This window comes from Amphritea sp. GJ51-11, from assembly GCF_055808735.1.
Map to the genome: position 1 here is coordinate 1,757,802 of NZ_CM147881.1, position 461,373 is coordinate 2,219,174.

The window sequence follows — 461,373 nt, forward strand, 5'->3', positions numbered from 1 at the left end:
CACTCGGCTACCTTGCTGGGTGATCTGCACCTGGCCATATTGTGTATGCTGATAGGCATTGCGAATCAGGTTACTAAGCACAATATGACAGGCGGTGACATCGACCTGTAGCGAATACTCAGCGCCTTGAATATCGACGGTGACGCTTTTATCGTTGAGCAGATAACGCAGCTCGTCACATAACAGGTTTATTTTTGCATACAGGTTGATGGGCGTTAGGGCGACGTCTTGATCGTCGTTACGACTCAGCCAGAGTAAGGTGTCGGTTAGATCGCTCATGGTCAGGCCAGCACGCTGAATACGTTCTAACGTCAGCTGCTGTTTATCACTCAGAGGGGATTTTTCACTCAGCCGTTGCAGCAGTTCCACATTGCTACGAATCACCGAAATCGGGGTGCGTAATTCATGACTGGCGTAACTTAAAAAGCGTTGTTCCCGTTCCAAGCCTTGATGTGCCGAGGTTAAGCTGCTCTGAATTAAAGCGGCCAAGACATTCAATTCGTTATAACTGAAATCCGGGGGGACTTTTTAATCTTCTCTTGGTTGAGTGATTTGGCCCAGTTTTTTAATGATTCGATCGGCTTAGCAATTTTTTGCATGATCATGACTAACGCAAAGGTAAACACAGCGATGGCGATCAGTGCGGTAAAAATAGCCCAATATAAGCGGTTTTTAGGGTCTTTAGCGCCGGGATGAGCCATTCGATTTTTTTCTAGCATGACTTTGGATACAAAGCGTTGCTCGCCTGTCGGCGTGTTAACTAACACGACAAAATAGATATTTTCAGGAATTGAAAAGATCGACGATTGTTCTTTAAGCTTCTGCAATTGATTGGCCTCTGTCGGTGGCGAAACAAACTGCTGCTGAATAATCTCCGGGGTGTCCTGCCAACGACTAGCGACATTAAAACCGATCACATCAACTGGCTGGCCCTCTTTAACATCAGTGGTTTTGGCGATATCGATCATCACTCCAATGATCCCTTTATCAAGACCATTGATAAAGTAATTCACACTTAACAGCGAAAAGCCGATCGCCATCACTGAGCCAAGCAGCACGACACTGATAAAGAAATACAGCCGTAGGCTTGGCCTAATTTTCACTCTACTGCTCCTTCATGCTGTTCTTTAATGGCAAAGCCGACACCGGCGATCGTCTCTAGCTTAATGTTGCTGGTCGTTGCTTCTAGTTGTTTGCGCAAGTGATAGATATGCACTTTTAGGCTATTACTATCAGGTTGTTCATCGCCCCATACCGCTTGCATAATTTGCTGTCGATCTACCGATTGAGGACTGGCGCGCACTAACACCTCTACTAATTTAAAGGCGAGGGGGGATAGCTTTAACGGTTGTTGTTGTAACAGGGCGGTACGCTGGGTTAAATCAAGGCTTAAATCACCGAGTACCAACCGTTTAACTTCACCGCTGCGGCGTTTGGCAAGCACCTGTACCCGCGCCACCAACTCTTTCATGGCAAAGGGTTTGACCAGATAGTCATCACTGCCGGCAGCAAAGCCTTGGAGTTTATTCTCTAGGCTGTCGCGGGCGGTTAGCATGAGGACTGGGATATCCATACCTTGCTCGCGCAAGGTATTGCATAGGGTTAAACCGTCCATTTTGGGCATATTTATATCCAGCATAATCATTTGATAATGATTATGCTGGATCAGGTTTAACCCCATGACGCCATTGCTGGCGTGATCACAGTTAATGGACTCAATATCGAGGTAATCGACGATGGTGGTTGCAAGATCAATATCATCTTCAACCAGTAGTACGTTGATCATTTAACAAAGACTCCTCATTCCTCTGGGCCTTTAATCCCAAACCCAGTGTACACTGCGGCCTTGCGGTTGTTTACATGTGACACTGTTGCGCCGAGTTTAGCCCTGCGTCGTATCACTTTCTGCTAACCCGCCACCCAATACTCGATACAGTGTAATACGATTATCCAGATCGGTCTGTCGAGTGCTGATTAACGCTTGCTGGGCACTATACAGGGTACGCTGAGCCTCAAGGGTATTTTGAAAGCTATCAACGCCATTTTCATAACGCGCTAAGGATAAGGTGTAATGACGGTTGGCGGATGCCACTAGGGCTTCCTGGGCATTGAGCTGTGCCTGTATGGTGGCTCGTCGAGCGAGTGCATCGGTCACCTCTTTGAATGCCGTTTGAATGGCATATTCATAGGCCGCCAGACTTTTACGCTGCTGGGCTTCACTATAGGCGAGACCTGCATCATTGGCACCTCCATCGAAAATAGGCAGGCTGAGGCTCGGTGCGATGGTCCAGATAGATGAAGCGCCACCGCTGAACAGATCACCCAATACTGTGCTGGCGATCCCGCCGGTTGTGGTTAATGACAGGGAAGGGAAGTACGCTGCCCGAGCGACGCCAATACTGGCATTAGCCGACTTTAAACTGTGTTCGGCGGCTAACACATCCGGTCGTTGCAACAACACCGCCGATGATAGCCCCGCAGGCACGTCCGTCACCAATGCATCACTGTCGGGTAAGGCGTGCGGCAATAAGCTGCTATCGACGTGCTCACCAACCAGCAAGCGCAATGCATTGCGATCCTGTGCAACTTGCGTGGTATACAGGGCGATATCGGCGCGGGCGCTGTGATAAACGGTCTCGGCACTGACCATATCGATCTGTGAATCGACCCCTAGGGTTAAGCGTTGCTGGGTAATGGCCAGCGCCTGTTTTGCATTACGCTGGGTTTCGTTGGCGAGTTGCAGAGCGCTTTGATCGGCAGCCAAGGTTAACCAAGCATTGGCGATCTCACTAATCAGGGTGATCTTGGCGGCTTTCGCCGTTGCTTCACTGGCTAAGTAAGCTTCCATTTGGGCATCGCTAAGGCTGCGATTCTTACCAAATAGGTCGATCTCATAGCCGCTTAAACCCACCTCAGCTTCATAGCTTGAGCTGATCGTGCCGGACGATTCACTGCGTGTGCCACTGAGACCCGCATTGAGTTGAGGCAACAGATCGGCCCGTTGAATTCGATAGCTGGCACGGGCGGCTTCAACATCGGCCAGGGTTTGGCGCAGGCTACGGTTGTTGCTCAGTGCTAACTCGATCACCTGAGTTAAACGCGCCTCTTTAATAAAGCTTTGCCAAGGCAACTGCATCGCTTGCTGATTCGATAAGCCTTGGCTATCGGCAACCGATTGGTTTTGCAGCTCATCGGTCAAGGGTAATGTTGGGCGGGCATAATCCGGCGCCAGAGAGCTACACCCGGCCAGCAGGATGGCACCTGCTAGCGGTAGTATACGTATGCTGCGAGGAACCATTAACTTAGTCATGGGTGTTGTCCTCATGATTGATCGCGTCGGCATACACCGGACGTCTTTTCGGGAAGAGGCTGCGGATCAAGACAAAGAACATCGGTACAAAGAATATCCCTAGTATGGTGGCGGTGAAAGTACCACCGACAATACCGGTACCAATCGAGATCCGGCTGTTAGCTCCTGCGCCGGAAGATAGTGCCAACGGCAAGGTACCAAAGATGAAGGCCAGCGAAGTCATAATGATCGGCCGTAGACGCAGTTTGGCTGCGTGCACGGCGGCGTCGACTAACGACATGCCCCGTTGATAGGATGCTTCAGCAAACTCGACTATCAAAATGGCATTCTTAGAGGCCAGTCCGATGGTCGTCAATAGCGCGACTTGAAAGTAAATGTCGTTATCCAGTCCACGCATACTGGTCGCTAATGCTGCACCCACTACACCGAGGGGGATGACCAGAATAACCGACAGCGGCACCGACCAGCTTTCATACAGGGCGGCTAGTGCGAGGAAAACCACTAAGATCGAGATCGCATAGAGCAGAGTCGATTGGCCGCTAGAGAGTTTCTCTTGATAGGATAAACCACTCCAAGCATAGGTTAATTTACCCTGGCCCACTTCTTGGGTTAGACGCTCCATTTCGTCCATCGCCTGACCGGAGCTAACGCCACTGGCCGGTGCGCCTTGTATCTCATAGGAGGCGATACCATTGAAGCGTGACAAGCTCTGTGGCGTGCTCGACCATGAAGAGCTACTAAAGGCCGAGAAGGGAGTCATGGTGGTTTCGCCATCGGCATTTTTACCACGCACATGCCACTGATTTAGGTCTTCAGGTTTCGCCCGAAAGGCTGCATCACTGGCGACATAAACCTTCTTCACGCGACCGTCATCGATAAAGTCATTGACGTAGGTGCCTGCCCAAGCCGAGGTGAGGGTGCTGGCGACATCGGATAATGATAAGCCGAGCGCGGTCGCCTTACCGTTATCGATATCAATTTTAAGTTGCGGTGTAACACTCAAGGCGCCCTCGCGGATAGAGGTGAGTAAACCACTCTGACGTGCCTGTGTGATGAGTTCATCTTTTAAGGCGGTTAACTCTTCACGGCTAGTCCCCGCAGTGGCTTGTAGCTCGAAGGTAAAGCCGTTGCTTTGACCTAAGCCGCGAATAACCGGTTGTGATAGGGCAAAAATATTCGCATCGCGGATGGAGGAGAGGTTCTTATTCATACGCTGAATCAACGCATCGGCGCTTTGATCCTCTTGGGTACGATCATCCCAAGGCGTTAAAGATACGAAACCTAAGCCTGCATTTTGCCCGCTACCGGAGAAGTTAAAGCCGGAAATAGAGAAGGCGCGCAGGACAATATCGGATTCATTTTCAGCCAGATATTGCTCGACCTGTTCAGCCACGGCACGGGTACGTTTGATCGATGCACCCGCCGGTAGGCTAATTTGGAACATGGTGCTGCCTTGGTCCTCTTGCGGTAAGAAACTGGTTGGCAAGCGCACGATCAGCAGACCGAGGATGACCACAATGACGCCGTACACTAGCACCCAGCGGACTTTGCGGCTGATAATGCCCTGTACATGGCCGGTATAAGAGGCGGTCAGGCGATCAAACATCCGGTTAAACGCGGCGAAAAAGCCTTTGCCGTCGCTGCTGTGTTCTGTTTTGGTGAGTAGGCTAGCGCATAGCGTTGGGCTGAGTGTCAGGGCAACAATGACCGACAGTGTCATGGAGGAGACAATGGCGATCGAGAACTGCTTATAGATCACACCGGTCGAGCCGCCAAAGAAGGCCATCGGCAAAAATACCGCTGAGAGTACCACGGCGATGCCGACCAAGGCACTGCTGATCTCTGACATCGACTCGATGGTGGCATCCCGTGGTGAGAGGTTTTTCTCGCGCATTAATCGCTCGACGTTCTCCACCACCACGATCGCGTCATCGACCAGCAAGCCAATGGACAACACAATACCAAACATCGTCAGGGTATTAATCGAGAAGCCAAACCCTGACAACACACCAAAGGTGCCTAATAACACGACTGGTACGGCAATCGCTGGGATCAGCGTTGCCCGCCAGTTTTGTAAGAACAGCCACATAACCAAGACGACCAATACGATCGCTTCCGCGAGGGTTTGTACCACCTCGCTAATGGATATTTTGATAAATTCAGTGCTGTCACGGGGGAAGGTGACGGCGTAACCATCGGGTAAATTCGCTTCTAGCTCGGCTACTTTATCTTTCACCCGGGTGGCGGTATCGAGTGCATTGGCGCCCGGTGATAACATCACGGCAATACCGGATGCCGGGTGGCCGTTTAAGCGGGGAATTGCACTATAGCTTTCACTGCCAATTTCAACTCGAGCCACATCGCTTAAACGTACATTCGCTCCAGAAGCGTCATATTTGATGATGATATTGCGAAACTGTTCCGGCGTTGACATCATCGACTGAGCGGTCACGGTGGCATTCAGTTCTTGGTTAGCCAGTGTTGGTATCGCACCGATCTTACCGGCGGGCACTTGCACGTTCTGTGCAGCCAGTGCGCTGGTGATATCGGAGGGCATCAACTCATAGGCGGCCAGTTTAGTCGGGTCTAACCAGATACGCATGGCATATTGTGAGCCGAACACGCGAACATCACCGACACCTTGGATACGGGCGATGGAGTCTTCCATGTTGGAAGCGATGTAATCCGAGATATCAAACGCGGATGCTTGGTCGGTGGTGTCATAGACCGCCGTAACCAGTAAGAAATCAGTGTTTGATTTGGTGACCGTAACACCTTGAGATTGCACCGATTCAGGGAAGCGAGAATTAACCTGCTGCACCTTGTTTTGCACCTGAACCTGCGCGAAGTCAGGGTCCGTACCCTGTTCAAAGGTGATATTGACCGAGGCTGAACCGTCCGAGGTGCTGGATGAGGAGAAGTACAGTAACCCATCAAGGCCGGTTAGCTGTTGTTCTAATATTTGTGTGACACTGTTTTCAACCGTGGCGGCATCTGCACCGGTATAGGTGGTTTTGACACTGATCACCGGTGGCGCAACACTGGGGTACTGCGCGACCGGTAGCGACATAATCGAGGCGATACCGGTCAGCATAATGACGATGGAGATAACCCAGGCGAACACGGGCCGGTCAATAAAGAAGCGAGCAAACATGGTTACGCTCCCCCTTGGATGGCGGCGGTGTCAGTGTTTGGTTTTACCACGGTGACCATCGAGCCATTGCTATTCATTTCGACTTGAATCGGTTTTACTTCGCTACCCGGACGGACTTTGCCTGAGCCTTCCACTAACAGTTTGTCATTTACCGCTAAACCACTGGCGATTAACCAGGTGTTATCGACCGCGTTAACGGTCTGTACGATACGTTTTTCGATGTGGTTGTCATCACTAATAACATAAGCATAAGCGGTGCCATCGGCGCTGTGATAGATCCCTTGCTGGGGCACTAGAATGGCGTTTTCATCTACCGCTTCATTGACTTGAGTACGGACAAACATTCCCGGCAACAATAAACCATCCGGGTTAGGGAACTCGGCTCGCAGGGTAACGGTTCCGGTGGAGGCGTCCACCGATACTTCCTGCATTTTGAGTTGGCCTTGATGATCATACTCACTGCCGTCTTCTAGCTTCAGGGTCACGGCGGTGGTGCCCTGGGTGACGTCTTTCTCACGAACCAGTTGGCGCAGTTTTAACAGTTCAGCGCTGCTCTTGGTCATATCGACATAGATTGGGTCCAAGGTGCGGATGGTCGCCAAAGCTGAGGCTTGTTGTGCGGTAACTAACGCCCCTTTGGTGACGCTAGAGATACCGATATGTCCTGAAATAGAGGCTTTGACCTTGGTGTGTTCAAGGTTGATCGCTGCAGTTTCCAGAGCCGCTTGATATTTCTCGATGTTAGCCTTGGCTTCTAAGTAGGCGGCGTGAGCATCATCGGCATCCTGTTGCGAAATACCCTGCAGTTTGATCAATTTGGCATAGCGCTGGTCTTTGAGTTTGGCCGTGTGCAGTGCCGCTTTAGCGCTATTTAAATTGGCTTTAGCTTCATTATAAGCCGATTGATAACTGGCCGGATCAATTTGATACAGCAGTTGCCCCTGTTCGACTAAGTTACCCTCTTCAAATTGACGTTGTTGAATAATGCCGCTCACCTGTGGGCGTACTTCAGCAACCTGTGATGCGACCACCCGTGCTTGCATCTGTGTGTCAATGTTGTGGCTACTGCTGGTCACCGTAATATAGGACACGGCGGGAACGGTTGGGCCTCTCATTGCCGGCGTCTCTTGCTGGCAACCACTGATTAAAGCGGTGATAAGTACTAGCCCCCCGATATAGCGCGAGTATTTCATGATGGAATGTTCCTTAAATAAGTCGATAAAAAGATGAGGCTTCAGACAGCAGAGTATTCACGCTATGCATAGGAGAATACGGGTATACGTCTATTAAGATGGCAAGCATAACAAGGTCAAGGTTAAAGCAGGGTTAATGATCTTAGGTTGTAATACCTATGATGTTAAAAAGTGTTGTTGGTTTTAATCTAGTCGGCGTGTTTGAGTATCGGCTATTCCTATATGTTGGATGAAAACGGACTTTAGCATCGTTATAATCCCGTTTTGGAGGCGCAGGATTAGCGCCTTATCGCTTATTTTGATGTGGGGACGACCTCACCGCTCTTGTCATATTTTGGGACGACCCCGTTGTCAGAGAGGTGTTTATGAATTGGCTTATTTTAGTGCTGGCTGGATTGCTGGAGATTGGTTGGGCTATCGGCCTGAAATATAGTGAAGGCTTTACCAAGTTTTGGCCGACCGTCGGCACTATTATGTCGCTGGTGGCGAGCTTCCTCTTATTGGGAGTGGCGATGCGAACTCTGCCGGTGGGTACTGCCTACGCGGTATGAGTGGGTATCGGTGCCGTCGGTACGGCGACATTGGGTATTATGTTGTTTGATGAATCAGCTGACATACTCAAAATTGTTAGTCTCGGCTTTATTTGCGCGGGGATTGTGGGGTTGAAACTGGCCCATAGTTAACGCAAGCAGGCTAACCCTTAGGCTAGAAGTGACGCCCAAAACGACAGCGATGTGGTTTTGGGCATTTTTATGGCTATTCATTAGATCGCTATGCGGCATCGGCTTGCTAGGGCGGGTCGCCTAGGCAGAACTTTCAGATTAAAATAGGTGGTCTACATAGCGACGCCGAGGCCCCGAATGAGTGAGATTAAATTTACCAAAGATGAGACCGACCGTATTGTCAGCAAGGTAAAGCGATACTTTGAAGATGAATTGGACCAAGAGATCGGCGGCTTTGAGGCTGAATTTTTACTCGAGTTCTTTGCTAAGGAAATAGGGCCTTATTTTTATAACCGTGGTTTGCTTGATGCTCAGGGGGTTTTTGCTGAGAAAGCAGTCGAGGCGGGTTATCTTGTCGATGAGCTGGAAAAGCAGCTGGGCTAAGGGTTTGCGCCTAAGCAGTCACTTTAGATCGAGCCAAAGAGGCCGATGAGCATAAATAAATAACACTTCTGTTTTATAAAACTCTTATAATGTGCGAAATCAGAAAGCCTGAACGATATAGGCCGGAATGTTCGTGCTATTCGAGCAAACGAATGACCGCCAATCGAGGCCTTTCTTAGGTGTTGAGGAGAGTATAGTGACCTACTGTGTGGGTATCAGAACAAGCGAAGCGACCATAATGATTTCCGATTCCCGCACCAGTGCCGGCGTCGATAACATTAGCAGCTATAGCAAAATGTGGCGTTACGGTGTGCCCGGTGAGCGGCAGTTTGTATTGTGCAGCGCGGGTAATTTGGCTACTACACAGGCGGTGATCGCTAATATCGAGCGGGATATCAATAACGGTGCTGAGCCAAGCTTGCTCACGGTCGTCGATATGCATCAAGCCGCTGAGTATATTGGCAGCATTAGCTTGGAAGTGCAGGAAAAAGCCGGTGGTGGTTCGGTGTTTGAATCGACCTTCCTTTTATCAGGTGAGATTCGTGGCACGCAAAGCGCCCTGTATTTGATCTATGCCCAAGGGAATTTTATCGTCAGCTCCTCACAGGTGCCTTTTTTACAGATCGGTGAGACTAAATACGGTAAGCCAATTTTAGATCGGGTCATTCAGGAAAGTACGTCGATTGATCGCGCTGTGGTCTGCGGACTTATCTCGATGGATGCAACCCTGAAGAGTAACCTCACCGTAGGGCCGCCGATTGAGCTCTATATTCTCCAACATGGCAGTTTGACCCTCGGGCGTTATCGTTCGTTTGGTGAAGATGATGACTATATGCGAGATCTGCGTAAGCAGTGGAATGTCGCTATGGAAAACGCAGTGGATGCGATGCCACGTTTACAGCTCGGTTGATATAACATCAATCGAGGGGCGCTTGAAGACAATATTTTAATAATAACTCAATAAAAACGACCACTTTTTGCCTAAAAACGCAAAAACTGCCCGAAGTCAGGGTTTTCAGTGGTCAGTTATGTAAACTGGCGCACATTGTTAATGCGCGTTAGTTACCAATTATCAGAAAAATTCAGTAAGTGGATTGAGGTATTCAGATGAAAATAGCAGTAGCCAGCCGAGATGGTGTTACGGTAGCCGAACATGTCGGTAAGTGTAAAAACTGGATTGTGTTTAAGGCTGATATGACGGGGGCCTCCCCGTTGGGAAAGCCACATCTGAAAATGTTGGAACTGATATCGCTACCGAAAGCGTTGGTGTTTCATCATTATAAAAATGATATGCCTCATCCATTAGCTGATTGTGCCGCTTTGATTGGCGCCAGCGCGGGTGAAGGCTTTATCGGTAAGACCGCCCTGATGGGTATTGAAGCGGTGATTACCGATGAAACCGACCCGGCACAAGCCGTTAAAGAGTATTTAAACCATCAAACAGTACCCCTTGAACCTCATCTCATCGATGGGCTAACTAGCAATGGCGGTGGTTTGTTTACCTCAGAGCATTAATCTTCGTTTGTTTCGGCAGTGCGAAACGCCGCGCTGCCCTCTATCTTTTCCCTCCCTGTTAGTCCCTTTATTTTTATTTCGTCTTAGTGACAGCTTTTTGTTGTTGGAGGCGCTGTCTTCTGAATGTCGAGTCGTCTCCGCTAGCAGTAGTTTCTTCCGGCTTATCGCCCCGAGACGGGCTCCTATAAGGGGATGGTTTGTTGTCTGTCGGTGGGAGCTGCCTGTGGCGGCGATGATTTTATCTGGGCTTATCGCCCTGAGACGGGGTGCCTACAGGGTGATGGTTTGCTCTCTGTCGGTGGGAGCTGCCTCTGGCGGCGATGATTTTATCTGGGCTTATCGCCCCGAGACGGGGTGCCTACAGGGTGATGGTTTGCTCTCTGTCGGTGGGAGCTGCCTCTGGCGGCGATGATTTTATCTGGGCTTATCGCCCCGAGACGGGGCTCCTACAGGGTGATGGTTTGTTCTCTGTCGGTGGGAGCTGCCTGTGGCGGCGATGATTTTATTGAGTGTTATCGTCCTGAGATAGGGCGCCTATAGGGTGATGGTTTGTTATCTGTCGGTGGGAGCTGCCTCTGGCGGCGATGATTTTATCTGGGTTTATCGCCCCGTGACGGGGCTCCTACAAGAGGGTGGTTTGTTATCTGTCAGTGGGAGCAGCCTCTGGCGGCGATGATTTTTGATGCGCTTTTTCACTCGCCAATAGGCTAGAATGATCATTCATTATCGGGTGAACGTAGCGATAGATTCTTGGGTTTTAAGGGGGTTGTGACATATGCGGGATAATCTTTGCGTGGGTATTATTGGTGGCTCCGGTCAGTTGGGGGGCGCTATCGCCCAAGGGTTATTACGCAGCGGTGTGGCACCCGAGCGTCTATGGTTGTCTAGTCGACGTCTTCCTACTGATCATGAAGCCGTTGACCCTAAGGTAAATCGTACCACCCGTAACCAAGACGTTATCGAGCAGTGCGATGTCGTTATCGTGGCGGTGCCGCCGCATCTGTCCGTTAATATAGACATTGATGCGACAAAGAGGGATTGTTTGATCATCTCGGTGATGGCTGGTGTCACGCTGGCACAACTGCAACAGCTATCTAGCAGTCGTCGGGTAATACGGGCGATGTCGAGTCCTGCCGCTGAAAAAGGCTTGGCATATTCACCTTGGTTTGCCAGCGAGGCGATAACCGATACAGACCGACTTGCAGTGAGCCATGTTTTTGAGGCGATTGGTCAGACCGATGAAGTGTTTGACGAGTCGCACATTGATCAGTTCACCGCTTTAATCGGCCCAGTGCCCGGATTTGTGGCTTACTATGCTGATTGTATGGTGAACTATGCGGTCGATCAGGGTATTAACGCCAAGGTTGCTGAACGAGCGATACGGCAGCTGTTTCATGCCAGTGGCGTGATGCTGGCAGATTCCGAGGCTTCTCCTCGAGCCCATGTGGATGCCATGATCGATTATGATGGCACTACGGCTGCGGGACTAAAATCTATGCAGGCTTCTACATTATCCGCGTCGATTGATGCAGGACTGGCCGCCGCCGTTGAAAAAGCGCGGCAGATTGGATAACCCTTGATGGGCTGAATAGCACAAGCAGATTAACCAGAGTGATATTAAACGGGAAGGTGGATCATGGCAGGTGGCTGGGCACGTGATGGTGCGGTACAGGATCAAATTGATGCAAGCGTTGACGACGCTGTGCAATTGGCCCGCAGTCGTTTAAATTCGGGGGAAAGTTTAGCCGAATGTGAAGAGTGCGATGCGGTCGTTCCCGAGAAACGTCGCTTAGCTATCCCCGGTATCCGTTTGTGTATTCAATGTCAGACTAAGCTGGAACAGCAAGAGGTCAGTGCGGGGGGATCAACCGCCGAGGCAGTAAAGACAGTCAGTTAAGATAGTTAAAAGAGTTAAAAAGGTTAATAAAGATAAGCGGTCAGGTTAATCCGGTTGGAATAACCTGACACGCGGGCCTGTGTTAGAGGTCTTTCACGAGTCGCAGCGCATCGTAAATGGCTGCGTGGGTGTTACGGGCCGAAATGGCATCGCCGATACGGAACAGTTGGAACTGCCCCTCACTGTTGTTGGTGAGTGTCTGCGGTTGGCCATTGATGAGGTCGTTATAGTTCACTTCCCCTTCGTTGGATGACAGGGCGCGCAAGTCCAAGTAGAGATCATCGAAGGGCAGAGTGCCGTGGTTGACGATCACCTGATCAACGCGACGGGTCTGGGTGAAGTCGCGGCTGCCATCATCGTAGTCACTACCGATAGTGGCAAGCAGTTGATCGCCATCGCGGCTCACGGATTTCAGACGGTAGGTAACGGTAAAGGTGACATCCTGTTGCTGCAGTGTGCGCATATAGGGTACTAGGTTCATCGCCATTACTTCCGGGGCGAAGCTACGGTCTGGGGTAATGATTTCGAGTTTAGCACCACTGTTAGCAACCACTTCTGCCGCTTGTAAGGCTGCGTGATCCCCCGCATCGTCAAACAGTAGAACATTGCTGCCGGGTTTAATGCTGCGGGAGAGTATATCCCAGCTAGAAACCACCCATTCGTTGCCGCTGTCGAGCACTTCAGTATCGGGTAAACCACCGGTTGCGATAATCACGACATCGGGATTTTCTGCCTGAATCTGCTCCACTTCAGCGTAGCTGTTGAAATGGAAGGTGACTCCTAGCTGTTCGCATTGACTCATACGCCAGTCGATAATACCCATCATCTCGTGACGACGGGGGCTTTGGGCGGTCAATCGGATCTGTCCACCGGCATCGTTTAGGGCTTCGTAAACCACCACTTCATGGCCGCGTTCTGCCGCCACCCGTGCCGCTTCTAATCCGCCTGGGCCAGCACCGACGATCACTATCTTCTTGCGTACCTCGGCTTTAGGTATATCGTGAGGCATGGTTAGTTCACGACCGGTGGCCGCGTTATGAATACAGAAGGCGGCACCGCCTTGGTAGATTCTATCGAGACAGTAATTCGCACCAACACAGGGGCGAATATTGTCTTCATCACCGGCAATAATTTTGCGGATGATATGGGGGTCGGTCATATGGGCGCGGGTCATGCCGACCATATCGACCTTGCCGCTGGCGATAGCATAACGGGCGGTGGCGACATCGGGGATTTTGGCGGCGTGGAAAGTCGGGAATTCAGTGGCCGCACGAATCTCACCGGCGAAATCTAGATGGGGAGAGTTACGCATTCCCTGAATCGGAATAAGATCTGTTAAGCCCGCATCGGTATCGATGTGACCACGGACGATATTCAGGAAGTCGACCATGCCGCTTTCTTTAAGGCGCTGGGAAATCGATAAACCATCATCAGGGGTTAGCCCGCCGGAGAGCATCTCATCACCGGTGTAACGTAAACCAACGATAAATTCATTGCCGACCCGCTGGCGAATCGATTTGAGTAGATCAAAGGTAAAGCGCAGACGGTTATCGAGATCGCCACCATAGGGGCCGTCAAGGGTGTTGGTCAATGGTGACCAGAACTGATCCATCAAGTGGCCATAGGCCTGTAGTTCGATACCGTCAAGTCCTGCTGCCACCATCCGTTCAGCCGCATCGGTATAGTCTTTGATGATCCGCTGGATATCCCAGTCTTCCATTTTCTTTGGGAATGCCCGGTGTGATGCTTCCCGTTTATGGGAGGGGGAAACGGCTGGTAGCCATTCGCCTTTATCCCAACGGGTGCGTCGCCCGAGGTGTGTTAATTGGATCATTACCGCGGCACCGTGTTCGTGACACTCGTCGGTAAGCTGTTTCATCCACGGCACAATTTCATCTTTATAGACCAGCAGGTTATCGAATACCGGCGGGCTGTCCAATGAAACGGCGGCGGAACCGGCGGTCATGGTTAAGGCGACCCCGGCTTTAGCACGTTCGACATGATAGGCACGATAGCGGTCGGTGGGCATACCGTTTTCGGAATAAGCAGGCTCATGAGCGGTGACCATAATGCGGTTGCGTAAGCGTAAATGTTTCAGTTGATAGGGTTGCAGCAATGGATCATTGGACATCTTGAGTCCTCCGTAGCGGTTATCAATATGATGATGGAATATTCAATTTAGACTAAAATGTACACTCTCGTCAATTTAATGTTCAATGGTGTTTGGGTTTTATTTCAACGATCCGCTCAAGGTATACTAGGATCAAATTGTTAAGTGGATTCTAGCGAGTCGGTTGTTACTAGCCTCATCTGAAGCAGACGTTGGCTAAGCCACGCTGCCGCTGTTATGAAAGCACTGGTAAAAATACTGATATAAAAAGCACTGAAAAAAAGCAGTGAGACAAATAGTCCCGAGGGGAACCAACTGAATAATATGAACAGTAAACGCAACTCCGACAGCGCAACAACTCCCGACAGCGGTTGGCGAGGATCAGCGGATGTCTGGTTGCAGGCCGCTTACGATACCTTGATAGAATCAGGCGTGGAGGCTGTGCGCATTCAATCACTGGCGCAAAAACTGAAACTCTCGCGTACTAGCTTCTACTGGTTTTTTAAGGACCGTAAACAACTGCTCGATGCGCTGATGAACCAATGGCGTAATAAGAATACCGGTAATCTAGTGGCGCAGACCGAGGTCTATTCAGAGAGTATTGCCGAGGCGATACTTAATCTGTTTGATTGCTGGTTAAAGCCGGAACTGTTTGATTCTCAATTTGAATTCGCGGTGCGCAGTTGGGCATTACAATCTCCGGCGGTGGCCGAGCAGATCAGTGAGGCGGATAACGCCCGGTTGTCTGCCTTGAGTCAGATGTTTATTCGCTTCGGCTATTCTGAGGATAAAGCGGATGTGCGCGCGCGGACCATCTATCTCACCCAGATTGGCTACATCTCGATGAAGGCGGATGAAGATCTTGAAATCCGCTTGCAGCGCATCCCCGGTTATGTAGAGATTTTTACCGGTCAGGCCCCAGAGCCGCGAGAGCTTAAACGTTTCTATGCTCGCTATGAGGCCGTCACGTAAAACTAAGCTCGGGATCGTCTATAGATCCGTTGGACTATCATGATAGACCGCGCTTTTCTCCACCAGATGACTACGCTTCCATAGTTGTTGCGCCAGCAGTGCGATGGTGATGATGAGACTTAGCACCAAGGCATAGAGCATGGCGCTACCAAGACAGTAGATAAACACCGCACAGACAATTAGCCCGGTTATAATAGCCGGCTTATGGCGATGGGATAGCAGTTTCCAGGCTGCCAACATGGCTGCGCTATAGATCAGGATGAATGAGCCATTGACCCAGTGGGCCATCACGGCGAAATCCATTTTTTCCAGATAGCTGATGATCAGTATCACCGCCGAGAGGGTGATAAAGGTGATCAGTGATGTCGCCGGTATTTGATGACGGTTTAGGGTCTGTAATGGCCGGGGTAAAATGCCCTCCCGACTGAAGCTCCAAGCTAAGCGGGACAGGCTGGCGAAATAGATATTGATCGTGGCAATGCCGCTAACAAAACCCAATACACCAATGACCCAGCGGCCACTATGACCAAAAAGCATCTCAAACACGGCGACCATTGCTAATGGATGTTCTGGCGCCATCATTGATAGCCAGGTACAACCGATAAAAATCAGTCCGACGAGGGTAATGCCAAATAGGGTGGCAGGAATAAAGTCCCGTTGTACATCTTTAAACTCATCCGCGAGGTGGGTGATCGCCTCGATACCGAGAAAGCTCCAAATTGCTAGGCTGATCGCCTGCATGATATGGCTATAATCATGAGGCGTGGCTGGACTGACGGCTGCGGTTGAGGTTAATACCGGAGGCTGGATAAAAACCGCGGCCATCATGGCTAACACCACCCCTAAGATCAGTAGGGTGAGCGCCATTTGTATCCGCCCCGATAACTGTAAGCCGCGCCGGTTAACAAAAAATATCAGCAGGAAAACAAGTAGTTCGGCGGTGAGGGTTTGGCTGTCGCTTAGGGTGACAATGGGTTGTAAAAACTTAAAGGTCATCATCAGTGCTGCCGCGATCCCGGGGGGGACGGTAAACACAAATAAGAGGCCGATAATACGACCCGGAAGTTGACCAAAAGCACGCTCAACAAAGTAAGCTGGCCCGGCAGAATGGGTAAAGCGGCGTCCGAGTTCGGCAAAAATATAGGCCAGCGGCAGAATGCCCAAGAGTAGAATAACCCAAGCCCAGATGGCTTTATCGCCAGCGGCAGCAATCGTAAGTTGCGGCAGAATAAACACGCCGGTGCCTAAAAGAGTTGTTGCAATGAGTCCCACCCCTTGCCAGCGGGTGATTGTTTGATTTAGCCTAGGCATCTTTTTTCCAGATCGATATATCTTGTCAGTAGAGTGTACGCTGAGTGCGGGAAATATTACGTCGTGGTTTACCGTCGATCTGCAGCATTTTTCAAATTGCTACTGACGATTTGAATAGCCGAGTTTACGCATGGATAGTTTTGATCAGAAAATAATCGCCGCGCTGCGGGATAATGCCCGTCAGAGTGTTTCGGCGATTGCCGCACAGGTGAACCTGTCGCGACCCGCTGTCTCTGAACGGATGAAGCGGATGGAGGAGCAAGGGGATATTCTCGGATATCGGGTGATCACTTCGACGAAGCTGGATCAACAAGGCCCGCTCAAGGCACATTTTGAGATTAAACATGGTGGTTTTAAGTGTCGTCCATTGGTGCAGTTTCTCTTGCAGTATCCCGAGGTGAAATATTGTCACGGGATTAGTGGCGAAGTGGATCTGCTGGTGTACTTAGAGTTTGCCTCGATGCAGCGTTTGCATGACATTCTTGAAGAGGTAGATGAAGAGCTGCCTAGTGGAGTGAAAATTGTCACCCATGTGGTGATGCAGGAGTGGGAGTGACTAAGTAGCGGCTTGTTCACCCGTGAAAGCCTAAAAAGCCAGACGTTACTGTCTGGCTTTTTATTGGTTGTTATAAAGGGTTAGCTCGCTTAAAAAGCGATCATCAACAGATAGAACGTGATGGCCGACATAAGTGCGGCGGCGGGAAGGGTGATCACCCAAGCCATGCCGATAGGCTTCATCAGTGACCAGTTAGCATTGCTGTTGACCATGCCGACACCAAGCACGGCGCCGATGAGGATATGGGTGCTCGAAACCGGCAAGCCCATGACCGAGGCGAGCATCACTACACCCGCTGCCGATAATTCGGCCGCAAAGCCGGATGCAGGATGCATCTTCGTGAGGTTGTGGCCGACGGTTTGAATCACCTCTTTACCAATAAACCAAAGCCCTACGATGAGGGCGATACCAAAGGTCAGCATAGCGACAGTTGGTACGGCTGCTTGGGAGCCCATTTCACCGGTACGTAGTACGTCCAGAATGGCAGCAAAGGGGCCGATCGCATTGGCGATATCGTTGGCGCCGTGGCTGAAGGCAAAACCGGAGGCGGTAAATACCTGCATCCAACTGAACATCAAAAAGGTCGATTTATCGAGGTCTTTGCCTTTCAGTGTTTTGGCAAATATCGCCATCACCAACCAGACCGCTGCACCAATCATGCCGATAATCAGGTAGTTATCTAGGCTACTTAAACCCAGTTGCATATGCTTTAACCCTTTGAACAGCAGCATGCCGGCAATCAGCATACTACCTAGGGCGGCAAAGATCGGCACATAGGTTTCTAAAGCATGGGTGGCGTTAAGCTCACTTTTCTTTTGTTCGATCTTATGCAGTTCTTTATAGTAATCTGACTCCAGCTCTTCGGGGTCAAAATCACCATCGCGCACGGTGTGCGCATCCCGCGCCATCGCCGAGGTGTAGGCGATTTTTTGCAGTTCAGCTAAATGCTCAAACGCTTTTTTGTGCTGCACCTTATGTTGTTTCTTTTCCTGCTTAATGGTCACCAACTCTTCAGCGGTGGCTTCGTTATAGCGCAGTACATATTTCTTAATTTGATAGAACAGGGTGTAAGACACCAGTCCACCGAGTACCGGTGAGAGTACCCATGAAACCGCAATGGTGCCGATTTTATCCCACTTAATCAGGGCGAGTGCGGTATCAGGGCCATCGACAAAAAAACCTAAGGCGATGGAGCTGCCAACAATGCCACCGATAATGGAGTGGGTGGTGGAAACCGGCCAGCCCCGTTTTGTGGCGATTAATAACCACAAGGCGGCCGCAAGTAAGGCCGCCATCATGATATAGACGAACTGCATGGGATCGACATTGATGGTGGATAGGTCAACGATCCCTTTACGAATCGTCTTCGTCACCTCGCCGCCGGCGATAACCGCACCGCTGACCTCAAAAATGGCAGCCACTAACAGTGCTTGTTTAATCGTCAGAGTGCCAGCGCCTACGCTGGTGCCGAAGGAGTTGGCGACATCATTGCCGCCGATATTGAAGGCCATGAAGACCCCGAAGGCGGTAGCCAGCATAAAGATCATGACATGGTTGTGTTGGGTGTAATCCAGCCCCCATGCTAAAAAGTAGCCAATCATGGCGATAAAACCGATGGCGAAAAATAGGCTTAACTTACTATCGCCTGACATGGGTGATCGAGCGGGATACGTCGTGGATGTTGCCATTTGAGTCTCCTGAAACGTCTTGCAGGCAAGATTAAGGTGGGTCAAGCGCTTAGGCTTGAACCATCCCGAGAGGTTGAAAGTGCTTCAGGAGGTATGCGAACGATCCCAAAGTGCTTATCAAAGAGCTCAATAAGTTAAGGCGAATGGGTTGCAGTTTAGTGACAGTATTTTGTTTTTTTCGTTGTGCATCAGCCCTGATGAGCGCTGGGCATAGCATGGGATGCTGTTAGTTTTCTTGTTTAAAACTCTTATAGGACCAAGCACCGACTTGTAGTTTTCGATATTGGGTTGGCGAGATGCCCATCACTTTCTTAAAGATACGGGAAAAATAGTAGGCATCTTCATAGCCCACCATAAAGGCCACTTCGGCAATGGTGCGGGTGCTGATATCCAGCAGGTGGCAAGCCCGTTGGGTTTTGAGCTGGATAAAGTGATTGATCGGTGTAGTGCCGGTGGCATCTTTATAGCGTTTGATAAAGTGAAATTTCGATAGATTGACGCTGTTCGCCAAAGTATCGATATCCAGTTGTTCATGGATATGCGCCTGCATCAGGCTGTGGATTTTTTCTAGGTCGAAGCTATCGGCGTCTTGGCTGCGCACCAGTGGTTGCAGTAGCGCGATATGGGTGAGAATCTGCCGCAATTGGTTGGCGGCATTAATAAAGGCATTTAGGTGATAGCTGCTATGGCGGGCTTCAAGTAGCGCCTCGAATTCACCCACTAGATTGCTGTGCAGCCCCAGATGAACCACCGGTTTGTGGCTGGGAATCTCTAGGTGAGCGATAAAATCATCGGCCAGCCCGCCTTCAAAATGGCACCAGTAGATCGTCCAAGGAAAGTTAGGGCTGGAGGCATATTGGTGTGCAGCGCCGCGTGGAAGAACCACTAAATCACCGCTATTTACCGCAATATTCTTCTGGTTTACACGGATTTTACCTTTACCTTCAAGGCAGTATATCAATAAGTGGTCATCATGTTTTAGGCGTTCCATGCGGTGCCCAACCGCGTGTTTATAGTAGCCGGCCCCTAACGGGTAAAGATCCCTGGAAAGCCTATTATCACTGAGTTTTTGGATAATTTTATGGGGCAAAACAAAGCGAATGCTCTGGGGGGGCAGGGGCCAGTTTGATGGGGTGCTCACAGTGGCTACTCGACTAAGGTATAAAGGGTTAATTAGGGTATTCATGTATTCAATAGCAATATAGTCCATTAATATAGCAACATTATCAATCATGTGCAGCCGCAAGCTATGCTTTAATGTGACCCCATACACACAGCGTGATCCGGTTTTTAACGGGGTCTGCCAACAACAATAATCAGAACGTTACAATAAATACGAAGGTGCAAAACATGACGCAACAAGTTCCTTTACTGATCAACGGTGAGCTGGTTCAGAGCCGCAGTGATAACTGGATTCCGGTGACTAACCCTGCCACTCAAGAAGTGATTGCACAGGTGCCTTGCGCAACCGCTGATGAAGTAGAGCTGGCCGTCGAGAGCGCGAAAGCCGCGTTTGAAACATGGAAAGAGATGCCGGTTGGCGAACGTGCTCGCTTGATGCTGCGTTATCAGGCATTGCTAAAAGAAAACCATGATGAGATTGCTGAGCTGCTATCTCAAGAAACCGGCAAAACCTTTGATGATGCTAAGGGCGATGTATGGCGCGGTATCGAAGTGGTTGAACATGCGGCCAATATCGCTTCCCTGAGCATGGGTGAAACGGTTGAAAACGTTGCCCGTAAAATCGATTGCTACAGCATTACTCAGCCTCTGGGTGTGTGTGTCGGTATTACCCCATTTAACTTCCCCGCGATGATTCCGCTGTGGATGTTCCCAATGGCGATCGCTTGCGGTAACACCTTTGTATTGAAACCTTCTGAGCAGGATCCACTGACGCCGATGCGTCTGGCGGCACTGTTTCAAGAAGCCGGCGCACCTGCAGGTTTGCTGCAAGTTGTGCATGGCGCGAAAGATGTCGTTGATCAGCTGTTAACGCATAAAGATACCCCAGCGATCTCCTTTGTGGGTTCGGTTGCGGTCGGTGAGCATATCTATCGTACCGGTACTGACCATATGAAACGGGTACAGGCGTTTGCCGGTGCTAAAAACCACATGGTCATTATGCCGGATGCGGCTAAGAATCAGGTTGTTAACAGTATTGCCGGTGCTTCTGTTGGTGCGGCAGGTCAGCGCTGTATGGCGATCTCGGTAGCCGTGTTTGTCGGTAAATCCCGTGAGTGGATTCCTGAAGTACGTGATGCACTGGCTAAAGTACGCCCAGGTGCATGGAACGATCCAGAAGCCGGTTATGGTCCGCAGATCAATCCGCAGGCTAAAGCGAAGGTACTTAACTTTATTCAAGAGGGTAAAGATGCCGGTGCTGATTGTATCCTTGATGGTTCTGAATGTGTGGTCGAAGGTTATCCTGATGGTAACTGGATTGGGCCAACCATGTTCCGCAACGTCACCCGCGATATGTCGATCTATCAAGAAGAGATCTTCGGACCGGTTCTGATTACCCTCGAAGTGGATACGATTGAAGAAGCGATTCAGCTGATCAATGAAAACCCATACGGTAACGGTACCTCTATCTTCACCTCTTCGGGTGCCGCGGCGCGTAAGTATCAGCATGAGATCAAGGTCGGTCAGGTCGGTATCAACGTGCCTGTACCCGTGCCTCTGCCAATGTTCTCTTTCACCGGTTGGAGAAAGTCGTTCTACGGCGATCAGCATGCTTATGGTAAGCAGGCGGTTAAGTTCTACACCGAAACTAAGACAGTGACTGCCCGCTGGTTTGAGGATGATATTGATAATGGTGTGAACACCACGATCACCCTTAAGTAACGCCAATCATTTAGCGTCTGATAATCAGGCGCTTACGATTGATTATGCCTGCTAAGTCGGACGCGAGTCTGCTTGGCGGGCTTCGTCAGTAGACGCACAATGAAAAAGATTCAGCTGTTATAAAAATAAGAATCTACCTGTTTGTTAAGTACGGAGTATCTATGGATTTTGAACTGAACGAAGAGCAGATAGCGTTTGCCGATATGGCCCGCGCGTTCGCTCAGAATGAGCTGGCCCCGAATGCCGGTGAATGGGATCTGCACCAAACGTTTCCTGTCGAGGTATTAAAAGCGGCAGGTGAGCTGGGATTCTGCGGTTTGTACTCCCATGAGGATGTCGGAGGCTTAGGGCTGAGCCGGTTAGACGCCAGTATTATCTTTGAACAGCTCGCAATGGGCTGCACTTCAACCACGGCTTTTATCACCATTCACAATATGGCTACCTGGATGATCTCTGAATTTGGCGCTGAGTCTGTGCGTCAGCAGTGGTGTCCTGAATTGACCGCCGGTGAGAAGTTAGCCTCTTACTGTTTGACCGAGCCGAATGCCGGTTCCGATGCGGGGGCGCTGAAAACCACCGCTCGTCGTGATGGCGATGACTACCTACTCAATGGTAGCAAAATCTTTATTTCAGGTGCCGGTGCGACTGACTGCTTGGTGGTGATGGCGCGTACCGGTCAAGATGGCCCGAAAGGTATCTCCGCTTTTGCCGTAGATGCGAAACTACCCGGCATTACCTATGGCCGTAAAGAGGAAAAAATGGGTTGGAACAGCCAGCCGACCCGCATGATTACCTTTGAAGATGTGCGGGTTCCTGCCTCGGCAATCCTAGGTCAGGAAGGGGATGGCTTTAAGATCGCCATGCGCGGTCTTGATGGTGGACGTATTAATATCGCCACCTGTTCGGTTGGCACCGCCCAGCAAGCATTAAATAATGCCACCGAGTATATGCACGAACGCAAACAGTTCGGCCAAAGTTTGGCTAACTTTCAAGCACTACAGTTTAAATTAGCCACCGCTGCCACCGAGTTAGTGGCTGCCCGTCAAATGGTGCGTATGGCGGCCTCCCGCTTAGACAATAATCATCCGGATAAAACCACTTACTGTGCCATGGCTAAACGCTTTGCCACCGATGTCGGTTTCAGCGTGGCCGATGAAGCGCTGCAAATTTTTGGCGGCAATGGTTATATCAAAGAGTATCCAATGGAGCGCTTCCTGAGAGATAACCGGGTACACCGGATTCTGGAAGGCACCAACGAAATTATGAATGTTATTATTGCCCGTCGACTGTTACTGGAAAATGCTGCTGAACTGCTATAACGGCGGCATGAACGGATAAGCATAAACCGCTTAGATAAATATAAAAGGTGTGACAAGCACCCGCTAAGACTGCAAAGGAAGATCAATATGACTGACAAGCTGATCGTTGAGAAACGGGGCAATATTGCCCTGCTGACCATGAACAACCCGCCAGCCAACACCTGGACTGAAGAGAGCCTAAAAGGGCTGAAGGCGTTAGTTGAAGAGCTGAATGCTGATCGTACAATCTATAGCCTGGTGATTACCGGCCAAGGCGAAAAGTTTTTCTCCGCCGGTGCTGACTTGAACCTATTTGCCGATGGTGATCGTAGCGTCGCCCGGGATATGGCGCGTTATTTTGGTGAAGCATTTGAGGCCTTGAGTCAGTTCCGCGGTGTCTCTATCGCGGCGATTAATGGTTTTGCCATGGGGGGCGGTTTGGAAGTGGCGTTGGCCTGCGATATTCGCATCGCGGAAGAACAGTCGCAGATGGCCTTGCCAGAAGCGAAGGTCGGCTTGTTGCCCTGCGCGGGTGGGACACAGAATTTGACCATGCTGGTGGGTGAAGGTTGGACGAAACGCATGATCCTCTGCGGTGAGCGTATCAAAGCCGCCAAAGCGCAGGAGATTGGTTTAGTGGAAGAGGTTGTTCCCCAGGGGCAAGCACTAGAGAAAGCGCTTGAACTCGCTGCCAATGTTGCACAGCAGAGTCCGACCTCGGTAGCTTCTTGTAAGCAGCTGATTCAGAATAATCGTACCCATCACTGGGATGCGGGTTATATTCTGGAACGTGAACTGTTTGTTGATCTGTTCTTTACCGAAGATCAAAAAGAGGGTGTAAACGCCTTTCTTGGTAAGCGTGCCCCCGAATGGAAAAACCGCTAAGCGGTATACAGGAGATAAAAATATGAGCTGTGTACTGTTTAATGAATATCCGACCCAAGATGGCAAAAAGATTGTTGAGATTCAGCTAAATGCTGAACGTACCCTCAATGCCCTAACACTCGAGATGATCGATCTGATTCAACCGAAGCTCGATAGCTGGAAAGACGATGATTCTGTTGTTGCCGTTCTATTCGATAGCGCAGGTGAGAAAGCCTTTTGCGCCGGCGGCGATGTGGTCAATCTATACAAATCGATGACCGGCGATGCCGATCCTGATTTCCCTACCGATTTCTTCACCCGAGAATATATCCTCGATTACAGCATCCATACCTACCCTAAGCCAATTATCTGTTGGGGCCACGGTATCGTCATGGGCGGCGGTATGGGCCTGATGAACGGTTGTAGCCATCGGGTTGTAACCGAGCGTACTCATATGGCGATGCCAGAGGTGACGATTGGGCTTTATCCGGACGTCGGTGGTAGCTGGTTTTTGAATCATATGCCGGGCCGTACGGGGCTGTTCTTGGGGCTGACCGGTAATCCGATGAATGCTGCTGATGCGCTGTTCTTAGGACTGGCGGATCGATTTATTGCCTCAGATCGCCGCGCTGATTTGGTTGAAAAGCTGCAATCTGAACAGTGGGACGGTTGCGCCTATAGTGCGACTAATCGGGTGTTACGGCAACTAGAAACCGAGTCTCAAGACGCCTTTAGTTCTGACTCGCCGGTACAGAATCATTACCGCTTTATTCAACAGGTCACCGATACCGATTCGTTATCCGACTTGGTCGAGGGACTGATGGCTGTTGAAAGCGACGATAAATGGATCTCACGGGCGAAAAAAGCGATCAGTCATGGTAGCCCATTGGCGGTTCACCTGATTAAGAAACAGCTTGAAGTGACTCAGCATATGTCTCTTAAAGAGGTGTTTGAGAGCGAACTGGTGCTGTCAGTACAGAGCTGTAAACACCGTGAGTTCCCGGAAGGTGTGCGGGCGTTGTTGGTTGATAAAGACGGCGCACCTCAATGGACCTACAAAACGGTACAAGAGGTTGATCCGGCGTTTGTCGATCAGTTCTTTGTCGCGCCTTGGGCGGTTAACCCTTTGGCGACGCTGTAAGCTTAAATCACAGCGTGCAGGTTCCGGTTTAAAACGATTTATAACAATTTTTTGCAATCCAAGGACATCGATAAGCCCGGCTGAAGTGCGCCACTGTTACGACAACCAACGAGCGTTGTCGAGCGGCGAGTTCAGTCAGCGCCGGTTGAGGTCCAGAATAAATATAAGAGGCAAAGTGATATGGCTACGATAGGATTTATCGGACTGGGCAACATGGGGGGCCCAATGGCAATTAACCTGCTGAAAGCAGGACATGACGTTAACGCGTTTGATCTATCACAGGCAGCGCTAGATACCGTTGCGGCCGAGGGCGGGCATGCCGTAGCATCGGCAGTTGAAGCGGCGACCGGCGCTGATTTTATTGTTTCTATGTTACCGGCCGGTGTACATGTTAAAGGGGTTTATCAAACCGGTGATGCACCGTTGTTTGATGTGATCTCCAAAGATGCGCTGATCATTGATTCTTCAACCATTGATGCAGCGACGGCTCAAAGTGTATCGGCCGCAGCCAATGAGCGTGGTTTGAGCTTTATCGATGCACCGGTATCCGGTGGCGTTGGTGGTGCCGTAGCGGGAACGCTGGCCTTTATGGTGGGTGCGACAGAGGCACAGTTTGCCAAGGCAAAACCTATCTTAGACTGCATGGGTAAAAACATCTTCCATGCGGGTCAAAGCGGTGCCGGTCAGATAGCCAAAGCCTGTAATAACATGATGTTGTCGATTCTGATGGCGGGCACCAGTGAAGCGCTGAATATGGGCATGAAAAATGGCCTAGACCCCGCTGTGTTATCTGAAATTATGAAGCAAAGCTCTGGTAATAACTGGGCGCTGCAAGTGTATAACCCAGTGCCGGGTGTGATGGCGGGTGTACCTTCCTCCAATGACTATAAAGGTGGTTTCCAAGTCGACCTGATGTTTAAAGATCTTGGTTTGGCAATGGAGCTGAGTCAGCAGAGTAATTCACCGGTGCCAATGGGTTCCGCCGCCCGTTCTTTGTTTAGCCTGCACAAATCAAAAGGCAATGGCGGTCTCGATTTCTCGAGCGTCATTAAGCTGTATCAAGACAGTTAATTAGCGCTGATCATCTAGCACCGCTGCCGGTTTCATCGCCGGCAGACTCCCCCTATAAAAACAATCCGGAGTCGGTAATGGGATATAACGAAGAATATCTGGCTGCGCAACAGAATCCAGAAGCCTACTGGGCTGAACAAGCAAAGCGTATTAAATGGTTTAAAGCGCCGGAAACGATTCTGAGCAAAACCGAAAATGGCACCTTTAGTTGGTATGCTGATGGCGAAATGAACAGCTGCTATCTCGCACTGGATCAACACCTCGAAACTCGAGGCGATCAGGTTGCCCTGTATTACGATTCACCCGCCACCAACAGCAAACAACAGATTACCTATAAACAGTTGCACACCAAAGTGGCTCGCTTCGCGGGCGGCTTAAAAAGGCTGGGCGTTGGCAAAGGGGATACGGTTGTTATCTATATGCCAATGATTCCCGAAGCCGCCGTAGCGATGTTGGCTTGTGCTCGCTTGGGCGCGATTCATTCGGTTGTTTTTGGTGGCTTCGCGGCTAATGAAATGGCTATTCGTATTGATGATGCCAAGCCGAAGGTCATCTTGACCGCTTCCTGCGGTATCGAATTTGATAAGACCATTGCTTATAAGCCGCTGGTCGATAAAGCGATTGAGCTGGCTACCCATAAGCCGGAACATACCATTGTTTGTCAGCGACCGATGATGATGGCTGAGATGGATGCCGAGCGGGATCTGGATTGGTATGACTGCCAGCATGGCGCAGAGCCTGCCGATTGTGTGTCCGTTAAAGGCAGTGATCCGCTGTACATTCTTTACACCTCTGGCACCACCGGCGCGCCCAAAGGGATTGTGCGAGATAACGGCGGCCATGCCGTTGCGTTGAACTACGCACTGCATAATGTCTATGGTATGAACCCCGGTGATGTGTGGTGGGGTGCATCCGATATTGGTTGGGTTGTGGGCCACTCCTTTATCGTCTATGGGCCGCTGATGGGGGGCTGCAGTGCGATCTTCTTCGAAGGTAAGCCGATTAGAACCCCTGATGCGGGCACCTTCTGGCGTGTGATTGATGAATATAAAGTCAATTCGATGTTCTGTGCGCCCACGGCGTTTAGAGCAATACGCAAAGAAGACCCTGAAGGGGGGCTGGCGAAGAAATATGATCTATCCAGCCTGAATTGGGTGTTCGTCGCCGGTGAAAAACTCGATTCGTCCACCTATCAATGGCTCGATACTTTGCTTCAAGTGCCGGTGATCGATCACTGGTGGCAAACGGAAACCGGTTGGCCAATGACCTCGCCGATGATGGGCTGGGATAATCCATCTGAAGCGCGCTTGGGTTCCACCAATAAAGCGATTCCGGGTTATGATATCCGCGTTGTCGATGGCGAAGGGCAGCCGGTTGAAGCGAATGAAACCGGTAATATTGTCGTTACTCTGCCGATGCCGCCGGGTGTCGCTTGGGATATCTGGAATCAACCTCAGCGGTTTACCGACTCCTACCTGACTGCTTTCCCCGGGTATTACCACACCGGAGATGGTGGCTTTATCGATGACGATGGCTATGTCTACATTACTGGCCGCACCGACGATGTGATCAATGTTTCCGGGCATCGTCTTTCAACCGGCGAGATGGAAGAGGTGGTTTCCTCCCATCCGGCGGTCGCTGAATGTGCAGTCATCGGTGCCAATGATGCTATGAAAGGGCAGGTGCCAGTGGGACTTATCGTGTTAAAAGCGGGCGAAGAGGTGGATGAAGCTCAGCTCGAAGCCGAGTTGGTGCAGATGGTGCGTGATCAAGTCGGAGCGCTGGCGTGCTTCCGTCGTGCCATTATCGTGCAGCGTTTACCGAAGACCCGTTCCGGTAAAATTTTGCGGGCGATTTTGCGTAAAATTGCTGCCAATGATGAATATAAAATGCCGTCGACTATCGATGACGAAAGTATTTTGGCGGAAATAACCGAACTCATGGATCGTGCAGGTATGCGCTGATAGCCGGCTGCGGTGATGGCTGAAGCTGCGAGTTGTTTGCCTGTCATTAATCTATATGGCATTGGTGACGGGCAGCCGCAGTTTAAGTGGGCGATCATCGAATAACCGACTAAAGTGGGTGTAGGCTTTAGCACGGTATCCTAAGAGTGCCTTGTCATTGCTGACTCCCCTGATCGGGTTGTTGCGTAATAGCCTTTGGGCTGTAGAATGGGCGAGAATCCAAGTGTATGTTTTCGTTGGATATAAGCATTAACACCGATCCACTTATTGATAATATAAAAGCAAAGGCGGTAGACAGATGAAAGTGCTGGTAACTGTCAAACGAGTTATCGACTACAACGTAAAAGTACGTGTTAAGTCTGATAGCAGTGACGTTGATCTGAATAATGTAAAAATGGCGATGAATCCGTTCTGTGAAATCGCCGTCGAAGAAGCTGTACGCCTGAAAGAGGCTGGGGTGGCATCTGAAGTCGTCGTCGTCTCGTTGGGGCCGCAGGCCGCTCAGGAACAAATTAGAACCGCGTTGGCACTGGGGGCTGACCGGGGCATACTGATTCAGTCCGATGAAAATTTGGAATCTTTAACCGTGGCTAAGTTACTCGCCAAAGTGGTTGAAGAAGAACAGCCAGGGCTGGTGATTATGGGTAAGCAGGCTATCGATACCGATAATAACCAGACCGGTCAGATGTTGGCTGCGTTGACCAATATGCCGCAGGGGACTTTCGCCTCTGAAGTTAAAGTGGCAGGAGATAAGGTCCAGGTTATCCGTGAGGTTGATGGTGGCCTGCAAACTGTTGAGCTGGCGATGCCGGCCATTGTGACCACCGATCTTCGCTTGAATGAACCGCGTTATGCGTCATTGCCGAATATCATGAAAGCGAAGCGCAAACCATTGGACGCTAAAACACCGGCCGATTTAGGTGTTGAGGTTAAAGCCCATACGCAACTGTTGAAAGTGGCCCCGCCAGCTGATCGTCAAGCCGGTATTAAGGTGACCTCGGTTGAGGAGTTGGTGGATAAACTGAAGAATGAAGCGAAGGTGATCTGATGGCTATTTTGATTATTGCAGAACACGATAACCAATCTCTTAAAGGCGCAACTTTAAACGCCGTTACCGCGGCCGCTGAAATTTCAACGGATATCCATGTGTTAGTCGCCGGTGGTGGCTGTCAGGCTGCGGCCAATGAAGCTGCCGCTGTTGCCGGTGTCGCCAAGGTGTTGTTGGCAGATAACGCAGCCTATGAACATCAACTAGCCGAAAACGTGAGTTTGTTGGTAGCCGAGTTGGGTGCGGGCTATAGCCATATTATCGCTCCATCTACGACGGGCGGTAAAAACCTGATGCCTCGGGTGGCCGCCTTGCTTGATGTCGTGCAGCTATCGGATGTTATTGCGATAGAGAGTGAAGATACCTTTGCCCGTCCTATCTATGCGGGCAACGCGATTGCGACGGTTAAATCTCTTGATGCAATCAAGGTCATTACCGTGCGTACTACTGGGTTTGATGCGGCAGCCGCTGAAGGCGGAAGTGCTCCGGTCGAGGCTGTTGCGGCGGTCCATGATGCCGGCATCTCAAGCTTTATCGGTGAAACGATGGCCAAGAGCGATCGCCCTGAGTTGACCGCTGCAAGTGTCATCGTCTCCGGTGGTCGAGGCATGGGCAATGGCGATAACTTTGCATTGCTTGAGTCAGTGGCTGATAAGCTCGGAGCCGCGGTTGGCGCATCTCGTGCAGCGGTGGATGCGGGTTTTGTACCTAACGATATGCAGGTTGGTCAGACCGGTAAAATTGTCGCCCCGGATCTCTATATTGCGGTGGGTATCTCCGGTGCGATTCAGCATTTGGCGGGTATGAAAGACTCTAAAGTGATTGTTGCGATCAATAAAGATGAAGAGGCTCCTATCTTCTCCGTGGCCGATTATGGCTTGGTCGCTGATCTGTTTGAAGCAGTGCCTGAGTTGGACGCTAAGCTATAGACATCGTCTTAGATGAGGGTGGAAAATGGCTCGTGGGATGATATATCCGCACTGATTACAGTTTAAAACCCGATAAAAGCTCGCTTTTTTCACTAAAAGTGGGCTTTTTTTATGTCCGTTTGTTCGGCTTTAACTGTATTAGAGGGCTAAAATCGGTTATCTTAACCGGCTGTTTCAGATGCCGATTTAAACAACGATTTCAAAACATCTCGTCCGGATGCGATGACTGCATCCACCAGAGAGAATGACAAGTAAAGTGGATCCATAATGATTATCAAACCGAAGATTCGTGGCTTTATCTGTACCACAACCCATCCAGTAGGGTGTGAACGTAATATTCAGGAGCAGATCGATTACACCAAGGCGCAGGGACCGATCGAAAATGGCCCTAAGCGTGTGTTGGTGATCGGTTCGTCTAGCGGTTACGGTATGTCGTCACGTATCTCCGCAGCATTTGGTTGTGGTGCCGCGACCATCGGTGTGTTTTTTGAAAAGCCAGCGACGGAAAGAAAGACGGGTACAGCCGGTTGGTACAATGCTGCCGCCTTTGATAAGAAAGCCCATGAAGCGGGTCTGTATGCGAAAAGCCTGAATGGCGATGCGTTCTCCAATGAAGCGAAACAAAAAACCATTGATCTGATTAAAGAAGATTTAGGTCAGATTGATCTGGTGGTTTACTCCCTCGCATCTCCGGTCCGTAAGATGCCGGATACCGGTGAAGTCATTCGTTCATGCTTAAAGCCTATCGGTGAAACGTATCGTTCAACGGCGATTGATACCAATAAAGATATTATTATCGAAGCGGAAGTTGAACCTGCAACCGAGCAGGAGATCGCCGATACAGTCACCGTGATGGGCGGTCAAGATTGGGAGTTGTGGGTCAATATGCTGGATGAGGCCGGTGTTCTGGCCGAAGGCTGTAAGTCGGTTGCTTATAGCTATATTGGTACTGATATCACTTGGCCGATTTACTGGGATGGTGCACTGGGTCAGGCGAAGAAAGATGTTGATCGTGCGGCGGGCGAGTTAAATACTAAGTTGGCTGCCAAAGGTGGTAGTGCGAATGTTGCAGTATTGAAATCAGTCGTTACTCAGGCCAGTTCAGCCATTCCGGTGATGCCGTTATATCTTTCGATGGTATTCAAGATCATGCGCGCCGAAGGTGTTCATGAGGGCTGTATGGAGCAGGTGTTCCGTTTATTCAGCACTGGTATTGCGGGCAATACTGGCAAGGTGGATGACGATAACCGACTGCGCATGGATGACTGGGAACTGCGCGACGATATTCAGCAAAAATGTAGCGAGTTATGGCCGCAAGTCACCAGCGAGAACCTCTTTGAATTGACTGATTATCAACTCTATAAAGATGAATTTTTGAAACTCTTTGGTTTCGGTCTTGATGATGTCGACTATGATGAAGATGTCAGCCCGCTGGTTGAGTTTGATGTGATTGATATTTAATCTCGCAGACAGTGCGAAAAAGCGGCGCAGGCCGCTTTTTTTGTACCCCCAATTTACCCACGTGCATTTTGAATGCACCCCTCGAAATGGGGACTTTTAGTTTGAAAAAAGAGTGGGTTGTGTATGTAATGAATAGTAACCAACCATAAGAGACTCAGCATAATGGCCCTATCCATCAGTAAGCGCCTCACCATCATGAGCGCTGCCCCGGTTATTTTGTTATCCATCACCCTATTTATGCTGACATTTTTTGAGAGTGAGCAACTACGTCAACATCAGCTAGAACTGACACAAGAAAAATTTCTTGAGACCAAGCGTGAGCAACTTAAATTTATGAATGAGATGGCCTACAGTGCTATTAGTCATATATATGAAGCGGGCGGATCGCTAGAAGAGGCGTTGCCAACCTTACGAAATTTAAAGTTTGGTGATAACGGTTACTTTTTTGGCTATACCAGTAACGGCGATCGGGTGTTTCTGGGTAGTGTCGATAAAGGTATCGGCAAAAACTTTTGGGATCTACAGGATGCGAATGGCGTCTACCTGATTCGCGAGCTGGTTAAGGCGGGCAAAAATGGTGGCGGTATTGTTAGTTATCATTTCCCTAAACCTAATCAGAAAATCGCCGAAGAGAAGCTTTCTTATGCTCTCTATCTAGAACGCTGGGATTTAATGATTGGTGCAGGCTTCTATCTGGATGATGTTCACGCTGTTATCAATGAGATGAAGCAGGGGTCCGCTGACAGTCAATCTATGCTGTTAATTTATTTCGGTATTATCAGTGCGGTGTTGTTGATCTTGGCGATTATCTTTAGTTCGCTGGTTAAGCGATCCGTGATGATGCCACTACAGCGTCTTTCTGGATCAATGAAAGAGTTGGTGTCCGGTGATGCTGACCTTAGTGCCCGGTTGCAGGTAGATGGTGACCACGAGCTTGGAGAGTTGGCGCAAAACTTCAATAGTTTCCTCGAAACGTTACAAAATATGATCAGTGATCTGGTGAAGTTGTCGGCCACTGTAACCCAACGAGCGGCCTCTATCAGTGATCGTATTCATGCCGTTGGTGAGCAGCAGGCTAAATTGCAGGTGCATATTGAGCATTCAGCATCGGCGATGTCTGAGATGTCTGCCACTGCGGCTGATATTGCGCACAATACGGCTGAGACAGCGACCTCAACCAATGAGTCACGGGATAATATTGGTCGGGCTGGGGCGAGTGTTACCGAGCTGACCTCAGCGGTGAAAGTATTGGCGGAAGATGTCTCCGGATCGAACAAAGCGATCTCAACACTGGAGAATAATGTTCAAGATATTATCTCGGTGGTCAGTGTGATTCAGGAAATTGCAGAGCAGACTAACCTGTTAGCCCTGAATGCCGCGATTGAAGCGGCCCGTGCCGGTGAGCAGGGGCGTGGTTTCGCGGTGGTTGCCGATGAAGTACGTACCCTGGCAACGCGGACTCAGACCAGCACACTGCAAGTACATGAGAGTATTGAACAGCTGAAAAAAGCGTCCGGGGAAGCCGTACGCAGTATGCAGCATAGTTTTCAGCAGACCGATTTGGCGGTTCATCAGTCCGAGAAGGGCATGTGTGAACTGAATAAGGTGGTCGAACATATGAATCAGATTCAGGATATGTCGGTCGTGATCGCCACGGCAGCAGAAGAGCAGAGCCAAGTGTGCGATAACCTCAATCAAACGGTCACCGAGATCGCTGGTTTTTCTGAGAACTCATCTATTATTGCTGGTGAAAATAAAGTGGAAGTTAAGAAGTTGGCCGACGATGCAGCTAAGCTGCAAAGCTTAGTGGGCAGGTTTAAGATTTCTTAACCCTCTGAGGGGTGAAAAAGGGCTGCGGCCCTTTTTTTGTGCCTACTGCTTCAGGGCTGTTTGGTCTGTCTGGTCTGTCTATCGAAGAAGAGGGCGTAGCGAGCTTTTTAATCATTGTTGGGGGAGGTGCTAGCATGGCTGATACGCTGATGATTGGGCTGTTAAGTGGATCAGTGGTCCTGTTTAGTGTTAGTTAGCTTTGCCCATAGGCGGCGATAAGCCCTTAGTTCAAAATTGAGTGTTTGGCAATTTCTCTTTGGTTAAAAAAAGAGGGAATAATTACTACTTTAGGATGACAATAAGCCTAAGGGATGATGACATTTTACCGCGTTGCACAAGATTTTTTCAGAGGAATGCGTATAATCAGCGGCACAGCATAAGCCTGAGGTATTATTGACTGCTTATTAGTACGAGTAAGTCGAGTATCGATCGGGCTGCCGGAGATTGTTTCAGTTATATCAAGCGGTTATATCATTATTTTTCTTGTTGGTATTCACTTGTTTAGCCAAAAGCTTTCTTTCTGAAAGGGTCTCTGCATCCATTATCTATAGTTAAGTGGCGAAGTTTGTATGACCTCAAAATCTGTTGATGTACTGCTGGTTGGTGCAGGTGCGATGAGCACCACATTGGGGGTTCTGCTTAAGCAGTTGGATCCCACCCTGACAATTGCAATGGTCGAACGCCTTGACCATGTCGCTGAAGAAAGTACCGATGCAATGAATAACGCTGGTACCGGACACGCGGCTTATTGCGAGCTCAATTATACCTCTCAGAATGAAGACGGCAGTATCAATACCGACAAGGCATTTGATATTAACGCCGCGTTTGAAAAAAGTTTGCAGTTTTGGTCCTATCTCGTCGAGCAAAAATATCTGCCTGAGCCGCATAACTTTATCAATAATGTGCCTCACCAGAGCTTTGTTATGGGCGAAGAGAATGTGGCCTTTCTGCGTGCCCGCTATGAAACACTGAGCGCAACACCGCAATTTGCTGAGATGGAGTACTCTGAAGATCCTGAGGTCTTACGGCAATGGATGCCGCTGATTATGCAAAACCGTGATACGTCCGAGCCGGTTGCTGCAACCCGGGTGCGTCATGGCTCGGATGTTAACTTTGGTGCGTTGGCGCGTAACATGGTTAACTATCTTGAACAGCAGGATGGCTTTGAATTGTTATTGAGCCATTCCGTTGAAGATATGTCGCAGTACAGTGATGGTGATTGGCGCGTTGAAGTTAAGAACGGCCATACCGGTGAAGCAGAACATATCCGCACTAAGTTTCTCTTTTTCGGGGCGGGTGGTGGCGCATTACCGCTGTTGCAGATGTCTGGTATTCCCGAAGGTGACGGTTATGGTGGTTTTCCTGTCAGTGGTCAATGGTTGGTGTGTAAGAAGCCTGAGATCGTTGAACAGCATATGTCGAAAGTTTACGGTCAAGCGCCTATTGGTGCGCCACCGATGTCGGTTCCCCATTTAGATAGCCGTATTATCGATGGCAAACGTGCTTTGCTGTTTGGTCCATTTGCGGGTTTCACCACCAAGTTCCTGAAAAAGGGCTCGGCGTTGGATATGCCGTTGAGTATGCGTCTGAATAACCTCAAGCCGATTATGCAGGTTGGGGTTAAAAATATGGACCTTACCCGCTACCTGATCAGCGAAGTGATGCAATCCCATGGTGATCGCGTTGATTCTCTGCGTCGCTTTTTCCCCGATGCGAAGGATGAAGACTGGGAACTGTCTTATGCGGGGCAGCGAGTACAGATCATCAAGAAGAACGAACAGGGCAAGGGTAAGCTTGAGTTTGGTACCGAGGTTATCTCCTCTGAAGACAAACGTCTGGCGGCGCTGCTAGGTGCATCACCGGGTGCATCGACTGCTACACCGACTATGATCAATGTGATCGAGCGTTGTTTTCCTGAGCGCATGGCCAGCCCCGAGTGGCAAGCGAAGATGAAGGAGATGGTGCCATCTTATGGTCAGTCTTTAATCGATAATGGCGAATTGCTGCGGAGTATCCGTCAGCGTACCTTATCGACGCTTGATCTTTCTCAGGATTACCAAGCGTAAGCGTATTTAGGCTACTTGTTTAGCTGGCTCGATACGATTTAAGACCACTCTTCGGAGTGGTTTTTTTATGCCCTAAATTTGGCTAAAGATAATTAAGACTTTTATTTATTAGAATATTCTAATATAGTGGTTTTCACCAATAGGATAGACCGGTGGAGACCGATTATGAGAAAAACTTTAATTGCCGCTAGCTTGTTAAGTTGCTTCATAGCGATGCCCTCATTCGCGGCCGATAAGCCTGAAAAAGCGTCTGCGCAAACCACCCTCGATCTTTATGCGACTGCCACTGAAGCTTGGGACATATTGCAGCAGGATAGCAGCGCCATTCTGATCGACGTACGTGATCCTATCGAAATTAAATTTACCGGATTTGCTTCGCCGACCCGCATTCATGTGCCTTGGATGATTGCCGATGCCCGTGTCTGGAATGATAAGCAGGGTTGGGGGATGGTAAAAAACCCTCAATTTGTTCAGCAGGTAACCGAGCAGCTTAAGCAGCTCGGTGCAACAGCAGAAACCCCCATTATTATGATGTGCCGCTCAGGTTCAACACGCAGTGCACCGGCAGTAAATGTCTTGGCCGAGCAGGGCTATAAAAACGTTTGGACGGTGGTCGATGGTTTTGAAGGCGGCAAGCTGAAAGAGGGCGACTCTAAAGGCGTGCGGGCCGCAAATGGTTGGCGTAATTCGGGTCTGCCTTGGAGTTACAAAGTTGATCCTGCGGTTGCATGGCATCCCGCTAAGTAACCTCTATTGATGTTTATGTGATCAAAGAGACGAACGAGTCTCTTTGTATTTTGGAGATACATGATGAAAAAAGTAATAACCTCTGCTGTGATGGCGGCTTCATTAATGACGCCGGTTGTCGCCACTGCCGATGACAGTGTTGATCAAGTGGTTATCACCCTCACCAGTGCGGAACAACAAACCCGTGGTATGGCAATGGTGCTAGGTAATGCGATGCAGGCGAAAGGCGCGCAAGTGAGCGTGCTGTTATGTGATAGTGCCGGAGATATGGCCTTGAAAGGGCATCAATCAGCACCTTTGAAGCCTAAGAATGTAACACCCGAGCAGCTGCTGCAAAAGTTGATGTCGGGTGGCGCTAAAGTGGATGTTTGCGCGCTGTACCTGCCGAACAAGGGGATGGGTATGGATGCGTTGCTAGAGGGTGTCGGTGCGGCTAAACCGGCGGCTATGGCTGACGCATTGATGAACGAAGAGGCGCGGGTGTTTAACTTTTAACACCTTATATCAAAGAAAAAACGCATTGTTGCTGTGATGGCCAATGCGTTTTTTTTGGCGCTAGGGCATTTGTCAGCCGTTATTCGGTTCGCTATCACCATTAAACCGTTACGCTCTATAATGAGCGAATGAAAAAATTACCCTTATTTCCTCTGCCTGTGGTGTTGTTTCCGGGCACAGTGTTACCGCTGCAGATTTTTGAGCTGCGCTATCGGCGTATGGTTAAAGAATGCTTGGCTGATAATAGCCCCTTTGTTGTACTTCAGACACGGGATGCGACGTCTCCCGACAGTGATTTTTATCCTCTAGGCACCCGTGCCATAATTAGTGATTGGCAGCCGTTAGCTAACCAGATGATCGGCATTCAGGTGCAAGGCCAGCAGCGGGTCAGAGTGACTGATATCGATCAGGCTACGGATGGCTTATTGCAAGGTTACATTGAGATCTTAGCGGATAATTCATCGATTAACCTCGAAGAACAATCTGCCAAGCTTGAGATGATTTGCGCGCATCTTCAGCAGCATTCTCTGTTATCATTCGACGCATCCCGGATTAATGTCGACACGGCTGAGCTATTTAGTTTTCAGTTAGCATCGCTATTACCCTTTTCTGGCGCTGATAAACAGCGCTTACTGGAGATTACTAGCCCCCTCGAACGGCTGGAATTGATGGCTACTCTGCTTAAGGAATTTTGATGTTTGATCTGATCCAAGTGGCGCTGACGAATCGCAGTGCGTTATTGGCAACGTTGCACGCTGAGAATAGCGACTGCTATCGCTTGTTTCATGGTGTCAATGAAGGCCGACCTGGTTTAACCGTCGATCGTTATGGCCCGCAGTTATTAATACAGACTTTCCATGAATCGATTAGTGAGGCTCAGGCTGCGGCTATTCATACGCAGGTGGAAGCCTTTTTAGGCTGCGCTTTAACCTGCGTGTATAACGACCGGAGTTCGGCTAATTCCCGCCGGAGTGATGATTTTCGCGTGGATAATTGGGAGGGCGAGGCCCATGAGTTGGGTGTGCGCTACCGGGTTAAAGGTAAGCATGAAGGGCAAGATCCTCTGCTGTTTTTAGATATGCGAGCAGGACGTCGCTGGATACAGCAACATGCGGCGGGTAAGTCGGTATTGAATCTTTTCTCCTATACCTGTGGTGTGGGTGTGGTGGCTGCGGTTGCGGGTGCCAGTCGCGTGTTGAATGTGGATTTCTCCACGCGATCGTTGGATATTGGCCGGCAGAATGCGGAACTTAACGATCTTAAAGCGTCACAGATCAGCTTTTTTCAGAGTGACTTTTTTACTGCCGCCAAACAGTTAGCAGGCATCCCGATTAAACAGCGAGTGGGCCGTGGTCGCAAACCCAAACCTTTTCCTAAAATTGGGGAGGAGCAGTTTGACCTAGTGTTTCTCGACCCTCCTCGGTGGGCGAAAAGTGCGTTTGGTACCGTGGATTTGATCCGCGATTATCCCAGCGTTTTGAAACCCGCTTTATTAGCGACGAAGCCAGGTGGGCAATTGGTCTGTGCCAACAATGTGGCCAGTGTTAGTTATGCTGAATGGCTGGATACCGTGCAACGCTGTGCCGAAAAGGCAGGCTGTCCAGTGAAAAGCATCACGCGGCTTGAACCCGAGACGGATTTCCCCTCGCCTGATGGCCAGTTCCCTCTTAAGTTAGTGGTGTTACAGCTTTGATGCAGTGCTGATAGCAGGGCTTAGACCGGCGCTTGTTAGATGCGATGTGCTTCCAGCGTGATGCCGGTTACCTGTGCGCCGAGTAGGGCGATACGGCCCTTTGCTCGATCATCCCCGGTGGCGGTGAAGTCAAATAGGTAGGAACGCCAAATTTTAATCTTGCCCTGGTCATTGCGTTTTAGCCAGATTCCACGCAGGTAGACGCTCTGATCCAATAACTGCAGATCAAGCTCTTCGCAATGCCGGCTAGCGGCTTTTAGTGCGACCTCTTTTATCTTGAGTGATTGCCACCAGTGCAGTAGCAATAACACAATCAGCGTTAACCAAAATAGATCAGACAGTGCTAGATACATCAATTTTTCTCCCGTCCCAGCCAAACTGAGCCTATACCGCCGCCGATTATCAGCATCGCCCCCATGACGGACATCATATCAGGAACTTGCTGCCAAAAAAGCCAGCCGAGTAAACTGGCAAACAACACGCCAAAATAACTGATCGGTGCAATCACCGTGGCCTTGGCATAACTATAGGCCTTAGTGTAGAGCCACATCACGACCCAGATCGATAAACTGATCGCCAGCATTAACGGTACGCTTACCCATGCAACGGGTTGCCAATCGGCTAACGCTAGCGGTAAAGAGAACAGTGCTGACAGTCCGAAATAGTAAAAAAGAATGCGGTTGGTCGGTTCGGTTAGCGTGAGTTCACGAGTGGTGACAATAGATACCGACAGCAAAATAGCAGAGGCAACCCCGACCAGGTGCCAAGGGTTAAATTCGTTACCTTCGGGTTTAAGTACCAATGCAATGCCGATAAAACCGATGATGACCGGTAGCCAGTTTATCAGCGGCATACGCTCTTTTAACCAGACCAGCACCAGTAAGGGCACCACTAAGGGAGCAGCGTTACGCAGTAAAGAGGCTTCACCGAGGGGGATCTCATTGAGGGCTAAATAGTAGCTGTAAAAACATAGCCAGCCTGATAATCCTCTAATGAGGTGTAGTCCCAGCTTATCAGTTTTAAGTGCTTTTACGCCGTGGCGGCCAAGCCAGGGCAGCATAATTAAGGTGCAAAGTAGGTACTGGACTAATACGATCTGCTCAATGGACACGAACGCGGCGGTATATTTTGTGGCAGCGGCGGCCAAACTCATCACCAAGGTGGTGGCGAGGGCAAAAGAGGCGCCTAAGAGAAGCTTAGAATATTGGCTGAGCAAGGTTGTCTATCCTGTTGTTTTATTTACAATGTCACTACGTTTTAATTTCCGGGAATACATATGGAACCGCTGCTAGGCTTTCTCTATTCGAACTGGCTTAACCTGCTGGCATTGGGCTGGTTTCTACTCTGTTTTAAAGGCTATAACACCTATTCCCGGCGCCGAGCCCGAGACAGTCACTGTCTGGCGAGCGTGATGCATAATTATCGTCTGGAATGGATGACCCGCATGTTGCATCGTGAGGTGCGTATTGCGGATACCGCCGCCGTGGCTAATTTGGAGCGTAGCGTATCATTTTTTGCATCCTCCACCATGCTTATTTTAGCGGGCTTGATGACGGTATTAGGTTCAACCGATAAGGCGATTGATGTTGTCGGTGATTTTCCGCTGGCCATGCATGCCACTAAAGCGGAGTGGGAACTTAAGCTGTTGGTCTTGATCGGTATGTTTGTCTATGCTTTTTTGAAGTTTACGTGGAGCCTGCGGCAGTATGGCTTTACCTCGGTGATGATCGGTGGTGCACCGCAGCCAAGTGACGCTGAAGAGCCCGAGATGATCGCCCATGCCACACGCTTAGCTATTATGAGTTCGATGGCGGCGAATAATTTTAATCTAGGATTACGCACCTATTATTTCAGTTTGTCGGTGTTGGCCTGGTTTATTAATCCCTGGCTGTTCATGCTGATGGCCAGCGGAGTGGTGGTTATCCTCTATCGTCGGGAATTTAATTCCAGCACCTTGCGTCAGTTGGTGATCAGTCGGACCGAATAATTTGTACCCCATTTCACTTTCGGCCCCTTGAAAAGAAAGGGGCCGGCCCCATCTTTAGGTTCAACGGTTTTCGTTTTAACAGTAAATCTTTGTAACAGTAAGATTGGGAATTGATAGATGAGCACAGAAACTCAGCAGGAAACACTAGGCTTTCAAACTGAAGTGAAGCAACTGCTTCACCTGATGATTCATTCTTTGTATTCAAACAAAGAGATCTTTCTTCGTGAGTTGATCTCGAATGCTTCGGATGCCGCAGATAAGCTGCGCTTTGAAGCGTTATCAAATAATGATTTGTACGAAGGCGATGGCGATCTGCGTATTCGTGTCGAATTCGATAAAGAAGCTAACACCGTTACTATCGATGATAACGGTTTGGGTATGAACCGCCAGGATGTCATCGAGCACCTGGGGACGATTGCTAAATCAGGTACGTCTCAGTTCTTGTCTGAATTGAGCGGCGACCAAAAGAAAGATTCTCAACTGATTGGTCAGTTTGGTGTGGGCTTCTACTCAGCGTTCATCGTTGCTAAAGAAGTCGAAGTGATTACCCGTAAAGCGGGTGAACCTGCAGGCAATGGTGTGCGTTGGGTTTCTCAAGGTGAAGGTGACTTTACCGTTGAAACCGTTGAAAAAGCACAGCGTGGTACCACCATTATTCTGCACCTGAAAAATGAAGAGTCAGAATTTGCGGATGGCTTCCGTCTGCGTACGTTAGTGCGTAAATATTCCGATCATATTTCACTGCCAGTGATTATGCAGAAAGAACCTGAACCGGTTGAAGAGGGTGAAGAGCCTAAGGCACCGGAAGATGAAACCGTTAACTCTGCTACTGCGCTTTGGACTCGTTCTAAAAGCGATATCAGCGATGACGAGTTTAAAGAGTTCTACAAACATATCTCCCATGACTTCCAAGACCCTATGAAGTGGAGCCATAACCGGGTTGAAGGTAAGTTGGATTACACCAGCTTGCTCTATGTCCCGGCTCATGCTCCTTATGACTTGTGGAATCGTGATACTCCGCGTGGCTTGAAACTCTACGTTCAGCGGGTCTTTATTATGGATCAGGCAGACCAGTTCCTGCCGATGTATCTGCGCTTTATTAAAGGTGTGGTTGATACGAGTGATCTGTCACTCAACGTATCCCGTGAAATCCTGCAGAAAGATCCGGTGGTTGATAAGCTGAAAACTCAGCTGACAAAACGTTCACTGGATATGCTGGGTAAACTGGCTAAAAACGACCCTGAGCAATACGCTAAGTTCTGGACCGAGTTCGGCGAAGTACTGAAAGAAGGTCCGGCTGAAGATCACGCTAACCGCGAAACCGTGTTGAAGCTGCTGCGGTTTGCATCGACCCATAACGATTCGTCTGAGCAGAGTGTTTCGCTGGAAGATTACGTTTCTCGGATGCAGGAAGGTCAGGACAAGATCTACTACGCCGTCGCTGAGAACTACAATACCGCTAAGCATAGCCCACACCTCGAAATCTTCCGTAAGAAAGGTATCGAAGTGTTGCTGATGTCTGATCGAGTTGATGAGTGGCTGATGAGCCAGTTGTTCGACTTCGACGGTAAGTCATTCCAGGATGTCAGCAAGGGCGAACTGGACCTAGGCGAAACCGAGAACGAGGAAGAGAAAAAAGCGCAGGAAGAGACTGCAAAAGAGATGGAAGGTCTGACCGAACGTCTTAAAAACAGTCTAGAACAGCAAGTCAGTGAAGTACGTGTAACTCACCGTCTGACTGACTCACCTGCCTGTGTTGTACTGGGGGCTTATGATATGGGTCTGCAGATGCGTAAGATCATGGAAGCGGCGGGTCAGGCTGTGCCTGAGAGCAAGCCCATCTTTGAAATTAACCCAGAGCATCCGCTGATCAGCAAGCTGGATAACGAAGCCGATGAAGATCGTTTTGCTGAGCTGGCACTGGTCGTGTTTGAACAAGCACAACTGGCCGCCGGTGGTCAGTTGGATGATCCTGCAGCCTATGTTAATCGTCTGAATAAGCTGTTGCTTAACCTGATTAACTAAGCGGTTATTCTCGCTATGACTAAAGGCGGCCTTCGGGTCGCCTTTTTTATGTCTGCAACACTGATATAATCACCGACTATGTGTGCATGATAAGATGTAAAACGATAATAAAATGAGTGGCTTATCTGCCTTGATCAGGAACCGACATGAGTGATGATATCGCTAACCTGCGTAAGTTTGTGGCACCTGAAATTGTCTTTGGCGCGGGTGCTCGCAAAACAGTCGCTAATTTTGCCCGTTCATTCGGCGCCCGTAAAATCTTATTAGTTTCCGACCCCGGGGTTGTCGCCGCGGGTTGGGTTGATGAGGTAGCCCAGGACCTGAGGCTGGCAGGCTTTGACTACGAGCTCTTTACCGCGGTGTCACCAAACCCACGCGCTGAAGAGGTGATGAAAGGCGCTGAGATCTACAGTCAACAAGGTTGTAATCTGATTGTTGCGGTGGGTGGTGGCAGCCCTATGGATTGCGCTAAAGGGATCGGTATCGTCGCCACTCATCATCGCCATATTCTCGAGTTTGAAGGGGTGGACACGATCGAGGTGGCTATTCCACCACTGATTTTTATTCCCACCACTGCCGGCACTTCCGCTGATGTCTCCCAGTTTGCCATCATCTCTGATCAACAAGAGAAGATGAAAATCTCTATTGTCAGTAAAGCGGTAGTCCCCGACGTCTCGTTGATCGACCCTGAAACCACCATTACGATGGATCCCTTTCTCACCGCCTGTACGGGGGTTGATGCGCTGGTGCATGCGATCGAAGCCTTTGTCTCGACCGGCTCAGGCCCACTCACCGATATGCATGCCTTGGATGCGATCAAACTGGTGAACGAAAACCTGGTGGCATTAGTGAAAGACCCCACCGATCTCAAATTACGCGAGCAGGTAATGCTCGGCAGTATGAAAGCGGGGTTGGCTTTTTCTAATGCGATTTTGGGTGCGGTTCATGCCATGTCCCATAGCTTAGGAGGCTTTCTCGATCTGCCCCATGGGATGTGTAACGCTATGCTGCTTGAACATGTTATCGGTTTTAATTTTCGGTCGGCGGAAGATAAGTTTCGCGTCGTCGCTGAAACCATGGGTATTGACACCCGAGGGATGAGCAATGCGATGGTGCATAAACGTCTGCAGGAAAAAGTGATTAAGCTGAAGCAGGATGTTGGGTTAGTCGAAGGGCTGGCGGCTCGGGGCGTTAATCTTAGTGATATTCCTATTTTGTCGGCTAAAGCGATTCAGGACCCCTGTATTTTGACCAATCCGCGTAAATCCAATAAGCGGGATGTCGAGGTGGTCTATGAAGAAGCGCTCTGAGGTGAGCTATTCGCCCAGTGACCGGCTCACGGTAGAACGCTTAATGGGGCTGGGTGGTCAGTCCGCGCGAAAGAGCCACTACCCTGAGTTGGTGGCCAAAATTGAAGAGTTGGAGGCCGAACGCAACCGCTATAAGTTGATCTTTGAGCATGCCCAACACGGAATATTTCAGGCACGTCTCAATGAAGGGCTGATTACCGCTAATCCTGCGCTAGCGCGAATCTGTGGCTATACCGACCCGGACCAATTGTGTAATCGGGTCGATTCGTTTGCGGGGGATCTCTTGTTTGATGCCGATGAGTATCCGTTGTTTCTCGGTAAATTGCAGCTGCACGGTAAGTTGTTTGGCTATGAAACTCAGCTAAAGCGGCAAGATGGTAGCGCGGTAGATGTTTCGTTAAACGTGTTGTTAAAACAAGATGACAGAGGGGATCTACTGGAAGCCTTTGTAGCGGACATCACTGAACGTAGGAAAGCGCAGAATAAACTCAAAAAGCTTAACGAAGAGTTGGAACAGCGCGTCGATGACCGTACCGAAGAGTTGGTTGCGGTGAACGATAAGTTGCTGAGTGAGATAAGCGAACGTAACGTGATCGAACAAGCGTTAAAGGTTGCGCGGGATGCTGCCGAACAGGCGAATAAGAGTAAAGACAAATACCTCGCAGCGGCCAGTCATGACCTATTACAGCCATTGAATGCGGCCCGCTTGCTGGTGTCTACTCTGCAAGAGCGGGAGCTCGCTCAGGATAATAATCATCTGGTTGAGCGGATTCATATCGCGCTGGAAGGGGCTGAAGAGCTACTCAGCGATCTATTGGATATCTCTCGGCTGGATCAAAATGCGGTGCAGCCGGATCTGATCAGTATTCCCGTCGATTATCTGTTTCGGATGTTGCAGGTGGAGTTTCAGCCGGTGGCCGAGCAGCGCGAAGTACAACTCAAGGTATGTGGTAACCGTCTGAATGTGCAGAGCGATACCCGTTTGTTGATGCGCGTATTGCGTAATTTTCTGAGTAATGCGTTTCGTTATACCCCCGAGGGCAAGGTGTTATTGGGGGCGCGCCGGCGTGCAGATCGGCTCGAAATTCAGGTCTGGGATACCGGTCCTGGTATTCCCGATGATCGTCTCGATGATATTTTTAGAGAGTTTCAGCAGATCGATCATCAATATCAAACCGGCCGTAAAGGGGTCGGGTTGGGATTGGCTATTGTTGAACGAATAGCGGGGATGTTGGATCACCCCATCGGAGTGCGTTCACAGTTGGGTCAAGGCACTATGTTCAGTGTATCTGTGCCAATTAGCGGTGAGGTGGTTGAACCGATTCTCCAGCCACAACAACTGCCGCAACACGACCTCAGCGGCCGCGCTATTTTAGTGATCGATAACGAAAACGATATTTTGGTCAGCATGAAGGCGCTGTTAGAGCAGTGGAACTGTCAGGTTTATGTGGCGATAGATGCCAACGAGGCGATTGATAGCTATCTTAGTGAAGGGTTAATGCCCGAACTGATTCTGGCCGACTTTCACCTTAATCATGATACGACCGGTGTTGCCGCCGTGGCTCAGGTGCGTGAGTTTGCGGGGGCGGCTATCCCGGCGGCCATGATTACCGCCGATCGCTCACCCGAGGGGCGTAAACTGTTTCGCGCCCACGGTTTGCCGGTGTTAAATAAACCAGTAAAAGCGGGTAAGTTACGGGCCTTGGTAAGCCATTTGTTGCAGCAAGGGGGAAATGTCGATGGATGATCAGCCGCAGGCACAATGCCAGGCCGCCTTGCAGGCACTGAAGGCTGAGCTCAACGAAGAGATTATCAACTTAGAACTCAGTGCTCAGCCGGTGATTTTAGATCAGCAGGCGGTTGGGCGGGTTTCCCGAGGGGTGCGCTGCAACAACAAAATATGGCGCTGGCAAATCTCGAACAGTGTCGCCGCCGGTTGCATGAAGTGCTGCATGCCGAATTGAAATTTAGCGAAGCTGAATACGGCTATTGTGAAGGGTGCGATAAGCTTATCAGCCTCGCACGGTTGCTAGCCCGCCCCGATAGTCGTTTCTGCCTTGATTGCCAGTCAGCGGCAGAGCAGACACACTGATGTGTGGCTTACTCCGTGGTGGGCTTTGCACTTGTGCTGTTGGCAGAGTAATCTGGATCGATCCGTTATTGAATTTAACCGCCGCCGATGACCGATAAAAAACCACAGGATAGTGTCGAGCAGGACCGTATCGAACAAGACAGTATCGATAAGAGTGAACTGGCTGATGAAGCGTGGGTCAGTGTTATCCAGAAAATGGATGAGACCTATGCTGACCTAGTGCATTATCAAGTTGAGATTGAGCAAAAGAATCTAGAGCTGGAACAAACTCAAGGCTTTCTCGACAGTGTGCAAAGCGCTATGAGTGATGTACTGATCGTCTGTGATAAACAGGGGGTGATTCAGCAGCTGAACAGTGCCTTTGAGCAACTGACCGGCGTGGCTGCCGATGAACTGATTGGTAAACACTTTATTGAGTTGGTGGCGCCGGCTTACCAAAATAAATTCACCGATATTGAAAATCAGCTGCGGGTGCAACCGGTACGAGATTGTGAAGTCGAGTTAGCTGGCCGCAAAGGCTGGGTACCGCTGGCAATGAACTGCAGTCCCCGCCGAGACCGGCGTGGTCGTATGGCTGGCATGGTGATGATCGGGCGTCCTCTAGGCGAGCTACAGAAAGCCTATAAAGAGCTGAATCATGCCCATGCTGAGCTTAAGCTGGCGCAGGAGCGGCTGGTGCAATCTGAAAAGATGGCGTCGCTCGGTCGGCTAGTGGCAGGTGTTGCCCATGAACTTAATAATCCGATCAGCTTCGTTTATGGCAATATGCATGCCCTGCGTCGTTACACCGACAAACTGGTGACCTATTTTAATGCGGTGAGTGAAAATCGCAGCCGCGCCGAACTGCGAGAATTACGCGAAACCTTGCGGTTGGATAAAGCGATTCGTGATCTTAATTCACTGGTCGAAGGGACGATGGAAGGGGCTGACCGGGTGCGGGATATCGTCCGCGATCTGCGTCAATTTTCTTCCTGTCAGGAAGCCGAGAAAACCCGGTTCGACTTTAGCCATGTGATTAAAACCGCTCTACATTGGATCATCAAAGAGAGTCATCGCCCTGTTGCAGTCGAGCTTAATCTACCCGATAAAATACAGGCATTGGGCCATGCCGGACAGATTCATCAGGTGATTGTTAACCTGATTCAAAACGCTGTAGACGCTATGAAACATCAGCCCGATGCCCGCTTAGAACTGCACGCTGGCGAGACCGATACACAGGTATGGTTTACCTTACGCGATAGTGGACCGGGTCTCGCTGAAGAGCATCTGTTGCGGGTGTTCGATCCTTTTTTTACCACTAAACCGGTTGGCGAAGGCACCGGCTTGGGCTTGTCTATTAGTTATGGTATCGTCTTAGAACATGGCGGTAAGTTGTTGATTAATAATCATCCTGAAGGTGGGGCTTTCGCAAGACTCGAACTGCCTAAACAAGTTTTTGCTGCTCGCATTGATGAAACGGGTGAGCATCCCGAGATGGGATCAGGAGCTACGTAATGGTTAATCTTCTCTGGTTACAGTCCGGTGGTTGTGGTGGTTGCAGTATGTCGATGTTGAATGCTGAAGCGCCAGACCTGTTTACCCGTTTTGAAGCTGCGGGCATTAATTTACTCTGGCATCCCTCGTTGAGTGAGCGAAGTGGTACCGAAGTGATTGAGCTACTGCAGCAGTTAGTCGATGGTCAGGTGCCATTAGATATTCTCTGTATCGAAGGATCGATGTTGATGGGGCCGATGGGCAGTGGTCGGTTTCATCTGATGGGCGGCACCGGCGTACCGATGATTGATTGGGTGCGACAGTTGGCGGGGCGGGCGAAACAGACGGTAGCGGTGGGTAGTTGTGCTGCTTATGGAGGCATCAGTGCCGCCGGAGACAATGTTACCGAGGCAACGGGGCTCCAATTTGATGGTGAATTAGCCGGCGGCTTACTGGGTGCTAATTATCGCTCTGGTAGTGGTCAGCCGGTGGTTAATATTGCCGGTTGCCCGACTCATCCAAACTGGATTACTGAAACACTATTGCAGATTGCGCTGGGTGAGTTTGGTGCTGATCAGGTCGATCATTTAGGCCGTCCACGTAGTTATGCCGATCATCTGGTGCATCATGGTTGTTCACGAAATGAATACTATGAATATAAAGCCAGTGCCGAACAGCCGGGTGATCAGGGTTGCATGATGGAGAATATGGGCTGTTTGGGGACGCAAGCCCATGCAGATTGTAATATCCGCCCGTGGAATGGTGAAGGTTCTTGCACCCGTGGCGGTTATGCCTGTATTAATTGCACCGCACCGGAGTTTGAAGAACCCACTTATGCCTTTACCAAAACGCGCAAAATTGCGGGCATCCCTGTAGGCCTGCCAACCGATATGCCCAAAGCTTGGTTTGTGGCATTGGCCTCTCTGTCAAAGGCGGCAACACCGGAGCGGCTCAAGCGAAATGCCACCTCTGAACGGATTATCTACCCGCCGAGCCGAGCGAAAATCGATAAATAACACCGGGCTGGCTAGCACCACTAAGTTGTCAGGATCAGACAGTAACAGACAATAAGAAGAGACTATGAGCCGAATGTTGGTAGGCCCGTTTAATCGGGTGGAAGGGGACCTTGAAATTGCATTGGAGATTGATGCCGGTCGGGTGACAAGTGCTAATGTCAACTCGACTATGTATCGCGGTTTTGAGCAGATTCTAAAGGGTAAGCAGCCGATGGATGCACTGGTATATACCCCGCGTATCTGTGGTATCTGTTCGGTGAGTCAATCGGTGGCCTCGGCCTATGCGCTGGCGGATGCCATGCAGTTAGGGATGACGCCCAATGGTGAGCGTTGTATTAATCTGATTCTGGCCAATGAAAATATGGCCGACCTGCTGACCCATTTCTATCTGTTTTTTATGCCGGATTTTGCGCGGCCCAGTTATGCGATGCAATCTTGGTATGAGCCGGTGCAAGCTCGTTTTCGGGCGGTCAGTGGCGAAGCTTATCGTGAAGTGTTGCCCGCCAGAGCGGAATTTCTTCATCTGATGGGGTTGCTCGCCGGTAAATGGCCGCACAGTTTAAGCATTCAGCCCGGCGGCACCGCCAAGGCGGTTGATGGGCACGACCGCTTACAGATGATGTCTATTTTGGCAGGCTTTCGGCGTTTTCTTGAACGTCGCCTGTTCGGTGATTCATTAGAGCTGATTGGTCAGTTAACCTCAGTGGCGGAATTACAGCAGTGGGCGATAGAGAAAGATTGGCACTCCTCTGACCTACGCACTTTTATACATCTTTCACAGCAGTTACAGCTCGACCAGCTAGGCCGGGCGACCGATCAGTTTATGAGTTATGGTAATTATTCTCTTGAAGGCGAGCGGCTGTTTCGCCCCGGCGTCATTGACGGGCAGGGGCAACGGCGCCCGCTGGATAGCCAGTTGATTACCGAAGATATCTCCCATGCTTGGTTAGCGGGTCAGACGACACCGCAGCACCCGGAGCAGGGGGTAACACAGCCGGCGCTGGATAATGTTCAAGGCTACAGCTGGTGCAAAGCCCCACGGCTTGATGGGCAGGTGATGGAGACTGGTGCACTGGCGCGACAGTTAACCAATGGGCACCCATTGATAACCGATCTGGTCGCCCGCAGTGGCGGCAATGTGCAAAACAGAATGCTGGCCCGGCTATTAGAGTTGGCGCTTGTTGTTCCGCAGATGGAGCGTTGGGCGCGGCAGATCCAGCCAACCGAGCAGTTCTGTCTGCATGGCTCGTTACCGGATTATGCTGAAGGGGTGGGCATGATTGAAGCGGCTCGTGGCAGTTTAGGTCATTGGCTTAGTATTCGAGAGGGCAAAATTGCTAATTATCAGATCATTGCGCCAACCACTTGGAATTTCTCTCCCCGAGATCAACATGGTATTCCCGGGGTGTTAGAACAAGCACTGCAGGGTGCGCCGGTGCTGGAAGGTGAGAAAGATCCGGTGGCTGTGCAGCATATCGTACGCTCGTTTGATCCGTGTATGGTATGTACCGTGCATTGATCTATAAGGTTGGTTACCCAACAGAAAACCTATGTTTTGTTAAGGCCCTAAGCCGTAGGGGCTTTAAGAAACTGAACAGCGAGACTGCGCTGTTCAGTGGTGAGATTAGTGAACCCCCATCGCTGCCATCAGATGAATGATGCCGCAGCCGGCGACCAGCATTATCAGGTTGTAGGGCAGTTGGTTGCGAATAATCTCTCCGTCGGTGGCATTAAAGCGGGATTTCATAATAAAGTTAAGACCACTAAAGGTGCTGCCGGACATCGCCAATGACGTACCGAGTACATAGGCAATCGCCATCAGATTTGGGGTCACAGTGATATCAGCCAGTAAACCGGCAAAAATCGCCACTAACGCCAATTGATGAATACCCAGGTAGGCTAAGCCGACAATCATCACCAGTACCAACGAGGCCACGCCCGCGTCGGTTTGGGTAAACGGTAGGCTAATCAGGCCGACACTAATACAGGCCTTCACCCCTGCAGCCAGCACACCGGCGCTCATAAAGAGGCTGATCTCTGCACGGCTTTCCGATAATTTTTCGCTCACATGCAGCGAAAGTTGACGACTGGCAGAGCGGATATTCGACAGTACAACCATCAGCGCAATCGGCACGACAATTGACAACAGTGATACCAGAAAGACCATTGGCAGTTGCGGCATCTGCCAACTGAGCAACAGGATCATGGCGATCAGTATCAAAGGCAGCGTCAGTGTTTCGGTTTTTAACGGATAGCCGGCATAGTTTTGCAGCGCGGCAGCGGCGCGAAAACGCGCTTCGAGAATACTTAAAAGCAATCCGATGGCTGCCAAAGCGATGGAGAAGGGGTATACCTGCGCTAACTCAACGCCGGGTACCTGTTCTAGCACTAGGGGTAAGAGACTTAGAAACGGTGACCAGAGCACCGCCATGCCGAAGCCCCGACTGAGAACCCATTGAGACAGCTGGTCGATGCCCTTATTCTGCTTAATCTGATCACCCACCACGATCACCGAAGAAAAGTTCGCCACGGAGGAGAAAAAATGCATTCCCAGCAGGGTAGTGATAAAACTATGAATCCCCGGCTTACTGGTATCGCAACCCACTCGGCCGGCCATGCCGATGAAGCTTATTGAGGTTAGCAGCATGGCCAGTTTTAGGTGTTCACCAAACAGTGCCTGCAGTGATAGGTCTGCACCTTGAGTCCACGCCAAGGCAGCGGCCGCGATGCCAATAGCAAACAGGGCCAGAATCTGTTTACGTTGTTTCGGCTTCAATCGGGGCATTTCGATGGCAATATACAGCCAGCACAGTAGGGTTGCTAAACCCGCTAATCCTAGCGGTAAGACAATATTTAGCAGTGTTAAGAGGCACATCGTCAGCACGAGAGGCCCGGCTATTCGGGCTCCCGGCCAGTTATTACGTATCGTTTGAGCGAGGTGATTAGCAGTCATGACGTACCTATGAAGAAAAAAACTGGAAATTACTTAATATATTAATTATATTATTGTGCATATGGTAATCGCTACCTTTAAATAGGTAAATGGGCAAGCTGGTATTTTGCTACGAAGATTGCAGAAGACAACGCTAAGATGGAAATTAGATATGCTGACAGAACAACAGATACAACTAGCGGCCGAGAAGCTTTATCAGGCAGAGAAAGACTGTACTCAGATCCCTGCGCTGACGCTTGAACACCCTGAGATGACGATGGACGATGCTTATGCCATTCAGAAAACCTGGGTCGATCAAAAGATCGCCAATGGTGCCAAGGTTAAAGGGTATAAGATCGGTCTGACATCACGTGCTATGCAGATGGCCGTGAATATCAATCAGCCGGATTACGGTGTGTTGCTGGATGATATGTTTTTTGCCGATGGTGCCGAGATTAAAGCATCTGATTTCCCAGATCCACGTATTGAAGTGGAACTGGCGTTCGTCTTGAAGGATCGTCTGGAAGGGGACGATATCACCATCTTTGATGTGTTGAATGCCACTGATTATGTTATTCCATCGCTGGAACTGATTGCCGCTCGTTGTCACCGTACCGATCCTGAGACCGGCTATACCCGCAAGGTGTACGATACTATTGCTGACAACGCGGCGAATGCTGGCATTGTCTTAGGTGGTCGGCCGATTAAACCGATGGATATCGATCTACGTTGGGCGGGTGCACTGCTATATCTTAATGGTCAGATTGAAGAAACCGGTATTGCGGCCGGTGTACTGGGTCATCCGGCTAATGGCATCTGCTGGGTCTGTAAACGTTTTGCCCCTCACGGTGTGGCGCTGGAACCGGGTCAGGTGATTTTGGCAGGCTCCTTTACTCGTCCGGTCTCAGTAAAAGCGGGTGACACTATTCATGCAGATTACGGCCCACTGGGCGGTATCTCTGTGAAATTCGTATAAATAAGAGGACGTTATGGAACTTCCTGTTAATAAATTCAAGCAGGGCCTAAAAGGCGACCAGCCTATGTGGGGTCTGTGGCTCGGACTACCCGATGCCAGCTGTGCTGAGCTTGTTGCCGGTGCGGGGTTTGACTGGCTGCTGATCGATAGCGAACATGCACCGTTTGAGCTGGACTCAACGATGCGTCATCTGCAGGCGATCGCGCCTTATGGAGTACCTGCGATTGTGCGTCCTGAAGAGGGCCGCACGGCGCTGCTAAAACGGATTCTCGATATTGGCGCACAAACCGTCTTGGTGCCGATGTGTGATACCGCTGAACAGGCCCGTGAGCTGGTTAAAGCGGTTAAATACCCACCTCAAGGCATCCGTGGCCTCGGTAGCTCATTAGCCCGTGCGGCTAACTGGAATCGTATTCCGGGCTACCTGCAGAAAGCCAACGATGAGATCTGCCTTGTGGTACAGGCCGAAACAGTCACCGCGATGGAAAACTTGGCAGAAATTGCCGCTGTCGAGGGTGTTGATGCGGTCTTTATCGGCCCCTCTGACCTGTCGGCTTCGATGGGCCATATTGGCAACCCGGATCATCCCGAGGTTGTGGCTGCTATTGAGAAAGGTTTTGAGATTATCAATGCGGCGGGTAAAGCGGCTGGGTTGCTCTGTATCAATCAGGCCAAAGCACATCACTATGTGGCCAAGGGCGCTAAGTTTGTCGGTGTCGGTGTCGATACCCTGCTGCTGAGTAATGCAGCCAAACAGTTAGCTGAAAGTTTTAAAGCCGGTGACTCAACGTCTCAAGGGCAGGCTGAGTCTTCTCAGTCCAGCGGATATTAATTTTAGGTAGAAAGTTATGAGTAATAATCCAATCGTTAAAGGTAAATTGGTATGTGTTGCGCTGAACGATTCTGAACAGTTCAATGCAATGCAGGCTGAGTTTGCTGAAGCACCCTACAAAGGCGCGCCAACACAGCCAGTCTTATATTTTAAACCGCACAACACGTGGAGCAACGATGGTGCCGTGGTTGAGTGGGCTGACGGTGCAGATAGCATGGTCGTTGGTGCATCACTGGCCGTTGTGTTTGGTAAAGAGTGCTGTCGTGTCAGTCAGGCCGAAGCACTGGACTATGTAGAAGGTTATACCCTAGTCCATGACTTCTCGCTGGTTGAACAAAACTATTACCGCCCTGATATCAAAGGTAAATGTCTAGACACTTCTGCGCCGATCGGTGCTGAGGTTGTTGCCGTTGCTGATCCTCAAGCTTTGACCGTGGTGACGTCGGTTAATGGCACGGTAGTTAATGAAACGCCGGTATCTCAGTTGGTACGTGGCGTGGCTGAACTGATCAGTACTATCTCTTATATCATGACGCTGCAACCTGGCGATGTGATCGCCGTTGGTTTTCCAGGGCAGCGTGCTCCGGTAGCGAAAGGTGACAACGTTAGTTCGGTCATTGCCGGTGTCACTGAACTGCACAATACACTTGGCGAATAAGGGGATCATTCGAAATGAAACACGCACGCGTACTTTTTAATGGCTCCGAGCTGGATGTAACGGTCGAAGATTCTTTTGCCGACACGGGCCTACTGAAATCAAAAGTTGATGGTCAGTTGATTAATGAAGCTGATGTGACTTGGTTGTCACCGATCAAAGAGCCAGGCACTATTTTTGCCTTAGGTCTTAACTATGCGGATCACGCCGCTGAGTTGGCCTTCGAGCCACCGAAAGAGCCATTGGTGTTCCTGAAAGGAGCCAATACGCTGACCGGTCACAAACAAAACGCTTACCGTCCCGACAATATCGAGTTCCAACACTATGAGTGTGAGCTGGTGGCGGTGATCGGTAAAGAGGGCAAGAATATCGCCCGTGAAGACGCCATGGATTACATTGCCGGTTATACCGTTTGTAATGACTTTGCCATCCGTGACTATCTGGAAAACTACTACCGTCCTAACCTGCGGGTTAAGAGTCGCGACTCACTGTGTCCCATCGGCCCTTGGTTGATCGACAAAGATGACGTGGGTGATATCAGTAACCTGAAACTGACCACCCATGTAAATGGTGAGCTAACACAGGAAGGCACCACCGCGGACATCATTTTCGATGTGCCTTTCTTGGTGGAATACCTGAGTAAGATCATGACCTTGAAGCCCGGCGATATGATTGCTACCGGCACCCCGAAAGGTCTGAAAGATATGCAGCCTGGTGACACGGTTGTCTGTGAAATTGAAAAAGTTGGCGCGCTGGTAACGAATATTGTTTCTGAGCAAGCGTTCTACGGCGACAAGTATTGAGGTATAGAGAGATGAGTGCACAACTACAAGAAAATATCGGCAAAGCTGAAGGCTATTTAGCGCGCTTTAAAGAGAACACGCTGGGTCATTTCATCAACGGTGAATGGACGCTGGGTAGCGGTGAAACCTTTGACAACACCACGCCATTTGACCAAAGCTATCTGGGTAAAGTGGCTGCGGCGTCGGTAGAAGATGTTAACGCGGCCTGTGAAGCAGCGGCAGCCGCTGCAGCAGGTTGGGCAGCAACACCGGGTGCCGAGCGTCGTAAGATTCTGCATCGTTTAGGCGATGAGCTAGAAAAGCGCGCTGAAGAGATCGCTATGGTTGAATCAATGGACTGTGGTCAGGCGCTACGCTTTATGCGTCAAGCAGCGGTTCGTGGTGCGGCTAACTTCCGTTTCTTTGCTGACCAAGCACCAGAAGCACGTAATGGTCTGTCGCTGCATCAAGCCGAACACACCAACTTCACCGTGCGTAGCCCGCTCGGTCCTGTTGCGGTGATCACACCGTGGAATACGCCGTTCATGCTGTCTACCTGGAAAATCGCGCCAGCACTGGCATCCGGTTGCACCGTGGTACACAAGCCTGCTGAACTGAGCCCACTGACCGCCTCCATTCTGGCAGAATGTGCCGATGCGGCTGGTTTGCCTAAAGGTGTTTGGAACATGGTTAACGGTTTTGGTGCCGTTGCCGGTAAAGCGCTGACAGAACACCCTGCGATTAAAGCAGTGGCGTTGGTCGGTGACTCTGCTACGGGTAAAATGATTCAGGCACAAACGGCACAAACACTGAAACGTTTACACCTTGAACTGGGTGGCAAAAACCCTGTTATCGTGTTTGATGATGCAGACTTCGAACGTGCCCTTGATGCCACTGTGTTCATGATCTACAGCCTCAATGGTCAGCGTTGCACTAGCTCTAGCCGTTTGTTGATTCAGAGCGGTATCAAAGACAAGTTCTTAGCAGCTCTGAAAGAGCGTGTTGCCAATATTAAAGTCGGCCACCCACTGGACCCTGAAACTGAAGTAGGCCCGCTGGTACATACCGGTCACTATGAAAAAGTGACTAGCTACTTTGAAATTGCTAAGCAGGATGGAGCCACTATTGCTGTCGGTGGTAAATCACTGCGCGATGAGATGGGCCCAGGTAACTTCGTGACACCAACCCTGTTTGTCGATGCGAAAAACACTATGCGTATCGCTCAAGAAGAGATCTTTGGCCCAGTGCTGACCGCTATCGAATTCGAAACCGAAGAAGAAGCAATTCAACTGGCTAACGAAACGGTTTACGGTCTGGCTGGTTATATCTGGACTAGCAACACCGGTCGTGCAATGCGCATGGCTCATGCGGTTGAAGCGGGTATGCTGTGGGTTAACTCTGAAAACAACCGTAACCTGCCATCCCCATTCGGTGGGGTGAAAATGTCCGGTATTGGGCGTGACGGTGGTGATTGGAGCTTTGATTTCTATATGGAAACCAAAAACGTCTGTATCGCCCATGACACCCATAAGGTGCCTGTACTCGGTCGCTAATTAAGCGGTGGGTTTACGCATCACATATCGACAGCTGGCATAGATCATCTCTTTGCCAGCTTTTTCCGTCTTTAGACAGCACGATGCTGGGTGATTTTGACCCTAGCGTGAAGCGACAGCGGATACATTAATCGGAGTTAGTTATGCCACATTTCATTATGGAATACTCAGCCAACCTAGACGATGATCTAGATATTCCAGCCTTGTTTGAAAAACTCAATGAAACTGCCATCGCCACTGGCGTTTTCCCTATTGGGGGGATTCGTACACGTGCCGTTCGCTGCGAACATTTTCGCGTAGGCGAGGGCGATCCCGACAATACCTTTGTACACCTAACCGCCAAAGTCGGTTCTGGCCGTACGCCAGAAGTGCTCAAAGCCGCCTCAGACACCATCTTTGAAACGTTCAGTGCTAGCCTAAAGCCGATCTTTGATCGTCGCTGGATGAGCGTTGGTTTTGAAATGATTGAATTGCATCCCGAGCGCAATTATCGAATGAACAACATCCACAAAAAACTCGCCGATAAAGCCTAATAAGCATTACCCTCGAGTTTCGCTGGCCTGTCACATAAGCAGATCTGCCGGACTTCGTGCCGGCGGTATGCTGACCTCTATCCTGCGTTTTAAGTGCTTTTACAAGCTTATAAAACTGAGTTTTACTCATCATTTAGCGTTAATTATAGGTTAACACCAGAACGTCGCTTGAGTGGTAATGTTGATGGTTTGATGACAGTAAGTACTGAAGAGGATAAATCTACCGAAGACCCGTGGGTGTAATCGGCTGAGTCAGTGCTAGGATTGCTTCTACCAATATAGATTGCTTTTTAACAAGGACAGGCACCGCTAAAAAATGATGATGCGGCGATCAAATCGGATTAGCGCTTTTTAATAAGGACAGGCACAGCTAAAAATTATGATGCAGAGATTAAGCCTGATTAGCATGGCGCGTAATTTTCACGAGTGATTTATTTTTTACTGAATATTTAGCTAGTAGCTCGTTAATGCTGATTTATAGATCAGTGAACGCCTCAGTTATTATTGATCATTAGCAGGCGGGAAGGTTGTTTCTTTTAAGCGACTCGTTCTGATCGTCGCTTAGGTCGTCTTTTGGCTGCAAATTTCTTCGGATAGCGCTGTTCAAACTCAGTGGCGTTTCTAAGCCAATTTTGTGCGTCTAGCCTCAGTCGTTCGAGGATAGGAGGGTGATGCAGTGGGATAGCACCTCGTTTGTTATTTCTAACCACACGGCCGGTGCTGTCGACCAGCTCGAGGTAGTCTTTTAAACAGCATGAAATGCCCATCTCTTCATCACTCTTGATGCACTCTTCAAATACTGCAAGGGGTTTAATTGGGCGGTTAAAATACTTTAGTGACTTCTGTTCTTGTTGCGATGCAATCGCGTTGTGTGGATCAAATGTTGATTTGATTCGTTCTTTAATACTGGTGTGTGCTGAATCTTCTGGCGTTTCTGCCATTCCAGATCTTATCGGATTCAGATCCACATAGGCCATGCAGGATAGCAGTGCTTCTTCACTTAATAAGGCCTGGGATTTGAAACGTGATTCCCAGAAATGGCCGGTGCACTGGTCTTCCTGATTGGCTTGCCGAGCAATGGGTTCATTTAAGCATTTCATAAACCAACTAAGGTTGCTCAACCGCTCACGATAAACCGAGATGATATGACTAACGGTTTCTGCTTCTGAAGCGGTTAAAGGCTCACCAGACATCCACTTACGTACCAGTAGTGGGCCTTTGAATACACTAGTTCAAAGGCTTGCAACATCAGTATCCGTCCATGACTCGGCTTGATCAGGGCATATTTTCACGACTAGGTGATGGTGGTTAGACATCACCGCATAAGCACAAACATCGATTGCAAAAAGCGAGGATAGAATCCGTATGCGATCTTCGATCCATTGACGCCGGTGTTGATAATCTTTACCGGAAATAGGATCAACACCGCATAGATATGAACGGCGCACGCAGCGGGAGACGACATGATAATAGGGTGTGTCTTGAAGAGATACGAGTTCCTGTCGAGGTCGAGTCATCGGTAAAGTCCTTTTAACGATGTGTGAATCAATGCTGATTTTGAGCTTAGAATTGGATGTCTGGGTTGTCAATTAAGGAGTGCCTGTCCTTTTGCTGTTTTGCTGGACCAAGGACAGGCACTCAATGTTATGAGAGGGTTGTAGGCTAGAGTAAGTGGTTTAAGTTGCTTTGGCTCGTTGAATTCGTTGGTTGAATTTATCATTCACAATTAGGGCGAGTAAGATAATCCCACCGCCGATTGCAAGACGGATAATATCTGCATCACGGTTCCAAAAGATCACGTTGACCAAGATGCCTGCTGGGATCAATAAGTTATTAGCGACCGCCAGTGTGCCGACGTTAACCTGTGTGGCGCCCTTATTCCAAGCAAAATATCCCAGCCCAGATGCAACGACACCAAGATATGTCAAAATAGACCATTGCAGTGTGGTCGTTGGCAGTTTCTCTGGATTACCGAGTAATAGGTAACAAGGGATAACCACGGCCAATGCTCCCATAAAGAACCAACCAAATACTGTGCGCTGTGGTAGGTCGGGACGCTCTTTGGCAATAATGCGTTTATAACCTACTTGGCCGGCGGCGAAACATAAATTTGCGCCTTGAACGATAAAGAGTCCCTTTAAAAAGCCTTCGTCGATACCTTGGTAGCGAATAGCAACTGCACCGATAACCGCGAGTAATGCACTGATGATAAAGCCAATATTGAGTCGGCGATCCAGTAGGTCATTTAGTAGGGTGATGTAGATGGGGGTCATGACGGTGAACAACAAAACTTCGGGTACGGAAAGGTACAGAAACGATTGGTAATAAAAACCGTACATGATGCCGAGCTGGAACGCGCCACAGACCATAAGTTGTAGAGCAACTTTTGGCTGGATTTGACGCAGTTTTAAAAAGGGCAAGAAAATGATGGTAGCGAGTGCGACGCGCATTAATACAGAAAACCACGCATCGACTTGCCCCGCTAGATACACCCCGATCAAGCTGAAGGAAAACGCCCACAAAAAGGTGACGGCAATAAGCATTGGCATGACAATCAGTTCCGCATAGATAAAGTGGCGCTCAGTTTAACGATTTCTCCCATTTTGGCAAATCTGTTTACTTAAATAATTTTCACAGATAACTATTGTGTATTTATCGATCTATTTTTTTGGATAGGAAGCTAATTCTGCGAATCTTCGGTATTAAGATGCCGTGCCTGTCCCTGTTTGTTCTGTTTGTTATGACTGTCCGTTCTCTTATTCGCGGCTTTGACAATATGCAGTAAAAACACGTATATTCGCTGCCGTCGAATTATTTCGATTTCGTTCTCGGGGCGGGGTGAAACTCCCCACCGGCGGTAAAGAATTATTTCTAAGCCCGCGAGCGCCTTTAAGATTGTTCTTTTAGGGTCAGCAGATCTGGTGTGACTCCAGAGCCGACGGTTATAGTCCGGATGATAGGGAACGTGTCAGATAAAATATCTAACTGAGCCGCTTATTATTAGTGGCTTAGTTGTCGTGCTATATGCCGTATTTTCCTGTCCGTTCGCCCTGATTCACCTTTTATTTATGGGTTTTTATAATGAATCAGAGCTCAACGAATTTCATTCCTGCAACACAACGAATTGCTTTTCTACATGCGACTTGGCATGAAGAGATCGTTCTTAATTGTTTGAATGGATTTAAACAAGAGTTAACCTCGCGCGGTTATGATACATCACTGATTGAGGTGATTGCGGTACCCGGTGCCTTTGAAATCCCACTACAAGCGAAACTGCTGGCAAAAAGTGGTCAGTATGCAGCGATTGCATGCAGTGGCTTGGTGGTCGATGGCGGTATTTATCGTCATGACTTTGTGGCGCAAGCTGTCTGTAGTGGCTTAATGCAAGTTCAATTAGAAACAGAGGTGCCGGTTTTAACGGCGGTGCTTACGCCTCATCACTTTCATGAACATGATGAACATAAAGACTATTTCTCGCGTCATTTTATAAAAAAGGGCATTGAGCTAGCACATGCGTGCGATCGGGCTATTCAGTTAACTGCAAAAGCGAAGAGAGCATTAGTCAGTTAAGCGACTATTAATAAGATGGCGTTGATACCGTCAGGGTGTCACGTCGTCGATCATGTTAATCGTAGACGGTTTGTTATAGAAAGCTCATTAATATTGCAGTGCCTGTCCCAGACAATATAGATAAGAAACGAGTCCGTCATGTTTAAACGATTTTACAACTGGTTGGAAAACCGGCGCGTTATAAAAATGGGCTTTACTGAGCAAGAGTGGGAATCGGCTATTGCGGATTGGCCTGTGATGGCGCGCTATCGAGGTGCAGAGCGAGAGGTCTTGCGAAAGATGAGCTTTCGTTTTCTGGTTCGAAAGCAGTTTGAATCAGGTGCAGAATTCCAATTTAACCGTGAGATGTGTTTAAAAATTGCTACGATGGCCTGCGTTCCGATTCTGCATTTAGGTTTGGATTGGTACGATCACTGGCATACCCTTATTTTATATGAGGGAGACTTTGTCCCCAATCGTCCTTATCGCACTGATGATGGGGTCGTGCATGCTCAAAGCCCTGGGTTGAGCGGCGAAGCATGGCTTAGAGGGCCCGTTATTTTATCTTGGCAATCAGTGTGTGAAAGCGGTGTGCATACTCGACAGAGTAAAGCGAGTAATGTCGTCATACATGAATTAGCTCACAAGCTAGACATGCTACGTGATGGTGCTAATGGCGCACCACCGATGCATCCTGATATGAGTGCAGGTGAGTGGCATGATATTTTTACCGCGGCTTGGGATCGTTTACAGCATGATTATAAAAAGCACCGTCCACTTCCCTTAGATGATTATGCTTTAACAAGCCCGGCTGAATTTTTTGCCGTCTGTAGCGAAACCTTTTTTGAAGACCCTCATAGTGTGAAGACACATATGCCTGAAGTGTACCGGCTGCTTAGCCGATTCTATCGGCAAGAGCCGTAGGGGGCGCTATACCGAGTTATAAGGATTTCACAGTCAATCCGATTAACGCCCAGCCAGAGCGTTCCTCTGATTGAAGAAAATCTTGCTTACATTTACCCAGTTGAGAACTGCCTGTCCAAGCTAATAGTTAGCGGGCGGAGTGGACTCTTTTGGACTACATTGTTGGATAGTGGATCAGCTTGTGAGCAAGAGTGAAGCGTTATTATTCAGACTTTGATCCCATACTCCAGTGTCGTGAGATAACAGACTATCCTGCCTGGACAATAGTGAGCATGCTGACACGATGATCAACATGTTGCGTTTCAATTTCATAAGTTAGGGAGAAACGAATGAATCAAACATATCGTGCAAGGGTCTACGCAATATTGTTACTGCTGATGTTATATGGCTGTACACCGCTTATTGGCCCTCATAGTCCTGCGGCCTATGAGAACGCCACTTCTCTGAAAGCTGAAGTTTTAACCGTTCTAAGTAAAGCGAATACACCCTATGTGGACAATGAAGCGGCGATCGATGCGATTAAGCTTAAAGCAGAAATGGCGTATGAATTTGTCAAAGGGGTGCCCGGTAGTCGGTTATCGGCTAGACAGTGGGAGATACTTAAAGACCCCGAAGGTGATCTTTTAGGTAAATTCTTTAAACGCTGGCAGGAGCGTGGAACCCTTTCTAACATTCTTATTCAAGAATATAAGGCGTTAGCGGCGGATGCATTTGACGAGATCATTTGCTTAGAAGCCAATAAGAATGAAGCGACAGACTGCAGCGTAAGAGGAGCACCTAATCATGGCTGATTTCGATGATTTTTTAGCGGCGTTAAAAGACAATGCCGCAGTATTAGCAAAAGAGACCTTTGATGGTTATGAAGCTCAAGCGAAACAGGATGCCGAGACATTTATTGATAAAGCAAAAGATGATCTGAAACGCTGGACGAAGTTACTTGCCGACGGTGATATCAACGAGGAGGACTTTAGTGATCTCGTCAATGCTAAAAAGGCGCTGGCCGAAATGTTTGCGCTTCGTCAAGCCGGTCTCTCGCTGATTAAATTAGAAAAATTCCGTAAAGGCTTTATCAATCTGGTGGTCGATACGGCCTTTGAGGTGTTTGTTTAAACTTGCAGCATCTCTTGTTACCCCGCCTTCATGTCAGTCGGTAGGCAGTATCGCTGTGGCCTATCGGCAATCTTCTCTTCTAACGACGATGATCCAATAGCATTTATATCGGCCAGTTTTGCAGAGAAATTTATACGTAGCAGGCCAACGATCATTATTTTCGGTTAGAATATCGGCCGGTCAATCGGCTGATGAACAGGCAGCGTTCACGCTTAATGCCTTCTTCGCCCGCGGCCTTCATTATTTATAGCGCATACAAAAGGACATCGTATGACAGAGCTAGGGTTTTATCTCGGCCTCCTTATAGCCATTATTGGGTCAATAGGCTTAATCATTGCGGCTTTCAGAACCAGCATTCTGTGGGGATTAGCTGTTTTGTTTCTTTGGCCCTTTTCCATCTTTTATTTGTTTTTTCATTGGCAAGAGGCGAAAGGCGCATTCAAATTACAGCTGTTTGGATTTCTCATCCTTATCGTCTGTGCTTTTATCAGTGAGTGCGATGCATCTTCATCGGTTAATGTCGTCCACTTAGGTGGGCATTCTGCCAAACCCACGCATGGCACTGCAGCGGCGTCTAATATCACGCATCGATTTAGATGTGATGGCCGGCAGTATTGCAGCCAAATGCACTCCAAAGCTGAGGCGGTATTCTTCATCAACAACTGTCCTAACACGAAGATGGATGGAGATCATGATGGCCGGCCTTGCGAAAATGATTCTAGATTTTAGGGTATTACTGCTCGCCGTGTTATTACGTTTGTTATAAGGAAAGCATTAATGAAGCGTTGTTTTAAGGTGGTTAGTGGGGGGGTTATTTCATGGCTAATGGTTGGCTGCACGAATACGCCCCTGTTGCCTAATTCACAGCATTTCCATGAAGTTTCATATCAATGTGAGCGAGGTAGCGCGATGGTTCATTTCTATCCGCAACAATCTCGGGCGGTACTTATTCGTGATAATCAGGCGATTGAGTTACGACAGGAGCCCACTGCGTCGGGCTTCCTCTATAGCAATGTTAAGGTGAGTATCAGAGGCAAGGGGGATCGTATGTCTCTGGAAATAGGACGGATGATGCCCATTGCTTGTCATGCTGAATAACGGCCGCATTATTGGGCTATGGCATTACCCGTTTAATGTCTTATCAGGCGGGTGAAGAGCTGGATAAAGGTACATTGAAAATGTGTGTTAACCCAGTATGAAGAGGAGCCTTTATCCGTAAACATCATTCATATGGAAGGTCGTCGGGTTAATGCGAAAACCCGCCGTTTTATCGATTTGGCCGTGCAGACCTTAAAGCAGAACCCTTTTATTATTGCATAACCTTGCTGCTCAATATCGGGATGAATATCTGCGTTTTTATCAAGCCGTTATTTCAGGGCCTGTTCCAAGTGTTTTAAATGCCAGTTAAGTGCCAGTCACCGACCACGTTGACTCTTGTTGTGCATCAATGCGGGCAGAGTGTTTTCTTCTTATAGTACTTAAGGTGTTATCCGCCTTAGCAAAACTTTACATAACCTTACATGAAAGGGCTTATTTGTGTCGTGATGGGCTGTGTAGAATAGGGTTCCGGATTTGAGCAGGTGACCACGTCTGGTGTCGGTCGCCTCTTTGTTTGCCGGGTATGTAACGGTGCCCTCGGTCCGGTGTTTTAAATGGAATTTACTGAAGACGATCGATCATGAAACAGATTAAAATTTTCTTTGTTGCGTTGTTGTTGATATTGACTGCGGTATGGCTGTTGGCTGATAGCTTGCTTCCAGAACCGTTCACCTATTTCAGTTTTCGTCATGTGTTTGTGCAATACAGTGGTGTTATCGCCATCGGTGTGATGAGCATTGCCATGATGTTAGCGCTGCGGCCGAAATGGCTTGAACCCCATCTGGATGGGTTAGATAAGATGTACCGCTTGCATAAGTGGCTCGGGATTACCGCGCTGGTGGTCTCAGTGGTTCACTGGTGGATGGCTCAGGGCACTAAGTGGATGGTTGGCTGGGGCTGGTTAGAAAAGCCGGAGAGAGGTCCGCGTGGTACTGAAACACTGGGCTTTATTGAAGACCTGTTTCGCAGTCAGCGAGGTTTTGCCGAGTCGGTCGGCGAGTGGGCGTTTTACGCAGCGGTAGCGTTGATCTTGTTGGCATTAATTAAACGCTTTCCTTATCATCTGTTTATTAAAACTCACCAACTGATCTCTATTGCTTATCTGGTGTTGGCTTACCATGCGTTAATCTTAATCGAATTTGATTATTGGTTGCAGCCTGTGGGCTGGGTGATGGCATTGTTGTTAGCTGGCGGCAGTATTGCGGCGGTGCTCGCATTGACAGGGCAGATAGGTAAGGGCCGCAAAGCGCAAGGGGCTATTGATGGTTTAACCTACTACGATGATCTGCGAGTGCTTGAGGTGAGTGTGTTGATGAAGCAGGGATGGGCGGGTCATCGCGCTGGTCAGTTTGCTTTTGTCACATCCAACCGCAAAGAGGGGGCTCACCCCTATACCATTGCTTCGGCTTGGGATCAGGATGATGGTCATATAGTGTTTATCACTAAAGCACTGGGCGATCATACTAGTCGTTTGCGGGAGACGCTAAAAACTGAGATGCCGGTGACCGTTGAAGGCCCCTATGGTTGTTTCGATTTTGGTGATCCTCAGCCACGGCAGATTTGGGTCGGTGCCGGTATCGGTATTACGCCATTTGTGGCGCGTCTTAAAGAGCTGGCTAAAACCCCCGGCGATAAGCCGATTGACCTGTTTCATTGCACCGCCGATTATGATCAGTCGGTGATCGAAAAACTGACCGCGGATGCAGAAGCGGCGGGCGTTAAACTGCATGTGCTGGTGAGCGGTAGAGATGGCCGTTTGGATTGTAATCGAATCTGTCAAACAGTGCCCGAGTGGTCGTCTGCCAGCGTGTGGTTTTGCGGCCCGTCTGGTTTTGGTTTCTCGCTGCGAAAAGATTTTTTGGCGCAAGGATTATCCGCCAAACACTATCATCAAGAACTGTTCCAGATGCGCTAAGTTAGCATTGATCGCGTGAATGATTAGAGTGTCAAACAGGCTAAAAATACTGCCGCTTGCTGGCCTATAAAAGGGCTGGCAAGTGGCGTTTTGGGTTGCCATAACAAGACGGAAGATTTTTTGCGTGTTACATGGTCCAGATCAACAAATAATGGGCAACCTTGGACTATAGTTAGTTTCTCGAAGTGGTTTTTATATTTTATTTTTCGATAAAGGGATTGTTTTAATATGGCTATTCATGAATTTTTTGTTCCCAATGTATCCCTAATGGGCGAAGGCTGTTTTAGTAAACTGCCTGAGCGGGTAAAAATGCTAGGCGGTAAAAAACCGCTGGTTGTGGCGGACAAAGGTATGACGTCGTTGGGCTATACGGCGCGCTTGACCGAGTTGTTACAGAGTGAAGATATTGCCAGTGTGGTTTATGATGACACCGTACCTAACCCAACGGACACTAACGTGGCTGATGGCGTGGCGATTTATCAAGAGAATGATTGTGACATGCTGATCTCTTTAGGGGGCGGTAGCGCACACGATTGTTGTAAAGGTATCGGGCTGGTGGCTTCTAGCGGCGGCACTATCCATGATTACGAAGGTTTAGATCAGGCGACAGCGCCATTACCACCTTACATCGCGGTCAATACCACTGCCGGTACTGCCAGTGAAATGACGCGCTTCACCATTATTACCAACACTTCTAATCATGTGAAAATGGCGATTGTTGATTGGCGAGTAACGCCCGATGTTGCCATTAATGATCCTGCTCTGATGGTCGATATGCCACCGGCACTGACCGCAGCAACAGGCATGGATGCGCTGACTCATGCGGTCGAAGCCTATGTTTCTACGGCGGCAACACCCATTACCGATGCTTGTGCGATGCAAGCGATCCGCTTGATTGGTAAGTATCTGCGCAACGCGGTTGCTCGTGGTGATGATATGGTGGCTCGAGATAAGATGGCTTACGCGGAATACCTCGCGGGGATGGCATTCAATAATGCGAGCCTAGGCTATGTGCACGCGATGGCCCACCAACTGGGTGGTATGTATAACCTGCCACATGGCGTGTGTAATGCTTTGCTGTTACCACATGTATGCCGAGTAAATATGATCGCCGCGACCGAACGCTTTGCGGATATTGCCGATGCTCTGGGTGAAGTGACCGATGGCCTGTCTGAACGGGATGCGGCGCTGCTAGCGATTGATGCAATTGAAACGCTAGGTGAAGATGTTGGTATCCCTCGTACCTTGGGCGAGCTGGGTGTGAAGAGCGAAGATATAGACACCATGGTGGTGAATGCTCAGAAAGATGTTTGCTGTCTGACCAACCCGCGCAAACTGAGCCATGCGGAAGTGGCAGCGATCTTCCAAGCTGCGCTTTAAGTTGAGTGATGTACAACACCAGTACCATTAATCCGGGTGCTGGTGTTTTTTATTGTCTGATCAATCGCCTCGCCGATTGACTCGTCTTGTTGTTCGCCCCATATATTTCCTTTCTTTTTACGCTTTAGCCTCACGTTTAAACGCATTAATCGATAAGATACAGCTGAATTTATATGCCTGTGTAGGGAGGCGTTAAGCTATATGGATAATATTGCAGTACATTTCTTTACCGTGTTTATGGCGTTTTTCGCGATCATGAATCCGATTGCCAATTCAACTCTGTTTATTGGTTTGACCGAAGATGTTGATCAGCGCATGCGGCGGATGATTGCGCTGCGCTCGGTGGTGGTCGCTTTTATTATTGTCTCGGTGTTTGCCATTGGCGGGCGTGAAATCTTTTTGATGTTTGGTATTACGCTGCCAGCCTTTCGGATTGCCGGCGGCATGATGATCGGGTTGATTGGCTATCATATGTTGCAAGGGGAGCGCTCGAGTATCCATACGCCGACCCATCGAGATAATGAAAAGAGTGTCGATTCGGTGGTCGATATTGCCATTACCCCTTTGGGTATTCCGGTACTAGCAGGGCCGGGGACTATCGCCACCGCGATGAATTTTGCTGCGCAATCCACCGTGCTCGAAATCTCGACGGTGCTGGCGGCGTTTGCAATGATGTGTGTGCTGACCTACAGCGCCGTTGTTGGGGGTGAATGGCTGGCGCGTTATCTAGGCCAGAATGCGATTAAAGTGGTGTCTCGCTTGATGGGGTTGATGTTAGCGGTGATCGGTGTACAGATGCTTATTGAGGGGGTGCGTGGTGCTATCGCCGGCTGATAGGCCGTTGTCAATGAAGACCTTGCTGTTCATGGTTATCGTGCGAGATCAATAAATTGTTATTTAGATAATAATTGTGGCTATTTAGCCGATTTTTTCCGCTGTTAGCGGTCTTATTGCTGACTTAATCTGTTGTATTATTACGCTAAGCTGGTGGATAGCTTTATTGCGGCCAAACGGCGTGTATAATCGCCGCCTTGGGTTATCCCTTGCACTTGAATGAACGCTTAGAATTTAGTTAAAACCGTTTGAAAATCAATACATTCAGAGAGAAGTACCGATGTCTAATAAAGAAAAGAACGTTCATGCCCATGACGGAGATTTTCTGGCCCCAGGGGATCGTCGTGATCCTGACTACAAAGACCAAGACGAGGTGTCGGTTCTACCGGTAACGGGGCTGCGGCTTTTCGGCTTGATCGGTGGTCCCTTGGTGGCGGCGATCATCCTGATGTGTTCCGCCCCAGAGGGTATGCCGATTGAGGCCTGGCATTTAGTGGCTATGGCATCATGGATGGTGATCTGGTGGTTAACGGAGGCGGTGCCTATTCCTGCGACCGCACTCTTACCGTTAGTGCTGATGCCCTTGTTTAGCATTGATAAAATTAAACCGGTGGCGGCTAATTATGGTCACCCGTTGATTTTTTTGTTTCTCGGTGGCTTTTTACTGGCGGCCGCGATGCAGCATGTAGGGCTACACCGCCGTATTGCGTTGAAAATTGTCAGCATGATCGGGACCTCGCCGTCACGTATTATTCTCGGGTTTATGTTGGCGACGGCGTTCCTCTCTATGTGGATCTCTAATACGGCGACCACCATTATGATGTTTGCGGTGGGCCTGTCGGTGATCGACTTTGTTGCACAGCAAACCGATGATAAAAAAGTAGTACGTAATTTCGGTGTGGCACTGATGCTCGCAATCGCCTATAGCGCCTCAATCGGTGGTGTGGGGACATTGATTGGTACACCGCCGAATGCGTTGTTGGCGAGCTTCCTACAAAATACTTATAACATCGAAATCAGCTTTTTTGATTGGATGTTGTTAGGTGTGCCGGTGGTCGTGATTATGCTGCCGATTGCCTGGTTGTTACTGACACGGGTGTTGTTCCCATCACATCAAATTGCGATTGACGATCCGAGTGCTGTGGTTCACCGTGAACTCTCTGCGCTGGGTATTATGTCCCGTGGTGAGAAGTTGGTGGCGGTGGTCTTTTTAGCGGCCGCGTTAGGTTGGATTTTCCGCAAGTTTATTGTTGAGCTGACTGGCTTACCACTGAATGACACGATTATTGCGTTGTTGGCTGCGCTGGTTTTATTTGCCGTGCCTATTTCTCGTAAGAGAGGCGAGTTCGCCTTGGATTGGGAAGCGGCGCGTCACGTACCTTGGGGGGTGCTACTGTTGTTCGGCGGCGGTTTGGCCTTGGCGAGTGGTTTTAAAGGCACTGGTCTAGCTGAGTGGATTGGTAATACGGTTGCCGGCATCGAAGTGAGCACTATGGTGCTGGTACTGCTAGTGACGGTGGCGATTGTTTACCTCACTGAAATTACCTCGAATACCGCCTCGACAGCGACCTTTTTGCCTATTCTTGCGGCGGTCGCTGTGGGCTTAGGTTTGGATCCACTGATACTCTGCGTACCGGTGGCGCTAGGCGCTTCAATGGCCTTTATGATGCCGGTAGCGACACCGCCGAATGCCATTGTATTCTCCTATGAGTTGATGGAGCTTCGCGATATGGTGCGGGCGGGCTTCTTACTCAACATTGTCGCGATCATTGTGGCCTTTGGGCTCTTCATGCTGCTGGCTGATTTTGTCTTTGGTGTCAGTCTTTAATCGTTAAATGCTGGGCCTGTGATATGACTATATGACAGGCTCAGTAACCTTCTTGAATGATATCTTTTATACCAATTCTCCATAACATTCTTCCACCAGCTCCGTTCAACAGATCCATTGATTAAGTTCGTTTATCAAGTCTCAGATCACTGTCTGGCTACGCTCTGTCTTTAAGGGTTCTCGCTAAGCGCTCTTATCTTCTTTTGTGTTTTTATACCTTCATCTTTAGTGCGTCACACCGGTGCTGATCTTCCAGTAAGATTGCTATTTGGCACTGTCTTTTATGGATTTAAGTTATTTTTTGAACAAATGTTTGAATTGCATCTAAACTCATAGGAACGAATAAAACATTGGTGCTGATTTAGGCTGACAAATTAGGCTGGTTTTTAGTCCTTAATGCTGTGTACACTGACGCCATACGTTCAATATGAATACCAAGGAGTTTCTTATGTTTAAGCGTTATGTCATTGCACTTACGGCTATTCTCTGGGGTTGCCCAGGTTTTGCAGCAGAGGGAATGGTTAACATTGCCAGCGAATACAGTGTAGAGGAAACCGCCGACCGGTTAGATTCTATTCTGGCTAAAAAAGGCATGACTGTCTTTAATCGGGTAAAACATTCTGATGCCGCAGCTCAGGTCAATATTGAGCTGCGGGATACTCAGGTGATTATTTTCGGTAATCCTAAGGTTGGCAGCCCTTTGATGGCGTGCCAGCAAACGGTTGCTATTGATCTGCCACAGAAGTATCTGGTGTGGCAGGATGTTAGCGATAAGGTTTGGATCTCTTATAACGATCCAGCCTATCTGGTGAAGCGGCATGAGATTGAGGGCTGTGATGAGGTGATCAATAAAGTCACCAATGCCTTATCTGGGATAGCTAGCGCTGCCGCTAAGTAGTTCTGTTTAACGCTGTAAACTCAGGACTGCGATGATTCTATCAATTGAAATACCGAGGTGTATTTACAATGAAAAGGTCAGAGATTGTTCGTCTACAGGAACGTGTTGGGACATTAGGTGATGGTTTTTGGGGGCCGATGAGTATTGCCGCTTGTCAGCAACACCTCAAAAACCTGATGCCATCTCCGCATCCATTTCCGGTTGAAGGATCCCCTGAGTTTATCGATTTTTTTGGTCCCCATGGCGATAAACACTACAGTCCGCCACGCAAGAAAATCATCCTGCCTTTTAGCATTTATTATGGTGATAAACCGGTTAAATCCCTCTGGGCACACGAAAAGTGCGCCGATAGTTTATTGCGTGTTTTTCAGCGTTTAGCCGAGATATACCCTGATGAAGAATCGCGTCAACAAGCAGGCATACTGGTTTATAACGGCTTATATAACCCTCGTTTAAAACGTAATAGTTGGAATTCATGGTCGATGCATGCATGGATGAATGCGATCGATATCAATGCCGGCAGAAATGGCAATAAAACCGCTTGGCCAGTGAATGCCTCAATGCCGATTGAAGTGATGGAGTGTTTTGCCCAAGAGGGCTGGTTATCTGCGGGCGCTTTCTGGGGCCGTGATGCGATGCATTTTCAAGCCACCGCGCCGCCGGCCTAATGAAGTGCTGGTCAGACAGCTAGGTGAGCTGCTGTGCAGAATAGGCTGATCAGTCCTTAGGTAAATCGTTTACTTAGAGAGGTGATGGGGGCCCGTAAACCTAGAAATTATTTTAGCGGAGCTGAACCGTGGCAATGATAAACTGTGAAGACTGTGATCAGCCAATCTCGAACAAAGCCGACAGCTGTCTCCACTGCGGCTGCCCTGTAGCGCTTAATCACAGCGCCACAAAACAGAAAATTAATAGTGCCTGGGGCGCAGTTAGTCGCTCTAAAACCCCCATCAATCTATTCGCGATTGCCATGATGTGCTGTTCTTCGGTGTTAGGCCTCAGTGCTACCCAGATTAACAGCCCGACGGCATTAATTGCGTTTACCTATACCTTGCATGTGTTTATGGCCGTTACGGGGATGTTTTTTGTCACTATCCTGTTTTGTCGTAAAGGCGTGTATCATCCCGATGATTTAGCAAAAGCGAAGCGGGATGGCATCACCAATGAACTAGGGGCTGATCGACCGCTTCTGGCTGCAGTCTTGATTGTTATGATGCTGATTGCGTATGCGGTCTATCAAGCAAGCGCCGCTGAGAGGCAACCGTTGCTGTCGACACAGTCCCAGTCGACCGTTACTGCTACAGATTAGTGTATCCTGTTGTTCTGACTATTTTGTTATCGAAGTCTCTGCCAAAATAGTCTGAGTGATAGTCGCGTGAGTGTCGTTGTTCCCAGTGTGTTGATTTGTTCAGATTAAGCTGCGCGCTGTGGCTAGCTGCTAGTCATGATTCCTACCGTTAGATGAGATTGATGAATCCCATGTTTGAGTTAAAAACCCTCGCGCTTTATATCATCACTGCGGTTGCTGAAATTGCCGGTTGTTATCTGCCATATCTCTGGTTGAAGCAGGATAAAACGATCTGGTTATTGCTGCCCGCGGCACTTAGCTTAATGCTGTTTGCTTGGTTGCTATCGTTGCATCCAACGGCGGCAGGTCGCGTCTATGCGGCTTATGGCGGTGTCTATATTGTTGTCGCTTTAGTATGGCTTTGGTTGGTCGACGGTATCAAGCCCACCGCTTGGGATATGGTTGGTGCGAGTGTGGCATTAGTCGGTATGGCGATTATTATGTTTGCCCCTAAATCGATCTGAACGGTGGTGGCGATGTCTTGATGGCTAGTCAACAGTGGTGGATTCACGTATTTTTACCTTCTACTTCTCTTTAAATGAGGGTTTCAGCGATGCTAGAGCTTCGTCCAAACTGTGAGTGTTGTGATAAAAATCTGCCGCCAGATTCAACTGAGGCCTATATTTGCAGCTATGAGTGCACCTTTTGCCGAGGTTGTGTGGAACAACAGCTAAGCAATGTTTGCCCTAACTGTGGTGGAGGTTTTAGCCCAAGACCGATTCGGCCGGTTAAAGAGTATCGCGAGGGGGTCGGCTTACAGCATCATCCGGCATCGTCTGTGCGGGTGCATACAGCCTATAGTGCCGCAGAGCTTCGCGAGTTTAGTGCATTGATCAAAGCAACCGACCCCAGTAAGCGATAATCCATTGTTGACGTCACATGGACGTTAAAACCGATAAAGGAGCCTCGTTGGTTATGGACATTAAAGCCCATTTTATCCGCATGGCGGATTACAATCAGCGGATGAATGGCCAGATCTATAAGGCTTGTGCCAAGCTTACGGCGGATCAACTAAGGCGTGATTGTGGGGCGTTTTTTAGATCTCCATTGGGGATACTGAACCATATTTTAGTCGGAGATCTGCTGTGGTTATCGCGCTTCTCGTTACATGCGCAAGGTTATACTTCGCTCATCGCCCTGAAGGCGCTGCCAAGCCCTGTCGCTCTAGATGAATTGCTCTACGAGGATTTTCCTGCCCTTATCGCTGCCCGTGAGCGCGTTGATACTGCCATTAAGCAGTGGTTGGTATCCGAGGTTGGCGATGATGATTTTAACCGCACGTTGCGTTATCGCAATTCGAGAGGGCAGGTGAGTGAACGTGAGTTTGCTGGATTAGTCAGCCATTTGTTTAATCATCAAACCCATCACCGTGGTCAGCTATCGACGGTGCTTTTTCAATATCATATCGATGTGGGCGTGACGGATTTATTGATTGATATTCCTGATCTACAAGAGGCTGCTCATCAACAGAACTCGCCAGATTAATCGCTGTTGAAATGCCGCCAAGCGCAGCGTAGCAGGGAAGGGCTCATTCGCCCTGACTACCCTTGATTGCAAACAGTGAGGCGAGTAGCGCCAAGGATACCAATACCAGTGGTAGCATATTGATGCTGAACTCCATCAGCAGCGGTGTGATTTGTGCGACTAACGAGCCAATGGTTAATTGGAAAAAGCCCAGCATTCCAGTGGCCGTTGCCACCGCGCCGGTGGTCGATGAGATAGCCGCCGCTTGTGCGCTTGGCTGACTTAAGCCACGACCATAGGTATACAAGGCCATCGGTATAAAGAGCGCCAAAAAACTGAAGGGAGTGAGTAAAAACAGCCCGAGCATGAACAGTGCACCGATGCCTGAGAGGCTATTGCCCGCCAACATCATTCGTCGAGTGCCAACTTTTGCGGATATCTTCCCGGCGGTCAGACTACCAAACCAAAAACCGCCAGCCACCAGTAGAAACCAATTGCCATAATCCGCTGAGTTACCCTGTAAAAACTCTGCGACTAAGAAGGGCGCACTGGTCATAAAAACAAAAAAGCCGGAGGCGATCATGGTGGCCGATAGTGCACAAAAAACATAATTTCGGGATGACAGCACAGTGCTGTAGCGGGTAAAACTTTGTAGCAGCGAGCCAGTGTTTGATTTTGGTGTTGACGTTTCCGGCAAGGTGAAGAGGGCGCCGAGCCAAACGATGGTGCCGAGTGCCATCGATACCCAAAAGACCGATTGCCAGCCCACCGCTAAGTTAAGATAGCCGCCCATGGTGGGCGCCAGTGCTTGAGCCGAAGCGATTCCCATGGTGATATAACCGAGCATTCCGGCGGCTTTATCTTTACCATGCTGGTCAAGAATAATACTACGGGCCAGCAACATCCCCGTACAGCCGCCGGCAGCCTGAAGGATACGCGCCAATAGTAGTTGCCATACCTCAAAGGCAAATGCACCGAGTAACGCACCCAAAATATGCAGCAAAAATCCCCAGAAAAACACCGGCCTACGGCCATAGCGATCGGCTAATGGGCCGCTAATCAGTTGACCAATGGCGAGCGTCAGTAGATAAAAGGTAAAACCTAACTGGATTGTAAATGGGCTGGTATCGAACTGCTCTGCCAACACGGGCATCACGGGAGCATAGAGGTTGAGCGCCACGGGACTGGCAATCGCCATTCCGGCTAACAATACAATGGGGGTTTTGACTTGCGCGGTGGAAGAGGTTGGCATAGTGGGGTTATCGTTCTGTCAGGCTTACTTGAAAATACTTAACAAGTTAACAGAATACACCCGTAGAACTGAGATCACCAGTAAAACTGGCAATCTCAGCGGTTGCTATCGATATGTTTAAACGCTTATCGATCGATCTCACTAAAGCCTTTTTGTAGGGCGTAAACGATCTTATCGACCTCTTCTGTGCCGATAGTTAACGGCGGCGAGAGGATGATTTTAGTGCCAACCGGGCGCACAATAACACCTTCACGCAGGGCTACAGCCGCGATCTGATTGGCAAAGCCAGACATCGGATCGATAGGCTCGCGGGTGGTCTTATCGGTAACGAGGTCGATCGCCAACATTAAGCCCATGCCGCGTAATTGACCGACGGATGGGAAGTCACTCAGGGCATTGGTCAACTTGGTTAACATGTCCTGTCCCTGAACGGCAGCATTGGCCGGAAGGTCTTCATCTTGGACAATCTTCAGGTTAGCAATTGCAGCGGCACAAGCGACTGGATGGCCAGAATAGGTGTAACCATGCATCAGAGCACCGGTGAAGCTTTGGCAGTTTTCGATCCCTTGTGCCACGCGTTCATTGACGACGGTTGCGCCTAATGGAATGTAACCGGAGTTGATGCCTTTCGCGAAGCACTGAATATCCGCAGCAACGCCCCAACCTCGGACACCAAACATGCTACCACTACGGCCAAATCCTGTGACGACTTCATCGGCGATCAGCAATACGCCGTATTTATCACAGACCGCACGAATCAGTGGCCAGTAGTTAGCCGGAGGAACGATAACGCCGCCAGCCCCTTGAATCGGTTCAGCAATGAACGCCGCTACGGTGTCAGGACCTTGGAAAAGAATTTCCGCTTCCAGTTGTTTCGCACAGAGATGACCCAGCTCTTCAGGGTTCTCGCAATTCCAAGGGTTGCGGTATAACCAAGGCGTATCGATATGCACGCAGCCTGGCAACATTGGTTCATAGTTAGTACGGAAGACGGTGTTACCGTTGACCGAAGCACCACCGAAATGAACGCCATGGTAGCCTTGCTTAAGGGAGATATATTTGTAGCGCTGAGATTGACCGATCGCTTTCCAGTATTGGCGAGCAACTTTCAGTGCGGTTTCAACGGCATCGGAGCCGCCTGAACTAAACATCACTTTGGCCATGCCTTCAGGCTTAGTCATCTCGATGATCATATCGGATAGCTCAAGCACCCGGGGATGGCTGATGCCATCAAAGATCTGGAAATACTCTAGTTCATCCAGCTGAGCCTTGATGGCATCTTTAATTTCGCTGCGGTTATGACCGGCGTTAACGTTCCATAAGCCACCGACACCGTCGACTAGCCAGTTACCTTCACGATTCTGAACATAGTTACCGTCACCCTTAACAATTTGAATATGGTTGCGGGCATTGGGATCACCAGGGTGAACCATTGGGTTCCACAGGGTTTGCTTGTTTTCACTCATTTGATAACTCCGGATGCTTCTTGTTGTCAGAGCCGCAGCCATACAGCGATATGCACATGTTGACGTATTAACACAGGCTACGGGGTTAGATTTATTATGAATTGATCAAGCGAGGAAGGTATCAACCAGAAGGTTGATATAGGAGGATCTCTGTTCACCTCATCCCTGAGGTCGGTGTCTATGGGGGCAGAAATTAATGAAGGTTATAGAGCAATGATGCTATTTCAGTCTTACTGTTTACGCCGGTTTTGGTGAAGATATGTTGTAGGTGAGTTTTAACGGTTGCAAGACTGCAATCAAGGCTTGAAGCGATGCTTTTATTCGACAATCCTTGACTGACCAGTTCGACCACCATGCGTTCTTTTGGCGTTAGCTGGTATTGATCGCAAAACACCTGAAACTGACTATGCTTTGGTGCGGCTAGGCTTTGCTCCAGTGAGAACTGCATAAACTGGTGTAGTTGGTTCGCTTTACGAATATCTTCTATACGCATTTCGGGTTGCTGCTTGGAGGTAAACAGAGCGAAGCCAGCGATCAGTTGATTATCCACGCGCAGAAACAGTTCGACAATATCTTGCACGCCCCAAGGCGAGACGAAATCGCGGTAATAGGGGTGGTCATAGCGTTCCTGAGTGTTGACCAAGTCATTCATTTTAACGACCGAGACATCGGCCTGTTCGACAAATTGAGTCGGGTGCAGCGGATCGAGCTTATAAAAGGTATCCATGTATTGTCGATGCATGGCGGGTTGAAGCTGCCATGTTTTATAACAGATAGGCTTACGTTGGCTGTCCACTAAATAGGTGGCAGCCTTGGAAACATTGAGCACACCGGTCAGAAGTTTCAGACATTCGTCTTGAAAATTGTATAGACCAGCGGGGTAAATATTATCGTTTTTTTGCATTACCAGCTCCTGATTCTCAACCAAGAGAAACAGAGTACGATAATTAACCAGTAAAAACAACTTAATATGTTAAGTTAAACAGGTGTTTGTTTGGGCATACAAAAACGCCTGATCCTTGTTGTTATCGAACAGCGATCAGGCGTCAGTGGGTTATCGCATAGGGGAGGTTATCCCGAGCGTTTGGCTTTATAGTTACTCCATAGATAGACCGTAATCGACAACACAATCAGAGACAGCAGTGTCAGACTGATCGGACGGCTAATAAAGATACTTAGATCGCCGTCCGCAACGCCCATCGCTTGGCGAAAACGGGTGAGAAAAACTGGCCCTAGTACCAGTCCGAGAATGATCGGAACCGCTGGGATATCATTTTTACGTAACACATATCCAAATATTGCAAAGCCTAAGGCGATCATAGCATCGGAGAACTGATAGTTTTGGCTGTAACTACCAACAAACCCCAGCACAAGTATAAAGGCGCCGATAAAGCGTCCCCGAATGCGGGTTAGGTTGACGATCCATTTGGTCGCAAAAGTGAGGTAGACAAACACGACGATGTTCATCAAAAACAGCGAGATATAAAGCCCAGAAATAAACTCGGGGCGTTCGGCAAAGAGAGTAGGGCCGGGCACATAGTTATGTACCATAAACACTGCCAATAACATCGCCATTAGCGCATCAGCGGGAATGCCGAATGCCAGTAAGGGGATCATCACCGAGGCGGTGACCGCATTATTGGAGGTTTCTGAGGCGATAATACCTTCGGGAGCGCCGTGGCCAAATTTTTCTGGTGTCTTGGAGAATTTTTGCGCCAGAGTATAGGAAAAGAACTGCGAACCAAATTCACCAACCCCCGGCAATAGCCCCATGACAACCCCTAAGGCCGCAGAGCGGATGACGGTGATCTTGTGCTTTAATAATACGCCAAAGCCGCCAAATAACCCTTCACCTTCGAGTTTGGTGACACTGGAATCATTTTCACGGACAGAGAGTAGTACAAAGGCTTGCGACATGGCAAATAGACCGATCACGGCTGGCACCAATGGGATGCCGTTGAGTAGCCATTCTTGATGAAAGGTATAAACCTGCGTACTGAATGACCGATCGAGACCGATGGTGCCAAGGAACATACCGAGCCCCAACATCATTGCCGCTTCGACAACATGTTTACGGTGGGCTAGCACAACAAAAATCATCCCCAGAGCCGCCAGCATTGCAAATTCAGCCGAGCCAAACAGCCGAGCAATTTGAGATAGCATCGGTGCCAGCAGTACGAGCGATAGCACGCTGATAATGCCGCCAACAAAGGATGAGGTGTAAGCAATAGAAAGGGCCTTTTTACCTTCACCACGCAGGGTCATCGGATAACCATCATAGGTGGTTAACACGGCGACCGGGGTGCCCGGGGTATTCATTAGAATGGCGGGTATCGCACCCCCATACCAGGCACCACCGTAGACGCCTAACAATAGGGATACACCGGCAAGAGGTTCCATTGAAAAACTCAGGGGTAAGAGAATGGCAATGACACCTGCCGGTTCAAGGCCTGGTATTGAGCCAATGGTAACGCCGATGAGTGCGCCGATAATAATCGCCAGTAACACATTGAGTGTACCGACTTCGTTTAAACCTAAGAGTAGGGTTTCCATATCAAAGTTACGTCTTATAGATATTGGTTAGCAATGTCAGACCAGCTATCCGGTAGCAGGCTGTACAGCCATACATCCGGCAACCACAGGCTGACACCGACACGGAAAATCAAGATCATCGCTGCGAGAGTTCCCAGCGTCGCCAGAAACCAAGTGCGATCCAGCAAGCGAGATAACCACAACAGGGTTGTGGTAAACAGCAGGGTTGAGAGGGTAAAACCCAATACCGACAGCGAATTGATATAGACAAAGAAAAGGACTGCCGAAATCAGTGCGGTACGGTAGCTACTGAGGGTTTCGAACAGTGATTCGATAACGTTCCAGCGCTTAAGAAAGCCATCTTTGATGGATTGAATAACCCGCACACTGGTAAAAATGACTAATAGCGATAACCCCACGGATGAGCCAAACATTGGCTGTAAAAACCAACCTCGCTGGGTGTGAATCAAGGGCGTTTGAAAGGGTAATAAACACAGTAATATCAGTGCCAGTGCGAGGATACACCAGTAGATGCCATAACGTTTTTCCTGAGGCAGCTCGTCGGTATCATTGTCGGTGTTATTTACCAGACTACTCATGAGTTAGACCCTTATTATTTTGAATTAGCAGGGAGAGACTGCAGCGCACCAGGATGGCGGCTGCAGTCATGGCTGGCATTACTCTTTCATGTACTCCAGTAACGCTTTAGAGGCTTCATAGTCATTGGCGACCACGTCTTCAGCGAATTTACCGCCGATCCAATAAATACCAGCACCGGTGGTGGCACTCAGCTCTTTAACCCGATCAGTAGATAGCGCTTTTTCAGCGATCTCAGCGATACGGTTTTTGATGTGCTCCGGTGTGCCTTTTTTAACAAACAGGCCGTTCCAAGTGGTTTGGCTGATACCGGTTTGTTCATTTAGTGTGGCAACATCAGGCGCAATACTGAGGCGGTCGCGGGTCAGTGATGCGAGCAGTTTAACATCACCGGATTTCAAGCAAGCAAGGATCTGCTGGGTGGTGGTGTTGATGACGTCAGCATCGCCGTTAGCTAACGTGGAGCAGTCGTTAGAATCGAATGCGGCATTGGATGAGAATTTAATTCCCTCTTGCTCGGCAACCGTAAAGGTGATCGCGGTTGGCAGTGCTTGATAACCAAAGTGACCGAGTGACACTTTATGTTGCTGCGAGTATTCGGCGAGTTCCTCTATATTGTTATAGGCGGAATCTGCTTTGGTGGCCAAGACAAAGGGGTAATCTAGAAAGATACCAACCGGCTCAAAGGTGTCTTGTTGGTAAGGCGCATTACCGGATAGCAGATGGGTGGTAAGAATATCGGCCACAAAAGAGCCGATGGTCAGACCATCAGGTCGAGCACGGGATACATCCGATGCACCCACAATACCTGCGCCGCCAGGTTTGTTGACAACGGTGGCGGGTTTACCGGTTTCTTTAGCCATCTCTTCCGCGATGATGCGGGTAAGAATGTCTTCTAGATCACCTGGAGGCCATGGCACAACGAATTTGACGGGGCGATTTGGGTAGTCGGCCGCGGCAGCGACCGAACTGACAAAGGGTGTGGCTGCAAGCGCGGCGAAAGCACAGGCTTTTATTATTGTCTTCATGGGCGTTCCTCTAAGTTTTCTTGGTTGTTATAAATTATTTTTTTAATGGCACAATCAGTACCGGGATCTCGCTATGGTGAATCACCTTTTGGGCCGTTGAGCCCAGAAAGACGCGAGACATGGACGAGGTTTCTCTATCTCCCATAATGATCATGCTTGCATTCAGCCGCTTAGCAGCTTTCAGGATAACCTGATCTGGCTTGCCAGGCGAAACTTGAATTGTTGGTTCATAAGGCAGTTCGAAATCATCATCGAGCTCACTGCTAAGAAATGCTTTTATGCGCTCGCCGATACGTTTCCTGAAACTGTCGATCAATTGCTGCTTATGTTTTTGCGATGCATTGACCGGCAAGAAATCGTCGATAAAATCATCCATCGGTTCGAGTGCGTGCAGGAATACGATACGTGCGTGGTTATTAATCGCCTGTTTGACGGCCATCCGAAACGCCGGTCGGCTGCCTTCAGTGATATCACTGGCGTACAGAATGGTGTCGATGTCAGGTAGCATATTAATAGTCCGTTTGAATTCTTCTTACATCTCATTACAGAGCAAAACGCCGCCACTGAATATCAACCATATGGTTGACCGGGCTTTTCTGCGATTTTTATCAGCAGCAGAACCGCCTCATCCATTTGTGCAATTTACCTCTGTGCAACGGTGAGCGGGTTCTGTTGCGACCCAATGACGTTGCTGTCTGTGATCTATTTAAGCGGATTTGTTGGGGGTGGCACTATCGACCAAAGGGTTGAGAGGGGTAAGTTAAGGACAAAAAAAGAGCTTACCGGTGTAAGCTCTGAAAAGCCTTCAACAGAAGACGTGCGAAGCGACGCACTCACTGGATGTTGCTGCAAGTCTATCCATGGTGTCAGTGGTACGCTGCCTGTCGAGCCAGAACAACAGACTATGCTATTAAGCCTGTTCGCTACGCTATTCGGTATCGACCAAAGGGTTGAGCCAAGATCGCTGTTACCACCGGGCGAACCATTAACCTTGGTTAAGGCAGGCGAGTGTGAACTGTTTCTTGCCTCGGCGTAGTAGCACAAAGCGTTGATGCAGTGCCACGGCTGGCGTAATCGCTTGATTGGCATCTGTGGCGGTGACGCCATTCAGTTGTACCGCGCCGGCAGCGATAAATTCTCGCGCCTGGCGGCGAGAGGAAGCCAGTTCTGAGCTGACCAGTAGATCCGTCAAGGTCATGGGCAGGTTCACCTCGCAGCAGGGCAAACCATCCTGTTCGAGTTGCTGAAACTCCGCCTGGCTTAGGTCCCCGACTTGACCACTAAACAGCGCGCTGGAGATTCGTTGAGCCTGTTCAAGGGCACAATCACCATGCACGAGGCGGGTCATCTGTTCGGCTAGAATACGTTGCGCTTCCGGTTTTTGTGCCCGCTGTTGATCATCTTGCTCTATTTGCTGAATCTCTTTTAGAGATAAAAAGGTGTAATAACGCAGAAAGCGGTACACATCGGCATCGGCGGTATTGAGCCAAAACTGGTAGAAACCATAGGGTGAGGTCTTGTGCGGATCGAGCCAGATAGCGCCGGATTCTGTTTTACCAAACTTGGTACCATCGGCTTTAGTGATCAGCGGTAAGGTTATGCCGAATACCGATTGTTGATTGAGGCGACGGGTTAGATCAATACCGGCGGTGATGTTACCCCATTGATCATTACCGCCAATCTGTAGCGTGCAGTCATAACGGCGATTCAGTTCGGTAAAGTCGTAGGACTGAAGCAAGCTATAGGAAAATTCAGTAAACGATATGCCTTGATCGGGGCGCTCGATACGTTGCCGTACGGACTCCTTATTAATCATCGCATTGACGGAGAAATGCTTACCGATATCACGCAAAAAAGACATGATATCCATGCCAGCCATCCAGTCGCCATTATTGGCAATGAGGGCGGCATTATTCGTCTTATCAGTATTGATAAAGTGGGATAGCTGATGGCTAATGCTTTGAATCCAACGATCGACGGTTTCGGCTGTGTTGAGGCTGCGCTCAGTCGCTTTAAAGCTTGGATCACCAATCATGCCGGTGGCACCACCAATCAGTGCGACGGGGCGATGGCCTGCCAGTTGAAACCGCTTTAACATCAATAATGGCACGAGGTGGCCAATATGGAGGCTATCTGCGGTAGGGTCAAAGCCACAATAGAGCGTGCGGGGCTGTTGTAGGTGTTCAGCCAGTATATCGATGTCGCCACTGTGTTGGGCGATCAGTCCTCGACCCTGAAGGTCATTAAGTAGGGTGTTATCGGTCATTTGGGTGTCATTATCGGTAATTTAACAGTAAGCGGGGCGTTTACCCCGCAACGGACAGCGATTATTTGTTGATATTGATAACCTGCAGACGGGTATATTCGAGCATCCCTTGTTCGCCAAACTCGACACCGAATCCAGACATTTTACAGCCACCAAAGGGCGCGTGCGGCAGTACTTCGGCATGGCCATTGATCCACGCGGTACCACATTCAAGGCGGTTGGCTAATTGTGTCGCGGTGTCAATATCCGCCGACCAAATAGAGCCGCCAAGGCCTACATCGGCTGCGTTGGCGCGGGCCAGCGCTTCTTCAACATCCTGATAACGGATAATTGGCAGTACTGGGCCAAACTGTTCTTCATCGACTAAGCGGGTACCGTCAGTGATATCGGCGACCAGGGTTGGTGGGAAGAAGTAGCCTGGGCCCGCTAGTCGTTCGCCGCCGCACAAAATTCGAGCGCCCTGTGCTTTAGCATCATCAACCAAGGTGGTGACGATTTTTAATTGATTCGCATTCTGTACAGGGCCAAAGGTCACCTCAGCGTCCATACCATTACCGACTACCTGCGCTTGGGCCAGTTCGACCAACTTATTACACAGCGCATCATAGATATCATCATGGACATAGAGGCGCTTAAGGGCTGCGCAGGTTTGTCCCATATTCAGGAAGGCGGTTTGAAAAATACCTTCGGCCACGGCATCAACATCGACATCAGGCAAAATAATTGCCGCATCATTACCGCCAAGTTCTAATGTCAGGCGTTTAAGGTTGGTGGCGGCGCTGCTCATAATCCGCTGACCGGTAGGTGTTGAACCGGTAAAGACTATTTTGCTGATACCGGGGTGGCTGCTGATCGCGCCGCCGATTTCCGCTTGACCGGTGACCACATTGAGCACCCCAGCAGGCAGGACTTGGTTGATCAACTCTACCAGTCTGAGGGTGTTCAGTGGGGTATATTCAGAGGGCTTGCAAACAACCGTATTGCCGGTGCGCAGGGCCGGCATGATATGCCAGATGGCGATCATTAAAGGCCAGTTCCAAGGGGTGATAGAAGCGACAACACCCAATGGCTTATGATGTGCTTCAATCCGCTTATGCTCGCTGTCTTCAATAATGTCGACGGGGATTGGAAGGTCGGCATTGTAACGGGTCCAAGCGACGGCACCGGTCACTTCTGCATGGGCAAGAAACATCGGTTTGCCCTGTTCCAAGACAATGATCTCAGCTAGTTCATTGGCATTGGCGGCGATAACATCCGCGATGCTGTGCAACAGCGCCTGACGTTCGGCATCAGGGGTGTGTTGCCAAGATGTAAACGCTTCGGCAGCGGCTTCTACCGCCTGATCGAGCTGATCAACAGAGGCCAGTGGGGCAGACGCAACCACCGTTTCAGTTGCAGGGTTGAGCACATCAAACTGACCGGCGTCGCCGGCCGTTTGTTGGCCATTAATAGTGAGTGAAAAATGAGTTTGCATCAGGGTCTCCTTAAAACAGATGAGCCCTGCATGCAGGGCTCTGTATCACTGGGTATTAGCCTCGGTGATTAGAACGGTACGATAGCGATGACCTGAGCATAAAGATTATCATCATCGCTATTTTGACTCTGATTGCCATTATCCGGTGAATAGATGCCGATCAGCGGGCTGATAATCAGGTGATCGTTGACCACCCATTCAGCATAAATATCCAGTTCTTGGCCTTCAGAATTGGCGCCGAAGGTGCTTGAATCACTGAAGTCAAAGAACAGTGCGCCTACTGATAGCATTTCCGTCGGTGAAGCTTTTAGGGCTAGGTGCTGAATGGTAGCGGAAGAGCCAAAAGGTCCAGCATAGTTCGCGGCGACTTCACCTTGGAACCATGTGCCGTAGCCACGGTTAAAACCGAAGAACAGCGAGTCGAAATTATCATCATAACGGGTATAACGATAACTCAGTTGCGGTGACCAGGTGGTCTTTGCAAAGGTCCAGCCGGCTTCGGCATACCAAGCATCGGCATCAACACCGGAGCCGCTTTCTTGATTGACAAATTCAGCTGATAAAAAGAGGTTCTCAACGCCAGCATTACCTTGGTAACGAATGCTGTTGGTGGTTTGGCCATCACGGTCAGAGGCAACTTGATCGGCATCTAAGCCTTTCAGGTGCATGACGCCGAAAGTACCTATGTCGTTGTTATACTCAACGTTGATACCGGCCATCTCGACATTATCTTGCATGGCATTGTCGGATTTAAACCAAAACATATCCGAGCGGAAACCCTGTTCGCCGCCAATTTTAAGCCAAAAGGTTTGGTCGAATGCTTTACGGGCTGCGAGCCAGTAAGCCCCACCTCGGTTATCAGCAAAAGGGGGCAGGGTTTCACCGCTACCAACGTTTAAGGCGTCGCCGTTGATGAGGAAACCATCACCGATGGTGATGTTCTGGCGGCCTAACGAAACATCAATAATGCCGCTGCGAATACCGATAAAAGCATCTTCGAGTGCCGTGCGCCGTTCACTGCCATCAGTATTGCCTGCGGCATCGCCATCACCCCAGGTACCGGATGAAACAACATTAAGGCCACCGTAAACGGTGCTGTCATCATTGAGTGCATGACTACCACTGAATCCGGCTTTTAAATAGCCCTCCTGCCAAGAAGAACCATTACCCGATTTACCGAAATAGTTTTCGTTACTACTGAAGGTGCCAATAACCGCTTCAATGTCTAGGTTAAGCTTCGAACCGTCAGCGTCATAAAGGTTGTAGGCAGAGGCGCTACCTGATGCGAGGGCAATGGCGGCACCCAAGGCAATGGTAGAGAGTTTGTGTGTAAAGTGTTGAGTCATCGATATGATCCTCCAGGGGATTCTTTGTTTTTGTATCACAGCACCACCGACTGAAGGGGGAAGGCCGGCAGATATGCTGTGACTGTATTCGACGCGTATTTAGTCGAGAAAGTAATCAACCGTATGGTTGATTTGGCCCGTTTTTTTGTTGCCTGTGAGTGTTGCTGCGGCATACTGACAAGCTTGCATCGCTAGCCCTGTGGATCAGATATATGACAGCACCTAAATTTCCCAATGAATTTCAGCGAAAAGCGTTAGCCCTGATTAATGATCTAATGCCGTTAAGCGAGTTGGTGTTTTTCTTAGTTGAGCCGGATATGCGCCATCGGGGTGCGGTGGTGTATAAAAGCGGTGCGGATATTGAGAAACAGTATGAAGCGGCCTATAGCCAAATGGACCCGTTAAATCCCGAACGCTTTACCGATCGGGATGATCGGGTGGTAACCTTGGATTCACAGATGTCACCCCACTTATTGAAGCAGACCATCTATTATCAAGAGTTTATGGTGCCCAATAATCATCGTTTTGTGGCGGATATGTTTTTCCGGCATGAGGGACGTATTATTGCGGTATTGACGATGTTGCGTGAAGCGGGGTTGGGCAACTACAGCACCCTTGAACTACGTCTGTTGCGCAGCCTACAGCCGTTCCTCGAATACAGTTTAAATGCGGTATATCTGCCGCATCGCAATAATGAACGACAGTCTATTACCGATCATTATGCACTAACCGAACGGGAACTCGATGTGCTTGAGTTATTGTTAAGTGGCTCGAGTAATAAAGAGATTGCCTTGGCGCTCGGCCTCGGGCTTGCCACAATTAAAACCCATCTACATAACATCTTTCAAAAAGTCTCGGTGCAATCTCGCAGCGAACTGATCGCCAAGGTTTTACCGTTGTTGCAGCTGTAACGCCGCCACAAATTAAGCTCTTCTTGCCAGTAATGTTTTCGCTTCCACCTTTTGATGGATGCCCGATTCAGCTTCTAAATTAGATACTCCTGTCAGCACTCATCAGGGCCAGTCCTGATGTCAGACAGGATAATAAAATGCTGAACACTGTAAATACCGAATTGTTACACCGTCGTTTTAAAGTGATGGGTAAAAGCTCGCCACTATTTTATGAACGTCCTCTGCAGTTGGTACGAGGGGAAGGGGTTTGGTTATTTGACCCTGAAGGCAACCGCTATCTGGATGTCTACAATAACGTCCCCCATGTTGGCCACTGTCACCCGAAGGTGGTGGCCGCACTGCATCAGCAGGCGAGCACGCTCAATATTCATACACGTTATCTGCATAACAATATCGTCGAGTATATGGAGCGGCTGACGGCCAGCTTTGGCGAAGACTTATCCATGGCAATGCTGACCTGTACGGGTAGCGAAGCGAATGAATTAGCACTGCGAATGGCCCGTTTTTGTACCGGTCATCAGGGCATTATCGTTACCGATTTTGCCTATCACGGAAATACCGAGGCGGTGGCCGAACTAGGTACCGGTTTTATGCCGGAAGCCAAACTGACAAAGCGGGTTAAATCCTTTGCTATACCGGATTCTTATCGTGGCGTGAGTGGGGTTGATGAAGCGGATTTAGCGGATCGCTATGTCGCTCAAGTACAGCAAGCAATTGATGAGTTTGAAGCCGAAGGGATTAAGGTGGCAGGGATGTTGGTGTGCCCTGATTTTGCTAATGAAGGCCTATTAACCGTACCCAAGGGATTCCTTGAGCGAGCCACAGCGTTGGTACGCAGAGCTGGTGGCGTGTTGATTGCCGATGAAGTACAAGCGGGTTTTGGTCGCAGTGGGAAACATATGTGGGCCCATCAATGGTATGACCTGACACCGGACATCGTCACCTTGGGTAAACCGATGGGCAATGGTCACCCTTTGGCTGGGGTAGTCGCCCGTGGGGATATGATTGAAGCCTTTAGTCAACAAGCGATGTATTTTAATACCTTTGGGGGAACACCCGTCTCCTGTGCTGTGGGTATGGCGGTGTTAGATGTGTTAGCAGAAGAGCGGTTAATGGAAAACGCCGTTTCTACCGGTGCCTATGTGAGCGCTGGGCTGCGTAAGTTACAGCAGACATATTCGCTCATCGGTGATGTCCGGGATCTCGGAATGTTCTTTGCCGTTGAGCTGGTGCAGGACTTAACCACTAAGCAGCCCGCCATTGCAGAAGCTCGCCGAATCATCAATTTGATGCGCGAACGGGGCGTGTTGATCAGCACTATTGGGGTTTACGATTCCATCTTGAAACTGCGCCCGCCGATGCCGTTTCAGCCTGAACATGCGGATATTCTTCTTTCGACCTTGGATGAAGTGCTGTACCTAGTCAGTCAGGAGGCCAACGGATGAGTTGTTTTTATAGCTTAAGCCCGGCTCAGCAGGTTGACCGGCTACAGTCGTTAGCGGTGCAGGCATTATCACACTGGCCTTTCGATGTGGCGCAGATCGAACCGATTAAATATCGGGAGAATGCTGTATTTGAGGTGCTCACCACCGAAGGGGGGCGCTATGCACTGCGTATCCACCGACCGGGTTATCATAATACTAGGGCGCTGCATTCAGAGTTGCAGTGGATGGCGGCACTGATTGATGCCGGGGTGCTGGTGCCTGAAGTGATACCTACGGCAAACGGGGAACTACTGGTCACTGAACAGGTTGGTGCTGTGCCGGAACCGCGTCAGATCGACCTATTTGCTTGGATCGAGGGCGCTCCGCTGGGGTGTGTTGAGCATGGTGTGAGTGATGATATCGAACAGCTGGCCCAGTTGTATGGAGCGATTGGTGAAACTGCGGCCCGGTTGCATAATCAGGCTTGTGATTGGTCGCTGCCCGATGGTTTTGAACGTCATGCGTGGGATTGTGACGGTTTGGTGGGTGAACAGCCTTTTTGGGGGCGTTTCTGGGAGCTGGAGTTACTGACCGCCGAACAGCAGGCGTTGATTATCGCGGCGCGAATGAAGGTACAGCAGCAGTTAGAGCCGTTACCCAAGAACGAGCAAAATTTCAGTATGATCCATGCGGATTTTGTACCGGAAAACTTGATCGCTGATGGTGTTGGGGTGCGCTTACTGGATTTTGATGATGCAGGTTTTGGCTGGCATATGTTCGAGCTGGCCACAGCGCTCTATTTTATTGTCGATGAAAAGGGCTATGAGACCGCGAAAGCGGCATTGGTTGATGGTTATCGACAGCAGCGCGCGCTGAGTGATAGCGACCTAGCCCAGTTAGAACTTTTTCTAACGGCCCGTGGTTTTACCTATCTTGGCTGGATACGCAGCCGTCAGGAGACCGAAACCGCGCAAGCTTTAGCACCAGAATTGATTCGCCGCGCTTGCCAACAGGCCGAGCGGTTTCTAGCGGCGTACTAAGGTTTTCAGTAAACAACTAGGCTGCAGGGGTAAACCAAGGCGTGGCCTTCGGGATCGTTGGAAAGCGCTAAATTACGATATCAACTTAACATGTTAACTAATATTGTGTATTATCGACCCATAGATCGATTCCAATGGGTCGGTGCCAACGGGACACGCTGCCCGATAACGTTAAACGAGATTGCTATGAAATTAGAATTGAATGACAGCTCTTTGCTAAAGACTAAAGCGTTTATTAATGGGCAGTGGGTTGATGGTGATACGGGCGAAAGCTTCTCTGTATTGAACCCTGCAACCGGTGCAGTGGTGGCTGAAGTCGCCAGTGTTGGCCAAGCGGAAACCGCTCGCGCGATTGCTGCGGCGGATGCCGCGATGCAGAGCTGGAAAGCACTGCCCGCCGGTCAACGTTCTGAGGTGTTGGAGCGCTGGCACGGGCTGATTATCGACAATATTGATGATCTAGCGGCGATTATGACGATTGAACAGGGTAAACCTGTATTTGAATCCAAAGGTGAGGTGCTTTATGGCGCTTCTTATCTGAAATGGTTTGCCGAAGAAGGCAAGCGCATCTATGGCGACATTCTGCCATCGGCAGGTGACCGTCGTAGTATTGTAATCAAGCAACCGGTGGGTGTGGTCGCGGCCATTACACCTTGGAACTTCCCTAATGCGATGATCACCCGTAAGGCGGCACCCGCTTTGGCTGCTGGCTGTGCTATCGTGTTGAAGCCTGCCGGAGAGACACCATTGTCGGCATTGGCATTGGCAGAGTTGGCTAATCGTGCAGGGTTGCCTGCCGGCCTGTTTAGCGTGCTGCCGAGCGCTCGTTCTTCTTCCGTGGGTGGCGAAATGACATCGAACCCAACGGTTAAAAAGCTGACCTTCACCGGCTCTACTCCCGTGGGTAAATTGCTGATGAAGCAGTGCGCCGATACGGTAAAGCGGACCTCTATGGAGTTAGGTGGTAACGCGCCAGTTATTATCTTTGATGATGCGGATCTCGATCTGGCGGTCAAAGGAGCGTTGATCTCTAAATACCGCAACTCAGGTCAGACCTGTATCTGTGCTAACCGGTTGTTGGTTCAGGAAGGTATCTATGATGCGTTCGTTGAGAAATTTGCGGAAGCGGTTAACGCGTTTCGCTTAGGCTTTGGCTTCGATGCCGATACCACTCATGGCCCAGTTGTCTCGCAAAAAGCGTTGGGTGATATTGATAACATTGTGCAGAATGCCGTTAAGCAGGGTGCTAATGTGGTGACCGGTGGTAAACCATCCGAGTTGGGTAACTGCTTCTATGAGCCGACTATACTGACCAATGTAAATGACAGCATGAATATCTTCTCTGAAGAGATCTTTGGCCCGGTTGCGCCGGTGTTTAAGTTCAGTACTGAAGAGCAAGCGATTTCGATGGCTAACGATACCGAGTTTGGTTTGGCGGCTTACGTGTTTACTGAAAATGTCGGTCGTATCTGGCGCGTATCTGAAGGGATCGAATATGGCATGGTGGGCGTCAATGAGACGGCGATCAGCTCTGAAGTGATCCCTTTTGGTGGGGTGAAAGAATCCGGTCAGGGTCGCGAAGGCTCTAAATATGGTTTGGATGACTATTTAGAAACTAAATATATCTGTATGGGTGGTTTGCAGCGTTAATTTACCGCTGCTGTTGACACTCAATTATTGCTAAAAAAAGCCGCCGATCAGAAGATCCGCGGCTTTTTTTGCGTCATGTGAACCGAGCTGTTTAATCCGCTGGCGGCATTCTTAAGCGCTAGGTCACTCGTATGAATGCTGTTGCTAAAGCGGTTAGACCTTCAGATCAGCCAGTTCTTTGAGTAATTTTGTCAGCTGTTCCATTTTTTCTTCACCATATAGCTCGGTAAAGGCTTGATACTGCGTTTCCACATCGGGGCTAAGTCGTTCAAATAGATCGAGGGCTTTATCGGTGAGACTCAGCAGAGTGCGGCGCTGATCTTCGTCCGATTTTTTACGTTTAATATAACCCTGTTGTTCCAGACGTTTGATAATGCCTGTCAGGCTAGGACTAAGAATACAGCAGTGCTCGGCCAGTTGTTTTGACTCTAGCTCTTGGAATGCCTTGAGCGCTCTGAGTACTCGCCATTGTTGTTCGGTTACATTATTTTCCTGCAGTAGCGGCCGAAATAGCGCCATGGCCGTTTCACGGGCTTTAAGCAGTTGCAGGGGTAAAGAGTCTTCAAATTTACGCATATATTTATTCTTAATATCTAAACTAATTACGCCATTCTTACTATTCGTCGCGGTCGATGCAAATGTTTTTTACACTGAGTGGTTAACGAGACTGGCGCCGCCACTGGATATAGCCGTGAATCAATAGGGTGACAATGACGAGAGTGCCACCTTGCAGGGCCGCACGACTGGGCTCTTCATTGAGGAAAAACCAGACTAGCAACGGCCCGCAGGCGGTTTCTAATAGCATTAGCATCCCGACTTCTGCAGCTGAAATACGGGTTGGCCCGATGGTGATGAGGACAAAGGCGATGGGAATAATAATCACGCAGAGTAAGAGCATCCACCCCCAATCCGTTCCGGAAAGGGCCAACGGGGATGCCCCGAACAGGCTAATAACACTGATGAGTAGACCTGAGGTAATCAGCGCGGGTGTCATATCCCGGTGTTTGACTGAACGGTCATTAACAAATTTGCCGGCGAGCATGATGCCACAGAGCAGCGCCATCAGATCGCCTTCCATATTTGGACTGGACCACGAGTCTTTCATCACCCAGCCAATCCCTAACATAGAGATGGCAATAGCGAGCCAGGTAATGGGAGCTGAGCGCTCACCAATAAATACCCGGGCGATAATCGCAGCAAACAATGGCTGAGCGCTGATAATAACCAATACGTTGGCCACAGAGGTGTTGTGGATTGCACTGACAAACAAAATGGAGCTAAGGGTAAATAACAGTGTCGAACGAATGCTGGCCGAGTCACGATAAAAAAGCGGTTTACCGGGATAACGGTATCGACACCAGAGCGCTACCATCAGGCTCATCATCAAACCGCGCCAAAATAGCAGGCTAAAGGACTCCACTTGAATCAGCCGAATCAGCAGTGCATCGAAGCTGAGTATCAGCACCCCGAGAGAGGTTAGGAGAAACCCTTTTAAGTAATCAGTATCCATTAAATCCCTTTATTGATTCATTATTGTTATGTGAATAGCTGTTGGCATTGTTTGCGGCATTGTATCCGTATTATTACCAAACTGCAGCGCTGGCATGCACTAAAACAGTACGTAAGTATCATAGAGGTCCTGTGTGAGGCTTCTACACTGGATGGATGCCATTGGAGGAGTCAGTGATGAGAAAGCGATTAGCCAGATTAATGCTGTCAGCCATACTGTTATGTCCGTTAACAGCGGCGTGGGGAGAAGGCTTAAGTGAAGGTGAGAAAGGCATCTATTTACAGCAGTTCGATGGTGCTGAGCAGCGTATCGGTACGATTGTTTTTACCGTAGCCGGGAAGGCCGCGTTTACTTATCGTATCCATCTGGACCTGCACCTATTTAAGGATTATTTCCTTTCAATGAAAGAGATGAAGTGTCTAGAAGGGCCTGAGCTGTGGTGCTTTATTCCTTATCCCTATCGTCAGCCTGCGAGGGTCAGTGCGGATGATCTGCGCTGGCTGGAACATGACCTGCTATTTATGTTTAAAAAACCGGCCGCTTTTGGGGCCAATTTTTGGAATGGTATCTATTACAAGATGGTGGTTACCGAGCCCGGTGTGCGCGGCGAAGCCCATGCCCTTGACCTCAATCTACTGGCATCACCGCCGAGCGACCTGAGCCAGCCGCCAATGGGTGAGTTCGATATTGAGACGGCGGATCTCGAAAAACGCTGGTTGCCCTATATTGAAATCCGATGATAGGCCTCTTTTGTCCTGAGTTAGGATACAATGCTTGGTTTTCAATGCAGCAGGGTTATTTTAGATTATGGCTAAACAACAAGCGCGTCGCGGGCAGAACGTTAAGCGGCTACATCCCCGTAACCCTCATCAGGGCCGGTATGACTTCGATAAGCTTTGCCAGCTCTGTGCCGATCTAAAACCCTGCCTTATCGTTAACCGTGCCGGTGATCCGAGTATCGATTTTCATGATCCGGTGGCGGTTAAAGCACTTAATAAAGCGCTGTTGATGCAACGCTATGGGGTTCAGTTTTGGGATATTCCAGCCGGTTATCTTTGCCCGCCGATTCCAGGGCGAGCCGATTACATCCACTATTTAGCCGATGAACTCGCAGCAGATAATGGCGGTGTCGTACCTGAAGGCCGGATGGTGCAAGGTTTGGACATCGGTGTTGGGGCCAACTGTATCTATCCTGTGATTGGCAACCGCAGCTATGGTTGGCAGTTTGTTGGCACCGATATTGATCCCGTATCGGTGAACACGGCTAATCTCATCGCCGAGGCGAACCCTTCCCTGAAAGGTCAGATAGAGTGTCGTTTGCAGAGCGAAGCCAAACGTATTTTCAAAGGAGTGGTCAAACTTTCAGATCGGTTTGATTTTACCCTGTGTAACCCGCCTTTTCATGGTTCTGCACAGGAATGTGAGGCGGCTAATCGTCGTAAACAGCGCAACCTAGGCCAAGCGGCCGACAAAGCGCACCTGAATTTTGGTGGGCAGAGTAATGAGTTATGGTGTTCTGGCGGTGAGCTAGCTTTTATTAATCGAATGATTATTGAAAGCCGCAGCGTGGCTGAGCAGTGTTATATGTTTAGTTGTCTGGTTTCTAAGCAGGACAATATTCCTCAGCTTAAAGCGGCGCTACAAAAAGCCGGTGCCAGACGAATTAAAGAGGTGGCGATGTCGCAGGGGCAAAAGCAGAGCCGCCTATTATTGTGGACCTTCCAATCGCAACAAGCGCAAGCGCAGTGGCGTGAGGATTACTGGGGCGACAAATAATCTATCGCCTCAGTCCATTGTTGTTAATGGGGTGTTTGATGAAGGCGGGGCAGCGATGTTAGTGCAAACGGCGGTCTCGCTAGTGCCGTTGTTGCAGTAATTTAGCTGTGTTTTCGAGTTCTTCCATATAATTGAGTAGGTCTTCGCTCATGATGTCTGGGTGAGCGTTAAGCAGTTTCTTGAGTGTTTCTAAGGGTGCTGGTGACCCTTGATGTATGTTACTGGTTATTGCTAGTAATAGAGAGGTGAGTACCTCGAGACTTTTTACGCGTGACTCCAGGTTATATCCATCCACATTCAATCCCCCTTGGATTGTCATAATACACACGACAGTCCGTTTCCCAACGGACTGGCTCCTGACATATAAATGAGTGTAGTCAAAAAATGCTGATTGTGGGGGAAATATCATGAGATGTTTTCACGTGCATTTTCGGCCAAAGTGTCTTAACACGGGTGGTTCAGCGAAGCGGGTTCTGGCAGCAAAGCTTGGGATTGAATCTCTTTACAGAGTCGTCCAAGGGTCTTAATGGCTTTTTCCATCGACGGGTGGGCACTGTTTACCACACTGATGCGCATATAGTTTTTGTATTTGCCGGAGGCCGAAAATAGCGTACCCGGTGCAATACTGATGCCCTCTAAACGTGCCTGACGATTAAGTTCATTGGCATCGACCTGCTCGGGCAACTCTACCCAGAGTAGATAACCTCCTTGGGGGTAACTGATGCGGGTGCCCTCGGGCATATCGCGTTTTAGCCAACCGATTGTGGCATCACGATCCCGAAGATAGTTGATGCGCGTTTTACGCAGGTGTTTTTCGTAATAGCCCTGGGCGATAAACTCAGCAACGGCCATCTGTGTCAGCTTCGGCGTAGACAGGCTTGAGAGGTATTTCACCATCATAATATGATCGCGGTAACGCCCCGGAGCTATCCAGCCGACCCGAATGCCGGGGGCGATCGATTTAGAAAAAGAGGAGCAAAGAATAACCCGGCCTTGGGTGTCGAATGATTTGACCGTGCGCGGCCGGGGCAGGGTATAGCTTAGGTCACCGTACACATCATCCTCAATCAGTGGAATATCATAGCGATTTAGCAGCTCCAACAGCCGTAGTTTATGGCTGTCTGGCATCGAATACCCCAGCGGGTTATTGTTGGTCGGTGTTAGCAGGCACGCTTTAATCGGCCACTGTTCGAAGGCCATTTCGAGGGCTTCAAGGGAGATGCCGGTTTCCGGATTGGTGGGAATCTCTAATGCCTTCACACCGTTAATCTTGATCGCTTGCACCGAGCCAAAAAAGCTGGGCGAATCAACCACCACAATATCACCGGGTTCGGTGACTGCTCGCAGGCTACAGGAGAGAGCTTCTTGGCAACCGGAGGTGATAATAATCTCGTCGGGATGAACTCGACAACCTGAATCCACCATTACCCTGGCAATCTGATGACGCAGTGGGTCTGAGCCTGCGGCGAGTTCATAATCAAGAATGTTGCAGTTGGCATTTCGGCTCAGTTCGGACATTAAGCGGGTTAAGGGTTTTAGTGTCGGCGCTTGGGTATCCGGTAGTGCTAGGCTTAACTTAGTGGCGGTGTGGTTGCCATACTCGTTAATCATATCCTTTAGCTTTTGCCAGTGAGCAACAACCAGTGGCTGAGGTGCGGGATTGCTGGTGGCGGGGAGTTCCGGGGGCGTCTGTTGTAATAGTACGTAGTATCCAGACTTAGGGCGAGACTCAATAATTCCAGCATCGATCAGTAGGCCATAGGCTTCCTGTACGGTCGAAATACTGACGCCGTGCTCCTGACTCAGGCCGCGCACAGAGGGAAGTTTATCGCCTTCGTGATAGTAACCCAGATCGATCCGGTCTTTTACCGTGGATGCTACCTGCTCATACAGTTTCATTGAATATGCTCCGATACAGCGTTAAAAACAGTACAGTTCTAAGTCAGTATGTCCATACAGATCGATGAGTTAGAAATCTGTGTTGCTCTTATAAAAAGTATTTTGAATCTGTCATGGTATCAGATTAGTCCTTAAACTGAAGCTCTATTATCAGGAGGGACTCACCATGTCTAAGTTAGTTACCCAGTTGCAACACTATCGGCAGGCTTACGCGAGCCGGCGTTTACTCATTGGCCTAGATGACCATTTGCTGAAAGATATCGGCCTAACCCGAGCAGAGGCGTTACATGAAGCTCGGCGACCTTTCTGGGATCTAAAACAAGCGACGCGTGAGGTTGTTCACCCTCAGGGGCTGATGGTTTATAGCGTTGCATCCTGTGTGTTAGTTGCAGGATTAGGATTAACCATTGGTCTGACTTTTTAAGCTTAAGTGATTAATAACTGGCGATTTAGTCGATATCAGCACTATGCTGTAGGGGCATTATAAAAATAATATTAGGAGGTGCCTGTGTCTCAGGAATTCTACCCATTACGTTTACAGGATAATTGCGATGTTGAACATCTGCTGGCACCGGAGCAGAATCAGCAACCTTTCAGTGTGCGTAACCCTGCAATTGAAGTGATGACCGATTTCAGCGTCGTAACACCGGTAACGGTAACCGAAGGGGTGTCGATTGATGATGCCTTGGAAAGAATGAAAAGCCAGCATGTGCGTTTACTGTTTGTGATCACCCTAGCGGGTAAGTTTGTCGGTGTGATCAGTTCCCATGATATTGCCGATAACAAGGCGATTGTGCATATGCAGAATCATGGGGTGACTCGGGATGAGGTGTCCGTCGGGCATATTATGTTGCATAAAGAACATCTACAGTCCCTGACCTTCGACCAAGTGACCCATTCACGTATTGGCGACATTATGCTGACGCTTAAGAGTTCGGGGGGCAGCATTTGTTGGTTGTCGATGAATCCGAACTGGGTATTAAACGTATTCGCGGGATTATCTCCGCTAGTGATGTATCCCGTAAACTGCGGGTGGGATTCGATATTATGTATGAGGCTAAATCCTTTGCTGAGATCGAAAAAATTATAACTCAGGGTAGTGATTCGGTTATTTGATTATAAGCACGAAAAAAATACCGTTTCCGTCTAAAATTATCTTTACAGAGGGTGCGTTTTAACTATACTCCGCGTTTTCTCATGGAGTTGAAACGCTCCACTTTTCCGCCGGATAAACCGGCAGGAGTACAGGTAAACATAGTGATTAAATTGCCGGATCATATCTCTGCTGAAAAATGGGCTCGCTTGAAAGAGGCTGCCGATCAGCATCAGACACCCTTTCAGTTAATTGATTTGCAGACCATTGCAGAAAAGTATCAAGAGCTGAAAAATGGATTTGATTTTGCGTCTATCTACTATGCGGTGAAAGCTAACCCTCATCCGCAAATTGTGGAGCTGCTGGCCGGCTTAGGGTCTAGCTTTGATATCGCATCGATCTATGAACTGGATCAAGTATTGTCCCATAACGTCAGCCCTGACCGGGTTAGCTATGGCAATACGATTAAGAAGCGTGAAGATATCCGTTATTTTTACGAAAAAGGTGTACGGTTGTTTGCCACCGATTCTGAAGAAGATCTGAAAAATATCGCCGAATATGCACCAGGCTCTCGGGTGTATATCCGCATTCAAACCGAAGGTGCTGAAGGCGCAGATTGGCCGTTGTCCCGTAAGTTTGGCTGCAATCCCGATATGGCGATCGACTTGGCGGTCTTGGCGAAGAAGTTAAAACTTGAACCGTATGGTATCTCTTTCCATGTAGGCTCTCAGCAGCGCCTGATTGATGTATGGGATGCGGCGATTGCTAAGGTTAAGGTGATTTTTGAGCGGTTGCGCAGTGAATATGCAATTCAGCTGCGTTTAATCAATATGGGCGGTGGTTTCCCGGCCCAATACCTAACCAAAGCGAACGATTTTTCCGTTTACTGTGAAGAGATTACCCGTTATCTGACCGAAGATTTTGGTGATAATCCACCGCAAATCATCCTCGAGCCGGGACGTTCGTTGGTCGGTGATAGCGGTTTGTTAGTGAGTGAAGTAGTACTGATTTCACGTAAATCCCATACTGCGTTGAATCGTTGGGTGTATACCGATGTGGGTCTGTTTAATGGACTGATCGAAACACTTGGTGAAGCGATTAAGTTTCCCTTGGAAACCGAGCGGGATGGCGAAACGGAAGCTGTGGTATTGGCCGGGCCTACCTGTGATAGCATGGATATCATGTACGAAAACTTTAAGTATGAGTTGCCGCTGTCGTTGGAAATCGGTGATCGGATTTATTGGTTCTCGACCGGGGCTTATACCACCAGTTACAGTTCGATTGAGTTTAATGGCTTCCCGCCGCTGAAATGTTTCTGCATCTGATTTAGTCACACGGCTTTCAGGAAAACCCGCTTCGGCGGGTTTTTTGTTATTTAATATTGATTTATATGCCCATTATCAGCACTCGCCCTTCAGGTCGATTGGTTGGCTATGCTATAAGTTAACTATCACACGTGTTGCCAGTGGAGTTACCATGAACAAAAATCAAATTCTTCAAACCCGCATTGATGCACTACTCAATGTGCTGTCTGAAGATGTGCTGATTTTAAGCCAGCAAGGCACCATTATTTTTTCATCTCATGCCGAATCGGCGTTACCCTGGGGCGCGAGCGAAGCACTCATCGGTAAGAACCTAACCGATATCTTTCCCGAATCACTCGCAGCGTTGTTTCAAGGAATGGTCGATCAGTCGCTTAGCTTGAATCAGCTGCGGGTGAAAGAGATGTTGTTTGATCCTAAAGAGATCAGCTATCTGCAGCAACAGGGCATGGAGCATAGCTGCTGGGTTGAAGTGCGTATGGCCCCTTCAGCTGGGGATGAGCCGAGCGTTGTTTGTCGAATCGAAGACATTAGTCGGCGTAAAGAGGCGCAGCGGGAGGTGCCGCCGGTGCAACGGGACTTGCTGACCGGTATGTACAATCGTCGCGCGTTGATGCCAGTGTTGGCGCAATCGATCGCGCAGGCGGTACGCTATGACTGGACCTGTAGCTTGATGTTGGTGAATGTTGATCAGTTACAACAGATAAATAATGAACAGGGTTGGGATGTCGGCGATCAGCTGCTTAAACGCTTGGCTGAATCATTGAATAGTCTGAAACGAACCGCCGATTTTCTCGCCCGGGTGGGGGAAGATTGCTTTGCTATCCTGTTGCCTGAAACCAACGCGGAACAGGGCATACTCACCGCTGAGCGGGTGCGTAACCGGGTTGCGGATCTATCGGCGCAACATCTGGGCACGGATGTTAGCTTTACTGTCAGTATCGGTGTTTCCACCTTAGTCGGCGAAGAAGACAGTGCTGAGGAGATGTTTAATCGGGCTGAGGATTGCTTGCAACTGGCGAAACAAAAGGGTGGCAATAAAATTAGTGGTAGTGAGTGAGCGCCACTGTAAGGCGATCTGGCGAGGAGCGTCGCTAGAGCTCGGCATTAAACAGTAAAGCAGCCTAAGGGCTGCTTTACTGCGTTATGGACCTAGGTACTAGAACTAGATACTAGAGGCTAGGGTGTTGCTTTAGTGTTTCAATCAGACTGTGCATCTCAGCTTGGGTGCCGATGGTAATACGCAGATAGTTCTCGATACCCGGTTTACTAAAGTGTCGCACCAGTAGGTTGTTGCTACGCAAATACTGCATCAGCTCTTCGCCACTGAGTGAGTTGTGACGAGCAAACACAAAGTTAGTTTTTGATGGGATGACGGTAAAACCCAGTTGTTCTAAGGCGTTGTGAGTCCATTCACGGCAGGCAATAATCTTCTGCGTGGTTTCTTCGAAGTAGGCAACATCTTCCAGTGCTGCAACAGCACCGACAATCGCAATGCTATCCAATGGGTAAGAGTTGAATGAATTTTTTACCCGTTCGAGGCCAGCAATAAGATCTTTATGCCCCAGTGCAAAGCCAATTCTCAAACCCGCTAAACTGCGTGATTTAGAAAAGGTCTGAATGATCAACACATTATCATAGCGGCGGCTCAGTTCAACGGCTGATTCACCGCCGAAGTCGATATAGGCTTCATCGACGATTACCAGTGACTCGGTGTTTTTTTGCAGCAATGCTTCGATGGTGTCCAGCGAGGTGAGTCGACCGGTTGGGGCGTTGGGGTTGGCAAAGATGATCCCGCCGTTAGGTTGATCATAGGCGGCGAAATCGATCTCAAACTGATCGGTTAGTGGGATTTGACGGTAATCAATATCATATAGGTTGCAATAGACATCGTAGAAGCTGTAGGTCGTTTCCGGCAGTAGCAGTGGCTTGTCTTGACGGAAAAACGCCATAAAGGCTAATGCTAGTACTTCATCCGAGCCGTTGCCAACAAAGATATTATCGTAGGCTAGCTGGAAATGATCCGCTAGTGATTGCTTCAGCGCGGTGGCATCGGGGTCGCAATAGAGGCGTAGACGATCTTTAGGGTAGTTATTGATTGCCTCAGTGACCTTCGGTGAAGGCGGATAAGGATTTTCGTTGGTATTCAGTTTGATTAGATTATCAACTTTTGGCTGCTCACCCGGAACGTAAGGGGTCAGTTGGCTGATAGCCGGGCTCCAGTATTTACTCATGATGAAGGCTGTGTCGCTCTATAGGATGTTTGCGTGAAGTGAGCGGCTGATGTTATGCCGCGCTGTTGGCCCTAGCATATCAAATAGAGGATCAATCTCGCTATACCGTTTCGTTTTCCCTGAGGATTTCATTACTGAAAACTAACAGACATAAAAAAACTGCCCGGTGGGAAGGGGGCCGCCGGGCAGTTCAGATGTAGCATATAACGTTGATGTATATATATAGAGGGGCTTATTCAGATAAAGTTCAGCGCCAATCGCATTTTTATTAAATTAATTTTGTGGTCTGTATTTTTCACTGGACATAAAAAAACTGCCCGGTGGGAAGGGGTTCCGCCGGGCAGTTCAGATGTTGCGTAGTACGTTGATGTATTAATTTAGAGACGCATGTACGGGTAAAGTTCACAAAAAAGATAAAATATTTAAAAATAATTTTATCTCATTGATTTTTATGGTTTTAATTTGGTTTCTAAGCCCTGCGTCGCGCTTAAGTTAACAATAAGCCCTGATCGATGATATCTATCTGCGTTATAAAACGCCTAAAAATTAACCGAACAGAGAGTGATAAGCAATAGTCGTCTCTATTGTGCGACGCGGTTATGCGGCAGAGCAATCATGTCGGTTAACAAACATCGCGGTAACACTGTCCATCGTTGAAATATGTTGTATCAGCCATTGGCACAGGGTGTCATTAAGATAGGCGGCCAGTAGTGTCAGGTCGGCGTGATCTTGCCACTGGACTAACAATTGGCGAAACTCTTCAAGCACGCGCTCATGTTCGCCTTTATGGCATTCATACGCGGGAAAGCCGACCCGGACCATCTGTGCTTCTTCACGGGCAAAGTGGCTTTGATTATGGGCGTAGATCTCGGTTAACAGTGGCTCGATGGCTGACAACGCGGTGTTATCTCCCTCGTTAGCTTGGCTAATCAAGTAGTCGAGTTGATTGATCTGTTGGGCTGCTTCGGCGTGGTCATGATTCATAAACTCAAGGCCGACGGTTGGGATCTGTGCAGTGGTTAGCGGTGTCATATCTCTATCCTTCAAAAAATAACGGAGAGAATTTTACGCTCATAGTGTCATCGCGCCTTGCTTAATATCAAGAATGCGCACAGCACAGGGATATTTGATAGGTTGCGGCTGAGATTGAGGGGTACTGGCGTTATCGTTAAGGGGTCTTACGTAGGTAAATGTATTGCGTGAGGAACATGCTTTAATTTAAATTAAAACGTTAAGTTATGACTTTAATTCATTGTTTTAAAATAATTAAAGAGCGTTTTTTTGTGAGGAGGGGACGGGGTTGAGTGGTAGGGCAGACATAAGACCGGCGCTGGGCGTCGGTCTTATCGGGCAGCGGATCAATTGATCAGTGTGAGGAACTCGCTGCGGGTTGGTTGGCTCTTGCGGAACGAGCCGAGCATCATGGAGGTTTTCATGCTGCTGTTCTGTTTTTCAACACCGCGCATCATCATGCACATGTGACGTGCTTCGATAACCACGCCAACGCCATCGGCACCAGTCGCTTCCATAATGGCATCTGCAATCTGCTTGGTCATATTTTCCTGAATTTGCAGGCGGCGTGCGAACATGTCGACGATGCGGGCAATTTTAGACAAACCGATCACCTGTCCTTTAGGCACATAGCCAACATGACATTTGCCAATGAATGGCAGCATATGGTGCTCACACATAGAATACAGCTCGATATCTTTGACGATAACCATTTCGCTGTTTTCAGTGGGAAAGAGTGCGCCATTGATGACCTCATCAAGGTTTTGTTCATAGCCTCGAGTGAGAAACTTCATCGCTTTAGCGGCGCGTTTAGGGGTATCGATCAAACCTTCCCGGGTGATATCTTCACCCAGCTGCTCGATGATGCTGGCAAATTCTTTTTCCATTACAGTGTGTAATCCTGTTTTGGTCTGTCTGATCTCTGCCAAACACCTATTAACACCATCTCTGGAAAGGTCATTATGACAGGGCCGTTAAAAAGTGTGCTAACTTACGTGATTAGCACCCGGAGGTAAAGACTCTCGGCAACTATTTACGTCTGTTCGGGCGCTTTATTTAGCGCGCTTGAGCAGCACATAGAGCGCGCCGGTGCCGCCATCTTTTGGCTGTGCCGATGAAAAGGCAATCACCTGATTCATCTGTCTTAGCCAGTCATTAACATAGGACTTCATCAGCGCATGTTGACCCTCTACGCTGTTAGATTTACCGTGGATCACTTTGACACAGCGTAGTTGTTGTAGGCTGCATTCGCGAATAAAACTGCCGAGTTCGGTGCGGGCATCATCCAAGGTGAAGCCGTGTAGGTCTAGTCCAGCATCCCAAGGGACATGGCCCTGTTTGAGGCGCTTCATGAGCTTTAATTGTACCCCCGGGGCGGCAAAAATAAGCTCATCCTCGGTTTCTACTAAGTTGATGACTTCTGAATTAAGGCCATCAACAATCAGCTCTTCATCCTGCACCGCCATCTGGCGCTTATAGCGAGTGGTTTCATCATCTGCGAGCTTGAGCTTTTTGGGCGTACCGCGCAGGTCAGCTCGGTCCGTAGTGATTCGGGCAACCCCTTGCATGACCGATGCAAAATCAATCTCGCTGTCGTCCGTATCGGTATTTTCCCCTTGAGCCGAAGAATTGGCAGGGAGGCGCATTTTGTGGCGCTTGTTGTGAGGCAGATTGTTTTCAGACATAGCGTTCGCAAACATTATTCATTAACATACACGGCCTGTAATAAAGCAGGCCTCAATCCGACGAATTATCCATCCAGATATGACCATCAATCAAGCACAGACCCTGAAAGAACTGCATACAATACGTGATTTTGTCCGTTTTAGCATGAGTCGTTTCTATGAATATGACCTCTATTATGGACATGGCACCGATAATCCTTGGGATGAGGCGGTGCAATTGGTGTTGGGCGCACTGCATCTGCCGTGGAACAGTAACCCACAGCTATTAGATGCTCGTCTGATCGACGACGAGAAACGGCGTGTACTCGATTTTCTCGATCAGCGGGTGATTCAGCGGCGGCCTTTGCCTTATATTATTGGTGAAGCTTGGTATGCCGGTATGCCTTTTTATGTCGATGAGCGGGTGTTGATTCCACGCTCACCGATTCAAGAGTTGATTGAACAGCAGTTTAGCCCTTGGCTTCGGGAAGGTCCGGTAGAGCGGATTTTGGATCTCTGCACCGGCAGCGGCTGCATCGGTATTGTTTGCGCTTATGCCTTTGAAGAGGCGGAGGTGGATCTAGCGGATATCTCCGCAGATGCGCTGGAGGTTGCGCGACGTAATATTCAGCGCCATGAATTGGATGAGCGGGTCACGGCGATCGAAAGTGATCTATTCAGCGCTTTGACCGGCCGCACTTACGATCTGATTGTCAGTAATCCACCGTATGTAGATCGAGATGATCTGGCGGGGATGCCACAAGAATATCAGCATGAGCCAGACTTAGCGTTGGGCTCCGGCCCGGATGGCTTAGATATTACCAAGCAGATCTTGCGTCAGGCGGCGCAGTTTTTAACTGAAGATGGTCTGCTCGTGATTGAAGTGGGTAACAGCGAAGTACATCTGCAGCAGCAATACCCCGAGATCCCCTTTACCTGGTTGGAGCTTGAACAGGGGGGCAATGGGGTATTCCTGTTGACGGCGGCAGAGGTTCGACAGTATTGCAGCGCAGTCTGAATGACTAGGGTATAATCGGCTAAATTTTTTGCTTTAAAATCGGGAACAGACGATGTCAGGAAACACCTACGGTAAGCTATTTACCGTCACTACTTTCGGCGAAAGCCATGGCCCAGCACTGGGCTGTATCATTGACGGTTGTCCTCCGGGAATCGAACTGACCGAAGCGGATCTGCAGCGGGATCTTGATCGTCGTAAACCGGGTACCTCACGACACACTACTCAGCGTCGTGAAGCGGACGAAGTGAAAATTCTCTCCGGCGTCTTCGAGGGCAAAACCACCGGCACACCGATCGGACTGATGATTGAGAATACCGATCAGCGTTCGAAAGATTATTCCAATATTGAAGAAACCTTTCGTCCGGCCCATGCGGATTATGTGTATACCCATAAATATGGTTTTCGTGATTACCGTGGTGGTGGCCGTTCTTCGGCCCGTGAAACCGCGATGCGCGTCGCAGCCGGGGCCGTGGCGAAGAAGTTTTTAGCGCAAAAAGGCGTGACGGTAAGAGGTTATCTGTCTCAACTTGGACCGATTAAGATCGCTGGTTTCGATTGGGATCAAGTGGAGCAGAATCCGTTTTTCTGTCCCGATGTCGATAAAGTCGCTGAGATGGAAGCGTATATGGATGCCCTGCGTAAAGAGGGCAACTCTGTTGGGGCGAAAATCTCTGTATCCGCGAGTGGGGTGCCGGTCGGGTTGGGTGAACCTATCTTTGATCGCCTCGATGCTGAGTTGGCCCATGCGCTGATGAGCATTAATGCAGTGAAAGGGGTCGAGATCGGCGATGGTTTTGCCTGTATCGAGCAGAAGGGCACCGAGCACCGGGATGAGATGACCCCACAAGGTTTCCTCTCTAACCATGCCGGTGGCATTCTCGGTGGTATTTCTACCGGTCAGGAAATTACCGCGCATATCGCTCTAAAACCGACCTCCAGTCTGCGTCTACCCGGCCAGAGCATTAATAGCCGAGGCGAGTCGATCGAGGTGGTCACTAAGGGGCGTCATGATCCCTGTGTCGGCATTCGTGCCACGCCGATTGCTGAGGCGATGATGGCGATTGTACTGATGGATCACCTGCTACGTCACCGGGCACAAAATGCCGATGTGGTCTGTGATACGCCGGTATTAAACGGTTAATATACCGTTTTATAATGTATAACTCCTTGTTGCTGGCAACGGTCGACGGCAAGGTTTATCTGTTCAGTTACTGACTATTTATTTAACGATGGCGAAACGTTCGTCTTTAGTGGTGGATTCACGATGACAGTCTACAAAGAGACTCTTTACGATGGTTACGGTCAAGCATTTGATGTGCAAGAGGTGCTGTTTGAACAACAGACAGATTCTTGGCATCTGATTATTTTCCGCAATCCTCAATTTGGTACTGTGATGGCGCTCGACGGCATTATTCAGACCACTGAGAAAGATGAGTTTATCTACCACGAGATGCTTACCCATGTACCGCTGATGGCCCATGGCAACGCTAAAAAAGTGCTGATCATCGGTGGTGGTGATGGCGGTATGCTGCGTGAAGTATTGAAGCACCAATCGGTTGACAGCGTCACTCAGGTTGAGATCGATCAAGCGGTTATCGATATGTGTGTTGAATATCTGCCAAACCATTCTCAGGGCGCTTACGATAATCCACGGGCTAACGTTGTGATCGGTGATGGTATCGATTATGTCTGCCAGACTGATGAAAAGTACGACGTAATTATCTCTGATTGCACCGACCCTGTCGGTCCCGGTGAAGTGCTGTTTAGCAGCCGCTTCTATGAAGGCTGTAAGCGTTGTTTGAATGACGGCGGTATCTTTGTCGCCCAGAACGGTGTGGTCTATATGCAGCCAGAAGAGGTTGTGACGACCCGTCAGCGTCTGAGCCCTTACTTTAAAGATCAGACCTTCTATACCGCCGCGGTACCAACTTATATCGGTGGTGCTATGACCTTTGCGTGGGGCTGTGATGATGCCGCAACTCGATTACAAAGTGTCGAGCAGATCGCTGAGCGCTTTAAGGCGAGTGGTATTAAGACCCGTTACTACAACCCGCAAATCCATACTGGTAGCTTCGCCTTACCGCAGTATATCCTCGAGAAACTGGGCGACGCCTAATTCCACTCGGGTATGGACCTGAGCGCAGCGACGGTTGGCTGCTGCGTTTTTGATAATCCATCGGTTGCATAAACCGGTGGATTTTTGTTTCTGCTATGCTCAATGCTCGTTGCGTCTATCGTGGGTCGATATTGTCAGACAGGAGGCGTATTGAAACAGCCATGAAGCTAACTACCTATAGCCGTTTATCGGGATTCTATTTTTTCTATTTCTCGTTGCTCGGTGCGCTGGTTCCTTACTGGAGCCTCTATCTACAATCGTTTGAATTCGATGCGCAAACCATCGGCGGCTTGATGGCAATTCTGATGGCCTCGCGCATAGTAGCGCCCAATATCTGGGGGTGGCTGGCGGATCATACCGGTCAGCGGCTGCGAATTGTTCGCTACGGAGCCTTCTTCACCTGTTTGGTGTTTGTTCTTATTTTCTGGCAAGACAGCGTGCTAGGGATCGCCTTAGTGATGGCGGGCTTTAGTTTTTTCTGGAATGCCGTGCTGCCGCAATTTGAAGTGTTAACCCTGACGCATTTAAAGGGCCGGGAAGCTTTGTATAGTCGTATCCGGCTATGGGGTTCGGTGGGCTTTATTGTGGCGGTGATGGGGATCGGTTGGGTATTGGATCTAGTGAGTATTCGCTGGTTGCCCTGGATGATGCTGGGCTTGATGGTGTTGATCTGGCTAGCGTCCCTCTGTGTGGCCGGTGAAGCTCAGCCGCGTAATAGCGATGAGAGTGGTTTTTTGCAGCAGTTGCTGCGGCCTCAGGTGCTGGTGTTTTTCTTGATCTGCATGCTGATTCAGTTTAGTCACGGGCCTTACTATACGTTTTATTCGGTGTTGATGGACGGGCTAGGTTATAGCCGCACCGAGATTGGCATGCTTTGGTCGGTGGGCGTTGTTGCTGAAGTGATTATCTTTATTCTGATGCCCAAGCTTATTGGTGGTTTAGGGTTGCGGGCATTGATGATGATCAGTCTGCTGCTGAGTGTGCTGCGCTGGTTGCTGATCGGCTTGATGCCCGACAACCTAATGCTCATGCTGTTTGCCCAAACGCTGCATGCGGTGAGTTTCGGTGTTTTACACGCGGTGGGTATCGCTTTGGTGCACCACTATTTTTCACCGTCAAATCACGGTCAGGGGCAGGCGATGTTCAGTAGTCTAGGCTTTGGTGTGGGTGGTGCGCTGGGGGCATTGTGCAGTGGTTTAATGTGGGAGTCATTGGGTGCAGCTGCAACATTTAGTGTGGCGGCACTGGCGGTGCTGATCGCCTTTTTGTGCGCAACTCTATGGATAAAACCGGAAAATTGTGCAGTTACGAATCGGTAAATTTGTTTTGCACTGCAGTTGGTATAGTATTAGATTAATACTAGTTAAGTAATTGAATCACCGTTGTTCCGTTTTACGCAGGTGTAATTCTGACTGACGCTGATTATCCGGAAGGATAAGCTGATCCGGATGAGGATAGGTTTCTGATGAATTTTAAAGTAGATGTGGAAATGACACCGGAAGAGCTGCGTAAGGTCTTGGGCTTGCCGGATGTAGAATCATTTCAAAAAGAGATGATGAGTAAGATTCAGGAACGTATGGATGCAGGGGTCGATGGTTATGATCCATTGACGTTGTTTCAGCCCTATATGGCAAGCGGGCTTGGTTCAATGGATGCCATACAGAAGATGCTGATGAATATGATGACCTCCTATACCGGCAGTCATAAAAGTTCAGATAAAAAATAGATAGCTTGTCTGCCGTCACTGGCAACGGGCGATATTTAACCAAGTAACGGAACAGGTAGAGAGACACTATTTTGAGAATTCTCAGAAAATACACCAACCGCCGTCTGTACGACACCTCTCGCAGCTGCTACATCACGCTGGAAGATGTTAAGCAGTTGGTGCTGAGCCAAGAGAGCTTTCAGGTTCAAGATTCTAAAACCGGCGCAGACCTTACCCGCAATATTCTGTTGCAGATTATCAGTGAGCAGGAAGCGCTTGGTCATGGCACGCTGCTGACTAACCAAGTGCTGCAGCAATTGATCCGTTTTTACGGCGATAGTATGCAGGGCATGATGAGTCAGTATCTCGAGCAGAGCATCGCCACCTTTATCGATCAGCAGGAACGCATCCGTGAACAGATGCAAAATATGATCGGCGCGGCTAACCCACTAAATATGATGAATAAAATTGCCGATCAGAATATGGCGATGTGGAATATCTTCACCCCTCCCGGTGGCGAAGAGCATACTGACAAGCAGGCCAGCAATGATGCTGAGAATGCTAAAGAAGATAAATAAGGCGTTTTAACACGCTAGCATTACCCTAGGTTTCCAACAAAAACCCGCTTTAGATTCCCGAAAATCTTAGCGGGTTTTTTCTTTTAAGCGGCGGGTGTTAAGTGAGTGGCTGAGTTTGTTGAGTGCTCGTGATGAGCAGGCTGTACTTGCAATGAGTAAGGCTTGGCTGGATATTGGTATTGGATGGTGCCTGTCCCAGTTAAACGCGGCAGAGTGCTAATATTGAATAGTGTCTGTCCCTGTTGAGCTGCCCCAGTTGAACTCTGTTGAGCGCGCTTCAATGTCGCTTCTGAATTTCACCACATAAAATCGCATCAGCATCCAAGCTGCTGATTGCAATCTCTGTGTTGGTCGGGATATCGCCGGCTAATTGTAGCGCGAGGTAACGCATACAGCAGACCCGTAAAAACGATGTGAAGTTGCCGAGATCGTGTCCAGCATCAATCGATTCGTGATAGAGGCGGGTTAGCATCTGCGGGATATTCAGTTGATCACGCTGTGCGATAGTTTCGAGGGTGCTCCAAAAATAGTTTTCTAGGCGCACGCTGGTCACCATGCCATCGATCCGCAGTGAACGGGTGCTGCTTTTCCATAGGTCGGAATCGGCATTGATAAACAGTTTGCACATAGCGGCTTCCTCTTTCGGTTTGACGCGACTAAGACTCTGTTGCTAATACGATATTGGTCGTTGAGTAATCAGTATGCCGTAAAACGGCGGCCTTTGCAGGTCGCCGTTTTACGATCGGACTGGGACGGGGCTATTTTAGTAGGGCCATAAACTGAGCCAACCAAGCCGGGTGAGCTGGCCAAGCAGGAGCGGTGACTAGGTTGCCGTCGGTGATCGCGGCATCAATAGCGATCTCGGCGAAGAAACCACCCGACTGATTGATTTCAGGCATGCAGGCAGGGTAGGCGGAACATTTACGATCCTGCAAGACACCCGCGGCGGCGAGCAGTTGTGCTCCGTGACAGACGGCCGCAACCGGTTTGTTGGTGGTGAAAAAGTGACGCACCATCTCTAATACATCGGTGTTCAGGCGTAGATATTCCGGTGCGCGACCACCGGGAATGACCAGGGCATCGTAATCGGCAGGGTTGATATCCGCAAAGGTCGCATTGAGGGCGAAGTTATGGCCGCGCTTCTCGGTATAGGTCTGATCGCCTTCAAAATCGTGTATGGCAGTGGCAACGGTGTCGCCGGCAACCTTATCGGGGCAAACCGCATCGACGCTGTGACCGACGGCTAAGAGCGTCTGGAAAGGCACCATGGTTTCATAATCTTCTGTGAAATCACCGGTAATCATCAGTATTTTTTTGTTGCTCATAACAAACTCCTTGGTCGTGCTAATTGTTTTTGTTTGTCAACAAGGTAGCAGCTTAGAAGTGAGTGCGGGTATTAGCTGAATACTACAGCCACGTTGATGAGCTATTTAATCCTATGTGATAAGTAGGGAGCTTATATGGAATTAGATTGAATGAATGTTGCGGTTGATGATTTTACTTTTAGATAGTTTGTTCGATAGTTGATAGGGATATCTTTTAATGATTTAGGTTGCATGAATCGCCCCCTGTGGTCGTGCGATATTAGGGGGCTTTTTCGAGCGACGATCTTCTAACTCACTTACCTTTCATGTCCGGCATGTTGCGGCCATAAAAGATCTCTGACATCTCTTTGTAGAGGCGTTCGGTGATATCTTCAATCTCTTGTTCGTTAAGGTCGGCGGTGGTGGTGCCGAACAGGTAGGTGTTGAGGTCGACATCGTTAAGCATCATCTTGGTGTGGAAGATGTTCTCTTGATAGACGTTCACATCGACCATCTGATACTGCTCTCGAATATCGGGGGTGATAAAGTTTTGAATCGAGTTGATATCGTGATCGATGTAATATTTAACACCATTCACATCACGGGTGAAGCCGCGCACGCGATAGTCGATGGTGACGATATCGGAATCCAACTTATGGATCAGATAGTTCAGCGCTTTGAGTGGTGAGATAATACCGCAGGTCGATACTTCAATATCGGCGCGGAAGGTGCAGATGCCATCGTCCGGATGCGCTTCAGGATAGGTGTGTACGCAGATGTGGCTTTTATCTAAGTGGGCAACCACTGAGTCGGGTAATGGGCCCGGTTTCTCGGTGGTGTCGACGTTGTCAGAATCTTTAATCGGCTCTTCAGCAACCAGAATCGTAACACTGGCACCCTGTGGCTCATAATCTTGACGAGCAACGTTGAGTACGGTTGCACCAATAATATCGCAGGCCTCGGTCAGGATCTCTGTCAGGCGGTCTGCGTTGTACTGCTCATCGATGTACTCGATGTATTCAGCCTTCTGTTTCGGTGTCTGTGCATAGCAGACATCGTAGATACAGAAACCTAGGCTTTTGGTGAGGTTGTTAAACCCCTGCAGTTTGATTTTCCCATTAGATGGCAACTTCGTAAACTCCGGCTAAAAAACCTAACGGTTTTTTGTTAACGACAAAAAGAAAGGCCGAATTTTAGATGAGAAACCCAGCGGAAAAAAGATAATTTTTAATTATCGGCGCTTTATTCTGTGGTTATTCGTGCTGTTTTAACCAGTCGGCAATGGCGGGGGCGACCTCGGTTTGTGACTTTCCTGAGACGAATACACCAATATGGCCGGAGGCAACTTCGTATTCACTATAGTCCTTGCTGTCCGTGAGGCCTTTAAGGGCGCGGGATGCAGAGGGAGGAACGAGATGGTCGGCACTGCCGAAGACATTCAATATGGGCTGATGGATCTGCTGCAGATCGACCGGCGTGTCGGCTACCGTAGCACTGTGATTGATAAAGCCATTGTGCTTAAAAAAGGTGGTGAGAAACTGGCGGAACATCTCGCCAGCTTGATCTGGGCTGTCATAGATCCATTTTTCCATGCGCAAAAAGTTCAACGCGGAGGTTGGGGTCTTTAGTTGGCGGGGAATATTGAGGTTCTTTTGTAGCCCTAAGCGCATCGGCATGAGCGCATTATAGGCATCGTTGAGCATCGCGCCGGGGATATTGCCGTAGGTTTCGACCGCCAGATCGATATCAATCTGCTGGGCGAGATGGCTAAGCATATTGTCCGGGGTTTTGAAGTCCACGGGGGTCACCATGGTAATCAGATTTTTAACCTTAGTGGGGTGCAGAGCGGTATAGCATAAACTGAGAGTGCCGCCTTGGCAGATGCCCAACAGGTTAAGTTGCGCTTGGCCAGAATCTTTTAGCACCTGATCGACACAGTTGGCGATATAACCGTTGATATAATCATCCATATCGAGATAACGATCGGCGGCATCGGGATAACCCCAGTCGATTAGATAGATATCTAGCCCTAGCTCTAGTAACCGTTTGACAAAAGAGCGTTGCTGATCGAGATCGACCATATAGGGACGGTTAACCAGTGCATAGCAGATGAGCAGGGGTGTTTTGCAACGTTTTCGCCCTGGGGTTTTATCACTTTGATAGCGCAGTAGCTGCAGCTTGTCTTCGCGATAAATCACCTCTTTAGGGGTTTGGCCAACGCATATTTCATCCAGTTGTTGCAGGGTCGTAAAGCTCTGTAGCAGCTGTTGGCTAAACTGGTTGAGTTCGGCGGCGACTTTTTCCGGGTTGAATTTAAAGCCGCTCATCAGGCTTTGCCTCGCTGCCGGGATTGAGTTGCTTGTGGCGCTAGGCTGTTTATCAGCGCCCGTAGCTCGTCAATCTCTTGCTGCTGACGGCGCACCTGTTTACGCAGCTGATGTTGTTGGTGAATGGCGCTGTCGAGTTCGGCGCGGGTCACAAGGCCAAGCTCTTTAAATTTGTTATCCCGGCTGTCGAACGCTAGTTTACGTACACGATTGAGACTGTTGCTGATACGGCCGTGGGCGGCTTGGTATTGTTCGGTGAAGACGGTATCGCGATAGGCTTTTTCGTAACACTCGATCCAGAGGTTTTGCAGTGCATTGAGACTATCGATATCGCTGGTTGATTGATCCAACAGCTGTTTCAGGTCTTCACCGGTTTGTTCAAAGATATGTTCGTATTGCTGCAGATACTCTTGCAGTGAATCTTGATAATCGAGCATCGCCTGAGCCAAGGATCTTAGTTGTGCGGGGCTATAGGGACCGTTGCCAATCTCCGGCGCTTTAGCGAGTTGTTCTAATAGCTCACGCAGGGGGCTTGGGATAGGGACTCACTGTTAAGCGCGGCATCTTTCATCAGGGCAGTAAAAGGCTCTGGGATATGCCACTGCCGGCTGAGCAGATCATTACACTGGTGCTGCATATAGGTTTGCAATTGATCGACGAGTTGTGCATGGCTGATATCATCGCTGGCTTTTTGTAGCAGCGACTCAGCAAAGTGGTTGAACTGTTCCGACTGATGCTTAACCAGATTCAGGAGGTTGGCCTGCTGATCTCGAAAGTCGGTGCTGGGGCCTGCCTGAAGGCTATCGAGGAACGTCTGCCACTGCTCCGATTTGAGTGGTAGCTGTTGCGCTATCTCTTGCCAGCGTTGCAGTTGTTCCTGTAACCAGCTATCACTGCCTGAGCTTTCGGTCATTATCGGTTCCTAAACAATGTCGGTATGAACATATTAATGAAGCGGGTGCGGATTATGAACCCTTTTCTGCTGCTTGTTCTAAAAGCTGAATAAAGTGACAGGCAGCATTACTCAAGGTGCGCTCTTTATGAGTGATGTATCCCAACTCGCGGGTGACCGCTGGTGCATCTACTTTTAGCACGGTTAAACTGTTTTCGGTCATGGTTTCAGGCAGTAGAGACCAGCCCAGTCCTATTTCGACCATCATGCGTATGGTGTCGAGATAGTTGGTGGACATGGCAATGTCTGGCTGCAGTGCCAGCTGTGAAAACTGCTGTTCCGCCAGTTGCCGGGTAAAGGTGGCGTGGCCAGATAGAATAGCAGGGTAGCGGCAAAGTTGTTCTAGCGTGACCTGCTCTAATGAGGCTAATGGATGATCAGGGGCAACAACATAGTTCAGCTTGTCGCGCCAGATTGTCTGGCAATGAATGTTTGGATCGGGACTCGGGGCGAGGGTGATTAGGGCGATCTCCAAATTACCCTTAACCACATTGTCGTAGGCGATCTCCGATTCATCGAAGCGCAGATCGAGCTTTACCTCAGGAAACTCAGAACTGTATTGGCGTAATACAGGAGGCAGGCGGTGCAAGCTAATATGGTGGCTGGCGGCGACGGATAGTGTGCCACTAACATCACCGCTGAGGTTGCTCAGCGAGCGGCGGGCATCTTCTAATTCGAGTAATATTCGACGGGCTCTGGGTAGCAGTTCGCGGCCTGCTTCGGTCAGACTAACCGTGCGGCCAATGCGATCAAATAAGCGATTGTTGAGCTGCTGTTCGAGTATTAGAATGCGTTTACTCATCGCCGATTGGGTCAGAAAAAGCTGTTCCGCCGCTCGGGAAAAAGAGCCGCTTTCAGCAACGGCGACAAAGGCTTGTAATGAGTTGGTATCCATATACACCTGCCTTGAATGATTGCTATCAGTCTATTCATTCCTCTTTGGAATGCAAACTATAAAAATAATGAATTTGTTTTCTGACAAATGGTGGATTAGGATGGCAGCCTATAAAAAGCCGGTAACGAACAAGCCGGTTAACAAGACGCAGTGAGGTGACCTTCAATGGCTGGAAAAACGTTATACGACAAATTGTTTGATTCGCATTTAGTGCGAACCAATGAAGATGGCAGTTCTCTGATCTATATCGATCGCCAGGTCCTGCATGAAGTGACTTCACCTCAGGCGTTTGAAGGATTGCGCTTGGCGGGTCGAAAGCCATGGCGAGTGGATGCCAACATCGCAACACCGGATCATAACGTGCCAACCACTGAGCGTTCTGGCGGCGTTGATCTGATTGTTGATCCGGTATCAAAAATTCAGGTTAAAACCCTCGATGCCAACTGTGATGAGTTCGGCATCCTTGAATTCAAGATGAATGATCATCGCCAAGGTATCGTCCACGTGATGGCGCCGGAGCAAGGGGCTATCCTGCCGGGCAGCACCGCCGTGTGTGGTGATTCTCATACCGCTACACTGGGGGCCTTGGGTGCTTTGGCGCACGGTATCGGTACCTCTGAAGTTGAGCACGTGCTGGCTACGCAGTGCCTGATCACCAAGAAAATGCAGAATATGCTGATTCGTGTTGATGGCGAATTGGGCCTCGGCGTGACCGCTAAAGATGTAGTACTGCATGTGATCGGTGTGATCGGTACTGCAGGTGGTACGGGTTATGCGATTGAGTTTGGTGGCGATGTATTCCGCGCGATGTCGATGGAAGGGCGTATGACCGTCTGTAACATGGCAATTGAAGCGGGTGCACGAGTGGGTTTGGTTGCGGTGGATCAGATCACTATCGATTATTTTGAGGGTCGTCCATTTGCGCCTAAAGGCGAGCAGTGGGATGCGGCCGTTGCCGAGTGGCGTGGTCTGGTGTCTGATTCCGATGCCGAGTTTGATGCGGTGGTTGAGATCAATGCCGCCGATATCGAGCCGCAGGTAACCTGGGGAACCTCACCGGAAATGGTGGTGGGTATCTCCGGTCAGGTGCCAAATCCTGATGCTGAAAAAGATGCCGTTAAAGTCGATGGCATCAATCGTGCGCTGAAATATATGGGGCTCAAGGCTGATCAGAAGATCACTGATATTCAGCTCGATCGCGTGTTTATCGGTTCCTGCACCAATTCCCGCATTGAAGATCTACGGGATGCCGCAAAAGTGGTTAAAGGCCGCAAAGTGGCGGCTAACATTATTCAGGCGCTGGTGGTGCCGGGTTCTGGTTTGGTGAAAACGCAGGCAGAGCAAGAAGGGCTGGATAAAATCTTTATCGAAGCGGGACTTGAATGGCGCGAGCCTGGCTGTTCTATGTGTCTGGCGATGAACCCGGATAAATTAGGTAATGGTGAGCATTGTGCATCCACGTCTAACCGTAACTTTGAAGGGCGTCAGGGGTTCGGTGGACGGACTCATTTGGTCAGCCCTGCCATGGCGGCTGCTGCAGCAGTAACCGGACACTTCATTGATGTCCGTGAGTTGATTTAATAAGGTATCGGGAGAGCGAGATGAATAAGTTTACATTGCACACAGGTATCGCTGCACCGCTGGATCGGGCCAATGTCGATACCGATATGATTATTCCTAAACAGTTTTTGAAATCGATCAAGCGTTCCGGTTTCGGTAAAAACCTGTTTGATGAGCTGCGTTATCTGGATGAAGGTCAGCCGGATCAGTCCTGTGAAGGGCGTCCGCTGAACACCGAGTTTGTCTTGAATCAACCCCGTTATCAGGGGGCTAGTGTTCTATTAGCACGGGAAAACTTCGGTTGCGGTTCGAGTCGTGAGCACGCCCCTTGGGCGCTGGATGATTACGGTTTTCGCTGTGTGATCGCCCCAAGCTTTGCTGAGATTTTCTACAATAACTGCTTTAAAAACGGTTTATTGCCGATTGTATTGCGGGATGAACAACTCGATCAGCTGTTCAAAGAAACGGCTGAAACCGAAGGCTATCAGCTCAGTATCGATCTGGAACGCCAATTGGTGATTACACCCTCCGGTGAAGAGATGACCTTTAGTATCGATGGCTTCCGTAAGCACTGCTTGCTGAATGGCTTGGATGATATTGGTATCACCTTGCAGAATGAAGCGGATATTCGAGCCTATGAAGCGCGCCGTCGTGAACAGGCGCCTTGGCTGTTTGATGCCATCAAGTAAGCGTATTTAACATATTGACGATCTGGCTGCTGCTGATTGGCAGCCTGGATGAAAGGAAAGTAGATAATGTCTAGAAATGTACTGATTTTGCCGGGTGACGGTATTGGCCCTGAGATTGTCGGTCAGGCGCGCCGTGTTTTGGCGTTGGTTAATGAACAAGATAATCTGGATCTGGAGCTGACCGAAGCACTGGTTGGCGGTTCCGCGATTGATGCCGACGGTGTGCCTCTGCCAGAAGCAACCTTAGAAGCGGCTCGTGCGGCCGATGCGATTCTGCTGGGTGCCGTCGGTGGTCCTAAGTGGGACACGAATCCTGATTTTCAGATTCGCCCGGAGAAGGGCTTGCTGGGTATACGTTCAAACTTAGGTTTGTTCGGTAACTTGCGCCCCGCGATTCTCTATCCACAATTGGCACATGCGTCCACGCTGAAGCCTGAAGTGGTCTCTGGCTTGGATATTCTGATTGTGCGTGAACTCACAGGCGGTATCTACTTCGGTCAGCCTCGCGGCGTGCGTGTCAAAGAAGATGGCGTTCGCGAAGGTTATAACACCTATGTTTATGATGAGAATGAAATTCGCCGTATTGGCCGGGTTGCCTTTGAAGCAGCACGGGCGCGCGATAAGCGTCTCTGCTCCGTCGATAAAGCGAACGTACTGGAAGTCACCGTGCTGTGGCGTGAAATCATGGAAGAACTCGCCAAAGAGTATCCGGATGTCGAGCTGAGCCATATGTATGTTGATAACGCGGCGATGCAGCTGGTGCGTGCACCGAAGCAGTTTGATGTGATGGTCACCGGTAACATGTTCGGTGATATTCTCTCCGATGCGGCGGCGATGCTCACTGGTTCTATCGGTATGTTGCCATCGGCATCTTTGGATGTGAATGGCAAAGGTATGTATGAGCCGTGCCACGGTTCTGCGCCAGATATTGCCGGTCAGAATATGGCTAACCCATTGGCGACTATTCTATCTGTTGCGATGATGCTGCGCTATTCATTGGCAGCCGGTGAAACCGCCGACCGTATAGAAGCCGCTGTGAGCCAAGTGCTGGATCAGAATTTACGGACGGGTGATATCTGGTCAGAAGGTATGCAGAAAGTATCGACCTCTGAAATGGGCGATGCGGTAATCGCTGCTCTGCAGGCGTAATGCCGGTTTTATGGCTTTGATTGGTTATAAAATACCCAGATTCAGATAGTCTATGTAGCTAAATTGTTGCATAATTGATGGGCTCGAACGTTAAGAGTCATAACGGGCTGCCACTGACTTTGATGTGGCAGCTTTGTTGTTTTTATTCTCAGGAACCTGATAACAGGTTCGCATAGTTTTTGGTGGAGCAGATGAAGCGTGTAGGTTTTGTAGGTTGGCGCGGAATGGTAGGTTCTGTGCTGATGCAGCGCATGATGGAAGAGGGTGATTTCGAGCATATCGAAGAGCCTGTTTTCTTTACAACGTCCCAAGCAGGTCAGCCAGGTCCGAATATTGGTAAAGATATTCCGGCGCTGAAAGATGCCACATCCATTGATGAACTCAAACAGATGGATGCCATTATTTCCTGTCAGGGCGGCGACTACACGAAACAGGTTTACGGTGCTCTGCGTAGCGCTGGCTGGAATGGCTACTGGATTGATGCGGCGTCTTCTCTGCGGATGGAAGATGATGCCATCATCGTGCTTGATCCGGTGAATATGCATGTTATCAAAGATGGTCTAGCGAATGGCGTAAAAACCTACGTGGGCGGTAACTGCACAGTCTCGTTGATGCTGATGGGCTTAGGTGGCTTGTTCAGTGCTGGCTTGATCGAATGGATGACTTCCATGACCTATCAAGCGGCATCTGGCGGGGGTGCGCGGCATATGCGTGAGTTGATCTCACAAATGGGTGTGATCAAAGATTCTGTTGCGGCGGATCTAGCCAACCCTGCAAGCGCTATTCTGGATATCGATCGTCAGGTGGCAGCGACCATTCGCTCTGATGCAATGCCAACGGACAACTTTGGTGTACCACTGGCAGGTTCATTGATTCCTTGGATTGATACGCGACTGGATAACGGCCAGAGTCGTGAAGAATGGAAAGCCTATGCCGAAACCAACAAAATTCTTGGTTTAAGCAATAATCCGGTACCGATCGATGGCACCTGTGTACGGATCGGTGCAATGCGCTGTCATAGCCAAGCTTTCACTATTAAGCTGAAACAAAATGTGCCGATGGATGAGATTGAATCCATGATTGCCGAAGCGAATGATTGGGTGAGCGTGGTGCCTAATGAGCGTGATATCACTGCCCGTGATCTGACGCCGGCGAAAGTGACCGGTACGCTAGGCGTGCCTGTTGGTCGTCTTCGTAAGCTGAATATGGGTGATGAATACCTTAATGCCTTCAGCGTTGGTGATCAATTGCTGTGGGGTGCCGCGGAGCCGCTACGACGTATGCTGCGTATTTTGCTGCAAGGCTAAGCGAATGCTAAAAATATAACCGGCTGATAAGGCCGGTTTTTTTTGCCTGTAGGGTGGTGATTTAGGTCAATTAAAGCAGAATAATTATTTTATAGTGAAGCGGTTTCAATGAGCATGCAGCTTAGCTAGTATCGATTAGCGCCCTAGAGAATAATTGTTTGTGATGTTCTTTTAGATTAAGATGTTTTGGTAATATGCTGAATTTAAAGTGTTATTTCTTTGATTGGGCTTGTTTTTTTGAGCGTTTTTCGCTTGTTGTTTAAGAGAAGGCTGCTTTAAAGGCTGAAGTTTAGCTATTTATGGCCGATCTGAGTTGTTGATTAAACATAGGTTTTAATGAATACTTTGGTCAGTAATACTGGATATGTAACTTTCTGAATATTGACGACTTTATGTGATGTTCAGGACCCGGGGAATTAAGGAAGCGAAAATATGCTGCGCAAATTAGCCCTAAGTTTGGCAATTGCAGGTGCACTAGGGACCTCAACTGCACATGCGCTTGGTCTCGGTGAGATCAGAATAACATCAGCGTTGAACGAACCCCTCCAAGCGGAAATACAGCTGTTGCAAATGCGGTCGGTTGACCCGCAACAGGTGCAACCCAAGATGGGTAATGTCGATGACTTCGCATTGGCGGGGATTGAGAAGTTACGCTTTCTCTCCGATGTGAAGTTTCAGGTTAAGGCAGGGCCCTCAGGTCAGGGTACGATAGTGCTTACCTCGACAGCGCCGGTTAAAGAACCTTTTCTGAACTTTCTGCTGGAAGTGAACTGGCCGAGTGGTCGTTTAGTGCGTGAATACACCGTGCTGCTTGATCCGCCTATTTACGATCCGACACCGCCGCCGGTGACTGTTCAGCCCGCGCGTTCTGCCGCTGCTGGCTCATCGAATACGGTTGCCGCTCGTCCTATGGCGCCACAAAAGCCGGTTAATAATATCCGTACCCGAATGACTGATGGTCAGGTGTACGTCGATGTTAATGACACTCTATGGGATATTGCTAAGCTTCACAAACCGGCCGGTTCGGTGACCGAAGCGCAGATGATGTTAGCTTTGCAACGCAAGAATCCTGAAGCTTTTCGTAATAACAATGTTAACCAGTTAAGAGCTGGTGTGGTGATGGATATTCCTTCGCTGAGTGAAGTTCAGGCGCTGGATCGTAAGCAGGCAAATGAAGAGTTTTGGCGTCAGACGCAGCGTTGGAAGCAGGGTATTACCTCGAAAGCGGGGGCTGAAACAGAAGGCCTGCCGCCGAACACGGATAAAAGTGGAGGGATGTCCGGAAAAAAGACTAATGACGTTGCTGCCAGATCGGCCCAGGGGCAACTGAAGATAGTCTCTCCTGAGAAAACAGCAGAAACCGGCGGGGTTTCAGCTCAGGCGGCCGATACGGACATGAGTCAGGCAGATTCTGAACTGCTAAAAAAACCAGCAGCTAGAAACTGAGCTAGCCAGTGCGCTTGAAACGGTTGACCAGATTCAGCGTGAGAATGAAGAGTTAAGCGGGCGGGTTGATGCGCTCGCGCAGCAGATGGAAAGTCTGCAGCGTCTATTAGAGTTGAAAGATCAGCATATGGCTGAGTTGCAGGCTGAATTAGAATCGGCTAAGAGCCAGCCCGTTACCGCCCCTGTGGTGCCGGCTGAAGCAGCACCTGCGGTTGAGAAAAGTTTGATCGAACAGTTTGGTCTTTATATTGGTGCAGCCGGTGGTGCGCTGATCGCATTTTTGTTGGCGCTGCTGTTGATGCGTCGAGGCAAGAAAGAAGAAGCTTCTGATGCTGCGCCTGCAGTGGCTGCGGCGGCCGCAACTGCGGCGGTAGCTGACCAGGTAACAGATGATGAAGTGGTTGAGGCTGTTGCTGAAGAGACTGCTGCCGATGATCTAGAGCCTGTGATTGAAGATACGGATCTTGATGATTTAGATCTCGATCTTGACATGGATATGGAGCAGGTTGAGACGGCGGGTGAGAATGGCATCAACGAAGATGAGTTTGATCTCGGCTTTGATGATGACTTTGATTCAGCCCCGGTTGCTGCAGACGTTGAAGAGGTCGAGGAAACTGAAGAGATTGATGATGCCCTTGATTCAATTCTTGGTGAAAATACTGACGCCTTTGATATTAACGATCTTCGGGTTCCTGAAGTTGAGGGGCTAGGCGATCTGCCGATGGATGAGTCGGAAGAGGAGCCAGAAGCGGATAATATTAACGATCTACTCGGTGATTTTGATGCCCCTGAGGGTGTTGAAGCTGATGTTGAAACAGAGCTTATGCCAAAGGCTGAGCCTGTCTCCGATGAAACCGATTTAGAGTTTGATCTCGATAGTTTGGCCGATGACAGCGATGCTGGTGCAGCGCAAGCCGATATCACGGAAGACGTTGCGAGTGAAGATGAATTCGATCTCGATTTTGATCTTGATGAAGCGGAAGTAACTGATGCTAATGTAGTGGATGTGACTGAACCTGCCGAGGTTGAAGAGCTTGAGTTTGACCTGAATGATGTTGCCGATGATGCTGCGGTTGAAGAGCTTGATGAGGATGACTTAACACTCAGTGAGTTTACCACTGATGAAGTGGCGGTTGATGATAGTGAGGCTGATGTTGATGCCGATGCCGAGCTTGATAAGCTGCTGGCTGAAGGTGAGTCTGATCTTGAAGAGCTTGATATGGACTTGGATGCTGATCTTCAGGCGATGCTTGATGGTGAGGATGAGGTAGTCCTTGACGAGACCGAAATCGCGACGCCTGTTAATCAAGCGAGTGCCAGTCAAGATCTTGATGCAGAGTTAGATTCTGAACTAGAGATGCTGTTAAGTGATGCTGGCAGTGATGAGCTGAGCTTGGATATGACCGATGATACTGAAGAGTATGCATTGGATAATCTGAATCTGCTTGAAGATGCCGATGAGGTTGAAACCAAGCTGGACCTAGCGCGGGCTTACATCGATATGGAAGACCTTGATGGCGCTAAAGATATTCTTGATGAAATATTGAAAGAGGGTAATGAGGCTCAGCAATCAGAAGCCAATGGTCTGTTAAATTCTATTGGGTAACACTTTATTTGGGTGTTCTTTTTGCGGGCCTTGTAAGCCTAAACCGATTAACCGCTAAGATAAGAAGTACTATGCAACGGGATAAATCCCAGTTACAACATCAGCAAGGGGCGACTACGGTCGCCCTTTCTTGTGGCTCGGCGGATGCACCATGCGCCGATGCATCTGTCGCCGACCAAGGCATTCCTGAACCCGCGAAGCTACGTCGTTATGCGCTCTGTGTTGAATATGCCGGTGGGGCTTATCGTGGCTGGCAGACGCAGAAAGAGAAAGACGTGCCCTCGATACAGGAAACGGTGGAGAAGGCGCTGTCTAAAATCGCTAACGCGCCGGTATCCGTTATCTGTGCCGGTCGTACCGATGCCTGTGTTAGTGGTACCTATCAGATCATTCATTTTGATACCACGGCGGATCGACCCGATCGTGCCTGGGTGATGGGGACCAATACTCAGCTACCCGATGATATTGCTATTCGCTGGGCGAAACCGGTGAATGATAGCTTTCATGCGCGTTTTTCGGCGTTAGAACGTCGTTATCGTTATCTTATTTATTCTTCGCCGGTAAAGCCTGCATTATTGAGTCGAGGGGTAACTTGGACGCATAAGCAACTGGATATGTCGCGGATGCAAACGGCCGCTAATTATCTGCTCGGGGAGCATGATTTTACCTCCTATCGAGCGGTTGGTTGCCAAGCCAAAAGTCCGGTGCGTGAAGTGAAGGCGATGGATATTTACGGTGCTGGCGATCTGATTGTTATCGATGTGAGGGCGAATGCCTTTTTGCATCATATGATTCGCAACTTTGCTGGTGTGTTGATGACCATTGGTTGTGGCGAAGCGGAGCCACTTTGGGCTAAGCAGGTGCTGGATGCCCGAGATCGACGCAAAGGGGGAGTTACGGCGCCGCCATACGGACTCTATTTTGTCGATGTCAAATATCCCGATCAGTATGAGTTGCCTAAATCGACCTTAGGGCCTTATTTCCTAACGCAAAACGGTTAACCTCGGGGCCTGCAATCTGTTACTATTAGTCTCTTTCTGAATAGTCTGATCCAAGTGATGCGAACCCGCGTAAAAATCTGTGGAATTACCCGACTGGAGGATGCTCTTGCGGCAATTGAGGCGGGGGCTGATGCCCTTGGTTTTGTCTTTTATCCTCCAAGTCCGCGCTATGTTGAGCCTGCCGTGGCCGAAGCCATTATTGCTCAGTTGCCACCCTTCGTGACGACGGTGGCGTTGTTTGTCAATGAGAGCCCCGAGCAGGTTAATGCTATTTTGGCTCAGACCGGTATTGATCTACTGCAATTTCACGGTGATGAGTCACCGGTGTTTTGTCAGCAGTTTAGCCGACCCTATTTTAAGGCTGTGCGGATGTCTCCGGATATTGATGTCATGGCTGAATGTGAACGCTTTGCTTCTGCTCGAGGGTTGTTGCTGGATGCTTATCGTCCAGGCGTACCCGGTGGAACCGGTGAAGCGTTTGACTGGGCGCGCATCCCATCTGATCTCGCCTTACCGCTGGTACTTGCCGGCGGTCTTGATCAGAGCAATGTGGCAATGGCGATAAGCCAAGTGAAGCCCTATGCTGTTGATGTCAGCGGCGGGGTGGAAATGGCGAAAGGCCTGAAAGATTGTTCTAAAATAATATCCTTTATGAATGAGGTAGCTTGTGCCAACTAAAGAAGATCTCGCGATCGCAAAGCAGATGCCCGATGCCAGTGGCCATTTCGGCCAATTCGGGGGCCGTTATGTGTCTGAAACGTTGATGGCTGCTCTCCAGCAGCTTGAACAGACCTACGAAAAGCTTTGGCGAGATCCACAGTTTCAGGCTGAGTTTGATCGCGACCTTGCACATTATGTCGGTCGTCCATCACCGCTGTATCATGCGGAGCGCCTTTCTCGCGAGTTAGGCGGGGCGCAAATTTACCTGAAACGTGAAGATTTAAACCATACCGGTGCTCACAAAGTGAACAATACCATTGGCCAAGCGTTGCTGGCTAAGTTTACGGGTAAGCCACGGGTGAGCGCTGAAACCGGCGCCGGCCAACATGGTGTTGCGACGGCGACTGTTGCTGCACGACTGGGGCTTGAGTGTACGGTCTATATGGGCGAAGAAGATATTCGTCGTCAGGCGCTGAACGTTTACCGGATGAAACTACTGGGTGCTGAAGTTGTCTCTGTTACGTCAGGTACACGGACACTGAAAGATGCCATGAACGAAGCGATGCGTGACTGGGTCACCAACGTCGATAATACTTTTTACATTATCGGTACGGCGGCAGGCCCGCATCCTTATCCTAAACTGGTACGCGATTTCCAGTCGGTTATTGGTCGTGAGGCCCGCGAGCAGTGCTTGGCGCAAACAGGAAAGTTGCCTGATGCGCTGGTTGCTTGTGTCGGTGGTGGTTCTAACGCGATTGGTCTGTTTCATCCGTTCATTGAAGATGCGGATGTACGCATGGTCGGTGTTGAAGCCGGTGGTTACGGTATTGAAACTGGTCAGCATGCCGCGCCATTGAGTGCCGGTAGTCGGCCGGGTGTATTACACGGCAACCGTACGTCGCTGATGTCTGATGAGGGTGGCCAGGTGATTGGGACACACTCTGTTTCTGCAGGTCTCGATTACCCGGGTGTTGGGCCAGAGCACGCCTATCTGAAAGAGATTGGCCGGGCTGAATATACCGCGATCAATGATGACGAGGCATTGCATGCTTTCCGTCATCTAACATTGACTGAAGGTATTATGCCTGCACTGGAATCCAGTCATGCAGTGGCTGAAGCGATGAAGATGGCACCAACCATGGACAAAGATCAGATTATTCTGGTCAACCTGTCGGGACGGGGTGACAAGGATATCCATACTGTTGCAGAAATTGACGGTATTAACTTTTAAGCCCTGACTGAGTGAAGATTAAGATGAGTCGTATTACAGAGTGTTTTAATAATCTGAAAAGCCAGGGCCGTAAAGCGCTGATTCCTTATGTGACAGCCGGCGACCCTGACCCTAAAGTAACCGTACCGCTAATGCATGCGCTGGTTGAATCCGGTGTCGATATTATCGAGCTGGGTGTGCCTTTTTCTGATCCGATGGCCGATGGCCCAGTGATCCAATTAGCCTGTGAGCGTGCGTTGCTGCACGGCACTCGACTGGTTGATGTGCTGGACATGGTGGCTGAGTTCCGTAAAACCAATCAGACGACTCCGGTCGTCCTGATGGGTTACCTCAATCCGATTGAGGTGATGGGCTATGCGACCTTTGCCGACAAGGCCAAAGCGGCGGGTCTTGACGGTGTTTTGACCGTCGATCTGCCCCCTGAAGAGGCGTGCCAGTTTAATCCGCTGATGAAAGCTGCGGGTATCGATGTGATCTATCTGATCGCGCCGACCACAGAAGAATCACGGGTGAAGCAGATTTGTGCTGCTGGCAGTGGTTATCTCTACTACGTGTCTGTTAAAGGTGTAACCGGTTCGGCTGCCCTGGATGTGGGCGAAGTTGCTGAAAAACTAGAGATGATTCGCCAGCATACCGATATGCCGCTAGGGGTTGGTTTTGGTATTCGCGATGATGCCTCGGCGCGGGCGATTTCAGCCGTAGCCGATGGTGTGATTGTCGGTAGTGTATTGGTTAATAAGATTGCCGAATTGGCTGGCAATCAGGCACAGATTCCTGAGGCGGTTGCTGCGATTACTGCGAGCATGCGTCAGGCAATGGATAAATAAAGACTGCCACAGGCAGACGCTGGAGTAATAATGAGTAACTGGCTGGATAAAATTGTTCCTTCCCTGGTTCGCTCTGAAAAGAAGCGCACCAACATTCCTGAAGGGTTGTGGGAAAAGTGTCCTAAATGTGAATCCGTGCTGTATCGCCCGGAGCTAGAAAAAAACCTGAATGTTTGCCCTAAGTGCGATCATCATATGCGCTTGACGGCGCGAGTGCGTCTGAATGCGTTCCTTGATGAGGGTACTTTGCGTGAAATCGGTGCTGAAGTTGAGCCGGTTGACCACCTGAAGTTCCGTGATACTAAGAAGTATAAGGATCGTCTGGTTGCGGCGCAAAAAGCCACGGGTGAGAAAGATGCGCTGATCGCCATGCGCGGTGAAGTGAAAGGTCTGCCGGTGGTTGCGGTTGCCTATGAGTTTCGCTTTATGGGTGGCTCTATGGGAGCGGTTGTCGGTGAGCGTTTCGTGCGTGCTGCCAACATTGCGTTGGAAGAGGGGATCCCAATGATCTGCTTCTCTGCCAGTGGTGGTGCGCGGATGCAAGAGGCGTTGTTCTCTCTGATGCAGATGGCGAAAACCAGTGCGGCGCTGGAGCGGCTGAAGAAAGCGGGCGTACCCTATATTTCGGTACTGACTGACCCCGTCTATGGTGGTGTATCCGCATCATTGGCGATGCTCGGTGATCTGAATATCGGTGAGCCGGGTGCGTTGGTTGGTTTTGCTGGCCCTCGAGTTATCGAGCAGACCGTGCGTGAGAAATTGCCGGAAGGTTTTCAGCGTAGTGAATTCCTGTTGGAGCATGGGCAGATCGATATGATCATCTCTCGAGGTGATCTGCGTGACCGGATCTCCTCCGTGCTGCGTATGATGCAGGGGCTTCCAGCCGCCTGATCATGCACGTTTAATAAGGCCGCTGTCAGTTTCAGCGGCTTTTTTTATTGTTCCAAATAGTTTCCAAAGAAAAGCTGAAATCACCATGGCTGAAGTACAGTTTAAAACCCTATCGCAGTGGCTTGAATGGATTGAGCAGAATCATCCGGTCGATTTGATTGAGCTTGGGCTTGATCGGCTACGTCAAGTCTATGAGCGTATGGCGCTCGATCTCAGTAGCAGCCAGAAAGTCATCGTCGGCGGTACCAACGGCAAAGGTTCGACCATTGCGATGCTGGATCAAGTGCTGCGTGATCAGGGCAAAACCGTGGGTTGCTTCACCTCGCCGCACTTTCTGCGCTATAACGAGCGTATTAAACTGGCCGGTCAGCCGGTCGCTGATGCACTGATTGTGCGTGCTTTTGAGGCAATAGAGCGGGCTCGAGGTGATGTTCGGCTAACTTATTTTGAATACAACACGTTAGCAGCGTTACATGTGTTTGCTGCCGAGCAGCCCGAGGTGATGTTGCTCGAAGTAGGTCTCGGTGGTCGCCTGGATGCGATCAATATTGTCGATGCCGATATCTCAGTGGTGACGACCGTATCGGTTGATCATATTGACTGGCTGGGTGATGACCGTAATCAGATTGGTTATGAAAAGGCCGGTATTTATCGAGGGGGGCGTCCGGCGGTGTGTGGCGATCCTTGCGCGCCGCAAAAGCTGATTGATCACGCCGCCGCTATTGGTGCGCAGTTATTTCTGCGGGGTCGAGACTTCAATCTATCTACTGAGACGGATGACGGTTGGTTGTGGCAGGGGGAGCAATTGAATGGGGCCGTATTGACCTGTTCGGGCCTGCCGGAAATTACCTTGCCGCGAGCGAATGCCGCGACGGTACTGCAAGTGCTAAGCCTGTTGGATTGTCTGCCTGAGCCTGCCGCGTTGAGGCGCAGTTTATCTAACGCCCGCTTGACCGGGCGGATGCAGACAGTCACTGTGGATCAGATTGATTACACCCTCGATGTTGCCCATAATCCTGAGGCGGCCGCTTATTTGGCCGCTCAATTAGCGGATCAGCCAGTTAAGGGGCGGACCTTGATGGTGTTAGGTATGCTGGCCGATAAGGATATTGATCAGGTACTAGCCTGTTTGCAGCCGGTTATCGATGACTGGTGTTTGGTCACATTAGACAAGCCTCGTGGTCAAAAGGCTCAGGTGTTGGCTGATAAGTTGCTTCAGTTGGGTACAGTAGATAGCTGTTTAAATACCTATAATAATGTCGCCGAAGCGCTCGCATGGGTTGCCCGCGATGCGAATCAGGATGATCGGGTGATTATCGCCGGATCCTTTTTTACAGTGAGTGATGCTTTGATTGCTCTGAATATGGATGGTAAATCAGCGTGAATGATGGCTTTAAACAGCGCCTTGTCGGTGCGGGGATTCTGTTTGTAGCAGCAGGGATTTTGTTACCTATTTTCTTCGACGGGGCGGGCTATCGTGAACGTCATCTTGACAGTGCGATTCCGCCACCGCCAGCAGAGCCTCAACTGGTCACTATTATCCCTGAGAATAAACCGTTGCCAGACACGTCCACCTTTGCGCCGCCGAGTGAGCCGGTCACTGTAGCAGTCATGCCTAAACAGGTTGCTGCTGAGGTTGCTAAGCAGAAACCGCGGATTAGCGAGCGAAACGATCCGCCAGCGCTTGATCAGGAAAATATTCCGGTTGCCTGGAGTCTGCAGTTGGCCAGTTTTAAAGATGAAGATAACGCCAAAGGTCTGAGTCGTAAGCTGATTAAGGCGGGCCACAAGGTCTATATTCGTAAGACCGGTGATTTGATTCGGGTCTTTGTGGGGCCAGATATTCAGAAGTCTAAACTGGTTGAGCTGCAGGCTGATATTCAGAAAGAGTTTGGCTTAGATGGCATTATCGTCCGCTTTACTACACGATAATCGTTGGGTTAAGTCGTTGGCTCTGGTAGAATTCTGCCCTTAATTTTATTGATCTTGAAGTAGATTGAAAACATGGTATTAAACTGGGCCGACTGGGCAATTATTGGCATCATTGCCTTATCCGGGTTATATAGCCTGCGCGGTGGTTTTATGAAAGAGGCCCTGTCACTCGTTACCTGGGTGGCCGCCTTTGTTGTCGCCCGTTTATTTGCTCCTTCACTCAGTACTCTGCTCGATCATCTACTTGAAACTCCCTCGCTGCGCATCGGTGCAGCCTTTATACTTCTCTTTATAGCCACCTTGATGGTCGGCGCCGTTATCAATAGCCTTATTAATATGCTGGTTCAGGCCACGGGGTTGAGTAGTACTGACCGTATTCTGGGTATTGGTTTTGGTGTTGTTCGGGGTGGCTTAATTGTCATCGTTATTACGGCGTTACTGGTGCGTTCACCGGTAACCCAAGATAGTTGGTGGGCAGAATCTCAATTGATTCCCCATTTCTTACTGATGGAATCCTGGACCCGGGAAACCGCAGCTGATATTGGCCAGATGATCTGGAATATCAGTGGTAGAAATAGCTAAGTGTTTTAAATTTATATTTGCTGTAACTAACTTAATACCTGAGGTAGCCTGAATGTGCGGTATAGTTGGCATCGTAGCCAAATCTAATGTGAATCAGACAATTTTTGATGCATTAACAGTGCTACAGCACCGAGGCCAGGATGCCGCTGGGATGGTGACCTGTGAATCAAATCGTTTCTTTATGCGTAAAGACAATGGTTTGGTCAACGAGGTGTTCCGGACCCGTCATATGAAGCGTTTGATGGGTAACATCGGCATCGGCCATGTACGCTATCCAACGGCGGGTAGTTCTAGCTCGGCGGAAGCCCAGCCGTTCTACGTCAATGCGCCTTACGGTATTGCCTTAGCCCACAATGGTAACTTGACCAATACGGCCGACCTACGTGAACGGATGCGCAAAGAAAATCTGCGTCATATCAATACCACGTCAGATTCTGAAGTATTGCTTAATATTATGGCCCATGAATTACAGCAGATCGGTAAGCTTGTGCCGACGGCTGATGATATTTTCGCGGCTATTAAAGCGGTACATAAACGGGTCAGCGGCGGCTATGCTGTCGTTTCGGTGATCACCGGTTATGGCATCGTCGCGTTTCGTGATCCTCATGGTATTCGGCCGCTAGTTTATGGTCAGCGTGAAACCGAAGCCGGTACGGAATATATGGTAGCCTCTGAATCGGTTGCGCTGGATATTTCTGGCTTTAGTCTGATTCGCGATGTTGCACCGGGTGAAGCGATCTTTATTACTCAGGAAGGCGAAGTGCACACCATGCAGTGTGCCGAGAATCCTCAGTTACATCCCTGCCTATTTGAATATGTTTATCTTGCTCGTCCCGATTCCATTATCGATGAAGTCAACGTCTATAAATCCCGTATGCGTATGGGTGTGAAGCTGGCGGAGAAAGTGAAACGTGAACGGCCTGATCATGATATCGATGTGATTATTCCTATTCCGGATACCAGCCGTACTTCGGCTCTCGAGATGGCTCACCATCTGGGGGTTAAATTCCGCGAAGGGTTTATCAAAAACCGTTATATCGGTCGTACCTTTATTATGCCGGGTCAAACCCAGCGGACTAAATCGGTACGTCGTAAACTGAACCCCATTGAGCTTGAATTTAAAGATCGAGTGGTCATGTTGGTGGATGACTCTATTGTGCGTGGTACGACGTCACAGCAGATTGTACAGATGGCCCGTGAGATGGGTGCGAAGAAAGTGTATTTCGCATCTGCTGCGCCTGCCGTGCGCTATCCTAATGTCTACGGTATCGATATGCCTTCGGCAACCGAGTTAATCGCTCATGGCCGTACCGATGATGAAGTCGGTCAAGAGATCGGTGCTGACTGGATGTTATATCAGGATCTGGAAGACCTTAAAGACTGTCTGCGTGCGGGCAATAGCTCAGTGACTGGATTTGATGCATCCGTTTTCGACGGTAAATACATTACCGGTGATATTGATGCTGAATACCTCCGTCGTATCGAGGAGGAGCGTAATGATATGGCTAAAAGCGGCGAAAAAAAGTCGGCAACCAATCAGAACGCTAATCTGCACGCGACTATTCGCTGAGCCGGTTAGCGAGATGCGGCTGGCCATCCATTGGCGTAAGCCGCCATTTTGCGGTTGTATTATTTTGCAGTTGTAGAAAATAGCTGTAACCAGTCATTGTAATTATGGGAACTATGGCCGATGTCCAAGTCCAATTTTGAACGCCCCGATCGGATTCAGTTTGACGATGCTGATTATCAATTCAGCACCTTGGCTATCCGCGCCGGGCAACATCGTAGCGATGAGGGGGAGCACAATGATGCGATCTACCCAACCTCTAGTTTTGTCTATTCGAGTGCTCGGGAAGCAGCGGCCCGCTTTGGTGGTGAAGAAGAGGGTAATATCTACTCTCGCTTCACCAATCCAACAGTGCAGGCCTTTGAGCGGCGCATGGCGGCTCTTGAGGGGGCTGAACGTGCGGTTGCGACTGCCTCAGGCATGGCGGCTATTCTTAGCACCTGCTTATCATTGTTAAAGCAGGGCGATCATGTCGTCTGTTCTCGCAGTGTGTTTGGCTCTATCGTCTCACTGTTTGATAAATACCTAAGCCGCACCGGTATCACGGTTAGTTACGTTGATCCAACGGATATCAATGCTTGGTCTGCTGCGGTAACGCCGGCAACCAAGATGTTTTTCTTAGAAACACCGTCCAATCCATTAGCCGAGCTGGGTGATATTGAAGCCGTTGCGGCTTTGGCTCATGCCCATGATGCGCTGTTGGTGGTTGATAACTGTTTCTGTACTCCAGCCTTGCAGCAACCGATTCAACAGGGGGCTGATATTGTGGTTCACTCGGCCACTAAATACCTAGATGGTCAGGGGCGCTGTGTCGGTGGTGTGGTGGTTGGCCGCGATAAAGAGATGGAAGAGATCTTCGGCTTTATCCGTACGGGTGGTGCCTGCTTAAGCCCATTTAATGCATGGGTCTTTATGAAGGGCTTAGAAACGCTAGAGCTGCGGATGATGGCTCACAGCGCTAATGCCTTGGCGATGGCCGAGTGGCTAAAACAGCAGCCGGGTATCGATAAGGTGTATTACTCTGGTTTGCAAGAACACCCTCAGCATGCGTTAGCGAAAAAACAGCAGCGTGCGTTTGGTGGTGTTCTGGCTTTTGAGGTCAGTGGTGATCAAGCGGCGGCATGGCGTTTTATTGATGCGACTCAGATGATTTCTATCACCGGTAACTTGGGTGATGTGAAGAGTACGATTACGCACCCGGGCACGACGACCCACGGGCGAATGAGTGCTGTGGCAAAAGCCGATGCCGGTATCAAGGATAATCTGATCCGCTTCTCGGTGGGCCTTGAATCCATTGAAGACCTTAAGCGTGATCTGCAGTTAGGCCTGGCTGCTATCTAAGGCTATGCTGGTTACGATGCCCGCCTGATGCAGATCGGAGCGGGCATTTTGTTTATCAGCATGGACGAAATTTCTATAGAGCGTATTGATGATAGGGTTAATTTGAAAATTATACTGGCACCGATGGAAGGCGTTGTGGATGCGCCTATGCGGGAAATATTGACTCGCATCGGTGGTATCGATCAGTGTGTCACGGAATTTATCCGGGTCTCTGAGCGCGTTTTACCGGCTAAGGTTTTTCGCCGTATTAGCCCCGAGCTTTTCAACGATAGCCATACTAGCTCGGGTACGCCGGTGACGCTGCAGTTGTTGGGCAGTGATCCTCGTATTCTTGCCGGTAATGCTCGTAAAGCGGTCAGTATTGGCGCTCGGGGTATCGACCTTAATTTCGGTTGTCCGGCCAGAACCGTTAATAAAAGTCGCGGTGGTGCGATTCTATTAAACGAGCCAGAACTGGTGCACCAGATCGTCTGGTGGGTACGGCAGGCGGTGCCGGCACATATTCCGGTGACGGCGAAAATGCGTTTAGGCTTTAGCGATAAATCCCGTGCTTTGGATAATGCTGCCGCGATTGCGGATGCCGGTGCCTGTGGTTTAACCGTGCATGCGCGCACCAAAGAGGAGGGCTACCGGCCACCCGCCCACTGGGAATGGATCGCGCGGATTCGTGAACAAGTGGCTATACCGGTGACCGCCAATGGGGAAGTGTGGAACTGGCAGGATTATCAGCGCTGCCGTGAGGTCAGTGGCTGTGATGACGTTATGATAGGGCGTGGCTTAGTGGCGGCGCCGGATTTGGGTTTGCGGATTAAAGCTTGGCAGCGAGGTGATGATCCCGATCACCTGAGCTGGCCGGAAATGTTACTGTTACTCCAGCAGTTTTTAGAGATGGTTGAGCAACAATTAGCGCCGAAGTATGTGCATGGCCGGATTAAACAGTGGCTGAAAATGATGTCGCGGGAATATCCTGAAGCGATGCCGATGTTACAGCAGATGCGGACCTTAAAGCAGGTGGCTGAGGTGCGTCATTTTTTGCAGCAGGCGGTGGAGTCGTTGTAAGCAGGCTTAAAACAATTAACCAAACCGTAGTACTTGTCGTTGTGATCCCCAGTGACCCGGTTGTACTTCAAAGTGGCCCGCGAGTGGCGTTTTACAAAACCGACAGCGCCCCTGGGTGTCTAAATTCCATTCTCCTAGTTGGTATTGTGATCGTTCAATCAGTCGTTGCTGGCAATGACTGCAGTAGGTCGAGCTACTATCAGTAGAGGTAATATTGCCGGTATAGACATGCTTGAGACCGCACTTCAGTGCGATACGTCGGGCGGCGGCTAAGGTTACGTAGGGGGTGGCTGGTGTGTCCTTCATCTTATAGTCAGGATGGAAGGCGGTAAAATGGAGCGGCACTAACGGCCCTAATTGATCGTGAATCCACTGGCACATCGCTTCTAATTCAGCAGGCTTGTCGTTCACTCCGGGAATAATTAGGTTAGTAATCTCCACCCAGCAGTTGGTTTCGTGCACCAGATAGATCAGTGTCTCCAGTACCGGTTGCAACTGTCCACCGCAGAGTTTGCGGTAGAACGTTTCATTAAATCCTTTTAGGTCGATATTGGCCGCATCCATACAGCGGAAGAATTCATTGCGGGCGGTGGGTAATACATAACCTGCTGATACCGCGACCGAATTGATATTACGTTCTCGGCAGGCTTGCGCCACATCAATGGCATATTCCATAAAGATAACCGGATCGTTGTAGGTATAAGCGATCGAGCGACAGCCGGTATCAACACAGGCTTGTGCCAGTTGTTCGGGGCTGGCTTGGCTTGCAAGGGTATCCATCTGTCGAGATTTGCTCATATCCCAGTTCTGACAAAATTTACAGCTCAGATTACAGCCTGCCGTGCCAAAGGATAGTACGGGTGTGCCCGGCAGAAAGTGATTGAGTGGTTTTTTCTCGATAGGGTCAATACAGAACCCACTTGAGCGCCCATAACTATAGAGGACAATTTTGTCAACTTCGCGTCCCCTAACATAGCAGAGACCTCGCTGACCTTCCTGGAGTTGGCACTGGTGTGGGCAGACATCACATTGTATGCGACCATCGGCGGTTCGGTGCCAGTAGCGGGTGGCATGTGGTGTGTGCATATTCATCGGCTATCTAGCTCGATTAGGCTGAGTTGATTGGGTTTAATCGCTGGGCGGTATTAACTCGCCTAGTATTTATCTTGTTGAGCTACGCTCGGTTTTATTCAGCGGACTATACTGACGTTATCGTGGTCATTAAGGTCAGTGTAGATGAGAATTAAGCAGGCTGCTGTGGCGGGTATGTTCTATCCGCAGCAAACGGATGAATTGTTGCAATTGGTGAGCCAGTTGTTAGCAGACAATCCTCAATCAGGGGCGAAGCCGGAGGCGATACAGGTGCCTCATGCGGGTTTAATCTATTCCGGTGGTATCGCCGCGCGCGCCTATAATCGTATTCGGCCCTATTTGGCCGATTACAGTCGGGTCGTTTTATTAGGGCCTGCCCACCGGGTGCCATTACAAGGGATGGCGGTGATGGCTGCTGAACAGTGGCAAACCCCCTTGGGGAAGATTGAGATTGATACGCAGCTTAGCCAGTTATTACAGCAAGAGGGCATGGTGAGTGTTAATAATCTAGCTCATGCGCAGGAGCATTGCTTAGAGGTACAACTGCCGTTTCTACAGTTAATGAGGCCTGAGGTTAAGGTCTTGCCAGTGTTGGTTGGGCAGACGCCGGTTGGTGCTGTTGAGTCGCTGATCACAAGAGTCTTTGCTGAAACGCAAACATTGTTGCTAGTGAGTAGCGACCTAAGTCATTTTCATACCTATGAGGAGGCTAAGCAGATAGATCAAGCGACGCTTAGCTGTATTAAACAGCTCAGTAGCCATATCGAACCGCAACAGGCCTGTGGTTGTTATGCTTTGAATGGCCTGTTGGCTTATGCCGCTAAGACTGGACTGAAGGCCGAATTATTGGGGTATTGTAATTCAGGTGATACCGCAGGCGACCATCAGCGGGTAGTGGGGTATTGCGCTTATGCCTTCCGTTGAACAGTATAGTCAGGCCGATCAATATTACTTGTTACAGTTAGCGCGACAGGTTGTCGCTCAAGGTGTTGAGAGGCAGCGGCCAGTACCGCCGAATATGGCATCGGTCTCTGTGGCCTTGCAACAACCACGTGGTTGTTTTGTCACGCTAGCCCTCGAAGGTCGGTTGCGCGGCTGTATTGGAAACCTCGAAGCGGATGCTTCATTGGTTGAATCAGTTTGGCGTAATAGCTATCTCGCGGCTTTTAAGGATCAGCGTTTTTCGCCGGTAACAGCGGCTGAACTCAATCAACTGAGTTACGAAATCTCAATCCTGACCCCTTTAATACCACTGTCGGTTAACAGTGAGGCAGAGTTACTGGCTGCATTAAGGCCCGGTGTCGATGGCCTAGTGTTAGCAGATGACGGGCATCGGGCAACCTTTTTACCCTCGGTTTGGGCACAGTTACCGCAACCGGAGCGCTTTGTCAGTCAGTTACGCCTGAAAGCCGGTCTACCGGCTGATCATTGGGGTGATTCGTTGCGTTGTGAGGTTTATCAAGCGATTAAAATAAGCGACGCTGATACGATGGATGAGTGAGTTAAGAGGTTTTTGGCTTACGGCATTATCATGTGGATGAATTAAAACAGGGAGCGAATGGCTCCCTGTAATGCTGTTGGGCTTCGTGCTTTAAGTTGCTAAGCTTTAGTGCGAAGCTGCAATGAAGCCCTTAGTTGATCTCGATGGAGCGGGGTTTCATCGCTTCAGGAATCTCCTGAACTAAGTCGATGTGCAGTAAACCGTTTTCCATTGAGGCATCGGTCACTTTAACATGATCGGCTAACTGGAATTTACGTTCAAAGCCGCGGGCTGCAATACCTTGATGTAGATACTGGCGTTCGGTTTCATCGGCTTTCTTGTTGCCTATCACGCTCAGAACACCGTGTTCGGTATTGATCGATACTTCCGATTTATCAAACCCGGCAATCGCCATGGTGATACGGTAAGCGTGTTCACTGATCAATTCGATGTTGTACGGTGGGTAGCCATTTTGGGCTTGTTCATTGCGTGATGCATTGTCGATCATGGACGCTAAGCGATCGAAGCCGATTGCAGAACGGTACAGTGGAGCAAGGTCAAATTGACGCATAATAATATCCTCATAAAGCAATATAGTGTGAGTTGCCTATCACAATGATCAGGCGTTTAACGGACCTCAATGAGCCTCCGTTAACTTACTAAATAAGGACAAAAAAAAGCCTTTCAAGGGAAAGGCTGGTGTTTTTCTACTATCGAGTGGTTGTTAATGTTTGAAATCATCCACATCGTTGGTGATTTCAACCTCAACCTGGTCGGCCGGGATTTTAAAGTCGTAGACCCTTTCCCAGCCTTCAGCACCCGGTGTGCGCTCCCAGACGGTGCCGGCATTGTAATCCACCAATTCGCTTAATGATGGGTCAAGATTGGTCATTTTCTTAACGTCAACGGGCAGTAGGTTAGTGACTTCATCTTCAAGAAATTCAGGGGTTTCATAGCCGGTAAACATGCGCCACCCGGTATCGTTGAGGTGAGCGGGTACGGTTTTATACATAAAGCGCACGGGTAATTTTTCATCAAACACCAGTTTTGAGACAAGGGCCAAAAAGCCATTCTTGGTTTGTGCGGTTTCATCTTCTTTATTTAAAGGCTTATCGATATCTTCGAGACTCATAACTGTTCTGGCCTGATGGATTTTAAAAAAGAGCATTTTACGCTGTTTTAGAAGGGATGTTTAGGGCAAAACGAGGATCGTTAGTCGGAACAGTGTCGTCAGCGGAGGCTCCGCTGACGAATAATGTCAAGGGGTGGTATTAAAGGGCTTAGCCTAGCTTTTCGATCAGTGTTTTGAGATTGTCTTTGAGTTGTCCGGCCTGATCGGCGGGCAGTTGAGACAATAATTTAGCTTCTTCGGCGATGGCAATATCGCGCAATTGGGTAGCAATCTCGGCGCCTTTCGAGGTTATTTTGATGACCTCATTGGATTGATACTCCACCAGCCCTTTTTCCACCATCCAATCGGCCGTTTGCCGTAGCGCGACTTCAGGCTGCATAACTAGGTCCGTCAAATCGCTGATTTTAAAGGTTGGGCAGCTAAGCATCCGGGATAGTACGCGCCACTCTTCAGGGTTAACATCACATTCATTTTGTAATTTAGGGTAGAGCGAGGCGCTTAGTTCTTGATAAAGGTTTCTGACTAGATAAAGCAGGTAGTCGCTGACAAAGTCATTCTCTTGAGAGGCATTATCACAAGGGGATGCGGTGTTAATCATTTCTGGATGCTGCGCGGAAATAGCATAACGGCCGCGGGCAAAGACAAGGGGTTCGACCACATCGTTATAACGATAGTTAATCACTTCACCGACGAGAATTAGGTGATCACCCCCCTCATAAACTGCCCAGGTTTTACATTCAAATTGAGCCGCATAGTCGTCGAGTACTGGGGCTCCGCCTAGGCCTGCAGAGTAGGCGGCGTTAGCAAATTTATCTTCGCCACGGCTGGCAAAGTTGTTAGAGGTGGCGACTTGATCGCTGCCTAAAATATTGACAGCAAAGTGCTCCGCTTTTTCAAACGCCGCCAGACTGTGAGCGCCTTTATCGATACTCCAAAGCACTAGGGTTGGTTCCATGGAGACAGAGTTGAAGCTGCTAGCGGTCACACCCACGGGCTTGCCATCGGCGTCCAAGGTGGTGATAACGGTTACACCCGTTGGGAATTGTGACAGGGCGCGGCGAAAATCTTTTGGATCAAAATCTGTCTGAGACATGGGGTCACCTTTGGTCAATAAGAGGAGCTATGTAGTTATTGTTGTTGCTGTGAGCGCTGAATAATCAGCCCTAAGCTTAATATGTTAACTAATTATAATGTGCCTTGAAGCACAAAACATATATTTTTCAGTGCTTTGTTTGTACTTTTCATAGGATTTAATTATCTCTCTATTCGGTCTTTATATGATATTTTAACTTTAACTAATTGAAATATAGTCTAATTTTTGTTTTCGCGGTACTGGCTGGCGGTAATACCTGCATTTCTGCGAAAGAATCGTGCGAAATAGGCTGGATCTTTGAATCCCAGTTGATAGCTTATCTCTGTAATCGGTGCCGAGGAGTATGTCAGTAAGCGTCGGGCCTCTTGCATGAGGCGCTCCATAATTAGTCGTTTAGATGGTAATCCCGCTAAGCGTCGGCAGATCTCATTTAACCGGGCTTCGGTAACACTGATCATCTGTGAATACTGGGCTAAGGGGAGATGATCATGGTAATGAGCTTCTATCAGTTCATTAAAGCGGTGGAAGATGCGCACATCTTCTTTGCGGGTTTTCTGTTTTTGTTGGGTTTGATCAGAGAGCCGGGTGATATCAATTAATATCAGTTGCAGTAGGGCTTTAAGGGCAACAATGTTGACCATGCCGGTGTCATTGCTTTCGGCGGACATAAGGTTGAGTAGATACAACATACGTTGAGCGCTGGGATTGCTGTCCGGTGTTAGCGCGACACACAAAGGGCTGTTCATTGTGCCATTGTTGCCCCAGCGAGTGATGCCCAGATCGCCCATCAGTTGCCAAACCAGTTGCTGTCGCGCAGTAATTACATGCCCTGTGGCATCATTATCTGTCACAAAGGCATGGGGGATTGTCGGCGGGGTGAGAAAAAACATCGGTCCACTAACAGTGTAGCTGGTCTCATCAAGGTGAACGCGTACGGTGCCTTCGAGAATCACATGTATTTGATAGAAGCGGTCATGATGATGCACCGGCATATTACGGCCAAAGAAATTAGCCAGCTTCTCTAACTGTTCATAGTGTATTTCGGCATCCACATAGTGTTGATCGTAGGCTTGGCCAATATCGATATTGGGAATATCAGCGGATGAGCTATTGGTTCGGGCTGACGCTGGGCTGTGACGGCTCATAAGCTTCTCGTCTCTTAGGAATGGCGATCTTGTTAGTATTATAGACACTTGCAGTCTGTCTGTAATCTTGTTGATTTGTGCAAATTTTTTTATGCGGTCTAAAGTCGACATATCTTAAGTGACTATAATTCAGTAGGTTAGGTATATTTTGGTGGTATTAATCAACAACAATATGCTTTTATACTTCACATGTTAACTATGAGAAGTGCAAGTTAGCCTGTGAAAGATCCATTTTCTTCTGCCTCATCCTCAACAATAATAGGGCCATCTGTTGGACAGTCAGTGATTGGGTGATGTTGTTTCTATCATTCAGCGATTGGCACAGTCTGTTATGAAAACAATAACGAGAAGGGTAATGAACGATGGAAAGACCAAATCCTATGCTTGATGAGTTGAAAAAGATTCTGCCTGAGATTGCGGCCAATGCGGTCAATGCAGAGCAGCTTCGTAAGGTGCCGGAAGAAAATATTAATCTTCTCAAATCAATCAACTTTCATCGCGCGCTGCAGCCAAAAGCCTATGGTGGCTTAGAGTTGTCATTACCTGAAGTGACCGATTGTATTGCTGCATTGGCCGGTGCGTGTGGTGGTACTGCTTGGGCATTTAGCCTATTAGTGACTCATAGTCACCAGATGGCCATGTTTTCAAAACAGGCGCAGGACGAGTTCTGGGGCGAAAATCCGGATGCGGTTGCCAGTAGTTCAATCGCACCTTTTGGTAAGGTTGAAGAGTGTGAAGGTGGGGTCATCTTCAATGGAGACATGCGTTGGAGCTCTGGCTGTGACCATGCACAATGGGCGATTCTGGGCTTCCTGCGGGATAATAAAGAAACGGGTGAGAAAGATTATTGCTTCGGTGTGGTGCCTGCGAGCGATTATGAAATCGAAGATGACTGGTATTCTGCTGGAATGAAATCATCCGGTACTAAGACTCTTAAGGTTAACCCAAATACCTTTATTCCTGAACACCGTATTGAGCGGGCTAAGGCGATGATGACCGGTGAGTCTGCCGGTTTTGGTTTGTACCCTGAGAGTAAGATCTATTACACCCCATACCGTCCATATTTTGCCTGTGGTTTTGCTGCGATCGCGCTGGGCGTGGCTGAACGGATGTTGCAAGTCTATAAAGAGATGACCAAAAACCGTACCCGTGCTTACACCATGGCCAGTAGTGGTAAAGAAATTCCACCGCTGATGCGGCTGGCTGAATCTCATCAACAGGTCGCCGCAGCGCGTGCTTATATGGAAAAAACCTGGGACGAGCATAAAGCCTTTGGCGAACAGAAACGCTACCCTACCGATGAAGAGCTTGTTTTTTGGCGCACCAATCAGGCGTATGCCATTAAGATGTGTTGCGAGGCGGTTAACCGTTTGTTTGAAGTCGCTGGTGGCTCTACGTGGATCCATGATAATGAGATCCAACGGCTGTGGCGTGATTGCAACATGACGGCAGCCCATGCTTACACCGATTACGATGTTTGTAAGCAGATTCTTGGTCGTTCACTGATGGGGCTTGAGCCTGATCCAACCATGGTGTGACCCTGTCATTCTGATCTAGCTAGAACGCAAGACGATCTCAATTCGTGAGTTCGCCGTCAGGCGTATTAATTAAATCCGGTAGCCTTATGGTTGCCGGATTTTTTTGTGCTATAACAAAACGATAGGGTAATAGATGGCGGGTTATCGAGGAGGTTAACTTAGTTGAGAGGGGCGTGGGTGCAATCCTAGGCAACAGGAGGGCAACGGCAGTGCGAACAATCCTAAATAATTTTAAAAAGTGTTAGACTTAGTTAATAGAGTTGAGCCACCGTTGGCTAAAATGGTTTTTTAACGATACAGGTATGCATGAAAGCACCAAAAACGCTCCTTCCGCTGATAGATGAAGGTTTGATTGATGAAGTGATAAGCCGGCTGATGAGTGGTAAAGAGGCTGATATCTATATTGTCAGTTGCTCCGGTCAGATTCGTTGCGCCAAAGTTTATAAAGATGCGGTAAAGCGTAGTTTCAAGAATGCTGCCCAATATCAGGAAGGCCGAAAGGTTCGCAGTGGTCGACGTGCCCGAGCGATGGAAAAAAACTCCGCCTATGGCCGTAAGCAGCAGGAAGAGATTTGGCAAAATGCTGAAGTGGATGCGTTAGCCCGCTTACACCGTGCTGGCGTACGGGTGCCTGAAACCTTTGGTTGTATCGACGGCGTTCTGCTAATGGAATTAGTAGTCGATGATGAGGGGGATGTGGCGCCGCGCCTTGGTGAGGTGTTATTGACCGAAGAGCAGGCGCTGGAAGATTATGCCGTCATGATGCATTACGTTAAGTTGATGCTGTGTGAAGGCATCATCCATGGTGATCTGTCAGAGTTTAATGTCTTGGTTGACGAATATGGCCCAGTCATTATCGACCTGCCGCAAGCAGTCGATGCGTCGGCTAATAACAGTGCTCGCTCAATGCTGTTACGGGATGTGAATAATATGACCCGTTACTACGCTCAGTTTGCACCTATCTTGAGCTTGTCCCGTTATGGCGAAGAGATGTGGGCGCTCTATGAAGAGGGTTTGTTGAAACCTGAAACCGAGTTGACCGGACTTTATGACGGCGATGCCGATGGCGCTGATGTGGATGCGGTGCTTGAAGAGATTAAAGCGGTCATGCTAGAAGAGCGTGAACGACAAGAGCGTTTAAGGGTAGCTGAAGGCGCTTAACGCTGAATCTTAACCGTCGCCGTCGAGGCCATCATATTATACGAAAGAGCCCACTTAGTGTGGGCTTTTTTGTGCTTGCCTGTTTATTCGGTTGGTGATATTTTGATTGTCAATAAAATCAATAGGTTATTGATTTACACGTTTATAGGCCACTCGTTACCGAAATAGCGTGCACGCACGCTTTTCTGGAAGGGAATAGTCAAACTATGGAAGGTTTCAGAATGAAATCAGTTGGTTACAAGCATAAGCCCGGTGAGTTCTCGCTAGTATATAAGGCACGCACGAATAAGTTGTTAGAGCGCCAAGCAAAGCTTGGTGCATCTTGCGAGGTGAAAGTCCTCGTCCGGTAAAGCTAAGCCCGCAGCCGGTATCGAGTGTTGCGCCTGTGGCGGAATTCTGTGGATCGAAATACTTTCCAGATTTTTTTTTCTAAAACTAAATCAGCAGAATGAACAAAACGGGTGAAGCGTACACAGAGAACTGCGTAGGCCATAGGGGGTTCCGTGCTCCTGAAGTGTTGGTATCGCCTCGACAGATCGTTCCGATTGGCCAAGTGTGTAACATTACTGAAGCCAGCATGAAAAACTCGTTATTGGTTAGAGTTTTGAGAATCGGCGGGGTTATCAAACCGTGGCATGTGCAGAGAGATGCATCAGGAACTTGGGAGATCCAAATGATTCCTAAAGGACGTAGGTAAGGATGTTTAATCGAAAGATGAAACGAATGAAGATCATTTGGAAGTCGGATCAGTTCATAGTAGTCCGGGGGCGGGAAAGCCGCCTGCATGGCGAAGGGACTGACAGTTATATCGGATTGCAGCAGACACAGCTGCCAGACAGAGTCGGGCTGGATAACAGATGACAACCGCACTGCAATCTATTGCAATTAAAGCCAGAACCCACCCCAATCATCGCTTCCAAAATTTATATAAGCTAATGGATAATCGCTTATTATTTAGTAGCTGGGGATCATTAAACAAACATGCAGCATCGGGCATAGATAATATGACTTGTGCTGATTACAACGAAGGGCTCTTTGAACGACTGAGCCAACTTGGACAAAAACTGCGGCACAAATGCTACCGATCGAATGCGGTTAAACGCATTTATATTCCGAAGGCAAACGGCAAGCAACGTCCATTGGGCTTACCCACTGTCGAAGATAAACTGGTACAACAATCTGCATCTTACTTACTGCAAAGTATTTGGGAGCAGGATTTTGAACCGGTTAGCTTCGGCTACCGTCCGAAGCTAAGTGCGCATAATGCACTGGAAACACTTCGATCAGGCTTGCAGCAAGGTGTTTATGGATATGTGGTAGAAGCTGATATAAAAGGCTTTTTCGACAACATGAACCACGTATGGCTGGTGAAAATGTTAGAACAGCGAATCGACGATAAAGCGTTTATTAACCTGATTAAGCAATGGTTAAAAAGCCCGATTGTTGAACCGACAGGCCAACGGCATAAGCCGGTGAGAGGTGTTCCTCAGGGAGGGTTAATATCCCCTGTTTTGGCCAATATCTACCTTCATTATGCACTTGACCTCTGGTTTGAGAAAGTAGTGAAGCGCAGGGTCAAAGGAAAAGCAATGCTCATCCGCTATGCGGATGATTTTGTTGTGGCTTTTCAATATCGAGATGATGCCCGTGATTTTTATCAGGCGTTAAACTCAAGACTGAAGAAATTTGATCTTGAAGTCGCTCCTGAAAAGACACGGATGATTCGTTTTAGCCGACATCATCCAAAGCGTGAGAATTGCTTCGAGTTCCTGGGTTTTAACTTTCGGTGGGGGCTTTCGAGAGAAAAGAAGGCCGTTGTGATGCTAAGGACAGCTAAAGAGAAACAAAAGTCGAGTCATAAAAAGCTGTATAACTGGATCAAATACAATCGATCTTTGCCTATCACAGCGATGATGAACCGTGTTAAAAAGATGCTGCAAGGTTTTGTGAATTACTATGGCGTGCCAGGTAATAGCAAAAGCGTAACGAGGTATCAATATCACACACGGATGACGTTGTTTAAGTGGTTGAATCGGCGCAGTCAACGGCGTAGCTATAACTGGCCAGAGTTTAATCACTTGCTTCAGTGTTTTAATGTGATAGCAATGCGAGTAAGTAAGCGCATGCAGAAGGGGCCTGATTTACACGGGCGAATATATAACTGAGGAGCCGGATGCGGTAGTTCCGCACGTCCGGATCTGTGTGGGGGCGGTACGGGTAACTGGCCGTCCTACCACGACTAGGGCTGCTGATATATCTCGCGCAAGCCCCAAAAAATAGCTTTTCATACATAGTTACTAAGGAATATCCGTAACGGAGTAATCTCGAATGGAAGCAAATAAAAAAAGAACCGAGTCAGAAGTGTTCGATGACCTTGCTCAGCTATGTATTAGCCCAGGGTTCATTCATGTTATAACTGCTCTGTGTTTTAGAGATAATGTTTTTATTTATGAAGAAGATGCCTTCAAACCAGAGGATATGGCAAGCCTGTATTCGTTTGATCGTCTTATTCGGACAGAAATTTCTACCCTCATAGGGTTAATGATTAAATCTGATATTGACTTCACGCTGCCCGAACCAAGTCAAATTACTGATATGGCAAATCGAGCTTGCAACCTGCTCAATGAAATACACTTCTCGATGGGGATGTCTGAAGCTATATCTTTTTCTGAAAGTGGTGCGCTTGAGGGAATCAAGCCACTAGATACAGCTAGCATGATGCGAGAGCCTATATTCTATGGGGGAGAATCTGCATACATATTCCAGTATCGAGACTTAGCCGTAGAGAGATACTCAAAGGATAATGATTGGTTTGTTAGGAATAAAGGGTATGAAATAGCTGATGTAAGAGAGGTAATACTCAGCATTGAGAATATTCAAAACGAAAAATTAAACTCCACTTTACAGAAAATGAAAGAGCTGTCTCCTGAAGAGTGGTCAATGTTGCCTGCATTTGTTTTTTCTAAAGAGGAGTTACTCTCCAACAGTGCCATCGACCCAGAAAAATTAGGCAGAATTCTTGATTCATTTAGTCTTCCAGAAGGAAATCTAAATGAAAGTTTTGACTCCATTAGCGATTTCAATGTTGCCAATGTATATCCGATAATTAAAAAAGAAGAAGGAGAATATATCCTTCCATTAAGTTATACGCTGAGCGAATCGTCTTACGACGCACCATTTTATTGGTTTAATGAAGATAAAAAATATAAAAGTAAGGCCATGCATCATCGAGGCGAGTTCACTGAAGAATTTTCCGAAAAACGATTGAAATTGGTGTTTGGAGATAAAAATGTATTTTCAAATGTTAACATAATCGGCAAAGACGGAAACATTGCTGGCGAGATTGATGTTCTAGTGGTTTTTTCTAATAGAGTAATTGTAGTTCAGGCGAAGTCAAAAAAGTTAACAATCGAGTCTAGGAAGGGCAATGACAACGTACTAAAGGATGACTTCAAAAAAGCAATACAAAATGCATATGATCAAGCCTTGTCCTGCTCCAAGCTTTTAGGTGATGAAAACTACAAATTTCAACTTGATGATGGGACAGTGATTTCAGTTCCTCGCGATTGCAAAGAAATATTTCCAATATGCTTAATATCAGAGCACTACCCAGCACTTAGTTTTCAAGCAAGACAGTTTTTAAAGTATGAAGTTACCGAGGTGATTGCAGCACCTTTTGTCATGGATATATTTCTACTTGATGCGATGACTGAGATGCTAGAAACACCGCTACATTTTCTAAGTTATCTATATCGTCGAGCGCTTTATATTGAGCGTTTGAGTATTTCGCACGAGCTTACTGCTTTATCCTATCATTTGAAGCTAAATCTTTGGCTTGAAAATGAGTATGATTTCATTCACTTAGGTGATGATATTTCTTCCGACTTAGATGCAGCAATGATAGTCAGGAGGCTTGGCATTGAGGGCAATAGAACTCCAGATGGAATATTAACTAGGTTTGTAGGGACAAAAATTGGAAATCTCATAGAAGAAATTGAGTCCCAAGAAGAAGCTGGGACTATTGATTTAGGGTTTATGCTGCTTACACTGAGTGAAGATACACTTAACGCGTTAAATCAAGGAATAGAAACTATTCTAAGTCAGGCAAAATCAGATAAAAAACACCATGATATAACAGTAGGTATAAGTGCAGGGAATACAGGACTGACAATACACTCAAGCTATGATTCAGATAAGGATTCTGCCGAGCGTTTACGAGGTCACTGCATTAGGCGAAAGTATACGCAAAGGGCTGAAGACTGGTTTGGCATATGTTTAGATCCAGACACTGAAAAACTGAGGTTTGGTCTGAAATTAAATTACCCTTGGGAAAAAAATGATGAGATGGAAAAGAGTGTCGAGGGTTTAAAACGAAAGGCTATAGATGCAGCGCTTGCCATCACCAAAAAGATTGGACGCAATGAAAAATGCCCTTGCGGTAGTGGGATAAAGTACAAGAAATGCTGCCTTATCTAAATTAATAAGAGTGCGGCGTGTTGCCCTATAATCGGGTAGCCGAGGGTCTCTAACCCTCAGCCCCCACAACACCCTGCATGCGGATCCGCACAGGGCGTTTCACTGAGAATGGTGAAGCTTGATCCATCCATCGCGCAATTCATAAAGCCCCTGAGATTTTAAATAAGCATTGGATAATGCCTGATTAATCCCCGGTGTTTTAGAGCTTCGCCATGGGCCTTTACTGGTAATGCCACACGCAACAGCCGCCTGTACGTGGACGCCTCGACTCATCAGGTTCCTTACCTTGGTGCGTGGCTTTCGCCACTGCCGCCAGTAAGCCATCCTTATTCTGCGCCGAATCCAATGATCTAAATCGACGCAGAGTTGGTAGCAATTGGCGATGCCAAAATAGTTAATCCAGCCACGTATAAATTGGCTGGTTTTGAAGAGCTGATATTTCATCGACACCCCCCAGTTACGATTCGTTAACACGCGTATCCGCTGCTTAAATTTCAGTAGCGTTTTCTCATGCCATTGAATACGACCAGCCTTGAAGGTAAACCCCAAGAACTTACTCTCACTGGTTTTAACGACGCGACTTTTATCGGTATTGACGACCAGCTTCAAGTGGTTTTGCAAGTACTGACTGATACTGCGTAGCACACGCTCGCCCGCTCGCGGGCTCTTTACCACTATTGTAAAGTCGTCGGCATAGCGGGCAAACTTATGGCCACGTTTCTCAAGTTCTTTGTCCAGAGGATCGAGCATGATGTTCGCTAGTAGCGGCGATAGTGGCCCGCCTTGCGGTACACCTTCTCGGCTCACACCATAGAACTGGTTGTCGACAAACCCAGCTCGCAGGTATTGTTTAATCAATCGTAGAAGACGTTTGTCCTTCACCTTGTCACCAAGGCGCGTCATCAGCAGATCGTGATTAACTCGGTCAAAGAACTTAGACAGATCGACATCGACCGCGAAGCGGCGACCTTCCTTGATGATATCTCTCACCTGTTTTACCGCCTGCTGCCCATTTCGATTTGGCCGGAATCCAAAACTATTGTTTGAGAAGTCGGGATCAAAAATAGGCGTAAGGACTTGGGCAATCGCTTGCTGGATCACTCGGTCACAGACGGTTGGAATCCCCAGTTGGCGAGTACCACCATCGGGTTTATCGATTTCAACGCGTCTGACCGGTGAGGGCGTATACCGACCTGTTGCCAGTTCGGTTGTCACCTTCGTCCAGTGCCCAGCTCTTGCCCATACGGGAAATTCGTTGATGGTCATGCCATCCACTCCCGCAGCCCCTTTATTGGCTTGAACGCGTTTCCATGCCGCTGAGAGATTTTCCCGCTGCAACACACGCTCAAATAGTTCGTCACTAAAGGCTGGCTTCAGATCGCTACGCTGAATCACGTCATCGCCGGACGGCGTTCGTGCGTTCAAGTGTGACAAGGCTCCTCCTTTATTCTCAATGTTCAGGCCTTCACCATGTATCAGCCATTACGCTGACCGTTGGGCTACTATGCCGTTTGCTGACTTCTGCTTAATCACTGGCAAAGTTACCTCTGCCAGCGCTATCGGTTTGTATCTAGTTCGCTCTCCGCTGGCGATACATTCAGCGGAGCCAAGGCACTTATTGACCAGAGCCTTACTGGTGGTTTACCGATCGCTTGTTAAGCAGATCTCCCCAGATAAGAACATGAACTGTCCCTGCGCAACTGCATCATTTACGGTGGCCGTTAGATCACACGGCTTCGTTGTCTTGTGCCAACTCGCCTCCAGCCTACGCCTCATATGATGTTCTTGTTCATCAGCTCGCAGTTTTGCGTCCGGCTTCCTTCAGACCGTCCCTCGCGGGTTAGCCCTTGCCATTCGCTAGTAGTTTATTGTCTACTGACAACATGGTGTTCGACGGTGATCTTCCTACAGAGGACTTTCACCTCATTAGTTCATGCCCATGCTGGGCGTACACAAGTCAATCAACTTCGCGCCTATCGGCGCCGGACAGCCTGCGCTCCGCTCCGGCTGCCGGTTATGGCGGCGTTAAGCATCAGATTCAAATATAGTTAATTTTAGGCCGTGATAATGAGCGATTTTCAAAAAGTATTAACCAAACTATTAAATGGTAATAGGTTGAGAGAGCCTTTTACATGTGCAAGCCGAGGTAAAAGCTATCGAGATGATCTTGATGAGAGATTCACTAATTTTATTAACAGAATTGATAAGTTCAAAGATGATGGCGTTGTAGAAAAGTACTTTTTCGATCGAAAAAATGATGTAAGAGAAGTATGCGAAATAATTATCCAAGCACTTGATGAATATTTAACTGGTAGTGCAGGCCGCGCCTACTCAAAAATTGAAAATTTATTTGAACGGCCAATTATTGCTGAAAACCTTAGTTATCTTGTACATAGCATGGACTCTTACTCAAAGAGTGAAAAATCACTCTTTAGGGTTAGATACTCAGAATCTGATTTAAAAGAAAGAAGCGATATGTTTCACATTCCTTTTCAAATACGAGAAAATGTCGGAACTCAAAGGTACTCAATCGCTGGTTTGCCATGTTTATATTTAGGTACATCTATTTATGTTTGCTGGCAAGAAATGGGCAAGCCTGACCTAAATAAATTGTATTTATCTAGATTTAAAGTTAATCATGATAATAAAATATTGAATTTTGCATACTCCTTAGAAACTTTAAAAGACACAAATCATGAAGATCTTTGGGATTGGGGTGAGGATAGTAAGTCCGATACTAATTTGAATATTGCTCATATAATATTTTTTCCTCTGCTAATGGCTTGTAGCTATAATAGAGCACATGAGAATGCTAATTTTCATGCTGAGTATATTATTCCTAACCTTCTTCTTCAGTGGATAAGTAAAGAAAAATCAAGAGTTTCAGGTGTCTCATATTTTTCAACTAAGACTAAGCAATTAAGAAACAACAATATAGGTGTAAACTTTGTTTTTCCACCTAATACGGAAGTTGTTAGAAATAAAAATTTTTGCCCTGACTTGTCAAATTCATTCTATCTTACGAAACCTATTTCATGGCAAGTTTTAGATACAATAAATAGGCCTCAAAAAGTACAAAATAATCATTTTCCTTCTGAAGATGATATTGAGGAAGGTTTTGTGAAAAACTACCGTTTAACTAAATTTTTCGAGGTTGAGCAAATGCTAACGCGCATTTCTAAAACAGGTGCCGTTGATGCTTAACAAGCGCTTTAAACAGAATAAAAACAGTTGGTTAAGTTCCGCTTCGCTCCACATTATAACCAACAATTTTTGTCCGCTTAAGCGGGCGTTAGCGGTCTTGGGTCGCGGATAAATTAGAGGTGACTGAATGAAGCAAGAAATATTTTTACACGCGATTACCGAGAACTTGAGAAAAGGAGTACCGACTGGCTTCACTGGCCTAGGTATTATATTTGTAAACAAAGACATAGGAACGCTGCCAATTTCACCTCTTCTTAGTGAAGAAGAATTCAGTACAGCAGGCTTAGATGCTCACACTATTGTCAATTTTTTGTTATCTATCTCTAACCTTAAAGACAAGAGGCATGATGGATTTCATGTTGTTAGTCGAGATTTAGGCCTCTTAAGAATATCGCAATATTTTAGCCCTTTGATCCCTAAAAATTCCAATGAAACGGTATTTAACGTTGGCGCTAGATATCGAACAGCTCAATATGGTTCACTATATGAGAATGTATCTTCAATAATAATTATTAGCCAACAAAGAGAGGTTTATATTGCAAAGAATGGAGTTGTGGAGTTGATCACCACATGAATCAAAAAGAAATAAAAATATTTGCAGCCGGATCAATTGTAATTGGTGCAACCGTTTGGATTATTCCATTTATGCTTAATAACTTTGAGGTTCTCTCACTAGATAGCCTCAAATATGTAAACTTAGGGATTACAGTTGCAGGGCTGTTTTGGTTTTCATATTTTAAGTGGGCTTGGAAATGGGGCTATATAAGAAAGCTTTTATACCGACCAAATTTAAACGGAACATGGTTGGGTGAATTTGAATCTGATTGGAAAGATGATCAAGGTCAAGTGAATCCGCCAAAAAAGTTTGTTCTCGTTATTCGACAGCACTGGTTTACTATATCTGTAAAAGCATTCACGAACATTCAGAAAACAGAGTCGTATGTGGAAACTCTGATGCTAGATGGCAATAAGGGTACAAAGATTCTTGCCTACCTATTTTCTGAAAAGCGTTCACGAACTGGAGACCATGGCCCAAGACAAGGAGCTGCGGAGTTAGATCTAGTGGAAACAGACACAACTAAGTTATTAGAAGGTCATTTTTGGACTCAAGCTGGAACACGTGGATATATAAGGGTAAAACAAATATCTAGTAGCGATCACATTGACTCTTTTGAGCAATCAGAAATTAAATGGTCAGATAAAGATTGTTGGGAGTCAATTCAGGGTGACAACTGTTAGTCAGTTTCTGCTCGCAGGAAAATTAGCATTTCAAGAGGATACGTAATGAGCCTGGAAGATAAATTATCTGGTTGGATGGGGCCTTCGAGTAGCACGGAGCAGGATAAGCAGGATAGAACGGAACGGATGATTCGCCAAGCGATAGATGCACATGAACCACTCAATAATTGTTCATTGAAAGTTTTTGCGAAAGGGTCTTACGCTAATAATACTAATGTGCGGGCAGATAGTGATGTAGACATAGCAGTGGAGTGCACGGAATGTCTTTACTGGGGGGAATCTGAAAAAGGTAATCATCCGCCTAGTGGATCATATGAGGGAATTTGGACCCCAGAAAAGTTAAGAGCAGAGCTTCTTTCTGCTATGAATACAAAATTTCCGAGTCAGGTAGACTCTTCAGGATCTACCGCGATACAGATTAATTCTAACTCAGCCCGCGTAGATGCCGATGTAGTTCCGTGTTTTAGCTATCGCTACTATATGAACTATGGATCGAGAGATGGAACAAAAATATTCAAAACTGATGGCAGCAGCATCGTTAACTACCCAGTTCAACAAAAGGAAAAGGGGGCAGCAAAGAATAATCGAACCGGATATGCCTATAAGAAAGGAGCGCGCCTACTAAAGCGCGTTGAAAATGCAATGGCACAAGATGGCACATTTCGTGAGTTGCCATCATTTTTCATGGAGTGCCTAGCATATAATTGCCCAGACAACACATTTTCTCACCCAACATGGACAGAGCGTCTACGAGCCATGCTTTTGCATATTTGGAATAACCTTAAAGGTGATGAGCCGACCTCTGGTCGCTGGTTGGAGGTGAGTGAGTGTGTTTTCCTGTTTCACTCAAATCAAAAATGGACTCGCGAGGATGGTCGCGAGTTTGCTAAAGCGGCGTGGAACTACTTTGGATTCAAATAATGCGTAACGTGACAATTAAAAGCTCGTTGTATTTACTGGTCGGAATTTCAGCGGTTGCATGGTTTTCGCTCGCTTACTTTAGCGACCTTGATTTGTCAAAGGTAAAAGATTTCTTTGGACTTGTACCAAAGGTTGTAACTATTGATCTTTTAGTAGTTGCAATATTTGTTAAATGGGGCTGGAAACATAAAATATTTAGAGGGTGGCTTGTTCCTTTTCCTAATTTAAATGGGAGCTGGGTGGGTTTTATATACTCCGATTGGAAAAATCCCGAAACAGGAGAAAAGCCACCTCCCATACCCGTAATGCTCACAGTAAACCAATCTTTCTTTCACATTAATTGCATGATGCTCACGAGTGAAATGGAAAGCTCTTCATATTCTGAGGGCTTTCTTATCGAACCGGATCGACAAATTAAAAATATAGCATATTCCTATACTAGCAAGCCCAGATTAAGTTTGAATGAGCGGAGTATTCCGCATGATGGAACAGCAGTGTTCAAGATCATTGAAAAGCCTAAGCAAAAGCTAGTAGGCAGGTATTGGACGGAGAGATTAACAAAGGGTGAAATCGTTCTTCAGCATCACTCTAAAGAAATACTTGAGGAACTACCGGAAGATTTGGAAGATCATCCCGTAACGGAAGATGAAAATCGACGCTAACAATCGGCTTCACGCAGACGCCCAAACCTACGCTTCTTTTGTGGGTTTCGCTGCGCTTTACTTTACACAACAGCCTCTCCGGTTTTGGCTCTGGTGAGCCTGGCGTTATGTGTAAGGAATAGTTTTGAGTTTTAAATCATGTCGTAGCTATATACTATTTAGCTACTCAGTAAAGAATAAATCACGTTAAGTGCTTGACAAAGATTCTAGCGATTTTCTAAAGGAGATTGAGAATACTTGTGCTAGTCGCCTTAAAGTTATCTCTAAAGGATCAGCTATGTGGAGAGATCAAGCGGGACATGATGATAGACCTCTCTACCAAGATGAAATACATATCGACGATTTTCCTGAACCTTATTCTGAACAACGCATGAAGCCTGGAGCGAATAGTGCATCAGAAAGTAGGGCAACCCCAAAGGTATTCCTTGTTTATATGTGGCCTCAACTAAAGAAACTGCAATGTCAGAAATCAGACCGTGGTTAGGCTCTATATTACCTGTAGCTACATTTATCAATGAGCGACGCTAAACAGAGCGACGATGCCAGCCTCTTAACACTGATCATCGTCTCTCTGTATTGGTTGGCCGTTGAGTGTTAGGTATTTGCGGCGATAATATCGCGTAACACCATCGGCAAGATGCCTTTATGACGAATCTGATCCAGTTCCGATGAGGTATCAACTCGCGAAAGCAGTTCTATTTTCTGCGATGACCCATCCATCCGCTGAATTGTCAGCTCCACAGATCCCCTTGGCTCAAGTGTATCAATACCCTTCAAATCAAAGGTTTCAGAGCCATCTAAATTGAGCGAAGCGCGAGTGACCCCTTTCGGTAACTGCAGCGGCAAAACACCCATGCCCACTAGGTTTGATTTGTGAATACGCTCAAAACTTTCAGCAATAATCGCTTTTACACCGAGTAAGGCTGGCCCTTTAGCGGCCCAATCCCGTGACGACCCTGTGCCATAAAGTTTGCCGCCAAATACCAGGGTAGGAGTGCCTTCTTCACGGTAACGCGCAGCGGCGTCGTAAATCGACATTTGTGCGGGTTCACCTTCAGGCGGGTGGTAGCTGGTTACCGCGCCGGTGGTGCCCGGGAGCATCAGGTTTCTGGCTTTACCATTGCCAAAAATACTGCGCAGCATCACGTGGTGATTGCCGCGACGTGCCCCAAGTGATGTCAGATCGCTCTCGGCAACGCCTTGTGAGATCAGGTACTCGCCGGGAGGGGAGTCTGGACGTATACGGCTCACCGGTGAAATATGGTCGGTGGTTGTATTGTCATCACACATCACCAGCATGCGCGCCCCTGAGATATTGTTGAGCGCGTCCTCAGGTGTTTCGATTGAGAAACCGTCGAAGAAAGAGATTTCCTGGATGTAGGTTGAATCGGGATCCCAGTCATAAACGGGGCCGGTAGGCGATGCCAATTTTTGCCATGTATCAGGACCGTCGAGAGAGTTCTCATAGGTTTCTCTGAAAGCTTTCGGGTCCATGCATGCATGCATGGTCTGAGTGATTTCTGCATTGCTCGGCCAGATATCTTTAAGGAAAACATCGTTTCCTTCTGCATCCTGACCAATGGGCTGAGTGCTCACATCAATATTGACGTTGCCCGCAAGAGCCATCGCAACAACCAGAGGGGGTGACATCAGGAAGTTGGTATCAACATCCGGATGTACGCGGCCTTCAAAGTTCCGGTTACCGGATAAAACCGACGCTGCGATAATATCGTGGTCTTGTAATGCTTTTTCAATGCTCGGTGCCAGAGGGCCAGAATTACCCACGCAGGTTGTACAGCCATAACCGGCAGTATTAAAACCCAGTGCATCCAGATGCTGTTGTAATCCCGCCTTGGTTAAGAAGTCGGTTGCCACCGGTGATCCCGGTGCCAAGGATGTTTTAACGCTACTCGGTACTGTCATTCCAAGCTCATTGGCTTTCTTGGCAAGCAAGCCCGCCGCAATCAATAAACCAGGGTTAGATGTATTGGTGCAGGAGGTAATCGCGGCAATTACGATATCGCCGTCTTTTAACTCTCTTTCAGGTAAGGGGAGGTAAATACCGGCGTCGTCTGCTTTCATCGGCGTCACGTTAACCACTTCAGGTTTGCGATCGCCTTCGGCCGCCGCTTTTCTGAAAACATTGCCAAGCTCAGCCAGTGGCAGCCTGTCCTGAGGTCTTTTTGGGCCTGCCACAGAGGTCTCAACTGTGGAGAGATCTAGCTGAAGAAGGTCGGTGTAGCGAGGCATGGACTGGCCTGGTGTCCAGGTCATGTTCTGTGCTTTATAAAAAGCGAGTGGCAGATCGCCATCCCTACCTGTTGCTCTCAGATACTCGGCAGAGATTTCATCAAATGGGAAAAAGCCCATGGTGGCGCCATATTCAGGCGACATATTGGCCACGGTTGCACGGTCAGGCAGGGAAAGATTGGCACACCCCTCGCCGATATATTCAACAAACTTACCAACAACACCGCCCGGATAGTTTCGCAACACTTCAGTGATCGTCAGTACCAGATCTGTCGCCGTGACACCTTCTCTTAATGCGCCGGTGAGTTCAACGCCCACCACTTCGGGTGCCAGCATTTGCATCGGTTGGCCGAGCATGGAGGCTCCAGCTTCAATGCCGCCCACGCCCCAGCCCACAATCCCTAAGGCGTTCGCCATGGGCGTATGGCTATCCATACCAATGAGTGTATCCGGAGCCATCAGACCTTTGATGTTCAGGTAGCCCTGTGCCAGATACTCTAGGTTAACCTGATGCACAATCCCGGTTTGTGGGGGAATAATTCTGATGGTGTCAAATGCCTGCGCACCCCATTTAAGAAAGGCATAACGCTCTACGTTTCTGGCTGCCTCAAGCTCGCCATTGATTCTAAGAGAAGCCGGGCTACCGGTATTATCCATTGTCACCGTATGATCGATCACAAGATCTGCGCGGACTAGAGGTTCAATGATTGCTGGGTCCATACCCATGCGTTGAACGGCTGAACGCATCGCAGCAAAATCCACAATGGCGGGTGTGCCACTCAGATCATGCATCAAGACGCGACCTGCCGTGAAAGGAATTTCGATCGGCTGTGTGCCTCGATCCTCTGTCCAGCGTCCAAGCGCCTGAACTTGCTCAGCGGTGACGCCGTTTTGGCCAACATTTCGCGCGATACCTTCGAGGATAGGGCGAAGAGAAAACGGCAGGTCATCAAGATTTATACCAAATCGTTCAGCGGTATCTGGAAGGCTATGGTAGCTATATGCCGTTCCGGGAAGTGTTTTAATGGAACGGGATGGATCAAAACCGATAGGACTTGTCATATTTTATACCTCACGCAGATGGGACATTGATGAACCTATAACCTTTTTTGGCCGAGCCTGCGATCATTGTCGGAGCGGCTCGATCTTTTTATGGGTCATATATTCAGCCGTCAAACGAACCGCTATTACCTGCAGTATCAATGGTTGCTTTATTAGAATTGTCGACAATTCTAGAGGATAGGCAGCTTAAAGCAAGGATATTGGCCGTTATTTTGTCTTAATTACATACAATCTAAGACTATTTGCTAGTGTCTATCGACTGTTCTGGGAATGTTTAAGGCTTAGTTCCTGCGCTATGCGGAATGACGATGCGACTGAGTTGAATGAATAAAGGGGCATCGGTTGACTAAACGCTAGGTAGCGAGCTATCTAGTGCCCTGATAAATTCAAGCGAATGCGGGGGAGAGGTTGAGTGCTGGCCGATCGAGGATCTTTCTCTGGATTAGGGATGGGCGATCCCTGTCAATTGTTTGTAGGTTGCTACAGAGGTACTCACCCTTGCAGCGCACGATGGTTTCGACGGTTCCCGTTCTTCTGAGGTGGGCCAGAATCTCGCCATGATCGGTGTTGTCTGAGTGATTGATTCAATCACCATAGACAAAAGCCCGTTAAATCGCTGTATAATGGAAGGCGATAGAACCATTCTGGGCAATTCTGAAAATTAAGTATCCGCCTAATGGATTGATGTACTTAATCAAAGAAGGCCTGCCATATTTGCAAAATAAACATGGATGCCTACCACCAATGTATACCATCTGAAACACGTTAATTTTGCTATTATTTATTTTATTTATATCGACTATAGGCTTAATTTAAATTGTTTTTATTGAGCTGTTTATAACTTTCCTTATAATCTGTCGCCGATTCATAATTAGAATTAACTGAGACGAGACGCCTGACGCTATGAGTTACTACTCTGACTACCTAGAAGAAATAGAGATTCGTAAAAACGACCTTGGCCTGCACCCGAAACCGATTGATAGCGCAGAGCTACTTTCTGAAATCATTGCCCAAATTAAAGACGTTGGTAATGAGCATCGCGAAGCATCTTTGAACTTCTTCATCTACAACACGCTACCGGGTACTACGCCAGCGGCTGTCGTTAAAGCGGCTTTTCTGAAAGACATCGCTTTGGGTAAAGAAACTGTTGCAGAGATCTCTCCTGAGTTTGCGCTTGAGCAACTTTCTCACATGAAAGGCGGTCCTTCTGTTGAAGTGCTGCTAGATATCGCGCTGTCTGACGATGCTCAGGCGGCTGCTGCGGGCGAAGTTCTGAAGTCTCAGGTATTCCTGTACGACGCAGACTACGCTCGTCTGGCTGATGCTTTCAAAGCGGGCAACGCCATCGCTAAAGAGCTCTTAGAAAGTTACTCAAAAGCTGAATTCTTCACCAAACTGGATGACATCCCAGAGAAAATTAAGGTTATTACCTACATCGCTGCTGAGGGTGATATCTCTACTGATTTATTATCTCCGGGTAATCAATCTCACTCGCGTGCTGACCGTGAACTACACGGCCTGTGCATGATCTCGCCAGAAGCTCAGCAGGAAATCGCTGAGATGGGCAAGCAAAACCCTGATGCTAAAGTGATGCTGATCGCTGAAAAAGGCACCATGGGTGTTGGCTCTTCCCGTATGTCGGGTGTTAACAACGTGGCACTGTGGGCCGGTGAAAAAACCTCTCCATACATCCCATTCATCAACAACCGTCCGGTCGTTGCAGGTACTAACGGTATCGCGCCTATCTTCCTGACAACGGTTGGTGTAACCGGTGGTATCGGTCTTGATCTGAAAAACTGGGTTAAGAAAACCGACGCTAACGGCGAAGTCGTTCGTAACGAAAGTGGCGACCCTGTCCTGGAACAAGCCTATTCAGTGGCGACAGGTACCGTTCTGACCATCGATACTAAAGCTAAGAAATTGTACAACGGCGACCAGGAACTGGTTGATATCTCTGATGCTTTCACGCCACAAAAAGTGGAATTCATGAAAGCGGGTGGTTCTTACGCGGTCACCTTTGGTAAGAAGCTGCAAACGTTCGCTGCTGAGACCCTGGGTGTTGAAGCGCCTGCTGTGTATGCACAATCTAAAGAGATCTCTATCGAAGGCCAAGGCCTGACGGCTGTTGAAAAGATCTTCAACCGCAACGCAGTAGGTGTTACGTCTAAGACACCTTTGCACACAGGCTCTGATGTTCGCGTTAAAGTAAATATCGTCGGTTCTCAGGATACGACCGGTCCTATGACCTGTCAGGAACTGGAAGCGATGGCCGCTTCTACGATCTCTACCAGCGTAGATGGTGCTTTCCAATCCGGTTGCCACACAGCCTCTGTATGGGATAACAAAGCGAAGGCAAACACGCCTAAGCTGATGGCGTTCATGAACGCGTTCGGCGTTATCACCGCGCGTGACCCGAAACATGTTTACCTTTCAATGACTGACGTTATTCACAAAGTATTGAATGACATTACCGTTGACGACCGCGCAATCATCATCGGTGGTGACTCTCACACCCGTATGTCTAAAGGTGTCGCGTTCGGTGCTGACTCCGGTACGGTTGCGATCGCACTGGCAACAGGTGAAGCAGCCATGCCAATTCCAGAGTCTGTGAAGGTTACCTTCAAAGGTAAGATGCAGCCTCACATGGATTTCCGTGACATCGTCCATGCGACTCAAGCACAGATGCTGAAGACGTTCGGTGGTGAAAACGTATTCCAGGGTCGTGTTATCGAAGTACAGATCGGTACGCTGTTGGCTGACCAAGCCTTCACTTTCACTGACTGGACTGCAGAAATGAAAGCGAAAGCCTCTATCTGTATCTCTACTGACGACACGCTGATCCAGTCTTTGGAACTGGCTAAGTCCCGTATCCAAATCATGATCGACAAAGGTATGGATAACAAGGCGGCGATGTTGCAAGGTCTGATCGACCTAGCAGACAAGCGTATCGCTGAGGTGAAATCTGGCGAAGCGCCTGCGCTGGCTCCAGATGACAACGCTAAGTACTATGCTGAACTTGTTGTTGATCTAGACGTCATCAATGAACCAATGATTGCTGACCCAGACGTTAACAACGAAGACGTTTCTAAGCGTTACACCCACGATGTGATTCGTCCTGCTTCATACTACGATGGCCGTAAGGTTGATCTAGGCTTCGTTGGTTCTTGTATGGTTCACAAAGGCGATATGCAGATCATTGCAGCGATGCTGCGTAACCTAGAGAAGAAAGGTCCTGTTACCTTTAAAGCGCCATTGGTTGTTGCGCCACCGACTTACAACATCGTTGACGAGTTGAAAGCCGAAGGTGATTGGGAGCTGCTGGAAAAATTCGCTGGCTTCGAATTCTCTGACGCGCATCCAAAAGAAGCAGCACGTACCAAGTACGAAAATATTATGTACCTGGAGCGTCCTGGATGTAACCTGTGTATGGGTAACCAAGAAAAAGCAGAGCCGGGTGACACCGTGCTGGCTACGTCTACCCGCCTGTTCCAAGGCCGTGTTGTTGAAGATGCAGAAGGGAAAAAAGGTGAGTCGTTGTTGGGTTCTACCCCAATGGTTGTGCTGTCTTGTGTCCTAGGTCGTTTCCCGACACTGGAAGAGTACAAAGAAGCGGTTGAGGGTATCGATCTGACTACGTTCACGCCGCCGACTAATGACTTGAGTGTCGCGCATACTATCCCCGCTGCACGTATCTAATCATTGATAGCGTGCTAACAGAAAAGCCCTGATTCTTCAGGGCTTTTTTATGTCTGGGGGTTGGCTTTTCGTGCTGAGCCTCGCTGACTAAAGTCTCCTTAGCCGCACTTTTCGCCAAACCTATAGCAGCATAAGCAGTGTTCCAATTGTCGCTCTGTGCTCGCTCTATTCATGACGATGACCTGCGTCGCAATATACGGGGCGAACGGCTTTAACGGGCTAGCTCTCTCTGCTGTCAGTTAAGCTCGATCTTTATCTCATAATTGTCCATGCTGTCTCTGATTGGCGGTCAGTGGCAAAAAAATCCGACGTTGATATCAACATCGGATTTTCTATCAAGCCTTATTATCGCTCAAATGCTTAAGCGAACAGCATTATGCCAATAGGCGATTTAACGGTTAGGCCGTGACGATAACGTTAGACGCTTTATCGATATAGGATTCGATTTGATCGAAGTTCAGATAGCGGTAAACATCAGCCGCCATGCTGTCGATCTTAGTCGCGTATTCCATATACTCGTCAACCGTTGGGATCTTACCGAGCAGTGCGGCTACCGCTGCTAGTTCAGCAGAAGAGAGGTAGACGTTAGCGCCATTACCCAAACGGTTCGGGAAGTTACGGGTAGAGGTTGATACCACGGTTGTGTTATCGCCTACACGCGCTTGGTTACCCATGCAGAGGGAGCAACCAGGCATCTCGATACGTGCGCCGGCTTTGCCGAAGATGTTGTAGTAACCTTCCTCAGTCAGCTGAGCGGCATCCATTTTGGTGGGCGGTGCAATCCACATACGGGTTGGGATTGTTGCGCCAGATGCTTCCAGCAGTTTACCCGCAGCACGGAAGTGACCGATGTTAGTCATACATGAACCGATGAAGACCTCATCGATATGTGTGCCAGCAACATCAGACAGTAATTTAACGTCATCAGGGTCGTTAGGGCAGGCCAGGATAGGCTCTTTAACGTCATCCAGATTGATTTCAATGACCGCTGCGTACTCAGCATCGGCATCGGCTTCCATCAGCGCTGGGTTAGCCAGCCAGGCTTCCATACCGTTAATGCGCCGCTCGATGGTACGCGGATCGCCGTACCCTTCAGAGATCATCCACTTCAACATGGTGATGTTAGAGTTGAGGTATTCTTTGATCGGTGCTTCGCCCAGCTTGATAGAACAAGCAGCCGCAGAACGTTCTGCGGCAGAGTCAGACAGTTCGAACGCCTGCTCAACTTTCAGATCAGGCAGACCTTCAATTTCAAGAATACGACCAGAGAAGATATTTTTCTTACCCGCTTTAGCAACGGTTAGAAGGCCCTGCTTGATGGCGTAGTAAGGGATGGCGTTAACCAAGTCACGCAGGGTAATACCCGGCTGTAGCGTGGTGCCCTTAAAGCGAACCAAGACAGATTCAGGCATATCCAGAGGCATCACGCCGGTCGCCGCCGCGAAAGCAACTAGACCAGAACCCGCGGGGAAAGAGATACCGATGGGGAAACGGGTGTGAGAGTCACCACCGGTACCGACAGTATCAGGCAGCAGCATGCGGTTCAGCCAAGAGTGAATAACACCGTCACCAGGGCGCAGTGAAACACCGCCACGGTTCATGATGAAATCAGGCAGGGTATGGTGGGTCTGAACGTCAATTGGCTTAGGGTAAGCCGCCGTGTGACAGAATGACTGCATGGTCAGGTCAGCAGAGAAGCCTAGGCAAGCCAAGTCTTTGAGTTCGTCACGGGTCATAGGACCGGTGGTATCCTGAGAGCCGACCGTGGTCATTTTAGGTTCGCAGTAGGTGCCAGGGCGGACGCCATCAACGCCGCAAGCTTTACCCACCATTTTCTGCGCCAGCGAGAAGCCTTTGCCGGTATCGACAGGTTGTTCAGGTTTACGGAACAGATCGACAGGGCCTAGGCCTAACGCTTCACGGGCGCGTTCAGTCAGACCGCGACCGATGATCAGAGGGATACGGCCACCGGCACGGACTTCGTCCAGAATAACCGGTGTTTTCAGGCTGAATTCGCACAGTAGTTCGCCGGTTTCTGCGTTTTTAGCGACGCCTTCGTAAGGGTACACGTCGATTACGTCGCCCATATTCATTTTTTCAACATCCATTTCGATCGGCAGGGCGCCAGCATCTTCCATAGTGTTGAAGAAAATAGGGGCGATTTTACCGCCGAAGCAGTAGCCGCCAGCACGTTTATTTGGTACGTGAGGGATATCGTCACCGAAGAACCACAGCACCGAGTTCGTGGCGGATTTACGTGACGAGCCAGTACCCACGACATCACCAACATAGGCAACCGGATAGCCTTTAGCTTTAACTGCTTCGATCTGTTTCAGAGGGCCAACGCTACCGGGTGCAACAGGCTCGATACCATCACGTGCCATTTTCAGCATGGCGTTAGCGTGCAGAGGAATATCGGGACGGGTAAAGGCATCCGGAGCAGGAGAGAGGTCATCGGTGTTGGTTTCGCCTGTTACTTTAAAGACCGTAACGGTGATTTTCTCAGGCAGTTCTGGCTTGGATGTAAACCATTCACCGGCCGCCCATGACGCCATAACTTGCTTGGCAAAGGTGTTACCCGCATCGGCTTTATCTTTGACATCATGGAAAGCGTCAAACATTAGCAACGTGTGGGACAGCGCTTTAACCGCTGTGGGTGCTAAGGCCGCGTCATCCAGTGCCGCAATCAATGGTTGGATGTTGTAACCGCCCAGCATCGTACCGAGTAGTTCAACGGCTTTAACTTTGTCGATCAGTGGGGATTCGGCTTCGCCCTTAGCGATAGCAGCCAAGAAACCTGCTTTAACGTAAGCCGCTTGGTCTACACCTGCAGGAATACGGTTTTCTAGCAGCTCCAGAATAAATGCTTCTTCGCCAGTGGGCGGATTCTTCAATAACTCAACCAGTGCAGCGGTTTGATCTGCATCAAGCGGTTTGGCGGGCACGCCTTCTTGGGCGCGTTCTTCTACATGTTTACGGTAAGCTTCAAGCACGATATAGCCCTCATCTGTTATCTCTATCAGAGCGCCGTTGAGTGTGACAATCTGACAGTCGACCGACATGTATCACGTCGATCTTGAAATTGGCGGGTAAAATTTTAGCCGAAAAGGGCTCTATAGTTAAGATTGATAGGCATTTTCGCTGCTAATACTTTGGGTTTAGTCCGCTCTAATATTAGCCTAAGTTAATATATTAACGCTCTATTTCGATCTTCTGCACTATATGATGTAGATCAAGGTTAGCTCGCTATCCTGAGTCAAGCGGTATTGATTTATGTATCATGCCTCAATCGTCAGTCAATATTGATGACGGCTTTAACCAAACAGGTTTCATTTAGCATTATCGTTTGCTATCGGGTTAGTTCGGTTGTTGTACGTGGTATCCGGACCTGATTAATCTAAGTAGTAAGAGGACAGGCTGTGAATTCACCCATATGGGCAGCGGTTTCTGGCTGGACGTTAAATACCGAGCTTGAAGGACCGAATGCCTTGGCGATTGAGACGCTTTTTGCCGCTCTCGAGGGTAAGGCGTTGATCTATGACGGGCCCCATAAAGGGGCCTTACTGCAGCATTACACACGTTTAGTGGCAGCCAACCCTGGCAATCTTCGCTATCAGGTACAGAGAGTCTATCTGGCTATTCTGTGTCATGACGCGGCGCAATTGACAGGCGCCTTGCGGGATCTCTATCTCACTTTGGATGGGCGGGGTAACGATCTGTTTAAGCGTTTACTCAAACAGGGCACGAGTTTGCTCGATGATGATGCTCTCGAGGTGTTCAATGCGGTTGTCACCGGGGGTGATAAGCTGCGCTTGTTACAGTTGAGTCAGAGTCATTCGGTACTGTGTAATGGCTACTTTTCGCTGCATTAATTTGAATTCGCTATATCTGACTTAAGGGAACGGGGGCAGTCGTGGGGGTATCTCATATCAAACTCACTAAGCGGGCAGCTAATCATGTGATTCAGCTGAGTGTTGTCGGCTTTGAGTTGCAATCAAAAACGGCGATTGAACTGTTCTTTATGCAGCACCAGCAGAGTTATGCGTTGGTGCCGGCGGAACAGGCCGACGTTATTATTTTTGATATGGAGCATCCTGCGGTTAAACCCCTGATCGATAAGTACCGTGGCGAGCGCCCCATTATTGCGGTGACCGCGACAGAAAAGCAGTTTCCCAGTTGTGTGACCCTGCATAAACCGCTCGAAGGCAAACGCTTAATCAAGGCGATTAAGCAGGCGGCTGAGCAATTTTCGTCGGGCGCCATTGATCCGCCTGCAGCTACGCTGACGAAGGTCAGTAATGCAGGGGAGCAGGCGTTTCAAGCCTATCAGACACGCTTGGCCGCCGAGCGTCAGGCGATCGCCGATTACCGTGCCCACAGTTCCGACCGTTCTAAGGCTTCAGCCGATGTGCGGCAACGTTTTGTCCTCACACCTGATGCTACGGCGGTGGTTAAACCGGCGTCTGCGGACACCCAGGCAGCCGCTGCTGCAGCAACGCTATCTGAGGTCGCATCGGCAGCGGCTAATACTTTAGCGACTGAATCTCCGGTTGATGAGTTAGCTGTCAATGACGTGCCAGAGTCAGATGAACAGGCGCGGGAGCACAGAACTAAGCTGACTTATCAGATGGTGTATGAATGCTGTGGCAATGCACCGGATGTCAATCTGCATGAGCCTGATCAGCGTCGCCGGGTGTTCTTTAAAAAAGACTCAACCCTATTAGCAATGTTGCTAGAGGTGATTGCCGAAGGCAATGCGCGGGCACTACCCGTTGAGATTATAGGCTTACCGGGCACATTGGCGTATTTGCCAGAATCGAAGCAGTTTTTATTTGATTTTAGTGATGATCTTTTGATTCCGCTGGCCCTAACCCGTTTTGGTTATCAGGAGCTGACTTTAAAAGTTCGGCCTGACCTAGATGCTGAGCGTCCCGGTGTGGCGGGGGCTAAAGTGACGATCATCAAGAGTGATGAATTAATTTGGAAGCTGGCGCTGTGGACATCGAAAGGGCGATTAGATCGTATGTTAGACCCGGATAAACCACACCGGCTTAATCGACCACTGGATCTTGATCGGTTACTGCCTATCCCCCATGTCGCGACGATCAGTAGTTTGTGGGGGCGGCATAGTCTGTCAGCCATTGAAGTGGTTAAAGTGCTGAAAATCCATCAGCGTTATGTATTTGCCTTTATGACCGCAGCTTATGCGCTAGGGGCGTTTAAGTAATCGTTATCACCTAGGTCTCGGTGTTAGGAGGCTAACGGGTGTTTAGTTATTAACCCATGTCGGAGAGATTTTGGTGGGAGATTATAATCAGGATGCTATTCGCTATATCGCAATCACCCCAAGCGGAGCTTACTTTGCAACCTTGAACTCCGCGTCAGATGACGCCAGAGCGATGTTATTGCAGTTGCTATCGACCGACTTCGAGTTGCTCTATTCCATTGAATTGGTCTCTGAATTAGCTGATCTCGATGAAACACAGGCGATGGGCGTATTTCAGCAACTGTTGGATCGTGGCTTCGTGGCCCTGTCTGAGACACCCCCGGAGATTAAGCGGGGGCCGTTAGAGGATATTTTGCCCGGCTTGTTAGAACAGATCTCCGCCAGTGGTAAAGCGCTGTTGGCAGATGATCAAGGGTTTTGTCTCTCATCGGTGGGGTATTCAGTGGAGCAGTCTGACGCCTTGGCCGCCTTAGCGGCGGATCTATTGCTGTTACAGGAGCGTCATAAGCAACTATTGAATGGTGATTTAGGCTTAGCCAGTGACTCTTGGGGCATCTTAAACGGTGCCGGGCAAAGCCAGATCGGTTGTTGGGGAATTTATATTGGTCACCAGCGCTTTACCTTGGTGATCGCCGATATGCCCAAGTTGTACCAACAGGCTTTTGCTGAAATTCTGGCGAGCTTAGCTCGCCGTTATCTTGAATATTAATATTTTGAATTTAATTCGCTTCCACAATGGAAGCCTTTACGGAAGGAGTGTTCTATGCGTTCTGAGATGCTTACCTCTATTTTGAGTGATCTCAACGGCACGTCTGCAGATATCGAAGCGTCAGCGGTCATCTCAACCGATGGTCTGATGATTGCGGCGTTACTGCCGTCGAGTATGGATGAAGACCGAGTTGGCGCGATGAGTGCCGCGATGTTGTCATTGGGCGAGCGCACGGCAAAAGAGCTGGCCCGTGGTGAGTTAGAGCAAGTGTTGGTGAAGGGGGATGAGGGTTATATTCTGATGACTCACGCCAATCAGGATTCTGTGCTTACCGTGGTGGCGAAGCCGAACGCACGTCTGGGTTTAATCTTCCTCGATGTGAAACGTGCCGCAGAGGCGATCGGTAAAATCCTTTAATTTGTTAATCCCGAGCAGCGGCTAATGGCCAACATGGATAGCCGCTGCTAGGTGAATAAGGTTGGAAGTATGTCTGAACAAGACACTGGAGAGACGCGGACGGTCGAAATCTCATATTTCGATGGTAGTAAGCGAACGGCAAATATTATTGATCGGGAGGTGCCTTATCCCGACGGCAAGTTGATCGTATCCCGAACCGACCCGCAAGGGATTATCACCCACGCGAATCAGGCATTTATCGATATGTCTGGTTATAACGAAGATGAATTAATCGGCGTTAATCATTATATTCTGCGTCACCCGGATATGCCGGCGGTTGCTTTTAAAGACCTCTGGGACACCATCGAACAGGGTAATAAGTGGCATGGTTATGTCAAAAACCTGTGTAAAGATGGCGCTTACTATTGGGTTAAGGCAACAGTGATTCCCAATGTTCGTAATGGCCAGTTGGTGGGGTATACCTCGGTTCGACGCAAACCTTCACGACGTAAGATTGAAGAGAGTGAAGCGCTGTATAAAACCTTGTTGGCTGAGGAGTGATAAGCATGACATTCAATCTTACGGTCAGTCCAGATTTTGCGCCTGACCATATTTCAGGCTGGTATTTTTTTAATACCTGGTTGCAGCGCACGCTGGATATCGGTATTCATTTAGAGCTTTATGATAGCTTTGACGCGCAACGCAAAGATATTCGCGCGGATAAGTTTGATCTCATCTATGCCAACCCCTACGACGCATCGATGTTGGTCAGGGAGTTGGGATTTCAAGCCGTGGTCCGACCTACGAGTCAATCGGATGAGACTGTGATTGCCGTGAATGCGGAATCGGCCTTTCAGACGGTTGAGGATCTTGCACCCGGTTGTCGCATTGCCACCACTGATGATCCCGATGTACATACCCTGGGGATGATCATGTTGGAGTCTGCCGATCTCGATAGCAGCAACACCGAGATCAAGCAGTACAGCAGTTATGTGGTGGGGGCTAAGAGCTTACTAAACGACAATGCCGACGTTGGCTTCTTTCTGAAAGCGGCCTATGACGAACTGTCAGAGCTGATCCGTTCGCGGATGCGGGTGTTAGTACGCAGTGAAATTAGCGTGGTTCACCATAGTTTGTTAGTGGGGCCGCGCATGGCGGAGCATATTCCGGCGATACAGGCGGCGTTGCTGACGATGCAAGATAATGAAAAAGGCAAAGGTGTACTTGAAAGCATGGGGATCTCGTCATGGGAACCGATGGATGCCGAGCAGACCGAGTTTATGATCGATCTAATCGATACCCTGATCGATTAAGACAAACCAACGCCTCGCAACGGGGCGTTATCTCAACAATTCTTCCCCGCCACAGAGCGCTATGTATCTCCCTTGCTTAGGGATATAGCCTTAGTTTCTTTATTTACGGCTGTATTAATCGCTGTTTCTATGTCAATTTATCAGAGCATTTTGTGTAACCCTTTGGGTTTCTATGTCGCACGTGGTATTGAATTAATAACCGAATGGCCTGATATTACGACGTAGGATGTTATCCTGATGAATGGTTTGATCCACCCTTTGGCCGATAGATAAACTGCGTTATGGGTGGCTTAGTAGTATGGTGACGATAGCACCGCTGTTTCAGCAGATGGGTGAGGTTAGTGTTGGTGGATCCAGCGCTAACCTGACTTTTTTGAGGATAAATGATGAAAACTATCGTAATCGTAGGAGGCGGGGCCGGCGGTCTTGAGCTGGCCACCCAGCTTGGCCATAAGCTGGGTAAAAAGAAACGCGCTAGAATTATCTTGGTGGACCGAAACCGTAGCCATATCTGGAAGCCGTTGTTGCATGAAGTGGCGACCGGTTCATTAGATATGAGCAGTGATGGTGTGGTCTATCGTGCGCACTGTGCGGCACATTATTATGAGTTTCAGCTCGGCACTATGATCGGTCTGGATCGGGTCGCCAAATGTATCCGCCTAGAATCCCTGAAAGATGACGAAGGTAAAGAGGTACTACCTGAGCGGGAGCTGGCTTTCGATACCCTGGTCATGGCGGTGGGCAGTGTGAGTAATGATTTTGGTACCCCTGGCGTAGCGGAACATAGCTACTTTCTCGACTCCCATCAGCAAGCCGAGCGTTTTCATCGGGCGCTGTTAAATCAATTTCTGCGTATCAATCAGAGCGCTGCGGATACTGAGCTGCAACTGGCCATTGTTGGCGGTGGTGCTACCGGTGTCGAACTGGCCGCCGAGTTAAACCATGTCGCCGACCTGTTTAAGTTTTATGGCATGCCAGAGATGTCGGCTAAGCGATTGAAAATCCATTTAATTGAAGCAGGCCCGCGAATCTTGCCGGCGTTACCGCAGCGGATAGCCGTGGCGGCGAAGAAAGAACTGAATGAGTTGGGCATTAGCATCCATGAAAATGTGCGGGTGACACAGGCGACCGATGCCGGTTTTGTGACCCAAGACGAGCAGCTAATTGCCGCGGATCTACAGGTCTGGGCAGCGGGGGTTAAAGCGCCAGACTTTATCAAATCCATCGACCTGTTTGAGACGAATCGTAACGGTCAGATCATCGTTAAGCCGAGCTTGCAAAGCAGTGTTGATGATGCCATTTATGTGATTGGTGATTGCTGTGCCTGCGAACAGCCCGACGGCAGTTGGGTGCCACCACGGGCGCAGTCGGCGCATCAGATGGCCTCGTTAGTGTATAAAAATATTTTATTGTCAGAGCAAGGTAAGCCGTTACAGAGCTACCTTTATAAAGATCATGGCTCGTTGGTTAATCTTAGTCGCTACAGTACGGTGGGTAGTCTGATGGGCAACCTTACTAACGGCTCGATGTTTATTGAAGGGCGCATTGCCCGGCTGGTGTATATCTCGCTTTACCGTATGCATCAGGTGGCCATACATGGCTGGTTAAAAGCATCGGCGGTGTATTTTGCACAGAAGATTGGCGGTACGGTTAAGCCGAAGATGAAGCTGCATTGAGAAAGCTGACGCGTGATAGCGATTAAAATCTAGTTAATCTGAAGTCATAAAAAACCCGGATCAGTCTAAACTGATCCGGGTTTTTTTAGCGCTTAAGGGGCGAGCCCTTAAGCGCTATTGGTAGAGTGTCGATTAAGACAGGGCTGCCAATGCTGCGTTCAGCGTTGCGCTTGGACGCATCACTTTCTTAACGTCTTCGCGGTTAGCGTGGTAGTAACCCCCTAGGTTAGCAGGTGTACCCTGAACAGCACTCAGCTCGGCAATGATCTGAGCTTCGTTGTCAGTCAGTGTTTTCGCCAGTGGTGCGAACATAGCGGCCAGCTCTGGATCTTCAGTCTGAGCGGCAACTTCTTGTGCCCAGTACATACCGAGATAGAAGTGGCTACCACGGTTATCCAGTTCGCCAGTTTTACGTGAAGGAGACTTGTTGTTCTCCAGCAGTTTACCGGTGGCTGAGTCCAGTGTTTTCGCTAGGATATCAGCACGCTTGTTGCCTTCTTTGATGCCCATCTCTTCCAGAGAGACAGCCAGAGCAAGGAATTCACCGAGAGAGTCCCAACGCAGGTGGTTTTCTTCTTGAACCTGTTGTACGTGCTTAGGAGCAGAGCCGCCAGCGCCTGTTTCATACATACCGCCGCCTTTCAGCATAGGTACGATAGACAGCATTTTAGCGGATGTGCCCAGTTCCATAATAGGGAACAGGTCAGTCAGGTAATCACGCAGTACGTTACCGGTTACTGAGATGGTATCGTTACCACGGATCATGCGATCCATGCTGTAACGAATTGCCTGATTGTAAGTTTTGATTGTGATCTCAAGACCATCGGTATCATAGTCTTGCAGATACAGTTTAACTTTCTTGATCAGTTCAGCATCGTGGGCACGTTTGTAGTCCAACCAGAAGACGGTTGGCATACCGGATTGACGGGCACGGGTAACAGCCAGTTTAACCCAGTCGCGCACGGCGTCGTCTTTGGTTTGGCAAGCACGCCAGATATCACCTTTCTCAACATCATGTTGCATCAGCACAGTGCCGTCAGCAGTAACAACACGCATAATGCCGTCAGCCATGATTTCGAAGGTTTTATCGTGCGAACCATACTCTTCTGCTTTACGAGCCATCAGACCAACGTTAGGGACAGTACCCATCGTAGTTGGATCGAAAGCGCCGTTCGTTTTACAGAAGTTGATCATTTCCTGATAGATACGGGCGTACGTGCTTTCAGGCATGACGGCTTTAGTATCTTTAGGCTTGCCATCAGGACCCCACATCTTACCGCCATTACGGATCATGGCAGGCATAGACGCATCGACGATAACGTCAGAAGGAACGTGCAGGTTGGTAATACCTTTAACGGAATCAACCATCGCCATTTCTGGACGGTGTTCTAGGCACTCATGGATCGCTTCTTCGATCTCTTCACGCTTAGAGGTTGGCAGGGTAGCGATCTTGTCGTATACGCTGCTGATACCGTTGTTAGGATTAACACCCAGTTCTTCGAACAGGTCGCCGTATTTATCAAACAGCTCTTTGTAGAATACAGTAACCGCGTGACCGAAGACGATCGGGTGAGATACCTTCATCATGGTTGCTTTTACGTGTAGAGACCACATGACGCCGCTATCTTTAGCGTCTTGCATGGTTTCTTCAAAGAACTCACGCAGGGCTTTGCAGCTCATGCGCATGCTGTCCAGAATCTCGCCTTGTTCTAGGCTCAGTTCTTTTTTAACTTCAACGTTGCCGGCTTGGTCAACAAACTCAAGACGTACATCGCCAGCTTGATCCATAGTGATGGATTGTTCGCTAGAGAAGAAGTCACCGTCGCGCATATAATCCGCATGGGTACGGGAAGCCTTGCTCCACTTACCCATAGAGTGTGGGAATTTACGGACATAGGCTTTTACAGCACTTGGGGCACGACGGTCAGAGTTACCTTCACGTAGAACCGGGTTTACCGCAGAGCCGAGGATTTTAGAATAACGAGCCTGAATGGCTTTATCTTCGTCTGTCTCAGGGGCTTCAGGGTAGTTAGGGATATCGCAGCCTTGCGCTTGAAGTTCTGCGATGCAGGCTTTCAGCTGAGGGATAGAGGCAGAAATATTAGGTAGTTTGATGATGTTAGCGTGTGGATCTTGAGTGAGTGCACCCAGGAATTTCAACCCATCTTCCGCTTTTTGCTCTTCGGTCAGCTTTTCGGGGAATGCCGAGAGAACGCGGCTTGCTAGAGAGATGTCGCTGATTTTAACGTCGATGCCGGCCGCTTTAGCAAATGTTCTTACAATAGGTAACAAAGAACAGGTTGCCAGTGAGGGTGCTTCGTCGGTCAGGGTCCAGTAAATAGTTTGATTCGTTGTAGTCATTGTATCCCCTTGTCATTTGGCTGGTAGCCAGAGGCTTAACAGAACAGCTTATGGCTATTCGTTACATCTTTGCGTAAGCCCGTAATTAATTATTCCGCGGGCGCATTATACGTTAAAAAATTACTAATACTGAAGTAGTTAGACCGATTCAGAGGGATCTTATCGACTAAAAGATAGTATGACTGTAGTTTTATTACCGATAAAGGGGGTTGGTTTTGCGGTTTTAGACTGATAAGCAATAAAAAAGGGATCCGAAGATCCCTTGGGTGTCGCGTGAGACGATTAGCGGTTTGGCAAAACGTCTTTGAGTTTGTTGTGCATATCGAGCAGGGTTTTCTCGGTAGTGTCCCAATCGATACAAGCATCGGTGATGGAGACACCGTATTGAAGATCGGCTGGATTGTCCGTCATTTTCTGATTGCCCCAACCGAGGTTAGATTCCACCATTAGGCCAACGATTGATTTGTTGCCATCAATGATCTGGTTGGTGGCATTTTCCATCACCAGTGGTTGTAGCGCAGGATCCTTGTTGGAATTGGCGTGGCTACAGTCAATCATGATGTTTTGCTTCAGGCCGGCTTTTTCCAACGCCTGTTCACACAGCGCCACATGAACCGAATCATAATTAGGTTTGCCATTGCCGCCGCGCAATACAACATGGCCGTATTTGTTGCCTCGGGTACGCACGATGGACACTTGGCCCTGTTCGTTAATACCGAGAAAACTGTGTGGGTGAGCAACCGATTCTAGAGCGTTGATCGCCACGGTCAGGCCACCGTCAGTGCCATTTTTAAGCCCCACAGCGCCAGACAGTCCGCTGGACATCTCACGGTGCGTCTGGGATTCGGTGGTGCGCGCACCAATAGCCGACCAAGCAATCAGATCTTGGATATACTGTGGTGAGATCGGGTCGAGGGCTTCAGTCGCCAGTGGCAAACCCGCTTCGGCCAGTTGTAGCAGCAATTCACGACCGATATGTAGGCCCTCTTCAATTTGAAAAGAGTCATCCATACGCGGATCGTTAATCAAGCCTTTCCAGCCGACAGTGGTCCGAGGCTTCTCAAAATAGACGCGCATAACCAGATAGAGAGTGTCTTTTACTTGCTCAGCAAGCTGCTTTAGCTTCTGACCATATTCAAGGGCTGCTTTTGGGTCGTGAATAGAGCAGGGGCCAACCACGACAAACAGGCGCTTATCTTCGCCTTTCAGAATATTTTTAATAATCTGGCGACCTTCCATCACGGAAGTGGCCGCTGCTTCTGACAGGGCTAATTTTGCTTTCAACTGATCAGGAGTGATCAGTACGTCATTACTCTCAATATTGAGGTTTTCGACTCGGTTATCAGACATCTCAATTTCCTAAAGTGTACAGCCTTTACTCTGTACACCCGTTAGCGCGTTCGTAAAGGAGGTACTTTGTAACATATTAAGCGCAAAGGTTTAAGTGCTGACTGAGGTGATCGGATGATACAATTGGATTAAATATGTCGGCCTTTGATATTGCGCATCATTATCAACATCGTAGATAACTTTTTTGTGCTATCTCTCGCCCCTGTGCGAACTGATTAAGCATAACGCTGTCCACTAGGCTGATCGATCCGACTTATAGATGAAGAGGTTACTGTGCCTGTAGTATTTCACCCTGTTGTCTGGCCCCGTTTAGGCGTTACCCTAATCGCCGTGCTGATGATGACACTGCTTCAGTTTAGCCTGCCGGCCAAGGCGGGACTGTTTGATAATGCCAACCCGTTCAGCGCGCAACAGGATGGGCCTTTGCCGGTCGATCAGGTCTATCTGCTGGACAGTGAACAGAGCGAAGGGCAGCTTAAACTGATCTGGACGATCAAAGATGGCTACTATCTTTATCGCGACAAAATCGAACTGCGTTATGGCTCTGAGGTTGCCGAGTTAAAACGCAGTTACTCCGAGGCGGAACAAAAGGACGATCCTTTGTTTGGCCGGGTTTGGGTGTATCACAATCAAGCGCTAGTAGATCTAGACCTGACCAGCAGCACCGGTCAGCCGGTGGATAGCACAGTCACGATTACCTATCAAGGTTGCTGGGATGGCGGTATCTGTTATCCACCGGTCACCACCACCATTGACCTAAAACAGCTTCCTGTGAATACCGTTAACGTCGATAGCTCATCATCAGTGGTGAATAGCTCAGCGGCGATGACTGAGAATACAGCCGGTCAGACGAATACCGTTGCACCGGTCATTCAAAGCGAGCAGGACCGTTTTGCGGCCATGATTTCCGGTAGCAGCTTGCTGTTAACGCTGGGTGCCTTCTTTGTCGCCGGGTTAGCCTTGGCGCTGACCCCCTGTGTGTTCCCGATGATTCCTATTCTATCGAGTATTATTGCCGGGCAGGGGCATCGCACCACGGCCATGCATGGCTTTATGCTATCACTGGTGTATGTGCTGGCAGTTGCTGTCACCTATACCATCGCCGGGGTGATTGCGGGTTTGTTCGGTGAGAACCTGCAGGCAGCGTTCCAGAATGCCTGGATTATCGGTCTGTTTAGTTTTGTCTTTGTGCTGCTGTCGTTGTCGATGTTTGGTTTCTATGAACTGCAACTGCCCAATGCGCTACAAAGCCGTTTGAACAATCTCAGTAACGGCCAGAAAGGCGGTACCGTGATGGGTGTGGCCGTGATGGGCTTTTTGTCTGCGTTGATTGTCGGCCCCTGTATGGCGGCGCCGTTAGCCGGGGCATTGATCTATATCGGTCAGACCGGTGATCCGTTGCTCGGTGGTGCTGCGCTGTTCAGCCTAAGTATGGGGATGGGCGTACCGTTGCTGATTGTCGGTGCATCGGCGGGCAAATTATTACCCAAAGCCGGGGCGTGGATGGAAAGCGTTAAGGCCGGTTTTGGGGTGATGTTGCTGTTGTTGGCGGTGTGGATGCTGGATCGAGTGATCGACGATAGTATCGCGCTGCTGCTGTATGCGGTTATCTTGCTGGTGGCGGCGGTGTATATGAAAGCCTTGGATCGGTTGCAGGATGAGGCCCGAGGCTGGCGTGTCTTCTGGAAAGGTATCGGCGTGGTGTTGCTTATCTATGGCGCGCTGCTGTTTGTCGGTGGTATGACCGGCGGCACCAGCTTGCTACAACCGCTGAAAAATATTGCCGCAGCCCCGGCTCAAGCGGCGACGGAGATGAGGTTTGTCACCGTGACCAATAAGACCCAGTTGGATCAGTTGTTAGCGGAAGCAAAGGCGCAAAATAAGCCAGTGATGCTCGATTTCTATGCTGACTGGTGCGTTGCCTGTGTCGAGTTGGATCTGTTTACCTTTTCGGATGCCGGGGTACAGCAGGGGCTGAGCGGCTTCTCACGCATCAAAGTTGATGTCACCGCGAATGATGATGCCGCAAAAGAGTTGAGCCGTGATTACCGTGTGATAGGCCCGCCTGCGTTGATCTTCTATGATCGTGCAGGCACGTTGCAGGCGAATATGACCCTCATCGGCGTGATCGAGCCTGAAGTGTTTATCAACCATATTGCTCGGTTGAATTAACCGTTTGTGATCAAGGGTTAAATTGCTTCATTAATGAAATAAAAATATATATAAATCAATTACTTAAATTAATAGCTTAAACAAGATGGTTAGATATTGCGCTTAAGCAAAGTACTTAAATAAAGCACTAAAAAAGAGTAATAAAAAAGGCTGATGTGTAAACATCAGCCTTTTTTGTGGGGACATACTTGTTAGCGTTATCGTCTTAAGCGAAAGTCATTTCCGGTACGTTGTCCGGCACAATCAATTTGCCTTCGGTCTTCTCGATAATCTCTTCGACGGACACACCCGGTGCCCGCTCTTTCAGATGGAAAGCGCCATCTTCAATTTCGAGGTAGGCGAGGTCGGTCAATACTTTCTTAATGCAACCACGGCCAGTCAGCGGCAGTGAGCATTCGGTCAGTAGTTTAGATTCGCCATGCTTAGATGCGTGGGTCATGGTCACGATAATATTATCCGCGCCGGCTACGAGATCCATCGCACCGCCCATGCCTTTAATTAGTTTGCCGGGAATCATCCACGAAGCGATATTACCGTTCACATCGACTTCAAATGCGCCCAATACCGTGAGATCAACGTGTCCGCCACGAATCATGGCAAAGGATTCCGCTGAGGAGAAAATCGATGCGCCCGTAGCCGCCGTTACGGTTTGCTTACCGGCGTTTATCATATCCGCATCAATTTCATCTTCGGTTGGGAAAGGGCCCATACCCAGCAAACCGTTTTCGGACTGCAGCATTACTTCGATCCCCGCAGGGACATAGTTTGCAACCAGTGTGGGGATACCGATGCCCAGGTTGACGTAAAAACCATCCTGAAGCTCGCGTGCAACACGCTGAGCCATCTGTTCACGAGAGAGTGCCATTGTTTTTCCTCTTCTCCCTAATAGCCGTTATCAACACACAGCTATCTGGAATACATTATTATTGTTTAGCCCTGACGTACGGTACGCTGCTCAATACGCTTCTCGAAGGTGCCTTTAATCACCCGATTGACGTAGATGCCGGGGGTATGAATCTCGCTAGGGTTCAACTCGCCGGGTTCGACGATCTCTTCCACTTCAACCACGGTGATTTTGCCGGCTGTCGCAGCCATCGGATTAAAATTCTGAGCGGTGTCGCGGTAGACAACATTGCCGTAAGTGTCGGCTTTCCAACCTTTAACAATGGCGAAGTCACCGGTAATCGACTCTTCCATAATATAGTGTCGGCCGTTAAATTCGCGTACTTCTTTACCATCACCCACCGGTGTGCCGTAGCCTGTTGCGGTATAGAACGCAGGGATGCCAGCGCCGCCAGCACGCATCTTCTCGGCCAGTGTGCCCTGTGGGGTGAGTTCAACCTCAAGTTCGCCCGCCAGCAGCTGTTTTTCAAACAGTGCGTTTTCGCCAACGTAAGAGGAAACCATTTTTTTGATTTGACGATCAACCAGTAGAATACCGAGACCGAAGTCATCGATACCGCAGTTATTTGAGACAACGGTGAGATCTTTTGTGCCCATCGTTCTGATCTGCTTGATCAGATTCTCAGGGATACCGCAAAGGCCGAAGCCGCCTGCGATAACGGTCATGCCATCTTCCAGGCCTGCCATCGCTTCTTCGTAGCTATTTACTACCTTGTTGAAACCCGACATGTGTGCAACTCCGCATTAGCTGTTGTTGTTATAGGCAGATACCCGGCTGGGACAGTCCTGTTGCCAGAACACCGGGTACCTGATGCAACGATTCTGATCCATATCGGTTGGCCTAAAAAGGTCAATCGAGTGGATCAGTGGGTTAAGTCTCATATACTGGCTATTATTTAGCAAATTTAATGATTTAAACTATTTATAAGATTTATTAATAAATAGACTGTAAATTATCTTTTTAATAGACTCATTAGAGTACATAACCGCCGGTGAAATATGGCTAATATTACCCTTAAACAGTTGAAAGCCTTTGTGGCGGTTGCCCGTACCCAGAGCTTTACCGATGCCTGTATACAGGTGCATTTGTCACAACCGGCACTGAGCATCGCCATTAAAAACCTTGAAGAGGAGGTCGGTGGTGCGCTCTTTAGCCGTACCACTCGGGCGATTGCACTCACGCCTGAAGGGGAAGAGTTCTATCCGGTTGCCCGTAAGATACTGCAGGATTGTGATACCGCTCTCGACGACCTTAACCAGCGTTTCGCCATGAACCGAGGCCGAGTCGTATTGGCGGCCATGCCCTCATTTGCCAGTAGTTTGTTACCGGGATTGATTCGTGAATACCGGATGCTTTACCCCAGTGTCAGTGTCACGGTCAATGATGTCATTGCCGAAGATGTGGTGGATATGGTGCGTAACGGTCAGGTTGAAGTGGGTCTCACCTTTGATCCGGGCCGCTCTGAAGACTTAAGCTTTACACCCTTATTTGAAGACCGCTTTGTTGCCGTGGTGTACCCCGAACATGAATTAGCCGAACGTCAGGATATTGCCTGGCAGGCGCTGCTGAAAAATGACTTTATCGCCTTACAGCGGCCCTCCAGTATCCGTTTATTGATCGAAGCAAAGTTGCGTCAATTAGGCATGCAGGTTCACCCAGAATTTGAAACCCATCAGTTGGCCACCATTGGTCGCATGGTCGTGACCGGCTTGGGTGTCAGTGCAGTGCCTTCGTTGTGTATCGGGCAGATGCGTGAACAGGGCGCGGTCTGTCGTGAACTCCATACGCCGGTGATGTCCCGCCCAGTGGGGATCGTCACTCGCAAACGCTATCCACTTTCAACCGCCGCACGCAGCTTGGTTGATATTATTCAGGCATCGGCGGGGGAGCTTGCCCAAGAAGTGAGGTTGACTTGATTGGAGTGGTGATATGACCTAACGCTTTGATTTAACGGTATGCGACTATTCAGATTTAGGCGGGTTTATGGCAGGGGCGTAGCCTCCATAGTCATCCATGGGGCTGATTCAGAGATTGCATTGGTTTCTGCCATCTCCCCTGATTGTGCGAAACTACGTCATCATAACGTTATGATGCTACAATGTCATAACGCTATCCAACCAAAGGTGATTCATGAGCACTTTATCCAAACGTTCGACTGTTTATTTCGAGCCTTCAATCCATAACGCTTTAAAACTCAAAGCGGCGTCTTCTAACACATCGGTCTCAGAGCTTATTGATGAAGCCGTACGGTTGCTTATGCGTGAAGACCAAGAAGACCTCACCGCCGTGAGACAGCGAGCGAGTGAGCCTGAAATATCTTACGAAGAACTGTTAAACAGTTTGGAAGCTGATGGAAAAATATAAAATCACTTTCAAGAAGTCTGTCACTAAGGATTTCAAGGCACTTCCTCAAGCTGATATTAAAAAAATATTGGCAAGAATAGACTCATTAGCTACAAACCCTCGAAGAGAAGGTGCGATCAAGTTAACTGGTCAAAATCTATATCGTATTCGCCAAGGGCTTTACAGAATCATTTATGAAATCAGAGATAATGAGCTTGTGGTACAGGTTATAAAGGTCGGCCATCGTTCGGATGTATATCAACGGAGTTAACCCGTGCGACAAAGACGGTGATTAAAAAGGCAAAACCCATTGCTGCTTGTTCGCTTGGAACCGGTATCGGCAAGCACTGGTGTAGCGAGGCACGCCCCCGTGCCGACAAGCAGTATGAAGCGATAACCTATTCATGCATCCTTGCTCTCTCTATGGCACCCAATCAAGGGCTTAATCAATGACTGAACGATAAGCCTCGATAATGTGGCTCACATCCACGGTGCTGCCCTGTTGCATCCGTTGGTCGTGATTCAGCGTTACCTGTAAATAGCGCAGAATGATGCCGCTTTGCTCGCTACTTATCAGTTGCTCAGTTGCGTTTGATGTCGCGGTAAAAATTTTCATGAGAGCCGAGTGTCATTAATTCTAGCGTTAATGTGCCATCATTAAAGCTGTAACCTAATAGTGTTAGCTGCTTGCTCATTTTAAATTTATGGACACGTAAAAAAGATAAGTCACCTTTTTTCTGTTCGCCAAGGGTTGGGTCTTCCATCAACGTTTTGATGGCTGAATCTAGATCTTTTTTTGGGTAGGTTTGAGTTTTTTTACCGCTTTTTTGAAACTTGGCGTTTGTAAAATCCGCTTTGTATTAGCCAAAATCGTAGCTCTCAAGTTTCCCTGCCTCTTTTTCCGCTTGGGCAATGATGGCTTGCTTCACAAACTCGTATGGTAAATCTGGATTATCCTCCATCATTTCACCAATTTTTGCCCAATGTTCAATTTGCTTGGGTGGTGTTCTATTTAAGGCTTTCGCCATAATAGTCGCTTTATTAATAAGCTCTTGGTCTAGTCGAATGCTAGTGGTTGCCACAGTGATAGCCTCTTAAGTATCAATATGGGTTGATTGTAGCAATATGCCACAGTTGAGGCAAATTGCATCAGGCTGGCTAATGCCTCTGCTAATAAGGGATGCAGCTTAATGATAGCTTCTTTATCGCTTGGGCTGCACTCAAAGCCTTAATCGTTGATCGCGCGATAAGCCTCGATAATGTGGCTCACCTCCACGGAGCTACCCTGTTGCATCCGTTGGTAGTGATTCAGCGTTGTCTGTAAATAGCGTTGAATGATGCTCTGTTGTTCCGCTGAATGGGCCTGCCATAGCGTGTCACCCACTGGGCTGATAGGCCTACCGGCATTGCTGTCAGCTGACGCCAGCATGATTTCGTAAAAGCGATGGTTTTCTTCAATCAGCGCTTCATCTTTTAAACTGAAATTTAGTTCGATCAACGTCTGACGCAAGGCAAATTGATGGTGCACGGGGCAGAGTAGAAAATCGAGGCTCAAGCCCATATGTGTTTGTTGAATAGCGCTAACAAACTGCTTAATGAGATCGCCACCTACCCCCGCAATAATGATCAGTTGCCTACTGCTGTGCTGTTCTAAGGGCAATGCCGCGACATCAAGACAGTGGGGAGTCCAGCGTTCAGCGAGATCGGGGTAATGCTGTTGCAGTCGGTTTTCTAATTCAGTGATCAGTGCGGGGACGATATCCACAAAATGGATCTGAGCGCTGCTGTGAGAGAGTAGGGCAGCCCCGAGATGACCATGGTCACAACAGCAATCCCAGATATGGCTATAGCCGGGTGTTACCATCCGTTTAATCTGGGTTAATCGTTTACTGAGTTTCAAGAAAAGACCTTAGTGCTGTTTTTAATTTGTGGTGAAGGCTTGTGGTGCGAGTACTGAAACCTGTTGTTGTAAGGTGCTTTGGCGGTCAGAGATAGCTATACGCCAGTGAGACTTATAAGCCGGCCAGCGAATAAAAGACATTAGCATAGACGGCAAAGATCACTAAAAGCAGACAGCCCAGAGAGAAGAATAGAGCTGTTTTAGGTCGGCCAAACAACAATGGAGCAAGCCCGCACACCACGAGAGTCAGGAGCATAACCCACCAATATTGGATATTTTCCATGAGTAACGATGTGATATAGGGGACTTCGTTGCCGGTTGCTTGGATGGATCCGGTGAAACTGCCAGGTTTTACGTGGCTCAGTGCAAACAATAAGAAACCAGCTGCTGCCAGCATAAGGCTGGAGAGTAGGGCGCAGAATGCTTTTATCATGACTATTCTCTTTGGGCTTTGAGGCTAATGCTCATTTGGGCCGATCATTTAACGAAGCCGGTTGCCAGAGCTGCACGAATCAAGTCATTCATTCAGATGAATGGAATGGGTTGAGCTTACTTAAATGCTCTATGATCCGTGCAAAACCTTGCTTAGTTTTAAGCTTAAAAGAGAGTCTTGAAAGCCTATGTTCATCGCCGGTCGTAGTTATTTAAACTCGGCCCAAATCGGTGCGTGGTCGGAAGGTTTTTCCATGCCGCGGATATCGTAATCGATATTGGCGTCGGTGCAGCGCTGGTAGAGTGAGTCGGTTGCCAGTACCGCGTCGATACGCAGGCCGCGTTTAGGTTCGTCATCAAACCCCTTGCTACGGTAATCAAACCAGCTAAACAGGTTGTCAGTATCGGGATGGATTTTACGGAAGGTGTCTTTGAGGCCCCAACCGAGTAGGCGAGCCAACCATTCACGTTCTTCCGGTTGAAAGCTGGTTTTGCCGGATTTAAGCCAGCGTTTGCGGTTAACTTCACCGATGCCGATATCGATCTCTTGCGGTGAGATATTCAAGTCGCCCATCACCACCAACGGCTGTTCGGGATCGCAGTGCTGTTCGAGATAGTCTTGTAGATCGTTATAGTATTTGCGCTTCGCAGGATATTTGGTTTCATGGGCAATGTTTTCACCCTGAGGGAAATAACCGTTCAGCACCTTGACCCGAATGCCATCGATATCGTATTCACCGATGATCATCCGTTTCTGGGCGTCGCTATCATCGCCGGGGAAGCCTTTCTCAATGCTCACCGGTGGTAGTTTAGAGATTAGACAAACACCGTAATGACCTTTCTGGCCGTGATATTCCACATGATAGCCCAGTGAGGTAATCATCTCTTGGGGGAATTCATCATCATGTACTTTGGTTTCTTGAATACCGATGACGTCAGGCTGATGTTTGTCTATCAGGGCTTTAATTTGATGCGGGCGGGCGCGTAGGCCGTTGGTGTTAAATGAGATCAGTTTCATGCTACATCCAAAGGAAAATCGATAAGAGGTGCGATATGGCGCCTACGTTAACCTTCAGATAAAAAAAGTGCAATCGCGGGCGATTGAAAAACCCTATTACCAATTTTGTTGATCTTTATTGGCATCATGGCACCACAGCAGGTAGATTAAGGCCCATAAAGTTTTATCGGGCAGAAGTCTGGCGTCGCCGTTCTGTTTGTTCAGTTAATTGTTATCTGTGTTAAGGGGATCTCTGTGGCAGAATTTGATTTTGACCTGTTTGTAATTGGTGCTGGTTCTGGCGGTGTGCGGGCTGGACGTATGGCTGCAGGCATGGGCGTTCGGGTTGGTATGGCTGAAGATCGTTACTTAGGTGGTACCTGCGTGAATGTGGGTTGTGTACCTAAGAAGTTGTTCGTGTACGGCTCTCATTTTACTGAAGATTTTGAAAACGCCGCCGGATTTGGTTGGACGGTGGGTAAATCGACCTTTGATTGGCCGACCTTGCGGGATAACAAAACCAAAGAGATTGAACGGCTGAACGGTATTTACCGCAATATGTTGGTTAATTCCGGCGTTAGCCTGCTGGATGGTCGCGCAAAAATCACCGGGCCGAACAGTGTTGAGGTTGCGGGTAAAAAATATACCGCCGAACGTATTCTGATCGCCACAGGCGGTTGGCCTTTCGTGCCTGAGTTCCCGGGCAGTGAGCATGTTATTAGCTCTAATGAAGTGTTCTATCTGGATGAATTTCCTAAACGTGCCATTGTGGTCGGCGGTGGTTATATTGCCGTTGAGTTTGCCGGTATTTTTGCTGGCTTGGGCGCTGAAACATCACTGGTTTACCGTGGTGATATGTTCCTGCGTGGCTTTGACCAAGAAGTGCGTGAATTTACCGCTGAAGAAGTGGCGAAGAAAAATGTTTCGCTGCGCTTCAATAACAATATTGAGAAGATTGACAAGCAGGCCGATGGTTCATTACTGGCGTACCTGACTGACGGTACCACGCTAGAAGCCGATACCATTATGTACGCCACCGGCCGAGTACCTAATGTGAAGGATCTGGGGCTGGAAAATATTAATCTGGAACAAAAAGCCAATGGCGCGATTGTTGTTGATGATCAGTTCCAAACTGCTGAACCGTCAGTGTATGCGATCGGTGATGTGATCGATCGGGTGCAATTAACACCGGTAGCGCTGGCTGAAGGTATGGCACTGGTGCGCAACCTGTATGACGGCCAAGCGCAAAAGGTTGATTACGACCTGATTGCTACTGCGGTGTTCTGTCAGCCAAATATTGGCACCGTTGGACTTTCTGAAGAAAAAAGCCGTGAACTCTATGACAATGTCGATGTCTATTCTTCTAAGTTCAGAGCAATGAAGCATACGCTTAGTGGTAGTGATGAGAAAACCTTCATGAAAATGTTGGTTGATCGTGACACAGATAAGGTGCTTGGGGTGCATATGGTTGGCCCCGATGCAGGCGAAATCATTCAGGGCATTGCTGTCGCTCTGAAAGCGGGTGCAACCAAGGCGGTATTTGATTCCACCATTGGTATACACCCTACCGCTGCGGAAGAGTTTGTAACGATGCGTGAACCCGTAAGTTAAGTGACCTTCATCGACTTTAGCCCCGGCTGCTTCGGCAGACCGGGGATTTTTTTGTCTTAAGTTTTTATTCGGCGAGCCGCTTGTCATTTAGCGGGGTTTTGCTTAAGTAGGGTATCGCTGTGAAGAATGTGGGCGAGGCTAGACGTTGAAGAGGTGTTAGCTTACAGGGATGCACAAACAGGGCTTAGCATAGGTTGAGGGGGGCACCTTAGATCACTGTCTAAAGCGCCACCTCAAGCAGGAGAGTGAAAGGTTAATCGGCGATCTGCACGTTATTACGGCCCGCTTCTTTCGCTTTATAGAGTGCTGCATCGGCGCGGGCGATAAGGTTATCCGGTGATTCATCGCTACTCAGTCGGGCAACTCCGAAGGAGGCGGTGACCGAGCTGATCACTTCGCCGCTTTTCTTTTGTTTGATGCGAATGGCGGCGATGCGGTGGCGTACCTTCTCGGCCAGCTCACAGGCGGCCGTTACATTCATGCCGGGTAGCAGCATAGAAAACTCTTCGCCACCAAAACGGACGGGGATCAGCGGCTCAGTACAGGCTTCTTTGATAAGCTTGGCGACATATTGCAGCACCTTGTCGCCCATCTGATGGCCGTAAGTGTCATTAAACTTTTTGAAGAAATCGATATCAATCATGATGAGCGACACATCGGGTTCAGGTTTCGCCGCCTGCTCACTGATCTCTTGATCGAAGACGCGGCGATTGAATAAGCCGGTGAGGGGGTCAATCGTTGCGTCTTGGCGGGACTGATCGAGCTCTTGTTTCAGTTTTGTGATTTCCGACTGTGCTTCATCAATCTTGGTTTGGAACTGTCGGGTACTTTCACTGATCGATTCAGTGTTCGCCGAGAGGTTTTGAATAATCGCTTCTAACGATTCCGTATCATTACCGGTTTTAAGGGCGGCCAGGCTGTCTTGAAGAATCTCATTGTAGGCTTCGGTATCTTGCACGGTGCTAGATGCCGAGCTTTCCAAATCGCCCATCACCGATAACAGTGCCCGCTGTACCGCCTCTGAGTTCGCCGCTTCATCTTTTATCAGGTATTCACTGAACAGTTGTTCGCTGATGCGATTAGGGCAGGTACCGTAGATCCCTAAGACCTTATCCATCTGCTGGTTAAGATCGGGGATAGACTGAGATACATAGGCATACCAGAGGGCATAATTCAGCGGGGTGGGAGGGATGACATTATGCACCATCAGTGGAATAACTTGACGGAGATATTCGGTGGCCTGGTGGGAATTATCTGCGAACTTCATAGAACCTCATTTTGTCTATCTCGCTAAAACGTGATAACGGAATCTCTGTCATCGAGAAGCCTAAACAATAACACTATTTCTGCCGAGCGGTGATTTTTTAGCATATCGGCCGGTAGATTATAATGATTAATTATTTAAAAGTGCGCGCTAATCTGTTTGCATAATCAATAATATAAGCAGCTTACCCACTGATTGTTAAACAATGAGTACTAAAGCAGCTATTCTGTTGAGGCAGTATTGTTAATCGATCTTAGGTTGTAAAGCGTATTAAGGGGACGGCTATGTCACTGATTTACGGGCTCCACTTTAATAATCTCAAGGGTGATTTGTTTGGCGGGTTAACGGCCGCCGTGGTGGCGTTGCCGCTCGCATTAGCGTTTGGTGTGTCATCAGGGGCCGGTGCGATTGCTGGTTTATATGGGGCTGTTTTTGTTGGTCTGTTTGCTGCGCTCTTTGGCGGAACGCCGAGTCAGGTATCGGGGCCAACAGGGCCGATGACGGTGGTAATGGCATCGGTTTTTACTCAGTTTATGGCCTTGGATCCGGTCAATGGTGCAGTCTATGCCTTCACGGTGGTGGTGATGGGCGGCTTGTTGCAGATGTTATTTGGTCTGCTGAAACTAGGTAAGTATGTCACCCTCGTACCGTTTCCGGTGATCTCCGGTTTTATGACCGGTATCGGTATTATTATCATTTTGTTAGAGCTCGGGCCAATCTTTGGTTATCCCTCATCGGCGGATACGATCGAGGCCTTAGAGCAGATCCCCCATTACATTAGTGATGCCAATCCTGCCGCGCTGTTACTTGGCTGTGTCACCTTGGGAATTGTGATTTTTTGCCCGAAGAAAATCGCCGATGTGATTCCGCCAACACTGCTAGCGCTGGTGGTCGGGACGGTGATCTATCAGGTTTTTCATGGTGATACCGATCTCGTGGTCATCGGTCATATCCCCACTGGCATGCCGCAGTTTGTGGTACCTCAGTTTTCCATGGTGATTATCGGCGATATGCTGTTTGCCGCGTTGATGCTAGCGGTGTTGGGGTCGATCGATTCGCTGCTGACGTCGCTGGTGGCAGATAGCGTGACCAAGACGCAGCATAACTCCGATCGTGAACTGATCGGCCAGGGCATTGGCAATATGGTCGCGGGGCTGTTTGGTGGTTTACCCGGGGCGGGGGCTACCATGCGCACCGTGGTTAACATCAAAGCAGGAGGTCGAACCCCACTGTCGGGTTGTTTTCATGCGCTTATCTTGGTGGCGGTATTGCTTGGTGCAGCCCCCTTAGCTGAAAGCATTCCCCATGCGGTGTTGGCCGGGATTCTGATTAAAGTTGGTTTAGATATTATTGATTGGCGCTTTTTGTCCCGCTTACACCGTGCGCCATTGTTTGTGGCTGCGCTCATGCTGGTGGTGTTGGTATTAACCGTGGTGGTCGACCTAGTGACGGCGGTGTTTGTTGGTGTGTTTATCGCCAATGTGGTGACGGTTAAAGGTTTGGCGGATCATCAGCTCGATAGTATCCGCGTGATTGATAGCCATGCAGGCAGTGACGAAGGGCTCAGTAAACGGGAGCGCGCTTTATTGGCTGACACCCGAGGGCGAGTCATTTTGTACCAATTTGATGGGCCGGTGAGTTATGCCGCGGCACAAGGGTTGGCTGCCAAGTTACAAGGGCGTCGTCCCCATGATGCCTTGTTAATGGATTTTAGTCGGGTGCCTTTAATCGATGTTTCTACCGCGCTAGCGATTGAAGACATGATTGTTGAAGCGCAAGCATTAGGCCGGGATGTTCATATGATTGGCTTAAACTCAACGGTCAAAGATATTCTCGAACGGTTCAAAGTGTTGAGCTTAATACCCCAAAGTTTCTGTCATGAAACCCGTAAAGAGGCCTTGGAAACCGCCTATGCGATGGTGTTTCGGGATGAGCTCAACTGACGCATAGGTTAACTTGGTGCTGAAACGGGGTGAGGGCGAGTTTGAATGCGTCGAGTCGGTTGGCGGCGAGTTTGGCGTTGATTTGTATCTGTGTGCCAAACAGTCGTTCGCAGTCGGTTAGTTGAAACTGTGCGATCAATTGCTCAAGTTCGCCAGTGAGATCATAGGGGGCGGTCATCGTTAACTGCAGTGTTGGAGTGACCGTTTCACAAGGCAGCGCCTGCAACGCTTCCTGTACCGCTTGTGAGTAGGCCCGTGCAATACCGCCGGTGCCCAGTTTGATACCGCCAAAATAGCGTGTGACAACCGCGCAGATGTTGCCTAATTCACTGTGTCGCAACACATTTAGCATGGGTTGTCCGGCAGTGCCTTTAGGTTCGCCATCATCACTGTAGTTCCATTGATGAGCATCATTGGGGCTGCCTGCAATATAACACCAGCAATGATGGTTGGCTTTAGGGTGCTGGGTGCGTATGACGTCAATAAAAGCGGTGGCGCTGTGACGGTCGGTGACCGGCCAGATATCGCAGATAAACCGGCTTTTGCGCACCTCAATTTCAGCCTGATGCGCTTTAGCAGGGCGGTTATAATCCACGGGGTATGACTCCTAAAGCGATGATTACAGTCTAGCCGGTTGTGTACCAAGCCAAAGATGAATGCTTCTAAACCAGCTATATTGGCCAAACAGTTGGGTTAGTTCAGCCTCGAGTGCCTTCAAATCGATAGCGCGGTTGTCGGTGGTATCTAACAGCATCAGTTCAATTTCAACAGAATCCCGGCGGTAGAATAGCGCCAGTCGGTTGATGTTTAATTCTGGATGGCCCGTTTGGTCGAGCAATTCCCAGAGAATACCGCTGATTTCGGTTCTGACTGGCAAGCTCATCGATAGGTCGTGGCCCTCTTCATCATCATAGGTATCGATATGGAAGATGGCATGGCCAACATCTTCAAACTTCTGCATCAACCGGTAGACCGCTTGGTCACCGATAAAGTGGCCTTCTGAGGCGCTCAGGTGGGGCGCTACTTGAAGATGCATCTCTAACTGACTCTGACTACCCATACTACGACTTTTGAAACTGTGGACGCTGAGAACCCCTTCGACACCCATAATGACATCGGTATAGGCTTGTATCTGCTCTTCAGGTAAAGCGGTATCGACCAGTTCGAGAATGCTCTTCCAAGTAAGGTCCCAACCGACCTTCGCGATGATCAGGGCGACACCAATGGCCGCGGCTGAATCAAGCCACGCTATGCCGGCCATCGCGCCTGCGACACCAAAAAATACCACGATGGATGAAAAGGCATCGGTGCGGCTGTGCCAAGCATTGGCAATAATCAGATCTGATTTAATACGCAGGCCCACGGCGAGGGTGTAGCGGTAGATCATCTCTTTTGAAAACACTGAAATAGCGGCGACGACGAGGGCAGGCCACTCGGGCAGTTGTAATACTTCATTACGCAGCAGGGTTAATAAGCTTTCATAGGCCATTGCACCGGCCACGGCCACCAGCACACAACCGAGAATAACGGTGCCGATGGTCTCAAAGCGAGCATGCCCCCAAGGATGTTCTTCATCAGGTTCTTGGTGGGAGTATTTAATAATCCAGACCACCAAAACGTCGGTCAGCAGATCGGACAGCGAGTGGATACCATCGGCGATTAACGCACTCGAATGGGCGATCATCCCGAAGACAATTTTGAGCATCCCAAGGAGGGTATCAAGGATGGAGCCGATGATGGTAATTCGCTGGGCTTGTGCCTGGTGGCTACGGGATTCGGGCATGGTAAAAAAAATCCAATTTTTGACGAGGGCAATATGGTAAGGCGATCCGATTCAATTGGCCAGTTGAAAGCTATTTTTATTAAATTTATTTGTTAAAAAAGGGTTGACTTCTTTTCGTCACAGCAATGACGCGGAATTGAAACAGTTCTTGGATAAAAAACCAAGATTTGCCGATTGAATAAGATTTATTGAATATAAGCTATTGATTATTATATTAAAATACATCTGGTTAAAAAGTAACCATATTGTCTGAGACGGTCTAAACTCGGGCAATTTGGCGGTGCTAAGGTAGGGTACCCACAATGTTATCCACAATTAATGTGAGTAGATTGAGACAGCCCTTTAGTTCTCTGTAATCTGGCGGTTGTCGCCGGCGTGTCAGGACCATATTATGGGCTCTGACAAACTTGAAATGGGAGTATATGTGGATGGAAGGTGGCAATGCACTTTCGCTGTTATTACCGGTGGCGTTGTTTATTATTATGTTAGGCATGGGACTGACATTGAGGCTAGCGGATTTTGCCCAGTTACGCTATCGACCCGTGGCCATAGTCGCCGGTGTCGTGCTGCAGTTGATTGTGTTGCCGTTACTCGCTTGGTTGGTGGTGAGCCTGATGAATTTGCCGCTGTTATTGGCCGCCGGATTGATGATTGTCTCCTTTGCGCCCGGTGGAGCGACATCGAATATGATCAGCTATCTCTGTCGGGCGGATACGGCCCTGTCGATTTCATTGACGGCCATCACCAGTCTGATTATTCCCTTTTCACTGCCTTGGCTTACCTGGTTAACACTTGAATATCTTCTTGGCGAAGGGGTGCTGGTGGCGTTACCGCTGCTCACCACCATTATGAAGTTGGTCGTGGTCACATTAGTGCCGGTGGCGTTAGGTCTTGTGATTAATCATCGTTGGCCACAGGTTTGTGCGCAATTGCAGAGACCGATAAAAGTGCTATCACTGGTGTTTATGGTGATCGTGGTGGTGATGATCAGCTGGGCCAATCGTCAAGTTTTACCAGAACTGCTGCCGGTGTTGAGTCCGGCGATTGTATTGTTGGCCACTAGTGCGATGCTATTGGCAGGTTTGTTCGCGCGCTATCTTTTGCGACTCGATACCGCTACCGCCCTAACATTGAGTATTGAGACGGGTGTTCAGAATGCGGGTACTGCTTTGATGGTCACAGGTGCCTTACTACAACAGCCAGAGATGTCTCTGGCGGTATTGTTGTATGGCATCTTGATGCAGATACCAGCACTGCTACTGGTGGTGTGGCGTAACTGGCCGGTAAGCCTGAGATCTGCTTCAGTCGATACCCAATAATTTATGAGTCTGCAAACTGAGTTTCCATTGAGGGTTGGCTAAGCAGAAACGGATGCTATCCTGGGTGTTCATGCGCTGCAATGGGCCATCCATTGGTTGCAGGTAGAAATGAGTGAAGCCTAGGCTGTTAAATTGTTCCGGCAGGGCAAGGGGCTGAGGGTAGACCAATTTAAGTTCATCACCACTGCGCTGCACCAGTTCAGCATCAGCTTTAGGGCTAACGCAGACCCAGTCGATGGCGTCGGGGACGGGTAAAGTACCATTGGTTTCGACCGCAATCTCAAACCCTTGCTGATGCAGTGCGTCAATTAAAGCGGTATCAAGTTGCAGCAGCGGCTCACCACCGGTGCAGACAACATAGGGCTGACCTTGTTGGCCAGTAGTGGTGTCAGGCCAGAAGCTTTTAACCGCTTGGGCTAAGGCTGCCGCTGATGCAAACTTGCCACCGTTTTGACCATCCGTGCCGATAAAGTCGGTGTCGCAAAAATCACAGACCGCTTTGGCGCGATCCTGTTCACGCCCGGACCAGAGGTTACAGCCGGTAAAACGACAAAAAACCGCAGGCCGTCCGGCCTGTGCACCTTCACCCTGAAGGGTGTAAAACATCTCTTTTACGCTGTAAGTTTTGCTCACGGAATGGCCCTGATCTGCTGGATGCGGCTAGTCTACACAGTGGTTAACTAAGTTTAAATACTAACGTGACAATGGGGGCGACAATGACGCGGTTATTGACTTTGGAAGTTAAGTTCTATTGCGGGTAACAAAACAAGTTATTTGCGCGAAGTATTTTGCGGTGTAACTGGAGAATCAAACCGGTCAGTGCGACCGGCTTGAACGTGATGATGACACTAGCGTGACATTAGCCGGTCGCTTCTAAGGGCGCTGGGCTTGACCACCAAAGGCTTCGGTTAGTGCTGGAATCAAGCGGGTGAGTTCCAGTGACATCTGTACGAAGTCGGCATCAAATTGCGCAAAGGCTTCATCAGGACTGTCCTGATCCATCTTCTCTTTCAGTTGATCCGAGAGTTTAATCCGTTTGATACACAGGTCATCCTGCAAAATGAAGTTAAGGCTCTCTTGCCATTCCAGTGCAAGTTTGACGACTCGTTTGCCTGCTTCAAGGTGGTGGCGGATCTCATCGCTATCAAGATCTTGGCCTTTACAACGGATAATGCCGGTTTCGACTGCACTGTCTCTCAGCTCGCACTCATCCAGTGGTTCTAGGCCGGTGTAACGTTCTTCTGGCTGCTCTAGCCAATGAGACATGACTGCAGAAGGGGCATGATTAACATCCGGCAATACAACCGGCAGAGAGCCTAATAAGCTGCGTAGGTGGCTGAGTAGTTCTTCGGCGCGCTTGTGGCTGCTGGCATCAACGATAAGCAGGTTATGTGCTGGGGCGATCAGTGCCCAAGTCGTTTGGAACTTGCTGAATGCGCGCGGTAGTAAGTCCAAAACAATTTCATCTTTGAGCTGGTCTTTCTCTTTTTTATAGACCTTGCGGGCTTGCTCATCCTCGATCAGCTTCACTTTCTTATCCAGCTGCTGACGGATCACCTGGGTGGGAATGATTTTGTCTTCTTTTTGTGCCGCGATCAGCATAAAGCCGTTGCCAGCATGTACGAGCATTTCGGAGAGATCGCCACTGGGGCTTACCCAGCCAAAGCGGCTAAGTTCTTGGCTACCACAGGGGGTAAAGGCTTTCTCGCTGAGTTTTTCTTCAAGGGCTTCAGGGGTGTAACTAAACTGCTGGGTGAAACGGTAAAAGATGGCATTTTTGAACCACATGAGAATAAGCCCTTAATAACAGATAAAAAAAGAGTGGCTATTGTAAAGCGATATCCGGCGGTGGGACAGAACTGATCTTGATAATATTAAGGTGATTAGCGTTGGGGCACCGTTGCTCGGTGTAGAGCGCGTTGTTGGGTGCCCGTGACATGCGTAGAGGATTAAAGGCCTTCGTAGGCCAATAAGGTAAAGACAGGAATATCGCTTTGCTGAATCAGCTCTGAGCCGTTGAGATCGGGTAGATCAATAAGAGCAGCGGCTTCATACACTTCAGCACCGAGCTCTTTGATAATGGTGCTGGCGGCGAGAATGGTGCCGCCGGTGGCGATCAGATCATCAAAGATCAGCACTTTGTCGCCAGCAGCGACCGCATCGACTTGCATTTCGACGGCGGCGGTGCCGTATTCAAGGGCATATTCGCGATGAATAGTTTTACCCGGCAGTTTGCCTTTTTTTCGTACCAGCACTAATGGCAGATTGAGTTGATAAGCGATGATTGAACCAAACAAGAACCCCCTGGCATCAATACAGGCAATATGGGTGACTTCGGTATCGATATAGCGCTGAATAAAGGCATCGGCAATCATTCTCAGGGCTTTGGGGTCTTTAAACAGTGGGGTGATATCTCTGAACATGACGCCAGGTTCTGGCCAGTCCGCTATCGTGCGCATAACTGACTTTATATAACATTCATCGAAACTCATCGGGGGTACCTTAAAACAGTAGGGCTAATATCGAGTAGCCCGATCAGGGGCCAGTACGATCAAAATAATACCCGCTAAAGAGCGGGTATTAGGATGTTGCAAGTGAGGTTTAGTCGAGCGGACAGGTTTTGTTCTCAGACATCGGAATGTCTTGAGATTCACCGGATAGACGATAGATCTCTTCGAGGTTGCTCAGTTCGATCTCTTTACCATCGACCCGTACCAGCTCCATTTTTTGGAACCGGGTAAAAATACGGCTAACGGTTTCGACGGCTAAGCCAAGGTAGTTACCGATCTCGTTTCTCGACATGGATAAACGGAACTGGGTTTCTGAATAACCACGCAATTTGAAGCGAGTCGATAGTTTAATTAGGAAGGTCGCAACGCGTTGTTCAGCATTCTTCTTGCTCAATAGCAGCATCATCTGCTGGTCATCACGAATCTCTTTGCTCAGTGTCCGTAGGATCTGGCGGCGCAACTCTGGCATCTGTCCTGATAGCTCATCGAGCCGTTCAAAAGGGATTTCGCAGACGGTGGTTGTTTCAAGAATTTTTGCTGAAACAGGGTATTGTTCGCTATCAAAACCACTGATGCCGACCATTTCGCCGGGGAAGTAAAAGCCGGTAATCTGTTCTTCACCCTCATTGGTCAGAGTATAGGTTTTAAGGGTGCCCGCGCGAATAGCGTAGACAGAAGAGAAGGCCTCACCTTGATGGAAGAGGTGATCGCCTTTTTTCAGCGGGCGGCTCTTATCGATAATATTATCGAGCCGATCGATTTCAGTCATGTTCAGGGACACAGGTAAACATAAAGAGCTCAGGCTGCATGTATTGCAATGCACCTGTCTTAAGCTGTGTAGTTTCCCTTCTGATGCCTTATGGTTGCCCATAACTATGTCCTGTCTTCGTTGATTTATTAGATAGTGCTTATAAGTGATTATCTACTAAATCAACGGCAGGGTGAAGTATTTCCCGTATCAAATGATGCGGGAGAAGCCTTTGGTTGCTTCCTGCTTAGGAATGTAAGCATCAAAGGCCATGCAGATGCGGCGGATAAGTAAGCGTCCGGCAGGGGTAACATCGATACGCTTATCACCGAGGACGACTAAGCCATCGCCGGTGAACTTTTGCAGTTCCTGCAGTTCCTCGGCGAAATAATCGGCGAAGTTGATATCAAATTGCGCGTCGATAGCGGCCATATCGAGCTGGAAATGACAGATAAGTTGGGTGATCACAGCTCGTCTAATGCGATCATCGGTGCTAAGTGTGACACCCCGTTTAATCGCGTTTGTACGCGCTTCGACGGCGCTGGTATAAGCACTCATATCATGTTCATTTTGATAATACACATCACCGATCTGACTGATCGATGACACACCCATCGCCACTAGGTCGCAATCGCTGTGGGTGGTATACCCTTGGAAGTTACGATGAAGTTTACCGTTTTGTTGTGCTAAGGCGAGTTCGTCATCAGGTTTAGCAAAATGATCCATGCCGATATAAACATAGCCAGCACTCATCAGCTTGCTGATGGTGGTTTCTAGAATCGCCAGTTTAGTTTCGGGACTAGGCAGATCTTCGGCTTTGATATGGCTCTGAGAACGGAAACGATCCGGCATATGGGCATAGTTAAACACGGATAGTCGGTCAGGGCTCAACTCAATAATGGTGTCCAGTGTCTTGGTGAAGCTGGCCAGTGTCTGGTGTGGCAGGCCGTAGATCAGATCGATATTGATGGAGCGGAAGCCGAGACGACGGGCTTCATGGAGTACATCGGCGATCTCTTCAACCGGTTGTACCCGGTTAACCGCCTGCTGCACTTTTAGCTCAATATCTTGTACACCAAAGCTGACCCGGTTAAAACCGATCTCTCGGAGCACTTTAAGCATCTCATGATCCACTTCGCGGGGATCAATCTCGATGGAGTAATCACCGGAATCATCATCTAGCAGGGTGAAATTTTCTCTGAGCTTTTGCATCAGCTCAATCATCTGCTGATTGCTGATAAAAGTGGGTGTGCCGCCGCCAAGATGTAGCTGTTCAACCGTACGAGCATCAGAATACCATTGAGATAACTGGGTCATCTCTTGATATAAGGTATCGAGATAGGGCTGAGCTTTTTTTCGATTACGGGTGATGACCTTATTACAGGCGCAGTAATAACAAACATGCGCACAGAATGGAATGTGCACATAGAGCGATAACGGTGCTGTCTTATCGGCGGTTTGTTGGCCCGTGTTTACCAGATCTACCGCCGATAACTCAGGGTCGAACTGAATTGCAGTAGGGTAAGAGGTGTAGCGAGGGCCGGACAGGTCATAACGGCGGATCAGATCGAGATCCCATTTAATCAGGTTGTTCTGGTTCACAACATTTCTCACTCTTACTGCAAAGGGAGGCGATTATAAGGATTTTTCCCCAACCCGTATTGATACCAATCAATAAAGGTTCACGCCAAGCCCCGGCCAAGGAATGGTATATAGCCCAAACAGGATAATTAGCAATCCAGCAATGGTTTGTGCTTTTTTGTTTTTAAGTAAGGCTTGCACTTGATTGGCGAGCAAACCGGTAGCGAGCATAGCGGGTACCGTGCCTAAACCAAAGCAGGCCATCATCATCGCGGACACTTTCCAGTCGCCGGCCGTGGCGCTCCAGATTAAGGTGCTGTAGACCAACCCGCAAGGTAACCAACCCCAAAGTGCACCCAGCGCTAGAGCCTGTAAGGGATTGCTCACGGGTAAGAGTTTTCGGCTGAGGGGTTGAATATGTCGCCAGAGGTGGTTTCCCTGTTTTTCCAGATAGGCCAAGCCGCGCCAGATCTGTGCTACATAGAGACCCATTAATATCAGAATCAGGCCCGCTAATGTGCGTAGCACGATAAACACGTCCGGGGAACTGATAAGCCAGCCGAGACTACCGAGCAGTGCGCCGGCCACGGTGTAACTGGAGATTCGCCCCAGATTGAATCCGAGTAGCAGCAACAGCGGGCGTTGGTTTTTTTTGTCGATGCCCATGGATACGGCACTAGAGATGCCGCCGCACATGCCTAAGCAGTGGGCGCTACCGAGTAAGCCGAGCAGGAGGGCCGTAAGAGCCGTTACGGGTTCGGTCATTGCGTTTTGTCGGCAGGCTTAGGTTGCTTGGGCTTGGCTTCGTCCGGAATGAGATGTTCATCATCGTCATAGAGAATGCTGTGAGCCGGGGATTCAAGGTCGTCTAACTGACCGCTGTTAACTGACCAGAAAAAACCCCATATAGCGATACCCGCCAGCATGATAGCGATAGGAATAAGCAGGTAGATAATTGACATAGCAGTGCTTCACTCAGATTGTTGTGACTATTCTACCCGATCGGGGCGGCCAAGTTTAGTCAGCCTTAGGGCGTTGCCGACCACCACTAACGAACTTACTGACATGCCGATTGCCGCCATCCACGGGGCGATCATGCCGGCTGCAGCAAGGGGTAGAGCGATCAGGTTATAAAACAGTGCCCAGCTCAGATTTTGGCGAATGTTGCTACGGGTGCGTCGAGCCAATCGTAGAGCCTGAGGTAAGCGCATCAGTTCACCGGACATTAACACCGCGTCCGCATTGGTTTTGGCCAAATCGGTAGCCGAGCCCATGGCGATGGAGGTCTGTGCGCCGGCCAGCACCGGGATATCATTAATGCCATCACCGACCATCACCAACTGTGCGCCGTTATCTTGCAGTTGTTGGATATGCTGTAGCTTCTGTGCAGGGCTAACGCCGGAGACTACTTTGTCGATCTTGAGCTGTTGTGCAATATGGCCCACGGCAGCAGAACTGTCACCGGTAAGCATCTGCACTTCAAGCCCCATTTGTTTTAGTTGTTGCACCATCGTCGCGGCTTGTTTGCGGGCGGGGTCGGTTAAACCAAACCACGCCAACGGTTGATCATCATTGGCCAGTAGTAACCATTGGCAGTGGCTATCCGGTGCATCATCGAAACTCAGGGATTGACCACAGGCTTGGCTGGCAAATTGCGGCTTACCGATAAAAAAGCGCTGGCCATTAATGCTCCCCTCGAGACCCAAGCCGACATGGTTGGTGAGTTGTTCGGCGGCCGATATGGAGGTTAGCTGGGTGGCCTTGTGAAAAGCTCTTGCGATCGGGTGTTCGGAATGGGCTTCCAGTGATGCTGCGATCTCAAGACATTGCTGCGGGGTCAAATCTGCCAGTATTTGGCTCTGCTGTATCGACAGATTACCTTCGGTTAAGGTGCCGGTTTTATCAAAGACGATATGAGTGGCTTTCGCTAAGCTCTCTAGCACATGGCCGCGGGTAATTAGCAGTCCGTGTTGGCGAAGGGTGCCGGTTGCTGCGGTCAGTGCCGTTGGGGTCGCCAAGGACAGGGCGCAGGGGCACGTGACCACCAGTACCGACAGGGTTACCCAGAAAGCGTGACTGGGGTTGACTTGCCACCAGTACAGGCCGACAGTTGCGGCAATCAGCAGAACAGCGCTAACAAAATAGCCGGAGACTTTATCCGCCAGTTGAGCAACTTTGGGTTTTTCCTCATGGGCGCGTTCAAGTAAGCGCACAATCGCTGACAGCTGCGAGCTGGCGCCGACCTGGGTGACTTCAACATGAATGGGGTTTTCAACATTAATGGTGCCGCCGACAACACTATCGCCTTCACGTTTAGTGAGGGGAAGGTATTCGCCGGTGAGGGCCGATTCATCGATGCTGCTACTGCCTTGAACAATATTACCATCGGCGGGGATGGTGTGGCCGGGTTTAACAAGAATACGGTCGCCCTGTTGTAGCTCGTTGGCGGCAACAATTGCTTCGCCCTCATCAGTGCATAGAATGGCACTGGCGGGGAGTAAATTGAGTAGTGCATTGCCTGCTTTGCCGGTACGGTGGCGAGCTTTCATCTCGAGGAAGCGGCCGATCAGCAGGAAGAAGGTAAACATACTGACAGAGTCGTAATACACTTCGCCACTAGCGGTTACGGTGGCCCAGATACTGGCGGCATAAGCACCACCAATAGCGATGGACACCGGTAGATCCATGGTCAGATGGCGGGTACGAAGGTCGCGCAGGGCAGCCTGAAAGAACGGTTTGGCGGCATAGAAAATGACCGGTGTGGCGAGCACGAGGCTCGCCCAGCGGATAAAGTTTTCATAATCGCTTTCAAGGCTAGCACCGGCACCGGTGTAGAGTGCGACGGCCATCATCATGATCTGCATAGTGAAGACCCCGGCGATGCCTAAGCGACGCATCGCTCGTTTAGTCTCTTGTTCTAGCAGCTGTTCTTCTTTATCGGGATGATAGGGGTGGCCTTGATAGCCAATACTGTGCATCGCGAGAAATATATCACTCAATTTGATCTGCGCATCGTCCCATTGTACTCGGGCACGATGGTTGGTCAGGTTAACACTGGCCAGCGTAACTCCGTCCAAAGAACTAATATGATGCTCAAGTAACCAGACGCAAGCCGCGCAGGTGATACCCTCGATAACCAGGGTCGCTTGCTTATTGCCATCAGGGAGTTCAGCGACAAAATGCTTTTGTACGCTAGGGTGGTCATAGAGTTCGAACTCCGCCCTCAGCTGTTCTGTGGCGTTGAGTGAGTCTGGTGAAGAGGCTTCGTTGGTGCGATGTTTGTAGTAGTTTTCCAGCCCCCCGTCGGCGATAACCTGAGCTACCGCTTGGCAACCTGGACAACACATCTGTCGCGGCTGTCCGCCAATCGTGGTAAAAAATTGGCTACCAGAGGGGATATCAAGCCCGCAATGGAAACAGCTTTGATGGGTGTGCAGATTACCTTCAGGGGCATTCATCGTGGATTACTGGTTACCAAAGGTGAAACTTTGCTGATCGTAAGGCGGTGTCGCTTCATTGATCAACTGCCACTGTTTATCGAGTGGGCTGATAATGAGTTTTTTGTTGCCTTTGAGAACATTTTCTAGTTCGCCGCCGTAATAACCGGGCTTGAGTTCATTTAGCTCAACGCTAATATCAAGGCTGGCTTTAGTTGGGTGGCCAATAATCAGTTTTAATTGTGTTGGTAGTGTTTCGCCGGTAGCACTGTTTAGCTCAAGGTTTATATCACCGGTCATGGTGTCAAAACGTAGCGTGCCTGCAAGGCCCAATGAATCAGCAACCTCTTCCAGACGGTTGTCTTCGTGAAATGATTTCGCTTGCTTGGTGTATTCCTCAAGCACGACGCCATCATTGGTCACAACCGACGCAGTAATGTAGACAGTGGAATAAAGCACAGTGGCGATAAGGGGAGCCAGAATAAACCATAGCCAAGGTTGTTTATACCAAGGGCCGATATCTTGATCAGTCATATGTTTCCTTAAAAAGAAATAGCTGCTCGGAAGCAAATCCGGCAGCTATTCTAACTCAGTCAAATGGAGGAGGGTAGGTTTAGCTTAACGCTTAACCGGACCAATAAAGCGGTTTTCCTCTTCCACTAGAATGCTCGTGTCATCCAATGCCTGAACACGGAACATAATGTCGTAGTTCGGACGCTCAAGGAAGCGCGGATCGGCCTGTAGGCTGATAGGATGATCCAGTAGCTCACCGGAACGAATCAACACTTCACGCTCACCTGCCATGGTGATGCCTTCGACACCGGTCACGTCAATGGTGAAACGATGATCAACCTGCGACTTGTTCGCCAGTTTGAGCGTATAAACGTTCTCGATCATACCATTGGACGCTTGAACATAGAGTTGACCGCGGTCACGGATGATATCGACTTCGAGCGGTACCCGGCTGTAAAGGGTATAGCTAAAGGCGATAAACATTGCGCAGATGGCAATGAAGTAACCGATCAGGCGCGGACGGAGGATATGTGTTTCGCCACCTTCCAAGGCATGTTCGGTGGTGTAGCGCACCAGACCACGTTCATAGCCCATACGGTCCATGATGTCATCACAGGCGTCAACGCAGGCGCCACAGGCAACACACTCATATTGCAGGCCGTTACGGATATCGATACCGACAGGGCAGACGTGCACGCAGTTATCACAATCGATACAGTCGCCTAAACCTTCTGCTTTATAATCAGCATTTTTCTTACGTTTACCGCGATTTTCACCCCGTTTTTCATCGTAAGAGATAACCAGTGTATCGGCATCAAACATAACGCTCTGGAAGCGTGCGTAAGGACACATGTAAATGCACACCTGTTCACGCATCCAGCCCGCATTGGCGTAAGTGGCTACGGTTAGGAAACCGATCCACCAGGTTTCCCAAGGGCCGAGATCCCAAGAAAAAACAGACGGTAGTAGCTCCCGAATAGGGGTGAAATAACCGACAAAGGCGATGGCCGATGCGGCCGCAATCACAAGCCATAACGTATGCTTAGCGGCTTTACGGGCAAATTTTTCGCCGCTCCAGCCGTTTTTATCAAGGCGCATTCTCTGGTTGCGATCACCTTCGGTGACACGTTCAGCCCAGATGAAGAACCAGGTCCATACGAATTGTGGGCAGGCATAGCCGCACCAAAGTCGTCCTGCAAATACGGTAACAAAGAACAGTGTAAAAGCGAGAATAATCAGCAACCAGGAGAGCAACATGAAATCCTGGGGCCAGAATGTGAAAGCAAAGACATGAAATTGGCGGCTCGGTAGATCGAATAAGATAGCTTGGTGACCATCCCATTGAATCCAAGAGAAGCTGTAAAACATAACCAGCATGAGAATGCCGGAGATCGTTCTTAAGTTTTTAAAGAACCCTTTGTAGTACTTTACGTAGATATGCGCACGTTTGGCGTACAGGTCACCCTTTGCGTCACCTTTGGCGTGCTTTGGCGTTACATCCTTAACTGGTATTTGATTCATACCATTCCTCACCATCAAGTAGTCGAAATACCAACACTAATATCCTCCTCTATGTTGAGGTGGTGTATTAGTGAATTCGAATATTATACGCGGTTTAAGACTGCAGTTAAGCTGCAGCACAAAAAAAGGCGATATGATTTGCATCATATCGCCTTTTTATTGATCTAAGCCTTACTTGTTAGACAGGCTGTACACATAAGCAGCGATAAGTTGAATCTTATCATCGCTTAACAGTGCTTTGTGTGCTGGCATAACACCACCACGACCGGTACGAATTGTGTGGCTGATCTGCTCGAAAGAGTTGCCATACAACCAAGTGTTATCGGTCAGGTTTGGAGCACCCAGTGCTTGGGTACCTTTACCGTCAGCACCGTGACAAGCAGTACATAAAGCCTGGAACTGTTGCTGGCCGCGAGCAGCCATATCAGCATCATGCTCAACACCGCTCAGTGACAGTACATAGCTAGTCACATCACGTACACCTTCTTCACCTAGGACAGGGCCCCAAGCAGGCATCGCGCCTTGACGACCTTCAGAGATAGTCTGTTTGATGGTGGCAGGTGCGCCGCCATACAACCAATCATTATCCGTCAGGTTAGGGAAGCCGTGTGCGCCGGCACCTGTCGCGCCATGACAAACTGAACAGTTGTTGGCAAACATGCGCTGGCCGATTTTCAGACCGTCAGGCTGAGCCTGAAGGTCATCAATTGACATAGCGGCATATTTAGCAAAAACAGGTCGATAAACCTCTTCAGCGTGTGCCATCTCTTCTTCATACTGACCCACAGATGACCAGCCGTAAAAACCTTTTACGTTAGCCATGCCGTACAGGGCAAGGTATGCAACAGCGAAGATAACGGTTCCAACAAACATCTGAAACCACCAGCTTGGCAGCGGATTGTCATACTCTTCGATACCATCAAAGGTGTGTCCCAGAGTTTCCTCTGTCGCTTCCTTATGAGGCTCGCTTCTACGCGTGGCAAGCAGCAACCAGGTACAACCCAGAATTACTACTAGGGTAATTGTCCATACCCATGCGTTCCAAAAAGGACTCATTTTTCATTTCTCCCGTTATTGGCTATATCGGCGCTTTTAGAGCTTTCGCTGGGAGAATCTTGCTCCTCGTCAGCGAATGGCAGTTGTGATGCTTCATCAAAACGTTTGCGGTTACCGGGTAATAACACCCAGATAAATAAACCGATAAACGTAATCAGCATCAATAGAGGCAGATATGGACCATAAACTTCGTAGCTCACTCGAGTTACCGCTTGTTGGTATATTGAGAGTGGAGTTTACCCAGTGCCTGCAGGTAGGCGATCACGGCATCAATTTCAGCCTTGCCTTCTACTTGCTCACGCGCTTTGCTAGCGTCTTCTTCGGTGTATGGAACACCCAGTTTTGCTAGGACACGCATTTTGGCAGCCGTATCTTCACCAGACAGTTTGTTTTCAAACAACCATGGGTAAGAGGGCATTTTGGATTCGGGTACTACATCACGTGGGTTATAGAGATGGGCACGATGCCAGTCATCACTGTAACGACCACCGACACGCGCCAAATCTGGACCGGTACGCTTAGAGCCCCACAGGAACGGATGTTCCCATACGCCTTCATTAGCGGTTGAGTAGTGACCATAACGCTCAGTCTCAGCACGGAAAGGACGAATCTGTTGAGAGTGACATACTGTACAGCCCTCACGGATAAAGATGTCCCGTCCTTCGAGTTCTAACGGTGTATATGTCCGCAGACCTTCGATCGGCTTAGTCGTTGCATTGGTGAAGAACAGAGGTACGATTTCAGCAAGACCACCGCCACTGATTACCAGGATAATCAGCAGGATCATCAGGCCAATGTTCTTTTCAATCGTTTCATGTTTGATCATTGTATGTACTCCTCTGATCCTTAAGCTGTTTGCGCAGACGCATCAGCAACGGGTGCTGTGCTGTCTTTACGAACAGTTTGCCATACGTTGTATGCCATCAGGATCATACCGGTCAGGAAGAAAGCCCCGCCCAGTGCGCGTACCAGATAGCCTGGGTGACTTGCTTCAAGTGCTTCTACGAAGCTGTAAGTCAGAGTGCCATCTTCGTTAACCGCACGCCACATCAAGCCCTGCAGAATACCGTTAACCCACATCGCACAGATGTACAGTACAGTACCGATAGTCGCCAGCCAGAAGTGTGTGTTAATCAACGCAACACTGGCCATCTGAGTTTTACCCCAGAGCTTAGGAATCATGTGATAAACAGAACCGATAGAGATCATCGCTACCCAACCCAGTGCACCCGCATGTACGTGACCGATAGTCCAGTCAGTATAGTGGGAGAGTGCGTTGACGGTTTTAATCGCCATCATCGGGCCTTCGAAGGTTGACATGCCGTAGAACGACAGAGAAACAACCAAGAAGCGCAGGATAGGGTCGGTACGCAGTTTGTGCCATGCACCTGACAGGGTCATCATACCGTTGATCATACCACCCCAAGATGGTGCCAACAGAATCAGAGACATAACCATACCCAGTGTCTGAGCGAAGTCAGGCAGTGAGGTGTAGTGCAAGTGGTGACCACCCGCCCACATATAGGTTGCGATCAGAGCCCAGAAGTGAACAACAGACAGACGGTAAGAGTAAATTGGACGTCCAGACTGCTTCGGAACGAAGTAGTACATCATGCCCAAGAAACCAGCCGTAAGGAAGAAGCCTACCGCATTGTGGCCGTACCACCACTGTACCATCGCATCAACCGCACCCGGATAAACCGAATAGGATTTGAACAGCGTTACAGGCATTGCTGCGCTGTTAACGATGTGCAGTACTGCAACGGTCAGGATGAAGCCCATGTAGAACCAGTTACCCACGTAGATGTGTGATGTTTTACGCATCTTCACCGTACCGAGGAACACGATAGCATAGGCAACCCATACGATTGTGATCAGTAGGTCGATCGGCCATTCAAGTTCTGCATACTCTTTAGAAGAGGTCAGACCCAGTGGCAGAGTAATGGCTGCGCTCACGATAACTAACTGCCAACCCCAGAAGGTGAAGGCCGCCAATTTATCAGAGATCAGGCGCGTTTGACTCGTACGTTGTACGACGTAGTAAGAGGTTGCGAACAATGCGCAGCCTCCGAATGCAAAGATAACGGCATTGGTATGCAACGGACGAAGACGTCCAAAGCTTAACCAAGCTGTATCAAAGTTTAGTGCAGGCCATACTAACTGGGATGCGATTAGCACACCCACGGCCATTCCGACGATTCCCCATACCACTGTCATGATGGCGAATTGACGCACCACCTTGTAATTGTAGGTTGGGTGTTCAGCTGCTGTGCTCATATCAGGCTCTCATCAACAAGCTATTAGAAAGGTTTAGAAATAGTAAATTTCCGCTGGCTATTATGTTGAAACAGCGGCCACATTTCAATGCGTCAACGGTATTAGTTGCGACATAGTGCCGCAGTGCAAAATAAGGAAATGCTAATTTTCGGACTCTTATAGGGAAAGGGATTTATCTTTTAAGTAGTTGATATTAAATATTAATTTTAATATTCGTTTTTTTATTGATAGTCCTGTTTGTGTGGTTTTACGCGGCTTTTGGCGTAAATTGATCTATATCAAGCCAGTATCAAAAGTTACTAGTTTGGCTTTACTTGATGTGGATCAAGTGGAATTTGAGGCATAATCGACGGATTTTTGGCCATGGAGGTAAGAATGCTGATAGACGGTTGTGCTGAAAAAGGGCGTGTATTACTCGCTCATGGAGCGGGTGCGCCCATGGATAGCCCATTTATGAATCATATGGCGGCAGCCATTGCCGCCGGCGGTGTTGAGGTGGTTAGGTTTGAATTCCCCTATATGCAGAAGCGACGACTGGATGGTAAAAAGCGTCCACCGGATCGTCAGCCAAAATTGCTGGAGTACTTTTCTGCCTTAATTGAACAGTATAGTGAGGCTGGTCAGCCGCTGTGGTTAGCGGGCAAATCGATGGGTGGGCGAATGGCCACGATGCTGGCGGCGCATCCAGCGGTAGCGGGCTGTTTTGTCTATGGCTATCCCTTTTACGCCCCAGGTAAGCAGGATGCACCGCGCATTGAACATTTACTACATGTGGTTAAACCGATCCATATTTTTCAAGGAACCCGCGATAGCATGGGCAAGCCGGCATTGGTTGATAGCTATCCTTTAGCCGATGCGGTGACGCTTCATTGGCTGGAAGATGGCGATCATGATCTGAAACCCCGAAAAATGTCGGGTATTACACAGGACGAACACCTAGCGGATGCAGTAGAATCCACACTCAAAATTATCAATGCTTATCAGCGAGGTACTGCCCTATGAATCACCTTTTGCTCTATTGTCGTCCCGGCTTTGAAAAAGAGTGCGCTGCCGAGGTGCGTGAATTGTGTGAGCAACAGGGGATCTATGGCTATTGTAAGCTGGAAGAGAATAGCGGTTATGCGTTGTTTGTCAGCCATCAGCCTGATGGTGCGAGCCTCGCTCTTGAACAACTGAACTTTCATGATCTGATTTTCACCCGTCAATGGATCGCCTGCCTACCGTTGCTTGAGGGCGTTGATACCCAGGATAGGGTCGTGTCATTGATGCCCCATGTGCAAAAGCTACCACCGTGTAGTGAACTCTGGGTTGAGCCTGCCGATACCACTGAAGGTCGCGAGATGCAGCGCTTCTGTAATAGCTTTGGTTCCGCCTTTAGTCAGGTATTACGTAAACAGGGTGTGTTACAGCGACAGGCGAGTGATCGATTGCATATCTTTGCGCTCTCGGGTAGCTGTTTTTATATTGGTTATGCGCCGGTCGCAAATTCAGCCCCTTGGCCGATGGGCATCATGCGCTTGAAGTTTCCGCAACAAGCACCAAGCCGTTCAACGCTTAAGTTAGAAGAGGCTTGGCACTGGTTTATCCCAGAGAAGCAGTGGCATCAATATATTAGCAGCGGCAAGCGGGCGGCGGATTTAGGTGCGGCTCCCGGCGGCTGGACCTGGCAGTTGGTTAAGCAAAATATGTTTGTTACCGCTATCGATAACGGGCCTATGGCGGAATCCCTAATGGATACTGGCCAGGTGACACACCTCACGGAAGATGCCTTTGCCTATCAGCCGCAGAAAGCGTTCGATTGGATGGTGTGTGATATTGTTGATAAGCCGACTCGTGTTATCAAATTGATGACTCAGTGGTTGCAAGAAGGCTGGTGTCGTGAAACGGTGTTTAACCTTAAACTACCGATGAAGCAGCGTTATCCGGAAGTGAAGAGCTGTCTCGACTATCTACAGACCACGCTGAATGATGCGGGCATCGATTTTAGTATGGCTGCTAAGCATCTTTATCATGACCGTGAAGAGATTACCGTGCATGTTAGGTTGCTCAACTATCACGGGTAACCGAATGAACGGTTACTCATCGCGTTAGGTTAACCTCTGGATAGCGAGACTTAATAAAACTCTCTTGTCGGGACTCAATGCTCGAGTACGGTGATTTTTTCATCGGTCTCGAGCATTGGCATGATCGCTTCCATCATTTGCTTGCGCGCATCAGATGCATACCAATGCTGCCAATCGAGAACGGTGCGAAAGCTTGCCATGACGACACGATGATTGGGATTAGCGCTATTTTTTAATGATTCACCGGAGATAAATCCATGTGCTTGCATGGCCATTTGCAGTGTGTTGCGGGCCGCTTTTTCGTAATGTTCTTCTAGGTCGGCGGCAATATGGCGTTCTATTAGTACTCTGATCATGCTGGCTCTCCTGTAGCGGAACAAAATTATTCTTATTTATTTCAATATAATAGCACTGTTATTGCCGCTAAAAGAGGATCTAATCAAAAGATGGGTTTTTCTATACCGCCGAATTTGCGACAATATGGCTCCTGATGTATTCGAGGTGGAGTTGATGGTTGAAGTTAAAGCGGATCAGGTAATGGATGCAACCGGCCTGTTCTGTCCGGAACCGGTAATGCTATTGCACAATAAAGTGCGCGAAATGGCGATTGGTGAAGTGTTGCAATTAACGGCAACGGATCCATCAACACAGCGTGACGTACCAAAATTTTGTACCTTTCTGGGGCACGAGTTGATCGACCAGAAAGCAGAAGATGATCAATATTTTTATCTGATCCGCAAAGGGGAGTAGCCCTGTTTTAGGATCAGGCACTGATTTTTATAACCGGCCGAGTTAATTGGCCTATAGATAAATGGTTGAGAGAAACTTACTGTGACAGCAACAGATACTACGGCAACAGAGACTACGGATAAAACTAAAAGCCGTACTCGTTCAAAAAACCGAGCAGCTAATCAAGCGGCTTTGCAACTGTTGTGCGATGCCTACCCTGAGGTTTTCAATCGGGAAAGTATGCGGCCATTGAAAATCGGGATTCAGGAAGATCTGATTGCTGATGAGAAGTTAGCAAAGAATAAAATTAAGCGGGCTTTGGCCTCCTACGTTCGCTCACCTTATTACTTTCGCAGTCTGAAAGAGGGCGCTGATCGTATCGGGCTTGATGGTCAACCTGCCGGTGCAGTGACTGAGTCTGAGGCAGAGCACGCCAAACAGCAGTTGAAAGAGATCAATAAGCTGCGTCAGCAAAAACGCCAAGAAGAGCAAGCTAAGCAGAAAGTTAAGGAGAAGGAAGACCGCCTTAACAATAAACTTGAGATGCTGTTAACCAAGCGCGGTTAATCGCAGGCTTAAATCGCAGCACAAAAAAACCGCCAGAAGGCGGTTTTTTTATAGGTGGCTGTCGGATGGCTGTTTTATAAGCGTTCTGGGATGCCGTGTACCCAGCCTTGAGAACCATCCACTTCGAGTTGTTGCAGGGCGCTGAGCTGGGTTTCCCGTTCAGCGTGTTCCACATAAACCTTGATATCGAGGCTGTGGGCAACGGTGACTAAGCTCCTGACAAAGAAGCGGTCTTCATCATTGCTGTCGAGTTCTCTAATCAATGAACCATCGATTTTAATATAGTCGGGCTGAACCGTATAAAGGTAGCTAAAGCCGGCCGGGTTGATACCGAAGTTATCGACCCCAAACAGCGCCCCAGTTTGGCGCAATTGATCGCGGAATAGGGTTACCTGATCAATATTATTCAATACCGAAGTTTCATTGACCTCAACCGATAGGTTGTGCGGGTTAGCGAGTTTCGTGGTTTTATAAATCAGCCAGCCACAAAAGGCGGTATCTTTGATCGAGTCATTGCTTAGGTTGACCGCAAATTGATTGTCTGCGCTTTGTTTCAGTCGCGCTAAAATGGATCTTAATACTGATTTATCCAGCGCGGTCATCAGGCTAAGCTGCTTCACAACACTAATAAATTCACCTGCGATACAGGGCTTATTGTCCTGATTAAGGATGCGGGCATAGACCTCGCGGTGAACGATCTCCTGGGATGCTGATAGCTGTTTAACGGGCTGCGATTGTAAAAAGATATCGCCGCTGATGATTTTCTGACTGACGTGTTCATGCCAGTTACTCTGCAATTCAGGGTTGCCAATGCCTTTACAGCAGATGGTTGTATTATCACTTTTGGCTTGTTCGGCCGCCAGTTTCGCGTTAACTAATAAGTGTTCTGAACTACCCTGTTCGTTATAGGCGGTGGCGCCAATAAAGATGACCTTTTCTTGCTGGGTGTGGCTGAGTTGCTGATAACTGTCCTGCAGAATCTCGGCTAGCTTATTGAGCTCGCGGGACAGTTGGTCTGGATCAGTTATATGGGTCAGCAGGACGAACTCAGAACCACCGATACGGCCGAGGATCGGTGCTTCTGTCAGTAAACTGATCTCTTTCAATTGCGAGGCGCAGGCGCGGATAAAGTTATTGGCTTTCTCTACCCCTAACTCGGTGTTTAGCTTTTGTAGGTCGGCTATATGCAGGTGTATAAGGCTACCGGGGCCATAATCGTTGCGATAGTCGATACGCTCGTTAAGCTGAGTCATGGTGGCGCGGTGGTTGGTTAGGCCGGTCAAATCGTCTTGATAAGCGGTACGGCGGATCTCTTCGATGTACTTGGCCTGCTCATTAAACATTGTGCGCACACGCCGCACCATCATGTTCATCGCCAGCACCACCTGTTTTAGCTCACGGGTACGAGGGATATGGGCTTGTTCAATATATTTTTGTTGTGATAGGGCTGTTGCTTGATCTTCAACACCTTTCAATGGATTGAGAATATAGCGCATCAGCAGGCTGATAAAAAACAGGCAGAGTAGCGAGAGGATAACAAACCAGATAAAGGTCTGCTCCGTTCCGCGCCAGAGTTGCTCATAGGCATAACCGGCTCGGCTTTGAACAAAAATAGTGCCGGCTTTTTGCCATTGATGGGTGATTTCACGGGTCATTTCTGGCGGTGTGATTTCAATAAGATCAATAAACCAGTCGGGAACGCTGTCACTTATCTGGGCATCGGTGGTTTTGATAAACAGCGGCACATCGTCGGCATCGACCACGCGAATCTGCTGATAAAAGCCACTATCAAAGATAGCATTGACGGTGGTTTCAATGGCGGCTTTATCATGATCGGCAATATAGGGGGCCAGATAGAGTCCTAAATGGGTGGCGGTGTCCTGACCATGGGACTCCAATTGATGTATCAGCATCGTCTTGGAGCTGTCTGACATCAGATAGACTGAGCCTGCCGCTAATCCGATCAGTACGGCGAGCACTGCTGCCATTAACTGATTTACGATTGACATGTTTGATTCCTCATCTGTGCTGTTATCAGGCTAAAAACCCTGATTCTCCATTCGTGATTGTAATTGTACCCAAGGCTTTAACTGATCAGAGGTACCGACTAGTGTACTGCGACGGCCTTTTTTTGATAACCATAGATTATCACCGTTGAAGCTATAGACGTGCTGTAGATCAGGTCGACGGTTGGCCGGTTTTATTTCCGGGATCAGATTGTCGAGAATGAGCGGGGTTGATTTGGGAGTGCTGTAATAGGTTAGCACCATGTGTGCCTGATTCAGCTTAAGGGCTTTTACATAGGCGATGCTGAGTTTTTCAATCGGTACGCCGACCTGTCTCAGGGTGTAGTACTTGGCGATCGAGAAGTCTTCACAGTCACCGCCGCTGGTAATTAAAAATTCCACTGGGCTGGCCCAGTAATCCGACTTATGCCAGTGTGTTAGATCATCAACAAAGGTTAACTGATTGAAAAAGCGGTTTACCCGATGGAGCTTCTCATCATCATCAAAGTCTTTAATTTCTGTCATTAGGTTTTGCCAGCTACGTAAACGTCGTTTAGCCATCTCTCCGTATTTTTGACCCAGTTTATCAATCTGGGCGTCGGACATGATAACGCTGAAGCCGGGGGCCGCGGTGATGGTATAGGCGAGTGATAACAGGAATAGCATTAACAAGAAGCCCAGGCGCGTTATAAACGTGCCTGTTAACGATTTTCGTGGGCTATGTTGAGCTGCTCTGGACACGGCGAACCATTGATAATTAACAATAACTTTATTGTTTCATAGTCAGGCGCAGAACACCTGTATTATTTACTCAAAATGTTGCTGGGCTGATTATGATCCGTTTGGCATGAGATTACATTGTGTTAGCAAGCCTTGCCATGCCTCTGTGTGTCGATTTCTCGCTTGAGTATAGCGCTGCCATAGTGGTGATTCAGGTGTAAGCATCAAGCGCTGATATTGCTGCATCGATTTAGGAATATGCTGGAAGTGTTGCAGCAGTTGTTGATTAAGGTCGAGCCACTCACGGCCTTGGTTATGTATTTTGGCCATATAGGGCTGTAGTTCAGCGGCATAATATTTATTGAATACATTTTTGACAATCAGGGCTGTAGGGTTGGCTTGGTTGTTATAGCACAAGGGGCGTTTAGCAAGGCGCTGTTCAATCACATCGGCGGTATGTTCTAAAGTTTCAGTGATTAAAACGATCGAGCGTAACCAGCGACTGCCATAGCGCAGAGTTGATAGTGCCTGATAATGGGGTTCTAGTTGATCTAGGTAATCCGGCTCACGCCAAGTTAATGGCGTTTGCATAATGGGGTTGAGCGCGGCGATGCGGTTGAACAGCTGCAGCGCTTGACGGCTCTGGCTAAAGCCATCCTCGCCGGTCAACGGTAGGGCCGGTTCGGCGTGGGAGAAGTTTCGCTCCATCGCCTCGCTGGTGAAGATTCCGTTCCATAGCGCCGCTTCCATGTTTTGCTGTTTGATCTGGTAAATTTCGTCAATAGTCTCGATTAGCCCGCTATCAGCATGGTTTTCCTGCAGGGTTTGGCGGCACTGATTGAGTCCACTAAGAAAACGTATTTCATAGACCAGTTGCCGGGAAGGAGGCATTACCTTGCCTAATGAACTGTTCCGTTCGGCGACCAGTTGCACCAGTTGGCAGTGACGCAGCTTTAATACTTCCAGTAGTCCTTGGCGCAGATCGGTCACTGGGCGTATTCGTTCACGCCTGCGGGGATAGGTCGGCAGTGCTAAAGGGTGGTCGAGATCAAGCTGTGTCTCACTGTCGAGGCTGTTGGCGACCCGGTTACTGTATCGTTCCAGCATGGTTTCAACAGGGCGCTGATCGCAACCCTGTAGTACCAGTATCAAGCTCAGTGCGATGAAGCAGCGGGTATATGGCATTGTCGTTTAATGTGTCGGTAACGGAGTAATAACAGTATAGCGCCAACGGTTAAGCCGGCGATCATGCCTAGCCAGAAACCTTTGGGTCCAGAGGCGGGGGTGATTAAATCCGTCAGGCCGAGGGTATATCCCAGCGGTAGTCCGATCAACCAGTAAGCGGTAAAGACAATCAACAATGGATAGACCGTATCTTTATGACCCCGTAGCAAGCCGGCGCTGGCAACTTGAATCGCATCGGGTATTTGAAATATAGCGGCGATCAGTAATAGGCTGCTGGCGAGTGTGACAATGTCATGGTCGGGGGTGTAGAGCTGAGCGATCGGCACTGAAAGTAGAGCGATCAGTGTACAGGTCGTGATGGAGGTTAAAATCACAATCATATAGCCGCTAGCCGCGGTGACTCGGGCGCCGTGATAGTCTTTGCGGCCGATATTCTGACCGATTCTGATGGTCAGGGCCATGGCGATACTCAGAGGAATCATAAACACCATGCCGGTAAAACTAAGGGTGATTTGATGGGCGGCAATAACCTGTTCGCCTAAGCGGGCAATTAGCAGGGCAATAACGGAAAACATACTGACTTCTATCAGCATGGTAAAACCGATGGGGACGCCGATACGAAGAATATTTGCGAAGTAAACGGCCTTAAAACGCGGCCGAATAATAAGGTTTAGGTGGCGAAAGTGGCGAGAATAGCGCAAATATGCAGCGCCACTGAGCGCCATGATCCACATCACAATAGTAGTTGCCCAGCCGCAACCGACGCCGCCGAGTTCTGGGAAGCCAAATTTACCGTAGATTAATACGTAGTTCAGAGGGATATTACAGAGTAACGCAAAAATGCCGATTTTCATTAGCGGTTGAGTCTTGCCGAGTCCTTCAGAATAACTACGGCAGGCTTGATACAGCATAATGCCGGGCACGCCCCATGATAGTGCTTCGAGGTAGCCCAATGTTTTGGTTTTAAGGCTGCCGCTGACCTGCATCATCTCTAACACGGGGGCCATATTGCGTAAGATAAGCCAGGCTAGCACACTGACACAGAGCGCAATCAATACCCCTTGATGAAAGATCAAGCGGGTTCTGCGTAGTTGATGATTGCCTGCATGATTAGCCACCATCGGGGTAACGGCCATCAATACGCTGCTGAGTGAAATTAGCACCGGCAGCCAGATACCCGAGCCCAATGCTACAGCGGCCAGGTCTTCAGCGCTATATCGGGCCGCCATCAGCGTATCGACAAAGCCCATGGCGGCCTTCGATAGCTCTGCCACTAGAATAGGAATGGCGAGTGATAGAATATTTCGGCTCTCGTGCAGAGAGCATAACGGTGTGTATTTCAATGGCGATCAAATTATTAAAGTGGCGGAAATAAAAAAACCGAGGCGCAGGCCCCGGTTTCTGGTGGTTGCGGAGTCTGCTAGTCGATACGAGCGGTAACGTAACGGCCCGGAGCCGGTTCAATCGCTGGTAACTCTTTATTGCCGTACTCTTTAGGGGCGTCAACTTTTTTGCCAGATTTTGGCTTGAGCCATTTAGCCCAGTTTGGCCACCAGCTGCCTTCTTGGCGCTCGGCAGTTTCAAGCCAGTGATCGGCTCCCTGACCTAGCTCACCGCCGGTCCAGTAGTTACGACGATTCTTAGAGGCTGGATTGACAACACCGGCAACGTGGCCGCTGGCACCCAGCACAAACTCGACCTTACCCTGCATCAGTTCGGTCCCTTTAAAGGTCCCTTTCCAAGGTGCGATATGATCGTCGATAGCAGACATGAAATAGACTGGAATCTTGATATCACGTAGGTCAATGGACTCACCGCAGATAGTCAGGCCGCCGGGCTCTACCAGCTTGTTATTGATGTACATCTCATTGATATAGAAGTTGTACATATTAGCAGGCAGGTTGGTGGAGTCGGAGTTCCAGTAAAGAATATCGAACGGTGCTGGATTCTGACCTTTCAGGTAGTTGTTAACGACGTAAGACCAGATTAAGTCATTAGAGCGAAGCATGTTGAAAGAGGCGGCCAAGTCGCGGCCGTTAAGTAGGCCTTGCTCATCGACTTTATCGGTTAATTGCTTAACCTGCTGTTCATCGATAAACACTCTTAGATCACCTGGATCTGTAAAGTCAGTCAGGGTTGTCAGGAAGGTTGCAGAGGCAACGGATTCATCTTTACGTTTAGCCATCACCGCCAGTGTTGAGGCAAGGATAGTACCGCCGATACACCATGAGACGCAGTTGATTTTATCTTGGTCGGTGATTTTCTTCACCGCGTCAATGGCTTTTATGGTGCCATTGTCGACGTAATCATCCCAAGAAAGGTCACGCTGCTCAGTGGTTGGGTTAACCCAAGAGACCAAGAATACGTTCAAGCCTTGTTCGAGGCAGTACTTAACGTAGGAGTTATGCTCTTGCAGGTCGAGAATGTAAAATTTATTAATGCAAGGAGGGATAATTAGCGTTGGCCGGCTGTATACCTGATCAGTGGTTGGCTTGTATTGAATCAGCTGCAGCATTTCGTTCTCAAAAACGACCGCGCCTTCAGATGTCGCTATATTTTCACCCAAGGTGAATGCGGATTCATCTGTCATGGTGATGCGGCCTTTCTCAACATCGCCGAGCAGGTTTTGCAGGCCATCAACAAGGCTTTGACCCTTGGTTTCCAATGCTTGTTGCAGTACTTCAGGATTGGTCAGGGCGAAGTTGGTGGGAGACATGGCATCGGTATATTGCTGAGTGTAGAACTCTAGCTTGCGTTGCTCAGTTTCACTCAGGTTCGCTTTAGAGGCCATCTGGTTAAGCAGATCTGATGTCAGCAGGTAAGATTGTTTGATATAAGAGAATACAGGGTTTTGGCTCCACTCTTCGGCAGCGAAACGGCGGTCGCCCTTGAGCGGTTCCGCGATTGGCTTGTCTACCGCTTTGCCGGTTAGGATGTTTTGCCACAAGCTGATTTGCGCTTGCTGATAGTCAGAGATAGCTCGCACCCAGACAGATGGGTCTTCGAAAGAACGAGCAGCCAGATCAGTCCATGACTGGGTGAACTTCTTAAAGACGTCGTCACTGCCATTCTGAGAATACATCTCAAGAACTTTCTTGCTTTCCTTATTCAGATAATTAATGAATTCTTGTGGATTAGAGAGAATGTTGCTGTTGTTTTCCATATAACTGCCTTCTATCTGAAGCCTATCTTAGTCATCGGTGCAAACGTCTGAGGAGAGCCGACACCCGTGTATTGTTATAACTGCCTGCTGTTCTGTCGTATGAAGCTCAATATTAAATACAATGTTTAAACAGAGTCATTGAGCATAGACAACTTGATGCGGCGCAGCAAGCTTCTATTGCACTACTTTAGTTAGACGCTTCGGGGAGTTACGCTGCGACGCTATGGAAATCTAACCAAAATATGTTGCGGTTGTTCGGTGCTGCGGCTATTGCGCCTAGATGTTGATGTCATTATCGGCCCCATACCGGAACTTGTCGACGAGGGTTTTATCGCTTTTGTTGAGGGCGATGCAATAGGCAGGGGAAAACCCAAAAAAGAGTTTATGTTGTTATATAATCAGACGAGTTTTGTTCATTATCGATTATGAGGTCTTTTAGGCCACTTAGGAGACCTTATGCGTCAGTTTCTGCTGATGAGCAGTGTGGGTTGTCATCTTTGTGATGAAGCCGCAGACATACTTATCGCTCAGCTTAATCCCAGTCAACATCTGTTAGATGAAGTAGATATTGCTTACGACGATGCCTTAATGGAAAAATATGGTGTGTTGATTCCGGTACTCGTCGATGAGGCCAGCGGTGCTGAACTACGCTGGCCCTTCGATGCTGAAGGCGTTGGCGAGTTTATTCGTCAGATTGAAACCCAGGCCTAACGGAAGCCGAATAAGCGTTGATTGTTCTGTTGTGTTTGCTGTGCCAATGCTTGTGGGTCTTCGCCTCTGGCTTTAGCCACCTCATTGAGAATATGAGGTAGATAGGCGGGCAAATTACGACGGCTTTTGGGCTTAGGTTTGAGATTGCGCGGCAGTAGGTAAGGGGCATCCGTTTCGAGCAGCAGACGATCCGCTGGAATATCTTTGACTAAGTTGAGTAGCTCAAGGCCTCTACGTTCGTCACAGATCCAGCCGGTAATGCCGATATACAGATCGAGATCGAGGTAATTGTATAGTGCTTCTCGGTTGCCGGTAAAGCAATGAGCAACGGCGCCATGTAGGTCGTCGTGATGCAGCCTGAGCATCTCGAGCTGTTGTTGATGGGCATCCCGTTCATGGAGGAACAGGGGTAACGCCGCTTCACTGGCCAGCTCTAAATGTTGTTCAAAGGAGTTGATCTGTTGTGCGGGCGGTGACGCATTACGGTTGAAATCCAATCCTGTTTCACCCACCGCCACGACCTCGGGATGTTTGAGTAGCGCGGTTAAGGTTGCTCGCCCCTCGCTGGTAAAGGTTTTGCTGTAGTGGGGGTGAACCCCGGCGGTGCAAAACAGTTGGCCGGGGTGTTGCTGACAAAGGCTAAGTGCCTGTTCACTGTCATCAACGTTAGTGCCTGTAATGAGCAGTCGCGTCACGCCAGCAGTCACCGCATCAGCAATGACAGCTTCTCGATCGGCGTCAAAGGCGCTATCGGTGAGGTTAACACCGATATCCGTTAGGTCGCTTGCATGCATTTTGGTCTATCTGCCGTTAATGAGTTAAAACCTACTGAGTATTATGCCGGATAAAGTCTCTCAGCTGTTCCGCCTGATGGGCACCGGTTGAGCTTTGCAGTGCGACTCTAAAGGCGGTTTGGCCTTCGGGCAGGTGGGTGGGCTTGCCGGCCAGCGTTCGATAGACCGCATGATAGGCCATGACATTCATCACATAACGGCGGGTTTCGGTGAATGGAATCGTTTCGATCCAGATATCAATCGGTAATTCACCCCGCTGTTTTAGCCATCGGTTGACCCGGCTAGGGCCAGCGTTGTAGGCGGCGGTGGCATACACCTGATTGTTGTTAAACTTCTTCTGCATTTCGGCGAGATACGCGACACCAAGGTTAATATTGGTACTCGGCTGATACAGCTCGCTGACTTGCTTGTACGGAATGTCGTTATGTTTAGCGGTCATTTTCGCGGTTTTGGGCATCAGCTGCATCAAACCGCGAGCACCTACGCGAGAGCGCGCATGGGGCTGATAGGCGCTTTCTTGTCGGGCAATTGCCCGTGCCCAGTTGGTATCGATATTAAACTTGCCAGCCAATGTGGCAAAGGTATCCGAATAGGGCATAGGGAAACGCAGCGCGATATCATCCCAGTATTTGGCTTTGGCGACACCAATAATCGCCATATTATGCCAGCCCCAGCGGTGCAGTACTGTGGCAGCGGTGCGCAGTTGCTCGGCATCGTACTGGCGAGTGAATTGGTTCCATTCACGGCGGGCTAGGTAGCGCTGGTCTAACCGGTAAAGCTCGTGCATACGTTGCATGGCTGGTGCGCTTGCCTGTTGCAGTACGGCTTTTTCAACGACTTTATCTTGCTGAGGGTTCAGGCGGAAGCTGGTTTGCAGCGTGCGAGCGGCTAATAAACCGTAATAGCTGCGCTCGGTGCTGAGTTTTACAAACGCATCGGAGTAGGCCGGCTGAAGCCCTTTGATATGGCTGGCAGATAGGGTTTTCCAATAGACCCAGCGTTCATCCTGCTGCATCTCTGCGGGCATTTCGTCGATCAGTTGATGTACTTTATTCCAATTAAGATCCGTCAGTGCCAGTTTGATACGGCGTTCCTGAATCTCTTCATCCTGGGTGGTGTTTAATCGTTTAAGTAAGCCGTCGGTGTGTTTGTCGGGAATGTTCGCTAGGCGGCGTGCCAAAGTGCGGCTGAGCTTTTGCTGCTCATCTTGGTTGAAAGATCGACTTGAGCGAACTTTAAACCAAGCTTGTGTCGCTGCTTGTGGGCTCTTTCTTGAAAGACGATCAATACCATATAGGTAGGTTATACGGCTAGCCACGGTATCACCGGGGAAATAAGTGGGGTCTGTAATGAGGGCCGGGTCTTTGCGGACACTGAGAAAGCGTTCGACGGCTTTCTTCTGTTTAGCGTCCTTAATATAACGTTGCAGATAAACAGCCAAATTCATATTGTTGTTGTCAGCTGCTTTCCAGAAACGTTGATAAGCGAGCTTACTGCTTGGAGCGTTGTGTTGCTTCATCCAATGGCTGAATACTGAATCGCAGGCGCTAGAGACCGAGTGGCCTGCATTCCAGAGGGTATCAATGCCTTTAACTGCAAGACTTGCTTGGCCTGTTTGTAGCAGGGCGTTGCGGTAGTGGCACTCAGACAGCTCATTTCTGACCGTTGAACCTTTATAGGCGACGATATAGTCTTTCCAGCGTTTATGGGTGGCCAGATAGTTAAGCCATTTTTGCTCAAGCGGGTAAACCGTCGGTACATACGCATATTGTTTGGCATAAAGATCGATATGGTGCTGTGTAACGGCTGCGAAATTATGTGTCAGTTCCTGCTGTTCCAGATAAGGATACAGGGGGTACTGAGTCAACTGTGCTTTAAGTTGATAATACTCATCCAGATTATCGTTATTTAGCTGTTTGAGTGATTTTTGATAGAGACGTCGTGATGCTTCAGACGAATCTGCAACCGCGGTTCCCGCTACAAAAAAGCAGAGTAGTAAACTGCAAACGAGACGGGGGTGTAAGGTATTGCTGTTTTTATAAGACATCATCCATCTTTGTCGGTAGTTGCATGTATATCAATCATAGCGGCAAAGCGAACCTAAACTCGAGAAAAATATGGTCTAAAGGGGTGAAATTTCATTCTCAGGGGCTATCTCAGGCGTCTGCCGGAGGGTGTGCGTAAATATATTGTGATTGCGTACCACCGCCGAGTGGTTTTTCTGTAGAATATGCGGCCAACGTTTTTGATGGATTTAAGCATGGCTCTGATCAGACTGGACAAGGTCTCCGTCGCCTTTGGCGATAAACAACTGCTCGATCATATCGACTTTCAACTGGATAAAGGCGAACGGGTTGCCTTAGTGGGCATTAATGGCGCGGGTAAATCGACCCTGCTGAAAGTGCTGGCACGGCATCAAGCAACTGATGATGGTGAAATCTGGCAGGATGGCGGCGCTCGAGTGGCGGAACTGTCGCAGATGCTACCTGCCGCTGATGAACGCAAGGTGCGCGATGTCGTGGCTTCCGGTTGTGCTGAAACCGTTGATCTGCTGAACCGTTATGAAGCGTTGGCGATGAGCCAAAGTGATACGGATATGGCTGAACTGGAACGGTTGCAACATAAAATCGAACTCGTTGACGGCTGGCACCTTGAGCAGAAAATCGTGCAGGTGTTGGAACGTCTCGAATTAGATGGCGAACAGCTTATGTCGGCGCTATCTGGCGGTTGGCGCCGTCGTGCGGCGCTCGGCGCGGCATTGGTTCAGTCCCCCGATATATTATTGCTCGATGAGCCAACCAACCATTTGGATATCGAAACCATCGAATGGCTGGAAAAGCAGATCATGGAGTTCCGTGGGGGCGTGTTATTTATTTCCCATGACCGTTCATTGGTTGAGCGTTTGGCGACCCGTATTGTTGAACTGGATCGCGGTAATCTCACCTCTTTTCCCGGCAATTATTCCGCTTATTTAGCACAAAAAGAGAAAATGCTTGAGGAAGAGGAGCGTCATAACGCCCTATTTGATAAGCGCTTAGCCGAAGAAGAAAAGTGGATTCGTCAGGGCATTAAGGCCCGTCGTACCCGTAATGAAGGCCGTGTCCGTGCACTTAAAGATTTGCGCGTGGAGCGCTCCCAGCGTCGTGATAAGCAGGGCAAAGCTAAATTCCAAGTAGAGCAAGCGGACCGTTCGGGCAAAATCGTGATCGAAGTGGAAGGTGTTACCCACGGCTATAACGGTGATACTGTGTTACGTGATCTAACACTCTCTATTCAGCGTGGTGATCGTATCGGTCTGATCGGCCCGAACGGTGTGGGTAAAAGTACGCTATTGAAAGTACTGTTAGGGCAAATTCAGCCGGATCAAGGTGCGGTTAAACTCGGCACCAGTCTTAATGTTGCCTATTTCGATCAGTTGCGAGGCAAGCTCGACCCGGAAAAAACGATTATTGATAATATTTCCGAAGGCCGTGAGAGTATTTCGATCAATGGTAAATCACGTCATATTATTAGTTATTTGAGTGATTTTCTGTTCTCTCCGGAACGTGCACGCACCCCGGTGAAGGCGTTGTCCGGTGGTGAATGTAACCGGGTGATGTTGGCTAAGTTATTTAGTCAGCCATCCAACTTGTTAGTGCTTGATGAGCCGACCAATGATTTGGATATTGAAACCCTAGAGCTGCTTGAGGAGATCTTGTTAGAGTACAAGGGTACCCTGTTGTTGGTCAGTCATGACCGGGCATTCTTGGATAATGTGGTGACTTCCACCTTGGTGTTCGAAGGCAACGGCAAGGTTCAGGAATATGTCGGGGGCTATGAAGACTGGTTACGGCAGCGTGCTGAGATCAACCGGCCGGTGGAAAAGCCTACCGCTAAAGCAGTGGTGGAGCCCGTTAAAGCGGAACCGGCGAAGAAGAAACTAAGTTACAAGTTGCAGCGAGAGTTGGATCTACTGCCGGGGCAGTTAGAACAGCTTGAAGGCGAGATCGAACAACTGCATATAGAAACCGGCGCGGCTGATTTTTATAACGGCGATCATGCGCAAGTTGCGGCTAAGTTAGCAGCATTGCAAAGCAAAGAAGCAGCGCTGGAAAAACTAATGGATCGCTGGGTGGAACTAGAGGCGATGCAGTAATACGCGCATCGCCTAACAATCTAGGATGATCGTGTAGAGCGCAGAGAAAGGGGAGTGTTACTCTTCTTTCTCGGTTACTCTGATCGCCAGTACGTCGCATTTAGCGCCGTGCAGGATGCCATTGGCAGTTGAGCCTAACAGCAATGCCAGCCCGTGACGTCCATGGCTGCCGACAATAATTAGATCGCACCCCTGTTCGTCAGCGACTTTGTGAATTTCAGTTTCAGTGTGACCTGAAACCACATGACATTGCTTAACGGGGTAGTCTAGCTGTTCACTAAAGCGAGTCATCTTGCTTTGTGCGTGCTCATCAAGCTGTGCTTGAATCGCGGTTAAGTCCATCGGAACGTCACCGCCGTAAGCAAAGCTCAGCGGCTCGATAACGTGAATCATGGATAGCTCAGCGTTAGAGCATTCGGCCAGTTGTTTTACTTTGTCGATCAATTGATCAGATTCTTCTGATAAATCAGTCGCTACTAAGATGTGTTTATAAAGGGACATGGGAATTGCTCCTGTTGATTCCTAATAATGAGAATAACATAGAATCTCTGGTTCTAATTATGACCGGTGTCAACCCGGTTAGTCGAGGGCATTAAATGAAGTGGGCCATTATTATTTTAATTATGATGTCATTGCTAGGGTCGATGATGTGGGTGATGCCAAGTCCACGGCAGCGGTTTCTTGCCAAACTGCGTCAACAGGCGTCTAAACATGGCTTTCAGGTGCAGATGGTGCGCATGACGCCGCCCCGTGCAGCGGGCCAGGTGAAGCCTGAAACCTTGATGGCAACAGCCTATCGTTTGCCTCGCTATAACCTGGAAAAAGCCCATCGCAATAACTTCACCGAGTGGCAGGTTTTTCGTCAGATTGCCGTGGCCAATGAGGGCTTGCCTGAAGGTTGGTGTTGGGGCAGTGGTGAGCGTTGCTTGAACGAGCAGCAACTAGCGGTTTTGAATACATTGATAGAGCAGTTGCCAGCAGGCGTCTCTTCGATCGAGTCAACACCGGTGCATATTTCGTTATATTGGGATGAACGTGGTGATGAAAACAGCTTGGATGAGTTTCAAGCGTTACTCAAGCCCTTTATTGACCAGCAGTTTTAATCATGAATAGGCAAGATAGAGGAGCGACTATGACGCTTAAAACGGGTATTTACCGTCATTACAAAGGCGCAGATTACGAAGTGCTGCATCTCGCTCGGCATTCCGAAACGGAAGAGTGGTTAGTAGTGTATCGCCCCTGTTATGGCGAGCGAGGCATCTGGGTGCGGCCGTTGGCGATGTTTACTGAAGCCGTGACCGGTGCGGATGGCCAATCGGTTGGCCGATTTGAATATCTAAACGCCGCTTCAAACTGAGGTCGGCGCTTAATACTTATTCTTCTTTATTTTCTTTCTGGCTTAAGAGATCAACAGAGGCGGCCAAGTTGCCGGTAGCCATGGCGCTACTGGGTCTTGCGCGGTTGAGAAGATCTCTAATCCTATCGATATATTCTTGTTTTTGCTTCTGCGGCACGTTGGCACGAGCAACCATCGCTTTAGCATGTTTGTAGTGGGACATGGCTACTAACTTATCGCCCCGCTCGAGATAGTGATTACCCTGATTGATATGGGCATCGGCAAATACGCAAACATGCAACCAGTAAAGATCATGCTGAAACTGCTTGGCCCGGGCTACACTGAGCTTGTTAAGTTGCGCCATCTCGATACAGAGTTTTTCGGCATGTTGAATATGGATTTGAGCTTTTTTGAGGGCGCGATCGTTGTTAAAACCACCGGGTACCGCAGTGATGCGGTCGGTACTTTCTTTTTGTGCACCGATATCCTGAAGGAGTTCCGATTCGGGGGCCAGTGTTGAAATTTCTTCGATCATGCTGACAACGTAGCCGCTCAAAGCATCGGTTATTTCCGTGCGGCAGTTGGCTTCCCTCAGCACGGCAAGGCTTTCTAGGGTTTCGGCTGACTTCTTATTCAGCTCTTTCAGACGCTTATTGCGGTATTCATTTTGCTGTTCTCTGGTAGAGAAATAATTGTTCACCAGCAACGCCACGAAACCGACTGCGATTAAAGAAAAAAGAAAAATCAGGTTGTCTTGCAACATATTCTCAGGTAGTTGTAATTAAGGAACGGGCTAATATTGGCGGCAGCATACTGTATTTAAGCTACCAGAAACATACCTTTATTAGCCAATAATCTTGATTAATTGGCGTGTTTTTTTTAGCAGAAGCTTGACCCTGCTGGTTACAGCCCTTATATATGCACGCTGTTTTGTATTGTCACCTCGTCCTTTAAGGATTTTATTTATATGGGAAAGTCCCTAGTTATAGTTGAGTCACCTGCCAAAGCGAAAACCATAAACAAGTATCTGGGTAACCAGTTTGTGGTTAAATCGAGCGTGGGCCACATTCGGGATCTGCCCACCAGTGGCTCGGGTAATGGGACCGCATCGGATCCAAAAGAACGCGCTCGTCAGGCTGCGATAACCCGTAAATTGTCACCGGAAGATAAAATCCGGCACAAGGCTGAAAAGAGTAAAAAACAACTGATTGCTCGTATGGGTGTTGATCCCGAACATAACTGGGATGCCCGTTATGAGATCTTGCCCGGTAAAGAAAAAGTCGTTGATGAATTGAGACGACTAGCGAAAGATGCAGACACAATCTATCTCGCAACCGATTTGGACCGCGAGGGGGAGGCGATTGCCTGGCACCTGCGGGAAGCGATTGGTGGTGAAGATTCACGTTATAAACGTGTGGTATTTAACGAAATTACTGAAAAAGCGATTCAGGAAGCATTTAAGCAACCGGGTGAGCTTGATATTAACCGAGTTAATGCGCAGCAGGCGCGTCGATTCCTTGATCGCGTGGTCGGTTACATGGTGTCGCCGCTGCTATGGGCCAAGGTTGCCCGTGGCTTGTCGGCTGGACGGGTGCAATCGGTCGCTGTACGTTTGCTAGTTGAGCGTGAAAAAGAGATTCGCAGCTTTATCCCTGAAGAGTTCTGGGAGTTACATGCCGATGTCGAGTCGGACAAAAAAGAAGCATTGCGCTTTCAGGTCGAAAAATATCAGGGCAAGGCGTTCCGTCCTGTCAGTGGTACCGAGACTGATGGGTATGTTGCGCAGCTGAAAAAAGAAGCCTTTCAGGTCACGAATCGTCAGGATCGTCCAACGAGTAGTCGTCCTTCGGCCCCTTTCATCACCTCAACCCTGCAGCAGGCGGCGAGTACCCGACTGAGCTTTGGTGTGAAGAAAACCATGATGCTGGCGCAGCGACTCTATGAAGCTGGCTATATCACCTACATGCGGACCGACTCGACCAATTTAAGTGCTGAAGCCGTTGCTACCTGCCGCGAATATATTAATGAGAACTTTGGCAGCAAGTATCTGCCTGAAAAACCTAACTCCTATAGCAGCAAAGAGGGCGCTCAGGAGGCGCACGAGGCGATTCGTCCTTCAGATGTAAGCATCGAGGCTACTTCGTTAAAAGGCATGGAGAGGGACGCTGAACGCCTCTATGAGCTCATTCGGCGGCAGTTCATGGCGTGTCAGATGACGCCGGCCCTCTACACCAGTACACGGGTAACCATTACGGCGGGTGAATTTGAATTACGCACCAAAGGTCGGATTTTGCGCTTTGATGGTTATACGCGAGTGATGAATAGCCGGGGTAAAGATGACGATATTATCTTGCCAGATGTGAAGCAGGGCGATGTATTGCAACTGCAACAGCTAGATCCTAAGCAGCATTTTACTAAGCCTGCACCCCGTTATACCGAAGCGAGTTTGGTTAAAGAGTTAGAAAAACGAGGCATTGGCCGGCCGTCCACCTATGCGTCGATTATTTCGACGATTCAGGATCGTGGTTATGTGGAAGTCCATAATCGGCGTTTCTATGCTCAGAAAATGGGCGATATTGTTACTGAAAGACTGGTGGAGAACTTCTCTGATCTGATGGATTTTGGCTTTACCGCCCGGATGGAAGAGTCGTTAGATGACATCGCTACTGGCGCAGCCGATTGGAAAGCGTTGCTCAACCAATTTTATGAAGGCTTTAGTAATCGTTTAGAGCTAGCACAAGACCCTGATGACGGGATGCGCTTGAATGCGCCGACAGAAACGGATATTCCTTGTCCTACCTGTGGTCGGATGATGATGGTGCGTACCGGCACAACCGGGGTTTTCTTAGGCTGTTCAGGTTATGCCCTGCCACCGAAAGAGCGCTGCAAAACGACCATGAATCTGGTTCACGGTGATGAGGTTGTCAGTGTCGATGGCGATGATGAAGAAGAGTCGCGTATCCTGCGTAACAAGCACCGTTGTAGTATCTGTGATACGGCGATGGACAGCTATCTGATTGACGAGCAACGTAAGCTGCATATCTGTGGCAACAACCCGGACTGTCCTGGTTTTGAAGTTGAGCAGGGTGCCTTTAAAATCAAGGGTTATGATGGCCCGGTGTTGGAGTGCGACAAGTGTGGTGCTGAGATGCAGTTAAAAACGGGCCGCTTCGGCAAGTTCTTTGGCTGTACAAGTGATACTTGTAAAAACACTCGTAAGTTGTTGAAAAGTGGTGAGGCTGCGCCGCCGAAAATGGATCCGGTGCCGATGCCAGAGTTGCAATGTGATAACGTCGAAGACACCTTTATCTTACGTGATGGTGCATCAGGTATGTTCCTTGCGGCGAGTCAGTTCCCTCGTAAAAGGGAAACTCGAGCGCCTAAAGTGTCTGAGCTCTTACCACATAAGAGCGAGATCGATCCAAAATATAGTTTCCTCTTCAGTGCACCGTTAGAAGATGATGATGGCAACCCTGCAATCGTCCGTTACAGCCGTAAAACGAAAGAGCAGTATGTGATGACGGAAGTCGAAGGTAAGGCGACCGGATGGCGTGCTTTCTACAGTGGCGGTAAATGGGTAGTGGAAGCTGCTAAAGCGAAGAAGACAGCAACCAAAAAGTGAGCGGAGGCTTAGTATGAGCGGTGTGTATTTAACCCGTACCAACCAGAAATTAAACTTTACCCGCATCCATTTGGATGCGCTGAAGGTGGCTCAGGAATCGACCGGCTGGAGTAAGCATGCGTTGATTGAATCCTATAATGAGTCGGTATTGTTTCATATGGTGTCGGCATACAGTTCATTGCTCAGAGAGATCGCTGAACAATACAGTTTTGATGCTAACCGGATTAGTAAGCTCAGTCAGCTAACGCAGCAGATGGAGGCGCAGGGGTTGGAAGCACCTGAAGTCGCCGAACTGCAACAGTTACATAATGATACTGACAGTTGGTTGCATCAGTTGCTTGCCGCGTATAAAGCCTGCTGGCGAGCGGAAGACCATCAGCAATCGCAAGGCAAAGCCGAAAGTGTCTCTGAGATACACGTGATGCAGATTAATCCGGACCATGCTGAAGATGGCGATATACTCAGCGAATACCAGCGCTGGTTTAGCGAATTTAAGGCACTGGTCGAACGTATGCGTAATGGTATGCAGGAGTGGTAAAAGAGGAGAGAAGCATCGGTGGTTGAAGGGTTTCTGAGGCCGAGGCTTCTAAGCGTAGTGCTTCACACCGGTGGTTTCGTTCACGTATTTGAGCCGAGTTGAGAAAAATATGTCTAATATGTTTTTGGAAATAATTGAGTTGGATGATGGTCAGATTGCGCTGCGTCGTGCTGATTCCAATGATGAGCCTATTATGCGGATCAGCTTCTCGGACGATGTCAGAGAGCAGCTTGATGAAGAGTGCATTGATGTCGCTAAGGTGATGCTAACAGCGGGTATCCATATGATTTCTGATATGAGCGTCAAGGCATCGGCGAATGGGGATGACGCAGGACTTGGGTTGGAGAATGATCCCGACGCTGAGTTTGACGTGGATTCGCCGGATCAGCCAAGGATTATCCATTAAAAAAACAGCGCCGAGGCGCTGTTTTTTTTGCTGTATATTTGGCTTAAGCGAGTCGGCGATCACGGATCACGATACCATGGCTTTTACCGTTAACCGCCGCAGCTTCGAGGCCGCTGAGTTCTTCATTGCTGAGTACGCCGGGCCAGCTGATAACCGCATGGCAAGTGCCAGCTTTGAGAGCTTGGCAGGCCAATTGATAGGTTGAGTGGCCTTGATCAGGTTGCAGCAGCATCACCTTCTTGAGGTCGATGCCGGCAGCTTCAAGTAAGCTCTTCGGTAGAGATGCCGGCGGTGCTATCCAAGCAAACCAACGATCATCTTTACTGAGTTGTGCTAAGAGTGGCAGTAGCATGGTCATTTGCCCAAAATCACTGCCTTGCAAAACAATTTCCGTTACCTTGCCGGCCAGTTCCGGGTGGTTTGATGGTACGGCGACCGGACGAATAAAACCGGGCAGTACGGAATCTGAGCTGTTGAGACTGCTAACTGCGTGCAACATGATTACTGTCCTCTTCTGATAACCCCAACACCGAGACCTTCAATGGAAAGTTCCTGCTTCTGCAGATCGACCACAATGGGTTCGAACTCTTCATTCTCAGCGATTAGGTAGACAAGATTACCTTTTCGTTTAAAGCGTTTGACGGTGACATCATTATCTATTCGGGCAACCACAATTTCGCCGTCTTTAGCCGCCTGACACTGGTGCACTGCCAGTAAGTCGCCATCCATAATGCCGACGTTCTTCATGCTGGTGCCACGCACCCGAAGTAGGTAGTCGGCTGGCGGGTGGAAAAAGTCTGAGGCGATAGTAATGCGCTCTTCGACGTTTTCCTGTGCCAGAATCGGCTCACCCGCCGCGACTTGACCGACAACCGGCAAACCAGGGTCTTCGTCATCAAATCCAGGGATTCGAATGCCGCGGGAGGTGCCGGGGATCATCTCAATGGCTCCTTTACGGGCCAATGCTTTGAGGTGCTCTTCGGCGGCGTTAGCTGATTTAAACCCCAGCGCTTTAGCGATATCTGCCCGAGTAGGCGGATAGCCGGTGGTGCTGATGCAGTGTTTAATGCATTCAAGTACATCTGTTTGGCGTTGTGTCAGTTTCATGATGAACTCTGTGTTTTTATCCAGTAGCTGTAACTATATACAGTATTCTGGCTTTGTAAACATTTTTCTGTCTATTTATCCAGTATTATTGCTAGAATGTCCGTCGTTACGGTGTATTAGGGCAGTCAGGTGCTTTCAGAAGAGATAAAAAAAGAGATACAGGGGGCGTATAGACGCTTTCTTGAGAGCCGTCAGCTTAAGCCGCGTATGGGGCAAAAGCAGATGATTGCAGAGGTTGCGAAAGTGCTTGGCGCCATTATGGAGGATGACAAATCCCACCGCTTGGGTGAAAAGCATGTGAGCGTCATTGAGGCGGGCACCGGTACCGGTAAAACCATTGGCTATTTATTGGCGGTTCTGCCGATCGCTAAAGCAAAGGGTAAAAAGGTAGTGCTTTCCACCGCGACGGTGGCTTTGCAAGAACAGCTGCTTAATAAGGATCTTCCTGAGGTGGCGGAACATGCGGGATTGTCTGTCACCTATGGCTTGGCCAAGGGGCGCGGCCGCTATTTCTGTATCAGTAAGGCGGAGCAGCATCTCGATGCCCACGGGGCATCCGGTCAGCAGGCGCTGTATGAAGATGAGCAAGCGCTACGTATCGATGGTGAAACCGCCGAGTTCTATAAGAGCCTATTAAATGAGTTTGCCTCAGGTCGCTGGGATGGTGATCGCGATAACCTGAGTCAGGATATCAGTGAACAGGATTGGTATCCGCTCACCAGTGATCATCTGCAGTGTACCAATCGTCGTTGCAGTAATTTTTCCGCCTGTAGCTTTTTCAAAGCCCGTAAAGACCTTGATCAGGTCGAGTGTGTGATCGCCAACCATGATATCGTGCTGGCCGATTTAGCGTTAGGCGGTGGTGCTATCCTGCCGGATCCGTCTGAGACCATTTATATCTTCGATGAAGGTCACCATTTATCTGATAAGGCCAGCGGTCACTTCTCCTTTAACTTGCGGCTTAAGTCCACCGAACGTTGGTTATCCGGCACGATTAAACAGCTGGATAAAATGCTCGATCAAAGCGGGAATCCGCAATTAATGCGTGATTACATTGAGCACCAGCGTAAGCCGATGGAAGATTTGCAGGTGGTGTTGAATAACTGGGCCGAACTGATCCGGCCGATCTTATTGAGTGATGCCTTTACCCGACCTAAAGAACGCTACCGTTACCCGAGTGGCGTGGTGCCTGATGAGGTTAAGCAGTTTGGTTTACAGGTAGAGCACCTAGCGGCTCGGATGGGCACTAAGATGGAGATGATCCTAGATCTCCTGAAAGAGTCGTTGGATGGCGATGGCAGTATTGACCGTCAGGCCGCCGAAATGTGGTATCCCCGGGTTGGCATGATGGTGTCGAGAATGCAAAACATCACTGGCCTAGGGCGTTCGATGGGGCATGTGGACGCTGAGAATAGTACGCCAACGGCACGTTGGATCAGCTTGGTGGAAACCGCCCAAGGGTATGACTTTGAATGCAGTACTGCCCCCGTGTCGGCGGCGCAGATGTTACATATGAATCTGTGGCAGCACTGTTATGCAGCGGTGGTGACTTCGGCGACATTAACGGCGTTGGGGCGTTTTGATCGGGTTTTAGCTGATCTAGGCTTACCCGCCGATACCCCCTGTTTTAGCTTAGCCAGCCCTTTCGATCATTATAATGCAGCGGAACTCTATGTCCCGCCGATGAAAGTTGAAGCGAATGACCCTGAATTACATACCCAAGCGGTTACCGATTATCTTAATAATCATTTAAAAACTGATACCGGTACACTGGTATTGTTCAGCTCATGGCGGCAAATGAGATCAGTGCTTGCCAGTCTCGACGAAAAGCTCAACAATAGGGTGCTGTCGCAGGGCGATTTCAGTAAAAATGAGATTCTGAAACGTCATAAGGCCGAAATTGATGAGGGGCGAGGGAGTGTTATCTTCGGTCTCGCTTCTTTTACTGAGGGAGTTGATCTTCCCGGTGACTATTTGACGGAAGTTATTATCACCAAGATCCCCTTTAGTGTGCCGGATGATCCGGTGGATGCCACTATGGCTGAATGGATACAGCAGCAAGGTGGAAACCCTTTTATGGAATGGTCAGTGCCGATGGCATCGGTGCGCTTAACTCAGGCTGCTGGACGGCTGCTGCGAACTGAGCAGGATAGAGGACGCATCGTATTGCTGGATCGACGTGTTGTGACTAAACGTTACGGTCGACAATTACTCGACTCATTGCCGCCATTTCGACGAAATATTAGCTAACCGTTCGCTTAAGCGGATAAGGTATGACTTTGTTAAAGAAAATATTTAAGCCATCAGACGCGACGCCGTCTGCCAGTATAGAAACGTCGGAGACGACACCCGTACTACCCGCAACCGTGCCCAATGAGAGTCAAACAGGTAATGCCGCGCGTAATACATCCAGTAGTGGCGATCATAAGCGACAGCAAACCCGTGAGAGCAAAACCTCAGGCCCGTCTCAGACTAAAAGCTGGCGCCGTGAGGATTTTGCCGTAGCGCCGGTGGAAGGGAAGCAGCGTTTCCATGATTTCGATCTGCCTGATGATGTGATGCACGCGATTGCGGACTTAAATTTTGAATATTGTTCTGATATTCAGGCGGCAACGCTGATCGAATCACTTGAAGGTCGGGATATTATTGGTAAGGCCCAGACCGGTACCGGTAAAACAGCGGCCTTTCTGATCAGTATTATTACCGATTTGCTGGATTACCCGCTGGAATATAAAGCGGCTAAAGGGGTGCCCCGGGCGCTCATTATTGCACCGACCCGCGAACTCGCATTACAGATTGCATCGGATGCAGAAGAGATGGGTAAGTATGCCGATATCGGTGTGGTCGCCTTGGTGGGCGGGATGGATTACGACCGTCAGCGTAAACAGCTGGCGGCGCGTCCAGTCGATATTCTAGTAGCGACGCCGGGCCGTTTGATCGATTTCGTACGTTCATCTGATGTCGACCTCGGTGATGTGGAAGTGATGGTGCTTGATGAAGCCGATCGAATGCTGAGTATGGGCTTTATTCCCGATGTACGTACTATTATTCGCCATACCCCGCGTAAAGGTGATCGTCAAACCTTGCTTTACAGTGCCACCTTTACCGATGATGTGATGAGTCTCGCCCGTCAATGGACGGTGGATGCTAAGGTGATCGAGATCGCCCCAGAGCAAAAGAGTACCGATTCGGTGGAGCAGTTGGTGTATCTCGTTTCACGTCAGGATAAATACCGCTTGCTGCGTAACTTTATGCAGCTGAATCAGTTGGAGCGGGTTATCGTGTTTGGTAATCGTCGTGACGAAACGCGTCGGCTAGCTGAGCGGTTACAGAAAGATGGCTTAAAAGCTGCCTTGATGTCCGGTGAGATCACCCAGCAAAAGCGGGTTAAAACACTGGATGATTTCCGTAGTGGCAGAATCAATATTCTGGTCGCCACCGACGTGGCGGGCCGAGGGATTCATGTCGACGGTGTTAGTCATGTGATCAACTACGCACTGCCGGAAGATGCGGATGATTATGTTCACCGTATTGGCCGTACTGGTCGCGCAGGTTCTACCGGCACTTCTATCAGTTTTGCGACTGAGGATGATGCCTTCCTATTACCTGAGATCGAAGAGGTAGCGGGAGTGAAAATGAAGTGTGTCTATCCGGACCCCAATCTGCTTGAAGCGGTTTAACCTTGACGGCGGTAGGTGATGATGAAATGGGCTGGCTTGGATCAATTGCAACTAGAAAACCGCTTTCGGCAGTTGCCTGCACCGTTCTATCAGTCGGTGACGCCACAGCCGCTTAAAAATCCTCACTTGGTTGCTTTCAGTACTGAGGCTGCCGCGTTGATCGGGCTAGATCCCTGCCAAGCGTCAGCGCAGCAATTGAGTGAGTATTTTAGCGGTCAGCGGCTACTCAGCGGCAGTGATCCTCTGGCATCGGTTTATTCCGGGCATCAGTTCGGTGGTTACACGCCACAGCTGGGAGATGGTCGTGCAGTGTTACTCGGCGATATTGCCGGTAGTGACGGTCAGCGGTGGGAGTTGCAGCTTAAAGGTAGCGGTAAGACGCCTTACTCACGCCATGGTGATGGCCGTGCAGCGCTGCGTTCGGTGATTAGAGAATACCTCGCCAGTGAAGCTTTGGCAGCCCTCGATGTACCCACCACCCGAGCGCTTTGTATTATCGGTAGTGAAACCCAGATCTATCGCGAATCAATCGAGTTTGGTGCTTCAATGGTGCGAATGAGCCCCAGCCATATACGCTTTGGACATTTTGAATATTATTACTACAGTCGCCAGCCAGAACAGTTAAAGCAGTTGGCTGACTTTGTGATTGAGCATCATTACCCCCATGCAGCAGAACAAGCAAACCCTTATTTAGCCATGTACACCGAGGTGGTTGAGCGTACGGCACAGTTGTTGGCGCGTTGGCAGGCACTAGGCTTTTGCCATGGAGTGATGAACACCGATAATATGTCGATTATCGGTGTGACGCTCGATTATGGTCCCTTTGGTTTTCTTGATGATTACCAACCCGATTATATTTGCAACCGCTCGGATGAACGCGGTCGCTATGCATATCAGCAACAACCCTCAATCGCGATGTGGAACTGTGTCTGTTTGGCACAAAGCTTGAGTGGCTTGGTTAAACAGGCCGACCTTGAAGCGGCGTTACAACGTTTTCAGCCGATTTATGCCATAGCTTATACCGAACGGATGAAGCTGCGGTTAGGTATGCTGGGCAAAACAACTCAGGATGGCGACCTGATTAGCCGCTTTTTACAGCTACTGGAACAACAAAAAGCGGATTATAATGACGCTTTTATTGCTCTCGAGCAGGCGCTTGATGGCGAAATCGAACCGTTAACCACGTTATTGGCTGGGGCTGCGGATTTCACCCCTTGGTTCGGTGACTATGTTGACCGTCTCGAGGGTAATGCTACGGTGATAATGGCACAACACAATCCTCGGGTTATACTGCGTAACTATCTGGCGCAGCAGGTGATTGAACGGGCTGAGCTTGGTGACTTTACGGATCTTGCTCGGCTTTATGGGGCGTTAAAGACCCCCTTCGATGCACCCTTGAGTCAATACAATCAAGCAACCCCGCAGTGGGGTAAAAATATTTCGCTTAGCTGCTCATCCTGATGGGTGAGTCTGGCCGTGCTTGGCCCGCAGCAGAAGAGCGATAAAGATGACTATCAGGAATAAAGAGGACCCTATGGATAAACATAAAACTGGCCTGATTAGTCAGGTGTTGTCGATTGTTGTGAGCTTGTTCTTTGTGTTTATTGCGGTCAGTGGTTATCAACGTACCGGCGATATCTCATTGGCGATGCTGTTTGGCCTGTTGGCGGTAGTGGGCTACTTTATGGTTAAATTTTTATTTCTTGGGGTGAATAAACTATTAGATTCGTTGGATGATAAGCACAATCAGCGATCTGAATAATAACGCCCTGCTAGGTTCTGCTTAAAGAACGGTTTCTTTAAGCATATTTTTTATACAACGCTTTGAATACATGTAAGGAATCTCTGATGACGGACAGGGTAAAAGTTTCAGTACTTGGCGGCGGTAGCTTCGGTACTGTGATAGCAAACCTGATTGGCAGTAAAGGGGTGGATGTAAGCCTGTGGATGCGCGATGCCGGGCGAGCGGAAGAGATCAATCGCAACCATGAAAACAGTCGATATTTGCCCGGTTGCTCGATATCTGAACAGGTAACGGCGACGGCGGATCTGGCGCAAGCGTTGAGCGGCGCCAAAATTGTATTTGTCTCAATCCCGAGCCAATCGTTTCGTGAGGTTATCCGCCAAGCCAAACCATTTATGACAGTGGATCAGATCATCGTCAGTACGACTAAGGGCATTGAAGCGAAAACCTTTAGCTTGATGAGTCAGATTCTAGCTGCGGAGTTACCCGATAACCCTATTGGGGTGATCAGCGGACCTAACCTCGCGAAAGAGATTGCCCAGAAGCAACTCACCGCGACGGTGATTGCCAGTGATAGTGAAGAGGTTCGCACAGCGGTACAGGATATTCTGCATTGTGCCTTTTTCCGTATCTATGCCAGTACCGATATGTACGGCGTTGAACTCGGTGGCACACTGAAAAATATCTACGCTATCGCCTCAGGACTCAGCGCTGCGTTGGGCATGGGTGAAAATACCAAAAGTATGCTGATGACGCGAAGTCTGGCTGAGATGAGCCGTTTTGCCGTACAACTGGGGGCGAATCCGATGACCTTTCTGGGGTTGGCCGGTGTTGGCGATCTGATCGTTACCTGCTCATCGCCTCTGAGTCGTAATTACCGGGTTGGCTATGCGCTAGGTGAGGGCAAAACGTTGGATGAGGCGGTTGCCTCACTTGGTGAAGTTGCCGAGGGTGTTAACACGCTGCGTTACGTCAAAGAGAAGGCCGATCAATTGGAGATCTATATGCCGTTGGTTTGCGGTCTTTATGAGGTCGTTTTTAATGGCGCGCCAGTCTCTCAGGTCGCTAAAATGATGATGCTCAATACCCAAAGCAGCGATGTGGAGTTTGTCCTACCACGGGACAATGATTGTTAATGCGATTACTGTTATTGCGCCACGGTGAGGCGGGCTATGACGCCCCGAGTGATGTCCAGCGGCATTTGACGGAGCAGGGGCGGCTGCGAGTGCAACAGATGCTTAAACAGCATTCAGGCAGTCTTGCCGGACTGGAGCGGATTGTCCATAGTCCCTACCTACGTACCTGTCAAACCGCTCAGTTGGTGCAAGACCAGCAACCGGCGGTGTGTGAATCTTTGGCGCTATTAACACCTGAATCATCACCTCAGCAACTAGTGGACTGGCTGGCTCTGCAAGCCGATAGCACATTGATGCTGGTGACCCATCAACCCTTGATAGGTCAGTTGGTTTCGCTGCTGTGTGACGGCAACCTATTACGCCCGGAACCCATGTTACCGGGTGCGCTGGCCGTTATTGAGCTGGCGTTTCCTGCCGCAGGGCTGGGGCAACTGCAGATGATGGTGCGCTAGCCACGCTGGGGCTTACGACGGCTTCAGTCGTTGCTGTCGTGGTAACGGCGGTCTTCGCCACTGGTTTTATTTCCGACATCCCCGCCGCAGCGTCTTTAATTAAGCGGGCACTTTCAAGCAGTGATGGTATCTTTGGATAGCGGGCCAGACCCGCATCAATGATATTGATCGCATTGTCTTTATCGCCGGTGGCCAGATAGGCGCGGGATAGATCAATATACAGCTGAGGAATCGGCGTGTACTCAATATAGGGCACTGCCCAGGCGATAAACTGCGGTGCAAATCGCCCTTGGTGTGCATTGAGTTCACGTAACAGCAGGGTGCGCATAAGGTAGAGCTCGGCTGAATCCCTGAAGAACGGATTGCTAAGTGCTGGTTGGAGTAGTGCGGGTTCTGTCATCCGCCCTTTGAGGAAACGGATCACACTGCTATTCGCCTGTATGGTTTGTAACATTACCCCGGTCACAATCACCGCCAGACTGATGGCCGCAACCCCGGTAGTGATCTCTGCCGAACGGCTTAATGTGAGCGGCTTAGTACGGCGGCTGTGGTGGAGTATGACAAAACTCAGGAATAGCAGTAAAAACCACGGGATATTGCTGATATAGAAGGGCAGCTCCACCTGAGTATGTAAACCAATCGGTAGCAGCAACGCCGTATAACTTAAGCCACGACGCCAGCCGCATTGGCAGGCAGCATACAGAATAGCTAGCACAGAAATCAATATACCAGCGATGGCAATCAGGCCACCCTCGACCAACCAGAACATTAGCTCGTTATGGGGATGACTGAGACGCTGTGGAGGCAGGTTGGCGTCTGGGAAGCGATTTAAGTAATCAACTTTTTGGTCATGCCAAACTTTTTGGAAGCTACCGATCCCGTAACCACTCAGTGGCTGTTGGCGGAACAGTTCGAGAGATATGTTATAGATATTGATACGGCTATTAGAACCGTTTTGTGCCACGCCGGCTTCATTGAGTGAGGTGAGGTCGCCGAGCTTGCCAGAACTGCGTTCAATCCCTTGGCTGCCCATCAATAGGGCGGCAATGATCGTGAGTATGACGGCGAGGGTTAGTGATTTGCGTTTGAGCCATTGACGACCGTTGCACAGGATCAGTATGACCACGCCGGCGGTTGCGCCAATCAGTCCGACCCTTGAGCCGGAATAGGCGACGATAAAGCAGCTAAGAAAAATGCTTGCCAGTAGGGTCAGCGTAAATAGCGGGCGCGGGCTCAAACTGACTGGGCGACTCAGCAGGTAAAGGCCGATCATCAATACCGTCGCCTGAAACGAGGCATGAATATTGATCTGCTGGAAAATACTGTAGGGGATCTGTTTGCTCGGAGTGATATAGGTTGTGAGAATATTCGGCCAGATAATCTGGGAGATACCATAAAGGCCGTGAACAATACCCGCCAGCAGCACTACGATTAATGCTCGTTGTACATCCCGCGGGGTAAAGCGAAACTGAAATAGGGCAATGAGAAACAAAAAGCCGCCAAAAATATAGAGTTGTCGAAACAGCCACTCGGTCGGCAGAAAGTTATCGACGATAAAACCGAGTATGATCATGCTGATGGGCAGGGCAGCCATCGCTAGCCAGTATTTTGGATAACTAAATGTTTTAGTTTTTAGCATCAGCAGCATAGCGCCAGCGATGACCAGAATAGCGGCTATCCAGAGGCTAATGTTGTGTGAAATTGACATCCCTTCACCGCCAAGGTTCGGTTGAAAGAAAAGGGTGGCCGGAAGAAAGAGTAAACCGAGCAGCCATAAACCCGTCTGTTGTGGTTTAATTTTTGATAGAAGGTTATTCATCAAGGGCCTCGGTGATCGGGTAATATATAGGATTAGTTTATACTGGGCTTGAAACTATCTGTTTTAAAAGAAAAAACAGTGAAGATACTACCCCATTTTTGTATTCTGATACATGCTAGCTAAGCATCAACAGTGATGATTTTCAGGGTTAATGGATCAATGACGCATACAGATATAACACATGAGTTACAGTTTGACGTTAACGGCCACCGGATTGCGGCCAAGAGCTGGGGGTCTGAGGACGGCATTCCGGTGTTGGCATTGCATGGCTGGCTTGATAACGCGGCTACCTTTAACCGTTTAGCACCTCATTTGCAAGGTGTGCGCTTAATCGCCCTCGATTTGATGGGGCATGGATTTTCCGATCATCGGCCTGCATCGATGCCCTATTATATTTGGGATAATGTGCAGGATGTTCTTGGCGTCGCGGATCAGCTCGGTTTACCGACGTTTTCTCTACTGGGTCACTCAATGGGCGCCAGCATTGCCACGTTAGTGGCCGGCGGTTTTCCCGAACGGGTGTCAAAGATGGTGCTGATCGAAGGCATTGGCCCTTTAGTCACGCAGGCGGAGCACACGGCGGAACAATTAGCCGCGGCGATCAAGAAGCGGGTGAGAATGCAGACGCGCTTGGCGAAAGGCTATCGTGATGCGGATATTGCGATCACCGCGCGTATGAACGGTCGTTGGCCGGTTGATATACAGGCAGCTAAATGGTTGGTTGAGAGAGGGCTCGAAGAACGTGAAGATGGCTTTTATTGGCGCAGTGATCCTAATCTGATGCTGCCCTCGATTATGCGCATGACTGAAGCGCAGGTGGAGAGTTTTCTGACCCGAGTGACGGCCGATACCCTGCTGATTTTGGCGGAGAATGGTATACCTCAAAGCGAACGGCGTATCTCATTGTTGCAACAGTGCACCACAAAACGATTAAAAGGCGGCCATCATTTACATCTAGAAGCGCAGGCGGTTGGGCAAATTGCTACACTGATCAATGAGTTTAAGTTTGCTTAACCTTATTCGACACAGATTATTCATGACCGTACGCTAATAAGCATAAGGAATATTAATGAGGATTCGAACACTTTTACCGCTAGGGTTACTGCTGTTAAGTTTTACCGTACAGGCGCAGAGTGATGTCGCGGGTAGTCGGGATCCACTGCAGCTTCCCCGCTTTCCTTTGAGCTGGATTGTTAGCTTTGATGAACAGCAGATTCCCGAGTACGAACTGGCCACCGGACCGATGCGAAAACTTGAGGGGGTCATTGCGCCGGAACAGAGTAAGGTGATTAAAGGTGATCTGACCCGTATTACCTATCGAGTGTCCGACATACATACACCGGAACAGGTGTTTCGTTATTATCTTGAGTTGCTAGGATCACTAAAGGCAAACATTCTATTCCAATGCAGTAGCCGTCAATGTGGTAGCAGTAATCAGTGGGCCAATAACTATTTCGAGGTTGCTGAGTTATATGGTATCGATCGAACTCAGTTTTTTGTGTCAGCCAGCCTGGGTAATTTGCAGTTAGCCCTTTACACGGTGCAGCGGGGTAACCGTAGAAGTTATGTTCAGCTCGATCTTATTCAACCTTTGCAGCAATCGGCGGATACCTTGGCCACCGATATCAAACAGCGAGGTTTTAGCTGGCTGAATGAGCCGGACAGTACAGAGCCGTTGCTAGATTATATGATGCAAAATCCGACCCAGCAGGTATTGATCGGTAGCTATAACAAAGCAACGGGAGTCTCCCTCGAAGAACAGCTACAGCAAAGCACACGGGCGGCCCAAGCCTTTATTGCTATGCTGACCGGGGCGGGTATTGATCCGGCACGTATAGCAACGGTCCCTGTGGGGCCTGCACTACCGGTTGATGCACCGTTAGTGTCGGGTTTATGGGTCCAGCTGCGCTAATCTGGTTTACTCAGCAGATATCGAGACTCTAAATGTATCGGCCTGGATAGGCCGGTACGGGGAAATCAAGGAGCTGATCTATGAAAACCACGGTATCGCTGGTACTCGGTAGCGGAGGTGCTCGCGGTTATAGCCACATAGGTGTGATTGATGAGCTAAATCGACGTGGCTATGACGTCGTTTGTGTTGCTGGCAGCTCTATGGGGGCGCTAGTAGGCGGAGTCTATGCCGCCGGGCGGTTGGAGGAGTATCGCGATTGGGTGACCAGTCTTAGGCGCATCGATGTGTTCAAGTTGATGGATCTAACCCTGCGAGGTGAAGGCACCATTCGTGGAGAGCGGTTACTGATTAAACTGCGTGAGATCATCGGTAACCCGTTAATTGAAGAGTTACCCATTAGTTACACCGCCGTGGCAACCGATTTAACCCATCAAAAAGAGGTGTGGTTTCAGAAAGGCTTAATGCTCAATGCCATTAGGGCCTCTATTGCCGTGCCTGGCTTTTTTACCCCAGTCATTGAAGAGGAAAGGGTGCTGGTGGATGGTGGGGTGTTAAATCCGATTCCGATCATACCCACCGTGGCAGCTCATGCTGATCTGATTATTGCCGTCGATCTAAATGCGGACCAGCAGCGTAATCATGTGCAGCTGCCCGATACACGCTATCTGGAACGTTCTGGCTTTAGTGATGAATGGCAGCATGATACCTCAGCAGAGAGTGCGTTGGTTCAGGGCAAACCTGCGCTAAAAGACAATCCCGTGCATAAAGCGACTGGCCGTATCGATGTATTGCTTAATTCAGTTGAAGTGATGCAGGCCTCATTGGGTAAGTATAAAGTGGCGGGCTACCCACCGGATCTGTTGATCGGCATACCCAAAGAGGCCTGTCGTTTCTATGACTTTCATCGAGCCAAAGAGATGATTGAGTTAGGCCGTACGATCGCGCAGAAAAGCTTGCAACAGATGGAAAAATCGATGCGTTGACGTTCATCTCTCATAGCCAATTAAGCAGGCTTTTTCATAAAGAGTTTATGCGTAACGGGGTTGGCCGTTATGTGTTTAAACTTTTTCTGCTTTTACTTCGCGAAACTCTATATTTTTAATTATTGAGGTTTATATGCCATTGTCGCCTGCAGCCCGAGCGGATCTGCTGCTGTTACTCGTCACCCTGATTGCTGCTGCAGGGTGGATCTTTTCAAAAGAGGCGCTACTAGAGATGCCTCCTTTACTCTTTATTGGGGTTCGTTTTCTGTTAGCCGGGCTAATTCTGTTGATTCCCGGTTACCGCGGCTGTTTAAAATTACTGCAACAGCGTCAGATCGTACCGGTGTTGGGGCTTGGCGTATTGATGACCGGCGCGCTGTTATGTTGGATTATGGGGTTGTATCAGGGCCATCATCTTGGTGAGGGGGCATTTATAACCAGCATGGGCGTGGTGTTAGTGCCGGTGATGGCTTGGCTGGTTTATAGAGAACGAGCGCAGCTGAGTACCTGGCTATCGTTACCGGTTGCTATTGCCGGGTTAGGCCTATTATCGCTTGAAGGGGGTATCTCCTTGGCCGCAGGACAGTTTTGGTTTTTGGGGGCGGCGCTGCTGTTTTCGGTGCATTTCGTGTTGGTGTCGAGAATGGCGCTAGTGGTGCCCAGCTTGATTCTGACCGCTATTCAGTTATTGATCGTAGGCGTCGGTGGGATTGCCGTGTCCGCTTGGCTTGAAGTGTGGCCCGATAGCTTGAGTCCTACGACTATCAGTTGGTTGTTGGCCAGTGCATTGATTGCCACGAGCTTACGTTTTGCTTTGCAAACCTATGCTCAAAGCTTGGCCTCGGCGAGTCATGTAGCGCTGATCATGACCCTCGAGCCGGTGTGGGCGGCGTTATTGGGTGCAATCATCTATGCTGAGGTGATGAGTCCGTTACAGCTCGGTGGCTGCAGTTTGATTTTTATGGCGATGTTGGTGAGCCGATGGCGTTGGCTGAAACCGCTGTTTCGGGTGTCTTTGTTGAGTGCTCGCCGTTAATGGGGTTGAGCGGATTCACGATTTAGGCGAGGAGGGTTAGGCGTTATGCCACGGGGTTTTAGCGTAGTGACCTAGAAATGGTTCAAGCTAAAACCCTCAGTAATGGCGTTATTAGCAAGGTAATATTGGTTGCTCCCGGCGGACGTCGATGTCATTTCACTGCGCCGGGGAGCAATGCGTTTGTGGTCGGATCAATCATCCTCTTCTTCATTGGCATGATAGTGCTTAGGCGCTGACTGGGTGCTTTGCGAGATCAGCTGTAGACTGTCTTCAGCAAAGCCGGAACCGGCTTCTTTATAGAAGTTAAAGACCTTATCGATACCAGATGCGATCAGCGCTTCTCGATCGTCTTCAAAGCGAGCAATGGCGGCGATTTGCCCGGTATAGCCCGCATTGATCAGCTGTACCGTGACATTGCGGCTATCTTCAACCAACGGCAGCGCCAATAGAACCAGCTTAATATCCGAGGTGTCAAAGTTTTCCCAGAAATCGGCATCTTCACCGTCCCCGAAACACACATTTAAACCTTTCTGTTGCAACTGTGAGGCGCGAAATCGATCTGAGTCGAGTCCTGCAACCTGCTCATCTAAAACCGTGCGGAGCGCTTTAAACGCGCTTTTACCCACCCGGCCCATACCAATCACTAGCACCGTTGCTTGAGGCGGCTGCTGTACAATATCGGCCGCTAATCGCTGTGGACTCTCATAGCGTTTGAGGTTGTCCTTATAGCGGATATAGATGCGGTGGGCTGCAGGATAAACCACACTGGTTAAAACAAAGGATAGCGATACCGCCAGTGCGAGAATCACCAACCATTCGCGGGTTAGCCAGCCGGCCTGTACGCTCAGTGCCGCCACAATAAGACCAAATTCACTGAAGTTACTCAACGCTAGCGAGGCAAGATAGGCGGTGCGGCTGCGTAATTTAAGGCGGGTGAAGAGGACAAAAAATAGAAAGAATTTAATGCTGATCAACAGCGCAATGACCGTGGCGGTCGCTAGCATCGACCAGGTGGGGAGTGCGGTAAAGCCAATCGAGAGGAAAAAACCGATTAAAAAGAGATCTTTAAAGCTAAGCAGCGACTTGGTTAGCTCCGAGGCTTTATGGTGCTGGCTTAGCAGCAGACCAAATACCAGTGCCCCTAGGTCGCCCTTGACGCCCACCAGGTTGAACAGTTCATAGCCTCCTAAGGCGAAGAAAAAGCCTGTGAGTGGCAGCATCTCTCCGTGTCCGGCTTTGTCTAGCAACTTAAACAGTAGCGGTCTGGCGAACACGAGAGCCAGTAGTAGTGGTGCCCAAACAGAGGGGAGCTTACCGGTTGCGGCTACCAAAAATAGCACCGCGACGATGTCTTGCATAACCAGTACGCCAATCGCGAGCTGTCCGTGGCGGGTTTTCATCTCGCCATTTTCTTCTAAGAGTTTTACGACACAGACCGTACTGCTAAAGCTGAGAGCAAAACCGATTAGCGCGGCCGTTTTAAAGTCGATCTCGCTGTAATAGGGCATCGCCACTGAGGCCATCAAGAGTACAAAAGAGCCGAACAGGACAACCCATAACAGCATATGGCTAAGCGTACTGGCCCAGACTTCACGGCGTAAGAGGTCGCCAAGGTGTAGTTTTAAACCGATCGTAAAGAGCATTAGCGTGATACCTAAGTCCGCCAATGTATCGAGGCTATCGGTAGGCTGTACGCCTAAAAAGTGAAGTAGAAAACCGGCTAGGAGAAAGCCGATGAGAGGCGGCATGCCAATCATTTTCAGTGATAAACCACAGAGGTATGCAACCAGAATCCAGATAAAGTCCATAATATAAGTAGCTGTTATTTCAGTAGTTTATGGTTTGTTAGTGCGGTGGTGATAAGCGCTTGATTAGGCTGAGTTTCTCAATGTTGATTGAGTCTCTACGATCCTTGTTTATGCCAAGCGAGCAATCATTAACGCGATTTTAGATGTTTATCGCTTTGTTCAACAGATCTGTCGAGACTAGTTTATTTCACATCAACGATCTTGATTGCGGACATATCACGGTTGATTTTTTATTGTGCTTACAACCCCGCTTTTTAAACACCGAGGTTAAGGTCGAATTCGATGAGCTGTTCGCCTTGATCGGTAGCGTCTAGATACCATCCGGATTTATCCCAATCTCCCAATACGATTCTGCGTCTAGCACCAGCCAAAAAGTGAACAGCCGGGCGATGGGTATGACCGTGAATCAATAGGTTGCAGTTGGCATCGACCATGGCTTGATCAACCGCTTGTGGGTTCACGTCCATGATTTCAGTGCGCTTATCGGCGGTCTGTGTTTCGCTGGCCATGCGCAGCTGTTTTGCCAGAGCAAGTCGCTCTGGAACCGGTTGAGCTAAGACGGCTGCTTGCCACTCAGGGCTTCTGAGTTGTTGTCGAAGCTTTTGATAATCGAGATCATCGGTACACAATTGATCACCATGCATCAGCAGCGCAGGGCCTGAGGCGAGGGAGATAACCACCGCATCGGGTAAGCGTTGGACACCGGTCAGTTGGGTAAAGCGTTCACCGATCAAAAAGTCACGATTGCCGTGTTGAAAGAATATCTGGCAACCGCTCTGCGAGCGTGTTTTTAAGGCCTCAATAACAGGCTGTAGGTCATCGGGGATAAAATCATCGCCAATCCAGGCTTCAAACAGGTCGCCGAGTATATAGAGTTGATCACACTCGGTGGCCGTGCTGGATAGAAAATGCAGCAACGCCCGGGTAAGGTCCGGGCGTCCACTATGGAGATGTAGATCGGAAATAAACAGAATACGCATTATTCAGCGGTATCTGCATCCACGACTTCAGCCGATGTGATGATCACATCTTCAGCAGGCACGTCTTGATGGCCGCCACGGAAGGTGGTGGAGACGGATTTGATTTTATCAACCACGTCCATACCTTCAGCCACTTTACCGAATACCGCGTAACCCCAACCTTCAGTGGTTTTAGCCGTATGATCGAGGAAGGTGTTGTCGCTGACATTGATAAAGAACTGGGCTGATGCGCTATGAGGATCCATGGTGCGAGCCATGGCCAAAGTGCCGCGTTTGTTTTGCAGGCCATTATCGGCTTCGTTTTCAATACTTCCGTTGGTCTCTTTGCTCGCCATGCCGGGTTCAAAACCGCCACCTTGAATCATAAAGCCATCGATAACCCGGTGGAAAATAACGCCATCATAGAAACCATCTTTAACATAGTTTTCGAAGTTTTCTGCTGACTTCGGCGCTTTGTCGTAATCAAGTTCAATAGTGATGTCGCCGAAGTTGGTGTGCAGTACGATCATGCTTGCGATCCCTTTGTGTAAGCTAGATAGCTTGTTTATCTAGTAAGTTCGTCTGATAAATTATCGTCTGAAAAAATACGATGTAATCGGTTGGCCCGATTATACTAAAGAATTAAGCTGATAACTAACTGATTAATTTCGGCTAACTTATGGTTGTCTGTAAACCAACTGTTTATAATGTCCGCCTATTTGATTTCAACGGAAGTTAAGACCCCTCTATGAGCAATAACGACGCCAGTAATGCAGTTGTACAGCCAACCAACTTTATTCATCAGATTATCGAGCAGGATCAGCAGCAGGGGCTAGCTAAGGTGGTGACACGCTTTCCACCTGAACCTAATGGCTATCTGCATATCGGTCATGCGAAATCAATCTGCGTGAACTTTGGTACCGCCGAAAAATATAACGGTGAGTGTAATCTGCGTTTTGATGATACGAATCCAGGTAAAGAAGATCAGGAATTCGTCGACGCAATAATGGATGATGTTCGCTGGCTCGGTTTCAACTGGGCTGGTGAGGTACGTTATGCTTCGAACTACTTCGATACCTTTTATGCGTGGGCACAACACCTTATCCGTGAAGGTAAAGCCTATGTCTGCGACCTGAGTCCAGAAGAGGCCAGCGAGTATCGTGGTTGGGCCACGGAACCGGGCAAAAATAGTCCGTTTCGTGAGCGCTCAGCAGATGAAAACCTCGACCTGCTTGAACGTATGAAGCAGGGTGAGTTTGATGAAGGTAGTCGCGTGCTGCGGGCTAAAATTGATATGGCGTCGCCGAATATGAATCTACGTGACCCGATTCTGTATCGGATTCGCAAGGCGGCTCACCATCAAACCGGCAGCAAATGGTGCATCTACCCTAGCTATGACTTTGCACACGGTCAAGAGGATGCTATTGAAGGGGTTACACACTCTATTTGTACGTTGGAGTTTGCCGATCACCGTCCACTGTATGAATGGTTTATCGAGAATCTACCGGTTCCAAGCAAACCACGTCAGTACGAGTTTGGCCGCTTAAATATTAATTACACCGTCACCAGTAAGCGTAAACTGAAACAGTTGGTTGATGAAGGCCATGTTAATGGTTGGGACGATCCACGTATGCCAACCATTCAAGGTATGAGGCGACGGGGCTATTCATCACAGGCGGTGCGTAATTTCTGCGATAGTCTAGCGGTTGCTAAAACCGATGGTACGGTCGACATGGCTCAGTTTGAGTTCTTTATTCGTGAAGATATGAACGATAACGCCGCCCGCGCGATGTGTGTGATGAACCCGCTAAAACTGATTATCACCAACTTCCCAGAAGGTGAGATTGAAATGCTGAGTGCACCGGTCCATCCACAGAAGGAGATGGGTACCCGAGTATTGCCCTTTACCCGTGAGCTGTATATGGATCGAGGGGATTTCAGTGAAGATTCGACCCTTTCGCGTAAAAAATTCCGGTTGCTCGTGCCCGGTGATTACATGCGCCTGCGCAGTGCGTATGTGATCAAAGCTGAAGAAGTGGTGAAAGATGCTGCCGGTGAAATTACCGAAGTGCATGCGTCTCTGGTGCCAGGGACTGTCGGTGAGAACCCACCGGAAGGTATGAAGCCTCGGGGTGTTATGCACTGGGTTTCAGCCACTGAAGGCAAGCAAGCGACCGTGCGGATCTATGATCGTCTGTTTAATGTGGAATCACCGGATAAGGGTGAGGGCGATTTTCTTGCCAATATCAATCCGAACTCCTTTAGCGAAATCCAAAACTGTTGGGTTGAGCCGGGCTTAGTAGAGGCAGCACCGGAAACGGCGTTCCAGTTTGAACGAGAAGGTTATTTTGCTGCAGATCGTTACGATCACTCAGTTGAACATCCTGTGTTCAATAAGACCATCGGTCTTAGGGATACTTGGAAGAAGTAATTCTCGCGTTATTAGTAGAAAACGGTCACTTTGAGTGGCCGTTTTTTTTGCTATGACTGCGGCTGCTTAAGACTTAGATATAGCAAGCGGTCTGGTTGATGTTATGGCGCGTGTGCAGGCTTAGGCCTAAGGATTCTAAGTCCGTGTTTTTAAGAATGTCTGCAGCCAAAGGCAAAAACTGAGATTCTTCATACTTAGCATGTAGTAGGTAGTGATCTGCCATTCCCATCGCCGCTTCTTTGTCTAACTGGGCAAACTTACCTTTGGCTAGCTTTTTAATCGCGCCTTCAATTTTTTTCCACTCTTTTTCGAGGGTACGATGCTCTTCGGTCAAGCGTTTAATCATCCGTGAAGCAGCATTCAGCTCATCGCCAGAACTGGCGCAATCCATGACGATATTGAACAGTTCTTGTTCCTCTTCATGATGGTGGTTGAGTACCACCTCATGGTAGAAATCAACCAAGCGTTTCGCACTGGCTTGAATCTCCGGTGAAACAGGTTCTGAAATATCTGTTTTACTGAGATGGCGCAAATTTTCAAAGTTGTGAATAATACTGATATGGCATTGAGAAAAGTCATCGGTTGGGACAGCGGTCGTGGTCATGTTTTTCACCCTATTTGCAGGCTGGGATCTCTCCCAAAGCTAGCAGATAACTGTAAATAAGAAAGCGGGCCTTGAATGGCACATCTTTCATTTTGATCACTGGATTGTATGCTTAGCGTTACAAATAAATAATGACAATGGTCAATTATGTATCATATATAGCGTTTTTAGATTCTCAATCCTCGATAAGCTCAAGATAACAAAAAGCCCCGCGAGCTAAGCTGCGAGGCATCTGGACTGTACGGTTTTACCCAGCCTCAGTTTTAACCGAGACATTGAGTGGGTTAGGGGATTTACGCTTCTGTTGGTAATGATATCGCTGCTATTACCGCTGGCGAGCTGACCGATCTCTTTGTCGATAAAGAATAAACCTTTACCATCGTCGCCAATAATCTCGATCTTATCGAGAATGCCTTTAAACAGCTTCTCTTCTTCGTGTTGTTCTGCCACATACCACTGTAAAAAATTGAAGGTGGAGTAGTCTTGATTGGTAAATGCGGTATGAGCAAGGCCATTGATCTCTCGGGTGATCAGGCATTCATGTTCATAGACTTTCTCGAAAAGGTCTTTAATCGAATCAAACTCTTCGATGGGCGCCTTGATCGAGCCGATCCGGGCCATCGCCCCGGTTTCGTTAACATAGGTAAACAGGCGTTTCATATGCTGCATCTCTTCATCGGCATGTTGAGATAGAAACGCAGCACAGCCTTCATAACCCTTTGATTCTGCCCAAGAGCTCATTTGTAAATACATATTGGACGAGAAAAATTCAAGATTGATCTGATGGTTGAGTTTTTCCAGCATTGAGCTGTTTAGCATGTTGACTCCATACAGGTTTAAAAATAGAAAATCAGGGCTTATGACAACAGAATAGCAGCAACGGTGTATTGATGTAGCACAGTTGTTTGTATTGTTTTGCTGTCGAGACTTGTTACTCAGATGGCGACGGGTTTACACAGCCACTTCTTTCCTTCAGATGAGCGGGCGCACTTGCTACAGACATACTGACTATTACGGGTAATGGCGGCTATCTCATCAAGGTGTTTCGAAATGAGTTCGCTTTTCAGTTTACAAAGGCTTTTAGCTTTAAGGGAGTTAGCCATCCGCAGAGACCCGCATCAATGTTGTGTAAAGCAACTTTATACAATATCTATCTGCGGTTGTAAATGATAATGATTATCAACCCTGCTTTGTTGACTGTCTGCCGAACGGTTCCGTTGAGTAAATCGTTCGGCATGTCCTAATAGTTGAGATGGCTATTTAGGTTCGGTTGCGGCTGGCATGACGGCTTCCTCCCAATCCATCTCAGCCATCTGCTGATAATGTTTATAGCGCTCGCTAACCTCATGCTGTGCTTTATCAAGAAAGGCTGCCGCTTCAACCGGATGTGCTTGCAGTAGTGAATTAAAGCGGGTTTCTCGACGGGCGAATTCAGCATAAGGAATTGAGGGCGGCTTAGAGTCCATTTTCAACGGGTTTTTATGCTGTACGGCGAGGCGAGGGTCATAACGGAACAATGGCCAGTGACCGCTATCGACAGCCAGTTGCTGATGTAGATGATTGTCTTTTAGCTCAAAACCGTGCGCAATACAGGGTGAGTAGGCGATGATCAATGAGGGGCCATCATAGGATTCCGCTTCGAGAAAGGCGCGCAGGGTCTGCACATCCTTGGCGGCATAAGCGATATGGGCAACATAAACATGTTCATAATCCATAGCAATGCGGGCCAAGTCTTTTTTACCAACAGCTTTACCTGAGGCGGAGAATTTAGCCACTGCGCCAATTGGCGTCGCTTTTGAGGTTTGCCCGCCGGTGTTGGAGTAGACCTCGGTATCCAATACCAGAATATTCACGTTACGGCCCGATGCCAGCACATGATCTAAGCCGCCAAAGCCAATATCATAGGCCCAGCCATCACCGCCGATGATCCAAACACTCTTACGGCTTAATTGATCCGCTAGGTGACGTAATTCAATGGCTTGATCGCCGATATCACTGTGATCACTCAATCCATCGAGCGCACACTTGAGTTGCTCGATGGCTTGTCGCTGGTGTTCGATGCCCGCTTCATCGGCTTCCGTTTCAGTCAGTAGTTGGTTCACCAGTGCGGGATCAAGCTGTCCTTGAAGCTCTGTCAGCAGTCGAGTGGCATACTGTTTCTGCTTATCCAGTGCGACTCGCATCCCCAAGCCAAATTCGGCATTATCCTCAAACAGTGAGTTGTTCCAGGCCGGGCCACGGCCTTCGGCATTTTTAGTCCAAGGCGTGGTGGGCAGGTTGCCGCCATAGATGGATGAACAGCCGGTCGCATTCGCCACCACCATGCGGTCACCAAACAGCTGGCTGGCCAGTCGGATATAGGAAGTTTCGCCGCAGCCAGAGCAGGCCCCGCTAAACTCAAACAGGGGTTGAAAGGCCATTGAGCCTTTGAGGGTGCCGCTTTTGAGTAGGCTGCGATCAAACTCAGGTAAGGATTGAAAAAATTCCCAGTTATCTTTCTCTATTTTATTGATCTGCTCTTTTGGCACCATGTTGATCGCTTTATGGTCAGGCTGTTGCTTATCAACAATCGGGCAGATATCAACACAGAGAGTACAACCGGTACAGTCCTCGGGCGACACCTGATAGCTAATATAACTGTGTTCGGGAAAGTCTTTGGCGCCTTTCACTGGTACGGCTCTGAAGCTAGCGGGTGCATCTTTTAGCAGTGATTGATCAAAAATTTTGCTGCGCATAACACTGTGAGGACACACCAAAACACATTTACCACAGTGGGTACAAAGACCTTCATCCCATAACGGCAGTTCGGTTGCTAAATCACGCTTTTCAAAAGCGGAGGTGCCGGTCGGCCAACTACCATCAGGGGAAAGTGCACTGACAGGTATATGATCACCATGCCCTGCGATTAGCTCGGCGGTTAGTTGACGAACAAAGTCGTTGGCGCGGTTCGAGCTGAGTTCATGCATGGGGATACGACTAGTGGCTTTGCTGTGCAGTTCAATTTCGTGTAATTGGCTGAGGCTCATATCGATCGCTTTAAGGTTTAACTCAACGAGATTGGGGTTGCGGCTATAGGATTTCTCAACCGCTTGTTTAATCAGCGTGATGGCTTGATCGATGGGAAGAATGCCGGAGATCTTAAAGAAGCAGCTCTGCATAATGGTATTAATGCGTTTGCCCAGCCCACATGTCTGGGCCACCTGATAGGCATCGATGGCAAATAACCGAATCTGTTTGTCGATCAGTTGCTGCTGCACCGGTTCAGGCAGGGTATCCCATAAAGCTTGCGGTGAAGCGCTGCTATTCAACAGAAAAACGGCGCCGACGCGAGCTTTCTCGAGCATAGGATAGAGCGTTAGAAAACGGGGTTGATGGCAGGCTACGAAATCTGCTTGATGAGGTTGGATCTCATAGGCGGAATGGATCTTGTGAGGGCCGAAGCGCAAATGGGAAACAGTCACTGCGCCAGATTTTTTCGAGTCGTAAACAAAATGTCCTTGGGCATATTGGCCGTCTACATCACCGATAATCTTAATGCTGTTCTTATTGGCGCTGACGGTGCCATCGGCACCAAGTCCATAAAATACCGCTTGATAAGCGTCCTGGTGGGCATCGGTGATGAATTGTTCATCATAGGTGATGCTGCTATGGGTGACATCATCGTTAATCCCGACGGTAAAGAGGTTGATACTGTTGCTGCGCTGCAGTTCGTCAAACACTCCTTTAACCATTGCCGGGGTGAACTCTTTGGATGATAAGCCAAAGCGACCACCGAGTAGTTTGGGCAGTTGTTCGGCTGATCGTTTACCCGACAGGATCGACTGCATCAGCGCGGTAGCAATATCTTTATATAGCGGTTCACCGTCCGCGCCGGGCTCTTTTGTGCGATCGAGAACTGCAATCTGTTTAATGCTGGCAGGTAGAGCGCTGAGCAGTCGTTCGGCATCGAAGGGGCGGAACAGCCGTACTTTCAATACGCCGGTTTTTCCTCCATGTCGGTTGAGGTAATCGACAGTTTCGGCGACGGTCTCAGCGCCAGATCCCATCAGCACAATAACGGCTTCGGCATCTGGAGCCCCCTCATATTGATACACTTGATACTGTCGTCCGGTCACTTCAGCAAAACGATTCATCGCTTGTTGCACGATCTCAGGGAAGGCGGCGTAGAAGGGGTTACTGGCCTCTCGGGCTTGGAAAAAAATATCCGGGTTCTGTGATGTACCTCTAACCACCGGATGATCCGGGGAGAGTGCTCGGCTACGACAGTCACGTACTCGTTCCATGTCGATCAATTGACGCAGTATTGTTTCACTCACCACCTCAACTTTACTGACCTCATGGCTTGTCCGAAAGCCATCGAAGAAGTGCAGTACCGGCACTCGGCCTTGCAGTGTTGCCATTTCGGCGATGGTGGCCATATCCATGACTTCTTGAACTGAATTGGAGGCCAGCATGGCAAAGCCGGTAGCTCGGGTTGCCATTACATCACTGTGATCGCAAAAAATAGAGAGGGCATGGGTTGCCAGTGAACGGGTGGCAATATGAAATACGGTGGGTGTTAGCTCCCCCGCAATCTTGTACATATTAGGGATTTTTAACAATAAACCTTGGGAGGCGGTAAAGGTGGTGGTTTTGGCGCCGGCTTGCAAGGCCCCGTGTACCGCACCTGCCGCGCCGCCTTCACTCTGAAGCTCAATAATTTCTGGGACATTGCCCCAGAGATTAGTAACACCATCAGCACTCCAGCGGTCACTCATTTCACCCATTGGCGATGCCGGTGTTATCGGGTAAATGGCGATAACATCATTTAAGTGGTGGGCGATAAAGGCAGCGGCTTCGTTACCATCCATCATACGGAATTGGCTACTCATAGTGAGACTCCTGAACCTACGGCTTTATAGTCGGGCAGTTTTAGTTAACAGGCCGCCTAGCAAACGGGCAGCTTAATGATATGAATATTAGTTTATTCCTATGACTTTGCTTTGGATCAACTATCGCGACAGAGGTTGTTCTGGATCAATCGCTTAACCGCTAGCCTTGACAGGACATTGGTTGGCTTTAAAGGATTGAAAAGTAATTTCAATCGGGTTGTTAATTCTCGTGCGGTTTCCTCTATAATGGCGGATCTATTTTGACCTAATTTCATCTAAGCCAGAGCCATAAGCGAATCCCGATGTTGCAGATCTATAACACCCTGACGAAAGAGAAAGCCCCTTTTAAACCATTGGAAGAGGGCAAGATCAACATGTATGTGTGCGGTATTACCGTATACGATTTCTGTCATATCGGGCATGCGCGCGTCATGGTGGCGTTTGATGTCATTACCCGTTACCTGCGTGCTCGGGGTTGGGATGTGACTTACATCCGTAATATCACCGATGTCGACGATAAGATTATTAAGCGGGCGGCTGAAAACGGCGAACGCCCCGATCAACTGACCGACCGCATGATCGCGGCGATGCATGAAGATGAAGATAAGCTGAGTGTGTTGCGGCCTGATCAAGAGCCTCGTGCTACGGGCCATATGCAAGATATTATCGATATGGTGCAGGTGTTAATTAATAAAGACTACGCCTATGCAGCCGCTAACGGTGATGTTTATTATCGGGTTGAGAAGTTTGCCGATTATGGTCGCCTGACCAATAAAAATGTCGATGAACTCCGTTCCGGTGCCCGGGTAGAAGTTCAAGATGCAAAGGAAAGTCCGCTTGATTTCGTGCTTTGGAAGGCCGCAAAAGCCGGTGAAGTTAGCTGGGAGTCACCTTGGGGTGCGGGTCGTCCTGGTTGGCATATCGAATGTTCGGCTATGTCTAAATGCTGCCTTGGTGATACGTTTGATATTCACGGCGGTGGTCCTGATCTACCGTTCCCGCACCATGAAAATGAGATCGCTCAATCTGAAGCGGCTAATGGTGTTAAGTTTGTTAATACGTGGATGCACGCGGGTGCGGTGCGGGTTAATGCCGAGAAGATGTCTAAGTCGTTAGGCAACTTCTTTACCATTCGTGATGTGTTGCAAAAGTACGATGCCGAGGTGGTCCGTTATTTCCTTTCATCCGTACACTACCGCAGTTATATCGATTACTCCGAGAGTAGCTTGAAAGAGGCGCGCAGTGCGTTAGAACGTTTTTATCAAGCGCTGAACGGTGTTGATGGTATGGCTGCTGAGCTGGATAACGATTACGACGCCCGTTTTTATGCTGCGATGGATGATGACTTTAATACCCCGAAAGCTTTGGCGGTATTGTTTGAACTGGTGAATGAGTTGAACTCAGCAAGCCGAGCAGGGGATGCTAAGGCATCAGGTCTGGCGGCTCAGTTAAAACGACTGGCCGGTATTATTGGTTTGCTGCAGCAATCACCGGAAGCCTTTTTGCAGGGCGAAAGCAAAGCTGGCGAGATTGAGCCTGAGCAAATTGAATCGCTTATTCAACAGCGGGCCGATGCGAAAAAGGCTAAAGATTTTGCTGCCGCCGATCAGATTCGTGAAGATCTAGTGGCGCAGGGTATTATTCTTAAAGATAGCCGCGAAGGAACCACCTGGTTCCGTGAAGGTTAACGGCAAATCGCTTGCGATACAGAGGAGCAACACCTGAGTCGCTATACGTTTTCATTTATACCTAAGGCAGCTTTGAGCTGCCTTTTCTATGTGTAAGGACAGAGTCAATGAGTCAGACAACACTGGTTATCTTTTGTAAACGCCCTCTACATGGGCAGGGTAAGCAGCGTATTGCTGCAACCTTGGGGAAAGATGCCGCTTATCAGGTTGCCTGTGCGCTTTTAAATTGCGCCCTTGAGGATTCCCGCAGCTGGCCAGGCCCCGTGGTGTTATCACCGGTAAGTGAAGACGATCGGCAATGGGCAGAAGATTTGTTATTGCAGGATTATCAGGTGGTGCCGCAGTGTGAGGGTAATTTAGGGACCAAGCTGAATTATGTCGACCAGATCTTACGTCGGCAGGGAGCTTCTCGGTTACTGTTTATTGGTACCGATGCGCCGGAGCACACTCTGCAGCGCTATGCTGAGTTTGATCGACTGTTGCAACAGCATGATATTGTGCTGTCTCCCGCCGAAGATGGTGGCGTGACAGCGATGGGTGGCAGCCAGCCTTGGCCCGCTTTGGAAAAACTTGGTTGGAGTACCCCGGCGCTAGGCGAGCAATTAACCGGGGCCTGTGAAACGGCCGGTTTTCAGGTTGCTTTCAGTTCCACTGGGTACGATGTTGATACTGAAGCTGACCTACGCCGGTTATTGGATACATTAGCCTATGATTCAAGACCCGCGAGAGTACAGCTACTATCATTAATACATGCGTTGCTTGATTGAACTGTAAGGGGTTTATATGGAACTGATTCGAAGCCGGGACTGGTATACAACGGCTGACGGCGCAGACCGAGGATATATCCGTCCTCACTTATTAAAAGAACTGTGGTTTCATACCGGTACCGCCTGCAATCTCAGTTGTAATTTTTGTCTTGAAGGGTCTAGCCCCGGTGATAAGCGGCTTGAGTTAGTAAAATTAGAGGATGTTACACCCTATATCGACCAAGCTGTCGAGTTGGGGGTGGAACAATTTTCGTTCACCGGGGGCGAACCTTTCTTAGCCAAAGATCTGGTTAAAATTCTGCAACAGGCGGCTGAATATGCGCCTTGTTTAGTGCTGACTAACGGTACCGATGCGGTACAAAAGCGATTGCACCAGTTAGTGCCGTTGTTAAAAAGCCGTTACCCCGTGAGTTTTCGTATCAGTATCGATTCTCATATCGAAGCTGAACATGATGCCGGACGGGGCGAAGGTATGTTTGATCTAGCGCTGCAAGGGATGAAAGCGCTCTATGATATGGGCTTTCATGTGTCTATTGCACGGCATATGACTGATGGTGAAGATACCGCGGCTGTTGAGCAGCAATATCGGGCGATATTAGAGAATTACGGTATTCCTGGTGATACTAAATTTGTTGCCTTTCCTGATTTTTTACCACCGGGTAGTCATGGTCATGGGCCAGATATTACCACCAACTGCATGACCCAGTTTCATACTGAAGAGACCCGCAATAGCTTTATGTGTTCCTTTAGTAAAATGCTTGTTAAGCAGCGGGGACAGATGCGCGTATATGCTTGTACGCTGGTGGATGATGATCCTGAATATGATATGGGCAATGATCTGCGGGCATCGTTAGAACAGCAGGTCAGCATGAAACATCATCGTTGCTTTAGTTGTTTTAAGTACGGTGCTTCGTGCAGTGAAACCTAAGCTAAACTTCACCACGGTTGTATAGCGCCGATGCGTCACATTAATATAGCCGTTGTGATTCCCGTGGGTCCGGCTGAAACAAGCTTGGAACCAATGCTGGGTCAACTGCGGTATCTGCAATCGGCCCAGCAGATCATCTTTGTATTTTGCCCTGCATCGGCGTCACTTCTGTCAGCAGTTGCCGGCAGATGAGCGGATTATTAGCCTAACCAGCAACGCAGGTCGTGCTGCGCAGATGAATGCCGGTGCGCAACGGGTTAGCGCCGATTTTATCTGGTTTCTACATCTCGATAGTCAGTTTTCCAATACTCAATGGCAGATGCTTCTGCAGAGTCTTGCTCGTGTGCCTGCCGGGCTACACTATTTCAACCTGCGTTTTCGGGCAGATGGGCAAGGCCCTATGTGGCTTAACGGTTTAGGTGCTAATTTACGTTCGCGCTGTCTTGGATTGCCGTTTGGTGATCAAGGGTTTTGCCTTTCACGGGAACAATTCAAGTGTTTGGATGGTTACCCCCTCGATGCCCCCTATGGTGAGGATCATCTGTTTGTTTGGCGCGCTCATCATAGCGGTGTACCATTGATCAACACCGGCTCTGTTTTAACCACCAGTGCACGTAAGTACTCCTCTAACGGTTGGTTTCAGTTAACCTTGCGCTATCAGGTTTATTGGCTCAAGCAGGCGCTGCCACAGCTGTGGATGTTAGTGAAAAGCAAATTTTCTTAAGCCGCCAAACGGCGCTTAATGCCCGATGAAACGGATCTCTCGCCAATGAATAAATTATCCACCCTGACTCAATTATTGCGCTTTATGTTGCCGTATCGGCGCTATTGGATCGGGGCGATGATCGCATTACTGTTCACAGCTGGGATCACCTTGGCCATCGGCCAAGGGGTGCGCTTAGTGATCGATAATGGTTTCGTGGCAGGCTCCGTCTCCCAACTCAATCAATCGATTATGCTGCTGGTGGCCATGGCGGTATTGATGGCCTGTGGTACTTTTATCCGCTTTTACCTGGTGTCATGGTTAGGTGAACGGGTCACCGCGGATATTCGACAGGCGGTCTTCGATAATGTAGTCCGTTTGCATCCGAGCTTTTTTGAAACCAACCGCAGTGGCGAGATTATGTCACGTTTAACCACCGATACGACCCTACTGCAATCAATTATTGGCAGCTCTTTTTCGATGGCCCTACGCAGCGTGGTGACGACCTCGGGCGCATTGATTATGTTGTTTGTGACCAATATAAAATTGTCTCTGATTATTGTCGCGGGTGTACCACTGATACTGCTGCCGATTCTGATCTTTGGCCGTAAAGTTCGATCCTTAGCACGCAAAAGCCAAGACAGTATCGCCGATGTAGGTAGCTATGCAGGAGAGGCCATACAGCAGATTAAAACCGTGCAGAGCTACACACAAGAAGCCTATGAAAGCCGCGCTTTTGCCGTTGAGGTGGATAGTGCGTTCCGGGTAGCGCAACAGCGGATTCGTCAGCGGGCGACATTGATGGCGATGGTTATTCTACTGGTGTTTGGTGCATTGTCAGGGATGCTTTGGGTCGGCGGCTATGATGTGATTACCGGCACCATGTCCGCCGGTGAACTAGGCGCCTTTGTGTTTTATGCCTTAATCGTTGCGATGGGGGTGGGAACCCTCTCTGAGGTGTATGGCGAACTGCAACGGGCGGTCGGTGCGACGGAGCGGTTGATCGAACTGTTGGAGGCCGAGAGTGAGATTCAATCACCTGAAGTCGATGACGAGGCACGTGATTCAACCCTCGCTTCTGCGCCTATTCAACCCTTGGCTAATCCCGCCCAGTGCCGTGCGGAGCTAGCATTGAGCCATGTCAGTTTCCACTATCCATCACGGCCTGATCAGGCTGCCCTTGAGGATTTTTCCTTAACCTTTAAGGAGGGCGCCATTACGGCCTTAGTTGGGCCATCCGGCGCGGGTAAATCAACGGTATTTGAGCTGTTGCTGCGTTTTTATGATCCGCAACAAGGAGAGGTATGTTTTGATTCATTCGATCTGCGGCGCTTCAACCCTCAAGAACTACGTCAGCAGATCGCGCTGGTCGCGCAGCAGCCAGCGCTATTTACGGCGAATGTGATCGATAATATCCGTTATGGTCGAGCCGACGCTAGCGAAGATGAAGTGATCGCGGCGGCTAAAGCAGCCTATGCTCATGAATTTATTGAACGCCTACCGGAGGGTTATCAGAGTGATTTAGGCGAACAGGGGGTGCGTCTTTCCGGGGGGCAGAAACAGCGGATTGCTATTGCTCGTGCCATTCTTAATGATCGGCGAATATTACTGTTAGATGAGGCAACCAGCGCGTTGGATACGCAGAGCGAGCATAAGGTCCAACTGGCGCTGGATACACTCATGAAGGGGCGTACCACGGTGATTATTGCCCACCGTCTGTCAACGATTCTGCATGCAGATCAGATCGTAGTGATGGAGCAGGGGCGGGTGGTTGCCACAGGTAGCCATGAATCGTTGTTACAAAGCTCACCATTGTATGCCCGTTTAGCCCAGCTGCAGTTTAAAGCAGATGAGCACGACCAAACGCCGGCTCGTTCTGAGTGATGAAACAGTGAAGGGGCTGAACATGCCAGCAGTGATTGCTCGTCAGCCCCCCGTGGCGCAGTATTATCGCCCCTGATAGCTGGGGGTGCGTTTCTCGAGAAAGGCATTGACCGCTTCTAAATGATCCTCTGTGTTATGGCAGATGCCCTGCATTAATGCTGAATGTTCAAGAAACTCTGGCAATTCCATCTTTTGTGCGGCCTTGAGTAACCGCTTGGTTAGGCGCAATGCCTGGGGTGGCTTTTCGGCGATACGAAGAGCCAGCTCCATCGATTTCTCCATCAGTTGTTCTGGTTCAACAACATCCAGTAGAATTCCCAGTTCTTTCGCTTCGTCGGCACTGATCATGCGCCCGGTCAGGGTGAGTTCAGCGGCTTTTTGATAACCAATTAAACGCTGTAAAAACCAAGCCCCCCATCACCGGGAATTAAGCCCAAATTGACAAAGGTTTCGCCTAACAACGTGTTGGTTGAGCCAATGCGTAGATCGCACATGCAAGTGAGATCGAATCCAGCGCCAATGGCCGGACCATTAATTGCAGCAATGACCGGTATATCAATGGCACTTATGGCTAGCGGAATACGCTGAATACCTTGGCGGTATTTATTTTGTACGCTGTAAACATCGCCGCCAAATGCGCCATCTTTATGGCTGCCATCCCGTTCGGTCATCTCTTTGATATTACCGCCAGCCGAAAAGGCGCTGCCCTCGCCAGTGATAATCAGCACCGAGACTTCCGTTGTTCGATTGACCCACTCAGCGACATGGACAATATCATCGATAAGTTGGGTGCCGGTTAGGGCATTACGGACATCGTGACGGTTAAAGGTGAGGGTGGCTACCCGGTTGGATAGCGTTAGAATGCTGTCGCTCAATGTCGGCAGTTGCAGATTATCGGTCATTATTATTCCATTGAATCTATTATCGTTATTGTGTCGTTATACGAATAATCTTTAAAGAGGTAAAAAATTGTATCAGATAATAGCACGACACGCAGTGCAGTGATGGGGCCTAATGACAGGTTTATTAGACCATTATTGAACTAGTGAGAGGGTTAATCTAAAGGTGTTGCTGATAGGGTAAGTGGGCGATTTAATGCAGGGATGTTGTCTACATCCCTGCCTGCAGTGTTGCTTATATAAGAATTTATATCAGAACTTGTAACCGACAGACATCATATACACCATGGGATCAATTTCCAGCTCACCCAAGTTGCTGCCATTCACTTTGACATCGGTATTGATATCCATTTTCCAGACAGCGGCATTGAGTAACCATTGGTCATTGATGGCATAGTCGATACCCAGTTGACCGGCCAGCCCCCAAGAACTATCGAGTTCTAAAGTGGTGCCGGCCAGTGCTCCGGTGGTGCTTTCTGAGAAGAATGCGGTGTAGTTAATACCCAAGCCAACATAAGGCTGGAAGGCAGAGCTGCTATCCATTGGGTAGTATTGCAGTGTAAGGGTTGGTGGCAGGTGTTTAGTTTCACCGACTTTGGCGCCGTTAAGGGTAATGTCGTGCTTGAAAGGTGTTGCGGCCAGCAATTCAACACCGATGTTATCAGTTAGCATATAGGTGCCGGTGATACCGAGTTGAGTATTGTCGTCAACATCAAGGCCAGGAACGGACGTGTCATTTGATGTATGTGGGTCAACATTAGCGGCACCCACGCGTACAATCATATCGCCTGATTCGTATGCCATACAGTTAGCAGTGGCAACCATTGATACGCCCAGAACGAATGCGGAAAGCGCTTTTTTGTTCATTAATACAATCCTTATGCGGAACAACGTTTAAAAAGTAAGGTTATTAAACGCTTATCTTTTTGGGAAAGTATTGATTTGGAGCAGATTTTGACTGCTAAAATGAGAGCTGAAAATAGAGGTTTGCGTTAGATCAATAAAGACTCACTTTCTTGATGTTGACTGCTAGGTGAGTCTATTCACCATGCTAAGTAGGCCGTTTGATTTAGAGTATAAAGTGCATGCCTTCCCTTGTTGACTTCGTTACTATCCCTGCAAAGCAGGTTAAAAGTGAGGGAGCCATCTTATAGACGCGATGGGTATCAGCTTTTTAAAAGGTAAAGCAGGCCGCTATAGCGGCCTGATGTTAGGAGATATCAAGTTACATTGAAGCACGGATTACGCCGTGATTAGGGTTAGGTTTGAACCTTTAATATCGGCATCAAAGTAGGCCATGCCTAGTTTGTTCAGGTAATCCATTCGATCAGCTTTCATCAGATTAATCTCTGGGACAGCAATGCCATTGTCCTGATAAATACCGGCTATAAAAGCCATATAGTTTTCACCTTCCTGAACGAGTAACAAGCTGGCCGCACCAACATCGGGTTTAACTTGGGCGTTAAGTTCATTGGTGAGCTCTATTTTGAAAACAACAGGTTGCTCGTCGCCTTCGATATGTACACGACGTTTTTTGACTGTTTGCTGTGCCCAGTAATAAGCAAGCTCCATGCTCTGGGTTAGGAAAACAGGCTCCGTTGTTTCAACATAGTTATCATCGCCAATAGTGGCCATTGTTTGCTTAGCTGCTTCATTCAGTGCGGTATCGCCGGAGCGGATCAGGCCTTGCTTTTTGATGGCTTCAATTAGCGCTGACGAAGTACCGTGATACCAGGTATTGCCGGTTGTAAAACCCTGTTCGGTTAACAGTTCTTTTGCGTCTTTAAGAAATACTGGTATGGTCATAGTCTCAATCACTTAATCAGATTAGAGTTAAAGCAGAGGGAATTCTAACTTAAAACGTGGACTGATGCTTTCTCTGTACTAAAAATCAGACTCGCTTGTCATTCAAGCGGGTGGAACCTAATCCAGCTTGGATTAGCGCTAATAAAAAAGGCAGCTGTTAGGCTGCCTTTTTTAGTGCGTCAGCGCTTAGTTGAACTGGTTAGAGGTGTTTTTCGCACCACCGGCTTTCAGTGCTGCTTCACCCGCATAGTACTCTTTGTGATCATCACCGATGTCAGAACCTGACATGTTTTGGTGTTTAACACAGGCGATACTCTGACGAATCTCTTTACGCTGTACGCCTTCTACGTAGCCCAGCATACCGGCATCACCGAAGTACTCTTTTGCCAAGTTGTCTACCGACAGCGCAGTGGTGTGGTAAGTTGGCAGGGTGATCAGGTGGTGGAATACATTCGCTTCGCGGGCAGTATCCGCCTGGAAAGTACGGACACGAGCATCGGCGACGGCAGACAGCGCAGAGTCATCGTATTCTTCAGACATCAGGTTCTCACGATCATAAGCCGATACATCTTCACCCGCTTCAACCATTGCATCGTAAGCCTGCTGACGGAAGTTCAGCGTCCAGTTGAAAGAAGGAGAGTTGTTGTACACCAGTTTCGCATCGGGGTGTACTTTACGCACGTCATCCATCATACCTTTGATTTCGTGAACCGTTGGAACCGCTGTTTCAATCCAAAGCAGGTCAGCACCGGCGTTCAGGGCTTCAATACAGTCAAATACGCAACGCTCATGGCCGGTTCCCTGACGGAACTGGTACAGGCCAGATGCCAGACGCTTAGGACGAACCAACTTGCCGTTACGGCTGATCAGTACGTCGCCTTCAGCGGTGTCTTCTGGAGCCACTTCTTCAACGTCTAGGTAAGAGTTGTATACGTCACCTTGATCGCCTGGCTCACGTACAACCGCAATCTCTTTGGTCAGGCCAGCCCCTTCAGAGTCGGTACGTGCAACGATAACACCGTCATCCACTCCCAGTTCAAGGAAAGCGTAACGTAGAGCACGCAGTTTCGCATGGAAATCAGCATGAGGGACGGTTACTTTACCGTCCTGGTGACCACATTGCTTCTCATCAGCCACCTGGTTTTCGATCTGCAGACAGCAAGCCCCGGCTTCGATCATCTGCTTAGCCATCAGGTAAGTGGCTTCTGCGTTACCGAAACCCGCATCGATATCCGCAACGATAGGTACAACGTGAGTTTCGTGGTTATCGATTTTTTCCTGAACTTCAGCTTCTTTCGCAGCATCGCCAGCTTCACGGGCTTTATCCAGTTCGCGGAATAGGCCACCCAGCTCACGGGCATCCGCCTGACGTAGGAAGGTGTACAGCTCTCTTACGAGATCAGCAACAACTGTTTTTTCATGCATAGACTGATCAGGGAGGGGGCCAAAAGAGGAGCGCAATGCTGCCACCATCCAACCGGAGAGGTAGAGGTATTTACGTTCAGTGCTACCGAAATGCTTTTTAATAGAGATCATTTTTTGCTGGCCCACAAAGCCGTGCCAGCAACCTAGAGACTGGGTGTACTTGGTTTTATCCTTGTCAAACTCAGCCATATCGCGACGCATAATGCCTGCAGTGTACTTAGCGATATCCAGACCGGTTTTGAATTTGTTTTGTGCACGCATACGGGCAGCAGATTCAGGGTTGATTGCGTTCCAAGCTGAGCCGTTAGCTTCTTTCAGACCTGTTACTGTTTGGATATCTTGATTCAGGCTAGACATAGGCGTCTCCTTCTCTCATTTGTTAGGCAGCTGAGTTGCTGCTCTGTTATTTGGTATGGATCCATTCTATGTTCGCCATTAACATAAAGGAAATAAATAGTTATTATATGGAGTATTCACTAAGTAAATGATTGTGGTTAAACCCACTATTGGCGGAGCTTTACATGAACCTGGATAAGATCGATCTTAACCTTTTAGTTTATCTGGATGTGCTATTACGGGAACGGAATGTCACTCGATCAGCTAGCTTACTAGGAATTACTCAGCCTGCTATGAGCAATGGTTTACGCCGTTTGAGAGATACGTTTGGTGACCCATTGTTGGTACGCACCAGTGAGGGAATGGCGACGACAGAACGTGCTCAGGCCCTTCAGCCTCTCTTGAGGCAGATTCTTTCATCAGTGGAACAGGTAATAGAGCCGGGCAGTGCGTTCGACCCCAGTAGCAGTGACCGTGTTTTCCGTATTATGACCAGTGATTACGGTGAAGCGACACTGGTCCCCCGTTTGCTGACGAGGTTGCGTAAAGAGGCTCCGGATATAGTGCTGGATATTATGACCCCCAGTGACATGAGTTTTACTGAGGTTGAGCAGGGTCTTGTTGATCTGGTATTAAATCGTTTTGATACGATGCCTCAGGCGTTTCATCAGAAAACGCTCTGGACCGATAGTTTTTCATGTCTGTTTGCCGTGGATAACCCCATTTCACTTAATTTCTCATTGGAAAGCTACCTGCAAGCCAAGCATGTTTGGGTGAGTAAAACAGGGATGGGGGCGGGTATGGGTATAACGCCGAAAGATATTAAACGGCTTGGCTGGGTTGATGAGGCGCTCGAAAGAGTGGGGCATAAACGCCGGATTACCGTTTTTACCCGTCATTATCAATCAGCAGCCTTGATGGCGCAGCAAAAAGGACTGGTCGCAACGATACCGACACGTTCAGCGGCAACGCAATCAGAGAATCCCCGTTTAGTTATCAAGAAGCCTCCGTTTGAGATACCTGAATTTGAGTTTAAGATGGCTTGGAGTCCTTTACTACAACACAATGCACCGCACCAGTGGCTCAGGAAGCTGGTCTCGGAGGTGGCAGTGGCATAAATTAGGATGGAACGTCTATCAGGTATAATGCCTTTATAAACAGGATATGGGGTTGCTTTTCAGCTGACTTGCTGTGGTATCCCGATGAGTGTTTAGACGAGCCATTGTTTGCGTTGTTAGGCCACAATCGAATGTGAGGCGAAACGTTTACCAGCTCTGAAGGGTGTTTAGTTAGTGCTTTAATAGCGTTTGTGATCGGACTTGAGATGTTTAACTATTTTAAATAAAAAAGACGCCGGAGCGCCTTTTTATTTAAGAGTTTAAGCCAGCTTGTTTAGCTTAGTTGAACTGGTTAGAGGTGTTTTTCGCACCACCGGCTTTCAGTGCTGCTTCACCCGCATAGTACTCTTTGTGATCATCACCGATGTCAGAACCTGACATGTTTTGGTGTTTAACACAGGCGATACTCTGACGAATCTCTTTACGCTGTACGCCTTCTACGTAGCCCAGCATACCGGCATCACCGAAGTACTCTTTTGCCAAGTTGTCTACCGACAGCGCAGTGGTGTGGTAAGTTGGCAGGGTGATCAGGTGGTGGAATACATTCGCTTCGCGGGCAGTATCCGCCTGGAAAGTACGGACACGAGCATCGGCAACGGCAGACAGCGCAGAGTCATCGTATTCTTCAGACATCAGGTTCTCACGATCATAAGCCGATACATCTTCACCCGCTTCAACCATTGCATCGTAAGCCTGCTGACGGAAGTTCAGCGTCCAGTTGAAAGAAGGAGAGTTGTTGTACACCAGTTTCGCATCGGGGTGTACTTTACGCACGTCATCCATCATACCTTTGATTTCGTGAACCGTTGGAACCGCTGTTTCAATCCAAAGCAGGTCAGCACCGGCGTTCAGGGCTTCAATACAGTCAAATACGCAACGCTCATGGCCGGTTCCCTGACGGAACTGGTACAGGCCAGATGCCAGACGCTTAGGACGAACCAACTTGCCGTTACGGCTGATCAGTACGTCGCCTTCAGCGGTGTCTTCTGGAGCCACTTCTTCAACGTCTAGGTAAGAGTTGTATACGTCACCTTGATCGCCTGGCTCACGTACAACCGCAATCTCTTTCGTCAGGCCAGCCCCTTCAGAGTCGGTACGTGCAACGATAACACCGTCATCCACTCCCAGTTCAAGGAAAGCGTAACGTAGAGCACGCAGTTTCGCATGGAAATCAGCATGAGGGACGGTTACTTTACCGTCCTGGTGACCACATTGCTTCTCATCAGCCACCTGGTTTTCGATCTGCAGACAGCAAGCCCCGGCTTCGATCATCTGCTTAGCCATCAGGTAAGTGGCTTCTGCGTTACCGAAACCCGCATCGATATCCGCAACGATAGGTACAACGTGAGTTTCGTGGTTATCGATTTTTTCCTGAACTTCAGCTTCTTTCGCAGCATCGCCAGCTTCACGGGCTTTATCCAGTTCGCGGAATAGGCCACCCAGCTCACGGGCATCCGCCTGACGTAGGAAGGTGTACAGTTCTCTTACGAGATCAGCAACAACTGTTTTTTCATGCATAGATTGGTCAGGGAGGGGGCCAAAAGAGGAGCGCAATGCTGCCACCATCCAACCGGAGAGGTAGAGGTATTTACGTTCAGTGCTACCGAAATGCTTTTTAATAGAGATCATTTTTTGCTGGCCCACAAAGCCGTGCCAGCAACCTAGAGACTGGGTGTACTTGGTTTTATCCTTGTCAAACTCAGCCATATCGCGACGCATAATGCCTGCAGTGTACTTAGCGATATCCAGACCGGTTTTGAATTTGTTTTGTGCACGCATACGGGCAGCAGATTCAGGGTTGATAGCGTTCCAAGCTGAGCCGTAGGTCTCTTTGAGGGCTCCAACTGTTTCGATATCATTATTCAGAGTAGACATGGTGAATCCTTCTGTTAGTAGCTATATCAGATAACATTAAGTGGGTCTGGTGTATAGCGGTTTACATCCTGCGTCAGCAAATTGTCGAAGTGGCCGACGCCTTATAGAGAGCCCATCATGCTGGCTTTAAGACAAGTGGTCAAAGGATTTTTGTGCGCAGCAGCAAAGCTGTAGCTTTACTACATTAACAGCGACTTAGGTGTTGTAGTTAAACTACATGGGTGCTGACTTGCTGCGATGCAGCAGGGGCAAGCACCATAAGGGGTTGAGTCGATATAGTCTAAAGTCTAGCGACTTTGGTACTGGGGGAATTTTAGTCTTTTTACACTCACTATTAGTTATAAAAATACATTTTATATATAGCTAATTAATATAAGCATAACCTCACTACAACGCCGTGTTAAATTCGATAAAACGCGCCTTGGCGAGGTAGATAGAGCCGATGGGATAATTTAACTGTTTGTTAACACAGAAAAAGACGTGCTTAAGGTCTTTTCCTGTGTATCCCATTAAGGCGATTATGGTTGTGGCTACTCGGTATACAGAGAGCCTTGGTTATACAGGTCGGCTAATAACTGTAACTGTTGATCACTCCATTCACCTTGGTTAATCACAATGGCAGGGGTTTGGCAGAGACTGGTGGCTAAGGTGCAACAAGTACCGGACACTTTGAAACAGTTACCGTCGGTATATAGCTGTACCTGATCGTCATTAATGACACTGTAGGAGAAGCGGCTACCTTCATTACGAATAAAACATAGATCGCCTGTTTGTAAGGCGTCTCTGATCTCATCAATGGTGGCGGGCTGCTCAGGGCTTTGATCCAGCTCAGGATATTTAGGGTCGGTAACAAATTTGCCCAGCCACTCACCAAGACGAGCATCATCCTGCAAATAATCCGTAAAGATTGTTCGGATTTTATCTAATGCTTCGGGGCGGATCTCGCCGGGGTTATCTTGCAAGCTAAGATCAGGATCGGTATAGCGTGATTCCGAGGTTAAGGTCTCACCGATAAAATCAGTGAAGTTACGCATAATTTCAGCATGGGAAGGCGCTCTAAAACCAACCGAATAGGTCATGCAGTCATCGGATTCGCCGATGCCGTTATGGCCAACCTGAGGTGGAATATAGAGCATATCACCGGGTTCCAATACCCAATTATATTCAGGATCCCAGTCGGTCATGATCATCACCGGAGTATTGGGGCGACGGGGTGAGTTCTGATCAAAAAAACCGCCAACTTCCCAGCGACGCTGGCCTTGGGTCTGAATTAGGAATACATCGTAGTTATCATAATGAGGTCCAACACCGCCGCCTTGGCTAGCAAAGCTGACCATGAGGTCATCGTAACGCCAGTTAGGAATAAAACGGAACTGCTCAACAATCTCACTGGCCTCAGGCACCCAGTGATCGACTGCTTGTACCAGCAGAGTCCAATGGCTTTCGGGCAGGGCAGCAAAGGTTTCATCATCAAATGGACCGTGCTTGATCTCCCAGTCATTATTATCTGGGCTTTGAATCACTAAACGGGATTCAACATCATCTTCCAGAGAAAGGCCTGCCAGTTCGTCGGCACCCACCGGAGCATCAAAATCCGGGAAGGCGTTACGTACCAGGAGTGGCTTTTTCTGCCAGTAATCCCGTAGAAATTCTTCGATGGAGATATCGCCAAAGGGTGAATCGCTCATTGGTCAGATCCTTTATCCTGTTGCTTGTCGGATGTTTTGTCCGCGCTTAGGTTTGCCACGGTTTCGTCGATAGAAGAGAGAATCCCGCGTAACATATTCAGTTCGGTACGTTCCGGCCGGGAACGATTAAAGAAACGGCGTAATTTATCCAACACCTTGCCCTGATGCTGCGGGATGATGAAACGGGTTTTATGCAGGGCGCTTTCTAAATGGGTATAGAACCGCTCCATATCTTCGGTCAGCGGATAGGGCTCTTCCTGAGGGATAAAATCATGCTTCAGGTGAGCCTGCCAGATTTCATAACACACGAGTTGAATAGCCGCTGAGACATTCAGTACGGGGTAGTCAGGATTGGCCGGAATGTAGACATGGTAGTTACATTTCTGCAGTTCGGCATTGTGCAGCCCCATGGTTTCGCGGCCAAAAATAATGGCGACCTTTCCCTGTTGAGCTTCCCCAACTACTTTTCGAGCGCAGTCATGGGCATCGAAAATAGGTAGATCAAAGGTACGGTTGCGGGCGCTGGTGCCAATCACGAGTTGGCAATCGGCGATCGCTTCATCAAGGGTGTCAACCACGACCGCACTGTCGAGCAGATCTTTCGCCCCGGCGGCACGGGCATCGGCTTCTTCATCTGGGTAGATGCGCGGTTCCACCAGATAGAGTTGGCTTAGCCCCATGTTTTTCATCGCTCTAGCGGCGGCGCCAATGTTACCCGGATGAAAGGTGTTGATCAGTACGATACGTATATTGTTGAGCATAGAGTCTTCGTTGTTCATGTCAGGCGCTTAATCTTAATATGTTACCGGCTGACGGTTATTGTTTCAGGTCAGGATTGTTGTCTATCTAAAGTGCTTTAGGCCATTTTTAGTTGGCTGATAAACTGCTTAATATCCCAGATAAAGCGCTCTCGATGCCATAGTTGTGGCGAGTGATCGGCTTTTTCATAAATGTGCAGTTCTGCTTGGGGAGTATGATCCCTGACATATTCAGCAACCGGCTTGGCATAGAACTGGCTCTCGTCACCATAAATTAACAGGGCGGGGACACTGATCTGTGGCAGTACGTCGCGGTAGTCGGCGGCGGTCAAACTTTCCCAGCACTGTACTAAGGGTTCTGCCTCTAAGCGCTGTAGATGCTCGCGCATCTGCTGAAAGCCACGAGAATTACGGCTGTAATTTTCATATGATTTTTGATTGTAGCCATTAGCCACCAGCTGTAGTAGCCCTTCGGCGAAATCTTCCCGTAACAGTTTAATCAATTGTTGATTGGCATGGGCATCAAAATGGCCATAGATGCCATTTACCCAGTGCGCATCGGTAACCAGTTTAGGGGACTGATCAATAATGCCGATACCGGCCAAACGGTCACAGCCAAAATCGCGAATATATTGCCATAGGGTCAGAGCCCCCATCGAGTGGCCAACGAGCGTTAGGTTCTGTAGATCATGGTGCTCGATGAGCTGCTGTAGATCAGCCGCCATGGTTTGTACATCGGTAGCTGTGCCCGCCGGCAGGTGATGACCACCATGTCCACGGGCATCCCAACAGATAACATCATGGTCATCGGCCAGTTCGGCGGCAAAGGGCAGCCAGTCTTTGGCGCTAGCACTCCAGCCATGCAGAAACAGCACAGGGCTGCCTTTTCCTAACCGGAGGTAATGGATTTCAGTGCCATCTTTAGCTATTATTTTTTCCATAAATCAACCAGTTAAAGAATTTAGTTAGAGTGATTAGTTAACAATTAGTAATACCAAGCAATAAAAAAGCAGAGCGTTAGCTCTGCTTTTTTAGTCATCGTCAGTGCTGCGCTTAGATCGCTTTAGCTTGATCTACCGCGTTGCCGATATAGCTATGAGGCGTTAATTGCTTCAGCTCATCTTTCGCCGCTTGAGGCATATCAAGGGTATCAACAAAAGCCAAAATAGTGGCCTTATTCATATCTTGACCACGGGTCAGGGCCTTGAGTTTTTCATACGGCTCTTCAATGCCGTAACGACGCATCACGGTTTGAATCGGTTCAGCTAAGACTTCCCAGCTATTTTCCAGATCGGAATCTAAGCGTGTTGGGTTAAGTTCTAGTTTGCTGATGCCTTTCAGGCTCGATTGGTAAGCGATCAAGCTGTAACCGAAGCCAACACCCATGTTACGTAACACGGTGGAGTCGGTTAGGTCACGCTGCCAGCGAGAGACTGGCAGTTTAGCGGCCAGATGCTGCATCACCGCGTTAGCGATACCCAGATTACCTTCAGAGTTTTCGAAGTCGATGGGGTTAACTTTGTGCGGCATAGTTGAAGAACCGACTTCGCCCGCAATGGTTTTCTGCTTAAAGTAGCCCAGAGAGATATAGCCCCAAACATCGCGATCGAAATCGATGATGATGGTGTTGAAGCGACACACTGCATCGAATAGCTCAGCAATATAGTCGTGTGGCTCAATCTGTGTGGTGTAAGGGTTAAATGTCAGCCCTAAGCTTTCCACAAATGTCTGTGCGTTCTCGGCCCAATCGATATCAGCATAGGCGGAGAGGTGAGCGTTATAGTTACCCACGGCACCATTGATCTTACCCAGCAGTTCAACTTTTTTCAGTTGATTGATCTGGCGTTGTAACCGGTAAGCCACGTTGGCCATCTCTTTACCAACGGTGGTTGGTGAAGCGGTCTGGCCATGGGTGCGTGATAGCATCGGTTGAGTAGCATAGGTGCGGCCCAGTTGAGCAATCTCGTCGCTGATCTGCTGCATGATGGGCAACATCACGTCCAAGCCCTGCTTGAGCATCAAGCCGTGGGATAGGTTGTTGATATCTTCAGAGGTGCAGGCAAAGTGAACGAATTCACTGACTGTAGCCAGTTCAGCGTTATCTGCAATCGACTCTTTAATCAGGTATTCAACCGCTTTAACATCGTGGTTGGTGGTGCGCTCAATCTCTTTTACGCGGTTAGCCTGTGCTTCGCTAAAGTTATCAACCAGCGCATCAAGCACTGCGTTAGCGGCTTCGCTGAGTGGTGGAACTTCGGTGATTTGCGGGTGTGCGGCAAGCTTCTGCAACCAGCGAACTTCAACCGTTACACGGGCGCGAATCAGACCGAACTCGCTGAAGACCGGGCGTAGATCAGCGGTTTTGCTACCGTAACGACCATCAATTGGGGAGATCGCAGAAAGAGACGTAAGATCCATATCGAGTAAATACCTGACTGGGTTAAATTTTGAGCGCGGATTATAGCTAAAATAGGGCCGTAGGGAAAATCTGACGGCCATTTATTTGTCGCTGTACTAGTGGCGACCGGTGATCTGTTTGACCGATGGTCGCAATCGCGATTTAAAAAACAACAGATGCCAGCGTTTACCACCTACCTGACGCCATAGCATTGCGGCGCGTACGCCTGCTAATAAGAGGGCACGGATTTTGGCGGCATTCTCAGCATTTTGTAGATGACGCGGCTCTCCGGTAACCTGAATCCGAAAGCTAAAGGTGCTTAGGGTATCTTGATACAGGCTAGCGAGGTTGGCGATGACGGTCGGATGGGTAAACGCTGCAGGATTATCTTTCAAGTCGGTGCCTTCTTCGGCGAAGTAGCGAGCTTGTTGGATAATTTTATCGATCCGTTCACCAATATTTTGCAGTAAATCCGGGCGTTTATTGAGTTTGCGTTCGAGATGGATAATGCTTAGCCCATAGCGGATGACGTCTTGGTTTTGTTCCGCTTTACTTTTATCGAGCAGCTCATTCAGCCCCCTAAAACCCTGGCTTAGATTGATCGGTAGATCATGTACGCCACCATAAATCTCTTCGGTGGTGTCAGGGCTGGTGACGAAAAGACTCGCCAATGAGGTTTCGAAGCTATTTTGCGGCACCATCCCCCGGGTTGCGATTTGTTCTACCAAGCTGGCCGCCTGAAACAGGCCTGCCAGCGCGATGGCTTGTTGATCTTCTGCTCTGGACATATAGCTGATCAGTCTCCTTACGCTTTTCCGGTCGTTTCGATGACGCCGCCACCTAGGCAGACTTCGTCACAGTAAATGACGACAGACTGGCCGGGGGTGACCGCGCGTTGGGGTTGTTCAAATTCGATGCGATAGCCCTCGCCATCGGCAAAAATGGTGCAGGCTTGATCCGACTGGCGGTAGCGTACCTTAGCACGGCAGTTAAGCGGTAGGGCGGGTTTCTCTCCATTAATCCAGAAGATATCGCTGGCCGTTAGCCAATGGCTAAATAACAGCTCATGTTGCTGTCCCTGAACCGCTACCAAAACATTGCGCTCGAGATCTTTTTCGGCGACAAACCACGGTTCTTCTGGGTAGTTTTTTAAGCCGCCGATGCCAAGTCCTTGGCGCTGCCCAATGGTGTGATACATCAAGCCCTGATGTTCACCAATGACATCGCCCTCGGGGGTTTCTATTTTACCGGGCTGAGCGGGCAGGTACTGCTTAAGAAAATCGGTAAAACGACGCTCACCGATAAAGCAGATGCCGGTGCTGTCTTTTTTGTTATGAGTAATCAGGTCGTGCTGTTCGGCCAGTCGGCGGACTTCTGGTTTTTCCAGTTCGCCAACGGGGAAGAGGGTTTGTGCTAGTTCTTCAGCGCCGACTTGATGCAGAAAATAGCTTTGATCTTTGTTGTTATCGAGCCCTTTGAGTAGTGTCGCTTTGCCATTGGCTTCGCCTCGACGGACATAGTGTCCGGTGGCGATTTTATCGGCCCCGAGCATTTTGGCGTATTCTAAAAAGGCTTTGAATTTTATTTCCCGGTTACAGAGGATATCCGGGTTGGGTGTGCGGCCCGCTTTATACTCTTCGAGGAAGTGCTCAAAGACATTATCCCAATACTCGGCGGCAAAATTAGCGGTGTGTAGCTTGATATTGAGCTTATCACTCACCGCCTGCGCATCGGCGAGGTCGTCCATTGCGGTACAGTAGTCGGTACCGTCATCCTCATCCCAGTTTTTCATAAACAGGCCTTCCACCTGATACCCCTGTTGCTGCAGCAACAGTGCTGAAACGGATGAGTCCACACCGCCGGACATACCGACAATGACTTTGGTGGCTGCAGGGGCTGCAGGGGCTGCAGGGGCTGCAGAGGTTATGTTGGCTGCGTCTGACATGGGAACTGTATATGACCTTCAAGGATGATTAAGTGTATATGCGACCAGAGTCGCAGATTTCAATGCTTTAGTGATGATCGGGTTCGACGATCAGCGATAATGGAAAACGTTTGCCGGCAAGGTAATCATCGATACATCGGGTGACCATCGGGCTGCGAAGTCGCGCTTGTTGTGCTTCCAGTTCCGCACGGCTGAGCCAGAGGGCCCGGATAATACCAGTATCCAGTGGCAGAGTCGGCTCGTGCCGGTCGGCCTGCGCAACAAAACAGTAACGATGGTAGGTGATGCCATTGGCGGGGGCGGTATAAACATACACGCCTACCAGTGCTGTCGGCGTGACATGCCAAGCGGTTTCTTCTAGGGTTTCGCGGATGGCGGCATCGATAAAGCGCTCATTCGCTTCGATATGGCCGGCTGGCTGATTAATGACCCGCTGGCCCCGTGAGACGGATTCCTCTTCTACGCAGAGAAATTTGCCATCCTGCTCAATAATGGTTGCCACGGTGGCATGGGGTGTCCAACGCATTTCTCATCCCGTATATTAAGGGCAGATTATCGGCCCGTTGTGTCAACTGGCTGCGTCTTAGGCGCAGCAGACTCTGGCGGGCAACCTTACCATTTTTGACTGCTTTTGGCTGTATTTTGGAGTGACGATTGTTGAAAGATATTGTTTCGGTTCAAACTGAAGATTTTTCAGTTACAAAGTTATCCCAGCAATTACAGGCGGATGATGCCTGCAATGGCGCGATCGTTACCTTTACTGGCGTGGTTCGCCAATTGGCCAGTGGGCCGGGGTTAGAGGCGATGTATCTTGAACACTACCCGGGGATGACGGAAAAAGCTCTCAGCCGGATTATTGCGCAGGCCCGGCAACGCTGGCACTTAGGGAATGTCGTGGTGATTCATCGTGTCGGGCGTCTCGCCCTGAATGACAATATTGTCTTTATCGGTGTTGCCAGTGCCCATCGCCAAGCAGCATTTCAGGCGGCTGAGTTTATTATGGATTACCTTAAGCGGGACGCGCCGTTTTGGAAAAAAGAGATCACCACCGCCGGTGAGCACTGGGTCGAGGCGAAACAATCGGATCTCGATGCGGCCGAGAGTTGGTAAGTTTGTTAGCGCTGTTTCCGGGCCGGTTTGCTGCGGGCTTTACGGCCATGAGTCGTGGCCTTGTCACTACGGCGTGCATGCGGGGTTCTGCTGCTAGACGGCTTAGTCGTCCGTGGTTGGCGCGGCGCGGCCGGCATTACCACCTCCTCGGTACGGTATTCTCCCGGTTTAAGCTGCTCTAGTGTCCAATTGCCGATGGCTGCGCGAATCAAACGCAGGGTTGGAAAACCTACGGCGGCGGTCATCCGTCTAACCTGTCGATTTTTTCCTTCACTGATTTTAAGTTCTACCCAACTGGTTGGTTGGTTTTGGCGTTCGCGGATTGGCGGTGTGCGAGGCCAGATAGCTGGCTCAGAGATTTTTCTCGCTTTAGCTGGGCGGGTGACGCCATCTTTTAATGTCACGCCTTGGCGCAACTGCTGTAGCGCCTCATCGCTAATCTCACCCTCGACCTGAGCCCAGTAGGTTTTTTCCAGTTTAAAACGTGGATCGGCGAGTTTGTGCTGTAACTGTCCATTGTCGGTCAGAATCAACAATCCTTCAGAATCATAATCGAGACGTCCCGCCGCATAAACGCCTTTGCGCTTAATATAATTACCGAGGGTGGGGCGCCCTTGGCTATCGGTAAACTGGGTAAGCACTTGAAAAGGCTTATTGAATACGATTATTTCTGACATTAGACTTTTCCGGCAGATCATCTGGATTGGACGGGCAGGCAGGTTATCAGCGTCTATACTGTGTCTGCAAGGTCATATTCTCAGAAAACATGGAGCAGATAATGGCATACAAAAAGATTACGGTTCCTGATGGCAGTAAGATCACAGTGAATGATGATAACTCGCTGAATGTCCCTGATCATCCGATTATTCCCTATATCGAAGGCGATGGTATTGGTATTGATGTATCGCCGGTGATGCTAGAGGTGGTCGATGCCGCCGTCAATAAAGCCTATGACGGGGCCCGCAAGATTGCTTGGATGGAAGTCTATGCGGGTGAAAAAGCCACGGGAATTTATGATCAAGATACTTGGTTGCCAGAAGAAACGATGGCGGCATTTAAGGAGTTTGCGGTCGGTATCAAGGGGCCGTTGACGACCCCGGTAGGGGGTGGTATCCGTTCATTGAATGTGGCCTTGCGTCAAGAGTTAGATCTGTATGTGTGCCAGCGCCCGGTACGCTGGTTTACGGGGGTGCCTAGCCCGGTCAAAAATCCCGGTGATGTCGATATGGTGATCTATCGAGAGAACTCTGAAGATATCTATGCCGGGATTGAATGGAAAGCGGGTAGTCCAGAAGCGGACAAGGTGATCCGTTTTCTTAAAGAGGAGATGGGCGTTACGCAGATCCGTTTTGATAGCCAGTGTGGTATTGGGATTAAGCCGGTATCTGAAGCAGGCACTAAACGCCTCGTACGTCGGGCGCTGCAATACACCATCGATAATGACCGCGAGTCGCTGACCCTGGTGCACAAAGGCAATATCATGAAGTTTACCGAGGGGGCTTTCAAGGATTGGGGGTATGAGATTGCGCGAGATGAGTTCGGTGCGCAGCCACTCAATGGCGGGCCGTGGATGAGTTTCACTAACCCTAACAACGGTAAGCAGATTATCGTTAAAGACGTCATCGCTGATGCCATGTTGCAGCAAATTCTCCTGCGCCCGGCTGAATACGATGTCGTGGCTACGTTAAATCTTAATGGTGATTATATTTCTGATGCCTTAGCGGCGGAAGTCGGTGGAATCGGTATTGCGCCGGGGGCCAATTTATCGGACAAGGTGGCGATTTTTGAAGCAACCCATGGTACGGCGCCTAAATATGCTGGCAAAGATAAGGTAAACCCTGGCTCAATCATTCTCTCGGCAGAGATGATGTTGCGGCATATGGGTTGGCTTGAGGCGGCAGAACTGATTATCAACGGTGTCGAAGGAGCAATTACCGCGAAAACGGTTACCTATGATTTTGAGCGTCAGATGGAAGGCGCGCAGCTACTAAGTTGTTCTGAGTTTGGTCAGGCCATTATTGAACATATGTGAATGATTGAATGATGGGCTGAATTTGACGACGCCTGCGTTTCTTTGTCGGTAATTTAGTGATGAGTATAGGAGGTCATGTTTGAAGTGTTAAATTGGAGAGGAGTAACACAAAGAAAGGCAGCGCTGTCTGCCTTTCTTTTGTTTTGCATAATATATGCAGCTCGGTCGCCGCAAACTCTCAAACAAGTTGAGAGTGTTAGTGCGCTCGGTTAGTTAGCCTCCTCAGTTTCTGTCACGCTTATCAACTTGATATTGACTGCATGAATTCCCTTTGGTCCGGGGGTTGTTTCAAACTCAACCTCCTGTCCTGCTTTGAGGCTTTTATAACCCTCTGACAGAATGACTGAATAGTGCGCAAATAAATCTTCGTCAAAATCCGGTGAAACAATAAAGCCGAAACCTTTGGCGTTATTGAACCATTTGACTTTCCCTGTGTGCATTGGCGTCCCCCCAATATCCGAATTACAGCGACCTGAAATACTTTTAGGCCTGTTACCACAACAAACTCTCTTGCTACAATGTTGAAAACGAGAAAATTTGCCCTTGTTGAAATGCAGGGACATCCGATACAACACATACTCTTAACTCCTGCATATACAGTATAACATTAGGCTAGAGGGCCTATGGAGTAAGGTTTGCCCATAATGGGATATAAAAAATTGATTATTCTTTTAGAGATATGCTATGTGGCAAGTAATTAATGATTTACAGCTTTCGGCAAAGTCAGATGATGACGACTTTGTTGATCATAATAATACCGGTGTGGTCACTGAAGAGGCGAAGCCTGAACTAAAAAGGCCGTCGATGTACCGGGTGGTATTGCTAAATGACGACTATACTCCAATGGACTTCGTCATTCAGGTTCTAATGGGTTTTTTCGGTATGAATCAGGAAAAAGCAACACAAGTAATGTTAGCAGTCCATACTCAAGGTAAGGGCGTATGCGGTGTGTTTACCCGTGATGTGGCAGATACGAAAGCTGCCCAAGTTAATCAATGTGCCAGAGAGAATCAACATCCTCTTCTGTGCGAAGTAGAGAAAGCGTAGCGGAGCGTTATGTATGTTAAATAAAGAGCTTGAAGATACGCTGAGCGTTGCCTTTAAGAGTGCGCGCGCTAAGCGACATGAGTTTATGACAGTTGAGCACCTGTTATTGGCTCTATTGGATAATACCGAGGCCCGTGCTGTGTTAGATGCATGCGCGGTTGATCTCGACAAAATGAGGAACCTGCTCAGTACCTTTATCGAAGATACTACGCCACTGTTACCAGAAGATATCCCGGATGTTGAGACCCAGCCAACGTTAGGTTTTCAGCGGGTATTACAGCGAGCGGTGTTTCATGTGCAGTCTTCGGGACGCGCTGAAGTGAACGGCGCCAATGTGTTGGTGGCAATATTCAGTGAGCAGGAAAGCCATGCCGTCTATGTGCTTAATCAGCAGGGTATCGAGCGTATTGATGTGGTCAACTACATCTCTCACGGTATCTCACGGGTTGAAGAAAATGATAGCCGCCCAGCAGAAGAGGGGTTGTTAGAAGGCGATCCGGCTGCGGACAAAGAAAAAAGTCCATTGGCTAACTTTGCCGTGAATCTGAATGAACAGGCTATGTCTGGTCGTATCGACCCATTGGTCGGCCGTGGGGCTGAAGTTGAGCGGGTCGTGCAAATATTGTCACGGCGGCGTAAAAATAACCCATTGCTGGTCGGTGAAGCCGGAGTGGGTAAAACAGCGATCGCTGAAGGTCTGGCTAAGCTGATTGTTGAGGGACAGGTGCCGGATGTTATTTCGGAGAGTATTGTTTACTCCCTTGATCTAGGCGCGCTATTAGCGGGGACTAAATATCGCGGCGACTTTGAGAAGCGTCTTAAAGGGTTGTTAAATGAGATTAAGGAGCAGGAACACGCGATTCTGTTCATTGATGAGATTCACACCATAATTGGCGCTGGGGCGGCATCCGGTGGCTCGATGGATGCCTCCAATCTGCTTAAACCGCTGTTGAGTTCCGGGCAGTTGCGTTGTATTGGCTCAACAACCTTTCAAGAGTTTCGTGGCATCTTTGAAAAAGATCGGGCGTTGGCGCGCCGCTTTCAAAAGGTCGATGTGCTTGAGCCGTCCGTTGATGATACTTATCAGATCCTGCAAGGCCTTAAGAGCCGTTTTGAAGATCATCATCATGTCACCTATACAGACGAGGCTTTGCGGGCAGCGGCTGAGATGGCTGACCGTTACATCAATGATAAGCACATGCCGGATAAGGCGATTGATGTTATTGATGAAGCCGGCGCCTATCAGCAGCTAGTGCCAGAAGCCGAGCGTAATGCAGTCATTGATGTCACTGAAGTTGAGATCGTTGTGGCGAAGATCGCCCGAATCCCTGCGAAAAGTGTCACCGTTTCGGATAAAGAACAGCTCAAAAAGCTCGACAGCAATCTTAAAATGGTGGTGTTGGGGCAGGATGAAGCGATCAACACCCTTGCGGCAGCGATCAAGCTGTCCCGTGCAGGTCTTAATGAACCCAATAAGCCCGTCGGTTCTTTCCTCTTTGCCGGCCCAACCGGTGTGGGTAAAACAGAAGTAACCAGTCAGCTGGCACGGATTATGGGAATCGAACTGATTCGCTTTGATATGTCGGAGTATATGGAGCGTCACACCGTCTCACGGCTTATTGGTGCCCCTCCAGGCTATGTTGGCTATGATCAGGGTGGGTTGCTAACTGAGGCTGTTACTAAGACGCCCCACGCGGTTCTATTGCTTGATGAAATCGAAAAAGCGCACCCTGAAGTCTTTAATTTGTTGCTGCAGGTAATGGATAACGGTACGTTGACCGATAACAATGGCCGTAAAGCGGATTTCCGTAACGTGATTATGGTGATGACGACCAACGCTGGTATCGAGCAGATGACCCGTGCATCGATTGGTTTTAGTCATCAGGATCATACGACCGATGGCATGGAAGCAATCAAGAAGCTGTTTACACCGGAGTTCCGCAACCGTCTGGACGGCATTATTCAGTTTAAAGCGTTATCACCCGAGGTTATTACCGGTGTGGTCGACAAATTCTTGACCGAGTTACAGGCGCAACTGGATGATAAGAATGTTGTGTTGAATATCGATGATGCGGCACGACAATGGTTTGCTGATAATGGCTATGATGCCAATATGGGTGCACGGCCGATGAAACGTTTGATTCAGGAAAAACTGAAGAAACCGTTAGCAGAGATGATTCTGTTTGGCGAGCTCGCCGACGAGGGAGGGGAGGTTGATATTACGGTGAACGCAGATAATGACATTGAAATTCATGCGGCGGTGGCGGTTTAACCGCCATCCACCGATGAGAAATAAAAAAAGCGACCCTTGGGTCGCTTTTTTTATAGGCTGTTACCGTGCGCGGTAGGTGATGCGGCCTTTTGTGAGGTCGTAAGGTGTGAGTTCAACCTTAACCTTATCGCCCGTCAGGATGCGGATATAGTTTTTGCGCATCTTACCGGAGATGTGAGCTGTAACAACATGACCGTTTTCCAGTTCTACCCGGAACATTGTGTTAGGCAGTGTGTCGGTCACAACGCCTTCCATTTCAAAGCTGTCTTCTTTAGACATTCAGTACCTACCTAAGTTGATTAGTTGCAATACTACATTTTGCAGCGCAGTATTCTGCCTTATTTTCTCTGTTATATCAAAGAGATTTGCCGGAATTAATAAAGTAATCGCCAAATTTCATCTGAATTTATTCTTGCCAAAATAGATTATCGGGCAGTTTTTCTGCCAGCATGTGAGGGTTTTGGCACTGTTTAGCCGGTCTCTTTGTTCCGCCAATCGAAGGCCCGCGGTCACTTTCTGACGTTAGTCGACGACAATCCATTCGCCATTAATGAGCATCTCTAACGGGCTGAAGGCAACTTTATAGGACATTTTTTGGCACTCGCGTATCCAGTAACCCAGATAGAGATATTCTAGCTCTAAACGCTGCACCTCCTTCAGCTGCCAGAGAATAGCGAAACTACCAAGGCTTCGGGCGGCTTCTCGGGGATCGAAAAAAGTGTAAATAGCGGATAGGCCCTGGGCGAGAAAGTCAGTCACTGCTAGCGCGACTAACTTGCCGCTAGGGTCGCGAAACTCATAAAAGCAGCCTTTTTGCCCGCCCTCGATCAGAAAAGCACTGAATTGATCTGGGGTCGGGGGGTACATATCGCCATCATTGTGACGCGTATTAATATAGCGCTCATAGAGTGCATAATACTCATCTGTGAACTGGGGTGGGGCGGTGGTTACCTGTAGATCTTTATTCTTGTTGATAATGCGTTTCTGGCTTTTGCTCGGATGAAACTCCCGGCTATTAACCCGCACCGAGATGCATGCCTGACAGTGGCTGCAGTAAGGCCGATAAATATGTTTGCCGCTGCGGCGAAAGCCGAGATCAGAAAGCTGGCTGTAAGCATCAAAGTTGATCACTTCCTGTGGATCAACGAACAGCGTTTTGGCTTCCAGTCCTTCGAGATAGCTGCACTCGTGTTCCGGTGTGGCATAAAAATGCAGGGTTTTCAGGTTACTCACTCGGTTCGTACCACGTCTTCTTTATCAATATCAAACTGCCACGGGTGATCCAGTTCACTCGTTAGATGCTGTTGAAGATATTGTTTAAATTCAATTCTGGGAATGCATCTCGCGCCCAAGCTGGTCAGATGTTTATTCTCAATCTGACAATCAATTAAAGCATAGCCCCATTTTTGCAATTGTTTGGCAAAGTAGGCAAATGCTATTTTTGAACTGTTGGTGGCGCGGCTGAACATCGACTCACCAAAAAACAACCGTCCCATGGCAATGCCGTAAAGCCCGCCAGTCAGTTGACCATCTTGCCATAGCTCTACCGAATGGGCGACGCCCCGTCGATGCAGTTCGGTATAGGCGTTCTGCATCGGGGTACTGATCCAGGTATCATCGCTATAGCTGCGCGGCGCCGCACAGGCCTTGATAACATCACTAAAGGCCTGATCGAAGGTGATCTCGAAGCGCGCATGGCGAATCGCTTTGCGCAGACTCCTCGAGATGTGAACTTGCTCCGGCACGAGGGTGCAGCGAGGGTCCGGCGACCACCATAAGATAGGTTCGCCGGGGTTAAACCAAGGGAAAATACCGTGTCGATAGGCGGCTATTAGCCGTTCGGCACTGAGGTCTCCGCCCGCACAGAGCAAACCATTGGGATCATCCAACGCCTGATTGATGGGCGGAAACAGTGTGCTGTTGGGATCTAACCAAGGGAGCATTTAGGCTTGGTCATCCAGGTAGCGTTCAGCATCCAGTGCGGCCATGCAGCCAAAACCTGCAGAGGTGATGGCTTGACGATAGATATGATCGGCCACATCGCCAGCGGCAAAAACGCCCTCAATGGATGTTTGGGTTGCGTTGCCGTGACTGCCGGTCTGAATTTTTAGATAACCGTTTTCCATCGCCAACTGGTCGCCAAAGATCTCGGTATTCGGCTTATGGCCAATGGCGATGAAAGCCCCCTGTAACTCAAGTTCTTGGGTGGAATCATCTTCCGTGCTTTTGATGCGAATACCGGTCACGCCCATATCATCACCGAGTACTTCATCGAGTTGATGGTTCCAAATAATGTTGATATTGCCGTTTTTGGCTCGCTCAAATAGCTTGTCTTGCAGAATTTTTTCTGAGCGCAGGCTATCGCGACGGTGGATGAGAGTTACTTCAGCGGCAATATTTGACAGGTACAGGGCTTCTTCGACAGCCGTATTACCACCACCGATCACCGCGACCTTCTGGCCACGATAGAAAAAACCATCGCAAGTCGCGCAGGCACTGACGCCTTTGCCCATGAAGGCTTCTTCAGAGGGGAGACCGATATATTGTGCGGATGCACCGGTACAGATAATCAAGGCATCACAGGTATATTCGGCCATATCGCCTTTAAGCCGAAATGGGCGATTCTGTAGATCGGTTTCACTGATATGATCAAAGATCACCTGCGTATCGAAGCGCTCGGCATGGGCCTGCATCCGTTGCATCAGTTCAGGGCCTTGCACGCCCTCGACATCGCCCGGCCAGTTATCGACGTCAGTGGTCGTGGTCAACTGACCACCGGCTTGCATGCCGGTAATAACAATGGGATTCAGATTCGCGCGGGCAGCGTATACTGCTGCAGTGTATCCGGCGGGGCCGGAACCCAGAATAATCAGTTTATGATGTTGTGTTTCGCTCATGGATAATCCGTTGTCTGTTCACGCATGGTATTGAGGGCTAGTATTGAAGCCTGATCTTGGGGCCTATTATGCCCGTTTCAGGAAGCGGACAAAACAGGGGGAGTGGTTGAATTTTTCCTGCTGTTGTTACTCAGATGGGTTATAGGGGTTTTTTAATCAGGCCTAGCGGCTTGTTTTCTCGGCAAACAGTAGGCAATTAGCGTCGAATTGTTCAGTTCCTGCTCAGTCTGGGTGGGTATGCTGAAGAAAGCGTATAAAAGTCGGTTTTGTGTCTGGGGAGTAGGGCCTAAATATGTTATTTTTCAGGCCATTTTATGGATAGTTGGAAGGATATTTTTCTTGTCTCATCGTAGCCAAACAGATAGAAGTCAGCCCAGTCGTCGAGATGCTAGCGTTAAATCGCCGGTTAGCGAATTTAAAATAGCCTCCTTTTCTGATCTGCTCGCACGGATCACGAAAGAGGGGGGCTGATTTTGGTAATCGGCTTTGCGCTGTTTTTGCAACTGGCGCTGTTTGGTTATGATCATCGCGATCCAGGCTGGTCGCATCTAGGCTATCAGCCATTGGCGCATAATTTCACCGGCTTAGTCGGTGCTTGGTTGGCCGATTTAGCGCTGTCCATTTTTGGTATCGCATCTTGGCTGATTCCGCTGATGTTGCTGGTGCCCGCGGTCCGCTTTATGTTACGCCGCAGTGTTTCCCTGCTTGATGGCATCCCGTTTATGATGCTGCGTTTGACCGGGGCGGTGATGGTGTTGCTCTGTTTAGCTACCTTTGCGGCCACCCATCTATCGAATACTGAAAGTCAGCTGCCTTTCAGTATGGGTGGCTTGGTTGGCCAGGCGTTATCGGATGTTGCGGTCTCTCTGTTTAGTTTAATTGGTAGCTCTATTGTGTTGGCGACCGCGATGTTGTTCGGTATGACATTGATGTTCGAGCTTTCTTGGGCGCAATTGCTAGAGCGGCTTGGTCGCGGACTGTTGTCGGTGACAGCATGGTTGAAACCCCAAGCCCGTGTTAACAATGATACCTCGCCGTCAGTCGACCCTTATGCCGCGGCAGATGAAGAAAAACGTAACTTATTACGTGCCGCCGCCCGTCATGGCAGCGCTGCCGATGCAGTACAGTCTGAAGCTGCTAACCTAGCCGCTCAACAGGCACCCTTGATACGTCGGGAACCGGTGTTTGATCAGCCCTTGGCTGCCGATCCGCTTTATACCGATCATGACCCATTAACTGCGGCGCCAGTCAGCGAAACAACAGAGTGGGAATCCTATGATCTCGATCCTCAAAGCAGGGCTAAGCGGGTTGAAATGTCCGAGGATATTCCTGTCGTCACTGCGCGAGCCGCGCAGGATGTTACGCCAGAACTAAGTGCTGCTGATGTTACTACTCGTCAAGTGGAGCCTGTTGTAACACCGACACCAGAGCCGATGGCCGCCGCCCCGCAAACGGAATACAGTTCACAACCACAACCACAACCTGTGGCGATTGATCGCAAAGGGGTTAAGGTTGTGCCGCTATCTGAAGCGCATACGCCGATGAAAGACAGTGAGCTGGGGCTGGATCATATTGCTCAAACGGCTCCTCGTCGCGAACCCCGACGACGCATTCCTTCACTGGATCTGCTGGACCCGCCAGAATTGAAGCAGGGACACTGCTACAGTGACGAGCAGCTTGAAGATATGTCACGCTTGCTGGAACGTAAGCTGAAAGATTTCGGTATCGTTGCCGAGGTCGTCGAAGTGAATCCTGGGCCGGTAATTACCCGTTTTGAGTTACAACCTGCGCCCGGTGTTAAAGCCAGTCGTATCACCAATCTGGCACGGGATTTAGCCCGGTCAATGGCGGTGATGAGCGTGCGGGTGGTCGAAGTGATCGCCGGTAAGTCGGTGATCGGCATTGAGATTCCCAATGAAGAGCGGCAGATGGTGCGCCTCAGTGAAGTGCTTATTTCCAAGCCTTATAAAGAAGCGTCATCGAAGCTTACACTCGGTCTGGGTAATGATATTGCCGGTAATCCGGTCGTCGCCAACTTAGCTAAAATGCCTCACTTACTGGTGGCGGGCACCACCGGTTCCGGTAAATCGGTGGGCGTCAATGCGATGCTGCTGAGCTTGCTGTTTAAAGCGACACCGGATGAAGTGCGACTGATGCTGGTTGACCCTAAGATGCTTGAATTATCGGTCTATGAAGGGGTCCCTCATTTGCTTGCGCCGGTTATTACCGATATGAAAGAGGCCGCAGGCGGATTGCGCTGGTGTGTCGCTGAGATGGAACGCCGTTATAAACTGATGTCAAAAATGGGCGTACGTAATATCGCCGGTTATAACGATAAAGTGACCGCCGCTCGGAATAAGGGGGAGCCCTTGTTGGACCCTTTGTGGAATCCGGAAGAGATGGGCTTGCCCTCGGATGCCCCTGCGCCTTACCTTGAAACATTGCCCTATATCGTGGTTTGTATCGATGAGTTTGCCGATATGATTATGGTGGTGGGTAAGAAAGTTGAAGAATTGATCGCGCGTATTGCTCAGAAAGCACGGGCGGCGGGTATTCATCTTATTTTGGCCACACAGCGCCCCTCAGTGGACGTTATCACTGGTTTGATCAAGGCTAACATCCCAACTCGTATTGGCTTCCAGGTATCCTCTAAAATTGACTCCCGCACGGTACTCGACCAAAGCGGTGCTGAGCATCTGCTGGGTAACGGTGATATGCTTTATCTGCCTGCGGGCAGCAGCCTGCCTAACCGTGTTCATGGCGCTTTTGTCAGCGATGATGAAGTGCATCGGGTGGTTGAAGCATGGAAAAAAATGGGCAAGCCGGAATACCTTATCTCGGATCTATCTGAAGTGGTTGAGGGTGGTTCCGGCATGATGGGCGATAGTGATGACGAGCAGGACGCCCTCTACGATGAAGCGGTTGCCTTTGTCACCCAAACCCGTAAAGCATCGATCTCATCGGTGCAGCGTAAACTTAAAATTGGTTACAACCGGGCTGCCCGGATGATTGAATCGATGGAAGCGGCGGGAGTTGTTTCTACCGCTAGTCATAATGGTGCCCGTGAAGTGTTGGCACCACCACCGCCTAAGGATTAATGATGGTATTTAAAAAGATAGCCGCCGTTGCCGTACTGGGTTGTTCTCTCAGCTTCGCCGCGCTGGCCGATATTCAAGAAAGTGCTGGGGATCGACTCAATAGCCTATTAGGTGCCTTTGATAGCTTCAGTGCCGACTTTGATCAGGTTTCCGGTCGCGATGATTCGCGCCGGATGGAAAGCTCCCGAGGAACCCTCTTACTGGCCAAACCGAACCGTTTTCGTTGGATTGCCAAAGAGCCATTTCCACAAACCCTGATCAGCGATGGTGAAACATTGTGGATCTATGATCCCGACCTAGAGCAGGCAACTGAGCGTAAGGTAACAGAGAATGATTCAGGGGTTCCGGCGCTGATTCTTAACGGTCAGATAGAGCAACTGAAGTCCCAATATAAGATCCGCTTATTACAAGAAAAGAGTAACAGTCAGTTGTTTGAACTTCTGCCATTACAAGAAACTGAGGTGTTTACCCGCATTCGATTACTGTTCACCGATGGTTTGATTAGCGAATTACAGATGGAAGATTCACTCGGGCAGCGAACATCTATAATGTTTCAAAATCAAAAACTTAATCCAGAGTATGAAGATACTACTTTTACATTTAGCCCGCCCGAAGGCACCGATGTGATCGTCGAAAGTAGCCCGGAGCCTGCTAACTAATGGCCGATCTTTTTGATGCGCAACAGCCTGACTACGAACCCTTAGCGGCGCGGATGCGGCCTCAATCACTCGATGAATACTGTGGCCAGCAACACCTGCTCGGGCCGGGCAAACCCTTACGTAAAGCGCTAGAGCAGGGCTCTGTGCATTCAATGATATTATGGGGGCCGCCGGGGGTAGGCAAAACCACGCTGGCACGCTTGCTAGCTCATCAAGTGGATGCCCATTTTATTATTCTCTCGGCGGTGCTGTCTGGAGTGAAGGATATCCGCGCCTCAGTGGATCAAGCGCTGCAAGTGAAGGCTCAGTCTGGCCGTAAAACCATCTTATTTGTCGACGAGGTGCACCGCTTTAATAAGTCGCAACAGGATGCTTTTTTGCCTTTTATTGAGGACGGCACCTTTCTGTTTGTCGGTGCCACCACCGAAAACCCATCGTTTGAATTGAATAACGCTTTACTGTCCCGCGCCCGAGTTTATCTCTTGCGCAGTCTCGAACAGGCCGATATCGAAGTGTTATTACAGCGGGCGTTGAATGATAAGGCCCGAGGAATTCCGCAACAGCCATTGGTGTTTGCCGATGGCGCGATGGAGCAATTGGCCGCCGCTGCCGATGGTGATGGTCGGCGCGGACTCAATCTGCTGGAAATCGCCGCTGATCTGGCAGATTTTGATGGCCGTGAATATACAATAGGGCCGCAGATTATCGAAGAGGTGCTTAAGTCCAGCGCCCGTCGCTACGATAAGCAGGGGGATCTGTTTTATGACATGATCTCGGCATTCCATAAATCGGTGCGGGGTTCATCCCCCGACGGTGCCCTGTATTGGTATTGCCGTATGCTCGACGGCGGCTGCGATCCGCTCTATATCGCTAGGCGGCTAGTCGCTATTGCCTCGGAAGATATCGGTAATGCTGATCCGCGGGCGATGCAGATGGCACTCAACGCCTGGGATGCATTCGAACGGGTTGGTCCGGCAGAGGGCGAGCGGGCGATTGCGCAAGCGGCGCTCTATTGTGCCAGTGCGCCGAAGAGTAATGCGGTTTATCGGGCGTTTAATCAGGCCAAGGCGGATGTACGCAGTGAGCCCGGTTATGATGTGCCGGAGCATCTGCGTAATGCACCGACTAGCCTGATGAAAGATCTTGGCTACGGTGCCGAATACCGTTATGCCCATGATGAGCCTGATGCCTTTGCCGCCGGTGAGTGTTATTTGCCAGCGGAAATTGCCGATCGCCAGTATTATCAACCGGAGCCCCGCGGCCTTGAGATCCGTATCGGTGATAAACTTAAGCATCTCAAAGCGCTGGATGAAGCCAGCGCCAAGCAACGATATAGGGAATAACCGATGCTGCACCTTATTTCAGTCGCTGTCGGCGGCGCCGCTGGAGCCATGGCTCGTTATTGGGTCAGCGGCGTGCTGATTAACAATGCTCAGTTTAAGCTGCCTTACGGTACGCTGATCTGTAATGCGCTGGGTTCTTTTCTAATGGGTATTTGTTTTGTCCTGATTATGGAAAAGGCCCGCATTAGCCCAGAATTAAGACCATTATTGATGGTTGGTTTTCTGGGTGCTTTCACGACTTTTTCCACCTTCTCACTGGAAGCCGTGACCATGTTGCAAGAAGGGCATATAATGTCCGCCGCAATTTACATATTAATGAGCGTAGTGCTCTGCATGGTCGCCCTGTATAGCGGCTTATGGTTTACTCGCCTGTTCTGACTTTAAGGTTGTTTCTGACATCATGCTAGATCCTAAATTTATCCGTTCAAACCCGGAAGAAGTGGCGCAGCTACTAACGAAAAAGGGTTATAAGTTCCCAGTAGACGAGTTTAATGCGCTGGAAAATCAGCGTCGTGACGTACAGGTTGAAGCCGAGCGTTTACAAAATGAGCGTAATACGCGTTCCAAGAATATCGGCAAGGCAAAAGCGGCCGGTGAAGATATCGCACCACTACTCGCTGAAGTGAGTACCCTTGGTGAACAACTCGATGCCGCCAAAGAGCAATTAAAGATTGTTCAAGAGCAGATGGACGCATTGCTGATGGGGATGCCAAACCTTCCCCATGAGTCCGTGCCTGCTGGCCTGACGGAAGACGATAATATCGAAATTCGTAAATGGGGCGAGCCGACCCAACTAGATTTTGAAGCCAAAGACCACGTTGATCTTGGCGAGCAGAACGGCGGTTTGGATTTCGCAACGGCGGCCAAAATCACCGGTGCTCGTTTTGCGGTACTGCGCGGCGGTATCGCCCGGATGCACCGTGCGCTGATTCAGTTTATGCTCGATACCCATACGGCTAAGCATGGCTATGAAGAGACTTACGTCCCTTATCTGGTCAATGCAGATTCTTTGCGTGGTACCGGTCAGCTGCCTAAGTTCGAAGAAGATCTGTTTAAGGTCCCAGGTGAGCGCGATTATTACCTGATCCCTACAGCGGAAGTGCCGGTCACCAATATTGTCCGTGACGAAATTATTGATGCCGCCGATATGCCGCTAAGATTTGTTGCCCATACTCCTTGTTTCCGGAGTGAGGCGGGCAGTCATGGTCGCGATACCCGCGGTATGATCCGTCAGCACCAGTTTGAAAAAGTTGAATTGGTGCACATTGTTGAACCGACTAAATCTTGGGAAGCACTGGAAGAATTGATCGGTAATGCAGAGAAAATTCTGCAGATGCTGAACCTGCCTTACCGTGTCGTGACCCTCTGTGGCGGCGACTTAGGCTTCAGTGCAGCGAAAACATACGACATTGAAGTTTGGTTGCCCGGCCAGCAGAAATACCGTGAGATCTCCTCATGCAGTAATATGGAGGACTTCCAAGCACGGCGGATGATGGCTCGCTGGCGTAACCGGGAAACCGGTAAGCCTGAGTTGGTGCACACACTGAACGGTTCTGGTTTGGCGGTGGGGCGTACACTAGTCGCGATTTTGGAAAACTATCAGACAGCCGATGGCCATGTGAAAGTGCCGGAAGTGTTGCTGCCTTACATGGGTGGCATTACCGAGCTGTAATTAACGCCTTAAAATATAGCCATTAAGCACTTACTTTTAAGTGCTTGGCTAGATAGAAAAAGCCTCTACACAACTGCTAGACAATGCAGTTGGTAGGGGCTTTTTTGTGGCTTTTAATTTTATTCATAATATCGAGGCCCAAAGGTAGCGATCGACGTCTTGTCGCGATTGAAGGCGGCGTGAGGGCACGCCACTTACAGAGGGAGTGGGTGCCGTAGGCTAGACATATCGCCGCCAGAGGCGGCTCCTACATGAGCATTTAGCGTGTGGTTAAGGCTAAATGTGGGAGCCTTTTCTAAGGGGGATGAAACTTATTCGTCAGGGACGTTTTTGATAATCAGGAAAATAGATACTCGAAAGAATCCAATGTAGCGAACGACGTCTCGTCGCGATTGAAGGTTGTCGGCGTGAGGGAGCGCCACCTACAGAAGGGTTGGGTGCCTTAGGCTAGACATATCGCCGCCAGAGGCGGCTCCTGCATGAGCATTTAGCGCTGTGTTAAGGCTAATTGTAGGAGCCCCTTCTAGGGGCGATAAGGAGGGTATGGTGCTCGGTTTTAGCTGTCGTCTGGCTCATAGCCGAGGTTAGGGGATAACCAACGCTCAGCTTCGGCTTTTTCCATGCCGGTACGTTTGGCATAGGATTCCAACTGATCTTCACCGATTTTAGCGACGCCAAAATACTGCGATTCGGGGTGGCTGAAATACCAGCCACTCACGGATGAGGTGGGTAGCATGGCAAAACTGTCGGTGATGGTCATGCCGATACGGTTTTCAACGTCTAATAGCTCCCACAGCCGTGCTTTTTCGGTATGTTCAGGGCAGGCGGGATAGCCTGGGGCTGGGCGAATCCCTTGATATTTTTCTCTAATCAAGGCGTCGTTATCCAGCGTTTCATCGGCGGCATAGCCCCAGAACTCACGGCGGATGCGAGCATGCATATATTCAGCAAGGGCTTCGGCTAGACGGTCGGCTAGAGCTTTAACCATGATGCTGTGGTAGTCATCGTGATCCGCTTCATAGGCATCGATCATCACCTGATCACCAAAGCCGGTGCTGACGGCGAAGGCGCCGAAGTAATCGGCTTTGCCGCTGTCTTTTGGCGCGATAAAGTCAGTTAGGCACATATTCGCCTTACCTTCGGTTTTTTCGACCTGCTGACGTAGATGGTGCAAGGTCATCAGCACTTCTGAACGGCTATCATCGGTATAGAGTTCGATATCATCGTGATCGATGCTGTTAGCAGGGAATAGGCCAATCACGGCGCGCGCTTCCAGCTTCTTATTATCGATGATGTCGTTGAGCATCTCTTGAGCGTCGGCGAACAGTTTGGTCGCTTCTTCGCCAATAATCTCGTCGGTAAGAATGCGGGGATAACGGCCGGCTAGCTCCCAAGAGTGGAAGAAGGGGGTCCAGTCGATATAGTCCCGTAGCTCGTTTAGGTCGATATGTTCAAATGACTGAATACCGAGCTGCGCTGGCACCGGTGGGGTATAGCTGGCCCAATCAATTTTGAATTTGTTAGAGCGAGCTTGAATCAGTGATACCCGACGTGCCTGACTCTGACGGTCGGCATAGCGTTGCCGAACCGCGGCGTAATCATCCTGTATCTCTTTCACATAGGCGGCCTTACGGTCAGCGGAGAGCAGGGTACTGGCAACATTAACCGCACGGGAGGCATTGGTGACATGCACCACCTGATCCCGCTTGTAGGCTTTGTCGATTTTAACCGCCGTATGAGCTTTTGAGGTGGTGGCACCACCGATCATCAGTGGAATATCAAAGCCTTGACGTTCCATCTCTTTGGCGACGTGCACCATCTCATCGAGAGATGGGGTGATTAGGCCGGAGAGGCCAATAATATCGACATTCTCTTCCCGGGCGGTGCGCAGGATTTTTTCAGCGGGCACCATTACACCGAGATCAATAATCTCGTAGTTATTACATTGCAGTACCACACCCACAATGTTTTTACCGATATCATGGACATCACCTTTTACCGTGGCCATCAAAATTTTACCGGCGGTTTCGCTGGCCGCACCGGCTTTTTCGGCTTCGATAAAGGGCATCAGGTAGGCGACCGCTTTTTTCATCACGCGGGCGGATTTGACTACCTGAGGCAAAAACATCTTGCCGGCACCAAACAGGTCACCGACTACCCCCATACCGTCCATCAATGGGCCTTCAATCACTTGGATCGGACGCTCAAACTGATGCCGGCACTCTTCAACATCTTCATCGATATATTCGGCGATCCCTTTAACCAAGGAGTGCGATAGGCGCTCGGTAACGGGTAGGCTGCGCCATTCCTGGGTTTTTTCTTCGACTTGGGCACCATCACCGCGGTATTTCTCGGCAATCTCCAAGAGATTTTCGGTAGCCTCGTCAGAGGTATTCATAATGACAGCTTCAACGGCTACACGCAGCTCTTCAGGCAGGTCATCGTAGATGGCCAGCTGTCCGGCATTGACGATCCCCATATCCATACCTTGCTGAATCGCATGGTAGAGGAATACGCAGTGGATCGCTTCACGTACTGGATTGTTACCCCGGAAAGAAAATGACACGTTGGATACGCCGCCGGAGATCATGGCATAGGGCAGGTTCTTTTTAATCCAGCCGGTGGCACGGATAAAGTCCACCGCATAGTTGTTATGCTCATCAATGCCGGTCGCAACGGCAAAGATATTGGGGTCGAAGATGATATCTTCCGGCGGGAAACCGACTTTCTCGGTCAGTACTTTGTAAGAGCGGGCGCAGATCTGTGTTTTCCGTTCTTCAGTATCGGCCTGACCATCTTCATCAAACGCCATTACCACCACCGCAGCACCATAGCGGCGTAGCAGGTTGGCCTGATAGATAAACTTCTCTTCACCCTCTTTGAGGCTGATCGAGTTAACGATACCTTTACCCTGAATGCATTTCAGGCCGGCTTCGATTACTTCCCATTTAGAGGAGTCGATCATAATCGGCACACGGGAGATATCCGGTTCGGAGGCAATCAAGGTAAGGAAGCGCACCATCGCGGCTTCGGCATCCAGCATCCCCTCATCCATATTGATATCGATAATTTGGGCGCCGTTCTCTACTTGCTGTCGGGCAACATCAAGGGCTGTCTCGTAATCGCCTTCTTTAATCAGCCGCTTAAACATTGCCGAACCGGTGACGTTGGTACGTTCACCCACGTTAACAAAGAGGGTATCTTGATTGATATTTTGTGGTTCAAGGCCGGATAGGCGGCATTCAATTGGAATGTCGGGGATTGATCGAGGCGAGGATTCATTCGCAGCCTTGCCCATCGCGGTGATATGCGCCGGAGTGGTGCCACAACAACCGCCGATAATGTTCAGGAAGCCTGCCTGAGCCCACTCACGGATCTCTGCAGCCATCTGTCTTGGCGTTTCGTCATAGCCACCAAAGGCGTTCGGCAATCCGGCGTTCGGGTGAGCAGACACATAGGTATTGGCAATACGGGAAAGCTCTTCCACATATTGGCGCAGTTCCTTTGGCCCTAGGGCGCAGTTAAGGCCGATAGACAGTGGCTTAATATGGCGAACCGAGTTCCAAAACGCTTCGGTGGTTTGGCCAGAGAGTGTACGACCAGACGCATCGGTAATGGTGCCGGAGATCATTACCGGTAGACGCAGTTGGTGATCTTCAAAATATTGGTCAACGGCGAAGATCGCCGCTTTAGCATTCAGGGTGTCAAAGATGGTTTCGATCAGAATAATATCGGCACCACCATTTACTAAGCCATCGATGGATTCGGTATAGGCTTCGACAAGCTGATCGAAGCTGACATTACGAAACCCTGGGTCGTTAACATCGGGCGAGATAGAGCAGGTTCGGTTGGTGGGACCTAAAACACCGGCGACATAGCGAGGTCTGTCTGGCGTTTCTGCGGTAATCTGGTCCGCCACTTCGCGGGCTAGCTGTGCCGCCACCAAGTTAATCTCATGGCTGAGGGATTCCATTGAGTAATCAGCCATCGCAATCGAGGTGGCGTTAAAGGTGTTGGTCTCAATGATATCCGCGCCCGCTTCAAGATAAGCGCGATGGATACTGCTAATAATCTTAGGTTGGGTCAGTACTAACAGATCATTATTACCTTGCAGATCGGTATTCCAATCAGCAAAGCGGTCACCGCGAAAATCAGCCTCATTCAGTTTGTGGTCCTGAATCATTGTGCCCATGCCGCCGTCAAGAACGAGGATGCGTTCTGCCATGGCGTGTTTAAGCTGCTCGGTCTTGTCTGTCTGAATTACTGCTACCACGGTAAAAACCTATTATAACCTGTTGTAAAGGCGGCTATTTTATAGGAATTATTTAGCTTTTGGGTGACTTAGCTTCATATCGTCATGAAAATCATTGAGGTTAATCGTTTTGATGGGTAATTGAAGGCCGTAGGCTAGCCTCAATGTTAAATTTCTCGAGTCGTTGTGGGGTTAGGGTCTTAATTTTTCCAAAATTACGAGTACAATGGCGATCGCCTATAGGTAAGTTAATTTATAACTTAACTTTATATAATTGTTACCTATGGATTGTCTAATCATACGGGTATCTAAATTAAGTGACTAAATACGGTTATTTAATTCAGATGACCTCGTCATCACAGACATTTAGGTTTGCTGTCGGTAACGATCGTCTTAACGAGACGCCGACAGGGATAGGCTGAAATAATTTTCAGTCTGTGTGTACGCCCGGACTATCCGGCCAATTTAAGATTCAGGTCATACTATGTTGCAAACATTCTTAAAAGCTAAGCTGCATCGCGTTACCACTACCCACGCGGAGCTTTATTATGAAGGCTCATGTGCCATCGATGGCGTTTTGCTTGAGCGTTCCGGGATTAAAGAGTACGAACAGATTCATATCTATAACATTAACAATGGTGAGCGTTTTACCACCTACGCGATTCGCGCCGAAGACAATAGCGGTATTATTTCCGTTAATGGAGCGGCGGCACATCGAGCCTCCAAAGGTGACCTGCTGATTATCTGCTCATACGTACAACTCGATGAGCAAGAAGCGGAAGGGTTTAAACCTACCCTGTGTTACTTTGAGAACGCCAAGAACGAAAATGACGCTCATCGGGTCACCCAAGAAGAGCTTTATCAGCGCAATGTAATGACCGGGATTAAAAACAGCATTAAGGTACAGAGCAGCGATTGATATCGCTGCTGTTAATGTTGTTTTGTTTTTCAATAAACCGCCTTTGGGCGGTTTTTTTGGGCTTTTTTGAGGCAAGGTTCGTTAAATCACAGCGTCAGGATTGTCGACAATTGATTTAGATCAGTATTTTTAATGGCATAAAAAACCCGTAAAACAGCGTATTACCGGTTTCTATCTTCTGTATCGTAGACAATATAGCCTTTTGTAGTAGTTTCATTTACCCGTATCTCAGTTAGAGTGTGCCTCAAGTGGTCAACACCTGCGCATCACCTTGATCGGTCTATATTTAGCAGGTGCTGCCGGTCTGACACATATAATAAAGGTTACCGCAAAGGGTCAGTGCTATGTCATATAAAGAAGAATACCGAAAATCGATCGAAACGCCGGAAGCGTTCTGGGCAGAGAAGGCTGAAGCGATTAAGTGGTTTAAGACGCCTAAGACTATCCTGAGCAAGGATGAAAATGGTATTGACCGTTGGTTTGCCGATGGTGAAATGAACACAGCTTATCTGGCACTGGATTACCATGTTGAAAGTGGTCGCGGTGATCAAGATGCGTTGATCTATGATTCTCCCGTTACCGATACTAAGCAGCGTTACACCTATACACAGTTGCGCGATGCGGTAGCTAAATTTGCCGGCGTACTGAAAGCGCAGGGCGTAGGAAAAGGTGATCGAGTGGTCATCTATATGCCGATGATCGCGGAGTCTGTGATTGCGATGCTGGCGGTTGCCCGCCTTGGTGCTATTCATTCAGTGGTGTTTGGTGGTTTTGCGCCCCATGAATTGGCGGTGCGGATCGATGATGCCGAACCTAAGGTGGTCGTTACATCGTCTTGCGGTATCGAGATTGAAAAAGTCATTGCCTACAAGCCATTATTAGATGAGGCAATCGAAAAGTCGGCTCATAAACCCGATAGCTGCATTGTCTTCCAGCGCCCACAGGTTAAGGCTGAGATGATGGCAGGCCGAGATATTGATTGGGCTGAGGCGGTAGTAAATGCTGAACCTGCTGATTGCACCCCAGTTAAAGCGACGGATCCGCTGTATATCCTCTACACGTCAGGCACCACCGGTAAGCCGAAAGGGGTAGTACGTGATAATGGTGGCCATGCGGTTGCCCTGAAATACAGTATGAAAGCGATCTATAACATGGAACCCGGCGAAGTGTTCTGGGCAGCGTCGGATGTTGGTTGGGTAGTCGGACACTCCTATATTGTTTATGGCCCGCTACTGGCCGGTTGCACCACGGTGGTATATGAAGGCAAACCGATCAGAACACCGGATGCTGGCGCTTTCTGGCGTGTGTGTAATGAATATAGCGTAAAAGCCTTGTTTGCTGCGCCCACCGCTTTCCGTGCTATCAAGAAAGAAGACCCAGACTCTGAACTGCTTAAAGCCTATGACCTCAGTAAGTTGGAAACCGTCTTTATGGCTGGCGAGCGTCTTGATCCACCGACTTATCACTGGACTAAAGAAACCCTCGGTAAGCCGGTCATCGATCACTGGTGGCAGACCGAAACCGGCTGGGCAATCTGTGGCAACCTAACCGGTATTGAGATGCTAGAACCGAAACCGGGTTCTTCCACTGTGCCGGTCAGTGGCTTTAATATTCAGATTCTCGATCATGAAGGGAATGAACTGCCGAATGGCGAGCAGGGCAATATAGCCATTAAACTGCCGTTGCCTCCGAGCTGCTTACCCACCGTTTGGGGTGATTTTGAACGTTTCCGCACTGGCTATCTGTCGGAGTTCCCAGGGTATTACTGCTCTGGCGATGGAGGCTATAAAGATGATGATGGCTATGTCTTCATTATGGGGCGTACCGATGATGTGATTAATGTCGCCGGGCACCGCTTGTCGACCGGTGAGATGGAGGAGATCGTTGCGGATCATCCATCGGTGGCCGAGTGTGCCGTGATTGGCATTAATGATCCTCTCAAAGGACAACAGCCAATCGGTTTGGTGTTATTGAAGAATGGTGTTGAAACCGACGAAGCCCAGATTGAGGCTGAACTGGTGGCGATGGTGCGTAAAGAGATCGGGGCCGTCGCTTGTTTTAGACGTGCGATTGTCGTGCAGCGTTTGCCGAAAACTCGCTCCGGTAAGATTCTGCGTAAATTGCTACGCCAGATCGCCGATGGCCAAGATTACAGTGTGCCTTCAACCATTGATGATCCGGCATCACTGCCCGAGATTCAGGAGATCATGGGACGCAATGGCTTAGTTAGCTAATTCATCCCGCTCGAATACCTTTATTAACGACTTTAAGGCAGCCCTCGGGCTGCCTTTCTCGTACTCGGCTAAAAAGGTGATACCGTGCGTTAAAGAATAGATGTCATCGGTGGATTCGATTAAGCTGGCAGCAAGCTTGGTTGGGCACAATAGCCACTCCTAAGCTGTCGATCTGTCAAAGGGATCCTATGCGACATAAAAACGTTTTACCACTGTGTGCATTGATTATGTCTCTCTCGGCTGTCGTGGAAGCCAGCGATGCGATGATGTTTAATCAGAAAAACCTGTATGGTCACTGGAATTGCCAGCATGCGATGGCCGATAGCAATACCCAGATGAAAATAGACTACAGTATCAATTATCTCGCCAATGGACAGTCCAATGGCAGCGGTACTTTATTACTTAAACTGCCTAACTTTCCCGAAATGGAGTACGGCGTGTCCAATCGTTCAACTTGGAAAGTGATCAACGGATCGTTGATTTTGTCGTCCACCGAGTTGAAGTTGGTTAACAGAAGTCACCCGGAACTCGACAGTATTCTTAATTTAGAAAGTATGATCCCGCAGAAAAATCAAGAATCATCCACCATCATTGAGCTAACGCCAAGCAAATTGATCGCCCGGTCTGACGCCTACGGTGGCGTTTATAGCTGCGCTAAAGTGAAAGGTTAGTCGCCGGACGCTAGCGTTAGGCCCGCGATGAAAGCGGGCCGAAAGACGGTTTCAGTTTTCGAAGGAGGAGGCTTTTATCAATACCCAATCGAGCATACGGGTAGGTAAAATGCGGCGCAAAAAACCGAATAGGTAGGTAGGAAAGGTAACATAGTAACGGGCTTTAGGCCGTTTGCTTTCCAGCGCATGAATGACTTTGTCTAGCACCGCCTCTGGCCCGAGTGTAAACAGATCATCACCGGTATCTTCCTTGCTTAACCGTTGTAATACTCTCTTGTAGGTCTTACGGAAGGGGCTGGCATCGACATCAATATTCGCCTTGAAGGCCTTTAAGCCGTTTGCTCTAAATTGACTCTTAACCGGGCCGGGCTCGATCAGTGAGAGGTAAATACCGGTGCCGGTGAGTTCTTGTCGCAGGGTATCGGAATAGCCTTCAAGGGCAAACTTACTGGTATTGTAAGCCCCTCGGTAGCGCATGGCGATAAGGCCCAATACTGAACTATTTTGAATAATCCGGCCATAGCCTTGGCGACGCATCAGTGGCAGTACTCGGCAATTGAGTTCATGCCAGCCGAGTAGATTGATTTCGAGCTGTTGGCGCAATACATCTCGGCTGAGATCTTCAATCGCGCCGGGTTGTCCATAGGCACCATTATTAAACAGGGCAAACAGTTCACCGCCGGTTTCGGCTTCAACCCAATCCATCGCCTGTTGAATCGAGTCAGAGTGTTCTAGATCAAGCTGAATGGCTTCGAGGCCTTGTTGCTTCAGATGATCAACACCTTCTTGCTGCCGGGCGCTGGCAATCACACGATAACCCCGTTGGCGCAAGCCGATAGCAACATGGTGACCAATGCCGCTGGAACATCCGGTAATCAATATGGTTTTCATAGGCCTATCTGTTCGTTTCATCGATGAAGGGTTGAGGCGTCCGAAAGAACGCCAAATCGTACTGTTTAAAAGGTTAAGGGCTTTACTCACGTGAGGCTAGTTTTTTTCAGTAATGCGAGAAACTCATCTTCGGGCACGCCTCTGCTAAACAAAAATCCCTGGGCGTAACGGCAGCCCTCATCTATTAAGAACTGCCGTTGCTCTTCTGTTTCCATGCCTTCGGCGATAACCTCGAGGCCGAGACTGTTAGACAGTGCGATAACCGCTCGGGCAATTGCCTTATCATTACTGTCTTCTGGGATATCACGAATAAAGGAGTGATCGATCTTTAGGCGGTCCAACGGGAGTTTTTTTAGGTAACTGAGAGAGGAGTAGCCGGTACCAAAATCATCGATGGCCAGCCGGATACCCATCTCACGGATCTGTTTTAGCTCTTTTCCTGCCCGGGTAGCGTTGTTCATAATGACCCCCTCGGTAATTTCCAGCTCGATCATTGCGCTGCTGCATTGATTGCGCTCAAGGATGGCCGCGACCTCTGTCGCCAGCGTATTACTACCAAAATGACGCGCGGACAGGTTAACCGATATTCGTGGCACCTGATAGCCGGCTGTTTGCCATTCGACAATATTGCGACACACCGTATCCAACACCCAATGGTCGATCATCTTAATCATGCCGGTTTTTTCGGCGAGGGGGATAAAACGGTCAGGGGGAATGATACCCATTTGTGGGTCTTTCCACCGAATAAGCGCCTCGGCACCAATAATACGGTTATCCGTGATATCAATTTGGGGCTGATAATGCAGTACAAACTGCTCATGTTCGATGGCATTGCGCATCGCACCAACCATTAATATCCGCTCAAATGCCTGATCGGTCATCTCTTGGGTGTAAAACTCATAGCGGTTTTTACCCGCCGCTTTGGCGCGATACATTGCGGTATCGGCATTGCGGATGAGGTCTTCCGGCTGGTCGGCGTCATCAGGGAATAGGCTGATACCAATACTAAGACTGACATGCAGCTGCTGCTCATCCAAAATGATTGGCTCATTGAACGCGATCAGCAAGTTTTGTGCAATCAGACTGGCATCTTCGGGTTGTTGAATATCTTCGATAATAATGGTGAACTCATCGCCGCCTAAGCGGGAGATAGTGTCGTACTCACGGACATGCTGTTTCAGCCGTTCGGACACCTTGATCAGTAACTGATCCCCGAGGTTATGACCAAAGCTGTCATTAATCTCTTTAAATTCGTCTAAATCAATAAACAACAGACCAATCATTTTTTTGCTGCGTTTGGCGTGCCGTAGCGCTTGTTTTAATCGATCACCGAAGAGTAGCCTGTTAGGCAGTTTGGTTAAGGGGTCGTGATGGGCCAGAAAATCGAGACTTTTCTCTTTTTCCTGCAGTGATTTTTGGATGGCTATATGGTCGGTAATGTCCCGACTGGACTCAACCAGCCCGGTCACATTTCCTTCAGCGTCATAGAGTGGACTGGCCATCAACTCGAAGATTCGGGTTTCGCCGTCCTTCATTTGGTGTTCGTGTATCCGGGTGGTGGGGTGGCGGCTTGTAATCACATCTTTTAGTGGGCAAATCGCGCAGGGGCTATCACTATTTTTTACGCTGCCATAACAGGGTTTATCCTCTTGCTGAAGGCAATGGTAATAGTAATCGTTGGCGGCTCGGTTTGATTTAACGACTTGATAGTTGTTATCAATAACCATTACCGGATCGCCAATGCAATCGAGCACAGCCTGGAGAAAGTCACTCTCTTGGCGGGACTTTTGTTCCGCTTGTTTACGTTCGGTTATATCTCGAACGGTCGACAGTACGACTTCTTCGCCATTAGCATCGAGCAGAATCGAACTGATCTCAACCGGCACCTTAAGTCCATCTGCAGTGATATGCACCGACTCAAAGACACTGCCTTTTTTATTGGATCGAACAATCTGCAGAATGCCTTTCCAGCTGTCAAAATCTTGGTGACGATCGCTGAAAGCAGTAACAGGTGTGCCCAGTAGTTGCTCTCGTTTATAGCCTAAATAATCACAACTGGCCTGATTAAGATCGATTATTTTGGCGGTTTTTGCATCAATCACAAACAGGGCATCGTTACTGCGATCAACCAGCTCGCGAAACATTTCCAGCTGCGAGTCGAGTTTATGCTTTTCAGTCAGATTGGTGAGCAAGCAGTGGGTCTGTAAAAACTGCTGGTCGTTATCATAAACAACCTGACCATCGAGCTGAATATCGAGTCGATTTCCTTTTTTTGTTAGCAGCCGATAGTGCACATTTTCGATATGCCCAGCCTCTTTAAACTGAGCAAAGCCGAGTTTAAATTTTTCTTCTTGTCCCTCCTCGAGCAGCTTGCTGAAGGGCTCGCCAACAACGTCGACTTCGTCGTAGCCGGTCATTGCTCGCCAACAGGCGTTCACTTCAATCAGGTTGCCGTAGGCATCCAGTGACTGATAGGCCAAGGGAGAGCTTTCAAAAAAACCGTGATAATGTTCCGCTTTATGTTTGCTGATCAGCAGTTGTTGGTTGAGGGTCTCCAATGCGTTACGCATCACTTTAATAAAATGATTTTGCAGCCGGTCGGCCAAATGCTGGCGGGTTAACAGTCCAACAATACGGTTATTGTTATCACTGACCAATAAGCGGCGAACCCTTTTGGCTTGCATCATTTTGCGGGCGTCTAACAATGAAGCATCGGCGCGCACGGTTTCTACCGGGCTGCTCATATATTGGCTAACCGGCGTGTTATTCAGATTAATTTTATCATCGATCAGGCGGACAACATCCCGCTCGGTTAAGATACCATCCGCACGGTGTCCTTCGCCCACCACGATACTGCTGATCTTCTTTTCATTCATGAGCGCGAACGCTTGCCGCAAACTAGCATCAGGGGAGACAAACAGGATCACTCGCTCCATGATGGCATCGACATGTTTTACTTCGGCAAGATATTCAAACCCTAGGTGCTGTACAAAGTCGGTTTCGGTGGCGATACCTCTAAGACTACCGTCCGGATTAATGACCACGATATGACGCAGGCTCTCTCGCTGCATCAGTTCATAGGCCTGTTGAAATTCGCAATCGCCGGGCAGGGTTTTAACCGGTGTTGTCATGACTTGAGCGGCGGTCATCTGGCCGAGGTTTTGATCACCTATGCTCACCAGTCGGAGGATATCTTTTTCGGTGATAATGCCTAAGGGTTCTCCAGCATCAATGATCACCATTGAACTGACATCCGATTTACGCATTCTATGTAACACACTGAGCGCAGCATCCGTGGGGCTAGCGTGTAAAACCTCGAGGCTACAAATATTATCGAGGGTGACGAGTGATTCAGACATGTTGACTTAATCCTTGTTCCCGCTTCCTTGCTATACCGCTTGTTCGGGATGATGCCAGCGCATCCATTGTTTGATTGAGCCATCCTAAACTAAGGAAGCACTCGGATTTATTAACCTAGCATAGTATAGGGTTATTAGTGGCGGTAAAGTCCCCATTTCGTGGAATCTTAACTCATTGTTTACTCATTGGAAATAATGTATTTATCCCTAGTGCCTTGCAGCTCATCGAGCTTCTGTTACCGTACCGCTAGATAATAAAAATAACATCAGACTTTTTGTTGTGCCTGCGTAACGGTGCCTCTGATGATTAAGAATAGCTGAGAATATCTGAGAGTGAACTATGCCTGTATTGAATGAAACGCATCATCCTGATCTACGTAGCTGGGTTAGCTCCGCCAATCACGCCAATGCTGATTTTCCGATTCAAAACCTACCTTTTGCCGAGTTTAGACGCAAAGGCAGCAATGAAGCCTTTCGTGGGGGTGTTGCCATTGGTGATCAGGTGTTAGATCTGGCAGCCGTTAATGGTTTGTTCTCAGGTGATGCGGCACTTGGCGCAGCCGCCTGTGCTGCGCCAAGCCTAAACCACTTTATGTCATTGGGTGCACCGGTATGGTCGGCATTACGCTTGGCGCTGTCTCGGGCGCTGCGTGAAGGTGCCGCAGAGCAGGGGGCTTTAGCAGACAGTTTGATAGCTCAAGCCGATGTAGAGTATAGCTTGCCCTGCCAGATCGGCGATTACACTGACTTTTATACCTCGGTATTTCATGCCACCCGCGTGGGCAGTCTGTTCCGCCCGGATAACCCACTACTACCGAACTATAAATGGGTGCCGATCGGTTATCATGGTCGTAGCTCTTCGATCGATGTATCGGGCCAGACTTTCCGTCGACCTCAGGGGCAAACTAAAGCGCCGGAAGCTGAAGCGCCGAGCCTAAATGCCTGCAAACGATTGGACTATGAACTCGAAGTGGGTATCTATATTGGTAAGGGCAATGCGTTAGGTGAGCCTGTTGCACTCGATGATACCGATGAGCATGTGTTCGGGTATTGCCTGTTTAATGACTGGTCTGCCCGTGATATACAGGCTTGGGAATATCAGCCGCTAGGGCCTTTCCTGGCGAAAAACTTTGCTTCCACGGTCTCTCCTTGGATTGTAACTAATGAAGCGCTGCTGCCTTATCGTACTGAATTTAAGCGCGATGCGGCGGACCCTCAGCCACTACCGTATCTAACCTCAGAAAAAAACACACAGCAAGGTGCCTTGGATATTCAGTTGGAGGTGCTGTTACAAACTGAACAGATGCGTAACCAGCATGAAGCGCCGACACCGCTATCTGCGTCGAACTTTGTCTATTCTTATTGGACTGTGGCGCAGATGGTGGCACATCACACTGTCAATGGCTGTAATCTTCGCCCGGGGGATTTCTTTGGTTCGGGCACACAATCAGGCCCAGAGCATACACAGGGTGGCTCTTTGCTAGAACTGAGTCGTGGCGGCAAGGAAGCAATTAGTTTACCTAACGGTGAACAGCGTACGTTCTTAGAAGATGGTGATACGGTAGTGATGCGTGGTTACTGTCAACAGCCAGGCGGTGCCCGTATTGGCTTTGGTGAGGTTGCCAGCACTGTGCTGCCGGCTAAGGCCTAACAGTTATTACGTTTTAATCCGAGGCTGCAAAGGCTTAAAGGATAGGGAGATGATGCATCAACCCAAGACAGCGAGATTTGTCTTGGGTTGATGGGCTAAGCTGCTTACTTAGCTTATTTCTTAGGTTTCTTTTTAAAGAGGTTCAATAGTTTCTTTTTCGGGTCATGCTCTTCAGTGGGCAGCGCTTTTTCAAACTTGTTTTTCATATCCGTCAACTGCTTTTCTTTGCGCTTATGGCGCAGATCATCCCGCTTGCTATTGATATCGACTATTTTATCGCTCATATACACGACTCTTTTGGCAGCTTTGTTGGAAGTGATACCGCAGTTTAGCTTTGCAATATCTTAAGTGGAAGCCCCAGCAGCGCATCGCCCATGCCGTGAAAATACCAAATGATCGCCACCAAGCCGCCTACGGTAAGGATATACCACAGTGCCGACACGGCCTGACCATACCGGTCTAACGGCAATAGCAGGCTGTGATGTCGTCCACGCCACTCAAAAAACACCTCGACGCTACCAATAATCAACAAAAAGCCCAGCAGCGCTAAACCAAAGTGATAACTGAGCCAGATGCCTGCCCCGGCTGCTGCTCCGCAAAGCAGTAGTCCAAGCAGTGAATTCATCGAGAAGGCGATGCTCTTGAGGATGTGCCCGCCATCCAATGGCAGAATCGGCAGCAGGTTAAACAGGTTTAGCAGAGCATTGAAGGCGCTTAATCCGGCAAAAAACATCGAACCGGTCACCCAGTAAGCCACTAGACTGAGTAGCGATAAACCAAAGCCAAAAAATGGCCCCATCATCGAAATGCAGACATCCTGCCAGCGAGTATTAATGCGCGCATCACTCAGCGCCAATCCACCGACGAATGGAATGAGATAGATTCCTTTGGTCTTCATGCCGAAGTGTTTCATCGCACGAATATGACCATACTCATGTACCACGAGGCAGAAGATCAGAGCCAGTGCAAAGGGCAGGGAAAAAAACCAAGAATACGCGGCCAAACTGGCACCGGCCATAACCACTTTGATGATCTTGGCGCTTTTCAGCAGTTTTAGCCCTAACGCACCGAGCCCAATAATGCTGAAGGCGCGCTTTTCTTGGCGTATTGGCCCTTGCGGCACCTGCTTTTCCATCTCTTCACGACCATGTTCACCACTGCTGATCAGTTTTTCACCCATATAGAAACGGTAGCTGATGTGCACTGGATCCCACTGTATCTCGGTTTCTAATCGACAGGGCAGTGCTTCACCCTGCTGATTTTGCAGTTCAAAATGATGTTCACTGACACCATCAAAATCGCCAGCCGCATCGCGTCGGGACACCGGGGTATTGTTCCAATACAGCAGCTGCCAGCCCGCCATTGAGCCTTCAAGCCGCAAGCTATGGCCCTGACAATCAAGATTAAGTAGTTCCACATCGATTCCTTAAAATAGTTACCGGCGCATGGTTGCATAACTTGATGGCAGTTTAAAGCGCCTTGTTGCTCTACTTGCCGTTATAAAAAGAAGAGCCTGCACAAACAGAGTGTTGCAGCCTAGCACCTCGTGATTGGATATCGAGGGCTTTAATGTTTGCCTAAGATGAATGGCGGTTGTCTGCTTCGGTATAACGCTGTAATTTATGTCTCAATGAATTAAACAGATCGCTATTTTGTTATCTGATGAGTGGGTTTGAAAACTCGGCTTGTGTCCATCAAACCTCTGCAGAACATTCATAACCTCAAGGTGAATCCATGCAAACAAAAATAATTAAACCTGCAGCCAATGCACACGACTTCCCACTATTAATCAAAAGCCTGTTGTTATCCGGCAAACGCTTTCAGCCTGACAATGAGATCGTCTACAGTGATGTGATTCGCTATGACTACCGCACCCTCTATAAGCGTATCTGCAAGCTAGCAAACGTACTCACCGAGGCGGGTGTTAAAGCGGGGGACACGGTTGCGGTGATGGACTGGGACAGCCACCGTTATCTGGAAAGTTATTTTGCCGTACCGATGATTGGTGCGGTTTTGCATCATGTGAATATTCGTTTGAGTGTCGATCAGATCGGCTACACCATGAATCATGCGGAAGATAACCTCGTCTTACTGCATGACGATTTCAATGTTATTGCCGAGCAGCTGTCCGATCAATTGCCGAGTGTGCGGGGTTATATCCGCCTCAGTGATGATCAGCAGCCATCCCCCACAAGCCTAAATATGGTGGGGGAATACGAAGCGTTGCTCGCCGATGCGTCCGATGAGTATGACTTTCCTGATTTTGATGAGAACTCCGTCGCCACTCTGTTCTATACTACCGGCACCACCGGAAACCCGAAAGGGGTCTATTTCAGTCATCGACAACTGGTGCTGCACACCTTAAACGGTGCAACCACGCTCGGTTCGTTTGACGGTCAGCCGCTGCTACGCTCCGATGATGTCTATATGCCGATGACGCCGATGTTCCATGTGCATGCCTGGGGCGTACCTTATATCGCCACCATGCTCGGTGTTAAACAGGTGTATTCCGGCCGTTACGACCCTAATAAACTGCTGCGGTTATACCGAGAGGAAGGGGTGACCTTCTCCCACGGTGTGCCAACTGTGCTACAGATGATTCTTAACTGTGATGAGACTGAAGCGACCGATATGAGCGGTTGGAAACTATTGACCGGTGGTAGTGCCGCGACGCCGGCACTGGCACAACAGATGGTAGATCAAGGCATCCTGCTGTTCACGGCTTATGGTATGTCCGAAACCTGTCCACTGGTGAGTGCCATTTTCCTCAAGCCTTCTGAACGTGAACTAGAACTCAGTGAGCAGGTACCGTTGCGAATTAAAGCCGGTGTGCCAATCGGCTTGGTGGATCTCAAAATCGTTGATCCTGAAGGTAACGATGTCGCTCATGACGGCGATGCGGTGGGCGAGATTGTGGTGCGTTCACCATGGTTGACCCAAGGCTATTATAAAGAGGCAGCCAAAGGGGAAGAGCTTTGGGAAAATGGTTGGTTGCATACTGGTGATGTGGCTTCTATCGACAAAGATTACGTTATCCAGATCAAAGACCGCATTAAAGATGTGATCAAAACCGGGGGTGAGTGGATCTCATCATTGGAGCTGGAAAACCTGATCAGTCAATATCCCGCCGTATCTGAGGTTGCCGTTGTCGGTGTGCCTGATGAAAAATGGGGCGAGCGTCCTTATGCCTTAGTGGTGCCGAAGGCGGGAGAAGAGCTTAATGGTGCAGCGATTCAGCAACACCTGCAGCAATATGTCGACAGCGGTCATATTAATAAATGGGCCGTGCCGCAGGATATTAAAGTGGTTAGCGATATACCTAAAACCAGCGTCGGCAAGATCAATAAGAAAGTGATTCGTACCCAAGTGGAATAACAATATAGCCGCAGATAATGGCAAGGGGCTTTCAATATGAACGAAAGGGGGCTTTAAGTTCCCTTTTATCATTTTTTATAATGAGTATTTACGACCAACGCTTCTTGATCTCACGCACCTTTCCCGTTGCTCTGCAATGTAGCAATCAGCGTTAACTTTGTGCAGCTCTGAACGCTTTTCTTTGCCTCGGTATCCCGCATCAGCAAAAATAAAACCCTCGTTTCGATGCAAAAGATTTCCTGCTTGGTTGAGGTCATATTCCTTCGCGGCCGTTATGGTGAAGCTATGTGTAGTACCCGTACGGGCATCAACACCGATATGCGCCTTCATTCCAAAATGCCACGCACTGCCTTTTTAGTTTGGTGTATCTCAGGATCACATTTTCCTGCTTTGTTCTTCGTCGAGGCGCCTCAATGATTATCGCATCAACAAGAGTTCCTGCCTTTAAAAGAACGCCTGCTTCCGTCAGCCACTGATTAACCTCCTTGAATAACTTTTGAGCTAATCCTTTTCGTTCCAGTAAATGACGGAAGTTCATGATGGTTGTGTGGTGAGGAATAGCTTTCCAAAGACAGCCCAGTAAACAGACGCATGGAAGCAATTTATATCTTTTTGCCAGCATTTGGCTCTATAATATTATCTATATCAACAAGATTCCATGCCATGTTTCTTTGACGATAAATACGTTTATTTAAATTTGGATAATCACCCACATCATGCTCCAGACGTTGACCAACTACTATACACTTTAAGGTTGAATCTCCAGTATTTCTAAGAGCGTGAGCCTCTCCGCCTGCTCGATATCCTATATAGTCGCCTGCCTTCACAGAATAATTCTTATTTCCTATCTGAGCGTCAGCTACACCATCGAGAATATAAATACACTCATCTTCATGATAGTGTTTATGAAACTCTGTAGACTCATAGCCAGGCTGTATTTCAATGATATGAAATCCAAATCCAGTTAAACCCGTTAGATCTCCAAGAGATTTGTTAGTCCGTTTTGCATTCTTATTGAGAAAATGTGATTTTGATATTCCTTCAAGTTGTTCAATCTCTTCTTTGGTAACAAGATATTTATCCATTACTTCCTCCAGGTACATAAAGCAGCGCTTACCGGGGAGTTAGTTTGTGCTTTGTCTGTAATACTTCCTTTTTAGTAAAAACGGCGACAACAGCATCAGCCCCGAGTCAAATGTGTATTATGTTCATTCTTAATATTATAAATTTGGTTTTCCGCCAGCCTCATTTGACGTAATATTTAACCCTACGATTAAGAACTCTACTTCGCTATCTGCGATGGGTCGATGTTCAACACCTCTTGGAATTATAAGCATATCGTCTTCATATAACTCTACGCTCGCCTCTTTAAACTGGATAGTTAAATAGCCTTTATAAATAATAAACAATTCATCTTGGTCATCATGTTTATGCCAATTGGTTGCTCCAAGTCCTTTTGCAACTTTAAACAGTTGACCGTTCGCTTTTCCAATCGTTCTCTGAGACCAATGTTCTTTAATAGAGGCTAGTTCTTTTCGTATATTAACCTTCTTCATTAACGAGTTCCTTTTTAATATTAGTAGAATGTCTATTTGGCGGATAACGCGACTATCTAAGTGTATACTTGATATAGAAAGCTTCTATCGAGCGCAGCTATTCTTAGTTTTTTTAACGTTGCTTCTCAAAGAACAATAATTGCTCCTCGTTTAAATCTGATCATATCACCTACCGACTCAACAGGTCATATAATATGACTATTTAATATCTTTTCCCAAACTTCTAAGCTGAGTCTGATTAATAAAGCGAAGCGATAACCTGATTGTCTGATTATAATGGCTGTATTTGTAGCACGCAATAACCGACACTACAACTGTCCGATCAATTGCTTATATCCACCCAATGATGATCAGCAGACGACAGCATTGATAGGCAGCGCCCTGGCTTTCAAAGAGATATCTCGTGTCGATCAAACCAGTCAATCTGTCCGATAAGGCAATAAAATCTGAGCTGATATCGCTTTTTAATAGGTCTATATAACCAAAAGTCAAAAACTGTATCCTAGATATATAAGCTAACCCTATAGTCTACATAGACTAGCTATACATATTGTCAGGTTTTTTGTATATGACGCTAAGGTGCTATTTTTATCGGTGGATGTCCGTTTATATCAAATAATGATCTTCTTTTGTCATTGTTCCACCGGTCTATCCGATAGAGAATGAATCTCATTAATATGTGCTGCAAAGAAATACAGCGGCGCAGTGCGAGTTGCTGAACCGTAGTGACTGGTGTAATTAGACAGTGATTTTTAGACCAATATGAAGTGATAGGCGGTATACGTGCAGTACTCAATAGACTTTATTGTTGATTAGCTGAACGTGGTATCGGTTGATTTTTCACAACCTTAAGGCGAACAGTATGCAAACAAAAATAATTAAACCTGCAGATAATGCACACGACTTCCCTCTACTCATCAAAAGGCTGCTGTCCGGCATGCGCTTTCAACCTGACAATGAGATCGTCTATAGTGATGTGATTCGCTATGACTACCGCACCCTCTATAAGCGTATCTGTAAACTGGCTAATGTGCTTACCGAAGCCGGCGTTAAAGCGGGAGACACGGTTGCTGTGATGGACTGGGACAGCCACCGTTATCTGGAAAGTTATTTTGCTGTGCCGATGATCGGCGCAGTTTTGCATCATGTGAATATTCGCCTGAGTGTCGACCAGATCGGTTACACCATGGGTCATGCCGAAGATAATCTAGTCTTGCTGCATGATGATTTCACCGTCATTGCTGAGCAGCTAGCCGATCAACTGCCGAGTGTACGGGGTTATATCCGCCTGAGCGACGATCAACTACCTTCACCGACGAACCTTAATACCGTCGGAGAATATGAAACATTACTCGCGGCCGCCTCTGACGAATATGATTTCCCTGATTTTGATGAAAACTCGATTGCCACTCTGTTCTATACCACCGGCACCACGGGGAATCCGAAAGGGGTTTATTTCAGCCATAGACAGCTGGTGCTGCACACCTTAAACGGTGCTTCCACTTTAGGCTCTTTTGAAGGCCAGCCGCTGTTGCGCTCCGATGATGTCTATATGCCGATGACACCGATGTTCCATGTGCATGCCTGGGGCGTACCTTATATCGCCACCATGCTCGGTGTTAAACAGGTGTATTCCGGCCGTTATGACCCCAATAAACTGCTGCGGTTATACCGTGAGGAAGGGGTGACCTTCTCCCACGGTGTGCCAACTGTGCTACAGATGATTCTTAACTGTGACGAGACTGAAACCACCGATATGAGCGGTTGGAAACTATTGACCGGTGGTAGTGCCGCGACGCCTGCACTGGCACAACAGATGGTGGATCAAGGCATCCTGCTGTTCACGGCTTATGGTATGTCCGAAACCTGTCCACTGGTGAGTGCCATTTTCCTCAAGCCCTCTGAACGTGAACTGCAACTCAGTGAGCAGATACCACTGCGTATTAAAGCCGGTGTGCCAATCGGCTTGGTGGATCTCAAAATCGTTGATCCTGAAGGTAACGATGTCGTTCATGACGGCGATGCGGTGGGCGAGATTGTGGTGCGCTCACCATGGTTGACCCAAGGCTATTATAAAGAGGAGGCCAAAGGGGAAGAGCTTTGGGAAAATGGTTGGTTGCATACCGGTGATGTGGCTTCTATCGACAAAGATTACGTTATCCAGATCAAAGACCGCATTAAAGATGTGATCAAAACCGGGGGTGAGTGGATCTCATCATTGGAGCTGGAAAACCTGATCAGTCAATATCCCGCCGTATCTGAGGTTGCCGTTGTCGGTGTGCCTGATGAAAAATGGGGCGAGCGTCCTTATGCCTTAGTGGTGCCGAAGGCGGGAGAAGAGCTTAATGGTGCAGCGATTCAGCAACACCTGCAACAATATGTCGACAGCGGTCATATTAATAAATGGGCTGTGCCGCAGGATATTAAAGTGGTTAGCGATATACCTAAAACCAGCGTCGGCAAGATCAATAAGAAAGTGATCCGTACTCAAATTTAAGGATCAGGTCTAAAGGCTAAAGATCGAAGGTAATGCTAAGGGCAGAGGCTTGAACTTAGGTTTAAGCGGATGCCCACTATATGAGGAAGGGCTTTAAGCTCCCTTTTTTGTCTTTGCTATAGTGAGTAGGGCAGTTTTTGTGACTAAACTTTTATGACTGGGCTAATTTCACCATCTGTCCGATAAGGTAATAATTTATATTATCGTGGTTGTTATGATGACCGCTGTTTTATCGTCACCTGAGTGACAATGGCAGATATTAGTCTGATTTGTCGCCGTTATAGTGCTAACCCCGCACGATATAAGGTTTTTTATACTAACCTTGATAGCGGTTGGTTTTCCTTTAGCTGGCCGTTTATATCAATTAATAAGCTTTTTTGATCATTGTTCCACCGGACTATTCGATGGAGAATGAAGTTCATTAGCTGCTGTCATCGTGAATGGCGTCGTAAAGACAACTCTGAGCATAGGGCGCGAAGAGTGTTCGTCAACGTAGCGAACAGCATTAAAACAAGACAGTCACCGAGTTTATGCGTGGCTCACGATAACAAGAGAGAAAGCAATGAAAAAACGTGAAGTGGTAGTGGTAAGCGGTGTACGTACAGCCATTGGTGGTTATGGTGGTAGCTTAAAAGGGCACAAACCGACCGAGCTTGCCGGCGCCCTCGTCGCCGAAGCAGTTAAACGCGCAGGTATTGCACCGGAATCCGTTGAACAAAGTGTATTCGGTAATGTGATCCATTCAGAGCCTGCCGATATGTACATGGGCCGGGTTGCGGCCATCAAAGGTGGTTTGTCCGAAGAGACACCGTCGTTAACGCTTAACCGTTTGTGCGGTAGTGGCTTGCAGGCCATCATCAGCGCTGCCCAGCAGATCGAACTGGGTGTTTGCGATACCGTGGTTGCGGGCGGTGCTGAATCAATGAGCCGCGCCCCTTACCATCTGCCAACGGCACGTTTTGGTCAGCGTATGGGGGACGGTCAGATGGTCGATCCAATGGTCGCCGCACTGCATTGTCCGTTTAACCATATTCATATGGGTGTGACGGCTGAAAACGTTGCCGAGAAGTTTAACATCACCCGTGAGCAGCAAGATGAGTTGGCGGTACTGAGCCACAATCGTGCGCAGTATGCGATCGAGCAGGGCTATTTTAAAGAACAGATCATGCCGGTCGAACTGAAAACCCGTAAGGGTGTAGAGTTATTCGATACCGATGAGCATGTGCGGATGAACTGCACCCTCGACGATATGAAAAAACTGCGCCCCGTGTTTAAGAAAGATGGCACGGTTACCGCCGGCAACGCTTCCGGTTTGAACGATGCCGCCGGCGCGGTGGTCATGATGGAGCGTGATAAAGCCGAAGCCGAAGGTCGCCAGATCATGGCTCGACTGGTGGATTACTCGGTGGTAGGTGTTGATCCTAAGCTAATGGGTATCGGTCCTGTTGCAGCGATTCAACAGATCTTCGATCGTAACCATCTGTCGGCTAACGATATCGATGTGTATGAAGTCAACGAAGCTTTTGCGGCTCAGGCACTGGCGGTCGCTCAAGAACTAGACCTGCCCCGCGACCGTTTAAACCCAAATGGTAGCGGTATTTCGTTAGGTCACCCAATCGGTGCTACCGGTGCAGTGGTTACGATCAAAGCACTGTACGAACTAAACCGCATTAAAGGTCGCTACGCGATCGTTAGCCTCTGTATCGGTGGCGGGCAAGGTATTGCCGCACTGTTCGAGCGCGTCTAATCTACATCCCGCCATTCGCATTGAATGGCGGGCTCTCTGTTTTCCTGTTGTCTTACTGCTGCGGCCGGTTTTCGTATCCTGTTAAGGATGCTCAGAAGTGCGCATCACTGCTGTCGCCATTTAAAGAGTCGAGGTTTCACCATGTATCAAGGTCAGGCGTTGTGCCTAAATAAACTGGATGCCGGGTTGGTTGAGCTAACACTGGATCTGCAAAGTTCTTCCGTTAATAAACTGAACCAACATACCCTTACCGAACTCGCCGAAGCGGTCGTTATCCTGCACGATGCCTCCGATGTTAAAGGGTTGCTCATTCGTAGTGCCAAGCCTGCTTTTGTGGTCGGTGCCGATATTACTGAGTTCGTTGAAAACTTTAACTTGTCGGAAGAGCAGCTGGCCACGTGGGTTGGGCGTACTAATCAGTTGTTCTGTGAACTGGAAAATCTGCCTTATCCGACAGTCGCCGCCATTAATGGTTTGGCGCTCGGCGGGGGTTTTGAATTGGCTCTGTCGGCAGATTTCCGTGTGATCGCGGATAACGCCAAGATCGGTTTCCCCGAGGTTAATCTTGGCCTGTGTCCAGGGTGGGGCGGCACGGTACGTTTGAGTCGCTTGATCGGTGCCACCGACGCATTAGAGTGGGCCGTTCGCGGACGCCCACAAGCTGCGGCTAAAGCGCTCGCCGCCGGTGCCGTGGATCAGGTGGTCGCGGCAGATGAGCTACAAGCCGCGGCGTTGGCGTTTCTGCAGCAGGCGGTCAGTGGTGACGTCTGTTACACCAGTAACAGTGCGCGCAAGATAGACGAGCGTACTGAAACACTCGATCTTGCTCAGTTGAAACAGCATTTTAGTCGAGATCTGCGTCCGGGTTCCCCCGCCGCCGAGATGATTATTGATGCGATCAGCCAGCATGTGAGTCTGCCATTTGAGGCGGCCCTGAAGGTCGAAACCGGTTGTTTTGTTGCGCTCGCCAAAAGCGATGCCACCCAGAGCCTAGTAAGATTGTTCCTCAACACGACTCAGCTTAAAAAGCAGGCGAATACTTGGGTTAAACAAGCACGTCCCGTGGCTCAGAGCGCGGTCTTGGGTGCCGGTATTATGGGCGGGGGTGTTGCCTACCAATCGGCCTCCACTGGCACGCCGATCATCATGAAAGATATCAATGATGAGGCGCTAACCCTAGGCATCAACACCGCCACTCAATTGCTCGATAAGCAATTAGAAAAGGGCCGTTTGGATGATGCCGGTAAAACTAAGGTGCTGGATGCTATCACCCCAACACTGGATTATACGCGTTTCAACGGTGCTGATCTGGTGGTTGAGGCCGTGGTTGAAAACCCTAAGGTGAAAGCTGCGGTGTTGGCCGATGTTGAACTGTATGTACCCGAGCACACGGTGCTGGCATCGAATACCTCAACTATTTCTATTGATCTGCTGGCTGAGAGTGTTCAACGCCCCGAACAGTTCTGCGGCATGCACTTTTTTAACCCGGTACATCAGATGCCACTGGTTGAAGTGATTCGTGGTAGCAAAACCAATGATGCGACGATTGCGACCACCGTTGCCTATGCCACATCGATGGGCAAAACGCCGATTGTCGTGAATGATTGCCCCGGATTTTTGGTCAACCGGATTTTGTTTCCCTATTACAATGGCTTTAACCGTCTGTTGAAGCAGGGTGTTGATTTCCGTCGTATCGATAAAGTGATGGAGCAGTTTGGCTGGCCGATGGGGCCTGCTTATCTGGCCGATGTGATCGGCATTGATACCATGGTGCACGCCGATACTGTGATGCAGCAAGGTTTTCCTGAGCGTATGTGCCATGACGGCAGCGTGATTATGGAATTACTGCTGGCGGATGATTGCTTAGGGCAGAAAAATGGTAAAGGTTTCTATCAATATGGCGTTGATGACAGTGGTCGACGTTATAAAGAGGCGTCAGGCCCGGTGATGGAATTGATCGCCGCTGAGGTCACCGACAAGGTGGAAGTGACCGATCAAGAAATTATCGACCGGTTGATGATTCCGTTATGTACAGAAGCGGTGCGCTGCCTCGAAGATGGTATTGTCGAAACGCCGGCAGAGGTGGATATGGGCTTGATTCTGGGGCTTGGTTTTCCACGTTTCCGTGGTGGGCCGCTACGTTATATCGATACCCTCGGGCTAGATCACTTTGCCGCCATCGTTAAACAGCATCAAGACCAAGGCCCGCTGTATCAACTCACTGACGGCTTTATTCGCCGCCAAGAGGCAGAGGAGAAGTATTTCGCCTGATCAGCGTTTGCCCGCTGGGTGATAACGGATGATTAAACGGAAAAGGCTGATGCGTTGAGCATCGGCCTTTTTTCTTTATTCGTTGCTCGATGCGACTTCGTCGCTTGTCCGAACATCACTTCGCGACTTGCTCGAAAAAATAGGGCACAACCGCCATCATCAAGAAGGCTTTTGAGGTGCTTTCCCGAGGGCAATGACATGTTTCGAGGTAACCAGTAACGGCGTCTTCGAATGCCGTTTTTAGCTTAGAAGCCGTTTCACCATGAAAGCCGATGATGTCTTTTATGCCTGCAATATGGCCGATAAAGCACTCATCTTCAGAGCTGAATTCTATTCGTGCAGCATAGCCCTGATATAGCATTGAATTACTCATGGCTCTACTCCTAATTGTTTGAAAAAATTCGTGCATCTTTGACTTGCTATGGCTTTGCTTCTTTCTTCGAGTGTGGACGGTAAAAACTCGCAATATAGCCTGCTTTGGGACGGGCTTCGAGAAGCCCTTGGGCTTCTAGCCGTTGCAAAGCGTGCTGTACCGTGGCTTTCGATAAGCTGTGCTGTTTACACAGTTCCCGAATGGAGGGAAGCCGCTCGCCGGTACGCCAGCGCTGTGCTTGAATGCCTTCGAATAGCTAGCTTTCGAGTTGCTGATATAAATAGTCTGATGCCATGGCGTGTCTATATTAGGTTCAACTGTACCTATTATATATCTTTTTTTATGCCTGTTCCTATCGTTATTGCAGCCCTAATCTACGTGCATCAAAAATTGAGTAGATCAACCGCATGCAAAAAATTCCTCTACGGCAAGAACCTATCGCGGCCTCCGTCACACCATTTGCTAAAGATGGCAAGTTTCATGTGCGCCTTACCGAAGGGCGCTTTCAAAACCTAAGACGTTTAACCACCTGGCCATTGATAGCCCTATTTTTTGGCTTAGTTTGGGTTCAGGTTGATGACCAGCCGATTCTGTTTTTCTCCTTTGAACAACGCAAGATCACTCTGTTTGGCAGCGCGCTATCTTGGCATGATCTGCCTTTATTGGCGGGTGTGATGATTGCGGGGGCGACCTTGCTGTTCTTTATGGCGGTGGCATGGGGGCGTATCTGGTGCGGTTTTGCCTGCCCACAAAGCATCTGGACCTGGTTGTTTATCCGTATTGAAACGCTGACGGAAGGACGGGCCAACAACCGAGCTAAAACGGAAGGGCAGCCATTAAGAGGTGTGCGGCTATTGCGCCGAATCACTAAACATCTGCTGTGGATACTGCTGTCGTTGCTGACAGCGGCGACCTTTACCGGTTATTTCGTGCCTATTCGAGAGATTGCCACGGATGCCTTGCAGTTGCAGATGTCGCTATCCATGTTCGGCTGGTTGGCGGTTATGGCGGCTTTAACCTACGCCAATGCGGGCCTTGTGCGGGAAAAAATCTGCCTGCATGCCTGTCCTTATGCCCGTTTTCAGAGTGTTATGTTTGACCGGGACACATTGACTGTCAGTTACGATGCTCACCGGGGAGAGCCGCGGGCGAATCATCGAGCTAGCCGTGATAATAGCGGTGACTGTGTTGATTGTGGTATCTGCGTGCAGGTGTGTCCCACCGGTATTGATATCCGTGATGGCCTGCAGGCGGCTTGCATCGACTGTGCGGCCTGTATCGATGCCTGTGATACGGTGATGGATAAGCTGCAACGACCTCGTGGACTGATTCGCTTTGCCTCAGAGCAACAGTTGGTCGGTCAATCGTCTCCCTTTTTACGCGCCCGACTGGCCGGTTATGCGGCGGTAATGCTCTGTGCCTTTGGCGTGGTCGCCTATGGTTTTACCGAGACGAAAGGGTTGCTCGTTGAGATCCGCCGCGACCGGACTAATCTGGTAACACAACTTGATCAGGACACCGTGTGTAATCTTTATCGAGTAAAAGTGGAGGGCTTTGCTAAGGAGCAGACGCTGGTTAAAGTCTCTCTGGCTCAACATGAACAGTATCAGTTGCATGGTCCAGCCGAGATCGACCTAAGAGAGAGTAATTCGGTTTGGTTGCCGTTCCGTATCTGCGGCAGTCTCCGGGGTGCACAGAACGCTGCCGTGGAGTTTGTCTTCAATGGTAACGGTATTCAGACTTCTAAGGCGACCACCTTCTTAACGCGGCTGATGTAATGACGTAGATGTAATTAACGTATAATGCGGCGGTTTTTATAATTTGGGGTACACTAGCGCGATGACGACTCAACCACCGATACTTTACTCCTTCCGCCGCTGCCCCTATGCGATACGCGCTCGACTGGCGATTGCCAGCAGTGGTCAATCCGTGGCGCTGCGAGAGGTGGTGCTAAAAGATAAACCCGCCGCCATGTTGCAAGCTTCCCCTAAGGCCACCGTGCCGGTGTTAGTGCTGCCTGACAGGGTGATCGACGAAAGCCGCGATATCATGCGCTGGGCACTGCGCCAGAGTGATCCGCATAACTGGCTGTGTGCCGATGACCCGGATCAATTGTGGCAGAGCGAAGGGCTGATTCAGGAGAACGATGCTGTTTTTAAGCAGCACCTCGATCGCTACAAGTACTTTGAGCGCTATCCCGGTCATTCTCAAGACTATTATCGCCAGCAGTGCGAAGTCACACTGGGCCGCCTAGAACAGCAGCTGCAGCAGTCGGCGTTTCTGACCGGTGAACATTGTCGTCTTGCGGATATCGCGATCTTTCCTTTTATCCGTCAGTTTGCTCATGTGGATCGTACTTGGTTTTATAGCACGCCTTATCCCGGCCTACAGCGCTGGCTGGATTATCATTTAACATCACCGCTGTTTTTGTCGGTCATGAAAAAATATCCTCGATGGGAAGAGGGTAATGCGATTATTCGCTTCCCTGAATGATTGTATAATTTAAACAGTTTAATGAATAATTAAGCGCCGTTTATTCGGCGTTTTTTTTTATTGTAAATCACCTTGGCAGTTAGCCCATATCTAGCGGAATCAATAGCGGCCAGGCACTCGTTTTAAACCTTCTTTCTCTCTCGGCTAAGCATCTTTAAAAGCCAAATTCCAGATCGAGATAGAGGCTGATTGAATGGCTGGCTTTGATGTTAAATTAAATCCAATAATAACCGTTTCAACGGCCTTTCTGTATGCCTATCTATCGCTATTATTCCCCGTATAATCAGAGTCTATCGTCTCGTTTGTCTGGCTAATCGGTCGGAAAGGGCGAGGGCTCAAAAAACGGTTATTTGGCCGCCGTTTCTCATGGGTTTTATTCAGTGGCTAGCACCGACCCAATGATTAAAAATCCTATAGATTACATTAATAATTTTAATTAATTTATTGTTATATAAAAAATAGATAGAAAACTAAAATTGTCGACAATTATTATTAGGCTTTGACGATGGGTAGTTGATCCCAGCGGGTGGTATAGGCTGGCGAGAGACGATTACGCTGCATCTGCCAGCCGCTGGTTAACATCTCTGAAGCAAAGCGCACCTGACCGCGACCACTCTGATTAATCTGGTCGACCGCTTGCATGAGTCGCGTTGCGGCGGGTGATGCGGGGGCTTCAAATAGTGATGGCTGAAAGTGACCCGGTGAGTATAGATCGGACAGCATAATGCCCGCTTTCATATAGCGACAATTGGGTTTCCAGAGTGCTTGTAATAATGATTGTGCTACGGCATTCAGTTGACGGGAATCATCGCTGGGAACATGGAGCATACGGCTGGCACTATTGCTATAAAAAGCCTCTTGAGAAGCATGGGGGTTGGTGCGGATAAAAACCGTCACCACGCGAGCCAATGCCGACTGCTGGCGAAGCTTTTCTGCCGCCCGACAGCAATATTGAGCGATGGCTGAACGCATCGATGGCAGGGTGGTAATGCGTCGAGCAAATGAGCGACTGCAGAGAATTTGTTGGCGAGGTGGTGGGCACTCTTCTAATGCCATGCAGGGCTGACCATTCAGTTCACGTACCGTGCGTTCTAAGGTGATCGAATAATGACGACGAATCCAAGCCAGATCACAGTCTGCTAATGCCTGCGCTGAACGGATACCCTGCTGCTCTAGTCGTCGTGTGAGTCGACGGCCCACTCCCCAAACCTCCTGCACTGGCACCAGAGCCAGCAATCGACGCTGACGCAAGGAGTCGGTTAGATCAACCACCCCCTGCGTCGCGGCATACTGTTTAGCGGCATGATTAGCGAGTTTTGCCAGAGTTTTCGTGGGGGCGATACCGACGGACACATGAATGCCGGTATGCTGATAAACCCGCTGCTTAAGCTGTTGCCCATATTCGGCTAATGAAAAGTGAGTCTCGAGGCCGCTTAGATCAAGAAAGGCCTCATCGATGGAATAAACTTCAATGGCCGGTGCCTGCTGCTCAAGCACGGTCATCACTCGGGCGGAAATATCGCCATACAGTGCATAATTAGATGAAAATACCGCGATATTCTCCCGGTCTATCTGCTCCTGAACCTGATACAACGGCACGGCCATCTTGATGCCTAAGCGCTTCGCCTCAGCACTGCGGGCGACGATACAGCCATCATTGTTGGATAGCACCACGATAGGGCGACCCGCTAAGTCAGGCCGAAACAGTCGCTCACAACTGGCATAAAAATTATTGCAGTCCACCAGCGCAAACATCGATTAGCCCCGTTGACGCACAGAGTGAATCACCGTGGTGACAACGCCAAACAGCTCCAGCGTGCTCTCTGGGCCAAACTCAATGGGAGTATAGGCTGGATTATGTGCCAGTAACTGCAGGGTTGGGCGGGTCGATAGCTCTTTAACTGTAAACTCGCCATCAACACAGGCGATGACAATATCACCATTGGCCGCTTTGAGTGAACGATCGACCACCAGCACATCGCGGGAGAAGATTCCGACCCCCTCCATAGAGTCACCTTCGGCGCGAACAAAATAAGTGGCGGCGGGGTGCTCAATGCAAAGCTCGTTCAGATCTAATGTGCGCTCTATATAATCTTGAGCCGGCGAGGGGAAGCCCGCCATCACGCGGCTCATAAACAGCGGCACTTTAATCAGCGTGCTTGGGCATCGACTATGGCCCAAAAATGAAATCTGCATAAGTGATGCAACCCTTTAATGTTATATGTACTGTATATATAACCAGTATAGTAAAACTGAAGACCGCCTGAGTAAAGAGAAACACATCAAGATTTAACATGATACAAAATACATATTATGTATTATTTTTTTATATCTATTGCTTGACCTTAATCGATCGATACACCTCTCGCTAATGGAGTGGCCGACGGCAAAAAAGGCCAAAGCCGTCAAAAAAGTAGGGCGCTGTAAACTGATATTAGCACTGCTTGGCAACGATCAAACCGCATTGTCATACAAGATATGACAGCCATTTTTAACCAACTAAAAGCACACTCAATCACGTTTAAAAAGTAGCGATGGGCTAATGAACTCAGAGGCTTTATTTGCCTGCATCAGGCGATGAATTTCGATGCGAAATTTAGGTATAGACTCACAAAAAGGCTTAGCAAAGGGCCTTAAAAAGAGCGCTGATCAAGAGGACTTGAAGAGAATTCAGGCGTCGAATTTGGGGCGTGCTCAAAGATTGGCTTGGTCGTCTTTTGAGGGCGCATTGAGACTCGCCTAAGCTTGAAAAACGGTAAAAATCTCGATAAATTAAAACTATTAAAAATCAATCTATCTTATGAGAAATAATTTATAACCTTTTGTTTTGTATTGATTATCTATAGATTAAATGGCTGGGCAATAACACTGCTCTTGGCTTGCTATTACTGATGAGTAACGGCCGCTAAGAATCGTATCAACCAAGCCCGCTGGGTGGTGCTCTGAGGTTTCTTTGCGGTTTGTTATTTCGTATTTCAAAGCTTTATTTTTCCAGTTTTAGGCAGGCTATTGCATCAGCCACGCCAGAAAACCGGAGAGAATATAACCACAACCGTGAGCAGTTCCAAACGCCCGAGAATCATAGTAAACGAAAGTATCCATTTGGCCAAATCTGGCAGGGGCGCAAAGCTTCCTGAGGGGCCGATGATATCACCTAAACCTGGACCGACATTGGTCAACGCTGTTGCGGCACCGGTGAAGCTGGTGACGAAATCAACGCCGATGGCGGTCAGCAATAAGGTGGTCACAGCTAAGGTCAAAAAAAACATAAAGGAGAAGGCTATCGCGGAAACGATAATATCATCGTGTACTAACTTGCCATTGTAGTGAATGGCAAAGACTCCGCGGGGGTGAACCAGTTTGCGAAACTGATCTCGGAGAAACAAAAAAGCCAGTTGAAAGCGAAAGATCTTCATACCACCGGCAGTGGAACCGGAACAACCTCCGATAAAGGTGACAATAAAAAACAGCGCAATACTAAACTGCCCCCAGAGGGTGTAGTCCGACGAAGCATAGCCGGTGGTCGTAATCACTGAGGTGACATTAAAGGCGGTATGGGTCAGAGCGGCGAAGAACGGCATATCGCCGGTCAGCATTAACTGGCTTGTCAAAATGATCACCAGTGCAACAACGATCATTAGAAAGCCCTTTACCTGCTGGTCCGCGAGACTTTTGAGTGAGGGGCGCAGCAAGAAGCGGATAAACAGGGTAAACGGCAGGCTGCCTAATAGCATAAAGAATACCGATACCCAGAGTACCGTGGCACCAAACCGCCCCATGGACTGATCATTGGTGGCATAACCGCCGGTGGATACCGTGGTGAAGGCATGGTTGATCGCATCAAACACCGTCATCCCCACGAGCCAGTAACTGCAGGCGCAGAGTAAGGTGAGCAATAGATAGCTGAGCAGCAATGTTCTGGCTAGTTCATGAAAACGGGGCAGTGATTTATCGGCCCAGTCGGATGATTCTGTCTGGAATAGGCGCATCCCACCGATCCGTAAAAAGGGCAAAATGGTTACCGCCATACCGATAACACCTAGCCCGCCAATCCATTGCAGTAAGGACCGCCATAGTAGCAAGCTTCGCGGCAGGTCCTGCAAGCCACTGATAACCGTGGAGCCGGTCGTGGTAATACCCGAAACCGATTCAAATACCGCATCAGAGAGTGACAATGGGTGATGGCAGAGCATTAAGGGCAGCGCGCCAAGAAAGGAGAGTAGCATCCAGCTACAACTGGTTAGCAGATATAGTTGTCGTGAGGTAAGGGTAAAGCGTGATGGTTTGAAGATAATTATCAGGGTGAAGCCTAGTAAGATGCTCAGCCCGGCAGAGGCAAGAAAGGGGATGTATTCTGGGTCATCATAGATGGCCCCATATCCCGCCGGGATAAGCATCAATACCGCCATAATCCATGCCAATATTCCGCATACATAGAGCACCGGCTGAAACAGCTTAATCATTGTCAGACACCTTAATTAGACAGGCGATAATTATCCTCTTTAGTGATAAAAAATCGACTATAAATGTCGGATTTTATAGATAAATATCGGTTTAATGATGACGGATAAAACGAGCAGGGAAACTGCACTAAAACGGGGCTAATTTAACGCTTTAGTGCAGCTTTAATTGGCATAATATTTGGATGCAATTGTTGTCAGGAAAGGACTATAGCTTTGCCTTGATCAGCTCTTTTAGTTCTCTAATTTCAAGATGCAGTGATTCGATCGTTGGCGTGCCATCGGTCAGCGCTTGTTCCCGGGCTTCTTGGGCGTGTTCGCCCTCCATCACACTCACAACGATGCCGATTACCATATTCAAAAAGGCGAAGGTGGTTAGAAAGATAAAACTTAGATAGAAGATCCAGCTAAAGGGATAGACGCCCATCGTTTCATACATCACATCGGTCCAATCCTCAAAGGTCATCACCCGGAACAGGGTGAGCATAGCAATACTGATATCCCCCCAAAGCACCTCGTTGATCTCGCCAAAGAAAGACGCCCCCACAGCCGCATAGATATAGAAGATGATGAACATCAGTAGGATCACATAGCCTAGTTGCGGCAGAGCTTTAATTAATGAGTTCAGCAGCAGGCGAAGCTCCGGGATGATAGAAACCATCCGCAACACTCTAAAGATACGAATCAAACGGCCAATCAGGGCCATTTCGCTATCCTCAACCGGAATCAGGCTGATAACCACGATTAAGGTATCGAAGGTGTTCCAGCCGTTTAAGAAGAAACGTTTTTTCTCCGGCTCCCCTATAAAGCGAATCGAAACCTCTAACAGAAAGAACAGCGTGATGGCGGTATCCATCCAGCCGATCAGCGTCAGCACATCGGCAGGAATATCGTAGGTTTTAGCGCCAATAACGAGGGCAGAAAAGAGAATAATTGAGACAACAAAGAGCTCAAAAGCCCGATTGTTACGCAGCCGAAAGAACGCTGCCTGCAGTTTCATGTAATTCATAGCGTGCCGATTTAGGATTTAAGTGGATCAAAAATGAAGGCAACTTTACTGCGCTTTGCACGAAATGTGTACCACCAATAACGTCCAAACTCATAAGTTTTTACATGATAACCGTAACATAGGTTATATTAACTTAACGGCCCAACACCGGGCATCAGAATGAGGAGTCCGTATGCACTCGAATTACGATAAGAATAGGCCGTCAGCCATCGCTATCCCTCAGGAAGCTTTCGATTGGTATGACGAATATGCCCATGGTGATATCGACCGACGTACCTTTCTTAAGCGCTTGGCGACATTAGGGGCTATCGGACTTAGTCTGAGCGTGGTGTCGAGTGCCTTAATGCCTAATTATGCGCAGGCTGAACAGGTATCGTTCAATGATGCGGATATCAAGGCCAGCTATGTCGAGTTTGATGCCCCCGAGGGGTATGGCACCGGACGCGGCTATCTTGTTGTGCCTACCGGCGTCAGTGCTGAAAATCCCGCCCCGGCCATTTTGGTCGCCCATGAAAACCGAGGTTTAAACCCCTATATTGAAGATGTGGCTCGGCGCTTAGCCAAAGCGGGCTATGTGGCCTTTGCTCCTGATGCGTTATATTCCCTCGGTGGTTATCCGGGAAATGATGACGAGGGGCGGGCGATGCAGAAAACCCTGGAGCGCAGCAAAATAGAAGCAGATTTCGCGGCCGCCGCCCAAATGCTAACGCAGCATGAACTGACTACCGATAAACTCGGCGTGGTTGGCTTTTGTTTTGGTGGTTATCTGACCAACCAGTTAGCGGCAATGTTGCCGGAGAGTATAGATGCCGCCGTGCCTTACTACGGAACCCCACCGCAAGGGCCCATCGGCAATATCAAAGCACCACTACAGTTGCACTTTGCGGGGCTGGATAAGCGGGTGAATGGTTATTGGCCAGAATTTGAAGCATCACTGATCGCCGCGAAAGTCGACTATAGTGCGTTTATCTACCCGAATGTTAATCATGGGTTTCATAATGACTCGACTGGCCGTTATGATGAGAAAAGCGCTGAACTGGCTTGGCAGCGAACCTTGGCCTTCTTTAAACTGCACTTGAGTTAAGTTAACAAGAGTTAAGAGAAGAAAGAGGAGTAAGGGTGAGGGAAGCCAGCCTAGCAATAGGCCGGCTTCCGCAGTTTAGTTGCGGCAAACGGTTATTGATCTACCTGTGCAATGAGATCGGCATATAGCACATCAAAGTCCTCAAAGGCTGAGTCATTATGTTTGCAGCAGCGAATAGAGCCGCTTTTTATATCGTAAATCCAGCCATGCACCTCTAGTTTATCGGTGGCCAATTTCGCGGCAACCGCCGGGTGGGTACGTATGTGCTGTACCTGCTGCAATACGTTTTCCTCTATCGCTTCATTAAGATGCTCAACGCCGACCGCCTCCTCATGGGGAATGTCATGGCGTTCACGGACAATTTCCATCGCCGAACGGCAGTGTCCTAGCCACTCTTTCACATGGGGCAGCCCTCGTAGTGCATTGAGATCCAGTGCGCCCTTGATGGCACCGCAATCGGTATGGCCACAGATAATAATATGACGCACCCCTAAAACCGCCACCGCGTATTCGATAGAAGCGGTCATGCCACCGGTTTCGTTACTATGGGGTGGAATGATATTACCGGCATTACGGCAGATGAATAGATCACCCGGCGAGGTGCCAGTCAGGAGGTTAGGGTCTATGCGTGAATCGGAACAAGTGGCAAATAAGATTTCAGGACTCTGCCCATCGGCTAGCGTCCCAAACAGATCTTTGTGTTCTGGATAAACATGCTGGCGAAAATTAAGCACGCCTTTTATTATTTTTTCCACGGTCGTTTTCTCTACGTCGGCCATTAAATAGTCAGGATTAAAAATACCCGGTTATGGACAAGCTGGACAGCCATAACCGGGAAATAATCATGAATAAAGTTGGATTAGATTACTCGATTTCAGCCAATACTTCGCCAGGGATCACTCGATCACCTTTAGCGACGTAGATCGCCTTCACGGTGCCAGCAACATTGGCATGGATCTCCATCTCCATTTTCATCGCTTCGGCGACCAAGATGGGTTGGCCTGCGGTGACTACATCGCCTTCTTTCACCAATACCTCGAAGATATTGCCCGGCATCGCCGTAGTAACATGACCCGGTTCGCTGGCTTTCTTACGTGCCTGACCGCCTTCGGCAATATATTCGTTTTGCGGCTCAAAGATGACCTCTTCAGGCACACCATCTAATGACATATAGATTTTGCGTTTGCCGCTACCGAACTCACCCACACCGGTGACCGCAATATCATAGGCTTCACCATGTACCTCAATCTTAAATTCAGAGGCGCTAGCTTGGCCGAGTTTAATACCATTAGCGGCATCAATCGGGAGCAGTTCTTCTGGCTTGAGTGTCCCCGCCGCCCGTTGTTGTAAGAATTCACGGCCTAGATCCGGGAACATAGCAAAGGTCAGTACATCTTCTTCTGACTGGGCCAGATCACCGATCTCTGCCCGCAGGTTATTCAGTTCAGGGCTAAGCAGATCTGCAGGGCGGCCCACATCAACACTTTCATTACCGATGGCGCGTTTTTGCAGTTCGCTATCGACCTCAGCTGGCGCCGCGCCATAACCCCCTTGCAGATAACGTTTCACCTCATTGGTGATGGTTTTGTAGCGTTCGCCGGCAAGGACGTTATAGACCGCTTGGGTGCCGACAATCTGCGAAGTGGGTGTGACCAGCGGTGGGTAGCCAAGGTCTTTACGCACGCGTGGGATTTCGGCAAAAACATCACGAATTTTATCCAGTGCATTCTGTTCTTTTAGCTGATTCGCTAGGTTAGACATCATGCCGCCGGGCACCTGATTGATCTGCACCGAAACATCTTCGCGGGTGAACTCACTTTCAAATTGATGATACTTTTTCCGTACTTCACGGAAATAATCAGCAATTTCCGTCAGCAGTGCTAAATCAAGCCCGGTGTCATACTGAGTGCCTTTCAACGCTGCCACTTGGGTTTCTGTAGCCGGATGGCTGGCGCCGCTGGCAAATGAGGAGATCGCCGTATCAATACGGTCAGCACCGGCTTCAATGGCTTTTAATTGGCACAGTGAAGCAAGGCCCGCCGTTGAGTGGCTATGGACGACAATAGGTAAATCCAGCTCGGCTTTTAAAGCGCTAATGAGATCATAGGTGCCATAAGGGGTAAGCAAGCCCGCCATATCTTTAATCGCGATTGAATCCGCACCCATATCACGCATTGCCAATGCCTGTTTCACAAACAGCTCGGGCGTGTGTACTGGGCTGGTGGTATAGCAGATAGTGCCCTGTGCATGTTTGCCGGCTTTCTTCACTGCTTTCATAGCGGTTTCAAGGTTGCGAATATCGTTCAGGGCATCGAAGACGCGGAACACATCGATGCCGTTTTGCGCGGCTTTAGCGACAAAGGCTTCGACCACATCATCGGCATAATGGCGATAGCCCAGCAGGTTTTGCCCTCTCAACAGCATCTGTAGGCGGGTATTGGGTAGGGCAGCGCGCAGTTGACGCAGGCGCTCCCATGGATCTTCTTTTAAAAACCGGACGCAGGCATCAAAGGTTGCACCGCCCCAAGCTTCCAGTGACCAGTAGCCGACCTGATCCAACTTCTCACAGATGGGCAGCATATCTTCGGTGCGCATCCGAGTAGCGATCAGTGACTGATGACCATCACGTAAAACGACATCGGTAACTTCAATTTTATTGACTTGGTTCACAATAGTTTCTCCTGCAACCGCTTCGGCAGTTGGCTGTCATTCATCTGTTTATAGCCGCGCGGCAGTGATGCCTTAATGTTAAGCGCGGGCATTAATCGATTGAGCGGCTTACCAGCCGGCGTAAGCGGCAATCGCCGCCGCTACGGCTAAGGCCATTTGGCTAGGGTGGCGCTTATCGGAATAACTCAGCAGCTCGGGATGGTTCGGCACAAAGCTGGTATTGAAATTGGCCGCCTGAAAATCGGGATGCTGCAAAATCTGCTGATAATAATTAGCCGTGGTTTTAATGCCATGCAGACGCATATCATCCAGTGCCCGTTGACCCCGTGCGACGACTTCTTCCCAGGTCAGCGCCCAAACCACCAGCTTCAAGCACATGGAATCGTAGTAGGGCGGAATTTCATAACCGGTATAGATCGCCGTATCGACCCGAACGCCAGGACCACCCGGCGCATAGTAGTGAGAGATGCGACCAAAGCTGGGTAGAAAGTCATTTTTCGGATCTTCGGCGTTAATACGAAACTGCAGCGCATAACCACGATAGCTAATATCTTCTTGGCGGTAGCTCAACGGTAGTCCCGATGCGATACGCAGCTGTTCACGCACAATATCCACGCCGGTAATCTGTTCGGTAATGGTATGTTCCACCTGCACCCGGGTATTCATCTCCATGAAATACACCTGATTTCCGGTTAGCAGGAACTCCACCGTGCCGGCGTTTTCATAGCCAACCGCTGCGGCTGCTTTGACCGCCAAACTACCGATATACTGGCGCTGCTCCGGGGTTAGCTGTGGGCTAGGGGCGATCTCGATCAGTTTTTGATTGCGTCGCTGAATCGAACAATCCCGTTCATAGAGGTGGATCACATTACCCTGGCTATCAGCCAGAATTTGTACTTCGATATGGCGTGGATCGACGATGCATTTTTCCATAAAGACTTCCGCTGAGCCAAAGGCCTTGGTGGCCTCAGAGATCACGCGCGGGTATTGCAGTTTAAGCTCTTGCGGTGTATCACAGCGGCGAATACCACGGCCACCGCCGCCAGAGGTCGCTTTTATCATGATGGGATAGCCGATTTCGTCCGCCAGTTTTAAGGCTTCCTCAACATCGGCTAAGTTACCCTCCGACCCCGGAGTGATGGGGACACCCGCCGCGCGCATCGAATCACGGGCCTGGGTTTTATCGCCCATATTATGGATAACACTGGATTTTGGCCCGATGAAAGCGATGTTTTGCTGTTCACACAGGCGGGCAAATTCGGCATTCTCTGAAAGAAAGCCATATCCTGGATGAATAGCATCGCAGCCGGTTTCGAGTGCGAGGTTAACGATGCATTGCGGGTCGAGGTAGCCGGCCAAAGGGTCTTCACCCAATGAATAGGCTTCATCGGCACGCTTTACATGTAAGGCATAACGATCCGGCTCGGTATAGATCGCCACAGAACGGATGCCGGTTTCGGCGCAAGCGCGGATAATGCGGACCGCGATCTCTCCCCGGTTGGCAATCAGTACTTTGTTAATCATGAAGCTCTCCTGTCTAGGCTGTTTGCCGTAAGAATATAAATCGATCCTAGTGGCATTCTTTGATAAGTAGAAATTGATATTTCTTAGTTTATCTATAAGGTATTGCTTATAGATAAGCGAAATGAGGGACAAATCGCGTGCCACTGTCGATCAAAAATATGGCTGCACGACTGACATTTCGTCAGTTACAGGTGTTTAAGGCGGTTTATCAGCTGCAAAGTTATAGTAAGGCCGGAGAACTGCTAGGCCTGACTCAACCGGCGGTGAGTAGTCAGATGCGCCAACTCGAACAGGCGGTTGACCAGCCTTTGTTTGAATATGTTGGCCGGCGTTTGTTTTGTACCGCCGCAGGTGAGCGATTATCGGAGAGTATCAACCATATTTTTATTGAATTAGCCGATCTGCAAGCCGATCTTGGCGCGTTGAAGGGCAATGTAGCGGGGGAGTTAAAGCTAGTCGCGGTTAATACGGCCCAATATATGGTGCCCTACCTGTTGCGGGCGTTTCTCGACCTTCACCCCCATGTCAGCGTACGCATTAAGGTGGTCAACCGCGCGACAGCGTTGCAAGGGCTCAACGAAAACAACGACGATCTGGTGATTATGGGGATGGTCCCCCTCGATAGGCCGTTGGCATCACTGCCATTCTTAGATAATGAGTTGGTGCCGGTGGTACCGGATGGCCATCCGTTATTGCAACAGCCGAGCATTATGGCGCAGCAATTTCTGGATAGCTTTTTACTGGTGCGTGAACCCGGCTCGGGGAGCCGCTTAGCCCTCGAACAACACTGTCAAGAACATCGCTTACGGTTTGCGCCGAGCATGGAAATCGGCTCCAATGATGCGGTTAAGCATGCGGTGATTGCAGGGTTAGGGGTCGCTGTACTGCCGAAGCTCAGTATCCTTTCTGAGTTACAACTCGGAAACTTAAAAGTCGCGAATATTGAAGGCTTTCCGCTACGACGAAGTTTCTGTGTTGTACACCCCCAAGCGAAGCATCCAACCCCTGCGATGCAGGCTTTTTTAGATTACATTCAGCAAAATATTAAACAGTTTGAACGGATGTTTTTAGATAATTAAATCAGTATATTAAAATATTATATTAATGTCTTAGTTTAATATTTAAGATGGTGTATTTGTCACTATTTTAACCTCACATTTACCTTGAGCAGACTAATATTGCACCCGAACTGCCAATGGTTTTGTCGTCTAACCGGTAGTCGGCAGTGCGACCTTAGGTAGAGTATTTAATCAATAGCTGGCTAGAAGCTTAGAAAGTGCCATCCATGTAAGGGTGATGCGCGGTGTGAAAAGCCGCTATAAAAATAGCGAAATGGGCGTCAATTCCTATAGAATAGGGCTAAATTGAAACTAAGCTTAGCAAACCACTCTAATGACTTCAGGCAAGACGAACGATAGGTTACAGTGATTGGCTTCGGCACCGCTCTGAAAAAGACCGCCACAACCGAACAGCAACACCGTTTTTTGTTATTCATCCGGAATTAGTTAATACACTCATATGATTAAATACGCATTTTTGGTACTCGCACTCTGCATACAAAGCCCATGGGCTACCGCTGCCGTCGATTGGTTTAAAGATGAAAACGGTAGAACCAAGTGGCAACACCTCGCGAATTTCAGTAGCGGCACACTTATTATCATTCTCTCGATCACCGCGATATACCTGTTGATTTATAGCCGCCGGGCGCATCGAGCTAACCGTGAATTGACCACCATTAAAAATGAGTTGGAGCAGCGGGTTCAAGAACGCACCGCGGCAGTCGAAGAATCTAATGCCAAACTGATCCAGAGTAACCAGTTGCTGGAGTCAGAAGTGGCCCAGCATGTGATCACCTCAAATCAGTTACGCACCTCAGAGCTGTACGTCAAAGATATTTTGACCTCAATGCCGCTAATGCTGGTGGGTTTGAATAAAGACGGGCAGGTGACCCAATGGAACCGACGGGTCGAAGAACTCTCCGGTGTACCATCGGAAAAAGCACTGGGTAAAACCCTGTGGGAAGCCTATCCCACCATGACTATTGTGCCTGAACATATTCAGCAGGCCATTGAACAAAATAAAATCATCCATCTAAAACAAAGTCTGCGCAGCCTGTCGCACTTTGATATTACCATCTATCCGCTGCAGGGACCTGAGCCGGGTGTGGTAATTCTGGTGGATGATGTCTCAAAAGAAACCACCGCTGAAAACCTGCTGATTCACAATGACAAAATGTCGTTTATGGGCGAACTCGCATCGTCCATGGCTCACGATATTAATATCCCTTTGCAGGCCATTCTAATGGACCTCAAGCGGTTTAAAAATATTATGGCGGATAGCCAGCGGGTTGGTGACAAAACCGCGCTGCTCGAGTCGATCTACAGCGATATGTCAGATAAAGGCGATCAAGTTGCGAAGATCATTCATAACTTGCTGACCTTTGCCCGCAATCGCAATAGCGAAAAACAGATGGCGGATATCGTCGATGTGATGGAACATACGGTCAACCTCGGTAAAGAGGTGATCTCGGTATCGGATGGACTGATGTTTAATCAGGTCAAACTCGAATGGCAGGTCGAGAAGGGGCTGCCACAGGTGCCTTGTTATATCACCGAACTGCAGCAAGTCTTTCTCAGTCTGTTCCGGCATGCCTGTGCCGCCTTGCAGAAGAAGGTCGGTACCGATGGGTTTGAGCCAACCATCAAAATCATTTTGTCAGAAAGCTATGACAATATGTGGATTAAAATTCAGCATAATGGCATCGGCCTGACCAGCGAAGAACAGATGAGTCTGTTTGAACCGTTCTTCAGTAACAGCCAGCCCGCTGAAGACTTTGATACCGGCGAACATCTGTCGTTCTCATACTACATTATCACTGAACAGCATCAGGGCCATATGGCGGTAACCTCTGATCCAGAAGTGGGATCGACCTTCCATATGCAGATCCCGATCACACGCTAATTATTAAGCCATACAACCGAGGGAATGCCCCTTATGCAGCACCAGACAGGGACGTTAGTGGTCTGGAAAGATGACCGAGGTTATGGCTTTATTAAGCGTCAAGATGGGCCTGATCTGTTTGTTCACATCCGCGATTTTGGTCATATTCCTCGCTCACCTCATGTTGGCGATAGGGTTCACTTTCAACCGATGCGAGATAACCAAGGGCGGTTTCGTGCCGCCGATGTCCGTATTGAAGGGCTTACCCAACAACCACACAAGCTGAGCAAAAAGCCTCGACGCCGTCAGGGCCCACATAAATCAATCAACATTGTTACCCCGCTCAAACTTATCGCGGTGATTATTGTCGCGCTACTGCTCGTACTTATTTACCGATCTATGCCGGATGACACGGCACCTGCCACTAGTCAACTTAGCGATAACGACAGCCTTATTCTGCAGGCTTATCGCAACCAGCAAAGCAACCTCCAGGTGCACGGCAGCGGCATTGTCAGCCAAGTACTACCGGACGATCGCCAAGGCAGTCAGCACCAGCGGTTTATTCTCAGATTGCCATCAGGCATTACCGTGCTGGTGGCGCATAATATTGATTTAGCGCCGCGAATAAACGGACTGCAAAAGGGTGACCAGGTTAGCTTTTACGGTGAATATGAGTGGAACAATCGGGGCGGTGTGGTTCACTGGACCCATCATGACCCCGGCGGTCGGCATGCTCATGGCTGGTTAGAACACCAAGGCAAGCGATACCGCTAGGAAATAAAGGTAAGATAAGAGGCATGATCAAAACGATCACCATACAAGGAGATATCTATGCCCACTTTAGATAAGTTAAGAGGCATGTTGGTCGGATTAGCGGTCGGTGATGCCTTAGGGGCCGCGGTCGAATTTATGCCACGCGGGTCGTTCAAACCAGTGGACGACTATCGCGCGGGAGGGCCACACAATCTTGACGCGGGCTACTGGACCGATGATACCTCGATGGCGCTGTGTTCTGGGGCGAGCTTAATCCAATGTAATACCCATGACCCTGATGACCAGATGCGTCGCTATCAACGTTGGTATCGTGAGGGGTATATGTCGAGCACTGGCCATTGTTTTGATATCGGCCATCAAACACGTAAAGCCATTCAGCGGTACGAGCAAAGTGGTATTGCCTTACACAGCGGTGTACACCCGGATGATACCGACAGTGCCGGCAATGGCGCACTAATGCGTTTGGCTCCAGTGGCAATGAAATACCATGCGAGTCTAGACCAAGCAATTGATGCTGCCGCCGACAATGCTGCACTAACCCATACCGAACCCCGCTGTATCGATGCTAATCGAGTGTTTACCTTTCTGTTGCTGCGTGCCCTTAAAAGTACCGATAAAGCTCAGGTGCTGTCTCCCGAAGCTGTCACGGAATACTTTGCCGATACCCTTGATGTTGAAGTGAATCATGTTGCCCAAGGTTCCTATAACCAGCTGACCGAGTCGCAAGTAGAATCGAGTGGCTATGTGGTGACATCGCTAGAAGCTGCGTTATGGGCCTTTTACCATGCTTCAAGTTTTGAGGAAGGGGCCAAATTGGCGGTTAATCTGGGTGATGATGCCGATACCATTGGCGCCATTTATGGGCAAATTGCTGGCGCATTTTGGGGTTATAGCGCCATTCCAGCGCGCTGGATCAATGAGCTGCATGATCTATCCCGACTTGTTACGGTCGCCGATCTACTGATCACGGGTATTACGGATCAGCACTTGGAAACCTTAATCGCGCATACGCCGATCGCTAAAACGTAGTAGCGTGATGGTGCCTCACTAAATGGGTACCGATGGAACTGTGTGATAAATAATCTGTCTATCACGCAGAGTTTGATTAATAAGCAAAGTCGATAAGCCTGTTAGCCTAGCGCATTGAGATCGCCGAGCCGCCTGCATACCCTAGCGGGCTGCGTAGGATAGATTCACGCTGTTGCTAAACGCTTAACATTAAGGATCGAATGAAAGAATCGGAAGGATTGGTATCCAGCGTTTTCACGAACCCCATTAAAGCCGTGTTAGACCTCGCAGATGAGGGGATGAACGGTGCGTCGGCTCAGTTTGACAAACTGCGTGATCAACGTTTTTGTATCGGCATTACTGGCTTGAGCCAGAGTGGTAAATCTACCTTTATTACCAGCCTGATCAATCAGCTATTGCAACATGATACCGCCAGCTTACCTGGTTTTTCACCGGTGCTAACCGATCGTTTATTGGGCGTGAAAATCCACCCCTTAGATGCCCCTGAGTTGCCACAGTTTCCTTATGATGACGCCTATCGTGGCTTAGCTTCGCCGCAACCGCATTGGCCGCCTTCGACTGAAGACGCTAGCGGCTGCTTGCTAGAACTCAGGTTGGAAAACACAGGGGCTAAATTCAACCCATTTAGCCGTAAACAGTTTTCTCTCTATCTCGAAATCAGGGACTACCCCGGCGAATGGTTACTGGATTTGCCGCTACGGGATATGAGTTATTCCCGTTGGTGCGCTCAGTGCAATGCGCAATACACCCAAGCCCCTCGAGCCGAACTGTTAGGCGAGTTGTTAACGGAGCTGCAGCACCTCGATCCATTGGCCGAAGCCGATGAAGCAATCCTTAAAGCACTCAATCAGCGCTACGTCGCGTTTTTAAACGCCTGTAAATACAACAGCAAAAGCCTCAGTCTTATTCAGCCAGGCCGTTTTCTGATTCCCGGACGAATAGATGATCCAGAGATACTGACCTTTTTGCCATTGTTAAAATGTGGTGGGTATACCGAAGGGCAGCTCAATGCCGCAGCAAAGAATAGCTACTACAAAGTCTGTCAGCGCCGTTATAAACGTTATATCAAAGAGCTAGTGGAACCCTTTTATAAAGCGTTTTTCAGTCGTATTGATCGGCAGTTGGTATTGGTTGATGTGGTCAATGCCTTAAATGCCGGGCCTGATTATATCGATGATATGCGCCAAGCCTTGGCCAATATCACAGATAGCTTTGCCTACGGTAGTCGCAACCGGTTGTTACAGTTGTTTAGCCCAAAAATCGATAAAGTGGTGTTTGCCGCAACCAAAATCGATCAGGTGTTATCGGAAGATCATGAAGCCGTGCGCCAATTATTATCGGTCATTGTTAAACAAGCCTATCGCAACGCGCAACATGAAGGCATACAGCCGATCTGTGAAGCCACAGCGGCGGTTCGTTCGAGCAAAGAGGTGAAACATGAAAATCAATTGGGGATTAGCGGTTTTGGTGCCGATGGAAACCCCATCGGCTATATCCATCCTAAAATTCCCAATCGCATTCCCGAAGGGGACGAGTGGGCGGCCTTTCTGGCATGGAAGATTCCACCACTGAACCCACCTAAGGGTATCTCCTATCAAAACGATGATGCCATTCCACATATCCGCCTCGACAGCATACTCAACGCACTGATCGGAGATAAATGTGTATGAGCCATAACCCGCATGACGATGTTACACCCCGCACCTCAGGGCATACCTTTCAAGTAGACAGTGATCCAAGTGTTGATCACGCAGAGACCGATAGGGAACAGCCGCGCCAGGCAAAAACGTTTATGCCTGATGAGGAAGAACGCTTATCCGCTGCACCGGAAACTATTACCGCCGGGGAGCGCTTGCCTCGCATCTCTGAATATTCAGGTATTGAGTTACAGGCATTACCACTTAAGGGGCTAAAAAACTTTTTTAAAGTCACCGGGATCCTGCTACTAATACTGCTTGGCTGGGATATATATGATGTCTTCCGAAGCGCCTTAGCGCTTCACTGGCTTGCGGCAAGCGCCTTTGTACTGCTGGTGGCACTCGTCGGCGGGCAGGGGTTACGCTTATTATGGCGCTATACTCGCGATCGCGACACTCTCGAAAGCCTCAATGATATTCAACAGGATGCCCAGCGCTTAACAAGTGCGAATGATTTTGGTGACGCGGGACCTTTTATTCAACGCTTACAGGACTTCTATGCCGACAAGCCCCAAGCGATTTTTTATCAACGCTGCATCGATCAGCTACCGGATTATAGTAATGATCGTGAAATCATCGAACATATCGAGCGTGTCTTTGTCCAGCCGCTAGATAGTGAAGCGTTGCGCCGAGTGTCGTCTTTTAGTCTGCAAACCGGGGCCGCCGTAGCGGTAAGCCCTTGGGCATCCCTCGATATGTTGCTATCCCTATGGCGCAGTCTGAAAATGATCGATGAAGTCGCTCAGGTCTACGGTATTCGCCCCTCATTAACAAACCGCTATAAACTGTTAAAACAGGTCACTCATCAGCTTATCTTTGTCGGTGCGACGGATATTATGATTGATCAACTGATGAGCGAGTTCGGCGCTGCCTCCCTAACCACGATGACTAGTACCCGAATAGGCCAGGGCGTTGGTGCGGGTATCTACACGGCGCGCATTGGTATTGCTGCCATGGCCGTCAGCCGTCCCATCGAATTTAACAGTCAGAATAAACCTAAGTTGAAATCGGTAATTTCACCGATGCTCAGCCATATCAAAAATCTTTTTAAGCCGACTAAATAGCCTGCGGGGGCTGGTATCGATTACCTAGCCCCGCTTGGTCTTAATAGCGGATAAAGAGAGCGGGTGAAGCCTATTATGGAAAATAGCAGCACGTCAAAATGACAAGATAAATACGGTTTGGGTAGATAAGACGAATAGAGAAGATCAATAAAAGGGAAGGCTTTGGTTGAAATATAACGAGGAAAGCGCCAGCTAGTAGGCGAATGATACTGAGTGTGACAGCGTTAACGAGATTTACAGGCAAAAAAATAAGGAAGTGATAGTGTCCCTACCTAGCTTCCTTTATTCAGCAATCCATTTCCGTGTAGCCAATGCGTCCTGCAATCCCCCGGGCTACTCTGCTGAGTTCTGCAATCAATTCCCTGATTGCCCTGAACATGTGCGCCATATTAGATTCAAACGGGGTTCATGTATCTAGGACAAATTCCTATTTTATCAATTCTGACGTTATATTTTAGTCATCATCAAGGACAAACAATGCCAATACTGACAGTGGGAATGATCCAAAATCCACAAAATAGGATATATATTGGGACAATATAATCGCTGAGATCGGCACCATAGCGAAGCAAAAATATGTGTTTACATAAATACTTATTCATTTAATAACAATAGGTTGGCATTGTATTCTCGATATGCTTCAGAACATGCTATGAATGTAGCAAAGCACATTCGATAAAAATACGAAAACGGACAGGCTTTCGCAGTTGACCTGTCTTACCTAGGTGCATAAGCTTGAGATAGGCTAATTAAGATGGTTATAAACCATTTACCGTTGACTTGAGCATTAACGATTATTTGCTAGGACGGCTGTTAAGAGATGTCATGAATGAATAAAATCTCAGTTGCCAATTTGGATGATGTTTATCGTATCGAAGCGCTAATCGATCTCCCCAGCTTTGCCGAAATCCTGGAAGGCTACTACCAAGCAACAGGCATTCCCAACAGTTTAATGGGGCCAACCGGTGAGGTGTTAACAAAAGCCGGTTGGACCGATGCCTGTAGCAATTTTCACCGCACGCATGAAGCCAGCAGCCGCTGTTGTAACGACAGTGATAGCGGACTGCTTAAGCAAGCCGAACAGCAACTCAGCTATTCGCTCTGCAAAAATGGCCTGTATGACTATGCCATGCCCATCATTATTGAAGACCGAAAAATAGCCACCCTCTATATGGGACAGTTGTTACATTCAGCCCCTGATCGACACCAATTCGAACAGCAGGCTGAAGCTTATGGCTTCGATAAAGAGGCTTATCTCACCGCCATTCAGCAAATTCCAGTGATACCCAGAGAGCGGGTTGAAAAACAGCTAAGACATATGGCCCAAGTAACCACCGTGCTAGCGAACAGCGCCCTCAGCAGTATGAGAGAGCAGCGTCTTCAGAAGGCTCTGAAACAGAGTAAAAAACAACGTATTGAAATCACCGACTTGCTGGACAACTCCCCAACGGGTATCAGTTGGTGTGATGCACAGGGGACGATCGAATATGTGAATCACACCTTCGTGCGTATGTTTGGCTATACCCTTGAGGATCTACCCAACACCAAAGCGTGGCATGAAAAAGCCTATCCGGATCTAAAGTACCGCGAAGAGTATGAATTAAATTGGAAGCAATGGTTTCAAGCGCAGACACAAACAGACACAAGAACACACAGCGACACCAGTCTTTATACCGTAGAAAGTGCGGTTCATTGCAAAGACGGCAGCATCAAACGTATTTCGGCGCAGGTATCGCTAGTCAACAACAAGCACCTTTACAACTGTACCGATATCACCGAAAAGTGGCGTAGTGAACAGCGTAATATCACCCAAAATAAAATGTTACGCCGGGTGACCCAGGGTGAAGAGCTTAATGACATCATGTATCAGCTGATCACTGATATTGAATCGGATGCACCCGACAATCTTTGTAGTATCTTGCTATTAGATGCAGAAGGAAAACACCTACTGAGCTGTGCTGCGCCAAGTTTACCGGCCTTCTATAGTGATGCGATTAATGGCATCGAAATAGGCGAGGGTGTCGGCTCATGCGGTACCGCCACCTTTTTAGGCCTACGCGTTATCGTCGAAGATATCAGCACCCACCGATACTGGACACCTTATCGTGAGTTGGCCAGCAGTGCCGGTCTGGGTTCCTGTTGGTCTGAGCCGATTATCTCCTCTAAAGGGAAAGTGCTAGGTAGTTTTGCAATCTACCATGCAACACCGAGTACACCCGATGACGATGATATTGAACGCATCTCCTTTGCCGCCAACCTAGCAGCGCTGGCGATTGAAAACCTTCATAACCATGAAGAGTTGAGCCGACGCGAACTCGCATATCGCAGTTTGGCGGAAAACGCCCCTGATGCTATCGCTCGCTATGATCAGCATGCCAAGCTGATCTATACCAACCCCAATTTCGATGCCTTATTCACCTTTACCTATATACCTACGGCGGATAACAGCTTTCTGGAAAGTTACCACTCGGTCATCCGCCGCGTGATTGGTAACGGTGTACCTCAACAAGTGGAGATCAAGATTCCTACTGGTTCGAGCCAGCGTTATCTCATGTTCAGCATCGTGGCTGAAGAACATGAAACCGGTACTGGGGCACTCGCCATTGGCCGCGATGTCACCTTGCATCACGAGATGGAACAAAAGCTTGAAAAGCAGGCCCGCTCAGACTTCTTAACCCAACTGATTAATCGGCGCTATTTCTTTGAACTGGCGAACCGTGAACTGACCATTGCCAGTCGCTACCATAATCAGTTGTCGCTCATTATGTTCGACTTAGATCATTTCAAGCAGGTCAACGATACCTACGGACATGCCATTGGTGATCTGGTGCTACAAAGAGTTGCCGCTATCAGTCAAAGCACCCTTCGCGAGGCCGACATTCTCGCGCGTTTGGGCGGTGAAGAGTTTGTCGTATTACTCATACAAAGCAGTACTGAAGCAGCGGCACAGACCGCCGAACGACTACGGCAGGGGATAGAATCGCTTTCTATCGCGTTAGACAGTGAAATAACTATCTCTGTGACCGCGTCTTTTGGTGTTACAACGGTTAATTTCGAGTCGGACCACAACGTTAGCCATACCATCAATCACATCATCTCAGAGGCGGATAGCGCAATGTATAGCGCTAAACAGAAAGGACGTAACCGCATTGAATTTGCCTGAAACATAATCCTGAAATTAAACATATTGAAACGCGGTGTTCACGATGATTATTGGTCTATCGGTTTATTTAATCCGCTAAATCATGTTCTATGGACTCGGTGTGAGCGCACATGCTAAATACATTGGGGTCTTGCTTCTATTTGTTGTGGCAGTTCAATGACGAAGCGGGTGCCACCGGCATCGGGGTATTCAATACTAATTCGGCCATGCATTAAATCCGTCACCCATTGATGCACTAGATGTAATCCTAGCCCAGTATGGCCCAAGCCACGACCACTGGTAACAAAGGGATCAAACAAGCTATCTCTTAGCTCTAAAGCGACACCACTGCCATTGTCTGTCACTGTGATAACCACCCAATCATGTTTGAGTTTGGCATCTAAGATGATTTCGCCGCCTTGCATAGCCGCCGTACCATAGGTGAGGGCATTAATGATAAGGTTTTGTAAAATCTGAGAAACGATGCCGGGATAGCCAATCAGGGTGAACTCGGTTTCGATATGGTTGGTTATTCGGGTGGGGGATTTTTTAATTTTAGGACTAAGGGTGCAAAGCAGGTCGTTGACCACCTGAGTCAGACTGAACGCAAGCACCTCTTCATTGGCTCGATCCAATGCCAGCCGTTTAAAACTCTTAACTAAACCCGCGGCCCTTTTTAGGTTGGTATCAACCAGCTTTAGTCCTTCATCGGTATTCATTAAATAGTTGTCGAGCGCTTGGCGACTAAGCCCCTCATTGATGGATTGTTTCAACGAACGGTGCAAGCTTTGTAAACTTGAATTAGCAATAACAGCCCCTCCAATCGGCGTATTTAGCTCATGGGCAACACCTGCTACCATCATTCCCAATGACGATAATTTACGAGTTTCAACCAGTTCGTTTTGTAATAGCTGTTGCCTCGATAATGAACTATCTAGCTCATCATTAAGTAGTTTAAGCTCATGCTTCTCATGCTCCAGTGTTTGGGTTAAATCATGCAAACTATTTTGCATACTGAAATCACGACACAATATGCGTCCACCCACCAAGAGAATAAATAGTTCGAGCAATAGGGTAGGCTGAAGCGCTGCCCATTGAATATCTTTGACCATCTCGCCTGGAGTACAAACCACCATATAAACGTTTTCAGCTACCTCGGGCGCATCTTTGCTGGAAAGAGTGATTCGCCGGGAACTATATAGCTCACCGTTGTAAGGTTGAAGGATGGTACTTTTCTCACGGCTAATACGTGACCAGAGCTGTGGGTCGGTTAGCTTGAGGCTATGCTTGGGTTGGCCTAGCAGCGCACCCCATTCAAGATCCGTATTGGGGTGTTCTAACCAGTTACCCCAAGCATCCACCAACATAATCTCAGCATGTTCGGTGCTCAACGCTCTAATTTGCGCAATCAGCGTTGTGAGATCGTAATTAATCATCAGTACGCCAGGCTGTAACCCATCTGCGTCAGTGGTTTGAAATCCAATGCGCACCACCGGTTGAAAAGGTTTGACGATTTGGCCGTTTTCGATATTTAAATCAATTGGTGAGATATAGATGTTTGGCGGAAGCACCTGCATGGCACTTTGAAAATAATACCGATTACTTTTGTCCTGCAAGGCACTCGCCGTGACGATTTCGGTTTTGCCCTTATTGATATTGACTCTGACACGCTCATAACCCCGGCTATCAAGCCAGCGCACCTGCAAAAGGTGATCAACCGCTCGGCCAAACTGATTAAACACCGTTGCAATACGGTTGATGTCAGGGGAGGGTTGCGACAAGCTGTCCAAGATATCGCTATCGGTTGAAAGCAACCGCAGAATATTGCGTATATCACCTAGCTCTCGGTTAATATCAATGACCGCAAGGGTGATCTGTTCTTCATGCTGCTCTCGTAGCGCCGTGGTGCGCTCCTCTTTGATAGTGTTGTACAGCATCACGCCACTGAGTAGTGCAAATAAAACTAATGCAGCGGCAAAAGTCAGACGCTTACGGTTAAACCGTTGTTGCCATTCCTGGGCATCACTCGCTTGAGCGGTGTCAATCCTTGAGACCGATGTATTCATAGATTCTGCTGTGCCCTCAGCCACTCAAGCGCTTCATCGACAGGCATCGGATGGGCAAATAGATACCCTTGGGCAATATGGCACCCTCGACTCAACAAGTGTTGCCGCTGAATTTCCGTTTCAACGCCCTCTGCCACAATGGTAAAACCAAATTGCTCACCGAGTTGAACCACCATTTCAACCACATGATCGCCAGCACTATCCTCACCCAGATGGTCGATAAAGCTTTTATCGATTTTTAAGGTGGTTGCCGCCAAGTTAGCCACATGAGCGAGGGATGAATAGCCGGTACCAAAATCATCGATACTCACTCCAAGCCCACGATCAGAAAACCGTTTGAGAATTGGATTAATAAACTCATAATTGAGCATCGCACTTGATTCAGTTACCTCGATATCGAGTAATCGACCATCAAGACCACTGGCGACAATCATATCTAACAAGGTATCGACATAATCTTTCTGGTTTAAGTCGGCACAACTGGCATTGAACGATATGGGTAGGTTAAAACCGGCCTGCTGTATCAGGGTGGCCGCAGCTATGGTTTGCTTAGCCGCCTCAAGATCAAGGTGACTAATGAGACCTGCTGTTTCAGCGAGAGGAATAAAACGATCCGGTGGAATAATCTGTCCATCGGATTTACGCCAGCGAAGTAAGGCTTCAAAACCGGCTACTTTGCCACTACCCATATGAACTTTGGGCTGCAGCATAATGAAAAATTCATGATGATCGATAGCATTATGCAGATCCATTAGCAGGTGGTGACTAGCCAAGATTGAGCCTAATATTTCCGGCTCATAGTTAATCACCCGTAGCCCCTTAAGGTGAGCCATATTCACGGTCGATTCAGAAAGTTGTAGGATCTGTTCGGCCTTAAGTTCCGTCAGCAGGCTGAGATCGACCCGCGCAGCAGTTAAGGTTAAGCGATGAATGGTATGATTGAGGGTCAATCGTTGATCGATAATGTTGAGCAGATGCTCTTCACTCAGGGTTTTATCTTTACCCAGCAGCATAGCAAAAGTGCAGTCACCCGTACGGGCGATAACATTATTAGGAAAAAGGGTGTAGATATTACTGAGTAGGGCGGCCAAGATATCTTCACAGTAACGCTCGCCAAAAGTCACCATCATGCCGGTAAAGTCATTAATGACAACGACCATAAGTTCACTTTGCTGCTTTTCCTCAAGGGTCATGGCTGATAACTCACGCAACAGCCAGTTACGATTATAGGATTTCAACACCTGATCACGATAAGCAAGATCAGTTAAGCGGTTAACCAAAGCCACCGCCGTAAAGCCACTGTTGATATTTTCACTGAAAACTTGCAGCAGATTGATATGGCTATCGGTGAGTTTGTTACTGGTGCGCACCAATAACATATAATGGGTGGTGTCGACTTTCGGTGTATCGAAATGCAACACGGTATAGTTTTCATTGAACAGGTGGCGGCGTTCGGCAGAAGCCATAACAAATGCCGGGTGATATTCTTCGAGTTGCAGTTCTGCAAGGCGTTTATATTTTTGACCAGAGTCACTAAAGCTGCCACTGACAGCGAGTATTCGGGCATCAGGGGAGAACTGACCTCCCTGATAGGAGAAGCAAACAATGCCGCCTTGCTGAATCCCAATGATACGCCCGATTTCATTAAGAACCGTTTCAGTAAAGCTGGTTAGGTTTTGCTTGTTGCTGATACTACGGGCTGCATCAACCACCATCTGTAGGCCATGCTTGGCCTCAATCAGCTCTGAAAGATAACGCCAAGTACGGATATGACTGCTAACCACAGTATGCAGGGTATCCTGCACTAGATCAGATTTATTCCAGTATTCGTCAATATCATATTGGGCCATAACCTCATTACGGGGCGCCATCCCTGGTTGCCCCGTGACGAGTATAATGCGCACCGTTGAATTACCCAGAACATCTCGAATAGTCCCAGCCAACCTTAAGCCAGCATCATCTTCTTCCATAACCACATCAAGCAGAATGACGCAGATATCGCTGTTATGGGAAATAACCTCAGCCGCTTCACTAATAGAGTTAGCGGTTAACACCTCGACCGGACGACCGTAAACAGTTAAATCTTTTAAGCTATAGATTAGAGACGCTTGGTAGGTAACATCATCCTCGACACTAAGCACTTTCCAAGGTGAGGCGGCCACTTCACTGAAGCTTGAGTCTTCCGAGAAGTGGAATAATTCTAACTCTGACATAAAGAATCCTTTGCTCTAGTCATACCCTAACAATAGTAGATGAATATCATTATTTCGCAATCGAAACTTAATCGAGGAACAGTATTATTAGTGATTGTTTTTGTTGAAAAAAAACGCGATAAACGCAGGAAAAACGGGAATAAAAAGATGCCGTTTTATAGATAACATTGCGCTAGAGCACCAATAGCGCTAACCGGAAAGGCTTATTTAGGGATTAATACTTTGGGCTAGAAAATAACAGCAACAACGTCCAAAAAACAGACAAGTAACCGTAGAAAAAGCAATAATTAACATAAATAAATCAATGTAGTTGTATGATTATAAAGATTAATAATCCATTACTTAAACACCTTGATCTTTGGCGCTCGAAGCCCGTTCCATATTGTCAGAATCAACATAAAGCTCATCGGTGGTTCTGATACTGCCGTGGCCTAGATCAGCTTGAACATGTGCAAGGTTACGACCGGCTGCCACTTCCATTGAAGCACCGGTGTGTCTTAACCAATGGGTGGTAGCAGCACGAAGTTCTGAAGCCTCGACATCAAAGCCATCCTGAATAAGGGCATGACAACCTTCTTGCAGCGCCCATTCAACGATGTTACGCAACTGACGACTACCAATGCCTCGATTTTTAACACGAGACTCAATCACCGGCTCTGAGGAGTCTTTTGAGGGAAGGGGGCTCAGACCTCGATAAAGACGGTAGCGCTGTAGGAATTGAATGTATTCGTTAGAAATCGACACATCCCGTTCTTTAGAGCCTTTACCATAGGTGCGAAACCACCAGTTGCCCTCGTGATCCCGATGAAAGTGGGACATCACCGGCAACCAGTTAGGTCGTTCAGAAAGCTCAGAAATACGTAACTTAAGGGATTTAAGCGTGGCCACCACAAACAGTGTTCTTTCATGTTCGGCATCACCATCAGCCATCGCCTTAGCGGCACTGAGCAGATATTCCCACTGCAATTCGGATAAGCGACGAGCGGTGTTGATACCGGTTTCTTGACGTAGATAGGGGCAGTTTTTCTTCACAATCGGAATATGGTTGCCTGGAGCATAATCTTCAGCCATTAGATAGTTAAACAGCACACTGATATTAGAGAACAAACCTTGCCAGGATTTTGTGTTGAGTCTGCCCATGCCTGCACCAACAAGACGAAAGGGTCGCCAGTTAGGGTTCGGCTGACGCCGTCCATGGCTATCAATAAAGCGTTTTTCAATATGTTGTGATTGCCATAAAGGGTCAGGCTTGGCAACGAAGTCCATGTATTCTTCCAAATCACGACGCCGCAATGTGGCAATGGATCGCTTTTTGATTAACCAAGCCCAAAGGAGAAGCCGCTCAGCATCGCCTCTGAACTTATCATAGGTATCTCGACTTTTCTTACTATAGCTACAGAGAAAGTCTTTGGTATAGCGGTAATCATCTATTGCATCATCAACACCAACGTTTAATACAAAGTCCTCAACCGCAGGTGACTGATCGGGAAATGTCGCGTTGCGAGGAATCTGATTAAAGTGTTTAGCAGAATCAAACAAGGGTATGCCGGGAAAGTTTTTGTTCGACACGGGCTTGAGCCTCAATGAGCAATGTAGGATGGACGCTATTATAGCGATTAGACGATCTCACTTCCAGTAGTGTCTACTACTGGAAGTGAGACACAATGTCTTATAACTGCGTTTACGACTAGCATGATTACCTTATGCTGAGGTTTCGCTCTGGAATACTCAAACCAACCATGACTACCAGATCCTCAATCTTAATCGACTGTGCGACTGATTAGCATGGCATTAACTTAACCATTTCACTTTTGCTATTCTTGCCGTCATCACACAAAGATCATCAAGCAAAGCGCTAATTCAACTCCAAAGTAGCAGTCATTGAGTTTCGCTGTCGGCTATCTGATGACTGAAAATATTTCTTCCCAGGACTATTCGATCGTTAACATGTTGAGATCTAACAATGGGGTGACTGTCTCAGGTTGCTAAACAGTAACGCTCACCTGAAAACTGTTTGGTCCTCGTGACTCATAAGTTTAAGAGAAGAGTTAAGCCGCTGGGTAACGAGCAGGTCTACGTTTACAGAATGCCGCTCAAGGCGATTAGCGACTTTAGCGTCGAGTAGGTCATCGTAACGATTAACAAGTAACAAACCGCTCTTGGCATAGTCAGGCAACACTCAGGCTCATTCATGACAAAACACAGCAAGCTGACAGTTGTCCGCTGACGGAATAGCAGCATTAAAAAATGATGTGCGCTGTGTGCCTGAAACCAGGCTTATTACCCACGAAAAAAGATTTAGCGGGCTTCTCCGCACGACTGATTTTCGCACCAATGCAAAACAACAACATCCTCTACATACGCTCAAATAATTCAAACAGAATTAACAGGATATAGAACAATCTACTCGGTAGGTGACAAGAATAAATCTACTACCCATAACTTAGATTACGTTAAATAGAGTAGAGGTGGAGCAAGACGGCATAACCTGCTCAGGTAGTTCGATTAATAATTATTCTATTTAACATAATATACATTATACGAAGTTATATAATTATAGAAATCACCGCTATTTGGATGTTTTAGAGACTGCTATTACTCACTTCAATTTGGCATTACTAAAGGAATTAACGCTAAGAATCAGCGTGCACTATGTGAAAATTTCGACGCTTTTGGCAGCCATCATCGCCAAAGCTTATGTTGCACATGCATGCTCTGAATTACTTTTAAACTTCATGAAATTCAAACGCTAGTGGATATAAAGCTAGACTCTCAATAGCAGCCTACTCTAAGCACTTAGCTAGGTTTAAGGGTGTATATTTGGAAAGGATTGAGGTGGTAGGAATTAGCAGTTTGGAACTGTCTAAGCACTCTATCGGAGAGCGCTTTCAAGGAGGCTAACTTGGCGCTTATGAGATTAAAACGGGCTGCTCTGGACACTCATAATTACACACTAAATATGGCGATACAGCGACCAGTTCTTGGGTTTCATAGGACTGTACAATCAACTCCTGAGCACCACAGGTTTTGTCCATTTTAGCAAGTACTTGGTATGGCGCCCCCCGACATAACAAGCGTCGATTAGCGTTATAAAAATCGGCATCAAGATAGATTTCATCACCGACGTTTATTTCACGCCAAAGGAAATCAGCTTCGAGGATAAGCTCAGATTGATCCTGACTATACATAAATTGGGCCTCAGATAAACATGTAGGAACAACCCAGCAGCAGCAACTACTAATAAGCTATTCGCAGCCCGAAACAGATTTTTCAGGCTTCTACAATATTATGTCGAATTGCCAGATGTACAAGTTCAGAATTGTTATTGATACTCAGTTTGCGCAGAATATTAGCACGATGAGCGTGAACGGTTTTAGGGCTGAGAAACATCTCTTCGGCAATATGTGCCGCAGACTGTCCTTGCGCTAAGCAAGAGAACACCTGGAATTCACGTTTAGTGAGTTTGACAAAGGGTGAACCGGAATCGTTACCACCGGGAACAATCATATCCCGGATACTTTCCGCGTAGTACGTGCGCCCTTCTGAAATCATATGCACGGCCTTTAATAACTCGTCAGGCGCGCAGCGCTTGGTTAGATAACCAGAGGCTCCAGCCTGCACTACATGGGCTGGAAATGGCTGGTTTTCCATAACGGTCAACACCAGTACGCGGGCGTCAGGATCCTTGGCGCGGATAACACGAATTGCTTCGAGGCCGCCATAGACCTGGATACCACCACTATCAGCAGGATCCGTTGGCATGGATAGGTCCATAATCACCACATCCGGGCGCTTTGAAAAATACTTCTCTACGGCCTCTTGGCCACTGCTGGCCTCAGCAATGATATCAATCTGGCTATCATTATCTAATAAGCGCTGAAACCCCGCCCTAACAACAGGATGATCATCGACTAATAATACTTTGATCGCACTCATGTCTAACTCAGATCCATTTGATTATCATATTCAGTGATTATACCAATCAATCATCAAGAATATAGCGATCAGATCAATTGTTATCGCTTTCGATCATGCTATCCGCGCCCCGATAGACACCGTGAGTCTCAATGTCCAACGCTACCGCTGGTGAAACATCATCTGAGCGCACCACCACCGGCATCGCAACCAGTTCGTCACTGTAGCCTACTAGCTGAATACCCTCTTTCTTACAGTGCATCAACACCTTCTCAAGCGCTCTGATGACCGCCGCCTGGCGTGTGCTTAGGTGTCGATCGCTGGGCTTATCGTCAGCGGGCCGCTTACTCGTTACCTGACGTATCGCATAGCCTTGCTCATCGACCAGCTGTAACGTAATGCCTGCAAGTTTTTCTTTAACCAAAACGATCTTGCCAAGATTAAACACCGCTTCATCCGTACAACAAACAGACCCGTCAGGATCGCAACTTTTAATCCCCTCAAGAATCTCTCCGTACGCAGAGCCTTTATCCAGATATGTATCCATAATCCCTATAATTCAATAAATTATGACTTTAACTTAAAGTTTTCTAATAAAGAATGAAGCCGTTCAACTTCACTCTCTTTTTCTTTTAACCTGGCTTCTAGCAGGGGTTCAGCTGACCCTGAGGAGAGTCGCTGCTCTAGCTCTTGATAGCGCAGATCCTGCTGACTAATGACTTGCTCAAGCTGATGCTTCTCTTTGATGCTGCTGCGTTCGACAGCAAATAGCGAGTCTCTGAGCTGACGGTTTTCATCTTGCAAGGTCAGCAACTGTTTTTCTAGCCGAGCAGACTCTCCTTCAAGGTACTGAGTTTTATGCCGATACTCCAGTAATTCCTGCTGCTGATTACCGCCACCACTACGCTCTAGCTGCTCAAGCGTTATCTCATACTCTTTGACCTGACGATTAAAATCGCGGTTTTGCGCCTCAAGCCGCATCTCACGCTCATCCTGTGCGAGCTGCTTTTTTTGTAGCTCAGCAATATACGCAAGGTTGCGCTGATTTTCAGCCATTAGTTTGTCGGATAAGTCCTGAAGACGACGTAGATCATAACGGCCCGCCGATTGCTGCCCTTTTAGCTCCGCTTCAAGCGCTTCATAATGCTGTTGCAGTTGCTCCCGTTCGCCAGATAATTGGTGTTCGGCATAGGCCAGCGCCTGCTGCCAGAGTGTATTAGCACTTACAAAAACCGGCTCAGGAATATCGGGGCGGGCATTTTGCTCCAGCAGTCGCTTCCCCAGCCCTTGCCACCAATCGTTCAGTGCTTTATTAATGGTCGTTAGACTGCCGGAACCCAACTCATTACGCACCATCTGCTGGGTCGGCTTGCGCCCTTCAGCGAGAAGCTTATCAGCAATCTCAAATACTTTTTCATAGGTTTTTGGCAGTGTTGTTGGCGTCATTAGCGGATCACATTGATATTAAAAATACACAATACATATTAGGTATTGATATTAACCCACTAAGTCTTTTGCAGCCAGTACTATCCTTTGGTTACTACCGCTATACGCCTAATCGCCTTGCGTTAACCGAGACTTCTTAGTCAAACAATCGTTTTGACTTTAATTAGCCGCCAACATTGCATTATACGATTATCGTTTTATGCTGAAATTATACTTATGCAACATCAGGAGCACGCCATGCCGATTAGAGTCGCAATTAATGGTTATGGTCGCATCGGGCGCAATATTCTGCGCGCCCTTTACGAATCAGGCAAGAGTGAACAAATTAAGATTATTGCCATTAATGATCTTGGCGATAGCAAGGTCAACGCCCATCTCACTGAGTTTGACAGTGTGCATGGACATTTTAACTTCCCAGTGAGCGCCGAAGGAAACACCATGACCGTCGCCGGCGATATCATTCAAATCGTGAACCAAGCCGACCCTCATGCCCTACCATGGGCTGAGCTGGATATTGATATTGTTTATGAATGTACAGGGCATTTCACCAGCCGCGACGCCGCCGCTGTCCATCTAGACCAAGGCGCCAAGCGTGTGCTCGTTTCAGCGCCCGCCAAGAATGCCGACGCAACCATTGTTTACGGTGTCAACCACGACACCCTAACATCAGAGCATCGAGTCATTTCCAACGCATCCTGCACCACTAACTGTCTAGCGCCTGTCGCCAAAATTTTAAACGACAATATCGGCATTACCGAAGGAATCATGACGACCATTCACGCCTATACAAACGACCAGCACCTGCTGGATGTTTACAGTAATGATATCTATCGCGCGCGTGCCGCCGGCCTATCAATGATCCCGACTCGTACCGGCGCCGCCGAGGCCGTTGGCATTGTAATGCCTGAGCTTAAAGGCAAACTGACAGGACTTGCCGTGCGAGTACCAACAGCCAACGTATCACTCGTCGACCTGTGCTTTAAACCTAGTCGTAAAACCTCAGTCGAGGAGATCAATCAATTGATGCGACAAGCATCACTAGGCAGCTTAAAAAATATACTCGAGTATAATGAGCTTCCATTAGTATCGGTGGATTTTAACCACCATCCAGCATCATCTATTCTCGATAGTAATCAGACCCATGTGATGGACGGACTCGTTAAAGTATTTGCTTGGTATGACAATGAGTGGGGCTTCTCCAACAGAATGCTCGATACCACGCTCGAAATCTTTCGCGATCAATAACACAACACCCCCTCGCGCGATCGCTTAGGCGATCGCCACCGCTCTCTTTAACAACGAATACCTGAACCCCAGCCTAAAGCTAGATTCTCTATAAAATCGAAGCATTGATGCGCTTTAACCGATAAACCCGGCAAGGCCCAGAGTATAGTTATTTTTGCAATCAAGCCTGTAGGACGAACCTGTTGAGCAGTGACTAGCAAGGAGAGATGACAAGAAAGGACTGAAACACAGAACTAATTTCTAAACTATTAAAGTCAGAAATATATATTCATAAATGAGGTATATCGAAGAGGTATAGAAAAGAATAACAAGTGAAGCTGGAGCGGAATATCGGGCTCGAACCGACGACCTGAACCTTGGCAAGGTTCCGCTCTACCAACTGAGCTAATTCCGCATCACTTGCTTAATCACCACTTACTGTCGATTAGTATCGAGTAACAAATGGTGCCCGGAGCCGGACTTGAACCGGCACGACCTTTCAGTCGGGAGATTTTAAGTCTCCTATGTCTACCGATTCCATCATCCGGGCAAACATAAAACATGGAGGCGCGGGTCGGAATCGAACCGGCGTTCACGGAGTTGCAGTCCGCTGCATGACCACTCTGCCACCGCGCCTAATTGGTAAACTAATTTACCATCCAACCCTGCTATATCGCAAGAATTGGAGCGGAATATCGGGCTCGAACCGACGACCTGAACCTTGGCAAGGTTCCGCTCTACCAACTGAGCTAATTCCGCGTCTTCCTAAGAAGTGGTGCGTATTATAGACAGCTCTCCTTTTATGTCAACAACTTTTCAGTGTAAAAAAGTGCAATCAGATTAATAAGTTAGATCTGTATAACGATTGATCAAATATCTTCGGTCAGGTCTGGCCATGCCGCCTTTAGATAGATGTACATCGACCAAAGGGTCAACACCGATGCCAAATAGAGCGCACCAATACCGACCCACGCCAATGTTGTATAGGGCTCAAAGCCCAGCATAATCATGATAGACAGCATTTGTAGTGCGGTCTTTAACTTGCCGACATAAGAAACCGCAATGTTCGCACGCTTGCCTAATTCCGCCATCCACTCTCGCAACGCCGAAATTACAATCTCTCGGCTAATAATCACAATCGCCGGGGCGGTAATCCAAAAAACGGAATAGGTATCCACCAATAACACCAACGCAGTCGCCACCATGAGCTTATCCGCGACCGGGTCGAGAAATGCACCAAAGGGCGATGTCTGGTTTAGTTTACGAGCCAAATAGCCATCAAACCAATCCGTTACTGCGGCGAAGGCAAATACGAACGCCGCGGCCATCGGGCCCCAAGCGTAGGGTAAGTAATAGACTAAAACAAATACAGGAATCAGAATGATGCGCAGCAATGTCAGGATATTGGGTATTTTCATTGATGTTCAAATTTTCCTGTTCAATGGAACTTGAGTGAGTAGAACGACCATAACCACGGTATTCATTGTGATTTAAGGGTCGTGATGTAGCGCTGCATAAATATCTTCTGCAATTTTGCGGCTTATAGTAGAGACTTTTCCAATTTCTTCAACACTTGCTGTCTCTATCGATGGCACACTACCAAAATGCTTCAGCAGCTCCCGCCGTCGTTTCGGACCAACGCCGGGAATGCCTTCGAGAGACGATTTACGCCGCGCTTTACCACGTCTAGCACGGTGGCCTGTAATTGCAAACCGGTGCGATTCATCACGAATATACTGGATCAGATGCAGTGCGGGAGAATCCGCGCGCAGCGCAATTTCGACACCACTATCCCCCATGATCAAGGTTTCTAGCCCGGCTTTACGATCACTTCCTTTGGCCACCCCCACAATCAGCACTTCTTCTATCTGCAACTCAGCCAACACTTCGACCGCTTGGGCCACCTGCCCTTTACCGCCATCAATCCAAAGAATATCGGGCAGCTTGCCTTCACCTTTTTTTAACCGAGTATAGCGGCGAGTTAACGCCTGATGCATCGCTGCATAATCATCACCACCGGTAATGCCTTCGATATTAAAGTGACGATAGTCAGATTTCAGTGGACCGTTACGATCAAACACCACGCAGGAAGCCACGGTCGCTTCACCCGAGCTATGACTGATGTCGAAACATTCCATCCGCTGCGGGATCGCATCCAACTGCAAAGCCTCTTGCAGTGCCAGATAGCGATTATAAATACTCTGTTTGCTGGCGAGGTGACTTTGTAGATTTTGCTCGGCATTGGTTTGCGCGAGTTTTTGCCACGCTGCTTTGTCAGAGCGCACCCGGTGAACGAGGGTTACTTTACGCCCGCCCCGTTCGCTAAGAGCTTCCTCTAAAACATCATGATCGGCGGCTTCCTCAACGGTAATCAATACCGGCGGAATTTCACGGCCTCCACCGAGATACCACTGGGCGATAAAGGCCGATAGCAATTCCTGATGTGTCTCTTCAATACCAAAACGGGGATGATAAACCTTACTGCCGATTATTCGACCACCACGTACAAACAGCATATGCATACAAACGGAACCCGATTGCTGTGCACAACCAATCACATCAGCATCGCCGGTTTGGCCACTCACATGCTGCTGCTCTTGCACTTGCTGTAGGCTGGAAATCTGATCCCGATAAATAGCCGCATTTTCAAAATCCAGCGCCTGGGAAGACTGCTCCATCTGCTCAGCCAGCTCGTTCATAATAGTGCTGTTCTTACCTTCCAAAAACATCATCGCATGACGTATATCTGTCTGATACGCTTCGGCTGTCGGCAGGCCCACACAAGGCGCACTGCAACGCTTAATCTGGTATTGCAAGCAAGGACGTGAACGGTTTTTAAAAAAACTCTCTTCACACTGACGTATACGAAACACTCGCTGCATAATCGCAAGACTATCGCGTACCGCACCGCTACTGGGGAATGGGCCGAAATAGCGCCCTTTCTGCCGCTTTGCGCCGCGATGAAAGCGCACCGCAGGGTATTCCTGACCAGTTGAGACAAAGATGTAGGGATAGGATTTATCATCACGCAATAAAATATTATAGGGCGGACGATTGGTTTTAATTAGGTTCTGTTCGAGCAGCAGCGCTTCGGTTTCGCTATTCGTTACCGTCACCTGAATATCAGCAATCCGACTGACGAGCGCCTGGGTTTTAATATTTAGCCCAGTGGGCCGAAAATAGCTGCTGACACGGTTCTTAAGGTTTTTCGCTTTACCGACATAGAGAATCTCTCCCTCACGGTTAAACATCTGATAGATGCCGGGCCGGCGAGTTAAACGGGAGAGAAACTCCTTGCTATCAAAAGATGCAGCGACGGGCTGATCTGATTGGCTATTCAGCGCCGCGAGGGAGTCATTATCAGAAGTATCATTCATGCGGCTATTCTAACTGCGCGCCCTTCTACTCCTCAAGGAGATTCAATAACTTATTAGCATCCATATGAAAATGGGTAGCTTCGCGATGAATTTCTTCCAATTGCTGACGGGTATCATCTGAAATGCCGGCCCCCCGTGACAGACTAACCTCCAAATACACACTGATTTCAGCATAGTAATAGAGCCGGGCATTAAAGCTTTGCGCCCGTTTCAACTTAGAGAGGGAGATCATTGCGCCATTGAGCATAATGGTGTTGATATCAGAATCGCTCATCAGGGGATGGCGATCCTTCTCCGTGAGTGAATGATTCAAATCAACCGCGCGTTTATTTGCTGCCATGAGACATCCTGAAAAAAGTGGAGTAGAGTTAATGATATCTTATTACTTTATGAGCTTTTCACATTAATGTGAATATTTAAGCTATGAGCCAATCTTCAAATCATCCATCTGATGACCGTCTCGTTTCCGCTCATCAATCCGCTTCGGTCTATCAGCATGAGATCATTCGCGATCTCCACTGGCTAATCCATAGTCCCTCGTTGATGCAGTTACCACACAAGCAGTTGCCGGATTGGTTATTCAATCACCCTGCCATCGATGAATACCTTGCCGACCTGGATCGCAATCCCCAACCACTGCTTAACGCATTACGCCAACAGGCGAAGTTTAGACTCGGTTATTACTTTGAAGATTTGATTAGAATCTATCTTAGCACATTTATACAACCCACTGATCTTAAATGTAATATACAAGTTTCAAGAGACAAAACGACCGTGGGTGAATATGACTTTCTGATGGCTCTTAAAGATGGCATAAAAGCCCACCTTGAAGCCGCCGTAAAGTTTTATCTATGCACCTCAGAAGACCCTAATCACTGCGCACTGGACGATTTTATTGGCCCTAACCGCTCCGATCGATTGGATAAAAAATGGCAGCGTCTCACCGGTCATCAACTGCAGCTATCCCTGACCGAGGCGGGTAAAGATCGAGCCACAGCCCTTGGCCTGCTACCCGAACGGCACTCATTACTGCTACGTGGTTATCTGTTTTACCCCTATGCCCACTGGCAAGATTATCACCCGCCGATACCCATTAGCCCGGATCACTTGAAAGGTTGGTGGATCAGAGCGGCGGCCGTCGCTTCACTCGGTAATCAGTATCAGTATGTGCTACTAATGAAACCGCGCTGGCTGGCATCGGCACGCTGCAACTTTCAAGAAACGCTCTCCTGCCCTGAACTCGTAGAAAGAACAGAGGGGATCACCACCCCAACATTGATCGCCCGACTACAGCGGGAAGCCAACACCACCGTTTGGCGAGAAATCGATCGCGGTTTTATCGTGCCCGATAATTGGAACCTTAAAGCTTAATTATTAACCATCGCATAAATGGCAGGCATAAAAAAAGCAGCGCCTGGCTGCTTTTTTAAAATACGCCTGAATTAATCAGCGCGCTGTGCTGCCTTAGCAGCATCTTTTGCCATGCACTTACGTAGGTAGTGAACAGCAACGAAGCTACCTACTACCATTGCTGCAACGATTACCATGCTCGGTACAAAAGAGATCATACTGTATTTATCGGCCATAGAACTGTCCTCATGTGTTACCGCAATAATGAAATGCGGATAATTTATGTGGTTATATATTTTTAGTTATTAGGCGCGATTATAGAGCATCCATTCTCAGGCACAATAGTCTAAAGATCTATTCCTCGGCACTACGATATATCGCTTCAGACAGCCACGAGCGCCTGACTAAGGTAAGCAACATTTCAACACATCGCTGCTGCCTACCCGAATCAATCAAATCGCCTCATTTTTCCAAGCGTTTAACCAAGCTAGAAGTGTCCCAGCGGTTACCGCCCAGCTTTTGCACTTCGGCATAAAACTGATCGACTAACGCCGTTACTGGCAGTTGGGCACCGTTACGGCGCGCTTCGTCGAGGGTAATATTAAGGTCTTTGCGCATCCAGTCGACGGCAAAGCCGAAATCAAACTGATCATCGATCATGGTCTGATGGCGATTGCTCATCTGCCACGATCCCGCAGCACCGTGCTGGATTACATCAAATACGGCTGAGGCATCGAGCCCCGCCTGCTTAGCAAAATGCACGCCTTCGGCCAAGCCTTGCACCAATCCTGCGATACAGATCTGATTAACCATTTTCGCTAGCTGACCCGACCCGGCAGGCCCCAGCAACTTAGCTGATTTTGCATAGCAATCGATCACCGGCATCACTTTATCGAAGATGGCAGGCTCACCACCGATCATAATACTGAGCACGCCGTTTTCAGCACCCGCTTGACCACCAGACACCGGCGCATCAATAAATTCCAGCCCTTGCTCTGCAGCAACAACGGCCAACTCACGGGCTATTTCTGCAGATGCGGTGGTGTGATCAACCAAAATGGCACCTTGCGCCATACTACTAAACACACCCTGAGAACCGGTAACTACTGATCTCAGGTCGTTATCATTCCCGACACAGGTAAAGACAATCTCGGCATCACGGGCCGCTTCTGCTGGGGTAACAGCACTTTTACCTTTATATTCCTGACACCACTGGTCGGCTTTTGTCGCCGTACGATTATAAACAGTGACCTCATGTCCGGCATTGGCCAAATGACCCGCCATTGGATAGCCCATCACTCCCAGGCCGATAAATGCAACTTTCATACGCTTCCCACTCCACCCTAAGGCTGACTATTGTTATGATCAGACTATTCTATGCTAATGATATATATTCAAACACCTTTAATTTTCAGGGCCAAATAATGCCACCGTCCCGCGTGATTTACTCCTACCAAACAGCGCCTCAAGCACGCTATCAGCCACTAAGACGCTGCGCCAAGCTTCTGATTGTCATGCTTTGCAGCCTCGCCGTTAGTCCGTCCTTTGCCTCTGAGTCGTTTTATGACCAGCTACAGCTGAGTGATACCAACAACCAAGCGGTTGATCTAAACCAGTATCAGGGACGCATAGTGTTAGTGAATTTCTGGGCCACTTGGTGCCCACCCTGCGTTGAAGAGATGCCCTCTTTACAGCGTCTCCAGCAGCAGTTCGATCCGAAAGAATTTCAGGTTATTGCCATTAACCTGGGACAAAGCCAAGCAACCGTAAACGCGTTTTTTGCCAACCAGACGTTCAACTTCGACCTACCGGTTTATCTCGATGACAAAGGCATCGCGTTCTCACAGCTCAAGATCGCCGGCATGCCCGCCAGCTTTCTGGTTAATCAAAAGGGAGAACTCATTGAAAAGATCGTCGGTGCCCGCGAGTGGGATCACCCCGCGAATATAAAAGCGGTACGACAGATGCTGGATACGGAGTAAGGATGCCACCCCCCATCGAAACGATTATTTATCGTCTTGGCGAGGTGGCTTTAGACAGATGCAAATGCCCTTGTTAACAAAGGACTTAGTGACCCTGACGATAAATCACTTCAGCAGCGGGAATAGCTTTACCCGTTTTAATGTCCGCACCCATTGCCGAGAGTGTGTTTTCTAAGGCATTCAGACAGAGTAAGACATTTTTCTTATTACAGGCGCTGCCCATTAAGCCGATACGCCATACTTTGCCGGCCAACGCACCGAGCCCTGCACCGATCTCTAGGCTGTAATCATCCAATAAGCGGTTACGTACTTTAGCTTCATCAATGCCTTCTGGGACAAATACTGAGTTCAGCTGTGGCAAACGATACGGCTCTTCAACGAGAAAGCCGATACCCATTGCTTCGAGTCCATCCCGCAAAGCATTGTGATGATGCTGATGACGGGCCCAAGCATTTTCCAAACCCTCCTCTTCGAGCATGACCAGTGACTCATGGAACGCATACAGTGAGTTGACCGGCGCTGTGTGATGATAAGCACGTTTAGCGCCGCCACCCCAATAGCCCATCACCAATTTTTGATCGAGGAACCAGCTAGGCGTTTTGCTTTTACGCTGTTCAATCACTTCAATCGCACGGGTGTTAAAGCTAACCGGCGAAATGCCCGGCGGGCAAGACAGACACTTTTGGGTGCCTGAATATACCGCATCAATCCCCCAGCCATCGACATCTATCTCACTGCCGCCGAGTGATGTCACCGCATCAACAATAGTCAACGCGCCGTGTTTACGAGCGATCTGACACAGAGTTTTAGCATCAGAGAGCACCCCGGTTGAGGTTTCCGCATGCACAAACGCCAATACTTTCACATCGCTGTGTGCGGCAAAGGCGGCTTCCACTTTGGCAGGATCGACGGGCTTGCCCCATTCGTCCTCAACCATAATCGCAGTGGCCCCAAAGCGCTCCACATTCTCTTTCATCCGCCCGCCAAATACACCATTCTGACAGACAATGACTTTATCACCTGGCTCAACCAAGTTAACAAAGCAAGCTTCCATACCGGCAGACCCAGGCGCCGAAATCGGCATAGTCAGTGGGCTTTCGGTTTTAAAGGCGTACTGCAGCATCTGTTTAACTTCATCCATCATACGGATGAACTCAGGATCAAGATGACCAATGGTCGGTCGCGCCAAGGCAGCGAGAACCCGAGGATCTACATCAGAAGGGCCTGGCCCCATTAAAGTGCGCTGCGGCGGATAGAAAGATTTAGTCATAGTGTGTTGCTCTTTATGATTATTTTTTAACAGTATTACGTGTGAGTTAATCGCTAAACGAATCAGCTCACGGTTTCATTGGCAATGGTCTGCACCATAGCAATAACCATCTGGGCCGAGTGCTTAGCGGCGACAAGTAGAAACTGATCAAATGATAGATTAGATTCTTTGCCGGCAATGTCGGACAGGGCACGAATAACAATAAACGGAATATCGAACTGATAACAGGTTTGAGCAATGGCTGCCGCTTCCATCTCAACCGCTTTCATGGTTGGGAAATGCTCACGGGTCTGTGCTACTCGCGTTGGACAGCTCATAAAGGAGTCGCCGGTCGCGATTAGCCCTTTGACCGTTTTGATGCCATCCATTTGCGCGATACTGCGCTGAGCAACATCGGCCAGAAAATTATCCGGCATAAAGCCCGCCGGTAAGCCCGGCACTTGGCCATGTTCATAGCCAAAGATCGTTACATCGACATCGTGGTGGCGTACTTCATCACAAATCACCACATCACCCACGTTTAGCTCTTCAGCGAAGCCGCCAGCAGAACCCGTATTAATAACACAGGTTGGCTGAAAAGTTTGCAGCATCAGTGTAGTACCGATAGCGGCATTGACTTTACCGATGCCCGATTTAAGTAGTACAACATCCACCCCGTGCAGGGTGCCAGTGTAGAGACTATAACCAGCAATGGTGTATTCCTGCCGTGCCTCCAACCGTTGTTTCAGCAGTTCGACCTCTTCATCCATGGCGCCGATAATACCGATTTTAAGCTGATCAGACTGAGCGGTCAGGCGCTCAGCAAAGGAGGTGTTGTTGGTCATTCAGGTGATTCCATCACGGGTAGTAGAGAGAGTGAGTGTTTATGAGATAAGGATACGCAATTTGTGCCGCCGAAAAAATAGTCAATAGGCAGAAAAAGGCATTAAACCATCAGTTTTATTCGAGTATTTGGGGGATAAGGCCGCTGTCTTAGAATACGGCCTAAAATTGAGACTTAGAATAGTGAAAACGCCTTGCTCATTCACCGCAGATTTTATCCAACTCAGTCAAGAGTGTTGTCATCCTCGGTAATTTCAGGTGCAGGATAAAGCCCCTGCCAGCCAAATTGACTGAATAATTGATCGACCCAAGGTGTGACCGGCGCATCAATTATCACCGGCTGTTCGGTAAAAGGATGTACAAACTCCAATCGTGTTGCCATCAACAGCAAGCGATCCAGCCCGAAGTGCTCCCGAAACAGTGTATTATGCTTACCATCGCCGTGCTGGGTATCACCCACTAAAGGATGAAATATATGTTTGAGGTGGCGGCGAATCTGATGTTTTCGGCCTGTTTTGGGCTTCACTTCAATCAGTGAATAACGTGCAGCGGGGTATTTGCTCACTGGAATCGGCAATTCCACCGTGCCCAAGCGGCGATACTCACTCACTGCTTCTTTGGCTGGCTTATTAGGATCAGCCCGCTTATCAGCAACTTTATCAAGAATCTCTTTTAGCGGATAATCAATCACCCCCTGCTCGTCGGTATAACCTCGACAGACACAGAGGTAGGTTTTCTGTACCCGCCGTTCAGCAAAGCAGATATTAAGCTTATTCGCAGCCACTGATGATTTAGCGAAGATCAACACCCCAGATGTCGGTCGATCAAGGCGATGCACTGTATAGGCTTTAATACCCAGCTGTTGGCGAATCAGCGCAATCGCATTTGGTGCCCGCCTTTCAATCGGACTCGGGTGTACTAGCAACCCCGCCGGTTTATCAATTGCGAAATAATGCTCATCTTCAAAAAGTATATGGATGGGGTACATCGTTATAACTTACCTAGCCGGATCAAGGCGCGCAGCTTAACAATAAATTATCGCCTTGCCTATGAACCCAACGCCGATACAAGTGTCTTATAAGTTAACAATGTAACGTAAGGCGGGGAACATCCCCCCTATTAGGGTCGGTTAAGCCATTAAACTGGGAAAAGGCTTTAACACCTATTCACTGTATGGTTGAAATGCTGGTAAAAACCTATATATATAACCTATCCGATAAACTTAAATGGCACCTAACGCCTTAATTTCCAGAGGGATAAGATGCGTAATATCGATACAATGACCGTCCGTTCAGAGCAATCTGTACTGTCGACCAACAAGGTAATTCGCAATACCTATATGCTGCTATCTATGACGCTGGTGTTCAGCGCAGTGACAGCGGGTATTTCTATGATCATCAACCCGCCGATGCTCATGGCTTTAGGCGCAATGATCATCGGTATGATCCTGACGTTTGTTATCGGGAAAAAACAAAACAGCGCGGCGGCACTGCCGTTAGTGTTTGCCTTCACCGGCTTGTTTGGCTTTGCCCTTGGCCCAATTCTGAATCGTTATTTGGGTATGTCTAACGGCGGTGAAATCGTCATGACTGCGATGGGTATGACTGCCGCAACCTTCTTAGGTCTGTCAGCGTATGTCCTTACCAGCAAAAAAGATTTCAGCTTTATGGGCGGATTCCTCTCTGCCGGCCTGATTATTGTCCTAGTGGCGATGGTTGCCTTGATGATCTTGCCGATGTTTGGTGTCAACATTGGTGCGATGCATCTAGCGCTGTCCGCGGCTGTTGTACTGCTGATGTCTGGCTTCATTCTGTACGATACCAGCAACATTGTTAACGGTACGTACACCAACTACATCATGGCGACTGTGAGCCTCTATACCAGCATCTTCAACCTGTTCATCCACCTGCTAAGCTTGATCGGTTTTCTTAAAGACGAATAAACCGCTCCCTGCTAAGCCTTAAAAGCACACACAAAGCCCTGCAATCCTGATAAGATTGCAGGGCTTTTTTCGTTTACAGAAATCAATATATTATGAAGTTTTCAATCGTTATTACCGGCGCACCATATAGCACTCAGGCATCCGCTAGCGCGTTGCAGTTTAGCCGCAGTGTTTTAGGGCTTGGACATGAGATTCATCGGGTGTTTTTTTACGCCGACGGTGTCCATAGTGGCTCAGCATTCGCCGCGCCACCCCAGGACGAAACCAATATTCCAGCTGAGTGGGCCGCACTGGCACAGCAGCACCAACTCGACTTAGTCGTCTGTATTGCCGCTGCAGTGCGCCGCGGCGTATTGGATGCAGGCGAAGCCCGGCGCTATGAAAAAGGCGGCCACAATCTAGCCCCCCATTTTACCCTGTCAGGTTTAGGCCAACTGGTCGAGGCCGGCATTGTGTCCGACCGCGTTGTGACGTTTGGAGCTTAAAGATGAGTGAGACAAAAAAATCATTCCTGATCATTAATCGTAAAGCGCCCTACGGTAGCAGTGCCGCCCGAGACGCTTTAGATGTCGCCCTAACTATATCGGTATTTGAACAACCACTGAGTCTGCTATATATGGATGATGCGGTATGGCAATTGCTACCGGATCACCAAGCGGGCGCTATAGGTCAGAAAAACCTTTCAGCGAATCTTGCGATGCTGGAAATGTACGATATCGACCAACTGTACGTTTGTCGCCAAGCTCTCAGCCAGCGAGGCATCCGCCCAGACGATATTAACTTAAAGATTACCCTGCTTGATGCCAGCGGCATTGCCGCACTGATCAAACAGCAGGATCAGGTATTGAGCTTCTGATGATGACACTCCATGTGATTAATAAAACGCCTTCAGAAAGCAGCGCGCTACAAGATAGCTTGTCCGCTATCAGTGATGGTGATGCCCTACTGCTAATTGAAAATGGCGTTTATGCCGCAGTGCCCGCCTATGCTGAGCATTTCACCCGCCTACCTAAGGCGGTGCAGTGCTATCTGCTCAAAGATGATGCACAGGCCCGTGGCTTACATGACCTTAATCAAGATTTTGGCGCTATCGACTACAATGGCTTTGTCGAATTGAGTTGCCGCTACCATAAAGTGGTCAGTTGGTTCTGATATGGCTAGCGATACAATGAACACACAGCATTTACAGATTAACGGCCAATCGATTCCTGTTGACCCTGAAGGCTACCTACGTAACCTCGACGATTGGAATGAAGCAGTCGCTGAACAACTCGCAGCACAGGAAGCCATCCAGCTCACAGAGGCCCACTGGGAGATTCTACGAGTACTGCGCCAATTCTATCAGCAGTTCGAAATGTCTCCAGCGATGCGCCCATTGATAAAAGCTGTCGCTAACGAACTGGGTAGCGATAAAGGTAAAAGCATCTACCTGATGAGCCTCTTTCCCGGCAGCCCAGCCAAATTAGCCAGCAAGATTGCCGGACTACCAAAACCTACTAATTGCCTATAATGGAGTGCTAGAGATGCGGATCGCTTTTTTGGGCATCGGCTTGATGGGCCGCCCGATGGCCAGCCATTTATTAACCGCAGGCTTTCAGCTTTGTTTATGGAATCGCACCCGCAGCAAAGCGGAAGCATTGGCCCACCTAGGGGCACAGGTTACCAATACCCCGGCTGAAGCAATCGCCGATGCCGATATCATTATCACCATGCTAGAGAACGGCCCGATCGTAGATCAGGTGCTGTTTAATTCAACACCCGCTGTGCAATTTAAAGCCGGCAGCACGGTGATTGATATGAGCTCTATCCCTCCCGAACTGGCCCGCCAGCACGCCGAACAACTGCAGAGCAAGGGGGTCAATTACCTTGATGCGCCGGTTTCAGGCGGCACTGCCGGGGCCGAACAGGCAACTCTTTCCATTATGGCCGGTGGTAATGCCGCCGTCTTTGAAGACTGCCAAACAGTCTTTTCAGCACTAGGGAAAGCGACCTATATTGGCCCGGCTGGCTCAGGTCAGCTTGCTAAGTGCGCCAATCAAGCCATTGTCGGCGTGACCATAGGCGCGGTTTCAGAAGCACTGCTGTTGGCCGCTGAAGGCGGAGCCGACCCTGCTGCCGTTCGAGAAGCGTTGCTAGGGGGCTTTGCCGGCAGCCGCATTCTTGAACTGCATGGACAACGGATGATCGACCGTGAATTCAATCCTGGCGCGACCTCTCGAGTGCAGCTTAAAGATCTGCGGACCATTTTAGATACCGCCCATCGCGAACAACTGAAATTACCACTGGTCGAGCAGACCTATCAGCAATACCAAAAGCTGGTCGATAACGGCTTAGAAGAGGTCGACCACAGCGGCTTGCTACTACAACTAGAAATCGACAATGGCGATCGACAGCTAAACAATAAAGCAACACAATCACCCTACTCTAAAAACCATAACAACAACTAAACATCGGTTTAGTCATATCGATAAGAACAACAGAGAGTTATGTTATATGCCTAATTTTGCCGTTAACCTAAGTATGCTATTCACCGAAGTGCCTCTAGAGGAACGCTTTGCCGCCGCCGCAGAACAGGGCTTTAACAAGGTTGAGATTCAATTTCCTTATGTCTTAGCCGCCACCGAGATTGCCCGTTTACTCAAGCAACATAATCAACGTATTGTGCTACTGAATGCGCCCGCCGGTGATGCACAGAAAGGTGATCGTGGTATCGCGTGCCATCCTCAACGGGTGGCTGAATTCCGTCAGGGTGTAGCCCAGGCGATTGACTATGCAAAACAACTAAACTGCCCTAATATCAACATATTATCAGGTATAGCTCCCGTTAATTGTGATATTAATTTGATTGAAAAAACCTTAATCGACAACCTGAAATTCTGTGCTGAAGAGATGGCCGAAGTAGGCATTCAGTTGCTTGTCGAGGCGATCAATACTCAGGATATCCCCGGCTTCTTTGTTAATAACAGCCAACAAGCCTTTGCATTATTTGAGGCGGTAGGACACCCAAATATAAAACTGCAGTATGATATCTATCATATGCAGATCATGGAGGGTAACCTGATCCACACGCTGAGGAACAACCTCGATAAGATTGGCCATATACAATTTGCCGATGTGCCGGGGCGGCACGAACCTCAAACTGGTGAACTAAACTTCGGCAATATTTTTCAAGCTCTGGATGATATGGGATACTCAGGTATTACTAGTCTTGAATATAATCCTTCCGTCAGCACGACTGAAAGTCTACGCTGGCTGAAACAGATAGCATAAGAGAGCATTCTATGGGTCTTGAAGACGCAGCAGCACAACTACAGCAGATTCAGGCAGAGCTTAGTGCAAATGTGTATGATCTGCATAAAAAGAATGGCGAAAGCCAGGAAGACTATCGCAAATGGGCGACCTTTTCGATCGCCGATGAGATGTACGCTATCGATGTGATGCAGGTAAAAGAGGTGTTGCGTTTCACCGATATTACACCGGTTCCCGGCGCACGAGATGGCGTACTCGGCATCATCAATCTACGTGGTAGCGTGGTCACCGTGGTGAGTTCACGCACCCTATTCTGCCTAGACGACAAAGAGATCGATCAAAACACCCGCATTATTGTTGTTGAGTTTGATGATCAAGAAGTGATCGGCATTTTGGTGGATGGTGTTGATGAGGTCATCAACCTCCCGGAAAGCCAAACCGACCGAGCTCCTGGTGTGTTACGCGAAGATACCCAGCGACAGTTTGTTCAAGGCGTCTGCTACCGTGAAGAACAACTGATTATTCTACTAGATCTCGACAAGATGCTAGCCGGCTTTAAGCTGCAATCGGATGATTCGTCCGAGTAACACCTATCACTTCGGATATAAGGCCTAGCAGCGGGCCTTATTTTATCTACGTCTCAGCCAATGTGAACGACGATCTGTCTAAGCTGATGATGGTGGCGATGCTCCCAGCAAAACACTCCCTGCCAAGTTCCCAACATTAATCGCCCCTTATGAATCGGCAGCGATAATGTGGTAGCGGTTAACGCCGCTTTAATATGTGCCGGCATATCATCACGCCCCTCTGATAAGTGGGTATAGAGCGGATCACCCTCGGGCACGAGACGGTTGAGCCAATTCTCTAAATCATGTTGCGCGCTCGGATCCGCATTTTCCTGAATGGTCAGGCTAGCACTGGTATGCTGTATTAATAAACTACACAACCCATCTTGCACACCACTACGGCGCACAAGTCGATGGATCTCCTCGGTAAACTCGTACAACCCCTGCCCCTGAGTTGCAACACTGATTATATCGACCATGCTTTTCCATCCATTATAAAAAAAGCCCCGCCGGAGCAAACTGCTCGGACGGGGCTTACTGCGATACTTAGAATCATCACACCTAGATTAAAGCACCCGGTTGTTATTAAGAAACTTACTTTCTGGGCTTGGTCCGGTACCATCGGCGTAGAGCGTGACGCCGGATTTAAGACAGATAGTCAGATTCATATGGGATTCTTCGGTCTCTTTCGGCAACAGATGATTAACCACCGCTTTCTCTTCTAACAGTTCTAGCTCGGTGGCGGTCAACTGCTTGCGACTGAAATCACTGATATCTAACCCATGGACAATCTGATAGCGGCCATAATTACAACGTACTGGGAAGGAGAAGAACACACCCTTTTCGATACCATAACTACCATCACTGATAATGCCCATACTGACGATCTCACCTGGTTCGGTGCCCTGAGTCCAGTTATGCATCTGATCGACAATCGCTTGCGCCGCTGATGCCGCACTGGACAATCCTCGCGCCTTAATAATCTCGCTACCGCGCTCTTGCACCCGGGGTATAAACTCATCTCGATACCAAGCGGTATCAATCTGCCCCATCGCCGGCATACCAAATACCGTCGCATGATGAAGATCCGGGTACTGGGTGGGCGAATGGTTGCCCCAGATGATGATATTCTGAATATCACGGGCTGTGACCCCGCACTGACTGGCCAACATCCCTTTAGCGCGGTTATGGTCCAAACGGGTCAGACAGGTAAACTGAGAGGGGCTTAACTTAGGCGCATTGCGACTAGCGATCAGTGCATTGGTGTTCGCCGGATTGCCGGTAACCAAGACCTTAACATCGCGGTTGGCAAAATCGTTTAATGCTTTACCCTGACGAGCAAAAATTTCAGCATTCACTTCCAGTAGATCGCTGCGCTCCATGCCGGGCCCACGAGGACGTGCGCCAACCAGCAAGGCATAGTGACAATTACAGAAGCCATCTTCCACATTATCATGCAAGGTGATGGTGTGTAGCAGTGGATAGGCACAATCTTCCAGCTCCATGGCAACCCCCCGCAGCGACTCCATCGCCCCCGGTAGCTCAATCAACTGCAGAATTACCGGCTGATCCCTACCCATCATTTCGCCAGCAGCAATTTTAAACAATAGGCTATAACTAATGGCGCCTGCCGCGCCCGTTACCGCAATCCTGACCGGTCTTCTCATCATCTATTCCTTTTTATTATATACTTATGAAAGCACTATCTTAGACAAAAGTATAAAACAACGATTTTACGATGTAACTACTACTAGAGAACAAATCGTTATGCTGTTTAAGTATATCCTTAAACCCTAGATACCCGCGTCATCGATCACAAGCCTCGTTGGCTATCCTGTCGAAGAAACACTCGATCAGGCGTTTCGATTGCTCTGCGCAACTGTCTCAGCATGGTATCAAGGTCACGATTAAGCACCCCTTTCAACACTAAAAAGTTCGAGGCATGGTCGCTGCGAAAGATGGTTTTTTGCAATTTAAGCTGAGATAAAAACAGCTCCATCTCTTCAAATAACTGGCGTTGATTCAGTGCGGTAAAGTCGCCACCAAACCCCTCAGCCACCCGCTGATTACCCCGCCGAGAAAAAAGCACCAACGTTGCCAGATAATCAGGTTGTACCAAGTTAACTAGCTTGGCAGATGACAGTGCGTGCTGCTTGCTCATCCGCGTCCCACCGATGCCGTTGATCAACATAACCGAAGTTTTAATGCCGGCTTGTTTGGCTTTTAGCAGAGACTCAGCGGTCGTTTGCAAGGTTTCGCCTTTATCGATACAGCGCAACACCTCATCATCACCGCTTTCGGCACCGACATAAATCAAGGTTAAGCCGAGTTCGCGCAACTGCTGCAACTCCTCGACGGATTTATGCTTCAGGTTAGACGGCAACGCGTAAGCTGAGACCCGCGTCACATTAGGTAGATGAGTACGTATAGCGTCCAGTATTGTTTGTAAACGACGAAACGACAACACCATCGGATCGCCATCACCGAGAAAAACCCGCCGAACACCGGGGAGCTGCTGACCACAGCGGCGAATCTCTTCGAGCAGCTCGGCTTCACTCTTTAGCTTGAACTTCTTCTGTGGGTCGATGTACATTTCACAAAAGGTACAGCGATTCCAGCTGCAGCCATTGGTGACTTGTAAAATCAGTGAATTCGCTTCGCTGGGTGGCCGATAAACCGGTTCGATATAACTAACCGGCGGCATCTGCGTACTCATTAAGCGGTCGCAACCACTTTATTAAACATTCGCTCAAAGTTATGGCTGGTTATTTCAGCCACCTCTTCGATACGCAGCCCTTTAATGTCCGCCACGCATTGTGCCACTTCCACCACATACTGCGGCTCATTAGGCTTACCACGGTATGGTACTGGCGCCAGATAGGGGGAATCCGTTTCAATCAGTAGATTCTCCATCGGCACTTGGCGAACCACTTCGCGCAGCTCAGCCGCATTACGAAAAGTGATGATGCCGGAAAATGAGATCATATAGTTAAGATCCATTGCCTCACGCGCCATCTGCCAATTTTCAGTGAAGCAGTGCAACACCCCACCCACATCGGAGTCTGCATATTGGCGCAGCAACGACAGAGTATCTTCTCGGGCATCTCGGGTATGCACAATGACCGGCAAACGAGTGGCCGTTGAAGCCTTAAGGTGACGTATAAAGCTTTCTTGCTGCTGCGCAATCGTGTCCTGCTGATAATAGTAATCTAAACCGGTTTCGCCTAAAGCGACAACCCGAGGATCTGCTGCATAGGCGATAAGATCGTCTATCTCTGGCATCCCTTCGGCCACATGCAAAGGATGCACACCCGCCGAGGCGAATACATTATCGAACTGTTTAACGGTTTGCAGCATTTCGGGGAGTTGTTGTAACTCGATGGCAACACAGAGCATCCGAGAGACTTGTTTAGCGGCAGCGGCGTCCATCACCAACTGAAGATCATTATTGCGAACGGACAGATCCAGTCTGTCCAGGTGACAGTGGGAATCTACAAACATGGGAGGTAACTCTGAATTACATAGTATTGGTGCGTCTGCCGGAATTAAGCAGTGTCGCGACATAGGTTTCTATCTTAGAGATCAGGGTCGCATCATCCTGCGACAACTGAATACCGATACCGGGGATACGGCCACCCTGGGCTGCTCTTGGGGTAACCCAAACAACTTTACCGGTAACGGGAATCTTATCACTCTCATCAATCAGGCTCAGCAGCATAAATACTTCTTCGCCAAGCTGATAAGTGCGAGTTGTAGGTATGAACAGTCCGCCGTTCTTAATAAACGGCATATATGATTTATAGAGATCTTCCTTGGTCTCAATCGCCAGGGATAAAATCCCGTGACTCATGCGGGGTACAACTGACATGGGCCGTATAGCCTCCCTCGTACTTATTTCATCCTGATTCAGATGTGCTACATAGTACTATTGCTGACTGCTGCTGTATATCGTATCAGAACAGTTAGTTAGACCTAGGTAAAGCATACCATTCACTTAACAACTTCTCCATTAACAACTGCTTATTGGGGTTGCGACGAAACATCAAATCTTTACGCGCCGCCTGCACCTGATCAGCAAAGCCATAAAGTTTACGGCTACTGACCTTGCGCGCCACCGCTACAAGCATATTGCGAGCATCAGTATGACGCAACAGATCCGGGTCAGCCTCACTCTCAGCCGCACGAGCAATATCCACAACCCAGCTATAGATCCAACCCAGTAACAATTCCAGATCTTCCCGATAGAGTGACTGCGCCACCTCAACCGAACTACTACGGTTTTTCAAGATATCTGCCAGCCCTTTTAACACCTTGGCGCGCAGGCCCAACAGGTCATCCTGTTTATAGGCCAGCGCTTGCAGGGGGGAATTATGGGCAATCACCAATAGTTGAGCGGCTTCCCCAGCGTCAACCCCTAGCTGGGTAGATACCCACTGGGTCGCCAAAGCATGATCCGCCGGAGGCATATCAACCCGCTGACAACGGCTCTTGATAGTCGGCAGCATCTGCCCCAGCCGATGGGTTAGCAGCATAATAAGGGTATTCGAACCCGGCTCTTCAAGCATTTTCAGCAATGCGTTAGAAGCATTAATATTCATGCTGTCGGCAGGATCTAGAATCACTACGCGATAGCCACCCTGCTGCGCCGTCGAGTAAATAAATGTGGTTAATTCACGAATTTGATCGATCTTAATCGGCTTGCCCGGCTCATCCGGTTTGAGCTGATAGAGATCTGGATGTCCGCCACTGCCGGTCAGTTCACAGCTACGACAATGACCGCAAGCAACACCGTTGTGCGGCTCACGACAGAGTACATAGTTTGCCAAGGCCATCGCAAAACAGGCTTTACCGATCCCCTCAGGGCCATTAATCAGCAACGCATGGGGGAAACGATTTTGTGCTTTGAGTTCCAGTAGATATTCCCAACGCCCTTTTAGCCAAGGCAGCACCATCGCCCGGTCTTGCCAAAGATCATCGCTCACTGAGCTTGCTCCTGAAGGTAGTGTTCCAATACGCTAGCGATCTGCGCTTGCACTTGCTCAAGTGTGCCAGAAGCGTCTATAACTGCAAAGCGTTGCGGGTCGGCAGCAGCACGTTCAAGATAAGCATTACGCACCTGCTCAAAAAAAGCCATGCGTTCGTTTTCAAAGCGATCTAACTCACCCCGTTCACGGGCGCGTGCCAAACCGATCTCGACCGGCAGATCCAACAAAATAGTCAAATCTGGCTGCAAGCCACGCTGCACCATAGTCTCTAGCAGTGTGATCATCCCTTTACTTAAACCCCGACCGCCGCCTTGATAAGCAAAGGTGGCATCGGTAAAACGATCACACAGCACCCAGCGATCTGCATCCAACGCTGGCCGGATCACCGTTTGCAGGTGCTGTGCCCGGGCAGCAAACACCAATAACAGCTCGGCATCATCTGCCACCACTTCATCACGATTGGCCAACAGCAACTCACGCACCTCTTCAGCCAAGGGTGTGCCGCCGGGCTCACGGGTTAGTTGATAGTCTATCTGATGTTGCTGCAAAACAGATTCTATAAACCGCAAGTTGGTAGACTTACCTACCCCTTCGGTGCCCTCGAGTGTGATAAAACGGCCTGAACTCATGTTTTCACTCATATTATCTAATGATTAGGCTAGGCTTTAGCCTTAGCTTCCCGGGCTCGAGCGATAGTCACTACGGCGGCGCAACTGGTACTCTCGGACCGCCTTATTGTGATCTTTCAAGGTAGCAGAAAACTGATGACTACCATCACCCTTGGCGACAAAATATAACCACTTACCCTCATCCGGGTGCAGTGCGGCTTGAATAGCATCACGCCCGACCATCGCAATGGGTGTCGGCGGCAAACCACTAATGGTATAGGTGTTGTATGCGGTGGGCTTACGAAGGTCTGATCGACGAATATTACCCTGATAACGATCCCCCATACCATAGATGACGGTAGGGTCTGTTTGTAGCTTCATCCCTTTTTTCAAGCGCTGCACAAATACGCCAGCAATCAGCGGCCGCTCACTCGCTTTAGCGGTTTCTTTTTCAACAATAGAAGCCATAATTAAAGCCTCATATGCTGATGAATACGGCAGCGCTTTAGCCTTACCTAGCCAAGCTTTATCAAGTTCCGCTTGTAGCAGCGCATGAGCCCGTTTTAGCAAGTCAGCATCACTCATACCACGATGAAACTGATAGGTATCGGCCAAAAACATCCCTTCAGGGTGCTTTCCTTCCAGCCCCAACGCAGTCATTATTTGCGCATCGGTCTTATCGGCGAAGGTGTTTTTGATATTAGGATTGGATTCAAGAGAGGCACGTAACTGTTTGAAAGTAAGACCTTCTATTACCGTAAACTTATAGGATAGCGTCTTACCCTCTATCATCTGCAGCACTAACGTACGCGGGGTCGTGCCGGGTACAATCTCATATTCACCCGCTTTCAGTAGATGCCCCACTTTCTTTAATCGGATAAAGAATGAGAACCAGTCGGGCTTATCTAACATACCCTCAGCAGCAAGTTGGCCGGCAAATCGACTAAAACTACTGCCGGGCTCGACCATCACAATTTTTGCTTGCGATAGGTTTAGCGGGCTATCTAGATAAGACTGCAAAGAACGCCACCCGCCATAAGCAAGTGCAACCACAACCAGCAAGGTAATCAGAAAAGAGACAACGACTTTACGCACTAATAAATTCCTTCAGCAGACAGGCTCGTCTGCAAACACTGGGTAATCGGCCCAATGGGCCACCTTGACTGACGCTGATCGGCCAGAGTGCATTGAATCACCGGCCAGATCGCAATAACACTGTTACAGACAAAGACTTCATCCGCCTGACAGAGCGAACCCAAGGTAAACAAGCCCTCCTCTAACGGGATACCCTGCTGTTTAGCGAGGCGTATAAGCTGTTCGCGGATAATGCCTTTGACACCACATCGATCAAGCTGAGGGGTGTAGAGCACCCCATCACGACACCAGAACAGATTACTCATCGTGCCTTCTACTAGATAACCTTCGGTGTCCAGTACTAAGCCTTCTCGAATGTCGGGGGCCGACCATTCAGACCGCGCCAACACCTGCTCTAAGCGATTCAAATGTTTAATGCCGGCCAGTTGTGGCGCAATCGCCAATCTCGTCTGACACAGCCGTACCGCAACACCATTCGCCGATGGCTGATCAGGGTAGCTAGGAAATGCATTCAGCTGCAGGATTCGATTGATCGATACGCCAGCATCCACCGCATAACCACGGCCACCGCAACCTCGAGTAACGGTGATTTTGAGCACTTGGCGTTCAGGCAGGGTAGATTGTTTCGCCAGCAGTATCGCTAGATCGGCTAATAAAATCTGTTCAATATTATCCATTAAGGGGATTAAAAGACGCTCAGCACCCGCTTTGAGACGGTTAAAATGAGCCTGCCAAGCGATTGGCTGACCCTGCTGCAGGGTAATCGTTTCAAATAAACCATGGCCGTAGGCTAGCCCCCGGTCGGCAACCGGAAGTGACTGTTCAAGCAAACCATTGATAAGTGTGGTGGGCGGCATAAAAAACAGAAAAGCGGGTGCGCCGATAGCGCACCCGTCTCATCAGATCTTACGGAAGACTAAGGTACCGTTGGTACCACCGAAACCGAAAGAGTTGGATACCGCAGCCTCAATAACAGCCTCTTGAGCCGTATGCGCTACGTAGTTCAGATCACAACCTTCAGATGGGTTATCCAGGTTGATCGTCGGTGGCGCTACCTGATCACGTATCGCCAGTACTGAGAAGATAGCTTCGACAGCACCTGCAGCACCCAGCAGATGACCAATCATCGATTTAGTCGAACTCATACGCACCTGCTCTGCTGCATTACCCAACACCAGTTTAGCGGCATTAGATTCAGCGATATCACCCGCCGGTGTCGAGGTACCATGAGCATTGATGTAATTAATTTGCTCAGGGTTAAGGCCCGCGTCTCTGACAGCATTCGACATCGACATTGCAGCACCTTTGCCATCAGCCGGTGGTGAGGTCATATGATAGGCATCATCACTCATACCAAAGCCAACGAGTTCAGCATAGATATTAGCGCCGCGAGCCTTCGCTGATTCGTACTCTTCGAGCACCACAACGCCCGCACCATCACCCAGCACAAAGCCATCACGATCACGATCCCATGGACGGCTAGCCGCCTGCGGATCATCGTTACGGGTCGAGAGTGCTCGCGCAGCAGAGAAACCACCGACACCCAAAGGTGTGGTTGCCATCTCGGCACCGCCCGCGATCATCACATCCGCATCGCTGTTCTGAATCATCCGCGCCGCAAAACCAATATTATGGGTACCGGTTGTACACGCCGTAGTAATGGCAATATTTGGCCCTTTAAAACCATATTTAATCGCCAAATTACCGGAGATCATATTGATGATACTACCGGGCACAAAGAACGGTGAAATCCTCCGTGGGCCGCTTTTGTTAAGCGTATCGTGGGTCGCCTCAATCATCGGCAAACCACCAATACCCGAACCAATGGCTACACCGATACGGGGGGCATTCTCTTCAGTCACATCCAGCTCGGCATCTTCAACAGCCTGAATCGCTGCAACCATACCGTACTGAATGAACAGATCCATTTTCCGTGCATCTTTCGAGGTCATGTAACCGTCAAGATCTAGCCCTTTAATCGGGGCAGAAAAACGAGTACCGAACGACGTCGTATCAAAGTGGGTAATGTTAGCCACGCCACTTTTACCGTTAAGAATGCTGGTCCATGTCTCCTGGACAGTGTTACCGACCGGGGTCAGCATACCCATGCCTGTAACAACGACTCTTCTCCGAGACATTAAAATCCTCCTGGGTTACCGGTATAACAAAAGAAAAGCCGCACTATATCACTATAGTTGCGGCTTCTCGGTAGTCTGGTGCGAGTCGATTACTGGTGTGCGTTGATGTAATCGATTGCCAGTCTAACAGTGGTGATTTTCTCTGCTTCTTCATCAGGAATTTCAGTTTCGAATTCCTCTTCCAGAGCCATAACAAGCTCTACAGTATCCAGAGAGTCTGCACCAAGGTCTTCAACAAAAGAAGCATCGATAGTCACTTCTTCTTCTTTAACACCCAGCTGTTCAGCAATGATTTTCTTTACGCGATCTTCGATGTTGCTCATAACTCTTCCTATTGTTTATCGACATCCACATCCGAAGATGTGAACAGGGATTTTATTAGAATCCGCCGCTATGGATCAAGCCTGACGGCGATATTTCTCCAGTGAGCTGCGGCTCATTATCAACACTTTTACAGAAAAAACAATTCCTCAGGGAAAACTTTATGACATATACATGCCGCCATTGACATGAATCGTGTCTCCGGTCACATATCCGCCGGCATCACTGGCTAAAAAACCAACAACAGCGGCGACTTCTTCAGGCTGCCCTAAGCGACCCATTGGAATCTGTTTTTGTAATGCTACTTTGTGTTCTTCCGGTAACCCACTAGTCATATCGGTATCGATAAAACCAGGCGCCACACAGTTGACGGTGATATTGCGGGAGCCGACTTCACGGGCCAGCGCCCGACTGAAACCTTCCATACCCGACTTAGCAGCAGCGTAGTTAGCCTGCCCAGCGTTGCCCATAGAGGCAACCACTGATGAAACATTAATAATACGGCCCCAACGCGCTTTGGTCATGCCGCGCAAACAGCCTTTCACCATTCGATATACGGACGTTAGGTTGGTATTCATCACAGAATCCCACTCTTCCTCTTTCATCCGCAACATGATGTTATCCCGGGTGATACCCGCATTATTGACGATGATAGCAACAGGGCCAAACTGCTCTTGCACTGCTTTTAGTACACCATCAACTGACTCACTTGAGCCTACATCAAGACATAAACCTGCACCTTTTACGCCCGCTTCCTGAAGGTAATCAGTGATTGAAGCTGCGCCTTTATCACTGGTCGCAGTGCCAACAACAACAACACCTTGACGCCCCAGCTCTAACGCAATCGCTTTACCGATCCCTCGAGTAGCACCGGTAATCAGCGCAACTTTGCCTTCGATACTCATAATCTGTTTCCTTTAATTCAGAGATTAAGCGCTCAGCGCCTTCTCAAGACCTGCAGGGTCATTAATGGCGGCAACTACCAGACTGCGCTGAACTTTCTTATTCAGCCCTGACAGCACCTTCCCAGGCCCACACTCAACCGTGCGTTCAACACCCTGCTCAATCATATTTTGTACAGAGTCCGTCCATAAAACTGGACTATACAGCTGTGCCAACAAATTTTCGACCAGCTCAGCAACACTCGTTGGCGCTTTAGCGGTAAAATTCTGAATAACCTGCACCGACGGCAGCTTAATATCTATATTCTTTAACTCAGCGGCCATCTGTTCAGCCGCAGGCTTCATCAGTACGCAGTGGGATGGCACACTAACCGGCAGCGGTATTGCACGCTTCGCACCGGCCGCTTTACAGCCTTCCATCGCCCGCTCAACAGCTGCTTTATTGCCCGCAATAACAACCTGTCCGGGACAGTTAAAGTTAACCGGTGATACAACCTCATCACCCGCTGCCGCTTCACAGACCGCCGCAATGGCCTCATCGGCTAAACCGAGTATCGCCGCCATAGCACCCGTACCCGCAGGCACCGCTTGCTGCATAAACTCACCACGCAACTTAACAAGATTAACCGCATCTTTGAAGTCAATCGCACCAGCACACACCAGCGCTGTATATTCACCAAGACTATGACCCGCCATCAACACAGGCAGATCACCGCCTTGCTGTTGCCAGAGACGCCATAACGCTACACCCGCAGTGAGCAAAGCAGGCTGGGTACGATCAGTTTGATTTAGATCAACTTCAGGACCATCTTGAGTCAATGCCCAAAGATCATATCCCAGCACATCGGATGCTTCAGCGAAGGTTTCCTGGATAACAGAATGTTCAGCTGCTAGCTCAGCTAGCATGGCCAGATGTTGCGAGCCCTGACCGGGGAAAACAAAAGCGAGGGGTTGTGGCATTATTACCTCAATATACAGATAAACGCATAACAATTTAAAGGACGTAGTTTACAGGATTCGCAATGAATTAAAACGATTGTCTTACAGATCAAGCATTTCCGTTAACTATCGGTGATATGTGATTCCAGTTGTCGATTAATACTACCGGGCACATCCATTATCACTTCGGCGACGGCTTGATCGATCGCATAGCCAAAACATTCACGATTAGCCGAGCCATGACTCTTGACCACAATCCCTTGCAAGCCTAACAAACTAGCACCATTACGACGGGCCGGATCAATGTGCGCCCGAATCTCTTCCAAAACAGGCTTAGCTAACCACGCCATCAACTTACGCCGCAGCGAACGACTAAAGCTACGCTTAAGTTGCTGCCCGATCAAACGCGCAACCCCCTCACTGCTCTTTAGCGCGATATTGCCGACAAAGCCATCGCAAACCACAACATCCACTTTACCAGTGAAAATATCACCGCCCTCAATAAAACCATGGTAATTCAAGCCACCATGTTCGCGAATAAGACGGGATGCCAACTTTACCTGCTCATTACCCTTAATCTCTTCAGCACCGACATTTAGCAACCCCACACGGGGCTCCGCAATGCCTTCAACCGCACTGGTCATGACCGATCCCATGATAGCGAACTGCAAAAGATGCTCAGCACTACAATCGACATTAGCGCCTAGATCGAGCATATAGCTAACACCATCAACAGAGGGAATCGCAGTGATAATGGCGGGCCGATCAATACCCGGCAACATTTTTAAGGTAAATCGCCCTAATGCCATCAATGCACCCGTATTTCCGGCACTGACACAAGCTTGCGCCTGCCCTTCAGCAACCTGCATAATCGCTCGATACATTGAAGTATCGCGACGTTTACGCAGCGCGTAGGAAGGCCGTTCATCACAACCGATGACTTTTTCAGCATTAATAGTAGAGATACGTGAAGACAGTGTTTTATCAGAGCTCTTAGCTAGCGCTTGACTTAACAGGGGTGTGAGAACTTCTTGCTGACCTACTAATTGCAGAGTCAGACGAGGATGACGCTTTAACGCATCAACTGAGGCAGGAATAACAACGCGGGGACCGAAGTCCCCGCCCATCGCGTCAACCGCGATGCAAATGCTGTCAGACAATCTTACTCGTCGTCTTGCTGTGCAACAACCTGCTTACCACGGTAGAAACCATCAGCACTTACGTGATGACGACGGTGAGTTTCACCAGTGGTTGCTTCTACTGAAAGAGTTGGGTTGCCCAGTGCATCGTGTGAACGACGCTGACCGCGACGTGAACGAGTTACTTTGCTCTTTTGTACTGCCATGGGTATATAGCTCCTATTTCACTTATCAGCCTTCAGTGAGGCTAATACACTGAAAGGGTTCGGTTTATCAGTTTCATTGTCAGTCGTCACCTCGTCACCGAAGGATGTCTGCACACTGCAATCGTCATGGTATGGCACGATAGGAAGCGATAAAATCAACTCTTCCTCGACCATTGGAAACAATTCCAGATCATCTCCCGCTACAATCAAAGAATCATAGTACCTGGGTAGATTTTTTGCATGCTCCTCGGTGGGAGCGACAGCCAAATTGAACTTAGCTTCGACTTCGATCTCAACTGGCTCAAGACAGCGTTGACAGGTCATAGAGACCTTAGCGTCAGCGGTGCCCTTAATTGTACGGATGCGCAATTCATCAGTATCAAACTGCAGATCAACTGATACTTTACCCTGCTTATCGGCCAGCATTGTAGCCAGATTCGGCAGCAGAGCAAGCTCGGCGTCACCTTGTATCCGTACTCCCCGATCAGCAAGCTTACGCGGGTCAATTTTCTTTGGTAATGGGGCGTTCGACATAAGCGCGCAATTCTAGGGATCAAAAGCCAGTCTGTCAAAGGAAATAAGGCTTTAAAAGGTAAAAAAACACGCTAATATCTGCAACTTAACATAACCTCTACTGTTTTGGAGAAATTGGGGCATGACACAGCTAATTTTAGCGTCCAGTTCACCTTTCAGAAAAGCCATTCTGGATAAGCTCAACCTCAACTACCAAGCCGTCTCGCCCGATATTGACGAAACTCGACTGGAAACCGAAACCCCGAATGACTATGTCGCACGTCTGGCCCGTCAGAAAGCGCAAGCATTGCAAGTAAGCTTCCCTAATGCATTAATCATCGGTTCGGATCAAACAGCCATCATTAACGGCGAAACCATTGGCAAGCCCGGCGACTACCGAACCGCTTACCAACAGCTCTCCGCTGCATCAGGGCAAAGGATTACCTTTCTTACCGGCTTAAGCCTACTGAATAGTCGTACCGGCGAGTGCCAAACCGAGGTCGTGCCTTTTCATGTACACTTTCGTGACCTGACCCCGGCGATGATTGATAACTACCTTAACACTGAGCAACCTTATAGCTGCGCCGGTAGTTTTAAATCCGAAGGACTGGGCATTGCCCTGTTTGAAAAACTCGAGGGCGATGACCCAAACACATTGATCGGTCTGCCGCTGATCCGCTTAATTCGAATGTTGGAAAAGCAGGCCATCACCATCATCTAGTGCCGCCCGGTCTTATGACGGCAGCTTAGGAAAACACTTCACCGTTGAGTGTGCCCTTTAGGTGGTAAACCGGACGGGTTGCCTGCTCCACGAGCCAGGAGGCAAATAGCTCGGCATCAGGAGGTAACTCGATGCCAGAACGGCGCACCAAGTAAAAAGACTCACTGGCCTCGACCCGATGAGTCAACGGTGCCACTAAGCGCCCTTCAAGCAAGAGGTCTTCGACCATCGAAGAGCGCCCAAGTGCAATCCCCTGACCGAGCTCAGCAACCCGCAGCGATGCCAGCAGGGTATCAAACTGCATGCCGCGTGAGGGGTCAACTCGCTCCTCGCCCACCATAGACAACCAATAACCCCAACCCTCTTCATACCCGAGCACATGCAATAAGGTATGCTGAGCAAGGTCAGCCACCTCATGAAGCGGATGTCGAGCGGCTAAATCTGGCGAACAGACCGGAAACAGCTTATCCCAGGTCAGACGGTGATTAATCAGCCCCGGCCAGCCTCCATTGCCCCAACGGATCTCTAAATCATCCTCATCATCGATATCCTTGACCCAGAGATTACTGATATAGCGGATATCGATTTGTGGGTAGCGGGCCTTGAAGTCGGTCAAGCGCGGTGCCAGCCAATGAACAAAAAATGACAGACTACCGCGGATTTTAATGGGCGTTTGTTCACGCTGACTAAAGAGTTCACTCGTACCTGCGGCTAATCGAGAGATCGCATCTTGCACTACCGGCAGATACGACTGTCCCTCCTCTGTCAGGCTCAATCCACGCGGCAAACGCTTAAATAGGGTAACGCCAATATGATCCTCTAACAGGCGCATCTGCTGACTAACAGCCCCCTGCGTCAGACAGAGTTCTCGGGCCGCATGGGTAAAGTTCAGACAACGCGCAGAGGCTTCAAAGGTACAGAGCCAATTTAATGGGGGTAACGCTTTATGGTGCACTGCCACCTCCTTTAGATCACCGGAACCACGGTCACCCAGCTGCCTTTAAGACAACACCTGTTAAGACAACACCTGTCCGAGAAAACGCTGCAAACGGGTATTGGTAGAGTTAAAGAAGCGTTCAGGCTGTTCTTCAAACACCAGCTCTCCCTCTTCCATAAACACCACACGATCAGCCACTTCTCGGGCAAAGCCCATCTCATGGGTAACCACCACCATCGTCATGCCATCAGCAGCGAGGTTTTTCATCACATCCAGCACCTCACCGACCATTTCCGGGTCGAGCGCACTGGTCGGTTCATCAAACAACATGATATCAGGCATCATAGCCAACGCCCGAGCAATCGCAACGCGCTGCTGCTGGCCACCGGAAAGGTGGGAGGGGAAATTATCCATGCGTTCAGCTAGGCCGACTTTATACAGCAGCTCACGCCCCTCTTCTTCCGCTTGCTGGCGAGTTTTCTTCAGCACTTTAAGAGGCGATAACATGACGTTACCTAATGCCGTTTTGTGCGGAAAGAGGTTGAATGATTGAAACACCATCCCTACTTTCTCACGCACGCGATTGATATTGGTTTGTTTGCTGGTGAGATCAAAGCCATCAATGACAATCGAACCATCTGAGATCGTTTCTAACTGATTAAGAGTGCGTAAAAAAGTCGATTTTCCGGAGCCACTCGGGCCGATAATCACCACCACTTCCCCCTGCTTGACGGTGAGCGACACCTGTTTGAGTGCATGGCAGCCATTGGGGTAGATCTTATCGACGGCGGTAGCTACGATAATATTTTCACTTACATTAGTCACTGGCAGCTAACCTCTTTTCTAGCTTTTGAATGGCCCAAGAAAGCCCCCCGGTTAACACCAAATAAAGCAACGCAACGGCAAACCATACTTCGAAGGGGGCAAACGTAGAGCTAACCACTTCACGGCCCGCCTTAGTCAAATCGGTAATCGAGATCACCGACACCAACGAGGAATCCTTGATCAGATTGATAAACTGACCCGCCATCGGTGGCAAGGTCCGCTTGAAAGCCTGCGGTAAAATCACGTAAATCATCGCCTGCACATAGTTCATCCCTAAACTGCGGGCCGCTTCCATCTGTCCCGGATTAATAGACTGAATACCTGAGCGTACGATCTCGGCAATATAAGCACCGGTAAATACCGCTAATGCGGCCACCCCGGCGGTGAAACGATCTAAATCGAGCACCGTACCGATAAAGAAATAGAAGATGAAAATCTGTACCAATAAAGGGGTACCGCGCACCAGCTCTATGTAGGTAATCGATAGATAGCGTAGCGCGGGATTAGAAGAGATGCGCGCCAATCCGGTAAACAGACCAATAATCATAGCGAACACTAATGACACAACCGATAGCTTTAGGGTCATAATCAACCCCCATGCGAGTGGGCCAAGGTTCCAGTGGGCTTGTTCGGCGACAATATCTCCTTCAAATACACTGTCGCCCTCATCTACGCTCAGCTGATCAAACGCCTTAATCACAAAAGGGTCATCGCCATAATCCGATTCAATCACGATACGCTGATGCTGCTCATCAACCGTCATCACCGTGCCATCAAAGGGGGCGCGGATCTCTAAGGGTTCGACACTGACAAGATACTGAGGAATACGTTCCCAGCGCCAAGTGTAATCAATGCTCTTACTGGACGCATAAATGCCAAAGCCTAAACCAAGCATAATTAGGATAAACACCGCTTTCCAAAAAAACTGGCTACGTTGCGTTTGCATTACAGAGTTATTCCCCATCGTTTACTACTTCGAATCACCATTAACGTCATGATGAGCGCAAAACCGTTTCACTAATATTATTGACGCCAAACCAACGCTCTTTATCTATGCGCTAATATCATTTCAACCCCGATATTTATCACGCAGCTAAAGATCGCTGACTAAGAGGTGGTGGGTAACGCATCACCGCGTCCCACCTAATAAGATATGCTTTAACCGAACGATTTTATGGCTTAGCACTCAGGCTTACTGAACGGCTTTAAGCCAAGCATCGTTGACAAACCATTTTTTGTAGAACTTATCATAACTACCATCGCCTTTAATCTGCGCGATGTAATTATTCAGGAAGTTGAGAAAATCAGGATCACCTTTGCGTACCGCCATACCTAAAGGCTCATAAGTGAAGGACTGATCAAGATGAAGCACCTTGCCCATATTCTGAGAAGCATAAATGGCATTGTATGGCAGGTCGTAAACAAAGGCATCGGCGTTGCCATTAATCACTTCCAAAGCCGCTTCGGATTCTGTTTCATAGAGATTCAATTTAGCTTTGCTCATATACTTTTTAGTGGCGTAATCCGAGGTCGCACCGAGCTTAGTGGTGACCCGATATTTCTCATCATTCAGATCTTTATAGCTTTTAACATCATCCTTCAACGCAGGGTTCAGCAAAATAGTCTGACCAACCACGATGTACGGGTCGGTAAAGTTAACTTTTAAGTTACGCTCTGGGGTAATGGTCATGCCGGAAATGATCATGTCGCACTTGCCCGTCAGCAGTGCGGGGATAATGCCATCCCAAGCGGTATTGCGCAGGTCCAGCTTCACGTCCATCGCTTTGGCCATCGACTTAGCGATATCGACATCAAAGCCAACAATGTCACCTTTCTTATTGCGCATATCGAACGGCATATAACCGGCTTCGACACAGACCTGCAACTCACCCCGTTGCAATACTTTATTTAGGGCCGACTCATCCCATAGATCGGTCGCCGATGCGCTCCCCGTTCCTGCTACAAAAATCATGGCGGCTGCCGTTATACACTTTTTCATATCAACATCTCTCATTGTGAAGCTGTTTATTTATCATCGACGAATCTTTACCCAGCCGGAGCAGCTCGAAAGCCGGCTATTTTAACGACTTTCGTTGGTTTTAGCACCCGCATAGCGCCGCTAAAAATCGATGTTATGTCAATCGTTATCGTTGCTCCATCGTTACGCTTGCTGCTTTCGCACATGCGCAAACGCCTGTTGCAGATCACCTATCAAATCCTCTATCTCTTCAATGCCCACCGATATCCGCACTAAACCTTCGGAGATCCCTAGGACTAAACGCTCCTCTAGCGTATTTTCCACATGGCTGGTGGTTCTGGCAGGACCGTAAATGGTTTCGACCGCCCCCAAATTGCCTGCACAGTGAGCATATTTAAGCTGCGGCAATAGTTGTTTAACGGTATCCATGCCGCCATGCACCACAAAACTCACGATGGCACCAAACCCTTTCATCTGCTCGCAGGCAATCGCATGATGCGGATGATCGGATAATCCCGGATAGTTCACGGATGCCACTAACGGTTCAGTTTGTAAATATTCAGCGATTATTTGGGCACTGCTCTGCTGCTGGCGGATCCGTAACGCCAGCGTCTTAATACCCCGGATAATCATATAAGCCGCAAACGGGTCTAGAATCGCCCCGTTAATCTCACGATAATGACGCACCTGGCTCACCAATGGTTCAGCACCACAGACAAGTCCCCCAAGAACATCGCCATGCCCGCTGAGAAACTTAGTCGCACTGTGTAGCACCAGATCAACCCCAAGAGAAAGCGGCTGCTGATTAAGCGGCGTGGCAAAGGTGTTATCGGCGATCACCAAAGCTCCTACCGAACGCGCAGCTTTAACCAAGCGTTTAATATCAATGATTTTCAACGTGGGATTGGTCGGGGTTTCGAGATACAGCACATCACAGCCCTGTGCAATCTGCCGCTCAATCTCGTCATGATCACCGGTGTCACACAAACTGACACTGACGCCCATGCGCGGCAAAAACTCTTCAAAAATTTTATTCGTGCCGCCGTAGCTATCCTTAGTTGAAACCACCCGTTTGCCATTAGATAAAAAGGTATAGAGCACACTACTAATGGCGGCCATGCCACTACTGAAAGCAACCGCTGACTCGGCATGTTCGAGGGCGCATAACTTCGCTTCCAATGCTTCCACCGTAGGGTTGCTCATACGGCTATAAATAAATCCTGGGGCCTCGCCAAGGGCAACGTTATACCAGTGATCAATATCGTCATAACAGTGAGCGGCACTGGTAACAATCGGCACTTGGGTCGCATTGTAAGGGTACTTAACCGATTCACCACCCCAGACAGCGTTAGTGGCGGCACCCATCTGATCAGGCGTATTCCCAGAGGCATTGTGTTTCATTCAGGCTACTCATATCAAATAAACAGGGGGATCATATCTGCCGACAAAATCCATAGTCACACTAATATAGCCAAAAGCGGAATGCCCTAGTAGTTATCTAATCTGCGGCTTAGGGTCGCTTTTTTTAATGGCTAATAACTAAATAGTCGGATTCGGGATAAATCCTTGAATCCCCCCTCGGGGGCGCTAGAATTGCGTCAATATTGAATCGATGGAAACAGGCACTATGAATATGGTCACGATACTTGATGGTGGAATGGGTAGAGAGCTCGAACGTCGAGGCGCGCCGTTTAAACAACCTGAATGGTCAGCATTAGCCATGATGGATGCACCCGATATTGTTAAAGAAGCCCATAAGGCCTTTATCGATGCCGGCTCGAAAGTCATCATTACCAACAGTTACGCGCTAGTTCCTTTCCATATTGGCGATGACCGTTTTAAAGCACAGGCGAGCACATTGGCAGAACAGTCCGCCATCGTTGCTCAGCAAGCGGTAAGCGAGTCGGGTCAGAGCGATGTATTGGTCGCGGGCTCCTTGCCGCCACTATTTGGCTCCTACCGCGCCGGCCTATACCAACCAGAACAGGCCGAATCGATTGCCTTACCTTTGATTCAGGCGATGAATCCCCATGTCGACCTGTGGCTCAGTGAAACTCAAAGCCTCATTGAAGAAGCGCTGTGTGTTAAAGCACTGGTTGACCGTATCGATAGCGCCCATAAGCCCTACTGGGTTTCCTTTACGCTTGAAGACGCAGAAGTTACCGAACAGCCTTTACTGCGTTCCGGTGAAACGGTGGTGGCTGCCGTTGAGGCTATGGTCGAAGCCGGTGTAGATGCCATCCTCTTTAACTGTAGCCAGCCGGAAATCATCACCGATGCGATTAAACTGACTAAAGAGACGCTAGCCAATACCCCCTCAGCACAGGCACGAGCCATTAAAGTTGGGGCCTACGCGAATGCTTTCCCACCGCAAACTAAAGATGCTACTGCAAATGATGGACTCGATGAGTTACGGGATGATTTAACCCCTAGCAACTATCTGCAATGGGCGCAGCAATGGCATGCACTGGGAGCAGAATTGATCGGCGGGTGTTGTGGTATTGGCCCAGAACATATCGAAGTATTAAGTAAAAATCTCAACTAATACCGAGTAACCTGCATGTCTACCGATCATGGTTGGGCATGCATTGAGCACAGCAAAGGTCAGCCTAACCAAAAGGGCCTTTGCTTTATGCTTCTGCATTATTTTCAAGCAACACGCTAATAGCTAATACCCCCCAAATCCACTGATTCGCATCTAAAGGTATCAACATACACTACTTTTTAGCGCGGCCTAGTTTAAAAACGCCCTCTTCTCCAGAATCAACGCCATTGAAACAGACACCACACACGCACAACAATGGAGTTGAACATGACACACACAAACAACACGCTGGTACAACAGGTAACCGCCACCCTTGAGGAAGGCGATATTCTGTTCATCTCGATCGATGCCTTTCTCTATAAGCAGGTGGCTAAGGGCACCGGTAGCTGGAGTTCCCATGTGGGCTTTGCGATTAAAGAAGCTAATCAATGGTTTGTCATTGAAAGCAAAGTGCCGGTGGTCTGTAAAACCCCTTTGGACAAATTTCTTAGCCGCACCTGCAATAATGAAGTCATGGTACGCCGCCTTAAACAGCCCTTAACTCAAACCGAGATCGAGCAACTAAAAACGTCATCGACCAAACTAGCCAACAAGCTAAGTAACCGGCTCTATCACTTAGGCTTTGATTTCGACTCTGAGCGGCAATTCTGTTCCAAGTTTGTCCATCTGGTTTTTAAAGATGCATTGAATATTGAACTAGGCAAAGCACAAACCCTTGAACAGTTACTGCAAGAAAACCCCCAGGCATCGGTGCGGTTCTGGCGCTGCTGGTTTTTAGGCTTTATTCCTTGGCAGCGCAGAACCCTGACGCCCGCCAGTCAGATAGTCGACCATCAACTCGACACCGTGTTCACGACGGTGTAACGAATGAACAACTCACCTGAGTCGCTAGTTGTGCTCATGCTCATGGTGCGGCTTATGGTCATTATCCAGCATGCAGTTCTGCTCTGCGCTAGAGGACTCAATCTGAATAGTGCTATGGGCGATATCGAAGTGTGTTTGGAAGTGCTGTTGTAGGTGACATAAAAAATGGTTATCCAGTTTTGTGTCATTCACAACCAAGTGAACTGTCAGGGCTATTTCAGTGGTACTCAAAGGCCAGACATGCAGATCGTGGATCCGCTCAACAGACTCTAAATCGTTGATATAGTATTTTAGCGCCGCGATATCAACACTGTCGGGCACCGCATCCAAAGCATAGTTCATCGAATCTTTAAGTAATCCCAGCGTCCCCACCAAGATAACAGCGACAATAATTAAACTAATAACCGGGTCGATCCAAAACCAGCCATTAAACAAAATAAACAATCCCGCCACTACCACGCCTAGTGAGACCACGGCATCGGCGGCCATATGTAAAAACGCGCCCTTGATATTCAAATCATCCTTCTGACCGCTAAAGAATAGCAGCGCAGTCAGGGTGTTAATCAACACACCAATGGCGGCCACCACGATCATCGTCATCCCCTCGACAGGTGCGGGATTTCCGAAGCGGCTGATGGCCTCCCATGCAATCCCCCCCAACGCCAGCAACAGTAAAATAGCACTTGCAAGCGATGCTAATACCGGGGCTTTACGTAGCCCATAGGTTCGTTTTTCGGTTGCCGCAAGCCCCGCCAGATAGCTCGCCCCCCAAGCCAGCATCAAACTAAACACATCGCTCAGGTTATGCCCTGCATCGGCGATGAGCGCCAGTGAATCTGCCAATACGCCGTAGACCGCCTCGATCACCACAAAGATAATATTTAACGCAATACCGATGGCAAAGGCGCGATTGTAATTGCTGACATGATGACTATGTCCATGGTGACTGTGGCTCATAGGGCCCCTATACTTATTCGGCTGACCTGCTAGAGAGCAGGTAATCGTAAAAACACTTAACATACATAGGCATAATAATAACCTTGGCATAAAAAGGCATCTATTAATCAACTGATTCAAACAACCCTTGACGGGTGACAACCTTGCTCACTCATTGGCGCTATAAAGTATTAGGGCTATTTGTTACTCTGGTTTTTTAGTTAGCAGGCTGACAGCGCGCATGAAAAAACCAACAGGGTTAAAGACCTACGCCGGCATTTTGCTGATTGCCAGTCTACTCTTTTTTCTCACTGCCTCAGACCAACAAGATAAAGAGATCATTCCCGCCATAGCTGCGCACCAAAACTACCGCTTTACCGATGATATTCAACCGATCTTAGATACCAAATGTCTCGCCTGCCATGCCTGTTATGACGCCCCCTGTCAGCTAAAAATGGAGTCCTATCACGGCCTTGAACGGGGTGCATCGAAACAACGAGTTTATGATGGTGCACGATTGAGTGATATCACCCCGACACGCCTCTACATTGATGCCCAAACCCCAGAACAATGGCGTCAGAAGGGATTTTATTCGGTGTTATCTCACTACACCGACCAACATGATAAAACCGCCCCATTGATGCAACAAATGATCGATCTCGGTTATAACAATCCACTCCCGGCAGGCCAACCAGTAACGGATGATATTGAACTGGGATTTGATCGGGTTAATAGCTGTCCAGCTCCGGGGGAATTTGACGATTATGCCGAGCAATTCCCTCACGGGGGTATGCCGCTTGCGGTGTCTGGCTTGACACCTCAGGAGTATCAAACCCTCTCTACCTGGCTAAAACAAGGGGCCAATATCGACTCCCAATCCCGCCAGATCAGCAGCTCAGACCAACAGATGATCACGCGCTGGGAGCGCTGGCTTAATCAACCCGATAAACGCTCACAACTGCTCGCCCGGTATCTTTATGAGCATCTGTTCTTGGGCCATCTCTACCTACAAGCCTCAGCGGCAGAGCAGCCCAACAATGTACAATTTTATCAACTCATCCGTTCCTATACACCCAGCGGTGAAACGCCCGAGATTGTCTCGACGGTGCGGCCTAATGATGATGCGCAAAAACAGTTCTTTTATCGCCTCACCCCCATTGCCGGCACCATTGTTCACAAAACACATATCACCTATCGGTTTGATGCCAACCGGCTGGAACGCTACCAACAGTTATTTGCGGCCATCGATTGGGATGTGACCGAGCTGCCCGGCTATGAGTTTGCTGACCGCTCGAATCCCTTTCTCACCTTTGCGGCGATTCCGGCCAAACTCCGCTATCGCTTTCTCTTAGATGAAGCGCAATTTTTTGTGCGCAACTTTATTCGCGGGCCTGTCTGCCGTGGGCAGATTGCCACCAATGTTATTCGAGATCAGTTCTGGGTGATGTTTGAAAACCCTGCGCAGGAACACTACACCAATGACGAAAGCTATCAGGCTAGCGTAAACCCCTATCTTGGGTTACCCGGTGAAAAAACCTCACTGCTGAAATTCGGCTCTGAATGGCTAAGTTACAGCGATGATCGCAACCACTACCTGAGTCTACGTGAAAAAGCCTATCAACAGACCTTTCCTGCTGGCCCTTCGCTAGCGCAAATATGGAACGGGGAGCAAAGCAATCCGAATGCTTTTCTAACGGTGTTCAGGCATCACAACAGCGCGTCGGTGGTGCAAGGCTGGCGAGGTGAAATTCCGCTAACCACTTGGGTGATGGGTTACCCCTTATTAGAACGTACCTACTATGAGCTGGTGGTCAATTTCGATGTCTTCGGCAGCGTCTCCCACCAAGCACAAACACGACTCTATTTTGACCTGATTCGCAATGGTTCAGAAACCAACTTTCTGCGTTTTATGCCCGCGAATAGCCGTGAGAAAATCTATACCAACTGGTATCAATCAAGCGCCAAACTTAAAACCAAAATTGCCTATCGTGCCCTTGATAACCATACGCCTAGCGGTATTGTCTATCACAGTGATGATCCAAAACAGGAACTGCTGCAAACCCTGTTAAATAAATATCCGCTACTGACAGGCAATAGTGATTTGATTAACCGTTGCGACCCCTGCGATCAGACCACTGACACCCCAAGCGCAACAATAAACCGAGCTTTTAGTAAAATCGCAGCGCAACCTGCCGCCGAATTAGCGGGGATTCGCTGGTTACCCGAGGTTAGCTTTATCCGTATCAATCTAGATAACGAGTCCGGGAAGCAGTCCCAAGAGCCTGATTTTCTAGCCTATAGCCTGTTACGCAATCGTCGCCATAGCAGTGTCGCCTATCTGTTAGGCGAATCATTACGCTACCAGGAAGCACTCGATAGTTTAACCATTATGCCAACCCCTATCGGCAGCTACCCCAATCTGATATTGCAGCTAAAACTGAGTGAGGTCGATGAGTTTGTGACCCAGTTTAGCCACATCAAGGATGATCGAGGTTTCAATCAGTTTGTGCAGCGTTGGGGCATCGGCCGGATGAACCCGCACTTCTGGCGTGTCTTTCACAGTTTTAAAGACTATATGCAACGTACTGAACCGCTACAGGCCGGCGTTTATGATATGAATCGCTATGGACACTGGTAGCATTGAGCGAAGAGCAGCGGCTCACCGGAGCCGCCTCGGCAATGACTGTATTAACGAATTAACGCCACCTCTGTGGATTCAATAACTGTATTGGCATTCGCCCGCTCGATAATTTTAACCACCGTGGTTTGGATTACCTCATCCTCGCGCACATCCGTTTTACCCACAAAGGTTTGTGACTGCGGCGATGCCCCCTCCTCTAAGGTAAACTCAATCACAACCTGTGTGGCACAATCTTTCGTGGCACCGGCATACTTAATCGCAATCTGCGGATAGCCTTTATTACCTTTCTTAACTTGCTTGGCGATGCGACTTCTCGCTTTATCTAGGTTCATCTATGTTCCTCAAAACCGTCATCATTAATAATCGGATGGTCAACGGCGCCTGGATACAGCTGACCTTACCGCTTATCTATTTAATCGCACGTTATTAACACGAGCACAAGTGATTGTTTTCAATAGCGTTAAAATACATTGAGGAGATTAGCGTGAACCGGCTAACGATGCTGATAACGGGTAAATGAACAGCCGCGTCAATACCTAAGATAGCCTGGTTTTAGCAAGCCAACGGCAGCCTTAAGCCCTAAACAGATAACCAAGGGATAGCACGGAAAAAACAGCGAACCTCACCCTCGGCGAGGTTCAACAAAACGGATACTCAGCGGTCACGCACCGTTACGATCAAGATCATCGATTGAGAAGCTTTTTAGATGCTTCTCAATGCTTTATCAGCTATTACAGATCGAGTACCAATTTGGCTGAACGTGAGCGGGAGCAGCATGGCGTAAATTGATCGTTTGCCTGCTGTTCTTCGTCGGTCAAAAAACTATCCCGATGATCTGGAGTTCCCTCTAAAACATCCGTTAAGCAAGCCCCGCAGACACCCTGTTCACAGGAAACCGATAGATCAATACCCGCCTCCAAGATCACTTCCGCCGCACTCATGTCAGCCGGTACAGTGAGTACTTTACCCGACTGGGCCAACTCAATCACAAACGCATCACTACTATCATCATCCGTAACCGGCGCCGTGAAATATTCACGGTGCAATTGGGTTTCAGGCCAACCGTGCTTGCGGGCCGTATCCAAGACATGATCCATAAAGCCATTGGGGCCACACACATAGAGATGAGTATCGGCTAACACCGTGCTTAAGAGTGCATCCATATCTTTACGTTTTTCGGCGATACCGTTATTTTCATGGATCTCAACCCGGTCGGCGAAGTCACTGCTTAAGAGGTCATCCACAAACGCCATATGCTGCTTATTGCGGCCACAGTAATACATACTGAAAGCGGCACCTTGACGATGCAAGCCGTCTGCCATACACATCATCGGTGTAACCCCTACACCGCCAGCGATCAATAGCGAGTTGGTCGCTTTTTCTGCCAACGGAAATAAGTTACGCGGTTCACTTATGGTCAGCAGGTCACCTTCATTAACCGCACTGTGCATAGCCGCCGAGCCGCCACGGGATTCTGCTTCGAGGATCACCGCAATGCGGTAATGATCCCGCTCCGTAACCGAACTACACAGAGAGTATTGACGAGTTGGACCGTTCGGCGTCTGTACATCAATATGCGCACCGGCGGTAAATTCAGGCAACGCTTGACCATCGAGGGCAACTAAATCAAAGCTGACAATATGCTCTGACTCTTTATTCTTCTTAGCAACTTTCACTTGCAACATTCGTTGCCTCCTTTTATGAGTACTCATCATACGCCCGCATCTGACACCAAAATGTATTTAGGGGGTCATATCACCTTTAGCGGGCAAAACTTAATTAATCACACTTAACTAATAACGCTTAATAAAAAATATCATGGCAAACGCTTAGCCGCTCGGTCTAAGCGCCAGCCGCTTCACTTTCAACTAAAGCCTGTCGTACCAGTTGTTTGAGGTCACCATCGTGGCGAAACCCTAACCGGTCGGCAGCGGCTGTGTCTAGTGTTGGGAACGAGCCAAACAGGGCTTGGATCCGTTCATCCGGCTGCCACTGAATCAAATCATCAACCGGCGTACCATACTCGTCTCCGATCGCGGCCACCAGATCTTGCATGGCAAAACAGAGCGTTGGTAGGGTTAATGCTCGTCCGCTCGGCAAGTTGTCGGCCTCAATTATCGCCCCCTGCATTAGCGCATCCACCGCACAGGGTAAGGACACCGCCCAAGTAGTCGCATTCGCAGACGTCGGACAGACAAACCGTTGCCCGGCCTTTAGCGCACGGATGATATCACTCAAAAAGGCAGATAACTGCCCCGTCGGGGCCGCTGGGCGCGCTAATATACCGGGCAACCTTAACGAGCGACCATCAACCCATCCACGCCGACTGAAGTCAGCCAGCATAATTTCGCCAATCAGCTTCTGCGCACCGTAGGTCAGTTGCGGCCGCAAAGGGGTATCATCGGTCACATGGCCTGAGAGCTCCCCCAACGCGGCGATGCTGCTGGCAAACACAAACCTAGGTGCCGGTCCGCCAGCTTCAACTTGCTGTTTACCCAATTCCAACAGCCCTTGGGTCGCTTCAAGATTTACCGCCCGGGCGAGGGCATAGTTCTGCTCGGCCAACCCACCGGGCAGACTCGCCAAATGAAACACACTATCCAGTCGACTGGTGCCGAGCACCCTATTCAACCAACGGGTGTCCGCCAAATCCCCGGCATAATGATCAACCGGCACCCGCGACTGGGTGTACTGATCAAAACTCAGGTCGAGTAATGATAAGCGGCGAATTGGCCGGCCCCCCAATTCGCCGCGCTGTGCCAAGTGGTGGGCCAGCGCGTGCCCCACAAAACCATTCGCACCAGTAATCACAATATGCATAGCTGCCTCTCAATTGCTGTGCTGGACTTGTTTAATCGTTGTGAATATCGACCACTCGTTGATCAATCACACCAAAGGGGCCTTCACGGCCATCGTCATATAGAGCCTGCATACGCACTCGGTCGCCAAAACGCATAAAGTCGGTTTTAACACCGCCCTGATCAATGATTTCTATCACGCGACGCTCGGCAACACAGGCAGAGCCCGCTGCACGGGATTCATTCGACACCGTGCCGGAACCGATAATGCAACCGGCCGTCAGTTTACGTGAACGGGCGGCATGTTGAATGAGGCGAGCAAATGAGAAGTTCATCTCACGACCATGCGGCTCGCCAAAACGCTCGCCGTTCCAGCGAACCTGCAACTGCATATTGACTCGACCATTGGCCCAAGCATCGCCTAGCTCGTCCGGTGTAACCGCAATGGGAGCAAAGCTCGAAGAGGGTTTAGCCTGTAAAAAACCAAAACCGGTCTTCATCTCATGGGGCCCTAGTGCTCGCAGACTCCAATCGTTAATCTGTACAAGTAACCGAATGGTTGACTGAGCTTGCGCCTCAGAAGTTCCCATCGGCACCGCATCAACAATAACTCCGAACTCACCCTCGAAATCGATACCATCAGCTTCGCTGGGCATCGGCACATCGGCGCTGGCGCTGAGAAAATCATCGCTCGCCCCCTGATACATCACCGGAACCGTATCAAAATCAGGAATGGGTGGCGTATTGAAAGCCCGCTCCATTAATTTACCGTGATTCAAAAACGCCGATGCATCGAGCCATTGCGGGCTTCTTGGCAGTGGTGCGAGGCAGGCACTCGGATCAAAGGTAAAGCTATCACTCAGCTCGCCTCGATTAAGCTGCTCATACAGTGATTGCAGAGGCGCTTCCACCGCAGACCACTGCTGTACGGCCGTCAAGAGATCAAACGCAATACCCGAGGCATCAACCGCCGTTGCCTGATCTTTTGAAACCAATATCAATTGCCCATCAAGACTGCCATTCGCTAAAGTCGCAAATTTCATCGTATTTCCTTTGTTATTATTACCGATGAGAAGGGGTAAGCCGCCAACATCATCACGTTGTTAGTCTTAAGTTATTCAGCGTGCGGCAAGTGCAGCGGCGATGGCTGGATCATATTCACCATCAACCAGCACAAAAAGCATACGACAGGGGTGCGCCGATCGATTTGCCCAGGCATGATTGGTGCCGCGTTGAACCACCACCGCCCCCTGCTTCAGTAACACCTCGGAGTCATCTAATACCAATGTCATCTCGCCACTGATCACTACCCCATAATCTACCGATTCAGTACGGTGCATTAAGGGATGGGGAGAATCCGCTGCCACTGTTGAGGCGTCAGCATCACCGATCTGGGTAAAAGCATCGTTCATGACCGTAGCACCCTGACGTAAAAAAGCCTCAGTATCTGGCGGGATATCCACAAACCTCAGCCGCGTACCGTTGACCGGGGGTGGTAAGCACAGATCACCGAGGGTTGGGTCGGCTCCGTTATCGATTAGCACCGGGGTAGCCTCAGTCGCCCAGACCTCATGAAACACCGTGCCGGGAATGGCCGTTAATTCGACCACCGTTGGTAGCGCCCCATTGATCGACACAATGGCCTTGCCAGCCTCATCATGACCCGTCACCAACCGATGTATTTCAGGTAATGTCATTTCAAAGCTCTCGCTATTGCTGTTCAGATTTAAGGTTTAAGGTTTAATACCGTTCTAAAGCCCACATGGGCAACCCCAAGATTGGCCTCTTGAGGGTACCGAGCCGAAGTGCGATAACGCACACAGTAATCCTTAGCACAGAGAAACGAGCCGCCTTTAATGACTTTATAAGCCTGATCGGTCGTGCCTTTGCTGAGGATGGAGGCCGGATCACCATTACCGTGGTATTGCCGCGGTCCAAGATAAGGATCGGTCGTCCATTCCCAGACATTACCGATCATATCGTTGAGACCATAGCCATTGGCCGGATAGCAGCCCACCGGTGAACGCTGAATAAAGCCGTCCTCTGCGGTATTGATATAGGGAAACACCCCCTGCCAATAGTTCGCGCTAGCCTTGCCATCATCACTGCGGGGTTCACGCTCGAGTTGCTCCTGATCGCCACCACCCAATGCGGCCCACTCCCACTGTGCTTCGTTAGGTAACTCACGGCCTAACCAATGAGCATAGGCTAGCGCATCTTTCTCAGTCACCTGTACAACCGGATGATTATCCCGTCCCTCTAGATGGCTGTTGGGGCCTTCCGGATGACGCCAGTTGGCGCCTTTTTGAAAGCGCCACCAACCGTTATATTGCACCGTCACACCCTCTTCAGGGGCCTGAAAAACCACCGCACCGCCTTCCCGTTCCGCTTCGGTAATATAACCTGTGGCATCAATAAAGGCGGCAAATTGAGCATTAGTCACTTCAGTACGATCAATCATAAACGCATCGATCTGAACCGCCCCTGCCGGACGTTCATCGGCATAACCATCATTGCTACCAGGGGTAAAATGCCCAGCAGGCACCGCTAACATACCGGCTAACGGATCCGCGCCGAACCCCTGCGGAAGACCACTATAGCGATCACAGTCCTGCGGCGATAAAGCCGCAGTTACCGGCAACACTCGGGCAGTGGCAGAGTAGATCCCTAGCCCCGCCACAAAGGCCATTACCACGCCGGCTGCCGTTAGATATTTAGTGCGCATACATAACCTCAACGACCACTCGCAGAGCGGGCATGTTCCAAGACTTCAGCCCGGTCAATATAAGCGCGGTAAGCTTGCTGCAGATCAGCAACAATATCCGGATGTTGACTGGCCAGATCGCGGGTTTCGCCCCGGTCTTCATCTAGGTTATAGAGTTTCAGCGGCACGGTTTTACGCATCACTGGACGCAATGAGAAGTCCGGCTGTTGGCTCAGCTTCCAAGGCCCTTTGAGCACATAGCTCGCCCCCATTAACTCATCCGCTAGCACCGCATCATCAGCTCTCACTGCGTCAAAACTATCTGGGCTTTGCAGCGCGCTTAACCAAGATACACCTTCAATGGGATACACCTGACGACCCTTATATTCTTGTCCTGGCTGTTCGATACCCGCTATCTCCAATAGCGTTGGCAAAACATCCATCACATGCATACGGGCATCACTGGTGGGTAGAGCGCCTTTTTGATGGGGCAGCTGTACGATCAACGGCGAACTGGTGCTGCCTTCTGCGCCGGTGAAACCTTTAAACAGGCGGAACGGTGCCGCACTCACCTCAGCCCAACGCATGCCGTAAGCGGCCAGAGAACCGGGGCGACCAATATTGTCTAACGAGTTATCGATCTCAGTGCCGGGAATCGGCGGAGCAAACGGCGGCGCCCCTTCAGCACCGTTATCGGACATAAACATAATAAGGGTATTGTCATACTCACCAATCGCTTTCAGGTGATTGATAAGACGGCCAATATGGGTGTCCAGATTTGCCACCATCGCGGCATACACTTCCATCAGGCGTGCTTCACGGGCTTTCTCTTCATCGTTGAGCTGATCCCAAAGCTTGTTTTTATCCGAGGTCGTAATTAGGCTGCTCGGCGTGAAATCCTTAGGAATCAACCCCAGTGTTTTCATGCGTGCAATACGGCGATCCCGAATAACTTCAAAGCCCTCATCGTAACGTCCTTTTTGCTTGGCAATATCTTCTGCCGGAGCTTGCAGTGGCCAATGGGGCGCCGTATAGGCGGCATAGGCAAAGAACGGTTTGTTGTTAGCACGACTCAAATCGATATAACTGATCAACTTATCGGTGTAGGTAATGGTGGAGTAAAAGTCTTTTGGTAACTGTTCAGAAGGAAAAACACGGCCATTCTCTTCATATACCGTTTTGTCCATCGGTGTCGGTGGTGAAGGTGGGGCAAAATGCGCTCCGGCACCATTGATCATCGCAAAGGTGTTCTCAAAGCCACGATTATGCGGCAAAGACGCTTCACGCACTTGATACCAAGACATACCTCGATGCTGAGGCTTCACAACCTGATAACCCAGATGCCATTTACCCACCATTGAGGTTTGATAGCCCGCATCACGGAACAATTCGGCCATCGAGACTACCCGGTCGCTCAAATGCCCTTGATAACCGTCAGGGATATTACTGAAATCATAACTGTTGGATTCACCCCAAGGCGCAGTAAAGGGCTTATTAATATGGATATTCAGCCCCACCACTTCGGCCATATTACCGATGCCCGCTAAATGATGATCGACACCACTCAGTAAACTCGCCCGCGTTGGAGAACACACCGCGGCGGTATGGAAGTTCGTTAAAATACGTCCGTTGGCCGCCAACGCATCGATATTGGGGGTAGCAATTTCACCGCCAAAGGCACTGATATCTGAGTAGCCCAGATCATCAGCCATAATCACCAGAATATTGGGGCGTTCCGCTTTAGCCACCTCACCGGCAATGCTGGTGGCCGAAAAACAGAGCAGTGATGCCGCTGTCAAATGCACCACGGTATTAACAGCGGAATAACGTTTTCGGGTTGTTTTTATCATGCTATATGCTCCGCAATACATTGTTATTGTTCTTCAAAAATGGCCACAGCTCGAGTCCAGCCCGCGGAGGCTCCTCGAATTTTGTGAGGAAAGCAGCTAATGGTAAAACCATGGGGAGGTAATACTTCGAGATTGTGCATTTTCTCTAGGTGGCAGTAACCAATATCACGGCCCGCTTTGTGGCCCTCCCAGATCAAACTCTTGTCACCGGTTTCAGCAATTTTTTCGGCGGTATAGGAAAATGGCGCATCCCAACTCCAGGCATCGGTTCCTGTCAACCGAACCCCTCGCTCTAGCAGGTACATGGTCGCCTCATAACCCATGCCGCAGCCAGTAGACACATAATCAGACTCACCATAGCGAGTCCCAGCACGGGTGTTTACAATCACGATATCCAGTGGTTGCAGTTCATAATCGATACGTTTCAATTCGGCTTCAACATCCGCCGCCGTCACTACATAACCATTGGGGAAATGCCGAAAATCCAACTTAACCCCCGGCTGAAAACACCACTCAAGCGGGACTTCATCGATGGTAATCGAGGGCCGCGAACCACCATTTTTAGCATCTTGAGTAGAATGAAAATGCCAAGGCGCATCGAGATGGGTACCGTTATGGGTGGTCAATGTCACCCATTCAGCGGCGGCCGCTTCTCCTTCAGGAAAATCATTTGCTTCAGTGCCGGGCAACATCGCCATAAATTCAGGCAATGTATCTGCATGTTTTTGATAGGTAATTTTGGGGGCCAACGGTGGTGGATCAGACAGCACATCATTCTCAAGATAGATGGACAGATCAACGAAGCGTTTTTTTGTTTTAATCGTCATAGTATTTCCTAAAAATCGTTCAATCAGCAACAATGCCTGTAAATTGGCGTTAGATCGGTTGTCTCAACGCAGCCATCGATTGCCCCATGATGGCCGAATGTTCGGCTTTATCACCGCCGTCAATCTCAATCATACACAGCCGTTCAGAGTTCTCGACCACCATACGACAGCGCTCCCAACGGCGTTGATGGAACTGGTCCAACGCTGGCTGCAATGCATCATTGGCCACCAGTTCTTCACCCAACACGATACCGCTTTCGATACCAATACCGGCCCCCGAAGCAAGATGAGGCGTGGTCGCGGCGACAGTGTCGCCAATCATCACTAAACGGCCACGGTTCCAAGGCACAGGCACCAGCAAATTAGCCATCGGCCGATAATCAATATTGCTCTCGGGTTTAAGCGCATAGGGCTTCAATGCGGTGACGACCGGATCGCTGAAGAGATCCATCAGGCCGGTAAAGACCGCAGGCCAAGTCGCCCGATCAATATGCTCTTTGGTCGGCCGATCCTCGGTGATAAACATATACATTTGGCTCGCGGATACCGGGTTAATACCCAGTTTAATGTGCTCACCAAGCCACATTCGTGGACGTTCAATACCCTCGGGACGAGGCATCACTGCGCGCCAAACCCCCTGACCAATATATTCCGGGGTCGGTATTTCGGGGAAGAATTGCTCCCTTAGCTTGGAGTTAATACCATCGGCACCCACTACCAGATCATAGTGAGAGACCGTGCCGTCGGTAAAACTGACAGTCACCTGATCATCGTCCACAGTGATATCCTTGTAGGTACAGCCCAAGCGGACAGAAACACCCGCTTCGAGGGTTGCATCGGCCAACAACCGGGCCAGTGCAGGGCGCATAATCCCGCCACCACCTGACACCTCTGCGCCAATCGGCTGCGGCGTTGGCAGTGTAGCGATCGGATGGCCTGTTGCGGTGAGAATATCAACACCATCGGAGGCAAACCCGGCGGCTAAAAATTGTTCATAGACACCCAATGTATGTAATGCCCGCAGGGTTGCCCCATTAATGGTGATTCCTGCGCCTAAAGGTGACCAGTCTGGATCGATCTCTACGAGATCGACAGCGATCCCCCTTTTGACATTTGAATTGCGGCTGCCATACCTGAAAAGCCACCGCCAATAACCAGTACCTTGTTAACTGCTGCCATCTGTTTAACTCCTTATTCTTATTATCACGGACAGATCATCACCTGACCGTTATCGTCTTCTATTACATCGACTGCCTGTAAACGTTTACCCAAACAAGGCCCCTGAATACAGAGCCCCGTCTCAGGCTCAAACAATGCCCCATGGGCATGACAAGCAATATGGGTGCGTTTAGCATTGAGATACGCATCTTTACGCCATGCCATCGGCGCACCATCGATATGCGGACAGGCGTTACGCCAGCCATAAAGTTTGCCCTTAACACGGACCAAAAACAGTGAATCTTGTCCTTGGTCTGCCGGATCGAAACCGCGCGACTGTCCCTCGGGAATCAACCGAGAAAGGCCGAGAAAGACTGCATTGCGAGGGATCGTCCTAGTCATGATTAACCGTCACCTGATTCATTAGTCGGGTAAAAAGCCGCTCAAAGGATGCCCGCTTATCGACGTTAAATTGAGGATCACCGTTCACGGCAAACGCTTGAGCAATCACATCCCAGTCAGATGGCAGTAAGTGTTCTCGAGCGGCTGGAATAATCAGTTGCTCTTCACTAGCCATATGTTTCCATTGCTGTTCAGCAAAGCGATTAAGGGTTTCGGTAAACGCATTACCCGCCCCTTCCTGCCCCGCCACATAAGCCGCCAACTGCTGGCGCAGCTTATCCATGATGGGTGTTTCCTGCTGATGCTGCTGCTCGAGTTCAGCTAATACCCCGCCGAAATCTGACGTTCGTTGCCGTAAAGCCGTGAACAGATAATCATCTTCTTTTGGATGATGTAACCGTTCAGAATAATCTTCGATGTAGAACAGCATCGCCATTAACAGTGCAAAGTCGGCTTCTTCGGGTTCATCATCGAGCTCAGTTAAGCGTTGCTGCAAGCCTCTCACTACTGCAGATAATGCGCGATGCTCATTTTTAATGATGGTGATCGCCTGCTCTTGCGTACTGAGTTCAGTATTACTCTCAACTTGAGACACCAAAACAGGCAATGTAGCGTTTTGCAGTAGCTTATGAGTAACCGACCCTTGAATCATACCCTTGATCCCACGCCGCCCATGGGAAGCCATAAAGATAAGATCGCATTGCTGCTGCGTGGCGACTTCCAGTATTGTCATTGCAGGTTTATTGCCAACCCGAATCACCGTCGCGGCATCAACCCCGGCGGCAATCGCTGCCGATTTAGCTTTTGCCAACAGCCCTTGAGCATTGCCCAAGGCGGCCTCGGTAAAGGCATCCGGATTCATCACTTCAATGAGTGCACCATCGGAACTGCCCGCGAAATCGGCTCGCACATGCACAAAGGTGATGCGTGCCCCTATCGACCGGGCAAAGCTTGCCGCTTGCTCAACCGTTGCACCGCTGAGCATGGAGTCATCTAACGGAACCAGTAAATGTTTATACATATCAATAGCCCTTCCCGTTACTACGCTTGTCTGTAAGCACGTCAGCAGTGTTGACCAAATTATTCAGATGCTGGCTCATACATGCACCTTGATATCTTCAACAGCCTCTTCGATATTGGCTGGCACACGGGCTTTAGGCCGCATCAGAAAGTGCGCTAAGGCTGGCAATAAAATCATTGCTCCGAGCATATTCCACAGGAACATAAAGGCTAACAGAACCCCCATATCCGCCTGGAACTTAATTGGGCTGAACACCCAGGTCACCACACCGATAGCCAAGGTCACACCGGTCAACATGACCACTTTGCCGGTGAAGCGCAGGGCTTTTAAGTAGGCTTCAGATAACGACGCCCCGAAGCGCATCTGTGTCTGAGTGACCGAGAGGATATAAAGGGCATAATCGATACCAATACCCACACCCAGTGCAATCACCGGTAAGGTTGCCACTTTAACCCCCATGCCCAGCGCAACCATTAATGCCTCGGCCAAAATAGAGGTCAGCATCAATGGCAAAACAGCGACGACCACTGCCCGCCACGAACGGAAGGTAATGAATGACAGTAGGATAACCGCGCCATACACCAAGAACAGCATCTGCCGCCAAGCATCTTTCACGGCAATATTGGTGGCCGCTTGAATACCGGCACTCCCCGCCGCCAACAGAAATTGCACCTCAGGGGTATTATTCTCTTGGGCAAAGGCTTCGATATGATCGACCACGCGAGTCAGCGTTTCCGCTTTGTGATCCTGCAGATAGACATACAGTGTTAGTAGATTACAACCACTGTTATACAAGCCCCGAGGTGCACCCGCGGTAATGTAGTTAAGCATCGGTTGGTTAGGCAGAAACTCAAACCACTTCGGATTCCCCTCATTTAGCCCTGACAACACTCGGCGAGATAGCAGTGACAATGAGTTGGTTGTTTCCACCCCTTTGATCTGTCGTAGTTGCCACTCCAATGAATCGACTTTATTAAGCGTCTCATATTGAGAACAAACACCGTCTGGGGTTTTAATCATCACCGCCAGTACATCGCTAGACGCTCCGTAATGGTGGTTCATAAAAGCCACATCGAGGTTATATTGACTATCCGCGCGTAACTCAGGCGCGCCCTGGTCTAGATCACCAATTTTAAGCTGCGTACTGGCCGCAAAACCGGCAATAGCTAATACCACTGCAACACTTACCGCGATGGTGGCACCCCGACGACGGGTAAATTGATCAAGAAAATTCCACAGCGCCTGCTCTTTAGACTGCTCATTATTTTCACTGGTGATACTGCGTTGCGCCGCGCTACGACTAACGCCCACATAGGAAAGCAAAATAGGCAATAAAATCAGGTTGGTTAAGATCAATACCGCCACACCGATGGACGCGGCAATCGCCAGTTCACGGATAACTTGAATATCAATCACCAGCAGTACGGCAAAACCAACCGCATCGGCTAATAGTGCGGTTAAACCGGCAAGGAATAACCGTCGAAACGTAAACCGGGCAGCCACTAATTTATTAAAGCCGCGGCCAACATCCTGCATAATCCCGTTCATTTTTTGAGCGCCATGGCTCATGCCGATAGCGAATACTAAAAACGGTACCAGAATCGAATAAGGATCAAGCACATAACCTAGCGTCGGTAAGAGGCCCAACTGCCAAACCACGGCAATCAATGAGGCGATCACCACCAACAGGGTTGAACGAATACAGCGGGTAAAGCCAAACACCATTACGGCGGCAATGACCACGGCAATAGCAAAGAACACCAAGACCGAGCGCACCCCATCAATCAGATCACCAATGACCTTGGCAAACCCGGTAACATGGATAACCACCCCTTCCTGCTCATACTCAGCCCGCAGGGTTTCTAATTCGCCGGCGAAGGTTGCATAGTTAAGAGGTTTCCCTTCAGCACCGGTGCTTAATAACGGCACATAGATAACCGACGAGGTCGCATCGATGGCAACCAACTGACCGATGATGCCGGAACGAGCTATATTAGCCGATAAACGCGCTAAGCTAGCCTCAGAACCGTCATAGCCGTCGGGAATCACCGGTCCGCCCTCAAGGCCCTCTTCGGTGACACCAATCCAACGGGTGGTGGGTGTCCAAAGGGATTTCATCTGTACGCGGTCAACGCCGGGTAAGACAAAAATATCATCACTCATACGACGTAGCGTATCGAGATAGCGCGCGTCATAGATAGTACCCGTTGGGTTTTCGACCGCGATACGTACGGCATTACCCAACCCCGTTAACTCGTTCTGATATTCAAGGTAGTTCTGAATATAGGGCTGGGTACCCGGCAAGGTTTTTTCGAAACTGGCGTTAAGATCCAGCTTCAGTGCCTGCCATCCCAATACCGCCGTAATAATGGCGCAGATAATGACAACGATCATCCGGTTGTTAAATAACAGCCGTTCTACAAGGGTGCCGGAATTAGGATCAAACACGTCATCCGGTGAAATATCGATTGGGGTGCTATGTTTCACTTCAAATCTCCAGATTGAACCGACATCAGGCCACGAGCGCTAACAATCAGTAAGTCTCCGTTATCTTTCTCTAGAAGATTATTCAACGGCGGAAAATGTCGCTTCGTTACGGGCACCAGCCGATCACCTTTGAGTGCCATAACCATGCCTGCCTGATTAACCATCAGTAGCTGGCCATCATCATCTTGCATCGATGCGGTAATGGTTGCTCCAACCGGTGATTTCACCTGGGTCCAATCCTCACCATTATCATCCGAGCGCCAAACATTACCGCGCAAGCCTGCTAGGATGATGGTTTCGTCACCCATTAGTTCGGCGGTAAAGAAGCTCCCTTCATAGGGGGTTTCCAGCAAGTCATAATGCTGTCCACCATCAACCGAGAGCCAAACCATCCCCATCTCACCAGCCATCACGATGCGGTCGCCATGGCGGCGCAGCGTATAGATATGGAGATCGCCGGGGTTATCCAGACGATCAACCAATGAATGCCAACTTTGTCCGCCATCGTCGGTACTCAAGGCGATACCGTAAGCCCCGACGACAATCGCTTGCTCAGCACTGATCAGCGCCATATCAAGCATTGGCTTATCCGGGCCGTCATAGACCAGTCGTTCTGCAGACGCTATCGCACGCTCATCCCCGGAGACCTGTGCGGCGTCATGTATAACCTTAGCCGCGGCATTACCATCGAGGCGAACCGTCCAGCTTTCACCGCCATCACGGGTGGTTAGCACCGTCCCGCCATGACCAATAGCGAAACCATTGAGAGGATCGGCAAAGCGCACCGTAGTCAACGTAACACTCACCGGCACTGGCGCTTGTTTCCAGCTATGACCATTATCATCAGATAAGAGAATGATGCCGCGCTCACCCGCCACGACCAACCGCTCGCCGGCATTTGCTGCACCGAGCATAAAGGCCCGAGGCCCTAGCGTTGTTGTGACGGCGGGTCGCACCAGTGCATCCGTTGTTTCGGCTGCTTGCGTTGGCATAGCACCAAATAAGGCGGCCAATACACCGGAAACCAGCAGTGAGAACAGCCGTTTAGACATCCATGTGGACATTCGTTTGTCAGTATTAAGCGTCATGCGGCAGGCTCCTGCACCGATTGGGTATTCTCAGAGCTATGTACACGGGAGAAACAAAACGTTGATACCACGGCGATACAGATCGCCGCGATACCAATACTCTGATAACCAAACCCCTGTACTAATGAGCCGCCCAATATTGGCCCGATGCCCGCCCCTGTCATCATCATGGCCGGTGTTGCGGCCAAAGCACGACCAGAGATATCGAGTCGCGCCAGCACACCAAACACAAAGGTATGAGTAAACAGAATGACCCCGGCAAATAATGAAGCACTGATCGCGTAGAGCATAAAAGACTGAGTGCTCATAATGGCGAACGAAATCAACGCCTGAAGCCCTGGGCCTAGGATCAATACCCAACGGGCGGAGACCCGATGCTGCAGCAGACCTGCGAGAGGGGCTGGCAATAGATTGACAATACCCAGCGTGACTAACACACCGCTAATGGCCGCCACCGTAAAACCATTGGCATCACCGACGCGCTCAAGAAAGCTAAAGGTCATCGCCTGCACGAGTCCCATCGCACTGATACCGACAATACCAAACCAAACTGCTTTGGGTATTTTCACCTTCACCGTATTTTTAACCGGCTGTCCCTCTAGCGTCACATCTTCATCCAATCGGGCATCAGCCGTTGGAAAAGCAATCACCGATACCAGTGAAGCGAGCAACATAACGAGGCCAAAAATAACAAACAGGAGCTCGCCGCCACTGGCGGCAACTAAGCTCGGTACGGCCGCATAGAAAATAACAGAGAAGACACCCAAGGCGGCACTGACAATGGCAAACAATCGATGAGGATTGATACTCCGAGCGATGGTGCCATGGGTTACGCTCAAGGCGGCCCCGACAGAAAGTCCGGCAGCCACATGCAAAATAGCCATCAGCGAAAATTCACTGGTCTGCGAAACCCCAGCAAAACAGAGCGCCGCAAGACCAAAGCCGATCACAGCAACCCAACGGCCATTAAAACTGTGGAGGCGATGCGCTAAGGTAATGCTGGCGATAACAGCGCCAAAGAGGAACAGTGTTGCTAGACTTCCAGCCTGTTGCGGCTCTAGCTTATAGTATTGAACTAAGGTGCCGATCCAGACAGGCAAAGCCACCAAATCCAGCATACCGGCACAATGGGCCATCATCAGGGCGATGTGACCACGCTTACTCGCAGTCTTAATCATGCCAACTCTCCCCTGCGATCAGCCTGGGCATTATCGACACTTTCCGCAACATCTAAGCAGATATAGAACACGGCCTTTCTCCAACAATAATTATTTTTATAGGTCTAGCAGAGTTGCAGTGCTTCCATTCTGACAACCCTTGAAACTCAAGGCCCCCAAAGAGCCTTTTAAAAAACTAATCAAAAAGATTAATAAAGATATTTAACCTGCAGCGTAGCGCGTTATCTTCAATTAGGCATAGTCGCCTTCGGGTGGTGTATCTCGCCCTGGCGACCATTTAGTCCGGTGCCGTAATAGGAAGGCCTGAGAGGCATCGGCGCTCATGTGTGCAACCCGGGGCTCCCACGTGGCATCGTGCAGATCCATATCTGCATCCATCTCCATATGACAACCGAAAGGACTGTTGAAATACCAGAACCAGTTTGAGCCAAAGATATGACGGCCCGGTCCCCAGAATGCCTGATAACCCTTATCAACGAAACGAGTACCGTTTTGAATAACCTCGGTAGGGCCCGAAAAATGAAAGGTAAAATGCTCTACCCCTTTCATATGCGGCGGCGCGGGGATCAAAAAGTGAGTATGGTGATCCAACATGCCTGCAGGCTGTAGAAAAGGCCCCACCCCTTCAAACCGGTCGGTACAACGAAAGCCTAACCGTTCAACATAAAACGCTTCCGCTTTCGCAACATCCGGGACAAAGTAAACAATATGAGACAGTGATGATGGACGGATCTGCTCAGCATCAACATCCACTCCTAGAGTGTTTACGTTGCGCTGAACACTCGCACCGGGCGCATTAGAGATCTCACCGGGCTTAACAATCGTTTTACGTACCGTCACCTGAAAACCGATGACAAAACCGAGATCATCGACCGACTCATAAGAACCGTCATCTAACTGACGCACGTCCCGATCTTTTCTGAGCTCGGTGACTATCGCTTGTAGCGCCGCTTCGTCTGCAACCCCCATCACGGTTTTACGCAGCTGCGAGCCGCTTTCCATTGCCGCGGGTAAGCTATCATCGGCGGCATCAGCTAACACCACCGCGGTACCATCTAAGGCTTCATAACGACCACCCAAAGCGCTTTCTTCAACCGCAATCAAACCATAATCTTTAAGGTATTGAGCACAAGAAGCCATATCTTCAACACCGAACACAACGGTATCTAATCCGACTATTTTCATTATTATTCTCCGTTAAATTCTGTCTTAGGCCGTATGGCCGCCCAATGTTTCAGCTACCCAATCGGCGATATAGGCGCCGGCATTGGCGGAATTATCAAAACTTGAATGTTGCACACCGCCTTCACGATCGGTGAAAATCTTTAATTCACGATTTGGACTGTTAACCAATTGCTCATAGGTGCGTTCAGCCCAGTGCAGTGGAATCTGTGAATCTTTCTCCCCATGGGTCACCAGGAATGGCACTTTAATGCGATCCAACACGCCATCGAGGTGAACCTTTGACGAGATCGCCATAAACTCATCCATATCTTTGGCGCCCCAGACCCAGCAAACATGTTCCCAATAATGCGGCACCGGGAAGCTGCCCTCTTTCTCAAGGCGTTTTTTCTGCACATCACGCCAATCATGATTCGCGCCCCAGACAACACCGCAGGCAAATCGAGGTTCAAATGCCACCGCTCTAGGGCAGTAATAACCGCCTAAGGAAACCCCCTCCATGCCGATCCGTTGAGCGTCAATCTCATCACGGCTTTCCAACCAGTCAACGACTCTGCTCGCCCAATGCTCGCTGTCATAACGCGCGGTGAGGCCCTGTAAGCGCAGTGCTTCGCCGGTACCCGGCTGATCCACGATCAACGATGACACACCCCGTTTTGCCAACCAGGCCGGCAGCCCAACGCGATACTTCATCTCTTTGGTGGAATCCAGACCATTGACCTGCACTAGAATAGGCGCTTTACCTTCTACACCTTCGGCACGCACATAGAGCGCTGACAGATGCTTGCCCTCATAGGGTATTTCTACCCGCTGACAATTCTCTTTAGACAGTTCAAGGCCTCGCAGGAATACCTCTTGAAAACGGTTATACAGCTCTTCACGCCCTTCTGTACCGTGCCCCTGCAAACGCTCAGCCGTCAGATAATAAGTCGCTGCCCGGCCATATTTATCACCGGCGGAGATCATCCGGCCACGGGCTTCATCCTCAACAGCCAAACTGCATAATTTATCGGCCATTCGCTCCCAGCTTTCCCGGAAAGCTTTAGAACCCGCCGCATCACGTGCTTGTGCGGCGTCTTTAAGAGGCGCGCACATCTCTTCAACTTCACCAATACGCGCACCCATCTCTAGCGCCAAGTTGATAGACAGATCCCATGGGTAGTTGGTTGGAAAATAGCGGAACATAAACTCTCCTTTAAAAGTCATTGCCCTAAGCAAACCTAGCTCAAAAAGCAGTAATAAGTCTTCAGGCGAAGCGTCATAAAGACGACCTAACGCTGATCTCAAATTCATTTAGGTAAAGCTTCGCCCTCCGGCTCAACACAGAGCCGGCGATGACATAGCCATGACGTAGAAAAGCTTTACCTATACGGACTTCATTAACTGCATCAACCGAGATTGACAATCAAACTCGCTCATAAAAGCGGTGGCTAAGTGGTAACACCACCGCTTGCAGCATTAACGGAATAACTTAACGCACACCCTGAGCGGCGAGACCGCGACCAGTGAACATGTCAGTCTTCCAACGAGGTGTCTTGCGATACTGATATTTTTGATCACCTAACAGGTTGGCAACATAACCCTCGCTCGAGAGAAGATCGTAGTAACCGAAGGTACCTTGTATCGTGCCGGGGAAATCAGGCATCACATAGTTGAACTTCCACAATGTTTTCCACAGTTGACCATTCGCATCCCAACGATCGCCTAACTGAGCCTGCCAGGTATCCTCATCAATGTAATAGATACTACGCGGTGCTTGGTGACGCTTGCCTTCAGCAACATTCGCTTCAACCACCCAAACCCGGTGCAATTCCCAACGTACCGCATCAGGATTCAGATGACGGCCATTGACGATCTCGGCATCAGCAAACTGCAGCGCTTTATTGTTGTTGTAAGGCACCAGCATCTCTTTCTTACCCAGCAGCTTCCAATCGAAGGTATCGGTGCTACCTGAGAAAACACTCAGCTCATCGAATGACATCAAACCCGCTGTTGCAGGGGTCGGTGTATCGCAGCATGCATTTGGCAACTTACGCACCCGACGTTGGCCGGTGAGATACACATACGCTGCTGATTTATCCGCATCGAGGTTAGTACGACCGACAATCATTTCACCCGCACGGATGGGTGGCCCTTGGTTAACTAAGTTAACTTCCCAGAAGAAGCCTTTAAACTTCTCAGCAGCCCCCTCTTCTTCAAAGTAATAGGGCATACGTTGGCGAATATGACCATCGGTCGTCAGTACTCGTTTACCCGATTTAGTAATCTGATACTGATTAAGCGTCGCTTCCCAGCTAGAGCCACGCCAAGCCAGTGTATGATTGCGTATCACTTCTAGGCCCGTTTTGGGAATAGGGAAAGGAATACCACCGTAGGCTCCTTTCAGCACATGTCCATCAAGAGAAGCATTAACAGCATTCTTAGCCGTGTTATCGTAAACCCACTGCGGCGCCATCGCCGTTCTGTGAGTTGGATAAACATCCAGACGATAAGTATCAGGATACTTATTTAGCATCGCCTTAACACCGTCGCTAAGGGTATCGGCATAGTCACCCATATTTTGCGCTGTCACTGAATAAAGCGGTTTTTCATCTTTGAAAGGATCGCCGCGACGACCATCTGCCGCTGCAGGAATAGCTTGGCTATAGCCGCCTGTCCAGGCAGGAATAGTCCCTGCAGCATTACCTGCTTTTTCGCCACCTAATGGCATCAAATCGGTGTTTAGTCTTGCAGCTTCTTCTGCCGTCACCCCCGCCACGGACGTCATTGACAGACAGCTAAGTGCCGCCACAGAAAAAATAGCTTTAAGAGCCCGGTTTTTATTTTTATACATATTGTTTCTCCGGAGTAATCAGAAGGTAGTACTTATAGAAAGCGAGAAGAAATCACGATCAGCGAGGTTCTGTCGATATGAAACCGTTGGCTGATCAGTACCCGATGGGTTAGGCGCATCAATCAATGTTCCGCCTTCTGGACCATAATAGGTGACGTATTTCGCATTGATTTTCCATTCATTCAGAACCAGCGCATTGACCCCAATATTAAAGTCACCGCCGCGATCAACCCCAAATGCGTTACCTAGGGCTGAGGATTTACCATGGGTGTAACTCACCCCCACCGGTACGGAGATATCAACACCGGAAAACAACTGACGATAGGTTGGTGTAAAGACCATCTTGATACCAACCGCCGAACGGTCGGAAAAGGGATTCAACAAATGTTCGTTTTTATCGACACCGATCCGCGTATTCCACGCAATCTCGCCAATAAAGCTGGTTTCATCAGAGATAAAGTTTGGATCAAGACTGGCGATCCATGAAACCTGAGCATGCGCTGTGCGACCAACCGCATATCCGGGGTTATCGGTATTATTGAAGGTGTAGTAACCCGGAACAGGGTTAACGGTAAGCGCATTAGGGCCACTCGCCAAAGGTTGATTCTCACGATAGGAGATCTCACCCGCAACACTCCAGTTATCAATACTGGTGGCAATACTGGCACCGAATGCCCGAATACCTTCATGGTAAGCCCATGAATAAGAATCAAAATCTGGAGCCCCAGGCCCCGACGGTGGATTTGCTCTTAAGTTATTCTGGCTCGGCGTGAATGCGTGATAACGAATAGCATAAAGGCCGAAATCTGAATCCAGATCCTCATCATACCAACGAACATTCAAACCATACTGACCGTAATCGGAAGGCTCCATATCAGCATCACGTTCAAAGCCTAAAGGCCCACCGACAACAATACGCTCACCTTCAAGGGCATCACTCGCCGAGAAATATGAACCAGCTGGCGGAAGCTGCGTTTTTTCATATTCATAGCCAACATAGCCCGAGACAGAAACGAGATCATTCAGAGGCAGGTCAACCGACAGTTTACCTATGGGCAACGCCGCATCTTTAAAGGTGGTGTTGGGAACCGATTGCAGTTTCACAACATTGATTGGCGCCATGCCGCCGGCGATACCGTTGGCACCATAAAACAAGCTTTCACCCCAAAGCAGAGTGTGGCGCCCTAAACGTACCGTCGCGGTACCCTCATTAAAATCAAATCGACCATACACAAAGGCATCAAGGAGGTCTGTGTCGCCACCCATGACCTCTTTTGTCTCATCAGAAAACTCACTTGCAGGGGTATGGTTCGATGTACCGCTATCGTTGTCAGTATCTTGATGATAAACATCGTCGTACCAGGCCGCACCGCTCACCCGAAAACCGAGATTTTTATAAGAGCCATCAAACTCGGTTAATAGATCGACACGATTAGAAATTAACCCTTTATCAAAATTCTGATCACCATCATCTTGGTTATCATCATGAGACGTATTCAAACCTGGCGACTGGTCTTTAAGACGAAAGGCGGTGGTGTACTTCACAGTATTATCCCAGCGAAGCTTCAGTTCTGAATCACCGGTATCGATCTGAAAAGCATGAACTTGAGTGGTGCAGGCAAGTATGGCACAGGCTAGAACCGTAGGTCGGAAAGGGATCACCCCTTTCGTTGAAGCTATCTTCATTTGTCACTCCCCCATCAATGGAGTCTTGTTTTTATTATCAGGACTGGCAGATCGACCTTAAAGCCAAGCCTAGCAGGATAAACCTGCTAATACCGGCTAAATGGGTAAATCAACACACTGCCAGAATAATAGGGGTCGACCTTTCAGTAAAACGGTTTAGAATGAATCAACGATTCGATGGCATCGAATGATCAACCCATTTAAGTCATCTATAGGAATAACAGGAGCCAGCGTTATGCGTTTTAAAAACCTCGACCTTAACTTACTCGTGGTGCTAGATACGCTGTTAAAACAGCAAAGTGTCACCAAGACAGCAGAACAATTGATGCTGAGTCCTTCGGCGGTGAGTAGTTCGCTCTCACGGTTGCGGGATTATTTTGGCGATGAGCTTCTCTCTCAGGTCGGGCGAAAGATGGAAATAACCCCACGAGCAGAGAGTCTTCAAGACCCTGTACGGGATATTCTTAGCCGCATTGACAGTACAATTTTGCTACAACCTGTGTTTGAGCCACATAAAACCGACCGAACCTTTAGTATTTTCGTATCGGATTACACCCAGTTGGTGCTCTTTCCACATTTGCTGGCGCTGGCGGAAGAGCAATCGAGTACAGCACGTTTCAACTTCCTGCGGCAAATTAACACCCCTCACAAAGATCTAGAGCGTGGCGAAGCTGACCTGCTGATCATTCCTGAAGAGTTTGTCTCGCCTTATAACCCCTATGAGAACCTGTTTACTGAAGACTTTGTTTGCTTAGTCTGGGATCAAAGTAAATTTGCCCAGCAGCCGTTGACGCAGGAGATCTATCTCGATGCCCGGCATATCGTCATGTGCTTAGCGGATGATCGCAAAGATCATATCGAACTGGTGTTAACCAAAAAATATGATGTGCAACGGGATGTCGCCGTGACCTCTTATAGCCTGACCTCCCTACCCGCCTTATTGATTGGCACCAATAATATCGCCACTATCCATGCCCGGCTGGCCAAAAAAATGGTGGGAGTGCTACCGTTAGAGATCAAGCCACTGCCCTTCGATATCGGGACCATGCGCCAATCGATTCAATGGCATCAATACCGTTCCAAAGATCCGGGACTCATTTGGTTAAGAGAACTACTCAAAAGCGCCACCGAACGAATGGATAATGACACCGATAAGTTGTTTAGATAATAGCTTGCGCCAACCACTTGGCGATTTAGTCATAGAGACAAAAGCGCGCTCTGGCGAGTCAACACCGAGCGCGAGGATAACGACTAAGAATACTGGATAGAACACCGATAACCGTTTAGGTTTGCTGACTAAAGCCCAGCTAACTCGCCTAACACCTCTTTATAGGTGCTTTGGGGATGCGCGCCCGTCATGGCACTACTGCGATTGAAGATCACGGTAGGCACACCTGAAATCCCCTGTTGCTGCCATTGCCGCTCTAGATTAACGACCCGCTGGAGACGTTCATCGTCATCTAAAGCTAATGCGGCCTCTACCGGAGCTAAACCGACACACTCCGCTTCTGCCAATAACACGGCACGATCAGATATATCTTTACGTTCACTGAAAAACGCAGCAAATAAGCGCTGCTTTAAGGCATGCTGCAACCCTTGCTCATGGGCAAAGTCGAGTAACAGATGCGCCTCTCGGGTATTAACGATGTCCATACCCTCGAAGTAGTCAAAGGTGAAGCCATATTCAGCCCCGAGCGCCGTAATATTTTCCCGAGCCTTATCACTGTCTTCGCGCTGAGCACCGTACTTACGCAATACATGTGCACGCAGTTCTTCACCTTCCCTGGGCATCTCGGGGTTTAGCTCAAAGGGCTGCCATTCGATCTCGACCCTATCTTGCAGGCCTAGTTCATTAATGGCGGCTTCTAATCGCTTATAACCCACGATGCACCAAGGACAGACTACATCAGAGATAATATCGAGCTTAATCTTATCGTTCACACAAGGCTCCGGGTTATACCCTTGACAGACAACGGCTTTCAGCGGCAACAACCGACAAAAGCCGTGATGAGGTTTATCAGACTTTACCGCAGACAACCAATGCAGCATAACGGCAATACCCTAGCCACTGCATTGGCAATCATTCATCTTAGCGTGGCTCTAATGCTAACACCTTATCGATATCGGCAGCCGAATGACGTTCCGGCAACTGTTCCCAGGCTTCACCCCAAGAACGGTTGACGATACGGCCTCGTTGTACCCCTTCACGCAGTGCCAGCATATTAGCCCAACGCACCACATGAGGATAACTGTCAACTTGCAGAAACTCTGCAGCATCGTACAAGTTGCCTAGAACCAAATTACCGTACCACGGCCAGATAGCCATATCGGCAATACTATATGTTTCGCCAGATACATAGGTATTGTTTGCTAGTTGCTTATTCAGTACGTCTAATTGACGCTTAGTTTCCATAGCAAAACGGTTGATCGGGTATTCCTGTTTTTCATCGGCGTAAGCATAAAAATGACCAAACCCACCGCCTAAAAATGGGGCCGAACCTTGCGCCCAAAACAACCAATTAAACACCTGCGTGCGTGCTGCCCCGGCTTTCGGCAGAAACTGCCCAAACTTCTCAGCGAGATGCACAAGAATCGATGCTGATTCAAAAACGTTAACCGCTTCATCACCCGACTGATCGAGCAACGCAGGGATTTTCGAGTTTGGATTAACGCCAACAAAACCTGACGAAAACTGCTGAGCTTCGCCAATGTTAATCAGAAAAGCATCATATTCCGCGGCTTTAATCCCCAGCGCCAATAGCTCTTCGAGCATAATGGTGACTTTTTGGCCGTTCGGCGTACCAAGAGAATAAAGCTGTAAAGCATGCTCACCAACCGGCAAAGCTTGCTCATAGCGCGCCCCAGCTTCAGGGCTATTGATATTCGCCCACTTATTGGCAACATCGGTCTCATTGACCCAAATTTTAGGGGGTACGTATTGGTTTCCCACGCTTTTCACTCCTTGCGTAATTAAGCGTTTTTAGCAAAGTTTTGCGGGAAGAGTGCCCGAGCGGCCTCTTCATCAAACTCTGATTTAAACTGAATATCGTTATCAATGTTGCGGGCCCGCTCTACTGCAGGACGCGCATTGATGCTGTTGAACCAACGTTTCAGGTTAGGATAGCTCTCTAAGCCGTCGCCGCCTAACACAGGCATCGCCTTATCGATCCAACCCCATGCTGAGATATCCGCAATAGAATATTCATCACCCACGATAAATTCACGACCTTCCATATGCGCTTCTAGCACTTCATAGTGACGTTCAGCTTCACGCAGATAACGATTAATCGCATAAGGTACTTGTTCTGGTGCTTTATGTCTAAAGTGAACCGACTGACCAGAAAAAGGACCTAAACCGGTTGCGATAAACATCAGCCAAGAGAGCATCTCACCACGATCTTCGGCTTTACCGGCAAACTGACCTGTTTTTTCAGATAGATACATCAAGATAGCATTAGAATCAAACACCCGCTTACCGGCATCTTCCAGCGCGGGAGTCTTACCATTCGGATTGATGGCACGATATTCAGCGGTGTGCTGTTCACCCTTCATCGTATCGACAGGGATCAACTCATAAGGCAGACCGCTCTCTTCTAAGAACAGCGCAACTTTCATCGGGTTTGGCGTTTGGTGGAAGTAAAACTTGAACATCGTATTATCCTATTTGCGTCATTAATTTTTATTGGACCGAAACGGTTATGACTTAATTCTGGAACCACTATAAACATAAATGAACGATCGTTCAAGTATATTTACAACCCAAATTAGCCACCTTAACTAAGGTGGAATTCCGGCAATACAAGCACATTAATGAGGGTTATTAACCTAAGGCGAAAACCTAAAAGACAAACACAAAAGAACCGCCAATATTAACTGTTGGCAACGATTTAAACCCATAAAATGAGATGATGCGAGCTAAGGATAACCATCGCAATCACATTAATGCCCTACTTAAAAATAGCAAAAGCCTGCCATCAATTATCACCACACCCTATTATTGATCAGTAGCGATAATCTGAGCTGCAATAGCATCCATCGTTAAAGCATAGATGTCAGGTTTGATATAGAGTGGATTATAGGGGGCACCGGATCGGTCGATATAAGCCCCCTGCAAACCTGCACTCATGGCACCATGAATATCCCAATCATGGGTTGCGACCAGCCTTAACTGATCCTTCGACTGCCCGAGCTTCGTGGCCGCAAATTGATATGCAGTCGGGCTTGGCTTAAAGGTACCAGCCTCCTCAACGGAAATGACTTCATCAAAATAGGGCCCTAACCCGGCATTGTTAATCTGATTTTCGATTAAGCTAAGCGATGAGTTAGAGAAAGCCACCACCCGAAAGCCCGCGGCCCTTAATGCGGTCAACGCCGTTTTGATATCGTCATGGGCGGGTAAACTAGAAAAGCCACCCAATACATCATCAATCACGTCAGTCGTCAGTTGAATGCCCTTTTTGGCGGCAAGGGTTTCAAGCATGATTTTTGAAAGCGTAGCAAAGTTGGTGTTAACGCCGGTAATCATCGATACCGTTGAGGCATGCAATAACATCGAAAACCAGGTGTCGGTATAATGCTCATCACCGAAAATAGCTTTAAATTTTGGCCTTAAAACGGTGAGATTTAAAACCGTTTCATTGATGTCAAATAAAATCGTTGTTTGCTTCATAAAAAACGCCTCGTTTTATCCCTTTAGTGCTTGCCACTATTGCTCAGCATTCATAGTACTCAGATCTATGGAAAGGTGCTTGACAAGCGGACACGCTGTCAATATTAGCCCTTATTTACTGTTTTGCGATAAGCATATAAAACAGCCGTAATGGCGGCAAAAAATAGGAAGTGCAACCAAAACTTAACATCCAAGCTAACATTCAAGCCCGGTAATTTTTCTAGCTGTAGATGCTGAAAGGATACCAACTGCACAATCATAGCGTTGGCGGGCGGCGCTATCACCGTTGTGATCCATGTGAATATCAGCGTAAACAAGGCAATACGGGTTAACCGCATCGTGCTTAACAGCAGCACCCCACATAACAGGCCATAAAACACCGAAACGGCTAAATGCGCCGTCCATGCGATGATGATGGCCGTCACACGGCCCCAATCTCCCAGGGTCTGATAAGAGCCCGCATGACGGCTCGTCAGCGTGTCCATGCCAAACATTGGCTGAATAAGAATGAAGACAACGCCCGCCACAACGCCAAGCATCGCCGCCATCACGAGAAGTGGCATACGCAAATCACGCGGCAGTGGCGTTAGCGAAGGATTCGAGGTGTGGGTGCTGATCACTGACATAAGGTTCTCTTAATAATATCGATTGCTATGCATTGTTAATAAGCGATAAGGCCGCGATCAATCACGGCCTATGTATCATCAATCTCGCTTAAACCCGCAACGGTTATGCTTTCTGCCAAGTAAACTTTTCAAAGACAGTATCAACCGGCGTTTCCGCAATATGATTCACATAGTTACTAATAACCTTCTGGGATAAGCCAAGCACGATCTCCAGCAATTGACGCTCACCATAACCTGCCGCATAGAACGCTTGCACTTCTTCATCGGTCAAATTACCGCGATTGCGTACCATCGCCAGTGTCGTGTCATGCAGCGCTTGTAGCTTAGCGGTTGGCATGGCGGTTTCGTTTCTCAGCGCTTCAGTCAATGCAGCATCAACCTGCATCATATGCGCGATACCCGTATGGGCCGGCACACAATAGTGACATTCATGCTCAACGTTAATCGTCTGCCAAACAACGGTTAACTCTTCTTTATCAAAGGATGAATTAACAAACAGCTCATGCAGTTTTTGATAGCCTTCGAGCAACCCCGGTGCGCTGGCCAACACCCCATGCAGCCCTGGAATACGACCGTTAGCCTTAAGTGACTTGGCGAGAAAATCTTGGCTCTCTTGTGGGGCGGTATCAAGATCGTGAATCGTTAAGGTGGTCATGCTTGTCTCTCCAGATGCCATTGAATAGCACCAATAGTGATGAAATAGGTTTGAAAAAATTGCTTCAGTGAGAGAACTATAGCCATACTTGAACGATCGATCAAACAATTTATGAACGATTGTTCAAAATAAATTAGAAGCCCTGTACGGACCTGCCTGTAGGGGGTTGTGGGGAGGGATGGCTAGATACCAGCCCTTACCCGATTATGATTTTCAAAATGATTATTTGAATACTAAGCCAAAATAACTTAGCTGTTAACAATCTGATCACAATATCGGCGCCATATACTCCGAGCAGTAACTGATTAAACGACGTAAACGACTTGGCAGCATGCGTTGTGATGGGTAAATAACATGTGCGGGGATACTTTGAGGCATCCAACCGGGAAGAATAGATATAAGCCGCTCAGAAACAAGGTCTTGCTGTATTAACCAAGTTGGCAATAAGGCAATACCAAGCCCCATTCGTATTGCTTCGCGTATACCGGTGACACCTTCGGTTGCAAGAACCGATGATACCGAAATGGACTGTTTTTGACCGTCTTTGGTGTAGAAAGTCATATTATTGGTACTATTGAACTGACTTCCTTTTAAGGTTACCCACGGCCATGATTCTATGTCAGTAGGCGAATCAACCTGCTTACCTTGTAAGAAGCCAGGGGAGCATACGATTAGCCGTTGTATGCTCCCGATGCGCTTTGCAATGATACTGTCGTCAGTAACATTTCCCGCGATGATGCCAACATCGTGGCCTTCCTCAATCATATGAATCGGCCGGTTCGAATAGGACAGGTCTATCGTGATACCGGGGTGCGCTTCAATAAAGCTCGCGATCATTCGGCTTACAACTGACTGTCCAAAGTCAATCGTCGAAAAGAGGCGTATATGGCCTTCTAGTTGTTTCTGTTCAGCGCGTAATCTATTTTCTGACTCTTCAACTAGCTCAATAATCGACTTAGCATTGGCAAGTACTTGATGGCCAGTCAGAGTCAAGCTCATTCGGTGGGTGTCTCGTTGAAGTAATGTAGTCCCAACCTCTCTCTCTAGTGCACTTAGATGGCGACTAACCGTTGGCTGTGTAGTGTTTAGCCTCCGAGCAGCGGCTGAAAGACTGCCACATTCAACAATAATGACAAACGTGCGTAACTGATAAAGGTTATCGAAAACACTCATACGAAAATTGTATATAAGTCATTTGATTTATGCCACTACCGTATAGCATTACGTCATGCAATAGTTTGTATCCTCAACAATGAAGCAATACTGAGGTTTATATATGAGTATTCAACTAACGGGTAAAGTAGCCATAGTTACAGGAGCCTCTAGAGGCATTGGTGCAGCCACCGCAAAATCATTGGCATGCGCTGGGCACAGCATTGTTGTCAACTATGTGGGCAATGAAACCGAAGCAAAAAAAGTGGTCGATGAGATAAAACACGACGGTGGTAAGGCAGTCGCTATTCGAGCAAATGTATCCGTATCTGCGGAGGCCTCGGCGCTATTTGATCAGGCCGCGACCATCTTTGGCGGAGTTGACATACTAGTAAACAATGCTGGCATCATGCATTTATCATCTATCGCGGACACTGATGATTCTAGCTTCGACAGTCAAATTGCCGTCAACCTGAAAGGAACTTTCAATACACTGAGGCTAGCAGCGAATCGGCTGCGTGAAGGAGGACGAATTGTTAACCTATCTACCAGTGTCGTGGGCCTAAAGCTAGAATCTTATGGCGTTTATGCGGCGACAAAATCGGCTGTGGAGTCTCTTACTGCTATCTTATCGAAAGAGCTACGAGGTCGAAAAATCACAGTAAATGCTGTCGCCCCAGGGCCGACAGCGACCGAACTTTTCTTCGAAGGAAAGCCACCTCACATAATTGAAAAACTATCCCAAATGCCCCCATTAGAGCGGTTAGGTGATCCTACCGATATTGCACAAACCGTATCCTTTCTCGTTAGTAACGACGGAGGGTGGATCAACGGTCAGGTATTGCGCGCAAATGGTGGGATAGTGTGATTTTCCGCCATATGGGTCCTGTATATGCGTTTTAATATTCTAACTTTTTGGTGAGGGAAGATGCGAATAAGTCCTTCTCATGAGACAATTAATTTTTAATCTTCGAGCTTGACCATGTCACATCAACTTACTTTTGCCGACAGTGAATTCAACAATAAGCGTCGTAAAACACGCAAAGAAATTTTCTTGACTCGAATGGACGAACTGATGCCGTGGGATCAGCTTGAAGCGGTGATTGAACCTTTCTATCCAAAAGCCGGAAAAGGAAGAAGACCGTATCCATTGTCCACCATGTTTCGCATTCATTGCATGCAACATTGGTACAACATGAGCGACCCTGCCATGGAGGATACTCTTTATGAAATCACGTCGATGCGCCTTTTTACTGGGTTGTCGCTGGACATCGCTATCCCTGACCACACTACTATTATGAATTTTAGGCACTTGCTGGAAAAACATAAGCTCTCCCGTCAGCTGTTTAAAGAGGTCAATAAATGGTTGTCCAGCGCAGGGATTTGCTTAAAAGAAGGCACGATTGTCGACGCCACCATCATTGAAGCCGCCAGTTCAACGAAGAATAAAGCGAAAGCTCGCGATCCCGAGATGCACCAAACCCAAAAAGGAAAGCAATGGTTTTTGGTCTAAAAGCTCATATTGGCGTGGACGCGAGAACCGGCCTGACGCATAGCCTAAGCACAACAGCTGCCAACGTACACGACATTACAGAAACAGGAAATCTGCTTCATGGCGAGGAGACCTTTATCTCGGCGGATTCAGGTTATCGAGGCGCACAAAAGCGAAAAGAACTAAAAGATATCGAGGCGGACTGGCTGATTGCACTGTTTATAAAAAGAAAGGGCCAAGTAAAGTACGTCTTCTCAAGAAACACCCTAGAATAAATAAGCAACCCATCCGAACGGAATACCTCAAAGCCAGTATCCGAGCAAAAGTAGAGCACCCGTTTCGGATCATAAAGCGTCAGTTTGGTTTTAGGAAAGCCATCTATCGAGGACTGGCTAAAAACGATAACAAGTTGGCGATGCTGTTTGCCTTAGCCAATGTGTTTAGGGTTGACCAGATGATACGGGCGGCAAGGGGTTAATCCGTTTAAAATCGAAAGAGAGAGGTTGAGTGTTTTGCGACTTCTTAATCGCATCTTCCCCAACATCATACGGTATAAAGACAGTACAAGAGTGTGCACCATGCACTCCCCTTTCATCGATCGGTTGCGTCACCACATTCGTGCTCGCGGGTAATCTCGGGGTCAGATCTTGAAGTCGTCTTGCAGCTTAGCCCAGTGCGATCTAAGGCCTTCTTTGTGAGATTCGTCCATCGGTAGAGTTTTAAGAGCCTCAGGCCATAACTCTCTAGCCTTGCTCATTGTATCGTCTAGGTGCGGCTTTATTGCCCTCCACGGAATACCCGATTTATCTGCCCACGCCTGAAAATGCGCCATAGTGACGGTATACCATTCTTTGGTTTTACCAAGGTTGAGCGCATATTGGCTTTCGTTTTCGATATAGACGTTGGTTGTCACGATATCGTAGGCAGGAGATAGCCGTGGCGTGACCTTATCAGGATATAAAAAGCTCCAGTTCTTGAGATGCGCATCCCCATTCGCCAAGAGAATATTCACCAGCAAACGTCTTGCGAACTGTTGAGCGTCGGCCAACCCGTCGCCAGAAAAATTATAAATAACTTTGCCGATATTCTCGTAATTGGCTGATGTATACTTTTCGTGCGGGTACTTCACTAGAATTTGCGCGAAGTCTTCCATGTGAATGCGTAAATCGTCATCACGATCAAACCGCTTAATGGCAAAGGCTTGCTTTTCATCGGGTAAGTTAATTTGTGGCAGATTGTCGAGCTTATCCAGCTCAACCAATTTGATCTCAGGGATATCAACACCAACGAGCCCCGCCAGCGACATGGCGGTATATTCGTTCAGTGGCACAAACTTATGCTTGGTTGAAGGCGTTTTGATGATCCAGTCACCCAGCACGTCACCCTTAGATAAGTTATAGCGCCCATCCTTCTCCTTCATGGAAAACTTCATTTGTACGCCCGCCAAGGAAAACTTGTTTTCTTGGGTGACTTTATCGAACTTAACCGCCTTAGCCTTTCCGTGCATACTCAGGCCACGCTCTAATAAAAGGACGGGAACATCTTCAGGCTCCATTGGCGTAGCTTCGATTGCTCCCGGTAAATCTTCGCCAAGTGCGTATTTCGGAGCATTCCGAACAGCCATTTCGGTATGATCCGAACACCTATTTCGGTTTAATCCGAACGCACATTCCGCGATTATCCGAACACTTTTAAGCGAACTCCGAAATCAGCGTTCGGAATAGCGAAAACCGCGTTCGGAATGCCCGAAATCCTTCCTTTTTCTCTTTTAAATCAATAGCTCGCTATTCTTTACTTCTTAAAAAAGAACGTAAGGAAGCGACAATGGCTAAAAAGAGAACTCCAATGAACAAAATCAAAGAGGTATTACGCCTTAAGTACGAGTGTGGGTTGTCCTACCGTAGTATTGCCAGTTGTCTCAATGTCAGCCTTGCAACAGTCTCAGAACTTGTCGCTCGCTTTAAGCAAAGTCAGATAGGCTGGCCTCTCCCAGAAGGTTGCAGTGATACAGACCTTACTAAAGCTCTTTATCATTCGAAGAAAGCCAGTCGACACAAGGTCATGCCAGACTTCGCTCAGTACGCTGTCGAACTCAAGCGTAAAGGCATGACAAAGATGTTGTTGTGGCAGGAATACCATGAGCAATATCAAGAGCAGGCTTACGCTTACACTCAGTTCTGCGAGCACTTCACTCGTTGGTTCAAAACCCAAAAGCGCAGCATGCGTCAGCTCCATGTTGCAGGTGACAAGCTGTTTATCGATTACTGTGGGCCTCGGCTTCAAGTCGTCAACCCTGATACAGGTGAAGTGCGCGAAGCCGAAGTATTCGTAGCGACCTTAGGCGCGTCAAATTACACCTATGTTGAAGCCTTCCCTAGTCAAGGTAAGTCTTACTGGTTAGAGGCGCATGCGAATGTGTTCGAACACTTCGGCGGTGTACCACAGCTCTTGGTTCCCGATAACCTGCGTAGCGCGGTCACCAAAGCTAATCGCTATGAGCCAAGACTTAATGACAGCTATCAAAAACTGGCAAATCACTATCAAACTGCTGTGATGCCTGCTCGCCCCTACAAACCGAAAGACAAAGCCAAGGCAGAGAATGCCGTGCTCCTAGTGGAACGTTGGATCATGATGCGGCTACGACACCAAACCTTCCATACCTTCAAAGAGCTGAACTTGGCCATCCGTGAGCTTATGAATGACTTAAATCAACGTGAGATGAAACAGTATGGTGCAAGTCGTAAAGCGCTGTTCGACAAACTCGATAAACCTGCATTGAAGCCACTGCCTAAGCAGCGATACCTATATACCGAAACCAAACGAGCCAAAGTGGGGCCTGATTATCACATCGAATATCGCCGCCATTACTACTCGGTTCCTCATCAGCTTGTTGGCCATCATGTCGAACTGGAAGCTTCCAACCGTTTGGTGCAAATCTACCATCAAGGTAACTTGGTCGCTCAGCACCCACGTAGCCAAAGGGAGCACGGAAACAGCACTCAACCAGAGCACATGCCGAGTAATCATCAACATCAAAAGTGGTCGCCTGGACGCTTACTCAACTGGGGAGCCAATATCGGCCCAGCCACACGAGAAGTTGTCAATAAGATGCTTAACTCCAAGCCTCATCCAGAGCAGTCTTATCGTTCTTGTCTGGGGTTACTCAACCTAAGCAAAGCCCATGGTGAATCGCGCCTAGAGCAAGCCTGTAAAGATGCACTGATGCTGACAAAACCCAATTACACCTTCGTCAACAATCTACTCAAGAACAATCGTGAAGGGCAACTGAGTAAAGACAAAGCGAATACGCCGAACCTTGTTCACAGCAATGTTCGAGGCCCGACCTGTTATCACTAGGAGAAAAGATATGAACGCACTTAATGATCAACTCAAAAGCCTCCGCTTGAGCCATGCGGCGAAAGCGTTAGAGCAGCAACAAGAGCAACTGACCACTTACGCAGAGCTGAACTTCGAGGAGCGGTTAAGCTTGCTTCTGGAAAGCGAGATCTTGAACCGTAATCAGAGCAAAATACAACGCTTAAAACGACAAGCTAAGCTGAGAGTGGATGCGCAACCGAGTCAACTCATCTACAAGGAGGGACGAAACCTCAATCGCAAACAGATGAGCGAACTTCTGACGGGGAGTTATCTGCACAAGCACCAGAATATCTTGATTACAGGCCCAACAGGTGCAGGAAAAACCTATCTTGGTTGCGCTCTGGCAACCAGCGCCTGCGACCAACAGCAAACCGTCAGATACTACCGCTTAACTCGCTTGCTTGATGATCTGACCGCAGGTCGTCTGGATGGTAGCTATCAAAAGCAACTTCAGTCTCTCGCTAAAAAAGCCCTGCTTATCCTAGACGACTGGGGGATGGAAAAACTGACTCAAGAGCATGCTGGTCACTTGTTAGAAGTGCTTGAAGACCGCTACCAAAACAGCAGCACAATCGTCATCAGTCAGTTACCTGTCAAGGAGTGGCACAACATGATCGGCAACGCCACCGTCGCAGACGCTCTAATGGATCGTCTAGTTCACAATAGTCATCGAATAGAACTGGGAGGAGAGTCAATGAGAAAACTGGCGCAATCCGAACACTTAGAGTAAAAATAGGGAAAGAGAAAAAGTGCTGGTTCAGGTGTTCGGAATAAACCGAAACAAGCGTTCGCAATCACCGAAATACGCAGCCAAGATACGAGAGAATGTGGAATTCATTATCCATGTGCACTTTCAGGCCTTGTGCGATCAGCTCACGTAATGATCCCTCTGGCAACAAGTTTGAAAGCACTGGATGCAGCCGTTGATTCCGTACCCATGGCGCAGCCATGAGCTTGGCCGCATGCGGAAACGCGGGATGAGTAATCAGACTGAATGTCGGGCGATCAGGATCGTTTTTAAATGAGTCGGCAATGCTCAATACATTGCGGCCATTTTTAAACCCTGCGAGATAACCGATCAGCACGCCATGAATTGAGAGCTTTAGAACATTTACTTCATCATGGCTGTCTGTGCTCATTCATTCTCTCCCAGCAAGCCCTGCCATGGATCATCGGCCAGTGGGTTGCTTTGTTCTTTTCCCGTCTGGCTTAGCTTGGTTGGTGCCCCAGTGGATGGCGGGTTATCGTCGGCCAGTACCGCCAGCACCGCATTCAATCTTTCTTGTGGTATTAACAGCAACTCACTTTTAAGCCCCTTAGCGACAAGCTCAAGAGTATCAAGCCGAGGGTTGCCCTTGGATTCCAAACGCTGATATTGCTGGCGCGATATACCAACGCGCAGCATCATATCGTGCTGCTTGAGTTTCAATGCGATACGGCGTTTTTTGATCTGTTCGAGTAGTGAATTCATAATGAAACGTATATGTTGCTATTTACCATTAAGCAACATATTAGTTTCTTTTATTGGCCTTAGCAACTTATAAATTGCTTTTACGGTGTTGAAGCATTTTAGTTGTGAAAAGAAACATATATGTTGCTTTTATCGAAGTACTTCTATGGGCTGCTGTTCGCTTATTGTGCTTGTTTTTGAGGAGAGAGGGCGAGCCAAACCTCAAAACCCTAAAAGCCCTGAGCCAAGAATCTCGGGGGCAGGCAGCCGTGGCGTAGCTCGAAAGCTCCGAGGATAAACCAAGCATTATCGAATGCTTATTTAAAATCCAAAGGGTTGTTCGAGCTTCGTGATGGTTGGATTAAGCTTAACCATTCTGCGTGAAACGCTCTGTGAGAACCCGCATGCAGGGTGTTGTGGGAAGGGGTGGCTAGATACCAGTCCTTACCCGACTATGCATTGCAGCCATTGATTGGAAAGTACAAGCTGTAGATATGCTTTTATAATATTTGCCTGCCCACGAAATTGCTCGAATATCTGGGTCGCTTCCTGTTTGTACTGTCTAAATTTGCTCGTTTCTATTTGTGTGTATGGGCGGTAAACAATCAACTGATTGCCCACTCCTTCTATATTAATTCCATCCAATCTTTCAATAAAACGGATCAATTTCTCACTGAATAATCTATTTACAGCTAATTCGTCATCACTATTGAGCAAGTATTTTTTTGAGAAATCGGGATGATCTATCAACCTTATCGGAGGTAGACATCTGTAGATCATTAGCAATTTTGATAAAATCCAAGGTTCGCTCTTTATCTTTTTTGCTTAATGAACCCCGCATAAATAATATGAGCACCATAATAATAAAAATGAAAACAATAGTTAAAATTTGCGCCACTTCCATTTTTTATCCTTCAACGATAAATCATTTAAAAATTATATTGCAGCAAAACGCCGCACTTTGCAGTAAGGCAATCCGTAACAGCGCCTTGTTACACGTTGGATTTAGCACGATCTATTATTTTTGCGTAACTTGAATTAATAGGAAGCTTTGTGAATGGGCCGATATTGCTTCCCCCAGTGTTGCCCTCAGGTACTAACCCGAATGCAGTCTTAGTAAATGCCCCTACAATGCGCAGCACTTGACCCAGTAGCTCCCGAATTTTCCAATTTCTTATTGCCCAAGCAAACATCAATATATGCACCTTGGTATGTAGCAGCGTTGATGCCTGACCTAGTACATGTGCATTCTCTAGATTCTGAAACTCGATTTCCGGTTTTCCAGACTTGCGAGCCGCACGCGACAGGCTTATCTCTTCCGACACATAGGGCTCTATTTTTCTTCGATATTGATTAGGCATGAAACCTCCTAAACGTAGTCATGGTAGAGCGCCCCGTTACCGAGACGACCCCACACAGATCCGGACGTGCGGAACTACCGCATCCGGCTCTTCAATAATATCCTTGCCCGTGTAAAACACAGACCCTCAATACCAGTCCACGGCTAACCATCTTTTACTCACTCGCATGGACTGGATTCCAAAATATCTTAACATCTCCTTCATCCCTGACCACGTGTAACTTTTCCGACCACTTCGTCTGTTTAACCAGATATACAGACTCTTGAGTATGTGATCGTAGATCCGCCCCACACTCATGCTGTTATCCGGTAACCCAAAGTAGTTTCTGAATCCGATAATCTTGCGCTTCAGTTGTGGCATCCAGTGATCCAGTCGCCGATGGCGATTGTCTTTAATCCACGCATAAAACGTTTGCAAGGCCATCTTATGCTTCTTCGGGGCAGTCTTTCGTCTGAGCCGCGGCTCGCCGTTAAAGTCCTTATCCCAGTAGAAACGAAAACCCAGAAACTCAAAATGCCGTTGTTGTCCCGGGTGAAAGCGACTAAAGCGTTTAATCGAAGTCTTCTCCGGCGCGACGTCCAGATTAAAGGTTCTTAATCTGGGAGCCAGTTGCTCATAGAAGGCTCGCGCTTCGTCTTGATATTGAAATGCCACCACAAAGTCATCCGCATAACGGATGAGCATTGCCCTGCCTTCAAGCTTGGGTTTGATCTTCTTCTCGAACCACAGATCTAAAGCATAGTGAAGGTAGATATTCGCCAGCACGGGGCTGATTACACCGCCTTGCGGCGTGCCTGATGCAGGCTTGTTATAGCGTCCGTCAGGCTCTTTAATTCTGGCCTTCAGCCATTGATTGATGAGATTGAGAAGCGACTTGTCATCAATGCGCTGCTTTAACATGCGCATCAGCCAAGTATGATCCATATGATCGAAGAAACCTTTAATGTCTGCTTCAACAATATACCCGTAGCCTTTAAATTGAAGGTTCAATTGCAGACTGTGTATGGCCTGATGCGCACTTTTATGCGGACGATAGCCATAACTGTTCGGCACAAAGTCGTGCTCCCAGATACTTTGCAGTAACTCCGAGACACTTTGTTGCACCACTTTATCTGCAACGGTGGGCAAGCCTAATGGCCGCTCTTTGCCATTCCCTTTGGGGATGTACACACGCTTGATGTCATCAACTCGATACTGCCTAGATTTAAGTTGCTGCGCCAGCATGTGGATGTTTTCGGGTAATCGCTGCTCGAATTGTTGCGTTGTAACGCCATCAATACCCGCAGCCGATTGTTTATTGAGGTGTGCCCATGCACGATACAGCGCATCGGCTCTCAGCTGTCCATAAAGATTCTGAAATCGATGCTTCGTGTGGGTGTGTGCTTTAAATGCTATGGCGTTTAAGGCAGTTGTCATAGTGTCTCCAGCCCTACGTTGTCCGGACTATGTATCTATTAAACGCCGTGATACTACTGTCAGCCCCTTCGCCAGGTAGACGGTTTTCCCGCCCTCAGACTACTATGAGCTGATCCGACTTCCGGGATGCCTTCGTTCGCCTCGTATTTTACTCAGCAGCCCTACCCATTTCCCTTGGGAGCACGTCCGGATCTCACAAGTTCCTGTCATAACTCTTTATACATGCCACGGTTTGATAACTCCGCCAGTTCGCCACAACCTCGCCTAATCGGTTGCTTTGCATGGACTTCGACTGCGTTATAAGTCTGGTCAACTGAAATTCGCTATTTTCGGAGCAATACCAACACTTCAGGGGCACGGCACCCCCTATGGCCTACATAATTCTCTGTCTACGCTTCACGGTGGTTGTTCATCTGATTGCGTCCTCACGCAGAAAAGTGATTCACTAATCTCAGACTCCGCGCACCGCGCAAGACTCGATACGGGTGAGTGGCTAACTCTTACCCGACAGGGACTTTCACCCTGCAAGTTGTGACAAGCTTCGCTTGTCGCACTAACGCCACACTCTGTAGAAATTTCTGAGCGCTAGCGCGTAAATTTTCCGCAGCAGCGCCTTGTGTACGCCCAGCACGGGCATGAACTAATAAGGTGAAAGTCCTCTGTAGGAAGATGACCGTCGAACACCATGTTGTCAGTAGACAATAAACTACTAGCGAATGGCAAGGGCTAACCCGCGAGGGGCAGTCTGAAGGATGCCTGACGTAAAACTGCGAGCTGATGAGCAAGAATATTATATGAGGCGTAGGCTGGAGGCGAGTTGGCAGAGCCGGCCCCGCGTACATTAAAGGGGCCAAAGCCCTTTTCAATCAATCGCTCTCTTTGGGCATCCCCGCTTTACCTGTCCAACTCTTCTGCAAAAGGGCTTTGACCCCTTTTAATTTGTTAGATCATATTATTTGGATGAGACACCTTGGTATTTCAAAGCTTTGCCCCCAGGGTTATCAGACAACTCAACCTCTACTTTTATTTTTTGTTCTTCAGTATTTGACTGGTCAGCGAGTTTTACGAGTTGGGCTAAACCAGCTTTAATTGAACATGAATCATCGTATTTTCGAATATCAGACAATGCATCAACAATATCATATTTTACGGCTGCATCTTTCTTTCTAGCATTCGCTTGTCGTGCTGTAATATACGTTTTAATTCGCGTCCGCTCTGCTTCAATAGCCGCCTCCATGGCTTGAAATGTTTTATCGTAGTAGTAGGTGGCATTAAATGATTCCACGCCTTTTCCCACGATTAGATTTCCTACGCTAAGTGCTGCAGATACACCGGGATTCCCATAGGCTGTTCCAGCGCTTGCGCCAGTGGCTAGATCACCCAAAAAGCTCTTTGAGAATTCCATACTAGCCTTGTTCGCAAATGCACGGTGAAGAAAATTCGAACAATTCAAGTCTGATATTGATGTTAAATATGAAATGGCTTTATCTCGAACGATCGGCTCATCCTCTTTCTTTATGGTTGAAGTTAGGTTGCTAGCGTTTGCAGATAAATACAAACACTGGCTCTGTTTTTTGCCGTTTACCTCGTTCTTTAATTCGAGTTCCTTCATGCAATGAATAGATATCAAACTCTTTAACTCGTCCGGTACAGCCAAAGTGGTTTCAGTCGGAAAATAAGCAACTGGCTGACTTCTTAAGTACTCAGCAGTATTTGCGCAGCCTGTGATTGCGGCAATGTTCATAGCAACAATAAGCAAACGAGTTTTCATCATAAACATCCTTTTGTTGTGAGGTGATAGTGATCTAACTCCTGCGTTTTCCGCTGGTTTGGAACGTAGCGGAAAACCAGTCCGACAACATGTGTTTGTTAGGGAAGCTGCGATCAAGAAGTCACAATGCACTAAACTTCTTTCATTCGAGCAAAAAGCACAAGATGCTACTTATTTTAGTATTTTTCGCTACTAAATAAGCCGAATTAGCCTTATTTAGTGGATTTTGAACGGATTAACCCCTTGCCGCCCGTATCATCTGGTTAACCCTAAACACATTAGCTAAGGCAAACAGCATCGCCAGCTTGTTATCGTTTTTAGCCAGTCCTCGATAGATGGCTTTCCTGAAGCCAAACTGATGTTTTATACTTCCAAATGATCTTCATTCGTTTCATCTTTCGATTAAACATCCTTACCTACGTCCTTTAGGAATCATTTGGATCTCCCAAGTTCCTGATGCATCTCTCTGCACATGCCACGGTTTGATAACCCCACCGATTCTCAAAACTCTAACCGATAACGAGTTTTTCATTCTGGCTTCAGTAATGTTACACACTTGGCCAATCGGAACGATCTGTCGAGGCGATACCAACACTTCAGGAGCACGGCCCCCTATGGCCTACGCAGTTCTCTGTGTACGCTTCACCCGTTTTGTTCATTCTGCTGATTTAGTTTCAGAAGAAAAAAATCTGGAAAGTATTTCGATCCAGAGAATTCCGCCACAGGCGCAACACTCGATACCGGCTGCGGGCTTAGCTTTACCGGACGAGGACTTTCACCTCGCAAGATGCACCAAGCTTTGCTTGGCGCTCTAACGCCACCTTAAGCGGAAAATTGTAGCTGGCTAAAATTGTGAGCGAAGCGAACACAGCCAGCTGTAACTTGTCCGTTTCAAGGTCTTGTTAGGTGCGTACTGCCGTGTGCAGTGAACTTTGAAATTTATTTTTTAAATTTGTTATCTCTATGCCATGTCAGATATTTGGCTTGTGCCTGACTCACTTCAATTTTTTCTTTACCATTGAGTCCATAAGCTCCCATTTCACCTTCAGACAAGCTAGAAATAATTATGGTGCCATCATCGTTGAAACTGATTATTCCATACTCAAATAGTCCATCATAGTTGGGAGATAGGCAAACCCCATTTGCAATATCTACTTTTTCATCATTTTCAGAGTATGCCCAAGGCTTAATATGAGATGCTATTAAATTGCGACAAATATTACGGTTAATGAGACACTTATTACCAGCACGAGCCTTTACTTTTTTAGCAAATGCACTATGCCCAATTCTTTGTTTCGTTAAAGCTTGTTTCTCGTAGTCGGCATAGTCTTCGTTGCTGTGAATCTTATCTATAGAGTTAATCAACTCTTCATCACTTTTGGAGATAGATTCCCCCAATTGCTAGCAATATGCTGAAGCATAGTAAACCCCTCATCGTCATATTTGACGTAAGTTGAGGAGTTTTCTCGAGGTAACTTACCATACAATTTTTCAAATAAGTCTACCTTTTTAAGGCTTATTGCAACTCTGGCTCTATCTCGATATTTCTTTCCAGTACCAATTGTGACGTGCTTAGCAATCGGGTGCTCAATATGAACTTCTGCAGTCGTAACAGCATTCGTTGACCAGCAACGAATGTATTTAACCTCTAGGCATTCTATAAGGGGTTTAATTCGATCGAAAATGGGATAACCAGTAAAATTTAAGAATTCATCCGCAGATACTTTTTTTGAAAACTTTTCCATTATTTTTCCTAAATACTCTCATGGCACCTAACAGCTTATTCGTGTGCGTGCCTGATATACTGGCGCTAACTCACCGGGCTTATGCTTGTAACCAACTGATTTCATTGTGAAGCCTTCCATCGTTTGATTATTCCCTTCCAGAAAAGCGTGCGTGCACACTATTTCGGTGACGAGTGGCCTATAAACATGCAAACCAAATCTATAACCTATTGATTTTATTAAAATTCAAAATATCACCAACCAAATAAACAGGCAAGCACGAAAACAAAGTGTGTCCCCTTTCCTTGAAAAGTTCAAATCATACTGTATATAAAGACAGTAAAAAGTTTACACCATATTCGTGCTCGCAATGGCCGTTAGTGTACAGAACAAACCTATGTTCGCTGGATCTGCCCCGATCAAGCTTATCGCCCCTAAAAGGGGCTCCCACATCGGCGCTTTAAATGCCTCGTAGGAGCTGCCTCTGGCGGCGATAAATGTTTGATTGTATCGATGCGGTTCATTCCTGACTGCAGCTTATCGTCCCTAAATGGGGCTCCTATACTAAATAAAAAAGGCCGCGACATCTCTGTCGCGGCCTTGCTATAACAATAGGCGGTTTAACGCAGCTGTACTGAATTATTCAGCCCTAATTGGGTGGCGATGGTTTTACCAAAGCTGACGCCTAAGCGGTCAATTAACTGCTCCAACGGTGTGCCCTTCGGCGAGTAGTCGACCAGTTTTTCAGTGCCGACAATATCCCGCGCAACGGAGCTACTGCTACCTAGGCCGTCAATCAAGCCAAGTTCTAAGGCCTGCTCACCGGTCCATACTAAGCCGCTGAATAACTGATCGTTTTCTTTCAAACGATCACCCCGCCCTTTCCGCACTTGATCGATAAACTGTGCGTGGGTGGTATTCAGCACGGTCTGCCAGAACGCACGGTCTTTGTCTTCCAGCGGCGAAAACGGATCAAGGAAGGTTTTATTCTCACCGGCAATCAGGTTACGCCGCTCAACACCCACTTTTTCCATCAGATCGACAAAACCAAAGCCCGATGACACCACCCCAATAGAACCCACAAGACTGGCTTTATCGGCATAGATCTCATCGGCGGCGGCGGCAATATAATAGGCCCCAGAAGCACCGATATCGAGAATGACGGCATAGACTTTTTTCTCGGGATGCAAGGCGCGTAAACGCTTCACTTCGTCATACACATAACCGGATTGCACCGGGCTACCGCCGGGGCTGTTGATTCGCAGAATAACCGCTTTGGCACTGTCTTCAGCGAATGCCTTCCTCAGTGAGTAGATGATTTTATCAGCGCTGGCATCTTCACCATCGGCAATCACCCCTTTCACCTGAACCACGGCGGTATGCGTCTCGCTTTCATCCATCTCCGGCGTGAAGACATCAGCAAACAGATAGATTCCGAGAATGACAAACAGATAACCAAAGGTGAGTAGTTTAAAAAAGATCCCCCAGCGACGGGCGCTGCGTTGCTCTTTTTGCAGCCCCATCATGGTGCGTTCGATTAACCGCCACTCTTTGGTTTTATGCTCCTGCGGTTTGGCTTTTTGCGCCGATGATTGTGTGTCATGTTCCGGCGAGTTGACGCTATCAGTATCCTTGCTGTCTTCTGCTTCCCAGGGATTTGAGCCCACTTGGTTCTCCTTACATTATCTGGCTTAAATTATGTCACTTTTACGCTTGCGTTAATGAGGCCTGAGTCAACCAGCTTTCTAGCTCAGTAAATTGATGCATCAACAATACCGGCTTATAGGGGGTCAACCGATCGACATGATGGGCGCCATAGCTCACCGCAATTGTATCCATCCCTGCTCTGACACCCATTTCCAGATCAAATTCCGTATCACCGATCATAACGGCATCGGCAGGACTCAAGCCCGTTTCAGCAAGAATCTCTTCGAGCATATGCGGATGGGGTTTCGAGGTGGTTTCATCGGCGCAGCGGGAGCTTTCAAATAGATATTCAAGACCGGTTTGTTCGAACACCCGCGCCAACCCACGCCGACTCTTCCCGGTAGCCACCGCCAAGCGATAACCCTTCTCTTTTAAGTTGATCAGGGTTTGTTCCACCCCGTCAAACAGCTCGGTCGGGGTATCATCGGCGTTGAGGTAATAATGACCGTAACGATCGCGCAACGGTGCAATCAGGCTATCGTCAACACCGGGGATCAGCACTCGAATCGCTTCGGGCAGCCCTAGTCCGATAATATTACGTACCGCTTCATCAGATAGTTCCGGCTGATCTAGATCTCGGGCCGCCTTTTGCATACTGGAAATGATCCGCGCAGCAGAATCGATAATGGTGCCATCCCAGTCAAAAATAAGTAGCTTATACACAATATTTACCCAGCGCAGTTAATCGTAAAATTCAAAGGCCGATCTTACGTTAACCGCGCAGTAATGATAACCACGGATTTAAAATGGTTTTATATGACTATTTAACGTTCAACTGCATTGCACACAACATCGGTGCGGCAATTACTCCTGCATCATCGGCCGGATCAGCAGTTCACTCACATCAACATGGGCCGGTTGGGTTACCGCATACAGTATCCCATTGGCAATATCTTCGGCTTGCAGGTTAGGCATCTCGGCCGCATACATATTCTCTTTCACCGCCGCCCGTATCTTGTCATGCACGATACTATCGGGCAGTTCAGTCGCCACCGCACCAGGTTGTACATCTGTTACCCGCACCCCATAGCGGATCGCCTCTTTGCGCAAGGTTTCAGAGATCGCTCGAACCGCATGCTTAGTGCCCGCATACACTCCGGCGCTAGGATAGGTCTGGCGTGCCGCGATCGAACTAATATTGACGATATGGCCCTGTTTACGCTCGGCCATACCGGGATAAACGGCGTTGATCGCATACAATACACCCTTAATATTGGTATCGATCATCTGCTCCCACTCATCGACCCGGCCATTGATAATCGGGCTAATGGGCATGGTACCCGCATTGTTGATCAAGATATCAACCCCGCCTTGCGCCGCGATCAATTCACCCACCTGTTGCATCGCCTGACGGTTGGACACATCCGCCGGTGCAATACAGACTTGACGCCCCAACGCCCGAAGCTCCTGCGCTAATTGTTGCAGGCGCTCTTCCCGCCGGGCACTAATCACCAAGTCAGCACCTTCAGCGGCCAACAGCCGAGCTGTTGCCTGACCAATACCCGAACTTGCACCGGTAATCCAAGCCGTTTTTCCAATTAATTTCATAATATTAGCTCTAGCTACTTATCATTTACTTTATTTAATTCGAGGATCGATAAAAACACAAAAGCCGCCATGATTGAAGCTGGCGGCTTTATTCAAACAGTGTGACGGACAAACAAAACTTAGCGGTTTTTAAACACCGGTTTACGTTTTTCGGCAAAGGCGTTCATGCCTTCAGAACAATCATCAAAAGCAAAGGTCGCTTCGAATGCTCGACGTTCAAACCGCATGCCATCGTCGATGGATGCACTGACGCCCATATTCACGCTTTCTTTAATCAGCATCACCGCAGGCCGAGACATAGCGGCAATCTTGGTCGCAGTTTTCAAGGCTTGTTCAGCCAATTCATCCGCAGCAACAATCCGTGCCACTAGTCCAGCACGTTCCGCCTCTTCGGCGCCCATCATACGACCGGTCAGGCACATCTCCATCGCCTTAGCCTTACCCACCGACTTCGTCAGACGCTGCGTGCCACCGGCGCCCGGCATCGTGCCGATACTCACTTCTGGCTGGCCAAACTTGGCACTGTCAGCCGCAATAATAAAATCACAGGCCATCACCATCTCACATCCACCGCCGAGGGCAAACCCAGCGACCGCAGCGATCACAGGCTTACGCGCATCATCAATGGCCCGCCAGCAGTCCCGTTGGATGAACGGAAAATTTCGATTATGCAGATCAGCGAAAGATTGATCTTTCATCTCTTTAATATCGGCACCAGCAGCGAACACCTGCTCACCACCGGTAATGATGGTACAACCGATAGCATCATCGGCTTCGAAGCGGTCGACCGCCTCACCCACTTCACGACATAAAGTCGCATTGAGGGCATTCATCGCTTCAGGGCGGTTAAGGGTAATAATACCAACCCCCTGTTTTACCTCTGTCAGAATACATTGGTAGCTCATAAGGCACTCTTGTCAATCGTCAGTTAATCAGGTTCTGTCTCAAGCGATACGCGACCAACCGGCCTGCGTATCACTCTCAGCAAACCGGCCTGTGATCAGGCCGGAGCGCATCAAGCATCAGGCGTGTTTACGGCTCTGAATCATACGGAAGCGGTTGGCCACATAGGCAAGATCCGACAGGGTCGCATTAGCCGCAGGGTTGCTACCGGTGGCATGGAAGTCACTGAAGGCTGCACTCTGGTTAACATAGACACCACCAGTCAGGTTGATAGACAGCGCCACCCCAGCATCCAGCGCGGCCTCTTCAATTTGATCCAGCACCGCTTCGCTAGTTGAGTAACAGCCCATGGTAATTGCACCATGATTTTTAACCGCTTTATGTGCTAACTCAATCGAATGGTTGTTACTGTTAGTCCGCACGAGGAAGCTAATCGGGCCAAACAACTCTTCCATATACGCGTCTTCCTGATCCGCATCCACGGCAATCAGCAGCGGGCTACGCATCCGCCCCTCTTTAAACCAAGGGTTTTCAGGACGATCAGATTCACGTACAACGGTACCAATCTTTTCACCCAGTTCTCGGGCGCTATCGATACGCTTGTCGGTCACTTCAGCTTGAATACAACCCAAGACCATCGCCGCACGTTCAGGGTCAGAAAGGAAACGGGTAATACCGGTACTCAGTGCTTCAGCCACCTCATCAAAACTTTTATGGCCCTGATCAGTCTCAATACCATCGGCAGGGATGAAGATATCCTGCGGCGTGGTGCACATCTGTCCAGAATACAGGCTCAGGGTAAATGACAGGTTCTGAATCATGCCTTTAAAGTTATCGGTTGAATCGATAATGATGGTATTCACACCGGCTTTTTCGGTATATACCTCGGCTTGATGACAGTTTTGTTCCAGCCAATCACCAAACGGCGTATTACCAGTGAAGTCGATAACGCGAATCTCTTCGCGCAGGGCCAGCGCTTTGGTGCAGGGCTGTGCGGGATCAGCATCAATCACCATCGACGCAATATACGGAGGTAAGCCCTGCTCACTCAACACTTCCTGAGCAATTTTAATGGTCAATGCGGCAGGTAAAATACCAGCGGGATGAGGCTTAACAATAACCGGATTACCCGTTACTAATGAAGCGAACAGGCCCGGATAGGTATTCCACGTAGGGAAAGTCGAACAACCGATAACCAGCGCCACGCCACGTCCGGCAACGGTAAAGGTCTTATCCATCACCAGTGGGTCATGTTTACCCTGTGGCTTAGTCCAAGTAGCCGCACCCGGCGTATGGGTCATCGCATCATAACCATAGGCAATCGCTTCCAAACCCCGGTCTTGAGCATGAGGGCCGCCGGCCTGAAAGGCCATCATGAAGCCCTGCCCCGAGGTATGCATCACTGAATAACCGATCTCAAAGCTACGCTGATTGATGCGTTTAAGAATCTCTAGACAGATGCCGGTGCGCGCATCAACGCCAATATCACGCCATGCTTTACGCGCGGCATTCATGGCCGGCAGTAATACATCGATATCAACGGTCGGATATTTAATACCGAGATCAAAACCATAGGGTGACACTTCATTTCCGGCTTCACCGGTAATACCCGGCATATCCAGTGTAAATGAGCTATTCAGGTGCGCTTTAAAGGCACTCTGACCATCTTTATCGGCGGTTTCACCATACTTACGCGGGCTTGGGCTTTCCGGGTATGCACTATAGTAATCACGGGTACGGATAGCGTTCAGCGCGGCATCAAGTTTCGCTTTGTGCAATTCAAACAGGGATTGGCTCATACAAGGTCTCTTTATTTTATTCAGCCCGCAGGCTCTATATCTTTGCAGCACGACATCTTTAAGCGTTCGCTTAAATCAGCGCCATGCTGCCTGCATACTGTTTATCAAACAGTTTAGAAGAGAGTCTTTATTTAAGCATTGTTTGCTCAGGCTAATCTAAACTGTCGGATGAAAATCGAAGTAAGTTAAAAGATACACTAAAGAAAGTGATACGAAAAGATAATTTATTGATAATATATTTGTATCCCTTTGCCGTTTTACGGTAACCTTTGCCAAGGCTGATTTGGCACAGTGGCGCCGTCATCAACGGTGTACCCTCACCTAAGATGGATAAATCGCCCGTGACGAACAGAGTAAACGATGCCTATATCGACAGCTGTACGCGTGAATACCGAACGCTTCTGTCACAACTTAATGCTGTTATTGACTAGACGTACTGCCAAAGCACGCTAAGGTAAGCACAGCGATACGTACGATGATAAGGCTAACAAAGCCCGAATAATAATAAACGGTCGCGAGCCCTAAGGCTCTGCTACCCAATTTCGATACCCTTATGCTGAGATCAACCATGTCCGATTATCAAGATATTCTGGTCAGCGAACCGGAAGCCGGTGTCATCACCATCACCCTCAACCGGCCCGCCGCCCGTAATGCGCTGTGTAACAACCTGTTAAGAGAACTTGCCGATACCCTAGATGCCTCGATCACCGATGAGCGCATTAAAGCCGTGGTTATTACCGGTGGAGAGAAAGTCTTCGCCGCCGGCGCCGATATTAAAGAGATGGCCGAGCTAGATGCCGTTGGCGTGATGAATGATATTCGCCCGACCTACTGGCGCCGTATCGCCCAGTATCCTAAACCCATTATTGGCGCGGTTAACGGCTTCGCCCTCGGCGGTGGCTGCGAACTGATGATGCACTGCGATATCGTGATTGCCGGCGACAATGCCCAATTTGGCCAGCCCGAAATTAATCTCGGCATTATTCCCGGCGCCGGTGGCACCCAGCGACTGCTGCGCACCGTCGGTAAATCGATGGCTATGCAACTGGTGCTGTCCGGTGAGTTTATCTCGGCGGCACAAGCCCGTGACTTTGGCTTAGTCAGCGAAGTGACCATTCCTGAAATGAGTTACAAACGCGCCTTAACCTTAGCGAAAAGCATTGCCCGCAAACCGCCATTAGCGGTCCGTTTAGCCAAAGAATCGCTACTCAAAGCCTACGAAACCACACTCGAAACCGGCCTTAATCTTGAGCGAAAAGCATTCACCCTGCTTGCCGCTACCGAAGACCGTAATGAAGGCATCGCTGCTTTCATGGAAAAACGCCGACCAGAATTTAAGGGGAAATAATCCAATGACTTACCAACATATCGAATTTGAAATTACCGACGGCGTTGCCGTGCTAACACTTAACCGTCCGGACAGCCTCAACAGCTTCAACGGCCAGATGCACACGGAAGTCCGTGATGCCTTGAAACAAACCAAAACCAATGCCGCTGTCCGCTGCCTGCTGATTACCGGTAACGGTCGTGGCTTTTGTGCAGGACAAGACCTCAGCGACCGGGCGGTCGACCCCGATGCGGCGGTGCCAAATCTGGGTGAATCCATCGAAAAGAACTACAATCCAATGATCCGCACCCTGACCTCATTGGAAATGCCTGTCATCTGTGCCGTCAACGGTGTCGCCGCCGGTGCCGGTGCGAATATTGCGCTGGCCTGCGACATTGTATTGGCCGCCAAGAGCGCCAGCTTTATTCAGGCGTTCTGCAAAATTGGTCTGATTCCTGATTCCGGTGGCACTTGGACACTCCCTCGTGCAGTCGGCTTACCCCGCGCGATGGCATTGTCATTATTAGGCGATAAAATCTCCGCCGAGCAAGCCGAGCAATGGGGCATGATCTGGAAAACCTATGAAGCGGATGAATTAAAAGACGCTGCACTGGCCATGGCCAAACAACTGGCCACCCAGCCAACCAAAGGCTTAGCATTGATCAAACGCTCGCTGCACGCCTCAGCTAACAACAGCTTTGATGAGCAGTTGGATCTTGAACGCGATCTGCAAACATTGGCCGGACAGACTGAAGACTACCGCGAAGGCGTGAGCGCCTTTATGGCCAAACGGGCACCAACGTTTAAAGGCAAATAAGCACAGCAATCCCGTGAGATCGACGAACTCTACGCCCTGCGCAAGCTTCGTTTGACGCCGACTAAAACAAGACATACAAAACGAATTTTGGAGATGTTCAAATGAGTCGTTTTAATACTGATTCAATAATCGCCGTTATCGGTGCCGGTACTATGGGCGCAGGTATCGCCCAAGTTGCCGCCAGCGCTGGTCATACGGTGCTGCTGTTCGATAGCGCCGCCGGCGCGTCACAGCACGGTATCGATAATACCGCCAAGGGACTCTCACGACAGGTAAGCCGTGGCAAGATGGCTCAGGCAGATGCTGATGCACTGATTGCCCGTATTACACCAGTCAGCCAACTCACAGAACTGGCGCCAGCGGCGCTGATCATCGAAGCCATCGTTGAGCGATTGGATGTTAAACAGCAGGTCTTTGGCCAGCTCGAAGATATCTGTGCCGATGATGCGGTTATCGCCACCAACACATCATCTATCTCGGTGACCGCTATCGGTGCGAGCCTCAAACGACCGCAGAATCTGGTCGGTATGCACTTTTTCAATCCAGCGCCTGTCATGAAGCTGGTTGAAGTCATCAATGGACTGGATACTGACCCGCAGATCGCCAAAGATATCTATGCGCTGTCAGCGAGTTGGGGCAAACAGCCGGTGCTGGCTAAATCAACACCGGGCTTTATTGTTAACCGTGTTGCCCGCCCATTTTATGCTGAAGGCCTGCGCATTACCCAAGAAGGCGGAGCCGATATTGCTACCATCGATGCACTGATGCGTGAATGTGGTGGCTTCCGCATGGGACCTTTCGAGCTGATGGACCTTATTGGCCATGATGTTAACTATGCCGTTACCTGCTCGGTCTTTGATGCATTTTATAATGACCCACGTTTTACCCCGTCCCTGATTCAAAAAGAATTGGTTGATGCGGGACACCTTGGCCGTAAAACCGGTCGAGGCTTCTATGATTACAGTGAAGGCGCAGTCAAACCTGAAGCACAAACAGCGCCTGCCTACCCGGCTCCGAAGTCGATCATGGTGGAAGGTGAGCTTGGCGTGGCTGAACCGTTGCTGGATCTATTTGAACAAGCGGGCATTCATGTTGAGCGCACCGACAATGATGAAGTTGAAGGGATGATCACCATCGGTGATGCCACCCTGATGCTATCTAATGGCCAGTTCACCACCATGCGAGCCGGTGAAACCATGCGTCCGAATCTGATTAATTTCGATCTTGCGCTGGATTACACTCGCGCTACACGGATCGCTCTTGCCCCCGCCGATCAAGCCTCCGATGAAGCCCTGCAGGCGGCCATTGGATTGTTCCAAGCGATTGGCAAGTCCGTCAGTGTGATCGATGATATTCCCGGCATGGTCGTCATGCGTACCGTATGTATGCTGGCAAACGAAGGCTTTGATGCGGTCAACCAGCAGGTTTGTGATGAAGCGGCTGTTGATATCGCCATGAAAGGTGGCGTGAACTACCCCTGCGGCCCAATCGAATGGGTTAACAACTTAGAGCTCAGCTATGCGCTGGATGTACTCGATAATCTGATGGATGCCTATGGCGAAGACCGCTATCGTGCATCACCGCTGTTATTACGCAAAGTCGCTGGAGGTGCCTAATGAGCCCGAATGACATGACCCCACAACAACTGGCTGAAGCCGCCAGTGCTGCGCTACACCTGAATGATCATGCGGCTCAAGGGATGGGCATCAGCATTGATGAGATCGCTCCCGGCTATGCCAAACTCTCCATGGTGGTGCGCAAAGACATGCTCAATGGGCACTCAACCTGCCATGGCGGCATGATGTTCGCGCTCTGTGATACCGCCTTTGCTCATTCGTGCAACTCCTACAACCGCTCAACGGTTGCCAGTGGCTGCAATATCGATTTCATCGCTCCGGGCTTTGAAGGTGATGTGCTGACCGCTATCGCCCAAGAACGCTCTCGCAGCGGCCGTACCGGTGTCTACGATATTACCCTGTGCAATCAAAAAGGCGTTGAACTGGCCTTCTTCCGCGGTAAAGCCTATCAAATCAGAGGCACACTCGTACCTGAAGAGTAAGCCTTTAGCTAAGGCCGCTTCGGCGGCCTTTTTTACTGCTCGACGTTATTATTCCAACTCTCCACATTACCCAGCCAATCGGTAAAACCTGCGTGATTCAAAGGCGGCGAGAAAAAGTAGCCTTGCGCAATATCACAGCGCTGCAGCATAAGAAAATCAAGCTGTTCCTGATTCTCAACACCCTCAGCCACCACGGCTAAATTGAGCGCTTTCGCCATCGAGAAAATTGCCGTCACAATAGCGACATCATCAAGATCTCCGGGCAATTTTTGAATAAACGAGCGATCAATTTTTAACACATCGATAGGCAGCTGCTTAAGATAACTGAGGGATGAATAACCGGTACCGAAATCATCCATCGCAATTGAAACCCCTAAGGTTTTAAGCTTATCGAGGGTGCGAATCGATTGTTCAATATTTTCAATAACCGCATATTCGGTAATTTCAAGCTCTAGCATCTGTGGGTCGATATTGAACAAAGTTATTTTCGCCAACAGAAAATCATAAAGCTTTTCATCCCGTAACTGCCGAGGCGACAGATTGATCGCAACCTTTAGGTGACCCCGCCCCGCTTTCGCCCAAAAAGCCATCTGCTCACAGGCGGTATTAATGACCCAATAACCTAAATCACAGATCAAATCTGTCTGCTCGGCAATGGGGATAAATTGATCCGGCATAAAGACGACGCGATCATTCTCGATCCATCGCATCAACGCTTCGGCACTGTTACAACTCATCTGGCCGTTGCTAAAAGTGACCTTGGGTTGGTAATACAGCTGTAAGCTATTTTGACCAATGGCATCCCGCAGCCTAGCTTCAATACGTTGATGTTCCTGGCGTTGCATATCCAACTCTGACGAAAAAAGTGCACCTGCCCCCGGCCGGCTTCTTTGGCCTGATACATGGCGGTATCCGCTTGGATGATTAGGTCTTTCGAGTTATCAGAATCTTTCGGATAGGTAGAGATACCGACACTGGCGCCTAAGTTAATCGACTTACCTTCAATGACATACTCGTTGCTGGCTTGTTCAATCAACGCCGTTGCCAGCCGTACCAAATTACTCTCTTTGTGATAATTCGGAATAATCACGGTAAATTCATCACCACCTATACGGTACAGCACATCGGACTCTCGCAGCCTCTGCTTCAACTGCTCGGCCACGCTAATCAGGAGTTGATCCCCTAACTCATGTCCGTATTGGTCGTTCGCCCACTTGAAATTATCCAGATCGAGATAGAGCAAACCCAGTTTATATTGCTCACGTTTCGCTAATTCAAGCTGCTCATCAATACGGGCCAGAAAGTAGTGGCGATTCGGGATATTGGTCAGCGCATCAAAATAGGCCAGTTTATGTAGCTTATCTTGCGCCTCTTTTTTCTCAGTAATATCGGTAAGCACTCCGACATAGGTAACGACACTATCCTTACGTTTAACGCGATTAAGACCGAGCCAACCGGGAAACGTTGTACCCTCTTTTTTCTGCCCAACCACCTCACCCGACCAGTGCCCATCGGTCATATACTCATCGGAGATAAGCGTCTTGAAATCAATCGTAGGATCATCACAGGCGTGAATGATGGGCACAAAACCGCACAGTTCGCTCTTAGAGTATTGCGTAATTTTACTGTACGCCGGATTGGTATCGGTAATGCGGCCAGCGATATCAATAATAAACACAGCCTCATTAATGGCACCCAAGGCTTGCTCGGCGACCTCCAAGGATTGCACCGGGGCAACCAACGAGAAGCGTAACAAAAGATAGAGGGAGCCTACGAACATCAGACTGACAATCGCCACCTGGGTAATTTCAACGATCAGGTTTTGATATAAGTTTTCCGCAAAATCCTTATCACTATAAATAATCTCAACATTACCGATGGTCACTTCGCCAGCTTTAATGGGTAACCTAAGTCGATTGTGCCCGCCTAACCAGAGTTGGGAATGTAGGGATCGGTCATAATTGACGATTTGACCATCGATTTTAATTCGCCCCATATAGAGGTGACCAAAATTACCAAAGACTTTGATCCCTTGGACAAATGAAGACTTCATTTCGGAATCTAAAATGGCTGACGCCAACTCAACCGTATAAGAACGCTCATAGGCTTTCTTATAAACATTCCAAATGGTCGGTCGTACTGAGTTCGCCACACGTTCTGCAACCGCATGACTGCGCTCATCTAAAGAGCGCTGCATTAAGCTGGCTGCCGCATCGAAGCGAATTACCACAAAGGCGGTCATCACCAAAATAGTAATAAGACTGAGGATCAGAAGCAGTCGGGCCGTCAATCGACTAATCATTAATAACCGCCTGCACTCCTCTATTGATTGATAATAGCTTAATGATCATAAGGCCCAAACCACTGGTAGTATTCCGTATAGACCTTTTTAAAAGCCCTTTTTTGTCGATAATATGTTTACTGATAGGATCCCGTGCACCATATTCTGCCAGCACTCGATCTGACACAACCTCCCAACGCTGTAGATCTGCCGGGCTCCATTTATTGATTTTTACACCATTTTCAATAAACAAACGAAAAGCTTCAAAATCAGCCACTTTAGCCTTCATGGTGGTCGATAAGGTGTACGCTTTAATCGAGGTTTCAAGCATCATTTGAAGATCGGGCGGCAGTTCATCGTAGGCTTGCTGATTGATCAAAAAATCCGCCAACACCGATGGTTGCCATACCGCAGGCACGATGGCATAACGGCTAATATCACTCAGGCCTAAGTTCCAAGCCCCCCCGCCGTGGTCCATTCCACCGCATCAATATCCCCTTTTTCAAGCGCCGGCCGGATCTCTTCTGGCACCGTCGGTAAGGTATACGCACCAGCCGCTGCCGCTAACACTTCACTCGGCAATCCGGGACCAATACGTACTTTCTTCGAGTCAAGATCGTCCAGCCCTTTAATCTCGGTTTTAGACAACAGGCCGAACTCCATACCCGGCCACCACGCTGGTCGCCACAGAATACCATCCGGCTGCGATAGTTCATTAGCCAGTGTGCTACCCTCACCCGCGAGGAAAAACATCATCGAGCTATCTAAATTCATAAAATCAAAGGGCCCGGCATTCATCAACGCCCACGCCGGATTAATCGCAGACCACCAGTTAGGCCAGCCGCTGCCCATATCGATCCGGCGTTCTTTAACAGCATTATAAATATCGGGGCCACTCGCCAACGCGCCGGCAGAGTGCGGCGTAATGATCAAGCGACCACCACTCATCAAGGCAAGATTGTCGGTAAAGATTTTCAATTCAGCGTAGTCGATGCTGTCTTCAGTGGCTTGAGATTGAAGCTGCCAGTGAAAATGCTGCGCTTTTTGTTCTTCAGCGCAGCCACCCAGGTTCAGCAGCACCAACGAGGTGAAAAAACAGGTCAATAATAAGGATGGTTTTACCACCATGAAGTACTCCGCCTTGGCATTATTTTAAGAATTTTAGCCTAGCTATTCCGATTTTACCGCCGCAAGACGGGATATCAAAAACAGTTGATATCGTTCAGCTTGTTCATATAAACAGATGCCTATAGGCCTTGCAATCAGTCAGTAGGCTAATAAGCTTTCGATATTCATAAGCCTTTACAGAATAGACCACCAGAGAAAAATAAGAGCATGTAATACGCTATATAATTGTCGCTTTATATAAGTCAGTGAAATAAAAAAAGCCGCTGCAGAGATCATCTGCAGCGGCTTTTCATCATGACAACCGATGTCAAACGTGGCTTAGCTGTCCGCATTCGCCAATTCGAGTTTCTCGGGCGACACCAACACACCATTATTGTCCGCATAGACATAGTGGCCGGGTTTAAAGGTCACGCCGCCAAAGGTCAGCTCGACATTCAAGTCACCTAGGCCGTTTTTGTCCGTTTTCATCGGATGCGTACCCAAGGCCTGTACCCCGAGATCGAGATCACCGATAGCATTCACATCACGGATACAGCCGTAGATGATAATCCCCGCCCAACCATTAAGGGAGGCTTTTTCTGCCAACATATCACCCAGCATCGCCCGGCGCATAGAGCCACCACTATCGACGACCAATACCCGCCCTTCACCGGGCAAGGCAACCTGCTCTCGCACCAGCGAATTATCTTCAAACGCTTTAAGTGTGACTATCTGGCCCCCAAAACGCTCACGGCCACCAAAATTGCCGAACATCGGTTCTACAACCTGTACCAGTTCCGGGAACTGATCACAGAGTTCGGGTAATAAATCATCCACGGACATGCTCCTTAAATTAAACCGTTAACCGGTTTGTATGATCGCTTATCTGATATTATTTTGCACTTGCACTATAGGCGGAAAAAAGATCATGGCGCGCCAAACAGATAGCGGTCGAAACAAGCCCCTTTTAACCGGCCATCGTCATAATCCAACAGTGTCAATGCGGGTAGTTTATCAACCAACGCCGCCGATGATAAACAAAACCGTTCAGGAAAACCGTTTTGCCGATGATGTTCAAGATTAAAGGTCTGAATCAATAATCGCCCGGCAGGTGCCATCTGTAAGGGTAATTGCTGCAACAGCGAAACCTCTGGTAAGTAGCGTAGTATCACCACATTATCAAAGCGCGCATCATGGCCCGGTTCTATAGCTAACTGATCCAATGCGCCGGGGACGCTCAAATCTAGCGCCTGAGTCGCTATCGAAAACTGTTGTTGCGCGGCAAACCGTTGTAATCGTTGTAAGCCGTTGACGGCAAAATCAACCGCCAAAATCCGATGCCCCTTCGCAGCTAAATACAAGCTAGCCGCACCATCGCCACAAGCTAGGTCAAGGGTGCGCCCCGGTGGTAACTGATCCAAAGAAGCTTGCAGCTCGGCAGGCAGGGCTGGCAGACTGATATCTTTACTGAGATAACGATGGTTCCAGAGATCGGCTCTGCTCATTGGTGTACAATCCTCAAACTAATACGCGAGTGATTCATCAACAGGTCGAATCGCTATCACGCTCGCCTTTCAGGGTTAATAACATCAGCATGCTCGATCAAGGGCTGCCATCAAACAGTGGATCTAAACATAATGGAACATTACCAATACATCATTGTACTGCTGTTTGTTGCACTGGTATTTATACCGGTCACTTGGCAAGCGATTCAACGGCGTAAACTCAACCCGCCACCAATGGCCAGTCATGACCGTAAGCTCTATCGCCTATGGCGCTCAGACCCACAAGCCTATGAACGCCAATATGGCGAGATGGACCGACACTATCACCAAGCCCAAGCAGAAAAAAGCCAGACGACTGAAAAGTGATCTGGCTTTATATTCAGCGTACCGCAGAGCCACTTCGCTTTTTTAGCCCTGCTTAACCAATGCCAACAACACTTGGGCTGGGTGACGCAGTTGCTGATTATCCAAGCGTTTCACCTGACTACGGCAGGAATAACCGGTGGCTACCAACTTGCCCGCATTGGCGGGGTCGTTAACCACCTCACTCCAGCTCAGCTCGTAAATTTTACGCGATGTATCATAGTGTTCACTCTCATGGCCGTAAGTGCCCGCCATACCGCAACAACCGGTCGCCTGCAGTTCCAGTGATTGCCCCAATGCCTGAAAGATCTGTTTCCAATCCGCCATCGAGGCCGCCGCAGAGGTTTTCTCAGAACAGTGCGCTAGCAGTTTAAACTCATGTGGGGATAAGCGAGCCCCCGTTTCTGCCAGCAGATCACGATGCTTAACCAGCCACTCCTGAATCAACTCCACCTTAACTTGCTGGCGCGTACCATCATCGACGTATTCTTGGCGATAGGTCAGTGTCATCGAAGGATCGACCCCCACCATCGGAATGCCACTGGTGGCCAGCGTCTGCAACATCTGAGTATTCGCATCGGCGGCTTTATTAAAAGCGGCTTTAAAGCCATGCACATGCAAGGGCTTACCATTCGCCTTAAAGGGCGCCACCAGTACATTGAAGCCGGTACGGTTAAGCAGATCGATCACATCCAGCACCAACTGGGTTTCAAAATAGCTCGTAAAGGCATCCTGAACAATGATCACCGACCGTTCACGCAGATCCGGCGTAATCGCAGATAGATTATCCGGTGTTGCAAATAACACGCCCCGCTTATCCATGCCCTGCTTGAGACTATTAGTGCAGATTGGTGGGCTATCCATCATGCCGACCCAGCGACGAAAGACCGCTTTCATCAGCGTGTTATTCATCATCCAGTTATATGGCGCGGGAAAACGGGCCAAATAAGGGATCATAAACTCCAGCCCACCGACCATATAATCCTTCATCGGCCGGAGATAACGACTGTAATAAGCCTCGAGAAAACGGGAACGGAAATCCGGCACATTCACTTTGATCGGGCACTGGGCAACACAGGATTTACAGGCCAGACAACCCATCATCGCTTCATGGACTTCATTGTTGAAGTCGTATTCTCCCTGTTTCTTTTTCCAGCTATTCTTGATCCGACCCGGCAAACTGCTCATAAAGGAGCCATAACGCGCTTTACGCCCTTCCGCTACAATATCGACGCCCTGCAGGGACATCAGCCGTAACCATTCACGAATCAGAGATGAGCGGCCTTTAGGGGAATGTTTACGTTCCCGAGTGGCTTTCCAAGAAGGACACATCGCATCCTTAGGATCGTAGTTATAACAAGCGCCGTTACCGTTACAGAACATCGCCTGTTTATACTCATCGCGTGCTACCGCCGGAATCTGCCGATCATGCTGGCCGCGGGTCGGTACCGCATCGATTTTCAACAGCTCAGCGCCATCGATCAGCGGCGTACAGATCTTACCGGGGTTCAGCTGGTTAGCTGGGTCAAAAGCACCCTTAATAACTTGTAACTGAGGATACAGTTCACCAAAGAAGGCTGGCGCATATTCAGACCGTACCCCTTTACCGTGTTCGCCCCAGATCAAACCATGATATTTCTGTGTTAGGGCAACCACCCCATCGGAGATCACCCGAATCAGTTTTTCTTCCACCTCATCTTTCATATCGATCGCCGGGCGTACATGCAACACCCCAGCATCCACATGACCAAACATACCATAGGCCAAATTGTGGCTATCCAACAGTTCGCGAAACTCTTTGATATAAGCCGCTAAGTTTTCTGGCGGCACGGCGGTATCTTCAACAAACGGAATCGGCCGTTGTTCGCCTTTACCATTACCCAGCAGGCCAACGGACTTCTTCCGCATACCCCAGATTTTGTTGACTTCAGCGGCGCCCATCACCACGGAATAACCGAACAATTGACCAGGCTCGCCTGAAACACTGTCCAGATAGCTGGTCAGCTTGGCGATCTTCTGCTGCAGTTCATCCTCATCATCACCGGTATACTCGACAAGGTTGATCCCCTGAATCGTCGGCTCGCCTTCCGCTTGGGGGAAGTACGCTTTCACGCTATCCCAAACGATATCGTTCATCGCCAGATTGAGTACTTTGGAGTCAACCGTCTCAATAGAGGTTGGTCCCCAAGCCATGAGTTTGGCGGCGTCTTCGAGAGAGTCCTGAAAACCGGCATATTTGAGATTTACCAAAGCCGAATATTTAGGAATGGGTAAGACATTGAGCTTCGCTTCCGCGATAAAGGCCAATGAGCCTTCGGCACCACAAAGCACCGAATTCAAATTAAAACGCCCTTGTTCATCACGAATATGCGCCAGATCATAGCCGGTCAGACAGCGGTTTAGTTTCGGAAATTTAGCATCGATCAGCTCACGGTGTTCCGTGAAAACCTGATCAACCACCCGATGTACCTCACCGACGCGATCATCACGCTGCTTAATCTGTTCAAGGGTTACGTCATCCAACGGCGCCGAATGCCACAGAGTACCATCGAGAAACACCGAACTGAGTTCCAGCACATGATCTCGGGTTTTACCGTACATGCAAGAACCCTGACCACTGGCATCGGTATTAATCATGCCGCCAATTGTTGCCCGGTTACTGGTGGACAGTTCCGGCGCGAAGAACAATCCATAAGGTTTGAGTGCCGCGTTCAGCTGGTCTTTTACCACACCCCCTTGCACTCTCACCCAACGCTCTTCGGCGTTGATTTCAAGAATCTGATTCATATGCCGTGAGATATCGACAATCAGGCCATCGGTTAACGATTGACCGTTAGTACCCGTACCGCCGCCGCGAGCACTCAAGACAACTTCTTTGAACCTTGGCGTCTCGGCGAGACGGGCCAACACCACTAAATCATCGACGGTGCGCGGAAAAACAACGCCCTGCGGTAACACCTGATAAATACTGTTATCCGTCGACAACACCACTCTGCTTGCATAATCAGGATTAATTTCGCCTTTAAAACCATTGATTTTTAAGACTTCTATAAAATCAAGATAGAGCTGTTCAGTAATGTGTACTTCGGCTATACGTGGAATCATCGATCAACCTGTTACGTCTGGCATATAAATAGGTGGTCATAATGCAGAAATATCATTTATCATTCAAACGATAAAATATGATTAATTAATAGTTTAAAACGATAAATGAATACAAACCTATCGATTCGACACCTACGCGCCTTCGCCGAAGTAGCTTATTGTGGCAGCTTTACCCAAGCCGCCAGCCGGCTACATCTGACCCAATCGAGCCTCACAGCCACCATTAAACAGCTGGAGCAATCGGTCGGTTTAACCCTGTTTGATCGCACCACACGTCGGGTATTGTTAACGCTGCAAGGAGAGCAGTTTCGCCCCGTAGCCGAGAAGCTGATTTCTGATTTCGATACCGCGATCGGTGACCTGCAAGCCATTGCCGGACAGCAACAAGGACAGGTGGCCATTGCCGCCTCGCCTTCGACCATTAGCCGTTTATTACCACCGGTGATCGACGATTATCGACAACAATATCCCGATATCGCGATCTCATTGCGGGATGATAGTGCCGGACAGATAGAGCAGCGCGTACTGGATAATGATGTAGATTTTGGTATTGGCGCCAATCACTCGGCCCATCCGGAACTCAACTATCAGCCGGTACTGTCAGATCGTTATGGGGTAGTTGTACCTACCCGGCACCGATTTAGTGACCTCGCCAGTATTGATTGGCCACAGTTGATTGAAGAAGAATTGTTGTTTCTGTCTGCCGATACCGGCATTCGGGCGCAGCTCAATCAGTTTCGCGAAGCGGGCCAGTTGCAACTGTCAGATCAAAAAGCCATTTTAGAAGTGTCTAACCCCGCCGGCATCGCCGCCCTAATCCGTCAAGGGATTGGTATCTCGGTATTACCCGCACTGGCGGCCAGTACCGAATCGTTCAAAGAACTGCGCTTTATTCCGTTGATAGCACCACCAATGCGGCGAGAGGTCTGCTTAGTCAGTCGTAAAGGCCGCTCCCTCAGCCCCGCCGCCTCGACCCTGTTAAACTTCGCCCGACAACACTTCCTCAGCATGGCGCTACCGCCCTACTTAGAAAGTATCGAGTCAGTGCAGGACTAACCGTTGAATACGCCGGTAGGTGCACTCAGGGCTTATATAGACGGCAATGTTCACCATCGAGGGATTTAATTTCGGTAATCAGATCGAGATTACTACGAATCTTCTTCATTTCAGCCCGATGTTCCGATTTAAGCTGTTTACGGATCTTACCCTCGATAAAGCGTTTAATCTCTTGCTCATCTTCAAGTATTAAGCCCGGTACCGCAATGGGTGCACGGGTCTCTTCATCCATCGCCACCATCGTAAAGTAAGAGGTATTGGTATGCTTGACGATGCCTAAGCGAAAGTCTTCTGAAATCACTTTAATACCGATTTCGAGGGATGAATTACCGACATAATTCACCGACGCCGACAGCGTTAACAGTTCACCCACTTCCACCGGGTTAAGAAAGTTAACCGAATCTACTGACGCCGTGACGCAATAGCCCTTCACATGGGATGCGGCGCAGGTATAAGCGATCTTATCCATCAGCGAAAGAATCACACCACCATGCACTTTGCCGCCAAAATTGGCATATGAAGGCACCATCAACTCTTTCAACACCGTTTGCGATGCTTTTACCGTTCGATACTCACGATCACTCATTATGGCTTAACCTATCATATTGTTATGTTTTGCATGCTGATAATACATTTCTGAGATAAAAATGCAGCGCTAAAAGGGAAAAATCAGAGGCGTCATCAGCAATGTAATCACCATCGACATCACCTGCAGAGGCAAACCCACCCGGACAAAATCGATAAACCGATAGTTACCGGGCACCAACACCAAGGTATTCACCGGTGAGGCGATCGGCGTTGAAAAAGCGGTTGAGGCGGCTATCGCGACGGTCATCATAAACGGCTCTGGATTCATCCCTAGCCCCTGAGCAATGGCAATCGAGATAGGCGCAATTAGCACGGTCGTAGCAGTATTGGAGATAAACTGACTCAACACCGAGGTCAGCACAAATAATGCCCCACAGATCAGTATCGGAGTACTTGCCCCAAGTAGTGACAGCAATGCCGCCACAATAAACTCTAGCCCACCACTTTTTTGCATCGCCAATGCCAGTGGCAGCATCCCGGCAATCAGCACCAAGCTGCTGCCGTTTAACGATTTATAGGCTTCATTCATGGTGATACAACCACTCATGATCATTGCCATCGCTGCGAGTAAGATCGCCGCTAAGCTCGATACCACCCCGCTGATCATTAACGCCAACATCGCCAGCATAATCAGCAACGCTACCGGAGCATGCCCCCAACGGGCTGAGGTTTCGGTCATCTCGGCCGGAGTTTCCAAAACTACAAAATTATGCCGCTCTTCTAGGGCCTCGATATAGCGCCAACCGCCGGCTAACAGCAGTGTGTCGCCGAACTGCAGTGGTTCACCATTAAAACGGGTACTTAACGGTTTGCCATCCCGTAACACGCCGATAACACTAAGGTTATACTGCTCACGAAAACGGCCATCTTTAATGGTTTTGCCGATCATCGGTGAGCGGTTATGCAGCATCACTTCGGCCACCCCAAACTCTTTGTCCATACGGCTGCGTTCATCATCGGGAAAGCCGAAAAACAGACAGCCGGTTTGGATACATAGCGCTTCAACCCCCTCCGCCTCGCCATAAGCTAACAAGACATCACCGCCGGCAATCACGGTTTCACTGAGAACCGGCATCAGCGAGGACACCAGCTTACCGTCTCGGCGAATAGCAAATACGGTGACCTCAAAGCGGGTTCTTAACAACATATCCGAGACCGTATTGCCAACCAGCTCAGAATCCTGCCTCACCCGTAAACGATAGAGATTATTTTCAATACCGTAACGTTCGGCAAACTCTTTTAAGTGTGGATGAGTTGCTTCCCTCACGCCCGCTTCAGGCAATAACTTAGGTGCAATAAACACTAAATAAAGCGTACCAAAAACAAGAATCACAGCCCCGATGGGGGTGAAATCGAAGAAACCAAAGGGAGCCAGCCCCGCCGTTTGTAATTGGGTGCTGGCGACCATATTGGGTGGCGTACCGATCAGCGTCATCATCCCCCCGATCAACGAAGCAAATGAGAGCGGCATTAACAGATGTGAAGGCTGTAACTTAGCCGAGCGGCAGATACTCAGAACCACGGGGATAAACAGTGCGACGGCGCCGGTTGAGCTCATCACGGCCGACATGCCGGCCACCACCGGAATCAACACCAGCAGCAAACGCTTTTCGCTCTGGCCTCCCATGCGCATAATCCAAGCACCTACGGCGGCGGCCACCCCGGTACGAAATAATCCTTCGCCAACGATAAACAAACCAGCAATCATCACCACCAGAGACTGACCAAATCCAGATACGGTTTCGGCGGGGGTGATAATACCGGACAAGGCCAAGACCACCACAACCATCATAGCCACCATATCCATACGGATACGATCCCAGATAAACAGGCCGATCGTGATCAGCAGCAGAGCAAACACAAAGATCATTTCAATATTCACGGCACATCCACACGCCTACAAACGTGTTATTCAGATTCGATTTTAACGATGACTTAACGATCTGGGTTTAGATGCCGGCAAACGGTTGATTCGCCTGACCTAATCCAACTGCCGGGTTGAGGGTTTCAACACCAGATAGACGCCAAATACTGTGATAAAGATCGCCCCTATTTGTAACCAGTTTAGCGCTTCACCGAACAGCAGCCAGGCTTCAACCGAGGTAACAGGCGGTACTAGGTAAAAATAACTAGCGACGCGGGCTGATTCGCCTTCGCGAATCATAAACATCAACAGTAAAATCGCCGAGATCGACAAGCCAAACACCAACCAGCCAAGAGACAGCATCAGCGTGAGATTCCATTCAACATGACGTTCCTCAAATACAAACGCCAGAATTCCCATCAGCAGCGCTGTCGACAGGTACTGCCAGATCGCGCCGGTTAGTAGGTCGACCTGGCCGCCAAATTTTTTCTGATACAGTGTGCCTACCGAGATCGCCACAAGGGCAACAATAACGGCCAAGGCCGCCTCGGGCCGTATCACCATCGCCTCACTCTGCTGACCACTCAACAGAATCAGTGTGACCCCTGCCAGCCCCAGAAAGAGCCCGCTCCACTGCACTACACGTAATCGCTCACCGAGCCATTGCCAGCCAATCAGGGATGTTAACAGCGGCTGTAGTCCAACAATAATGGCAGCAATACCCGCAGGCATATCCAGTTTAATCGCAGCAAATACTCCCCCCAGATAACAACCATGCACGAGCAAACCGGTCACCGCCTGATGCCCTCCCTGCTTTAGGCTCGGCCAGCGAGAGCGGTAGACAAATGCCAATGCAAGAAACACCACTAAGGTCATCAGCATACGGACAAAGAGCAGATAAAAGGGTTCGATATAGGGCAACGCATACTTCGCGCCTATAAACCCCGTACTCCAGAGTAAAACAAACAACAAAGGCACTAAGCGTGTCAGTCGGGGATAGCTCAAACAATTCACCTGTCAGTTTAACCGAAACGGTAAGAAACCCCAGACGCTAGCGGCCGGTAAAACCTTACCGCATCTCGGGGTGATAATTAGGACCTAATGATCCGTTCCACTGTAGATCCACATCGGTTCAGTTTCACCGGCACGACTAAAACCCAGCGCGGCATAGAAACCGACAGCAGCACCATCGGCAACCAGCATCTGCTGATGAAAGCCCTGATAAGGCTGTTGTAACACCTGCATCATTTGTTTAGCAACCCCTTGGCGCTGATATTCCGGCATCACTAACAGGTGCGGATAATAAACCACCAAATGACCATCTGAGAGCGCATTGCCCAAACCAACCAACTGTCCATCGACTCTGGCGGTCACCAAGGTATGGGACGCGGCTAATGCAGCCATCAGTTGCACCGGCTTATCGGCGGCAGACCAACCATTAGCTCGGTACAACCGCAGCACCTCTTCTTGTTCGGGTCTATCCGTCGAGCTTATGGCTATATTCACAATGCCCCCTTAAGCGGTCTGATTAATAAAAAGATACCGGCTGATAATAATACAATTCGAATCGTTCTTGGGGATCAATAAACTGATTTCGCTGATATTCTGTAAAGGCGGGTGAGGCGCCGGTCTTGAGACCTGAACTCGCTAACCATTCATCCTGCAGACGATTGATCCAGGGTAACAGCTCGCCATATTGGCCGGTAAATTTAAACCGGGCATGTAATCCACCCGGAATCACCATGGCGTTAATCATGCCCCGTCGAGGAATCGGGCTATCAACCCCTAAACAAGCCACATAGCGACATCGGTCTAAAGGGGTCCAAGCAGGGTTCGAATGATGCAGGCCAATTTGATGAGTAAAGGGACGCTGCTCCGCCGCTGCCCACGCCTGCAACACCTGCCAAGCCGTGCGAATCGAGCGGTCATAGCCCAGATGCCGAACATAGGCGACCGGTTGATCCTCAAGCTCGATCAGATCCGGTTGCGGCAGCGGTAACAACGCCACTTTTTGTGCACCGGCTGCGATCTCCGGGTCACTCAAGTAGGGCTCGCGGCGCAGGCGCTCTTGTTTGCGCCAGCGTCCCGGCGTCACACCAAACTGCTCACTGAACACCCGAGTAAAGGAGGCTAATGAGTTATAGCCGCACTTCAACGCGATATCGCGCACCGATGTGAGTGGTTCAAACATCAATAAATTTGCCGCATGTTCAAGCCGAACGCGGCGAACATAACGATGCAGTGATTCGCCAGTAACTGCCTTAAATAAACGGTGAAAGTGCTGCTCGGAATAGGCTGCGACCTGAGCTAATCCGGCACCCGTCAACGGCGCACTCAGGTCACGATGAATTTGGTGCAACACATCATTAATACGAGCTTTCTGTTGGACACTGGGCATGGGCAATTATCTATTCAAAGGCTTAGAGATTAAAGCTGGATACTGAGTATTGATATTAAGCATTGAGTCACGGCGTATTCAGCGACGCTGAAAACAAAATGCCCCATTGATGACAGCACGCCAGCATCAATGGGGCCGAGGATGGTTATTTAACAGGGCGATCTTTAGGTTAACGGCTCGAGTATCTATGATGAGCCAACACCGCTCCGCCCTATTGTTTACCGATAGACGACTGAATCAGTATCACATTAACGCCGTTAGGTTACATCGTTCACAAAGCGATCAAGCTGCATTTTCAAACATTGATTCTCACGAAGCAAGGCATCTTTTTGCTTCAACAAATCAATCACAATAGCAATGGATACCCAATCAATATCAAGGTCATGGTACAGGCGAATCGCTTTTTTCATCCAATGCACGCTGTTTAACTCAAACATCCAGTCATTGGTGTCCTGTCCCGCCGAGGGCGCGGCAATACCATGTTCAACCACCTCGATAACCATGGTTTCAGTGATACCTTCCTGGACGCATAGTTCTTGCAATGAAACTCTTAAGACGATATCAGACATTGTTTTTCTCCCACTCGGCTCTGGGATCAAAAGCTGATAGGCCGGACAATTTTTGCCACAATGCTTTTGATTCTTCGTTGGTATGCTCAGGTATCACAATCTTGAAAATCACATAGAGATCGCCAACGCCATTTTTCATTGGCAGGCCCTTCCCTTTAATACGCATTTTTTTACCCGCTTGGCTATTCGGCGGCACCGTTAAACTGATCTTACCGGTTAGCGTGGGTAAATTGACTTTTGCACCTAACGCCGCCTCCCAAGGGGCAATCGGCACCGTGATCAATAAGTTATGTCCTTCAACATCGAAGATAGGATGAGGGACTATACGAATATGTATATAAAGATCACCGCTTGGCGCATCACCCTGTCCGGGGGCACCCTGTCCTTTTAAGCGAATCCGTGCACCATCGGCAACCCCTTTCGGGATTTTCACTTTAAGTGATTTTTTAACTTCAGTGACTCGGCCATCAACAAAGGCTGGCATGCGATATTCAATTGGCTTCTTCACATCGGCAATGATGTCTTCCAAAAATACCGGCATTTCAACTTCAACATCCTGACCCCGTGCTGCCGTTTGTTGAAAGTCACTATAACCCTGAAAACCACCGCCACGATTACCAAAGGCTGAACTGAAAAAGTCCGCAAAATCGCCTTCAAAATCACTGGATGATGGTCCCCGCTGCCCTCTTGGCGGCTCATAGCCTTGTTCCCGCTGGCCACCATAACGTCGTAATTCATCATACTCAGCTCGGCGTTCAGCATTTTTCAATACCTCATAGGCCTCGGCAACTTCTTTAAATTTATCTTCGGCTCCCGGTTCCGGGTTCACATCGGGGTGATATTGACGGGCCAACTTACGATAAGCCGTTTTAATGGTTTTCGCATCGGCATCCGGCTCGACACCAAGCAATGCGTAATAATCTTTAAATTCCATAACACCTTCCATGTATGCCATTGGCTGAGACAAAACCCATGTCTAGCCGCATTGTTAACACCACTATAACCCTAGTTTGCATCTTTAAGTCGGCGCTCATAGCAAAGACGCTATATAAACCTCTTTTTAGTGCACTTAACAAACGACTGTGGTGGTCATTTCATCCGACACAATGGCCATCGACTTTGTATGTTTATTATTCTAAGACCATCAACCTGCCGTTGCATAGCCCTCAGTTAGGTTAATGACAGCCTGGATGACATGCCGCAAAAAAGAGCGCTTAACAATTTAACGACTTAGCTCTGTAGAGTTCCGGTCTAGCCCTTATTTCGCGCCACAACGATTCACCATCGAAGCCAAAAGCAGATTAAAAATAAGCATAAATGGACAATAAGCAGATCATAAATAGATAACTATTGCGATAACCTCAGGCATACACTCTGATAACGCCCTACAGCACAATCTCGATAATGGCTCAGCCCATCAGATCGAATTAACGCTCACGACGACCACTCAACCTTTTCCCATACCACTACCGCACCAGGAACGGATCATGAAGTTTGCACGTAACGCCCAGTCGCTAGATGCTTCCTATATCAGAGAGATTCTCAGCGCCGCCAATCAACCCGAAATGATATCAATGGCCGGAGGGTTACCCGCCTCCTCTTTACTACCGGTTGAACTGGTCAGGGCAACATGTGAATCCTTGGCGGACAATAGCCACCTATTTCAGTATGGCAATAGCCAAGGTTTTGGCCCGCTGTTAGATACCTTACAGCGCAGCTCAAAGACACAGAATCCTTGGCTTATCTGCAATGGTAGCCAGCAAGCGCTCGATCTTATTGCCCGGGCGTTACTCGAACCCGGCGATCAGGTGATCGCCGAAATGCCGGCTTACTTGGGTGCCCTGCAGGTATTCCAGTTATCGGGCATTAAGGTTTGTCCGTTAATGAGCAGTACTAGCGGACCAGACTTGGATCAGTTGGAAAGCTATCTTAAAGGCGGCAACATTAAGCTATTTTATAGCGTACCGGATTTTCATAATCCCACCGGACGGGTATGGTCGACCGAGACCCGTATAGCGGTCGCTAAACTCTGCCGTCATTATGGCGTCACCTTGGTTGAAGACGCCCCTTACCGTGAATTAAGGTTTGCCGGTGAACAACTCGACACTGTCAGTGAACACTGCCCAGAACTCAGCATCAGCTTGAAGTCATTTTCCAAAATTGGCTTTCCGGGTCTTAGAGTCGGCGCCATGAGTGGTCCAGCAGACTTTATCGCCGTAGCTGAACGGATTAAACAAGCAACCGATCTACACACCGGCATACCTCAACAGGCGATGATTGAGGCGCTGTTAAACCACCCTGAATTTAGCGAGCATCTAACGCGACTGCGGCAAGGATATCAAAGCCGTTATCAGCACCTTAGCGATGCATTACAGCAACAATTGGGGGATTTGGTACAGTTTGATACCGTAGAGGGTGGCATGTTTGTTTGGTTAACACTGACACAGGGCAACAGCAGTGACGTAGCCGCCCGCGCGTTACAGCATAAACTGGCGGTAGTACCGGGAGCAGCGTTTTATCCCGCCGATATGGCGCTTGAAAACAGCGCGCTAAGACTGAATTTCAGCAACACCGACCCGGCGCTATTCCCGGAAGCGGTCAACCGCCTAGCTCAAGCACTTCAGCCTATGGCGTTAACGGCCTAACCGGCACGAAAAAAAGAGGATCAATTCTGCGGTGCACTCCGCAGAATTGATCCTCTTTTAGTTTCAACGCTAAATTCCTATTAACGGGGCTAGATTAACTCACCCCTTAACTCAACCCATTGACTATGCACTAACTAAACACCCATTAACCGTTAGGGTTTATCGCTGTTTTTATCAATTGAGTTAACCCACTCTCCTTCACGGGATTCATCACCCGAACTGATGGCATCAACCACTTCTGATGCTGCCTCTGGGATGGTTTCAACCACCGCTACGGCAACATCTTCAGCATTTTCGGGGGCCACTTCACTCAAGCGGTTGACTAGCTCAACCGCATCATCGACCTCGGTGTTTGAATCATCGCTAACACTATTATCTTCTGTCTGATAACTTTCGTGTAACTGTCGTGCCACTTCGGCGGCCACATACTGCGCACTCTCCGGCACTGCTTCAACGATCTTCACCGCGAGATTCAAGGACATTTCCGGCGATAGCTCTGACATTCGTGTCAACCACTCAATCGCTTTCTGATGCTCATCTTCGTCAGTATCGACCTCAACAGCAGCCTCATCCACAGGCTCGCCATTAGCCTCCGGTTCGGCCTCAACGTCAGACTCCTCGACCGCAGACAGATACTCTTCGGTGACCTCAAACATCGCCTCGGGCACCGCTTCAACAACGGTGGCAGCAACATCCATCGCCTGCTCGGGCGCGGCTTCTGAGATTCTGGATACCCATTCGATCGCATCTTGATAGTCACCCTCATCATCATTTGCATCACTACTTGATGATTGAGCTGAGGTTTCCGCCGTATCCGTAGCTGACTCCGCGTCATACCCGGCCATATATTCTTCGGTCATCGCAACCGCAGTTTCAGGAACAGATTCGGCCATCGTCACCGCGATATCCAATGCCTGATCAGGGTTAGCTTCCCACAGTTCCGTCGCCATATTCAGAGCATCCGACTCACTGGTATCATCTTCCCTATCCGCCGGACGTATAGCTTCACGCTCTTCGGCAATCAGGCGGGCATAATATTCCGCTACCTGAGTCGCCGATTCCGGCGCAGAGTCAACCGCAATCCGAGCCATCTCAATACGCATATCAGGGAACACCCGGCCCACTTCAATCGCCACAGGAATCACCTGCTGGGGATACCACTCGGCCAAACGCGACACCAGATCTGCAGCCAGCTCAGGCTTAGCCTTTACAATCGCTTGGGTAATTTCCAGGATCTGATAGGGGGCCGCTTCCTTCATCACTTCATACAGACGCATCACATCAATACCGGGCACTTTCGCTACGGCCGCGGCGACTTCAGTACCCTTCTCTGGATTTTTAAGGGTCAAGGCACGGGCTAATCTAACCGCTGCCGCAGGATCCGACTCAGCAATACTGATAGCCAATTCAGCTTCAGAACTCAGTTGTGCTTCAGGTTCGCTATACTCCATCCGTGGATCAAGGTGTACTGAGGTCGATAATGCTTCACTCTGCATAACGAAGCCTTCCTGATCCGCCACCGGCAAGGCCTTTCTGACCGTCATCCGGTAGATGGTAAACAGTGCCAAACACATTTGCGCCGCCGCAATGCAGTAGAACAAGCTAGCACTGCCATACGCCGCCATCAGTAAGGATGCAGTATAGGGACCAATCGCCCCGCCGAGACCAAAGGCCAACAGCATGCTGCCCATCGCCGATACCATTTCGGTTTTTTTCAGCTTATCGAATGCTTCCGCCACACTTAACGGGTAGTAACAGGCGACAATCCCCGAGGTGATACCACACAACACAAACAGTGCCACGATCATCTCCATCGCCGCTAATGGCACAATCGCAATCGCCAGCACCGATGATACCAACAACAACCCTAGCAATACGGTTCGTCGGTCAAACCGGTCGGACAACATACCCACCGGAAACTGCAATAGGAATGCCCCAAGGATCGCGCACCCCATAAACAGGGATAGCTGAAAACCACTGATATGATATTCAGCGGCAAACACCGGCAACAGGTTAAATAATGCCGAATACACCGCACCCGCCGTTAGACAGGTAACGACACCCAGCGGCGATACTCTGAATAATGAGATGATCGACATCGGCGCCACAGTTTCAATAATCGGCCCCTTCTCACTGCTAAACAACACCGGCAGTGTAGCTAGACAGAAAAGAATCCCCACCAACACAAACAACGTGTTATCGGATGGATCGGCAATGCCCATCAAGAATTGGCCACAAAACAAACCGGTCATAATACAGGCGTTATACACGGCCAACATTTTGCCTCGGGTCTCTTCGGTTGCCGTGTCACTGAGCCAGCTTTCCATCGCCGTCAACAGACTGGCATGGCTAAAACCAAGCAAAACCCTTAACACACCCCAAAGCAGCGCGTTCGCATCTAAGGTAAACGCCAAAATACAGATCGCTTCAATCGCCAAACTACCGGCAAATACCCGTATATGGCCAACCCGTTTAACCAACTGTTTACTGTAAATCGCACCGGCGAACATACCCACAAAATACATGGACAACACCAAACCGATGGTGTCCGTGGACATACCTTCCAGTCCCATCCGCGATGGCACCAGAATATTCATCAGGCCGATACCCAGATAAAGGATAATACAGCTGCTCAGTAGAGCGATTAATGACAACAGGGTTTTACGCACGAAGCATCTCTCTTCAACTGTATTATTTGACAGTTGAAACTCAGGTTAGAAAAATAAAAAAAGCCGGCAAATTGGCCGGCTTGTTAAGCTGTCAGTCTAACACCCAAAATCGGCCATATATACCCTTTTGAAGCCAATTTTAGATGAAAAAAATAATTACTCTATTTTTCTAAAACCGCCATGGTTATGCGGGATGCACAGATACCTTTATCGTTCTCATCCACGATGCGAATATCCCACACTTGGGTCGAACGACCGATATGCACAGGCGTGGCTTTACCATACACATGGCCGGTACGAATGCCCGACAAATGATTGGCATTGATTTCAAGCCCGACGCAGCGATGCCCCGGTTCGGCGGCTAACTGAGCCGCCACACTACCCAGCGTTTCAGCTAACACAACCGAAGCCCCACCGTGTAATAAACCCATCGGCTGATGGGTACGGCTATCGACCGGCATAGAGGCACAGATGTAGTCATCCCCCACTTCGGTGATTTGAATGCCAAGATGCTCAACCAAGGTGTTTTTGCTAAAGGTCTGTAACGCCTCAACGCTCATCTCTGTTTTCCAAATCGACATCATTTTCCCCTATAAATCAATTACTCTAACCACTTACCCTACTGGAGAAAATAACATATCCCCGCAATTTAATGACAACAACGCCCAGCCCATCACCCGCCGAGATTTATGTCATCAGGGTTTTCATAAGCCCCAAACTACTCACCAAGATCAGCACCGTGCCCAGCACCCGATAAAATACTTGCGTGTCCGCACTCATCAGTTTGCTATGCACCTGCTGACCAAACAGATGGCCAATATAGGCACAGGGCAACAACCAAAGATGATGCATCAGTTGCAGATCAACGCCGGCGACAACAAAGGAGCTCAGTTTGATCACCACCAAAATAAACCAAAGCACAAACAGCGTATCGCGTAATTTTTCACGGCTCACGTGGGCTGCAAATACCGCAGCTATCAAAGGCGCGCCAATTAACGAGGTGCCGCTGACATAGCCACCGAGTACCATAAAGAAGATATCCAAGCCACGATGATTGCTTTTGAAAGGCCGGTTAAGCACATAGCTAATAGCATAGGCGATCACAATGACATAGATAATGGCGCTCATCAGCGAACCCGACAGGGTTAGCAGCCCGAAGATGCCGATCATTTTCGGTACAATCATAATCAACAGCGCGTAACGTAGATAACGCCAATCGATGGTCGATTCTGCCGCTTGGTCCTTAATGGCAGCCTGCTGCACCCGTTGGCGACTTTGCCAAGTGATCAGCAGTGAAAACACCATCAGATGCACACCAATAATGGGCAAAAAAACCAACGGGTCATCAATAATCAGGAGCAAAAACGGCAGGGTCAAAACCGCCCCACCAAAGCCCAGTCCAGAACGAATAAAGCCGCTCCAAATAAACAGCAAGCCAATCAGAATATATTGGTAGAGCTGGAGATCAGCCATCGGTCACCTTAGAAAACGATAATGAATATTTTGCACGTTGCTTCAGTCGAGCGGCCCAAACAGCTCGAGACAGGTTAGGTAGAGTCGCAGATCTAACTCCAGTTGATGATAATCCGGCTCCATATACTGACAGAGGTTATAAAAAGCACGGTTATGTTCCTTCTCCCGAATATGCGCCAACTCGTGCACCACGATCATGCGTAAAAAAGGCTCGGGGGTCTGCTTAAATAACGAGGCGATACGTATCTCTTTTTTAGCCCGCAGCTTATTACCCTGAACCCGTGAGATATGGGTATGCAGCCCGAGTGCATTGTGAATCACATCAATACGGTCGTCATACTCTACTTTACTGATAGGGGCTGATTTTTTTAGATGGGTGTTTTTTAACGCAAGCGTATATTGATACAACGCTTTAGAGGATGCCACCGAATGCTTGCCCTGATAACGCTTACGTAGATAGTCCGGCAACTTACCGGTATCGATCAATTGCCCCGCTTGCTGTTGCAGCTCAGGTGAATAGCCCGTGAGGTAATCAGTTTTGTTGCTACGGCTCATTCCTGCTGCTCCAAGCGTTGCCGTATTACTTCAACCCGCTGCCGATTCACACCCATATCGGAGTAGCCAACCCGAGAGGCTGCACGCACATGAATCACCGCTGCGGGGCGATCTAACAACAGTTCGAGATCATCGACAAAACCAAACAGTGACGAGCTAAATTCTGCCGCCAGATAATCGCTATCTTGGCTAATAATCCGCCCGCCTAGGTGCTCAATAATGGTTGCGATAGACGCTAAATCCGCCGCGTTAAGCGGTGCAATATAATGCGCCTTATCCGTTTGTGCTGCACTACACACCGCATTGGGCTTCATCGGGCAAGCCGTTAGTACACCATTCACCAAGCCCGGTGGCGTTTGCCCACGAGATTTAATCCCTTGCAGGGCAAAGTATCCCGCTACAATGGCCATCGCTAACAGCACAATTACGCCGCCGATCATCATATACTGCTTCATAAATATCCTTACGCCTTAGCGCTTAACCGATAAAAAGCGACACGTGCTTGAGCTTAACAAAGTTAACCCGTACCGAGCGAACAAAATCCTATTTTTTACGCCTCAAACATAGGACCAATCAGGCTAGAAATCATCGCTAACCGGTTGGCTAGATTACAGCTTTAGCCCTAAGACTAGTATAAACTAGCGCGCTTTCCCGTTATTAACTGCAGACCGACATCGTGCTTACTCCACAACTGATCAACTGGCTTCTACTTGGCTTCCTCGTCATCACCTGGGGCTCGTCCTTTATGGTGACCTCCATCGCTCTACAAGGTGGGCTGTCCGCACTGACCATCACCATCTCGCGGATCGGTCTAGGCGCAATCGTCATCGTTCTATTTGCCTATTCTCGAGGCCTACGACTGCCGCGGGATGTAAAGAGTTGGGGTAGCTTTATGCTGCTTGGCTTATTTGGCAGCGCCCTGCCCTTTATCCTGATTACTTGGGGACAGCGTTCAGTTACCTCGGCTAGCACCGGAGTGTTGATGTCGGTGATGCCCTTCGTCACCATGCTGATCGCTCACTACTTCGTCACCGGTGAACAATTAAACCGCTATAAACTCTTAGGCTTTGCGGTCGCCTTTAGCTGCGTGACGGTGCTGCTCAACCCCTTTGGCGCTGGCAGTATCGACTTATTAGGCGCGCTGGCGATTCTTGCCGCTGCTAGTAGTTATGCCATCAATACCGTACTGATCAGATTACTGCCTACCTTTAATCCGTTAATCGGCGGTGCGGGGATGATGATCTGTGCATCGGTACTGGTGCTGCCCTTTGTGATCTTCAATGGCCAAAATATTATTCATGAGATTTCATTGCTGGCGACTCCCAGCGCGGTCTTTTCGGTGATGTGGCTCGGCTTAATGCCTGCCGGTGTTGCCTCGATCGTCTACTTCATCGTGGTTAACCGCGCAGGCCCAAGCTTTTTATCCAACTGTAATTTCTTGATCCCCGTGGTGGCCTATTTCGCCGGCACTCTGATTCTCGGTGATGACGTACCACCGAGTAGCCTATTTGCCTTAATCGGCATTTTGACCGGTATCGTGTTGACCCGTATTCAGCGGTGAAGGATGTCGATAGATCAACGCCTCTTTGTCGCGAAAGATAAACTTACGTTCGAGGGTTGCGCCCACCGCTAATGCCAGTTTACGTGACGCTTGGTTTTGCTCAAAGATCAGGCTGATCAGATGCAGTTCGGGTAGATAAGTCGCCGCCAAAGCGCGCACGGCTAAGGCCGCTTCTGCAGCATACCCCTGACCACTATAGCCGGGAATTAACGACCACATAATTTCCGGCTCAGGCCAGTCACCGGGATACCACAGACCCACCAGCCCAATAATTGTTCCGCTGTCTTTAAGCTTTACCGTATAAGGGCCATAGCCGTGTATTTCCCAATGGCCAATCAATGCGGCCACGATACGCCAGCTCTCCCCCTCGCTTAAAGGGCGACCGGTGGTATAGCGGGTCGATTCTTCATCTTTGTAAAACTGGTGCAATGCAGACCAATCATCGATAGTGGTTTTTTCCAGCACTAAGCGTTCAGTGCTCAAGGATGCGGGGATTTTATAGGTCACATCTGTTCCTTATTATTCTCAGGCGATAACAGCCCTTTCGCTGTTTAACATTGATAAAATTAAACCATTTTGCAAGGAAAAGACAGACCACATAGATAACGGTATAAATATAAAGGAATTCCTCTTTATTAAATTGCGGGCAGATATCCACCGGGGTTTATGCTAAAAACAGGTTTTGAATATCATCATTGAGTGGATGCAAAAAATCTTATGGCGCAGGCAGCAGCACTGGTTCAAACCCTGAAGAAACAGCTAAAGGCTCAGGGAAAGACATATATCGATGTTGCCGAGGCCTTGCAACTCAGTGAGGCCTCAGTGAAACGGCTGTTTTCGGAACAGAACTTTACCCTGCAACGACTCGAGATTATTGCCGACCTTGCCGGGTTAGAATTGACCGGCTTATTTAAGTTGATGGCACAGGAACAGCAGCGACTGACACAGCTCACCCGAGAACAGGAGCAAGAGATCGCCTCCGACCTTGAGCTGCTGCTGATTGCCGTCAGTGTGATCAATGGATTTGGCTTTAAGGATATTGTTGACCATTACGCCATCAGTGAACTCGACTGTATCCGCAAACTCGCACAACTGGATCGCCTACGGTTTATCGAGCTACAGCCCAACAACCGTATTAAACTGTTAATCGACCCTAATTTCACCTGGCTACCCAATGGCCCGATTCAACAGTTTTTCCAGCAAAAGGTCGAACAAGACTTCTTTCAGTCTCGGTTTGATAAAAAACATGAAAAGTTGATCGTGCTCAACGGCGTTCTCACCCCAGAGGCCAACCTAGCCATGCAGAAAAAAATGGAACGGATCGCCGAAGAGTTTAATAGTCTGATTCGAGATGACTACCCCCTACCCATGGATCAAAAGCATGGTAATACAATGGTGCTCGCGATACGACAGTGGCAATACAGCTTGTTTAAGCACTACCGCAAAGAATAAACCTCACCGTATTTCTGGCCTATTTATCTCGGTTAACTCAACCTGAGGTATCATTATGTGATACCTCAAGCGCTTTGCTATTCCCCAAGCACCGCACACGCCATGATCGCTCTGACTTCAACGCACTGACATCCGCCGTTTAGATTCAGTCAACAGGATTAAGAGGATCGATATGAACAGCAAACTATTTTCCAGCGCCCTAGCCTTGAGTGCAGCACTCACCTTCGGTGTCACCCCATCCGTCGATGCCGCCGGACTACTCAAGCCCATTCAGTCCAACCTGCCCGACCTAACCATTAAAGAACACCATGTTAATGTCGTACTCGAACACAGCTATGCGGTCACCAGTATTGAGCACGTATTTCACAACCCTAACGCGCAAGCACTGGAAGCGATTTACAGTTTCCCGCTGCCGGATCATGCGGCGGTCGGCGAGTTCACCTATTGGATTGATGGCAAACCGGTCACTGGTGAAGTGATTAAAAAGCAGCAGGCGCACCAGATCTACGAACAGGAAAAACAAGCAGGTCGTGAGGCCGCATTAGTCGAGCAAGACCATTATAAAAGCTTCGATATCAATGTTACTCCAGTGCAACCTAACAGTGATGTCCGTATTAAACTGGTTTATATCCAGCCTGCCCATGTGGACTCGGGTGTCGGTCGCTATGTCTATCCATTAGAAGATGGCGGTGTGGATGATCAAAAAAATGCCTTTTGGAGCCGAACTGAACAGGTTGATGAGCAGTTTAGTTTTAACATGAGGCTCACTACGGGCTACCCGGTCGACTCTATCCGGCTGCCACAGCACCCTGAAGCAGCGATCCAACAACTTAACCCTCAGCAATGGCGCGTTAGCCTAGGCAATCAAGCAGCGCATCCAACTGATAGTCTCGCCCTAAAGCCAAACAGTGACCTGCCGGATGAGCAACAATCCAACCCGCAGTACCAGCCTAATACCGGCCTTCCCGCGGCTCATCTGGATAAAGATATTGTGGTCTACTGGCGCCACAGTGAAAACCTACCCGGCAGTGTCGATTTGTTAAGTTATAAAGCCGCCGATAACGCCCCCGGCACCTTTATGATGACACTCACCCCGGGGGATGATTTAGGCATTTTGCAGGGCGGCCGCGATTGGGTCTTTGTGCTCGATGTGTCCGGCTCAATGCAGGGGAAATACAGCACCTTGATCGAGGGTGTACGCCAGGGGTTAGCTAAACTCAGCCCCGAAGACCGCTTTAAGATCGTCCTCTTTAATAACCGCGCCAGCGATTTTTCTCAGGGCTTTCAACCCGCGACACCGGAGGTAATCAACCCGCTGCTCAACCAATTACAGCAATATCAAC

421 protein-coding genes, 4 tRNA genes, 6 pseudogenes and 1 riboswitch (2 of these 432 running past the window's edge) are annotated in these 461,373 nt (G+C 48.9%); of the genes and pseudogenes, 199 read left to right on the top strand and 232 right to left on the bottom strand.

Annotation, left to right across the window (positions count from 1 at the left end; all coding sequences use genetic code 11):
* The 6 genes from AC0L4K_RS07640 to AC0L4K_RS07665 form a co-directional block, all read right to left on the bottom strand.
* Nucleotides 1-489: the 5' portion of a sensor histidine kinase gene (locus AC0L4K_RS07640; protein WP_473268839.1), read on the bottom strand. The gene continues 201 nt to the left of window position 1, outside the view; 489 of the gene's 690 nt are visible here — the first part of the coding sequence; its start codon is at nt 487-489; its stop codon lies off the left edge, out of view.
* A gap of 5 nt (nt 490-494) precedes the next feature.
* Entirely contained in the window at nt 495-1,103 is a 609-nt protein-coding gene (locus tag AC0L4K_RS07645) for a hypothetical protein (protein WP_473268840.1), read from the bottom strand.
* Nucleotides 1,100-1,786 (bottom strand): response regulator transcription factor, encoded by a 687-nt coding sequence (locus tag AC0L4K_RS07650; RefSeq protein WP_417227958.1) that lies wholly within the window; start codon nt 1,784-1,786, stop codon nt 1,100-1,102. Before AC0L4K_RS07650 ends, AC0L4K_RS07645 begins: the two co-directional genes overlap by 4 nt.
* Before the next feature lie 96 nt (nt 1,787-1,882).
* The gene (locus tag AC0L4K_RS07655; protein WP_473268841.1) at nt 1,883-3,310 is read right to left on the bottom strand and encodes an efflux transporter outer membrane subunit; all 1,428 of its coding nucleotides are present in this window, start codon (nt 3,308-3,310) and stop codon (nt 1,883-1,885) included.
* Entirely contained in the window at nt 3,303-6,464 is a 3,162-nt protein-coding gene (locus AC0L4K_RS07660; RefSeq protein ID WP_473268842.1) for an efflux RND transporter permease subunit, read from the bottom strand. The genes AC0L4K_RS07655 and AC0L4K_RS07660 overlap by 8 nt, the downstream gene beginning before the upstream one ends.
* 2 nt (nt 6,465-6,466) lie before the next feature.
* Nucleotides 6,467-7,657: an efflux RND transporter periplasmic adaptor subunit gene (locus AC0L4K_RS07665; protein WP_417227961.1), complete on the bottom strand. Its 1,191-nt coding sequence runs from the start codon at nt 7,655-7,657 to the stop codon at nt 6,467-6,469.
* A 365-nt stretch (nt 7,658-8,022) separates the two neighbouring features.
* Between AC0L4K_RS07665 and AC0L4K_RS07670 the strand changes: the two genes are divergently transcribed.
* From AC0L4K_RS07670 to AC0L4K_RS07700, 7 genes and pseudogenes are all read left to right on the top strand, one after another.
* Nucleotides 8,023-8,208, top strand: coding sequence for a DMT family transporter (locus AC0L4K_RS07670; protein WP_473268844.1), 186 nt, complete (start codon nt 8,023-8,025; stop codon nt 8,206-8,208).
* Nucleotides 8,209-8,340, top strand: a complete 132-nt coding sequence (locus AC0L4K_RS07675; RefSeq protein ID WP_473268845.1) for a DMT family transporter — start codon at nt 8,209-8,211, stop codon at nt 8,338-8,340.
* Nucleotides 8,341-8,517: 177 nt separating this feature from the next.
* Nucleotides 8,518-8,763 carry a DUF2164 domain-containing protein gene (locus AC0L4K_RS07680; protein ID WP_417227963.1) on the top strand — a complete coding sequence of 82 codons (246 nt, stop codon included), beginning with the start codon at nt 8,518-8,520 and terminating at the stop codon, nt 8,761-8,763.
* Between the two features lie 196 nt (nt 8,764-8,959).
* Nucleotides 8,960-9,673: an Ntn hydrolase family protein gene (locus AC0L4K_RS07685; RefSeq protein ID WP_417227964.1), complete on the top strand. Its 714-nt coding sequence runs from the start codon at nt 8,960-8,962 to the stop codon at nt 9,671-9,673.
* 197 nt (nt 9,674-9,870) lie between these two features.
* A complete protein-coding gene (locus tag AC0L4K_RS07690; RefSeq protein ID WP_417227965.1) occupies nt 9,871-10,278 on the top strand; it encodes a NifB/NifX family molybdenum-iron cluster-binding protein in 408 nt (135 codons plus the stop codon).
* A 775-nt stretch (nt 10,279-11,053) separates the two neighbouring features.
* Nucleotides 11,054-11,851 carry a pyrroline-5-carboxylate reductase family protein gene (locus tag AC0L4K_RS07695; RefSeq protein ID WP_473268846.1) on the top strand — a complete coding sequence of 266 codons (798 nt, stop codon included), beginning with the start codon at nt 11,054-11,056 and terminating at the stop codon, nt 11,849-11,851.
* 63 nt (nt 11,852-11,914) lie between these two features.
* Nucleotides 11,915-12,180: pseudogene (locus AC0L4K_RS07700) on the top strand (DksA/TraR family C4-type zinc finger protein).
* A gap of 77 nt (nt 12,181-12,257) precedes the next feature.
* On the opposite strand, the gene AC0L4K_RS07705 reads toward AC0L4K_RS07700, so the two are convergent.
* Nucleotides 12,258-14,306, bottom strand: coding sequence for an oxidoreductase (locus AC0L4K_RS07705; RefSeq protein WP_417227968.1), 2,049 nt, complete (start codon nt 14,304-14,306; stop codon nt 12,258-12,260).
* Between the two features lie 303 nt (nt 14,307-14,609).
* On the opposite strand from AC0L4K_RS07705, the gene AC0L4K_RS07710 reads away from it, so the two are divergent.
* On the top strand, nt 14,610-15,257 hold the full coding sequence (locus AC0L4K_RS07710; RefSeq protein ID WP_417227969.1) for a TetR/AcrR family transcriptional regulator: 648 nt from the start codon (nt 14,610-14,612) through the stop codon (nt 15,255-15,257).
* An 18-nt stretch (nt 15,258-15,275) separates the two neighbouring features.
* Here AC0L4K_RS07710 and yjeH read toward each other — a convergent pair whose 3' ends face one another.
* Nucleotides 15,276-16,568, bottom strand: coding sequence for an L-methionine/branched-chain amino acid transporter (gene yjeH / locus AC0L4K_RS07715; RefSeq protein ID WP_473268847.1), 1,293 nt, complete (start codon nt 16,566-16,568; stop codon nt 15,276-15,278).
* A 130-nt stretch (nt 16,569-16,698) separates the two neighbouring features.
* On the opposite strand from yjeH, the gene AC0L4K_RS07720 reads away from it, so the two are divergent.
* Complete coding sequence (locus tag AC0L4K_RS07720; protein ID WP_320135265.1) at nt 16,699-17,124, top strand: Lrp/AsnC family transcriptional regulator; 426 nt, start codon at nt 16,699-16,701, stop codon at nt 17,122-17,124.
* A gap of 89 nt (nt 17,125-17,213) precedes the next feature.
* On the opposite strand, the gene AC0L4K_RS07725 is transcribed toward AC0L4K_RS07720, so the two are convergent.
* Complete coding sequence (locus AC0L4K_RS07725; RefSeq protein ID WP_417227971.1) at nt 17,214-18,812, bottom strand: inorganic phosphate transporter; 1,599 nt, start codon at nt 18,810-18,812, stop codon at nt 17,214-17,216.
* Nucleotides 18,813-19,038: 226 nt separating this feature from the next.
* Nucleotides 19,039-19,998 carry an AraC family transcriptional regulator gene (locus AC0L4K_RS07730; RefSeq protein WP_417228004.1) on the bottom strand — a complete coding sequence of 320 codons (960 nt, stop codon included), beginning with the start codon at nt 19,996-19,998 and terminating at the stop codon, nt 19,039-19,041.
* Between the two features lie 164 nt (nt 19,999-20,162).
* Here AC0L4K_RS07730 and AC0L4K_RS07735 point away from each other — a divergent pair, with 164 nt between their 5' ends.
* The 15 genes from AC0L4K_RS07735 to AC0L4K_RS07805 all read left to right on the top strand — a co-directional run bounded on the left by AC0L4K_RS07735 (nt 20,163) and on the right by AC0L4K_RS07805 (nt 38,263).
* A complete protein-coding gene (locus tag AC0L4K_RS07735) occupies nt 20,163-21,656 on the top strand; it encodes a CoA-acylating methylmalonate-semialdehyde dehydrogenase (protein WP_473268849.1) in 1,494 nt (497 codons plus the stop codon).
* 161 nt (nt 21,657-21,817) lie between these two features.
* Nucleotides 21,818-22,975, top strand: coding sequence for an acyl-CoA dehydrogenase family protein (locus AC0L4K_RS07740; protein WP_417227973.1), 1,158 nt, complete (start codon nt 21,818-21,820; stop codon nt 22,973-22,975).
* Nucleotides 22,976-23,062: 87 nt separating this feature from the next.
* On the top strand, nt 23,063-23,839 hold the full coding sequence (locus AC0L4K_RS07745; protein WP_417227974.1) for an enoyl-CoA hydratase: 777 nt from the start codon (nt 23,063-23,065) through the stop codon (nt 23,837-23,839).
* 22 nt (nt 23,840-23,861) lie between these two features.
* Entirely contained in the window at nt 23,862-24,959 is a 1,098-nt protein-coding gene (locus AC0L4K_RS07750) for an enoyl-CoA hydratase/isomerase family protein (RefSeq protein ID WP_473268850.1), read from the top strand.
* Between the two features lie 180 nt (nt 24,960-25,139).
* The gene (gene mmsB / locus AC0L4K_RS07755; RefSeq protein WP_473268851.1) at nt 25,140-26,030 is read left to right on the top strand and encodes a 3-hydroxyisobutyrate dehydrogenase; all 891 of its coding nucleotides are present in this window, start codon (nt 25,140-25,142) and stop codon (nt 26,028-26,030) included.
* A gap of 77 nt (nt 26,031-26,107) precedes the next feature.
* Nucleotides 26,108-27,994 (top strand): AMP-binding protein, encoded by a 1,887-nt coding sequence (locus AC0L4K_RS07760; RefSeq protein ID WP_473268852.1) that lies wholly within the window; start codon nt 26,108-26,110, stop codon nt 27,992-27,994.
* Between the two features lie 298 nt (nt 27,995-28,292).
* A complete protein-coding gene (locus AC0L4K_RS07765) occupies nt 28,293-29,042 on the top strand; it encodes an electron transfer flavoprotein subunit beta/FixA family protein (RefSeq protein WP_473268853.1) in 750 nt (249 codons plus the stop codon).
* Nucleotides 29,042-29,971 carry an electron transfer flavoprotein subunit alpha/FixB family protein gene (locus tag AC0L4K_RS07770; RefSeq protein ID WP_473268854.1) on the top strand — a complete coding sequence of 310 codons (930 nt, stop codon included), beginning with the start codon at nt 29,042-29,044 and terminating at the stop codon, nt 29,969-29,971. The genes AC0L4K_RS07765 and AC0L4K_RS07770 overlap by 1 nt, the downstream gene beginning before the upstream one ends.
* 267 nt (nt 29,972-30,238) lie before the next feature.
* Entirely contained in the window at nt 30,239-31,432 is a 1,194-nt protein-coding gene (gene fabV, locus AC0L4K_RS07775) for an enoyl-ACP reductase FabV (protein ID WP_417227980.1), read from the top strand.
* 162 nt (nt 31,433-31,594) lie between these two features.
* Nucleotides 31,595-33,262, top strand: coding sequence for a methyl-accepting chemotaxis protein (locus tag AC0L4K_RS07780; protein ID WP_417227981.1), 1,668 nt, complete (start codon nt 31,595-31,597; stop codon nt 33,260-33,262).
* Between the two features lie 569 nt (nt 33,263-33,831).
* The gene (mqo, locus tag AC0L4K_RS07785) at nt 33,832-35,328 is read left to right on the top strand and encodes a malate dehydrogenase (quinone) (protein ID WP_417227982.1); all 1,497 of its coding nucleotides are present in this window, start codon (nt 33,832-33,834) and stop codon (nt 35,326-35,328) included.
* Between the two features lie 165 nt (nt 35,329-35,493).
* Nucleotides 35,494-36,075, top strand: a complete 582-nt coding sequence (locus AC0L4K_RS07790) for a rhodanese-like domain-containing protein (protein ID WP_417227983.1) — start codon at nt 35,494-35,496, stop codon at nt 36,073-36,075.
* Between the two features lie 60 nt (nt 36,076-36,135).
* Entirely contained in the window at nt 36,136-36,570 is a 435-nt protein-coding gene (locus AC0L4K_RS07795; RefSeq protein WP_473268855.1) for a DsrE family protein, read from the top strand.
* A gap of 128 nt (nt 36,571-36,698) precedes the next feature.
* The gene (locus AC0L4K_RS07800; protein WP_417227985.1) at nt 36,699-37,265 is read left to right on the top strand and encodes an LON peptidase substrate-binding domain-containing protein; all 567 of its coding nucleotides are present in this window, start codon (nt 36,699-36,701) and stop codon (nt 37,263-37,265) included.
* Nucleotides 37,265-38,263 (top strand): class I SAM-dependent rRNA methyltransferase, encoded by a 999-nt coding sequence (locus tag AC0L4K_RS07805; RefSeq protein WP_473268856.1) that lies wholly within the window; start codon nt 37,265-37,267, stop codon nt 38,261-38,263. The genes AC0L4K_RS07800 and AC0L4K_RS07805 overlap by 1 nt, the downstream gene beginning before the upstream one ends.
* Before the next feature lie 35 nt (nt 38,264-38,298).
* On the opposite strand, the gene AC0L4K_RS07810 is transcribed toward AC0L4K_RS07805, so the two are convergent.
* Nucleotides 38,299-38,616 (bottom strand): DUF3301 domain-containing protein, encoded by a 318-nt coding sequence (locus AC0L4K_RS07810; protein ID WP_417227987.1) that lies wholly within the window; start codon nt 38,614-38,616, stop codon nt 38,299-38,301.
* Entirely contained in the window at nt 38,616-39,479 is an 864-nt protein-coding gene (locus tag AC0L4K_RS07815; RefSeq protein ID WP_417227988.1) for a DMT family transporter, read from the bottom strand. Before AC0L4K_RS07815 ends, AC0L4K_RS07810 begins: the two co-directional genes overlap by 1 nt.
* A 60-nt stretch (nt 39,480-39,539) precedes the next feature.
* Here AC0L4K_RS07815 and AC0L4K_RS07820 point away from each other — a divergent pair, with 60 nt between their 5' ends.
* The 9 genes from AC0L4K_RS07820 (at nt 39,540) to AC0L4K_RS07860 (ending at nt 49,685) form a co-directional block, all read left to right on the top strand.
* Nucleotides 39,540-40,250, top strand: coding sequence for a DUF599 domain-containing protein (locus tag AC0L4K_RS07820; RefSeq protein ID WP_417227989.1), 711 nt, complete (start codon nt 39,540-39,542; stop codon nt 40,248-40,250).
* Nucleotides 40,251-40,367: 117 nt separating this feature from the next.
* Nucleotides 40,368-42,275 carry a molecular chaperone HtpG gene (htpG, locus tag AC0L4K_RS07825; RefSeq protein WP_473268857.1) on the top strand — a complete coding sequence of 636 codons (1,908 nt, stop codon included), beginning with the start codon at nt 40,368-40,370 and terminating at the stop codon, nt 42,273-42,275.
* 146 nt (nt 42,276-42,421) lie between these two features.
* Complete coding sequence (gene ercA, locus AC0L4K_RS07830) at nt 42,422-43,585, top strand: alcohol dehydrogenase-like regulatory protein ErcA (RefSeq protein ID WP_417227991.1); 1,164 nt, start codon at nt 42,422-42,424, stop codon at nt 43,583-43,585.
* Nucleotides 43,569-45,332 (top strand): PAS domain-containing hybrid sensor histidine kinase/response regulator, encoded by a 1,764-nt coding sequence (locus tag AC0L4K_RS07835; RefSeq protein WP_473268858.1) that lies wholly within the window; start codon nt 43,569-43,571, stop codon nt 45,330-45,332. Before ercA ends, AC0L4K_RS07835 begins: the two co-directional genes overlap by 17 nt.
* A complete protein-coding gene (locus AC0L4K_RS07840; RefSeq protein WP_473269263.1) occupies nt 45,325-45,549 on the top strand; it encodes a hypothetical protein in 225 nt (74 codons plus the stop codon). Before AC0L4K_RS07835 ends, AC0L4K_RS07840 begins: the two co-directional genes overlap by 8 nt.
* Nucleotides 45,486-45,677 (top strand): TraR/DksA family transcriptional regulator, encoded by a 192-nt coding sequence (locus tag AC0L4K_RS07845; protein ID WP_473268859.1) that lies wholly within the window; start codon nt 45,486-45,488, stop codon nt 45,675-45,677. Before AC0L4K_RS07840 ends, AC0L4K_RS07845 begins: the two co-directional genes overlap by 64 nt.
* Before the next feature lie 87 nt (nt 45,678-45,764).
* Entirely contained in the window at nt 45,765-47,171 is a 1,407-nt protein-coding gene (locus AC0L4K_RS07850) for an ATP-binding protein (protein ID WP_473268860.1), read from the top strand.
* Nucleotides 47,171-48,166 (top strand): NADH-quinone oxidoreductase subunit B family protein, encoded by a 996-nt coding sequence (locus AC0L4K_RS07855; protein WP_473268861.1) that lies wholly within the window; start codon nt 47,171-47,173, stop codon nt 48,164-48,166. Before AC0L4K_RS07850 ends, AC0L4K_RS07855 begins: the two co-directional genes overlap by 1 nt.
* A gap of 64 nt (nt 48,167-48,230) precedes the next feature.
* Nucleotides 48,231-49,685, top strand: a complete 1,455-nt coding sequence (locus tag AC0L4K_RS07860; RefSeq protein ID WP_473268863.1) for a nickel-dependent hydrogenase large subunit — start codon at nt 48,231-48,233, stop codon at nt 49,683-49,685.
* A 105-nt stretch (nt 49,686-49,790) separates the two neighbouring features.
* On the opposite strand, the gene AC0L4K_RS07865 is transcribed toward AC0L4K_RS07860, so the two are convergent.
* Nucleotides 49,791-51,119: a hypothetical protein gene (locus tag AC0L4K_RS07865; RefSeq protein WP_473268864.1), complete on the bottom strand. Its 1,329-nt coding sequence runs from the start codon at nt 51,117-51,119 to the stop codon at nt 49,791-49,793.
* A gap of 151 nt (nt 51,120-51,270) precedes the next feature.
* Here AC0L4K_RS07865 and hpaH point away from each other — a divergent pair, with 151 nt between their 5' ends.
* The 6 genes from hpaH (at nt 51,271) to AC0L4K_RS07895 (ending at nt 56,429) form a co-directional block, all read left to right on the top strand.
* On the top strand, nt 51,271-52,074 hold the full coding sequence (hpaH, locus tag AC0L4K_RS07870; RefSeq protein ID WP_417227998.1) for a 2-oxo-hept-4-ene-1,7-dioate hydratase: 804 nt from the start codon (nt 51,271-51,273) through the stop codon (nt 52,072-52,074).
* A 13-nt stretch (nt 52,075-52,087) separates the two neighbouring features.
* Nucleotides 52,088-52,906, top strand: coding sequence for a 4-hydroxy-2-oxoheptanedioate aldolase (gene hpaI, locus AC0L4K_RS07875; protein WP_417227999.1), 819 nt, complete (start codon nt 52,088-52,090; stop codon nt 52,904-52,906).
* Between the two features lie 16 nt (nt 52,907-52,922).
* The gene (locus tag AC0L4K_RS07880) at nt 52,923-53,564 is read left to right on the top strand and encodes a fumarylacetoacetate hydrolase family protein (protein WP_473268865.1); all 642 of its coding nucleotides are present in this window, start codon (nt 52,923-52,925) and stop codon (nt 53,562-53,564) included.
* A 14-nt stretch (nt 53,565-53,578) separates the two neighbouring features.
* Entirely contained in the window at nt 53,579-54,364 is a 786-nt protein-coding gene (locus tag AC0L4K_RS07885) for a fumarylacetoacetate hydrolase family protein (protein ID WP_417228001.1), read from the top strand.
* A gap of 11 nt (nt 54,365-54,375) precedes the next feature.
* The gene (gene hpaE / locus AC0L4K_RS07890) at nt 54,376-55,896 is read left to right on the top strand and encodes a 5-carboxymethyl-2-hydroxymuconate semialdehyde dehydrogenase (RefSeq protein ID WP_473268867.1); all 1,521 of its coding nucleotides are present in this window, start codon (nt 54,376-54,378) and stop codon (nt 55,894-55,896) included.
* 143 nt (nt 55,897-56,039) lie between these two features.
* Nucleotides 56,040-56,429, top strand: a complete 390-nt coding sequence (locus AC0L4K_RS07895; protein WP_473268868.1) for a 5-carboxymethyl-2-hydroxymuconate Delta-isomerase — start codon at nt 56,040-56,042, stop codon at nt 56,427-56,429.
* A gap of 536 nt (nt 56,430-56,965) precedes the next feature.
* On the opposite strand, the gene AC0L4K_RS07900 is transcribed toward AC0L4K_RS07895, so the two are convergent.
* The 3 genes from AC0L4K_RS07900 to AC0L4K_RS07910 form a co-directional block, all read right to left on the bottom strand.
* Nucleotides 56,966-57,622: a transposase gene (locus AC0L4K_RS07900; RefSeq protein WP_473268869.1), complete on the bottom strand. Its 657-nt coding sequence runs from the start codon at nt 57,620-57,622 to the stop codon at nt 56,966-56,968.
* Between the two features lie 39 nt (nt 57,623-57,661).
* On the bottom strand, nt 57,662-57,946 hold the full coding sequence (locus AC0L4K_RS07905; protein ID WP_473268870.1) for a transposase: 285 nt from the start codon (nt 57,944-57,946) through the stop codon (nt 57,662-57,664).
* A 159-nt stretch (nt 57,947-58,105) separates the two neighbouring features.
* Entirely contained in the window at nt 58,106-58,978 is an 873-nt protein-coding gene (locus tag AC0L4K_RS07910; RefSeq protein WP_417224215.1) for a carboxylate/amino acid/amine transporter, read from the bottom strand.
* 271 nt (nt 58,979-59,249) lie between these two features.
* Nucleotides 59,250-59,398, top strand: a riboswitch (FMN riboswitch).
* Between the two features lie 112 nt (nt 59,399-59,510).
* Between AC0L4K_RS07910 and AC0L4K_RS07915 the strand changes: the two genes are divergently transcribed.
* From AC0L4K_RS07915 to AC0L4K_RS07990, 16 genes are all read left to right on the top strand, one after another.
* Nucleotides 59,511-59,999 carry a 6,7-dimethyl-8-ribityllumazine synthase gene (locus tag AC0L4K_RS07915; protein WP_417224217.1) on the top strand — a complete coding sequence of 163 codons (489 nt, stop codon included), beginning with the start codon at nt 59,511-59,513 and terminating at the stop codon, nt 59,997-59,999.
* Between the two features lie 138 nt (nt 60,000-60,137).
* Nucleotides 60,138-60,902 carry a M90 family metallopeptidase gene (locus AC0L4K_RS07920; RefSeq protein ID WP_417224219.1) on the top strand — a complete coding sequence of 255 codons (765 nt, stop codon included), beginning with the start codon at nt 60,138-60,140 and terminating at the stop codon, nt 60,900-60,902.
* Nucleotides 60,903-61,231: 329 nt separating this feature from the next.
* Nucleotides 61,232-61,693, top strand: a complete 462-nt coding sequence (locus tag AC0L4K_RS07925; RefSeq protein WP_417224221.1) for a hypothetical protein — start codon at nt 61,232-61,234, stop codon at nt 61,691-61,693.
* Nucleotides 61,686-62,012, top strand: coding sequence for a hypothetical protein (locus tag AC0L4K_RS07930; RefSeq protein ID WP_417224223.1), 327 nt, complete (start codon nt 61,686-61,688; stop codon nt 62,010-62,012). Before AC0L4K_RS07925 ends, AC0L4K_RS07930 begins: the two co-directional genes overlap by 8 nt.
* Nucleotides 62,013-62,282: 270 nt before the next feature.
* Nucleotides 62,283-62,741 carry an excalibur calcium-binding domain-containing protein gene (locus tag AC0L4K_RS07935; protein ID WP_473268871.1) on the top strand — a complete coding sequence of 153 codons (459 nt, stop codon included), beginning with the start codon at nt 62,283-62,285 and terminating at the stop codon, nt 62,739-62,741.
* Nucleotides 62,742-62,789: 48 nt separating this feature from the next.
* Nucleotides 62,790-63,110, top strand: a complete 321-nt coding sequence (locus tag AC0L4K_RS07940) for an MliC family protein (protein ID WP_473268872.1) — start codon at nt 62,790-62,792, stop codon at nt 63,108-63,110.
* A gap of 580 nt (nt 63,111-63,690) precedes the next feature.
* The gene (locus AC0L4K_RS07945) at nt 63,691-65,025 is read left to right on the top strand and encodes a ferredoxin reductase family protein (protein ID WP_417224228.1); all 1,335 of its coding nucleotides are present in this window, start codon (nt 63,691-63,693) and stop codon (nt 65,023-65,025) included.
* Between the two features lie 228 nt (nt 65,026-65,253).
* Entirely contained in the window at nt 65,254-66,405 is a 1,152-nt protein-coding gene (locus AC0L4K_RS07950) for an iron-containing alcohol dehydrogenase (RefSeq protein ID WP_417224230.1), read from the top strand.
* 201 nt (nt 66,406-66,606) lie between these two features.
* Nucleotides 66,607-67,239 carry a MarC family protein gene (locus AC0L4K_RS07955; RefSeq protein ID WP_473268873.1) on the top strand — a complete coding sequence of 211 codons (633 nt, stop codon included), beginning with the start codon at nt 66,607-66,609 and terminating at the stop codon, nt 67,237-67,239.
* Nucleotides 67,240-67,519: 280 nt separating this feature from the next.
* Nucleotides 67,520-69,067 carry an SLC13 family permease gene (locus tag AC0L4K_RS07960; protein WP_417224233.1) on the top strand — a complete coding sequence of 516 codons (1,548 nt, stop codon included), beginning with the start codon at nt 67,520-67,522 and terminating at the stop codon, nt 69,065-69,067.
* 448 nt (nt 69,068-69,515) lie between these two features.
* A complete protein-coding gene (locus tag AC0L4K_RS07965; RefSeq protein ID WP_417224235.1) occupies nt 69,516-69,965 on the top strand; it encodes a DUF302 domain-containing protein in 450 nt (149 codons plus the stop codon).
* A gap of 68 nt (nt 69,966-70,033) precedes the next feature.
* A complete protein-coding gene (locus tag AC0L4K_RS07970; RefSeq protein ID WP_417224237.1) occupies nt 70,034-70,633 on the top strand; it encodes a M15 family metallopeptidase in 600 nt (199 codons plus the stop codon).
* 128 nt (nt 70,634-70,761) lie between these two features.
* Complete coding sequence (locus tag AC0L4K_RS07975) at nt 70,762-71,274, top strand: hypothetical protein (protein ID WP_473268874.1); 513 nt, start codon at nt 70,762-70,764, stop codon at nt 71,272-71,274.
* 170 nt (nt 71,275-71,444) lie between these two features.
* Entirely contained in the window at nt 71,445-71,777 is a 333-nt protein-coding gene (locus tag AC0L4K_RS07980; protein WP_417224502.1) for a YnfA family protein, read from the top strand.
* 89 nt (nt 71,778-71,866) lie between these two features.
* Nucleotides 71,867-72,175: a DUF1272 domain-containing protein gene (locus AC0L4K_RS07985; protein ID WP_473268875.1), complete on the top strand. Its 309-nt coding sequence runs from the start codon at nt 71,867-71,869 to the stop codon at nt 72,173-72,175.
* Between the two features lie 53 nt (nt 72,176-72,228).
* Nucleotides 72,229-72,798 carry a DinB family protein gene (locus AC0L4K_RS07990; RefSeq protein WP_473268876.1) on the top strand — a complete coding sequence of 190 codons (570 nt, stop codon included), beginning with the start codon at nt 72,229-72,231 and terminating at the stop codon, nt 72,796-72,798.
* Between the two features lie 43 nt (nt 72,799-72,841).
* On the opposite strand, the gene AC0L4K_RS07995 is transcribed toward AC0L4K_RS07990, so the two are convergent.
* The 10 genes from AC0L4K_RS07995 to AC0L4K_RS08040 form a co-directional block, all read right to left on the bottom strand.
* Nucleotides 72,842-74,029 (bottom strand): multidrug effflux MFS transporter, encoded by a 1,188-nt coding sequence (locus AC0L4K_RS07995; protein WP_473268877.1) that lies wholly within the window; start codon nt 74,027-74,029, stop codon nt 72,842-72,844.
* A gap of 125 nt (nt 74,030-74,154) precedes the next feature.
* On the bottom strand, nt 74,155-75,495 hold the full coding sequence (locus AC0L4K_RS08000; protein WP_473268878.1) for an aminotransferase class III-fold pyridoxal phosphate-dependent enzyme: 1,341 nt from the start codon (nt 75,493-75,495) through the stop codon (nt 74,155-74,157).
* 193 nt (nt 75,496-75,688) lie between these two features.
* Nucleotides 75,689-76,399 carry a helix-turn-helix transcriptional regulator gene (locus AC0L4K_RS08005; protein ID WP_473268879.1) on the bottom strand — a complete coding sequence of 237 codons (711 nt, stop codon included), beginning with the start codon at nt 76,397-76,399 and terminating at the stop codon, nt 75,689-75,691.
* Between the two features lie 167 nt (nt 76,400-76,566).
* The gene (locus AC0L4K_RS08010) at nt 76,567-78,048 is read right to left on the bottom strand and encodes a tripartite tricarboxylate transporter permease (RefSeq protein ID WP_417224250.1); all 1,482 of its coding nucleotides are present in this window, start codon (nt 78,046-78,048) and stop codon (nt 76,567-76,569) included.
* A gap of 14 nt (nt 78,049-78,062) precedes the next feature.
* Nucleotides 78,063-78,626 carry a hypothetical protein gene (locus tag AC0L4K_RS08015; RefSeq protein ID WP_417224252.1) on the bottom strand — a complete coding sequence of 188 codons (564 nt, stop codon included), beginning with the start codon at nt 78,624-78,626 and terminating at the stop codon, nt 78,063-78,065.
* Between the two features lie 78 nt (nt 78,627-78,704).
* Nucleotides 78,705-79,652, bottom strand: a complete 948-nt coding sequence (locus tag AC0L4K_RS08020; RefSeq protein WP_417224254.1) for a tripartite tricarboxylate transporter substrate binding protein — start codon at nt 79,650-79,652, stop codon at nt 78,705-78,707.
* 34 nt (nt 79,653-79,686) lie between these two features.
* Complete coding sequence (locus AC0L4K_RS08025) at nt 79,687-80,160, bottom strand: universal stress protein (protein ID WP_417224255.1); 474 nt, start codon at nt 80,158-80,160, stop codon at nt 79,687-79,689.
* Between the two features lie 477 nt (nt 80,161-80,637).
* Nucleotides 80,638-81,918: a tyrosine--tRNA ligase gene (gene tyrS / locus AC0L4K_RS08030; RefSeq protein WP_417224257.1), complete on the bottom strand. Its 1,281-nt coding sequence runs from the start codon at nt 81,916-81,918 to the stop codon at nt 80,638-80,640.
* 61 nt (nt 81,919-81,979) lie between these two features.
* Nucleotides 81,980-83,392, bottom strand: coding sequence for an aldehyde dehydrogenase family protein (locus AC0L4K_RS08035; protein WP_473268880.1), 1,413 nt, complete (start codon nt 83,390-83,392; stop codon nt 81,980-81,982).
* Between the two features lie 68 nt (nt 83,393-83,460).
* Entirely contained in the window at nt 83,461-84,738 is a 1,278-nt protein-coding gene (locus AC0L4K_RS08040; protein ID WP_473268881.1) for an alginate export family protein, read from the bottom strand.
* 212 nt (nt 84,739-84,950) lie between these two features.
* Between AC0L4K_RS08040 and AC0L4K_RS08045 the strand changes: the two genes are divergently transcribed.
* The 4 genes from AC0L4K_RS08045 to AC0L4K_RS08060 all read left to right on the top strand — a co-directional run bounded on the left by AC0L4K_RS08045 (nt 84,951) and on the right by AC0L4K_RS08060 (nt 89,763).
* Nucleotides 84,951-85,649, top strand: a complete 699-nt coding sequence (locus tag AC0L4K_RS08045; protein ID WP_473268882.1) for a helix-turn-helix transcriptional regulator — start codon at nt 84,951-84,953, stop codon at nt 85,647-85,649.
* A gap of 137 nt (nt 85,650-85,786) precedes the next feature.
* Nucleotides 85,787-87,094, top strand: coding sequence for an aspartate aminotransferase family protein (locus AC0L4K_RS08050; RefSeq protein WP_473268883.1), 1,308 nt, complete (start codon nt 85,787-85,789; stop codon nt 87,092-87,094).
* Nucleotides 87,091-88,113, top strand: coding sequence for a phosphotransferase enzyme family protein (locus AC0L4K_RS08055; RefSeq protein ID WP_473268884.1), 1,023 nt, complete (start codon nt 87,091-87,093; stop codon nt 88,111-88,113). The genes AC0L4K_RS08050 and AC0L4K_RS08055 overlap by 4 nt, the downstream gene beginning before the upstream one ends.
* A 186-nt stretch (nt 88,114-88,299) precedes the next feature.
* Nucleotides 88,300-89,763, top strand: coding sequence for an NAD-dependent succinate-semialdehyde dehydrogenase (locus tag AC0L4K_RS08060; protein WP_417224267.1), 1,464 nt, complete (start codon nt 88,300-88,302; stop codon nt 89,761-89,763).
* Nucleotides 89,764-89,916: 153 nt separating this feature from the next.
* Here AC0L4K_RS08060 and hpaR read toward each other — a convergent pair whose 3' ends face one another.
* On the bottom strand, nt 89,917-90,339 hold the full coding sequence (gene hpaR, locus AC0L4K_RS08065) for a homoprotocatechuate degradation operon regulator HpaR (RefSeq protein WP_417224269.1): 423 nt from the start codon (nt 90,337-90,339) through the stop codon (nt 89,917-89,919).
* An 82-nt stretch (nt 90,340-90,421) separates the two neighbouring features.
* Nucleotides 90,422-91,273 (bottom strand): DMT family transporter, encoded by an 852-nt coding sequence (locus AC0L4K_RS08070; RefSeq protein WP_473268885.1) that lies wholly within the window; start codon nt 91,271-91,273, stop codon nt 90,422-90,424.
* A 176-nt stretch (nt 91,274-91,449) separates the two neighbouring features.
* Between AC0L4K_RS08070 and AC0L4K_RS08075 the strand changes: the two genes are divergently transcribed.
* Together AC0L4K_RS08075 and rlmF are read left to right on the top strand one after the other, a co-directional pair.
* Nucleotides 91,450-92,013: a hypothetical protein gene (locus tag AC0L4K_RS08075; RefSeq protein ID WP_473268886.1), complete on the top strand. Its 564-nt coding sequence runs from the start codon at nt 91,450-91,452 to the stop codon at nt 92,011-92,013.
* 67 nt (nt 92,014-92,080) lie between these two features.
* Nucleotides 92,081-93,049, top strand: coding sequence for a 23S rRNA (adenine(1618)-N(6))-methyltransferase RlmF (rlmF, locus tag AC0L4K_RS08080; protein WP_417224275.1), 969 nt, complete (start codon nt 92,081-92,083; stop codon nt 93,047-93,049).
* A 79-nt stretch (nt 93,050-93,128) separates the two neighbouring features.
* Here the strand turns inward: rlmF and AC0L4K_RS08085 are convergent, their stop codons facing one another.
* Both AC0L4K_RS08085 and AC0L4K_RS08090 read right to left on the bottom strand, forming a co-directional pair.
* The gene (locus tag AC0L4K_RS08085) at nt 93,129-93,344 is read right to left on the bottom strand and encodes a hypothetical protein (RefSeq protein WP_417224276.1); all 216 of its coding nucleotides are present in this window, start codon (nt 93,342-93,344) and stop codon (nt 93,129-93,131) included.
* Between the two features lie 149 nt (nt 93,345-93,493).
* Nucleotides 93,494-94,948: an aminotransferase-like domain-containing protein gene (locus AC0L4K_RS08090; RefSeq protein WP_417224278.1), complete on the bottom strand. Its 1,455-nt coding sequence runs from the start codon at nt 94,946-94,948 to the stop codon at nt 93,494-93,496.
* Between the two features lie 166 nt (nt 94,949-95,114).
* On the opposite strand from AC0L4K_RS08090, the gene AC0L4K_RS08095 reads away from it, so the two are divergent.
* The 4 genes from AC0L4K_RS08095 to AC0L4K_RS08110 all read left to right on the top strand — a co-directional run bounded on the left by AC0L4K_RS08095 (nt 95,115) and on the right by AC0L4K_RS08110 (nt 98,423).
* Complete coding sequence (locus AC0L4K_RS08095) at nt 95,115-95,372, top strand: DUF1127 domain-containing protein (RefSeq protein WP_417224280.1); 258 nt, start codon at nt 95,115-95,117, stop codon at nt 95,370-95,372.
* Between the two features lie 84 nt (nt 95,373-95,456).
* Nucleotides 95,457-96,038: a CBS domain-containing protein gene (locus tag AC0L4K_RS08100; RefSeq protein WP_473268887.1), complete on the top strand. Its 582-nt coding sequence runs from the start codon at nt 95,457-95,459 to the stop codon at nt 96,036-96,038.
* A gap of 167 nt (nt 96,039-96,205) precedes the next feature.
* Entirely contained in the window at nt 96,206-97,366 is a 1,161-nt protein-coding gene (locus AC0L4K_RS08105; RefSeq protein WP_417224283.1) for a type III PLP-dependent enzyme, read from the top strand.
* Nucleotides 97,367-97,517: 151 nt separating this feature from the next.
* Nucleotides 97,518-98,423 carry a GGDEF domain-containing protein gene (locus AC0L4K_RS08110; RefSeq protein WP_473268889.1) on the top strand — a complete coding sequence of 302 codons (906 nt, stop codon included), beginning with the start codon at nt 97,518-97,520 and terminating at the stop codon, nt 98,421-98,423.
* Between the two features lie 112 nt (nt 98,424-98,535).
* Here AC0L4K_RS08110 and hisC read toward each other — a convergent pair whose 3' ends face one another.
* The 4 genes from hisC to AC0L4K_RS08130 all read right to left on the bottom strand — a co-directional run bounded on the left by hisC (nt 98,536) and on the right by AC0L4K_RS08130 (nt 102,293).
* The gene (gene hisC / locus AC0L4K_RS08115; protein WP_473268890.1) at nt 98,536-99,597 is read right to left on the bottom strand and encodes a histidinol-phosphate transaminase; all 1,062 of its coding nucleotides are present in this window, start codon (nt 99,595-99,597) and stop codon (nt 98,536-98,538) included.
* 597 nt (nt 99,598-100,194) lie between these two features.
* Nucleotides 100,195-100,629 (bottom strand): bacteriohemerythrin, encoded by a 435-nt coding sequence (locus AC0L4K_RS08120; RefSeq protein WP_473268891.1) that lies wholly within the window; start codon nt 100,627-100,629, stop codon nt 100,195-100,197.
* A gap of 326 nt (nt 100,630-100,955) precedes the next feature.
* Nucleotides 100,956-101,495: a GTP cyclohydrolase I FolE gene (folE, locus tag AC0L4K_RS08125; RefSeq protein WP_417224290.1), complete on the bottom strand. Its 540-nt coding sequence runs from the start codon at nt 101,493-101,495 to the stop codon at nt 100,956-100,958.
* Nucleotides 101,496-101,660: 165 nt separating this feature from the next.
* Nucleotides 101,661-102,293 (bottom strand): Smr/MutS family protein, encoded by a 633-nt coding sequence (locus AC0L4K_RS08130; protein ID WP_473268892.1) that lies wholly within the window; start codon nt 102,291-102,293, stop codon nt 101,661-101,663.
* A gap of 79 nt (nt 102,294-102,372) precedes the next feature.
* Here AC0L4K_RS08130 and prmB point away from each other — a divergent pair, with 79 nt between their 5' ends.
* The 6 genes from prmB (at nt 102,373) to phaR (ending at nt 107,689) form a co-directional block, all read left to right on the top strand.
* Nucleotides 102,373-103,290, top strand: coding sequence for a 50S ribosomal protein L3 N(5)-glutamine methyltransferase (prmB, locus tag AC0L4K_RS08135; RefSeq protein ID WP_417224293.1), 918 nt, complete (start codon nt 102,373-102,375; stop codon nt 103,288-103,290).
* 52 nt (nt 103,291-103,342) lie between these two features.
* A complete protein-coding gene (aroC, locus tag AC0L4K_RS08140) occupies nt 103,343-104,431 on the top strand; it encodes a chorismate synthase (protein ID WP_473268893.1) in 1,089 nt (362 codons plus the stop codon).
* Nucleotides 104,432-104,554: 123 nt separating this feature from the next.
* Entirely contained in the window at nt 104,555-105,406 is an 852-nt protein-coding gene (gene speE / locus AC0L4K_RS08145) for a polyamine aminopropyltransferase (RefSeq protein WP_473268894.1), read from the top strand.
* 161 nt (nt 105,407-105,567) lie between these two features.
* On the top strand, nt 105,568-106,725 hold the full coding sequence (locus AC0L4K_RS08150; protein ID WP_473268896.1) for an MFS transporter: 1,158 nt from the start codon (nt 105,568-105,570) through the stop codon (nt 106,723-106,725).
* A gap of 146 nt (nt 106,726-106,871) precedes the next feature.
* Complete coding sequence (locus tag AC0L4K_RS08155) at nt 106,872-107,132, top strand: DUF6489 family protein (RefSeq protein WP_473268897.1); 261 nt, start codon at nt 106,872-106,874, stop codon at nt 107,130-107,132.
* Nucleotides 107,133-107,203: 71 nt separating this feature from the next.
* Nucleotides 107,204-107,689, top strand: coding sequence for a polyhydroxyalkanoate synthesis repressor PhaR (phaR, locus tag AC0L4K_RS08160; protein WP_417224299.1), 486 nt, complete (start codon nt 107,204-107,206; stop codon nt 107,687-107,689).
* A 277-nt stretch (nt 107,690-107,966) separates the two neighbouring features.
* Here the strand turns inward: phaR and AC0L4K_RS08165 are convergent, their stop codons facing one another.
* From AC0L4K_RS08165 to AC0L4K_RS08195, 7 genes are all read right to left on the bottom strand, one after another.
* Nucleotides 107,967-108,317 carry a ribbon-helix-helix domain-containing protein gene (locus AC0L4K_RS08165; protein WP_473268898.1) on the bottom strand — a complete coding sequence of 117 codons (351 nt, stop codon included), beginning with the start codon at nt 108,315-108,317 and terminating at the stop codon, nt 107,967-107,969.
* A 130-nt stretch (nt 108,318-108,447) separates the two neighbouring features.
* The gene (locus AC0L4K_RS08170) at nt 108,448-109,014 is read right to left on the bottom strand and encodes a DJ-1/PfpI family protein (RefSeq protein WP_417224301.1); all 567 of its coding nucleotides are present in this window, start codon (nt 109,012-109,014) and stop codon (nt 108,448-108,450) included.
* 292 nt (nt 109,015-109,306) lie between these two features.
* Nucleotides 109,307-110,122, bottom strand: coding sequence for an adenosylmethionine decarboxylase (gene speD / locus AC0L4K_RS08175; protein ID WP_417224305.1), 816 nt, complete (start codon nt 110,120-110,122; stop codon nt 109,307-109,309).
* Between the two features lie 124 nt (nt 110,123-110,246).
* The gene (gene phaC / locus AC0L4K_RS08180) at nt 110,247-111,320 is read right to left on the bottom strand and encodes a class III poly(R)-hydroxyalkanoic acid synthase subunit PhaC (RefSeq protein ID WP_417224307.1); all 1,074 of its coding nucleotides are present in this window, start codon (nt 111,318-111,320) and stop codon (nt 110,247-110,249) included.
* Complete coding sequence (locus AC0L4K_RS08185) at nt 111,320-111,859, bottom strand: poly(R)-hydroxyalkanoic acid synthase subunit PhaE (RefSeq protein ID WP_473269214.1); 540 nt, start codon at nt 111,857-111,859, stop codon at nt 111,320-111,322. Before AC0L4K_RS08185 ends, phaC begins: the two co-directional genes overlap by 1 nt.
* Nucleotides 111,832-112,233, bottom strand: coding sequence for a hypothetical protein (locus AC0L4K_RS08190; protein WP_473268899.1), 402 nt, complete (start codon nt 112,231-112,233; stop codon nt 111,832-111,834). The genes AC0L4K_RS08185 and AC0L4K_RS08190 overlap by 28 nt, the downstream gene beginning before the upstream one ends.
* Nucleotides 112,234-112,285: 52 nt before the next feature.
* Complete coding sequence (locus tag AC0L4K_RS08195) at nt 112,286-113,167, bottom strand: LysR family transcriptional regulator (RefSeq protein ID WP_417224310.1); 882 nt, start codon at nt 113,165-113,167, stop codon at nt 112,286-112,288.
* A 165-nt stretch (nt 113,168-113,332) separates the two neighbouring features.
* Here AC0L4K_RS08195 and leuC point away from each other — a divergent pair, with 165 nt between their 5' ends.
* The 17 genes from leuC to AC0L4K_RS08280 all read left to right on the top strand — a co-directional run bounded on the left by leuC (nt 113,333) and on the right by AC0L4K_RS08280 (nt 132,015).
* Nucleotides 113,333-114,748, top strand: coding sequence for a 3-isopropylmalate dehydratase large subunit (gene leuC, locus AC0L4K_RS08200; RefSeq protein ID WP_473268900.1), 1,416 nt, complete (start codon nt 113,333-113,335; stop codon nt 114,746-114,748).
* Between the two features lie 20 nt (nt 114,749-114,768).
* The gene (leuD, locus tag AC0L4K_RS08205; protein ID WP_473268901.1) at nt 114,769-115,416 is read left to right on the top strand and encodes a 3-isopropylmalate dehydratase small subunit; all 648 of its coding nucleotides are present in this window, start codon (nt 114,769-114,771) and stop codon (nt 115,414-115,416) included.
* A gap of 66 nt (nt 115,417-115,482) precedes the next feature.
* Complete coding sequence (gene leuB, locus AC0L4K_RS08210; RefSeq protein ID WP_215950954.1) at nt 115,483-116,565, top strand: 3-isopropylmalate dehydrogenase; 1,083 nt, start codon at nt 115,483-115,485, stop codon at nt 116,563-116,565.
* Nucleotides 116,566-116,756: 191 nt separating this feature from the next.
* A complete protein-coding gene (asd, locus tag AC0L4K_RS08215; RefSeq protein ID WP_473268902.1) occupies nt 116,757-117,872 on the top strand; it encodes an aspartate-semialdehyde dehydrogenase in 1,116 nt (371 codons plus the stop codon).
* A 432-nt stretch (nt 117,873-118,304) separates the two neighbouring features.
* A complete protein-coding gene (locus tag AC0L4K_RS08220; protein WP_473268903.1) occupies nt 118,305-119,318 on the top strand; it encodes a type IV pilus assembly protein FimV in 1,014 nt (337 codons plus the stop codon).
* An 85-nt stretch (nt 119,319-119,403) separates the two neighbouring features.
* Nucleotides 119,404-120,924: a FimV C-terminal domain-containing protein gene (locus tag AC0L4K_RS08225; RefSeq protein ID WP_473268904.1), complete on the top strand. Its 1,521-nt coding sequence runs from the start codon at nt 119,404-119,406 to the stop codon at nt 120,922-120,924.
* A 71-nt stretch (nt 120,925-120,995) separates the two neighbouring features.
* Nucleotides 120,996-121,925 (top strand): tRNA pseudouridine(38-40) synthase TruA, encoded by a 930-nt coding sequence (truA, locus tag AC0L4K_RS08230; RefSeq protein ID WP_473268905.1) that lies wholly within the window; start codon nt 120,996-120,998, stop codon nt 121,923-121,925.
* Nucleotides 121,926-121,982: 57 nt separating this feature from the next.
* Nucleotides 121,983-122,603: a phosphoribosylanthranilate isomerase gene (locus tag AC0L4K_RS08235; RefSeq protein ID WP_417224320.1), complete on the top strand. Its 621-nt coding sequence runs from the start codon at nt 121,983-121,985 to the stop codon at nt 122,601-122,603.
* A 25-nt stretch (nt 122,604-122,628) separates the two neighbouring features.
* On the top strand, nt 122,629-123,816 hold the full coding sequence (trpB, locus tag AC0L4K_RS08240) for a tryptophan synthase subunit beta (RefSeq protein WP_417224503.1): 1,188 nt from the start codon (nt 122,629-122,631) through the stop codon (nt 123,814-123,816).
* 23 nt (nt 123,817-123,839) lie between these two features.
* On the top strand, nt 123,840-124,643 hold the full coding sequence (gene trpA, locus AC0L4K_RS08245; protein ID WP_417224321.1) for a tryptophan synthase subunit alpha: 804 nt from the start codon (nt 123,840-123,842) through the stop codon (nt 124,641-124,643).
* Nucleotides 124,644-124,673: 30 nt separating this feature from the next.
* Nucleotides 124,674-125,534: an acetyl-CoA carboxylase, carboxyltransferase subunit beta gene (gene accD, locus AC0L4K_RS08250; RefSeq protein WP_417224322.1), complete on the top strand. Its 861-nt coding sequence runs from the start codon at nt 124,674-124,676 to the stop codon at nt 125,532-125,534.
* An 85-nt stretch (nt 125,535-125,619) separates the two neighbouring features.
* Nucleotides 125,620-126,918 carry a bifunctional tetrahydrofolate synthase/dihydrofolate synthase gene (gene folC, locus AC0L4K_RS08255; RefSeq protein ID WP_473268906.1) on the top strand — a complete coding sequence of 433 codons (1,299 nt, stop codon included), beginning with the start codon at nt 125,620-125,622 and terminating at the stop codon, nt 126,916-126,918.
* Nucleotides 126,915-127,466, top strand: a complete 552-nt coding sequence (locus tag AC0L4K_RS08260) for an SPOR domain-containing protein (protein WP_473268907.1) — start codon at nt 126,915-126,917, stop codon at nt 127,464-127,466. Before folC ends, AC0L4K_RS08260 begins: the two co-directional genes overlap by 4 nt.
* A gap of 72 nt (nt 127,467-127,538) precedes the next feature.
* Nucleotides 127,539-128,048 carry a CvpA family protein gene (locus AC0L4K_RS08265; protein ID WP_417224326.1) on the top strand — a complete coding sequence of 170 codons (510 nt, stop codon included), beginning with the start codon at nt 127,539-127,541 and terminating at the stop codon, nt 128,046-128,048.
* A gap of 52 nt (nt 128,049-128,100) precedes the next feature.
* Nucleotides 128,101-129,618, top strand: coding sequence for an amidophosphoribosyltransferase (gene purF, locus AC0L4K_RS08270; RefSeq protein WP_417224327.1), 1,518 nt, complete (start codon nt 128,101-128,103; stop codon nt 129,616-129,618).
* Between the two features lie 120 nt (nt 129,619-129,738).
* A complete protein-coding gene (locus AC0L4K_RS08275) occupies nt 129,739-130,956 on the top strand; it encodes an O-succinylhomoserine sulfhydrylase (protein ID WP_473268908.1) in 1,218 nt (405 codons plus the stop codon).
* A 27-nt stretch (nt 130,957-130,983) separates the two neighbouring features.
* The gene (locus AC0L4K_RS08280; protein ID WP_473268909.1) at nt 130,984-132,015 is read left to right on the top strand and encodes a tRNA-dihydrouridine synthase; all 1,032 of its coding nucleotides are present in this window, start codon (nt 130,984-130,986) and stop codon (nt 132,013-132,015) included.
* A 15-nt stretch (nt 132,016-132,030) separates the two neighbouring features.
* Here AC0L4K_RS08280 and amrS read toward each other — a convergent pair whose 3' ends face one another.
* A complete protein-coding gene (amrS, locus tag AC0L4K_RS08285) occupies nt 132,031-133,107 on the bottom strand; it encodes an AmmeMemoRadiSam system radical SAM enzyme (RefSeq protein ID WP_473268910.1) in 1,077 nt (358 codons plus the stop codon).
* 144 nt (nt 133,108-133,251) lie between these two features.
* On the opposite strand from amrS, the gene amrB reads away from it, so the two are divergent.
* Both amrB and amrA read left to right on the top strand, forming a co-directional pair.
* The gene (gene amrB, locus AC0L4K_RS08290; RefSeq protein ID WP_473268911.1) at nt 133,252-134,031 is read left to right on the top strand and encodes an AmmeMemoRadiSam system protein B; all 780 of its coding nucleotides are present in this window, start codon (nt 133,252-133,254) and stop codon (nt 134,029-134,031) included.
* Complete coding sequence (amrA, locus tag AC0L4K_RS08295; RefSeq protein WP_473268912.1) at nt 134,018-134,608, top strand: AmmeMemoRadiSam system protein A; 591 nt, start codon at nt 134,018-134,020, stop codon at nt 134,606-134,608. Before amrB ends, amrA begins: the two co-directional genes overlap by 14 nt.
* A gap of 130 nt (nt 134,609-134,738) precedes the next feature.
* Here the strand turns inward: amrA and AC0L4K_RS08300 are convergent, their stop codons facing one another.
* The 4 genes from AC0L4K_RS08300 to hpaA all read right to left on the bottom strand — a co-directional run bounded on the left by AC0L4K_RS08300 (nt 134,739) and on the right by hpaA (nt 137,957).
* Nucleotides 134,739-135,158: an Hsp20 family protein gene (locus AC0L4K_RS08300; protein ID WP_417224338.1), complete on the bottom strand. Its 420-nt coding sequence runs from the start codon at nt 135,156-135,158 to the stop codon at nt 134,739-134,741.
* Between the two features lie 153 nt (nt 135,159-135,311).
* Nucleotides 135,312-135,719, bottom strand: a complete 408-nt coding sequence (locus AC0L4K_RS08305) for an immunity protein Imm33 domain-containing protein (RefSeq protein ID WP_417224339.1) — start codon at nt 135,717-135,719, stop codon at nt 135,312-135,314.
* A gap of 148 nt (nt 135,720-135,867) precedes the next feature.
* A complete protein-coding gene (locus tag AC0L4K_RS08310) occupies nt 135,868-136,812 on the bottom strand; it encodes a flavin reductase (RefSeq protein ID WP_473268913.1) in 945 nt (314 codons plus the stop codon).
* A 218-nt stretch (nt 136,813-137,030) separates the two neighbouring features.
* Entirely contained in the window at nt 137,031-137,957 is a 927-nt protein-coding gene (gene hpaA, locus AC0L4K_RS08315) for a 4-hydroxyphenylacetate catabolism regulatory protein HpaA (protein WP_473268914.1), read from the bottom strand.
* A gap of 362 nt (nt 137,958-138,319) precedes the next feature.
* Here hpaA and AC0L4K_RS08320 point away from each other — a divergent pair, with 362 nt between their 5' ends.
* The 4 genes from AC0L4K_RS08320 (at nt 138,320) to AC0L4K_RS08335 (ending at nt 145,132) form a co-directional block, all read left to right on the top strand.
* Entirely contained in the window at nt 138,320-139,495 is a 1,176-nt protein-coding gene (locus AC0L4K_RS08320; protein ID WP_473268915.1) for a p-hydroxyphenylacetate 3-hydroxylase oxygenase component, read from the top strand.
* A 306-nt stretch (nt 139,496-139,801) separates the two neighbouring features.
* Nucleotides 139,802-140,656, top strand: a complete 855-nt coding sequence (locus AC0L4K_RS08325) for a PA4780 family RIO1-like protein kinase (RefSeq protein WP_473268916.1) — start codon at nt 139,802-139,804, stop codon at nt 140,654-140,656.
* A gap of 857 nt (nt 140,657-141,513) precedes the next feature.
* Nucleotides 141,514-142,821, top strand: coding sequence for a group II intron reverse transcriptase/maturase (gene ltrA / locus AC0L4K_RS08330; protein ID WP_473268917.1), 1,308 nt, complete (start codon nt 141,514-141,516; stop codon nt 142,819-142,821).
* 163 nt (nt 142,822-142,984) lie between these two features.
* Nucleotides 142,985-145,132, top strand: a complete 2,148-nt coding sequence (locus AC0L4K_RS08335) for an SEC-C metal-binding domain-containing protein (RefSeq protein ID WP_473268919.1) — start codon at nt 142,985-142,987, stop codon at nt 145,130-145,132.
* Nucleotides 145,133-145,231: 99 nt separating this feature from the next.
* Here AC0L4K_RS08335 and ltrA (AC0L4K_RS08340) read toward each other — a convergent pair whose 3' ends face one another.
* Nucleotides 145,232-146,566, bottom strand: a complete 1,335-nt coding sequence (ltrA, locus tag AC0L4K_RS08340; protein ID WP_473268920.1) for a group II intron reverse transcriptase/maturase — start codon at nt 146,564-146,566, stop codon at nt 145,232-145,234.
* Nucleotides 146,567-147,199: 633 nt separating this feature from the next.
* Between ltrA (AC0L4K_RS08340) and AC0L4K_RS08345 the strand changes: the two genes are divergently transcribed.
* The 5 genes from AC0L4K_RS08345 to AC0L4K_RS08365 all read left to right on the top strand — a co-directional run bounded on the left by AC0L4K_RS08345 (nt 147,200) and on the right by AC0L4K_RS08365 (nt 151,158).
* Entirely contained in the window at nt 147,200-148,336 is a 1,137-nt protein-coding gene (locus tag AC0L4K_RS08345; RefSeq protein WP_473268921.1) for a hypothetical protein, read from the top strand.
* A gap of 127 nt (nt 148,337-148,463) precedes the next feature.
* On the top strand, nt 148,464-148,910 hold the full coding sequence (locus AC0L4K_RS08350; protein ID WP_473268923.1) for a hypothetical protein: 447 nt from the start codon (nt 148,464-148,466) through the stop codon (nt 148,908-148,910).
* The gene (locus AC0L4K_RS08355; RefSeq protein WP_473268924.1) at nt 148,907-149,575 is read left to right on the top strand and encodes a Cap15 family cyclic dinucleotide receptor domain-containing protein; all 669 of its coding nucleotides are present in this window, start codon (nt 148,907-148,909) and stop codon (nt 149,573-149,575) included. The genes AC0L4K_RS08350 and AC0L4K_RS08355 overlap by 4 nt, the downstream gene beginning before the upstream one ends.
* Before the next feature lie 45 nt (nt 149,576-149,620).
* A complete protein-coding gene (locus AC0L4K_RS08360) occupies nt 149,621-150,496 on the top strand; it encodes a nucleotidyltransferase domain-containing protein (protein WP_473268925.1) in 876 nt (291 codons plus the stop codon).
* The gene (locus tag AC0L4K_RS08365; RefSeq protein ID WP_473268926.1) at nt 150,496-151,158 is read left to right on the top strand and encodes a Cap15 family cyclic dinucleotide receptor domain-containing protein; all 663 of its coding nucleotides are present in this window, start codon (nt 150,496-150,498) and stop codon (nt 151,156-151,158) included. Before AC0L4K_RS08360 ends, AC0L4K_RS08365 begins: the two co-directional genes overlap by 1 nt.
* 594 nt (nt 151,159-151,752) lie before the next feature.
* On the opposite strand, the gene acnA is transcribed toward AC0L4K_RS08365, so the two are convergent.
* The gene (acnA, locus tag AC0L4K_RS08370) at nt 151,753-154,470 is read right to left on the bottom strand and encodes an aconitate hydratase AcnA (RefSeq protein ID WP_473268927.1); all 2,718 of its coding nucleotides are present in this window, start codon (nt 154,468-154,470) and stop codon (nt 151,753-151,755) included.
* Between the two features lie 903 nt (nt 154,471-155,373).
* Between acnA and AC0L4K_RS08375 the strand changes: the two genes are divergently transcribed.
* Nucleotides 155,374-158,166: a bifunctional aconitate hydratase 2/2-methylisocitrate dehydratase gene (locus AC0L4K_RS08375; RefSeq protein ID WP_417224352.1), complete on the top strand. Its 2,793-nt coding sequence runs from the start codon at nt 155,374-155,376 to the stop codon at nt 158,164-158,166.
* A gap of 398 nt (nt 158,167-158,564) precedes the next feature.
* Here AC0L4K_RS08375 and acnB read toward each other — a convergent pair whose 3' ends face one another.
* Nucleotides 158,565-161,159, bottom strand: coding sequence for a bifunctional aconitate hydratase 2/2-methylisocitrate dehydratase (acnB, locus tag AC0L4K_RS08380; RefSeq protein ID WP_473269215.1), 2,595 nt, complete (start codon nt 161,157-161,159; stop codon nt 158,565-158,567).
* 426 nt (nt 161,160-161,585) lie between these two features.
* Between acnB and AC0L4K_RS08385 the strand changes: the two genes are divergently transcribed.
* From AC0L4K_RS08385 to AC0L4K_RS08415, 7 genes are all read left to right on the top strand, one after another.
* Nucleotides 161,586-162,038: a hypothetical protein gene (locus tag AC0L4K_RS08385; protein ID WP_417224353.1), complete on the top strand. Its 453-nt coding sequence runs from the start codon at nt 161,586-161,588 to the stop codon at nt 162,036-162,038.
* Between the two features lie 41 nt (nt 162,039-162,079).
* Nucleotides 162,080-163,393 (top strand): hypothetical protein, encoded by a 1,314-nt coding sequence (locus AC0L4K_RS08390; protein WP_473268929.1) that lies wholly within the window; start codon nt 162,080-162,082, stop codon nt 163,391-163,393.
* Nucleotides 163,394-163,466: 73 nt separating this feature from the next.
* Nucleotides 163,467-164,102 (top strand): hypothetical protein, encoded by a 636-nt coding sequence (locus AC0L4K_RS08395; RefSeq protein ID WP_417224357.1) that lies wholly within the window; start codon nt 163,467-163,469, stop codon nt 164,100-164,102.
* A gap of 54 nt (nt 164,103-164,156) precedes the next feature.
* Complete coding sequence (locus tag AC0L4K_RS08400) at nt 164,157-164,519, top strand: roadblock/LC7 domain-containing protein (RefSeq protein ID WP_019622314.1); 363 nt, start codon at nt 164,157-164,159, stop codon at nt 164,517-164,519.
* A 69-nt stretch (nt 164,520-164,588) separates the two neighbouring features.
* Complete coding sequence (locus AC0L4K_RS08405) at nt 164,589-165,059, top strand: PAS domain-containing protein (RefSeq protein ID WP_417224359.1); 471 nt, start codon at nt 164,589-164,591, stop codon at nt 165,057-165,059.
* A 5-nt stretch (nt 165,060-165,064) separates the two neighbouring features.
* Nucleotides 165,065-165,811 (top strand): phosphate/phosphite/phosphonate ABC transporter substrate-binding protein, encoded by a 747-nt coding sequence (locus tag AC0L4K_RS08410; protein ID WP_417224361.1) that lies wholly within the window; start codon nt 165,065-165,067, stop codon nt 165,809-165,811.
* A 386-nt stretch (nt 165,812-166,197) separates the two neighbouring features.
* Nucleotides 166,198-167,487 carry an NAD(P)/FAD-dependent oxidoreductase gene (locus tag AC0L4K_RS08415; RefSeq protein WP_417224363.1) on the top strand — a complete coding sequence of 430 codons (1,290 nt, stop codon included), beginning with the start codon at nt 166,198-166,200 and terminating at the stop codon, nt 167,485-167,487.
* 132 nt (nt 167,488-167,619) lie between these two features.
* Here the strand turns inward: AC0L4K_RS08415 and AC0L4K_RS08420 are convergent, their stop codons facing one another.
* Nucleotides 167,620-169,848 carry an NADP-dependent isocitrate dehydrogenase gene (locus tag AC0L4K_RS08420; RefSeq protein ID WP_417224365.1) on the bottom strand — a complete coding sequence of 743 codons (2,229 nt, stop codon included), beginning with the start codon at nt 169,846-169,848 and terminating at the stop codon, nt 167,620-167,622.
* A 282-nt stretch (nt 169,849-170,130) separates the two neighbouring features.
* Entirely contained in the window at nt 170,131-171,198 is a 1,068-nt protein-coding gene (locus AC0L4K_RS08425; RefSeq protein WP_417224367.1) for a 3-deoxy-7-phosphoheptulonate synthase, read from the bottom strand.
* Between the two features lie 273 nt (nt 171,199-171,471).
* On the opposite strand from AC0L4K_RS08425, the gene dsbD reads away from it, so the two are divergent.
* Nucleotides 171,472-173,370: a protein-disulfide reductase DsbD gene (gene dsbD, locus AC0L4K_RS08430; RefSeq protein ID WP_473268930.1), complete on the top strand. Its 1,899-nt coding sequence runs from the start codon at nt 171,472-171,474 to the stop codon at nt 173,368-173,370.
* A gap of 205 nt (nt 173,371-173,575) precedes the next feature.
* On the opposite strand, the gene AC0L4K_RS08435 is transcribed toward dsbD, so the two are convergent.
* Nucleotides 173,576-174,235: a CoA transferase subunit B gene (locus tag AC0L4K_RS08435; RefSeq protein ID WP_126156831.1), complete on the bottom strand. Its 660-nt coding sequence runs from the start codon at nt 174,233-174,235 to the stop codon at nt 173,576-173,578.
* Between the two features lie 65 nt (nt 174,236-174,300).
* Nucleotides 174,301-175,002: a CoA transferase subunit A gene (locus AC0L4K_RS08440; RefSeq protein ID WP_473268931.1), complete on the bottom strand. Its 702-nt coding sequence runs from the start codon at nt 175,000-175,002 to the stop codon at nt 174,301-174,303.
* Nucleotides 175,003-175,272: 270 nt separating this feature from the next.
* On the opposite strand from AC0L4K_RS08440, the gene AC0L4K_RS08445 reads away from it, so the two are divergent.
* From AC0L4K_RS08445 to AC0L4K_RS08455, 3 genes are all read left to right on the top strand, one after another.
* Nucleotides 175,273-176,190, top strand: a complete 918-nt coding sequence (locus AC0L4K_RS08445; protein WP_473268932.1) for a LysR substrate-binding domain-containing protein — start codon at nt 175,273-175,275, stop codon at nt 176,188-176,190.
* Nucleotides 176,191-176,404: 214 nt separating this feature from the next.
* A complete protein-coding gene (locus tag AC0L4K_RS08450; RefSeq protein ID WP_417224375.1) occupies nt 176,405-176,638 on the top strand; it encodes a ribbon-helix-helix domain-containing protein in 234 nt (77 codons plus the stop codon).
* On the top strand, nt 176,625-176,888 hold the full coding sequence (locus AC0L4K_RS08455) for a type II toxin-antitoxin system RelE family toxin (RefSeq protein ID WP_417224377.1): 264 nt from the start codon (nt 176,625-176,627) through the stop codon (nt 176,886-176,888). Before AC0L4K_RS08450 ends, AC0L4K_RS08455 begins: the two co-directional genes overlap by 14 nt.
* Nucleotides 176,889-177,059: 171 nt before the next feature.
* On the opposite strand, the gene AC0L4K_RS08460 is transcribed toward AC0L4K_RS08455, so the two are convergent.
* From AC0L4K_RS08460 to xthA, 6 genes and pseudogenes are all read right to left on the bottom strand, one after another.
* Entirely contained in the window at nt 177,060-177,233 is a 174-nt protein-coding gene (locus AC0L4K_RS08460; protein ID WP_473268933.1) for a hypothetical protein, read from the bottom strand.
* Nucleotides 177,199-177,485 (bottom strand): annotated as a pseudogene (locus tag AC0L4K_RS08465) (type II toxin-antitoxin system RelE/ParE family toxin). The gene AC0L4K_RS08460 and the pseudogene AC0L4K_RS08465 overlap by 35 nt, the downstream one beginning before the upstream one ends.
* The gene (locus AC0L4K_RS08470; RefSeq protein WP_417224380.1) at nt 177,478-177,699 is read right to left on the bottom strand and encodes a TA system antitoxin ParD family protein; all 222 of its coding nucleotides are present in this window, start codon (nt 177,697-177,699) and stop codon (nt 177,478-177,480) included. Before AC0L4K_RS08470 ends, AC0L4K_RS08465 begins: the two are co-directional and overlap by 8 nt.
* Before the next feature lie 146 nt (nt 177,700-177,845).
* Entirely contained in the window at nt 177,846-178,517 is a 672-nt protein-coding gene (locus AC0L4K_RS08475; RefSeq protein WP_473268934.1) for a tRNA (adenine(22)-N(1))-methyltransferase, read from the bottom strand.
* Nucleotides 178,518-178,629: 112 nt separating this feature from the next.
* Entirely contained in the window at nt 178,630-178,950 is a 321-nt protein-coding gene (locus AC0L4K_RS08480; protein ID WP_473268935.1) for a hypothetical protein, read from the bottom strand.
* 207 nt (nt 178,951-179,157) lie between these two features.
* On the bottom strand, nt 179,158-179,967 hold the full coding sequence (gene xthA, locus AC0L4K_RS08485) for an exodeoxyribonuclease III (RefSeq protein WP_473268937.1): 810 nt from the start codon (nt 179,965-179,967) through the stop codon (nt 179,158-179,160).
* A gap of 234 nt (nt 179,968-180,201) precedes the next feature.
* On the opposite strand from xthA, the gene gorA reads away from it, so the two are divergent.
* Nucleotides 180,202-181,557: a glutathione-disulfide reductase gene (gene gorA, locus AC0L4K_RS08490; RefSeq protein ID WP_473268938.1), complete on the top strand. Its 1,356-nt coding sequence runs from the start codon at nt 180,202-180,204 to the stop codon at nt 181,555-181,557.
* 253 nt (nt 181,558-181,810) lie between these two features.
* On the opposite strand, the gene AC0L4K_RS08495 is transcribed toward gorA, so the two are convergent.
* The gene (locus tag AC0L4K_RS08495; RefSeq protein ID WP_417224389.1) at nt 181,811-182,824 is read right to left on the bottom strand and encodes a GGDEF domain-containing protein; all 1,014 of its coding nucleotides are present in this window, start codon (nt 182,822-182,824) and stop codon (nt 181,811-181,813) included.
* A 281-nt stretch (nt 182,825-183,105) separates the two neighbouring features.
* On the opposite strand from AC0L4K_RS08495, the gene AC0L4K_RS08500 reads away from it, so the two are divergent.
* Nucleotides 183,106-184,764 carry a SulP family inorganic anion transporter gene (locus AC0L4K_RS08500; protein WP_417224391.1) on the top strand — a complete coding sequence of 553 codons (1,659 nt, stop codon included), beginning with the start codon at nt 183,106-183,108 and terminating at the stop codon, nt 184,762-184,764.
* On the opposite strand, the gene AC0L4K_RS08505 is transcribed toward AC0L4K_RS08500, so the two are convergent.
* Both AC0L4K_RS08505 and AC0L4K_RS08510 read right to left on the bottom strand, forming a co-directional pair.
* Nucleotides 184,757-185,359, bottom strand: coding sequence for a YigZ family protein (locus AC0L4K_RS08505; protein ID WP_473268939.1), 603 nt, complete (start codon nt 185,357-185,359; stop codon nt 184,757-184,759). The genes AC0L4K_RS08500 and AC0L4K_RS08505 overlap by 8 nt on opposite strands.
* 24 nt (nt 185,360-185,383) lie before the next feature.
* Complete coding sequence (locus AC0L4K_RS08510) at nt 185,384-186,547, bottom strand: cation diffusion facilitator family transporter (protein WP_473268940.1); 1,164 nt, start codon at nt 186,545-186,547, stop codon at nt 185,384-185,386.
* A 428-nt stretch (nt 186,548-186,975) separates the two neighbouring features.
* Between AC0L4K_RS08510 and AC0L4K_RS08515 the strand changes: the two genes are divergently transcribed.
* A complete protein-coding gene (locus AC0L4K_RS08515) occupies nt 186,976-187,866 on the top strand; it encodes a bile acid:sodium symporter family protein (RefSeq protein WP_473268941.1) in 891 nt (296 codons plus the stop codon).
* On the opposite strand, the gene queE is transcribed toward AC0L4K_RS08515, so the two are convergent.
* The 14 genes from queE to ccoN form a co-directional block, all read right to left on the bottom strand.
* Complete coding sequence (queE, locus tag AC0L4K_RS08520; RefSeq protein WP_417224507.1) at nt 187,849-188,472, bottom strand: 7-carboxy-7-deazaguanine synthase; 624 nt, start codon at nt 188,470-188,472, stop codon at nt 187,849-187,851. The two genes, AC0L4K_RS08515 and queE, sit on opposite strands and share 18 nt — an antisense overlap.
* Before the next feature lie 267 nt (nt 188,473-188,739).
* Entirely contained in the window at nt 188,740-189,654 is a 915-nt protein-coding gene (gene rdgC, locus AC0L4K_RS08525; RefSeq protein WP_473268943.1) for a recombination-associated protein RdgC, read from the bottom strand.
* 161 nt (nt 189,655-189,815) lie between these two features.
* On the bottom strand, nt 189,816-190,358 hold the full coding sequence (locus tag AC0L4K_RS08530; protein ID WP_417224400.1) for an adenine phosphoribosyltransferase: 543 nt from the start codon (nt 190,356-190,358) through the stop codon (nt 189,816-189,818).
* Between the two features lie 109 nt (nt 190,359-190,467).
* Entirely contained in the window at nt 190,468-191,247 is a 780-nt protein-coding gene (fnr, locus tag AC0L4K_RS08535; protein ID WP_417224402.1) for a fumarate/nitrate reduction transcriptional regulator Fnr, read from the bottom strand.
* Nucleotides 191,248-191,334: 87 nt separating this feature from the next.
* On the bottom strand, nt 191,335-192,726 hold the full coding sequence (gene hemN, locus AC0L4K_RS08540; RefSeq protein WP_473268944.1) for an oxygen-independent coproporphyrinogen III oxidase: 1,392 nt from the start codon (nt 192,724-192,726) through the stop codon (nt 191,335-191,337).
* 69 nt (nt 192,727-192,795) lie between these two features.
* Nucleotides 192,796-193,470, bottom strand: a complete 675-nt coding sequence (locus AC0L4K_RS08545) for a sulfite exporter TauE/SafE family protein (RefSeq protein ID WP_417224404.1) — start codon at nt 193,468-193,470, stop codon at nt 192,796-192,798.
* A complete protein-coding gene (gene ccoS, locus AC0L4K_RS08550; protein ID WP_417224406.1) occupies nt 193,467-193,667 on the bottom strand; it encodes a cbb3-type cytochrome oxidase assembly protein CcoS in 201 nt (66 codons plus the stop codon). The genes AC0L4K_RS08545 and ccoS overlap by 4 nt, the downstream gene beginning before the upstream one ends.
* A gap of 27 nt (nt 193,668-193,694) precedes the next feature.
* The gene (locus AC0L4K_RS08555) at nt 193,695-196,163 is read right to left on the bottom strand and encodes a heavy metal translocating P-type ATPase (protein WP_473268946.1); all 2,469 of its coding nucleotides are present in this window, start codon (nt 196,161-196,163) and stop codon (nt 193,695-193,697) included.
* A 6-nt stretch (nt 196,164-196,169) separates the two neighbouring features.
* On the bottom strand, nt 196,170-196,676 hold the full coding sequence (locus tag AC0L4K_RS08560) for a FixH family protein (RefSeq protein ID WP_417224410.1): 507 nt from the start codon (nt 196,674-196,676) through the stop codon (nt 196,170-196,172).
* Between the two features lie 84 nt (nt 196,677-196,760).
* Nucleotides 196,761-198,176 carry a cytochrome c oxidase accessory protein CcoG gene (gene ccoG / locus AC0L4K_RS08565; protein ID WP_417224411.1) on the bottom strand — a complete coding sequence of 472 codons (1,416 nt, stop codon included), beginning with the start codon at nt 198,174-198,176 and terminating at the stop codon, nt 196,761-196,763.
* A 171-nt stretch (nt 198,177-198,347) separates the two neighbouring features.
* Complete coding sequence (ccoP, locus tag AC0L4K_RS08570; RefSeq protein WP_417224412.1) at nt 198,348-199,232, bottom strand: cytochrome-c oxidase, cbb3-type subunit III; 885 nt, start codon at nt 199,230-199,232, stop codon at nt 198,348-198,350.
* On the bottom strand, nt 199,229-199,432 hold the full coding sequence (locus AC0L4K_RS08575; RefSeq protein WP_417224413.1) for a cbb3-type cytochrome oxidase subunit 3: 204 nt from the start codon (nt 199,430-199,432) through the stop codon (nt 199,229-199,231). The genes ccoP and AC0L4K_RS08575 overlap by 4 nt, the downstream gene beginning before the upstream one ends.
* A 5-nt stretch (nt 199,433-199,437) precedes the next feature.
* Nucleotides 199,438-200,058: a cytochrome-c oxidase, cbb3-type subunit II gene (gene ccoO / locus AC0L4K_RS08580; protein ID WP_473268947.1), complete on the bottom strand. Its 621-nt coding sequence runs from the start codon at nt 200,056-200,058 to the stop codon at nt 199,438-199,440.
* 20 nt (nt 200,059-200,078) lie between these two features.
* On the bottom strand, nt 200,079-201,509 hold the full coding sequence (gene ccoN / locus AC0L4K_RS08585) for a cytochrome-c oxidase, cbb3-type subunit I (RefSeq protein WP_417224414.1): 1,431 nt from the start codon (nt 201,507-201,509) through the stop codon (nt 200,079-200,081).
* A 375-nt stretch (nt 201,510-201,884) separates the two neighbouring features.
* On the opposite strand from ccoN, the gene AC0L4K_RS08590 reads away from it, so the two are divergent.
* A complete protein-coding gene (locus AC0L4K_RS08590; RefSeq protein WP_473268948.1) occupies nt 201,885-202,511 on the top strand; it encodes an alpha/beta fold hydrolase in 627 nt (208 codons plus the stop codon).
* Nucleotides 202,508-203,572, top strand: a complete 1,065-nt coding sequence (rlmM, locus tag AC0L4K_RS08595; RefSeq protein WP_473268949.1) for a 23S rRNA (cytidine(2498)-2'-O)-methyltransferase RlmM — start codon at nt 202,508-202,510, stop codon at nt 203,570-203,572. The genes AC0L4K_RS08590 and rlmM overlap by 4 nt, the downstream gene beginning before the upstream one ends.
* 74 nt (nt 203,573-203,646) lie before the next feature.
* Here the strand turns inward: rlmM and AC0L4K_RS08600 are convergent, their stop codons facing one another.
* Complete coding sequence (locus AC0L4K_RS08600; protein WP_417224419.1) at nt 203,647-203,928, bottom strand: antibiotic biosynthesis monooxygenase family protein; 282 nt, start codon at nt 203,926-203,928, stop codon at nt 203,647-203,649.
* Nucleotides 203,929-204,082: 154 nt separating this feature from the next.
* Here AC0L4K_RS08600 and tusA point away from each other — a divergent pair, with 154 nt between their 5' ends.
* A complete protein-coding gene (gene tusA / locus AC0L4K_RS08605; RefSeq protein WP_417224421.1) occupies nt 204,083-204,322 on the top strand; it encodes a sulfurtransferase TusA in 240 nt (79 codons plus the stop codon).
* Between the two features lie 81 nt (nt 204,323-204,403).
* The gene (locus tag AC0L4K_RS08610) at nt 204,404-204,868 is read left to right on the top strand and encodes a ProQ/FINO family protein (protein WP_417224423.1); all 465 of its coding nucleotides are present in this window, start codon (nt 204,404-204,406) and stop codon (nt 204,866-204,868) included.
* A 74-nt stretch (nt 204,869-204,942) separates the two neighbouring features.
* On the opposite strand, the gene AC0L4K_RS08615 is transcribed toward AC0L4K_RS08610, so the two are convergent.
* From AC0L4K_RS08615 to AC0L4K_RS08635, 5 genes are all read right to left on the bottom strand, one after another.
* A complete protein-coding gene (locus tag AC0L4K_RS08615; protein ID WP_473268951.1) occupies nt 204,943-206,877 on the bottom strand; it encodes a bifunctional diguanylate cyclase/phosphodiesterase in 1,935 nt (644 codons plus the stop codon).
* A 30-nt stretch (nt 206,878-206,907) separates the two neighbouring features.
* Nucleotides 206,908-207,540, bottom strand: a complete 633-nt coding sequence (locus AC0L4K_RS08620; protein WP_417224427.1) for a transglutaminase-like cysteine peptidase — start codon at nt 207,538-207,540, stop codon at nt 206,908-206,910.
* A 165-nt stretch (nt 207,541-207,705) separates the two neighbouring features.
* Nucleotides 207,706-208,779: a DUF3080 family protein gene (locus AC0L4K_RS08625; RefSeq protein ID WP_473268952.1), complete on the bottom strand. Its 1,074-nt coding sequence runs from the start codon at nt 208,777-208,779 to the stop codon at nt 207,706-207,708.
* Complete coding sequence (locus AC0L4K_RS08630) at nt 208,749-210,122, bottom strand: MATE family efflux transporter (protein WP_473268953.1); 1,374 nt, start codon at nt 210,120-210,122, stop codon at nt 208,749-208,751. The genes AC0L4K_RS08625 and AC0L4K_RS08630 overlap by 31 nt, the downstream gene beginning before the upstream one ends.
* 77 nt (nt 210,123-210,199) lie before the next feature.
* Nucleotides 210,200-211,942, bottom strand: a complete 1,743-nt coding sequence (locus AC0L4K_RS08635) for a PHA/PHB synthase family protein (protein WP_417224431.1) — start codon at nt 211,940-211,942, stop codon at nt 210,200-210,202.
* A gap of 456 nt (nt 211,943-212,398) precedes the next feature.
* Here AC0L4K_RS08635 and AC0L4K_RS08640 point away from each other — a divergent pair, with 456 nt between their 5' ends.
* On the top strand, nt 212,399-212,653 hold the full coding sequence (locus AC0L4K_RS08640; RefSeq protein ID WP_473268955.1) for a glutaredoxin family protein: 255 nt from the start codon (nt 212,399-212,401) through the stop codon (nt 212,651-212,653).
* On the opposite strand, the gene AC0L4K_RS08645 is transcribed toward AC0L4K_RS08640, so the two are convergent.
* Together AC0L4K_RS08645 and AC0L4K_RS08650 are read right to left on the bottom strand one after the other, a co-directional pair.
* Nucleotides 212,650-213,447 (bottom strand): TatD family hydrolase, encoded by a 798-nt coding sequence (locus tag AC0L4K_RS08645; protein WP_473268956.1) that lies wholly within the window; start codon nt 213,445-213,447, stop codon nt 212,650-212,652. The two genes, AC0L4K_RS08640 and AC0L4K_RS08645, sit on opposite strands and share 4 nt — an antisense overlap.
* Nucleotides 213,448-213,478: 31 nt before the next feature.
* Nucleotides 213,479-215,497, bottom strand: coding sequence for a transglycosylase SLT domain-containing protein (locus AC0L4K_RS08650; protein WP_473268957.1), 2,019 nt, complete (start codon nt 215,495-215,497; stop codon nt 213,479-213,481).
* Nucleotides 215,498-215,707: 210 nt separating this feature from the next.
* Here AC0L4K_RS08650 and AC0L4K_RS08655 point away from each other — a divergent pair, with 210 nt between their 5' ends.
* Nucleotides 215,708-217,582: an ATP-binding cassette domain-containing protein gene (locus tag AC0L4K_RS08655; protein ID WP_417224438.1), complete on the top strand. Its 1,875-nt coding sequence runs from the start codon at nt 215,708-215,710 to the stop codon at nt 217,580-217,582.
* Nucleotides 217,583-217,639: 57 nt separating this feature from the next.
* Here the strand turns inward: AC0L4K_RS08655 and AC0L4K_RS08660 are convergent, their stop codons facing one another.
* Nucleotides 217,640-218,083 carry a universal stress protein gene (locus AC0L4K_RS08660; RefSeq protein ID WP_473268958.1) on the bottom strand — a complete coding sequence of 148 codons (444 nt, stop codon included), beginning with the start codon at nt 218,081-218,083 and terminating at the stop codon, nt 217,640-217,642.
* Between the two features lie 95 nt (nt 218,084-218,178).
* Here AC0L4K_RS08660 and AC0L4K_RS08665 point away from each other — a divergent pair, with 95 nt between their 5' ends.
* A complete protein-coding gene (locus AC0L4K_RS08665; protein ID WP_417224442.1) occupies nt 218,179-218,685 on the top strand; it encodes a hypothetical protein in 507 nt (168 codons plus the stop codon).
* A 29-nt stretch (nt 218,686-218,714) separates the two neighbouring features.
* Nucleotides 218,715-218,939, top strand: coding sequence for a DUF1653 domain-containing protein (locus AC0L4K_RS08670; protein ID WP_473268959.1), 225 nt, complete (start codon nt 218,715-218,717; stop codon nt 218,937-218,939).
* A gap of 16 nt (nt 218,940-218,955) precedes the next feature.
* On the opposite strand, the gene AC0L4K_RS08675 is transcribed toward AC0L4K_RS08670, so the two are convergent.
* The gene (locus AC0L4K_RS08675; protein WP_473268960.1) at nt 218,956-219,681 is read right to left on the bottom strand and encodes a DNA topoisomerase I; all 726 of its coding nucleotides are present in this window, start codon (nt 219,679-219,681) and stop codon (nt 218,956-218,958) included.
* Between the two features lie 204 nt (nt 219,682-219,885).
* On the opposite strand from AC0L4K_RS08675, the gene topA reads away from it, so the two are divergent.
* The 3 genes from topA to AC0L4K_RS08690 all read left to right on the top strand — a co-directional run bounded on the left by topA (nt 219,886) and on the right by AC0L4K_RS08690 (nt 223,484).
* Nucleotides 219,886-222,540 (top strand): type I DNA topoisomerase, encoded by a 2,655-nt coding sequence (gene topA, locus AC0L4K_RS08680; protein WP_473268961.1) that lies wholly within the window; start codon nt 219,886-219,888, stop codon nt 222,538-222,540.
* Between the two features lie 13 nt (nt 222,541-222,553).
* Complete coding sequence (locus AC0L4K_RS08685; RefSeq protein WP_417224448.1) at nt 222,554-223,078, top strand: DUF6586 family protein; 525 nt, start codon at nt 222,554-222,556, stop codon at nt 223,076-223,078.
* Between the two features lie 109 nt (nt 223,079-223,187).
* Complete coding sequence (locus AC0L4K_RS08690) at nt 223,188-223,484, top strand: hypothetical protein (protein WP_417224450.1); 297 nt, start codon at nt 223,188-223,190, stop codon at nt 223,482-223,484.
* A gap of 43 nt (nt 223,485-223,527) precedes the next feature.
* Here the strand turns inward: AC0L4K_RS08690 and AC0L4K_RS08695 are convergent, their stop codons facing one another.
* Together AC0L4K_RS08695 and lexA are read right to left on the bottom strand one after the other, a co-directional pair.
* Nucleotides 223,528-223,983, bottom strand: coding sequence for a cell division inhibitor SulA (locus AC0L4K_RS08695; protein WP_417224452.1), 456 nt, complete (start codon nt 223,981-223,983; stop codon nt 223,528-223,530).
* A gap of 2 nt (nt 223,984-223,985) precedes the next feature.
* Nucleotides 223,986-224,591, bottom strand: a complete 606-nt coding sequence (gene lexA / locus AC0L4K_RS08700) for a transcriptional repressor LexA (RefSeq protein WP_473268962.1) — start codon at nt 224,589-224,591, stop codon at nt 223,986-223,988.
* Nucleotides 224,592-224,720: 129 nt separating this feature from the next.
* Here lexA and dinG point away from each other — a divergent pair, with 129 nt between their 5' ends.
* The 6 genes from dinG to sixA all read left to right on the top strand — a co-directional run bounded on the left by dinG (nt 224,721) and on the right by sixA (nt 231,603).
* Nucleotides 224,721-226,841, top strand: a complete 2,121-nt coding sequence (gene dinG / locus AC0L4K_RS08705) for an ATP-dependent DNA helicase DinG (protein ID WP_417224453.1) — start codon at nt 224,721-224,723, stop codon at nt 226,839-226,841.
* Between the two features lie 23 nt (nt 226,842-226,864).
* A complete protein-coding gene (gene rhlB, locus AC0L4K_RS08710; RefSeq protein WP_473268963.1) occupies nt 226,865-228,271 on the top strand; it encodes an ATP-dependent RNA helicase RhlB in 1,407 nt (468 codons plus the stop codon).
* A gap of 18 nt (nt 228,272-228,289) precedes the next feature.
* On the top strand, nt 228,290-229,732 hold the full coding sequence (locus AC0L4K_RS08715; RefSeq protein WP_473268964.1) for a protein adenylyltransferase SelO: 1,443 nt from the start codon (nt 228,290-228,292) through the stop codon (nt 229,730-229,732).
* 73 nt (nt 229,733-229,805) lie between these two features.
* Nucleotides 229,806-230,033, top strand: a complete 228-nt coding sequence (locus AC0L4K_RS08720) for a hypothetical protein (RefSeq protein ID WP_417224457.1) — start codon at nt 229,806-229,808, stop codon at nt 230,031-230,033.
* Between the two features lie 86 nt (nt 230,034-230,119).
* Nucleotides 230,120-231,151: an NAD(P)H-dependent glycerol-3-phosphate dehydrogenase gene (locus tag AC0L4K_RS08725; protein ID WP_417224459.1), complete on the top strand. Its 1,032-nt coding sequence runs from the start codon at nt 230,120-230,122 to the stop codon at nt 231,149-231,151.
* Nucleotides 231,151-231,603 (top strand): phosphohistidine phosphatase SixA, encoded by a 453-nt coding sequence (gene sixA, locus AC0L4K_RS08730; RefSeq protein ID WP_473268965.1) that lies wholly within the window; start codon nt 231,151-231,153, stop codon nt 231,601-231,603. The genes AC0L4K_RS08725 and sixA overlap by 1 nt, the downstream gene beginning before the upstream one ends.
* On the opposite strand, the gene AC0L4K_RS08735 is transcribed toward sixA, so the two are convergent.
* Complete coding sequence (locus AC0L4K_RS08735; protein ID WP_473268966.1) at nt 231,545-233,422, bottom strand: PglL family O-oligosaccharyltransferase; 1,878 nt, start codon at nt 233,420-233,422, stop codon at nt 231,545-231,547. The two genes, sixA and AC0L4K_RS08735, sit on opposite strands and share 59 nt — an antisense overlap.
* 159 nt (nt 233,423-233,581) lie before the next feature.
* Here AC0L4K_RS08735 and AC0L4K_RS08740 point away from each other — a divergent pair, with 159 nt between their 5' ends.
* The 4 genes from AC0L4K_RS08740 (at nt 233,582) to AC0L4K_RS08755 (ending at nt 237,353) form a co-directional block, all read left to right on the top strand.
* Nucleotides 233,582-234,436 (top strand): alpha/beta fold hydrolase, encoded by an 855-nt coding sequence (locus tag AC0L4K_RS08740; protein ID WP_473268967.1) that lies wholly within the window; start codon nt 233,582-233,584, stop codon nt 234,434-234,436.
* Between the two features lie 55 nt (nt 234,437-234,491).
* Nucleotides 234,492-235,334: a DUF4892 domain-containing protein gene (locus AC0L4K_RS08745; RefSeq protein ID WP_473268968.1), complete on the top strand. Its 843-nt coding sequence runs from the start codon at nt 234,492-234,494 to the stop codon at nt 235,332-235,334.
* 80 nt (nt 235,335-235,414) lie between these two features.
* Nucleotides 235,415-236,317, top strand: coding sequence for a patatin-like phospholipase family protein (locus AC0L4K_RS08750; RefSeq protein ID WP_473268969.1), 903 nt, complete (start codon nt 235,415-235,417; stop codon nt 236,315-236,317).
* A gap of 133 nt (nt 236,318-236,450) precedes the next feature.
* Complete coding sequence (locus AC0L4K_RS08755; RefSeq protein ID WP_473268970.1) at nt 236,451-237,353, top strand: DMT family transporter; 903 nt, start codon at nt 236,451-236,453, stop codon at nt 237,351-237,353.
* A 191-nt stretch (nt 237,354-237,544) separates the two neighbouring features.
* On the opposite strand, the gene AC0L4K_RS08760 is transcribed toward AC0L4K_RS08755, so the two are convergent.
* The 3 genes from AC0L4K_RS08760 to AC0L4K_RS08770 all read right to left on the bottom strand — a co-directional run bounded on the left by AC0L4K_RS08760 (nt 237,545) and on the right by AC0L4K_RS08770 (nt 240,650).
* The gene (locus AC0L4K_RS08760) at nt 237,545-239,161 is read right to left on the bottom strand and encodes a cation:proton antiporter domain-containing protein (RefSeq protein WP_473268971.1); all 1,617 of its coding nucleotides are present in this window, start codon (nt 239,159-239,161) and stop codon (nt 237,545-237,547) included.
* Nucleotides 239,162-239,415: 254 nt separating this feature from the next.
* The gene (locus tag AC0L4K_RS08765) at nt 239,416-240,141 is read right to left on the bottom strand and encodes a UDP-2,3-diacylglucosamine diphosphatase (RefSeq protein ID WP_473268972.1); all 726 of its coding nucleotides are present in this window, start codon (nt 240,139-240,141) and stop codon (nt 239,416-239,418) included.
* Entirely contained in the window at nt 240,141-240,650 is a 510-nt protein-coding gene (locus AC0L4K_RS08770) for a peptidylprolyl isomerase (protein WP_417224476.1), read from the bottom strand. Before AC0L4K_RS08770 ends, AC0L4K_RS08765 begins: the two co-directional genes overlap by 1 nt.
* Nucleotides 240,651-240,868: 218 nt before the next feature.
* On the opposite strand from AC0L4K_RS08770, the gene AC0L4K_RS08775 reads away from it, so the two are divergent.
* Entirely contained in the window at nt 240,869-242,551 is a 1,683-nt protein-coding gene (locus AC0L4K_RS08775) for a glutamine--tRNA ligase/YqeY domain fusion protein (protein WP_473268973.1), read from the top strand.
* Between the two features lie 73 nt (nt 242,552-242,624).
* Here the strand turns inward: AC0L4K_RS08775 and AC0L4K_RS08780 are convergent, their stop codons facing one another.
* From AC0L4K_RS08780 to nifJ, 3 genes are all read right to left on the bottom strand, one after another.
* A complete protein-coding gene (locus tag AC0L4K_RS08780; protein WP_473268974.1) occupies nt 242,625-243,155 on the bottom strand; it encodes a hemerythrin domain-containing protein in 531 nt (176 codons plus the stop codon).
* Between the two features lie 216 nt (nt 243,156-243,371).
* Nucleotides 243,372-243,974, bottom strand: coding sequence for a non-heme ferritin (gene ftnA / locus AC0L4K_RS08785; protein ID WP_473268975.1), 603 nt, complete (start codon nt 243,972-243,974; stop codon nt 243,372-243,374).
* Between the two features lie 437 nt (nt 243,975-244,411).
* The gene (nifJ, locus tag AC0L4K_RS08790) at nt 244,412-248,026 is read right to left on the bottom strand and encodes a pyruvate:ferredoxin (flavodoxin) oxidoreductase (RefSeq protein WP_473268976.1); all 3,615 of its coding nucleotides are present in this window, start codon (nt 248,024-248,026) and stop codon (nt 244,412-244,414) included.
* Nucleotides 248,027-248,328: 302 nt separating this feature from the next.
* On the opposite strand from nifJ, the gene cysS reads away from it, so the two are divergent.
* From cysS to AC0L4K_RS08815, 5 genes are all read left to right on the top strand, one after another.
* The gene (gene cysS, locus AC0L4K_RS08795) at nt 248,329-249,714 is read left to right on the top strand and encodes a cysteine--tRNA ligase (RefSeq protein ID WP_417224485.1); all 1,386 of its coding nucleotides are present in this window, start codon (nt 248,329-248,331) and stop codon (nt 249,712-249,714) included.
* Nucleotides 249,715-249,821: 107 nt separating this feature from the next.
* Complete coding sequence (locus tag AC0L4K_RS08800; protein ID WP_417224486.1) at nt 249,822-250,481, top strand: TIGR04282 family arsenosugar biosynthesis glycosyltransferase; 660 nt, start codon at nt 249,822-249,824, stop codon at nt 250,479-250,481.
* A 16-nt stretch (nt 250,482-250,497) separates the two neighbouring features.
* Nucleotides 250,498-251,409, top strand: coding sequence for a radical SAM protein (locus AC0L4K_RS08805; protein WP_473268979.1), 912 nt, complete (start codon nt 250,498-250,500; stop codon nt 251,407-251,409).
* A 139-nt stretch (nt 251,410-251,548) separates the two neighbouring features.
* Nucleotides 251,549-252,133, top strand: coding sequence for a glycosyltransferase (locus tag AC0L4K_RS08810; RefSeq protein ID WP_473268980.1), 585 nt, complete (start codon nt 251,549-251,551; stop codon nt 252,131-252,133).
* Nucleotides 252,134-252,178: 45 nt separating this feature from the next.
* On the top strand, nt 252,179-253,996 hold the full coding sequence (locus AC0L4K_RS08815; RefSeq protein WP_473268981.1) for an ABC transporter transmembrane domain-containing protein: 1,818 nt from the start codon (nt 252,179-252,181) through the stop codon (nt 253,994-253,996).
* Nucleotides 253,997-254,059: 63 nt separating this feature from the next.
* Here AC0L4K_RS08815 and AC0L4K_RS08820 read toward each other — a convergent pair.
* The 4 genes and pseudogenes from AC0L4K_RS08820 to AC0L4K_RS08835 form a co-directional block, all read right to left on the bottom strand.
* A pseudogene (locus tag AC0L4K_RS08820) lies at nt 254,060-254,898 on the bottom strand (enoyl-CoA hydratase-related protein).
* 249 nt (nt 254,899-255,147) lie between these two features.
* Nucleotides 255,148-255,762: an OmpW/AlkL family protein gene (locus AC0L4K_RS08825; RefSeq protein ID WP_473268983.1), complete on the bottom strand. Its 615-nt coding sequence runs from the start codon at nt 255,760-255,762 to the stop codon at nt 255,148-255,150.
* A gap of 375 nt (nt 255,763-256,137) precedes the next feature.
* On the bottom strand, nt 256,138-256,701 hold the full coding sequence (locus AC0L4K_RS08830) for a hypothetical protein (RefSeq protein ID WP_473268984.1): 564 nt from the start codon (nt 256,699-256,701) through the stop codon (nt 256,138-256,140).
* Nucleotides 256,702-256,887: 186 nt separating this feature from the next.
* Nucleotides 256,888-258,483, bottom strand: coding sequence for an isocitrate lyase (locus tag AC0L4K_RS08835; RefSeq protein ID WP_473268985.1), 1,596 nt, complete (start codon nt 258,481-258,483; stop codon nt 256,888-256,890).
* Between the two features lie 164 nt (nt 258,484-258,647).
* Here AC0L4K_RS08835 and AC0L4K_RS08840 point away from each other — a divergent pair, with 164 nt between their 5' ends.
* Entirely contained in the window at nt 258,648-259,580 is a 933-nt protein-coding gene (locus tag AC0L4K_RS08840; protein ID WP_473268987.1) for a LysR family transcriptional regulator, read from the top strand.
* A gap of 279 nt (nt 259,581-259,859) precedes the next feature.
* Here the strand turns inward: AC0L4K_RS08840 and AC0L4K_RS08845 are convergent, their stop codons facing one another.
* From AC0L4K_RS08845 to AC0L4K_RS08880, 8 genes are all read right to left on the bottom strand, one after another.
* Nucleotides 259,860-261,455, bottom strand: coding sequence for an isocitrate lyase (locus AC0L4K_RS08845; protein WP_473268989.1), 1,596 nt, complete (start codon nt 261,453-261,455; stop codon nt 259,860-259,862).
* Between the two features lie 530 nt (nt 261,456-261,985).
* Complete coding sequence (locus AC0L4K_RS08850; RefSeq protein WP_473268990.1) at nt 261,986-263,143, bottom strand: ribosomal protein uL16 3-hydroxylase; 1,158 nt, start codon at nt 263,141-263,143, stop codon at nt 261,986-261,988.
* Nucleotides 263,140-263,904 (bottom strand): tRNA (cytosine(32)/uridine(32)-2'-O)-methyltransferase TrmJ, encoded by a 765-nt coding sequence (trmJ, locus tag AC0L4K_RS08855; RefSeq protein WP_417223393.1) that lies wholly within the window; start codon nt 263,902-263,904, stop codon nt 263,140-263,142. The genes AC0L4K_RS08850 and trmJ overlap by 4 nt, the downstream gene beginning before the upstream one ends.
* A 95-nt stretch (nt 263,905-263,999) precedes the next feature.
* The gene (locus tag AC0L4K_RS08860) at nt 264,000-264,842 is read right to left on the bottom strand and encodes an alpha/beta fold hydrolase (protein WP_417223363.1); all 843 of its coding nucleotides are present in this window, start codon (nt 264,840-264,842) and stop codon (nt 264,000-264,002) included.
* Between the two features lie 112 nt (nt 264,843-264,954).
* The gene (purB, locus tag AC0L4K_RS08865) at nt 264,955-266,319 is read right to left on the bottom strand and encodes an adenylosuccinate lyase (protein WP_473268991.1); all 1,365 of its coding nucleotides are present in this window, start codon (nt 266,317-266,319) and stop codon (nt 264,955-264,957) included.
* A gap of 96 nt (nt 266,320-266,415) precedes the next feature.
* A complete protein-coding gene (gene hflD, locus AC0L4K_RS08870) occupies nt 266,416-267,087 on the bottom strand; it encodes a high frequency lysogenization protein HflD (protein WP_473268993.1) in 672 nt (223 codons plus the stop codon).
* A 17-nt stretch (nt 267,088-267,104) separates the two neighbouring features.
* Nucleotides 267,105-268,244, bottom strand: a complete 1,140-nt coding sequence (mnmA, locus tag AC0L4K_RS08875) for a tRNA 2-thiouridine(34) synthase MnmA (protein WP_473268994.1) — start codon at nt 268,242-268,244, stop codon at nt 267,105-267,107.
* Between the two features lie 67 nt (nt 268,245-268,311).
* Nucleotides 268,312-268,770 (bottom strand): NUDIX hydrolase, encoded by a 459-nt coding sequence (locus AC0L4K_RS08880; RefSeq protein ID WP_417223352.1) that lies wholly within the window; start codon nt 268,768-268,770, stop codon nt 268,312-268,314.
* Between the two features lie 131 nt (nt 268,771-268,901).
* Between AC0L4K_RS08880 and moaE the strand changes: the two genes are divergently transcribed.
* Entirely contained in the window at nt 268,902-269,354 is a 453-nt protein-coding gene (gene moaE / locus AC0L4K_RS08885; protein ID WP_417223349.1) for a molybdopterin synthase catalytic subunit MoaE, read from the top strand.
* A 5-nt stretch (nt 269,355-269,359) separates the two neighbouring features.
* Here moaE and AC0L4K_RS08890 read toward each other — a convergent pair whose 3' ends face one another.
* Nucleotides 269,360-270,031: a pseudouridine synthase gene (locus AC0L4K_RS08890; RefSeq protein WP_473268995.1), complete on the bottom strand. Its 672-nt coding sequence runs from the start codon at nt 270,029-270,031 to the stop codon at nt 269,360-269,362.
* Between the two features lie 101 nt (nt 270,032-270,132).
* Between AC0L4K_RS08890 and icd the strand changes: the two genes are divergently transcribed.
* Complete coding sequence (icd, locus tag AC0L4K_RS08895; protein WP_473268996.1) at nt 270,133-271,386, top strand: NADP-dependent isocitrate dehydrogenase; 1,254 nt, start codon at nt 270,133-270,135, stop codon at nt 271,384-271,386.
* A 209-nt stretch (nt 271,387-271,595) separates the two neighbouring features.
* On the opposite strand, the gene AC0L4K_RS08900 is transcribed toward icd, so the two are convergent.
* On the bottom strand, nt 271,596-271,826 hold the full coding sequence (locus tag AC0L4K_RS08900; protein ID WP_417223341.1) for a cold-shock protein: 231 nt from the start codon (nt 271,824-271,826) through the stop codon (nt 271,596-271,598).
* Between the two features lie 244 nt (nt 271,827-272,070).
* Here AC0L4K_RS08900 and clpS point away from each other — a divergent pair, with 244 nt between their 5' ends.
* Entirely contained in the window at nt 272,071-272,433 is a 363-nt protein-coding gene (gene clpS, locus AC0L4K_RS08905) for an ATP-dependent Clp protease adapter ClpS (protein WP_417223338.1), read from the top strand.
* 13 nt (nt 272,434-272,446) lie between these two features.
* The gene (clpA, locus tag AC0L4K_RS08910) at nt 272,447-274,705 is read left to right on the top strand and encodes an ATP-dependent Clp protease ATP-binding subunit ClpA (protein ID WP_473268997.1); all 2,259 of its coding nucleotides are present in this window, start codon (nt 272,447-272,449) and stop codon (nt 274,703-274,705) included.
* A gap of 60 nt (nt 274,706-274,765) precedes the next feature.
* Here clpA and infA read toward each other — a convergent pair whose 3' ends face one another.
* The 4 genes from infA to trxB all read right to left on the bottom strand — a co-directional run bounded on the left by infA (nt 274,766) and on the right by trxB (nt 277,602).
* Nucleotides 274,766-274,984, bottom strand: coding sequence for a translation initiation factor IF-1 (gene infA / locus AC0L4K_RS08915; RefSeq protein WP_091359137.1), 219 nt, complete (start codon nt 274,982-274,984; stop codon nt 274,766-274,768).
* Between the two features lie 243 nt (nt 274,985-275,227).
* Nucleotides 275,228-275,938, bottom strand: a complete 711-nt coding sequence (locus AC0L4K_RS08920) for an arginyltransferase (RefSeq protein WP_473268999.1) — start codon at nt 275,936-275,938, stop codon at nt 275,228-275,230.
* Nucleotides 275,935-276,648: a leucyl/phenylalanyl-tRNA--protein transferase gene (gene aat / locus AC0L4K_RS08925; protein ID WP_473269000.1), complete on the bottom strand. Its 714-nt coding sequence runs from the start codon at nt 276,646-276,648 to the stop codon at nt 275,935-275,937. Before aat ends, AC0L4K_RS08920 begins: the two co-directional genes overlap by 4 nt.
* A complete protein-coding gene (gene trxB, locus AC0L4K_RS08930) occupies nt 276,649-277,602 on the bottom strand; it encodes a thioredoxin-disulfide reductase (protein WP_417223327.1) in 954 nt (317 codons plus the stop codon).
* A gap of 473 nt (nt 277,603-278,075) precedes the next feature.
* Here trxB and AC0L4K_RS08935 point away from each other — a divergent pair, with 473 nt between their 5' ends.
* The 5 genes from AC0L4K_RS08935 to serS are packed head-to-tail and all read left to right on the top strand — an operon-like array spanning nt 278,076 to nt 284,374.
* Nucleotides 278,076-280,700, top strand: coding sequence for a DNA translocase FtsK (locus AC0L4K_RS08935; RefSeq protein WP_473269001.1), 2,625 nt, complete (start codon nt 278,076-278,078; stop codon nt 280,698-280,700).
* Nucleotides 280,700-281,359 (top strand): outer membrane lipoprotein periplasmic chaperone LolA, encoded by a 660-nt coding sequence (gene lolA, locus AC0L4K_RS08940; RefSeq protein WP_473269002.1) that lies wholly within the window; start codon nt 280,700-280,702, stop codon nt 281,357-281,359. The genes AC0L4K_RS08935 and lolA overlap by 1 nt, the downstream gene beginning before the upstream one ends.
* On the top strand, nt 281,359-282,702 hold the full coding sequence (locus tag AC0L4K_RS08945) for a replication-associated recombination protein A (RefSeq protein ID WP_417223318.1): 1,344 nt from the start codon (nt 281,359-281,361) through the stop codon (nt 282,700-282,702). The genes lolA and AC0L4K_RS08945 overlap by 1 nt, the downstream gene beginning before the upstream one ends.
* A gap of 3 nt (nt 282,703-282,705) precedes the next feature.
* Entirely contained in the window at nt 282,706-283,080 is a 375-nt protein-coding gene (gene crcB, locus AC0L4K_RS08950) for a fluoride efflux transporter CrcB (protein WP_473269003.1), read from the top strand.
* A 22-nt stretch (nt 283,081-283,102) separates the two neighbouring features.
* Nucleotides 283,103-284,374: a serine--tRNA ligase gene (gene serS / locus AC0L4K_RS08955; RefSeq protein WP_473269004.1), complete on the top strand. Its 1,272-nt coding sequence runs from the start codon at nt 283,103-283,105 to the stop codon at nt 284,372-284,374.
* Nucleotides 284,375-284,930: 556 nt separating this feature from the next.
* On the opposite strand, the gene metH is transcribed toward serS, so the two are convergent.
* The gene (gene metH / locus AC0L4K_RS08960; RefSeq protein ID WP_473269005.1) at nt 284,931-288,647 is read right to left on the bottom strand and encodes a methionine synthase; all 3,717 of its coding nucleotides are present in this window, start codon (nt 288,645-288,647) and stop codon (nt 284,931-284,933) included.
* A 463-nt stretch (nt 288,648-289,110) separates the two neighbouring features.
* Between metH and panD the strand changes: the two genes are divergently transcribed.
* The 3 genes from panD (at nt 289,111) to AC0L4K_RS08975 (ending at nt 292,450) form a co-directional block, all read left to right on the top strand.
* Nucleotides 289,111-289,545 carry an aspartate 1-decarboxylase gene (panD, locus tag AC0L4K_RS08965; RefSeq protein ID WP_417223309.1) on the top strand — a complete coding sequence of 145 codons (435 nt, stop codon included), beginning with the start codon at nt 289,111-289,113 and terminating at the stop codon, nt 289,543-289,545.
* Between the two features lie 344 nt (nt 289,546-289,889).
* Complete coding sequence (locus AC0L4K_RS08970) at nt 289,890-291,779, top strand: propionyl-CoA synthetase (RefSeq protein WP_473269006.1); 1,890 nt, start codon at nt 289,890-289,892, stop codon at nt 291,777-291,779.
* Between the two features lie 188 nt (nt 291,780-291,967).
* Nucleotides 291,968-292,450, top strand: coding sequence for a hypothetical protein (locus AC0L4K_RS08975; RefSeq protein ID WP_417223303.1), 483 nt, complete (start codon nt 291,968-291,970; stop codon nt 292,448-292,450).
* 51 nt (nt 292,451-292,501) lie between these two features.
* Here AC0L4K_RS08975 and AC0L4K_RS08980 read toward each other — a convergent pair whose 3' ends face one another.
* On the bottom strand, nt 292,502-293,341 hold the full coding sequence (locus tag AC0L4K_RS08980; RefSeq protein WP_473269007.1) for an SDR family oxidoreductase: 840 nt from the start codon (nt 293,339-293,341) through the stop codon (nt 292,502-292,504).
* A gap of 86 nt (nt 293,342-293,427) precedes the next feature.
* Nucleotides 293,428-296,700, bottom strand: a complete 3,273-nt coding sequence (locus AC0L4K_RS08985) for an EAL domain-containing protein (RefSeq protein WP_417223298.1) — start codon at nt 296,698-296,700, stop codon at nt 293,428-293,430.
* A gap of 340 nt (nt 296,701-297,040) precedes the next feature.
* Here AC0L4K_RS08985 and fahA point away from each other — a divergent pair, with 340 nt between their 5' ends.
* Nucleotides 297,041-298,351: a fumarylacetoacetase gene (gene fahA / locus AC0L4K_RS08990; protein WP_417223295.1), complete on the top strand. Its 1,311-nt coding sequence runs from the start codon at nt 297,041-297,043 to the stop codon at nt 298,349-298,351.
* A 113-nt stretch (nt 298,352-298,464) separates the two neighbouring features.
* Here the strand turns inward: fahA and AC0L4K_RS08995 are convergent, their stop codons facing one another.
* Both AC0L4K_RS08995 and AC0L4K_RS09000 read right to left on the bottom strand, forming a co-directional pair.
* Entirely contained in the window at nt 298,465-298,635 is a 171-nt protein-coding gene (locus AC0L4K_RS08995; protein WP_417223292.1) for a hypothetical protein, read from the bottom strand.
* 44 nt (nt 298,636-298,679) lie between these two features.
* Nucleotides 298,680-299,768 (bottom strand): site-2 protease family protein, encoded by a 1,089-nt coding sequence (locus AC0L4K_RS09000; RefSeq protein ID WP_473269008.1) that lies wholly within the window; start codon nt 299,766-299,768, stop codon nt 298,680-298,682.
* A gap of 317 nt (nt 299,769-300,085) precedes the next feature.
* On the opposite strand from AC0L4K_RS09000, the gene AC0L4K_RS09005 reads away from it, so the two are divergent.
* Entirely contained in the window at nt 300,086-301,726 is a 1,641-nt protein-coding gene (locus AC0L4K_RS09005; protein ID WP_473269009.1) for a fatty acid--CoA ligase, read from the top strand.
* A 100-nt stretch (nt 301,727-301,826) separates the two neighbouring features.
* Here AC0L4K_RS09005 and AC0L4K_RS09010 read toward each other — a convergent pair.
* The 3 genes and pseudogenes from AC0L4K_RS09010 to AC0L4K_RS09020 form a co-directional block, all read right to left on the bottom strand.
* A pseudogene (locus AC0L4K_RS09010) lies at nt 301,827-302,328 on the bottom strand (IS5 family transposase); the annotation flags it as partial.
* On the bottom strand, nt 302,329-302,811 hold the full coding sequence (locus AC0L4K_RS09015; RefSeq protein ID WP_473269011.1) for a cupin domain-containing protein: 483 nt from the start codon (nt 302,809-302,811) through the stop codon (nt 302,329-302,331).
* Between the two features lie 135 nt (nt 302,812-302,946).
* The gene (locus AC0L4K_RS09020; RefSeq protein ID WP_473269012.1) at nt 302,947-303,282 is read right to left on the bottom strand and encodes a cupin domain-containing protein; all 336 of its coding nucleotides are present in this window, start codon (nt 303,280-303,282) and stop codon (nt 302,947-302,949) included.
* Between the two features lie 862 nt (nt 303,283-304,144).
* On the opposite strand from AC0L4K_RS09020, the gene AC0L4K_RS09025 reads away from it, so the two are divergent.
* The 3 genes from AC0L4K_RS09025 (at nt 304,145) to fadB (ending at nt 309,797) form a co-directional block, all read left to right on the top strand.
* Nucleotides 304,145-305,779 carry a fatty acid--CoA ligase gene (locus tag AC0L4K_RS09025; protein WP_473269013.1) on the top strand — a complete coding sequence of 545 codons (1,635 nt, stop codon included), beginning with the start codon at nt 304,145-304,147 and terminating at the stop codon, nt 305,777-305,779.
* A 562-nt stretch (nt 305,780-306,341) separates the two neighbouring features.
* Nucleotides 306,342-307,526 carry a beta-ketothiolase BktB gene (gene bktB, locus AC0L4K_RS09030; RefSeq protein ID WP_417223282.1) on the top strand — a complete coding sequence of 395 codons (1,185 nt, stop codon included), beginning with the start codon at nt 306,342-306,344 and terminating at the stop codon, nt 307,524-307,526.
* Between the two features lie 141 nt (nt 307,527-307,667).
* Nucleotides 307,668-309,797 (top strand): fatty acid oxidation complex subunit alpha FadB, encoded by a 2,130-nt coding sequence (fadB, locus tag AC0L4K_RS09035; protein ID WP_473269015.1) that lies wholly within the window; start codon nt 307,668-307,670, stop codon nt 309,795-309,797.
* 115 nt (nt 309,798-309,912) lie between these two features.
* Here fadB and AC0L4K_RS09040 read toward each other — a convergent pair whose 3' ends face one another.
* A complete protein-coding gene (locus AC0L4K_RS09040) occupies nt 309,913-310,170 on the bottom strand; it encodes a hypothetical protein (protein WP_473269016.1) in 258 nt (85 codons plus the stop codon).
* A 46-nt stretch (nt 310,171-310,216) separates the two neighbouring features.
* The gene (locus AC0L4K_RS09045; protein WP_417223391.1) at nt 310,217-310,414 is read right to left on the bottom strand and encodes a GntR family transcriptional regulator; all 198 of its coding nucleotides are present in this window, start codon (nt 310,412-310,414) and stop codon (nt 310,217-310,219) included.
* A 163-nt stretch (nt 310,415-310,577) separates the two neighbouring features.
* Between AC0L4K_RS09045 and ccoG (AC0L4K_RS09050) the strand changes: the two genes are divergently transcribed.
* Complete coding sequence (gene ccoG, locus AC0L4K_RS09050) at nt 310,578-311,948, top strand: cytochrome c oxidase accessory protein CcoG (protein WP_473269017.1); 1,371 nt, start codon at nt 310,578-310,580, stop codon at nt 311,946-311,948.
* Nucleotides 311,949-312,009: 61 nt separating this feature from the next.
* On the top strand, nt 312,010-312,663 hold the full coding sequence (locus AC0L4K_RS09055) for a glutathione S-transferase (RefSeq protein ID WP_473269018.1): 654 nt from the start codon (nt 312,010-312,012) through the stop codon (nt 312,661-312,663).
* Between the two features lie 492 nt (nt 312,664-313,155).
* Here the strand turns inward: AC0L4K_RS09055 and umuC are convergent, their stop codons facing one another.
* The 4 genes from umuC to AC0L4K_RS09075 form a co-directional block, all read right to left on the bottom strand.
* The gene (gene umuC, locus AC0L4K_RS09060) at nt 313,156-314,418 is read right to left on the bottom strand and encodes a translesion error-prone DNA polymerase V subunit UmuC (protein ID WP_473269019.1); all 1,263 of its coding nucleotides are present in this window, start codon (nt 314,416-314,418) and stop codon (nt 313,156-313,158) included.
* 3 nt (nt 314,419-314,421) lie between these two features.
* A complete protein-coding gene (gene umuD / locus AC0L4K_RS09065; RefSeq protein WP_417223267.1) occupies nt 314,422-314,859 on the bottom strand; it encodes a translesion error-prone DNA polymerase V autoproteolytic subunit in 438 nt (145 codons plus the stop codon).
* Between the two features lie 818 nt (nt 314,860-315,677).
* Nucleotides 315,678-317,126 carry a TrkH family potassium uptake protein gene (locus AC0L4K_RS09070; protein ID WP_417223264.1) on the bottom strand — a complete coding sequence of 483 codons (1,449 nt, stop codon included), beginning with the start codon at nt 317,124-317,126 and terminating at the stop codon, nt 315,678-315,680.
* 205 nt (nt 317,127-317,331) lie between these two features.
* The gene (locus AC0L4K_RS09075; RefSeq protein ID WP_417223262.1) at nt 317,332-318,132 is read right to left on the bottom strand and encodes an ion transporter; all 801 of its coding nucleotides are present in this window, start codon (nt 318,130-318,132) and stop codon (nt 317,332-317,334) included.
* A 172-nt stretch (nt 318,133-318,304) separates the two neighbouring features.
* On the opposite strand from AC0L4K_RS09075, the gene AC0L4K_RS09080 reads away from it, so the two are divergent.
* Complete coding sequence (locus AC0L4K_RS09080) at nt 318,305-319,216, top strand: dienelactone hydrolase family protein (protein WP_417223259.1); 912 nt, start codon at nt 318,305-318,307, stop codon at nt 319,214-319,216.
* Between the two features lie 92 nt (nt 319,217-319,308).
* Here the strand turns inward: AC0L4K_RS09080 and AC0L4K_RS09085 are convergent, their stop codons facing one another.
* The 3 genes from AC0L4K_RS09085 to AC0L4K_RS09095 all read right to left on the bottom strand — a co-directional run bounded on the left by AC0L4K_RS09085 (nt 319,309) and on the right by AC0L4K_RS09095 (nt 323,410).
* Nucleotides 319,309-319,971: a carbonic anhydrase gene (locus AC0L4K_RS09085; protein ID WP_417223256.1), complete on the bottom strand. Its 663-nt coding sequence runs from the start codon at nt 319,969-319,971 to the stop codon at nt 319,309-319,311.
* Nucleotides 319,972-320,080: 109 nt separating this feature from the next.
* Nucleotides 320,081-321,886 (bottom strand): sodium-extruding oxaloacetate decarboxylase subunit alpha, encoded by a 1,806-nt coding sequence (oadA, locus tag AC0L4K_RS09090; RefSeq protein WP_473269020.1) that lies wholly within the window; start codon nt 321,884-321,886, stop codon nt 320,081-320,083.
* A 108-nt stretch (nt 321,887-321,994) separates the two neighbouring features.
* A complete protein-coding gene (locus AC0L4K_RS09095; RefSeq protein WP_473269021.1) occupies nt 321,995-323,410 on the bottom strand; it encodes an acetyl-CoA carboxylase biotin carboxylase subunit in 1,416 nt (471 codons plus the stop codon).
* A 137-nt stretch (nt 323,411-323,547) separates the two neighbouring features.
* Between AC0L4K_RS09095 and AC0L4K_RS09100 the strand changes: the two genes are divergently transcribed.
* From AC0L4K_RS09100 to AC0L4K_RS09130, 7 genes are all read left to right on the top strand, one after another.
* On the top strand, nt 323,548-324,489 hold the full coding sequence (locus AC0L4K_RS09100; RefSeq protein WP_473269022.1) for a LysR family transcriptional regulator: 942 nt from the start codon (nt 323,548-323,550) through the stop codon (nt 324,487-324,489).
* Nucleotides 324,490-324,928: 439 nt separating this feature from the next.
* A complete protein-coding gene (locus AC0L4K_RS09105; RefSeq protein WP_417223247.1) occupies nt 324,929-326,371 on the top strand; it encodes a two-component system sensor histidine kinase NtrB in 1,443 nt (480 codons plus the stop codon).
* Between the two features lie 33 nt (nt 326,372-326,404).
* Entirely contained in the window at nt 326,405-327,124 is a 720-nt protein-coding gene (locus tag AC0L4K_RS09110; RefSeq protein ID WP_417223245.1) for a DUF3465 domain-containing protein, read from the top strand.
* Between the two features lie 57 nt (nt 327,125-327,181).
* Nucleotides 327,182-328,153 carry an ADP-ribosylglycohydrolase family protein gene (locus tag AC0L4K_RS09115; RefSeq protein WP_417223242.1) on the top strand — a complete coding sequence of 324 codons (972 nt, stop codon included), beginning with the start codon at nt 327,182-327,184 and terminating at the stop codon, nt 328,151-328,153.
* A gap of 200 nt (nt 328,154-328,353) precedes the next feature.
* Nucleotides 328,354-329,823: a YcjX family GTP-binding protein gene (locus AC0L4K_RS09120; RefSeq protein WP_473269023.1), complete on the top strand. Its 1,470-nt coding sequence runs from the start codon at nt 328,354-328,356 to the stop codon at nt 329,821-329,823.
* Nucleotides 329,820-330,914, top strand: a complete 1,095-nt coding sequence (locus AC0L4K_RS09125) for a TIGR01620 family protein (protein ID WP_473269025.1) — start codon at nt 329,820-329,822, stop codon at nt 330,912-330,914. Before AC0L4K_RS09120 ends, AC0L4K_RS09125 begins: the two co-directional genes overlap by 4 nt.
* Before the next feature lie 829 nt (nt 330,915-331,743).
* Nucleotides 331,744-334,077 carry a diguanylate cyclase gene (locus AC0L4K_RS09130; protein WP_417223237.1) on the top strand — a complete coding sequence of 778 codons (2,334 nt, stop codon included), beginning with the start codon at nt 331,744-331,746 and terminating at the stop codon, nt 334,075-334,077.
* A 113-nt stretch (nt 334,078-334,190) separates the two neighbouring features.
* Here the strand turns inward: AC0L4K_RS09130 and AC0L4K_RS09135 are convergent, their stop codons facing one another.
* From AC0L4K_RS09135 to AC0L4K_RS09165, 7 genes are all read right to left on the bottom strand, one after another.
* The gene (locus AC0L4K_RS09135) at nt 334,191-336,122 is read right to left on the bottom strand and encodes a sensor histidine kinase (protein WP_473269026.1); all 1,932 of its coding nucleotides are present in this window, start codon (nt 336,120-336,122) and stop codon (nt 334,191-334,193) included.
* On the bottom strand, nt 336,119-338,335 hold the full coding sequence (locus tag AC0L4K_RS09140) for a GGDEF/EAL domain-containing response regulator (protein WP_473269027.1): 2,217 nt from the start codon (nt 338,333-338,335) through the stop codon (nt 336,119-336,121). The genes AC0L4K_RS09135 and AC0L4K_RS09140 overlap by 4 nt, the downstream gene beginning before the upstream one ends.
* 342 nt (nt 338,336-338,677) lie before the next feature.
* Nucleotides 338,678-339,904: a tyrosine-type recombinase/integrase gene (locus AC0L4K_RS09145; RefSeq protein ID WP_473269028.1), complete on the bottom strand. Its 1,227-nt coding sequence runs from the start codon at nt 339,902-339,904 to the stop codon at nt 338,678-338,680.
* A 1,340-nt stretch (nt 339,905-341,244) separates the two neighbouring features.
* Nucleotides 341,245-341,523: a hypothetical protein gene (locus AC0L4K_RS09150; RefSeq protein ID WP_417223226.1), complete on the bottom strand. Its 279-nt coding sequence runs from the start codon at nt 341,521-341,523 to the stop codon at nt 341,245-341,247.
* An 82-nt stretch (nt 341,524-341,605) separates the two neighbouring features.
* Entirely contained in the window at nt 341,606-342,271 is a 666-nt protein-coding gene (locus AC0L4K_RS09155; protein ID WP_417223223.1) for a response regulator, read from the bottom strand.
* Between the two features lie 73 nt (nt 342,272-342,344).
* Nucleotides 342,345-342,797: a response regulator gene (locus tag AC0L4K_RS09160; protein ID WP_417223221.1), complete on the bottom strand. Its 453-nt coding sequence runs from the start codon at nt 342,795-342,797 to the stop codon at nt 342,345-342,347.
* 20 nt (nt 342,798-342,817) lie between these two features.
* A complete protein-coding gene (locus AC0L4K_RS09165; protein ID WP_473269030.1) occupies nt 342,818-343,696 on the bottom strand; it encodes a DNA-binding protein in 879 nt (292 codons plus the stop codon).
* 237 nt (nt 343,697-343,933) lie between these two features.
* On the opposite strand from AC0L4K_RS09165, the gene gap reads away from it, so the two are divergent.
* Nucleotides 343,934-344,941 carry a type I glyceraldehyde-3-phosphate dehydrogenase gene (gap, locus tag AC0L4K_RS09170; RefSeq protein ID WP_473269031.1) on the top strand — a complete coding sequence of 336 codons (1,008 nt, stop codon included), beginning with the start codon at nt 343,934-343,936 and terminating at the stop codon, nt 344,939-344,941.
* Nucleotides 344,942-345,259: 318 nt separating this feature from the next.
* Here the strand turns inward: gap and AC0L4K_RS09175 are convergent.
* The 7 genes from AC0L4K_RS09175 to AC0L4K_RS09205 all read right to left on the bottom strand — a co-directional run bounded on the left by AC0L4K_RS09175 (nt 345,260) and on the right by AC0L4K_RS09205 (nt 348,637).
* A tRNA-Gly gene (locus AC0L4K_RS09175) sits at nt 345,260-345,335 on the bottom strand.
* A gap of 48 nt (nt 345,336-345,383) precedes the next feature.
* Nucleotides 345,384-345,470 (bottom strand) — tRNA-Leu (locus AC0L4K_RS09180).
* A gap of 12 nt (nt 345,471-345,482) precedes the next feature.
* Nucleotides 345,483-345,556, bottom strand: a tRNA-Cys gene (locus tag AC0L4K_RS09185).
* A 47-nt stretch (nt 345,557-345,603) separates the two neighbouring features.
* Nucleotides 345,604-345,679: transfer RNA gene (locus AC0L4K_RS09190), tRNA-Gly, on the bottom strand.
* A 110-nt stretch (nt 345,680-345,789) separates the two neighbouring features.
* Nucleotides 345,790-346,338 carry a CDP-diacylglycerol--glycerol-3-phosphate 3-phosphatidyltransferase gene (gene pgsA / locus AC0L4K_RS09195; RefSeq protein ID WP_417223214.1) on the bottom strand — a complete coding sequence of 183 codons (549 nt, stop codon included), beginning with the start codon at nt 346,336-346,338 and terminating at the stop codon, nt 345,790-345,792.
* A gap of 72 nt (nt 346,339-346,410) precedes the next feature.
* Complete coding sequence (uvrC, locus tag AC0L4K_RS09200; RefSeq protein ID WP_473269033.1) at nt 346,411-348,297, bottom strand: excinuclease ABC subunit UvrC; 1,887 nt, start codon at nt 348,295-348,297, stop codon at nt 346,411-346,413.
* 25 nt (nt 348,298-348,322) lie between these two features.
* Complete coding sequence (locus tag AC0L4K_RS09205) at nt 348,323-348,637, bottom strand: excinuclease ABC subunit C (protein WP_417223208.1); 315 nt, start codon at nt 348,635-348,637, stop codon at nt 348,323-348,325.
* 83 nt (nt 348,638-348,720) lie between these two features.
* On the opposite strand from AC0L4K_RS09205, the gene AC0L4K_RS09210 reads away from it, so the two are divergent.
* The gene (locus AC0L4K_RS09210; protein ID WP_417223206.1) at nt 348,721-349,668 is read left to right on the top strand and encodes a DUF1853 family protein; all 948 of its coding nucleotides are present in this window, start codon (nt 348,721-348,723) and stop codon (nt 349,666-349,668) included.
* A 71-nt stretch (nt 349,669-349,739) separates the two neighbouring features.
* Here AC0L4K_RS09210 and AC0L4K_RS09215 read toward each other — a convergent pair whose 3' ends face one another.
* Entirely contained in the window at nt 349,740-349,883 is a 144-nt protein-coding gene (locus tag AC0L4K_RS09215; protein WP_417223204.1) for a hypothetical protein, read from the bottom strand.
* Nucleotides 349,884-350,109: 226 nt separating this feature from the next.
* Entirely contained in the window at nt 350,110-350,973 is an 864-nt protein-coding gene (locus AC0L4K_RS09220) for an NAD(P)-dependent oxidoreductase (RefSeq protein ID WP_473269036.1), read from the bottom strand.
* Between the two features lie 98 nt (nt 350,974-351,071).
* On the opposite strand from AC0L4K_RS09220, the gene AC0L4K_RS09225 reads away from it, so the two are divergent.
* Complete coding sequence (locus AC0L4K_RS09225; protein WP_417223200.1) at nt 351,072-351,629, top strand: TlpA disulfide reductase family protein; 558 nt, start codon at nt 351,072-351,074, stop codon at nt 351,627-351,629.
* A gap of 85 nt (nt 351,630-351,714) precedes the next feature.
* Here AC0L4K_RS09225 and AC0L4K_RS09230 read toward each other — a convergent pair whose 3' ends face one another.
* The 3 genes from AC0L4K_RS09230 to AC0L4K_RS09240 form a co-directional block, all read right to left on the bottom strand.
* Nucleotides 351,715-352,899, bottom strand: a complete 1,185-nt coding sequence (locus AC0L4K_RS09230) for a pyridoxal-phosphate-dependent aminotransferase family protein (RefSeq protein WP_473269037.1) — start codon at nt 352,897-352,899, stop codon at nt 351,715-351,717.
* Between the two features lie 62 nt (nt 352,900-352,961).
* A complete protein-coding gene (gene mtnN, locus AC0L4K_RS09235; RefSeq protein WP_417223195.1) occupies nt 352,962-353,723 on the bottom strand; it encodes a 5'-methylthioadenosine/S-adenosylhomocysteine nucleosidase in 762 nt (253 codons plus the stop codon).
* A 221-nt stretch (nt 353,724-353,944) separates the two neighbouring features.
* Entirely contained in the window at nt 353,945-354,709 is a 765-nt protein-coding gene (locus AC0L4K_RS09240) for a pseudouridine synthase (RefSeq protein ID WP_417223192.1), read from the bottom strand.
* Between the two features lie 273 nt (nt 354,710-354,982).
* On the opposite strand from AC0L4K_RS09240, the gene AC0L4K_RS09245 reads away from it, so the two are divergent.
* The 8 genes from AC0L4K_RS09245 to AC0L4K_RS09280 all read left to right on the top strand — a co-directional run bounded on the left by AC0L4K_RS09245 (nt 354,983) and on the right by AC0L4K_RS09280 (nt 359,499).
* On the top strand, nt 354,983-355,663 hold the full coding sequence (locus tag AC0L4K_RS09245) for a Bax inhibitor-1/YccA family protein (protein WP_417223190.1): 681 nt from the start codon (nt 354,983-354,985) through the stop codon (nt 355,661-355,663).
* 92 nt (nt 355,664-355,755) lie between these two features.
* On the top strand, nt 355,756-356,148 hold the full coding sequence (tusD, locus tag AC0L4K_RS09250) for a sulfurtransferase complex subunit TusD (protein ID WP_417223188.1): 393 nt from the start codon (nt 355,756-355,758) through the stop codon (nt 356,146-356,148).
* A gap of 2 nt (nt 356,149-356,150) precedes the next feature.
* Nucleotides 356,151-356,519, top strand: a complete 369-nt coding sequence (gene tusC / locus AC0L4K_RS09255) for a sulfurtransferase complex subunit TusC (RefSeq protein ID WP_417223186.1) — start codon at nt 356,151-356,153, stop codon at nt 356,517-356,519.
* Complete coding sequence (gene tusB, locus AC0L4K_RS09260; protein WP_417223184.1) at nt 356,519-356,815, top strand: sulfurtransferase complex subunit TusB; 297 nt, start codon at nt 356,519-356,521, stop codon at nt 356,813-356,815. Before tusC ends, tusB begins: the two co-directional genes overlap by 1 nt.
* A 1-nt stretch (nt 356,816) precedes the next feature.
* Nucleotides 356,817-357,173, top strand: coding sequence for a TusE/DsrC/DsvC family sulfur relay protein (locus tag AC0L4K_RS09265; RefSeq protein WP_417223181.1), 357 nt, complete (start codon nt 356,817-356,819; stop codon nt 357,171-357,173).
* A gap of 13 nt (nt 357,174-357,186) precedes the next feature.
* Nucleotides 357,187-358,110 (top strand): NAD(P)-dependent oxidoreductase, encoded by a 924-nt coding sequence (locus AC0L4K_RS09270; protein WP_473269038.1) that lies wholly within the window; start codon nt 357,187-357,189, stop codon nt 358,108-358,110.
* Between the two features lie 46 nt (nt 358,111-358,156).
* Nucleotides 358,157-358,933 (top strand): hydroxypyruvate isomerase family protein, encoded by a 777-nt coding sequence (locus AC0L4K_RS09275; RefSeq protein WP_473269039.1) that lies wholly within the window; start codon nt 358,157-358,159, stop codon nt 358,931-358,933.
* 11 nt (nt 358,934-358,944) lie between these two features.
* Nucleotides 358,945-359,499, top strand: a complete 555-nt coding sequence (locus tag AC0L4K_RS09280) for a chemotaxis protein CheW (RefSeq protein WP_473269040.1) — start codon at nt 358,945-358,947, stop codon at nt 359,497-359,499.
* A gap of 53 nt (nt 359,500-359,552) precedes the next feature.
* On the opposite strand, the gene AC0L4K_RS09285 is transcribed toward AC0L4K_RS09280, so the two are convergent.
* The 16 genes from AC0L4K_RS09285 to AC0L4K_RS09360 all read right to left on the bottom strand — a co-directional run bounded on the left by AC0L4K_RS09285 (nt 359,553) and on the right by AC0L4K_RS09360 (nt 372,345).
* A complete protein-coding gene (locus AC0L4K_RS09285; protein ID WP_473269042.1) occupies nt 359,553-359,957 on the bottom strand; it encodes a secondary thiamine-phosphate synthase enzyme YjbQ in 405 nt (134 codons plus the stop codon).
* 87 nt (nt 359,958-360,044) lie between these two features.
* The gene (locus tag AC0L4K_RS09290) at nt 360,045-361,145 is read right to left on the bottom strand and encodes a malate dehydrogenase (protein ID WP_417223171.1); all 1,101 of its coding nucleotides are present in this window, start codon (nt 361,143-361,145) and stop codon (nt 360,045-360,047) included.
* Between the two features lie 146 nt (nt 361,146-361,291).
* The gene (locus AC0L4K_RS09295; RefSeq protein ID WP_473269043.1) at nt 361,292-362,194 is read right to left on the bottom strand and encodes a radical SAM protein; all 903 of its coding nucleotides are present in this window, start codon (nt 362,192-362,194) and stop codon (nt 361,292-361,294) included.
* Nucleotides 362,194-362,979 carry a TatD family hydrolase gene (locus AC0L4K_RS09300; RefSeq protein ID WP_473269044.1) on the bottom strand — a complete coding sequence of 262 codons (786 nt, stop codon included), beginning with the start codon at nt 362,977-362,979 and terminating at the stop codon, nt 362,194-362,196. Before AC0L4K_RS09300 ends, AC0L4K_RS09295 begins: the two co-directional genes overlap by 1 nt.
* A gap of 16 nt (nt 362,980-362,995) precedes the next feature.
* Nucleotides 362,996-363,346: a PilZ domain-containing protein gene (locus tag AC0L4K_RS09305; protein ID WP_417223164.1), complete on the bottom strand. Its 351-nt coding sequence runs from the start codon at nt 363,344-363,346 to the stop codon at nt 362,996-362,998.
* Between the two features lie 94 nt (nt 363,347-363,440).
* A complete protein-coding gene (locus tag AC0L4K_RS09310) occupies nt 363,441-364,460 on the bottom strand; it encodes a DNA polymerase III subunit delta' (protein WP_473269045.1) in 1,020 nt (339 codons plus the stop codon).
* Entirely contained in the window at nt 364,457-365,092 is a 636-nt protein-coding gene (tmk, locus tag AC0L4K_RS09315) for a dTMP kinase (RefSeq protein ID WP_473269046.1), read from the bottom strand. The genes AC0L4K_RS09310 and tmk overlap by 4 nt, the downstream gene beginning before the upstream one ends.
* Before the next feature lie 42 nt (nt 365,093-365,134).
* Nucleotides 365,135-366,166: an endolytic transglycosylase MltG gene (mltG, locus tag AC0L4K_RS09320; protein ID WP_473269047.1), complete on the bottom strand. Its 1,032-nt coding sequence runs from the start codon at nt 366,164-366,166 to the stop codon at nt 365,135-365,137.
* Nucleotides 366,166-367,023 (bottom strand): aminodeoxychorismate lyase, encoded by an 858-nt coding sequence (gene pabC, locus AC0L4K_RS09325; RefSeq protein ID WP_473269048.1) that lies wholly within the window; start codon nt 367,021-367,023, stop codon nt 366,166-366,168. Before pabC ends, mltG begins: the two co-directional genes overlap by 1 nt.
* A 42-nt stretch (nt 367,024-367,065) precedes the next feature.
* The gene (gene fabF, locus AC0L4K_RS09330) at nt 367,066-368,304 is read right to left on the bottom strand and encodes a beta-ketoacyl-ACP synthase II (RefSeq protein ID WP_417223151.1); all 1,239 of its coding nucleotides are present in this window, start codon (nt 368,302-368,304) and stop codon (nt 367,066-367,068) included.
* Between the two features lie 89 nt (nt 368,305-368,393).
* Nucleotides 368,394-368,627: an acyl carrier protein gene (gene acpP, locus AC0L4K_RS09335; RefSeq protein WP_126160046.1), complete on the bottom strand. Its 234-nt coding sequence runs from the start codon at nt 368,625-368,627 to the stop codon at nt 368,394-368,396.
* A 159-nt stretch (nt 368,628-368,786) separates the two neighbouring features.
* A complete protein-coding gene (gene fabG / locus AC0L4K_RS09340) occupies nt 368,787-369,530 on the bottom strand; it encodes a 3-oxoacyl-ACP reductase FabG (RefSeq protein ID WP_215953060.1) in 744 nt (247 codons plus the stop codon).
* A gap of 24 nt (nt 369,531-369,554) precedes the next feature.
* A complete protein-coding gene (gene fabD, locus AC0L4K_RS09345) occupies nt 369,555-370,487 on the bottom strand; it encodes an ACP S-malonyltransferase (protein ID WP_473269049.1) in 933 nt (310 codons plus the stop codon).
* 101 nt (nt 370,488-370,588) lie between these two features.
* On the bottom strand, nt 370,589-371,626 hold the full coding sequence (plsX, locus tag AC0L4K_RS09350; protein WP_473269050.1) for a phosphate acyltransferase PlsX: 1,038 nt from the start codon (nt 371,624-371,626) through the stop codon (nt 370,589-370,591).
* A gap of 2 nt (nt 371,627-371,628) precedes the next feature.
* Nucleotides 371,629-371,811 carry a 50S ribosomal protein L32 gene (gene rpmF, locus AC0L4K_RS09355; protein WP_091358877.1) on the bottom strand — a complete coding sequence of 61 codons (183 nt, stop codon included), beginning with the start codon at nt 371,809-371,811 and terminating at the stop codon, nt 371,629-371,631.
* Nucleotides 371,812-371,829: 18 nt separating this feature from the next.
* Nucleotides 371,830-372,345: a YceD family protein gene (locus AC0L4K_RS09360; RefSeq protein ID WP_473269051.1), complete on the bottom strand. Its 516-nt coding sequence runs from the start codon at nt 372,343-372,345 to the stop codon at nt 371,830-371,832.
* Between the two features lie 121 nt (nt 372,346-372,466).
* Here AC0L4K_RS09360 and AC0L4K_RS09365 point away from each other — a divergent pair, with 121 nt between their 5' ends.
* Nucleotides 372,467-373,045, top strand: a complete 579-nt coding sequence (locus AC0L4K_RS09365; protein WP_473269052.1) for a Maf family protein — start codon at nt 372,467-372,469, stop codon at nt 373,043-373,045.
* Between the two features lie 25 nt (nt 373,046-373,070).
* Here AC0L4K_RS09365 and AC0L4K_RS09370 read toward each other — a convergent pair whose 3' ends face one another.
* The 5 genes from AC0L4K_RS09370 to AC0L4K_RS09390 all read right to left on the bottom strand — a co-directional run bounded on the left by AC0L4K_RS09370 (nt 373,071) and on the right by AC0L4K_RS09390 (nt 378,186).
* Nucleotides 373,071-374,000 carry a LysR substrate-binding domain-containing protein gene (locus tag AC0L4K_RS09370; protein WP_473269053.1) on the bottom strand — a complete coding sequence of 310 codons (930 nt, stop codon included), beginning with the start codon at nt 373,998-374,000 and terminating at the stop codon, nt 373,071-373,073.
* A gap of 60 nt (nt 374,001-374,060) precedes the next feature.
* Nucleotides 374,061-374,807 carry an amino acid ABC transporter ATP-binding protein gene (locus AC0L4K_RS09375; protein WP_473269054.1) on the bottom strand — a complete coding sequence of 249 codons (747 nt, stop codon included), beginning with the start codon at nt 374,805-374,807 and terminating at the stop codon, nt 374,061-374,063.
* The gene (locus tag AC0L4K_RS09380; protein WP_417223133.1) at nt 374,800-375,753 is read right to left on the bottom strand and encodes an amino acid ABC transporter permease; all 954 of its coding nucleotides are present in this window, start codon (nt 375,751-375,753) and stop codon (nt 374,800-374,802) included. The genes AC0L4K_RS09375 and AC0L4K_RS09380 overlap by 8 nt, the downstream gene beginning before the upstream one ends.
* Before the next feature lie 246 nt (nt 375,754-375,999).
* Nucleotides 376,000-376,806, bottom strand: coding sequence for a transporter substrate-binding domain-containing protein (locus tag AC0L4K_RS09385; protein WP_473269055.1), 807 nt, complete (start codon nt 376,804-376,806; stop codon nt 376,000-376,002).
* Between the two features lie 162 nt (nt 376,807-376,968).
* Nucleotides 376,969-378,186 (bottom strand): cystathionine gamma-synthase family protein, encoded by a 1,218-nt coding sequence (locus AC0L4K_RS09390; protein WP_473269056.1) that lies wholly within the window; start codon nt 378,184-378,186, stop codon nt 376,969-376,971.
* A 226-nt stretch (nt 378,187-378,412) separates the two neighbouring features.
* Here AC0L4K_RS09390 and AC0L4K_RS09395 point away from each other — a divergent pair, with 226 nt between their 5' ends.
* Both AC0L4K_RS09395 and AC0L4K_RS09400 read left to right on the top strand, forming a co-directional pair.
* Complete coding sequence (locus tag AC0L4K_RS09395) at nt 378,413-379,330, top strand: homocysteine S-methyltransferase family protein (protein WP_473269057.1); 918 nt, start codon at nt 378,413-378,415, stop codon at nt 379,328-379,330.
* Between the two features lie 267 nt (nt 379,331-379,597).
* Nucleotides 379,598-380,194 carry a YiiX/YebB-like N1pC/P60 family cysteine hydrolase gene (locus AC0L4K_RS09400; RefSeq protein WP_417223122.1) on the top strand — a complete coding sequence of 199 codons (597 nt, stop codon included), beginning with the start codon at nt 379,598-379,600 and terminating at the stop codon, nt 380,192-380,194.
* A gap of 24 nt (nt 380,195-380,218) precedes the next feature.
* Here the strand turns inward: AC0L4K_RS09400 and AC0L4K_RS09405 are convergent, their stop codons facing one another.
* A complete protein-coding gene (locus AC0L4K_RS09405; protein WP_473269058.1) occupies nt 380,219-381,151 on the bottom strand; it encodes a cation diffusion facilitator family transporter in 933 nt (310 codons plus the stop codon).
* Between the two features lie 220 nt (nt 381,152-381,371).
* On the opposite strand from AC0L4K_RS09405, the gene AC0L4K_RS09410 reads away from it, so the two are divergent.
* Nucleotides 381,372-383,768: a fatty acid cis/trans isomerase gene (locus AC0L4K_RS09410; protein WP_473269059.1), complete on the top strand. Its 2,397-nt coding sequence runs from the start codon at nt 381,372-381,374 to the stop codon at nt 383,766-383,768.
* Between the two features lie 50 nt (nt 383,769-383,818).
* Here AC0L4K_RS09410 and AC0L4K_RS09415 read toward each other — a convergent pair whose 3' ends face one another.
* The 19 genes from AC0L4K_RS09415 to AC0L4K_RS09505 form a co-directional block, all read right to left on the bottom strand.
* Nucleotides 383,819-384,103: a hypothetical protein gene (locus tag AC0L4K_RS09415; RefSeq protein ID WP_417223114.1), complete on the bottom strand. Its 285-nt coding sequence runs from the start codon at nt 384,101-384,103 to the stop codon at nt 383,819-383,821.
* Nucleotides 384,104-384,502: 399 nt separating this feature from the next.
* Complete coding sequence (locus AC0L4K_RS09420; RefSeq protein ID WP_473269060.1) at nt 384,503-385,456, bottom strand: PDR/VanB family oxidoreductase; 954 nt, start codon at nt 385,454-385,456, stop codon at nt 384,503-384,505.
* Nucleotides 385,457-385,613: 157 nt separating this feature from the next.
* Nucleotides 385,614-386,591, bottom strand: coding sequence for an NAD-dependent epimerase/dehydratase family protein (locus AC0L4K_RS09425; protein WP_473269061.1), 978 nt, complete (start codon nt 386,589-386,591; stop codon nt 385,614-385,616).
* Between the two features lie 31 nt (nt 386,592-386,622).
* Nucleotides 386,623-387,612, bottom strand: coding sequence for a fumarylacetoacetate hydrolase family protein (locus AC0L4K_RS09430; RefSeq protein WP_473269062.1), 990 nt, complete (start codon nt 387,610-387,612; stop codon nt 386,623-386,625).
* Nucleotides 387,613-387,687: 75 nt separating this feature from the next.
* Nucleotides 387,688-388,266, bottom strand: a complete 579-nt coding sequence (locus tag AC0L4K_RS09435) for a cupin domain-containing protein (RefSeq protein ID WP_473269063.1) — start codon at nt 388,264-388,266, stop codon at nt 387,688-387,690.
* Nucleotides 388,267-388,295: 29 nt separating this feature from the next.
* A complete protein-coding gene (locus AC0L4K_RS09440) occupies nt 388,296-389,294 on the bottom strand; it encodes a formylglycine-generating enzyme family protein (protein ID WP_473269064.1) in 999 nt (332 codons plus the stop codon).
* 8 nt (nt 389,295-389,302) lie between these two features.
* Nucleotides 389,303-391,123: an arylsulfatase gene (locus AC0L4K_RS09445; protein ID WP_473269065.1), complete on the bottom strand. Its 1,821-nt coding sequence runs from the start codon at nt 391,121-391,123 to the stop codon at nt 389,303-389,305.
* A gap of 23 nt (nt 391,124-391,146) precedes the next feature.
* Complete coding sequence (locus AC0L4K_RS09450) at nt 391,147-391,950, bottom strand: cyclase family protein (protein ID WP_417223093.1); 804 nt, start codon at nt 391,948-391,950, stop codon at nt 391,147-391,149.
* Nucleotides 391,951-391,999: 49 nt separating this feature from the next.
* The gene (locus tag AC0L4K_RS09455; protein WP_473269217.1) at nt 392,000-393,049 is read right to left on the bottom strand and encodes an FAD-dependent oxidoreductase; all 1,050 of its coding nucleotides are present in this window, start codon (nt 393,047-393,049) and stop codon (nt 392,000-392,002) included.
* Nucleotides 393,031-393,129 carry an FAD-binding protein gene (locus AC0L4K_RS09460; RefSeq protein WP_473269067.1) on the bottom strand — a complete coding sequence of 33 codons (99 nt, stop codon included), beginning with the start codon at nt 393,127-393,129 and terminating at the stop codon, nt 393,031-393,033. The genes AC0L4K_RS09455 and AC0L4K_RS09460 overlap by 19 nt, the downstream gene beginning before the upstream one ends.
* Before the next feature lie 24 nt (nt 393,130-393,153).
* Nucleotides 393,154-393,510 carry a Rieske (2Fe-2S) protein gene (locus AC0L4K_RS09465; RefSeq protein WP_417223088.1) on the bottom strand — a complete coding sequence of 119 codons (357 nt, stop codon included), beginning with the start codon at nt 393,508-393,510 and terminating at the stop codon, nt 393,154-393,156.
* Entirely contained in the window at nt 393,503-394,531 is a 1,029-nt protein-coding gene (locus AC0L4K_RS09470; RefSeq protein ID WP_473269068.1) for a universal stress protein, read from the bottom strand. The genes AC0L4K_RS09465 and AC0L4K_RS09470 overlap by 8 nt, the downstream gene beginning before the upstream one ends.
* Before the next feature lie 75 nt (nt 394,532-394,606).
* Entirely contained in the window at nt 394,607-397,018 is a 2,412-nt protein-coding gene (locus AC0L4K_RS09475) for an efflux RND transporter permease subunit (protein ID WP_417223082.1), read from the bottom strand.
* Complete coding sequence (locus AC0L4K_RS09480; RefSeq protein ID WP_417223079.1) at nt 397,015-398,106, bottom strand: WD40/YVTN/BNR-like repeat-containing protein; 1,092 nt, start codon at nt 398,104-398,106, stop codon at nt 397,015-397,017. The genes AC0L4K_RS09475 and AC0L4K_RS09480 overlap by 4 nt, the downstream gene beginning before the upstream one ends.
* The gene (locus AC0L4K_RS09485) at nt 398,103-399,284 is read right to left on the bottom strand and encodes an MFS transporter (protein WP_417223078.1); all 1,182 of its coding nucleotides are present in this window, start codon (nt 399,282-399,284) and stop codon (nt 398,103-398,105) included. The genes AC0L4K_RS09480 and AC0L4K_RS09485 overlap by 4 nt, the downstream gene beginning before the upstream one ends.
* Before the next feature lie 231 nt (nt 399,285-399,515).
* Complete coding sequence (locus AC0L4K_RS09490) at nt 399,516-400,469, bottom strand: VOC family protein (RefSeq protein ID WP_417223077.1); 954 nt, start codon at nt 400,467-400,469, stop codon at nt 399,516-399,518.
* Nucleotides 400,470-400,493: 24 nt separating this feature from the next.
* Nucleotides 400,494-401,759 carry an alpha/beta hydrolase family protein gene (locus AC0L4K_RS09495; RefSeq protein WP_473269069.1) on the bottom strand — a complete coding sequence of 422 codons (1,266 nt, stop codon included), beginning with the start codon at nt 401,757-401,759 and terminating at the stop codon, nt 400,494-400,496.
* Nucleotides 401,760-401,937: 178 nt separating this feature from the next.
* Nucleotides 401,938-403,299, bottom strand: coding sequence for a DUF1329 domain-containing protein (locus AC0L4K_RS09500; RefSeq protein WP_417223072.1), 1,362 nt, complete (start codon nt 403,297-403,299; stop codon nt 401,938-401,940).
* Between the two features lie 18 nt (nt 403,300-403,317).
* Nucleotides 403,318-404,985, bottom strand: coding sequence for a DUF1302 domain-containing protein (locus tag AC0L4K_RS09505; RefSeq protein WP_473269070.1), 1,668 nt, complete (start codon nt 404,983-404,985; stop codon nt 403,318-403,320).
* A 235-nt stretch (nt 404,986-405,220) separates the two neighbouring features.
* Here AC0L4K_RS09505 and AC0L4K_RS09510 point away from each other — a divergent pair, with 235 nt between their 5' ends.
* Nucleotides 405,221-406,153, top strand: a complete 933-nt coding sequence (locus tag AC0L4K_RS09510; RefSeq protein ID WP_473269071.1) for a LysR family transcriptional regulator — start codon at nt 405,221-405,223, stop codon at nt 406,151-406,153.
* 128 nt (nt 406,154-406,281) lie between these two features.
* On the opposite strand, the gene AC0L4K_RS09515 is transcribed toward AC0L4K_RS09510, so the two are convergent.
* The 7 genes from AC0L4K_RS09515 to AC0L4K_RS09545 all read right to left on the bottom strand — a co-directional run bounded on the left by AC0L4K_RS09515 (nt 406,282) and on the right by AC0L4K_RS09545 (nt 412,108).
* A complete protein-coding gene (locus tag AC0L4K_RS09515; RefSeq protein WP_473269072.1) occupies nt 406,282-406,926 on the bottom strand; it encodes a DsbA family oxidoreductase in 645 nt (214 codons plus the stop codon).
* Nucleotides 406,927-407,074: 148 nt separating this feature from the next.
* A complete protein-coding gene (yghU, locus tag AC0L4K_RS09520; RefSeq protein ID WP_473269073.1) occupies nt 407,075-407,935 on the bottom strand; it encodes a glutathione-dependent disulfide-bond oxidoreductase in 861 nt (286 codons plus the stop codon).
* Nucleotides 407,936-407,955: 20 nt separating this feature from the next.
* The gene (locus AC0L4K_RS09525) at nt 407,956-408,636 is read right to left on the bottom strand and encodes a glutathione S-transferase family protein (protein WP_417223058.1); all 681 of its coding nucleotides are present in this window, start codon (nt 408,634-408,636) and stop codon (nt 407,956-407,958) included.
* A 343-nt stretch (nt 408,637-408,979) separates the two neighbouring features.
* Nucleotides 408,980-409,654, bottom strand: a complete 675-nt coding sequence (locus tag AC0L4K_RS09530; protein WP_473269075.1) for a haloacid dehalogenase type II — start codon at nt 409,652-409,654, stop codon at nt 408,980-408,982.
* A 104-nt stretch (nt 409,655-409,758) separates the two neighbouring features.
* Nucleotides 409,759-410,280 (bottom strand): hypothetical protein, encoded by a 522-nt coding sequence (locus AC0L4K_RS09535; RefSeq protein ID WP_473269077.1) that lies wholly within the window; start codon nt 410,278-410,280, stop codon nt 409,759-409,761.
* A gap of 103 nt (nt 410,281-410,383) precedes the next feature.
* Entirely contained in the window at nt 410,384-410,935 is a 552-nt protein-coding gene (locus tag AC0L4K_RS09540) for a carboxymuconolactone decarboxylase family protein (protein ID WP_473269078.1), read from the bottom strand.
* 267 nt (nt 410,936-411,202) lie between these two features.
* Nucleotides 411,203-412,108 carry a LysR family transcriptional regulator gene (locus AC0L4K_RS09545; protein WP_473269079.1) on the bottom strand — a complete coding sequence of 302 codons (906 nt, stop codon included), beginning with the start codon at nt 412,106-412,108 and terminating at the stop codon, nt 411,203-411,205.
* Nucleotides 412,109-412,211: 103 nt separating this feature from the next.
* Here AC0L4K_RS09545 and AC0L4K_RS09550 point away from each other — a divergent pair, with 103 nt between their 5' ends.
* Both AC0L4K_RS09550 and AC0L4K_RS09555 read left to right on the top strand, forming a co-directional pair.
* Nucleotides 412,212-412,955: an SDR family oxidoreductase gene (locus tag AC0L4K_RS09550; protein ID WP_473269080.1), complete on the top strand. Its 744-nt coding sequence runs from the start codon at nt 412,212-412,214 to the stop codon at nt 412,953-412,955.
* A gap of 114 nt (nt 412,956-413,069) precedes the next feature.
* Nucleotides 413,070-414,057 (top strand): annotated as a pseudogene (locus AC0L4K_RS09555) (IS5 family transposase).
* Nucleotides 414,058-414,219: 162 nt separating this feature from the next.
* Here AC0L4K_RS09555 and AC0L4K_RS09560 read toward each other — a convergent pair.
* Nucleotides 414,220-415,203 (bottom strand): type II toxin-antitoxin system HipA family toxin, encoded by a 984-nt coding sequence (locus tag AC0L4K_RS09560; protein ID WP_473269081.1) that lies wholly within the window; start codon nt 415,201-415,203, stop codon nt 414,220-414,222.
* 200 nt (nt 415,204-415,403) lie between these two features.
* Here AC0L4K_RS09560 and istA point away from each other — a divergent pair, with 200 nt between their 5' ends.
* The gene (gene istA / locus AC0L4K_RS09565; protein ID WP_473267764.1) at nt 415,404-416,936 is read left to right on the top strand and encodes an IS21 family transposase; all 1,533 of its coding nucleotides are present in this window, start codon (nt 415,404-415,406) and stop codon (nt 416,934-416,936) included.
* Nucleotides 416,937-416,946: 10 nt separating this feature from the next.
* Nucleotides 416,947-417,687: an IS21-like element ISVch3 family helper ATPase IstB gene (gene istB, locus AC0L4K_RS09570; protein ID WP_473267100.1), complete on the top strand. Its 741-nt coding sequence runs from the start codon at nt 416,947-416,949 to the stop codon at nt 417,685-417,687.
* A 64-nt stretch (nt 417,688-417,751) separates the two neighbouring features.
* Here istB and AC0L4K_RS09575 read toward each other — a convergent pair whose 3' ends face one another.
* The 14 genes and pseudogenes from AC0L4K_RS09575 to paaN all read right to left on the bottom strand — a co-directional run bounded on the left by AC0L4K_RS09575 (nt 417,752) and on the right by paaN (nt 430,636).
* A complete protein-coding gene (locus AC0L4K_RS09575) occupies nt 417,752-418,096 on the bottom strand; it encodes a HipA N-terminal domain-containing protein (RefSeq protein ID WP_473269082.1) in 345 nt (114 codons plus the stop codon).
* Nucleotides 418,093-418,428, bottom strand: coding sequence for a helix-turn-helix domain-containing protein (locus AC0L4K_RS09580; protein ID WP_473269083.1), 336 nt, complete (start codon nt 418,426-418,428; stop codon nt 418,093-418,095). The genes AC0L4K_RS09575 and AC0L4K_RS09580 overlap by 4 nt, the downstream gene beginning before the upstream one ends.
* 685 nt (nt 418,429-419,113) lie before the next feature.
* Nucleotides 419,114-419,311: a hypothetical protein gene (locus AC0L4K_RS09585; protein ID WP_473269084.1), complete on the bottom strand. Its 198-nt coding sequence runs from the start codon at nt 419,309-419,311 to the stop codon at nt 419,114-419,116.
* An 88-nt stretch (nt 419,312-419,399) separates the two neighbouring features.
* Nucleotides 419,400-419,768 (bottom strand): DUF3703 domain-containing protein, encoded by a 369-nt coding sequence (locus AC0L4K_RS09590; protein WP_473269085.1) that lies wholly within the window; start codon nt 419,766-419,768, stop codon nt 419,400-419,402.
* A 126-nt stretch (nt 419,769-419,894) separates the two neighbouring features.
* A complete protein-coding gene (ltrA, locus tag AC0L4K_RS09595; RefSeq protein WP_473269086.1) occupies nt 419,895-421,184 on the bottom strand; it encodes a group II intron reverse transcriptase/maturase in 1,290 nt (429 codons plus the stop codon).
* Between the two features lie 952 nt (nt 421,185-422,136).
* The gene (locus AC0L4K_RS09600; protein ID WP_473269087.1) at nt 422,137-422,958 is read right to left on the bottom strand and encodes a hypothetical protein; all 822 of its coding nucleotides are present in this window, start codon (nt 422,956-422,958) and stop codon (nt 422,137-422,139) included.
* A gap of 232 nt (nt 422,959-423,190) precedes the next feature.
* Nucleotides 423,191-423,331 (bottom strand): annotated as a pseudogene (locus tag AC0L4K_RS09605) (IS5/IS1182 family transposase); the annotation flags it as partial.
* Nucleotides 423,332-423,894: 563 nt separating this feature from the next.
* Nucleotides 423,895-424,320 (bottom strand): HNH endonuclease, encoded by a 426-nt coding sequence (locus tag AC0L4K_RS09610; protein WP_473269088.1) that lies wholly within the window; start codon nt 424,318-424,320, stop codon nt 423,895-423,897.
* Nucleotides 424,317-424,700: a hypothetical protein gene (locus tag AC0L4K_RS09615; RefSeq protein WP_473269090.1), complete on the bottom strand. Its 384-nt coding sequence runs from the start codon at nt 424,698-424,700 to the stop codon at nt 424,317-424,319. The genes AC0L4K_RS09610 and AC0L4K_RS09615 overlap by 4 nt, the downstream gene beginning before the upstream one ends.
* Before the next feature lie 599 nt (nt 424,701-425,299).
* Nucleotides 425,300-426,346 (bottom strand): signal peptide peptidase SppA, encoded by a 1,047-nt coding sequence (gene sppA, locus AC0L4K_RS09620; protein WP_473269091.1) that lies wholly within the window; start codon nt 426,344-426,346, stop codon nt 425,300-425,302.
* Between the two features lie 40 nt (nt 426,347-426,386).
* Nucleotides 426,387-427,049, bottom strand: a complete 663-nt coding sequence (locus AC0L4K_RS09625; protein ID WP_473269092.1) for an HAD-IIIA family hydrolase — start codon at nt 427,047-427,049, stop codon at nt 426,387-426,389.
* Nucleotides 427,050-427,190: 141 nt separating this feature from the next.
* Nucleotides 427,191-427,934 carry an SDR family oxidoreductase gene (locus tag AC0L4K_RS09630; RefSeq protein WP_473269093.1) on the bottom strand — a complete coding sequence of 248 codons (744 nt, stop codon included), beginning with the start codon at nt 427,932-427,934 and terminating at the stop codon, nt 427,191-427,193.
* A gap of 119 nt (nt 427,935-428,053) precedes the next feature.
* Entirely contained in the window at nt 428,054-428,839 is a 786-nt protein-coding gene (locus AC0L4K_RS09635; protein WP_417223019.1) for an enoyl-CoA hydratase-related protein, read from the bottom strand.
* A gap of 117 nt (nt 428,840-428,956) precedes the next feature.
* Complete coding sequence (gene paaN, locus AC0L4K_RS09640; protein ID WP_473269095.1) at nt 428,957-430,636, bottom strand: phenylacetic acid degradation protein PaaN; 1,680 nt, start codon at nt 430,634-430,636, stop codon at nt 428,957-428,959.
* Nucleotides 430,637-431,204: 568 nt separating this feature from the next.
* Here paaN and paaF point away from each other — a divergent pair.
* The 4 genes from paaF (at nt 431,205) to paaI (ending at nt 434,839) form a co-directional block, all read left to right on the top strand.
* Nucleotides 431,205-431,984 (top strand): 2,3-dehydroadipyl-CoA hydratase PaaF, encoded by a 780-nt coding sequence (gene paaF / locus AC0L4K_RS09645; protein WP_417223014.1) that lies wholly within the window; start codon nt 431,205-431,207, stop codon nt 431,982-431,984.
* Nucleotides 431,985-431,988: 4 nt separating this feature from the next.
* Complete coding sequence (gene paaG, locus AC0L4K_RS09650; protein ID WP_417223011.1) at nt 431,989-432,780, top strand: 2-(1,2-epoxy-1,2-dihydrophenyl)acetyl-CoA isomerase PaaG; 792 nt, start codon at nt 431,989-431,991, stop codon at nt 432,778-432,780.
* A 101-nt stretch (nt 432,781-432,881) separates the two neighbouring features.
* Nucleotides 432,882-434,396, top strand: coding sequence for a 3-hydroxyacyl-CoA dehydrogenase PaaH (gene paaH, locus AC0L4K_RS09655; RefSeq protein ID WP_473269097.1), 1,515 nt, complete (start codon nt 432,882-432,884; stop codon nt 434,394-434,396).
* On the top strand, nt 434,396-434,839 hold the full coding sequence (gene paaI, locus AC0L4K_RS09660; RefSeq protein ID WP_417223006.1) for a hydroxyphenylacetyl-CoA thioesterase PaaI: 444 nt from the start codon (nt 434,396-434,398) through the stop codon (nt 434,837-434,839). Before paaH ends, paaI begins: the two co-directional genes overlap by 1 nt.
* 32 nt (nt 434,840-434,871) lie before the next feature.
* On the opposite strand, the gene AC0L4K_RS09665 is transcribed toward paaI, so the two are convergent.
* From AC0L4K_RS09665 to AC0L4K_RS09690, 6 genes are all read right to left on the bottom strand, one after another.
* Nucleotides 434,872-435,684, bottom strand: coding sequence for a putative bifunctional diguanylate cyclase/phosphodiesterase (locus AC0L4K_RS09665; RefSeq protein WP_473269098.1), 813 nt, complete (start codon nt 435,682-435,684; stop codon nt 434,872-434,874).
* Nucleotides 435,573-437,141 (bottom strand): diguanylate cyclase domain-containing protein, encoded by a 1,569-nt coding sequence (locus AC0L4K_RS09670; protein ID WP_473269099.1) that lies wholly within the window; start codon nt 437,139-437,141, stop codon nt 435,573-435,575. The genes AC0L4K_RS09665 and AC0L4K_RS09670 overlap by 112 nt, the downstream gene beginning before the upstream one ends.
* Nucleotides 437,134-437,598 (bottom strand): hypothetical protein, encoded by a 465-nt coding sequence (locus tag AC0L4K_RS09675; protein ID WP_473269100.1) that lies wholly within the window; start codon nt 437,596-437,598, stop codon nt 437,134-437,136. The genes AC0L4K_RS09670 and AC0L4K_RS09675 overlap by 8 nt, the downstream gene beginning before the upstream one ends.
* Nucleotides 437,568-438,248, bottom strand: coding sequence for a hypothetical protein (locus AC0L4K_RS09680; protein ID WP_473269102.1), 681 nt, complete (start codon nt 438,246-438,248; stop codon nt 437,568-437,570). Before AC0L4K_RS09680 ends, AC0L4K_RS09675 begins: the two co-directional genes overlap by 31 nt.
* Nucleotides 438,249-438,566: 318 nt before the next feature.
* Nucleotides 438,567-439,064, bottom strand: coding sequence for a ribonuclease E activity regulator RraA (gene rraA / locus AC0L4K_RS09685; RefSeq protein ID WP_417222998.1), 498 nt, complete (start codon nt 439,062-439,064; stop codon nt 438,567-438,569).
* Nucleotides 439,065-439,153: 89 nt separating this feature from the next.
* Nucleotides 439,154-439,732, bottom strand: coding sequence for a methyltransferase domain-containing protein (locus tag AC0L4K_RS09690; protein WP_417222995.1), 579 nt, complete (start codon nt 439,730-439,732; stop codon nt 439,154-439,156).
* Between the two features lie 132 nt (nt 439,733-439,864).
* Here AC0L4K_RS09690 and AC0L4K_RS09695 point away from each other — a divergent pair, with 132 nt between their 5' ends.
* On the top strand, nt 439,865-440,098 hold the full coding sequence (locus tag AC0L4K_RS09695) for a hypothetical protein (RefSeq protein WP_473269103.1): 234 nt from the start codon (nt 439,865-439,867) through the stop codon (nt 440,096-440,098).
* Between the two features lie 42 nt (nt 440,099-440,140).
* Here AC0L4K_RS09695 and ydiJ read toward each other — a convergent pair whose 3' ends face one another.
* Nucleotides 440,141-443,200, bottom strand: coding sequence for a D-2-hydroxyglutarate dehydrogenase YdiJ (gene ydiJ, locus AC0L4K_RS09700; RefSeq protein ID WP_473269104.1), 3,060 nt, complete (start codon nt 443,198-443,200; stop codon nt 440,141-440,143).
* A 105-nt stretch (nt 443,201-443,305) separates the two neighbouring features.
* Between ydiJ and AC0L4K_RS09705 the strand changes: the two genes are divergently transcribed.
* Nucleotides 443,306-444,256 (top strand): LysR family transcriptional regulator, encoded by a 951-nt coding sequence (locus AC0L4K_RS09705; RefSeq protein WP_417222988.1) that lies wholly within the window; start codon nt 443,306-443,308, stop codon nt 444,254-444,256.
* Between the two features lie 25 nt (nt 444,257-444,281).
* Here AC0L4K_RS09705 and AC0L4K_RS09710 read toward each other — a convergent pair whose 3' ends face one another.
* The 7 genes from AC0L4K_RS09710 to AC0L4K_RS09740 all read right to left on the bottom strand — a co-directional run bounded on the left by AC0L4K_RS09710 (nt 444,282) and on the right by AC0L4K_RS09740 (nt 450,609).
* Nucleotides 444,282-444,842, bottom strand: coding sequence for an acyl-CoA thioesterase (locus tag AC0L4K_RS09710; protein ID WP_417222986.1), 561 nt, complete (start codon nt 444,840-444,842; stop codon nt 444,282-444,284).
* 69 nt (nt 444,843-444,911) lie between these two features.
* Nucleotides 444,912-446,726 (bottom strand): SLC13 family permease, encoded by a 1,815-nt coding sequence (locus tag AC0L4K_RS09715; protein ID WP_417222983.1) that lies wholly within the window; start codon nt 446,724-446,726, stop codon nt 444,912-444,914.
* Nucleotides 446,727-446,825: 99 nt separating this feature from the next.
* Entirely contained in the window at nt 446,826-447,722 is an 897-nt protein-coding gene (locus AC0L4K_RS09720; protein WP_473269107.1) for a DMT family transporter, read from the bottom strand.
* An 84-nt stretch (nt 447,723-447,806) separates the two neighbouring features.
* Nucleotides 447,807-448,214 carry a GNAT family N-acetyltransferase gene (locus tag AC0L4K_RS09725; RefSeq protein ID WP_473269109.1) on the bottom strand — a complete coding sequence of 136 codons (408 nt, stop codon included), beginning with the start codon at nt 448,212-448,214 and terminating at the stop codon, nt 447,807-447,809.
* A 22-nt stretch (nt 448,215-448,236) separates the two neighbouring features.
* A complete protein-coding gene (locus AC0L4K_RS09730) occupies nt 448,237-449,106 on the bottom strand; it encodes an AraC family transcriptional regulator (RefSeq protein WP_417222976.1) in 870 nt (289 codons plus the stop codon).
* Nucleotides 449,107-449,363: 257 nt separating this feature from the next.
* Nucleotides 449,364-449,675, bottom strand: coding sequence for a chaperone modulator CbpM (locus AC0L4K_RS09735; RefSeq protein WP_417222974.1), 312 nt, complete (start codon nt 449,673-449,675; stop codon nt 449,364-449,366).
* Nucleotides 449,668-450,609: a DnaJ C-terminal domain-containing protein gene (locus tag AC0L4K_RS09740; RefSeq protein ID WP_417222971.1), complete on the bottom strand. Its 942-nt coding sequence runs from the start codon at nt 450,607-450,609 to the stop codon at nt 449,668-449,670. Before AC0L4K_RS09740 ends, AC0L4K_RS09735 begins: the two co-directional genes overlap by 8 nt.
* 553 nt (nt 450,610-451,162) lie before the next feature.
* Here AC0L4K_RS09740 and AC0L4K_RS09745 point away from each other — a divergent pair.
* Nucleotides 451,163-452,320 (top strand): aminotransferase-like domain-containing protein, encoded by a 1,158-nt coding sequence (locus tag AC0L4K_RS09745; protein WP_473269110.1) that lies wholly within the window; start codon nt 451,163-451,165, stop codon nt 452,318-452,320.
* A gap of 152 nt (nt 452,321-452,472) precedes the next feature.
* Here AC0L4K_RS09745 and AC0L4K_RS09750 read toward each other — a convergent pair whose 3' ends face one another.
* The 5 genes from AC0L4K_RS09750 to AC0L4K_RS09770 form a co-directional block, all read right to left on the bottom strand.
* Entirely contained in the window at nt 452,473-454,989 is a 2,517-nt protein-coding gene (locus AC0L4K_RS09750; RefSeq protein ID WP_473269111.1) for an MFS transporter, read from the bottom strand.
* 161 nt (nt 454,990-455,150) lie between these two features.
* Nucleotides 455,151-455,573 carry a hotdog fold thioesterase gene (locus AC0L4K_RS09755; protein ID WP_473269112.1) on the bottom strand — a complete coding sequence of 141 codons (423 nt, stop codon included), beginning with the start codon at nt 455,571-455,573 and terminating at the stop codon, nt 455,151-455,153.
* A 103-nt stretch (nt 455,574-455,676) separates the two neighbouring features.
* Nucleotides 455,677-456,462, bottom strand: a complete 786-nt coding sequence (locus AC0L4K_RS09760; protein ID WP_473269113.1) for a TSUP family transporter — start codon at nt 456,460-456,462, stop codon at nt 455,677-455,679.
* Nucleotides 456,463-456,504: 42 nt separating this feature from the next.
* Complete coding sequence (locus tag AC0L4K_RS09765; protein WP_417222958.1) at nt 456,505-457,017, bottom strand: M48 metallopeptidase family protein; 513 nt, start codon at nt 457,015-457,017, stop codon at nt 456,505-456,507.
* Nucleotides 457,014-457,472 (bottom strand): DUF1499 domain-containing protein, encoded by a 459-nt coding sequence (locus AC0L4K_RS09770; RefSeq protein WP_473269114.1) that lies wholly within the window; start codon nt 457,470-457,472, stop codon nt 457,014-457,016. The genes AC0L4K_RS09765 and AC0L4K_RS09770 overlap by 4 nt, the downstream gene beginning before the upstream one ends.
* Before the next feature lie 221 nt (nt 457,473-457,693).
* Between AC0L4K_RS09770 and AC0L4K_RS09775 the strand changes: the two genes are divergently transcribed.
* Nucleotides 457,694-458,578, top strand: a complete 885-nt coding sequence (locus tag AC0L4K_RS09775) for a DMT family transporter (protein ID WP_473269115.1) — start codon at nt 457,694-457,696, stop codon at nt 458,576-458,578.
* Here the strand turns inward: AC0L4K_RS09775 and AC0L4K_RS09780 are convergent.
* On the bottom strand, nt 458,531-459,085 hold the full coding sequence (locus AC0L4K_RS09780) for a GNAT family N-acetyltransferase (protein ID WP_417222951.1): 555 nt from the start codon (nt 459,083-459,085) through the stop codon (nt 458,531-458,533). The genes AC0L4K_RS09775 and AC0L4K_RS09780 overlap by 48 nt on opposite strands.
* A 210-nt stretch (nt 459,086-459,295) precedes the next feature.
* On the opposite strand from AC0L4K_RS09780, the gene AC0L4K_RS09785 reads away from it, so the two are divergent.
* Complete coding sequence (locus tag AC0L4K_RS09785) at nt 459,296-460,030, top strand: XRE family transcriptional regulator (RefSeq protein ID WP_473269116.1); 735 nt, start codon at nt 459,296-459,298, stop codon at nt 460,028-460,030.
* A gap of 172 nt (nt 460,031-460,202) precedes the next feature.
* A protein-coding gene (locus AC0L4K_RS09790; RefSeq protein WP_473269117.1) for a VIT and vWA domain-containing protein crosses the window boundary here: on the top strand, nt 460,203-461,373 show its 5' portion. The gene runs 971 nt beyond the window's last position; 1,171 of the gene's 2,142 nt are visible here — the first part of the coding sequence; the start codon lies at nt 460,203-460,205; its stop codon lies beyond the right edge, outside the window.

Coding starts and splice junctions, on each gene's coding strand:
- AC0L4K_RS09675 (WP_473269100.1), bottom strand. CDS start 437,598: ATGGACCACGGCGGGGGGGCTTGGAACTTAGGCCTGAGTGATATTAGC.
- AC0L4K_RS08775 (WP_473268973.1), top strand. CDS start 240,869: ATGAGCAATAACGACGCCAGTAATGCAGTTGTACAGCCAACCAACTTT.
- amrS (WP_473268910.1), bottom strand. CDS start 133,107: ATGAATATGCACACACCACATGCCACCCGCTACTGGCACCGAACCGCC.
- AC0L4K_RS09615 (WP_473269090.1), bottom strand. CDS start 424,700: ATGGAAAAGTTTTCAAAAAAAGTATCTGCGGATGAATTCTTAAATTTT.
- AC0L4K_RS09300 (WP_473269044.1), bottom strand. CDS start 362,979: ATGTTTGTAGATTCCCACTGTCACCTGGACAGACTGGATCTGTCCGTT.
- AC0L4K_RS09230 (WP_473269037.1), bottom strand. CDS start 352,899: ATGACTAAATCTTTCTATCCGCCGCAGCGCACTTTAATGGGGCCAGGC.
- tusB (WP_417223184.1), top strand. CDS start 356,519: ATGATGACACTCCATGTGATTAATAAAACGCCTTCAGAAAGCAGCGCG.
- AC0L4K_RS09110 (WP_417223245.1), top strand. CDS start 326,405: ATGCAGCACCAGACAGGGACGTTAGTGGTCTGGAAAGATGACCGAGGT.
- AC0L4K_RS09705 (WP_417222988.1), top strand. CDS start 443,306: ATGAATACAAACCTATCGATTCGACACCTACGCGCCTTCGCCGAAGTA.
- AC0L4K_RS08675 (WP_473268960.1), bottom strand. CDS start 219,681: ATGTTGCAAGACAACCTGATTTTTCTTTTTTCTTTAATCGCAGTCGGT.
- istB (WP_473267100.1), top strand. CDS start 416,947: ATGAACGCACTTAATGATCAACTCAAAAGCCTCCGCTTGAGCCATGCG.
- mqo (WP_417227982.1), top strand. CDS start 33,832: ATGACCTCAAAATCTGTTGATGTACTGCTGGTTGGTGCAGGTGCGATG.
- acpP (WP_126160046.1), bottom strand. CDS start 368,627: ATGAGCAACATCGAAGATCGCGTAAAGAAAATCATTGCTGAACAGCTG.
- AC0L4K_RS07735 (WP_473268849.1), top strand. CDS start 20,163: ATGACGCAACAAGTTCCTTTACTGATCAACGGTGAGCTGGTTCAGAGC.
- uvrC (WP_473269033.1), bottom strand. CDS start 348,297: ATGAATGATACTTCTGATAATGACTCCCTCGCGGCGCTGAATAGCCAA.
- AC0L4K_RS08765 (WP_473268972.1), bottom strand. CDS start 240,141: ATGCGTATTCTGTTTATTTCCGATCTACATCTCCATAGTGGACGCCCG.
- AC0L4K_RS07690 (WP_417227965.1), top strand. CDS start 9,871: ATGAAAATAGCAGTAGCCAGCCGAGATGGTGTTACGGTAGCCGAACAT.
- AC0L4K_RS08450 (WP_417224375.1), top strand. CDS start 176,405: ATGAGCACTTTATCCAAACGTTCGACTGTTTATTTCGAGCCTTCAATC.
- AC0L4K_RS09765 (WP_417222958.1), bottom strand. CDS start 457,017: ATGAGCCGTAGCAACAAAACTGATTACCTCACGGGCTATTCACCTGAG.
- gap (WP_473269031.1), top strand. CDS start 343,934: ATGCCGATTAGAGTCGCAATTAATGGTTATGGTCGCATCGGGCGCAAT.
- AC0L4K_RS07780 (WP_417227981.1), top strand. CDS start 31,595: ATGGCCCTATCCATCAGTAAGCGCCTCACCATCATGAGCGCTGCCCCG.
- ccoG (WP_417224411.1), bottom strand. CDS start 198,176: ATGAATCAAATACCAGTTAAGGATGTAACGCCAAAGCACGCCAAAGGT.
- AC0L4K_RS09545 (WP_473269079.1), bottom strand. CDS start 412,108: ATGAGTGTTTTCGATAACCTTTATCAGTTACGCACGTTTGTCATTATT.
- AC0L4K_RS08900 (WP_417223341.1), bottom strand. CDS start 271,826: ATGCACACAGGGAAAGTCAAATGGTTCAATAACGCCAAAGGTTTCGGC.
- AC0L4K_RS09120 (WP_473269023.1), top strand. CDS start 328,354: ATGAAAGAATCGGAAGGATTGGTATCCAGCGTTTTCACGAACCCCATT.
- AC0L4K_RS09470 (WP_473269068.1), bottom strand. CDS start 394,531: ATGTATAAACATTTACTGGTTCCGTTAGATGACTCCATGCTCAGCGGT.
- AC0L4K_RS08130 (WP_473268892.1), bottom strand. CDS start 102,293: ATGTCTGAAAACAATCTGCCTCACAACAAGCGCCACAAAATGCGCCTC.
- aat (WP_473269000.1), bottom strand. CDS start 276,648: ATGCTCCCTTGGTTAGATCCCAACAGCACACTGTTTCCGCCCATCAAT.
- AC0L4K_RS09165 (WP_473269030.1), bottom strand. CDS start 343,696: ATGACGCCAACAACACTGCCAAAAACCTATGAAAAAGTATTTGAGATT.
- AC0L4K_RS08880 (WP_417223352.1), bottom strand. CDS start 268,770: ATGCGTTGGACACCCCATGCCACCGTGGCAACCATTATTGAGCAGGAT.
- nifJ (WP_473268976.1), bottom strand. CDS start 248,026: ATGAGTAGCCAATTCCGTATGATGGATGGTAACGAAGCCGCTGCCTTT.
- rdgC (WP_473268943.1), bottom strand. CDS start 189,654: ATGTGGTTCAAAAATGCCATCTTTTACCGTTTCACCCAGCAGTTTAGT.
- AC0L4K_RS08815 (WP_473268981.1), top strand. CDS start 252,179: ATGAATAAATTATCCACCCTGACTCAATTATTGCGCTTTATGTTGCCG.
- AC0L4K_RS08890 (WP_473268995.1), bottom strand. CDS start 270,031: ATGTCAGAAATAATCGTATTCAATAAGCCTTTTCAAGTGCTTACCCAG.
- AC0L4K_RS08750 (WP_473268969.1), top strand. CDS start 235,415: ATGAAAACCACGGTATCGCTGGTACTCGGTAGCGGAGGTGCTCGCGGT.
- AC0L4K_RS09575 (WP_473269082.1), bottom strand. CDS start 418,096: ATGAGCACAGACAGCCATGATGAAGTAAATGTTCTAAAGCTCTCAATT.
- AC0L4K_RS09630 (WP_473269093.1), bottom strand. CDS start 427,934: ATGAAATTAATTGGAAAAACGGCTTGGATTACCGGTGCAAGTTCGGGT.
- AC0L4K_RS07960 (WP_417224233.1), top strand. CDS start 67,520: ATGTCTAATAAAGAAAAGAACGTTCATGCCCATGACGGAGATTTTCTG.
- fnr (WP_417224402.1), bottom strand. CDS start 191,247: ATGGGCAACCATAAGGCATCAGAAGGGAAACTACACAGCTTAAGACAG.
- hpaR (WP_417224269.1), bottom strand. CDS start 90,339: ATGCGTAAATTTGAAGACTCTTTACCCCTGCAACTGCTTAAAGCCCGT.
- fabG (WP_215953060.1), bottom strand. CDS start 369,530: ATGAGTATCGAAGGCAAAGTTGCGCTGATTACCGGTGCTACTCGAGGG.
- AC0L4K_RS09080 (WP_417223259.1), top strand. CDS start 318,305: ATGCACTCGAATTACGATAAGAATAGGCCGTCAGCCATCGCTATCCCT.
- hisC (WP_473268890.1), bottom strand. CDS start 99,597: ATGAGTAAATACTGGAGCCCGGCTATCAGCCAACTGACCCCTTACGTT.
- AC0L4K_RS08800 (WP_417224486.1), top strand. CDS start 249,822: ATGAGTCAGACAACACTGGTTATCTTTTGTAAACGCCCTCTACATGGG.
- AC0L4K_RS08655 (WP_417224438.1), top strand. CDS start 215,708: ATGGCTCTGATCAGACTGGACAAGGTCTCCGTCGCCTTTGGCGATAAA.
- AC0L4K_RS07980 (WP_417224502.1), top strand. CDS start 71,445: ATGTTTGAGTTAAAAACCCTCGCGCTTTATATCATCACTGCGGTTGCT.
- AC0L4K_RS07655 (WP_473268841.1), bottom strand. CDS start 3,310: ATGACTAAGTTAATGGTTCCTCGCAGCATACGTATACTACCGCTAGCA.
- AC0L4K_RS09160 (WP_417223221.1), bottom strand. CDS start 342,797: ATGGATACATATCTGGATAAAGGCTCTGCGTACGGAGAGATTCTTGAG.
- AC0L4K_RS08985 (WP_417223298.1), bottom strand. CDS start 296,700: ATGTCTGAATCACTCGTCACCCTCGATAATATTTGTAGCCTCGAGGTT.
- paaH (WP_473269097.1), top strand. CDS start 432,882: ATGAGTCGTTTTAATACTGATTCAATAATCGCCGTTATCGGTGCCGGT.
- rpmF (WP_091358877.1), bottom strand. CDS start 371,811: ATGGCAGTACAAAAGAGCAAAGTAACTCGTTCACGTCGCGGTCAGCGT.
- AC0L4K_RS08220 (WP_473268903.1), top strand. CDS start 118,305: ATGCTGCGCAAATTAGCCCTAAGTTTGGCAATTGCAGGTGCACTAGGG.
- ltrA (WP_473268917.1), top strand. CDS start 141,514: ATGACAACCGCACTGCAATCTATTGCAATTAAAGCCAGAACCCACCCC.
- ltrA (WP_473269086.1), bottom strand. CDS start 421,184: ATGACAACTGCCTTAAACGCCATAGCATTTAAAGCACACACCCACACG.
- AC0L4K_RS09445 (WP_473269065.1), bottom strand. CDS start 391,123: ATGATAAAAACAACCCGAAAACGTTATTCCGCTGTTAATACCGTGGTG.
- AC0L4K_RS08635 (WP_417224431.1), bottom strand. CDS start 211,942: ATGGAAAACAACAGCAACATTCTCTCTAATCCACAAGAATTCATTAAT.
- AC0L4K_RS08975 (WP_417223303.1), top strand. CDS start 291,968: ATGCGACATAAAAACGTTTTACCACTGTGTGCATTGATTATGTCTCTC.
- AC0L4K_RS07865 (WP_473268864.1), bottom strand. CDS start 51,119: ATGACTGCTAATCACCTCGCTCAAACGATACGTAATAACTGGCCGGGA.
- AC0L4K_RS09135 (WP_473269026.1), bottom strand. CDS start 336,122: ATGAATACATCGGTCTCAAGGATTGACACCGCTCAAGCGAGTGATGCC.
- AC0L4K_RS09590 (WP_473269085.1), bottom strand. CDS start 419,768: ATGCCTAATCAATATCGAAGAAAAATAGAGCCCTATGTGTCGGAAGAG.
- AC0L4K_RS07985 (WP_473268875.1), top strand. CDS start 71,867: ATGCTAGAGCTTCGTCCAAACTGTGAGTGTTGTGATAAAAATCTGCCG.
- AC0L4K_RS08410 (WP_417224361.1), top strand. CDS start 165,065: ATGACATTCAATCTTACGGTCAGTCCAGATTTTGCGCCTGACCATATT.
- AC0L4K_RS08300 (WP_417224338.1), bottom strand. CDS start 135,158: ATGCGTCAATTTGACCTTGCTCCACTGTACCGTTCTGCAATCGGCTTC.
- AC0L4K_RS09305 (WP_417223164.1), bottom strand. CDS start 363,346: ATGTCAGTTGTACCCCGCATGAGTCACGGGATTTTATCCCTGGCGATT.
- AC0L4K_RS08690 (WP_417224450.1), top strand. CDS start 223,188: ATGTCTAATATGTTTTTGGAAATAATTGAGTTGGATGATGGTCAGATT.
- AC0L4K_RS08650 (WP_473268957.1), bottom strand. CDS start 215,497: ATGATGTCTTATAAAAACAGCAATACCTTACACCCCCGTCTCGTTTGC.
- AC0L4K_RS07765 (WP_473268853.1), top strand. CDS start 28,293: ATGAAAGTGCTGGTAACTGTCAAACGAGTTATCGACTACAACGTAAAA.
- AC0L4K_RS07950 (WP_417224230.1), top strand. CDS start 65,254: ATGGCTATTCATGAATTTTTTGTTCCCAATGTATCCCTAATGGGCGAA.
- AC0L4K_RS09270 (WP_473269038.1), top strand. CDS start 357,187: ATGCGGATCGCTTTTTTGGGCATCGGCTTGATGGGCCGCCCGATGGCC.
- AC0L4K_RS09280 (WP_473269040.1), top strand. CDS start 358,945: ATGGGTCTTGAAGACGCAGCAGCACAACTACAGCAGATTCAGGCAGAG.
- sixA (WP_473268965.1), top strand. CDS start 231,151: ATGCGATTACTGTTATTGCGCCACGGTGAGGCGGGCTATGACGCCCCG.
- AC0L4K_RS08850 (WP_473268990.1), bottom strand. CDS start 263,143: ATGAGCGATTCACCCTTTGGCGATATCTCCATCGAAGAATTTCTACGG.
- AC0L4K_RS08360 (WP_473268925.1), top strand. CDS start 149,621: ATGAGCCTGGAAGATAAATTATCTGGTTGGATGGGGCCTTCGAGTAGC.
- AC0L4K_RS07845 (WP_473268859.1), top strand. CDS start 45,486: ATGGCGCTGGCAAATCTCGAACAGTGTCGCCGCCGGTTGCATGAAGTG.
- AC0L4K_RS08725 (WP_417224459.1), top strand. CDS start 230,120: ATGACGGACAGGGTAAAAGTTTCAGTACTTGGCGGCGGTAGCTTCGGT.
- amrB (WP_473268911.1), top strand. CDS start 133,252: ATGAGAATTAAGCAGGCTGCTGTGGCGGGTATGTTCTATCCGCAGCAA.
- AC0L4K_RS08445 (WP_473268932.1), top strand. CDS start 175,273: ATGGCTAATATTACCCTTAAACAGTTGAAAGCCTTTGTGGCGGTTGCC.
- AC0L4K_RS08715 (WP_473268964.1), top strand. CDS start 228,290: ATGATGAAATGGGCTGGCTTGGATCAATTGCAACTAGAAAACCGCTTT.
- ccoO (WP_473268947.1), bottom strand. CDS start 200,058: ATGATCAAACATGAAACGATTGAAAAGAACATTGGCCTGATGATCCTG.
- AC0L4K_RS09490 (WP_417223077.1), bottom strand. CDS start 400,469: ATGAAAATAGTCGGATTAGATACCGTTGTGTTCGGTGTTGAAGATATG.
- fabF (WP_417223151.1), bottom strand. CDS start 368,304: ATGTCTCGGAGAAGAGTCGTTGTTACAGGCATGGGTATGCTGACCCCG.
- AC0L4K_RS09005 (WP_473269009.1), top strand. CDS start 300,086: ATGCAAACAAAAATAATTAAACCTGCAGCCAATGCACACGACTTCCCA.
- yjeH (WP_473268847.1), bottom strand. CDS start 16,568: ATGCCTAGGCTAAATCAAACAATCACCCGCTGGCAAGGGGTGGGACTC.
- AC0L4K_RS09025 (WP_473269013.1), top strand. CDS start 304,145: ATGCAAACAAAAATAATTAAACCTGCAGATAATGCACACGACTTCCCT.
- fabD (WP_473269049.1), bottom strand. CDS start 370,487: ATGCCACAACCCCTCGCTTTTGTTTTCCCCGGTCAGGGCTCGCAACAT.
- AC0L4K_RS08365 (WP_473268926.1), top strand. CDS start 150,496: ATGCGTAACGTGACAATTAAAAGCTCGTTGTATTTACTGGTCGGAATT.
- umuD (WP_417223267.1), bottom strand. CDS start 314,859: ATGCAGATTTCATTTTTGGGCCATAGTCGATGCCCAAGCACGCTGATT.
- AC0L4K_RS09770 (WP_473269114.1), bottom strand. CDS start 457,472: ATGAAGCAGTATATGATGATCGGCGGCGTAATTGTGCTGTTAGCGATG.
- folE (WP_417224290.1), bottom strand. CDS start 101,495: ATGGAAAAAGAATTTGCCAGCATCATCGAGCAGCTGGGTGAAGATATC.
- AC0L4K_RS07895 (WP_473268868.1), top strand. CDS start 56,040: ATGCCACATTTCATTATGGAATACTCAGCCAACCTAGACGATGATCTA.
- lexA (WP_473268962.1), bottom strand. CDS start 224,591: ATGAAACTGACACAACGCCAAACAGATGTACTTGAATGCATTAAACAC.
- AC0L4K_RS09365 (WP_473269052.1), top strand. CDS start 372,467: ATGACACAGCTAATTTTAGCGTCCAGTTCACCTTTCAGAAAAGCCATT.
- AC0L4K_RS09130 (WP_417223237.1), top strand. CDS start 331,744: ATGAATAAAATCTCAGTTGCCAATTTGGATGATGTTTATCGTATCGAA.
- AC0L4K_RS09150 (WP_417223226.1), bottom strand. CDS start 341,523: ATGTATAGTCAGGATCAATCTGAGCTTATCCTCGAAGCTGATTTCCTT.
- AC0L4K_RS07760 (WP_473268852.1), top strand. CDS start 26,108: ATGGGATATAACGAAGAATATCTGGCTGCGCAACAGAATCCAGAAGCC.
- aroC (WP_473268893.1), top strand. CDS start 103,343: ATGTCAGGAAACACCTACGGTAAGCTATTTACCGTCACTACTTTCGGC.
- hpaI (WP_417227999.1), top strand. CDS start 52,088: ATGGAACTTCCTGTTAATAAATTCAAGCAGGGCCTAAAAGGCGACCAG.
- AC0L4K_RS08860 (WP_417223363.1), bottom strand. CDS start 264,842: ATGGAAAAAATAATAGCTAAAGATGGCACTGAAATCCATTACCTCCGG.
- AC0L4K_RS07740 (WP_417227973.1), top strand. CDS start 21,818: ATGGATTTTGAACTGAACGAAGAGCAGATAGCGTTTGCCGATATGGCC.
- AC0L4K_RS08420 (WP_417224365.1), bottom strand. CDS start 169,848: ATGACTACAACGAATCAAACTATTTACTGGACCCTGACCGACGAAGCA.
- AC0L4K_RS08090 (WP_417224278.1), bottom strand. CDS start 94,948: ATGAAACTGTATGAGCAGGTAGCATCCACGGTAAAAGACCGGATCGAT.
- AC0L4K_RS08405 (WP_417224359.1), top strand. CDS start 164,589: ATGTCTGAACAAGACACTGGAGAGACGCGGACGGTCGAAATCTCATAT.
- AC0L4K_RS09265 (WP_417223181.1), top strand. CDS start 356,817: ATGGCTAGCGATACAATGAACACACAGCATTTACAGATTAACGGCCAA.
- AC0L4K_RS08480 (WP_473268935.1), bottom strand. CDS start 178,950: ATGATAAAAGCATTCTGCGCCCTACTCTCCAGCCTTATGCTGGCAGCA.
- AC0L4K_RS08665 (WP_417224442.1), top strand. CDS start 218,179: ATGAAGTGGGCCATTATTATTTTAATTATGATGTCATTGCTAGGGTCG.
- AC0L4K_RS09360 (WP_473269051.1), bottom strand. CDS start 372,345: ATGTCGAACGCCCCATTACCAAAGAAAATTGACCCGCGTAAGCTTGCT.
- AC0L4K_RS09540 (WP_473269078.1), bottom strand. CDS start 410,935: ATGACCACCTTAACGATTCACGATCTTGATACCGCCCCACAAGAGAGC.
- ccoN (WP_417224414.1), bottom strand. CDS start 201,509: ATGAGCACAGCAGCTGAACACCCAACCTACAATTACAAGGTGGTGCGT.
- AC0L4K_RS07730 (WP_417228004.1), bottom strand. CDS start 19,998: ATGAATACCCTAATTAACCCTTTATACCTTAGTCGAGTAGCCACTGTG.
- trmJ (WP_417223393.1), bottom strand. CDS start 263,904: ATGCTCAACAATATACGTATCGTACTGATCAACACCTTTCATCCGGGT.
- AC0L4K_RS07840 (WP_473269263.1), top strand. CDS start 45,325: ATGGATGATCAGCCGCAGGCACAATGCCAGGCCGCCTTGCAGGCACTG.
- icd (WP_473268996.1), top strand. CDS start 270,133: ATGGCATACAAAAAGATTACGGTTCCTGATGGCAGTAAGATCACAGTG.
- AC0L4K_RS08495 (WP_417224389.1), bottom strand. CDS start 182,824: ATGAAGTTCGCAGATAATTCCCACCAGGCCACCGAATATCTCCGTCAA.
- AC0L4K_RS07900 (WP_473268869.1), bottom strand. CDS start 57,622: ATGTCTGGTGAGCCTTTAACCGCTTCAGAAGCAGAAACCGTTAGTCAT.
- AC0L4K_RS08015 (WP_417224252.1), bottom strand. CDS start 78,626: ATGAGTAGTCTGGTAAATAACACCGACAATGATACCGACGAGCTGCCT.
- AC0L4K_RS08980 (WP_473269007.1), bottom strand. CDS start 293,341: ATGAAAACCATATTGATTACCGGATGTTCCAGCGGCATTGGTCACCAT.
- AC0L4K_RS07770 (WP_473268854.1), top strand. CDS start 29,042: ATGGCTATTTTGATTATTGCAGAACACGATAACCAATCTCTTAAAGGC.
- AC0L4K_RS08055 (WP_473268884.1), top strand. CDS start 87,091: ATGAGTTGTTTTTATAGCTTAAGCCCGGCTCAGCAGGTTGACCGGCTA.
- AC0L4K_RS08685 (WP_417224448.1), top strand. CDS start 222,554: ATGAGCGGTGTGTATTTAACCCGTACCAACCAGAAATTAAACTTTACC.
- ydiJ (WP_473269104.1), bottom strand. CDS start 443,200: ATGATTCCACGTATAGCCGAAGTACACATTACTGAACAGCTCTATCTT.
- AC0L4K_RS08805 (WP_473268979.1), top strand. CDS start 250,498: ATGGAACTGATTCGAAGCCGGGACTGGTATACAACGGCTGACGGCGCA.
- AC0L4K_RS09440 (WP_473269064.1), bottom strand. CDS start 389,294: ATGCGCACTAAATATCTAACGGCAGCCGGCGTGGTAATGGCCTTTGTG.
- AC0L4K_RS07805 (WP_473268856.1), top strand. CDS start 37,265: ATGTTTGATCTGATCCAAGTGGCGCTGACGAATCGCAGTGCGTTATTG.
- lolA (WP_473269002.1), top strand. CDS start 280,700: ATGATGGTATTTAAAAAGATAGCCGCCGTTGCCGTACTGGGTTGTTCT.
- AC0L4K_RS08110 (WP_473268889.1), top strand. CDS start 97,518: ATGAACAAAAATCAAATTCTTCAAACCCGCATTGATGCACTACTCAAT.
- xthA (WP_473268937.1), bottom strand. CDS start 179,967: ATGAAACTGATCTCATTTAACACCAACGGCCTACGCGCCCGCCCGCAT.
- tusC (WP_417223186.1), top strand. CDS start 356,151: ATGAGTGAGACAAAAAAATCATTCCTGATCATTAATCGTAAAGCGCCC.
- pgsA (WP_417223214.1), bottom strand. CDS start 346,338: ATGAAAATACCCAATATCCTGACATTGCTGCGCATCATTCTGATTCCT.
- cysS (WP_417224485.1), top strand. CDS start 248,329: ATGTTGCAGATCTATAACACCCTGACGAAAGAGAAAGCCCCTTTTAAA.
- leuC (WP_473268900.1), top strand. CDS start 113,333: ATGGCTGGAAAAACGTTATACGACAAATTGTTTGATTCGCATTTAGTG.
- AC0L4K_RS09560 (WP_473269081.1), bottom strand. CDS start 415,203: ATGGCTGTTCGGAATGCTCCGAAATACGCACTTGGCGAAGATTTACCG.
- AC0L4K_RS09415 (WP_417223114.1), bottom strand. CDS start 384,103: ATGAACCTAGATAAAGCGAGAAGTCGCATCGCCAAGCAAGTTAAGAAA.
- AC0L4K_RS07940 (WP_473268872.1), top strand. CDS start 62,790: ATGAAGCGTTGTTTTAAGGTGGTTAGTGGGGGGGTTATTTCATGGCTA.
- AC0L4K_RS08040 (WP_473268881.1), bottom strand. CDS start 84,738: ATGACTCAACACTTTACACACAAACTCTCTACCATTGCCTTGGGTGCC.
- AC0L4K_RS08620 (WP_417224427.1), bottom strand. CDS start 207,540: ATGCTATTCCTGTTATCACTCGCCTATACCATCACCGCGGCCCCCGGC.
- AC0L4K_RS09480 (WP_417223079.1), bottom strand. CDS start 398,106: ATGACGCTTAATACTGACAAACGAATGTCCACATGGATGTCTAAACGG.
- AC0L4K_RS08840 (WP_473268987.1), top strand. CDS start 258,648: ATGAACCTGGATAAGATCGATCTTAACCTTTTAGTTTATCTGGATGTG.
- AC0L4K_RS08170 (WP_417224301.1), bottom strand. CDS start 109,014: ATGAGCAACAAAAAAATACTGATGATTACCGGTGATTTCACAGAAGAT.
- AC0L4K_RS08335 (WP_473268919.1), top strand. CDS start 142,985: ATGGAAGCAAATAAAAAAAGAACCGAGTCAGAAGTGTTCGATGACCTT.
- acnA (WP_473268927.1), bottom strand. CDS start 154,470: ATGACAAGTCCTATCGGTTTTGATCCATCCCGTTCCATTAAAACACTT.
- AC0L4K_RS08835 (WP_473268985.1), bottom strand. CDS start 258,483: ATGTCTAGCCTGAATCAAGATATCCAAACAGTAACAGGTCTGAAAGAA.
- mnmA (WP_473268994.1), bottom strand. CDS start 268,244: ATGTCAGACGCAGCCAACATAACCTCTGCAGCCCCTGCAGCCCCTGCA.
- trpB (WP_417224503.1), top strand. CDS start 122,629: ATGCCCGATGCCAGTGGCCATTTCGGCCAATTCGGGGGCCGTTATGTG.
- AC0L4K_RS08075 (WP_473268886.1), top strand. CDS start 91,450: ATGAGAAAGCGATTAGCCAGATTAATGCTGTCAGCCATACTGTTATGT.
- fahA (WP_417223295.1), top strand. CDS start 297,041: ATGCCTGTATTGAATGAAACGCATCATCCTGATCTACGTAGCTGGGTT.
- AC0L4K_RS08500 (WP_417224391.1), top strand. CDS start 183,106: ATGTCACTGATTTACGGGCTCCACTTTAATAATCTCAAGGGTGATTTG.
- AC0L4K_RS08045 (WP_473268882.1), top strand. CDS start 84,951: ATGACAGCACCTAAATTTCCCAATGAATTTCAGCGAAAAGCGTTAGCC.
- AC0L4K_RS08440 (WP_473268931.1), bottom strand. CDS start 175,002: ATGTCGGGTTTCAACAAGGTAGTAAATAGCTACGAAGAAGCGATGGCA.
- AC0L4K_RS09485 (WP_417223078.1), bottom strand. CDS start 399,284: ATGATTAAGACTGCGAGTAAGCGTGGTCACATCGCCCTGATGATGGCC.
- AC0L4K_RS09210 (WP_417223206.1), top strand. CDS start 348,721: ATGAGCCAATCTTCAAATCATCCATCTGATGACCGTCTCGTTTCCGCT.
- AC0L4K_RS08165 (WP_473268898.1), bottom strand. CDS start 108,317: ATGTGCAAACTGTTTATCAATGCCGATTCCGACCTATGGAAAAGCAGC.
- AC0L4K_RS08845 (WP_473268989.1), bottom strand. CDS start 261,455: ATGTCTACTCTGAATAATGATATCGAAACAGTTGGAGCCCTCAAAGAG.
- AC0L4K_RS09285 (WP_473269042.1), bottom strand. CDS start 359,957: ATGGTCGATATAATCAGTGTTGCAACTCAGGGGCAGGGGTTGTACGAG.
- folC (WP_473268906.1), top strand. CDS start 125,620: ATGGCTGAAGTACAGTTTAAAACCCTATCGCAGTGGCTTGAATGGATT.
- tusD (WP_417223188.1), top strand. CDS start 355,756: ATGAAGTTTTCAATCGTTATTACCGGCGCACCATATAGCACTCAGGCA.
- ftnA (WP_473268975.1), bottom strand. CDS start 243,974: ATGCTAAACAGCTCAATGCTGGAAAAACTCAACCATCAGATCAATCTT.
- AC0L4K_RS09695 (WP_473269103.1), top strand. CDS start 439,865: ATGGAACATTACCAATACATCATTGTACTGCTGTTTGTTGCACTGGTA.
- umuC (WP_473269019.1), bottom strand. CDS start 314,418: ATGTTTGCGCTGGTGGACTGCAATAATTTTTATGCCAGTTGTGAGCGA.
- AC0L4K_RS07650 (WP_417227958.1), bottom strand. CDS start 1,786: ATGATCAACGTACTACTGGTTGAAGATGATATTGATCTTGCAACCACC.
- AC0L4K_RS08425 (WP_417224367.1), bottom strand. CDS start 171,198: ATGTCTGATAACCGAGTCGAAAACCTCAATATTGAGAGTAATGACGTA.
- AC0L4K_RS09535 (WP_473269077.1), bottom strand. CDS start 410,280: ATGTCAGTGATCAGCACCCACACCTCGAATCCTTCGCTAACGCCACTG.
- AC0L4K_RS08460 (WP_473268933.1), bottom strand. CDS start 177,233: ATGAAAATTTTTACCGCGACATCAAACGCAACTGAGCAACTGATAAGT.
- AC0L4K_RS08830 (WP_473268984.1), bottom strand. CDS start 256,701: ATGACCATACCAGTATTTCTTAAAGACGCAAAAGAACTGTTAACCGAA.
- AC0L4K_RS07710 (WP_417227969.1), top strand. CDS start 14,610: ATGAACAGTAAACGCAACTCCGACAGCGCAACAACTCCCGACAGCGGT.
- AC0L4K_RS08760 (WP_473268971.1), bottom strand. CDS start 239,161: ATGGACTTTATCTGGATTCTGGTTGCATACCTCTGTGGTTTATCACTG.
- AC0L4K_RS07920 (WP_417224219.1), top strand. CDS start 60,138: ATGTTTAAACGATTTTACAACTGGTTGGAAAACCGGCGCGTTATAAAA.
- AC0L4K_RS09400 (WP_417223122.1), top strand. CDS start 379,598: ATGACACACACAAACAACACGCTGGTACAACAGGTAACCGCCACCCTT.
- AC0L4K_RS09155 (WP_417223223.1), bottom strand. CDS start 342,271: ATGAGTGCGATCAAAGTATTATTAGTCGATGATCATCCTGTTGTTAGG.
- AC0L4K_RS09430 (WP_473269062.1), bottom strand. CDS start 387,612: ATGAAATTTGCGACTTTAGCGAATGGCAGTCTTGATGGGCAATTGATA.
- AC0L4K_RS07885 (WP_417228001.1), top strand. CDS start 53,579: ATGAAACACGCACGCGTACTTTTTAATGGCTCCGAGCTGGATGTAACG.
- AC0L4K_RS08325 (WP_473268916.1), top strand. CDS start 139,802: ATGAAAGCACCAAAAACGCTCCTTCCGCTGATAGATGAAGGTTTGATT.
- AC0L4K_RS08945 (WP_417223318.1), top strand. CDS start 281,359: ATGGCCGATCTTTTTGATGCGCAACAGCCTGACTACGAACCCTTAGCG.
- tusA (WP_417224421.1), top strand. CDS start 204,083: ATGGTTGAAGTTAAAGCGGATCAGGTAATGGATGCAACCGGCCTGTTC.
- AC0L4K_RS09710 (WP_417222986.1), bottom strand. CDS start 444,842: ATGAGTGATCGTGAGTATCGAACGGTAAAAGCATCGCAAACGGTGTTG.
- AC0L4K_RS08070 (WP_473268885.1), bottom strand. CDS start 91,273: ATGGATACTGATTACTTAAAAGGGTTTCTCCTAACCTCTCTCGGGGTG.
- AC0L4K_RS09670 (WP_473269099.1), bottom strand. CDS start 437,141: ATGATTAGTCGATTGACGGCCCGACTGCTTCTGATCCTCAGTCTTATT.
- AC0L4K_RS07995 (WP_473268877.1), bottom strand. CDS start 74,029: ATGCCAACCTCTTCCACCGCGCAAGTCAAAACCCCCATTGTATTGTTA.
- AC0L4K_RS08060 (WP_417224267.1), top strand. CDS start 88,300: ATGAAATTAGAATTGAATGACAGCTCTTTGCTAAAGACTAAAGCGTTT.
- AC0L4K_RS09435 (WP_473269063.1), bottom strand. CDS start 388,266: ATGACATTACCTGAAATACATCGGTTGGTGACGGGTCATGATGAGGCT.
- AC0L4K_RS09070 (WP_417223264.1), bottom strand. CDS start 317,126: ATGATTAAGCTGTTTCAGCCGGTGCTCTATGTATGCGGAATATTGGCA.
- truA (WP_473268905.1), top strand. CDS start 120,996: ATGCAACGGGATAAATCCCAGTTACAACATCAGCAAGGGGCGACTACG.
- AC0L4K_RS08590 (WP_473268948.1), top strand. CDS start 201,885: ATGCTGATAGACGGTTGTGCTGAAAAAGGGCGTGTATTACTCGCTCAT.
- AC0L4K_RS07860 (WP_473268863.1), top strand. CDS start 48,231: ATGAGCCGAATGTTGGTAGGCCCGTTTAATCGGGTGGAAGGGGACCTT.
- bktB (WP_417223282.1), top strand. CDS start 306,342: ATGAAAAAACGTGAAGTGGTAGTGGTAAGCGGTGTACGTACAGCCATT.
- AC0L4K_RS09115 (WP_417223242.1), top strand. CDS start 327,182: ATGCCCACTTTAGATAAGTTAAGAGGCATGTTGGTCGGATTAGCGGTC.
- AC0L4K_RS07835 (WP_473268858.1), top strand. CDS start 43,569: ATGAAGAAGCGCTCTGAGGTGAGCTATTCGCCCAGTGACCGGCTCACG.
- AC0L4K_RS09665 (WP_473269098.1), bottom strand. CDS start 435,684: ATGCAACGCCAGGAACATCAACGTATTGAAGCTAGGCTGCGGGATGCC.
- AC0L4K_RS07695 (WP_473268846.1), top strand. CDS start 11,054: ATGCGGGATAATCTTTGCGTGGGTATTATTGGTGGCTCCGGTCAGTTG.
- AC0L4K_RS07990 (WP_473268876.1), top strand. CDS start 72,229: ATGGACATTAAAGCCCATTTTATCCGCATGGCGGATTACAATCAGCGG.
- htpG (WP_473268857.1), top strand. CDS start 40,368: ATGAGCACAGAAACTCAGCAGGAAACACTAGGCTTTCAAACTGAAGTG.
- AC0L4K_RS07705 (WP_417227968.1), bottom strand. CDS start 14,306: ATGTCCAATGATCCATTGCTGCAACCCTATCAACTGAAACATTTACGC.
- fabV (WP_417227980.1), top strand. CDS start 30,239: ATGATTATCAAACCGAAGATTCGTGGCTTTATCTGTACCACAACCCAT.
- AC0L4K_RS09220 (WP_473269036.1), bottom strand. CDS start 350,973: ATGAAAGTTGCATTTATCGGCCTGGGAGTGATGGGCTATCCAATGGCG.
- AC0L4K_RS07925 (WP_417224221.1), top strand. CDS start 61,232: ATGAATCAAACATATCGTGCAAGGGTCTACGCAATATTGTTACTGCTG.
- AC0L4K_RS08020 (WP_417224254.1), bottom strand. CDS start 79,652: ATGAAGACAATAATAAAAGCCTGTGCTTTCGCCGCGCTTGCAGCCACA.
- purF (WP_417224327.1), top strand. CDS start 128,101: ATGTGCGGTATAGTTGGCATCGTAGCCAAATCTAATGTGAATCAGACA.
- AC0L4K_RS08280 (WP_473268909.1), top strand. CDS start 130,984: ATGCAGATCGGAGCGGGCATTTTGTTTATCAGCATGGACGAAATTTCT.
- serS (WP_473269004.1), top strand. CDS start 283,103: ATGCTAGATCCTAAATTTATCCGTTCAAACCCGGAAGAAGTGGCGCAG.
- AC0L4K_RS08670 (WP_473268959.1), top strand. CDS start 218,715: ATGACGCTTAAAACGGGTATTTACCGTCATTACAAAGGCGCAGATTAC.
- AC0L4K_RS09730 (WP_417222976.1), bottom strand. CDS start 449,106: ATGCCCAGTGTCCAACAGAAAGCTCGTATTAATGATGTGTTGCACCAA.
- AC0L4K_RS09105 (WP_417223247.1), top strand. CDS start 324,929: ATGATTAAATACGCATTTTTGGTACTCGCACTCTGCATACAAAGCCCA.
- pabC (WP_473269048.1), bottom strand. CDS start 367,023: ATGCCGCCCACCACACTTATCAATGGTTTGCTTGAACAGTCACTTCCG.
- AC0L4K_RS07905 (WP_473268870.1), bottom strand. CDS start 57,946: ATGACTCGACCTCGACAGGAACTCGTATCTCTTCAAGACACACCCTAT.
- AC0L4K_RS08275 (WP_473268908.1), top strand. CDS start 129,739: ATGTCCAAGTCCAATTTTGAACGCCCCGATCGGATTCAGTTTGACGAT.
- rhlB (WP_473268963.1), top strand. CDS start 226,865: ATGACTTTGTTAAAGAAAATATTTAAGCCATCAGACGCGACGCCGTCT.
- AC0L4K_RS09275 (WP_473269039.1), top strand. CDS start 358,157: ATGCCTAATTTTGCCGTTAACCTAAGTATGCTATTCACCGAAGTGCCT.
- AC0L4K_RS08720 (WP_417224457.1), top strand. CDS start 229,806: ATGGATAAACATAAAACTGGCCTGATTAGTCAGGTGTTGTCGATTGTT.
- AC0L4K_RS09745 (WP_473269110.1), top strand. CDS start 451,163: ATGAAGTTTGCACGTAACGCCCAGTCGCTAGATGCTTCCTATATCAGA.
- AC0L4K_RS08435 (WP_126156831.1), bottom strand. CDS start 174,235: ATGGCACTCTCTCGTGAACAGATGGCTCAGCGTGTTGCACGCGAGCTT.
- AC0L4K_RS09450 (WP_417223093.1), bottom strand. CDS start 391,950: ATGACGATTAAAACAAAAAAACGCTTCGTTGATCTGTCCATCTATCTT.
- amrA (WP_473268912.1), top strand. CDS start 134,018: ATGCCTTCCGTTGAACAGTATAGTCAGGCCGATCAATATTACTTGTTA.
- AC0L4K_RS08035 (WP_473268880.1), bottom strand. CDS start 83,392: ATGCAAACTCATTTTTCACTCACTATTAATGGCCAACAAACGGCCGGC.
- rlmF (WP_417224275.1), top strand. CDS start 92,081: ATGGCTAAACAACAAGCGCGTCGCGGGCAGAACGTTAAGCGGCTACAT.
- AC0L4K_RS07930 (WP_417224223.1), top strand. CDS start 61,686: ATGGCTGATTTCGATGATTTTTTAGCGGCGTTAAAAGACAATGCCGCA.
- mtnN (WP_417223195.1), bottom strand. CDS start 353,723: ATGACCAACAACACCTCCTTTGCTGAGCGCCTGACCGCTCAGTCTGAT.
- clpA (WP_473268997.1), top strand. CDS start 272,447: ATGTTAAATAAAGAGCTTGAAGATACGCTGAGCGTTGCCTTTAAGAGT.
- AC0L4K_RS08455 (WP_417224377.1), top strand. CDS start 176,625: ATGGAAAAATATAAAATCACTTTCAAGAAGTCTGTCACTAAGGATTTC.
- AC0L4K_RS09585 (WP_473269084.1), bottom strand. CDS start 419,311: ATGGAAGTGGCGCAAATTTTAACTATTGTTTTCATTTTTATTATTATG.
- AC0L4K_RS07820 (WP_417227989.1), top strand. CDS start 39,540: ATGGAACCGCTGCTAGGCTTTCTCTATTCGAACTGGCTTAACCTGCTG.
- AC0L4K_RS07745 (WP_417227974.1), top strand. CDS start 23,063: ATGACTGACAAGCTGATCGTTGAGAAACGGGGCAATATTGCCCTGCTG.
- AC0L4K_RS08740 (WP_473268967.1), top strand. CDS start 233,582: ATGACGCATACAGATATAACACATGAGTTACAGTTTGACGTTAACGGC.
- infA (WP_091359137.1), bottom strand. CDS start 274,984: ATGTCTAAAGAAGACAGCTTTGAAATGGAAGGCGTTGTGACCGACACA.
- AC0L4K_RS09460 (WP_473269067.1), bottom strand. CDS start 393,129: ATGGCAGCAGTTAACAAGGTACTGGTTATTGGCGGTGGCTTTTCAGGT.
- leuB (WP_215950954.1), top strand. CDS start 115,483: ATGTCTAGAAATGTACTGATTTTGCCGGGTGACGGTATTGGCCCTGAG.
- AC0L4K_RS09465 (WP_417223088.1), bottom strand. CDS start 393,510: ATGACTAGGACGATCCCTCGCAATGCAGTCTTTCTCGGCCTTTCTCGG.
- accD (WP_417224322.1), top strand. CDS start 124,674: ATGAGTAACTGGCTGGATAAAATTGTTCCTTCCCTGGTTCGCTCTGAA.
- AC0L4K_RS08645 (WP_473268956.1), bottom strand. CDS start 213,447: ATGCATGCAAGCGACCTAACGGATATCGGTGTTAACCTCACCGATAGC.
- paaN (WP_473269095.1), bottom strand. CDS start 430,636: ATGAGCCAATCCCTGTTTGAATTGCACAAAGCGAAACTTGATGCCGCG.
- trpA (WP_417224321.1), top strand. CDS start 123,840: ATGAGTCGTATTACAGAGTGTTTTAATAATCTGAAAAGCCAGGGCCGT.
- AC0L4K_RS09680 (WP_473269102.1), bottom strand. CDS start 438,248: ATGGTGGTAAAACCATCCTTATTATTGACCTGTTTTTTCACCTCGTTG.
- AC0L4K_RS07935 (WP_473268871.1), top strand. CDS start 62,283: ATGACAGAGCTAGGGTTTTATCTCGGCCTCCTTATAGCCATTATTGGG.
- AC0L4K_RS09390 (WP_473269056.1), bottom strand. CDS start 378,186: ATGAAACACAATGCCTCTGGGAATACGCCTGATCAGATGGGTGCCGCC.
- AC0L4K_RS07880 (WP_473268865.1), top strand. CDS start 52,923: ATGAGTAATAATCCAATCGTTAAAGGTAAATTGGTATGTGTTGCGCTG.
- purB (WP_473268991.1), bottom strand. CDS start 266,319: ATGGATCTTACGTCTCTTTCTGCGATCTCCCCAATTGATGGTCGTTAC.
- crcB (WP_473269003.1), top strand. CDS start 282,706: ATGCTGCACCTTATTTCAGTCGCTGTCGGCGGCGCCGCTGGAGCCATG.
- AC0L4K_RS09225 (WP_417223200.1), top strand. CDS start 351,072: ATGCCACCGTCCCGCGTGATTTACTCCTACCAAACAGCGCCTCAAGCA.
- AC0L4K_RS09510 (WP_473269071.1), top strand. CDS start 405,221: ATGCGTTTTAAAAACCTCGACCTTAACTTACTCGTGGTGCTAGATACG.
- speE (WP_473268894.1), top strand. CDS start 104,555: ATGACAGTCTACAAAGAGACTCTTTACGATGGTTACGGTCAAGCATTT.
- hflD (WP_473268993.1), bottom strand. CDS start 267,087: ATGTCCAGAGCAGAAGATCAACAAGCCATCGCGCTGGCAGGCCTGTTT.
- AC0L4K_RS08995 (WP_417223292.1), bottom strand. CDS start 298,635: ATGAGCGATAAAATAGTCGATATCAATAGCAAGCGGGATGATCTGCGC.
- AC0L4K_RS08310 (WP_473268913.1), bottom strand. CDS start 136,812: ATGTCTCAGACAGATTTTGATCCAAAAGATTTTCGCCGCGCCCTGTCA.
- AC0L4K_RS09580 (WP_473269083.1), bottom strand. CDS start 418,428: ATGAATTCACTACTCGAACAGATCAAAAAACGCCGTATCGCATTGAAA.
- AC0L4K_RS09760 (WP_473269113.1), bottom strand. CDS start 456,462: ATGGCTGATCTCCAGCTCTACCAATATATTCTGATTGGCTTGCTGTTT.
- AC0L4K_RS07945 (WP_417224228.1), top strand. CDS start 63,691: ATGAAACAGATTAAAATTTTCTTTGTTGCGTTGTTGTTGATATTGACT.
- AC0L4K_RS08305 (WP_417224339.1), bottom strand. CDS start 135,719: ATGAGTCTCGAAGATATCGATAAGCCTTTAAATAAAGAAGATGAAACC.
- paaG (WP_417223011.1), top strand. CDS start 431,989: ATGACTTACCAACATATCGAATTTGAAATTACCGACGGCGTTGCCGTG.
- AC0L4K_RS09215 (WP_417223204.1), bottom strand. CDS start 349,883: ATGGCCGATAAATACAGTATGATCTCTTTTGTACCGAGCATGGTAATC.
- AC0L4K_RS09530 (WP_473269075.1), bottom strand. CDS start 409,654: ATGAAGCAAACAACGATTTTATTTGACATCAATGAAACGGTTTTAAAT.
- AC0L4K_RS08780 (WP_473268974.1), bottom strand. CDS start 243,155: ATGACCACGACCGCTGTCCCAACCGATGACTTTTCTCAATGCCATATC.
- AC0L4K_RS08695 (WP_417224452.1), bottom strand. CDS start 223,983: ATGTTGCACGCAGTTAGCAGTCTCAACAGCTCAGATTCCGTACTGCCC.
- AC0L4K_RS08350 (WP_473268923.1), top strand. CDS start 148,464: ATGAAGCAAGAAATATTTTTACACGCGATTACCGAGAACTTGAGAAAA.
- AC0L4K_RS09690 (WP_417222995.1), bottom strand. CDS start 439,732: ATGAGCAGAGCCGATCTCTGGAACCATCGTTATCTCAGTAAAGATATC.
- AC0L4K_RS08050 (WP_473268883.1), top strand. CDS start 85,787: ATGCTGAACACTGTAAATACCGAATTGTTACACCGTCGTTTTAAAGTG.
- AC0L4K_RS09020 (WP_473269012.1), bottom strand. CDS start 303,282: ATGAAGAAGGTTAATATACGAAAAGAACTAGCCTCTATTAAAGAACAT.
- AC0L4K_RS08615 (WP_473268951.1), bottom strand. CDS start 206,877: ATGTCAATCGTAAATCAGTTAATGGCAGCAGTGCTCGCCGTACTGATC.
- AC0L4K_RS08355 (WP_473268924.1), top strand. CDS start 148,907: ATGAATCAAAAAGAAATAAAAATATTTGCAGCCGGATCAATTGTAATT.
- AC0L4K_RS09140 (WP_473269027.1), bottom strand. CDS start 338,335: ATGTCAGAGTTAGAATTATTCCACTTCTCGGAAGACTCAAGCTTCAGT.
- AC0L4K_RS08415 (WP_417224363.1), top strand. CDS start 166,198: ATGAAAACTATCGTAATCGTAGGAGGCGGGGCCGGCGGTCTTGAGCTG.
- AC0L4K_RS07965 (WP_417224235.1), top strand. CDS start 69,516: ATGTTTAAGCGTTATGTCATTGCACTTACGGCTATTCTCTGGGGTTGC.
- AC0L4K_RS09505 (WP_473269070.1), bottom strand. CDS start 404,985: ATGAAGATAGCTTCAACGAAAGGGGTGATCCCTTTCCGACCTACGGTT.
- AC0L4K_RS08095 (WP_417224280.1), top strand. CDS start 95,115: ATGTCTAAGTTAGTTACCCAGTTGCAACACTATCGGCAGGCTTACGCG.
- trxB (WP_417223327.1), bottom strand. CDS start 277,602: ATGAGCGAAACACAACATCATAAACTGATTATTCTGGGTTCCGGCCCC.
- AC0L4K_RS09125 (WP_473269025.1), top strand. CDS start 329,820: ATGAGCCATAACCCGCATGACGATGTTACACCCCGCACCTCAGGGCAT.
- AC0L4K_RS08195 (WP_417224310.1), bottom strand. CDS start 113,167: ATGGATACCAACTCATTACAAGCCTTTGTCGCCGTTGCTGAAAGCGGC.
- AC0L4K_RS08005 (WP_473268879.1), bottom strand. CDS start 76,399: ATGCAAAAAAACGATAATATTTACCCCGCTGGTCTATACAATTTTCAA.
- AC0L4K_RS08770 (WP_417224476.1), bottom strand. CDS start 240,650: ATGATCGTACTGCACACCAACTTCGGCGACATCACTATTGAACTTGAT.
- AC0L4K_RS09405 (WP_473269058.1), bottom strand. CDS start 381,151: ATGAGCCACAGTCACCATGGACATAGTCATCATGTCAGCAATTACAAT.
- AC0L4K_RS08150 (WP_473268896.1), top strand. CDS start 105,568: ATGAAGCTAACTACCTATAGCCGTTTATCGGGATTCTATTTTTTCTAT.
- AC0L4K_RS09245 (WP_417223190.1), top strand. CDS start 354,983: ATGCGTAATATCGATACAATGACCGTCCGTTCAGAGCAATCTGTACTG.
- AC0L4K_RS09240 (WP_417223192.1), bottom strand. CDS start 354,709: ATGTACCCCATCCATATACTTTTTGAAGATGAGCATTATTTCGCAATT.
- AC0L4K_RS08545 (WP_417224404.1), bottom strand. CDS start 193,470: ATGACCGAACCCGTAACGGCTCTTACGGCCCTCCTGCTCGGCTTACTC.
- AC0L4K_RS08400 (WP_019622314.1), top strand. CDS start 164,157: ATGCGTTCTGAGATGCTTACCTCTATTTTGAGTGATCTCAACGGCACG.
- AC0L4K_RS08530 (WP_417224400.1), bottom strand. CDS start 190,358: ATGAGTTTCGATGAATGTTATATAAAGTCAGTTATGCGCACGATAGCG.
- AC0L4K_RS08000 (WP_473268878.1), bottom strand. CDS start 75,495: ATGAGTGAAAACAAGCAAACCCTGTGGAACCCAATGGTTCACCCTGGT.
- topA (WP_473268961.1), top strand. CDS start 219,886: ATGGGAAAGTCCCTAGTTATAGTTGAGTCACCTGCCAAAGCGAAAACC.
- AC0L4K_RS08375 (WP_417224352.1), top strand. CDS start 155,374: ATGAGTTACTACTCTGACTACCTAGAAGAAATAGAGATTCGTAAAAAC.
- AC0L4K_RS09735 (WP_417222974.1), bottom strand. CDS start 449,675: ATGTCTGATATCGTCTTAAGAGTTTCATTGCAAGAACTATGCGTCCAG.
- AC0L4K_RS07720 (WP_320135265.1), top strand. CDS start 16,699: ATGGATAGTTTTGATCAGAAAATAATCGCCGCGCTGCGGGATAATGCC.
- AC0L4K_RS08235 (WP_417224320.1), top strand. CDS start 121,983: ATGCGAACCCGCGTAAAAATCTGTGGAATTACCCGACTGGAGGATGCT.
- tmk (WP_473269046.1), bottom strand. CDS start 365,092: ATGAGTTCAGGCCGTTTTATCACACTCGAGGGCACCGAAGGGGTAGGT.
- AC0L4K_RS07660 (WP_473268842.1), bottom strand. CDS start 6,464: ATGTTTGCTCGCTTCTTTATTGACCGGCCCGTGTTCGCCTGGGTTATC.
- AC0L4K_RS08755 (WP_473268970.1), top strand. CDS start 236,451: ATGCCATTGTCGCCTGCAGCCCGAGCGGATCTGCTGCTGTTACTCGTC.
- AC0L4K_RS07795 (WP_473268855.1), top strand. CDS start 36,136: ATGATGAAAAAAGTAATAACCTCTGCTGTGATGGCGGCTTCATTAATG.
- paaI (WP_417223006.1), top strand. CDS start 434,396: ATGAGCCCGAATGACATGACCCCACAACAACTGGCTGAAGCCGCCAGT.
- AC0L4K_RS08625 (WP_473268952.1), bottom strand. CDS start 208,779: ATGCCATATACCCGCTGCTTCATCGCACTGAGCTTGATACTGGTACTA.
- AC0L4K_RS08970 (WP_473269006.1), top strand. CDS start 289,890: ATGTCATATAAAGAAGAATACCGAAAATCGATCGAAACGCCGGAAGCG.
- istA (WP_473267764.1), top strand. CDS start 415,404: ATGGCTAAAAAGAGAACTCCAATGAACAAAATCAAAGAGGTATTACGC.
- AC0L4K_RS09290 (WP_417223171.1), bottom strand. CDS start 361,145: ATGAGAAGACCGGTCAGGATTGCGGTAACGGGCGCGGCAGGCGCCATT.
- AC0L4K_RS07790 (WP_417227983.1), top strand. CDS start 35,494: ATGAGAAAAACTTTAATTGCCGCTAGCTTGTTAAGTTGCTTCATAGCG.
- hpaE (WP_473268867.1), top strand. CDS start 54,376: ATGAGTGCACAACTACAAGAAAATATCGGCAAAGCTGAAGGCTATTTA.
- AC0L4K_RS07915 (WP_417224217.1), top strand. CDS start 59,511: ATGAATCAGAGCTCAACGAATTTCATTCCTGCAACACAACGAATTGCT.
- AC0L4K_RS09380 (WP_417223133.1), bottom strand. CDS start 375,753: ATGCAAACGCAACGTAGCCAGTTTTTTTGGAAAGCGGTGTTTATCCTA.
- AC0L4K_RS09500 (WP_417223072.1), bottom strand. CDS start 403,299: ATGTATAAAAATAAAAACCGGGCTCTTAAAGCTATTTTTTCTGTGGCG.
- AC0L4K_RS08010 (WP_417224250.1), bottom strand. CDS start 78,048: ATGGAAACCCTACTCTTAGGTTTAAACGAAGTCGGTACACTCAATGTG.
- AC0L4K_RS07670 (WP_473268844.1), top strand. CDS start 8,023: ATGAATTGGCTTATTTTAGTGCTGGCTGGATTGCTGGAGATTGGTTGG.
- rlmM (WP_473268949.1), top strand. CDS start 202,508: ATGAATCACCTTTTGCTCTATTGTCGTCCCGGCTTTGAAAAAGAGTGC.
- AC0L4K_RS08560 (WP_417224410.1), bottom strand. CDS start 196,676: ATGACTGATCAAGATATCGGCCCTTGGTATAAACAACCTTGGCTATGG.
- AC0L4K_RS08510 (WP_473268940.1), bottom strand. CDS start 186,547: ATGCCCGAATCCCGTAGCCACCAGGCACAAGCCCAGCGAATTACCATC.
- AC0L4K_RS08345 (WP_473268921.1), top strand. CDS start 147,200: ATGAGCGATTTTCAAAAAGTATTAACCAAACTATTAAATGGTAATAGG.
- AC0L4K_RS07800 (WP_417227985.1), top strand. CDS start 36,699: ATGAAAAAATTACCCTTATTTCCTCTGCCTGTGGTGTTGTTTCCGGGC.
- hpaA (WP_473268914.1), bottom strand. CDS start 137,957: ATGAGCCGTCACAGCCCAGCGTCAGCCCGAACCAATAGCTCATCCGCT.
- AC0L4K_RS07725 (WP_417227971.1), bottom strand. CDS start 18,812: ATGGCAACATCCACGACGTATCCCGCTCGATCACCCATGTCAGGCGAT.
- AC0L4K_RS08660 (WP_473268958.1), bottom strand. CDS start 218,083: ATGTCCCTTTATAAACACATCTTAGTAGCGACTGATTTATCAGAAGAA.
- AC0L4K_RS08640 (WP_473268955.1), top strand. CDS start 212,399: ATGCGTCAGTTTCTGCTGATGAGCAGTGTGGGTTGTCATCTTTGTGAT.
- AC0L4K_RS09015 (WP_473269011.1), bottom strand. CDS start 302,811: ATGGATAAATATCTTGTTACCAAAGAAGAGATTGAACAACTTGAAGGA.
- AC0L4K_RS08600 (WP_417224419.1), bottom strand. CDS start 203,928: ATGATCAGAGTACTAATAGAACGCCATATTGCCGCCGACCTAGAAGAA.
- AC0L4K_RS09425 (WP_473269061.1), bottom strand. CDS start 386,591: ATGCATATTGTGATTACTGGTGCGAATGGTTTTGTGGGGCACGCGCTG.
- AC0L4K_RS09755 (WP_473269112.1), bottom strand. CDS start 455,573: ATGATGTCGATTTGGAAAACAGAGATGAGCGTTGAGGCGTTACAGACC.
- AC0L4K_RS09095 (WP_473269021.1), bottom strand. CDS start 323,410: ATGATTAACAAAGTACTGATTGCCAACCGGGGAGAGATCGCGGTCCGC.
- AC0L4K_RS08265 (WP_417224326.1), top strand. CDS start 127,539: ATGGTATTAAACTGGGCCGACTGGGCAATTATTGGCATCATTGCCTTA.
- AC0L4K_RS07810 (WP_417227987.1), bottom strand. CDS start 38,616: ATGTATCTAGCACTGTCTGATCTATTTTGGTTAACGCTGATTGTGTTA.
- queE (WP_417224507.1), bottom strand. CDS start 188,472: ATGTTTTACACCCTTCAGGGTGAAGGTGCACAGGCCGGACGGCCTGCG.
- AC0L4K_RS07970 (WP_417224237.1), top strand. CDS start 70,034: ATGAAAAGGTCAGAGATTGTTCGTCTACAGGAACGTGTTGGGACATTA.
- AC0L4K_RS07680 (WP_417227963.1), top strand. CDS start 8,518: ATGAGTGAGATTAAATTTACCAAAGATGAGACCGACCGTATTGTCAGC.
- hpaH (WP_417227998.1), top strand. CDS start 51,271: ATGCTGACAGAACAACAGATACAACTAGCGGCCGAGAAGCTTTATCAG.
- AC0L4K_RS08155 (WP_473268897.1), top strand. CDS start 106,872: ATGAATTTTAAAGTAGATGTGGAAATGACACCGGAAGAGCTGCGTAAG.
- AC0L4K_RS09055 (WP_473269018.1), top strand. CDS start 312,010: ATGACGACTCAACCACCGATACTTTACTCCTTCCGCCGCTGCCCCTAT.
- AC0L4K_RS07855 (WP_473268861.1), top strand. CDS start 47,171: ATGGTTAATCTTCTCTGGTTACAGTCCGGTGGTTGTGGTGGTTGCAGT.
- AC0L4K_RS08555 (WP_473268946.1), bottom strand. CDS start 196,163: ATGAATGCCCCTGAAGGTAATCTGCACACCCATCAAAGCTGTTTCCAT.
- AC0L4K_RS09525 (WP_417223058.1), bottom strand. CDS start 408,636: ATGTTCAAGTTTTACTTCCACCAAACGCCAAACCCGATGAAAGTTGCG.
- AC0L4K_RS09385 (WP_473269055.1), bottom strand. CDS start 376,806: ATGAAAAAGTGTATAACGGCAGCCGCCATGATTTTTGTAGCAGGAACG.
- mmsB (WP_473268851.1), top strand. CDS start 25,140: ATGGCTACGATAGGATTTATCGGACTGGGCAACATGGGGGGCCCAATG.
- AC0L4K_RS09550 (WP_473269080.1), top strand. CDS start 412,212: ATGAGTATTCAACTAACGGGTAAAGTAGCCATAGTTACAGGAGCCTCT.
- AC0L4K_RS08190 (WP_473268899.1), bottom strand. CDS start 112,233: ATGACCGAAAGCTCAGGCAGTGATAGCTGGTTACAGGAACAACTGCAA.
- ccoP (WP_417224412.1), bottom strand. CDS start 199,232: ATGAGTCCTTTTTGGAACGCATGGGTATGGACAATTACCCTAGTAGTA.
- AC0L4K_RS07665 (WP_417227961.1), bottom strand. CDS start 7,657: ATGAAATACTCGCGCTATATCGGGGGGCTAGTACTTATCACCGCTTTA.
- leuD (WP_473268901.1), top strand. CDS start 114,769: ATGAATAAGTTTACATTGCACACAGGTATCGCTGCACCGCTGGATCGG.
- AC0L4K_RS08320 (WP_473268915.1), top strand. CDS start 138,320: ATGGAAAGACCAAATCCTATGCTTGATGAGTTGAAAAAGATTCTGCCT.
- AC0L4K_RS09395 (WP_473269057.1), top strand. CDS start 378,413: ATGAATATGGTCACGATACTTGATGGTGGAATGGGTAGAGAGCTCGAA.
- AC0L4K_RS09600 (WP_473269087.1), bottom strand. CDS start 422,958: ATGATGAAAACTCGTTTGCTTATTGTTGCTATGAACATTGCCGCAATC.
- AC0L4K_RS09785 (WP_473269116.1), top strand. CDS start 459,296: ATGGCGCAGGCAGCAGCACTGGTTCAAACCCTGAAGAAACAGCTAAAG.
- AC0L4K_RS07750 (WP_473268850.1), top strand. CDS start 23,862: ATGAGCTGTGTACTGTTTAATGAATATCCGACCCAAGATGGCAAAAAG.
- AC0L4K_RS09295 (WP_473269043.1), bottom strand. CDS start 362,194: ATGAGTACGCAGATGCCGCCGGTTAGTTATATCGAACCGGTTTATCGG.
- tyrS (WP_417224257.1), bottom strand. CDS start 81,918: ATGACCGATAACACCCTACTTAATGACCTTCAGGGTCGAGGACTGATC.
- clpS (WP_417223338.1), top strand. CDS start 272,071: ATGTGGCAAGTAATTAATGATTTACAGCTTTCGGCAAAGTCAGATGAT.
- AC0L4K_RS09205 (WP_417223208.1), bottom strand. CDS start 348,637: ATGGCAGCAAATAAACGCGCGGTTGATTTGAATCATTCACTCACGGAG.
- ccoS (WP_417224406.1), bottom strand. CDS start 193,667: ATGTCAATTATCTACCTGCTTATTCCTATCGCTATCATGCTGGCGGGT.
- phaC (WP_417224307.1), bottom strand. CDS start 111,320: ATGAGCGGCTTTAAATTCAACCCGGAAAAAGTCGCCGCCGAACTCAAC.
- asd (WP_473268902.1), top strand. CDS start 116,757: ATGAAGCGTGTAGGTTTTGTAGGTTGGCGCGGAATGGTAGGTTCTGTG.
- AC0L4K_RS09420 (WP_473269060.1), bottom strand. CDS start 385,456: ATGTTGCAAGTGAAAGTTGCTAAGAAGAATAAAGAGTCAGAGCATATT.
- AC0L4K_RS09740 (WP_417222971.1), bottom strand. CDS start 450,609: ATGGAATTTAAAGATTATTACGCATTGCTTGGTGTCGAGCCGGATGCC.
- AC0L4K_RS08120 (WP_473268891.1), bottom strand. CDS start 100,629: ATGACACCGCTAACCACTGCACAGATCCCAACCGTCGGCCTTGAGTTT.
- AC0L4K_RS07850 (WP_473268860.1), top strand. CDS start 45,765: ATGACCGATAAAAAACCACAGGATAGTGTCGAGCAGGACCGTATCGAA.
- prmB (WP_417224293.1), top strand. CDS start 102,373: ATGACCATCAATCAAGCACAGACCCTGAAAGAACTGCATACAATACGT.
- AC0L4K_RS08735 (WP_473268966.1), bottom strand. CDS start 233,422: ATGAATAACCTTCTATCAAAAATTAAACCACAACAGACGGGTTTATGG.
- ccoG (WP_473269017.1), top strand. CDS start 310,578: ATGCAAAAAATTCCTCTACGGCAAGAACCTATCGCGGCCTCCGTCACA.
- fadB (WP_473269015.1), top strand. CDS start 307,668: ATGTATCAAGGTCAGGCGTTGTGCCTAAATAAACTGGATGCCGGGTTG.
- AC0L4K_RS09040 (WP_473269016.1), bottom strand. CDS start 310,170: ATGAGTAATTCAATGCTATATCAGGGCTATGCTGCACGAATAGAATTC.
- AC0L4K_RS08025 (WP_417224255.1), bottom strand. CDS start 80,160: ATGCTACCTGACATCGACACCATTCTGTACGCCAGTGATATCACTGAA.
- AC0L4K_RS08515 (WP_473268941.1), top strand. CDS start 186,976: ATGGAAGGTGGCAATGCACTTTCGCTGTTATTACCGGTGGCGTTGTTT.
- AC0L4K_RS07955 (WP_473268873.1), top strand. CDS start 66,607: ATGGATAATATTGCAGTACATTTCTTTACCGTGTTTATGGCGTTTTTC.
- AC0L4K_RS07910 (WP_417224215.1), bottom strand. CDS start 58,978: ATGCCAATGCTTATTGCCGTCACCTTTTTGTGGGCGTTTTCCTTCAGC.
- panD (WP_417223309.1), top strand. CDS start 289,111: ATGTTGCAAACATTCTTAAAAGCTAAGCTGCATCGCGTTACCACTACC.
- AC0L4K_RS09495 (WP_473269069.1), bottom strand. CDS start 401,759: ATGAATTTGAGATCAGCGTTAGGTCGTCTTTATGACGCTTCGCCTGAA.
- AC0L4K_RS08825 (WP_473268983.1), bottom strand. CDS start 255,762: ATGAACAAAAAAGCGCTTTCCGCATTCGTTCTGGGCGTATCAATGGTT.
- AC0L4K_RS09410 (WP_473269059.1), top strand. CDS start 381,372: ATGAAAAAACCAACAGGGTTAAAGACCTACGCCGGCATTTTGCTGATT.
- AC0L4K_RS08225 (WP_473268904.1), top strand. CDS start 119,404: ATGGAAAGTCTGCAGCGTCTATTAGAGTTGAAAGATCAGCATATGGCT.
- AC0L4K_RS09635 (WP_417223019.1), bottom strand. CDS start 428,839: ATGAGCTACCAATGTATTCTGACAGAGGTAAAACAGGGGGTTGGTATT.
- ercA (WP_417227991.1), top strand. CDS start 42,422: ATGAGTGATGATATCGCTAACCTGCGTAAGTTTGTGGCACCTGAAATT.
- AC0L4K_RS09075 (WP_417223262.1), bottom strand. CDS start 318,132: ATGAATTACATGAAACTGCAGGCAGCGTTCTTTCGGCTGCGTAACAAT.
- paaF (WP_417223014.1), top strand. CDS start 431,205: ATGTCCGATTATCAAGATATTCTGGTCAGCGAACCGGAAGCCGGTGTC.
- AC0L4K_RS08745 (WP_473268968.1), top strand. CDS start 234,492: ATGAGGATTCGAACACTTTTACCGCTAGGGTTACTGCTGTTAAGTTTT.